The organism is Haloterrigena gelatinilytica (assembly GCF_013342145.1).
Classification (GTDB): Archaea; Halobacteriota; Halobacteria; order Halobacteriales; family Natrialbaceae; genus Haloterrigena; species Haloterrigena gelatinilytica.
This window is the reverse complement of sequence record NZ_JABUQZ010000001.1, coordinates 779,753-1,220,873: the sequence shown is the minus strand read 5'-3', so window position 1 is coordinate 1,220,873 and position 441,121 is coordinate 779,753. Positions and strand designations below refer to the sequence as shown.

Below are 441,121 nucleotides of genomic sequence, written 5' to 3'. Positions count from 1 at the left end.
GCGACGCCGACGGCGGCGGCGCGCGATTCGAGATTACCGGCGTCGAGTTCGTCGAGGCGACCGACGACGAATGAAGGTCGCGACTCGAGCCCTCGCCGTCAGCGCCGCGGCTTCCGCACGCCCTCACCGTCTTCGGTTTCCGGGAAGAGTTTGCCCGGATTCAGGGTTCCCGTCGGATCGAGCGCGTGTTTGATCGACCGCATGGCGTCGACGGCGCCCGCGCCGTGTTCCGGCTCGAGGTACTTCCGTTTCCCCTGACCGATGCCGTGTTCGCCGGTCGCGGTCCCGCCTATTTCGATCGCCCGCTCGACGACCTCGCGGTAGACTCGGTCGCCCCGCTCGAGTTGGTCGGGATCGTCCGGATCGACGAGGGGGCTGTAGTGGAGGTTGCCGTCCCCCGCGTGCCCGTAACAGGGGACGAGGAGGTCGTGCTCGTCGGCGAGCCGTTTGACCTCGCGGACGATCTCGGGGTAGGAACTGATCGGCACCGTCACGTCGCCGGGGTGGAGCGGCCGGAGCTCAGGTTCGTAGTTCCGCATGGCGTACGCCAGTTCCCGGCGGGCCTCCCAGAGGTCGGCCATCGCCGTCTCGTCGGCGCTCACTTCGAACCGGCGGACGCCGTGGCCCTCGAAGATCGTCCGGCAGAGGTCGATCTCCGTCTCGATCCCGTGGTTGGCGTGGAACTCGAGGAAGACCATCGGCGCGTCGGGGAGGTCGCCGCCGAGGTAGCGGTTCGCCATCCGGGCGCTCAGCCCGTCGACGAGTTCGATCTTGGCGACGTCGACCTCGGTGCGCACCGCCTCGGAGATGGCCTCGGCCGCGTCCTCGAGCGTCTCGAAGATCGCCCGTCCGCCGCGGATCTGTTCCGGCCGGCCCGACAACTCGAGGGTGGCTTCGGTGACCACCGCCAGCGTCCCCTCGCTGCCGACGAGCAGGTCGGTCAGGTTGTAGCCGCTCGAGGTCTTGCTCGCCCGCGACCCGGTCTCGACGACGGTCCCGTCCGCGAGGACGGCCTCGAGTCCGAGCACCCAGTCGGCGACCTCGCCGTACCTGACCGTCTGCATCCCGCTGGCGTCGGTCGCGATCATCCCGCCGATCGTGGAGATGTCGCCCGAGGAGGGCAGCGGCGGGAAGAAGAGGCCGTCCGGCGCGACGTGCTCGTCGACGGCCGAACCGATGATTCCAGGTCCGACGTCGATCTGAAAGTCGTCGGGCCGGTAGTCGACGATCGCGTCCATCCGCGTCAGATCGAGGCTGATCCCGCCGCGGGCCGGGACGGCGTTGCCCTCGAGCCCCGTGCCGGCCGCGTAGGGCGTGACCGGAACGCCGCGCTCGGTCGCGGCCTCGAGGACGGCCGAGACGTCGGCCGTGCGCTCGGGGTAGACGACCGCGTCAGGCAGTACGCCGCCGCTCCGCTCGGTGCCGAAATCGGCCGCGTGCGATTCTCGGCGTCCCTCCGCGAACGAGAGCTGGTCGTCCGCGAGGTCGAGGTCCTCGAGGAACGAGCAGTCGTGTGTCATACGGGCACATTATTCACTACCTGCATCAATGTTTCCCGACGTACCTTTTTACGCCTCGGGATTCCTCACTGCGTTCGGAACCGCTCGGCGCAAAAATCTACGCTAAAAAGGCCGCCTTCACGGGCTTCGCCCGTTCCGGCGGTACTCTCTCGTTGAGCCTTCGCGCAGCGTCGCTACGCGAACGGTCGTCGAGACCGGAGTCCGACATTACTCGGGACTGCTGATTAGAGCACGTTACCGGATTCGAACGAGAGCTGTTATCGGAGACACAGTATATTGGAGTGTTTTCACTGGTCAACTACTACACTTCTCGGACCCCTGATACCGATCATGACCGACGATTCCAATCCAGTCCAAACGGGGGATGGGGCCGAGAACGAGCTAGCGGAGCTTCACTATCACCTCGAGGCCACCGCCGAGTTGCCGATCGACCGGACGGCGAACCGCTGGCTCGGCGAGGCCGAAGCCGTCGCTGCCGACGTCGCGACGAGCGACCTCGATCGGACGACGGTCCTCGAGCGAGTCGAGAAGATTCAGCACCTGCTCGCGGAAGTCGACGAAACGGGCCACGAGGGAGCCGACGATCACCTCGAGGCGGCGAAGGAGGTCTGTACAGAGATTCTCGAGGACGGTGGGTCGACGCCTCCGTAGCCGTGTCCAGTCCCGTTGCGACGCGAGCCGACCGTGCGATGCGGCGATTCTTCCTTCCATAGAATAACCGAGAGGATTTATTATAGGGTGCGCAGAAATAATAGATACATGACAGTTTCTCCGTCGTCGCCGACGCGAACGTTCGAATGGATCGACGGCGCGATTCCCCGCTACGAGTCGTTCTTCACGGTGGACGAACACCGCGAGCGCGACCGGGCGCTCGCGGCCGAGCACGATCACGTCGAGTACGACGAACGCGGCGAGAGCGCGAACGGCGAGCCGCTGTGGACGGTCACCGTCGGCGACGGCGACCGGAGCGCGCTCCTGTTCGGCGCGCCCCACCCGAACGAACCGATCGGGTCGATGACGATCGACTTCCTGCTCCACGAACTCCCCGTTCACGCTCTCGAACTACGCGCAGAACTTCTACCGAACGCCGCCGGACGAGCAGGTCGAAGCCACCTTTCCGGTCGAACGCGAGGGCTACGCCTTCGACGACCCGGCGCCGGGGACGCGGGCGCTGATGGACCTGATCGAGACCCGCCGCCCGGAGTTCGTCTACAGCTTCCACAACGCCGCGTTCGGCGGCTGTTACTACTACCTCTCCGACCCTCTCGAACCGCTCTACGACGCGCTCTCGTCGCTCCCGGGGGAGTACGACGTTCCGCTCCACCGGGGCGAACCCGAGTGGTTCGCGATGGAGGCGTTCGACGACGTCGTCTATCGACTGCCGACCTTCGCGGATCAGTTCGGCGACGTTCAGGACCAAGACGACGTCGACCCCGAAACGGCGCTCCTCGGCGGCAACGCCTACGACTACGCCACCCGGTTCAACGAGGACGTCGTCGAACTCGTCGTCGAACTGCCGTACTTCCGCGATCCGCAGATACGGGATCGAACCGAACTCGAGCGCACCCGCGCGGACGTCATCCGGGAGGGGGTTCGAAAGCGGCAGACGCTCCTCGAGGCGATGCGAGACGGGATCGATGCCGTCGCCGAGCACTTACCGGAGACGCCGATGGCCCGGGAGGCGACGGGGGCCGTCCCCCACTTCGAGGACGAACTCGAGTCGAAACTCGAGTGGGCGGAATCGGCCGCGGAGACGGACCAACCGGCGACGGTCGCCCAGCGCGTCGACGAGCACTTCCTCAGGCAGTATCACCTATTGACGTACCTGGGGATGCTGGTACGATCGATCGACCGCGCCGCGATGAGCGCCGACGGGGGCGCTCGCGAGACACTCGCGGAGACGAAAGCCGCGCTCGAGGACGTCTTCTTCGAGCGACTCGAGGATATCCGAGCGGAACTCGACTACGAGACGATCCCGATCTGGAAACTCGTCGCGATCCAGGCCCGCGCGGGACTGCTCTGTCTGGACACCCTGCAGAACCGACCCGAGCGGTGACGTCGAACGCGAATCGAGACGTCCACCGTTCCGCGATCGGTCGAGCGCGCGGCTGAACGAAAACATCATAATTTTATGTGATTGGCTGTCGCGGTAGCGGACGATGACAGTCAGCCGACCGATTCGACTACCGTGGAGGACGGATCCGTGAACGCCGAGTTGGACCTGCTGGTGCGGCTCAACGACTACGAGCGCCCGCAGGACGTCGCCGACCGCGCCGTGCAGGCCGAGGAATTGGGCTTCGACCGCATCACGGTCGGCGAGACGACCGGCTGGAACATCGTGCCGCCGCTGACGCTGGCCGCCGACCGCACTGAGGAACTGGGCATCTCCAACGACGTCATCTCGCCGTACGGCCGCTCGCCGGCGCTGCTCGCCCAGACGGCGCTGACGATGCACGACGCCTCCGACGGGCGGTTCCGCCTCGGTCTCGGCCCGAGTTCGCCCGCGATCACCGAACGCTGGCACGGCCTCGAGTTCGACCGACCGCTCCGGCGCACGCGCGAGGCCATCGAGGTGATCCGGTCGGTCTACGACGACGGCAATCCGGCCTACGAGGGCGAAATCTTCGATATCGCCGGACTCGGTTACGAGCGCGAGGTTCCCGAGAACCCGCCGCCGATCGACCTCGGGACGCTCGGCCCGACGGCCACCGAGATGGCCGGCCGCTTCGGCGACGGCTGGACGCCCCAACTCTTCACGAAAGCGGGCCTCGAGGATCGCCTCGACGACCTCGAGCGAGGGGCCGACCTCGCGGACAAGGACCTCGAGGACCTGCGCGTGGCCCCGATCGTCCGCGGAATCGCCAGCGAGGACCGCGAGGCCGCGCGGGCGAAGGCGCGATCGACGATCGCGTTCCTGCTCGGCGCCTACGGCCCCTACTACGGCAATTCGGTCGCCGAGCAGGGGTACGCCGACGTCGTCGCGGACGTTCGGGCGGCCTGGGACGACCGAGACACGGACGCGATGGCCGCAGCCCTTCCCGACGCGGCGCTTGACGACCTCGCCCCGGCAGGAACGCCCGACGAGGTCCGGGAGTGGGTCGACGAGTACGCGGCCATCGAGGGCGTCGACGCGGTTCGAATCGGCTTCGTCAACGAGATGACCGAGGACGAGAAGGTGACGACGATGGAAGCGGTCGCCGATCTCGTCTGACCCGTTCACGGGAGGCTTCACGATACCGACGCCACCGTCGCTATTTCGACCGGTGCCGGCCGAGTGTTTCGATCGCACTCACAGATCGGTTAAATACCGTGCGACGCCTATAGGGGGTATGATTCCGCCCGGCAACTCACCGTCCGCGAGCCCCGATGTGGACGATTTCAGCGGCGAGGACGTCGATACGGTGATGGGACTGTTGGCCGATCAGCGGCGACGAGCGCTGTTGCGCTTCCTCGAGCGCGCCGACGGCACCGCGACGCTGTCCGAGATCGCGGAAGCGATCGCGACCGAGGCACGGAACCCCGACCCGGGAGCGATTTCGGACCTCGCCGGCGTCTCCTCGCGGGACGTACGGGAGGTTCGCATCTCGCTGCACCACCTTCACGTCCCGAAGTTGGCCGCCGCGGGCGCGATCGACTACGATTCGGAGACGGAGACGCTCACGCTCCGCGAGCGCGGCCGCACGCTGCTGGACCGGCAGGAGGCCGTCTGCGGACCGCTTCGATAACGGGTTTCGGCGAGTTTCTCGAGCGAGCAGCGAACTGTTGTTCTGTAGTAGATAGCGAACTGGACAGCGCAGCGTAGGTCGCTATCGCGTCGTCACGGAATCGCCTGTCGAACCCCCGAACGTGGTCGCGTTACGGCTCGAGGACCAACTTTCCGAGGAAGCTGTCGTTCATCACGTCGCGCTGAGCCTGGGCCGCCTCCTCGAGGTCGTACGTTCGCGCGAGTTCGATCGACAGCTCGTCGGTCGCCAGGAGGTGGGCGACGCCGCGCAGCGGGACGCGCAGGTCCGGCGTGTTGAACATGCTCATGAACTGGTAGCTGACGTCCTTCGAGCGGGCGGCGCCGTCGTTCGAGAAGCCCGGATCGGGGCTGTTCTCGCCGATCCCGACGACGCGACAGCCGGTCGCGGCGACGTCCGCGTCGAACTGGAGGTAGTCGTCCAGCCGGTGGTCTAACACGGCGTCGACGCCCCCGTCGCTGGCCTCGAGGACGGCGTCCGCGAGGTCGTCGCGCCCGTAGTCGAGGACCGTTTCGGCGCCGAGGTCCGCGAGGGTCTCGTGATACTCCGCCGAAGCGGTGGTGATGACCCGTGCGCTGACCGCGTCGGCGATCTGAACCGCGGCGTGGCCGACGCCGCCGGAGCCGCCGTGGACCAGACAGCGCTCGGCGGGGTCGAGCGCGGCGTGGTCGACCAGCGCGCGCCAGGCGGTGACGGCGGCGACGCCCGCCGCGCCGGCCTCGGACAGGTCCGCGCCGTCCGGCAGGTGAACCACCCGGTCCGTCGGGACCGTCGCGTACTCGGCGTAGGCGCCCTGGAAGCCGCCGTTGCCGATTCCGGTTCCGAAAACGCGGTCGCCCGCCGAGAAGCCGTCGACGCCCGCGCCGGTCTCGGCGACGACGCCGGCGAAGTCGACGCCCGGCGTGAAGGGCACGCCGACCGGTTCGTACGAGCCGTCCCGGAAGTAGGTGTCGACGGGGTTGATCCCCGCGGCGGCCACCTCGAGGAGCAGTTCGTCCTCGCCGGGCTCGGGTCGGTCGACGTCGTCTACCTGCAGTACGTCCGCGTCGCCGTGGTCGTGAAGGCGTACAGCGCGCATCTCGTTGGTACCATGCCCGCAGAGGCGTATAAGACTACAGTTCCCGGCGGCTCGCGCGGTCGACGAGTGGTCGAATCGTCGCGGCTGCACCAGCAAGTCCAACCCTTCTCCGTTTGACGACTCTACCCGAACACATGGTAGATATCGACGTCGACGGCAGCGAACTCGAGGACGTGTCGGTCGCGGTGTTCCTCGCGCAGGAGGGCACCGAGGAGGTAGAGTTCGTCGAACCGAAGGACCTCGTCACCGACGCCGGTGCGACGGTCGACGTCGTCGGGAGCGAGACCGGCGAGGGGCAGACGGTGAACAACGACTTGGAGGAGAGCGAGAGCTACGAGATCGAGAAGGGCTTCGACGAGGTCTCCGCGGACGACTACGACGCGGTGATCGTCCCCGGGGGCACCGTCGGCGCGGACACCCTCCGGACGCGAGACGAGGGCGTCGAACTGCTCCGCCAGCACGTCGAGGCCGGCAAGCCGACGGCCGTCATCTGTCACGGCCCGTGGACGCTGGTCGAGGCGGACGTCGTCGACGGGAAGCAACTGACCTCCTACCACAGCCTCCAGACCGACGTCCGTAACGCCGGCGGCGAGTGGGTCGACGAGGAGGTCGTCGTCGACGACGGCCTGATCACGAGTCGGAACCCGGACGACCTCGAGGCCTTCTGCGAGACGATCCTCGAGGAATTCGACGAGCGGAGCTAACGGGAACGGCTTCGCGGCGGTCGATCGCGACGGGATTTCTCGGCCGAACCTACTCGCGGACGCCGCGTTCGGTACGTCGCCGTACTCCTCGTCGCGGATTCAGTAGCCCGTCCCCTCTACGCTACCGACGGCGTGAGAACACGTCTCGGTAGCGACGGCCGCTCAGCAGACGTCCTGGGACTACTCGAGCATATAAACAGTGCGGCGAACATATTCTGCCGGTTCTCACCCGATAGGAACCGCCTGTCCCCCTATTCGTGGGGAATTCATATGCCCGTCTATGAGCGAACACGCTCCGGCTGCCGGAACGGGAATCTCGCGGCGGAAGCTCCTCCTGGTCTCCGGTGCGGCGGGAATTTCCGCCTTCGCGGGCTGTGCCACGGGCGGTACGCCGTCTGAGACCGGACCGGAGACGGTCCCGCGGACCGTCGCGGACCACTCGTCGCCCGACCTCGAGAAGTGGATCGACGAGGTACCGCGTCCGGGCGCCGCAGAGCCGACCGGGACGAAGGACGGACAGCCCTACTACGAACTCGAGATGAACGAGTTCGAACAGAAACTCCACAGCGACCTGCCGCCGACGACCGTTTGGGGGTACGACGGGCAGTTCCCCGGCCCGACGATCGAGGCCGAGCAGGGCGAGCCGATCTACGTGCGGTGGCAGAACGACCTGCCGGACGAGCACCTCCTGCCGGTCGACACGACGGTTCACGAGGAGCTGATCCCGTACGATATCGACGGCGTTCGGACCGTCACGCACCTCCACGGCGGGAACGTCGAAGCCGCGAGCGACGGCAAGGCCATGGGATGGTTCACCCGTGACTTCGCGGAAAAGGGTCCGAAATTCGAAAAAAAGGACTACTACTACGTCAACGACCAGCCGCCGGCGACGCTGTGGTATCACGACCACGCGGTCGGCATCACGCGACTGAACGTCTACGCCGGCCTCGCGGGGTTCTATCTCCTCCGGAACGACCACGAGCGGGAGCTCGGACTGCCCGAAGACGAGTACGAGATCCCGCTCGTGATTCAAGACCGGAGTATCGACGAGGACGGGTCGCTGTTCTATCCCTCGGCCGTTTCGGCGGACCGAGGCGGCGACGATTCGCACCCCGAGACGAGCATCGTTCCGGAGTTCTACGGGGACGTCCCGGTCGTCAACGGGAAGGCCTGGCCGCGGCTCTCCGTCGAACCCGAGACGTACCGGTTTCGACTCCTCAACGGGTCCAACAGCCGATATTACAATCTCGAGCTGCTCGAGTACGACGAGGCCACGGGCGAGACGGGCGGCGCGGGCCCGTCGTTCGTCCAGGTCGGGAACGACGGCGGCCTCCTCTCGGAGCCGGTCGAGATCGACGGCCGCCTCGAGATGGGGGTGGGACAGCGCGCCGACGTCGCCGTCGACTTCTCCGACTACGCGGGGGAGACGTTGCTGCTCCACAACGACGCACCGTCGCTGTACCGCGGTTCCGTCGATAACAGCGACGAGACGAAGCCGCTCTCCGAGATCGTGCTCGTCGACGTCGCGGAGTCGGGGTCGGCCGAGGAGCCCGAGACGGTGCCCGAGACGTTGACCGACGTCCCCGACCTCCGCGCCGAGTCGGTCGACCAGCACAGGCACCTCACGCTCGCCACGGGGAGCGACGAGTACGGTCGGATGAAACACTTCCTGGGGAACCGAGAGCAGTCGTCGGGGTACGCGCTCGACGATCCCGTCACCGAGGAGCCGGAGCTCGGGTCGACCGAGATCTGGAGCATCGCCAACAATACCGCGATGTCTCACCCCATGCACCTTCATCTCGTCCACTTCCAGGTGCTGGGACGAGAGTCGCTGAGCGACTACGATTCGGATACGGACGGCGTCGATCCGGACGCGCTCGAGTCGCCCGAGCCGTACGAACTGGGCTGGAACGACGTCGTCACCGTCGATCCCGCAGAGGTCGTTCACGTGATCGTTCACTTCGGGGAGTACGAGGGGCTATTCAACGACCAGACGGGCGAATACATGTGGCACTGTCACATGATCGAGCACGAGGACTACGACATGATGCGCCCCTTCAGGGTGCTGCCCGCTGACGACGACAGCGACGAGTAGCTCCTCCCCGACTACTCGAGACGCGTCGTCACCGCGGTTCCCGAGAGGTTGACCCACAGCATTCCCTCGCCCATCTCCTCGTAATCGAACGACGCGCCGACGACGGCGTCGGCGCCGAGTTCCTCGGCCTCCGCGCGGATGTCGGCGACCGCCTCCTCGCGGCCCGTCGCGATCTTCTTCTCGTAGGAGCCGCTGCGCCCGCCGACGATATCGCGGATACCGGCGGCGATATCGCTGACGACGTTCGCGCCGATGATCGCCTCGCCCGAGACGATGCCGCGGTACTCGACGATCTCTCGGCCCTCGAGACGATCCGTCGTTGTGATGGTGATCTCGTCCATATACGTGGATAGAGGACGGACGGGACTATAAACGTGTTACTCGAGCTATCAGTCTCGCGAATCGGGACGGCGGCGACCCTTACTGCACCGCCCGCGTCGCGTCGTCGATGATCTCGAGGGCCGCCTTCAGATCCTCGGTGCCCGTCGCGTACGAGAGTCGGGCGTACCCCTCGCCGTGTTCGCCGAAGGCGTCGCCCGGCACCACGACCACGCCGCGGTCCAGCACCTCGTCACACCAGCCCTCGGGCACCTTCGGCATCGCGTAGAAGGCCCCCTCCGGCGTCGGTACCTCGAGGCCGGCGTCCTCGAGGCCGTCGACGACGAGGTCGCGCCGCCGTTCGAACGTCTCGACCATCTCCTCGACCGGCTCTTGGGGGCCCGTGAGCGCCGCCTCGGCCGCGTACTGAGCGGGCGCGGAGGCGCAGGCCTGGCCGTACTGGTGGACGCGCAGCATCCGCTCGATGCGGCGGTCGGAGGCGGCGACCCAGCCCAGCCGCCAGCCGGTCATCGAGTAGGTCTTCGAACAGGCGCTGACGACGACCACGTTGTCGGTCTCGGCGAACTCCATCGGCGAGCGGTGTGCGCCCTCGAAGACGATGTGCTCGTAGACCTCGTCGGAGAGACAGAGCACGTCGTGCTCGTCGGCGATGCGGGCGAACTCGCGCATATCCGCCTCGCTCTGGACCGCGCCGGTCGGGTTCGCGGGGCTGTTGACGACGAAGACGGCGGTGTCGTCGGTGATGGCTTCCTCGACGGTCGCGGGATCGAGCGTGAGGTCCTCGCGCAGCGGCACCGGTTTGGGCGTCCCGTCGGCGATGTTCGTCAGGGCGTCGTAGGAGACGAAGCCGGGATCCGGGAAGATGACCTCCTCGCCCGGATCCACGTGGGCCTGCAGGACGAGGTGCAGCGCCTCGCTGCCGCCCGAGGTCGCGATGACGTCCGCGGGATCGATCTCGAGGCCGTAGTCCCGGTCGTACTTCGCCGAGATCGCTTCCCGGAGGCTGCGCGTGCCCTTGTTCGACGTGTAGGCGTCCGTGTGGCCCGATTCGATCGCTTCGATCGCCCCGCGGCGAGCGTGGGCGGGCGTCGGGAAGTCCGGCTGTCCCAGCCCGAGGTTGATCGCGTCCTCGCTGGCGGCTTCGAACACTTCGCGAATCCCGCTGATCGACACCTGCTCGACCCGATTGGCGAACTCGGTCATGCCTAAACCGGTGAGGGCGACCCCGATAACGCTTGCTGTGTTCGCCGTCGTCCCCCGAGCAGCGGACCTCCGGTTCCACTAATTTCGCCGCGCTGACAGCCGAGCCGGCCTGCCACAAGGAATATACAGTTGCTGACGAAGGTGAGGATGATGACTACGTTTCGCCGAACGGTTCTCGCGTCCGGCGCGACCGGCGCGCTCGCGCTCGCGGCCGGCTGTCTCGATTTCGCGCTCGGAAACGGCCCGCTCGAGGTCGCGGCCGAACGCGCGGCACCGACCGACGACGCGCTCGAGGCGGCCGACTACGAGGAGAAGGCAGTCGAGCAGGAGACCATCGAGGAGAGCGTCGACGTCGGCGTCGAGCGCGACGTCGAAGCGACGGTCTGGGCCTCGACGTACACGAAGGAGATCGAGCACCGCGGCACCGAGGGCGAGGGCTGTGCGTTCGCCGCGATTTCGATCCCCGACGTCTCGGTCGCGGGCCGGTCGTTCAATCCGATCGGGGAGTTGAGCAACGAGGAACTGCTCTCGGAGTACGGCGACAAGTTCGAGCGCGGCGGCGCCTCGATCGAGAACCTCACGCACCGGGAGTCGTTCGGCCTCGAGATCCTCGGCGACGGCCGGTCGGTCGACGTGTTCGAGGGGACGACGACGTTCGAGGGCGACGAAATCGACGTCGACGTCGCGGTGACGTCGTTCGCACACGAGGACGATCGACTGGTGCTGGTCGGCAGCTATCCCGCCGCGCTCGCCGCGGAGTCGGCGACCGTCGAGGAGCTGCTGGAGTCCGTCGAACACCCCGTCTGATCGAGCGCCGGCTCGACGTTCGGGCTCGAGTCCGTCGAGTCCGTCGGGAGATCGGCCCGTTTCACCGCTCGTCCCGTACTCGTCGCCTTTCACCACGGCGCCGTCGCTACTCCGATAGCGCGCGAAAAAGGGACGGCAGTTCGTCGGTCGTTAGTAGAACTCGCGGACGAGGTCCATCGCGTCTTCCGGCGCGCCGTCCGGAATGTCCGACATGTCCTCGGTGACGCCGTGTTTCTCGTGGTACGGGACGGAGTTTTCGTCCTGGTACATGACGCCCTGGTACTCCTTGTCGCTGTCGAGGATGACTTCCTTGGCGGCCTCGTAGTCGTTGGGGTCGTGACCTTCGTCCTGGAGGTCGACGAGGTTGTCGCGGAAGTAGTCGTAGGTGTCGACGTCGTTGAACGTGACGCAGGGGCTGAAGACGTTGACGAAGCCGAAGCCGTCGTGCTCGATCGCTTTCTGGACGATCTCCTGGTGGCGCAGGGCGTCGGAGGCGAACGACTGGGCGATGAAGGACGCCCCGGAGGCCAGCGCCAGGGCCAGCGGATTGACCGGCGGCTGCTTGGGGCCTTCGGGGGTCGTCGACGTCTCGAAGTCGGACCGCGAGGTCGGCGAGGCCTGCCCCTTCGTCAGGCCGTAGATGCGGTTGTCCATGACGACGTAGGACATGTCGACGTTCCGGCGGACGGCGTGGACGAAGTGACCGGCACCGATCGAGTAGCCGTCACCGTCCCCGCCGGCGACCATCACTTCGATGTCCGGACGGGCCATCTTGACGCCGGTGCCGACCGGGAGCGCACGGCCGTGGACCCCGTGGAGGGCGTAGCTGTGCATGTAGGTCCCGATCTTGCCGGAACAGCCGATCCCGGCGACCACGAACGTGTTGTCGGGGTCGTTGCCGGTCTCGGCGAGGGCTTTCATCATGCCGTTCATCGTCCCGAAGTCGCCGCATCCGGGACACCAGGTCGGCTGCTTGTCGGATTTGAAGTCGGTGAATCGTACGTCTGAGCTCATTATGCAGGCACCTCCGCGGAGAGTTGCTCGGTGATCTGTTCGGCGAGTTCGTCCGCCTTGAAGCGGACGCCGGTATACTTGTTGATGCGCTTGACGCGGGTAAGTACGTCGTGTTCGATCAGGTCGGCGAACTGGCCGGTCGCGTTACACTCGACGACGATCACGTCGTCGGCGGCCTCGATCTCCTCCGAGAGGTCGGGCCGCGGGAAGATGTAGGGCACCGAGATCACGCGGACGTCGATGCCGTCCTCCTCGAGGTAGTCGAGGGCTTCGACGAGCGCGCCCTCGTTCGAGCCCCACGAGATGATGAGGTTGTCGGCGTCTTCGTCGCCGAACTCGCGGTAGTCCCAGTCCTCTTCCTCCTGGGCGGTCTCGACTTTCCGGTAGCGCTTGTCGACCTGCCGGACGCGTTCGTCCTGATCCTCGGTCCGGCGACCGAGCTCGTCGTGCTCGAGGCCGGTGGACATGTGAGCGCCGTCGACCGTGCCGGGGATCGCGCGCGGGCTGACGCCGTCGTCGGTGACGGCGTGGGCGCGGAAGTGACCCTGCGCGTCGAGCCACTCGTCGACCTCGTCGTCGTCGACGAGCTTGCCGCGGTCGATCTCGACGTCGTCCATGTCGAAGGCTTCCGGCGGGAACGTCTGTTCGGTGACGGACATCGCCAGGTCCGAGACCAGGAACACCGGCGTCTGGTACTTCTCGGCGAGGTTAAACGCCTCGACGGTCTTCCAGAAGCACTCGGTGATCGACGTCGGCGTGATGACGAACCGCGGCACCTCGCCGTGGCCGCCGTACAGCGCCATGTTGAGGTCGCCCTGTTCCTGCTTCGTCGGCATCCCCGTCGAGGGACCGGAGCGCTGGACGTCGGCGATGACCAGCGGCGTCTCGCTGGTCGCGACCAGACCGAACGTCTCGGTCATCAGGTCGATCCCGGCGCCGGACGTCGCGGTCATGGCTCGAGCGCCCGCTCGCGCGCCGCCGAGCGCCATGTTGATCGCCGACAGCTCGTCTTCGGCCTGAACGACGTGGCCGCCGTAGTCCTCGATCCGGCCCGTCAGGTACTCCATGATCGAGGTCGCGGGCGTGATCGGGTAGCCGGCGTAGAACCGGCAGCCGGCGGCGATCGCACCCATGCCGATCGCCTCGTTGCCGTTGAGCAGGACGTAGTCGTTGTCCGTGGTCTCGACGCTGTAGCCGAGGTGCTCGAGGTCGTAGTTCTCCGCGACGTACTCCTGTCCGAGGCGCGCGGCCTCCTTGTTGTTCTCGACGATCTGCGAGCCCTTGCCGCCGAAGCGCTTCTCGAGGGCTTCGTCCAGGTACTCGACGTCGAAGCCGGTGATCTCACACGCGGCGCCGAGCGCGACGATGTTGCGCATGATCGCGCCGCCGGCGTCCTCGGCCAGCGACTTCAGCGGGACGTCGACCGCCGTCATCTCGTCGGGGATCTCGGCCTCCCAGGAGCGCTCGCCGTCGTAAATAATGGCGCTCCCGTCGTGGAGTTCGTCGAGATTCTCGTCGATCGTTCGCTGCGTGAGCGCGACCAAGATGTCCAGGCGATCGACGACGCTCTGGACCTCCTCGACGGAGGTTCGAATCTTGTAGGCTGTGTAGCCGCCGCGGATACGCGACGCGAAGTCTTTCGACGTGAATACGTGCCGTCCGGCTCGGGCGAGTGCCTGAGCGAAGATCTTACCCGTGGAGTCGATACCGTCCCCGGCCTCGCCTCCAACCGCCCAGTTGAGGTCCTCAGCCATGTTATGCCGACCCTTGCTCCCAGTAAATGAAAAGGCTTCTGAAAGCATAGCCGGACCTCCGCAACAGTCGCCGTTATGTCCGGGGCTAAGCGACAGTTTTCATTACTCAGTATCGAATTAATACGAGAATCGGAATACGAGACCGACTGCCGAAATCGCCGGGCAGCGACGCTGTGCCCGATCTATCATGATGTATTTCTCAGTATCTGACGCCGATCGAGCCGTCGCTTTTCGAGGACCGCTACCGACGGCCCGCCGGGGAACGGAACGCCTTTTCGACCGGCCGTTAAACGTGGTCGACATGCCAATCGAGGGGACGCCAGTCACCGTCGAATCGATCCGCGAAGTAGGCCCCGACACCGTCGCGCTCGAACTCGAGACGCCCGAGGAGTTCGACGCCCGCCCCGGCCAGTTCGTTCTGCTCCGGGCCGTGCCCCGTGACGTCGGCGGAGACGAGACGGTCGACGACGACGAGGTCGTCATGCGCCACTACACGCTCTCGTCCCCGTCGGTCGGCGAGACCTTCGAGATCACGGTCGGGATCGACCCCGAGGGCGATCTCTCGACGTGGCTGGCCGACCTCGAGGGCGGCGAGACCGTCCACGTCGAGGGCCCGTTCGGGACGATCACCTACGAGGGCGACGAGGACGTCGTCGCCGTCGCGGGCGGCCCGGGCGTCGGCCCCGCGGTCGCCATCGCCGAGGCGGCCCACGAGTCGGGCCACGACGCGGCCGTCATCTATCGGGCCGACGCGCCGGCCCACACCGATCGCCTCGAGGCCCTCGAGGACGCGGGCGCGGACGTCGTCGTTCTCGACGGCGACGACGACGCGGGGCTCGAGGACGCGCTCGAGAGCCACCTCGAGGACGGTCGGGTCTACGCGTTCGGCTTCGAGGACTTCGTGACGCTCGTCGCGGACACCATCGAGGACGCGGGCGGAGATCCCGACGAGGCGCTGATCGAAAACTTCGGCTGAGGTCGAGAGCGTCGGGTTCGACGCTCAAAAGGAAGACCGGTCGCTCGCAAGCAGTGAGTCTACGCGCGCCCGCGTGGTAGCGCGGCTATGGTAGACGAGGACCTCGAACTCGAGCGCGACATCGGCGAGGCGACGATCGTGTACGACGAACCCGACGAGACCGTCCGGAAGTCGGTGCCCAACGAACACATCGCCTACTTCCAGGACCACTGGATCATCAAGACCGGCGAGGACGACGAGGGGCGGGATATCGTCCGCCGGATTCCGGCCCGGCGCGTCCACTACGTCGAGCGTACCGTCGACGAGTTCGCGGAGGAGGTCGAGACGCTGGTCGATCAGGTTCAGTCGTTCGCCAGCGACCTCCGGACGAAGATTCCGGTCGGCGGAAGCGACAGCGGCGAGAGCGAACGGCCGGAACCCCACCGCATCGACGTCGACCGCGGCGAACCGAGCGAGAGCGAGAACCGACTCGAGTAGCCCGATACTCGGCGCCCCTCGTTCCGCTTTACTCAGTGTTCGACGAGTTCGATCAGAATCCCGCCGGTGTCCTTGGGGTGGAGGAACGCGACCGAGTGGCCCCACGCGCCGGGCCGCGGATCGTCGTCGATCAACGCGACGTCGTGGTCGCGCGCGGTCTCGAGGGCCGCCTCCACGTCATCGGTCGCGAGCGCGAGGTGGTGGATGCCGGCCCCGTTGTCCTCGAGATAGCGCGAAATGGTGCCGTCTTCGAGGGGTTCGAGCAGTTCGAAGTAGCCGTCGCCCGTCTCGAGGAAGACGACGCGCATGCCGTCGAACTCCTCCTCGTGGGCGACCTCGAGGCCGAAGAGGTCGCCGTACAGGGCGGCGAGTTCTCGTGCGTCCTCGGTCGCGATCCCTGCGTGATCGAAGTGCATGGATGGTCGTTTCTCGTGGTCGACAAATAGCGCTTGGATTCCGGACAATTAATCGTCTCGGATCGTGGCTTGCGGCGTTCGCTCGAGTGTTGGTATTGTAGATCCCACTCGCGGATCCAAGACGAACCGAACCGTTCTGCTATCGTGGCAACAGGGAATCGCCACACCCTCCCCAGCCGATTGCGGTCCTCGCTCCCCGAAGTCGCTGCGGTCCTCGTCCCTCGCGCAGTTTTGAGCCGCGACTCGCTCGTCGCTCGCGCGGCTCAGCGCGCGCCACCGCATACGATGAGTAATCGAAGCGGTGCGGAGATCGCCTCCCGGTCGTTCGATCCGAGAGACCTCTCACCGCAGTCCGAGCGTCGCGGCCACCTGATCCCAGAGGCCGTCGCCGACGTCGGCGACCGCCGCCAGCTCGTCGTTCGAGAGTTCGAAGTCGAAAATATCGGCGTTCGCTTCGATGTGCTCGCGGCTCGAGGCCTTCGGAATCGCCGCCACGCCGGGCTGCTGGACGAGCCAGCGCAGCGCGACCTGCGACGCCGACTTGTCGTGGGGCTCGCCGATTTCGGCGAGCCGGTCGTCGCCCGGGACGGTCCCCTCCGCGAGCGGGCTGTACGCCGTCAGGCAAACGTCGCGATCGACGCAGTACTCGAGCAGGTCGTCCCGGTGGTGGTAGGGGTGGTACTTCACCTGGTTCGCGACGATGGGCGTCTCGGACAGCTCGCGGGCGGACTCGAGTCGCTCGACCGAGAAGTTGCTGACGCCGACGTGATCGACGGCCCCCTCGTCCTGGAGGTCGTTCATCGCGGCCAGCGTTTCCTCGAGGGGCGCGCGGTCGCTCGGCGCGTGGAGCAAGAGGAGGTCGACCGCCTCGAGCCCGAGTCGCTCGAGGCTCTCGCGGGTCGACGCGAGGACGTCGTCGCGCGCGGCGTTGTCGGGGTGGACCTTGGTGACGACGAAGACGTCCTCGCGGCTCACGTGTCGCTCCTCGCTCGCGGTTTCACCGCTCGCTTCACCGGGATCCTCGCTTCGCTCGGAGCCCGCATCTCCCGCTCGTTTCTCCGAGGACTCACTGCGTTCGTCCTCACGGGTGACTCCGCTGGCGGCGAGGGCCTCGCCGACGGCGCGCTCGTTGTCGTACATCTGGGCGGTGTCGACGTGTCGGTAGCCGACCTCGAGTGCGGTCTCGACGGCCCGCCGGCACTCGTCGCCGGTCATTCTGGCGGTGCCGAATCCGAGCGCCGGAATCTCGGCGTTCCCTGCGGTAACGGTCGCTGTCGAGACGGTCTCGCGCATGGCTCCGTGTTTCACGTCGTGAGCCATCAACCCCGGGCCGGCAAAGAGAGTCGCAATCGCTGTGGTTCGAGGATGGGCCCGGCGGGTGGCTCGAGTCGACTCGAGCGGGATCGAACCGTCGAACCGAAGCGACGCGGCGACGGCGGGCTCAGGCGCCGTCGCTGGTCTCGTTCGCGCTCGGCGTCTCGTTGTCGGTCGCGTTCTCACCGTCGGTGGCGTTCTCGGCGATCGGCTCGTCCTGCGTGTCCTCGGTCGCGTTCTCGTCGGCCGCCTGATCCCCGGATTCGACCGCTTCGTCCTCCGCGGGCGGTTCCAGCGACTCGCCCTCTCCCGGCGGGACGATCTCGAAGACCGTGCCCGTGTCGCCCTCCGGAACGCCCACCTGGTTGGCGAGCACGTACACGTTGCCCTCGAGGTCTTGGCCGAACTGCCGGACGAAGTACGGGAACGAGCCGTCTTCTGAGCCGGCGAGCTGGAGTTCCTCCATGTTCCAGAGCTCGTCTCGCGGGACGACCTGCTCTTGGCCGCCACCGCCGACGTCCGCCGCGCCGTCGTCGGGCGTCTCGTTGGACGCGTTCGTCTCATTGGTCGCGTTCGTCTCGTTCTCGAAGCCTCCCTCTTCGATCCCGCCCTCGCCGGGCGTCACGTTCTCCGAATCCTCCTGGTCGTCGGGACTCGTCCCTTCGGTCTGGTTGCCGCCGCCGTTACCGGTCGTCTGTCCGGTGCCGTCGCTCGGCTCCGAAGCGGCGAGGATTCGCCCCTGCGGGGACTGTCGTGCCGGATCGGCCGTCCAGTCGCCGAAGACGTACTTCCCGTCGAGGTCCTCGATGTCGCCGGCCTCGTAGACGTGGCCGCCGATGATCGTGATGCCGACCACCTGTTCCTCGTAGACGTGTGGGTACTCGACGATCGGATTCTGTAGCTCCTGTCCGTCGTACGGCGCTTCGTCGGGCGCCGAGTCGGGGCAGTCCTCCGGCGGTTGGCTGGGGCTCTCCGTGCTGAAGCAGTGGGTCCCCTCCTTGACGTTCCAGCCGTAGTTGCCGCCCGCCTCGACGAGGTTCGCTTCCTCGAAGAGGTCCTGGCCGGCGTCGGAGACGAACAGCCGTCCGTCGCTGTCGAAGGAGATCCCGAACGGGTTTCGGAAGCCCCACGCGTAGTGTTCGGGGAGCGCGTTATCCTCGTCGACCAGCGGGTTGTCCTCGGGGATCCCGTACGGTCGATCCTCGCCCTCCTGATCGACGTCGAGTCGGAGGACGCTTCCGAGGAGATTCTCGCTGACGTCCTGGCCGTTCCCGCCGTCGTTCTCGTCGTACCAGTCGTCGACGTGGCCGAGCATATCGTCGTTGGCGCCGCCGCCGTCGCCCATCGGGACGTAGAGGTAGCCGTCGGGGCCGAACGCCATCGGGCCGGCAACGTGGTTGTACTGCGGGGACTGAATCTCGAGGAGGCGACGCTCGGAGTCCGGATCGGCGCTCGAGCCGTCGTCCGCGACCGTGAACTCGGACAGTACCGAGACGTGGCTCCAGCGGTCCGGGGTCTCCTCGTTCGGCGGTGCGCTGTACCGGACGAAGAATCGTCCGTTCTCGGCGAAGTCGGGGTGGAACTCGACCCCGAGCAGTCCGCGTTCGTCGTAGTCTTGGGTCCCTTCGGCGTACTCGCCCCGGAAGGTTCCGAGTTCGAGCATCCGGTCGCTGACGTCGAGGAACGGCTCGTCCTGCAGGCCGTCTCCCGTGACGACCCACAGTTCGCCGGTCTGGTCGGCGACGAAGTATCGCTCCTGCTCCTCGTCGGCGACCGCCATGTCCGTCGGGGCGGTCATCCCCTCTGCGACCGTCTGCACGCCGATCTCCGCGCCGGGATCGAAGAATGCTGCGGCCTCCTCGTCAGTCGCTTCGTCCTGCTCCGCCCCGCCTGCACCCCCGCCGCCGATCTCGATATCCCCGCGCATCGTCGCCGAATGGGGCTCGCAGTAGTACTCGGCCATCTCCTCGGTCGCCTCGAACTCGAGCGTCTGGGTCTCGCCCTGCCCGGTCAGGAGTTCCGTCCGCTCGAGTTCCTCTCCCTCGCCGCTCTCGATGACGATATTGTGGGGTTGCCCGTCGAGGTTCTCCCAGGTCAGTTCGTAGGCGGTTCCGGCCTCGAGTTCCAGCGTCGGGTTCGTCTCGCCGGCGATGTCCTCGGGCGCGACGCCTTCCCAGCCGCTGGTCTGGCCACCCAGTTCGATCGTCTCGGTCTCCTGGGCGGCCGCGAGATCGCCCAGCGCGACGACGCCGCCCGCGGCGGCCGCGGCCTGCAACAGGCGGCGACGGGAGGTCCCAGTGGCGTCAACCGGCGGTTCGGATACCGGGGTCGGACGCTCGTCGAGTCGCTCGTCGGATCGCTCGCTCATAGGTAACTCACGGCATCGCTGTCGGCCGATATTCGGATAAACAGAGCCGACCGTTCCCCCGAGTTCCCCGCACAACGGAGTGTTGCCTCTGAACCGCCCGACGGCAGCGTCCGTAAACGAGTGTTACTCGAGACACATCGGTAGCGTTACTCGAATCAACTCGTGGGTTCAGTTCCTCAGACCGCGCCGCCGGGCTGGTACTCGCCGAACTCGTCGCGCATGACGTTACAGATCTCGCCGACCGTCGCGTACACCTTCACGGCCTCGATGATGTAGGGCATGAGATTCGCGTCGCCCTGCGCGGCCTCGCGCAGCGCCTCGAGTTTCGCGTCGACGGCCTCGTCGTCGCGCTCGGCCCGGACCGTCTCGAGACCGTCGATCTGGCGCTGCTGGTCTTCCTGGGTGACTTCCTCGACGTCCATCTCGGGCTCTTCGTCCTCGATCTGGAACTCGTTGACGCCGACGATGATCCGCTCTCTCTCCTCGATCTCCTTCTGCCGGTCGAAGGCCGTGTCCTGGATCTGGCGCTGGACCCACTGCTGCTCGACGGCCTCGAGCATCCCGCCGCGCTCCTCGACCTCATTGAGAATCTCGTAGGCCTCTTCTTCGACCTCGTCGGTCAGCGATTCGACGTAGTAGCTGCCCGCCAGCGGGTCGATGGTGTCGGCGGCGCCGGACTCGTGGGCGAGGATCTGCTGGGTGCGCAGGGCGGTCCGAACCGATTCCTCGGTCGGCAGCGCGAGCGCCTCGTCCTTGCCGTTGGTGTGGAGGCTCTGCGTGCCGCCGAGCACCGCGGCCAGCGCCTGATAGGCGACGCGGACGACGTTGTTCTCGATCTGCTGGGCGGTCAGCATCGAGCCCGCGGTCTGGGTGTGGAACTTCAGCTGCTTGGACTTGGGATCGTCCGGATCGAACCGCTCCTCGACGATGTCGTGCCACATCCGCCTCGCGGCGCGGAACTTGGCGACCTCCTCGAAGATGTTGTTGTGGCCGTTGAAGAAGAACGAGAGCTGCGGGGCGAAGTCGTCGACGTCGAGGCCGGCCTCGATGGCCGTCTCGACGTACTCGATGCCGTTGCCAAGCGTGAAGGCCAGTTCCTGTGCGGCCGTCGAGCCCGCCTCGCGGATGTGGTAGCCCGAGATCGAGATGGTGTTGAACTTCGGCGTCTCGTCGGCGCAGAATTCGAAGATGTCCGTGATGATCCGCATCGACGGCTCGGGCGGATAGATGTAGGTGTTGCGCGCGATGTACTCCTTCAAGAGGTCGTTCTGAATCGTCCCCCGGAGCTCCGAGCGGTCGACGCCCTGCTGGTCGCCGACCGCGATGTACATCGCCAGCAGCACCGACGCGGGCGCGTTGATCGTCATCGACGTCGAGACCTCGTCTAACGGGATGCCGTCGAAGACGGTCTCCATGTCCGAAAGCGAGTCGATGGCGACGCCCGCCTTGCCGACCTCGCCGGCGGCCATCGGGTCGTCGGAGTCGTAGCCCATCTGGGTCGGCAGGTCGAAGGCCATCGAGAGCCCCGTCTGCCCCTCGTCGAGCAGGTAGTGATACCGCTCGTTGGTGTCTTCGGGCGTCGAGAAGCCGGCGTACTGGCGCATCGTCCACAGCCGCCCGCGATACCCCGTGGAGTAGACCCCGCGCGTGTACGGCGGCTCGCCGGGGTTCCCCAGATCCTCCTGGTAGTCGAGGTCGGCGACGTCGTCGGGCGCGTAGAGCCGATCGACCTCCTGGCCCCCGGTATCGGTGGTGAACGTGTCCTTGCGCTCGCCGAAGCGCTCGAGGACGGGCGCGACCTCCTCCTCGTGCCACTCCGCCTTGCTGGCACGGATCTCCTCGAGATCGTCCTGGTCGAACATTATCGTTACTGATTGACGGGCTGGGGCTTGAAGGTTCATGAAGGCGGCCAGTATCGTCCCGAGTCGCGACGGGACTCCGGCGGAATCGTCTCGAGCGACGGCGCCGTCACCGCACACACCTCCGATTTCGTGACCGTCACTCGGCGCGGCACGACCGCTTTTCAGCGATGCCGTAGTAGGGCCGGTATGGAGCCGCCGGTACCGACCGACGACGACCGAAACCGCCGTCGGGCGGCGCTGTACGTCGCCCCGTTTCTCGCGATCGGGGTGGCGAACCTCGTCCTGTTACTCGGCTGGGGGCTGGATCCGCTGTGGGGGTTCGCGATCCTGCCGCCGATCCTCGCCGTCTCCGCGATCGCGTGGGTCGCGTTCGCCCACGGGTTCGACAGGCAGCCACAGCAGATACACGATCGGCGTAACTGAGCCGTCGCTCGATCCTCGGCGCGACCGGGGCGTTTCGCGACGCGTTACCGACCCGTATCGTACTTGTACGTCGCCGACTCGGTGTCGATCCCGAAGTCCTCGGCCGATTCGTCGTTCGACACGTCCTCGCGGCCCTCGGGAGCGCGTTTGAACGCCTCGCGGAGGCGGTCGGGCATCCGGAACCGATCGACGTCGATCGTGAGCGGCACGGCGTCCGGATCGACGCCGTCGCGCTTGTCCTCGAGTCGATCCCGGAGCACCGCCGGCAGTTCCGACTCCTCGACGCGCTCGAAGCCGAACTGGGCGAGGTAGGCTCCCTCGCCGGTCAGCGCGTAGACGGTGTCGAACCCCTCGTCGCCGGCGTACTCGACGATCCGTTCGACGACGTGGGCGCCGACGCCCTGTTCGCGCCAGCCCTCGAGCACGCCGATGCTGGTCAGCTCGCAGACGTCGTCCGCGCGCCCGCCGGCGCGATCGGAGTCGGCGTTAGCCGACGCAGCGCCGTCGGTTTTGTGGATCCGAATCCGCCCGAAGCCGGCCTTCTCGCCGGAGGCTTCGTCCACCGCGACGACGTAGTCGCGCGAGCGGAACGCCGTCTCGTCGAGCCCCATTGCCTCGATGTGATCGAGCAACCAGACCTCTTCCCTGTTTTTCGCGTCCCGCACGTACATGATTCGAGGTACGACCCGTGCAGCCAAAAGTATTTGCGGGTTCGCGGACGCCCGATTCGGCCTCCCGTAGCGCGAACGGGGGTTCCTCGTCATCGATCGAATCCCCTGCTGCATCCGTCCGGATAACTGTTCGAACAATTCTGCCACCGTATATGGGGACTTTGTCCTATAGATCCGGGGATATGGAGTCATGCTAGTCGAGAATAGGGAATTATGTCCACACATGGGAAACACTTATTCTGAAGTGTGGTTATAGTTCGCATACAATGGTCGAATGCGAACGCTGCGGTGACGAGGTATCCCGTCTCTTCGAGCACCGAGCCCGAACGGAGACCATGACCCATCGGCGAACCGAGCGCGTCTGTGCGAGTTGCCATCCGACGCTGCCGGCCGAGCTCGAGCGCAAGCAGACGCGCGAGCGCGCGGTCACCGACGGCGGCACGCGCGTGAGTTGCTGCCCGACCTGTTCGGGAACGACGATCGACGACGGCGGCGTCCTCAGGTGCGTCGAGTGCGGCTGGACCGGTGTGTGAACGAGTCGTCCCGTTCGATCCCGTCGCGTCCCGTCCTCGAGTTCTCGCGCTGACCCATTTCGTTCGCCATAGTCACTCATCGCCCCGAAACGCGTTCTCGAACGGCTCGAGACGATCGTCGTTGCCGCTCTCCGCTTCCACGTCTCCACCGGCCCCGCTACGATATCGTTCTCGCTAGTCCGAACCGTCTCGAGGCGCTCACTGAACCCGTTGCGACCGGCCGTTCGCCGAGCCGGTCCGCGCCCGCTCGACCAACCGTTCGACCCGCTCGCTCGTGTCGGGGTGCGTCGAGAAGAGCCGCGTCCAGTCGTCGTCCTCGGTGTGCACGTACAGCGGCGAGAGCAGCCCGCGGCGCGGATCGGCCACGCGCTGGATCTTCCGAAGAGCGCGGGCGAGCGCGAGCGGGTTCCCGGTGACCGCGGCCGCGCGGTCGTCGGCGGCGTACTCCCGCCGGCGCGAGTGGGCGCGGACGGCGAGGGTCACCAGCAGGAACGCCAGTTGGACGCCGCGCTCGAGGCGCCGGAGGAGGCGACCGAAGATCGTGCGCGGCCACGCGCCGGGGCGGCCGCGCATCAACGCGATCGCCCGCGCGGCGCCGACGATCGCCAACAGGAGCGGCGAGCACAGCAGAACGAGGAGCCCGGCGACCGTCTGAAACACGCTCAGCGCCAGCGTCTGGACGAACGCGTCGTACCCCTCGAGGTGGGCGAGCTCGTGGGCGAGCAGCCCCTCGAGTTCGTCGACGGTCAGGAATCGAAGCAGCGACCGGTCGAGGACGATCGCGCCGCTGCGCGCCGAGCCGATGGCGAACGCGTTGGGCGCCGGGAGTTGAGCGACGTAGATCGTCGGCGCGTCGACGCCCATCCGTTCCTCGAGGCGGTCGAGTCGGTAGTAGAGCTTCGGGGCCCGCGACCGCGGGAGTTCGACGGCCTCGAGCCGCGAGAGGACCGCCGACGTGCCGAACCGGTAGCTCAGGTAGCCGACCAGCAGTCCGGTTCCGACGACGACGAGCGCGGTCGTCGCGGGGTCGGGGGCCGCCCGCCAGAGGGCGGCGAGCGCCAGGTAGCCGATCCCGGCGACCCCGAGGTACGTCAGGAGGAGCAGGCAGCCGACGGCGACCATCAGGAAGCGGGTGCCCGTCGAGCGGGAACGCATGGCTACCGACCGGTAGGGCCGGCTCTCGGAAACGGGTATCGGATTTCGCGGTTACGACCGTCGGACCGAGCCGACTACCCCGCCGTCAGCGCCTCCTCGAGGCGCTCCTCGATCGCCTCGAGGTCGTCGGTGAGCGCCTCGCCCTCGGCGTCCGCGAGTTCGTCGATGCGGTCGGCCAGGCCCTGCAGCCGCGAGTACTTCTCGTCCTCGTCGACGCCGATCTTCTGGACGTAGACGTCCTCCTCGGCGTCGAACACCGCGTCCTCCTCGAGGTCGGTCACCGACAGCACGACGTCGAGTTTGTCCGGGTCGACGCCGAGGACCCACTCGCGGGGGATCCCGCGCTCGTCGAGCGCGGCGAGAACGGTCTCGTCGTCCTTCGGGCGGCGGCGCGTGCGGGTCGTCCGCCGGACGGTCCCGAAGCGGCCGTGCAGTTCCTGCTCGGGCCCGAGCCGCTCGAGCAGTTCGTCTCGGGCCGTCGCGCGGACCCCGTCGGCGCCGCGCTGGACGTCCGAGGCGAGGACGTAGTAGTCCGTCAGGGACTCGGTATCGAGCGACTCGAGGGCGCCGTGGTCGTCGACGTCTAGGTGTTCGACGAGGTGGGCCAACAGCAGGGCGTCGTCGTGGAGCCGCTCCGGCGGCGTTCGCGCGTCGGCAGCCGAGACGAGAAACGGGCTCTCGCCGCCCGTCGCGTCCTCGTCTCTGACGATCGTGTCGCCCTCGACGGCGTACGAGTCGGAGAGCGAGGACGCTGCGCGTAGGGTCTGACGCCCGGCTGCAGATCGTCGACGGCCATTCCTGGTCCTCGAGCGGTCGTCGAAGACGCCGAACTGCTCGCGCCAGAGCGGGCGCGCGTCGGCAGCCGAGACGGCGTTCGCGCGTCGGCAGCCGAGACGAGAAACGGGCTCTCGCCGCCCGTCGCGTCCTCGTCTCTGACGATCGTGTCGCCCTCGACGGCGTACGAGTCGGAGAGCGTGAGGACCGCCGCGTAGGGTTCGACGCCCGGCTGCAGATCGTCGACGGCCATTCCCTGGTCCTCGAGCCGGTCGTCGAAGACGCCGAACTGCTCGCGCCAGAGCGGGCGTTCCTCGGTGCTGTCCGCGAAGCGGACGACGATTCGGTCCTCGGCGTCGGTCTCGATTCGGAACGGCCGCTCGGACAGCGGCGTCAGGAGCTGTGCGCCGGACTCGAGGGCCGTACACTGCGATCGAAGGTCGTTCCAGTCCGCGTCGTTCATAGCGGTCGCTCCCACCCTCGAGTGCAAAAAGCGATGGCCGGAATCTGCGGCGATCCGAGCGTCGTCGCGGTCGACTCGCGTCGGCCCCGTGCGGCGCGTCGCTCCCTGACAGTTCGTGGGAAACCGTTACACACCTCCTCGGCGCACGGCCGGCCATGGACTGTCTCTTCTGTAACGCGGCGGTACCGTTCACCCAACACGAGATGGCGTACCACATCTTCGAACTCGCCGACGTCGACAATCGGTGGCGGCTCTGTCGGGACTGCGCGGCGTTCCGAACGGCGGGCGAGGAGTACACGGGCACCGGTCACCGGAGCACCGGCAGCCGGCACGGACCCGGGACCTGCGTCGACTGCGACGCGGACGCGGCGTACGGCGTCGCGCTGTTCAAGGAGACGCCCGCGGGCGATACCGTTCCCGACGACAGCGTCTATCACGTCCTCTGCCGCGTTGTGGGCCGCCTGCACGTCGACCGGTCGATCGCCGACGTACAGCGCCGACTCGGCCTCGAGGGAGTCCATGGCGCGTTCGATGTTGGTCGGATCGGGCTTGCGCCGGGAGAGACCGTCGGGGGTGAGCGGACAGCCGTAGACGGTCTCGAACAGCGATCGAAGGCCGAAGCGGTCGAGCAGCCGCGAGACCACGGTCGGGTGGTTGTCGCTGACGACCCCCAGCGGCGCCTCGAGCGATCGCACGGCGGCGACGTCGTCGTACATCGAACGCAGGCCGCGTTCGACGTCCGCGAGCTGGGTCCGGATCATTTCGCTGGCCGCCTGCGAACAGAAGGTATCGGTGTCGACCTCGAGCCGTCGACAGCGGTCGGCGATCGATTCGAAGTCGCCGCTCAGCACCTCCTGGACCGTCTCCGCCGCGGGGTCGGAGCGGCCGAGCTGCTCGTAGGTCCGCGCGAGCGCGTCGTACATGCGCCGTGGCGAGGGGTTCTCGACCACGACGCCGTCGAAGTCGAACAGAACGGCGTCGTACTGCATTCTTGCAGGCTGTTATGCAGTCGAGAACAAAAAGATATATGTGTGAAAGTTACCCACGACAGATCGACACGCACCTCGAATCGCGGGGCTCCCGGACGAGACGGCGGAGAAAACGCGGCGAATCCGAGAGCGGGGGCGTTCCGACGCGAGCCTCGAGTCGTCCCCGCTCCCGGTGGACTGACCGGTGAAAAGGGTTCGTCGTTCGTTGGGTCTCGACGGGATCGCGGAAACGGGCCGCGCGATAACGGGTCCGGAGCGACGGTGGACGCCCGTTGCAATACGTCACGAAGGTGCGCGGCCCGCCGTCGAGCACGGTGCGCCCATCGGCCGTCGGACTTGCTATCGCCCGACTGTACTCCTCGCTAGAGCGGCCACGAGCATAAACTATGTGGGTGACATACTCATGCACGTCTCGGGAGAGGCGGTGCTCGGCCGCCGTCTGGGCTCGTCTCGCGACGACGGATCGCGCCGAGGTCGTCGCCATCACCGGCGTGCCGGTCCCCCGAGAGTACCTGCGGAGTGTGCAGGGACGGTCCTGATAGCCGCCTAACCGGTAATCGGGTCAGACTCAGCAGATGGATCCGCGAGAATTCTATCGACAGACCCTCGATCGGACCGCCAGAACGCCGGCGAAAATCGCACAGGCCCCGCTGCGCACGGGCCAACTCGCGACCGCCGAGCCCGGCGTCACCCCCTACGAGGTCGTCTACGAGGAAGGACCGGCGTCGCTCCGACGGTACGAACCCCGTGTTCCCGCCGACGAACGTCGGGACGTGCCACTGGCGATCGCGTATCCCTTCATCAACGACCCGTCGATCCTCGACTTCGCCGACGACCGGAGCGTCGTCAGTGGGTTCCTCGACGACGGGTTCCCCGTCTACGTCGTCGAGTGGGGCGACGCCTCGCCGCTCGACCGCTCGCTCGACCTCGGCGATTACGTCTGTCGATTCCTGTACGACTGCATCGATCACGTCCGCGAAGAGACCGGTTCGGACGCGGTTCACCTCCACGGCTACTCGACGAGCGCCCCGCTGGCTGCCGGCTACGCGGGTCTCTTTCCAGACGACGTTCGGACCCTCGTCCTTCAGGGACCGCCGCTCGCGTTCGAGACGGCCGCCGACGGCGAGTCGGAACCGCGTGCCGCGACGGCTCCGACGCGCACACCGGCCCGTCGACCGAGGCCGTCGATAGCGCGGACGGCATCGACCTCGTGCGAACGCTGGCGGCCAACCACGACCCCCAGCAGATCGCCGACGCCTTCGACGCCGTCCCGTCGCCGCTGCTCGAGGCCGCGCTGGCGCTTCGCAAGCCCGTCGAGTACACCGTGACGAACCCGCTGCGGCTCTGGGATCGGCTCGACGACCCCGCCGTCGTCGAGGAGTACGGCCGGAAGCGCTCGTGGGCCGCGGGCGGCCCGGCGCTCTCCGGCGCGGCCTACGCGGAGTTCGTCACGGAACTGGTCCTCGAGAATCGACTGCTCGAGGGCACCTGGGAACTGCACGGTCGGTCCGTCGACCTCGAACGGATCGACATGCCGGTCCTGTTGATCCTCGGGACCGAGGACGAATTCGTCCCACCGCGGGCCGCTCGCCCCTTCCTCGAGGCCGTCGCCAGCGAGGACGCGGCCGCCCTCGAGTTCCCGACGAGTCACGTCGGGACGTCGGTGGCTCCCGAGGCCCACGACGAGTGGTGGCCGCGGGCCCGCGAGTGGCTCTCGGAGCGGAGCGGCGTCTCGAGCGAGAGCGAGCCGGCTTGACATCCACCCCGCGCTGAAGCGCGAGGCTTTCGCCTCGAATCTTCCGTAATACCGTTCGCAGCCACGACTCTCCGTCAGTCGGAACGCTCCTCAGGCCTCGAGCGCCTTCGGTGCCGTCCGCTCGAGGAACGACCGAACTCGCGAGTCGAACGTGAGCTTTCGCTCGTGGAAGGCGCCGTGTTTCGCGCCCGAAACGATCTCGAGCTCCCCGTTCGACAGCCCGTCGGCGGTCTCGCGCGCGAGGTCCGCGGTGAAGTACGGATCCCGCTCGCCGGCGAAGACCAGCGTGGGCTGGTCGATCGCCGCGAGTCGATCGCAGCCGTCGAACTCGAGGATGAACTCGAGCGAGCGCCGGACGTCGGCCGGGACGGCCGGGCGGGGTTGCACGAATCGGCCGGCCGTCTGGAGCGTGAGCGGATACGCCATCGCGCGCCCGTCGGAGAACATCGCGACGGCCAGTTCCGAGCGGATCGACGCCCAGTCGCGCTCGCGGGCGAAGCGTTCGAGCCGCCGCACGGTCGATCGGGCGTCGCCGTCGAGTCGACAGGCGGTGTTCGCGAGAACGAGGCGGTCGACCAGTTCCGGCTCTCGGCGAGCGAGGGCCTGCCCGATCAGACCGCCCATCGAGATGCCGATCACGTCGACGCCGTTGCTTGAGCCGGCGATCGCTTCGAACGCCGCGGTGTGCGAGGCGATCGCGTCGTCCTCGTCGTATCCCGCCGGCAGCCCGCGCGGGCGACTGAGGACGTAAACGGTGTACTCGTCGAGGTATCGAGCGAAGTAAGGGGCGAGCGTCCACCCCGAAAACGGTGGATAACTGCCGGAGAACATCGCGTCGCCGAACCCCGGCATGACGACGAGCGCGCGATCACCGCTCCCGACGCTGACGTAGGGGTGGCCGCCGGGGAGCGTTCCGGTATCGCTGCTAATCACGGGCCCTACGACGGGGTCAGCCGGTCCCACAGCGACTTCATGTCCGAGGCCGTCTCCATCGCCGACAGTTCGCGGTAAGTCGACTCTTCCTCGTCGTGGTTGGACTTGAGGGGTTTCTTGATCTCGTTGTCGTACCCGATCTTGTTCGCCATCGTGGTGAGGCCCTCGTAGGACGTCATCTCGATGCGCTCGGTCATCATCGCGGCGTTCAGATAGGCCATGTTGAGCATGTCGTCGTCCTCGATAGCGTCTTCGAGGGTCGCCCGCTCCTGCTCGAGCGCGTCGAGGACGGGATCCTCTCGTCGCTCCGCCGGCCGGTCGAGAGCCGCGAAGACCTCCTCCAGACGCTGGACGTGCGTCCGGGTCTCGTCGCGGTGGTCCGCGAAGCCCTCGCTCATCCGATCGTTGCTCGCGTTGATCGCCATCTCGTCTAACGCCTCGACGAGTTCCTGCTCGGTGTAGTACATCTGGGCGAGTTTGTGGTGGAACAGTTCCTCGAGGTCGTCGATGCGGTCGACGTTGGTAGTCGCCATACGAATACCGGCGACGACTACGCGCTTAGTCGTGGGCCCCGAACACGCAGGCCACAAATCGGCTCATCTATCGCCCGAAAATCTCCTCCACACGTGCTCTAAACGGAGATTAGAGATCGGCGACGAACCGGCGGCGCATCACTCGAGGCGACTCGAGGAACCGACACCGTCGGGAGTACGATGGACCGTCCGGAATCACGCGACGTCGTCGGGAACGTCGAAGTCGTGGAAGTGCTCACCCTTCTCCTTGCTCAGAATGTCCAGCGCGGCCGAGGCGCCGTCGCCCGCGGCGATGACGGCCTGCCACTCCTCGTCGCGGACCATCGCGCCCGTCGCGTAGAGGTCGTCGACGCTCGTCTCGGTGTCCAGATCGACGTCGACGGTGCCGTCGTCGGAAAAGTCTACCTCGAGATCCTCGGCCATCGACCGGTCGGCGCCCGTCGCGAGGACGACGTAATCGGCGTCGTAAGCGTCGTCCTCTGTTTCGATGGTGAAGCCGTCGCCGCCGGGGTCGACGTCGGTCACCTCCTCGCCGACGCGGACGTCGGCGCCGCGATCGCTGACCTGCCCGCGGGTCAGTTCCATGAACTCGCTGCCGCTGATGCTCCGGATTCCGGGGTAGTTGAACAGGTGCGCCTTGTGCATCCAGGTCTCGTCGGTGTCGAAGACGACCGTCTCGAGGTCGTTCTTCGCGGTGAACAACGCTGCGCTCAGGCCGGCGGGACCGCCGCCGACGATTACGACGTCTGGCATGGACGGCGGTACCACGAACGACCGGAAAAGGATTATTTAGGCGTTAGAGACCGTCTCGGGTTCGAGAACGCCGGCGGTGCTCAGTCGTCGCTCGGCCCGGCGGCGGGGGTCTCCGAGTCCGCGCTCGCGTCGGTCGCCACGGGGGCGGCGTCGAACAGCGGGCTCGAGTCGCCGGGGACGAACGTGTTGAGCGCCAGCGCCGACAGCGCGGTCGCGATGACCGGCTGGCCGAAGAACAGTTCGGCGCGGCTCGGCAGTCCCGCGAGGGCCTCGGGCGTCGTCGCGATGCCGAGACCGAGGCCGAGCGAAACGGCGACGATGACCGTGTTCCGGCGATCGAGTTCGACGTGCGTGACGATCAGTCGGAACCCGCTCGCGGCGACCATCCCGGCCATCAGCAACACCGCGCCGCCGAAGACCGCGCTGGGGATCGTCGTGACGGCGGCGCCCACTTTGGGACTCAGGCCGAGGACGGCGAGGAAGACGCCGCCGATGCCGACGACGTGGCGGCTCATCACGCCGGTGAAGTTGACGATGCCGACGTTCTGGGAGAACGAGGTGATCGGGAACGCGCCGAAGATCGAGCCGAGCGAACTCAGCAGGCCGTCGTTGAACAGCCCGCCGCGGAACTCCTCGTCGGTCGGGTTCCGGCCTTCGGCGGCCGTGACGCCGGACATGTCGCCGACGGTCTCCATCGAGGAGACCAGAAAGAGGACGGCGAACGTGGCGATCGCGATCGGCTCGAACTCGAAGCCGAAGCGGGTCGGCGACGGCAGGGCGATCCACGCGGCCTCGCCGACGGGTCCGAAGTCGACGATCTCGAGGCCCGTCGCGAACGTGAGGGCGATGGCGGCCGCGTAGCCGACGACGATCGCGACCAGCACGGACAGCAGTCGCGTGACGCCGCGCGTGAACATGTTGAGCCCGACGGCGATCGCCAGCACGAGCGCGGCCAGTCCGAGGTGTTGCAGGCCGCCGAAGGTGCCCGCCGCTTCGGCGGCGGAGCCGCCGGCGACGTAGTCCATCGCGACGGGAACGAGGTAGAGGCCGATGATGACGACGACGAGGCCGGTCACCAGCGGCGGGAAGAAGGGTTTGATGCGTTTGAACTGCCAGCCGATCAGGCCTTCGACGACGAAGCCGGTGACGAGAATCGCGCCGAAGACGGCGGCCAGCCCGAAGCTGGCGCCGATATCGATCGTCGCGCCGACGAAGGTGAAACTCGAGCCCATGACGATCGGCAGCCGAGCGCCGACCGGGCCGACGGTGTAGGCCTGGACCATCGTCGCCAGTCCGGAAAACAGCAGGACCATCTGGACGAGGTAGGCCGCGTCGGCCTCGAGACCGACCCCGTTCGCGACGACGTACGCCACCGCCGTCGCCGGCACGATCATGACCGCGACGTGTTGCAAGCCCAGCAGGATCGATTTCGGTAACGGCGGTTTGTCGTCGACGCCGTATTCGATCTGAATGCCCCCGTCAGTTTCGTTCGACATGCTATACCCTCTCCGTAGCGAATCGATGTACAAAAACTCTCGTATATGCGCTCATCGAGCGGCCGTCCGGGGGCGACTATATGCACTATCGTGCATAGAAGTGCGATAGCAGCGACGCGGAGCCGCCGCTACCCGGTCCGGCGAAACGAACGATGGAAGCCGAACGAGCGCCGATCAGTGAACCGTGACTTCGCCGTCTTCGACGGTGATGTCGAGGAGGCTCGTCGCCTCGAACGGCGTCTCGTCGAGCGCGGAGTCGCCGACCTTCCGCATCACGACCACGATGTCGACGATATCGGCGCCGATGTCGTCCAGCGCGGTGCAGATGGCCGCCAGCGTCCCGCCGGTCGAGAGCATGTCGTCGACGATCAGGACGCGGTCGCCCGCCTCGACGTCGTTGATGTACATCTCCGACTCGGAGTAGCCGGTCTGCTGGTGGAGCGAGACCTCGCCCTCGAGGCCGTAGGGACGTTTGCGGATCACGACCAGCGGGATGTCGGTCTGCAGGGAGAGGGCGGTCGCGAGGTGGATCCCCATCGCCTCCGGGGCGACGATCTTGTCGACGTCCAGATCGGCCGTCTGCATGACCTCGACGACGACCTCGCGCAGCAGGTCGGGGTCGAGCATCGGCACGCCGTTGCTGATCGGGTGGACGAGGTACTCGTAGCCGTCCTTGTCGATGATCGGGGCGTCGGAAAGGGACTCGATGAGCTTCTCCATACCGCCGATTGGGGGAATCGGTGCAAAAACGGATCGTTCCGTATCGCGGGTCGCCCATCGGTCCCCCGTCCGACCGCGACGACCGCGTCGGCCCGTCGCGGTCAGTCGTCCGCCCCGTGGGGCCGCTCGCGCCCGGAGACGGCGCTGCTGATCGTGCTGCCGGTCCGCTCGACGATCCGCCGCAGTTCCGACCGTCGGTGGACGAACAACGCCAGCCCGAGGACGATGTAGACGGCGCTATAGACGAGCAGCATCTGGTAGGTCGAGATCGGCAGCGTGACGACCTCGCGGATCACGGCGAACTCGAGCAGCACCTGCGAGACGAACAGCACGAGCAGGGCGACCGCTTCCCGGGCCGTAACCTCGAAGTCGATCAGGAGCGCGATGGCGAAGAACGACTGGGCGGCGGTGAGCCAGATCTCGCCCATCTGCTTCTGGTCGAACGGCAGCGCGCCGTACTGGCCCAGCGCGAGCGAGTAGACGACCACGAGCGTCCCGATGAGCAGCGTCCACTGGTTGAGCTTCGAGGAGATGAGGGCGTTGAAGCCGGCCGTCGATCGGGTCTTGTTGACGAGGTAGGCGACGACGATCAGCTCCGGCGACTCGGAGGCCAGCGGCGCGATCCACTGGATCATGAAGAAGGGCGGAATCCCGGCCTCGGTGCCGAGATCCTCGAGCCCGTGGGCGAACGGCTCGACGGCGACGAAGATCACCAGCCCGGAGTAGGCGAACAGCCCGACGACGCTGGCGATCCGCTTCGGCTTAGAGAACGACTGGAGGTATGCCGGGACGCCGGTGTGCATCTCGTTGGGCTCGACGTCGCCGCGGAGGATGATCGCGATGTAGGCGACGTACAGGCCGACCAGAAAGGCCATGTCCAGCGCGTCGATACCGCCGTTCAGCGGCACTAGGAACGCCCACAGCGTCGCCAGCAACAGGAAGACGATCTCGAGGCTGATGTCGGGATCGATCCTGACCGAATCGCGGAGATAGCCGTCGCGGTTGATGACGGCGGGATCTTCCCTCGAATCGCGCCGGAAGACCGTGAACAGCGCGATACCCGACCAGCCGAGGCCGATGAGGATCCGGTTGGCGCCGGTCATGTTGGCGACGGCGAGGTTGCCGGCCTCGATCCCGCGCTCGGTGCCCGCGAACTGGCCCGCGTTCCACGCGTAGAGGGCGTCGACCGCGTACTCAGGGGCGACCGCCAGCACCGCGAGGACCGCGATCGCGAACGCCCGGGGGACGTCCTTCTCGGCGGTCTCGGCAGCCCACGCGAGTAGGAACGCGGCACCGAGGATCGAGACTCCGCTGGCCGCGACGGTGCCGAGCGTCGAGAGCCCGCCGAACGTCGGCCCGAATCCGAGCGCGGGCAGCGCGTCGGTCGTCGCCCAGAGGAGCATCCACGGCAGCGTCAGCGCGGCCGCCGCGCCGATCGTTCCGAGCGAGCGGTTGCTCACGGAATCACCTCCGTTTCCGTCTCCGCTTCCGTTCCCGTCTCCGTCCACGTCACCGACGGCACTCCGTCCGGTCGCGTCCCCGCAGACTCCGTTCCGACGCCGAGCCGTCGATCACCTCGATCGCGACGCGTCTGCTCGGCCGCGCGACCGCTTTCCCTCGGGACCGCGACGGGCGACCGATCCCGACCTCGGCGGCCGCGATCGAACCCCCCGAACAGTCGCCATTCGTCCATGGACGCACGCACTCGCAGGGAGGAGTAAAGCCTGCCGCCTGCCATCCCGCGGTCGAGAACCGCTCGGAGCGGCGTCGACGGCCGGACGGCTCCGAACCGAGTCCCTGCGGAGGCGGTTGCCGAGTTCACCATCCGATCCGTACAGGTGCTGTCCGAGGACGAGTCGGTCGACGAGGAACTGGTCCCCGACCTCTCCGACGAGGAGCGCATCGCCGCGGGGATTCGGAACGCGCTCGAGTTCGGCTGTGGTCGACGGCTCGACTTCGCGGTACGGCCGAGCGCGACCGCGAGCCGATCCCGGGGAGTCGTCGACGTCGGCACAGTCCCGCCCGGGTACTATCCCCCGTGAGCGCGTGTATCACCGCATGGCCGACACGGTCCTCATCACCGGTTGTTCCTCAGGTATCGGACGCGCGACCGCTCGGGCGTTCCTCCGGGACGGCTGGGACGTCTACGCGACGGCCCGCGATACCGAGTCGCTGACCGACCTCGAGGCGGCCGGCGCGACCACGATGGGCCTCGACGTCACGTCGGACGCGGACGTCGATCGAGCGGTCGACCGCATCGTCGAGGAACGGGGTCGGATCGACTGTCTCGTCAACAACGCCGGCTTCGGGCAACTGGGCCCCATCGAGGACGTCCCCATCGACAAGGTCCGCGAGCAGTACGACGTGAACACCTTCGGTCCACAGCGGCTGGTGCGCGCCGCGCTCCCGCACATGCGCCGGCAGCGGTCCGGGACGATCGTCAACGTCACGAGCATCACGGCGCGGTTGCCGATCGCGGGCATGGGGGCCTACAACGGCTCGAAGGCGGCGCTCGACGCCGTCAGTTTGACCCTCCGTCAGGAGGTACGAGACCTCGGTATCGACGTGGTGGTCGTCGAACCGACGGTCGCGGCGACGCCCCTCTACGATCGGATCCGCGAGGAACTCGTCGACGTCGATCACGGGACGGCCTACACCGACCTCTACGAGTTGCACGAACTGCTCCACACCGTCAAGGCGGGCGGGCTCGGCATCGCGTCTCCCGAAGCGGTCGCCGAGACGATACTCGAGGCGGCGAACAGCGATACGCCGAAGCGCCGATACACGGTCGGTTGGACGGGGAAAGTCGGAGGGATCGTCGCGAGCGTGGTTCCGGAGCGGTGGCGCGCGCCGCTGCTCGCCGCCGGCGTTCGCGTCGCCACCTCGGCCCCGGGAAATCGAATCCTCAAATGGTGGTTCGCGAGAAATCACCGCGTAGACCGCGTCGATTACCCCGAAGCCGGTGAGCGCCCGCTGGGGGAGCGACGCTGACGGACGGGTCGACCGACCTCAGCGAGGACGACCGAGCGCGCTCCGCTCGAGGACGTTCACCGCCTCGAGACCGTCCGGTGGGGCGGAAAAACGGCTTTGTGACTGCTCGGCGAAGCGAGGGTCGAACCCACCGTGAGCGACCGTCAGTCAGAGATCCGCGACGTCGAAGCCCTGTTCGCCTACGAACTCGAGGCCGTCTACGACATGGAGGTGCGGCTGGTCGACGCCTTGGACGACATGTCGCAGTTGGCGACCAACGACAATCTCAGCAAGGGGTTCGCGATCCACCGCAGGGAGACGGAGCGACAGGTCGAGAACGTCGAGGCGGCGTTCGCGGCGCTCGGCCGGGAGCCGAACCGACGACCCAACCGGATCGTCGACGGCCTGTTGGCCGAGCGAGAGGGGATCGACGCCGGAGTCGCGGACGACGCCCTCCGGAACGTTTACTACCGCAACGCGGCGATCCGAACCGAGCGGCTCGAGATCACCAGCTACGAGGGACTGCTCGAACTCGCGGAGCGGGGCGACCTCGGGGCCGCCGTCACCGAACCGCTCGAGCGCAACCTCGCCCAAGAGGAGAAGACCCTCCGGAAGCTCGAGGGACTCGCCGACGACGATTCGGGGCTGAAATCGCTCTGGGACGACGTGACCGGATCGTAGCCGCGTCGTCGCAGACCGGCGATTTCACCCTCGGGGCCTTTTGTGCCGGCTGTGGATAGCACGAGCCGTTGATTCCCATGGCAGACGATTTCGCACCCGATTCCGAACCCCCCTCCCCGCGCCCGCGGTCGCTGTGGCTGGCCACGACGCCGACCACCGACTACGACCCCCTCGAGGGCGACCTCGAGGTGGACGTCGCCGTCGTCGGCGGCGGCATCACCGGACTGACCGCCGCGATCGAGTTACAGGAGGCCGGAAAGACGGTCGTCGTCCTCGAGTCGGACCGCATCGTCGAGAGCACGACCGGTCACACGACGGCTAAACTGACCTCCCAGCACGGGCTGATCTACGATACGCTCGTCTCCAAATTCGGACGGAAGCGAGCCGGACAGTACGCCCGGGCGAACGAGGCGGCGATCGACGCCGTCGAACGTCGCGTCGAGGAACACGGTATCGACTGCGACTTCCGGCGGACGCCGGCCTACACGTACGCGGCGTCGTCCGACGAGATCTCGACGGTCAGCGAGGAGGTGGAGACGGCCCAGCGGCTCGGGCTCCCGGCCGAGTACGTCGAAGAGACGCCCCTCCCGTTCGAGACCAACGGGGCGGTTCGGTTCGACGAGCAGGCGGAGTTCCACCCGCGGAAGTATCTGCTCGCGATCGCCGAGCAAATCCACGAGGACGACGGCGACAGCGCCGTCTTCGAGGAGACCCGCGCGGTCGATATCGATCCCGGCGAGCCCTGTCGCGTCGAGACCGAACGCGGCGCGGTCGTCGCCGACGACGTCGTCGTGGCCACGCACTTCCCCGTTCTCGATCGGGCGGGCTACTTCTCGCGGATGCACCCCCACCGGGCCTACCTGCTGGCGGTCCGCGTCGACGAGGAGCCGCCCGAGGGGATGTACTACAACACGGCCTCGCCGCCGGCCACGATTCGAACGCAGCCGGCCGAACCGGCCGACGACACCGACGAGCCCGAAGAGCTCGTCCTCGTCGGCGGTCAGAGCCACAAGCCGAGCGTCAGCGGGCCGCCGACCTCCGAACGATATCGACGCTGCGAGCGGTTCGCCCGCGAACACTTCAGCGTCGAATCGATCGAGTACCGGTGGTCGACGATGGACTACTCGCCGGTCGACAAGGTTCCGTTCATCGGACAGATCGATCCGCTGGCCGAGCACGTCTACGTCGGTACCGGGTTCAAGGGGTGGGGGATGTCCGGCGGCACCGCCGCGGGGATGATCCTCGCCGACCTGATCGTCGACGGCGCGAACCCCTGGGCCGACGTGTTCGACCCCCAGCGGTTCACCCCGAAGGCGTCGGCCAAGAGCTTCCTCGAGGAGAACGCGAAAGTCGGCGGCAGTTTCGTCGGCGACCGCATCAAGTCCTTCCTCGCCTCGCTGGGCGCCGACGGGAGCGATATTCCCGACCCCGGCGAGGGCGGGATCGTTCGGCGGACCGGCCGCCCGATGGGCGTCTACCGCGACGAGGAGGGCTCGGTCCACGCCGTCTCCGCGGTCTGTCCGCACATGGGCTGTCTCGTCCGGTGGAACGACGCCGAGCGGACGTGGGACTGCCCCTGTCACGGCTCGCGGTTCACCCACGAGGGGAACGTGCTCTCCGGGCCCGCGCTCGAGGGACTGCCGTATCGGAAGCTGTGAGTTCCACGGCCTGAACGCCGTGGTGGATATTAATCACGAACCCGTCTCTGAACACACCCGTTAGTCAGGTATACCCGTTGAAATAACCGCCGTTCGGCCGTCACGGCGCGTATTCGAGTCCCGGTAAACTAGTGCGATTATTCACACTACGTCAACGATAATCCTTATGCGCGCCGAGTTGGTTCGCTGAGACAGCATGGCACGTGAGACTTGGGCGAGTCGCGCCGGATTCATTCTGGCCGCGGTCGGAAGCGCAATCGGCTTGGGGAACATCTGGCGGTTCCCGTGGATGACCGCGGAAAACGGCGGGAGCGCCTTTCTGCTGTTGTATCTGCTTATCGTCCTCGTCGTCGGGGTGCCGGGATTGCTGGCCGCGTTCGTGATCGGACGACGGGCGAATCGGAACCCGGTCGGAGCGTTCAAATCGCTCGCCGGGTCGCGTTTCTGGACGGCGCTGGGCGTGCTCTGCGTCGTCACCTCGATCATGCTGATGTCGTTCTACAGCGTCGTCGGCGGGTGGATCCTTCGGTACTTCCTCGAGAGCGCGACGGGCGCCTACTTCGCGGCTCCCGAAACCCACTTCGCGTCGATCAGCTACGGTGCCGAAGCGTTCGGCTACCAACTCGCCGTTCTCGCGGCCACGTCGCTGATCGTCGCCGCGGGGATCAGACGCGGCATCGAGGCGACGACGAAGGTGATGATGCCCGGCGTCGTCCTGTTGCTCATCGGACTCGCGGTCTGGGCGGCCCGGCAGCCCGGCGCTGCACAGGGATACGAGTTCTACCTCGAGTTCGACGGCGCCTACCTCGCGGAGAACTTCCTCTCGGTGCTGGGATCGGCCGCCGGCCAGGCGCTGTTCACCCTCTCGATCGGTAGCGGAACGATGATCACCTACGCCTCCTACGTCGACGACGACCGCTCGCTGCCCCTCGACGCCTCGGCCATCGCCGTGTTCAACCTCGGCATCGGCATCCTGGCCGGACTCGTGGTCTTCCCGCTGCTGTTCTCGTTCGCGCCGGGACCGACCGAGGGCGGCCCCGGCGCCCTGTTCGTCGGGATCGCCGGCGCGTTCGCGAACCTACCCGGCGGGCGACTCCTCGGCGCGGTCTTCTTCCTCGTCGTGCTCCTCGCCGCCCTCACGAGCCTGATCAGCATGCTCGAGATCCCGGTCTCGTTTCTGGTCGACGAGTTCGATCTCGAGCGGTCGACGGCGACCTGGGGGCTATTCGCGCTGGTCGCACTCACCGGCGGCGTGAACGCGTTCAGCCCCGCGGTGTTTACGCTGTTCGCGGACCAGCTCGTCGATCTCCTCCTGGTGCTCGGTCTGACCGGGTTTATGGTGTACACGGCCTGGGTGCTCGGCCCGGCCGCGATCGAAGAGTACCTCGAAGGCGCGGGACCGGTCTCGCGCCCGCTGGTGATCCCGTGGCGGTACGCCATCGGGACCGTCTTCCCGGCGTTCCTCCTCTTTACGTTCTACGCCGACGTCGCGGCCGTGATCGGCCTCTCGACGGGAACGGGGCCGTTGTTGGTGGCGACGCTGCTGACGGTGGTCCCGCTCGTCCTCGTGGCCCGCCGTTCCGTCTCCGAAAACCGACCGCAACCGAGCGAGAGCGCGGACTGACGAGCCGTCGATCACGACGGTTGCCGTACCGTTCCGCTCGCTGTTCGTTCGTGCGCGACCCTTTTTCGCAGATCGACCCACCGCGCTACTCGAAGGTGACGAGTCAGAGCCCGACGTCGTCGAGGTCGATCCGCGTCGGTTCGGGCACAGCCCCGTCGTCACTCGAGTCCGAGACGGCGTACGCGCCGCGCTCGACCGCCGTCTCGTCGGTATCGCCGGTGAGGACGATGGCGCCGTCGGCCAGCAGCGGCGCGAGCACGCCCGCCGCGACGGTTCGGGGATCGGAGAGCGGCGCCCGGACGACTACGCGGTCGCCCGCCTCGAGGCCGTAGTCGTCGACGACTTCGCGAGCGGCCTCGAGGACGTCAGCGTGGCTCACCGTCCGATCGCCGTCGGTCAGCAGCGCGGTCTCGGGATCGATATCTAAGGGCGGGAACGCGGGGTTCTCGCTCCAGACGCCGGCGTCGAAGTGGTGGACGTCGGGCTCGTCGGGCTTCGCGCCGTAGCCGACGCGCTGGGCGCCCGGCGGCAGGTCGTAGACGTCGGACTCGAGGTCCCGAACCGGCGCCACGAGCGCCCGGAAGTCCTCGGCGTCGGCGAGGTCCGCGGGCGGATCGAACCGCGTCGTCCCCTCGAGCAGCGTCGTCCCGAAAAAGGCGAGCAGCGGGAGCGGGGCCTCCCCGACGACGCCGACGGTGACGCCCTCGCGAACGCCCGCGTGTCGCAGGAAGTTCCCGGCCTTCCACGCGGTCGTACACAGCCAGTGGTGGTCGAACTCCCGGCCCGTCGCGTCGACCAGCGACGTGTGGTCGTCCCGGAGCTCGCGCGTCAGCAGGTCGTCGACTGTCGCGGCGGTCATACTACTCCCTCGCGAGGCGGTCGAAAAAAGCGCGCCGACTCGAGTCGGCGAGGGACCGTCACCGGCCGTCGTACGACGGGACCGTCGCTCGTGCGCGCCGAGCCGTCGTCAGTCTGCGCTCGCGAGTACGAGACGTCGTCAGTCGTCCGCGGCGGCCGGCGCGGCGTCCGCGTGATCGATCTCGGTGCCGAGCACGTCGAGGAATTCAGCGAGCCACTCGGGGTGGTCCGGCCACGCCTGTCCCGTCACGAGGGTGCCGTCGCGCGTGACGCCGTCTTCCCACTCGCCGCCGGCGATCGTCACGTCGGCCTCGAGCGCCGGATAGCCGGTGCAGGTCCGGCCCTCGAGGACGTCCGCGGCGGCGAGGAGCTGGACGCCGTGACAGAGCGCCGCGACGGGTTTCTCTTCCTCGAAGAAGTGGCGGGTGAGCTCGAGGACCTCGTCGTAGGTCCGGAGGTACTCGGGCGCGCGACCGCCGGGGACGACCAGCGCGTCGTACTCGGCGGGGTCGACGGCGTCGAAGTCGCGGTTCAGCTCGAAGTTGTGGCCCGGCTTCTCGGTGTAGGTCTGGTCGCCCTCGAAGTCGTGGATCGCCGTCGGACAGGCGTCGCCTGCCTCCTTCTCGGGACAGACGGCGTGGACGTCGTGGCCGACCATCTGGAGCGCCTGGAACGGGACCATTACCTCGTAGTCCTCGACGAAGTCGCCCGCGAGGAGCAGGATCTGTTGTGACATGGATATCCCACGTGTTCGTTCGACGACAGTCGGCATAGCTGTGTGGGGTGGTTTCGCACCACGCACAGGGCGGAGACGAGTCGCTCGAGTCGATCGTATCGATAGAGTTCTGAACAGCAAATAGCACCAACATTCCTTTACGAAGTATCGTAATTGAAATTGAGTCTGGTAATTCGATAATTATGTGTGCAGATTGACCACTCCGAAACTACGCTTCGACCATCAGCCTCCTTAACGCTCGAGAGTGATACCGTGGGCCCACGGGCCTCCTTCCATTATCAGTATCTCCGAAAATGCGCACTCTCCTTCGATACTGCTGGATACAAAACTGATATCCAACAGTCTTATCACAAAACCGTTCAAGGTAATTGATATGAATCGCCGAAAATTGCTGCTTGCGAGTGGTATGACACTTACGACCGCGCTGGCCGGCTGTTCTGGTGACACCGATGAAAACGGTGAGGAAAACGGCACTGCCAACGGGAACGAAAACGGCGACGAAAACGGTACTGAAAACGAGAGTCCCGACGAAGACGAGAACGATGGAGACGGCGAAGTCGACGAGACCGCTGACCAACCGGAGACGCAGACTTTCGAGGGGACCGGCGCTACGGTCGAAGAGGTCGAGATCGAGGGCGGACTAACCGTCGTCGACGCCGAGCACACTGGCGAGTCGAACTTCCAGGTCCGAATCTATGAGGGCGATGACGACGAGTACGGTACCGGCTTCGTGAACGCGATCGGTGACTACGAGGGCGCCAGTGCCGACCTCATCGAGGGAGGGACCCAGACGATGGACGTCGAAGCGGACGGAAGCTGGCGACTTGAAGTCCGCCAACCGCGAGCAACCGAGGCCGAAGCCGACAATCTCCCGCAGACCCTCAGTGGGGACACGCCGGACGTCGTCGGCCCGATCGCGTTCAACGGACGGCACAGTGCCTACGGAGAGCACGACGGCGAGTCGAACTTCCAGGTCCGTGTCTATCCCGAGGACGGCATGTTCGGTGAGGGCGTGTTCAACGAGATCGGCGAGTATGAAGGCGAGACGACGTTCAGCCACGACGGCGTCGGCTGGGTCGATGTCGAGGCCGACGGTAACTGGACCGTCGAGATGGAATAGCTGCGAAAAAGAGGGGTATCGAGTCTCGCATCGAGACTGGTTCCCTCGAACTGGCTCGCATAGAGCGTTCGGTCCGACGAGTCCCGAACGTTCGCTTCCGTAACGCCTGCGTCCTCTCTACTGACCGCGATTTTCACACCTCACTCTGAATAACGAAATCGCATTACCAACCACTGTGAATAAATACCGCGACCGGTGTCCCGGCCATTCAGTCGTCGCTCGGCGCCGCGGCCCGTTGATCCCTGACGTGGTCGACGATCTCCTCGGTCTCGGAGACGAACGCCTCGCGGTCGACCTCCGCGCCGTGGAGCACCGTCGAGAAGTATCGCACGCCGCTGGCGACGCCGATCGCTTCGGACAGCTCCTCGTCGGTCACGTCCTCGAGTTTCGCCTCCTCCCTGTGGAAGTGCACGCAGTACGGACACTGCATCGCCGACGCCGCGCCGAGGGCGATCAATGCCTTCTCCCGCCCCTCGAGTTCGGTCTCCTCGAGCTCGAGGTCGCGCACGATCCCCCAGCTGTGGTCCGCGGCCGGCTCCGGAAGCGCGTCGATCCAGCTCGGAACGCGTCCGAGGTACTCTTCGATCTCCGCTCGCGTTTCGGGTGTTACCATTGTCTCCCTCCTGTGGGTTTTCTCGCCGTCATTCGGCCCGATATTGGGGCCGCGGAACGACCGGAAACCCGTTTCTACTACGCGCCGCGAGGAGATGAACCTGTCAGAAAACATCTGATACCACGGGTAGAAGAGTTAACACGAGTCGTACTGACCGCAAGAGCGGTATCGACCGAGACGCCTCGACGGGGGTCCCGAACGGGTGTGTCGGCGATCCCGAGGAGCTCCGAGGCGGTCGATCGCGGAGCGAGGATCGGTCGCGGGTCGGCGTTCGAGCTAGAACGCCCGCTTGATCTTCTCGAAGAAGCCTTCGTTGACCTCGATCTCGTCGCCGCCGGCCTCGGCGAACGCCTCGAGGGCCTCGCGCTGTTCCTCGTTCAAGTTCTCGGGCGTGACGACCTGCACCTGCACGTGGAGGTCGCCGTGTCCGCGGCCGCGCAGGCGGGGCATCCCCTCCCCCTCGAGTCGGAAGGTCTCGCCGCTCTGGGTACCCTTCGGAATGTCGAGTTCGACGGCGCCGGAAAGCGTCGGGATTTCGACGGTGTCGCCGAAGGTGGCCTGCGGGAACGAGATGGGGAGCCGGTACTGGAGGTCGTCGCCCTCGCGCTCGAACTCCTCGTGATCGCGGACCGAGACGTCGATCAGGAGGTCGCCGTGCCGGCCGCCTTCGGGACTCGGCGCGCCCTCGCGCTCCATCCGGAGCGTCTGGCCCTCCTGAATGCCCGCCGGGACCTCGACGGTCAACTGGGCCTCGTTGCGGACGTAGCCCTCGCCGCGACACTCGTCGCAGGACTCGGAGTACAGCGTGCCGTCGCCCTCACAGCGCGGGCAGGTGGTCGTCTGCTGGACCCGGCCCAGCGGCGTCTGCTGGACCTGCGTCACCTGCCCCCGGCCCTGACACTCCGGACAGGTCTGGGAGTCCGCCTCCGGCGGGTGGCCCTCGCCGTCACAGACGTCACACTCCTCGGGCCGCTCGACGGTGAACTGCTTCTGCACGCCCTCGTAGGCCTCCTCAAGGTCGATCTCGAGTTCGGTCCGCAGGTCCCGACCCTTGCGCGGTCGCCGGCGGCCGCGCCCGCCGCCACCGCCGCCGAAGACCTGCTCGAAGATGTCGCCGAGACCGCCGCCACCCATGCCGCCACCGCCGCCCATGCCGCCGAACGGGCCGCCGCCCATCCCGCCGGCACCGGCGCCGCCCTCGCTGGCGTCGAAGCCGTGCTTCTCGGCCTGCTCGTAGCGGTCGTGGCCCATGCGGTCGTAGGCCTGGCGCTTCTCCTCGTCGGTGAGGACCTTCTTCGCCTTCTGAATCTTCTTGAATTTCTCCTCGGCGTCGGGGTCGTCGCTCACGTCCGGGTGATACTCGGTGGCCTTCTGCCGGTAGGCCTGTTTGATCTCCTCAGCAGACGCATCGGAGTCAACACCGAGTACGTCGTAGAAGTCCTCGCTCATTCGTTGTACACCGATTGTCGATTGAGCCACTTGAAACGAACGTTCCGGACCAACCTTTTGCGCTGCGTGCGGTCGCGAAGCGACCGCACTCGGCAAAACGGTGATGAAAAGCCTCCTCCCTCCCCTACGGGTCGATCGTCGCCCGCTCGCTCCCGTCGGTCGCTCGCGGGTGCAGCGCTTGCGCTTCGATCGGGGTGGTACGGTTTCCGCCGTATTCTATCCGCATGCGCCGAAGTCGACGGCTTACTTGTCGCCTTCGTCACGTTCGAAAACGCGGCCTCGCGTTACTCGTCCTCGTCGTCGACAGCACAAAATTGGAGATTCACTAGCAGACACGGACGAGGACTGGGTGGTCCTCGCCCGACCGGAGATGGCGATTTACTCGTCGTCTTCCTCGTCCACGTCCTCGAAATCGGCGTCGACGAACTCCTCGTCATCGCCGCCGGCCGCACCGGCGTCGGGACCGGGGTTCGGACCGCCGCCCATGCCGCCGGGTCCGGCGCCTGCTGCGCCGCCAGCGGCACCGCCCGCGGCGCCACGGCCGCACCAGCGCCGCCGGCGCCGCTGCGCCGGCCTCCTGGTAGATCTGCTTGCCGATCTCCTGGAGTTCCTTGCTCAGGTCCTCGGTCGCGGCTTCGATGTCTTCGGCGTCGGCCTCGTCGTCGTCGATCGTCTCCTCGAGATCCTCGATCGCGGCCTCGATGTCGGCGCGGAGATCGTCGTCGACCTCCTCGTCGTTCTCCTCGAGGAGGGTCTCGGCGCGCTGGATCGTCGCCTCGGCGGTGTTGCGAGCCTCGATGCGCTCGCGCTTCTGCTTGTCCTCCTCGGCGTGTTTCTCGGCTTCCTCCTGCATCTTCTCGATCTCGGAGTCGGAGAGGCCGGCGCCGCCCTCGATGGTGATCTCCTCGCTCTCGCCGGAGCCCTTGTCCTCGGCGGAGACGTTGACGATCCCGTTCTCGTCGATGGAGAACGTGACCTCGATCTGGGGCGTTCCGGCGGGGGCCGGCGGGATGCCGGTCAGGTGGAACTCGCCGAGCAGCTCGTTCTTCTCGGCCAGTTCGCGCTCACCCTGGAAGACCCGGACCTGCACGGAAGTCTGGTTGTCCGCCGCCGTGGTGAAGATCTTCGACTCCTCGGTCGGGATCGTCGTGTTCTTCTCGATGAGACGCTCGAAGAGGCCGCCCTTGACCTCGATACCGAGCGAGAGGGGCGTGACGTCGAGCAGGACGATGTCGTCGACCTCGCCGCCCAGCACGCCGCCCTGAATCGCCGCGCCCAGCGCGACGGCCTCGTCGGGGTTGACGTTCTTCTGGGGCTCCTTGCCCGTCAGCTCCTCGACCTTCTCCTCGACCTGAGGCATGCGGGTGGAACCGCCGACGAGGAGGACCTCGTCGATGTCGTCCTTCTCGTAGCCCGCGTCCTCGAGGGCCTGTTCGGTCGGCTCGACGGTGCGGTCGATGAGGTCGCTGGTGAGCGACTCGAACTTAGCGCGGGTGAGCGACTCCTCGAGGTGGATCGGGCCGTCGTCGGTCGCCGTGATAAAGGGCAGGTTGATCTCGGTCTCCTTGCGCGAGGAGAGTTCGATCTTGGCCTCCTCGGCGGCGTCCTTGAGCCGCTGGAGGGCCTGTCGGTCGTCGCGGAGGTCGATGCCGTGTTCCGCCTCGAACTCCTCGGCGAGCCAGTCGATGATCGCCTCGTCCCAGTCGTCGCCGCCGAGGTCGTTGTCGCCGTTGGTCGCGACGACCTCGTAGACGCCGCCGCCGAGATCGAGAATAGAGACGTCGAACGTACCGCCACCGAGGTCGTAGACGAGAACGGTCTGGTCGGAATCGTCGTCGAGGCCGTAGGCCATCGAGGCGGCCGTCGGCTCGTTGATGATGCGCTCGACCTCGAAGCCGGCGATCTCGCCGGCGTCCTTGGTCGCCTGGCGCTGTCGATCCGAGAAGTACGCCGGGACCGTGATGACGGCCTTCTCGATCTCGTCGCCGAGGTAGTCCTCGGCGTCGCGCTTGATCTTCTGGAGGATCATCGCCGAGATCTGTTCGGGCGTGTACTCCTCGTCCTCGATCTCGACGGTGTAATCCTCTTCGCCGATGTGACGCTTGATCGACTGAATCGTCTTTTCGGGGTTCTGAACGGCCTGGTTTTTCGCCGGTTTCCCGACGAGTCGCTCGTCGTCGGTAAAGGCGACGACGGAGGGCGTCGTCCGTTCGCCTTCGGAGTTGACGATGATCTCCGGATCGCCGCCTTCCATCACCGCAAAGGCGCTGTTCGTCGTCCCGAGGTCGATTCCGAGAATCTTGTTGCTCGCCATCGTGGAGGGCTATTGTGTGCACTTTGTTTTAAAGGTTACTAGGGGATATCGAGGGTCGAATAAAATCTCCCAAATGGGCCGTAGACACCGCTCTAGCGGCCCAAAACACGATCTTGTGAATTAGTCACGAAGTCGAAAAACGACCGATAATCGACGCGCAATCGGCGGGAAGCCGTCAGATTCCTATCTAGTCGGCGACCTCACTCCGAGTCGGCGGTCGCTTCGTCGTCTGCCTCCGTCTGACCGTCCTCGTCTGCGACCTCGCCGCCGAGTTCGATCGCACCCTCGCTGTCGTCGTCCGATTCGTCCTCGTCGGAATCGGCCGTCGATCCGTCGTCCGCGGCCTCGTCGCTTTCGTTCGTCGCATCGTCTTCGCCGTCTTCGGCCTCGAGTTCGCCGTTGGAAACGGTCACCTGCGCGTTCTGGATGACCTTGTCGCCCATCTCGTAGCCGGGCGTGTAGACGTCGGCGACGGTCCCTTCGGGCTGGGCGCTGTCGACCTGCATCATGACCTCGTGGCGCTGCGGGTCGGTCTCGGTGCCGGGGTCGGGATCGATCTCCGAGACGTTCTCGTCCTCGAGGATGCGGTCGAACTCCCTGAGGGTCATCTCGACGCCCTCGCGGAGGCTGTCGGCGTCGTCGCTGTCCTCCTCGAGGGCGCGTTTCAGGTTGTCCCGGACGCCGAGCAGTCGCTCGACGAGGTCCTCGGTCGCGCGCTCTTTGATCTGGTCCTGTCGCTTCTTGGCCCGCTTCTTGTAGTTCTGGAAGTCGGCCTGTTTGCGCTTCAGCCGGCTCTTCAAGTCTTCGACCTCCTCTTCGGCCTCCTCGAGTCGCTGCTCTCTGGCCTCGAGCTCGTCCTGGAGCTCCTCGATCGTGGCGGCCTGTTCCTCGACGCGCTCGGTCAGGTCCTCGAGTTCCTCGCGCTGGTCGGAGACGGTCCCGTTCAGGTCCCGGGCCTCCTCGACGATGGCGTTGACCTTGTGCGCGAGTTCGTCGTCGTACTCCGTGACCCGATCGAGGAGTTGCTGGACGTCGTCGCTCGTTTCGGGTCGCGAGGCCGTCTCGCCGTTTTCGTCCGCGTTCGATTCGTCTCCCGCGCGCTCCTCCGAGTCCTCGTCGGTGGCCGACGAGTCGGTCTCCGGCGCGTCGGCGTCGACGGCCGATTCGTCGGCGTCGGTCGTCGGTACGCTCTCGTCCGAATCGGCGTCGCCGGAGTGGTCCTCGGACGGGACACCCTGGGCGGTAGCGTCCGTGCCCTCGTCTTCGCTCATGTGGCTGTCAACGAACAGCGGTAATAAAAGGGTTGAGGTACGGTGATCGTCGTTCCGCCCGTCGCCAGTCCGACAGTATTTGGTCGTCCGGCCGCGAGTTGGGACCGTGACGCGGCCCCAGAACGACCGTCCGGAGTCGCCGCCGATCGCGCTCCGGTACGAGGACGGCACCGTCCGGATCGACGACCTCGAGAGCGACGCCCTCGACGCCGTCCGCGAGGCGGTCCCCGACCTCGCGGCCGATCCGCGCACCGACGGACGGCGCGTCCCCGCGTTTCGCTACGCCGCTCTTCGGGCTGCCCTGGTGGACGCGACGTCGGCTCCCGACCGAATCGACGATCGGGTGCTCGAACTCGAGTCCCTTCCGGACCTCCACTCGGCGTACGAACTCCGCGAGTATCAACGCGAGGCGCTGTCGGCGTGGCTCGAGACCGACCGCTGGGCGGACGCCGCCGTCGACGATTCCGACCGTCGCCCGATGACCCGCGCACCTGCGGGCGTCCTCGAACTCCCGACGGGCAGCGGCAAGACGGTCATCGCGCTGAAGGCGATCGAGCGCCTCTCAGTGCCGACGCTCGTCGTCGTGCCGACGATCGATCTGCTCGAGCAGTGGCAGCGGGAACTCGAGCGGGAGTTCGATCGGCCGATCGGGCGCTTCGGCGGCGGCGAGCAGCGCCTCGAGCCGATCACGGTCTCGACGTACGACTCGGCGTACCTGAAAGCCGATTCGGTCGGCGACCGGTTCGGACTGGTCGTCTTCGACGAGGTCCACCACCTCGGCGGCGAGGGCTACCGCGAGATCGGGCGCCTGCTCGCGGCGCCCGCCCGGTTGGGACTGACCGCGACCTTCGAGCGCCCGGACGGCGCCCACGAGGTGATCGAGACGATCGTCGGGCCGCTCGTCCACCGCGTCGGGGCCGACGAATTGGCGGGCGACCACCTGGCGAACTACGATATCAAGCGACTCGCGGTGTCGCTGACGCCCGACGAGCGCGAGGCGTACGAGCGCAACCAGGAGGTGTTCACCGACTACCTCGCGCGCTCGGGCATCGAGATGCGCAGCGGCTCGGACTACCGGGAACTGGTCAAGCGGTCGGGATCGGACCCGGAGGCCCGCGAGGCCCTGCTCGCTCGCCAGCGCGCACGGGAGCTCATGTTCGGCAGCGCGGCCAAACTCGAGGCCCTCGAGGGGATCCTCGACGACCACCGCGGCGAGCGGACGATCGTCTTCACGGCTCACAACGACCTCGCGTACGACGTCAGCGAGCGGTTCCTGATTCCGACGATAACGCACCAGACCGGGACCGCCGAGCGGCGGGAGATCCTGGAGCGCTTTCGCGAGGGGACGTACAGCCGTATCGCGACTTCGAACGTACTCGACGAGGGGGTCGACGTCCCCGACGCCTCGCTCGCGGTCGTCCTCTCGGGCAGCGGCAGCGAGCGGGAGTTCGTCCAGCGACTCGGCCGGATCTTGCGGCCGAAAGCGGACGGCGGTCGCGCGCTCCTCTACGAAGTCGTCGCCGAGGACACCGGCGAGGAACGGATCGCGAGACGGCGCCGTAACTGACGGCCAGCGGGACGGAGAATACGTTCAGTCCGAAACCGAGCGGGGCTGTACTCGTTCGTGGAGGGAGACGAGATAGCGGGCGACCTCGCGCTGCGTGTGGGTGCCGACGAGGTGCGTCTCGAGCGTCTGGTCCGGTTCCAGCGTTTCCCGACAGAGCGGACACTCGACCGGCGGTTCGTATGGCATTTGCTTACTCTCCGTCGGTTCGAGACAAATCGATACAGCATGCATACGCTCGTCCCTCATCCGTTTCGGACGGCGCGTCGATGAGACTCGATACGGCGCCGATCCGTCTTTACCGCTCGGTTTCGACCGAAACGGCGCGAGCAGGTTCGTACTCAGCCCGTCGTTCGCCGCCGGACGGCTCAACCTCGAACTCCGGTTTCAGTGTCTGCCGACGCGGTCGCCCGGAGTTGCCCCCGAAGGTACCGCTCGCCGCGCCGCGTCAACCGATACTTGCCCCGTTCGACCTTTTCGACGAACCCGTGGTCCGCGAGTTCGATCAGGCGCCGGTTCACTTCCTTCCGGCTGAATCCGGTGTTGAAGGCGACGACCGCCGGCGTCAGCACGAGCTCAGTGCCGTGGAGCGCACCGAGGATCTCGTCGTCCATCGGCGTCATCCACTCGGCCGGTCGTCGGACCCGCGACGGTTCGCTCAACAGCACTCGCTCCCACTCCGTCGTTCGCACGTCGTTCGTCACGGGATCGTAGAGACCGTAGACGACCAGCAACGCGGCCAGGCCGTGAACCCAGTGGACCAGTTGCGGCGCGACCAGCTCGACGATCGGACCGCCGATCACGGCCAGCACCAGCCCGCCGACGGTGACGAGCACGAACCGACGGTACGCCGTCACCGACGCCTCGAGCGAGAGGAGATACAGGAGCTCGAGGGCGACGACGACCCCGATCGCCAGGTTGTAGCCGACGACGGGGGTCAGTCCGTCCACGCGGCCTCACCTCCCGATCGGTCGCGGCGGAGCTGTCGGTGGCGGAGTATCAGCAGGGCGACGAAGATCGCGACGATCGTGTTCGCCGCGCTTCGGAGAACGTCCAAGACCGGCGACGCCGGCTCGACGACGAGCAGCATCGTGTGGTAGATCGTCAGCGCGGCCATCCCGACCGAGAGGAGCGCGATCGCCGTGCCGAAGGGCGAGTCCCGAAAGATGCCCCAGGACAGGAGCGCGAACACCCCGGCGCCGGTGCCGGCGACGATCGCGAACGGAACGCCGAGGAGGTGGATGACGGAATGGGTCACACCGCGGGCTTCAGTTTCGGCGGTCGTTAAGCTGCGGCATGGTATTTCATCGGTGTGACGACCGGGTCGAGAGGCCCTGACGCCGGGCGGTAGCGGACAGCAGCAGCGATAGCGAGCCCGCCAAACCCGTCATTGGGTCGCCGGTAATCGTCCGTGAACCGCCCCTCACCGATCGGCGATCCCGCCGTTCCCGCCGCGGGTATCGAACCTCACCGTTCGGCCGCGTCGCGGTGGCCTGCGGATAACAAAGCCGGTCGCCGGCGTCCCTTCGATCGCAATGGCACTAACTCGGATCGACCACGTCAGCGAGAACGAGAAGATGCAAGAGTGTATCGACAACTGCTTCGAAGCCGCGCAGGCCTGCGAGTGGTGTGCCGACGAGTGCGCCGGCGAGGGCGAGGAGATGGCCGAGTGTCTCCGGCTCTGTCGGGACGTCGCCGACCTGACGACGATGCACGCGCGGTTCATGGCTCGCGACTCGAACTACAGCGCGGAACTCGCCGAAGCCTGCGCCGGCGCCTGCGAGGAGTGCGCCGAGGAGTGCGAACGCCACGACGACGAACACTGCCAGGTCTGTGCGGACGCCCTCCGCGACTGCGCGGAGACCTGCCGAGACATGGCGTCGGCCTGATCGGTACGGCCGCGTCCTCCGATCGAGGACTGCGAGCGCCGACCGCCACTCATCGGGTCACGATCACGAACTCGGATCCATGCACGCGACCGCGAAACTGACCGGCGGCGGAAACGGGATGCTCGGCTGCTGGCTGCTCGCGGCGCCGTTCGTCCTCGGCGCGCCCGCGGTCGGTCGTTGGAACGACGTCATCGTCGGCACGGTCGTGTTGCTCGTCGTCGGCTACGGCCGCATCGGAACCGACAGCCGACCTCCCGCGAGCGCGACCGGTGCGGGACTCGTCGCGATCCTCGGGCTCTGGCTCCTCCTCGCTCCGTTCGTCCTCGGCTTCGAGGGGCTACCGCTGTGGAACGACGTCGTCGCGGGAACCGTCGTGACGAGCTTCGGTAGCTACGACGCCTACGACGCGTCCGTTTCGTCGGTCGGTCGCGAGCGGTCCGGTCGCACACCCGTCGAATAGCGCCTGTCGGAACGACGAACAGATCGGCGACCGGAACCTCATTCTCGCGGTCGGATTGCGGCTCTGGGACCGACTACTCCGAGGCGGAACCGTCCCGACTGCCGCCGTCGGTCTCGGCGTCTCGGTGGCGCTCGAGGAGCTGTTGGACGCCGGCTCGGAGGGCTTCGCTCTTGGAGTGGTAGACGCCGTCGTCGACGAGCGACTCGAGCGCCGCGAGCTGGTCGTCGGTGGCCCGAAACGTCACTCGCTCGAGCGTAGGGCCGTTCTCCGCGCGGGAGTGGTTCGGATCGGCCGCGATACCGTCGGGCGATGAACTACGCGACATTATCGGTCACCTCGTTCCGGTCGCGACCGACTCGAAAGTCGACCGTTCGCTCGTCACCCGCCGCTGCGTGTCCCATGCTCGTTTCCGTGAGGACCATACGCTGAGAAGGGGATCGCCGGTGAAAAGGACTCGCGTACCACGGTGAAAGTGAAAATGAAGGATTCGAGTCGGGATGGCGGGAAACGCCGGGTTTCAGCCACCGCGGTTCGCCGGTCGATCGGCCGTCGGTCCGAGGGGCCGGATCGCGCGATTCCACCCCCCGACGGACAGCGTTATCCTCGTCGAACCCCTGTACGTGACGCGGGCAACCGCAGAAACCAACCATGCCCGAAGATACGCATTCATCCGCCGAGAGCAACGCATCCGAGACCGATCGGTTCGAGCGACTCGAGGGCGCCGACTACGACCGCGTTACCGAGTTCCTTCGCGACCGCGTCGCCTTCACCGCCCGCGAGTGGGCGATCGCGCGCCTCTGTGCCGACTTTCGAACCGGGACGGGCGTCGAAATGACGACCGTCGGGGAACACCTCCCCGACCTCGTCCCCTTCATGGACGACCAGTACACGCGCCAGGCCGTCTACCAGTCGCGCCGCTCCTTCGAGGAGAAGGTTCGGCGAGCGGGCGCGACGTTTCTCTACGGCGCCTACGCCGACTTCTTCACGGCCGACGAGGTCGACGACATCGTCTACGAAGCGACGGAGGTGGCCCGGTTCCTGATCGAGGTCGAAGGCGCCTCCCTCTCGCCGACCGACGAATCGAACGCCGAAGAGCGAGTCAGCGCGGCGATGGAGGCCGTCCACCGCTCGAGTCGCGACCTCCGCTACGACCGCTGTCCGAACTGCGGCGAGCGACTCGGGGAGGACGCGATCGAATCCGAGTGAGCCGTCCCCGAGGCGGGTCGGGACGGGCTTCCGTCACGCGTACGTCTCCGGATTCCATTCGCCTCCGAGTTCGGTCCGTTTAGTGGTTTCGAACGACCCGTCTTCGAAGATCGTTACGCGGCCGGTCTCCTCGCTCAGCGTCAGCGTCGAGATCACGTTCGGCCGCCGCGAGGTATCCAGGGCGCTCATGTGGCGCGATCCCATCCAGTCTTCGTACTCGGAGTCGGCCGAGTCGACGGCCTCGAGCTCCTCGGGCAGCAGATCGGTAAAGCGGACCATCTGTTCCTGGACGACGCCGTCGACGCTGACGACGAGCGCGCCGTCCCGCGTCATCGCGACCTCGCGGGCCGTCTCGTAGAAGCTCTCCAAATCCAGACAGACGTCCCGGCAGCGGTCGGTCGGCCACGCGTTCCGCCCCATCGGATCCGCGAAGTCGGCGACCGACGGGCCCGTGACCACCGCGACGTACATCCCCGGCCCCTTCACGTACTGTTCGCCCCACCGGTCGAAGTTCAGGCTGATCGACTCGAGGGAGTGGTGGAGACAGTCGATCAGCTCCTGGACCCCGTCGTGGGTCTCGTAGGCGATCCGCAGCTCGTCGTCCATATCGGCCCTTGGAACCGGCGCGCCGTAACCCCGGTGCCTGAACGCCCCGTCGGGCCCGTCGGGCGGTTCGGGAGCGGACCACTTTTTGCCGCGCCGCGCCGATACCGACCGAATGCTGACCAAGGACCTGCTCCGCGTCTCGCGGGCCGGCGGCGGCTACCACCTCCAGTTCGCCGACCGGGAGCATCGTCCGCTCGCCGCCCGCGCGATCGGCACGTACCAGGGCCACGTCGGCGAATCCCGCGCGGAACTCGAGGAGGCCCTGACCGAACTCGAGCGCGACGCGGACGACTTCAAGCTCGTCAGGGGGCTGTCGGCGCTGCTCGAGCGCGACGCGACGTTCGAGACCGACGCCGAGATCGACCCCGAGCGAGCGCGCCGGGCCGCCTTCGAAGCCGCCGAGGCGGTCGGCGTCGTGACCGAGGACGAGCGCGCCGCGGCCCTCGTTCGCGCCGGCGAGTCGCTCGGCGTCTCGGCCGACGAGGTTGCGGGGGCGCTGTACGCCGACCTCGAGGAGCGACAGGTCCTCGCCGAACTGGCCGCGCGGTGGGTGCCCGACGAGCTGGTGGCCCAGTACAACCTCTCGCTGGCCCAGACCGCCCTTTTCGACGCCACCGAACTCCGGGTCCGCTCGAGCGATCCGAAGGCGCTCGTTTCGGCGATCAAGCGACTGCGGCTGATGTACGAGATTCGACGGCTCGAGGGCGACGACGACGAGAACGGCGGTGACGCGTCCGATGGTGGCATCGCCGAGCGCGAGGTGATCGTCACCGGGCCGACCCACCTCTTCCGGGCGACCCGCCGGTACGGCACCCGGTTCGCCCGCCTCCTCCGGACGGTCGCGAAGGCCGACGAGTGGCGCCTCGAGGCGACGATCGACGACCGCGGAACTGAACGGACGCTGCGGCTCTCGGACGCGGATCCCGTCCGCGTTCCCGACGCCGAACCCGTCGCCGAGGTGTCCTTCGACAGCGGCGTCGAGGCCGACTTCGCCGCGCGCTTCTCGAACCTGGACCTCGAGTGGGACCTCGTACGCGAACCCGAGCCGCTCGCGACGGGAACGCGGGTGATGATCCCCGATTTCGCGTTCGATTACCGTCCCGGGGGTAGCGCCCGCAGGGACTCGTCGGACGAGGCCGACGGCGGGCACGGCGAGTTCCGCGTCTACTTCGAAATTATGGGCTTCTGGACGCCCGAGTACGTCGAGAAGAAACTCGCGCAGTTATCGGACCTCGAGGACGTCGAACTGATCGTCGCCGTCGACGAGTCTCTCGGCGTCGGCGAGGAAATCGCGGCTCGGGACTTCCGGGCGATCCCCTACTCCGGGAACGTCCGACTGAAGGACGTCGCCGGCGTCCTCCGAGAGTACGAACGTCAACTCGTCGCCGAGAGCGCCGCCGCGCTGCCGGACGAACTGCGCCCCGACGAGGACGTGATTTCCCTCGAGGCGCTGGCCGGCCGGCGGGGCGTCAGCGAGGACGCGCTGGCCGACGTCGCGTTCCCCGACCACGAGCGGGTCGGCCGGACGCTCGTCCGACCGGCCGTCCTCGAGTCGCTGGCGGACGAGATCGAGGCCGGGATGGCGCTTTCCGACGCCGAGGAGAGCCTCGCGGCGGCCGGGTTCAGCGACTCGAGTGCGATCCTCTCGGAACTCGGCTACCGCGTCGAGTGGGAAGGGCTGGCCGGCGGGACGCTCGTCGAGCGGTAGTCGGATCGTCGCGTCGTCGACGCGAACGGCGACCGGACCCCCTCGAACGCGTTGAAACGGCGATTCGGGAGCTGTTGGTGGGCCGATAGCTCGGATCCCTAACCCGAGACCTACTAGGATTCCGAGAGGAACTAATCCGGACTATCTTTAGTTACATACGCTTTTTCGGCCGGTATCGTTAGGGTGCGTTCACACGTATCGAGCTCCGAAGAGGGTTCGATCCAATTTCTTTAGTACGCAGACTTAACCGGGCGTGGTGTCAACGAAGAAATGTGCATCTCCGTGACCAACCATCGTGAGGCCGAGCCGATACAGATCTTGCTCGTCGAAGACAATCCCGGCGACGTTCGGCTAGTCGAGGAAGCGTTCCGAGAGGCCGGGGTCGAGACGACCTTCCACACGGCCCACGACGGTGATACGGCCCTCGAGTTCCTCCGCGATCAGCGGGCCGGCGTCGACGCCACGGAGCTGAGTCTGGTCCTCCTCGATCTGAACCTGCCCCGGACGAGCGGGTTCGACGTCCTCGAGGCGATCAAGACCGAACCGGACGTGAGCGCACCGCCGGTGCTCGTGCTCACGAGTTCGGAGGCGACCGAGGACATCGCTCGGAGCTACGAGCTCTGTGCGAACGCCTATCTCACCAAGCCGAGCGATCCCGACGAGTTCACCGAGATCGGCCGGGCCGTCGAAGCGTTTTGGTTCGACGAGGCGACGTTGCCCCCCGCGTCCGCGTAACCCCCTTCTGCGAGCGCCGACCGACGATACAACCGCCAGCCGAGCGTCGGCCCCAGCGTTATCCCGCTCGCCGTGGTACGACCGCCCATGCCGACGGCAACTCCCGGCCTCCACCACGTCACCGCCATCGCGAGCGATCCGCAGCGAAACTACGAGTTCTACACCGAGGTGCTCGGCCTCCGACTCGTCAAGCGAAGCGTCAATCAGGACGACGTCTCGGTCTACCACCTCTTCTACGCCGACCACGAGGGGACGCCGGGGACGAGCGTGACCTTCTTCCCCTACACCGACGCCCGCGACGGACGGGTCGGCGCGGGCCAGGCCAGCGCGGTGTCATTTCTCGTTCCCGACGGCTCGCTCGACTACTGGCGCGAGCGACTCGCCGACGCCGGCGCCGAGCCGGCGGAACCGCGCGAGCGGTTCGGCGACACCGTCCTCCCGTTTACCGACCCCGACGGGCTGCCGCTGGAACTGGTCGCTCGCGCGGACGCGCCGCCGGCGAACCTCCCGGAGAGCCCCGTTCCCCACGCCCACGCGATTCGGGGCTTCTTCGGCGTGACCCTCTCGCTGACCAGCGCCGACCCGACCGGCGACCTCCTGAAGGAGATGGGCTACCGCCAGACCGACCGCGACGGCACGCGCAAGCGCTACACGGCCGACGGCGACCTGGGCTTCGTCGTCGACGTCGTGGAGAACCCGCAGGCGCAGCGCGGGATTCCCGGTGCCGGCACCGTCCACCACGTCGCGTTCCAGGTCGCCGAAGACGAACAGGAGGACTGGCGCCAGTTCCTGATCGACCGCGGGCTGCGACCCACCGAGATCATCGACCGCAAGTGGTTCAAATCGGTCTACGCCCGCGAGTACGGCACCGTGCTCTTCGAGTACGCCACCAAGGAGCCCGGGTACACGGTCGACGAGGAACTCGAGGCGCTCGGCGACCGGCTCGTCCTGCCCGAGTGGCTCGAGGACCGACGCGAGGAGATCGAGGACGGGTTGCCGGACCTGTCCGCGTAACCACGGCGCGAAGGACGGTTTCGGTCTCTAACACGGTTCGTGGTCCGTCCTGCGGCGAGAGGGGACGCGAATCACCGCGGCACGAGCGGGTTCAACTATTTTACGCGTCGACGGTGCAGCACGTCTCGAGAGGATTCGGATGGGAGCCACACTGACGCAACGGTTCGACACCGGACAGTTCGACGGCCGGTACCCGTACGTCCGCGTCGGCCACGGTCCGGAGACGCTGCTCGTGATCCCCGGCATCGGCGACGCGATGTTCGACGGGGCGTACGGCCGCACCGACGCGGTGACGACCGCCGCCACCTTCCGCCGGTTTCTCGCCGACTACACCGTCTATCTGGTCAGTCGCCCGCGCGGGCTCGAGGACCGTCAGTCGATCGGCGCGATGGCCCGCGACTACGAGCGCGTCCTCGCGGACCACGTCGGAGCGGCGTCCGTGCTGGGGCTCTCGATGGGCGGGCTGATCGGGCAGGAACTCGCCCGCGAGCGGCCCGACCTGGTCGACCGACTCGTCCTCGGCGTCTCGGGCTGTCGGCTCGCGGAGAGCGGCCGGCCGCTCGTCCGCGAACTCCATCGCCTGGCCCTCGAGGGCGAGTGGACCGAGATTCGCGCCCGACTCTACGAGGCCATGTTCACGGGCACTTGGCGGCGAGCCGTGCCGTTGCTCTCCCGAACGGTCGGACGAGTCAGCCCGCCGAACCCCGCCGATCCGCGAGACGTGCCGATCTCCTTCGAGGCGGTCCGCGACTACGACGGGACCGACCGCCTCGCGGAACTCGAGTCCCGAACGCTGGTCATCGGCGGCACCGACGACCCGTTCTTCCCCGAGGAGATCCTCCGCGAGACCTACGAGGGACTCCCGGACGGCCAACTCGCGATGTTCTCCGGCGCCCGTCACGGCGCCTTCCTCGAGCGAAAGGCGGGGTTCGACGACTGGGTCGAGCGGTTTCTCCGCGGCGAAGCAGCGACTCGAGTGTGGCAGTAAGAGCGCGTCTTCGGACCGAACGCGTCAGTCCGCGGAAGGTGTAGCGGAGGGGGCGCGACCGGTATCGCGGTCGTCGGGGACGTAGACGTTGCCGTCGACGACGACGCAATCGTCCGCGGCCGGCCGGCGCCGCGGTTTGTAGCCGGCGACCGGTGCCAGGAGTCGCCAGAGCGACGGGAGCTGACAGAGGGCGAAGCCGAGGACGATCATCCCGAACCCGCCGACCGTCGCGAGCGTGATCGATTCGCCCAGCAGCGCCCAGCCGACGAGAGCGGCGACGACGGGCGAGGCGTAATTGACGAGGCTGAGCTGGCTCGCGCCGATGCGGTCGAGCAGGAGGAAGTACGCGAGGAACCCGCCCGCGGTGGCGACGATCCCCAGGTACGCGAGCGCGGCGACCGTCGCGGTCGTCCACGCCGTCAGCGAGGGAACGGTTTCGCCCGGGTGAGCGTAGCTCACGCCGTGCAGGATCCCCGCGCCGAGGGCCATCGCCCACGTCTGCAACGACAGTACCGGCAGCGTTCGCTGCAATCGTTCGGTCAGTACCGAGCCCACCGCGAAGGCGAACGCCGAACCGAACAGCAGGCCGACGCCGATCGCCTGGCCGCCGAGCGAGCCGCCCGAAAGCGCGATCGCGACGACGCCGGCGAGCCCGACGAAGAGCCCGACGACGGCGGGTGCACGGAGCCGTTCCTGCGGGAGGAGCGCGAGCGCGAGCGGCGGCGTCGCGATCGGCGTCAGACTCAGGACGATCGCGGCGACGGCGCTCGAGACGTACGACTGACCGATGAACAACAGCCCGTAATGAGCGCCGACCATCAGCCCGCCCGCGACGCCGATCGTTATCCAGTCGGTGCGCGTCCGGGGTCGCCACTCGCGTCCGAGGACGACGATGGCGCCGGCAAACAGCAGTGTCGCGACGTCGAGCCGGAAGGCCGCAAAGAGGATCGGCGGCAGCGTCGCCAGTCCGACCTCGATCGCCGCGAAGGCGGTCCCCCAAGCGATCGCGAGGAGAACGAAGAGCGTTAGGTCTCTCTTTGTAGTCATTTCATATCGAAACGGTTCCCGAACACTTGTATGTTGCTAATTTCCAGATACAGGGCCTGAAACACCCATATTCGCCGCCACACGATAACAAATGGCACAGTAATAGAAAGCCATGATAATCATTGATAGGACAAGACGACCGAGGGTATCGCAGCGGGGCTGCACCGCGGACTGCCGACGGCGTGTCGGCTCCGACCGGACGACCGTGACCGATCGACGACGGCGACAACTGTGGAGCCGAGGGGGCTCGCCGCCGCTGACTCAAATACTCTCTCGGAGAACGGCTGCGCGAGCGATCGCGACGTCAGCCGGCGTCACGAGAACTCGAGCGTTTCGGTCTCCTCCTCGGGGAGTTCCTGCTGCAGGACGAACGGCCCGAAGTCCGCCGCGGTCCGCCGCGCGATGGTCGCGATCCGGAGCACGTAGAGCAAGAGAACGGCGAACGGGCTGAACAGGGCCGTGATCGTCGCGCTCACGACGAGGACGTACACGTACGGGTGGAGGCCGAGCGCCAGCAGATTTCCGTAGGCGACGATGACGAACGCGCCGCCGAGCAGCGTCGGGAAGCCGACGTAGAGCAGGATCTTCGAGAGGTCGGCCAGCTCCTGTTGCATGTAGACGCTCTTGAAGTACTGCCGGGCGATGTGAATGTCTCCGAGCAGTTCCTCGAGTCGCTCTAACTGCCCGTCGGCGGCCTCCGAGAGCTCCGACCGATGGGTCTCTCGGAGCTGGCGGACGACCTGCAGCTGCCACGGATCGTTGTAGTGGAGAATCACGGAGATGACCGTGAACGAGCCGAACTGCGCCGCTCCGAGGGTCTCGATCGCGTCCCGGTCCCGCGGGTCGGTCTGCGAGACGAACGAATCGATCCGCGATCGGACGTCGGCCGGCGCGTCTCGACAGACGTTCCGCAGCCCCAGCGCCGTCTTCCGCTTGGCTTCGATGAGAACGCGGAGGAACTCCGACGGTTCGGCGGGCGAGGGCCGATAGCCGGTGTGTTCCTCGATCCGATGGCGGTACTCCTGGGTCTCCTCTAACCGCTGGAAGAACGCGCCCGTCGAGCCGAACTCCTCGGAGAGGATCAGCTGGTTGATCGCGAGGACGACGGTGATGAAGGGGAGCATCCCGCCGATCAGCGCGCCCGCGAGCGTCGTCACGTCGCCAGCCTCGGCGGGCGTGATCAGCCCGGCCCGAATGAGTAGCAGCGAAACGCCGAAGACGGCCGCGAGCAGGATCGCTGACAGGCGGCGCCGATCGCCGTAGAGGTAGATCCAGCGGACGAGTTCGCCGGCCTCGAGGCGCTCTGCGAGACCCGTGTCGGGCTGGGACGCCGTCGGGGCCTCTTCGTCGCTCATACGGGCGCTACCAGCACCGCTCACTTAGTAGCTAGATGGACCTTCACCCTGTGAATCGCGCGGGGTCGCTCCGGCGGCTCGAGGCCGTCCGCTACAGCTCCCGCTGGCGCCCCTTCGGAACCATCGAGCGCAGTTCGCCGTGGACGTAGAGGCCGATCCCGATCGGCTCGAGGTCGCCGGCGATTTCGTGGGCGCCGATCAGGTACCCCCAGTCGCCGTCCCAGCGCTCGATCTCCTGGTCCTCGCCGGTCGCAAAGGCCCGTGCCTCTTCGGAGTCGAGTTCGATCACGCAGTCGGTCGCGCGACCGCCGAAGCGCTGGACGAAGTCCGTCGTCGGCTTCCAGTGTTCCTGGCGCGTCCGCAGACAGGTCATCCCGATGGCCTCGATCTCGAGGGGCGTCGGCGCCTCGCCGGCGTAGATCCAGATCTTGCCGGCGCCCTTCTCCCAGAACGTGTAGTCGGCGAACGTTTCGGGCGGAATCCCGAACCGGTCCTCGAAGTAGTCGACGACCTCCTCGCGGCTGACCCGGCCCTCGACGATCCGCTCGGCCGGCGTCGCGGGGAGACGGTCGAAGCGCTGCCCGTCGTTTTCGCTCATCAGGCGGTCACCTCCAGTTTCGCCACGAAGAAGCCGCCGGTGTCGTTCTGGTGGGGGTAGATCCGCGCCGCCCGCTCGAGGGACGCGTCGTACTCGTCGCCGTCCCACTCGGTCAGCCCGGGCGAGTGCTCGAGGTCGAGATCGAAGTCGACGACGCGGCAGTCCTCCTCTTCGAGGACGTGCTGGACGACTGCCTCGTTCTCCTCGGGGGCGAAGGTACACGTCGAGTAGACGACGGTGCCGCCCTCGCGGGTGGCCTGTATCGCCCGCCGGAGGATGCCCTTCTGGACGCCCGAGACCGACGCGATAGCTCCCTCCGACCAGTTGTCCAGCGCGTCGGGGTTCTTCCGGATCGTCCCCTCGCAGGTACAGGGCGCGTCGACGAGCGCGCGGTCGAACTCGTCGAAGTCGAACCGGTTCAGGGAGTAGTTGCGCGCGTCGGCGTTCGTGACGGCGAGGCTCGTCGCGCCGAGGCGCTCGGCGTTGAAGCGCAGCGCCGAGATGCGCCCGAGGTTGTTGTCGTTGGCCACGACGGTCCCCTCGTCGCCCATCAGCGCCGCGATCTGGGTCGCTTTCCCGCCGGGTGCGGCACAGCTGTCCCAGACCCGCTCGCCGGGTCGGGGATCGAGGACGACCGGCGGCACCGCCGAGACCTCCTCCTGGCCGTGGGTGAAGCCGTGGAACGAGGTCCACGTCGACCCCGGCGACCCCGTCTCGAGGCGCAGCACGCGGGGGTTCCAGTCGGCCTGCTCGTACGCGAGACCCTCCTCCTCGAGGGCCTCGAGCGTCCGCTCGACCGAGGCCTTGATGGTGTTGACGCGGGCGGCGTTGCCCAGCGGCCGCTCGCAGGCCTCGAGGAACGCGTCGAAATCGTCGATAATCGGTCGATACCGCTCGAGTGGCTCCATAGGACCCGGATTCGCACGCCCCGCGTTTGTGGGTTTCGAAGCGCCGGGCGCGGCCGAATCGACGCCGCTCCGGCCCGGTAGCCGCCGCCCTCGATTTTATGGGTGCGCCGACAGACGTCTCGCACATGGCACAGATCCGCCAGCAGGGCCCCGAGATGGACCTCGAGGAACCGGTTCTCGTCGAGGGCTTCCCGGGACTCGGACTCGTCGGCAAGATCGCGACCGATCACCTCGTCGAGGAACTCGACATGCGCTACTACGCCAGCGTCGACTGCGGCGGGTTACCCCGCGTCGGCGTCTACCGCGGCGGCGACCGCACGGCCCGGCCGCCGGTCCGGATCTACGCCAGCGAGGACCACGACCTCCTCGCCCTCCGGAGCGACGCGCCGATCAAATCCGACGCCGTCGGCTCCGTCGCCGAGTGTCTCACCGAGTGGATCGTCGGGCAGGACGCGCTGCCGCTCTACCTCAGCGGACTGCCGGCCGAACGCGAGGGCGAGGACGAACCCGACATCTACGGCATCGGAACCGGCGACGCCGCCGAGCGACTCGAGGAGCACGGGATCGCCGTGCCGCCCGAGGACGGCGTCGTCACGGGGCCGACGGGGGCGCTCATCAACCGCGCCGCACAGCGCGGCTACGACAGCGTCGGACTCGTCGTCGAATCGAGCCCGCAGTTCCCCGACCCCGAGGCCGCGAGCGTCCTCCTCGAGGACGGCGTCTGTCCGATCGCCGACGTCGAGGTCGAGGTGCAGGAACTCCTCGACCGAGCGGCGGAGATCCGCGAGAAGCGCGAGCAGTTCGCCCAGCAGATGCAACAGATCGGCGAGGAGGAGAGTTCGCAGGCGCAGCCGCTGCGAATGTACCAGTAGTCCCGTTCGCGGTCGCACCGATTCCACCGTTCGACCACGGTCGTTTATATGTAAGTATCGCTACGAGTACGACATGGATATTACCGACGCGCGCGCGGAGTGCAACGCCGTCCTCGATGCCGTCAGTCGGAGCGTCATCGCGGACCGGGAGTTCCTCGAGACCGTGCTGCTCGGCGTCCTCGCGCGCGGACACGTCCTTCTGGAGGACGTGCCCGGAACCGGGAAGACCCTGACCGCGAACAGTCTGGCGTCGGCGCTGGGGTTGTCGTTCTCTCGGATTCAGTTCACGCCGGACCTGCTGCCGGCCGACGTGACCGGGACTCACGTGTTCGACGAGTCCGAGGGCACCTTCGACTTCACCGAGGGACCGATCTTCGCGAACGTCGTGCTGGCCGACGAGATCAACCGCGCGCCCCCCAAAACGCAGGCCGCGCTGCTCGAGGCGATGGCGGAAGGCCAGGTCACCGTCGACGGGGACACGCACCAGCTTCCGCGGCCGTTTTTCGTGATCGCGACGCAGAACCCCGTCGAACAGGCCGGCACCTTCCCGCTGCCGGAGGCCCAGGTCGACCGCTTCCTGGTGAAACGGTCGATCGGCTACCCCGACGCGGACGGCGAACGGGAGCTGTTGCAGCGTCGACTCGGCCGCACCGAACGGAGTCCGAGCATCGATCCGGTGCTGGACGGGGACCGCGTCCGCGCGCTCCGGGAGGTCCCCGAGTCGGTCCGGGTCGACGACGACCTCGTCACCTACATCGCCGATATCGCCCGCGAAACGCGCACGCGAAACCGGGTCGACGTCGGCGTCTCGCCGCGGGGCACCCAGCGCCTGCTCGAGGCGGCGCGGGCCCGCGCCGTCGTCGTCGGCCGCGACTACGTGACGCCCGACGACGTCAAGCGGGTGGCCGGCCCCGTGTTGGCCCACCGGCTCGTGCTCACGCCCGACGCCTCGGTCGACGGGACCTCGAAGGCGGCCATCGTCGAGCAGGTGCTCGATTCCGTCTCCGTCCCGACGCTCGAGTAGGACAGCTATTTCTACCGGAACTCGAGCGGCCGACGGAGTCGCGTCGCCGCAGAACTGATTATCGCTGCAACGCTGCCAGCAGCAGTATCGCCCCGAATAGCATGGCGATCACGGCCGCGACCGGCTGCCCGCTGGGACCGGCGATAAAGACCGCGTAGCTCCCGACGGCGGCGACCAGCCCGACGACGACCGTGGCGCCGACGTGCGGGAGCTCCGCCCTCGCCGTCGTCGCCTCCCGGCCGAGTTGCTCGCCGATCCCGACCGCGTGGTGGCCGGCGTCCCAGGCCAGCACGGTCGCGGTGACGCTCGCGAGCATGGGAACCGACGGAACCCCCTGAATGCCGCCCGCGAGCAGCCCCGCGAGCGCGACGGCGGTACCGATCGTGACGGCACGACGGGACCCCGTCCAGAGCCCGCCGCCGAGGAGCACCAGCGCGGCGGCGCCGCCGACGAGCACGAACGGCGAGTAGAGGGCGCTCGAGAGCACCCCGAGGAGTAACGCGACGATCGAGAGCCCACTCGTCAGGACCGCGGGCCGGTGATCGGGGTCGACCGCGTCGACGTCGGTGCTCACGCCGACCACCGCCGTCGACTGCGCTCGAGCGTCGCCGCCAGCGATTCGTCCGCCGGCCAGTCGACGACCCTGATGCCCGCTCCCCTGAGCGTCGAGATGCGGACCGCTCGTTCGACCGCCCCGAGCCGTTCGCCGGGCGTATCCCCGCCCGTCGGATCGGGGCTCACGATCGTCACGAGGTGGCCGTCGGCCTCGAGCAACCGCGCGGTCCGCACGACGTCGTCGTCGCAAAGCGGCGTGAACAGGATCACCTGCGAATCGGGCGGCATCCGCGAGCGGAACCGCTTTCGCTGGACGTACAGCATCGACGTCGACGACTCCGGCGGGGACAGATCGAACGCCGAATCGGTCGCGAGCAGTCGGCGGGCCGACGCCCGGTGGTCGGCCCCAGAGCCCGGCGCCAGCCACTGCGGGTGCGGGCCGAAACTGGCGAGGCCGACGTTGTTGCCGCCCGCATCCAGCGCGTCGAGCGCGGCGACGGCCGCCTCGATGCTGCGATCGACCGCGTGACGGCCCGTCTCGTCGGGCCGACGGTACGCGTCCGTGCGCGTGTCGACGGCGAGCATCACCGTCGCCGACCGTTCCTCGCGAAACGTCACGGTCGTCAGCTCCTGGCCTCGAGCCCGGCGGTTCCAGTCGATCCGCGAGAGCGGGTCGCCGCGGCGGTACTCCCGCGTCGAGTGGAACTCGAGACCCTCGCCGCCGACGTCGGTCTCGACGCGGCCGGTCAGGGGCAGCGTCAGCGACCGCAGCGGGAGGTCGGTCTCGATCTCGGCGGGCGGACAGCGGAGTTCGTCGTCGACGCGGATCCGCTGGACGCGCTCGACGGCGCCGGTGAACCCTCGCGCGACGACGACGACCGGTTCGAACGCGTGGGCGCCCTGCCGAGCGGTCACCGCGTAGGAGAACGTCTCCGTCTCGCCCGGCCGGAGCGCGGTCCCGTGTCTCGGGGAGCCGTCGGTGACGACGAGTTCCGCCGGCACGCCGTCGACGAGCCGGAGATCCGGAAGGAGTTCGTCCCCGTCGTTGCGGACGCGCACCGTCACGCGAACGGGCTCGCCGGGCTCGAGGTCGTCGTCCTCGAGTTCGCGGCTGATCGAGAGCGTCGGGGACGGCGGCCGACCGGCCCGGGCGTAGGCCGCGTACGCGATGCCGACGACCGCCGCCAGCAACAGCGCCGGCGACGTGACGACGACGCCGGCGCCGCCGAACACCGAGGCGACGGCGGCGACGCCGGTCCAGCGGTTCGTCTCTCGGACGCTCGAGTCGACGACGACCGATTCCGCGGCGTCTGCGGTCTCGCCATCCGCGCCTTCGGCCCCGTCGTTCCCATCGTTGTCGGATTCGGTCGCGACGCCAGTGCTGGAGTCCGTCTCGGCGGCAGTGCTAGACTCAGTCTCGGCGCCCGGCCGACCACCGGCGTCGGCATCGGAACCCGGTTCGGAGCGAGTTTCCGTATCGATTCCGGCGGCCTCGCCGCCGTCGGCTCGCTCGCTCCGGCCGTCCGTCGGTCGTCGGTCGTCAGGCGATCGCCCGCCCTCGTTTCCGTCCGTCATTCGTCGTCGTGCACCCCCGAAATTCGCGCGATCTCGGCCGCGGCGCGTCTGGCGCGGCGGGGACGGTCGCGACGCACCGCCGTTCGGACCCGGACGCGCCACGGCGCCCAGTCGGGAACGGTGTTCGTGAACTGGGCCGCCGCCAGCGGATCGTCCGTCCAGGTTCCGTTCTCGAGGGCTTGCCGGGCCTCGTCCTCGGTCAGCCCCTCCCCGAGCACCAGCGCGTCGACGGCCGCCCGCTCGAGTCGCTCGTTGAGCTTTCGTCCCTGCCGTCCGAACGTCACGTCGCCCGATTCGATCGTCGCGTCGATCTCCTCGCCCGGAGTCGGCAGCTCCTGTGGCCGCTCCGGCGTCGGCAGTTCCGTCTGCCCGACGTCGGCGTGTCGGCGACCTTGCACCGTTCGAAGCCCCTGGAGGAGCGCGATCACGCCGATCACGGTCACGATCGACTCGCCGAGGCTGAGGGGGCCGGTCAGTTCCGGGACCGCCGCGAACGCCAGACCGAGCAGGACCAGTCCGGCGCCGACTATCGCGTACTTGTTCATGGGTATCCGTTCATCGTGTCGCTCCGTTCTCGCGGTCGCGATCGTCGTCGGCGTAGGTCGCTTCGATCCGTCTGAGCAGCTCGACGGCGCGGCGCTCGCGGTCGTCCGTGACCGAGCGATCGCCGTAGCGGACGTCCTCGAACATCGTCCGCAACTCGTCGACGTGGGACGGATCCAGCCCCGCGTCCCGCGCCGCGGCCGCGAACTCGCCGGGCGTACTCGAGTCGGGCCGGTCGACGGAGAGCGGCTCCGTCATCTCGCGCCAGGCCCGGTAGACGTCGTTCTCGAAGTCGTCGCCCGCCTCGATTCGGTCGGCGGCCTCACCGGCCGCGCGGCCGAGTTCGCCCCGCTGTACGGTGTCGTCCGGCTCCGCGACCGGGTCCGCCGATTCCCGGCCCTCGTCGTCACCGCTGTAGAACAGCGCCGCGAACGCCCCGACGACGGTCACCAGCAGAACGGTCAACACGAGCAGCGAGGGCAGGGTCGGCCCGGAAACGGAACCGTCGCCGTCGCCGCCGCCGAGCGGACCGCCGGATTCGTTCTCCGCGGGCGGCTGTATATCGGCCGGCGGAGCCGGCGGCTCGAGGGTCTGCGTCCCGCAGCCGCCGGTGAGGACGACGAAGACGAGCACGACCAGCGGGAGCAAGGCGACCGAGAGCATGAGCGTTATCTTGGTATCGTACGATCGGGTCGCCAGCGCGGCGATTCCGACCGCGCCCAACACGAGCGCGAGGAACCCGAGCTCCGAGTCGAGGAACGCGACGCACAGTTCCGTGAACTCGAACGCCTCGCCCCCTCCGGCGCCCGAATCGGCCGCCGGGGGCTCACCCTGTTCCTCGACGTCGCTGGCGCCGCCGTCGCCGCCGCCGAACCCGCCGCCGCTCCCGCCGTTCTCGACCATCGACGGCAACGTCGCCGCCGCGAGCACGACGGCGAGACAGCACAGGACGGCGATCGCCACGACGCGACCCGTATCTCTGTCCACGCCCGTTCTTTCTTGTAATACGTAAAATGTTTTACTCCCGACCGGATCGACGCGAATTCGCGTCGAATTCGCGGTACCGGAACGCAGTGCGGACGGCTCGTCGCAGCGCCCTCCACGGTAACGGACTGCATGACGGCTTCCGGTATACACTACTGCAAACACAACTCCTTTTCGCGCCCTGTTCTTCCCTCCGCACATGGGAACGGAAGACGCCGAAACTGTTGCGCCCGGAACGTGTCCGACCGCGAACGGCATGCCGATGCTCGGGTTCGGCACCTGGCAACACGACGATCCGGATCGGTGCGTCGAGAGCGTCCGGACGGCCCTCGAGGCGGGCTACCGCCACATCGACACCGCCCAGGCCTACGACAACGAGGCGGCCGTCGGCGAGGGGATCGCGGCGGCCGACGTCGACCGCGAGGACGTCTTCCTCGCGACCAAGGTCTGGCGCGACAACCTCGCGCACGACGACGTCCTCGAGACGGCCCGCGAGAGCATCGACCGGCTCGGCGTCGACTACCTCGACCTGCTGTACATCCACTGGCCGACCGGCGAGTACGACCCCGAGGGGACGCTGTCGGCGCTCTCGGAGCTGTACGACGAGGGGCTGATCGAGAACGTCGGCATCAGCAACTTCCTCCCCGAGCAGGTCCGGGAGGCCGTCGACGTCTGCGACGCGCCGATCCTGGCCAACCAGGTCGAACTCCACCCGCTGCTCCCCCAACCTGACCTCCGGGAGGCCTGCGAGAACGCCGGCGTCGAGGTCGTCGCCTACTCGCCGATCGCCCGCGGCGAGATCTTCGACCAGCCCGAGGTTCAGGACGTCGCGGAGAAACACGGCGTCAGCGAGGCCCAGGTCAGTCTCGCTTGGCTGCGCGAGAAGGGCGTCACCGCGATTCCGAAGGCGACCGGCGAGGAGCACATCCGCGACAACTGGGAGTCCCTGACCCTCGAGCTGGATCGAGAGGACATCGACAAAATCGATAGCATCGACGAGACGCAGCGGCAGGTCGACCCCAGCTTCGCGCCCTGGAACTGAGACCTCTCGAGCGGCCGACACCGTCGCTAGCCGCTGTCGAGGTGGAAGCGGCCGTCGATTTCGACCTGTTTCTCTCGCGGAAAATTCAGGAAAGCTTACGGTACACCGGATTTATGGCTCGCGTATGTCTACCCGCTCACGACAACGTGGCGGTGGTGGGTTCGTCGGCGCGATCAAGGCCGACGTACAGCGGTTACACGGTGCGTGGATGGAACTCGTCTTTCCACGTCAGCGTGGCCGCGGCCACTCCGTCATGGGGAAGTGGAAGCCGGAAACGCTCCCCCAGAAGATCGGCTACAACGGCTGGAGTATCCTCGGGTTATTCGGCTTACTGCTCCTCTACCCGCTGACCGTCATCGGACTCGCAACCCGCTACTACGCGGCGAAACTCGACTCGACGCGCACCCGTCTCGGCATCGTCGGCGTCACGGGCGTCGCGCTGCTCGGCTGGGGGCTCCTGACCGTCGCCTGGGGCGCGATGTCGTACATGGAACAGGTCGAAATTCCGATCGATTCGGTCCTCGCCGTCGCGGCGGCGAGCGCGGTCGCGACGGTGTCGACCGCGCTCGCGGCGACGTGTACCAAGGTCGGCGGCCGCGCGGTGACGGTGATCTTCGCCTATCCGTTCGCGATGACGGCGCTGTTCCTCCCGCCGGTCGTCGCGGCACTCGTGACGCCGTCGCTGCACCCGTACATCTTAGACCCCAGCTACGAGTTCGCCGCCTGGGCGCTCGACAACGTGCTCACCGTCGGCGGCGTCAACGAGTACCTGCGATCGAACTACCAACTCGAGGGCGCCGCCTACGCGGCGATGTGGCTCGGCATCTCGATCCCGCTGGGCTGGTTCCTCGGGATCGTCGTCGCGCTGGCGAACCTGGTCCGTCCGTCCGAGTAACTGTTTTCCGTCCGTTCAATTTTCGCGAACGGACTGCCGATTCCCGATACCATTAGGCGGCCGGTTCCCAAGGGCCGCATATGGAGTTCGACCTTCCCAAGACAGCGGCCGCGTTCATCGTCGTGATCGCGCTCGGCGTCGGTGGCATGATCGGCGCGGATATGATGGAAACGAGCACCGTGTTAATGATGGTCGCGCCGTCGATGATCGCGTTCGGACTGCTGATGCTCGGTATCGGAGTCAAACACGGCGAGTATCGCGCGACGGGCCGATAACGACGGCAGGCCTCGGCGCTATCGCTACTGTTTCGTCGCGACCGTTACGATTTCGACCGCGCCAGCAGCGGCTCTCGAGCGAGCGAAATCGAAAAATCGGCGATGAGCGGTCAGTCAGTGGTCGACCGCGAGCGGCCTACATGTAGCCGAGGTCGCGCAGGCGCTCCATCAGGTCCTCCTTGTCCTGGGCGCGGCCCGCGCGCTCGGTGGTTCCCTCGAGGTCCTGCAGCCAGGCGGGGTCCTCGTCGCTCTTCTCGGTGCTGACCTCGCTGCCCAGCGAGCGGAAGCCGGCGAAGTACTTCGGCGAGATCGGGATGTCTTCCTGTTCGACGCCCTCGGGGAGGTCGTCGTCGGCCTCGGGGACGTAGCCCTCCTCGGGGAAGTTCTCGACCGTGTCCGGCACCACGAAGTTCCAGAAGGCGTCCCAGACGGCGGCCTCGTCGAACTGCAGGATGGGCTGGATGCGGTCGTGGGGCGGGTAGATGTCCGGATCGTGGCGCGGCGAGAAGAACGTCTCGTCGGCGCGGGCCTCCTGTTCGTCCCAGCGGACGCCGGAGATGACGCCGTCGATGTCGTGCTCCTCGAGCGCGTCGTTGAGCGCGACCGTCTTCAGCAGGTGGTTGCCGACGTAGGTGTCGAGCAGGAACGGGAACTCGTCTTCCTCGTACTCGAGGATGTTCTCGACGTGGTGCTGGTTGTGCTCGGAGAGTTCGTCGATCTCGATGTCGTCGCCCGGCTCGAGGCCGTGCTCGTCGACGTACTCGCCGACGTCCTCGTTGCGCGCGTAGATGACTTCGAGGTCCCACTCGTCGGCCCAGTGGTCGACGAAGTCGTGGATCTCGTCGAAGTGCTGGTAGTGGTCGATGAACACCGCCGGCGGTACCTCGAGGTCGAAGCGGTCGGCGACCTCCTTGATGAAGTACAGCGTGAGCGTGGAGTCCTTGCCGCCGGTCCACATCACGGCCGGGTTCTCGTACTCCTCGAGACCCTCGCGAGTGACCTCGATGGCCTTCTCGATCTTGTCCTGAATCTGGGGATAGTCTTCGGGATCCTCGCCGTCGCCGTCCTCGTAGTCGACGTCGACGTAGTCGGGGAAGTTCTCGCTCATGTGGTGTAATTAGATATAATTAGGAGGGATAAACGCTTTGGGGGAGCGGAAACGTCTGTCGGAATCTGCGACGATCGGTCGGCGATGACGGTATCGCGCGCCGACGCGGATCTCGTTCGACGAAGTGAGTCAGGAACTGGCCTTTCAGGTGCTGAACTGTACGAACGACGGCTGCTCGTCGTGGTCGATGAGCGGCGTCTCGAGTTCGGCGATCCGTGCGGTGTGTTCACTCGAGGGCCGGAACGGCGGCGTGGTCGCGTCGCCGTTCGTCCGACGGGGCGGCGAAATAATTGCCGCAACCAGTGGCCGTCGGGACCGCCGTCGACACCGATGACCGTCGGCGCCGACGGAAGTCGACGCTGTTCGGGTATGTGGGCCTCCCGAAAGCGGGTTCGAAGAATCGTTCGTCGGCGATACGGGTTCGGCCCCCGGGTCGGCCGGGCTGCGCAGCGGCGGCGCGCGGCCGGACCGGACGGCGAACTGGACGGCGTCGTCGCGGTTACTCCTCGTCTTCCTCGACGACTTCGGGATCGCTCATCGCGCTCTGGAGGCTGTCGAGCCCGTTGATCCACTCCGTGACGAGACCGTACTCGAGGTCCTCGGCGACGGACATGTCGAGTTCCTCGCCGTCGATGATGAGCGTGCCCGCTTGTGCGGCGTAGCCGAGCGCGGCGTCGAGATCCTCCTCGGCCTCGGCGTCGGCCGCGGCGCCGAGGTAGTCGCCGACGCTGCCCTCTTCGGCGGGGCCACCCGCGATGTACTCCTCGGCGGCGAAGAAGACGCAGACGAGGCTCGTCTGGACGCCGTCGACGAGGATCAGTTTCTCCTCGTCCTCGATGTCGACCTCGCCGAGAACGATCTCCCGGACGTCGTTGATCTCTTCGAGCGCTTCCTCCTCGCCGAGTTCCCCGTCGTCGTAGGCGGCGACGATCTTGGCGATCGCGATCGCCGTGTCGTCCTGCAGGTTCAACAGGAGCCGGGCCGAGTCTTCGTCCTCCGGATCGATGTCTTCGTCCTTGATGCGGCCGATCCAGTTCTGCCAGCGTTCCTCCGAGTAGAACTCGGTCGGGGGATTGCTCATACAGACACCTACACCGGCCGCTTGAAATGCCTTTCTCTACTCTATGCCGATCTTACTCGAGCGAAATCTGGGCTTTAGGCCCGCTCGAGCGTCCCTTCCGTGTCGATTCCGTACACGCGTTCCGGCGTCTCGACGTGGGCGATCCGGACCGCGTCCTCGTGGTCGTTCTCGAGCAGCCAGCGGACGCGCCGGGGCACCGTCTTCGGACCGAGGACGGCGCCGGGGCGGTCCGGATCGTCGATGTAGTCGGTCTCCATCAGGAACGGCTCGCCGCGCTCGGCGGCGGTCTCGAGGCGATCCTTCTCGCTCATCACGCTCGGGACCGGCCCCTCGAGGCGACCGCTCGCGTAGTGTTTGACTACCTTGTGCGCGGGGAGGCCGACTGCTTCGGCCCAGTCGGTCACCTCGGTCATGTCCTCGCTGGCCTCGGCGTGCAACTGGACGGCGCAGTCCAGTTCGGCGCCGCGCTCGAAGGCCCGGCGCATGACCGCGTTCGAGGCCGCCCACACGTCGTCGTCGACCTCGTAGTGGGGCCGACCCGACTTCAGCGCCAGCGCCTCGCCGGACTCGACGTACTCCGCGGCGACATCGATCCCCGCTTGCATCAGGTCCCGCGCGTCGTCGGGACTGAAGCCGCGGTCGTCGACGAGCCGCGTGATCAGTCCGGGATGGACCCCCAGAACGGGCCAGGCCCGTCCGTCGAGTTCGCTCGAGGCCTCGTCGACGATTTCGATCGTCCGCTCGAAGACCGCGCGGAAGTCCTCGCCGGTCTCGGCCTCGACGCCGAGGTGCCAGGAGGGTTTGTTCACGACCAGCAGGTGGGTGCCGCCGAGGCGAGCGAAGTCGCGGACGGCGTCGATACCGCGGTGGTTGTCCGGATCGAGGTGGAGGTGGTTGTCGAGGACCGGCGTCTCGTCGTCGAGCATGTGCGCTAGTGGGCCGACCGGGCGTGAAAATTCTCCGACTTCCGTCGAGTCGTCGGACTCCCTCGCGGCTAAATCGCCCGGCGATACTTGCAGTGCGGGCAGTAGACCGTCCGGTGGCGAACGATCAGGAGCGACTCCCCGCACTTGCACGGGCCGCCGACGGAGACGCCGTCGGTCTCTCGGACGATCCCTCGCAACGTGTTCTCCAGCCGGTCGATGTTCCGTTCGGCATCGTCGAGTCGTTCCTCGAGTTCGCGGAGCCGTCGAGAGTACAGATGGCGTCCTCTCATGGGGGTCGGGCTGGACCGGCTTCTGTGATCCATGGACTGAGTAACGACTCGCGAGCGATTAAGCGTATGGGGGTAAGTGGCAAGCGAAGTGACGGTGGCTACGCGTCGGGCGCTGCCGCCGGGAGCGTCACGGTGAACGTCGTCCCCTCGCCCGGCTCGGAGTCGACGCCGATCTCCCCGCCGTGGTTGGTGACGATCCGCCGGCAGAGCGCGAGGCCGATCCCCGTGCCGGGAAACTCCCCGATCGCGTGGAGGCGGTTGAAGACGTCGAAGATCTGGTCGTGGTAGTCGGGATCGATCCCGATCCCGTCGTCCGCCACGGCGAGTCGCCACTCGGGGCCGCACTTCGTCGCGTCGATCTCGATGCGCGGCGACGAGTCGCCGCGGTACTTGATCGCGTTTCCGATCAGATTCGAAAAGAGCTGCTCGAGTTGGGTTCGGTCGCCCCTGACCGTCGGGAGCGTGCCGATCTCGACCGTCGCCTCGCTCTCCTCGATCTGTACCTGGTGGTCCGTGACGACGGTCTCGACGACGGCCTCGCAGTCGACCGGCTCGAGGGACGTCTCGCCCGTCTCGATCCGGGAGAACTCGAGCAGCCCGTCGATCATCTCGCGCATGCGATCGGCGCCGCCGACGGCGAAGTCGATGTACTCGCGCGCGTCCGCGTCGAGGTCGTCGCGGTAGTTTCGCTCGAGCAACTGGAGGTAGCTCGAGACCATCCGCAGCGGTTCCTGGAGGTCGTGGGAGGCGATGTAGGCGAACCGCTGGAGCTGTTCGTTCGACTCCTCCAGGGCCTCGATCGTCTCGTCGCGCTCGACCTTCGCCGTCGTTCGCTCGTAGAGCGTGCCCAGCATGCGATCGACCTCGCGGTCCGGTCGGTCGGGGCCGAAGAACTCCTCGGGCGGGATGTAGTAGAAGTTGTGGCAGACGGCGCCGTCGTAGACGAGGTGGGGGTGAGTGCGGACGACGTCGCAGAGGATCTCAGCCGGGATCACGTTTCGGTCGTACTGGCAGAGCGCGATGCAGTCCTCGCCGTCGAAGAGGTCGTTGACCCGGCTCTCGTACTCCATGAACCGCTCGAGGCTCGTTCCCTCGTCTACGATCCAGGTCGTCTCGGCGCTGATGCGCAGCCCCGCGTAGTCGTCGCGAGCCGCCTCGATGGCGTTCCGGTAGCACTCGAGCATGTCGTCGGGATCGAACCGTCCGGTCCGAAGGTAGGTGTCCCCGATCGTGTGAAACGTGAGCGCGCCGGATTCCGTCGCCGCGTCGACGTCGATGCCGCCGTCTTCCATCGCCGCCGTCATCTCGGCCTCCGTGTTCTCGTTGACCACGTACATGCAGCGTTCGCCCCGCTCGAGGCCCTGGCGCACGAACGGGACGACGGCCGCGAGCTGCTCGTCCCGGTCCTCGTAGATCACCGCGAGGTGTTCGTTCGGCTCGTGCTCGCCGAGGGACTCGACGGGACCGCGAAACTCCGGACTCGAGCGCAGGGCGTCGAGTCCGCTCTCCAGTCCGAGCGGGCCGCTGGACTCGCCGCTCCGGACGTCAACCGCGGTCTGCTCGTCGTGGCCGAAGGAACACATGCTGATCTCTTAAAAGAGGGGCGAGCATGAACGCTTCGGCACGGCGTATCAACCGTCGAGACGGTCGTTTCGCGTCAGTCGCCGAGCGTGATCGCCTCGTCGGCCGCGTTCCGCAGGGCGTCCGAGCGGCCGTACGTGCCCGGCGCGATGGCGACCGTCTCGACGCCGACGGTGCCCGCGTACTCGAGGACGGGCTTGAAGTCGGTGTCGCGGGAGCCGATCGCCAGCCGATCGATCGTGCCGTCGCCGCAGAGGGCGGTCGCGTCGACGGCGAGTTTCACGTCGACGTCGCCGCTGGTGACGATCACCTCGAAGCCGCGAGCCTCGGCGGCCTGGATGAGCCCCGGCGTCGCGTGTTCGTCGAGGTACAACCGGATGACGCCGACGCGACCGAGTTCCCGCGCGGCGTCCCGGAGGTCGTTCAGGTCGACGTCGAACTCGTCGCGGAAGACGTTCGGCCCGTCGACCAGCAGCCCCACCGTCGGCTCGGTTTCGGGTAGCGTGCCTGCGCGGCGAGCGAGACGGGCGCGAACGCGGTCGAACATACACTGGCCGTTTCAGCGGCCCCGAGATAGGTGTGACGGATCGACTCGAGGGGAAAACGCGTCGGTCGGTTGATCCAACGTCGACCGAGTTGTTCCGTGAGTTCGTCCGGGTTCTAAACGGCTACCTTCACAGGTTCGGCACTTACTTGGATACCGTATTTCCGTTTGATACACTCACTCGAATACGATGTTGAATAAATCTCCGTTCGTTCGAGAAGCGTTTACTACGGGCCGTTAGTTGTGCTTTCCGTCAGATGAAACGGATTGGTCCCCGTGACGACGACGAGAGCGGTATCGCCTGCGATCGACGAACGTTCCTGGTCGGCGGCGGAGCGCTCGCGCTGGGCGGGCTGGTGGGCTCGAGCGGCCTCGGCGCGCCGTCGGACCGCGTCCCGTGGCCGGAGACCGAGGAGTTCGTCGTCGGCTTCTCGCCGGCGGTTTCGGACGTCGCGGCGGCGGCGCACGCCGCGGTTCCCGACGCCGTCGACGTCCGTCACTCGAACGAGACGATCGGGTACGCGACCGTGTCGCTTCCGTCGGTGTCGGAGCGAGTCCGAGACGGGGCCCTCGAGGCGATCGCGGCGACGGACGTCGTCGAGTACGTCGAACCGAACGCGTCCCTCCACGCGTCGGTCGTTCCGAACGACAGCGAGTACGGCCGACAGAGCGCGCCCCAGCAGGTCGGTTGCGAGGCCGCCTGGGAGACGACTTTCGGGAGCGAGGACGTGTCCGTCGCCGTCGTCGATCAGGGCGTCCAGTCCGACCACCCCGACCTCGAGGACGCGACGGGCGAGGCGGGCGCGAACTTCGTCGGGAGCGGCGACGATCCCTCCCCGGCCGATGCCGACGAGCGCCACGGCACCCACGTCGCCGGCATCGCCGTCGGCGCGACGGACAACGGCGTCGGGACGGCCGGGATCAGCGACTGTTCGCTGCTGACCGCCCGCGCGCTCGGCGGGAACGGCGACGGCTCGCTTTCGAACATCGTCGACGGGATCCAGTGGGCCGCCGACGCCGGCGCCGACGTCATCAACGTCTCGTTCGGCGCGCCCCGACACTACGAGACGCTGTCCTCGGTCTGCGAGTACGCCCTCGAGCAGGGGGCCCTGCTCGTCGGCGCCGCCGGCAACGAGGGGAGCGAGACCGTCGACTTTCCCGCGGCCTACGAGGACGTCGTCGCCGTCGCGGCCCTCGACGGCGACGAGATCGCGTCGTACTCCAACGCCGGTCCGGCGATCGACGTCGCCGCGCCGGGGACCGACCTCCTCTCGACGGTCCCGTGGGACGACTACGCGCGGATCTCGGGCACGTCGATGGCGGCGCCGGTCGTCGCCGGCGTCGCGGGCCTCGCGCTGTCGGCCCATCCCGACCTCTCGCCGCTGGAACTCCGCGAGCACCTCCTGGCGACGGCGACCGATCTCGGCCTCGAGGCGACCGCACAGGGCGCCGGCCGGATCGACGCGGCCGCGGCCGTCGAGACGGCGCCGTCAGGAAACGGCGCCAACGGGGACGCGACGGGCGAGTAAAGCGACGGAGCTGTTCGTGTTAGCGCCCCGTGGCGCCTCGAGTCGGGACATCGTTCCGACCGGCTGACAACCGCAGTATTGCGATCGGCGCCGATCGAGCATCAACCGCCGGGCCGTTGTTTTCGGCCGGCGACGGCCACCTGAACGGCCGCCTCTACCAGTTCGCGTTTTAATAGCCGGTCCGGTTCCGTTCTCGCCCGCTCGAGCCGGAACAATCTCGAATAAACAACATTCAGTTCGATAAGAGTTTACTAATTTCAGGTTCTGTTGACTGTCACTCCATGACACAAAACGGTCCCCGAGACGGAGACGCGGGCGGCGGCTACGAGAGACGACGGATTCTGACCGGTGCCGGCGCGCTCGCCGCGGGCGGGTTGCTCGGCGCGAGCGGGGTGGCCAGCGCGACCCCGGAGCGCGAACCGGGCCCGAAGAAAGACGAACTCGTCGTCGGTATCTCGGCGTCGGCGCCGGACGTCGCCCGCGAGGCGCGCGCGGCCGTCCCCGGCGACGCGGACGTCGTCCACGCCAACGAGACGATCGGGTACGCGACCGTCAGCTTCCCCTCCGAAGCGCCGGCCCACGCCCGCGAGCAGTTCATCGAGGCGATCGAGCGGGCCGAGCACGTCGAGTACGTCGAACGGAACGCGACCGTCCAGTCGTTCGGCGAACCCGACGACACCTACTACGGCTACCAGAGCGCTCCCCAGCAGGTCAACTGCGAGACGGCGTGGGAGACCACGACCGGGAGCGCGGACGTCCTCATCGCCACCGTCGACCAGGGCGTCCAGTACGACCACCCCGACCTCGAGGGCGCCGTCGACGACCGGCTGGGCGAGAATATCGCCGAGCACGGGAGCGATCCGTACCCGTCGGCCGGCGACGAACAGCACGGGACCCACGTCGCCGGTATCGCCGTCGCCGAGACGGACAACGGCCGGGGAACGGCGGGGATCAGCGACTGTTCGCTGCTGGCCGTGCGCGCCCTCGACGCGAACGGGCAAGGGTCGCTCTCGGACATCGCCGACGGGATCCAGTGGGCCGCCGACGCCGGCGCCGACGTGATCAACCTCTCGCTGGGCGCCGCCGACGACTACCGGACGCTGGCCGCGGCCTGCGAGTACGCCCTCGAGCAGGGGGCCTTGATCGTCGGCGCCGCGGGCAACGCGGGCGCCGACGGCGTCGCCTACCCAGCCGCCTACGAGGACGTCATCGGCGTCTCGGCCCTCGAGGACGAGTCGGTGGCCGACTTCTCCAACACGGGACCGGAGATCGACCTCGCCGCGCCGGGGACCGGCCTCGTCTCGACGGTCCCGTGGGGCGACTACGGTCGGATGACCGGAACGTCGATGGCGGCGCCGGTCGTCGCCGGCGTCGCGGGCCTCGCGCTCTCGGCCCACCCCGACCTCTCGCCGCTGGCGCTCCGCGAGCACCTCCTGGCGACGGCGACCGACCTCGGTCTCGAGGCGACCGCGCAGGGCGCCGGCCGGGTCGACGCGGCTGCAGCCGTCGAGGCGGACCCGAACGCGGCCGAGAACGCCGACGGAACCGACGAGAACGACGCCGGTCAGTGCGGCGACGAGACCGTCCGCGCGAGGGCCGACGGCTCCCTTTCCGGCGGCTGGTGGGGCGAGAGCGATCGGTACGTGTACGCGCCCCGGACCGCCGATCCGTGTTCGGCGACGATCACGCTCGAGGGGCCCGCCGGCGCCGATTTCGACCTCTACGTGAACGTCGACGGCGAGTCGCCGACGCGGTGGAACCACGACGAGTCGTCCGCGGGCGACGGCGCCAGCGAGGCGATCGACCTCGAACTCTCGGGCGACGAGGAGCTGCGCATCCAGGTCCACGCGAACGCCGGCAGCGGGTCGTACACGATGCGGATCGAAGAGCTGGGTCGGTAACAGTAGCTAGTAGCGGGACTTTTTATTCAGTCCGGGCAGTGTAACTCCGTTCAGTACAGCCCGCTCGCCTATCGATATCGTTGTACCGATCCGAACCTATCGGTGTACGGGACAGCCGCGACGACTTATGTCACCCGTGCACGATTCGTGAGGGAGATTCCCACCAGCACGACGGCGCCACCGAGAATCGTCACGGCTTCCGGCACCTCACCGAGCAAGACGAGCGCGAGGATCGTACTCCCGACGGGCTCGCCCAGTAACGAGACGCTCACGACGCTCGACTCGACGTACTTCAGCGCCCAGTTGATGACCGTGTGGCCGAACATGCCCGGGAGCAGGGCCATCGCGAGGAAGAGCATCCACTCCGTCTGCGAGTAGCCGAGGAGCGGCGCATCGGTCCCGACGGCGAGGGAGCCGAGGGCGACGGCACACACGGCGTAGACGACGAACGTGTAGGCGAACAGCGGGAGCCGCTGGCGGAGCGAGCGGCCCGAGAGCGTGTAGACGGCGCCGACGACCGCGCCGGCGAGCGCGAGGGCGTTGCCGTACAGTTGGGTAGCGCTCCCCGCGAACGCGGTCTCGAGCGCCGCGACGATGTCGCCGCCGCCGAGCAACGGGTCGACGACGAGCGGCCCCACCGACATCGCGAACGCACCCGCGAGCGCGACGGTCATCCCGCCGATCATCCGCGGCGTGAGCCGCTCGTCGAGGAGCGCCGCCGCAGCGACGCCGACGAATATCGGCTGGGTCGTGATCAGCGTCACCGACGCGGCCACCGTGGTCAGCTCCAGACTCTCGAAAAAGCTCGCGAAGTGGGCGGCCAGCGCCAGCCCCGAGACGATCGCAAGGACGAGGTCGCGCCTCGAGATCGCTCGGAGGGCGTCGACGTCGCGGAGCGCAAACGGCGCGACGGCGACCGCCATGAACAGCACCCGGTAGAACGCCTTCACGACGCTCGGCGCTCCGCTCCACCGAACGAGGATCGCACTCGTACTGATGGCGATGACTGCGACCACGACGCCGACCATCGGATCGACCCGCTGTTCTAGAGCCGTTATCCACTGATTCATACCGGGTGTTCAGCGAACTGGGACAGTTCTCTCATGTCAGATTCATCTCCGGGCAGCAATATCCTATCAAATCTACGAGGGGATCTCCTCTCATCAGTCTTGTATAACTTCCATTCAATCTGTTTCACGGTAGAGATTTCGACCCCGCTCGAAGTTATATCATTTCTGGAAGCTATTCACGCCGGTGAAATTGTTTCACGACAGACGAACGGGCGCGAGCCCGTGAGTCGGGGAGCGAGCGGCCTTTTTAGCATAGGTTTTTGCGCCAAGAGGTGAGCGAGCGCAGCGAGCGATCGAGGCGGAAAAGGTACCTGTGCACGCGTGCCGAACCAGGGTGAATCGGGCGTCCGGTTCCGGACTCGAGTCGAGCCGATTCGGGAGCACTCGTCGCCGGATCGCTACCGCGGGTCGCTCCCGTTCCGAGCGACGAAAAGACATTACTACTCCGCCGGCGAACCACTCGAGCATGCCGCTTCAGACGCCGCCGTTGCGTGGGCTCCACGACGAGCGTGGCGCGAAGTTCACGGAGTTTGGCGGCTGGGACATGCCGGTCGAGTTCGATTCGATCCGGACGGAACACGCGGCCGTCCGCGAGGCCGTCGGGATCTTCGACGTCTCCCACATGGGACAGATCCACGTTACCGGGCCGGACGCGACCGAACTGATGCAACGGCTCACGACCAACGACGTCGCCCGACTCGCCGTCGGTGACTCCCAGTACGCCGCGATCACCGACGAGGACGGCGTCATCATCGACGACACGGTCGTCTACCGGCTTCCCGACGAGACCGCCGAGGGGGCCGGCGACGAGGCAGGGGGCGAGCCGACCTACCTCTTCGTCCCCAACGCCGGGACCGACGAGTCGACCCACGAGCGCTGGATCACCTACCGCAACGAGTGGGGCCTCGAGGCGACCGTCGACAATCGGACCGACGAGTACGCCATGTTCGCCGTACAGGGGCCCGACGCCGCCGAACTGGTCGACGAGGCGACCGCGGAGTCGATCACCGAACTGGACCGGTTCGAGGCCCAGTACGCGACGGTCGACGGCGTCGACTGCTGGATCGCCCGCACGGGGTACACCGGCGAGGACGGCTTCGAACTGATCGTCCCGTGGTCGGAGGCCGAGCACGTCTGGTCGCTGTTCGACTGCCAGCCCTGCGGGCTGGGCGCCCGGGACACGCTCCGGATCGAGGCCGGCCTCCTGCTGGCCGGCCAGGACTTCGATCGCGAGTCCGATCCGCGAACGCCTTACGAGGCCGGCATCGGCTTCACGGTCGCCCTCGAGACCGAGTTCGTCGGTCGGGACGCCCTCGAGCGCGTCCGCGAAGAGGGCGTCGAGGAGAAGCTGGTCGGCTTCCAGTTGATCGACCGCGGCGTCCCGCGACACGGCTACGACATCACGAACACCGACAGCCGCGTGATCGGCACCGTCACCAGCGGCACGATGAGTCCCTCGCTCGAGCAACCCATCGGACTGGGCTACGTGCCCGTCGAGTACGCGGAACCGGGGACGACCCTGCAGGTCGTCGTCCGCGGCCAGTCCAAAAAGGCAAGAGTTGAAACGACACCGTTCATCGACACCGTATAACCATGAGCTTCGACGTTCCCGACGACAGACGCTACCTGGAATCGCACGAGTGGGCACTCGAGGACGACGGCACCGTCCGAGTCGGCATCACCGACTTCGCGCAGGACGAACTCGGCGACGTCGTCTTCGTCGAACTCCCCGACGAGGGCGACGACGTCACGCAGGAGGAGGAGTTCGGCGTGGTCGAGTCCATCAAGGCCGTCTCCGACCTCTACGCGCCGGTCAGCGGCGAGGTCACGGCCGTCAACGACGACCTGTTCGACGCGCCGGAACTGGTCAACGACGACCCCTTCGGCGACGGCTGGATGCTCGAGATCGACGCCGACGACGCGAGCGAACTCGACGACCTGCTCACCGCCGACGAGTACGAAGACCAGATCGCCTGACGGCGGTTCGACTGAGAACCGTTCGCGCTGGTCGGGTCTCGCTGCCTGGGGCAGACTCTATCCGTCGATCGTCCGTCTCCGACCCGTCCCCGACTCGTCGGCTCGAGTCGAAACGTGTATCCTTTCTCACCTGTTAGCTGCCGTAAGACACCGATATGTCGCTCACGGCCGTCGGCATCGCCGCCCGCTCGTCGGTCACCGGGTTAGATCTGCTCGCGTTAGCCCTGCTCCTGCACGGCTGGTTCGTCGGCGTCGGTATCGCCGTCTGCACGGACGGGTCGGGACTCCCGTTGAGTCGCCGCATCGACATGGGCTGGCGGGCGTTCACCCTGTGGACGTTCCTCGGCACGGTCGCCGTCTGGCTGCCGTTCGCGCTCGGGTCCCTCTCGAACGCGGTCGCATTGCTCGGCGGGCGCAGCGGTCCGTTCCTGCTCGCGCTCGTCGCGGGCCCGGTCTGAGTCGGTTTCTACTACCTCGGCGGCGCCGTGACGACGCTCCGATCGTATCTCCGGGTCCGCCGAACGCCCGTCACCGACGCCGGCGACGTCGTCGGCGACGGGAGTCCCGTACGAGTGAGCGGAACGGTGCGGCCGCTCGAGGAACCCCTCAAGGCGCCGCTGTCGGGTCGCGAAGCGGTCTGTTACGAACTCTCGGTCACCCGCGAGGGCGTCGCCGAATCCGACGACGAGCCCGAGACGACGCGGTCCGGTCGCGGCGCGTCGTTTCTCTCGTTCGCGGACGCGACGCTGCGGGAGACCCGCCCCATCGACGACCGCCGAACGGCGTTCCTCCTCGAGGACGAAACCGGCCGCGTCGCCGTCGACCCGGCGGACGCGACACTGCGACTGGAGGAGACCGAGTCGACGGACGTGCCCGCCGGCGAACGGCTGTCCGGATCGCTCCGGACGCACCTCGCCGAGACCGACTACGACCCGACCGAGCACCGGGAGACGTACCGCGAGGCGACCGTCGAACCGGGCGACGAACTCACCGTCGTCGGCGTGGCTCGAGGTAGAGACCGGGCGAAACCGGACCGAAACGTCCGGCAGGTCCCGAACGCTCGAGACGACGGCTCGAGACCGGACCGGGCCGACGAATCGGCACTCGCACTCGAGGCGCTCCCGACGGTGACCGACGGCGAGGAATCCGGCTCCGAGCATATCGTCGCCGTCGGCTGTGAGCGACGCGTCGACCGACGGTTCCGCCGGACGATCGCGGGCTGTGCGCTCGCGGGGCTCGCGCTGACGGGGAGCGGGCTCCTCGCGCTGTCGCTAGTGGCTGGACTCTGGTGAGGTGAGGGAATCGACGGCCGCCGGTGTCGCGTGACGAGTGATTACGGGAACAAGTAGTTACGGAGACGAGTCGTCCCGGTTGACGAGGACGAGTGCGAACCCGAGAGCACTATCATCGCGGCCGCCCAGCGGAGCCACAGCAGCGGCTCGTCGGCGCGGATCGTCAGCGCCAGTGTGACCGCGAAGACCGCGGTCAGGGCGACCGTTACGCGTCCCGTCCAGTCGAGCATCGTGGAGGGCGGGGACCGGGGAGCGGACGAGTCGCTCACTCGAGGCCGACGAGGTACTCGAGCATCCCGTCGAGATCGGTGTTCGTCACGGCCAGCGAGTAGCCGTCGATGCGGGCCAGATCGGCGGCGTGATCCCAGAGGTCTTCCTCGTCGATCCCGTGGAGGACGACCGCGTTCGGCGTCGGATTGACGACCCGCAGGGCGACCAGCGGCGACTCGCCGCGGGAGACGCCCGTAAACACCAGCACGCGGTTCGTGCTCTGCCCGTAGAGCCGGAAGAACTCCTCGCTCGAGAGGCGCGTGATCGCCTGGATGCTGTCGATGACCGTGTGGCCGCTGATGCGGTCGGTGCTCCCGGCGGTGATCTGCGTCGCGTCGATATCGTCGTACAGTTTCTCGAGCGGGATCGAGGTGGCGTACTCCCGCAGATCGTGGACGACGTCGCTGTCGAAGCCGGCCGAGAGGACCCGGCCGTACTGCCGGATGCGGTCGCCGCCCCGCCGTTCGTCGATCGAGAGCAGTCCGTCGACGAGCCGGCGGACGACGCCGATGCCGGGGCTCTCCCGGCGCCCGCTCTCGTAGTCGGAGATGACCGACGACGAGACGTCCAACTCGGTGGCGAGATCCGTCTGCGAGATGTCGAAATCGGTGCGCCACTTCCGCAAGGTCGCGCCGGGATCGTCGCTCAGCGTGATTTCCCCGGCGATCTTCTCCGCGAGTTCCCGTTTTGGCCCACGTCCGCCCATACGCGAGGCGTCGCGCGGTCGACTCAAGTAGCTACTGGAGACGCCGCGGCCCGTGACCCCATATCATGATGGCGGTCCCCACGGTACCACGTCCCGAAAAGCGAGTCCAGCGCGCGATTACGCGGTCCCGCTCCGGCCTGCGACGGTCGCGTACCCGACGCGCCAGCCGACCAGCAGGAGGAACCCGAACCCCGTGATCACGAGCGGGAACGGCCAGGTCGCCGAGTCGCCGAACAGCCCCTGCCGGAGGAGCAACCCGACGTTCGCCGCGCCGAGCCACACCACCGCCGTCAGCCGCGCCGCTCGCGACGGCGCCGCGGCGGCCGACCGCGTGTAGAGTCCGGCCAGCGCCGCGACGACGATCCAGCCGATCACGAACGGGGCGATCGTCTCGAGCGTCCCGAGGGGCTGTGCGAGCGGATTCGCCTCGTGGCTGAGTTGACCGTAGACCAGCAATCCGGTGACCAGGCCGACGTCGCCGACGCCGAGGGCGAGCGTCGTTCGGTCGACCGCTTCGGTCCGGCCGTCCGTTCGAACTGCGGTGTCCATAAGTCCCTCTCGCGGCCGAACCACTATTGATGTCCCGGTTGCGGTGCGCCGTCGCGGGACGGGTCTCCCACTCTGACCGGTCCCACGGGAGCGACGGATTCGGCGGCGTTCCGCCGCCGACCGGTCCGTTCGACGGTTGTCTGTCAAAAGAAAACTAATTAAGGAGGAATACGAAGGTTGCGCCAATGGCTGTGGCCGACGACCGTCAGGCAGGCTGTGAGGGGTGTGGCCGAACGGTGCCGCTCGAGGACCTGACGACGGTGACGATGCCCGACGGGGAGCGGGTCGCGTGCTGTCCCCGCTGTGAGCCCCACGCACGCGAGGCCGCGCGGAAGTGCTCGTCGCTCGACCAGCGGCGGGCCGCCTGCGACGGCTGTACCGGCACCTACCTCGAGACCGAACTCGAGGACGTCGTCCTCGAGGACGGAACGGTGCTCGCGTGCTGTCCGTCCTGTGCGACGGAGGCGCCGAACGGGAACGCCGGCGCGGCAAGCGCGGACGACGGGGAGCGCGCGGCCGCCGACCGCGGCGACGAGGCCGAGGGGAGCGGCGAGGAAACCCTCTGTCTGCAGTGCAACGAGTGGGTTGCCGCCGAACTGTTCCGCGTGACGACCATCGACGACCGGACCGAGAAGTTCTGCCCGACCTGCAAGGAACGCGCGGAAGCGGACGGCATCGTCAAGGACGTCGACATGCGGAAGACGAAAGCCCGGGAGGTCCTCGGCGTCGAGGCCGACGCGACCGACGACGAACTCAAGACGGCCTTCCATCGACAGGTCAAGCGGGCCCATCCCGACCGGGAAAGCGGCAGCAAGTCGGCGTTCAAACTGGTCCGAGAGGCCTACGAGCGACTGACGGAAGACGACTGACGACCGCCGATCCGGAGCGGAACGGTCGGTCGCGTTATCCGGCGTCTCAGCGTCCCGCTTTTCGCGTCTCGACTCGCACTTCCCTAGGCCTCGGTATCGGGCTCGAGCGAGCCATTCTCGGTGGTATCGCGATAACACACTGCCCGAAGGGTTTCCGACAGCGTTTGTGCCGGCCTCATGATCTGTCTCACGTCGTGATTTCCGCAACTGTCATCCCGAACGCGTTATAATTGTATATTTACCGACCTTCTATCGTGAATCGACCGACGGCGGCCGTTACGCTAATACGCTTTCGACCCGGCTCGGCGGGGGCGAAAAAATTCCGAAAGTTAAAGTCATGCTATTATGTACGTTTAGGGAAGAACTTCATGACTGATAGTACGATGAACGCAAATTCGGGCGAGGGCGCGCTCGACGTCGGGGGGGCCGACGACCTGTTCGGCGACCTCGAGGAGGAGGTCGACGACGGGGAGGCGACCGACGAGACGGCCGAGGAGTCGTCGAACGGGGCGGACGAATCCGAGACCGTCGAAGATCGGACGGCCGCCGCGGTTTTCGGAGAACTACAGAACGCCGCGACCGACGCCGCCGAGATCGACGACGTGCTCGAGGACGAGAGTCCCGACGACATCATCGCGAGCATGGACGAGCCGAAATCCGAGGCAGAATCGGTCGACGACGACCTGCTCGTCGACGAGGGCGAACTCGCGGATCTCCTGTTGACCGATCGGACGAAAGACGAGGAGTTCCTCTGGGTCGAGACCGACGACGAAACCGACGAGTCGTCGACCGATGCGTCCGATGACGTCGGTGTCGATAGCCCCGCCGAGACGGACGATCGCGACGTTGACACCGCGTCGACCGAAACCGAAGCCGACGGCGGCGATGATCCGGACGCCGAAGCGGCGGCCGCGGCGACCGACGTCGACCAGTCTTTCGACGCGGACGACAGTTCGTCGGTTTCGGCCGATAACGGCGACGGGGACGGGAGCGACGCTGACGACGCTCGAGCCACCGTTTCGGGCTCGACGTCGTTGGCCGTCGACGCCGACGACACGACGGTCGACGAGGCCGCAGCATCGGTGGACACCGAGACTGAGACGGCGGCCGAACCCGCCGAGTCGACGGCCGCGGACGAAGCGGACGACGAGGCGGACGTCGAGGAGACCTCGCTCGACCCCGCCGAGAACACGGACGTTCCCGCGACGACGGACGAGGACGACGGCTCCGGCGGCCTGCTCGGCTGGCTGCGCTCGAAGCTCGGCGGCCTGTTCTGAGTCCGATTTCCGCGGCCGACCGCCCCCTACGACACCCGCAATCCGGTACGTGCGCTTCGATCCGGTCGGTGCTTCGTTCTCGACGTGATTCGCTCTCGAGTCGATCGCTCCGGACTCGTCCTCGAGTTGTCGCGACCGCGGACGCGCTAACGCTCCGGATGCCACACGACGTCCTCCCGGCGGACCGTGAACGAGCGACTCCCGCACTCGGGACAGCCGGTTCCGCCGCGGTCCATATCCGGTCGTTCGGGGATCGTATGCGCGGTTCCACACTCGTCACACACGATACTGACGGGCATAGCCGAACGGACGGTCGGCTCCCGCAAGGGAGTGCTGCCGGGATCTGCGCGTTCCGACGGGGCGACGAGTGCCGGCTGCGCGACTGCTCGGTCGACACGCGACGGACGCGCTCGAAAAAACGACGGCCGAAACCGACGATGGTCGCCCCTCGAGTCGCGACTCGAGAGGATCCCGACCGATCGCGGCGTTACGCGAGGAACTCTTCGATGTGGTCGGCGACTTCCTCGGGCGTGTCGCCGACGGGGACGCCCGCGTCGTTGAGGGCGCTGATCTTGCTCTCGGCGGTACCGGTCCCGGAGCCGGAGACGATGGCGCCGGCGTGACCCATCCGCTTGCCCGGCGGCGCCGTGCGGCCGGCGATGAAGCCGGCGACCGGCGTGTCGACGTAGTCGTCGATGAACGCGGCGGCCTCCTCCTCGTCCTCGCCGCCGATCTCGCCGCACATGACGATGGCGTCGGTGTCGGGGTCGTCCTCGAACAGCTCGAGGGCGTCGACGAAGTCGGTGCCGATGATCGGGTCGCCGCCGATACCGATGGCCGTCGTCTGCCCGATACCGCGGTTGGTCAGGCTGTCGACGACCTGGTAGGTCAGCGTCCCCGAACGGGAGACGAGGCCGACGTTCCCCTCGGCGAAGATGTTGCCGGGGAGAATGCCGAGTTTGGCCTCGCCGGGGGTGATGAGACCCGGACAGTTCGGACCGATGAGTCGGGTGTCGGTCTCGGTGAGGCGCTTGTTGACGCGGGCCATGTCCTGGGTCGGAATGCCCTCCGTGATCGCGACCGCGAGGTCGAGATCGGCGTCGAGCGACTCGAAGACGGCGTCGCCGGCGAACGCCGGCGGGACGAAGATGACCGAGGTGTCGGCGTTCTCCTCCTCGACGGCCTCGTGGACCGTGTCGTAGACGGGGACGCCTTCGACCTCCTGGCCGCCCTTGCCGGGGACCGCGCCGGCAACGACGTTGGTGCCGTACTCCATCATCTGCTTGGCGTGGAACTTGCCTTCCCCGCCGGTGATGCCCTGTACCACGACGCGCGTGTCGTCGTCGACTAGAACGCTCATTATTCGTTCACCTCCCCAGCGTACTCGACGGCACGCTGTACCGCATCCTCGAGGGTCTGTTCGACCGTCACGAGGTCCTCGTTGAGAATTTCCATACCTTCCTCCCAGTTGGTGCCGGCCAGACGGACGACGACCGGCTTGGGGATCTCGTCGAACTGCTCTAACGCCTCGTTGATCCCGCGGGCGACCTCGTCGCCGCGCGTGATCCCGCCGAAGATGTTGAAGACGACCGAATCGACGTTGTCGTCCGAGAACACCATATCGAGCGCGTTCGCGATGCGCTCGGCCTTCGCGCCGCCGCCGACGTCGAGGAAGTTGGCGGGCTCGCCGCCGTAGTGATCGACGAGGTCGAGCGTCGTCATCACGAGACCGGCGCCGTTGCCGATGATGCCGACGTTACCGTCCAGACGGACGTAGTCGAAGTCGTACTCGTCGGCCTTCTGCTCGAGTTCGTCGCCGCCCGCGGCCTCCTCTTCCATCTCGGCGAGTTCGGGCTGGCGGAACAGCGCGTCCTCGTCGATGTTCATCACGGCGTCGGCCGCGATGACCTCGTCGTCGCTGGTGACCATCAGCGGGTTGATCTCGGCGTCGGAACCGTCGCGAGCGTCCCAGAGTTCGTAGAGAGTCATCAGGACGTTCGAGACGTCGCGAGCGACGCTCTGATCGACGCCCGCGTCGTAGACGGCCTTGCGGGCCTGGTAGGCGTGCATCCCGAAGGAGGGATCGATGTGCTCGCGCGCGATGGCGTCGGGGTCCTCCTCGGCGACCTCCTCGATGTTGACGCCGCCTTTCGTCGAGACCATCGCGACGGGTTTGCCCTCGCCGCGATCCATCGTGATCCCCACGTAGAGCTCGTTAGTGAAATCGACCGCTTCCTCGACGAGGACGCGATCGACGTGGTAGCCCTTGAGATCCATCCCCAGAATCTCGTCGGCCGCCTCGCGCGCTTCGTCCTCGTCCTCGACGAGTTTGATCCCGCCGGCCTTCCCGCGGCCACCGACCTGTACCTGCGCCTTGATCGCGACTGGATACCCGATCTCCTCGGCCGCGGCGACCGCGCCGTCGACGTCGGAGGCGAGTTCTGATGCCGGCGTCGGAATGCCGGCGTCGGCGAAGACCTGCTTCGCCTGGTACTCGTGCAATTTCATAGCCATTCGAACGGCCGTTCCGACCTTGCTTAAATCCTGTTAGTTTCCACTCGCGACGGAAAATCGATCGATGACCGGAAACTCCATCGCGTTCGTCCGGGCCGAACGTGTTTCCAGTCGACTCCTTTGTGGAGATTTTCAACTAGGGGACGGAAACTGCTTTCCACTCGTCCGAACTCACCGGCACTTTCCTCCCTCGAGTACCCGATTTTGTAATTCGATCAATCGTCGGCGGCCGTGGACTCGTCGACCGGGGAAGCGCTGCGATTCCGGCCGTTTTCGTTCGCGTCCGCCCCCGGCGTCTCCAGCCGCGCGACGTCGACGATCAACACGTTATCGGTCGGCTGGATGGCGTCGATCACGCCCGCCAGCAGTAGTTCCGTTCCGGGGGAGATCCCGACCGCGATCGTGTCGCCCTCGTCGAACTCCTGGAGGGACTGCTGAAATTGGAGGTGCGCCCGGCACAGGTCCGGGTGATGGACGTTCGTAAAGCGGACCTCGTCGACGACCGCGTTGACGCGGTCGAAGTCGCGGGCCAGCACGCTCGGTTCGGGATCCTCGTCCGGCTGTCGACCGAGCACCGAGTACGCGATATCGGTCGGCCGGTAGCCGCCTTTCGGCCCCCTGACTCCCTCGACCAGATTCAGCTCTCGAAGGTGACCCATCTGTCGGCGGACGCTCTCGGTTTCGAGTCCGAGCTCCGCCGCGACGGTTTTCGCCCGAACGGGAGACTCGTCCGACTGATACTCGTTGACCAGCGCAGTCACCGCCCGCCGCTGCGCCGTCGTCAACGTAATCTCTGCCATACCGGGAGTAGTCAACGCCGCTACTTATCCCTGCGGGTGTACCGGGATACCGAGCGAAACGCCCGTCTCGAGTCGTCCCGATCGACCCCCTCTCGAGGGTCGTTCGGTCCGTGCCAACACAGCATTCAAGCGTCTTCCATCCCACGTTCTCCCACGGTCGTGGCCGAACTCGTGAGCAACTCGATCGCATCGCACCGAACCCGACGCTGGATGTCGTCGCTCGAGTCGGTCCTCCGGCTGCTCGTCCACAGCAACCTCTTCATCTCGCTGTCGACGACCAGCGTCGTCGTCACGACGATCCTGCTCGCGAATCTGCCCCTCGAGCCGCTCCCCCTCTTTATCGTCTTCGCGGCCACGCTGTTCGTCTACACCGTCAACCGGTTCACCGACCTCGAGGAGGACGAGGAAAACGTCCCGGAGCGGGCCTCGTTTACGAAACGGTACGGCCGACTGCTGCTCGCCGCGGGCGTCGGCCTGTACGTCGCCGCCATCGGCGTCGCCCTCGCCCTCGGCCTCCCCGGTGCGATCTACCTCTTCCTCCCGCCGATCGTCATCTTGCTCTACTCGGTCGGCGGGATCAAGCAGGTCTTCCTCGTGAAGAACCTGTTCGTCGGGTTCGCCTGGGGCATCGTCCCGCTGGGCGTCGGCTACTACTACGGCCGGCTCTGGACGCTCGAGATCCTCGCGTTCGCGGTGTATCTGACCGCGATGATCACCGTCGCGGCCGCCATCTTCGACATCAAGGACATCGAGGGCGACCGACAGGAGGGGATCGCGACCGTTCCGAATCGGTTCGGGACGGCCGCGACCCGTCGGTACTCCCAGGCCGCGAACCTCGCGATCGCCGCGGCCGTCGTCGCCGTCGTCGCCGGGAGCGACCTCCCCCTCGAGTTCCTCTCCCTGCTCGCGATGAACGGCTACGTCGCCTGTTACATCCCCTTCGCGACGCCCGACCGCGGCCCGCTGTACTACGGGTTCGTCGTCGACGGCGAGCACGTCTTTCTGGCGGCCGTCGTGGTGGGACTCGACTGGCTGATCTGGTAAGCGGTGGCCCGGCCGCTAGCGCGGACCGGCTCCTCCGGGTTTATGACCCGTCATGGTGTATGATAACACTTGAAACACCATGTCCGAACACGATCGCGAGCAAGAGCTGGAGGACTTCCTCATCCTCCGCGAGCTGGACGAACCGATCACCGAGGCTGAACTGGAGGCGGCCGGCGAGCAATCCGGAGAGGCACTGTCGACCCTCCGGGACGAGGGCGTCGGCATCCGATGGGTCGAATCCGAAGTCCTGACCACCGAGGACGGCGACGTCACCGGCACGTTCTGTCACTACCGAGCCGAGAGCGAGGATGCCATCCGCGAACACGCCGATCGAGCCGGGCTGCCGGCGACGCGCATCGATCGGCGCGGGGAGCCGCTCGAGGGCGAATAGTTCGCGCACCGATCGCGGGAGAACCGTCGGTGACGCGTCCACACCGACCGTCGTCTTCTTCGTCCGGTACAGGGATCGAAACGCGGTTTAGCACGGGAAGACACTTCCCAGAGGTGGGGAAAAGAAACCGTATGGCGAACACTCCGTCACCGGCGTCTCTCGTCGCGACGATCGTCGCGGCGGTCCTGGGGGTCGTTGGAGTGTGGCTCCCGTGGGTTCGGAAGCGTCCGGTCGGCTACAGGGACGGGCGGTCTACACCACAGAATACGTGTCGGGTATGGAGACCGGCCTCCGCGGTATCGACCCGGCCGTCATTGTACTCGTCGTGGCCGTCGTCGGCGTCGCCGTACTAGCCCGATTCCGACCCTGGCGACCGGATATCGCACTCGTCGGTGCCGGCGGACTGTTACTCTGGGTGTTCGGCGACATCTTTCACAGCTACTGGTCGGTCGAACGGTATGCAGTCGGGTCGGGATTGTACCTGCTGCTCGCCAGCGGGTCCCTATTCGTTCTCGTCGGCGCCGGTGGCGTTCTCAAATGTCGCCTCGGATCCGGGACGGATCACGGCCGCGACGCGCGAGTCGGGTAATCCGAGCACCCGGCTGTCGAACTGATACACGCATTCTCAGAGGCGTTCTGTAGAAGCAAATCGTGCTACTCGCTACTGCTCGCCGATCGAAAACGCGGTCGCTGCTCGAGCCGCCTGCGACCGACGACGGACCGCTCAGTCCCGGTCTGCCTCGCTCCAGTCGCAGTCCTGGCACTTCCAGCCGGTGACGAGCTCGGTGACCGACGGCATGTAGGTCACCTCGAGGACGTTGCCGCCGCAGTCCGGACAGTCCCGGTCGGCCTCCTCGATGGAGTCGACCTCCATGACGGAGTCGCCCTCGACCATCTCGGCCAGTTTCTCGGCCGTAACCATTCGCCCCTGAACGACGCGGTTCTCGCTCACGGTCGGCGCTACCGGGTGCGGGACCCTAAGCGTTTTCAACGCCGGTCGCGCTCCGCGTACGAATCGGACAATTTAACCCGAAGAGGCGAGAATCCGCCACTGCGTGCGAGGGTAGCCAAGCGGCCAACGGCGGCGGACTCAAGATCCGCTCGTGTAGACGTTCAAGGGTTCGATTCCCTTCCCTCGCATCGCATGCGGTGCGAAAGCACCGGTAAAGATGCGGAAGATCAACACGGAGCGATCTTCCCTCGCAAACTTCTCCGTGCCGCTCGAACCGACCAGTCGGAGCTCTGACTGCAGTAATTCGTCCGACGCGCTCCTGCGGAATAGCTATGCCTATTGATACCGTAGATCACCCATGAACGACCGCGTTCTCGTCCCGTTCGACGGATCGGCGCCCGCCCGTCACGCGCTGGAACACGCGCTCGAGAACTTTCCGGACGCGGAGATCACGGTGCTGACGGTCATCGACGAGGTCGGGCGCGAGTCGGAGTACGCGGAGGCCGAAGAGACGGGGCAACTGTTCGCGAGCGCGAAGCGGCGGCTGGAAACCGCCGACGCGATCGCCGAGGAGTGTGGCGGTTCGATCCGCCGCGTCGCCGATATCGGCCCGACCTGCGAGACGATCACCGAGTACGCGGAGGCCGCGGACGTCGATCACGTCGTTATCGGGACCCACGGCCGAACGGGGATCGCCAGAATCGTCGTCGGGAGCGTCGCCGAAACCGTCGTTCGGCAGAGCCCGTCGCCCGTCACGGCCGTCAAGTAGCGGTTCGACGCTCGGCCTCGAGCGAACCGCGGGTATATACGTCCGAGGGTCGACTGTACGGACGACCGAAAGACGCGCTGTCTTTCACACACTGCGTCGGGAGCGGGAACGAACGCGTCGTTCGCGCCCGCCGACGGAGTCGCACGGCAGTCGAGTTCGACTACCGCATCTGTGACAGGCCGCTATGATCGGCGTTTCCTATGGAAATCGAAATCGCAACAATCGGCGGCTACGAGGAAGTCGGACGGCAGATGACCGCCGTCCGCGCGGGAACCGACATCGTCATCTTCGACATGGGGCTGAACCTGTCGAAGGTGCTGATCCACGACAACCTCCGCACGGAGGGGATGCACAGCCTGGACCTGATCGACATGGGGGCGATCCCCGACGATCGGATCATGAGCGACCTCGAGGGCGACGTGAAAGCGATCGTCCCGACCCACGGCCACTTGGACCACATCGGCGCCATCTCGAAGCTGGCCCACCGGTACGACGCGCCGGTGGTCGCGACGCCGTTCACGATCGAACTCGTCAAGGGCGAACTCGCGGACGAGCAGAAGTTCGACAGCGGGAACGACCTCGTGAAGATGGACGCCGGCGAGACGATGTCGATCGGCGACTCCGGAAAGATCGAACTCGAGTTCGTCAACGTCACCCACTCGATCATCGACGCGATCAACCCCGTCCTCCACACCCCGGAGGGCGCGATCGTCTACGGGCTCGACAAGCGGATGGACCACACGCCCGTCATCGGCGATCCGATCGACATGAAGCGGTTCCGCGAGATCGGTCGCGAAGGCGAGGGCGTCCTCTGTTACATCGAGGACTGCACCAACGCTAACAAGAAGGGCCGCACCCAGTCCGAGCGGGTCGCCCGGGAACACCTCCGGGACGTCCTCTACAGCGTCGAAGACTACGACGGCGGCATCGTCGCCACCACCTTCTCGAGTCACATCGCCCGCGTGAAGAGCTTAGTCGAGTTCGCGAAGGACATCGGCCGCCAGCCCGTCCTGCTGGGCCGCTCGATGGAACAGTACTCGGGCACCGCCGAACGGATGGGCTTCGCCGAGTTCCCGGACGACCTCGGCATGTTCGGGCACCGAAACTCCGTCGACCGCACGTTCGAGCGCATCATGAACGAGGGGAAGGAAGATTACCTGCCCGTCGTCACCGGCCACCAGGGCGAACCCCGCGCGATGCTCACTCGGATGGGCCGCGGCGAGACGCCCTACGAACTGGACGACGGCGACAAGGTCGTCTTCTCGGCCGGAATCATTCCGGAGCCGACCAACGAGGGCCAGCGCTACCAGGCCGAGAAACTGCTCGGCATGCAGGGCGCGCGGATCTACTCCGACATCCACGTCTCGGGTCACCTCCGCCAGGAGGGCCACTACGAGATGCTCGACGCCCTCCAGCCCCAGCACGTCATCCCGGCTCACCAGAACATGAAGGGCTTCTCGGGGTACGTCGACCTCGCCTCGAACCAGGGATACACGCTCGGACGCGATCTCCACGTCACGTGTAACGGAAACCTCATCCAGCTCGTCTGATCGGGGCCGCCGCGCCCTCGATCGCGAGACGTTCTCGAATCGCGTCTCGGTACCTCCCGCTCGAGCGACGCGGAGTCGTCCGCTCGGACGAGCCGCTGCAGCGACCCCCTCCATCGCGGATGTAAACGCCGGGTTCTACCGGCCGTCGGTCGGTACGACGACGGTTTGTCTTCGCAATTACACGACTCGAGAGCGTCGTCTCCGTCGGTCGGACGGGCCGTATCATTTACCAGTTGGTGGCGTCAATCGGGACGGCAATGGGTGAGCGAGCCGAAATCGTCGAGCTGGTCGGGAGCTCGACCGAATCGTGGGAGGACGCCGTACAGAACGCGATGGACGCCGCCGACGGAACGATCGAACACGTCAGCGGGGTCGAGATCGACTCGGAGCCGACCGAGACCGATCGCGAGGGGGAGACCGAACGGTACGTGGTCACGCTCGAGGCCTCGTTCGACCCGGAGGAGAGCTGAAGGCGTCGTCGGCCGGTCGCTCGGCGTCGCCGCGTTCCGTGCGCCGCCGTCTCGTTTTCGATCGCTTCGAAGCGCGGAAACCGGTTCGGACCGACCGCGGGCGGGCCCGCGACCGCGTTCAATCGTCCCGCGGCGGCGGCGAGTAATCGCCGCGGGCGAACCTGCCGAAGCAGAGTTCGCGGAACGTGAGCACGTAGTTCTGCTCCTGGTACTCGCGTTCGACCGCCTGGAAGTAGTTGACGACCGTTACGAGCAACACGCCGCCGATGGTGTTTCCGAGGAGCACGGGGAGGGCGAAGTCGATCGCGCCGGTCGCGAGCGCCAGCTCGCCGCGGAAGGCGAGAAACAGCACTTCGGTCGCCGAGACCACGCCGTGGTAGAGGTTCCCGACCGGGATCGCGAGGAAGGCGACGTACACCAGCACCAGCCGCGCGGTCGTGTCCTGGGACGCGTAGTCGAGCCAGACGACGCCCGCGACGAGCAGGCCGGCGAACGCCCCCTTGAAGAACAGGCTCCACCACGCCGTTTCGACCCCCTGTTCGGCGATCCCGACCGCGGTGGACATGACGGACGGGGAGAAGACCCCCGTGTTCGCCAGCACGTACGCGCCCAGTGCGCCGCCGAGCAGGTTGCCGAACAGCACGATCGTCCAGACGGTCAGCAGCGCCGGCACGCTCGCCAGTCGCTCGAGGACGAGCGCGACCGGCGGCAGCGTGTTCTCGGTGAACAGCTGGTAGTCGCCGATGATGATGTAGACGAAGCCCAGCGGATAGAGGAGCGCGCCGACGATCGGCGCGCCGCCGGTCCCGTCGGTCAGCGACGCGTAGAGCATGAACGTCAGCGTGATCGCGAAGCCCGCCGCCAGCGCGCTGAAGAACAGCTCCCGGATCCCGGTCGTGATCTCGTCGTCGGCCGCGGCGACGATCCGGTGGAAGATCTCGTCCGCCGAGAACCGGTCGCGGACGACGGCCCCGGCGGCCGGAACCCCGCGCGAGGACTGCTCGACGGCCTCTCGGATCGTCTCGTCGTCGAGTGCCTCCTGCGCTTCCGGCTCGTCTCGTCCCCGCTTCTCGCGGGACCGCTCATCGGCGCTCATGGTGGCGAGTACGCGATGGGCCGAATAAAGCTGTCGTCACACGAGTGAAATGAACAGTCCTGTCCATCGAGAGCGTCGAACTCGAGTCGGTCGGCGAGACCGCGCGCTCGCCGCGGCGCCGGCGGTTCGAGCCGGACCCAAAGGGCAACGCCTTTTGACGCCGTCGCCCCGACGAACACCATGAGCAAACACGATGGGGACGCCGGGCGCGCGAGCGTCGCGGTCCACGCCGCCCGCGCCGGGGCGGACGTCGCCGCGGGCTCCTTTCGCGGCGAGCTCGAGGTCGACCGGAAGGACGGCAAGACCGACGTCGTCACGCAGGCCGACCGCGAGGCTCAACGGCGCGTGATCGACGTGATCGAGGCCTCGTACCCGGACGATCCGATCGTCGGCGAGGAGGACGACGCGCTGAAGGCGGTCCCCGAGGCGGGGCCGGCCTGGATCGTCGACCCCATCGACGGGACGAACAACTACGTCAACGGGATCCGCGCGTTCGGAACGGCCGTCGCGGCGGTCCGTGACGGCGATCCCATCGGTGCGGCCACCGTCTGTCCCGCCTTGGGAGACACCTACCGCGTCGGGCCGACGGAGGCCGTTCGCAACGGCGAGCCGCTCTCGGTCAGCGACTGCGCCGACCCCGAGGCCGCGACCGTCTGTCCCACCTACTGGTGGAACTTCGACCAGCGCGACCAGTACGCCGCGGCGGTCCGCGGCCTCACCGACCGCTTCGGCGACGTTCGTCGCTTCGGCTGCGCCCAGCTCGAGCTCGCGATGGTCGCGTCGGGCGCCCTCGAGGGGACGATCACGAACCTGCGGGCCAACCCGTGGGACACCGTCGCGGGCGTCGCGCTGATCCGGGCGGCCGGCGGGACCGTGACGGACCTCGAGGGGAACCGCTGGCGCCACGACAGCGAGGGGCTGGTCGCCTCGAACGGAGCGCTCCACGACGAACTCCGCGCCGCCGCGCGGACGATCGACGACGGCGGCGACTGACGGCGGTCGGGATCCGTCGGGCGTCCGGTGCAAAAAAATCGGAAACGGTAAGCGGCCCCCGTACAGCTACTCTCGCATGGACGAGTTCATCGAACGGTACGGGGCCGAGCGAATCTGGGCCGCGACCGTCGTTCTCCTCGCCGTCAGCGTGGCGCTCGCCGCCTCCCTCTTCTATCAGTCCGTCTACGTCGAGCTGATCTGGCAGTACTACTGGGGACCGGTGGTCGCCGACGCCCACGGCTGGAGCTGCATCGCCTGGGCCGACGGCCAGCAAATACACTGCAGCAACGCCGGCGCCAACGCCGGTCCGACCGCCGAGCCCGGCTACACGTTCGTCTCCTATGCGGGCTACATCCCGACGCTCGTCCTGATGGCGATCGGGGTCCTCTTCCTGGTTCGCCGCCTCGAGATCGAGCGCTACCGCGCGGGCTTCTTCGCGCTGTTCCCGTTCATGCTCTTCGGCGGCGCCCTGCGGGTCGTCGAGGACACGAGCGTCGCCGCCTACCGGGAGACGGGCGAACTCATGATGGGGCTGCCGTGGATCGGCTTCCTGATCAGCCCGCTGATCTATTTCACCGTCGCCCTCCTCACGGTGCTCGCCGTCGTCGTGGCGGTCTGGCTCGACCGGACCGACCGCGTCTCGGGCTACGAGTACCCGCTCGCGGCGATCGGGACGGCCTACTTGACGCTCACGCTCGCCTATCTGGGGTACGCGTCGACCCAGCCCTACGCGGACTTCCATCCGCTGCTCCTGGTGACGACGCTCGTCGGCGCGACCCTCGCCACAGCTGTCACCTGGCTCCTCATCGGGCGGTTCGCCCCCGAGATCAACCGGGGAACGGAGTACATGGGAGTGGTCGTCATCTGGGCGCACGCGGTCGACGGCGTCGCGAACGTCATCGGCCTCGACTGGGCGACCGCCTTCGGCCTCGAGCACAACCTCACGCCGAAACATCCCATCAACGGGGCGATCGTGGACATCACCGGCTCGGTGTTGCCTCCCAACGTCGTCGACGCGATCGGCGCCGCCTGGCCGTTCCTGCTCGTCAAACTCGTCGCCGCCACGTTCGTCGTCTGGGTCTTCAACGAGGAGATCTTCGACGAACAGCCCCGCTTCGCCATCCTGATGCTGATCACCGTCGTCGCCGTCGGCCTCGGTCCCGGGACGCGGGACATGCTCCGGGCGACGTTCGGAGTCTAGGCGCCGCGGCGGCGACTCGACCCCTTCCTCGACGAGCGACGAAACGGAAACAGCTACGGCACCACCTGACAACCGTTCGAATAGTGATGCAGGCCTACTTGTTCGTTCACTTCAGGGAGAAGCGGACGCCGGACGGTGAGCAGGTGTACTTCGGGATCAGCGAGGACGGGTTCCGCTGGGAGGCGGTAAACGGCGGCGATCCCGTCCTCTGGAGTTACGAGGGCGATAAGGGGGTCAGGGACTGCACGATCACCAGAACGACCGACGGGCGGTTCGTGATCATGGGGACGGACCTCAGCCTGGCCTACGGGATGCCCAATCAGTACGACGACTCGTGGGAGGAGATAACGCGCAACGGGAGTACCTCGCTGGTGATGTGGGAATCCGAAAATCTGGTCGACTGGTCCGAACAGCGGATGGTCGAACTCGGCGACGAGTCGTTCGGCTGCCTCTGGGCGCCGGATATCACGTACGACAGCGAGAACGACGAGTACGTCGTTCACTGGTCGTCGGCCCACCGCAGCGACGATTTCGAGGAGAAGGCGATCTACTACGCGCGGACCGAGTCGTTCGAGGAGTTCTCGGAGCCGGAACTGCAGTACCGAAAGCCGGACAGCGGCGTCATCGACTCCGCGATGTACGAGGAGAACGGATCGTACTACTGTTTCCTGAAAAGCGAAGCGAACCCCGCCGGAATCATCCTGTTGAAGGCCCAGCGTCCGACCGGACCGTTCACTCGAGTGACGGCGTTCGATCGCACCATGGAGGGACTGGAGGGCGAGCGGTACGAGGCGCCGACCGCCGTGAAACTCGAGGACGGCCGGTGGTGTCTGTTCGTCGATTACTTCGGCGGTAGCCCCGAGACGCAGGGTTACGTTCCGTTCGTAGCCGAGTCGCTGGAGGACGAGTTCGTGCGCGCCGACGACGAGTTCTCGTTTCCCTACGGGTTCAAACACGGCACGGTGCTGCCGATCACGGGAGAGGAGTACGACCGCCTGAAGGCCTACGAGAAGGATCCGTCGGAGCGGTAGGCGACGCGCCCGACGATCACTGTCACCGCCGCCAGAACGCGCCGGTGAAGAGGACGAGCGCCGGGATGATCTCGAGGCGACCGATCCACATCAGGAAGATCATCACGAGCTTCGAGGAGTCGGGGAACTCGCGGTAACTGCCGAAGGGGCCGAGTTCGCCGAAGCCCGGTCCGATGTTCCCGATCGTCGCGATGCTGGCGCTGATCGCGTCGATCGGCTCGAGCGAGACCGCGCCGCGGGTCGAGTCGACGGCGATGAACACCGTCGCGACGACGAAGATGAACAGGTACAGCAGAGTGAAGCCGAGGACCCCGCGGATGACGTCCTCGTCGACGACGTAGCCGCCGAGTCGGATCGGTTTGACGGCCTCGGGGTGGGCGGCGGTAAACAGCTCCCGGCGGGCGACCTTCAGGACGACCAGCCAGCGGATGACCTTGACGCCGCCGCCGGTCGAGCCGGCGCAGCCGCCGATGAACATCGCGACGAGGAGGACGGTCTGGGCGACCGGTCCCCACTCCGCGAAGTCGCTCGTCGCGTACCCCGTCGAGTTCAACAACGAGACGGTCTGGAAGGCCGCGTGGCGCAGGGCGCTCTCGCCGTACCCCTCCGTCGTGCCGCCGAGTTCGCCCAGCGGCGGGGCGCTGCCGCTGTAGAGCAACGCGGCGACGATCGCGGTCACGACGGCGATCGCACCCGCGTAGGCTCGAAACTCGGTGTTCTGGAAGAGCCGCCTGGGCTCGCCGTCTAACACGTACCAGAACAGCGCGAAGTTGGTGCCGGCGATCGCCATGAAGGGGATGACGAGCCACTGCACGGCGGCGGAGAACGCGGCGATGCTGTTCGCCTCGGGCGAGAACCCGCCGGTCGGGAGCGTCGTGAAACCGTGGGCGACCGCGTTGTAGAAGTCCATGTTCGGCGCCATCCCCGCCAGATGGAGGCCGTACAGCAGGGCGATGTAGACGATCGTGAACCCGAAGTAGACGAGCCAGAGGATGCGGGCCGTCTCGGCGATCTTCGGCGTCAGCTTCTGGAGCTCCGGCCCCGGCGCCTCCGAGCGGATCAGCTGCGCGCCGTTGACCGCCAGCTCCGGCAGGATCGCGATCATCAACACGATGATCCCCATCCCGCCGAGCCACTGGGTCAGCTGACGCCACATCATGAGGGCGTGGGAGTGTTGCTCGACGGAAATCTCGGCCATCACGGTCGCCCCGGTCGTCGTGAACCCGGACATCGACTCGAACAGCGCGTTCACCGGATGTCTGAGCGCCGAATCGGTCCCGTAGCCGGCGATGACGTACGGGATCGCTCCGACGACCGCGACGGCCAGCCACGAGAGCGCGACCAGCAACAGCGCCTCTCGCGGCTGCAGATCGGGATCGGGCTCGAGTCGCTCGAGGCCGAACCCGATCGCGACGGTGATCGCGATCGTCGCCGCGAACACGAGGAAGTGTTCCCCGTAGATGACGGCGACGACGACCGGCACGAACAGCGTGAGGGCGAGATACTTGAGAACGGTTCCAGTCAGCGCGACGCTCGCCCGCCAATCGACACGTATATTCATACTCTCAGGCCTGGCTCCGCTCGAGCCGGAATCGTGGTCGTGGGAACTCGACGTCGGTACATAATTCCACTGAAGTGGGTTCGATCGCGGAGACCGACGGCGCCGCCGGACGTCGCTGATCGACGCCGCGATCGGGACCCGAGCCGCCGACCATGTCAACCGACCATCTATATGCGCGCGTCGCGTAGGTTCACTCGGCATGGCTCGACTTCCAAGCGTCCGGCACCCGGCCTCGTTCTTCGACGTCTTTACCGTCACCGCCGTGTCGATCGTCGTCGTCGCCGCGGTGCTGACGGTCTGGCACGGGACGTTCGTCCGCACCGAGATGGCCGTCTTCACCGTGCTCGTCTTCGGCTGGGTCGCCTGGGCGATCAACCGGATCCTCGAGGAATCGGTCCGCAGTTCCCAGCGGTGACGCAACTCGAGACGGGACCGATCGGAGGGGAGCCGCTACGGTCGCTCGAGTCCGGTTACCTCGTTCCGAGCAGATCCGTGACGCGGGCTGATCCGAAGTAGGCTGACCCGAAGTAACCGGACTCGCGCGCTGTTTTACGGGAACAAACAGCCCTCGTACTGCAGGAGTTCGAGCGGAACGATACGTGGCTACCGGCGCTGCTCGACGGCGAAGCGTTCGCTCCGTTCCCGTTAGCGGCGATCGGTTTCGAACGCGTCGAGCGTGGAGTCGGTGAACTCGCCTCGAGAGAGGACGGTCAGGATGTCGCCGGCCCGGATCTCGCTTTCCCCCGTCGGCGTCAGCACGGCGTCGTCGCGTTCGATCGAAACGACGAGCACGCCGTCCTCGAGGACGTCCTCCGCCCCGGCGCGTTCCAGGGTCATGCCGGCGATCGGCGCGTCGTCGTCGACGGTCAGTTCGACGACCTCGTTGCCGCCGGTGAGGCTGACGTAGTCCGAGAACTGCTGATGGGTCTCGGCCGGGCCGAAGGGCTGGTAGGACTGAAACTGGTCCGTTCGGAGCATCTTCTCGTCGTCGATCTCGAGGCCCAGCGCCGCGAGCTCCCGGCCGACGTCGTTGATCGCGTCGACGTCGTCGCCGACGGCGAGGACGTGGAGGTTCTCCCGGCCGGCGACGAACTCCCGAACGTTGACGACGCCGGCGATCGTCCGCGACTGCTGGGCGAGGCGCGTGCGCTCTTCGACGGGCGCCGTCGCCACGTACAGCGTCGTGAGCATGCCGTCGGCGGCGTCGAAGTCCACGTTCGCGTGATAGCCGCTGATGATGCCGGCGTCCTCGAGCTGATTGATCCGGTTTCGAATCGTCGCCGGCGAGACGCCCACCTCCTCGGCGATCATCGGGGCGGACGTGTTCCGCGCGTCGTCCATCAGCGCGTGGATGATCCGTTTGTTCACATCGTCGAGACGAACGCTCATACCCCCGACTACGGCCACGGGACTGAAGGCTCCTGCTTTTTGATCGCCGCCCGGACACTACCGGTGACGCGACTGCGCTTCGGCCGAGTCGGGAGGGAGCGCTATCGAGGGGGACCGTCCGGCTCCCGATCGTCGGCGTCCCCGTGGTGACCGTAAACACTGGACGGGTGAGGGACGAGCAGCTCGAGTCGGCCGGATTCTCTTCGGAACTGAGTCGGACAGACTATAACCGAGAACGAACAAGCTGTTGTCATACTCTCGAATCGCGTCACGAACGATTCCCCGAGGGATACTGAAGATGTATATCGTCATCATCGGCGCCGGAAGCATCGGCTCGAATCTGATCGATCTCGCGGTCCGCGACGGCAACGACGTCGTCGTCATCGAGACCGACGAACAGCGAGCGAACGACGTGGCCTCGACGTACGACTGTCTCGTGCTCAACGCCGACGCGACCACCCACGACACGCTTCGGGACGCGGACATCGATAGGGCAGACGCGGTCATCTCGACGACGGACATCGACGCGGTCAACATCATGGTGATGTTGCTCGCCCAGGAACACGACGTGCCGAACCTCGTCAGCGTCGTCCACGACCCGGAGAACCTGCCCGTCTTCGAGAAAATCGGCGTCAACTTGATCGAGAACCCCCAGCGGCTGATCGCCGACTACCTCTATCACTCCGTGCGGTATCCCGACGTCAGCGACTTCATCGACCTCGACGACGAGACCGAACTCGTCGAACTCACCGTCACCGAGGACGCCCCGATGGCCGGCCAACTGCTCTCGACGGCGAAGGAAGGCGGCGCGCTCCCCGAGGGCTGTCTCGTCGTCGCCCTCCAGCGGAACGGTGAGATCCGAGCCCCGCGGGGCGAGACGACGATCAAAGCCGGCGACAAGGTGACGGTGTTCACCGACGACGTCACGCTGGCCGACGCGGTCGCGGCGTTCACCGGCGACCATCCATGAGAGTCCGGTATTCGGCGGTGGGGCGAGACCTCGGCCGAATCGTGCAGGTCGTCTCGCTGATGTTGCTCGTCTCGATCCCGGTCGCGCTCGTCCACGGGGAGTTCTACGCGATCCCCGCCTTCGCCGGCTCCGCCCTCCTGATGGGCGGAATCGGTCTCGGTCTCGCGCGGCGATACCAGGACGTGTCCGACACCGGTCGACTCGAGGCGATGGTCACGGCCGCGGCCGCGTGGGGGACCGTCGGCGTGTTCGGCGGCCTCCCGTTCCTGCTGATCGCGTGGACGATCGCGATCGATCCGTATCCGGCGTGGGCGAACACGCCGGCGATGACCGACACGGTCGCCGTCTTTCGCCGTCCGCTCCACGGGATCTTCGAGAGCATCAGCGGCTTCACCAGCACCGGGCTGACGATGGCCGCGGTCGAGGAGGACCTGCCGCGGTCGCTGCACTGGTGGCGCTCCTTTACCGAGTGGATCGGCGGCGTCGGCGTCATCGTGCTCACCGTCGCTATCCTCGCTCGGCCGGGCAGCGGGTCGCTCACCCTCTACAAGAGCGAGGCCCGGTCGGAGAAGATCCACCCGAGCATCGTCTCGACGGTGACGGAAATCTGGAAGATCTACCTCGGATTCACGCTCGCCGGTATCGTCCTGTTCCTCGCCGCCGGGATGCCGGCGTGGGACGCGATCAATCACTCGATGACGGCCATCGCGACCGGCGGGTTCTCCGTCCACGCCGACTCGATCGGCCATTACGGCAGCCCGCTCATCGAGTACGCGGTCATCCCGATGATGGTCGCGGGCAGCATCGCGTTCCCCATCCACTACCTGCTGCTCAAGGGGGAACTCGAGAACTTCTACACCGACATCCAGACCCGCTGGGTGTTCCTCTGGTTCGGAATCGGCTCGATCGCACTGCTGGCGCTGCTCTCGGTCGGCAACCAGTACGAAACGCTCGAGGAGACGTTCCGGATCGCGCTGTTCCAGTTCGTCTCCGCGACGTCCAACGCCGGTTTCGGCACGGCGACGATCGGCGGCGGCACCGAGCGCGTCTGGACGGCCGGCCCGACGCTGCTGCTCTGTCTCGGGATGCTGACCGGCGCCGCGGCGGGGTCGACGGTCGGCGGCCTCAAACTCGTCCGCGTCATCACGCTGATCAAGGGGACGATCTGGCAGATCCGGAGCGTCTTCGTGCCGGCCAGCGCGATTCGACGGCTCCGAATCGGCGATCGCAGTCTCGATCAGTCCCAGGCCCAGCGCGAGTACACGGAGGCGACCGTCGTCTTCGTCCTCTGGCTCGCCGGCCTCGCCGTCGGCATCGCGGTCTTCCTCTGGACGCTGCCGCCCGAGTACCCCCTCGAGTACGTCGTCTTCGACGTGATGAGCGCCCAGAGCACGGTCGGCCTGGACGCGGGGATCACCGGGCCGGAGATGCCGACGGCCGCGAAGACGGTGCTGATCTTCAACATGTGGATCGGCCGCCTCGAGATCATCCCCGTCGCCGTGTTGCTGGGTGCGCTCTTCCAGAAGCTCGACCTCTATCGGTGAGCGTCACCCGGTTGTCTTCGAGCCGATCCGGCCGATCATGCCGGCGGCCGTTCGCCCTCGATTCTGGCGCGGTGGCCCTGTTACCGGTCGCTCAGCTACTGCGTCGTGTGCATCCTAATCGGTCGGTTCGGAGAACTCGATCGCCCTGGACGTTCACACATCCGGCGAGCCGTGAGTCCGCCGGTCGCGCCCAGTGAAGCGAGGGACACGAGGTCACGACCCGCCAGAACACCCATCGTAATTCCAGTTCTTAACCCCGATACGGAATGAGTAAATGTAATGGGTTTATATTACTGAATCAGTAACGGAGGCAGTGATGCAACGATGTCGACAGCCAGGTCGGGACCGCGGCGCCGCGAGCGCCCGGTCCGACCGGCGGAGGTGACCCGATGACCGATTCGATCACGACGCACACGGTCGTCCCGATCGCGACCGAGGACGACGCGCGGGCGACGTGCGACGCGCTCGAGGACGCCGTCGAGGAGATCGAGACGCTCACCGTCGTCCACGTCATCGAAAAGACGGAGGGCTACCCGGACAAGGCACCGTTCGAGGCGCGCCGCGAGCAAGCGGAGCGGATCTTTTCCATCGTCGAGGAGCGGTTCCCCGACGGGCCGGCGATCCGGCGCGAGCTCAGGTACGGGACCGACGTCGTCGACGAAGTCGTGGCCGCTGCCGCGGACGTCGACGCGACGGCCATCGGGTTTCGGCCCCGGCCCGGCGGTCGCCTCCGCCGACTGCTGTCGGGATCCGATTCGTATAGACTGATCACCGAGAGCGAACGTCCGGTCGTCGTCTTCTCGCGACTGGGCTCGCAGACGACCTAGGAGGATCCAACGATGTATATCGTCATTATCGGCGCCGGGAGTATCGGCTCGAACCTGATCGATCTCGCGGTCCGCGACGGCAACGACGTCGTCGTCATCGAGACCGACGAACAGCGAGCGAACGACGTGGCCTCGTCGTACGACTGTCTCGTACTCAACGCCGACGCGACCACCCACGACACGCTCCGGGACGCGGACATCGACCGCGCGGATGCAGTTATTTCGACGACGGACATCGACGCGGTCAACATCATGGTGATGTTGCTCGCCCAGGAACACGACGTGCCGAACCTCGTCAGCGTCGTCCACGACCCCGAAAACCTGCCCGTCTTCGAGAAAATCGGCGTCAACTTAATCGAGAACCCCCAGCGGTTGATCGCCGACTACCTCTACCACTCCGTGCGGTATCCGGGCGTCACCGACTTCATCGACCTCGACGACGAGACCGAACTCGTCGAACTCACCGTCACCGAGGACGCCCCGATGCACGACCAACTGCTCTCCTCGGCGAAAGAGTCCGGCGCGCTCCCCGAGGGCTGTCTCGTCGTCGCTCTCCAGCGCGACGGCGACATTCGCGCGCCTCGCGGCGGGACGACCGTCCGCGCCGGCGATCACGTGACCGTCTTCACCGACGACGCCACCTTGGACGCCGCCGTCCGGGCGTTTACCGGCGAGCAGCCATGAAGGCCCGCTACCCGGTAATCGGGCGGGACGTCGGCCGGATCCTCCAGGTGGTCTCACTGATGCTGCTGGTCTCGATCCCCATCGCCGCCGTCCACCGCGAGTTCTACGCGATCCCCGCGTTCCTCCTCTCGGCGGTCGTGATGGCCGGGCTCGGAGTCGCGCTCGCCCGTCGATACCGCGGCGCGGCCGACCCCGGAACGCTCGAGGCGATGATCACCGCGGCCGGTTCCTGGGCGGCGGTCGGCGTCCTCGGCGGCCTCCCGTTCCTGCTGATCGCGTGGACGATCGCGGTCGATCCGTACCCCGCGTGGGCGAACACGCCGCCGCTTGACGACACGACGGACATCTTCCTGAACCCGCTCGACGCGGTGTTCGAGAGCATGAGCGGCTTCACCGGGACGGGGCTGACCGTCGCCGCGGTCGAGGAGGAGTTACCGCGGTCGCTACACTGGTGGCGCTCCTTTACCGAGTGGATCGGCGGCGTCGGCGTCATCGTGCTCACCGTCGCCATCCTCGCCCGGCCGGGCAGCGGGTCGCTCACCCTCTACCAGAGCGAGGCCCGGTCGGAGAAGATCCACCCCAGCATCGTCAACACGGTCACGGAGATCTGGAAGATCTACCTCGGGCTGACGCTCGGGTCGATCGCGCTGTTCCTCCTCGTCGGCATGCCCCTGTGGGACGCGATCAACCACGCGATGACGGGGATCGCCACCGGCGGGTTCTCCGTCCACGCCGACTCGATCGGCCACTACGGCAGCCCGCTCATCGAGTACGCGGTCGTCCCGGTGATGGTCGCGGGCAGCATCGCGTTCCCCATCCACTACCTGATCTTTAGGGGCGAACTCGAGAACTTCTACAAAGACGTCCAGACGCGCTGGGTCTTCCTCTGGTTCGGGATCGGGTCGCTGGCCCTGACCGCGATCCTCTGGGCCAACGGACAGTACGAGACGTTCGAGGAGACGTTCCGGGTCTCGCTGTTCCAGTTCGTCTCCGCGACGTCGAACACCGGTTTCGGCACGGCGACGGTCGGCGAGGGCACGGAACCGGTCTGGTCGGCCGGGGCGACGTTCGTGACGTGTCTGGGAATGCTGACCGGCGCCGCAGCGGGGTCGACTGTCAGCGGTCTCAAACTCGTCCGCGTCGTCACGCTCGTCAAGGGGACGGCCTGGCAGATCGGCTCGGTCTTCGAGCCGGACAGCGCGATTCGTCGGCTCCGGATCGGCACACGGAGCCTCAGCGAGGACCAGTTCCAGCGGGAGTACACCGAAGCGGCCGTCGTCTTCCTGCTCTGGATCACCTTCCTCGCCGTCGGCGTGGCCGTCCTCCTGCGGACGCTCTCGCCGGCTCACCCCGTCGAGTACGTCATCTTCGACGTGATGAGCGCACAGAGCAACGTCGGGCTCGACTCGGGGATCACCGGTCCGGGAATGCCCGACACCGCGAAGGCGATGCTGATCATCAACATGTGGGTCGGCCGCCTCGAGATCATCCCCGTCGCCGTGTTGCTGAGCGCGGTCTTCCGGCGGATCGGGCTCTACCGCTGACTCACAGCGCGGCCGACACTTCGTCGAGGGCGGTCGCGTCGACGAACAACACGACGTGGTCGCCGGCGCGGGGAACCGTCGTCCCGCGGGGCGTGACGAGGTCGCCGCCGCGGGAGATCGCGCCGATGACGACGCAGTCGGGGAGCCCCTCCATCGACTCCGCGATCTCCCGGCCCACCAGGGCGCTGTCGTCGTCGAGTTCGACCTCGATGACCTCGGCGCGGTCGTGTTCTAACATCGCGATCTTCTCGGTCTGATCCGTCCGCGTAAAGCGGACGATCTCCTCGGCGGTCTCCTCTCGAGGGTTGATCGCGACGTCGATCCCGACGGCCTCGAAGAGGTCGGTGTACTCGGTGTTCTCGATGATCGCGACGGTCCGGTCGACGCCGACCCGTTGGGCCAGCAGCGAGACGAGCAGGTTCTTCTCGTCGCTGTCGAGGGCGGCGACCACGATGTCGGCCTCGTCGACGTGCTCGCGGGTGAGGAAGTCGGTGTCGGTCGCGTCGCTCTGCATGACGAACGTGTCCGGCAGCGCCTCGGCCATCTCGCGGGCGCGCTCCTGATCCCGCTCGATCAGCCGCGGCTCGAAGCCGTGGGCCTCGAACTCCCGGGCGGCCTGGAACCCGATCTCGCTGCCGCCGACGATGACCACGTCGTCGGTGCTCGAGGTCGTGTCCGGAACCATCGCCATGGCGAACTCCTTGACGGAACTGGGGCTCCCGATGACGACGATCCGGTCGCCGGCGCGGAACTCGGTGTCGCCGCGGGCGACGATCAGTTGCTCCTCCCGGAAGACGGCGGCGAACGTCATCGAGTCGTACCGGTCGGCTTCCTCGACGCGCTTGCCGACCAGCGGGCTCTCCGGGCCGATCTCGAACTCGGCCATCCTGACGAGGCCGCCGGCGAACGTCTCGACGTCCTGGGCCCGCGGGAAGCCGGAGATCCGGAAGATCGTCTGGGCGACCAGCAGGTCCGTACAGACCATGAAATCCACGCCGAAGGCGCCCCGGGATCCCTCCCACGTGTTCAGCAGCGTTCGCCGCCGGACGCGCGCGATAGTAAACGTCTCGCTGGCGGTCTTGGCGGTGCCACAGACGACGATGTTGGTCTCGTCGCTGTCGGTACAGGCGACGACCAGATCCGCCCGCTCGAGGCCGGCTTCCCGGAGCGTCTCGAGTTCCGTCCCGTCGCCCTGGACCGAGAGCACGTCGTACGAGTAGGTGATCTCGTCGGCGAGTTCGGGGTCGCGTTCGACCACCGCGACGTCGTGAGAGTCCGCTAAGTTCGCGGCGATCATCTGGCCGACCTGCCCCGCGCCGACGATCAGTACGTACATGGCTGGGACCTCCGTCGCTTGTACATCCTTCCCGGACGTTTTCGGGGCGGACCGATAGGCGTTTCGACGATCGGTCACCGCCCTGGAACGTCGTCAGCGCGGTCGAAACCGCTGCGCTCGGGGAATCGCGACGCGCCGTCTCCGCTCGCGTACTGCTCGGGCGCGCGTGCGGACCGGTCGGCGCCGTTCGAGAACGCATATACGACCGCGGCCTCCAAGGGAGAGACATGACTGACAGTGCCGGAGCGGACGACGGCTGGTTCGAGGCCCTCGCGTCCGACGGCCCCGAGGCGGCCGCGACGGCGGTTCGCGAGGGGTCCGCCGACGAGCCCCGCGACTGGCCCGCGCTCGCGGTCGAAGCGGGGGTCGTCGACGACGAGGACGACTACTACGACGTCCTGCGAACCGCGACGACGGCGGCGGCGAGGGCGGCGGTGACCGAGCGCGAGGCGGCCGACGACCGCCAGCTCGTCCACGCGGTGCGGGCGATGGACGACTGCACGCGGACCGCGAACGAACTCGCCGAACGGCTGGCCGAGTGGGCGGGGACCGTCGACCCCGACGCCGGCACGGGCGTCGGCTACGCCCGCGAACTGGCGAGCCGAGACGAAACGCCCGACGCCGCGCCGGACGCGCTCGTCTCGCTGGCCGAGCGCGTCGCCGGCCTCGCCGACGAGGCCGACGAGCTGCGCGAGTACGTCGAGCGGACGGCGCCGACGGTGGCGCCCAACCTCGCCGCGATGGCCGGCCCCGTCCTCGCGGCGCGGCTGCTCTCGCTGGCCGGCGGCCTCGAGAGCCTGGCCAAGAAACCCAGCGGCACGGTTCAGGTGCTCGGCGCCGAGGACGCGCTCTTCGCCCACCTGCGCGGGCACGCGCCCTCGCCTAAGCACGGGATCATCTACACGCACGACGCGGTCCGGGGCACCCACCCCGACGAGCGCGGCTCGGCGGCCCGCGCGGTGGCCGGGAAGCTCGCCATCGCCGCCCGCGTCGACCACTACTCGGGCGAGTCGAAGCCCGAACTCGAGGCCGAACTCGAGGAGCGCATCGAGACGATTCAGGCGCGGACGGACGACGGCGACGCCGACGAGGACGGTTCCGCTGCCGGCGCCGACGGAGGTGCCGACGATGAGTGAGTCCCTCCCGGACGGCGTCGAGCGCCGCGCGTTCGACGGAACCGAGCGACTCGCGACCGAGGGAGAACCCGTTTACGGCGAACCGACCGACGGCGAGTGGCGCGCGTGGAACCCGAACCGATCGAAGCTGGGTGCGATGCTCGAGTTGGGCATGGACACCGGCCTCGAGGGCGGCGAGACGGTGCTCTACCTCGGCGCGGCCAGCGGAACGACCGTGAGTCACGTCGCGGACTTCGCCGGCCCGACTTACGCCGTCGAGTTCGCCGCGCGACCGACGCGGGACCTGCTCGAGGCGGCGGAGAGCCGGCCGCGGCTCTTCCCGCTGCTCAAGGACGCCCGGAAGCCCGAAACGTACGCCCACGTCGTCGAGTCGAACGTGGACGTGCTCGTGCAGGACGTCGCGACCCGGGGACAGGCGCGGGTAGCTCTCGAGAACCGGCGCTTCCTGGCCGACGACGGGCGGTTGCTGCTGGCCGTGAAGGCCCGGAGCGAGGACGTCACGCGCGACCCCGACGACGTCTTCGCGGACGTGCGCGAGGAACTCGAGGAGGGGTACGAGATTTCGGAGACGCAACGGCTCGAGGACTATCACGCGGACCATCTCGGGATCATCGCGCGGCCGCGGTAGTCGGTGAAACGAGCGTGTGACCTTCGGGAAGGCTTATTCGGCAGACCGATTGAGTTTCTAACGTGAATCGACGAACGATCCTCGCGACGACGGGGAGTTCCGTCGGTTGCGGACTCGCCGGGTGTCTGGGATCGGACGCTCCGGCCGACTCGAGTGCGCCCGGTGACGACGGCGACGACCCGACCGACGACGGATCCACGGAGATTTCGGAGGGCGAACTCGAACGGTGCCACCTCGTCTCCGTCGACTACGAGTCGCTTCCGGACGCGATCCGAGCCGAGGTCGATGCCGTACTCGAGGACGGCCGCTACGAGTCCGACGCGCTCCTGTTCGACGACGCCGTCGATCCCGAGCGGTCGTTCCTCGTCGTCGACGACGCGCCCTACGATCCTCGCGTCGATGCGGACGGTGGGACGGCGACGCTCGAACTCGAGCCGGTCGACGTCGTCAGGCTACCCGAGCCCGCAGTTATCAGCGTCAGTAACGGAGCCGAACGCGACCACGACGTGCGCGTCGAGCTGACCGCGGACGACGGCGAGACCGTCGTCGACGAAACCGTTTCGCTCGAGCCGGGCGAAACGTGCGAACTCGAGGCGACCGACGCGTTCGGAAGCTACGAGCTGACGGCCCGAGCGCTGACGGGACACGAAGCGACGGACGAGTTCGGGTTTCGGATCGGCGACTCGCACTTCGACGGGGTGGTCGCGGTGAGCGACGACGGACTCTCGGCCACCCAGTCGGTCGCCGATACGCTCCCGTGTCCGTGGGACGTCCGGTACGGCTGAGGCCCGGCCGGTCGAGGGATCGACTCGATCGAGCGGTCTCGAGGCGGCTCGCCGCGGGCCGACCGGCCGTCAATAACGGCTATAAGGCCGTTCGTGGTACCGATTCGTGGTATGACACAGCACCCCACGATAGGCGATACCCTCGAGCAGACGGTCGACCGCTATCCCGACCGGGACGCGATCGTCTATCCGCGGAAGGACCAGCGGTGGACCTACGCCGAGTTCGACGAGCGCGTCGACCGGCTGGCGAACGCGATGCGCGACCTCGGGATCGAGAAGGGGGACAGGGTCGCGACGGTCCTGCACAACGGCTCGGAGATGGCGCTTATCGTCTACGCGTGCGCGAAGCTCGGCGCCGTCTTCACGCCGCTGAACTTCCGCCTGCCGTCGGGCGAGATCGAGTACATCGTCACCGACGCCGAAGCCGAGCTGGTCCTGTTCGAATCCGAGACGCGGGAGGCGGTCGAAGGGGCGCGACCGAGCCTCGAGACCGTCTCGGAGTACGTGTTCATCGACGACGACCGCGACGACCCGCCGGCGTACGCGCGGGGGTTCTACGACCTCCTCGAGTCGGGGACCGCCGAGCGGCCCGACGTGGCCGTCGAGGAGGACGACGTCTACGCGTTCATCTACACGTCGGGAACGACGGGCCGTCCGAAGGGCGTGGTCCACGAACACCGGAGCATGGTCGAGCACAATCTGCTGTGCATCGCGGAACTCGATCTCACCCGCGACGACGTCGGCCTCTCGATCATGCCGCTGTACCACTGCGCCGAACTCCACTGCAGCCTGTTCGCGCGGGTCCACCGCGGCGCGGCGAACGTCATCCACCACGAGTTCGACCCGGAAGCGGCCCTCGAGGCGATCGAAGACCACGGCGTCACGGTCCTCTTCGCGGCGCCGACCGCGTGGAACGCGCTGTCGCTGACCGCCGCCGAGGCCGACGTCGACGTCTCGTCGCTCCGGATCGGCCTCTACGGTGCGGCGCCGATGCCCGAACGGGTCCTCGAGAACTGCATGGACCACCTCTGCGAGGCGTACGTCCAGGCCTACGGGATGACCGAGCTCGGGCCGGCGGCGGTCTTCCAGCCGCCGGAGGACCAGATTCCGAAGCAGGGGTCGGCCGGCCTGCCCGCGCTCAACCACCGCGTCCGCGTGGTCGACCCCGACGCCGATCCGGACGCCGAGGTCGAGGCGGGCCAGATCGGCGAGATCCTGCTCTCGAGCCCGTGTACGATGCGCGAGTACTGGAACCGCCCCGAGGCGACCGCCGAATCGCTGCGCGAGGCCGACGGAACGACGTGGTACTACACCGGCGACCTGGGCTACCGCGACGACGACGGCTACCTCTACGTCGTCGACCGGAAGGACGACATGATCGTCTCGGGCGGCGAAAACGTCTACCCCGCGGAAGTGGAGGACGTGCTGTTCGCCCACGACGCCGTCGAGGAGGCGGCCGTCGTCGGCGAACCCGACGAGGAGTGGGGCGAACGGGTCGTCGCGTACGTCGTCGCCGACGGCGTCGACGCGGCCGCCCTCGACGAGTTCGTCCTCGAGAGCGATCGGCTCGCGGACTTCAAGCGGCCGCGGACGTACTACTTCGTCGACGAACTCCCGAAGAACCCGAGCGGCAAGATCCAGAAGTTCAAACTCCGGGAGGACGAGGCGGACGTCGATCCCGAAGCCGAGCGCGTCGCGTCCTGATCGGTGCTCGACGGCGAGCGACTCGAGGCGACGCTCCGAACGAAGCCGAGACGGACCGCGGGTCAGGCGGTCCGTCTCGGGGATCAGAAGACCAGCAACAGCCCCAGGACGACGACCGAAACGTACAGCGTGACGATCGCCGCGTACGTCGCGAACTCCCGCCAGTCGAAGCCGCGGATCGAGAGGATGCCGGCGAACAGGAACGCGAGCCAGAGGTTCGAGACGCCCGCACCGTACATCGTCGCGATCAGGGAGACGACGAGATCGACGTCGGCGGCCGCCAGCGCCCGCCCCTGAAGGACCCAGACGGAGGCGGGATCCGGGACGAGCAAGCCCAAGACGACGGCGACGACGTACGACGCCGCGCCGGGAACGCCCGTGCTCGCGATCGCGTCGCCGATCGGTCCGTACAGGTCGGCTTCGGTCAGCAACGCGACGACCGAAGCGTACAGCAGGAACGGGATCGCCACGTGGTTGGCCCACCGCGTCGCGTCCTCCGTCTTCTCCCGGAAGGCCATCGGCGGTCCCTGGACCAACAAACCGAGCACGACCAGCGCGAACGCGAGCCAGGGCAGCGTCAGCGCGCCGCCGGTTCCGAAGTGCCACCCCGCGGACGCGAGGCCGACGGCGACCGTCGCCAGGCTGATGAGGCGGCTGTTCTCGAGCCGGTCGCCGAGCCGCCAGTCCTCGCGGTCCCGCGCCGGCGAGTAGTGCGACAGCGTCTCGGCGATCGACCCCTCGAGAACGCGGTTGCGCTCCGCGAGCGGTTCGATCTCGGCGTCCTCGTTCGGCGCGAGCCAGACCAGCAGGAGCGGGAGCGTGACGACGAAGACCGCCGTCGAGACGAGGTTCACCGGGTGAAGCACGAACGACGACATCGAAACGCTCCCGGCGTCCTCGGCCACGACGTTCGCGACGCCGCTCCCGTCGGCCATCAGCAACGCGCCGGGACTCGAGAGCCCCTGGTTCGCGACGACCAGCGACAGCAGGGCGCCGGTCAGCACGAGCGGGTAGTGGACCGCGGTCCCCTCGGCGCGAGCGCGCCGACAGAGCCTCTGGCCGACGAGGACGCCGGCGATCAGCCCGAGCGCCCAGTTGACCCAGCCCAGCGCCAGCGAGAGGACGGCCGTCGAGAAGACGATCCCCCGCTGGCTCGTCGGGAGGGCGTCGGCGACCCGGTCGAGAACGGCGCCGACGCGCGGCGCTTCGACGACCGCGGCGCTGAGCACCCAGAAGAGGATCACGAACATCTGCAGCGCGAACAGATCGTAGAAGCCGGTCGCGAACACCTCGAGTTGGGTCAGCGGCTCGAGGAAGGGAGCCGTCGCGACGAGCGCCAGTCCCGCCAGCAGGACCGCGCCGACGAGCGACTCGGGGAAGTACTGGCCGAAGGCGGGGACGAACCCCGTTCGATCGGTCCCGTCGGCGACCGACCGGTCCGTCCGTTCGGCGTCGTGAGTGGATGTTTCGCCGCTCATGACGATCACCCGACGACCCCCATCAGGATCGCCCCGGCACCCATCACGATCCCGGAGAAGACGAACAGCACGACGACGTAGCCCATCATGTCTCGGATGGTCAGCCCGGCGATGCCGAGCACCGGAATGGCCCAGAACGGCTGGACCATGTTGGTCCACTGGTCGCCCATCGCGAAGGCGATCATCATGTGGTTCATCTGCGTTCCCGGGATCGAATGGGTGGCCGAGGCGTAGATCTCGCCCATCACCGTCCACTGGCCGCCGCCGGAGGGGACGAAGAAGTTGACGATGCCCCCGGAGACGAACACCATCAGATACCACGTCGTCTCCGTCGCGTAGGTAGCGGCCGTCTCGGCGATCAGCTCGGCCAGTCCGGAGAAGACCATGATGCCCATGATCCCGCCGTAGAACTGGAACTGGATGATGATCTGGCTGGCCCCGCGGATCGCCTCGTGGAAGACGTCGATGTAGCTGCGAAGCGACATGTGTGCGAGGAAGCCGAGGCCGAACATCGCGGAGATGAGGATGTTGATGTTCAGGACGTCCATGAACGGCTCCGTCGCGAACAGGTAGCCCAGATACGTCCACATCAGCAGCCCGACCCCGACGCAGAGCGCCGTGCTATCGAGCAGGAGTTCCTTCGATCGCGATTCGTGCAGGCGATGCGGCCGCGCGCCGGCGGTCGCGGTCATCCCACCGTCGGAACGGAGCTCCGACGTTCGCTTCGTTCCACTCGGCTCACCCCCATCAGTCATCGCCTCGCCGCGCGCCTGCCGCAGCTTCTCCTCGGGGACCGTCGTGATATTTTCGTCGTCGGGCGCCATCAGCGGCATGAGCACCACGACGACGGCGACGGTCGCCGCGACCAGCGCGAGGTTGAACGGGTGGAAGATCGTCTCGGAGACGGGGATGACGCCCATGCTCTCCTCGGCGAAGTGGCCGTCCGTCGCGACGAGCAACAGCGAGGCCGCGGAGAGGCCCTGATGCCACGGGAGCAGCCCCGCGTAGGCGGCCGCGACCAGCAGCGGATAGTGGACGTCGACGTCCTTCTCGGCCATCGCGATGCCGACCTCGCGGGCGAGGATCGCGCCGGCGATCAACACGACGCCCCAGTGGAACAGCCCGAGTAACTGCCCGCAAAATGCGACGACGACGATCGCTCCCGTCTGGCTGCTCGGGATCGCCGCGATCCGTCGCAGCCCGCGTTTGACCGGCGGGGAATCCGCCAGCGCCCAGCCGGTCAACAGCGCCAGCGTCGCCTGCGTCGAGAACGTGACGACCTCCCAGAAGCCCGCTCCCCAGTGGGTCGCGACGTCGGCGAGACCCGTATCGGTGACCAGGACCGCGATCCCCATCGTCAGAAACGTCAGCAGGAGCGCGAAGATGAACGCGTCGGGGAGATAGCGTCGGACGAGCCTGCTCGAGAGTTCGCCGAGTCCGGTGAAAAAGCGACGGACCGCGCCCTTCTCGCTCGAGGCCGCGCTCATACTTTCCCTCCGCTCGGCGACGACGGTCGCGGTCCCAGACGGTGCACCCGAACCGGTCGCTGCGGCGGACCGTTCGCTTTCGGTACCATAGCTGTCTACGGGGGACCAGAACCAGACCGATAAGTGAACTGCCAAAACAGCTTGAGACCACCACGGGAACCGACTGCTTCGGTCGGATACCGGCCGTCGAACACCGGTCCGATCCGCGAGACGTCCGGTCGAATTTCGACTCCCGATCGGGTGCTCGAGCCCGCAAGACGACCGTTCGATTCGACCGCCGTCACCGCGCTGCCGAGTCCAAACGGTATTTACCGTCGCGGTCGAAAACGGCAGACGATGGAACGCGGGTCCCGGGATTCGTTTACGCGCATGGGCACGCTGGGGATCGAAGAGGAGTGTTTCGTCGTCGACGACGACGGTCGCCCCACGAGCGGCACCGACGATCTCGTCTACGAGTACGACCCGCCCGAGATCCTCGAGGGACGGCTCGATCACGAACTGTTCAAGTTCGTCATCGAGACCCAGACGCCGCTGATCGAGGCTCCCGACGACGCTCGAGAGACGCTGCTCGAGATTCGACGGGCGCTGGTCGATCACGCCACCGACCACGGCTACCGGATCGCCGCGGCGGGGCTGCATCCGCTGGCGAAGTGGCAGGAACTCGAACACGCCGAAAAGCCGCGGTATCGGTCGCAACTCGACCGGATCCAGTACCCGCAACACCGGAACACGACGGCGGGCGTCCACGTCCACGTCGGCGTCGACGACGCCGATAAGGCGGTCTGGATCGCCAACGAACTGCGCTGGTACGTCCCGATCATCCTCGCGCTCTCCGCGAACTCGCCGTACTGGAACGGGTACGACACCGGGCTCCAGTCGGCCCGCGCGAAGATCTTCGAGGCGCTGCCGAACACGGGGATGCCGACCTACTTCGAGGACTACGAGGCCTTCGACCGGTTCGAGCGCCGAATGCTCGAGACCGAGTCGATCCGCGACCGCGGCGAACTCTGGTACGACGTGCGGCCCCACACCGCCCACGGGACCGTCGAACTCCGGACGCCGGACGGGCAAGCCGACCCCGAAATCGTCCTCGCGTTCGTCGAGTACGCCCACGCGCTCGTGGAAGCGCTCGCCGAGGAGTACGAGGACGGCGCCGACGGCTACGGCCGGAATCACCGCCGCGAACTGTTAGACGAGAACAAGTGGCGGGCGATCCGCCACGGCCACGAGGCCACCCTCATCGACCGCGAGATGGAGGGGACGATCGATCTCGGCGAACTCGTCGACCGCGAGTGCGAGCGCCTGGGGATCGACGGGATCAGGCGCGTCTACGAGCGCGACAGCGGCGCCGAGCGACAGCGGCGCCTGCTCGAGGAGGAGGGTCCCGACGCCCTCTGCGAGTCGCTGCTGCTCGGGACCGAGTGAGCGCGCCGCCGCCCGTTTGTGCCCGATTCGGCCGTTCGTATCGACCGGAAACAGTTCGTGATATTGATTCCCGCAAAGGTTTACCCCTGTGGGAAGCCTCGTCCCGGACGAGAGGACATATGGCTTCAGACGACACTGACGAACGTCGAGGAGGCGACGGGAGCGGCCGCCCGCAGCGCGACGAATCGGACGATCAGTTCGACGAATCGCCCCTCGAGCCCGGTGCGGACGACCCGGCGGAGCCTCGAGACGAGGGCGATCGAGCGGCCGCCGTCGAGGAGGTCGACGGCCGGATCGTCGATCTGCTCTCGTGGATCCTCGATACGGAGACCCGCGCGAAGATCTACGTCTACCTGCTGGCCAATCCGGGCAGCACCTCCGAGGAGGTCGCCACGGGGACCGGTCTCTATCCGAGCACGGTCCGGGAGGCCCTCGCGGAACTCCACGAGGAGGAGCGCGTGAATCGGGAGAAACGCGCCAGCGAGGGCGCCGGCAACAACCCCTACGAGTACACGGCCATTCAGCCGAGCGAACTCGTCGGCGGCGTCGTCGATCAGGTCCAGCAGGAGCTGAACACCATCTTCACGCTCGATCGGCTCCTCGATCGCCACGGTGCGTCCGATCCCGGTCTCGAGGGCGGCAACGAACCGGTGACGATCACCGTCGACGACACCGAGCCCCCGGAGCCCGCCGCGACCGAAGCGTCCGAGACGGCGCGCTCGGAGTCCGAGGACGCCACCTCCACGGGGCGCGACGCCGACTCGGCCGACGAAGACGACGCGACCGAGTCGTCGTCAGCTCCCGGCTCCGAGACGTAACGACGGCGCGAAACCGTCGCCGGCCACTCGTCGCCCCGGTTCTCTCGATTTCTCGGCTCAGTCCTCGAGCGTCAGCACGGCCGGCCGCTCGAGTTCTAACTCGTACCCGACGGCGCTGGCGGTCGTCGTCGGCCAGTTGTCCGTGTCCGTCAGCGACTCGACCGCGTCCTCGGTGACGAGGTGAGTGTCCTCGCTCTTCGCGCCCTCGACGGTCGGGTTCCAGGCGTAGGCCATCGGCGCCGTCACCGGCGCGTCGTGGTCGGGCGTCGCGATCCACTCCCGGCCGGCGAAGCCGGCGGCGCCGCCCTGGTGGTGGCGCTCCCACTCGCCCGCGTAGCCGAGCGCGTCGTAGGCGTCCCGAATCGCCGCGAAGACGTCGCCGGCCGTCCCCGCGGTTCCGTCGTCGCCGGCCGCCGCCTGCGTCGCCGCCAGCGCCGTCGTCTCGACGCGGGCCGCGGTCGCGTGTCGCTCCTCGAGCCACGACGGCGGGTCGAAGGCGACCGTTCGAGTACAGCTCGCGTGGAGGCCGGCCCGCTGGGTCGTCACCGAGACGAGCGCGTAGTCGCCGAGTTCGGCCTCGGTCGGCGTGTAGTGGCGGTACCGCTGGGCGCGTTCGGCGCCGCCGACGAGGACGACGGGCGCCTCGACGTCCCGGGCCGAGAGGGCGACCCGCAGGGCCGACGCGACCTCGTGTTCAGTGTCCTCGGCCCGGAGTTCCCGACAGACCGACTCGACGGCGGCGGCCGTCTCCCGTCCCAGCCGCCGGTAGCGCTCGCGATCCCGTTTCGTCAACGGCTGTCGGAGCGGCGTCGGATCGACGCGCTCTAAGCCCGGCACGTCGACGTCCGCGGCGGCCCGTTCGTCGGAGCCGACGCGGGCCGCGATGGCCGCTTCGAGCGACGAGTCGTGCCACGGGAACCGCTCGATCGAGATTTCGTCGGCGTCGAGATCCGGCAACTCCTCGTCGGCGATCCGATCGGCTTCGATGGTGTCCGTCACGATCCGGAGGGTCGTCCCGTCGTAGCCGACGGCGGCGACGCCGGCGTCGGTCTCGCGGTCGACGACGTTGTTCCCCCCGGTCAGCCAGGCGAACGAGTTCGGCCGGGCGAACCAGACAGAATCGAGGTCGTTCGACTCGAGGTAACTCTCGAGGCGCTCGCGTTTCTCCATGTCGAGTGCTGGCGTGGCCGACTCTTGAATGCGGCGAACGCGAAGCCGTCGGTCGCGGCGAGCGTCCGTTCGGCGGGAGTCGTAATCGGGCGCTGTCCGGGGGTCAGCCCCCCGATTCCAGCGCGGTAAGAACGACTCGGGTAACCTAAGTACGGGCCGTCCTAAGCCATCGTCGAACGTCCGTGTCGACCAACAGTCAGACCTCTCGTCCGGTAGTTCGTCCGCTGATCGAACGGTTCGGCTTTCCGCATCTGCTCGCGGCGACGCTCGTGATGGTCGCGGCGACGATCCTGCTCGGCATCGCCGCGAAGGCGACCGGGTCGGGGTTGGCCTGCGAGGCCAACTGGCCTCAGTGTGACGCCGGCCCGTACAACCTGCTCCCGGCGAACCTCCCGAGTTTCTACGAGTGGTTCCACCGCTTCGTCGCCATGTTCGCCGGCTTCGCGATCATCGGGACGGCCGTCGCCGCCGTTCGCCTGCCGGACGTCGACCGTCGCGTCGCCGGGCTCGTCGTCGCCGGACTGGTGCTGACGCCGATTCAGGTCGCCCTCGGTCGCGAAACCGTCACGACGTACACGATGGACATTCTCGGACTCCACTTCTGGACCGCGATCTCGATCTTCGTGGTGTTTACCGTCGCGACGGTCCTCGTCTGGGCGCCGCGGCTGACGGCGGGTCACGTCACCGGCGCGCTCGTGGTGGGCACGGTCGCGCTCCCGGCCCACGTGGTGATCAGCCCGACGGTGATGAGCGACGTCACGACGTACGGCCCGTCGATGCAGATGTTCCAGTACGGCGTCACGCTCGTCATCCTCGCGTCCGTCATCGTCGCCACGATCATCGGCCGCCGCCGGTTCGACGAGGGTCGGCTGACCGCGTTCCTGAGCGCGACGGCGGTGCTCGCGCTCGCCGTCACCTACCTCGGCCGACAGGCCGTCAACCCCGCGTTCGACACCCTCTACGCCGTCGGCGCCGGCGTGCTCTTCGTCGCGTTCCTGGCGGGCGTCGGCCTGACGCGCCGCGCCTCGAGGACGTCGCGGACGCCGGCGTCCCGATAACAACGTTCACGGCTTTCTGCCGTTCGTCGCTGGCCTAACCCCATTAGCCGAACGTCGCGACGATTCCCGCGCCCGCGAGTACCGCCGCGACCCCGAGGCCAAACAGAACGTAGTTGGCCAGCGGATTCGCCGTTCGGGTCACCGCGAGCGTGTAGCGGCGACTCGAGAGGGGCCAGAGGGGACGGATCCCCATCGGCGTCAGCGCGTCCGCGAGGAGGTGCGAGCAGATCGAGAGCGCGCCGACGACGAACGCGAAACCGACGAGGCCGGCGCCGAGGAGGGGCGAACCGGTCCCGGCGAGCGTCGCGGCGATGCCGGCGAGACCGGCGCCGACCAACAGGGCGAACGCCAGCGAGTGGGTCGGGCCGCGGTGCTCGACGAGCGGCAGTTTGCGGTCGCAATCGGGGAGCGTCGAGAGCGCGACGCAGGCGAGCGCGCCGAGTATCGCCGCCGTCTCGTGTCCGCCGAGGGCGACGGCGGTGCCAAGCGGCGCGTACGCCAGCAGCGCCGTCCCGTAATGGCCGACCTGATACATATGTTCGTTGAACATTCGGTGACGAACAATAAACACACCGCTGCGGGGGCTCCCGTCCGCCGTTTTCGGACAGGTTCGATCGCGACCGACGGGCTCGCCCGCCACTCGACTCGAGTCTCCGTCCGATAACGGCCGTCATTTAAATCGCTTCGATAGCAAACCCGCCAATTCTTGTAAGCACCTGTGGATGTTTCATCGACGATCCCTCCATGTACCCTGCTACCGGACGGACGGCGAGCGAATCGAGGCAGTCGAATCGAGTTCGACGACGGGACCGTACCGGCCGCGTCGGCCCGTCGGTAACGGTGCGGAGCGAACGATGAGTCTCGTCGCGACGGTCGTCGTCCCGGCGGCGGAGTTTCAGCTCGGGTCGCTGCTCGATACGGACGAGGACGTGACGCTGACCGTCGAGACGACGGTCCCGACCAGCGAGTCGGTCGTCCCGTACTTCTGGGCGCCGGCCGACGTCGCCGACTCGATCGTCGCCACCCTCGAGTCCGACCGGACGGTCGCCGCGGTCTCGATCGTCGACGAGCTCGACGATCACGTCCTCGTCAAGATCGCGTGGAACGATCGGGTCGACGGCGTCCTCGAGACGATCCGCGAGCGCGACGTGATCGTCACGAGCGCCGTCGGCACGGAGTCACGCTGGACGTTCCGCCTCCGGTTTCCGTCCTCCGAGGACCTGTCGGCCTTCTACAGCAGTTGCCTCGAGCGGGATATCTCGATCGAACTCGTCCGCCTCCACGAGACGGGCGAACCGAGCGGCGGCCGCGGGTTCGGACTGACGACGGCCCAGCGAGAACTGCTGGTCGCCGCCTACGAGGCCGGCTACTTCGACGTCCCGCGGCGAACCACGCTGGTCGAACTGGGCGACCGGCTCGACGTGTCCGACTCGGCGGTTTCACAGCGGCTGCGCCGCGGCCTCGCGGCGCTCATCGGCTCGACCATCGCGGTCGATGCCGACGACGAACCGGCGTCGCCCTCGCGTCGATTGGACGAGGAACTCGAGGTCGAAACGCAGTCGGATCCGTGACTCGAAACTCGAGCGGGAGGCGGCCGTCTCGCCGCCGCTATCGCATCGGCTGAACGCGGGTTCTGCGGTTCGGATCGTCGTGAGGCAGGCGTTCGGCGACGCCCGGATCCGCGCGTCCGCAGGGGTGCAGCGGTCTCCGATCCCCCCTCGAGGTCCCCGTCGCTGCGACCGGTCGGAGGACGAACGTTTATCCACGGTATGATGGACGTGATCCCATGCGGCTCGTGGAAGTACTTATTCCGACACAACAGCGCGAAACCGTCGAGGAGACGCTCGAGAACGAAGGTCTCGATTTCACTCTCGTCGAGGAGCGGAGCCGCGACGAACCCTCGGTCGTCATCACGTTCCCGTTACCCGCGCCCGCGGTCGAATCCGTCCTCGACGAACTCCGGGACGCGGGACTCGACGAGGATTCCTACACCGTGATCGTCGAGGCGGAAACCGTCGTCTCCGAACGGTACGACGAACTCGAACAGCGATACGCCCAGGACACCGCACGGATCTCCCGCGAGGAACTGCAGGCGGAAGCGAAGGACCTCACCCCCACGTTCGGCACGTACCTCGTCATGACGGTTATGAGCGTGCTCGTCGCGACCGCCGGTCTGCTACTCGATTCGCCGGCGGTCGTCGTCGGCTCGATGGTGATCGCACCGCTGATCGGTCCCGCGCTCGGCGCGAGCGTCGGCACGGTCATCAACGACCACGCGTTGTTCCGGCGCGGGATCAAGCTTCAGGCGCTCGGGCTCGGCGTCGGCGTCGTCACCGCCGCCGGCTTCGCGTTCGTCGCCCGGACGACCGGACTCGTCTCGCCGATGCTCGACATCTTCGAAATCTCGGAGATTCAGGGCCGACTCACCCCCGATATACTCTCGCTCGTCATCGCGGCCGGCGCCGGCGTCGCGGGGGCGTGGACGCTCACCGCCGGCACGTCCGCCGCCCTCGTCGGCGTCGGCATCGGTCTCGCGTGGGGGCTCCCGGAGGTCACGCTCGCCGCGAGCGTCCTCGTCCTCGTGAACGTCCTCACGATCAACATCACCAGCCTCGCCGTGCTCTGGTACAAGGGGTATCGGCCGGACAACTGGTTCCAGCAGGACGAAGCCCGCGTCGCCACGAAGAAACGCGCCGTCGCACTCGCGGTTACGATCGTCGTCCTCTCGGGATTTCTCGGCGCCGTGACCTACGACACCTACCGAACCGGGGTCTACGAGGAGAACGTCAACGAGGACGTGACGGCCGTTCTCGATTCGCCCGAATACGCCGAACTCACGCTCATCGACGTCACGGTCGAGTACACCGATCCGGTCCCGCTCCGCCAGCCGGAACGCGTCGTCGTTCGGGTCGGCTATCCGGTCGGCACCGAGCCGCCGCGGATCAGCGACGAGATCGAATCCCGAGGGAGCGTCACCGCCGAGTCGGCGTTTCACCTGCCGACCGGGCCGCTCGTCGACTCCCACCGCGCCGAGGTGGTCGTCTACTACATTCCGAGGGGATAGATTCGATGCGCTCGCGCCGCGAGGGACGCTCGCCCCCGCGATCGAGCCTGCGACATCGCCCGCGAGTAACCGGTAACCGGTAACCGGGGCGGTTAAGCCTCTCGATGAGCTTTCGATAGGCGTGAAGAACGTCACAGAGCGGACGAGCAACCCGTTCGGACTGCGACCGCCGTTCGATCGGACCGGGCCCGACGAGCGGACCGCCGTCTTCGGCTACGGCGACGCCAACGCCGACTTCCACCTGATCGGCGACCACCCCGACGTCCACGGCGGGCGGTCGACCGGCGTGCCGTTCACCGAAACCGAGTCCGGCGTCGCGATTCAGGAGGTCGCTCGCGCGGTCGACTTCGCCAGCGGCCCGTTCGACCGACCCGACCTCGAGAACCTGTACTGCAGCTACATCCACATGTGCTGTCTGCCGCCCGGAGAGACGCCGAGCGACGAATCCTACGCCGACCTCGAGCGGTTCTTCGACGCCGAACTCCGGGCGATCAACGCCCACATCCTGCTGCCGGTCGGCGAGCGGGCGACCGATCACGTCCTCCGGGAGTACACCACGCAACGGCACCGAATCGACCTCGATATGGCCGTCCTCCACGCCACCGAGATCCGCGGACGAGGCTTCCTGATCGTCCCGATTCGGGAGCCGACCGAGTGGGAAGACACCGACGAAGAGGCGATCGTCGCGCGACTCGAGGCGATCCTGGGACGGGATTACCGCCAGACGAAAGGCGTCGCGACGCTGGTCGGCTGAGAGCTGATCTTCAGACGCCCGCGAATTCTGACAGAGACGGAACCCGGTCGGAACGCCGCTCGAGAACGATGTCCGCTGTCGCCCGGTGCTAGCAGTAGTCGGTAATACGGTTTCGTTATTCAGCGTCGGAACCGATGTGCCTCCCTAGAGGGCCGGCGAAAAATTGCTCGTCTCGGGGACCTGACCGGTTCGCCGAGAGTCGTAGTTACGGCCGCTTTCAGCGACTGGTTAGCGTACTTGCAGCGCATCCAGCGTGTCGGCGGCGTTCAAGCGACCCGCACCGAGGTCGTCGTCGCTTTGCCCGTTGACGAGATCGGCGCCGTTCTTGATGGCCCGTTCAACTTGATGCGCGTTAGCGTCCGGGACGGCTTCGCGAACGAGCGCAGCGGCGCCGGTGACCTGCGGGGCCGCCATCGACGTCCCGGCTGCCCACCCGTAACTCGGGCCGGGGAGCGTCGAAAACACGAGGTTCTGTGGGTACGGCCATGGAGTGTCCGTGCTCTCGGTCTTCTCACTCGTCTCGTACCCGCCACCCGGCGCCCCGACGGCGATGTCATTGGAACCGTAGTTCGAGTAGAACGCTCGGAGGTCGTCCGGGCCGGTGGCGCTGACGCTCATCGCGCCGGCGACGCTGCTCGTGAGGTGGAAGAACCCGCCTTGCTTGAGGTTCGCGTCCTCGTTACCAGCACTCGCTGAGACGAGCAGCCCTCGGCGGACCGCGTTATTAACGACCTTCTCGCGGGCGGCGCGGAGTCCCCCGGCGTTGGCCTGCGGGGGGTAGGGTCCCGCCCCGAGGCTGATGTTCGCTACGTCGGCACCTCGGTCGGCGGCGTACTCCAGGGCCAACAGAATATCGCTCGCAGACGCGAGCAAGTCACCCTCTTCCGGGAACACCCGCAAGTTCAGGATGGTGGCGTCCGGTGCCATTCCAGTGACGCTCCCGCCCTGAGCGGCGGCGATCCCCGCGACGTGCGTTCCGTGCCAGTGTACCCACCCACCGTCGCCGGCGGTCACGGCACCGTCGACGATCGCGGCGCTGTTAGTGGTGTCCACGTTCTGGAGGTCCGGATGGCTCGCGTCAACCCCCGTATCGATGACCGCGATCGTGGAACCGTCTCCAGTCGCCGTCTGATGGGCCTCTCTCGCGTCGGTGACGTGCTTGTCCCACTGCCGGTCCCAAAAAGTGGGCTCGTCGAAGCGTTCGTCAACCGGTTCTGTCGCCACCGGCTCCTCCAGGGCGAATAAGACGTCTCGTGCGGCCGCTCTGACACCCCGGATTCCTTCGAGATCATCAACTGCATTCGCTCTGCCGACGGCAACTACCACAGCACCGCCAGCGAGCACGTTTTCGATTGCGAACTCCGCGGCCTCAAGACGATCACGGGCGCGATCGGTTTCGACGGTAACGATATACCGAGCACCGCCCTCGGCAGTTGCGAACCCCGCGAACGTCAGCGATACACCCGTTGCACCGATACCCTCGAGTACCGATCGTCTGTTTAGTTTCATGTTCTCATACCCCAAACAGGGTCTTTTAGACATCGAACTACCCACATATAAGTAAACTGTAATTTATGGATGGTGGGGCGACGGTGAGATGTTCCGCTAGCGTTTCTTCGCGAATCCCGACTTCAGCGGTGATGGACGTCAGCTGTCTCTTGTAATTGTAACGGAAAGATAACTTTCAGGGCGGTGTGTGATCGCAGCTAGCCGGTTCAGTACCGTTCCCGTACTGAGTCGGCAGCCGGATTGAGAGCGGATCACACGTGACCGTTCCTCGTCGGGAGAGCCCCGCCGAATACGCGGCCTGTATCCAGCATTCGCTGCGTCCCTCGTTCGACGGACGGAACTCCCGTCGGTCAATAAGCACACGTAGTTACCGGTTCGATTGCGTTTCAGTCGTATCGTCGAATGACGAAACCGCGCAGTAGGTTAGTCTCTCCGTACGTCCGGGATGGACCGCCGCTCTCGGACCGAATCGTTATCCCAGCATCTCGAGCGAGAGCGACTGCAGCAACAATCGACGGAGAAACGAAACGATTCGCACGTCGGTACCCGAGCGAACGGATCGACCGCGCGAGTCACCAACCGAAGTGCTTCCGGATCGTCGCCCGCAGCGGCAGCCCCAGGCCGCCGACGATCGGGAGAACGACGAGCGCCGCGAGATCGCTCCCCAGCGTCGCCTCGCCGGCCGCCGCCGCGGCGAACCCGGCCAGCGGGGCGAGCACGGGAACGACGTACAGATACGACGGTTTCCAGCCGGGACCGCGCCGGGTGTGACGGACGATCACGGCGAACAGCATCGGCATGAGCACCGCGCCGGCCAGCAGCGGCCCGCCGACGAGGACGGTCGTCGCGGTGACCGCGAGCGCGACCACGATCGTCTCGTCGATCGTCACCGGCCCCCAGGTGTCGCCGTCTCGGTAGGCGCGCACGCCGAGCAACGTCAGGAGCGTCAGGCCGACCGCGCCGGCCAGCGCGGCGTACCACAGCGGCTCCGCGAGCGGCGGCGCGACGAGTTCGAAGGCCGTCAGATACGCGACGCTCGAGTCGATCCCGTAGCGCCCGCTCGAGAGCGCCGTCGCGAGGGCGTCGGGATCGGTGCCGGCGGCGGCCAGTTCGGCTCGCAGGGCCTCGAGGGCCGACCGGTTGGCGGACGCGAAGTGGCCGAGCCCGGAGAGGTAGACGACGACCGACAGCCAGATCAGCGGGAGGGAGAAGTTCTGGCGGCGCCACCAGCGGACGACGGCGTTGTCGCCGAACCCGCCGGGTTCGGACTCCGCGCTTGAGTCGACGTTCGATTCGGACGTTCCCGCGGTTCCCGTCGTTCCCGTCGTCGTTCGGCCCGCCGTTCTCGTCCCGGTCGAACCGGTTCCGGTCGTCCCGCTCGTTCCCGCGGTGCTCGAACTCGACGTCGCGCCCGCGCTCGCGGTCGATCCCGTTGCGGTCGATGCACTCGAGGTCGACGCGCTCGAGGCGGTGCCCGAACTCGCGCCGGCGCTCGACCGCGAGTCCGTCGTCGACGTCGTTCCGCTCGTTCCGGCCGCCGCGCCCGCGGTCGCCGTCGCTCGCTCCCGTTCCTCGTCGGCGTCGGACGTCTCGTCGGACGAATCGCTCGACCGCCAGACGTCCGCCGAGGGGAGGCCGCTGGTTCGTTTCGCGACGTAGTCCTCGTGACCGAGGCGGTCGTAGGCCTGGCGCTCGACCGGATCCCCGAGGATGTCGTAGGCTTTCTTGACCGCCGTGAACTGTGCTCGAGCCCGTTCGTCGTCGTTGTGGTCGGGGTGGTAGACGCGAACCTGCTCGCGGTAGGCGGTCTTGATCTCGTCCTGGGAGGCGTCGTCAGGAACGTCGAGAAGGTCGTAGAAATCCTCAGTCATGTGAGAGTCACGGGATCGTGTTATCGGATGTGAGTTGTCGGCTCGGCATATAATTATCGTGTCGTTCGGTGCAGGATGGTACCTCTCGTCGCTCCACCCAATTGATTATTTCGGCTGCGGTGACCTGTCTGAACTGGAGACGTTCACCGATTCGCGAAATCGGTCAGCGAGGACTGTCCGTCTTCGAGGTCTCGAGAGGCGTCCGGCGACGCCGGTTCGTCGCCATCGCTCGGGTCGAACGTCGATTCGGTTTCGTCGCTCGGGTCGTCGGTCGCCCCGCCGCCGTCGGTGCGCTGCTCGTCGGCGCGTCGCTCCCAGCCGTCGAGGCTGGCCTGATCGGCGGCCGCGAACTCGAGGTTGGCTACGCGGACGCCGACCTTGCGGACGGGGTCGGTTTCGAACTCGGCGAAGAGGTCGCGAGCGATGCGTTCGACGAGGTCGGGGTCGTCGACCGGCCCGGAGAGGGACCTCGCGCGCGTGTTGACGTCGTACGGCGGCAGGACGGCCTTGACGCCGACGGTGCGGTACAGCGCCCCCTCGCGTCGGGCGCGGTCGGCGACCGCCGACGCGAGCGTCTCGATCTGCTCGTACTTCGGCTCGGGTTCCGAGACGGGGTCGGCGAAGGCCGATTCCCGCGAGAAGCTCTTGGGTTCGCCCTTCGGCTCGACCCGGCGGTCGTCGTCGCCGCGGGCGCGGTCGTACAGCTCCCGGCCGCGCTCGCCGAACGCCTCGACCAGCGGCTCCGGATCGGCCGCGGCGACGTCGGCCGCGGTCTCGAGGCCCATCTCCCGTAGCTCGCGGGCCGTCACGGGACCGACGCCGTGGAGCAGGTCGACCTCGAGCGGAGCCAGAAACTCCCGCACTTCCCCGGGGCGGACGACCGTGAGGCCGTCGGGCTTGTCGAAGTCGCTGGCGATCTTGGCCGCGCTCATCGTCGGCGCGACGCCGACGCTGACGGTGACGCCGACCTCGCGGCGGATGCGATCCTTGACGTGGCGGGCGAAGCCGTCGGCGACCTCCCAGGCGGTGCGCTCGGTGACGTCGAGGTAGGCCTCGTCGATGCTCACCTCCCGGACGACGTCGGCGCAGTCGTGGAGGATCTCGCGGACCTCGCTCGCGACCGACTCGTAGTAGTCCATATCGACGGGGCGGTAGAACCCGGTCTCCTCGCGGGTGAGGTCCGGTTCGTAGTCCTCGGCGTCGTCCGAGAGCGCGGCGCGGCGCGGCAGGTTCTCGAGGGCCGTCGAGATGGCCTGGGCGCTCTCGACGCCGAACTCGCGGGCCTCGTAGCTGGCGGTGGCGACGGCGCCGACGGTCTCGCCGGGTTCGTAGCCCATGCCGACGACGACGGGTTCGCCCTCGAGTTCGGGCTCGCGCAGTCGCTCGCAGGAGGCGTAGAAGCAGTCGGCGTCGACGTGACAGACGATGCGGTCCTCGTCCTCCTCGTCCGTCTCGACGCCCGGCAACCGCGGCCCCTCGGACATTCGTCTACTGGAGGGTTCGCGCGAATCGTTGTGAACGTTGTGTCCGCGCTCGTCCGTCGTCCGATCGGCGACCCGCGGGCGCCGGTCGCGGTTACTCGTTCTGAAGCTCCTCTCGCGGCGCCCAGAGCGCGCACCAGTCCGCCGAGCGGATCTCGCCGGCGACCTCGGTGCACGCTCCGACCGCGTCGCCGTCGCGGTCGTCGATGTAGTACGTACAGGTGCCGCAGTGGTTCCCGTCCGCGGGCCCGCACTGGTAGCTGGCTTCCTCCTTCGACGCCAGCTCGCCCTCCGGCTTCCGTTCGATCCCGTCGATGCTCACCGCGTTCGCTTCCGCCTCCGGGACGGCGTCGTCCAGTCGATCGAAACACCAGTCGGCCGGTCGGTCGAGCGCCGGTTCGCCGGCTTCCTGACTGGTGTCTTCGCCTACGGACACGCACCCGGCGAGCACGATCGCCGACCCACATCCCGTGGCCCGAAGCACCCGCCGCCGCGACTCCCCTGACTCCCCGTCTGCCATACTATTTGCTATGTGTTACCACGCCAAAAGTCCGGTGTGCGGCGATCCGGACGGTCAGTCGCGCCGAACGGTTCCGACCGCTCGAGTCCGACACCGCGCTCGAGACGGACCCGAAACCCGTGCGATACCGTCCCCTCTCCCGAACGAATCGCCGCCCCGTCTCGACGCCCCGGCGAGTACAAGGGCGTCCGTTATCTCATCGCGAGCCCTCATTCGAGGCATTAGCTAGCACGGCACGTAATCGGAATCCACACAACGGTGGGTGGCTACGATGGGTGACAACGAGAACGTAACCGACGACGGGCCGAGCCGATGGCCCGAGGGTGACCGACGGACGGAACTCGAACGGATGCTCGAGGACGCCGACCACGACGCGGAACTCGGGCTCGAGATGGCGCGGGACGCCCGGCGAGTCACGGCGGGAGAGCTCTCGGAAGCCGAGTTCTACGACCGGTATCACGAGGCCGTGGTCGCGGAGTTCGGCGAGGACGACCGACCGCTCGAGCGGCCGGGCGACGGGCGCGACGCGGAGACGGGTTCGCGGTTCGGCGTCGACGAGGAATCGCGTCGCGGCGTGATGCGCAAGGTCGGCGCCGGGGCGGGAGCCGTCGGACTCAGCGCGTGGGTCGCGACGGCGGACGACGATACGGCGCCGTCGGCGGCCGAGGCGCCGGAGGCGTCCGAGGGGGACGACGAGGGAACGCAGTGGGGGATGGTGCTCGACCTCGAGCAGTGCGACGGCTGCCTCTCCTGCGTCGTCGCCTGCGCCGAGGAGCACAACTGGGAGCGGGGGGCCAACTGGATGTACGTCCTCGACTACGAGGAGAGCGCGTCCGACGGCCATAACCGACTCATTCGCCCCTGTCAACACTGTACGGACGCGCCCTGCGAGAAGGTCTGTCCGACGACCGCCCGTCACACGCGGGACAGCGACGGCCTCGTGTTGACCGACTACGACGTCTGCATCGGTTGTCGGTACTGTCAGGTCGCCTGTCCCTACGGCGTCAACTACTTCCAGTGGGACGATCCGGGCGTCTCGGCGGACGAACTCGAGGACGATCACGTCTACGACGCCCGCGGGCGTCCGGTCGGGAGCCGCGGGCCGCGGGGCGTCATGGAGAAGTGTACGTTCTGTGCGACCCGCCAGGACGGCACCAAAGGCGAGGAGTTCGTCGGCCGGACCGCCTGCGAGGACGCCTGTCCGCCCGAGGCGATCCAGTTCGGCGACATGAACGACCCCGAAAGCGACACGCGACGGTACCTCGAGGATCCCGAACTGGCTCGCGTGCGAGCGCAGAACCCGCCCGAGGACGAACTGCAGGAGGCGATCGCCGTCCTCACCGGCGAGACCGACCCGGCCGAGGACAGCGACGACGGGCTGACCGAACGGGAGGCGCGAGCGCTCGTTCGGGCCGAGGTCGGTACCGCCGAGTCGACGTTCCGGCTCCTCGAGGACATCGGGACCGAACCGAACATCGTCTATATCGGGGACGAGCCGAGCGCCGATGCCCACCAGGTCGACGGGCCGATCGACTACGACGAGGTCGGCCACGTGGACAACCGAACGGACGTCCTCGATCAGGGGACCGTCGGACTCGAACTGCCCGACTGACCGGCGCTCGGAGCGCTCGAGCGGTAACACAGACGGAACGAGCCGCGTCGGGACGGCGCGATGCCGGCCGGTATCGCGCCTCGAGTCGACTACTCTTCTTCGGGGAACTCGACCAGTACCTCTTTGCTCTCAGCTGCGAGCTCGTCCCAACTCACGCTCCCCCGCTCCGCGATCGTCGACGGCTCCAATAGCGGATCCTCGTACACCAGTTCCGCGGTGAGCGCCGGCGGTCGAAGCTCGACTTCCTCGCCGTTCGTCTCGACCGGTCCCGACGGACCGAACGCCGGTTCGGCCGGCGGGTCACCGACGACGATCCGCGCGACCATCCCGAAGATCTCGTGGGGCGCACACAGGACGTCGTAAACGCCGGGCTTATCGAAGCGGTAGAGCCAGAACGTCCCCGTGCCCAAGACCGGCGACGAGAACGCCGGGACCCCGTCGGGAACGCGGCGTTGCCGGCCGAGCTGTGGATGATACGCGGTGACGGTGTGGTCGGGCGTCTCCAGGTTGAAGCGGACCACGTCACCGGGATCGACGGCGAGGCCGGTCGGTTGGAAGAAGAACTCCGGTAGCGGCCGTTCCCCTCCCTCCTCCGGCGGTCGCGTGATCAGATCGACCTCGTAGTCGGGCTGGAGCGGCGACGGCACCCGTTCCTCGCCCTCGAGACCCGAGTAGCCGAGCACCGGGTGGATACACTGCGATTGGGCACACTCCCGTCGCGCCTGTCCCCGATCTCGACCGTTGCCCCGCTTGCGCTCGTCACTGCGCGCCGCGCCGAGCCCGGACGCGAGGGGAATCGTCGACGTTACGCCGGCCGCCTTGAGGATCTGCCTGCGATCCATGGCGGCCACCTGCCCCCATTGCGGATTAGTTATGAGGTGACATTGCGCTGATAAACGGTTCTTGTGGAGAAACCGTCATCTCCAGTTGGGGATTACTCCCGCATCGATTCGCGGGTCGAAATCCGCATCTGGCGGGCGGTCCGACGGGGTCGCCGAGCGGCGTGACCGCGGATCCGCGCTCGATCCCCCGCGATCGTATCGTCGGCGAACACTTTTTGTCTCGGCAACAGTATCGTGCGGTATGGACTCCGACGCGACCGACACGCCGCCGCCGATCGACACCTACGGGACGGACTCGGACGCGAGATCGGATTCGAACCGGACCGTCAACGCCCTGCTCGGTGGCGGCGTCGGGATCGTGCTGTCGTTCCTCCCGGGATCGACCGTTCTCGGCGGGGCCGTCGCCGGCTACCTCGAGGGCGGTGGGGCCGACGAGGGACTTCGGGTCGGCGCGCTCGCGGGGCTCGTCATGCTCGTCCCGAAACTGCTGTTCGGGCTGGTCGCGCTCTGGTTTCTCGGGGTTCTGGGACCGGGCGGCTTCGGGGCCGTGGTCGTCCTCCTCCTGCTTGGCATCGCGGCGTACACTCTCGTCCTGAGTATCGTCGGCGCGGTGATCGGAACCGTCCTCGAGAGCGAATTCGACCGATCTGGCCCTCAGTTGTAGCCGCGCCAGCGGTGGCCGCACTCGGTGCACTTGAAAAAGCGCGTCGGCGGTTCGTCGGCCGAGGCGGTCTGTTTGAGGGTGTACCACGCCTCCTGGTTCTCGCACTCGTCGCAGATCACGTCCGTCGCCTTCGGCTTCCCCTCGAAGTTGGCGTTCTCGTCGGACTCGATCACGTCGTCGTCGGTCTGGGACTCGGTCGTGACGAACGCGTCCTCCTGCTCGCGGTCGCGTTCGCTCGCGGCGCCGCAGTCGTCGTTCGTACAGACCATGCGATCGCCCTGAGCTTTCATCATCGAGCCGCAATCGTCGCAGAACTGCATAGCCGAGTGTAGCGGATCGAGCAGGAAAAGTGCACCTCTCGCGGGCCCGCGGGCGATTACTCGCGACCCTCGAGCGCTTCGTCCTCCGAGACGACCGGACAGTCGGCGACCCGGAACCGATCCAGCGCGGGCATATCGAGGATGTCGGTTCCCTCGCGGGTACACGCGACGGTCGGCGGCGACGCGAAGTGTTCGCACTGGTGGCAGTAGCCGTCCGTCTCGATCTCGCGGATCTCCCGCTCCTCGTCGCGAGGGGGCGCCCCCGGCGCGTCGTCGTTCTCGAGGCGCTCCCAGAGTCGGTCGCGGTCGAGAGCCGCGACGTCCTCGCGGTCGAACAGTTCGTCGAAGTCGATCCCGGCGGCGTCGGCGCCGTCTCCGGCCGCGCTCCGCCGCTCGTCGACCGCCGCGGCCAGATCGCTAAGGGGACCGGTTCGGTCGATATCGTCGGCTTCCGACGGGGTCGAACCGCCCGCGGCGTCCGGCTCGAATGCGATCGACCGATCGGACTCGAGCGCTCCGTCCGACGGCGCATCCTCGGTCATCGGACCGTCTCCTCCGAATCGAAGCCGAGAACGGCCGCCGCGCTCGGGCCGTCAGCCCGTTCGTTTCCCTCGTCTTCACGGTCCGCGCCGTTCCGTTCGGTTCGGTCGCGCACCTCGTCGCGGTCCGGCGGGTCCGCCTCGAGCGCGTCGAAGATCGGTTCCTCCGACGACGGCGACGACGCGCCGTCGTCGACCCGTCCCTCGAGCGCCGGCGGCTCGCCGGTCACGAGCGTGTGGGAGCCGAAGAACGAGGTCTTCTCGGCGACGTCCGTGATCGCCGTCGAGCAGTGGGGACAGGCGGGCTCGGTCAACAGCGCGAGGTCGACCGCGGCGTCGCAGGCGTCGCAGACGGCGGTACGAATTCCGAGCCGGTTGGCCGCGCGTTTGAGCCGATCGGCCGCCGCCCGGCGGCGCTCCCGTTCGGCGACGGCGTCCCGGCGGTCGCGGAGGTCCAGCACGATGTTGGCCAGCGCGGTCGTCCGATCGTCGAGCGCCGCCGTCTCGTCGACGAGGGACTCGAGGACGTCCTCGAAGTTCTCGAAGCCGTCGTCGACGGTCGCCTCGAGGGTCGCGAGGTCCTCTCGGACGGCCGCGAACTCGTCCTCGCCGACGTGGTCGGCGTGATCGTGGTCGGCGGGCGCCTTGGCGTCGGTCTCGCGTTTGACCTGGACGACGCGACTCCGGACGTCCTCGAGTAATTCCGTAAACTCGTCGCGCTGGGCGTCGATCCGGCCCTGGACGGCAGTGAGATCGTCGAGGTCGCTCGGCTCGATGTCGTCGTCGGTCGCGACGGCGTGGGCCGCCGTAACCAGACGACGGCAGACGTCGTCGCGGCTCTCGCCGCGCCGGCTGGCCTCCCGGGCGAGCCAGTCGTCGACCTCGCCGGGCGGGGCGAACGAGATGCCGCCGTCGTCTTCGCTCGACATTTGTTCGATCTACGGTTCGGTCGAAGCGGGCTTAAGGGTTGGTTCGGACTCACCGTTCGATACGCACGGTAGAGGTGGTCTTAGCGGATTTTTCGAACGTTACTGATGTCGAATCCGCTGTCGTTGATCGCCGTCTCGAACCGGACGATGTCCTCGTCCTCGAGTCGCGAGAGGACCCCGCGGAACTGTTCGACGACGAGCGTTCGGGCGCGCTCGGAGCCGCCGCTCTCCCACTCGAACAGCAGGGTCCCGTCGGTGGCCTCCTTCAAGCGCCCCAGCTCCGTCGGCTCGAGGGCCTCCGCGTTGACCAGCAGCAGGACGACGCCGCCCCAGCGGTGGGCGGCGCGTTTGAGTCCCTTCAAGAGGACCGTCAGGTCCGACCAGGCCATCCGATCGTCCGCCGTCGCGACGAGATCGGTCACGGAGTCGATCACGACGAGGCTCCCCGCCGCGTGCTCGGTGAGGTACTCGCCCAGCGCCTCGAGGACGTCGCTGCGATCGGTCCGCCGGCCGAGTTCGGTGATGTCGGTCGCGCGCTCGGCGTACCAGTCCGTCGGCACCGGCGTCAGCTGGAAGTACGACTCCGCGAGTTCGACGACGGAGACGCCGTCCGTCCCCGCGTCGACGAGGTCGGCGTCCATGACCAACTCCATCTCGTCGACGATCGCCGCCCGTTCGTCCGTAAACGAGACGTAGTGGACCGCGTCGGGGAGTTCGGTCCCCGACTCGAGGTCGCCGTAGTAGCGATCGAACTCGTCGGGCGCCGAGCCCGCGAGGCCGTTCAACACCGCGCTCGTGTAGGCGAACTCCCGCGCGCCGGCCCCGGCCTCGCCCGCGAGCAACACGACGCTACCGGCGGGCGCGCCCCCGTCGATCATCCGGTCGAGCCTCGAGATTCCGAGAGGAAGTCGTTTCATATCGCGCCAGTCGAAGCGTGTCCGTTTACGTATTATGGCGGTCCGAGCGGCTTCTAAGAGGCGTCGATCACTGTTTGGAGCGGATCACACGGTCGGTAACGACGGCTACGCTACCGACGCTGGCAACGGGGAATTGCCACGTCCTCACCATCCGATTCGCTCACTGTGTTCGCTCATCCCTCGCGCGATGTCGTCGATCGATCCTCGCCACTGCTCGGATACGATCGACATCGCGCGCCGCTACATACTCGCTCGCGCGGGTCGCGGCTACGATCGCTCGCCATCGGACAGAACCCGAGCCCCGTCCGTCGCCGGTTCGGTCACCAGAATCCGCCCCCCGAGTCCGTTGTCCGCCAGCGCCGCTCGAGCCGCCGACTCGGCCTCGGCGGCGTGGCTGCGGTCTGTGACGCCGTAGACGACGGGGCCCCACGACGACTGGCCGATGCCCGACAGCACCGGACAGTCCTCGAGCGCCTCGACGAGCGTTCCCGCCGGCGGACGGAAGACGCCGCCCTGCGCGTCGGCGTACCAAGCGCCGTTCTTCCGGCCGATCTCGGCGACCGCTTCGCCGAAGGCCTCGAGGCGACCCTCGGCGGCGGCCGGAAGCAGTTTGCGGGTGACGACGCCGGCGATCTCGTCCGCGACGGCGGGGTCGGCGCGCTCGACGACGGCGCGCATGCTCGCGTCCTCGTCGTCGCCGCTGCGGCCGGGGTCGGCGTCGGGAACCGCGACGAGGAAGCGCCAGTTCTCGGGGAGGTCGTGGCGGGCGACGACCGGGGGCACCGTCCAGTCGCCCTCCGCCGGCGGCTCGGTGGTAAAGCGGTTGGTCGGATGGCCGGCGTCGACGACGAAGCCCCCGTCCTCGAAGGTCGCGACGCCGACGCCGCTGCGTCCGCCCCGGCCCATCGCCGGCGCGAGGTCCCTGACTCGAGGCTCGAGGCCGTGGGCCCGCGCCGTCGCGGCGAGAACCGAGAGGGCCAGCTGGGTCCCGCTGCCGAGGCCGACGTGGCGGGGCAGCCGCTCCTCGAGCGTGACCGCGACTCCCGGAACGTCGAGGGCCTCGACGGCGCGGGCGGCGTACTCCCGTCCGAGCGGATCGTCGCTCTCGACGCCGGACGCGGGTTCGGCGGTGACCGTCACGCGGGGCGCCTCGAGTCCGACGCCGATCCCGCCGTAGAGTCGTCTGCGAGCGAGCGAGAGGTTCTGGAAGCCGACGTGGAGTCGCGCTCCCGCGCTGACGGTCGCCATGTCACGGCGTAGGGGAAGCCCCGTCAAGGGGATTTCGACGGTGGCAACGAACAACGGTCGAACCGCTCTCTCGCGGTCCGGCGGTCGCGCGGAGTCGGACTGCCGGCGCCGGCGACGGCCGCAGCGAGAAATCGCCGTCGAGCGAGTCGATCACCGCTCGCGCCGATCAGTACGGCGCGTAGAACACCCACCCCTCGGGCGGAACCGCGACCTCGACCCAGCCGTCGCCGTTGACCTCGATGTCGTCGGCGTTGCCGCTGTAGTCCTTGAGCGTCTCGTTGCTCCAGGTCGTGTCCACCCACTCACTTCGCCAGTTGTCGGTACCGTTGTTGAGACCGACGAGCAGGTTGTTCTCCCGCTCGTAAACTGCGAGGTCGGAGTCGGCGTGTCGCCAGTAGGTCGCGCCGCCGGCGAGGTTCGTCTTGACCCACACCACGTTGTTGATCGCGTCGTCGGTGAGGATCTCGTCGGGATGGAGGTTGTATACCATCGGCGTCCCCTCGATCGTGAGCGCGAAGGCGTGTGCGAGGTGGTACTGTGGCGGCGCGCCCTCGTCGTGGTTCTGGACGAACGGCCACGAGTGGAACGGGTCCTGAGCGACGACTCCCGCGCCTTCGAGTCTGCTCATATCGCCGTGGTCGAAGACCTCCTCCATGACGAAGTACAGCGGGTAGTCGAAGGCGTTCATGCCGGTATCGATGTAGTTCTGCACGTAGTCGACGCCGCCGTCGAACACCTCCCCGATTCGACTCATGCCGAACTCGTCGGCCCACTGGTTGGCGTACTGCGCCCAGAATTCGCGCTCGACGTGTTTGACCGCGTCGTACCGGTAGCCGTCGGCGCCGGTGTCCGCGATCTTTTTCATGTAGTCGTACAGCTGCTCGCGGACGTACGGCGCGGTGTCCTCGTGTCCGTGGTCCTCGAGTTGCGCGAGGTCCTTCAAGCCGAGGAGGTTCCCGTGCTCGACCTGGTGTTCGTCGTCCCAGTCGTCGATCGAACCGACGTGAGTGTGGAAGTGTTGCTCCTCGAACTGCGAGAAGTCGTAGCCGCGATCCGCGGCCATGTGGTTCATCACGCAGTCGACGTAGACTTCGAGGCCGTGTTCGTGTGCGGTCTCGACGAGCCGGTCGAGGTCCGCTTCGGTCCCGAACTCGCTGTCGAACGAGCGGAAGTCGACCGGCTGGTAGCCCAACGGCGGATCGTTCCGGCCGTCCCGGTCGCTCCAGGTCAACTCGCTCTCTTGGGGCGCCTGGATCCAGACGCCGTCGTAGCCGCGGTCCGCGACCGTCGAGAGGTCGTCAGTGATCGTCGGCCACGTCTCGTGGAAGTACTGGAAAAACACCCGCTCGTCGCCGGCCGCGGCCGCCGCGGTGGCTCCCATACCGGCGAGGGAAAACCCGGCCGCTGCGGCGGTGCTCATGAAGGCTCGTCTGTTCATCGCGTCGCCGATTCGGCCACTAGACCGTTGAGTGTCATTGTCTGACATTCAACTATGAGGTATTATTTCGTAATACATAAAGATAGCCGGAAAATTAGTTACAATTATAATCGGTCCGGGCTTGCTACAACGTCGGTAGGGCTGGATTCAGCGGGCCCGAAACCAGTCGCGGCGATCAGGGAGAGTGGGCCGACCCCTCCCGTGTCGGACTGCGACGTCACGCTCAGACGCGGTGTGTCCGTCTCCGCACCGGCGGGCCGCGGATTCGAGAGTGACGGTCCGGACAGCGGCGGCGACCCGACACGGCAGAGCGGTTATATTGCTCGGGCCGACAGTCACCGACGATGTCCGACGTCGACGCCTCGGTCGTCGTCCCCGCTCGCGACGAAGGATCGCGACTCGAGCGAACGCTGAATTCGCTCGTCGCGCAGACCTTCGACGGCCGTTTCGAGGTGGTCGTCGTCGCGAGCGGCGAACGGACGCTGGCAGCGGCTCGAGCGCATCCGATCGTCGACCGAGTCCTGATCGACGACAGCCGGGTGGGACCCGGCCGGGCCAGGAACCGGGGCGCTGCGGCCGCGACCGGCGACGTCCTGCTGTTCACCGACGCCGACACGGTCGTCCCGTCGGCGTGGGTGCGACGCCACTGGCGCCACTACGCGACGCCATCGGTCGTCGGCGTCGGCGGTCCGCTCCGGCCCCTCGCCGGTGGACTGGCCCACCGCGTTCGCTTTCGGCTCCTCTCGGACTGGTGGTACCGGGTGAGCTGGCCCGTCGGCTTCGTCCAGCAACCGGGGTCGAACTGCAGCGTGCGCCGGTCGGCGTTCGAGGCGGTCGACGGCTTCGACGAATCGCTTTCCTTCCTCGAGGACACGGACCTCTCCCTGCGATTGTGCGAGGCGGGGTCCGTCGTCTACGACCCCAGTTGCCCGGTCCGGACGTCGGTGCGGCGTCACGAGCGAGAGGGCTACCTCCCGCTCCTGCTGGCGTACCTCGTGGGCTACCTCGAGTATGCGCTGCCGGGCCGGTCGCCGACGCGGGACCACTTCTCGTAGCCGCCGCACTCGGCGACCGACCGCCGACCCTTTCTTGCCGGTCGTCGTACCGTCGGATATGGACGACGACCCGGATCCCGATCTCGTCGACGCCCTCGCGGCCGACGCCTCGCTCACCTGCGTCGTCGGCGCCGGGGGCAAGAAATCGACGCTGTACGAACTCGCCGGCCGCCTCGAGCGCGCCGTCGTGACGGCGACCGTCCGCATTCCGATCTTCGACCGGCAGGTCGCCGCGGTGCGAGTCACCGAGGACCCGGCCGACCTGCTCGAGCGGGCCGACGCCGGCGAGGCCGACGGCGCCGTGAACGGCCTCGAGTGGCCGCTGGGCCTGGTCCCGGAACAGGAGCGAGACGATCGGTACCTGGGGTACGAACCGGACGTCGTCGACCGGATCGCGGCGGCCTCGAGCGTCGATCACGTCCTCGTCAAGGCCGACGGGGCGCGAACGCGGCTGCTGAAGGCGCCGAACGAGCGCGAGCCGCAGCTTCCGGAGACGGTCGACACGGTGCTCGCGATCGCCAGCGTCGACGCGGTCGGCCGTCCCCTCGACGAGGGGGCCGTCCACCGGCCGGAGCGCGTCGCGGCCGTTACCGGACGCGATCTCGGCGACACGATTCGGCCGGACGACGTCGCGACGATCCTCACCAGCCCCGACGGCGGGCTGAAGGACGTGCCGCCGGACGCGACGTACGTACCGGTGCTCAACATGGTCGACGACGCGGACGACCGCGCGGTCGCCCGCGAGGTCGCGACGCGAATTCTCGAGCGGAGCGCGGACGCCGGTGCGGCCGCCCACGGGCGAATCTCGCGCGTCGTCCTGACGAGCATGATCGCCGACGAGCCGTTGGTCGACGTCCTCGAGTGACGCCGTCGATCCCGTCCCGTCCTCGAGTTCCCAGATGCGATGGAATGGGGACGTGGTTTATGGGCTAGCTGGTCCTATCGCCGCCCGTGACCAGCGAACGCTCGCTCGGCGGCGTCGTCCTCGCCGGCGGCTACTCCACGCGCTTCGGCGAGTCGGACAAGGCCGTCGCCGACCTCGCGGGAACGCCCATGATCCGCCGAGTCGTCGACCGACTCGCGACCGTGACCGACGACCTCGTGGTCAACTGCCGCGACGATCAGCTCGAGGCGATTCGGGCCGCGCTCGCTGGCAGCGACCTCGAGCCCCGATACGCGACCGACCCCGTCCCGGACAGGGGGCCGCTGGCCGGCATGCGGGTCGGCCTCGAGGCCGTCGACCGCGAGTACGCGGCCGTCGTCGCCTGCGACATGCCCTTCGTCGAGCCCGCGCTGCTCGAGACGCTCCACGAGCGCGCCCGCGGCCGCGACGGCGCCGTGGTCCGCCTCGAGGACGGCTGGTACCAGACGACCCAGGCCGTCTACCGGGCCGACGCGATGGCCGAGGCCTGCGCGGAGACCCTCGACTCCGAGGACGAGCGGATCGTCGCCGCGATCGACCGCATCGACGTCGCGGAAGTCGGCGAGGAGGCCCTCGAGGGCGTCTCCGAGCGGACGTTCGAGGGGATCGACACGCAGGAGGCACTCGAGGAAGCGGAGCGTCGACTCGAGGAGTGATCGCGGGCGACCGCCCGGATCGCTTGCAGATCTGTATCGGCGATCAATCGTCGTCTGCGGGCTCGTACGTGAAGATATTCTCGATCCGGCAATCGAAGTACAGCGCCAGTTCGAAGGCTAACTCGAGGCTCGGATCGTACCGTCCGCGCTCGATGGCGTTGATCGTCTGCCGGGAGACGTCTACCTCGTCGGCGAGTTCGGCCTGCGTGACGTCGGCTTTCGCCCGCCAGACCTTGAGATTGTTCTCCATAGGCGATCAGAACTGCCGTCTGTACCACGCTTTCGAGACGAGCAGGGAAGCGAACCCGAGTGCCATCGCCGTCATTACGATCGAGTGAGCGTCGATCGGGAGCGCGGAGGTCGCGTCGCCGTCGCCCTCTCCGATTCCGGCCATCGCGAAGACGAACAGGAACCAGAACACCGCCCAGAAGGCGACGTAGCCGGCCCGATAGTTGATGGCCATGTACCGCTCGTCGTTCTCGAGTCCGTCCCTGGCGTGTTGATACCAGCCGAGGGAGACCCCGCCGACGACGCCACTGCCCAGGGCGAGCGCCGCGTTCGGTTCTTGCGCTACTCCCGGCCCGCCGTGGATCCCGAGGAGCGTGCCGCAGATTCCGATCAGTCCGAACGCGAACGCCACGTATCGTTTCGAGTCAGCCATCTCACGTAAAGCTTGTACGACAAAATGTAATAAGTATGCTCCCTTTCGGAGCGAGTAGCCGACATCCAATCGGAGCAACACGGCCGTCCGACGCGGAGTCCCAGCTGTCCGTTCCGTCGGATCAAACCCGGCGTACGGTCTCGAAACGGCTGGTCCTGTCGAAAAACGGACTGCCGACAAGGACCGAATCTCGACCGTCGAAAACCGTGGACGAAAAATCCGCCACCGCACTCCGTTCGGCGGCGGTGAAACCGCGCCTTCGGCGCGGTACGCTGCCAACTCGCTAGTCCTGCTTCGCGCCGGGGTTCGTCACGGCGCCGTTCGCCGCCGAACCGAACATCTGGCCGTACTTCGCCAGCACGCCCGTCGTGTAGTTGGGTTCCGGCTCGTCGCGTTCCTCGAGTCGCTGTTCGAGTTCCTCGTCTGTGAGGTCCACGGAGAGCTCGTGGTCGTCGATGTCGATGGTGATCGTGTCGCCGTCCTCGAGGGCCGCGATGGGGCCGCCGACGGCGGCCTCCGGCGCGACGTGGCCGATGGAAAAGCCGCGGGTCGCCCCGGAGAACCGACCGTCGGTAAAGAGCGCGACGTCCTCGGCGTGGCCCTGGCCGGCGACCGCGCTCGTGACGCCGAGCATCTCGCGCATGCCGGGGCCGCCCTGGGGACCCTCGTTCCGGATCCCGATGACGTCGCCGCTCTCGACGTGGCCTTCCTGGACGTACGCCATCGCGTTCTCCTCCTCCTCGAAGATCCGGACGGGGCCCTCGTGGTGGAGGTGGTCCTCGCCGGTGATCTTGATGACGGCGCCGTCGGGCGCGAGGTTGCCCGTCAGGATACGGATCGCGCCGCGCTCGTGGATCGGCTCGTCGACGGTGTTGAGGAAGTCCGCGTCGAGGTCCTCGATGGCCGGCGGATCGATGCGCTCGAGCCCCTCGGCGATCGTCTCGCCCGTCACGGTCAGCGCGTCGCCGTGGAGCAAGTCCGCCTCGAGCAGTTCGCGGAGGACGACGGGGACGCCGCCGACCTCGTGGAGGTCCTTCATGACGCGCTCGCCGCCGGGCTGGAGGTCGGCGATCTTGGGCGTGCGGGCGCTGATCTCGTTGAACTCCTCGATGTCGAGATCGACGCCGGCCTCGGCGGCCATCGCCAGCAGGTGGAGGACGGCGTTGGTCGAGCCGCCGACGGCGACCTGGAGCGCGATGGCGTTCTCGAAGGACTCCTTGGTGAGGAAGTCCGAGGGTTTACGCCGTTCCTCGACGGCCTCGACGGCGAGTTCGCCGCTCTCGCGGGCGACCTCGTAGCGGTCCTCGTCCTCGGCGAGCGGCGAGGACGAGCCCAGCGGCGCGAAGCCGATGGTCTCGGAAATCGACGCCATCGTGTTGGCGGTGAACATCCCGCCGCAGGAGCCGGCGCCGGGGCAGGCGTTGCGCTCCATCTCGTCGAGTTCCTCGCGGGACATCTCGCCGTCGGCGACGGCGCCGACGCCCTCGAAGAGGTTCTGGACCGTGATCTCGCGGCCCTCGTGCTCGCCGGGCATGATCGAGCCGCCGTAGAGGAAGACGCTGGGGAGATCCGTCCGGATGGCGGCCATCATCATGCCGGGCATGTTCTTGTCGCAGCCGCCGATGGTGACCAGCCCGTCCATGCGCTCGCCGAAGGCGACGAGTTCGACGGAGTCGGCGATGACTTCCCGGGAGATGAGGGAGGCCTTCATCCCCTCGGTCCCCATCGAGATGGCGTCGGAGATGGTGATGGTCCCGAACTCGATAGGCATCCCGCCGGCCTCGTCGACGGCGTCGTAGGCCGACCCCGCGACGTCGTCTAGGTGGACGTTACAGGGGGTGATGTCGGCCGCCGGGTTCGCGACGCCGATCATCGGCGAGTCGAAGTCCTCGTCGTCGTACCCCATCGCGCGGAACATCGCACGGTGGGGCGCGCGTTCGACCCCCTCCGTGACCTCGTTGCTCGGCAGGTCGTCCGGTTTGCCCTCCGCGGGCGACCGCTGTTCGGGCTGTTGGCTCATACCGGGAGATTGCTACCTCGGCGCTTAAAGTCCTCGGATACCGGTATCGGCCACTATCACGCTCGTAGCGAACACCTTCGGGCGATCGGCGGCGGTCCGATCGACGACCGTTACGACCGATATCGACAGTAAACGCAGCTGTCAGAACGACCGAAAACCGGTTCCGATCCACTCACTTGCACACGACATTTGAATGCTAACGCCGGCGTTCTCGGCCCTGTACACGCTCGCGCCCTTCGATTTCCTGCACGAACCTTTCCCGCCGCTGTCACAGAGTGACTGACAGAGCCACGAATGCATAAGTACTGTCTGGAGTGTGACTGGCAGGCCAGCACCGCCGGGGGCACGACCGAGGCGGAGGTCTCGGAGCAGGCCATCGAACACTTCGTCGAGACTGGACACACGATCGATTCGATGCGTCTCCCCCCGCCGGTTATCCTGGAAAACTGACGGGAGCGCCCGCGGTTCGGGCCCTCAGCCGCGGCGCTCGAGGATCCGATCGATGATCAGCCGCGTCGAGAGGATCTCGTCTTCTCGCTCGGGGTCGCGGGCGCTCGCGCGTTCGACGGTGCAGTCGATTCCGCGGCGCTCGAGTTCGGCCTCGATCGCGTCGTCGTCGTGGTGCTGGTCGTGACCCAACGCGATCACGTCGGGATCGATCTCCTCGATGGGCGCGAAGATGTCCTCCTCGTGGCCGACGATCGCGTCGTCGACGGCCTCGAGGGCGGCGACGACGTCCCGACGCTGTGCCGCCGGACAGATCGGTTTCTCCTTGTGGTCGACGTTCGACTTCCGGGCGACGATGACGAGCAGTTCGTCGCCCATCGCCGCGGCCTCCTCGAGGTAGTGGACGTGTCCGGGATGGAGGATGTCGAAGGTCCCCTGGGCGACGACCGTCCGCGTCATCGCGCCCCCCGAAGCCCCGTCGCGGCTCCCTCGGTCGTCGGTCGATCGGTTCGTCGTCTCGGTTTCGCAGTCGGTCCGCGGACCGGACCGGGAGTCGTCTCGAGCATCATACTATCGAAGTTCGTCGTCGATATCCGCCTGGGTGAAATCGAAGAAGTCCTCGGTTTCGGGCAGCTCCACGTCGATCACGTTCAACTGGGTCGGTTCGCCACCCGAATCGAAGGCCCGCCAGTCCGAGCGGCGATAGGGCGCGCCGATGATGATATGGACGCTGCCCCGACCGAACGTCTCCAGATCCGCGCTGCTCGGGCTGATCACGCCGTTCGGGTGCGAGTGAACGCTGCCGAGCGCCTTCACGTCGTTCGGGATCTGGCTCGTCTTGACGGTCGCGCTGACGCTGTTCGACTCGGTGCCGGGAATCACGAGAACATCCGTGATGACGAGTCCGTCCCGGTCGATCCCGAGTCGCTCCGCCTCGGTTCCCCGGAGAAACCCCATGTACTCGTCGGGGTGGGCGGCTTCGGAGGACTCGAGGGCGAACTCGAGGGTTTCCTCGGCGATGCCGAGGATCGAACTCGAGCGAAACAGCGCGTCGAACAGCCCCATGACACGACCTGCGTGCTTGCGGTTGCTAAACGTTCCGATGGTCGTTTCGGCGACGGCTCCGCGGCGAGCGTCGGGCCGGCGGCTGCGATCTCGCCGCGTAATCGTCCCGGGCGCCCGTGATATCTGTCGATCGTCAACTAGGTGTGTATATATTACCTATCCCTACTAGGGTACTGTTTTTCCGGCGGCTCTCCGTATTCGCATTTATGTCACTAGACGACGATTCGCTCGAGTACCACCGCGAAGAGCCCCCCGGCAAGGTCGAGATCCGCACGACGAAGTCGACGACCACCCAGCGCGACCTCTCGCTGGCGTACTCGCCTGGCGTCGCCGCGCCGTGTCTCGAGATCGCCGATCGCGAAGACGACGCCTACCAGTACACGGCCAAAGGGAATCTCGTCGGCGTCGTCTCGAACGGCTCGGCGGTACTCGGACTGGGTGACATCGGCGCTCAGGCGTCGAAACCCGTCATGGAGGGGAAGGGCGTGCTGTTCAAGCGATTCGCCGACATCGACGTCTTCGACATCGAACTGGACCACGACGACGTCGACGCCTTCGTCGAGTCGGTCGCGGCGATGGAGCCGACGTTCGGCGGCGTCAACATCGAGGACATCGCGGCGCCGGCCTGCTTCACGATCGAGGAGCGACTGCGCGAGCGGATGGACGTCCCGGTCTTTCACGACGACCAGCACGGCACCGCGATCATCTCCGGCGCGGCCTTGCTCAACGCCGTCGACATCGCCGGCAAGGACATGGCGGAGCTCTCGGTCACGTTCTCCGGCGCCGGTGCGGCGGCCATCGCGACCGCCCGGTTTTTCGTCTCGCTGGGCGTCCCGAAGGAGAACATCACCATGGTCGACATCGACGGTATCCTGACGACCGAGCGGGCCGAGTCCGGCGACCTCGACCCCTACAGCCGCGAGTTCGCTCGCGACGTGCCCCCGGGCGACGTCGCCGACGCGATCGTCGACGCGGACGTCTTCGTCGGCCTCTCGGTCGGCGACATCGTCGACCCGGAGATGGTGCGGTCCATGGCCGACGATCCGATCATCTTCGCGATGGCCAACCCCGACCCGGAGATCGACTACGAGACGGCCAAGAACGCCCGGGACGACACGGTCATCATGGCGACCGGGCGCTCGGACTACCCGAACCAGGTCAACAACGTCCTCGGCTTTCCCTTCATCTTCCGCGGCGCGCTCGACGTCCGGGCCAGCGAGATCAACGAGGAGATGAAGGTCGCCGCCGCGGAGGCCATCGCCGACCTCGCGCGGACCGACGTCCCCGACGCCGTCCGCAAGGCCTACGGCGACCAGCCGCTGCAGTTCGGCCCCGAGTACATCATTCCGAAGCCCCTCGATCCGCGCGTGCTCTTCGAGGTCGCGCCCGCCGTCGCCCGCGCCGCGGTCGAGAGCGGCGCCGCTCGCACCGACCTCGACCTCGAGACCTACGTCGAGGACCTCGAGGCCCGTCTGGGCAAGTCCCGCGAGATGATGCGGACCGTGTTCAACAAGGCCAAGACCGATCCGAAGCGGCTCGCGCTGGCCGAAGGGACCAACGAGAAGATCGTTCGGGCGGCGGCCCAGCTCGAGGACCGCGACCTCGCGCGGCCGGTGCTGATCGGCGACGCCGAGGAGATCCGGGCCACCGTCGCCGATCTCAACCTCGAGTTCGACCCCGAGATCGTCGATCCGTCGACCGGCGACTACGAGGAGTACGCCGAAGCGCTCTACGAGCGCCGCCGGCGCAAGGGCGTGACGAGGACCGAGGCGCGAGAGCGGATCCGGGACAGCGACTACTTCGCGTCGGTGATGGTCGATCGGGGCGACGCCGACGCGATGCTCACCGGGCTCACGAACCACTACCCGTCGGCGCTGCGGCCGCCGCTGCAGGTGGTCGGCACGGCGCCCGACACCGACTACGCCGCGGGCGTCTACATGCTGACGTTCAAGAACCGCGTCGTCTTCCTCGCCGACGCGACGGTCAACCAGGACCCCGACGAGGACGTGTTAGCCGAGATCACGCGCCACACGGCCGACCTCGCGCGGCGGTTCAACGTCGAGCCGCGGGCCGCCCTCCTGTCGTACTCGGACTTCGGCAGCGTCGACAACCGGGGAACGCGTAAACCCCGCCGGGCGGCACAGCGACTCCGAGCGGACCCCGACGTCGACTTCCCCGTCGACGGCGAGATGCAGGCCGACACCGCCGTCGTCGAGGAACTGCTCGAGGACAACTACGAGTTCGCCGACTTAGACGAACCCGCGAACGTGCTCGTCCTCCCCAACCTCGAGGCGGGCAACGTCTGCTACAAGCTGCTCCAGCGGCTGGGCGGCGCCGAGGCGATCGGGCCGATGCTGGTCGGCATGGACCGCCCGGTCCACGTCCTCCAGCGGGACGACGAGGTCAGCGACATCGTGAACCTCGCGGCCGTCGCGACCGTCGACGCGCAGGGCGAGTAGCGGGGCCGCCCGACTGCGGCGCTGATCTCCGGTCTCCGGTCTGACCCGTCCGTTCGCACTCCGAGGCCATCCGTCTGCACCGCGTCCGACGGACCGATCTTCGGTGTCATCGTCCCGGCCGCGCTCTGCCGTCTCGTCACGGGATTTCGTCTCGTCGTAGCTGTCGTCGGGGCCGCGCGTCGAAACTACGTGTGCGAACTGAACGACCGAATTGTCTTTCGAGCCGGTTCCGCGGTGTCAGCCGCGCACCTCGACGACAGTAGTGTTGATCTCAGTAAGCCTCGCCAGATTTCTGGTACCGAACGCGATCGCCATAGACGACTCCGGATATCGATCCGTAGCCGACACGCCGCGGCGAGGGACGTTTCGCCGAAGCTGTTCTCGAGCCGTCGTATCGCTTCTTGACAAGGGTTATACGCGACCGGCTCAAACTACGGTTCAAGATGACACGTGAGTCCGCCGGGGATCCCGGCGCAGATGACGGGGATTCCGTCGTCTACGATCTCGCTGCCGAGTGTACGGCAGAGGATGTAGAGCGAAACCGACCGTATCTCGCCGAAATCAACGGTATCGTCGATTACGGCGTCTTCGTCGATCTCTCTGAGTCCGTCTCCGGGCTCGTCCACGAATCGGTCCTCGAGGGCACCTTCGCCGTCGGCGACGAGCTCGTCGTCGAACTCGAGAGCGTCCGTGACAACGGCGACATGGCCTTCGAGCCGGTCGACGTCGAGGAGTACACGCTCCAGAACGTCGCCCACGACTACGCCCTGACCGGCACCGACCGGCTCAAGGCGAACATCGGCGACCAGATCCACCTCGAGGGCAAGATCGTCCAGGTCAAACAGACCGCCGGCCCGACGATCTTCCACGTCGCCGACGAGTACGGCGTCGTCCCCTGCGCCGCCTTCGAGGAGGCCGGCGTCCGCGCCTACCCCGCCACCGAGGTCGGCGACGTCGTCCGCGTGACCGGCACGCCCGAGCGCCGCGAGGGCTCGATCCAGATCGAGGTCGACGGCCTCTCGAAACTCGAGGGCGCCGACGCCGAGGACGCCCGCGAACGCCTCGAGGACGCCCTCGAAGAGCGCGCCGAACCCCACGACGTCGAGCCGCTGATCGACTGGCCCGCCTTCGAGAAGCTGCGGCCGAACCTGCGGGAGGTCGCGAAGCTGCTTCGCCGGACCGTCCTCGAGGGACGCCCCATTCGGGTGCGCCACCACGCCGACGGCGACGGCATGTGCGCCGCCGTCCCCGTCCAGATCGCTCTCGAGCGATTCATCGCGGACGTCCACGAGGACGAGAACGCCCCGCGCCACCTCATCAAGCGCCTGCCCGCCAAGGCGCCGTTCTACGAGATGGAAGACGCCACGCGGGACTTGAACTTCGCCCTCGAGGACCGCGAGAAACACGGCCAGCAGCTCCCCCTGCTGCTCATGCTGGACAACGGCTCGACGGCCGAGGACGTTCCGGCCTACGAGACGCTGGCCCACTACGACATCCCGATCGCGGTCGTCGACCACCACCACCCCGATCCCGACGCCGTCGAGGACCTGCTCGACGCCCACGTGAACCCCTACCTCCACGACGAGGACTACCGGATCACGACGGGGATGTGCTGCGTCGAACTCGCGCGGATGATCTACCCCGACCTCGGCGACGAACTCCGGCACGTCCCCGCCGTCGCGGGCCTCTCGGATCGCTCGAAGGCCGACGCGATGGACGACTACCTCGAGCTCGCTTCCGAGGAGGGGTACGACGAGGAGCGGCTTCAGGACTTAAGCGAGGCGCTGGACTACGCCGCCTTCTGGCTGCGCTACAACTCCGGCGACCAGCTGATTCAGGACCTGCTCCAGATCGATTCGGCCGACGAGGATCGCCACCGCGAACTCGTCTCCTTCTTCGCCGACCGGGCCCGCGAGGAGGTCGACGAGCAACTCGAGGCGGCGATGCCCCACCTCGAGCACGAGGAGCTCGACAACGGCGCCCACCTCTACCGGATCGACGTCGAGAACTACGCCCACCGCTTTACCTACCCCGCACCGGGGAAGACCACCGGCGAGATCCACGACCGGAAGATCGAGGAGACCGGCGACCCCGTGATCACGGTCGGCTACGGGCCGGACTTCGCCGTCCTCCGGAGCGACGGCGTGCGGCTGGACATTCCGAACATGGTCTCGGAACTCGAGGAGGAGGTCCCCGGCGGCGGCGTCTCCGGCGGCGGCCACCTCGTCGTCGGCTCGATCAAGTTTGTCAAGGGCAAACGCGAGGACGTCATCGACGCCCTCGTAGAGAAGATGGAGGACGCGGAGATCGACGAAGCGCTCTCGAGCGCGGCGCCGATCGACGACTAACGGTGACTGCTCCCCTCGAGTCCGACCGTCGCCGAACGGGCGTCGACCGGACTCGAACCGAGACGGACGCGGTTCCGAGCGGCGGCCATCGATCGCCTGTCACATGACTCTCCCACCCCAGACTGACGAGCACCGTCGTGCCGGCGAGCGCTACCGGAACCGAGACCCCGGCCTCGAGCGCCCGGTCTCGCCGACGGTCGGGAGCGAGCGCCGGGACGGGCGACGGGACCGAGGTGACCGGACTCGATGATCGACCGAGGCGAATCGGCGGAACCGGCCGACGTGTTACTCGTCGAGCCCTCCGACGAGCGCGCTCGCCACACGAGAGACGGGTTTTCGGACACGGGGGCGACGACCATGCACGCGGTCTCGGACGGCGACGAGGCGCTGGCGTTTCTCGAGGGGCGCGACGAGTACGCCGACGCGCCGGCTCCCTGTCTCGTCGTGCTTCGGCTGGAGCTCCCGGGTCCGGGTCCGGACGGGGTCGACGTGCTCGAGCGGATGGCCGAGCGGACGGAACTCTCGCGGATTCCGGTCGTCGTCACCGTCGACGAGCCCGAAGACGACGTCGTCACTGATGCCTACAACCGGGGCGCTAACGCCGTCCTGCCGACGCCGTCCGATCCCGCGGCGCTCGCCGAGACGATGGCGCGAGTCGCCGAGTTCTGGATCGCGACCGCGCGGCTCCCCAACCGGATCGATCGGCTCTGAGGGAGTCGGTTCCGCGGAGCGCCTCCTTTCGAATCGCAACGTACCGCGTCAGCCGCGGAATTCGGCCGGAAATTAGAACTGATAGCGCCGCTCGTCGTCCATCGTCGGATACTGATCCGCGCCGGTCATCTCCTCGAAAGTCATCCCCGAGAGGTACTCGTCGTAGGTGACGTCGTAGGCCGTTCGCAGCTGGAAGTCCAGCTTCCCGGTATCGATCGTCGACTGGAAGAGCATGTGGATCGCCCGCCGGACGAGTTCGTCCGTCTCCTCGGGCTCGAGGGCGGTCTCGAGCAAGGCGAGTTCGTTGCGCGTCTCCCGGTCGAGCGAGACGGTGAGGTCCTCGTCCAGCGCGCTGTAGGCGTCCGTCACGTCGTCGTTGAGGTCGTCGAGGCTCATACGGGAGGGGACTCGAGCCGACGGGATAGGGCTTTCGTGGTCGACTCGTCGCGTGCCAACGGCCGACGGGACAGCGATCGATCCCGAACCGCCACCAGTAAGACCGGCGGGTCGCTAGATCGACCGATGAGTGAGAGCGATGACGATGCCGACGCCGGTTCGGGTGCGGGCGACGGGGAGTGGTCGCTCCCCGACGACCTCGAGGCCGTCCGCGAGGCCCTGATCGCGTGGTACGAGGACGACCACCGCGAGTTCCCGTGGCGGCGGACCGACGATCCCTACGGGATCCTCGTCAGCGAGGTGATGAGCCAGCAGACCCAACTGGACCGCGTCGTCGAGGCCTGGGAGGAATTCCTCGAGCGCTGGCCGACGACGGCCGACCTCGCCGCCGCGGATCGAGCGGACGTCGTGGGCTTCTGGACGGACCACAGCCTCGGCTACAACAACCGGGCGAAGTACCTCCACGAGGCGGCCGGGCAGGTGGAGTCGGAGTACGGCGGCGACTTCCCCGAAACGCCCGACGAACTGCAGGAACTGATGGGCGTCGGTCCCTACACCGCCAACGCGGTCGCGAGTTTCGCCTTCAACGACGGCGACGCGGTCGTCGACACGAACGTCAAGCGCGTCGCCTACCGCGCGTTCTCCGTTCCGGACGACGACGCGGCGTTCGAGACGGCCGCGAGCGAACTCATGCCCGACGGCGAGTCGCGAGTCTGGAACAACGCGATCATGGAACTGGGCGGCGTCGCCTGCACCAAGACGCCGAAGTGCGACGAGGTCGGCTGCCCCTGGCGCGAGTGGTGTGACGCCTACGCCAGCGGCGACTTCACCGCGCCGGACGTCCCCACCCAGCCCTCCTTCGAGGGGAGTCGCCGCCAGTTCCGCGGCCGCGTGATCGGCACCCTGCGGGAGTACGACGAACTCGAGTTGGACACTCTGGGTCACCGCATCCGCGTCGACTACGCCCCCGACGGCGAGTACGGACGGGAGTGGCTCACGGGACTGCTGACCGATCTCGAGTCGGACGGACTAGTTGACCTCGAAGAGGCCGAAGACGGTGGTCTCGTGGCCCGACTCCGCCGATAACGCGCGCAGTCGGCCCCCGGATCCGTTATTTGCCTTCGTCACCTCGAGCGGGCACGTGCGGTCACTCGATATCGCTCGAACCTCCGACCGGTGGGCTGTATCAGTCACCGACGAAGAGCGATTGACGCCGCTTTCAGTGCGGTGGTGACGTGAGATCCCGTCCGTCTCGAACGTCGACTCCCTCACCGGTTGGACCGCTTATATCTGCCTCGAGATCGACGACCCGACATGGCCGACGTTCACGTCACCGCAGTCTGTGGCAGTCTCCGCGAGGCGAGTACGACCCGCGCCGCCCTCGAGCGCGTCCTCGAGGCCGCCGAGCGCGGCGGCGCGACGACCGAACTGCTCGACCTGCGCGAGTACGAGTTACCGACCTTCGACGCGGATCGAGATCGGGAGGACGCAGGCGACGCCGAGGAACTGGCGGCCCGCCTCCGCGAGGCGGACGCGATCGTCCTCGGCTCGCCGATGTACCACGGCTCCTTTTCCTCGCCGCTGAAGACCGCGATCGACTACTGCGGGTTCGACGAGTTTCGGGGCAAGACCGTCGGACTGTTGGCGGTTTCCGGCGGCGCCTTCCCCGTCACCGCCCTCGAGCACATGCGGTCTGTCTGCCGGGCGCTGAACGCGTGGGTGATCCCCCACGAGGCGGCCGTGCCGAACTCCCACTCGGCGATCGAGGACGGCGCGTTCGCCGACGAGAAACTCGAGGAGCGCGTCGCGACCCTCGGTCGGCGCGCGGTCCAGTACGCCGCGATCGAGCCGGATCCGGACTCGTTCCAGAGCGACCAGAACGTCGGCGCCGAGGGGAAGTGATCAGGGGCAGGGCTCGAGGAGCCGTTCGAACCGCCGCTGGTGGGCGAGAAAGGCCATGAGGCCGAAGACGACGACGCCGACCTGCACCGCGTCGACCCGGAGGACGATCGTCGTCGCCTCGAGCGACAGCGGGGGCGTGGCGACCGCCCAGTCGGTGAACCAGGCCGACGCCAGCAGCGCCGCCGCGCCGACGGCCAGCAACAGGCCGGGCACGATCGGTGCCCGCGTCGTCAGGGACGACGACTGGAGACAAAAGGCGCGCCGCTCGAGGACGAACTGCCCGACGAGGAGGCTGGCGTGCAGGACGGTCGCGACGGCGAGCCCCCCGACGCCGCCGACCTCCTGGGCCGCGAGCAGCCAGACAATCCAGCTCCCGGTCAACAGGAGGGCGACGCCGAGCCGCTGGGGACGGAGGACGTCGCCGACGTCGCTGACGGTCGCTCCGAACACGCTCGCCCGGAGCAGCGAGCCGCAAAACAGGATTCCGAGCGCGGCGAGTGCGGTCGACGCGCTCGGCGATCCGACCACGAGCGCGAACCAGAGCCCGACGGCGACCGCTTCGACGGCGGCCGTCGAGAACGCCGCGGTCACCCCGACGACGCGGCGTCGGGTCGTTCGACCGAGGACGCCGGGCTGTCGGATGACGCTCATACCCGCCCACGTCACAGGCGAGGCCTTTCGTTATGGGAGTCATTATGTCACACAGTAATGGGTTCGTAACGACGCGTTCGTCCGAGCCGAATATATAGGGCGCTAATAGTCCGTTTCCCGAACCGGTTTCGCGAACGGGTCCGCGTACGAACGGACACCGTGGTGGAGACGAGACGATCGGCGAACAGGTACGGGCCGGAAGGGACAGCGATAGCGTCCCGGAACCGAAGCCACCCGGCGAACCACCGGGCTCGAGACCGCTACGCCGTCGGTCGGAAACGCGGTATCGATCGCGGTCGACGGACGCGCCGACGCTCGAGTCGCGGGCCCCGAACGTAGGGAGCAGTTACGACGACGTTCGTCGGTCGGTAGCCGCGCCATAACTGGTCAGGAACCGATTCGTTCACTGGAAACGGTGGACAGAACTATTTACGGGGATGTGGTCGGGAGCGATTATGGCCGAAAGCGAGCAACAGGAGAAGATGTTGTCCGAGACTATCGTCAAGGAAGCCGTCGGGCTGGGCATGAAGTCCCCGCTGCGCGACTCGATCGTCGAGGCCGTCGACGAGGCCGGCGGATCCGACTCCGGAGGCGGCTCCGGTCTGCCGCTGGCGGGCGCCCTCTTCGGCGCCGGCGCGGCGCTCGGTTTCCTCGCGGGTCGACAGTCCCCCGAACTCGAGGAGACGTCCCTCGAGGAGATCGAGGAACCGGAGATCATCGAGGACGTCATGGAAGCGGGCGGCGACGAGGAGGAGTCGATCACCGAGATGACGCCCGAGACGGAGTCCGAAACGGAGTCGGAGGGCGGTTCGAGCCGGCTGGTGCAGCTCCTGATCACCGTCGGCGCGATCGCCGCCGTCGCCGTGCTTCGCCGCCGCCTCTCCGGCGGCGAGGAAGAGGAGTGGGAGCCGATCGAGGAGTTCGAACCCGCGACGGGCGACGATATCACGGGCGGTGACGACGAGGAAGACGAGGAGGCCGTCGAAGCCGAGGCGGAGTCCGAAGACGCGGACGAGGAAGAAGAGGAGTAAGCCGGCCGGTTTTTCCCGTCGTCGACCGACGCTCGATCGTTATCGGCGACGCCGTCTGACGAAGAAGCTAAGGGGTCGACGCCGACACGTCAAGGCAATGGAGACGACCCACCGCGTCTTCGTCGGTGACTCCCGGGATCTCGCCGCGATCGACGACGACTCCGTCGAACTCGTCGTCACCTCCCCGCCCTATCCCATGATCGAGATGTGGGACGACCTCTTTACCCGCCTCGATCCGGCTATCGGCGACGCGCTCGAGGCCGGCGACGGCCGCGCGGCCTTCGACGCGATGCACGCCCAGCTCGACCGCGTCTGGGACGAACTCGAGCGCGTGCTGGTCGACGGCGGCATCGCCTGTATCAACGTCGGCGACGCGACCCGGTCGGTCGACGACAGCTTCCGGGTCTACGCCAACCACGCGCGGGTCCTCGAGGCCTTCGAGTCGCGGGGGTTCGATCCGCTGCCGGACGTCCTCTGGCGCAAGCCGGCCAACAGCGCCGCGAAGTTCATGGGCAGCGGGATGATCCCGCCCAACGCCTACGTGACCCTCGAACACGAGTACGTGCTGGTCTTCCGCAAGGGCGGCGAGAGCCGGTCGTTCGAACCCGGCGCCGACCGGCGCTACGAGGCCGCCTACTTCTGGGAGGAGCGCAACCGCTGGTTCACCGACGTCTGGACCGACGTTCGCGGCGAACTGCAGGCGCTTTCGGACGATCACGACGAGCTTCGCGACCGGTCGGCGGCCTACCCCCTCGAGATCCCCTACCGGCTGATCTGCATGTACTCCGCCTACGGCGACACCGTGTTCGACCCCTTCTGGGGGACCGGCACGACAACGCTCGCGGCGATGTGCGCCGGTCGTAACTCCGTCGGCTCGGAACTCGAGTCGTCGTTCCTCGAGGTGTTCGACGACCGCCTCGAGGACGTGCCGGCGCTGTCGCGGTCGGTCGGGCGACGGCGACTCGAGCGCCACCGGGAGTTCGTCACTCGCCGCCGCGAGGAGGGGAAATCCTTCGAGTACCGGGCCACGAACTACGAGACGCCGGTCGTCACGAAGATGGAGCGGAACCTCCAGCTTCGGGAGGTCGCGGCCGTCGACGCGCTCGACGATGTCGACGAGGGAACGGACGATGGGTCCACCGACGAGGCCGCTGCGGACGCGAACGCCGTACACGGGTACCGCGCCGAACACGTACCGCTGACTCTCGAGTAACGCGTTCGATGGACGTTGTCACGTCCGGTGGGAACTAGCACGTCGATGGGCATTTGGGCCGCTGTGTCGAACCGACGGGTATGACGCTCGACGAATATCCCGATGCGGTCGACGCGCTCGAGCCGGCCGACGGCGAGGTCGAAACGGCGGAACTGGTCGTCAGCGACGACGTGCTCGTCAAGGCGTTCGCGCTCGGTCCGGACGCCGAACTCGAGGCCCACGACCATCCGGAGAGTACGAACGTCTTCCACGTCCTCGAGGGGACGGTCACGGTGGTACAGGACGGCGAGAGCGAGACGATCGACGCGCCGGGCGTCGTCCACCACGAGCGCGGCGCCGTCCACGGCGCGCGAAACGAGACCGACGAGCGGGTCGTGTTCACGGCCAGCCTCTGTCCGCTCCCGTCCTGACCGTCGGCGTTCGTCGGCCGAACCTGTCCGCCCCACGAGGTTTTTATCCGCGCCCCTCCCATCGACAGCTATGCATCGCGGCCTCGAGGTTCCCGAACCGACCCCGGTACGAGTCCTCTCGGTCGGGACGTCGACGTGGTTGCAACGGGCGACGGCGGGGATCGACGCGGACGACGACGAGATCGCGATTCGCGGACCGCTCGATCCGGCGACCGAACTCGAGGACGCGTCCCTCGACGAGACGGACTGCCTGCTCACCGACGACCGAGCGGTCCTCGAGCGGGTCGACGGGGAGTGCCCGGTCGTCTACGCGCTCGACTCGTCCGCGGACGAGTCGATCGATCGGCTCCGCGCCGACGGGGCGACGGACGTGATCCCCGAAGCCGCGGCCGAGCGGTCGTCGCTGCTCGCCAACCGACTGCGCCGAACCGCCGAGTTCGACGCCGTCCGTCGCACGGCCGCGCGTCAGGAGACGCGGTTCCGTGCGCTGCTCGAGCACTCCTCGGACGCGGTGCTCGTCGTCGACGACGACGGCACGATCTCGGCCGTGGGTCCGTCGGCCGAGGGGATCGCCGGCTACGGGCCCGAGACGCTCGTCGGAACCCACTATCTGGACCTCGTTCACCCGGACGACGTCGCGTCGATCCGGACCGCGTTCGACGACCTCTGTGCGAGCGAGCCGGGGACGACGACGACCGTCGAGTACCGCTGTCAGCACGCCGACGACGCCTGGTACGTCCACGAGGCCGTGCTCACGAATCGGCTGGCCGCCGAGGACCGCGCCGGCGGCGAGTCGGACGCCGAGATCGACGGGATCGTCGCGTCGATCCGCGACGTGACGGCCGTCCACCGGGTCGAACGCGAACTCGAGCGCTCGCTCGAACGGGTCAGCGACGCGTTCTACGCGCTCGATTCGGAGCTGCGGTTCACGTACGTCAACGATCGGGCGGGGACCCTCCTCGGCGTCGATCCCGCCACGGTGATCGGCCATCCGATCCTCGAGCTGTTCCCGGAGCTCCGGGAGACGCCGTTCCGGACGGCCGCGGCCGAGGCGATGGAAACCCAGGAGCCCGCGTCGATCGAACACTACTACGAACCGACCGACCGCTGGTACGACGTCCGCCTCTACCCGTCGCCGTCCGGACTCTCGGTGTACTTCCAGGACGTGACCGATCGGGTCGAGCGCGAACGGAAACTGCAGGACCGGACGGAACAGCTGGAGACGATCATCCGGAACATCCCCGTCGTTCTCTTCGAGCTCGAGGCCGACGGGACGATCGCGCTGGCGGAAGGGCGCGCCCTCGAGCGAAGCGAGGCGGTCGCCGACGACATCGTCGGCGAGTCGGCGTTCGACGTCTTCGACGACAAGCCCGCGATCCGCGCCGACTTCAGGGCGGCTCTCGAGGGCGTGTCGACCCACTCTTCGATCGAACTCGACGGCCGGGTCTTCGAACAGTGGTGTCGGCCGATCGTCGAGGACGACGCGGTCGACCGCGTGATCGGTATCGCCGCCGACGTCACCGAACGCGCCCAGTATCAGACGGCGTTGAACGCCCTCCACGAGGCGACGAGCCACCTGCTGACCGTCGAATCGGAGCAGGCCGCCTGCGAGTACGTGGTCGACGTCGCGAACGACGTTCTCGATCTCGAGACCGTCGTCTATCGGTTCGACGACCGGGAAAACGAACTCGTGCCGACGGCCTACTCGCCAACCCTCGAGTCGACGGTCGGATCGCCCCCGCGACTCCGTCCCGGCGAGAGCCTCGCCTGGCGAGCGTTCGTCGACGACAGGCCGGCCCGGTTCGACGACGTCAGGGACGCTCCGCAGGTGTTCGACCCGACCACGGACGCTCGCAGCGGTCTCTACGTCCCGATCGGCGAACACGGCGTCCTCGTCGCTCTCGACTCCGAACCGGGGCGCTACGACGAAGAGACGTTCGAACTCGCCAAGCTGTTCGCCAGGACGGCGGAGGCGGCGCTCGACCGCATCACTCGAACGCGCCGGCTCCACGGCCACGAGTGGGAGCTCAAGCGCCAGAACGAACACCTCGAGCGGCTCAACGCGGCCGGTCAGGTTCGCCAGGACCTCGAGCAGTTGCTCCTGATGGCCGACTCCCGCGCCGAGATTGAACGCGGGATCTGCGAGCGCCTCGCCGACCTCGAGTGCTGTTCGTTCGCCTGGATCGGCGAGCCGGATCCGGGCGGAAATCAGCTGTTGCCCCGCCGACGGGCGGGCCACGAACGGGGCTACCTCGACGCGGTTTCGGTGACGACCGTCGACGACTCCGCCGCCGAACCGGCGGGTCGAACGGCGCGGACGCGGTCGCCGGTGTTCGTCGAGAACGTCGCCGACTCGATCCGCGAGGGGACCTGGCGCGGCGAAGCCCTCTCCCGGAGTTTCCAATCGGTATACGCCGTCCCGCTCGTCTACGACGACTTCCTCTACGGCGTCCTGACGCTGTACAGCGACGATCGAGACGCGTTCGACGAGCCGCTCCGATCCATGCTCGCCGAACTCGGCGAAACCATCGGCTACTCGATCGATGCCGTCAAACGAAAGACCCCGCTGGACGGCGAGAGCGTTCCCGCAGTCGAACTCGAGCTCGCCCTCGAGGGACCGAATCCGCTGGGTCGTATCGCCGACCGACTGGACGCGCGAGTCGAGTTCGAGGGCGGAGCGATCCGCGGCGACGGGACGCCGACGGTGTTCGCGGTCGTCGACGAGGCGGACGACGTCGATCCGGCCGCCGTCGCCGAACTGGAGGGAATCGACGACGCGTCCGTGATCGCCGACACCGACGCGGAGACGCTGTTGCAACTCCAGTACGCGGACCCGTTTCTCGGCGCCGCCGTCGACGCCCACGGCGGGACGCTGCGGTCGCTCGTCGCCGACGATACCGGGACGCGAGCGGTCGTCGAGGTTCCGGAGACGGTCGAGGTCAGGAACGTGCTGTCGCAACTCAACCGCCGCGAGTTCGCGGTCTCGCTCGTCGCCCGCCGGGAGGGCGCGACGCGGACGCGGTCGACGATCGACGCCGCCGCCCGCAACGCGTTGCTCGAGCAACTGACCGACAGGCAACGCGAGGTCGTCCAGACGGCCTACCACGGCGGCTTCTTCGAGTGGCCGCGGGAAACGACCGGGGAATCGATCGCCGACTCGCTGGGAATCTCCTCCCCCGCCTTCCAGAAACACGTCCGAGCCACCGAGCGGAAGCTCTTCACCGCGCTGTTCGACGGCCGCTCGCTGGATGGTTAACTGTATAACCCGCCCCCGATCGGTCGGTTATACAGATAACGATCAGATTCTTTACGACGACCGGTGAAGAACGGCTGTCTTCCCACAGACCGCACTGGGGGTGCGCGAAATCAATGACTGAGATGACTACACGATCACCGTCCGCGCAAGCGGACGCAGAGTACGTTACGCAGTACGATCGACTCGACGACGAACCACTGAGCGTCGCTATCGTCAACGCGGTCGCGGCGTTCGGCAACGAATCGGTAACAGAACTCGAGCCGCTTCACTACACGATCAACACCGACGCGCTCGAGCGACTGTTCGAACCGCGTACGGACGGGGTTCGATCAGGGGGGTCCGTCTCCTTCGAGTACCTCGACTATCTCGTCACCGTCACCGCTGACGGTGAGATCCGCGTCGAAGCGGCGTAACTCGACGCCCGCTGACGCGTTCTCCGCCTCTTTATTCGCGACCTCGAGCAGCGCCTACTGACCGGTCGCGCCGCTACTACGTTCGAGTCGGTAGCCGTCCCCCTCCTCTCGAGGGCGGATTCCGGTTGCTGCCGCTATCTCGACGCAGAACGAGCCCGTCTCGATTACACGACGCCTCCCGAACCGACCGCCCGTCGGGCCGGCGACAGACGCCGCTCAGTCGCCGTGTGACTCCTCCGGCGACTCGCCGCTCGGGTCGGTGTGGTTCGCTGTCGTAATCTCGACGGCTCCGGAGCCGTCGACGCGAACGCGATGGCCCCGATACGGGAAGGAAATCGAGAGCGCCGCCCTGCTCGAGTCGATCAGCCGCTCGAGCGCGTCGGGATCGACGACGGCGTGAAGCGGCGGCTCGAGGTCAGTCGGATCGACGTCCTCGATTTCGGCGATCTGCGTGACGATGCTGTGACTCGGTTTCGATGAGACCCCCGTCCCCATACGCCGCCATGCTATGGTACGTCTGATAAAGCTGGTGATGCGGGCCGAATTGACGGTTCGTTCTGGTTTCTCGACTCGAGTGTGGTCGAAAACCGGGGCTCCTGCCCGCGGAGAGACGAGCGAGGCGAGCCTCTCCTGCCTCGCGTTCGCCCCAGACGCCACTCGCTCCGTTCGTAACGTCGCGTAGAAAGCCAGTGCCCGGGGAGGGATCCTAACCCGATCTTTACATGCCCATAGTTAAAGTATAAGTCATGACCGCGAACCCGGAGCAGTCGATCAAACGACTCCGTGAGCGGATCGACGAGGCCGAGGACATGAGCGACGACGATGCCGAAGCGCTCCGTCGGATGTCCGACCGGATCCGAATCCTCGGCCAGTCGAAGTACGGCGATTTCGCTCACGAGAAGTACCTCATGCGTGCGGTGAAGATGGCCCAGGAGGTCGGCGGCCTCGCCGACGCCCTCGAGGACCGCGGCGCCGCCGAGCAACTCGTCGCCTGGATCAACACCGAGAAGGCCAACTCCCCAGAGACCAACAAGGACTATCGCGTCACTCTCCGCCAGTTCGGAAAGCTCGCCAGCGATAACGACGTCGACGGGATCCCCGAAAGCCTCGAATGGGTTCCGGGCGGCTACCCCAGCAACTACGATCCGGCGCCGGATCCTGGCGACATGCTCCGCTGGGAAGAGGAGATCCTCCCGATGATCGATGCCTGTGCGAACCTTCGCGATCGCGCCCTGATCGCGCTGGCCTGGGACCTCGGACCGCGGCCGTACGAACTGTTCGACCTGACGCCGAAGCAGATCTCCGACCACAAGTACGGCCTCCAGGTCACCGTCGACGGGAAGCAGGGTCGTCGGTCGCCCGTCCTGATCCCGTCGGTCCCCTACGTCAACCGGTGGCTCGAGGTCCATCCCGGCGCTCGCGACGATCCGCTCTGGTGTAACCTCAACTCGGGCGACTCGATCACGAACAATCGCGTGCGCGACATCCTGAAAGATAAGGCTCGACGAGCCGACGTCGAGCGACCGGTCACTCCCTCGAACTTCCGGAAGTCCAGCGCTTCGCATCTCGCGAGTCAGGGCGTCTCCCAGGCTCACCTCGAGGACCATCATGGCTGGACTCGAGGCAGCGACATCGCCTCCCGGTACATCTCGGTCTTCGGCGACGCGAACGACCGGGAGATCGCGAAGGCCCATGGCCTCGACGTCCAGGAAGACGAGCACGAGGATCTCGCACCGCTCGAATGTCCCCGTTGCGACCGCGAGACGCCGCGGGATAGCGATGTCTGCGTCTGGTGCGGCCAAGCGATGAGTCAGCGGGCGATCGACGAAGAGGACGAAATCGAGCGGCGTTGGATGGAGTCCGCCGGCGCCGTCGCCGAGCTCGAGGATCTCTCCCTCGAGGACATCATGGAGGCGAAGGACGCCGTCGACGAGAACGCGGCCCTCCGACAGCTCCTCCTGGGCGACGACTGACGGCATCTACTCGTCACCTCCGTCGGCGATCTCGAGGATGCGTTCGATGTCCTCCGAGATCGGCAGGTCGGCCTCGGCGATACGTTCGAACAGATCGCGTTTCTCCTCGACGGTCTCTACGGCTTTTTCCTCGGGGTCGGTTGGTGCGTCAGTCATACTCATCGGTCGCTCACCTCGAGCTGGTCACGAATGTAGCGGCGTTCATCTCGCGGGCGGTTCGATAGGGGGATGCAGGTCCGGAGCAACCCATCGTCGGAGGCCAAGAGGATCAGCTCAGTGACCTCGTGAAACCGAGCGTGCCGGGCCGGCGGTCGCGCTGACGGGTAGTCGACCGGGACGGCCTCAAGCCACGCGACGCGCGGGTTGAGGTTCGGTCGGTCGGAGCGTTCGGCCCAGCGCTCGCGGCAGTGACTCGAGACGGAGATCTCCTCGAAGGTCGGCGCCGCTGCGACGTCGACGTCTTCGACGATGCTCATAGGATCACCCCGATGAGGACGCCCCAGCCGAAGCCGATCGTCAGCGCGGTCAGGGCGCGGAGGATGGTACAGGGCATCTAGCGGACACCCCCGTCGCGTTTAGTCTCCGTGTGTAGTAACCGACATTGGCGAACAGAACTGTCGTTGGACGAACGAACAACAACGGCTAGATTAAGGGACGTCGACAGTGTTTTGAGAAAGTGTGTGATTAATATGGTCCAACCCGAGCAGGCACAATCCGAGCGCGTTGTAGGCGTCTGTGAACGCTGCGGATCAGTATATGCTGCAAAAGTGCTTTCGTCGGGGCGAGTCCGTCCAATTGGAAGAGACAGTTGCTCTTGTGGAAACGAGAGATTCCGAACTATGCGGTGATCAGTACTGCTCGAGGCGTTACCGCCGATCGCCATCCCGTCGTCGGTCGCAACGATCGCCTCGTGGTGGAACACTTCCTTGAGGCCGCCGTCGGCCGCGACCTCTGGCTCGGCGCCGTCGTCGGCTTCCTCCTGCTTTTTCTTTTCGATGAGGTTGTTGCACTTCCCGACGAGGATCTGGCGGGTGATGTCGTATTCTTCGTGTTCGATGCGGACAAGTTCCCGAAGCCGATCGACCTCGGCTCGAGCGAGCAGTCCGTGCCAGGAGATGAGGTCCTCGTTGTTGACCGCACGGCCGATCGCCTCCTGGACGTCGGCCTTCTCGACACTGTCGAGCTTGCGGCCTTGGTGGACGAGGTTACCTCGGCAGCCCCAGCGCGAATCCGTTCCGGCTGGGTACTCGTGGACGTTGTCGAGCACCCACTGGTAGATGTCAATCTCGCCGCCGTCGGTCGCGATCTTGCTGGCCTTCTCGAACCCGCCATCCGCGGCGGCCTCTTCTTCGTCTTCCTCGAGGGCGGCCTCGCAGGCGTCGCAGGTCGACCTCTCGGCGAGTCGGCGCGGGTCGTCGCGGACGTCGGCGACCGGCGTCTCGAAGATCTCCCCGCACGCGGCAACGTGGCTCGTGCCCTCGAAGTACATCGAGGCGTGCCACGTTTCCTCGAGGTCCTGGACCCAGCAGACGATCCCCGCGTCGGCGTCGAAGTGATCCGACGGGACGCCGTAGCGGTCCTCGATCGAGCAGTCGCGGCAGATGCGTCGATCCGGCGCGGTGGTCGCTCCGCAGTCGGCACACTCCCTAGTCATCGTCCTCACGCTCCGTGCGCTGGGCGATCAGGAGGTCCTCGTTACCGTCATCGACGAGGATCACGTCGGCCGCAGTCTCGAGGACATCGGCCGTCGATCGGTCGACGGCGCCGACGACTTCATAGCGCGTAGTCATCGAACCACCTCGCCAGTACTGGCTGGCCACTCTCGCCGATAGAGCGCGAGCAGTTTCTGGATCAGCTTTCGGCTGGGAGCCCGCTGTCCCTTTTCGACAGCCCGGATCATCTGCTGGCTGTAGTTGATCTCGTCAGCGACATCATCGACTGACAGCTCGCACTCCTTGCGGAGGTATCGGAGATCACTGCCGGTCGGAATCGCGAACGTGCTCGGCGAGACGTCGGGTTCCTTGCCGCGCAGACACGCGACGTGGTACTCGATCTGGTTGAGATGGTAGTCGGGCGACGGCATCAGGCGCTCACCTCGCCGTCCTCGAGCGTCGACTGTTTGGCCTGATCGTCCGCTTTGACGTCGGCGTTCATCAGCACCGCACCTCCTCGATGTCCTGGGTTCGGATCCAGGCGCCGCCGTTGCTTGGATCCTTGAGCACGTAGTAACCTGTTTCCTCGACGTGCGCCTGGCAACTGGGTTGGTCGCTATTGTCCTCGAGGCGCGCGAGGGCGCTGCGAACGACGCCGACCGTCTCGGCGAGGTTGGTACTGTTCGTTCCGTTAGCGTTTTCGTCGTGGTCTTCGTTCGTGTTCATGGTCACGTCTGGTGCCGGGAGCGATCGACCTCCCGGAATGGTCTTCGTTCGTGACCCGCGGACAGCCGGGGCGCGATTTGATTGGTACTTGGGTCGCGCTCCGGCCGTGGCCGCGAGTGGTTGATTCTGTTGTTGGCCCCGATACGCACTAAAAGTGACCCGCGTCGTTTCGAAACAGCGGTCAGTGAGTAATCCGCCGCTACTTACGCTGTTAGCTGCTATAGCCGCCGGTTTACTATGGACACGCGTGGTGTCGTAGGTCATGCGTACCGAGGTCATTTGTCTCGAGTCGGGTGCTATGACACCCGACTCACTGCAGTTTAGTTCGTAGCCTGTGCTCCACCGGCATCGCCGTCGCTCTCTCCGATGTTCTCGTCAGAACGATGGCGGTCGACGAATTCTTGGGCGGCCTCTTGGATGATCGCGGAGCGGCTAACCCGGTTCCCAGGTTCGCTACGCTCGTGCGCGATCTCGTCGAGGTCAGCTTTCAAATCCTCGTCGAGGTAGATGCTCGTCTCAGCCATCACATAATTCTATTTCCCTATTGGACTAATAGCTTATGGTGCCATTGGACACACAACGGACCTAGATTTATAATCTGCTAGTCTAATTGTCTACTATATGAGCGAGGACATGAAGACGGTCAGCATCTATGCTCCCGAAGACCTCGTCGATGATTTCGACGACAAGGTCTGGCAGATGAAGGCCGAAGGCGAGATTGACCGAGATGCATCTCGGAGTGAGGTTCTCCGCCATTTAATGGAGGAATGGACAGAGGGAAACTCGAAGTCAGATTCGAAGGCGGCGATGATGACAGCTGACTAATCCAGTTCTGCAGTCTCTCGCGGATCAAACTCAACGGGCGCTTCTAATTCCGGATCACCCACACCGTATCGCTTCGAATTCGTCGACCCGCTCGCTTCGATCAGGTCGTAGCCTTCCAATTTTCGCAATTCGTGAAGTCCGAATAGGGAGTAATACTTGTTATTCCAACAGGTAGAAGTGAATGTATAGAGTAGTGGTCTGTATGGAAGAACCGGACGAAATGCCGGCGAACAAGTGGAATTCCGATAGCTATGATGAGGGACACTCTTTTGTCTTTGAGTACGGTGAAGGGGTAGTCGATCTACTGGAGCCAGAGCACGGGGAGCGGATACTCGATCTCGGGTGTGGGACTGGCCACCTTACAGATCGAATTGCCGAGTCAGGAGCAACTGTCGTCGGTCTCGACGCCTCTAAAGAGATGGTTGAGACGGCCCACGAGACCTATCCCGAGTACACATTCGTCAACGAGGACGCCCGGGACTTCTCGTTCGACGATCCGTTCGACGCCGTGTTCTCCAACGCAGCCCTCCACTGGATTCCTGAACAGGATGCCGTTCTTGAGTCGGTCGCCGACGCACTTGTTCCCGGTGGTCGGTTCGTCGCGGAACTTGGTGGGACAGGAAACGTCGCTGCCATTGTGAACGCTGTTCGTGACGAAGCGGCTGCACGCGGCTACGATGTTGAGAGTCCATGGTATTTCCCGAGTGTCGGCGAATACGCCTCGAAACTGGAATCGCACGGTCTCGAAACGCGCTACGCGACACTTTTCGACCGACCGACTGAACTTGATAACGGGACCGATGGACTTGCGGACTGGCTCGGCATGTTTGGTGACAGTCTATTGTCTACGATCCCCGATGATGAACAGTCAACGGTCATCGCCGCTGTTGAGGATCGGCTTCGAGAGACCCAGTTCCAAGACGGGACATGGATCGCGGACTATCGGCGGCTTCGCGTCGTTGCTCGGAAGACCCAGAGTAGTGACGAACGGTAAAACTATACACTCTATTGATCATAGCGTTCTTCCTTAGAACGTCTGGAAAGCAATGCAGCGGTTTGCTATGTACACGTGCGAACTTAACGCGTCCCCTTCTATCAAACATCGGTTATATTGGTAGAACAGTGCTGAACAGAGAACGTGTATGAAGCAGGTCAGTCAAACAGTCGATAGTTCGACACTTCGGCGTTGAAGGGATAATGCTCAAGCCCATAAGAATATACGTTCGACTTGAGATGCAGGTATTCTCGTCGGCTGATGCTCGGAAGCGTGGGGTCTTCGTTACCGTTCTCCTCTTGGCTGCGTTCGTTCTCCTCTACCTATTGCTTCGACGATACGTACCGTTCATTTTCCATCCTGACGAACTCCGAACGTGGATAGATCAATTCGGTGTTCTTGCACCGGCCGCCTTCATGTTCGTCCAGATCGGTCAGGTGGTTGTCGCGCCGGTTCCGGGGCAGGTCGTTGCGCTCGTTGCCGGCTACCTCTTTGGTTCGGTGGCCGGCACGGTCTACAGCATTACCGGCGTTCTCATTGGGAGTGCAATCGCGTTCTTGTTCGCAGATCGATACGGTCGTACGTTCGTCGAAGACATACTCCACGAAGACGTCGTAGCTCGTTTTGACGATTTTGTTGACCGGGTCGGGTTCCCGGGTCTCGTCGCGTTCGTCCTCATCCCCGGGCTTCCGGACGACGCGATTTGCTTTCTCGCCGGACTCACCAAGTGGCAGCTCCGAACGTTCATGGTCGCTATCACCGTCGGACGCCTCCCGGCGTACGTTCTCACCGTCTACGCCGGCGGCGAACTGGCAAGCGGTGAGTTCACCGAAGGGATGGTAATCATCGGAACCGTGATCGTCGCCTCCGCTGTCGGCTACTACAAACGTGAAGCGATACGGGACTTGGTAGGCAGTTTGCGGGAGCGCGCTCCGTTCTGATTTTCGTGTTCCTGAAAACGAGCTACCGCCCCGACCACTCGATAAGGGAACTCAGCGTCTGGCCATGTGAACTCGGTCACTCTATCTATCCCACGTTCTGACTGAAGCGTGGCGTCTCAGGTCCCGGTCGGGTCCGTTCCACGGTGCGCGCGTCCGGCCCGCTCGTCTATTGGGTCTTCGAGGTCACCCATGACCTCCTCGAAGGCGCCCGTCGAGGTCAGGAGACCAACGATCTCGTCGCCCTCGGTGATGAGGGCGAGTTCCTGATTTTCCCTCTGGAAGCGGTCGATGGCGTCGTTGATTTCCTCGTCAGCCGGGAGCGTCATCGGCGATGCGGCGATGTCTTCGATGCTGACTTCGCCGCTTATGAGGTCCTCGAAATGGTTCGTGATCGTCGGGAGATAGACGATGCCGCGGAAGTCGTCTATCTCCTCACCGACCAATGGGTAGCGAGAATGGGAGTGTTCCTCGACGAGCGCGAGGTTCTCCTTGGGAGTGTTCTCGGTCGAGAGCGCGACGATCTCCTCGCGCGGAACCATGATCACCTCGACCGGAATGTCACCAACGGCCAGCGCGTTCATCACCTCCTGCCGGCGTTCTTTGGGAACGTTTCCCGCTTCGAGAGTCGAGCCGAAGCGCTTGTAGAGGCCCGCACGCCCCTGCATGACGTCGGCTTCGGTTTCGAGCCACGCACCGGTCATCTTGACGCCGAACAGCGAAAGCGTCCATTTCGCCGCCCCATCTCCAAACTTGATGACCGGCCAGATGCCCCGCGTCCACCAGTACAGCGGCGTCGCACAGTACCGACAGACCAGTTTCGAGCGCTCGACGCCGAGATAGGTAGGAGTCTGCTCGCCGTGGGTGAGATGGACGAGGTTAACGATGAGAAACGCAAGGATGGCCCCTGCGCCGACCGATGCGAGAACGGTACCGCCGAACAGCGGTTCGAAGATAGCCGTGAGCGCGGGTTCGGCAACGATACCAACCGCGATGCTCGAGAACGTAATCCCGATCTGGCAACTAGTCAAGTAAATCTCCAAATTCTGAGTCATTTCCCACGCGCGTTCAAGACCGGGTTCCATGAACTCCGATTTGGAATACTGTCGGGCGCGGGTCAGCGCGAACTCGATGGCGACGAAAAACCCGTTGGCGAGAATGAGTAATAGACCGACGACAAGCCTGATGGAGGCTTCGAGCGCGGTCATCGGCATAGCAAGTTATATTGGAGCAACACAGATAAACGGCCTGTCTGCGAATCGATTCTTCGCGCTACGACGAATACCGTTCTCACGAAGTGTCTCAAGCCGGATCGCTTTGAGAGTCTAGTCCCGATGTGTCGTCCCTGCGTTGTTCGCGCTGGTAAACGTCAATGGGGTCTTCGAGTTCGCCCATCACTTCCTCGAAGGCATCCGTCGAGGTTAACAGGCCGACGACCCGCCCCTCCTCAGTGACGAGCGCGAGTTCTTGACTTTCCGTCTGGAAGCGGTCGATGGCGTCACTGATTACCTCGTCGGCCCGCAGCGTCATCGGCGACTCGGCAAGGTCTTCAATGTCGATGTCGCCGTTTTTGAACGCCTCGAACTGGTTTGTGATCGCCGCGAGGTAAACGACCCCACGGAAATCGTCGATGTCTTCGCCGACCAGCGGATAGCGGAGATGTGGATACTCCTCAACGGTCGCAAGATTTTCCTCGGGGGTATTGTCGGTTGAGAGTGCGGTGATTTCCTCGCGCGGCACCATGATGTCACGGATGGGGATTTCCTCGACCACCAACGCGTTCATCACTTCCTGACGACGCTCGTCTGGAATCTCATTGTCGTCGAGTATCAACCCGAGCTGTCGGTGGAGGTCCGCACGCCCCTCAATTTCTTCACCGTCGGATTCGAGCCACGCACCGGTCATCTCGACGCCAAACAGCGAAAGCGTCCATTTCGCCACCCAGTCACCGACGCGGAGAATCGGTCGAATGACTAACGTGAACCAATACAGCGGTGTCGCGCCGTAGCGGCAGACCTGTTTCGAGCGCTCAACGCCGAGGTAAGTGGGGGCCTGTTCACCATAGACCTTGTGTACCAAGCTCACGATGATGTACGCCAGGATCACGCCCGCGCCGATCGACGCGAGAACCGTTCCGCCGAACAACGGCTCGAACAGCGCTGCGAGCGCGGGTTCGGCGACGATACCCAGTGCGATGCTACAGGCGGTGATGCCGACCTGACACCCGGTAAGATAGATTTCGAGTTCCTCGGTCATCTCCCACGCGCGTTCGAGACCGGGTTCCATGAACTCCGATTTGGAATACTGTCGAGCGCGGGTTAGCGCGAACTCGATGGTGACGAAAAACCCGTTGGCGAGAATCAACGCGGCACCCGCGATGAGACGGAGGAGTATTTCGGGTGCTTGCATTCGGTATTGGTCCATCGTCGTTGAACCAAAAAAACGTGAGGCCGTCTGACACATGGTCACGATTTTTGGTGTTCAGCCAATAGGACTTTGACGTGTACCGCGACATCCTTATCCCGACGGATGGATCTGATGCGAGCGGAACAGCGCTGGACCATGGGATAGAAATTGCGTCGAGTATGGATGCCAAGGTGCATCTCCTGCACGTTGTAGATGTTGGGACGGAGATGTCCGCATCCGCCGTTGGCAACATCGCGGATGACCTCAGCGAAACACTTGATGAGGAAGCGAAAGAGGCGCTCAATCAGGCCGAGAAAATGGCCGATGAGGCTGGGGTTACGTCCGAACGAGCCGTTCTCGAAGGATTTCCAGAAGACGCAATCCCACAGTATAGCGGCGATAATGGGATCGACCTGATTGTGATCGGAGAAAGCGAGGATTCGACACTCACAGAACAACTCTTCGGGAGTACGACGGAGGACGTTCTCGAGTCGGTGACTACCTCGGTTCTGGTCGCTCGGGAATGAATTCCTCTCGTAGAAACTATTGTTATCGAACGAACACATCAAATAGACAGAATTATCCACGGGGAACTGACCCTCCAGACGAGGATTTACGCCGAAATCGGTAGATCAAGACTCTGATTCGAATTTGTCAGTGCTTTCGTCAGCTTGTACGCGAATCAAACACATCGACTGTGCTGAATGCATGCTCTATATTCAGCAGGTGCTTTTGGCATATTTTGGACAGATCAATAGCCGCTTCGGTAACTGCTTTACCTGTACTGAGCGATAGATATATCTGCGTAGTGACCAGCAAGCGTGTTGTTTGGACCAATCGAAGCTCGCAGCAGACTGGTTGGCCGGAATCGTAGGTTTTACTAAAGTGTCTTCTTATTATGAAAGTAACCACATATGAGACTTCGTCAACCAACTGATTTTCTTATCCTTGAGGAACTCGAAGATAAAGGTCGAAACGTTGCGACGAATTTAGCCTCTCATACGGGGAAGAGTCGCAAGAACATCAATACACGCTTGCCAGTCCTTGAAGACTACGGCCTCGTTCAGAAGATCGGTCCGGCCGAACGATCCGGATTGTATGAAATCACATCCGAGGGGAAGGCAACCCTCCTCTACCGGGACCAGTACGACCAGGTAGACAACTTCGAGGAACTCATCGAGGGGCCCGACACCGTCACCGGCGACGATGCTGACAATCCTCAAGCGAGTTTCGCTCTCGGTGAAGACAAGACAGAAGACACCTAAGTGGCATTATTGAAATCCTCACACGGTGATACGTTTCAATGATCGTGCTGCATACTTGACCTATACTTATCGTGGGTCTCTTGCTTGTGGTTGAAGAAAGAAATCCCGCTACGCTCCCCTGCTACTCCACTTCTGCAGTCTCTTGCGGGTTAAACTCGACAGACGCTTCTAATTCAGGATCGACGGCATCGTACCTTTTCGAATTCGTCGATCCGCTCGCTTCGATCAAGTCGTAGTCCTCGAGTTTGCTCAGATAGTCCCATGCGCGACGCCAGCTGACGGGATCGCGGCCCCGTCCCTCGAAGATCTGCTCCTGGTGTTCGAGGTACGCCCGCTTCATTTCACCCCCGGAAACGGGCCCGATCTCACGGACCAACTCGTAAAGCCGCAGGTACGGCACCGGCAGCGAGCGTAGGTTGTCGCGCCGGATCATCCGCATCGCTCGGTCGAACGAGTCGCGGACGTCGCACTCGTGAAAGGAGTCGTGCCCGCGTTCTTCGGCGAGCTTTGCAGCAGCGAGCACAGACTTGATCGCCCACCGCGCCACCCCGCCGGTCTCGTCGGCGATCCACTCGAGTTGCTTGATGTCGACGGGCCGCCCAATCAGGCCACGCTCGACGCGGGGCTCAAGGATGTCGACGAGCTCCTCGACGTGGTACTTCCGAAATTGGATCTGGCTCTCACCGCGGAAGTGCGGCCGAACGTTCCGATTGACGCGGTTGAGCCACTCGTTGTCCGAGTGGGTGATCGCGACGACAGAGAGTAGGCCGATCGAGAGGAGATCGCCGAGGACGTCCAAGTCGGGAATGACGTCGGCCTCGTCGAGCATCACTACGTACGGCCGGCCGTCGACAGCTGACTCCAGCGCCTCGAGGAGCTCCTCGCGAGGCTGGTTCCGATGGACGACGGCTGCCTTCGAGTGCTTCGTGACGGCCTCGTAGATGATCCCGTTGCGCGTCTTCCCGGAACACTCAATCAATGACCACTCGAGGCCGAAGCGCTGGCGGAGATTCCCGAGCATATACCGTGCGGATGCGGTCTTTCCAACACCGCTGGGGCCGTGGATCAGGATGTCGTCGGCACGCAGGCCATGCTCTGTCGGCCCGAGAAGCCGCGAGAGTGACTGGAGCTCGTCGTGACGATGGAGGATATCGGCCTCCCAATCGTCGTCGAAAACCCACCGAGACTTAATCATATGCGACAGTTTAGACAGATGCCATAAAAGGCGTGATGGGCGTCGTTTCGAAACAGATGCTAAACTGAGACAGTCTTTCACAAGATTAATCACATGTTGTTGGGGTATAGAGTAGTATGCAGAGGCACTCGCCAGACCCCTTCAAACAGGACAACAGTTCTGTGGGTACTGGTGGGTCTGAAAATAGGGGTTATACCTGGCACTATGGAGAGAGGGTTATAGACGAGGTATTTAGCGGCCGCGATGACCTCAGTTGGGACGAGCTCGAAAAAGAGATCGAAGAAGAAGCGAAGAAATTGATCGAGTTCCAAGAAAGCGGGACAGTAAACGGTCCTTACCAAGAATCAGAGGAACTCCAAGTGAAGGTAGACACTCTGCAACAAAGGGTAAGTACACTGGAAGTCCTAATAGAACACGAGATGACAACCGACACGGCCACGATCGATATCTCCGAGTTTCGTACGTTCCTCGGGCTCTCATCACTGGCCAGTGTCGCATTCCTCGTGCTATTTCTGGTGATGTTCAGTGCAGACATCCTTCCAGTGGCTCTTGTTGCGGCACTCACCGTCATACTGTTCCTCTCGGCGCTCGGGTTTGGGAGGCTCTGGTATGATCTTAGCGATTATTAGGGCCGTTGTCAGAGCATTCCTCATCCTCGAAGCGGAGAATCAGGAACTATTCCAGACGCTGAAAAACACGTTATTAGGCGGCATTCTCGGTTTCGTTACGATCGTGACGCTGCTGGTAACGGTTGAAGTGGATCTGATCCAATTTGCCCTCTATTCAGGCGTGACTCTACTCGCAATATTCGTACTACTGGTGTTCTATCGGTGTTGGGAGTTCATCAAATACGAACTTGAGATACCAGGCCAGTAGAAACGAAACAGCCCTCGCCAATCGTAATACAAGCGGCAGGCTCAAGGACAGTGCTAAACCAGTGCGAGTCCAATAATAACGCGACCGGTGGGGTCGCGTTTGGTGGCCCCGTCGGCACGTCTGGTTATGAAGTGCAGGAGCTGCTACTCGTTGGGGCCATGTGAGAAGTGGGCTGCAAATCAAAAGATGATGCGGCTGGAAAATGCTGGTAGCAATATCGAAAAAGAACGCCGATCTATCGCCCGATCGCGATGCCGTCCACACACTCGAGGGCGACCTCGTCGACGGGCTCGCAGCCAGTTTCGCGCCACTGGCAGCCGTTCCACTCGAGGGTCACCCGAAGCCAGCTGCCGTCAGATCGCGGCCGGAACGACACCTTCCGCGGCGGGCCACCGGTCGGCCGGTAGCGGATGTCGATCGCGTCGTCAGTCATCGTCGTCCTCGAGGAACTCGGCGATCTCTCGACAGCGCTGCGCGACTTGCTCCTCGGTGAGGGGGCGCTCGAACGTGAGCGTCATCTCGATCTCGTCACCGCTGGCCGCCATCAGAGACCTCCGTCGACGATATCGATGTCGCGCTCGGCACGATCGAGGCGACGCTCGAGATCCTCGAGCCGGTCGTCGATCGCCTCGTGGCTGTCGACGATGTGCTCGGCGATCGTCTCGTCATCTCCCTCGAGCGCATCGAGTTGTTCCTCGACCTTCTCGAGGCGCTCGTTGAGCGTACACGCCGGGCAGTCTCGCTGCGAGTGGAACACCATGACCGTTCCGCACTGGACGCAGTACGAGAGACCGTCCGGGAGATCGGGGCTCGGCTCGTACCTGGGACCGTTGAACGGCATCACTCCTCACCTCCGTCGGCGCCGTCGTGATCGTGGATCGGCTCCTCAAGGACCAGGTCACAGCGCGGGTAGGGGTAGCGCTTCGGCCCGTTGACGTCGTCCGTATCTCGATTGAGGAACTCGACCTGGTAGACGTCCTCTTCAGGATTGCAGTCGGCGTACTCGGCGACTGTTTCGTCGGCCTCCGGCAGCCAGTACTCGCCAGCACTGTTGTCGGTTACGCGAACGACAAGCATCTTCGGACCGCCATCTTCGTCGCGTTCGCTGACCTGGTCGCCGACATGGAGTTCCGGGAGGTCCACGTCTTCGCGGTCGGCCATCGCCAACTGCGCGTTGACTCGCTGTCCGTGACTGTTCTCCCCGGAACCGTCGGCTCGAACGCCTTCGGCGCCGGCGACGGCCTCGGCACGCCGGTGCTCCTCAAGGTTGGTCTGGATACGCTCTTCGGGCCACTCGTCGACGTCGGAACTCTGGGGTGAGTGGACGGACATCTCAGAACACCTCCTCGAGGACATCCTGCGCTTGGTCGGCCGCCGAGATCGGGCGCTCGGCCCAGCCGCCACACTCCTGGTCGATGAACTGGATCCAGCGACGAACATCGTCGCCGCCGGCGCCGTTCGATGCGAGGACGATCCCTTCTGTGTGGAGGATCGGCCCCTCGAGTGAGAAGACCGGCACGGCGCCGTTGTCATCGCGATCGGCGCGGGACTTCGTGACGACGATCCGCTCGAGCTTTCTATCGACGTGATGATGTCTGTTCTCAACGTCTTCGCCAAGGTAGCCGTAGTTCCACGAGCGGCGCTCGAGGACGACGTCATCGGTCTGTGCTTCCGAAACATCTTCGGTCTGTGGGGTTGTAGCTGACATTGCTTCCTTCCAGAAGCACGGGAGGTCGGTGCTGTAACACCGGCCTCAGATTCTCCGAGGCGTCCCATGCTCTACTACCATCTATTATACCCAAGTACTTAAAAGTTGGCGATACGCAAAGTCGAATAGATTGGTCGATACAATAGCCCGTATCGCAAACTCTTTGGCGGTCCGAAATGTACTACTGCCCGGGTGATCCAGCTTGTGAGTATGGCTATCCAGTACACGAGGTCCATGACTGCGATGCTCGACTGGTTCGATGAACAGCCCTGCTCGTGCGCAACTATCGGCCACATCGCTGACGCGACTGGCTACTCGCGCGAGACGACCAGAAACAACCTGAAACAACTCATGGCCGGAGACTACGCCGAGGTTCGGCACGAGCCGACCGGCGAGTACCGGCTGATCGAAGACCCAAGAAATGACGACTCAGACTAACCGAGAGACATTCTCTGACCTCGAGCACCGGGAGCAAGCACTAGCCGGCGTCCGGGACGCGATCGCAGCGCTCCAGGGCGTCCCCGCGACCGCACTCGACGCCGAGAAACACGAGACGCTGCTCGAGGCGGCCGACGATCTCCAGAGCCTTGAGCGAGCGCTGCAGAACGAAGTCGAACAGATACAGGGTGACAGCGCGGATGAGTAGCACCCAGGAGACTAGCGATCGAACCATCGACTGGCCTCGAGGCCACGATCGTACCGACCCGGACGATCGCGAACCCTACCCGGGCGATCTCACACCCACGCGGAAAGAGTCGTTCCAGAGCGTCGTCGACGAGCTCGAGAAGTGGGAAGCCACCGAGGGGAGCGTCCGGATCGAGACTGCCTCCCAGCACTACGTCGACCGGCCGAACATCCCGCACCAGCACGACAAGCCCGACGACGTCGGCGTCGCTGCCTACTTCCGTCGAGAGGGAGAGGCCGCCGACCAGGAGTTTGCCGTCTCCTGTGACTGCTGGGAGACCCAGCGAGAGAATGCGCGAGCGATCGCACTCTGGGCCCGGCGGCAGCGCCTGGCCGAGCGCTGCGGTGTCCAGACCGCCGCCGACACGGTCGAAACTGCCCGGCTCCCACCAGCTGGCGAAGACGCGATCGCGGCGCCGCCGGCCTCGAGTGACGACGGCCTCGACGAGGAGCCCCACAAAATCCTCGAGATCTCATCGGATGCTTCGGACGACATCGTGCGGGCAGTCGCCCGGCGGAAGGCCGCGGATGTCCATCCTGATAGCGATGCTCCCGACGTTGAGGAGTACAAGCGGATCCAGAAGACGAAAAAAGCGATGTTGGGCAGGTAGCGCTCTATATTCTCGGACCTTCTTCGACAGTTCTGAAGAAGAGCCACCATGCTGCGAATGCCCCTACAGGGATTGTGAAAATACCTGTAACGGGAATAGATATGGTGACTGCTGTGAGTCCAAGGAAGAGCGCTGCGACCGCGATTTTGTCGATGGTTGTCTTCATCTTGTTTTCCGTTTGCACGTGCTTTGGTGCACGGTGTTCGGCCAATTTACCGGCCGTTGGAGTTGATGATCAGGCAATTGCTCTCCCAGGTCGTTTATGAACTATCCAACATCCACATTCTCTGACAGGGACAATAAACGTTTGTCAGACAATAATAACTAGCATAGTATATTTGAATATTACTGGTGTCTATAGTGCACTAAGTCGAGTTCGTCGCGATGCCCTCGAGCACCCGTCGAGATTGACTTTGTCTCTGTTATGGGGTTGGTCAATAATATTATATATGATCGAATCGCTAATTCTGCTATGTCCCTTCCAAATCTGTCCCCGCTCCAAGAATCGCTCGAGGATCGGATAGACGAACTGAACAAGATACAAAATCAGGCGGAAAAAGAACACCGAGGGGATGGTTCTGACCCGGCTGTTTGGGAGAAAGTTGACCCCAAGATACGGCGCGGGGTTGTTAAAAATTGCCTCAATGAACTTGGTGAGGTTGACGAAATGACTGACCTTCTACGGATATTAGCGGAGTGGCGGCGACAGGAACTGGATGAGTGGGTTTTCAAGCGGAATAATTCTCAAACCAAAAACGAGCGCCGGAGAATCAAGAGACATGAGATCGGGGGCTGGACAGAAGAACTCGTGGATTTAATTCCAGAATCTGAATTCGAGTCTTGTTGGCGCTGCGACTCGAATAAACTGCCAAAGAGACACCGTGGGCGGAAGACTGGGTATACGTGGGAATGTTCTAACTGTTAGCGGAAAGAAGTCAACGCGAAACGGAGGATGGTTACAGCGAGTGTCCAGGGCTTTTTATCAGAAGCCGCGGCCAGACGGTGTGATGGCCGATCAGGAACGCGATGACTTACTGACTGCCGTTGCACTGACCGAGTTCTTCGTCCACTACGAAGACGTCGATCCTAAGTTAGCGGAACGAGCCTGGCAGCTGGCCGCCGATCGGCTCGTCGATCACGACGTCGGCCCTCGCGACGTCGACGAAGCGCTCGAGGTCGGAGAGGGGATATAGCGCACTGCTGATTAGGGAGATAGTCACGTGTGTTGGACAATATTAGAGCGTTTCCAGAAAATAGATTTAGGCGAGATCGGGCAGTATGAGTTCTCAAACGGCCACCAAGCTTAATCGGGACCAGCCGAATGCTCGAGATGGCGGGGATGGGGAGTCCGTCGTTGCCGATAGACTATCCGCTCGACTCGAGACATCGAAACCCGCCATCGATCGAGATCGCTCCAACGTCAATGGCCAGTCTTGGTCTCGATCACACCCCTCCCGATTGACACACCACCTTTCGATAGGGGGTTCCGACGCCGGTTGTCCCCAGCGTTTTCTCGTGCCTCTGAGTAACTGTAACAGAAGTGTCCGGGTAAGTGGGGGATTGAAGTTGAATGTGAGCAACCCGGACAGGAATCAGTTTCAATAGGAGAGTAATAAGGACTGGGGCTGTTTCGAGTGCTGAGTCGTGCTTACGTCTGGCGGTTTCGGACAAACGTGCTGCGACAGATCATCAAGAATGAGTATATATTGGGACAAATACTATTGTGACTTGTCTCAAAGCTGAGGATGCTCGAGCCGGCTGGTAGGTGGTGGTGGTTTCGACCAGCTCGAGCATTCTGGTAGTAGGAGGGACACCTAATAAGCTCCTAGAATAATTCATTCAGTCCAGTATACCTAATACGATAATAACATTCGTCATCCAGTGGGGTGCTGAGCGCCGAGACTTTTTATACAAAGCCGCGGCCAGCGGCAGTGATGCCTCTGGATGATCGCCGCGACGATCTCCTCGTCGCGGTCGCGCTGACGGAGTTCTCAGTTCACTACGAGACGGTTGATCCGGACCTCTCGAGAAGAGCCTGGCAGCTGGCCGCGGATCGACTTCTCGAGTACGACGTCGGTCCTCGCGACGTCGACGAAGCGCTCGAGATCGGCGCCGAGTAAAAAGTCATTCAGCCAGCAACTGTCTAATTGCTAGTATCGCTCCAATAGCTGTAGCTACAACCCCAAAACCAGAGGAGCGGTCTTGCTTTCCAGAAACTACCATCGGTGGTGGAGCAGCGCCCTCACTTTCATTAGTAGTACTTTCATTCAGGAATTTGTAATCGAGAGAGTCCTCACTTAGGTTTCTCAGCTCGAATAACTCATCTCGAGAGATGTAGTCGATATCAAGTAGCTCGAGATTTTGCTCTCTCGCGATAGACGCAGACTTCTCAACGATGGTAGTTTGGACACCAGCTAATTTCCCTCGAATAGCCCAGTGGACCTCACTGAGGATGAGGGCATATCCACGCATTCCCAGAATCCCTCGGAAGCGGACAAGGCCCATATTTGCGACATATCGGGTACCGCTGAAGGACAACCGGTACGTAGCCGTTGACTGCAGAAGACAGAGTTCACAGACAAAGAGTAGTATGGAGATTACCAATTCCTCCTCTGCTTCTTTGATAGCGTCTTCACCTTCTGCTTCCAGATACGCTTCTCCAGCTTCTATTAGGTTCTGAGAAGCTGCTACAAGCGGAAGATAAGTGCTTATCTTCCCGGTTGACACATTGAGATCATCGATATAGCTTGTCGGAATATTCGCTCCGAAGTCTTTGTTCAGTAGTTCAGCGATATGCTGTAACCGGTAGGTTTGGCGGTTACCATCCCACGCACCCTGCTTGAACTCATCAAGGTCGAACGTTCCTTCAGCACTCAGTTGCGAGACGGAGTTTTCGAGGCCTTCTGGATCCTCCTCTTTTGCGTTGTAAAACTCATCCCCAATGTTAGAGATTGCACTCTCCACCTCATTGAATAGCTGATCGTCTGACTCGCTAGTATCGTTCTGATCGTTCCCGTCGTTGGTCGCCTGTACCGTACCAGTACCCCCACAGATCAGTAGACCGCCACCCAACGTAGATATGACAGATCTACGGCTTGTGCCCATGGAGGAATTATAATTCTCCGTGAATATAAATCTAGTAACAACTGTACTAACCACTGATTGACTCCTTAAGTACGATGTCGACCCTCGTGACGTCGATGCAGCACTCGTGATTGGACAGCGAGACAAACAGTAGCGTGTCTCGGTAGTCAGCCTTTTGGACGAATAGTAAGAAGACAGCGTCATGGAATGTCAGTCGTGTGGTGAAGAAATAGAAGACGGCAGCCAGTTCTGTCGCTTCTGCGGTGAAGAACTCGTGGCAATCCCTGATGAGGTCGATCTCAAACGAGAGCTTCAGTCAATGGATGGCTATGAGTTCGAACACCTCGTCGCGGATCTCTGGGAAGGGATGGGCTGGAATTGTGAGGTTTCGACGGCGTCAAATGACAAAGGGATCGACGTCCGAGCGAGGAAGACCGACCCGTATGAGCAGAAAGCGTTGATTCAAGCAAAGCGCTATGGAGCAGGTAACAAGGTCGGGAGTCCAGATATCCAGCAGTACTCTAGCCTCAAGCACCAGGAAGACGGCGTCGATAAAGTGGTCATGGTGACGACGTCCTCGTACTCGAGGAATGCTAAAGACTTGGCCGACGACCTCAACGTCAAACTGATTGATGGTGACAATCTCGTTAACCTCATTGAGCAAGAAGACGCCAAAGAGATAGTTACGGAGTATATCGACTTCGAACCGGACGAGGAGGAAGAGAGTGTCGTCGAAGTAGATGACGAGCCAGAACCGGATCGTGGCTGGAGAGATACACCAGCGGCAGATCACGGTAGGACGTCTGAGACGTCTTACCCCAGAAGACGTAATATCTCGCTCCCAGATACAGTCTGGAACAAGTGGGTGAAGATTTGTACGGTAGCCTGGGGTCTTCTATTTGTACTCATCGACGTTCTTCCGGAAGCAATTGGTGGGCCTGTAATCCTAGCCCTGTGGATTGCGCTTCCAGTGTGCCTGTACAAGGATTCACAAGCAACTCGAGAAGTTGTTCAGTGGCCAAAGCGGAGAAAGGCGTATTTGGCGGTGGCCTTGTTCCCTGTATTCGGCCTTTTCGCAGGTATTGCATACCTGATTAATCGATACCGAGTTCAGAGGAGAAGCCTCGATGTCGAACCAAAACCATCAGCCAAAACAGAGAACTCGAGAGTGGACCATCAAGCCGATACCGCTCCTTCCTCGTCATCTAGTAACCTACCTACTGAACTGGGGATCGAGAACTATACTGACGCGACGGACTACGTCAAACAGTTCAAACGCGATAGGAACCACGATGCAGCAGAGGAACTGTTGCTATGGTGTATCGACCAAGCCGAGATGGAAGCGAGAGAGAAGGGCTATTCAGCCCCTCCACGATGGTACTACAAGCATCTCGGGATCGTCTACCGAAGAGACGATCGGTACGCTGACGAACGAGATATTCTTGAGCGATATGTCGATATGTGCAACGAATTAGGTGGAGAACCACGGGAAGAGATTGTCGGCCGGCTCGAGCGCTCTCGAGAGTTGGCACAGCAAGCGTAGCGAGAGCCGGGTTCTCTAACAGATAGTCCCTTGTATTCATCATTAAATGATACAATTGGTCCGAAATAAACCGACGGAAGGTACACCTCGATAGCGGGATCACACTCTCGACCACGCTCGCCGGCTGCTTGAGCACGATGTCGGTCCTCGCGACGTCGACGATGCGCTCGAAATCGGGCAAGGATGTTAACCAGTTACGTGTATCAAAAGCCCCAACGGTCGGAATGGGGCAGGTCCACGGTAACTGAGCGGCAAGGGTGTAGTCGGCGGGTGGTGGGATGACTGGTCGCTACGTCGCGTGGGTGTACGCGACAATGGAGATGTTCGGCGCCAGCACTATCAACCCGGCCACGATTCCGAGTCTATTGGAATCGCCGCTGGTTGTCACTATCCCCCCAAGTGAACACGATTGATTCACCAGAATGTCAAGTGAACTCGAAAATCAGAGTTATCACTCCTGAATTTTACGCTAAAAGCCATTCCGGCGCTTTCGCGCTACGAAATGACCCGTCTCAACCCATGTTCATCTATCCGTTCCATGAGGTTAAATCTAACTGATGTGTTTTACATATTCTAAGCCAGATAGTTTTAAGAATAGTAGCATATACCATCACATTTCCGGGACGTTATCGTCGACCCAAATCGAGAGATTCCGCTCGTAGAGTGACTGGTCTTTCGGACTGCCCCATTCCCCGCCGTAGTGGTAGTGCCGACGCCAGTACGGGATACCGCGTTCGGCGAACTTCTCTTCAAGGAATAGATAGCCGTCGAACTCATCGTCTTCTTTGGCTAACTCATCGCTATCGAACGCGAGCTCGCCGTTTATCCACCCGAGGATTCGGCCATCGGACTCCCCCGGCGTGTTGAGTACCGTCCGGTAGTCGATCGTGTACCACGACCCCTTGTTGACTCCCTTCGACCAGCAGTGGTGCCAGCCATACGGATGTTTCCGAGGATCGTACGTCGCGTCGTAGACTTGGCTGTTGATCGGGATGTCCGCTCCAACAGTCTCGTTATAGAGACCGTCTCGGCTCGAGGCAAATTTACGGTCGGAATACGACCCAGGGTTGCGCACCCCGCCAGCACCGCCACCCTCATTGTCTGGCGGGTCGCCACGGTGGTCGGCTACTCCCGGTAGTTTCGTCCCACCGTGATGATAGCCCTGTCTGATCTCAAAGGTTTCTGGGAAGAATATCTCGTATCGCCCATGCACGACCTTCGGCTCATACCCGACCGCGTTCTCGAGGTACACTCGTTCGTTGATTCCGAGAATTTCCTCCTCCGGGTAGAATACCTCGAGCACTTTCTCGTCACCGCCCGCAGGGTCATCCACGACGTAGCAGTTCTCGCCTCGAGTAGCTTCGAGGCCAGTTGCGGAGTGATAGTCGGGCATCGGATCAGATGGCTTCACGGCGCCGAGAGCCACCTGTGGTTGGTCCTCTTCGACCGACCGGAGCGGACGGATTTGGTCGATGTTGTAGCAGTATCTCGTCGTCTCGGTACCGCCTCCAGTGTAGATCCCGGCCGTCGCGACTAACACCTCACTTTTGATGGGATACTCGACATGGCTCCGACCACGATCGTAGGGAGCTCCGCCGGCAGCGCAAACGACCTGATAGCCTTTGCCGGCCTCGAGAGGCGTCGTGAACGTGAAGGTGTCGCCCGCCTCGAGAGTATCGATCGACCGCCGTTCGAGGATGTCGCCACCGCCGTCCTTGAGGTAGGCCATCACGAGGCCGGATGTCTGGTCGGAGATTCGGCACTCGAGGCCTTCGAGATCTTGCTCTGCACGAATTCGAACTCCGGAGTGGTGGCTCTGTCCGGCCTGTTGCTGGTCGTCAGACTCGAGGTCGAGCGCCTCAAGCGGTTCTGGTTCCTCAGGTTCTTCCGGTTCTGGTTCTGTGTCTGTCCTATTGTCTCGGTCTTGTCCTCTGAGTAGCCACTCAAGGCACTCGAGGATTGCTTTCAGTGGGTTCATTCAGAAATTGCCCCGTTCCACGAAGTTGGCCGCCCAATTCGCCGGGTCGTCGTAGTGGCCGATCGCGCTATTCACTTCGTCGTTGTCAACGAGTCGTAGGTTCCCGCCAGACCCAATCGAGTAGTACTCACAGTCGACCGAGTTTTGGACGACGTTGACCGTCCCCCCAGTGTCTACCCGGCAGACGGCCCCATGGCTCAGCTCGGAGATGATGTTTGAGTTCTGGATCGTAATCTTAGACCGATCGGTCGATGCCCTGACAGCAGCACGATACTGCTCGCCGCCACCATCCTTGCAGATGTACGTAATGCCATCGACGACTACGTTATGGACGTTCGAATCGATCGCGCTGTTCTTAACGGAGTCGTTCGACACGTCATAGATCAGACCTCCCTCGATTCGGACCGTCCCTTCATTATCTTGGTAGCTTCGATACTCGTAGTTGTCATCCGCGATAGAGTTCCTACTCGAGGTGATTCGTATGACCTCATAAGGAACCTCGTGGTACACCTCAATATCCGCGATTCGAAGTGTCTCGACGTTCTCTCGGGCCGATATAGTAGAGTTGGTACTACTAAGATTGATGAGCTTCGCGCCTTGGACTGACGTTGCGCCGTTCGAATCGTCGACGTCCAGTAGGTTGGGATCCATCTGTAAATCCCATCCATCCGGTCGAGCAGGCCCATCCACGTGCCCGAGATTGAAGATACTCACAACGTTTTCGACCGTGTCGTTGCGGCCGATCCTGACATTCGCCTTCGCATTGTTCTGGTATAGACCACCGATGACCCTGTTCGACCCAGGACTTCCGTTCACGTACACCCCGTTATCGTTGAATCCATGGACCTCACACCCGATCCAGTCGATCGTCCCATGGTGGCCGGGGTCGGCGCTAAAACCAATAACCTCGTTGTTCTCGTATCCGTTCGGCACAGAACCGTCGCGGAGATGGACGTTCCGAACCGTGCCGTGGCCACTCTCTGAGGCGATCTGGCAAAGTAGTGTGAACCGATCGCCGGTCGTGTCAGTTACTCGGTCTCGCTTTCCGATAAGCCGGATATTCTCAATATCCAGTGAGTTCTCTACTGTGATCCGTCCAATTCCACAGTCATTAGAGTCTCCGGTGATGTCTATATCAAGATTGTATAGCCCCAGACTCTCGATCGCATTTCCGCCCTCGTAGTCGCCCGTCTCGAACAGCTTGTGAAACCGCCCGTTGACATTAAGAGTGGCCTTCGGCCGGCCGTCGATCACTAGGCGCTCGAGATCTGAGTCACGGACATTCAACTCGCTTTCGACGTTGTAAGTGCCCCCGGGAAGGACCATATAGATCCGGTCGTAGTCGGAAATAAGGTCCCGGATGTAGTCCATCAGATCGCCTCCGGACCCATCCCCTGGATACCCCGCGTTGAAGGGGTTGAACATATTCCAGTCAGTGAGATCCTCCCACGGCCGGGTATCGACGTAGTCCTTCGTAGCGACATCCTGGCTCGAGATTTCCAGTGCCTCAAAATTACCCGAGCTGCCATCATCTGACAAGCTGCTCGTCTTGGTCTGAAGCTGGGTGACGTCGTCACTGAGGTCCTGTTGGTCCGCTTTCCGAAGCACATCAGTATCGTCGACTGGCGCATTCGAGACACTCAACTCACCAAAGCCTCCCGAGTCGCCGATCACCTCGTCGGCCTCGAGGACGCCGATCGAGACGTCGGCCTTTTCGATATCGCCGGGATCGCCATCGGCGTCAGGGACGTCGACGATCTGGATCGTGATGACCTGATTGCCACGTGGGGCTGACCACTGTTGGTTATCTTCGAAGCGGGCGACGAAGACGCCGGCGTGGGTACCAGTTCGCGACAGCTGGTCTGTCTCGAGTTGGTAGCTGACTGCGCCTGTCTCTGGGTCGTCAACGCTAGCGACGTCGTTGACGATCGTCTCGTCGCGGGTCGTGTGCTCGAGGTAGAACCGAACAGAGAGGGCGTCGCTCAGATCGAGTGGGTCGCCGTCACTGATCGGCCTCGAAGCTGGTGGTTCGCCACGGAACGTCTCCTCGATCGGGATGTAGCTATCGCCTCGCTTGCGGACGTAGTCGGGTCGGGTTTTGTGTGTGGTCATGATTGCTGTCGGTCGGGATCCGGCCTTAGTGTAAGTCTAAACGGTGTGGTACACGCCTCGGAAGACTTCTCTCCTTTCTGAGACACATTCTTTCAGCGGAAGCGCGGTGTCGGCTTGTGCTCATTCCAGCCTTAGAGCCAATCACTTGCTCTGGAAGTTGTTTTGAACCCACTCTCGAGTCGCCACCCGGTCGCCCGAGGAATACATCTCCCCAGCACGGACGACTCGGTCGGGTTCTTGCGCCCCCGTGTCGTAAACCGTGGTCCCGATCAGATCGGTTTCGGAGAGACCGGCTTGCCAGTCGTGGGAGCCGAACCACTGTCCGGGTGTGACAGAGACGCCGGTAGCCAGAAACGTATCTGCTCGGACATAGACGTGGTACTGGTGGTCGGTGGCAGACCCGTCTCCAGGGTCCTCAGTGACCACGAAGTCGACGTTGTCGTTCCTGAAGTGCTGGCCGTAGTCGGTGTACTCGGCGCTGAACGCATCTCCCTTTGCGAAGATATAGAAGTCGACGGTCCGGATCGGAGAACCCCCTCGACCCTCGGCAAAGTGGAGTTGGCACCGAATTGCCCCACCACCATTGGTCCCCGAGCTCTTGTCTTTAAGTGAGACAAGTTTGAAGTACTCAGTTCCATTTCCGGAGTTGATCGTGTAGTATCGCGAGTCCCCAGTGACGTCATCGAACGTGAGCCCGTTGAGGCTCGACACGTCAGCACTCGATTCGACCCAGTTCTCGGTCGCGGCCGTCTGGCCGCTGATCTCCGCGGACCCTGCATTGAGCGATTCAGCGTCGGCCGATCCGATGCCCGAGATATCGTTCCCGCCGAGATCCAGCGGAGATCCAACAGTAACGGCTTGGGCGGTGTTGGCTCCGAGGTGATCAGTCCACACATTCGAGACCGAAATATCGGGATCGTCATAGTCACGCACATCGGCATCACGATTGAGCGTATCCCAGACTGTGATTTCCTTAGGCGATCCGTTCGGAACCGTCTGAGTCCCGCCATCGTCGTAGTTGATAACCCACCTTCCGAGATACGTTCCCTCGAGCGGCCACCCCCCATCCATTTCGTATTCGACACGACTCTCTGGCCGATCCGCGATCGTCGCCTGGTCGGCGATGAAGATCTCTCCCTCGGGATCCTCGATGTAGAGATGGACAGTATCGTTTGAGCTGAGCGGGATCGTCGCTCGCCCGCGTGTTAGCTGGTCTCGAATGATCGGTCGATCGTCACCTTTGACGTAATCAGTTTGCATAGTTGAATTGTCTCTGGTTAGTTTTCTTCTGGCGGCTCGACGCGCTCAACCTCGTGAACGCGTAGGGTAACGTTGTCACCAGTCCGATAGCCCCAACGTCCAGGGCCGTCATCCGGGCCGATCCCGTCGATACTGCTCCCGTCATCGTATGGATGGTCCGCCGAATCGATGTACGCAATCGCCTCAGACTCGAGCGGATAGTCCGCGTTCGCATCCCACAGCCCGCCGAGAACGCCGCCCGAGGGCTTGCGATAGATTCCGACGGCGTAGGTCACGCCGGTCGAGAACCAGTCGTAGGTCTGGTCGCTCTCGGCATCGGTCGCGACGTCTTCCTTGTTGTCGGAGTTGTCCCGCGATTGGATCCGAAACGTTTCGTCGTTGTTGATGATCTGGATCTCGTAGCTCGGATCCCGATCGCCCTCATTGCTCGGATCGCCGAAAACTGGGAACCAGATCTGACTGACGTTCTCCCAGTTGTCGATCGTCATCACGTAGATGATCCATTCGTCTGTGTCCGGGTAGCGCTCGAAACCAGAACCCGGGACCGTCCACAAGAAGTTGTATCCCTCGAGTCGCAGCCCGCGGGCCGTGTGGTATCCGGCGTCGTCGACGAGCGTAGTCTCGCCGAGAGTCGAACGCTCGTAGTACGCTGCCATCCGGTCTTCCTCGAAGTTGTCGAAGAAGCTGCGATCAACACCGTCAACGAGGCCGCCGGCCGATGCCGACAGCCCGCCAGCACCAGCTGGATAGCCGCGCATCAGCGAATCATCTCCTTGGTGCTGCTGAGGTCGGCGTCAACCTCCTCAGTACGCTCGGCAACCGAGTACGGACGCTCGATATCGAGCGTCCCGCTCGCCTCTCCGAGGCTCTCCTGGTAGGAGACGCGCTCGAGATCTCGCATCTCGCCGTAGTACGGGACGTTGACGCGCACCCCTGGCGGTAGCAGCCGTGGGAGGATGTCGACCGAGCCCTCTTGCTGATCCTCTGCAAGCCGATCCTCAAGAGTGCTGTCGGCGATCTGCTGGCAGTCCTCGTCGCTCTCGAGATCGGGCTCGGGACCGATGGACTCTTCGAGACGTTCCCCGACACGATCGACCTCCTCAGCATCGACAGCCTCGCCACGATATCGCCGGCCGAGCTCCTCGGAGTAGGCGCCCTCAACGACGACGGCGTTGCGGTAGTCGCCGACGTCCCAGCGTGGATCGATATCAATCCGCGTCCATCCGCTTGGTCGGACGAGCCGTCCTGGCCGGAACGAGATCACGTCGGGACCGTCCGTTGGGAGCATCGTGAAGTAGAACCGCATCCCAGCGCGGTCGTGGAGCTCTTTGAGGATCGACTTCGGCGTCCCGGAAAGCTCAACCTTCGAGAACGTCTGCGGTTCTTCCGGACTCAACACAAGTGCGTCGAAGGGCGTATGGTCGCGCCAAACGCGCTCGATCACTCGATAGAGGTTGGCGTTTTGCTCTTCAACTCGGACGTGACCGAAGCGGATCGCTGAGCCGGGCCCGTATCCCTCAAGGACGGTTTCGGCATCCGTGACCGAAGGATCGACGCGCTGCAGTGTTCCGGTAAAGAGCGTGTTGCCCTGATATCGGACCTCGACGTTGGCGAACCGCCACTCGGGGAGCGTCGGATCCTCGGGAACGGTCGCCTGCCAGTCTGACGAATCCGTATGCTCGCGGACGACGTCGATCGACTCGATATCGGTGAGCGTCCGCGTCTCGCCGGTGTTGCGCTCGAGGTGGATCGAATACCGCGACGGGACGTCTCCGGGATCGGTTGGGGAGTAGGACTCCAGGGAGCCGGCGACGCCAGGCTGCGGCCCGCCGGCAGTCATCGGCGCCGGCCCTCCTGCCGTTCGTCCTGGAGGCGTCTCGGGGAGCGCCACTTAGATCGGCCTCCGGTCGACCGTCACGGCGAGCTGGGCCGACCAGTACTCCTCGTTATCCATGTCGCTGCTCCCGGTGTTGTGCAGTTGGATCCAGTAGGGCTGGATCTCGTTGGGAGATCCGCCGATCGATATTTGCCAGACGGGATCGCCGCCAACGAACTCGGATTCGGCGATCGTCGACTGGGCGGCGGTATCCAGGTCACCGGGCTCCATGATTGAGAGTTCCCAGTTGGAATCCCACGACGCCCTGGATCCCTCGAGAAAGCGATACTGTGCGACCGACCAGACGTGGAGCCACGAATCGCCGGGAATCGCCAGCGGCTGGGCGTAGAAGTCGCCGCTCTCGAGATTGACCGTTGGGGTCGTGATGTTGGGTTGCTGCCAGCCCTGTCGGCCGGACGGTGCGGGTTCACGCCGGCGGTCCTCGACGTCGCTGATCCCGGACGACTGTGTTGCGTTAGGCCCAATCGAGACGATAGCCAGGACGACCGCGTCGCTACTAGCCGTATCGGGTGGCTGGGGCTGCCAGGCGTTCGCGTGACGGTACTCGTTGCCCGAGTCGTCGGTCGGCCACGAGCCAGGATCTCCCTCCTGGACGAAGACCTCGCCAGTCCCGTCGCCGGCGTCTTGGACGAGAACAACGTCGCGCCGAGGATCACCAGACCCGTCCGGATGAGTGACAGCGGTCGGCGCGAACTCGAGCACGTTGCCGTCGATCTGAACGTAGCCACCGTCGACTTCGGTCTCGACGCTCGAGCTCGAGTCGCCCGCCGAGACCTGGCAGCCCTCGAGGACGCCGTCGCCGCGGGTGGCTCGCCTGTTCTGGTTTTGCGTCAGTGCCGTGTGTGCGTGGCCGATTTGGTACTCGTGCATGTGTGGTCAGGTCAGAAGGACAGGTCGGCGACGACCTCGTCGCGAGTCTCGTAGTCGTCGGTCGTCGCGAGCATCGTCACGTCGAGCGTGACGGTAAGCCCCGTTTCGGGAAGCGCATTCGTCTCGTCGTAGCCGTCGACGAGCCCCCAGACGCCACCGGCTGGCGTCTCGTAGGCTGGCTGGAGGCCGACGAGCAGTGACGGATTCCCTGGTGGGACCTGCTCTCGATAGCGTGGTTCGGCCTCGAGGGGCTCGCGGAGAACGTAGCGTCCGGCCCAACGGCCGATCTCAACGACGCGTTCGTAGCGGTCCGTGTGCTCGAGCGGATCGTAGCTCCGGGAACCGGCGGGATCGTGGCGGAAATTGAACTGCCACGAGCCGCTCTCGGCGACCGTCCGCGGCGGGATCTCCTCGACGAGGCCGTCTGCGAACGTGACGTACTCCTCGGTGCCGTCATAGAGATAGACGTACCATGCGGTCCTCGGGACTGATTTCGGCAGATCTGGCATGAATGTGGATTACGCAGTTCGATTCTTTTCGCGCCGGCGGCGGTTGCGGACGGCCTCGTCGGCCATGTCCTCGAGGTCGCCGATCGAGACGAGAGCGTCCCGCGGGAGATTGCCGAAGTCGATCATGACCCGGCGTTCGTCATCGCGCCGCCGCGAGGACTGACGGCCGTTGCCGCCCGCGGGCTGTGGGGTCGGCATTGGGACGTTGGGCGCATCGGGATCTGGCCGAGCCGCGTCGGCGATCATCGCCGAAGCTGACGAAAGTTCGCGAACGCGGTCCTCCATTCCCGATATCATCGCTTCGGGGAGGCCGTAGATCCACTCATCACCGCTTAGCGGACCTCTGTCGGCTGGTGAACTCGGCAGATAGCTTTTCACATCATCGACTGCTCCTGAGACGGCGCTCGTTGCCTCACCGACTGAGTTGCGAATCCCATCCGCGAATGATGAGATCAGGTCACCACCGGCGTTTTTGAACTTGTTCGCGATGTCGACCTCGTCGAGGAGATCCGAAGCCATCTCGCTGACTTCGTCGACAGCGTCGTCGGCCATCGACCGGAGCTCGCCGACCGTGTCGTCTTTCAGGGTAGTTATTGCCGAGACGGCGTCGTCCTTAAGCGACGTCACTCGAGAGGTCGCAGTGTTCTTCAGATTCGTGAACTGGCTGATGGTCTGCGTTTTCAGATTCGTAGCAGTCGCAACGACCGTGTTCTTGGCATTCGTGATCGATGACGTAACTCGGTTTTTCAGGTTCGTGAACTGCGTAACTGTCTGATTCTTGAGACCCGTGACCAGCGTGACCGTTCGGTTTTTCAGATTCGTGACTGACGTGACGACTCTGTTCTTCGCGTTCGTTGCGAGGGTTCCGATCCGATTACCCCAGTTCGTGATCGTCGTGACCGTCTTCGTTTTCAGGGTGGTGAAAAGCGTCGTAACGCGGGTGACGAGGGTCTGTATGGCCGTCTGGATCAGCGAGACCGCGGTCGACTTGATGTAGGCGCCGATCGCCTGGAACATCTCAGGGATTAGGCTGTTGCCGATCAGGCCCTGGTAGAGCCCCTTGGCAGCAGCCATGATCGCGTCGAACGCGAGTTTCGCGGCTGCCTTGAGGATCCCTGGTCCTTCGTTGATCAGCCATGACCCCGCGTCGATGATCATCGACTTGATAATCGAATCACCGTTCCCGGTAACCGCATTGTAAATATCAAGTGCGATGAACCGGATACCTTCCCCAATCTTCCTAAAGGCGGATTTGAGAAGACTGGGCCCGTTCGCCTCCAGCCACGTGGCCGCGCCTGATGCGACGCTCTTCAGCTTCCCGATCGCCTGATTGGCGAACTTGCGAACCACTTCCCTGTTTTCACTCAGAACATAGCCGATTCCGCCGATGGCTGCCACGAGCAAGCCGATCGGACCGAGGACTCCTACCACAGCAGCACCGAACGACCCCATTGTCCCAACGAGGCCAGTGAGTGGCGCTAAGAGTCCACTCACTATTGCTGTCAGAGAACTGAGTGGGGCGATCACACTACCGACGAGACCAGTAACTGGCCCGAGTACCGCAGTGAGACCTCCGAGCGTACCCACAGCCGTCGAAAGTGGGCCGATAAGCGCACCGAACGCGATGAGCAGCGGGCCGAGCGCCGCAGCAACCCCGCCGACGGCGACGATAACTGTCTGTGTCGTCCTTCCGAGCCCCGAGAACCGATCTGCAAGATTCGTCGCGAGGTTGGCAGCCTGCCGGATGTACGGCGTCAGTACACTGCCGAACTCGATCGCAAGGTCAGCGACCGACGACTTGAGCATCTCAATCGAGCCGTGCAGCGTGTCTCGCTGCGTCTCGGCGACTTTCTGCGTCTCGCCGTCGAGTTCGGAGAGGGCTTCCGCCTCATCACGGAGTGCGTCACTACCCTGATCAACGAGAGCTTGCATGGCCGGTCCAGCCTGGTTCCCGAACAGGGCCATGATGTCGGCTGTCTTGGCGCCACTCTCCTCGAGCTGGCCGATGATCTCGTGGAGGGGGAGCATGTTCCCCTCGGCGTCGTTGACCTTGATGCCGAGAGCCTCGATCGTCTCGGCAGCCTTCCCAGTCGGGTTCTGCAGCGAAGATAGAGCGGATCGGAGACCGGTACCAGCCTTCTCGGCCTTGATACCGACGTCGCCCATCATCCCGATTGCGGCCGAGGTCTCCTCGATCGACATCCCGAGACCGGATGCAACCGGCGCAACCTGGCTCATCGCCGACCCCATCCCCTGCATCGTCTGATTGTGCCGGTTGACCGTCCCGGCCATCGTGTCCGTCACACGGGAAAGCTCGGAGGCCTCCATTCCGAACGCCGACATCGTGTCGGTGGCGATGTCGGTCGCCTCGGCCATGTCCATCTGACCGGCTTCCGCGAGCGCGGCGACCTGCGGCATGGCCTCCATCGAATCGGCGGCGTCGAGGCCAGCAGATGCGAGATAGTAGTACGAATTGGCGGCCTCCTCGTGGGATTTGGATGTACTTGTCGCAACCTCGCGGGCTGTCTTCTCGAGTTTCTCACGCTCGGCGTTCGAGACGTCGCCCATGATCGCGATGGACGACTGCATCGATTTCTCGAAGTCAGCAGCAGTCTTCGCCGCTGCACCGCCCATCGCAGCAAGCGGGGCCGTGACGCCGGCAGTCATGGACTTCCCTGCGGATTGCATCCGCTGGCCAGTCGACTCGAACGACGAGCCCATGTCTTCGGCCTGGCCTTGGACGTCCTCAATCGCGGACTTGGCTCCGGAGTGATCTATCTCAATCGAGCCACGAAGTTCTGAAAGCGCACCCACGGCTACACACCTCGCTCACGGGGGATTTCGATCATCTTAGAATCGGCTGCAGTGGGGCGGTTATCGCGCTATACGGCAGGTATTTCTCGAGAAAGACGGAGTGTCAGTCTTCGAGTTCCGAGAGATCGAGCTGCAGCGGGATCCCGTCGGCGATCGCCTCACGCTCGAGTTCGTTCGTCTTGTTCACGATGTCATCAAAGGCGAGGGCGCCGGCGCGGTTCCCGCGCTCACGGGCCGCGTCGCGCTCCTCTTTCGCGTACTCCCGGAACTCGGCGAGCGGGCCGAGCGGGCGGACGACGTCGTCGGTCATGCCCCAACCCCTCCGAAGAAGTACGATCGAGTTTCGATCGACTCGTAGTCGCCGGCGACCCAGTGGGCCGTCCCACAGGCACCGGCGTCGAGCTCGCGATCGGGTCCGTAGATCTGGATATACAGCTCGTCGGCGCCCGGCCAGTCTGGATCGTCGATCTCGGCGATCGCCTCGAGGACAGCGTCGGCGATCTCTCGAACGTCGTCGTCCGACGGCGCCGAGTCGACCGCGTCGTCGAGTTGAACGACAACCTCGTAGCGATACTGTCGACCGTCCGGCGCCGGCGGCAGTTGCTCGGCGTCGACGACGTGAGCAGTGTCCGAACTGGAGAGTAGCGAGCGCATGGCGTAGTATGAAAAACGTTCTCAACTCCACTAGTTGTTCTGGTTGGCTTGCTCGGCCCGCTCACGCTTGGCTGCGGCCTTCGAGCGCACGTACTGCCGGATCGCGTAGCGCTCTTTCGGCTCCGTATCCTGGCCGAACTCGATCGGCGTTTTCCCGAGCCCTTCGACGACGACCTCCATCCAGGCGACGCCGTAGTAGTCGTCGCGCCCGACGAAGTCGTCGATCGCCTCACGTTCGTCGGGAGTTAATTTCCCTCGCCCTCGTCGGTCGCCTCGAGGCGCTCGGCGACGACCTGCTGAGAGAGCGTCGATAGCCCCTCCTTGATGACGTTACCGTCGGCGTCGGTCTCGTCCTCGAGCTTGAATCGACCCCAACGCTGGGCGCCTCGAGAGAGATCGTCGCCCTCGGGAACGGTCTCGTCACCCATCACGGGGTCGGTGCAGAGCTCGGTGATCGTCTCGAGCTGGTGATCGTAGAGCCCCACAACGTTCTTGATCGACTCGGGGTCGAGGTTCTCCTCGATCGTCTCGTTGACTGCCTCGTCGTCGTCAGGGTCGACATCTTCGAAGGTCTCAGGGTCCGACTCGGAGAGGATCTTCATCGTCTGCCGGCGGTGGATCACGCCGGGCTGAGAGAACTCGAACTCACGGCCACGGAACGAGATCGTGTCGACGTCGCGGGTCGTCTCCTGGGTGAGCCAGTCCTCGATCGCCTGGCCGTCGGCAGCGCTCTCGAGTTGTTCCTGTTTCTGCTCTTGGCGTTCAGCCTCGGCGGCTTCATGCTTTTCCTCACCGCGCTCGAGTTGCTCGTCAACATTCTCGCCGCCGAGGTCCTCGAGAACCTCCGCACGATCCTCCGGCTCCGGCGGCTTGGTGGGTGCCTGGGACATGTATGATCAGCTCCCGCCATTGAGTGCTGCGGCGCCGTCGAACCAGTACTTGCCCTCGATGAACAGCGTGAACGTGAACTCGTAGGGCCCGTCGGACAGGCTCTCCTCACCGGTTTGGACGCGAACGTTCTCGCCGACGCGCTTGATCGCGGTCGTGTCGTCGGTTTCATCGGCGCTCGGCCAGATTACAAAGACGACTGCCTCCTGGCGGACGTTGTGGAGTTCAGCTCCGTCTGCGTCGATGAGACCGAGCGTCTGGAGATCGGCATTCTCGGAGTCCGGATAGATCCCGAACTCGGCTTCGCGCGTGACGTGACCCTCCTCGGTGATCGTGTACTGCGAGCCATTGTACTGGAACTCGTCGCTGTCGGAGTCCTTCGAGATTGACGTGTCCGCGTAGACGTGGTCGAGCCATTCGATCGTTTCCTCTGTGGTGCCGAGGTCGGTGACGACGCCGATGTCGACCCATCGACCCTGAAAGTTCGCTTCGGTGTTGGGATTTGCGTTCATAGCGTGTTGTCGGTCCGATCGCTATCCGGGATCGGGGCGGTTACTCGTCGGTCGGTTCGCCTTCGCTGTCATCGCCTTCATTGCCGCCGGCGCTGACGGCCTCGAGGATCGCCGCCTTCGTCGAGTTCCCGTCGACGGCGTCGTAGAGATCGCTCGCTGCGATCCGCTGCAGCGTGCGATACTTGAGGCCCTCGAGGATGTCGCGGTCGATCGCGCCCGTCTTGGGATCGTCGAGGCGCTCGAAGTCGTCGCCGAACTTCTCGAGGATGTGCTCGGGCGGATCGACGATGATCTCGCCGCGGCGGTAGGCGCGGTCAGAGCCGGCCCACGACAGCGTTCCTTTCTGGTTTCTGTAGACTGACATGGTTAGTTGCGGGACTGCTCGAACTGCCACAGCCGAGCGGCACCCTTCTCCCCGGCCTCCATCGGCGACTCGAGGACGCCCGACCCACCGCCAGTGCCCGCGTCAGAGAGTGCGAGGTGGTCGACTCCAAAGCCGACATTCGCTCGCTCACTGACGGCGTCAAGGATCCGGGAGAACGCGATCTCGGGGTTCGGGCCCGGTCGGTTGCCCTCGATCCAACCGGCGGTGACGGTGAGCCCGGCTTCGACCTCGTAGTCGACGAGGACGGCGCCGCCACGATCCGCCGAGGCGACGGCCTGGACGTCGATGATCAGCAGTGCCGGCGGGATATCGTCGGGATCGGGGGCGGTAAGCGGGGTCCGGATCTGCTCGGTTGCATCGCCCGGAGAGTCGCCGTCGCCGAGCGCCTCGAGCAGTGGGCCGTAGCTTCGGAGATCCGTGAGCGCTGCCTGTGTGAGGCCGGCCTCGTTGTCTGAGTGTGGCATGATCAAAGAGCTCGAGCGGCCTGATCCCAGCTTTTGGTGATCCGATCGACGAGATCCTGCTCGACCTTCCGCAGTGCCGGCCGAATCATCGGCTGGGCGCTCATGTAGATCGTCCCGAATTCGTTGTAGGCGCTGTGCTCAGCGCCGGCGATCAGGTGCGCGACGATCTTGCCGGTCATCTGCTCGACTTTGTTTCGGATCGAGTCGCGGAGCTCGCCAGTGTCCACACGAGCACGGGACTGGGCCTCCTCGACGGCCTCGTCGACTGTCGTTTCGACATCGTCCTCAAGGCGGCCGAAGAACTCGTCCTTGAACGTCTCGAGGTCCTCGACGAGCGCGTCTGGTCCCTGGCCGCTCTTCCAGTTGAAAGAGATCACGATGTGACCACCTCGAGCTCGAGTCGAACCGCACTCGGGACGCGACCGTTCGGGCCCAGCACCTCGGCGACGCTTTTGATCGATCGCCGGCGAGGTTCGCGATCGCCACGATGGAGATCAACGCGACGATCGACGCCTGGACGGAGCCGATCGTCAAGCAGGTAGGTACCGTCGCCGGCGATCTCGCCGATGTGGCGCGGGTGGATCGAAACGAAAGCGGTGTCTTGGATGCGCTCGCCGGAGTCCTCGTCGACGATCGTTTTACCCTCGGGGGAGTAGCGGGCAGGGATCTCCTCGGCGATCACGACCCAGTCCTCGATCGGCTGGGTGCCGCCCATGCCGTCGTCCTCGGTCTCACCGGTCTCGGTGTAGGCCAAGACAGTGATCGTGGAATTTTCGTTCATGAATTAGGCGCTCCGGGAGACGAACCAGAACGGCTCGTCGCCTTCGGGGTCGTCGACTGTCGCAGCCCGGTCAGCGAGGACGCCGCTGTCGTCCTCCTCGATCGCCTGCTGGCCGAGGGTCGTCCCGCGAAGCCCTTGCTCGCCGAGATCGCCCTGGTAGTTCGCAGTCGAACCGTCGGCGTCGGACTTGCGGTTGATCTGACGGACGTCGTCGTTCCCAGAGGCGAGGATGTAGTGGCCGGCGAGCAGCGCCTCGAGGATCGGGAGCTTCCACTCAGGGTTACCGTCGGCGAGTTCGTTCTCGACGATCGGAGCCGCTCGTCGCTCGAGCCGGCGGATGATGTACTCGTCGGAGAGGCCTGTCGGATCCCATCCCTCGGCGTGGAGCTCGTCGCGGACGTCCTGGACGTCGGCGTAGTGATCCTCGTTCGTACTCATGGGGGGTTACTCCTCGAGTTGTTCGCGTCGGTTGGCGATCGCCTCGAGGGCGCCGTCGCGATCTTTCTGCGCCTTCTCAGCCTCCTCGATCTCATCGAGAGTAGCATCGAAGTCGCCGGTCTCCAGCTCGTTCTCGAGCTCGGCAACCGTGTACTCTGAGGGATCGAGAGTCTGGTAGTCCTCGTCCGACTCCTCGACGTCCTCGCTCTCGTTGCCCTCCTCGGGCGGATCTTCCCAGCCGCGGGCGCGGAACTTCTCCTCGAGCTCGTCGGGAACGTCGTGGACCTCGGGACCAGCGTACTGCTGGTCACGTCCGAGGAAGGTCGTCGAACGGGGCCAGTATAGCTCAGCCATGGTTACACCTGAGCGACCGCCCAGTTCTGTGGCCGTCGCAGGTGGAAGCCGATGTCCTGCTTGGCGGCCATGTACGTCGAGATCGGGTCGTCGTCGTTCCACATCTGGGTCAGGAACCCGCGCTCGGAGTCGACAGAGAGCGACGACGTCATCGGCGCCTGATCAGCCAGCTGGGTGAGCTTGTTCAGGTACCACGGCATGAACGCAGACTCGACGCCGGGCATTCCGATCACGATGTTTCGATTCTTGGTGCCCGAGTCCGGGTCGTACGGCTCGAGAATGTTGTCCATGACGGCGTCCTCGGCCTCATCGACGACGTTGTCTTCCTCATCGATGAACTCGCCGTTGGCGTTCGTCCGCGGGACCTGCACCGCGACCTCACGGATGCTAGAGATATCGTCGCTCATGAGCCCGGAGATGTCGGCCGTGTTGAGCGTGGTGTCTCGAGTGATCCCGAGGCGGTCCTGAAGGTCCTCGTTGAGTCGGAGATCACGGATGACGTCTGGACCGGCGAACAGCGGCGGGCGGTTCTCGTTGCCCATGAACCGGCCCTGCGTCTTGATGTTGTGCGCGATGTCGAGGACGTCCTGGTAGGGCGTCGCTCCTGCGTGATCGTCCCAGCTAGTGAGCGACGTGTAGGCGTTGCCCTCGGATTCGATGTCCGGGTGCGGGTCGGCGCCGTTGGGGCCGATCAGGCCGTCGATGTTCTCGTCGCCACGCCAGGTGACGATCTCGCGGCGGATGAACGTCTCCGCGTTGAGGTAGCTCGCGCCGTAGTTGAACAGCGAGAACGGAGCGTTGGCCGAGTCGAGTTCAGCCTCGAGCTCCTTTTTGGGATTGACTTTTCGCTTGTAGGAGTGAGTGTCGTAGCTCGTCTTCGAGGGGAGCGTCAGCGCGCCCAGCGGCGACTCGGCGTCCGGCGCTGCGGCGGGCATCCCGCCGGAGACGCCGCCGAAGGTGTAGTACCCTTCCTTGGGGGCGTTCATGTTCACCATCGGGAAGACCGTCAGCGCCGAGGCGTAGCCCTCGTCGTTGCTGACGTTGATGCGATCCATCTGGTTGATGGTCTCGACCATCGTGTTCCGCAGCACTTCCGGCGTCAGACCATCCGTGTTCTGGAAGGTAACTCGCGACATGTGTAGGTATTAGTAGTTGTATGGATGCAGTTGCAGGGACGGTTCCTAGTTGCGACGGACGACGGCCACCTTGCCGGCCGTGTAGTTTCCCTTCGCGATGGTCGTCCAGACCGGACCAACGATCATATCGGCGGTATCACCGCCAGCCGAATCGTAGGCCGCCACGGTACCGCCAGCGTCCGAGACGACGAGGTCGCCCGGCGAGAGGTCGGTCCCATCCGACGGTGTTACCCAGTCGACGGGATGCCGGAGCAGGACGGTTGCCTCACCAATGACGTCGCCGGCACTGTAGCTCGCGTTGGGATCGTACTCATCGGGGAGACGAGCGACGGTTGCGACGCCGGCGCCGGCGTTCTCGACGACCGAAACCTCGGCGTGCTGGGCGTTCTCACCCGTGAGCTCGACGAAGTCGTTCAGATCGGGAACGTTCCCGCTCGAGTCGGCAACGAGCGTGACAGTCGGTCGGTCGCCAGGCTCGAACAGCGAGAGGTCACCGGACGCCATTAGCTCGCACCTCCGTTCTCGCCGATCGCGTCACGGAGCGCCGGCTCGGAGTTGTACTGCGCGGGGTCGACGTCGTACTCGCGCTGGAGGTACTCTCGACGAGAGATGTCCTCGTTGTGGATCCGCTGCATGTCGGAGAGCGAGAGGACGCTTCCAGCGAGCTGCTCGACCTGTTCGGAGTCGACGTCGCCGAGATCGGGGCCACTCTCCTCTTCGCCCTGGCCACGCGGCGACAGTGGCGCCGCAAGCTGTTCCTTGACTTTCTCCGAGTAGGAGAGGTCGTCCTCCTCGACGTCGCCGGCGAGCATCTCGACGAGTTCCTCGGTGTCGTGAGTCTCAGCGATCCGATCAGGGTCGAGTGGCTGGTCGCCGACAGCGATCTCGGCGAGGAGCTCCTTGATCGGACCGACTTCCTCCTCGAGCTCGTCGATGCGGTCCTCGTAGTCCTCGATCGTGCTGTTCTTCTCGGCCAGCTGCTCCTCGAGGTCGGACTTGTCGTCCTCGAGCTCGTCGCGCTCGTCTCGGACCTCGGCCAGCTGTTCTCGTAGTTCGTTGTCGTTGGATCCCATATCTGTTGGATCGGTGGTGTCCGCTGGGGTGTCCGGCGAGGTGCCGGTTGCCGCCCCTATCGTTTTGTTCGATGCGTCCGGATCGGCGAGATACTCGGCCTCGCCCTCCGGATCCGCGACCCGGACGACCGCGCCATTCATGACATGCCGACCGTCGATCTCGATCGGGTCGCCGGCGCCGTCGTCGGCCTCCCGGAGGACAGCATGGAGCGTCTGGGACTGCTCAATCGGCTCCTCAAGTGGGAGCGTGATCGAGCCCTCGCTCCGATCAGCCGGGAACGGGCCGAGCGTCGCAATCGCCTCGCCGAGCGACGGGTCGGGCTCCTCGAGGGCATCGCCCTCCGGGTGGATCGAGACGTAGTAGTCGCCGTCCGAGTAGTACGCGCCCGAGACTGCGACGGCGTCGCCGGCGGTCAGCTGATCGTAGAAGTCAACCCAGCCGTCCGGCGGCGCCGGTGTGAGTGTGTCCGCATGTTGCTCCTGGCCGACGTCCGGCGCATCGGGATTGTAGCCCAGCGCCTCGGCCGTCTCGGGCTCGAGGTCGATCGAGGCGTTCGACGCGCCGCGTTCGACGACGGTCACTCGAGGGAGGCCGAGCACCTCCTCGACAGGCTTGCCGCCACGTTCGTCGTCGTACTCGCCGAGGCGACGAAGCCAGTCGCCTGAGACGTCCAGGAGGTCGAGTTCGATGCGGTCGGCGATCCCTTCGTCGGCGAGCTGAGCTTTCCCGACGGGGCCGACGCCGTCCTCGTACTCCCACTTCTCGACCTTCCCGAGGACGTCGTCGGCAGCGACCTGCTCGTCGAAGCCATAGTGTGGGTTCTTCCCGGCGCGGCCTTTGACGATCGTCGAGCCATCTAGAGCGCCGCTCTCAACGGCCTCCTTCATCGGCTCGGGATCCCAGATCGCGACCTCGTCGTCTTCGGATCCGGGCCGATGTCCGACCGTCCGTTCACCCTCGGGAATTGGGTTGATCCGGACGGTCGTGCCGGTATCCGACGGTTCGGCAACGGCCGCACCGCCGCTTTCAGCTGGAGCTAGCTGTTCTCGCAGTTCGGTATCGTGTTGTGTCATATCTCTACTATGATATATCTGCAACGGCAGTAGGCGTGCGTGTCGTCGACCGGTCTCGGAGCGTCGCCGCTCCGGATCTCGCTCACTTTGTAGGCGTTGCCGTGGAGCGCCCGGCACTGATCGCAGGTCACCTCGTCCAAGACGGCCTGCCACTGCTCGAGGGGCTCACCGTCGATCGTGATGTCCGTCTCGACGTCGACGCCGATCTGTTCAACGCCGAGCTCGGCAGCACGTTCGACGATCGCGTCGTTGACGATCCGTGTGCCGTAGGAGTGTGCGAGGTTCTTGGTTCGGCTCTCGCCGACCTTCCGGACGCGGTCCTTCAGCGCCGAGAGCGTCGCCGCCAGGGTTTCGCTGCCGGCGACAGCGCCGCGGTACTCCCGTGTCGCCTGCCGTCCAGTCTCGCGGGCGATGTCCTCGAGTTCCTGATAGACCTCGACGTACTCGCCGCGGAGCTTCTTCTGGTGAATGTCACTCGAGGCGACGACCGCCGGCGAGACGTCCGGGATATCCGCGCCGGCCTGCCGGATGTCCTCGTCGGCGAGCCGGAGCCCGGTTCGATAGAACTCGTCGACGTAGTCGGCCGTGTAGTGTGCGCCATTACGGACCGCACGGCTTGGAAGCGGTTCGACGACCTCGTCGTCGAGTTGCTGCTCGAACCACTCGCGGAAGTCGGCCGTCTGAAGCGACTCCTCGACGTCGTTCTGGGGGCGGAACTCCGACCCGCCGCGGAACTCGTCGTTGAGCGCACCGACGATCGCCTCGTAGCGCTTGTTGAAGCGACCAGTCCACTTTCTGCGTCGGGTGGTCGATTGCGTCGGGTCTTCGGAGGGCATTACTCGCCGTTGTCATCCTCGAGGTCGTCCTCGCCACCATTCTCGTCGTTCGACTCCTCGTCCTCGGCTTGCGCCTGGGCAACGATCTCCTGGGCGCGCTCGACGGCCGCATCGTCGACCGTTTCCTCCCACTTCTCGCGATCCATGCCTGCGTAGTGGTAGAACAGCTCCATCGGGAACTTCGCGTCCGGCCACTCGTTATGCGCCCGCACGAGGTTGAGGAGGCGTTCGGGATCGAAGTCCTCGCGCTTGAGTGGGTTCTCGTCCTGGGGTTGCTCGATCCGCCAGCGAACCTCGCCCTCGTAGGTGCCGCCGGCGAGCTCGTCGGCCTTCTCGCGGAATAGGGGCTCCCACTTATCCTCGAGGTAGCGCCGTTCGTCGTCGACGAGGAGATCGTCACGCCGGTCGAGTGGTTCGATCACCCACTGGTTGATATCCTGCGCGTAGGCGACCATCGGCTTCGAGACCGGCATCACCGAGAAGATCTCCTCGATCTCGTCCATGATCGCGTCGTTGACGTCCGGGACGTCCGGCGAGACCTCCTCGACGTTGACCTGGTGGTTGACGTAGTCGGTCCGGCCGACGCGCGAACTCGAGGACTCGTCGTCGTCTTTCGGTCCCTCGTTGGCCTGGAGATCCCCCTCATCATGAGCATCAGCAAGCTTCTGGGCCTGCTCTTGGGTCGCGCCCTCGAGGCCGTAGATCAGGTGCGGCCACCCGGTGAGCCGGATCGACGCACCACGGTCACGTTTAATCTTCTGGAACCGACGGATGTTCTCGCGGATCGCCCGCCAGATCATCGTCCCCCAGGCCTGGCCCTCGGGGACGTTGTAGGCGAGCTTGATTATGTCGTCCGCGGCGAACGGGATCTCGTCTTTGGTCGCGTGGCCGTCGTACTGGACGTACGCCGCTGCATCGCCGTTCGGTGTGGTTGGGTGGTCGCCGTCGACGGGATCGTTCGGTTGGACGACGAGGTTCTGATCGTCGCGCTTGTAGATGCTCATCGTCGACGGATCGAGCATCATCACCGCCGCGAGCTCGCTCTCGCTCGAGCGGACCTTTTCGACGAACAGCGTTCCCTTTGACCGCCGATGCGAGGGGCACTTCGAGACAATCGTCATGATGTCCTGGCCGCTCTCGCCGGCGTGGATCGCACAGTTGCGACCCCACGTTTCGAGGGCCTGTGTCATATCCTCGTCTTTATCGCCGTCGATCTCAGCACGAACCGACCAGCCCGGTTCGGACACCGAAAGGTCGAACAGCGTGAGAGCGGCCTGGCCGAGGGCGAACTCCACGTAGAACTCCCGATGGTACTCACCGAGGACGGTTGGCGCGTCCTCGACGTCGGTCTCGATCTCCGATCGAAGATACCGCGTTCGAGGATCGGTCTCGTGGCGGCGGGTTCGTGAGACGACGAAGCTCCCGACGCCCTGGCGTGACTCGCCTCGAGGCTCGAGGTCCTCGGCGTGCTGCTCTTTGAGTTCCTCATCGTCGCCGCTATCGGAGCGCGAAAGTAGGTTTGGCAGTTTCATGGTTATCGAGAAACGATGAACGGATCCTCGTTGTCCTCAGCGTCGATGTGCCGCATCGCGATCTCGATCGCGTCAAGGCGGTCGTCGTGACTCGCGTTCGGGAACTGCAGCCACTCGTTGACCTCGAAGTTGTACCACTTGTCGTCGGTCGGATCGCCGACGATCCGAAGCGTATCGGACTCGAAGTCTGCCGACAGGTTGTGGATCCGCTCCTCTTTATCGCCACTCGAGGTGTCGCCTTCCGCCGGGATCGGTGACTCGTCGCGAAGGCGCTGGGCAACACCGCGGTTCGCGTTCTGCTCGACGAACATCCCGTCGACGTCGATGCCGTCAAGCTGTCCGACGGCCCAGTCGGCCGATTCCTTGACTGAGAGGCCGCGCACTCGCTCGAGTTTCGTCAGGTACCCACGCCCGATGTCGTCATCCCACGCGACCACAGCGAGTGCCGTCCAGTCGGTGTCGTCCTGCGCGGCTTGCTGGAGGTCCTCGACGAGCCCGAGGTCCATCCCAGCGTACCACCGGAACGCTACTCGAGGTTTTGGGAGATCGTCGACGTAGGTCAGCCACTCGCTTTTGAACACGCTGCCGGCGAGCGCGTTCGGATCCTGCTGGTTCTCCCGGCGCCAGATCGGCGTGCTGTCATCGCCGTCGACGATGTCGAATAGCAGCTCGGATGCCGGCTTGTGCTCTGGCCAGAGCACGGTCATATCCCGATCCGGGATCACGCCGTTGTTCGCGAGGTTGACGTCCGCCGGAAGGTCGCCGACGTCGTCGTAGATCACACCGTCGTCGCCGCGGACGCTCCAGGCACGCTCCTCGACGAGCGGCCAGTCGTCCTCGTGGATTGCAGTCGCCGCCTTACAGTCCCACGTCGCACTCGAGAGGATCTCGGTCGCGTACAAGTCGCTCGGGTGCTTCCGGGTGCCGATCATCGCCTGGACGCCGCCGCATTCGAGGACGCAGTCCGGATCGATCAGGTTCTTCTCGTAGTCCTGGAAGTACTCCCGAACGTTCCGGCGCTGTGTCTCCGTGCGCTGGTTGTCCCACTCCGCGATGTCGTCCCAAACGATCACGTCGAAGTGCCGGCCCGTGAGGTTCGACTCCAGGCCGTACGCTGAGATCGTCGGTTCCTTATGCGTGTTCGCGGCCGTCGTCAGCTGTGTGCCGGCGACGTTCTCGAGCTCGACACCGAACATCGGCGCGTAGGTCTCAACCGCGTCGACCACCTTCGAGGAACGCTCGTCGGCGAGGCCCGCTGTCTTCCCGATGATCGCGACGCGGATCCCCGGGTTGTCGAGGATCGCCCACGTCGGGAACACGACGCCGGCGCCCTCGGACTTGCCGTGTCCTCGAGGCAGCAGGCGAGCGACTTTCGTCGGTGCGTATGGAAAATCCGGGTCGACCGCCTTCCACAGCGAGTTGTAGAACTCTTTGAGGTGCGGGCCCGGCGGCAGCGAGTAGTCGAACAGCTGGATCGACGTCGCCGTCGGGTGAGCCAGCGGGTTCCGCTCGGCTATCTCCGTGAACGATGGTTGCGTTGTCTGGCTCATAGCACGATATTACTTCATCGTGTCGGGCTCGACGTCGTTTGCGGCGTCGAGCGCTTCTTTGTCTGCCTCTGAGAGCGTGAGGTCGAGGCCGTCCTCGAGGGCGTCGGCGGTCTTCTGATCGGCATCGTGCAGCAGGTCGAGGTCTTTGAGCCACTGCCTGCGATCCGTCGAGAGCTTCTTTTGCGCCGCGAGAACCACTGACTCCTTGTAGTGGTGCTCCTCGAAGGTCACGATCTCGTTGAACTTGTCCTTCTCCGTCTTGGTGCGCGTCTCCCGGTCGACCATCGGGTTCCCCGACTCGAGGGCCGCCGGTCGGTCAGTCGACCAGTTGTCGAGTACGATGTCCTTAACGTGCGTTACGGAGAGGCGGAACAGCTCGGTCTCGTGGCCGAGTGGCGGCTCGCCGTGGAGGCTGCGGTACTTCTCGAGGTAGTCCGCAAAGATGTCGTCAGCGAGCTGCCGGAGCTCCTCGGAGAGCTCATTCTGGTAGAACGAGTTGCAGTCGGCGTACGCCCCATGTGTCGTGGCGTTGGTGTTGCCCTTCGGAGCGCCGGCGCCTTCCCGAGCGCCGCCCGTTGAGCAGCCGCCGTGGTACTTGCAGTACCCCTCGCCGAGGTGATCGGTTCCCATCCCGGCCTTCTGGCCGCAGTATCCACCGTCCTGAGTCGGGTGGTAGTTACATTTCCCCTCGACTGGCTCCTCGTTGCTCATCGTGACCCCCTCATGGTATGATTGTATTCGAGAGGAGCTATCGCGCTCCCTCGTCCGGCCGTTGTATCGAAAATGTCCGCGTGATATCTCTACCGCTCGAGGACGGACGCCAGCGCTGTTGACGCCGTGGTGGCGCTTGTGGAAAGGATCAGTCTCCGATCAGTCCTCCTGGTCGTCCTGACGCTTCCCACTATCGGCCGAGATCGTGATACCGTTCAGTAGGCGCTGAACCTCGAGATCCCACATACGGCCGAGGATCGAAAACGCAAGTGCAGTGATCGCGATTTGAAGTTCTGCGCGCGGCGGGTCCGCGTTTGCGAACATCGGACCGAGGACGATCGCCGCCCAAACGCCGAAAAGGATGAGTGTCGCGCCCGTTCGCTCGAGCGTCTCACTGTCTGGCATCAGTGTCCTCCCAAGACCAACGCTGTCGGGTCCGGTTTCGATGCATCGATTGACATGATTTTCTGCGTTGACGGTGCCCCCAGTGGGGCGTATGAAAACGGCTCGGAACTGTAAGTACTGAAAGGTGGGGAGGCGGGCTGGCTGATGAGGATCGTTTCACGGCTGGAGGTCGCTCGAGAGAGGTCCTCGCTTTCGCTTGGGCTCTCAAGCGAACCGCTGGATCCTCGGTTGTCCCGAGGGCACCAACGGCCTGCCCATACCGCGGACTCGCTGCACTCGTGGCGCGTAGCGCTTAGACCGAAGAAGATGAACGTTCGACAAACTCCTGTCCAGGACACGACGTCCGAACGCTTGCCGACGGCAGCGTCACGTACCGTGTCAGTCGTGTACCAGCCCTCGAGTACAACGAGAAACTCACAGCGCTCTATCAGAGCGCTCGGGTATCCTCAGTCGGCGATGCTCGCGCGCAACACGAGCAGGGCACCGCTTCATCGGAGACCAGAGCCGGGAGTCGAACCCGTTGAGTCTGGCCCATTGGTGCCAGTACTCCGGCGACGTCCGCAATCCCCTCGGGAATCCGAACGATAGGATACGATCGGTTAGCCACGGCGCCGTCATCGAGGCCGAAGCTCACCGCGCTGTCACAGTCGAGACCACTCCGAGAGCGTCGTCTGGCCCCTGACCACTGGCCGGTCTAGCTCGTCCGACTCTGGCTCACCAGGGACAGGAACGCCCTCGGTCGTCTCTGTGCCCCCTGGCTCGGGATCGGTTGCGTACTCGACCTTATGGGCTTGCTCCTCGAGTTCGGGGCGCTCGGTGATCGACTGGTAAGTGGCGTCGAGTGGGTCGCCGCTGTAGGATCGCATCAGAGAATCACTGCCGCCTCGAGGGCGTCTTGGATCGATCGGTCCGCTTCCGTGTAGACGTCCCAGAACTGTTGCTCGTCGATCGACGTGTCGAGGTCGCGGACGCGCTCGGTGAGATGATGCCCTACGAGCATCGTCGAACAGTTCGACCGAAGATCTTCGTCGACGACGTTGTGTTCCGTGTTGCCGCAGACGTGGCAGATGGTCCCCGTTTTGACCGGGTCGTTCACGCCTGACGTTGGCTCGGGTTCGTTTGCGCGGTCGAACTTGCGTCCAGGGTAGTACTCGCGGATTTCGTTCGACGTCTTGTCCTTGACTTCGTACGCGTAGACCTGCTGGTTCAGCGACGGGAGATCCGGATCATCGTCCTGGTCTCGAGACCCAGTCGGCCGCTGTTTCTCTCCCCACGCAGCATTCTCTGTTCGATACTGGAAGCCGACGGCCGCGGACGGGGCCCGTTCAGGTGGCTCTTCGATGACCTTCAGCTGGCGGAAACACGTTACGCACGTCGTGTGGTCGTGCGTGATCGTGTTGAGGATCGGCTCCGCATCCGCTGCCCGGCGACAGGACTCCGAGCACATCGCAGCATCGTAGAACGAGTGCGCTGGAGCGTAGTCGCCACAGTGGTTACACTGGTACCTGTCGCTCGAGGTTGGTGTTACGGACATGGTTGAGAAGTATCTGTGAGAGACCGGCGCTGTCAACGCCGGCTGGTTATCTACCACATTCTGTTTATTAGTAAATAAAGCGCCGTATAGTGACCTAATAGGTCACTTGTCAAGATCGTACAGTTTTTCCCGAGCGTCGATACCGATGTTGACCCGGCCGTCGACGAGGCCGAGATCCTCGAGGTCGTAGAGTGCTTTGCGGACGGTTCGCAGCGGAAGGTGCGACTCCTCGGCGATCTCCGTCTGGGAGAGCGGTTCGTCCGCGTATTCGAGCGTTTTGTAGACCAGTTTTTGCGCCGGGGTGCACTCCTCGATCGTCTCCTGAGCGTCGGCGCCGGCGTCACTCGGCATCGTCGATACCCCGTTGTCGATCAGTATCAGACCATAATGAACATTCATTCATAACCAATTTCCCAATATAACGGGGGGACAAACTAATCCGTACGAGATGTCTTGAAATCAATCGCCAGATGTTAGCTCGCTGTCCGAATTGTGATGACGGACTTGGTGAGCGGGTCGCAAAGTATGTCTCTGACGGAGAGACGATGGCAGACTTCGTCTGTCCGAATTGTGACCACGAGTGGTCGCTTGCATTCTGATCCGTCCTCATTTCATTCTTCTTTCGAGTGAGATGTTCAATACCGCCGCCTGACATCACGCATCCCCTCCGTTGGAGTTGTAGAGTTGCTGCCGACGAGCGTTCGCGATGCCAATCAACTCGCGGTTCGGGCACTCGGCGACGCTCGAGTGGCTTTCGATCTTCTCGAGCAAGCTCTCGGCGTCGTTGATCCCGAAACGTCTACGGCCCGTGGAGTCCGTGATCTGAACGAGGTCGCCGTTACGACGAGCGGCTGTGATCGCTTTATGGATCTCCTCGAGGGAGGTACCGGCCTCGCGGATCGTTCGCGGCGTCAATGCCGTTGCCTCCGCGAGTTGGGACTGGGAGAGTGAGCCGTCGGCCTCGAGAGTCTTGTAGATCAGACGGATCGCGGGCGACTCGTCAGCGACTGCTATGGGTAGTTGTTCAGGCATCGTGCGGATCGGGAATCGCGGATAGTTCGATGTCGATGCCACTTGTTTCACGTTCGATATACTCGTGGAGGTCACCGCGCTCGACGAGTTCCTCACCCGTCTCCGAGAGCGCCCAGGCGACCTCGCCATCGTCATCGAGCGTTGCATCGTAGAGGCCCAGCTGCCAGCCCTCGAGAAGGACCTCACCAATGGGTGTCTCCTCAGCCTCCTCGAGGATTGCTTTGCGGAGCTCGTCGTTGATTTCACTCGACATCAGGGGTGTCACCTCGCTTGAAATCGATTGCGACAACGCCGGTCGGCTCGGCGATCGTCATGTCCAGGCGGACGGCATCCGACCGGCAGATGAACGCTTCACGGCTCTCGACGCGCTCGGTGACCGCGACCATCTCCTCGAACGGCCGAAACTCTTCGTGATCGTCGGAGACGGTGTCATGCTCGATCTCGACCCAGCCCCGTGGGATCTCGCGGGCCATCTCGAGCGAGATGACGAGACAGCCGTTGCGAGGTTCGTTGCCCAGCTTGGTGAAGCGGTCGCGGGCCTCCAGGAGCGTCTCGATCGAGGTCGGGCCGTCGACGGTCTCGACGGTCTCGTGCTCGAGGGCATTCTGCCAGAGCTTGCAGGTATCCTCGAAGGCGCTCATCGGTCTGACTTACCCCCTTTCGTTCGCGTGGAGCTTCCTGACTGTCGCGTTCCACAGAATGGACAGTACTGGCCGGCTGCCGTGAACGACTTCGAGCAGTCGCTGCAGGTCTGACTGTAGCTCATCGTTCACCCCGCTTGCGGTCAGTGTTCGTGTGTAGTGATCGACCACCTGTTGCTACTGCTGTGACACCCAGACGAGTTACTTCGCTTGTCCTCACGGCGTGCTTTTCTGTGGCGTTAGCCAATTCAGAGGCAATGAAGGGTGGAGAACAAACCCGACTCGTGGCAGCGTGCGAAGACTGCGGGTCGATGTATGCAGCCCTCAAGCGGTCGAACGGTGATATACGACCGATCGGGAATCGGAAGGGGTGTGCATCCTGTGATGGAACAGAGTTCAGGCCGCTCCCAGCGTTCTCGGACAAGGCTGAAGAAGCGAACGCCGACTGAACAGTACCGCCCGTAGAGTGTTCACTCATCGTCATCGCCCTCCGCCTGCTTACGCAGGTACTGGATCCGCTGGTTAGCCAGTCCGATCACATTCCGTCGCGGACTCTCGCGGTACGAGCGATTCGTTTCGATCTTCTCGATCAACGTCTCGGCGTCATCGATCCCCAGCCGGACGTCGCCGCGATTGTCCTCGACGCGGAACAGGTCGCCGTTCCGACGAGCGGCCGTAATCGCTCTATGGAGTTCCTCGAGGCCGTAGCTGCCGTGACCTGCGGCGTGGAGCGTGCCGATGACCGAGGACTGCTTCGCGAGGGGCGGCTGGACCCGACCGGTGTTGTAGTCGACGGCACGGATCAGCGCGTCGTAGACTTCCTTCGATCGCTTGCGTCGCTCTGCTTTGGTCTGGTCTTGCTGGTCGGGCTGTTTCTGCAGCGACATAGTCACACCAGCCTCCCGAGGTAGCGGATATGATCGGTCTGTGGCTCGATCGCCTCACCCTCCTGGAGGAACTTCTCCATGTCCGACTGGAGTTTGCTCGCTGCGTAGTTGTGGCCGAGGTCCTCCCGGACGTACTCAACGACGCTATCGCGTGGAACGCCGTTGCTGTATTCCTCCTCGAGGTCGTTGATGGCCTGGGCGACCGTCTTCCTTCGACTCCGCTGGTCTTTCGACTGACCGACCTCCTGGACATCCGCGTCGAGTTCGCCGTCTTCGTTCTTTCCGATGTCGTCCATCGAGCGGCCGACGATCTCGAGCACTTGGTTGACGTGGCGCTCGTGGATCTCATCGTAGAACTCGAGCTTCGCGAGCGCCTCGCAGACTCTCGTCAGCCCCTCGAGGCTCCGGAACGTGACCGGGATCGGCTCGTTCTCGTCGTAGTTGTACATCCCGCGGAGCTCAAGCCACTTGTCCCGCAGCTGGTGGCGGACGTCTTTTGAGGCGAACGGTGGCGTGGCGCGCTGGCGAGCGAGGGCGATCCACTTCTGGAGGATATTGCCTTCGACCGGCGGTTTGATCCGATCGACGTCGTCGTCCTCGAGGTCACCCCAGTCGCCGCGCTTGGCGGCGTCACGAGACGCGAGGATGTGATCGGCGATGTCCCGGTCTTCCTCTTCGTCAGGTTCGTCCCGCATCGTGAACACGAGGTCAAACCGGGAGATAAGCGCCGAGTCGAACGCGAACTGTTCCGGGACTGGTTCGTACGGGTTGAACCGTCCATCACGAGGGTTGCCCGCCGCCACGACCGAGGCCTCAGTCTGGAACGTAACGCTCTCGCCGGCGAGGTTTGCGCTGAACCGCTGCTTGCTCATCGGCTCGAGCATTCCCGCTCGCGTGTCGGGACTCATGTCGTCGAGTTCGTCGATGCAGACCGTCCCGCCGTTAGCCTTGACGAACGCGCCGGCTTTCATCACCCATTCGCCGTCGCCGAAGTCATCCTGTTCGGCAGCTGCGGTGAGCCCCGGAATCGTCGCTCGTTTCGATGAGACCCCGACTGTTCTCCAGCCGAGTTGCTGGGCCCGGTCGATCAGCTTCGACTTCGCAGTGCCGGGATCACCCAGAAGCAGGACATGGACGTCTGCCCGATCGGCATCGCCCGTCGGGTACTTGATCTGGCCACCGGAGACCAGCGCCAGGATCAGCGCTTTCTTCTCGATATCGTAGCCGTAGATCTTCGGCGCCAGTGACTCCGAGGCGACCTCGAGCGGCTGTCCTTCGGCGCCGTCGCTCAATTCGCGGATTCGCGTGCGCTCCCGACTGGTGACATCGAGGTCCTGCTGATCAGTCTCCTCGATCTCGATGTGGTCCCCAGTGAGATATGGCTCGAACTTGGGCTTCTTCTGCTTGCCAGACGTCTCCTGTTCGAAGTGGATCGTCCCGGAGACGACCACGCGATCGCCGATCGTCACCTTGCCAGCGAGATCATCTTCGACAAACGCGTCGAGCTTCTGGCCAGCGCCATCGGCGAGCTCCGGCGGCACCTTGACTCGGAGCTTCTGGGCGTCGACGAACTCCGACTGATCGAAGTTCACTCTGAACGGGCCCTGTCGTTCGCAGCCCTGGCACTCGTGGGGTTCCTGGAAGTTTCCGTCGGACTGCGGAACTCGAGTGAGGGTCCCGCAGAGCTCGCACTCGAAGGCTGCTTCCTCGATCTTCGGGTAGACGTCGGTCGCCTTCGTGATCTCACCACGGATCGACCGGTAGGTCCCGAGGTGTTCGGAGGGAGAGAACTCGCCCGGGTAGAACGTGTACTCCTCCGGGAGGTTCCCCACGCGGACGTGCGCGTCGAGAGTAATGTCGATCGAGAGGTCGAACATCCGCAGCGCTTCCTCGAAGTAGCGCCGCATCTGCTCCGGCGCCATGAGGTAGTCGTCGGCGACGTCTGGGTCGGAACGGTAGATGTCGTTCCAGTCGACCTCGAGGGAGCGCTGTTCGTTCGGATACTTCTGGGCGAGCTGCCCGATCTCGTCTTTGTAGTAGCGACGGTAGAACTCCGTCGCGAGGCGATCGGTGAGCGGTTCGTCTTCAGCTTGGGTTTGTGCCATGGATTGGTTTTCGTCAGAGACGCTTGGTTTTCGTCCGCGAATAAAACCGAATCGAGGCTTCCAGACGTCGAGAGACGGCGTCGGACGGCGTCGGATTCGGCATACCCGTCAGTAGCGGACAGTTATTTACACATACTACAACACCTAACTTTCACACTCTGAAAGTGGAGGTGGTATCCCTCGGTGGAATAAACTCATTGTTAGAGCACCCCCTCCGAATCCGTTTTCTTCGCGGACGAAAACGACGCTCCCGTTCTCGCCTCGCGTGCATCGACGGTCAGCTTCTTTCCCTTCCCAGTTGGGTTGTGGTACTCGAATCCTGGGGCGTTTGCCGCGAGCTTCATCAGCTTGTAGCAGTAGTCGGCGCTTGGCTCACCGTCGAAGACCTCCCACATGATCGCGTTGTAGTCGAGCGAGGCCTTCCCGTGACCGTCGACAGCGCGCTGGTAAGCATGCTCTCGGACACGGCCGACGCGTCCATCACGATCGAGACTATCGTAGGACTGCTGTTCGTCGATCTCTCGGTACCGTAACTCGAGTGCGGTCAACCGCTCTTTGAGGTCAAGGTTTTCCTCCTCGAGCTCCGCGACGTCGTCTTCGAGATCCGAGCAACGAGACATGGCTCGCTGAGCAACTTGAAGAGCGTCTTCTGGGGTGATGTCGGGCTCAGTCATCGGTCTCGCTCTCCAATGCCTGTATCTGGCCCTCGACGCCCTCTATTTGCGTCTCGAGGCTGACCATCTCCTCCCGGAGATTGCCGACTCTGGCCTCGAGTTCGACGCATTTTGCCAGTACGCGTTGCGAGAGTACCATCGCGTCAGCGGCGCTCGTGTCGCTACACATCGCCGACCACCTCGTAGCCCTCCGAACACTCAGAACAGACAGTCCGTCGGCCGTGCTCTGGGTGTCGGATCACGACGTCGGCATCAGACCGACAGCTCATCGCGCCACAGAACGGGCCAAACCCGCCAGTATCGGCGCTCACGACTGTCCACCTCCAGGAGTCTCAACAGGATCAAAGACGGCTGACCACGGGACCTGTCTGTACTGCTCGACGGTCTGACCGCCACGGCCGCAGTTCGTCCACCGTTCGTCGATCAGCTGATCGATGACCGACGCAGCAACGAACGACATCCGGAGGATGTACTCAGTCTCCGGATCGACGACCGAGAGGATGTACCAGCCGCTGGCGTCGACGAGGCGCTCGTGGTTCGCCCGCGAGATCCACCACTGGCCGCGACGCTGTCTCGAGTCGTACCGGGCCCAACAGGACTTACACTCGATCTGGTCGCCGGCGCCGACGGACTGGCTGCCCGTATCGAAGCTGTCGATCGCGACGAGATCATACCAGCCGTCGCGGTGATCTCGGTCGTCGGCAATGGATTCGAGGGGCCACTGGCGACAGCACTCATCTTCGATGTCGAGGCCGCGGTCGCGGTTGTCGGCCACGGACATCATGCCGATCCCCCCGTTGCTGGCGCTCGAGGACGCTGGAAACCGTTATCTGCTATAGAATTGGTACTACAGGAGTTCGAGTAATGACCGCAAACACCCGTCTTTTGGGGTGTTTTTACGCGGGCATGTAAAGAATTTGATGAGTGCCCGGGGAGGGCTCCGAACCCTCGATCTCCGCATGTCCCAGGTCCGAGGCTCGGCGGTCCTCGTGGGGGACACGGAGGCTTCCAAGGCGTACCGCACCGAATCTCTGAACCCTATGAGTGCGGCGCTATGTCCAGCTAAGCCACCCGGGCTCACTCTTCAGTTGTGCGCTGTGTTTCTTTAACCTTCTCATTCCCGTCCGCCCTGTAACGCCGACCCACGGATTTATACTGGATAGCGAGCCGAACACACGGTCCACCGTGGTCGAGGATGAAGATGACATTCAAGGAAGAGCGAACTGGCGAGCGGTTCGTCACGTTCAGTCTCGAAACCGACGGCGAACACATTCCAGAGAAATCCGCGCTGGACACGCTCAATGCGAGCGACAGCGTGGGCAGTGATCTCGGTATCCGGAACTACATCCCCACCAGCGACGGAAAGACCGTCGAGCAGCTTGACCTCAAAGGCGAATACGAGCGACTCCGCCGAGAGCAACGGAACCTCCCACGGAAAGAACACGGGTCGAGAAACTACGAGAAACAACGGAAGAAGGTCTCGAAGGCCAAGCGACACATCCGTCGAAAGGTGCTGGACTACCAGCACAAGTTGACGACGTGGCTCCTCAAAGAGTACGATGCCGTGTTCGTGGAAGACCGCAACGTTGCCGAAATGCTTCAGGGAGACGGGAATGCTCGGAACAAGCAAGACACGGCATGGCGACAGTTCAGCACGCCCCTCGAATACAAGGCCGAGTTGTACGGCAGACACGTCGTACAGGTTGAACCGCGAGGGACAACGAAGGAGTGCGCACAGAGTGGTATGGAAGTGGCGAAACCCATCTGGGTACGTGAACACTCTGCGCGGGGGAACATTCAAGACACGGCCTTCCCAACTACCCGCGCATGAGCGTTCCGGAAATCGTCCAATCTACTCTCAACGGCGACGAAATCGCGGCTCGAGTCTCTCTGGGCGGCGAAGACGAACTCTTCATCACGTCCTCGAGTTCCCTCGTCTACCGATCCGACGGCATCTTGAGCGACGAATCGATCGAGGAATACCCCCACGAGGCCGACCGGCTGACCCTCTCCGAGGGCCGGCGCAAGACGAAGTTCACCCTCGAGTACTCCCTCGAAGGGACCAAGGAGTTCACCGTCCCTTCGGACAAGACCGATGCGGTCTTGCATCCGGTCCTGGCCGGCGTGTTGAACGGCAACGGGATCACCGATCCCGGCGAGACGGTCGTCAAGACCTACCGTTTCAGCGAACTGACGCTGATCATCACCAGCGACCGTCTGGTCAAACACATCGGCGGGGCGGTCTGGGACGGCGACTACGAGGGCTACCACTTCGACGACGTGACGAAGCTCGCGTTCGAAGACGGGAGCGTCGCCACCCAGATCGTGCTCACGGTCGCCGGCCGCCCGGAGCGGATCAAAGCGCCCAACGAGGAGGCGAACGATCTCCGCGAGCGCCTCAAACGGGCCCTCTTCGAGTACCACGGCGTGACGTCGCTCGCGGAATTCAACGAGACGGTCGGCGTCGACGAGGACGGCGGCGACCGGGACGGCGGCGCGGTCGACTTCGGCGACGGCGTCGATCCGCTCGACGCCAACCCGCCCGAACCGGACGACCGAGAGACGGTCGCGGCGACCGAGGCGGCGGCCGACTCGGACGACTCCCAGTCTCAGTCCCAGCCGACCGATCCGCTCGCGGCCGCCGGCGAACCGCAGCAGTCACAGCGCACGCAACAGCAGTCCGCCCAGCAGTCGGCGCGCGCCACCGCGACCCAAGCCGACACTACGACCGACGACGTCGAGACGGCCTTCGACGGTGCGTCTGACGCACCGGTCGACGACGAACCGGTGCCCGAATCGACGCGGGACGACAGCGGGTTCGCCGCCGACGCGGCGGCCGAGTCCGCGTCCGCAGCGTCCGCCGCGACCGCCGAGAACGCCGAGAACGCCGCCGACTACGATCCGGCCGAACTCGCCGAACGGATCGACTCGCTCGAGGCGGCCGTCGAGGAACAGTCCGAACTCATCGAACGACAACAGGAGACGATCGAACAGCTGATCGCCGAACTCCGGCAGGGTCGCTGAGGCCTAGCCTCACCCGTCCCGTCCCGTCACCTTCCGAATACACGACGAGCCGAACGGCCCCAGTTCGCCGGCGTCGAGGTCGATGAAGTAGCCGGTCGACAGCCCCGACCCGCAGCGCCGGCAGGAGAACTCCCCTTCCTTCGTGATCACGTCACGATCGAAGCTGACGTACTGGCGGCTCTTCGGGCGGACGATGCCGTCGTCGCGCTCGATGATTCCCCGCAGTTCCGCCTCGTCGAGGATCGTCCGCGTCACCGCGGGGTCGCTGGTCACCATCTCGATCCGGTCGACGACGTCGGCCAGCGCGAGCGATTCGTGCTCGAGTCGCTCGAGCAACGCCAGCCCGCGTTCGACGCGGTCGTCGCTGGCGTCGGCTCCCGTCTCGACCCGACGTTCCTCCCGATCCATCGGTGAGTGGTGGTCCCTCCGACCGAATAAACGTTCTGTCCCGACCGCCCAGAGGCACAAAAGTTTCAACGCTCGGTGGGAAAATGCGATCGATGTCGTCCCCCTCGGTGCGAACGCGCGCGGTCGCCGCCGCGGTCGCGATCGGTGCGATCCTCTGTACGGGCGCGCTCGTCTCGCCGTCGGCGCTGCTCGCGACCGTCGAGTCGGTGTCGGCCGATCCGCTCCTGTTCGGTCTCGTCGTGGCCGGTCTCTACCTGGGACGGCCGCTGCTGGCCCTGCCGACGACGCCGCTGGCCGCCGTCGTCGGCTACGGCTACGGCGTCGCGGTCGGCGTTCCGGTGGCGCTGCTCGGCGTCGTGGTAACGGTCGTCCCCGTCTTCCTCGCCGTCCGCTGGATCGCCGTCGGCTCGCCCGACGACACCGGCGTGCAGCCTGCATCAATCTCTGCATCGGCTCCCGGCCCGTTCGGGTCGATCCTCGAGCGAGCCGGAACCGCCGTGGGGCGGTACTACGAGACGGCCGGCCCGGTCCGCGGCGTCGTCGCCTCGCGGCTGGCGCCGATCCCGTCGGACGTGGCGACCTGCGCGGCGGCGGTCAGCGACGTGCGACTCCGCCACCTCGTGATCGGGACGGCGATCGGCGAACTCCCCTGGACGATCGCCGCCGTCGTCGTCGGCGCGTCGGCGGCGACGGTCAGGACCGGCGGGATCGGCGACCTCGGAGCGGCGCTCACGCTCGCCTGTCTGGCGGCTGCGATCGCCCTGCTGGCCGCGCCGGCGTATCGACTCGTTCGGGGTCGAGGAGACCGAAGCCGAACGACCGGCCGACCGACGGACAGGTAACGATCAGCGGTCGCCGTCTTCGACCAGCGACTCGCTCATGTCTTTCAGGTCCGCTTCCAACTGCTGGTAGGCGTCGGTCTCCGCTAGCTCGTCCGGCGCGTGTTCGTCCTCGAGGGTCTCCATCTTGTTCGACAGAGCGGTGAGTTCGCGTCGGCCGTCGCCGCCGTACCGGGACTGGACCCGGAGGTTCTCGATAATCCGCGTCAGCTGCGCTCGAGAGACGGGTTTGGTGACGTAGTCGTCGATATCGAGCTCGACGATATCGAGTCCGGGATCGACCGCCGTGACCATGATCACCCAGCAGTCGTGGCCCGCGGCCCGGATTCGGTTGAGCACCTCGTCGCCGGTCAGATCGGGCATGTGTCGGTCGAGCAGGACGACGTCGACCGCCCCGCTCATCGCCTCGAGCGCCGAGCGGCCGTCGTAGGCGGTGCGAACCTCGTAATCCTCGCTCACCCACGTCGCATAGAGATCGGCCAGTTCGCGCTCGTCCTCGACGACGAGAATCGTCGGTTTCGTAGACGTAGACATACGGATCGTTCGTCCGAGACCACAGCGCGTCGTCTTGTAGCAGTTCCGGGCGACTCACGCCTCGAGTCGGGCGCCGAACCGGAGGTCCCGCGCTCATGGGAGGATCGGCCGTCGCTCCCGAACCGACGACTCGGCTCAGGTCCAGAACGTATCCGCACAGTCGAAGACGACGCCGTGTTGCGGGCAGACGTACTTGCAGTGGCGTTTGAACAGTTCGCCGTCGCAGTGCGGACAGGTCGGGCCGCTCGACCGGGCGGTCGCTCCGCCGCCGTCCGCGTCGGTCTCGGCCGCGTTCCCGGCGTCGGATTCGTCGCTGTCGGCTGCCATACGGATCCCATCGATCGGCCGGTGCTAAGTCCTGGCGGTCCGCTCGAGCGACGCCACCGGGGCCGTCCTCGGCGCCGCCCTCGGCGTGACGGACGTCGGCCTCGTCGGAACCGCGGTCGTCTTCGCCGTCATCGGCGTCACGTGGGCCGTCATCTCCGTCACGACGGGGACGATCGTCACCCAGCTCGCGCCGGCGTCGATCCGCGGCGAGGCGGTAGGGGCCTACAGCGCGCTCGTGGCCTTCGCCGGCGGGCTCGGCAGCGTCACCGGCGGCTGGCTCGCGGCCTCGAGTTGCGGCCTCGCTTTCCCCGTCGGGGGCGGGCTGGTACTTGAGGGGGCCGCCGTCGTCGGCCTGCTGTGGTACCGGACGACGACCGTCCCGGAGCCGGACCGGTCCGTCGCCTGATCGCTTCGAAAACGGCGGAAAACGCGTCGACGAGAAAAACGGTTCGAGACGATTCGGCCGATTTTAGCCGTTAGGACGGCTTAGCACTCGCTCCAGCCACAGGACTCGCAGGTCTTGCAGCCTTCGGAGAAGTACAGCGACATCGAGCCGCAGTCGGGACACTCGGGCGACTCGCCGGCCTCGATTAAGTCCTGCGTCGCGTCGTCTTCGGCGTCCCCGGCGCCGCCCTGAGCGGCCGCCGCGCCGCCGTCGGTCTTCGGCCCGTCGTACTCGATGGCGTCCGCGTCGGCGGACTCCTCGAGCGTCGCCTGCGTCGGGTACGGCTTATCGATCTCGTCCTCGAGGTAGCGGCGCATCGCGGTGCCGATGGCGTCCGGGATGGACTGGATCTGCTCGCCCTTGTCCCAGGCGACCTTCGGACTACGAGTACCGCAGAGTTCGTCGACGATCTCCTCGGGGTCGACGCCCGAGCGCAGCGAGGTCGAGATGACCTTCGCCAGCGCCTCGGTGAAGGAGTTCGTGAAGCCGCCCGAGTGGCCGATGTTGGCGAACAGCTCGAAGGGCTGGCCGGTCTCGGGGTCCTCGTTGATCGTCACGTAGACCTTCCCGTAGCCGGTGTCGATGCGCTGGCTGACGCCCTGCAGGGCGTCGGGGCGCTCGCGCTTCTCGGTGAAGTCGACCTGCACGGGCTCGGCGTCGTCCGCGTCGCCGGCCAGCGGCTCGACGTCCGTCTCGAGGACGTCCTGCACGTCCTCGTTCTCGAGGAACTCCTCGAAGCTGCCGAAGATCTCCTCGATCTGTTCGGCGAGGGCCTCGGCGGCCTCGGTCTCGTCGGCGAAGTCGGTGTTCTTCGCGCGCGTCGTCAGCACCTGCTTGCTGCGGGTGCCGTCGCGGTAGTAGGTGACGCCCTTGCCGCCGTGCTCGTAGATGTACTCGAAGACGTCCTTGGCGTCCTCGAGCGTGGAGTCGTTTGGCGCGTTGACGGTCTTCGAGATGGCGGAGTCGACGCCCTGCTGACAGGCGACCTGCACGCCGGCGTGCTCTTTCGCCGAGAGGTCGCCGGTCGTGACGAACAGTTCGCCGATGGCGTCCGGCACCGTCGAGAGCCCCTCGACGCCGTTGAACTGGTTGGTCGCCATCTGCTCCTGGGCCTCCTCCTTGACGGCGTCGACGTCGATGTCGTTGTCCTCCAGCACGCGGAGGAAGTAGTCGTCGAACTCGACCAGCATCTCGTCGCCCTGGACGTCGTCGGAGACGTTCTTGTAGTAGGCGACGTTGTAGATCGGTTCACAGCCGCCGGTGGTGTTGCCGACCATCGAGGTCGTGCCCGTCGGCGCGATGGTCGTCGTGTTGTGGTTCCGGATCGAGAACCCGTCTTCCCACTCGTCGGCGTCGAGGCCGGTCTGCTTCTCGAACCACTCGCGGTACTCGGTCGGGTTCGCGTACTTGGAGTTGTCCCACTCGTCGAAGCTGCCGCGCTCCTCGGCGAGCTCGTGGGAGGTCCACTTCGAAGTGTGGTTGATGTGGCGCATGAGCTGGCGCGCGACCTCGTTGGAGGCCTCGCTGCCGTACTCCATGCCGAGCTGGATGTACAGCTGGGCCAGCCCCATGATGCCCAGGCCGATCTTGCGCATCTCCCGGACCTTCTGCTCGATCTTCTCGACCGGGAAGTCCGACATCGTGACGACGTTCTCGAGGAACCGCGTCCCCATCTCGATGCGGCGATCGAACTCCTCGAAGTCGACGGCGTCCGCGAGGAAGGCGTCGACGGCGTCCTCGAGCGAGTCGTACTCGTCGCCGTGCTCGTCGTACCAGACGCGCCAGTCGGGCGCCTCCAGATCCGCGAGCGTCGAGAGGTTGATGTGGCCGAGGTTACAGGCCTCGTACTCCTCTAGGGGCTGCTCGCCGCAGGGGTTCGTCGCGAGGATGCGGTGGTCGGGGTGTTTCTCGACGTCGAAGGAGTGCTGTTTGTTGACGCGCTCGAGGTAGATGACGCCGGGTTCGCCGTTCTCGTGGGCGCCCTCGACGATGTCGTCCCACAGCTCTTCTGCGGGAATCGACAGCGCCTCGCCGACCTCGACGTGCTCGCCGAGACCGAACATGTCGTAGAGTTCCTTCGTCTCTTCCGTCGCGATGTGGGGCTCGCCCGTTCGAGGGTTGGTGAACGTGAACTCCTCGCCGTTCTGCAGCGCCTCCATGAAGCCGTCGGTGATACCGACGGAGATGTTGAAGTTCGAGAGGTGGCCCTCGACGGCGTTCCGGAGGTGTTTGGGGACCTTGCCCTCGTCGTCGATGAGTTCGCGGGCCTCGTCGAGCGCCTCCTGGAAGGAGTTGTGCGTGAAGTCGTCGGGGTCGTTCAGACGCAGCGTCTCGGCCAGCGAGACGTCCTTGTTCTTGGCGTGGATGAACTGGATGACGTCCGGGTGGGAGACGCGCATGACGCCCATCTGTGCGCCCCGTCGGGCGCCGCCCTGGGCGATCGTCTCGCACATCTGGTCGTACGTGCGCATGAACGTGATCGGGCCGCTGGCGATGCCGCCGGTCGAGCCGACCGCGTCGCCGTAGGGGCGAAGCTGCCAGAAGGCGTAGCCCATGCCGCCGCCGCTCTGGAAGACCTGGGCGGCCTCTTTGGCGGTCTGGTGGATGTCGTCGATGTCGTCGTCGGGAGAGTCGACGAAACACGCCGAGAGCTGCTGGAGTTCGTCGCCCGCGTTCATCAGGGTCGGCGAGTTCGGCATGAAGTCGAGGTTCTCCATCATGCCCTGGAACTCGTCGGCGACGTCCTCGACGTGGGCGCGGATCTCGTCGGGGAGTTCGGGGACGACGGTGTCGTAGGCGAACTTGTTGACGTTGTAGATAGAGAGCGTCGTCTCGGCGTCGTCTTCTGCAGTGGTACCCGCGCCGAACACCTCCGCGGCGAGTTCGTCGCGCCGCGGGTGGTCGGGCTTGAGCTGATCGGGCGTGACCGTAATCTCGACGTCGCGCTTGCGCGCTTCGAAGACGGCCTCGGCGAGGGCGATGTTCTTGCCGACGCGGTCGAAGAGGTCCTCCTGATCTTCGATGAGTTCCCCGTCGGCGTCCTTGCGCAGGTATCGCGCGGGCAGAATGTTGTGGTAGGCGTTGCCGGTCAGGCGCTCCTCGAGCGTGTCGCCGTCGGTGCGCTTGATCGGGAGGGTCAGATCCTCCGCGGAGAGTTCCGATTCGCTCATGCGCGGGTCACCTCGTAGTTCCCCGGCCGCGGGGTGGCGATTCTAGCGTGGGTCCGAGTGCTGGCTCGCATCATTCGTGACGAAGGTTCGGTAGACATCGGTCCATCTTAAAACGTGGTGTTGTTGTCCTACTTTTCTTGTATTAGGACAAATTCAGTTGGATAGATGTCTCTGGGGTCCTTTCGTATCCTATCGTTTCGGGTTCGAACACGGCTACTCGAGACGGCCGTAACCGTGGCTATCAACACCTACAACGCCGACGGTCTTAACGATTTTCAGAGCGTCCTGAAAGTAGTCTTCAGCGGGTATATTCACCGCGCTGTCGTGTGGTTTCGGGTTCCAAACCGACCGCTCGGCGCTTCGAAGAGTCACGGGAGCGATTCGTTCATTCTATCCGGAAAGATTACGTCCCTGCAATACGCAGGAGTTCCCATGGTCGAACCATTGACCTCGTCGACCGTTCTGCTCGTGCTGGCGGGTCTGGCCGCGCTGGCGGTCGCCGTCGTCGCAATCAAAATCGCGATCAAACTGGCGATCCGCGTCGGTATCGTCTCCGCTATCGTCCTCGCCGGCCTCTACACGGCCGGCGTCACCGACCTGTCGTTCCTGCCGTTCTTCTAACTCGGTATTGACACGGTCCGTAGGTATCGCGTCGAAGCGAGAGCTTCAGCCGGTGTATCGTCAGTTCTGTCTCGACGCTGCTGGGCCTCGAGATGCCCGTCGCTCTCTCGGGTTCGAACTCGGTAACCCGATACTACGTTCGGCCCGCTCGAGGAGACGGTTCAGCCGTCGATCGACTCGAGGAAGTTCTCGATCACGTCGTGACCGACCGCCGTGAGCACGCTCTCGGGGTGGAACTGCACGGCCTCGATCGGATGCTCGCGGTGGCGGACCCCCATCACGAGCGTCTCGCCGTCGTTCTGTGGCTCCGCCGCAGAGCCAGCGGAACGGTGTTCCGTGCTGTGTTCCGCCGTCGCAGTGACGTCGAAACAGTCTGGCACCTCGGTCGCGATCAGCGAGTGATACCGGCCGGCGCGAAGGCCCTGTTCGAGGCCCGCGAAGACTCCCTCGCCGTCGTGGTCGACGGCGGAGGCCTTGCCGTGGATCGGCGCCGGCGCCCGGCCGACGGTGCCGCCGTACTCGTAGACGGCCGCCTCGAGGCCGAGACAGACGCCCAGCGTCGGCACCTCGGGACTCACCTCTCGGAGCACGTCCATCGTGACGCCGACGTCGCGGTCGTTCTTCGGGTGGCCCGGTCCCGGACTGACGATGATCGCGTCGGGGTCGACCGCGCGGACGTCCTCGAGCGAGGCGGTGTTCTTCAGCACCGCGGTTTCGGTGCCCTCGTGCTGGCTGACGTACTCGACTAAGTTGTACGTAAAGGAGTCGTAGTTGTCGACGAACAGCACCGTCAGCGGCTCCGCCTCGCCGCCCGCGTCCGACCCCTCGGTTTCGGCCGCGTCGGCGGACCGCTCGTCGTCCATCGTACTCATCGGCTCACCTCCGGCGAGGACTCGAGTTCGTCGCCGGCCTCGTCGTCCTCGATCGCCTCGAGGGCAGCGAGGACGCCGCCCATCTTCTTCTCGGTCTCCTCGTACTCGGCGGTCGGATCGCTGTCGGCGACCAGGCCGGCGCCGGCGCGGACGGTGATCCGATCCCGGTCTCCTTCGTCCTCTACGGTGGCGGTCCGGATCACGATCGCGAAGTCCGCGTCGCCACACCACGAGTAGTAGCCGACGCCGCCGCCGTACAGTCCCCGCGGGTCACGTTCCAGATCGTCGATGATCTCCATCGCTCGGATCTTCGGCGCGCCGGAGAGGGTGCCGGCGGGGAACGAGGCTCGCGTCGCGTCGAACGCGTCCGCGTCGCTCGCGAGGTCGCCCGTCACCGTCGACTCGATGTGCTGGACGTGGCTGTACTTGAGCACGTTCATGAACTCGTCGACCCGCACGGTGCCGGCCTCCGAGACGCGGCGCACGTCGTTTCGCGCCAGATCGACCAGCATCGTGTGCTCGGCCCGCTCCTTCTCGTCGGCCAGCATCTCGCCGGCCAGTCGGCGGTCCTCGACGGGACTCGAGCCCCGGTCGCACGTCCCCGCGATGGGATTCGACATGACCTCGCGCCCGCGCACGGAGACCAGCGTCTCGGGGCTCGCGCCGACGACGGTCAGATCGTCGTGCTCGAGCAGGTACATGTACGGCGACGGGTTGACGTCGCGCATCGCCTCGTAGAAGCCGAGGGGGTCGACGTCGCCGTACAGTTCGCGCGTCCGCGAGACGACGCCCTGGTAGATGTCGCCGTCGAGGACGTGTTCCTTGGCCCGGCGGACGCTCTCCTCGTACTCGTCTTTCGGCCCGACGACCTCGTCCTCCCGGACGAACCCGCCGGTCTCCGGCGCCGACGCGGCCCGCAGCGTTTCCGCGACGGCTTCGGCCTCCTCGAGGACGGCGTCGTAGACCGCGTCGGGGTCGTCGTCGGCCTCGACGATCGGCGTGCAGTCCAGCGAGACCGTCCCGTCGCGCTCGTCGAACGCGAGCGTCTTCGTCGTCAGAACGAATTCGGCGTCCGGGAACCGCGACTCGGGGCGCTCGCGGCCGACCTCCTCGAGCCAGAGGTCGTAGACGGCGTCGTAGGCCAGAAAGCCGACCAGCCCGCCGGTCAGGTGCTGGCGGTCGTGTTCGGGCGGGTTCGCGAAGCGGACGTCCGGCATCGCCGCCCGGAGCGCGTCGACGGTGTCGCCCTCGGGATCGGTCCCGATCAGCTCCCGCGGCGCGTCGTCCGTGAGTCGCTCGACCGTCGTCTCCTCGGGGTCGACCGTGACGACGGCATCGGGGTCGTAGCCGACGTAGGAGTAGCGCGCGTGGCGATCCGCGTCCGCCGAACTCGGTCGGAAGGCGCCGTCCGGGTCGCTCGAGGCGGTCTTTTCGGCGCTCTCGAGCAGGAAGGCGTACGGCGATCGCTCCCGGTCGCTCGAGGCCGAGCGGCCGGTGAGAGCGGCGTAGGCCTCGAGGGGCGTCGTCTCCACGTCGAGGGTCGCGACGGCGCGGACGACGACCGGGTCCTCGTCCTCGCCCGCGTGCTCGCGGAACGTCTCCCGATCGATGTCGAGCGTCGGCGATACGTCGGTGTCGGCGTCAGTCATAAGTGTGGGAGTCGGTCACGGGTGATCACGGCTCCGCCGTTCGGCGGGCGTTCTTGGCTTGATCGACGAACGATCGGACGGCCCCCGGGTCCTTGACGCCGCCCTCGGCCTCGACGCCGCTGGCGACGTCGACCGCGAACGGTTCGACCGTCCGGACGGCGTCCGCGACGTTGTCGGGCGTGAGTCCGCCCGCCAGGATCAGCGGTGATTCGAGGTCCGCGGTCGCCACCCGCGTCTGGTCCCAGTCGTGGGTCTCGCCGGTGCCGCCGCCGCCGTCCGCGGCCGGCGTGTCGACGAGGAGGCCGTCGACCACGTCGTCGTAGGTCTCGGCGCGGACCGCGTCGTCGGCGTCGACGGCGAGCAGGAGTTTCGCGTCGACGTTCGCGCGCAGGTACGCCAGATCGCCGAGTCGAATGCTCCCGTGGAACTGGATCGCGTCGGGTTCGATCTCGTCGGCCAGTTCGATCGCGCGCTCGGGGCCGGACGGCATCGTCACGAGGACGGTCGTCACGAACGGCGGCGCGGCGTCGACGAGTTCGCGGGCGCGCTCGACCGCGACCTCCCGCGGGGTGTCGACGGAGACGTCGCAGATGATCCCGAGCGCGTCGGCGCCGGCCGCGACGGCCGTCTCGAGGTCGTCCTCGTTTGTCAGCCCGCAGATCTTCACCCGCGTCATCGTCCCTCGGGTTCGGCCACTTCGCCCCGGAGGTGGTCGAGTTTCGTCGCGGCGTCGCCGGACTCGATCGCCTCGCGGGCGGCGTCGGCGCCGGCCGCGAGCGAGTCGGCTTCGCCGGCGACGTAGATCGCCGCGCCGGCGTTCGCGAGGATGACGTCCCGTTTCGCACCCGTGACATCGCCCTCGACGATGCCGCGCATGTCGGCGGCGTTCTCCGCGGGCGAACCGCCCGAGATGTCCGCGATGTCGTGTTCTTCGAGGCCGAGGTCGGCGGGCTCGAGGGCGTACTCCTCGACGTCTGCGCCCGTCACTTCGGCGGCGACGGTCTCGCCGTGGATGGCGATCTCGTCGGTGCCCGCGCCGTGGACGACCAGCGCGCGCTCGACGTCCATCCGCGAGAGGGCGTCCGCGAGGACGGGCACCAGGTCGGGGTCGTAGACGCCGACGACCTGCGCGTTCGCGCCGGCGGGGTTCGTCAGCGGGCCGAGGACGTTGAAGATCGTCCGCATGCCGAGTTCCTTGCGCGGGCCGATGACGGCCTTCATCGCGGGGTGGAACACCGGCGCGAGCATGAAGCCGATGCCGTCGCGTTCGATCGCTTCCTCGACCGCGGGGGGCTCGGCCTCGACGTCGACGCCGACTTCCTCCAGGACGTCCGCGCTGCCCGACGACGACGAGACGGAGTAGTTACCGTGTTTGGCGACCGGGACGCCGGCGCCCGCGGCGACGATCGCGCTGGTCGTCGAGACGTTGATCGTATCGTAGTCGTCCCCGCCCGTCCCGCAGGTATCGACCAGCGGCTCGCGGTCCGGCGTGATCGTTCTGGCCGCGTTGCGCATTCCTTCGGCGAAGCCGGCGATTTCGGCTTCCGTCTCGCCTTTCGCTCGTAACGCCGCCAGCAGCGCGCCGATCTGCGCCTCCGTCGCGCCCTCGAAAACGGCCGTCGAGGCCGCTCGAGCGTCTTCCTGTGTGAGATCCTCGCCCTCGGTCACCCGTTCGACGTACTCCTGCATAGTGAACACCAATGTACGTAGTTGTCTTGTAATGCTCAAATGAGTACATCGACTTAAGCGTGTCGGAGGTCATCGTGCGGTGGAGTCGCGTACGGCGTCCGATTCGAAACCTTCAATTACGGTGGCCGGCAACGATTGAGTGCAGGCGAGGTGGCGACGGACGCCACGCAAGCGAAACCAGGCGGGTTGGTGGTCTAGTCTGGTTATGACACCTCCTTGACATGGAGGAGGCCGGCAGTTCAAATCTGCCCCAACCCATTTCCCCCGCACCGCTACCATAAGGAATCCAGATTCGGGTTCCTTCTTGCGATTTTCCGCGTAGCGACGTATTGATCTCGGAGTTGACTTCACGTGGAGTAGCGACGGTCGTGTTCTATCAGGCTACTGTCCCGTGGTTCAGCTACAAGGAGATCGGGCAAATCCTTAACATTTGTCTTCGATAAGTAGGTCCGGTCAGGCCTGCCTGCCGAGTCGCTCTTGATGGATTCCACATCTATAGGCATCCCGCGTCCTGTCGGACGCGGCGGGCGCATGGCCCGCGATGATAGTTTGTCGCACCGGCTGAAGACTACTGTCCCGAATAACGCAAGAGAAGAGAAACCCGGCTTACTGAACCGGTTCAGCGTCCATCAACTCACCCATCTCACCATCCACTTCATCCGCCATCTCAACATCCATCCCGTTCACATCAATACCCACCTCATCCGTCACCATCTCAATCACTTCCTTCAATTCATCTTCAACCGCATCCCGCTCTTCATCAGTCAATACACCAGCCCCCATGTCTACATCCATCCACGCATTATACTCATCAACAGTCTTATCCAAATATTCCTTGATGTCATCACTATCTGCATCATCATCTTCCATCATCTCAACTATTTCATCCTTCAGTGTTGTCCTGATCATACCATCAGGCCCCAACTGTGACTTAAGGTCTTTATGCAGATGCTTGGGATGTGTATAATACATTGGATTACTCTCTACAGGATGCGGAATCAAGTTATCCAACACATCCTCAAAATAATCCTTCTTCTCTATCGTTGAATCCTGTACACCCAGCACATCCTTACACATCTCTCGAACGTGATCACGTGGAAGTTGTTTGGAATCATACCGAATGATAGCAGTCACTACAGCCTTCTTCGCCTCAACCGTCTGCGGCAGTGAATCGATATGATCAGGATTCACTTCGTGATTCGGATTCATTGGCTGGATTTCGCGAAGAACGTCTGTGGAAAGCGTCACTCCTTCCGATTCAGGATCATACTCTCCCAGTGGATCACCGGATTCATCGGGAACAACATAGCCGTCAACAGCCATTTCAACTGCTTCAACGACATCCACTTCGTGATACTCAGCAATCTGCTGTACTTTGTCGTTAGCCGCTAATTCGAGTAGGCCACGAAGACCGTCAGACTTGTTCTTGTACTGTTCTTCGATTACTTCTTCTGCGTCACGACTCTCCTCGGTGGAGAGTGTGAATGATACGTTGTCAGACACCATTGTTTTGCTTACACATCAAGATAGACAGGGGGTTAGTTAAAAAGTATCGGAGATTTAACGAATCCTAATAGAGTTAGAGGCAATTCTAATAGAGGATACAGGGTCTGTACTCTGAGAATATAGGGAGTAGAACGGTTTTAGGGATGGAACCTCGAAAAACTATACTATACGAAGGAGTTAGAGAAAAGGTAGGCAGGGGTGATTTTTCTGGAGATAGAGAACCTGAGAATACGAATTGTCCGCATTTCCCTGAAACCCGTGATTTCGGGAAGTAGAGAAGCCAACGACATCATCTTACGTAGTAAGATAATGCGTTTGGGGATACCCCTATCATACTATAGGTACTATAGGGTCTTAAACATTTCGGATTCAGGTTAGTTAGTGTTAATTGAGAAAAGGAGAAAGAAAGCAAGTGAACCAAACAGCACTCCCAATCCTGTTGACAAGGACAATCCCAATCCTAATTTAGCCAAGATCGCCGTTCTCATCGTAACCAAAGCAACTCTTTCCCGGTTAGTGCGGTTCTCTGTCTTTCTGGGAAATTTGAGGGGGGCACTCCATTTTTCTGAGTACATCGTATAGTATAGTTTCTCGGAACCCAATCCCAATATCGTTTCTAAATCCTGTTATCGTAGAGTAGAAAGCCTATACCCTCTATTAGAATTGTCTCTAACTCTATTAGGATTCGTTAATTCCCTGAAAAACAGATTCCCGAAATGGGAATCAGTGGCGTCTGACAACGCATTCTTATCTAGGTACTGGTAGGTCTTAAACCCTTCCTGTCTTTCGGATGGGCACGGAGGATGGGACGTAAGTTGCGTCCCGACACCGTGCGAAGGACCATGGTTGCCCAGTGATACTCTCGTGTCCGTGCCCAAATCCTGTTTAATCGTTCTTCATCTTCATTCCATCGTTCGGAGGGCGACACTTGAAACAGTGGAGTGTGGGGGTAGTGGTTAAATGAGGTGGCATTGCCTCTGACTGGCTGAAGACAATTGGTTGTGGCAGTCATGGCAATGGTAGTGCTGCATCAAATCGTAGTCAGGGAATGGGGCTGGTGATTCGTTAAGATGGGATGGTTCGTCTCCGCATTGAGCGCATTCGTCTTCCGATCCCATCATCAATACGTCGTCACTCATCGGAATCACCCGGTGTTTCGGTTACTTCATACAGAGAGTCCTCATTCCCGAACTTGTATCCGGTATCTTCAACGACTAATCCGACTTCTTCGCCTTCGGCGAACCAGACCGAATCACTCACTACTAAATGGCTGTTCACTTCCCCGAATGGTAGGTATTGATCGAGTAGTGATGGTTTGCCGTCCGGCCAGATCACAATCATGTATTTGCCGGAGATGAAGTTCTTCATCGAGGTATCTGTGGCAAGTTCTTCGATGAAGTATTTCGTCTGTTTCGCTGGTGGAATGATTTGTGCGACTTCCCCACTCACAACTTTATTCGTGGAATCGTTTCTGATTCGCTGGATTTCTTCTTCTGATAGGCTCTGAATGGTTTCTTGGATGATGTGGGGGAGTGCGGCTTGTAGTTCGGCGTGTTCCTGTGCGATTTCTTCGAGCCGGTTGTTGGTTTTATTCAGTTCTTCTGCTTCTAATTTCTCAATATTAGTCATCAATATTACTTGGTGATATGCTAGTTAAAGGGTTTCGGGGCTGTCATTTTTGCTTTCGAGTAAACTCGTAGGTTTACTGGTTTACTGTCCAGAAAACCAGCCAAGAAGAACTCACGAAATCTGGTGTGTCTATTCCAACCCAACTCGCTCAAGTTCCTGAGCCATCGCCTTCTCCGTTGGTTCGCTCAGATACGGTTCAATCGCTCTGAATGACGACCAGCCGCCCCATTCCATGACGTGCCGAGGATTCGTACCTAACTCGACCAGATGGCGTTGTGCATATCGTCGCCGGAGATCGTGACAGGAGAGATATTCCCAGTCACTGTTCCCGGTTTCTTCAGCCATGCGTTCCGAGATTCGGTCAATTCGGTATCGAATTGCTTCGTCTGAAATATCGAAGATTTCAGTGTCATCATCGACATCGTTTGGTCGGATTCCTTTCGTTGCCATCACGTTGCGAATTGCCTTGGCAACACGATCTGGAAGGTAGGCATTCCGCCGTTTCTTGACTTCGGCACTTTGATCACCAGTGTCCTTTCCGAAGACCTCGATATAGCGCACGTTGTGAACGTCCGTGTAGACACTTGTAGCCCGTGCGTGAGCGATTTCTTCTCGACGGAGGCCTGCATATCCTCCGAGTTCGAGAATTGCCCTATCTTCCGCGATACGTTCTGTCATTTCCTCGACTTCCGGGTTCTCTCGTGTGTCGGCGCAGTCGAGGAGCTGTTCAAATTCTTTGTCGCTGAAGATGACCTTCTTTGCTGATGAGTCGTTTCTATGATCTTTCAGTCTCATTGTTTCTACACACTTTTACTAAGACAATCCTGTAGGAAAAAGGTTACTACTGAGTAATATCACTTACTAATACGCCGATTTTCGAGGGTCTGAGTAGTTCGGGTAGAATCGCTTTACAGACTATTACCTAATTATCTGTAGAAATCAAAGCGTCGGGGGTGTCAGTGAGAGTCTACGCTATATCTATAGATATAGCGTAAGTTCTCGAACCCTCCAGTTCTACAGTAAAGTTCCAAACTCCATTAATTCTAAGACCCCCTACAAGAAATATTTATATGAAGTCTGATAGGACAGCCTTGAAGCAAACCATGTCCAAGATTCAGGCAACGGAGAATCAAACTATGAACCGAAATACAACCATTGCAGAAGCAGAGGAACCGAATACAGTAACACTCGCAGAACTACTCGCGGCCAACATCAAGCGAGAACTTCACCGGCTCAATCCCGAAGCAACTGAAGACATCAATGTGAATGCAAAGACTGGGCAGAAGTCACGCTCAGACCCTGTTCAGCCCGTACTCGAACTTGATATTCGGGGCGAGAAGGGCGATGAATTGGTGCGTGATGTTGTTGTCTCGTGCGATGTTCCGTGTGCAGTGGATTTCCGGGCACGCAAGCGGTCAACAGCGCAGATGAAGTACAACTTCATCAGCCTGATCAGCACGGACAACATCATGGAGTTAATCGAATTTCTGGAGGAACAGGAAGGTGAAATCGGGGAGATTGACTACGAGATCGGCACCGGAGTCGAGGTGATTCGCAATGAGTAAAGTTCGCTACGTGGCGTTCTACGACGACCCTGAAGCCGGTGAAAATGAAGTTCTGACCCGATACGTTCCCGATAAGCCTCGTGATGTTGTCCATCTCATGAATTGGGATACTGAAGTGATGCGGGAATGTGAATTGATCGGGTACGGTTCGTTAGGTGACTGGACAACACTTGAAGAGGCAGAAGAACGGGCTGATGAAATCGCTGAAGAAGTGTTCGGAGGTGATGACGATGAGTGAAGTACTCGCGGAGACAGCGATCCAGAGCCTTTGCGAAGTGCATAACCGCAAAGCACCTTCCAGTTCGATGTCAGTGGAGATCGGTGCTTCGGGGAATCTTACTGTCTCAGGTAAGTTGCCATCGTGGTTGCTGGGTAGTGGGTATATCGCGTCGTATCAGCAGGATATGGGCGGGATGACGTGTGAGGTCGTCATTGCTCGAAAGGACATCCCACAATTCTTGGCTCATCTGCGGGCGATTCTGCGTGGCCTCGACAACCGGGGTGGTAAGCGATGAAGGGTGTTTGGATTTGGATAGCGGATTACTCCGTGAAAGACGAAACATCTGGCAGTCTTGCCTTTGGAGATCGTGATAAGGCGATGGATTGGGTTGAATATCAAGCTAGTCTCACAGGAAATGAGTGGGAAAAAGTAGAGAAGAATCACTACGAAATCTGTTGGAGTAGCGATGATAGAGCAATCGCCCATGGAACTGTGAGGGCTGTTCGGATCAGTAATCCAGCAGTCCTTCTTCATGAAACTGATTGCCCTCCAAAGAATCGGGGTGATAAGCGATGAATCGGAAGTGTCCGTCGTGTAACCGGCAGACAATGGTATCATCCCTGATCAAGCATCGTGGGGAACCACAGGCAGCAAAGTGCTGTATGGGCGACGGCTGTCGATATACCCTGATTCCCTCGCAGTAACCCGGTTGTTTTTCGCGGTGTTGTTCCCAGAATAGTTTTCACTGGACAGACTAATCAACAGGTATGAAAATCGAGACTCCTGTCGAGCAGTTCACTGAGAAACTGGATGCAGAAGGTGTTGAAGTGCGTAATGACGGAAGGGTGGTTGCGTCTGCAACACTTGATTCACGGATCAATATCATCGCTCTTGGCGTATGTGATGATGTTGAATATATGAATGATACCGATGGAGACATCTGGCAACTAATCATCTATCACGGCGATTCTGGAGACATCTACATGGATGGCAGTGACAACATCATCATCTTGTCTTCCGACAACAATGATGCAGAGCCGTTCGATGAGTTGTTAGAGTGGTTTGACTGGATTGATACCCCGTTTTCCGATGTTCTGACGGATGATGACGCGAGTGTTGACCCTGAAGATATTGAGTGGGACTGGAATCCTGATACAGTAGAGGTTCTTTCTGATGCAACTCGGTTGACGGAGTGGAACCCGGATACTCTATAGAATCAGTATCTCCCGGTGTACTTTCCTTTGAGTCCATGCAGATTGTGTCGTTCGACTGCTTTATCGAATCCTGAATCCCATTCAAAGTGCGGGAGCAGCTGGCCGTCCATTTCATCATCGAATACAGAGTACCGGACTGTGATGTTGTGGTAGGACACCAGAAATAGGAATATAGCCATTAGTCCGCCATCGTTAGATGGGAACGTATCGTGATCAGTAGTCACGATTACGTCGTACTGAGTCATAGCAAGGTCTTCCAATAATTGTTGGAACTTTGTGCGTTCCATTTCGTCAATGTTGTTATCGATGTAGATTGTCGGGTCAGGGTCAGTGGTTGCGTCTTTGCATCCCTCAATGTATTTTTCGTAGAAGGATTCGTTTGGGGGTTGCATGTAGATCGCCGCTATTTCCACATCCTCTTGTTCGTCTTCTTGTTCGGTCATATGGAGCGTTCGTTGGCTGGTAAACTTGTAAGTTTACTTGTCTGAAAACCAGTCTCATTACCTTGGGTAAAAGAAAAGAGGAATCAGAATTGTTGGTAAATATGGCTATCTCACAGATACGATCTCAAATCGGTGATTTCCTCGAAAACAATTCGATCATCACCGTTGCCGCATTCGTAGTTGTCATACTTTATACCGCCTCTATTCTGCCGCTGGCATATTTTCTATCGACACAAACTGGATTAGACTTCGTAGACGCAGTTACTATCTTCTCTCCAGTTGGAACTATTCTCGTTTCTGTGTTGCTGGCAGTGCTGTACTTCGGGATGCTACGTTTGCAATCCCAGCAAGTCGAAATCATGGAAGAGCAGGCAGGATGGGCCGAAGCCGCTAATTCTCCGGCGATTATTATTGAAAGGTGGTATCCAGATGGTGACGAAGTGGTGTTCTACCTTCGCAATGAGGGGAACGCTCACGTCGAAGAGATGAACCTCATAGCAGATTTGGAGATAACAGACAAAATAACTGGTGAGACGGTGGAACATTATCGGAGTACAGCAATTTTGGGTAAGAAGGATTCGGAAGGGTTTGAATCGCACTTTATGCCTGCTCAGACTTCAGACTACATAGAGTATAAGGCAGGTGTGATGTTTTATCGGAATCTTCTCGGTGGGGATGAGTCAGCGGGATTCCGGTTATCGAAAATCGAGGCTCTACTGGGTGATCTGCTGGAGGACCGAAGCACGGTTCTTCCGTGTGAACTTACGTTGAAACTGGAGAGTGTTGCTCCGGGTGAGAACGTGTCTGAACGAGAGTTTTGGAGGACTTCCTTTGGGGTGTTTGAGGAGAAGAATCTGGAAGAAGTGATTGACGAAGGGAAGAAAGAAGATGGGTTATATCATGTTCAGCCCGAGCCAGAGTCACATGAATACCAAATCTGACTGTTTGGAAACATCATATAGCCAAGAAAACTATTCAACTCTCTCCGGTATCATCTGCTTCTTCAACATGGATTATTGAATCAACCTCCCAGAGGTCCCCCATATGGTTCTTAATATGGACAGGAGGCTCCACATTCATCCTATTATAGAACTCCTCTACAAATTCAAATGCGCTCTCAATGCACCACTTTGAGCAATCATAACTCAGATATGATCTTGGAAACGGAAGGTCTGTTCCAATGGGATTCTTCTCGAACTTTCCTTCTAATGATTTTGCAAAACTTGGTCCCTCGCCGAAATCAATCCACTCTACTTGAGCATGAACTAGACGATTTCGCCATTGCTTCACTAAGTATGTACTCTGATATGGTTCACTCCCATGATCAAAAGGATTATTACCCGAAAAAGAGAGCAAATATTGATATTTCTTTAGTACTGGGAGACGCTCAAAATCCTGATCCTCAATTTTGTCAAATTTCGTCAGCAGATCATAGAAATCGTCGTTTTGAACAGCGATTTTCTCTCTATCTCTATCAAAAGCCAATTCGTTAGATTCCTCTGCTATATCCAAGTGAGTATCATAGAACTCGTTGACCACGGCTTCTAAAAAAGAAACTGTACTGGTTACAGAGTTCACTACGTATATGTCATGTCGGTTTCCAATGGGGATTCGAGTATCTAATCGTGGTTCATCCTCTTCTGGGTCAGTCTTCCCAACAAGATGCTTTTCAATTCTTTTGACTTCATCCGCGAAGAAGAGAGCCGAATTAATATGAATATTTGAGGTTTTGTATCGAATTTTGTTGAAGTCATCTAGGGAATTGACAAAATCCGGCACGCCAGATTCGTCTTCAGGGACCCTTTCGCTTGATAGGCGACCTTCTGCCGGGAAGGAATATATCGGGATACTAACGTTGTATTCAGATTTCTCGTCTTCTCCGTTGTCTTCTTGTTCGGTCATATGATGGTTGCTTAGATGGTAAACTTGTAAGTTTACTTGTCTTCTTTAGCAGGAGTAACTAGTCTGGAAGCACGACCCAATATCAATTCACTAACAGAGATGTCCTGCTTTCCATAATAAACCTCCAGATATGCTCTAAAGAGCGTAATATCCCTGTATCGTGCATATCGATAGACACCAATATGGAACTTCCATTCTACCATTCTTTTCACCCATGCTCTGATTCTTTGCTTAAACACATTCAGAATAGGAAGGATTCTGTATAGAGAGAGGATGGAAACCGAAAAACCATACAATAATGCTCCAAGCCCGATTACTGTGAAGGATGAGACGATTAGCGTGAATATATTTGCAAAAATTAACTCATCGAAATCATATACCTGCCCAGAGTAGATTTCTTCAGAAATGAATGTGGCGATGCTAATAAACCCAGCTCCTGCTAAGAACATAGCGGGACCAAAAATCACATCGCTCAAAGCTTCTGCCCATCCATTTTCTTCTTTGTTAAAAAACTGCACCCCCATTTTGAACGCAAATAGACCGGGAAGGATCAAGGAAACAGTAACAATCACAGCAACTGTTTCACTAAACACCCAGTCAACAAACATACTCCCTTCATCACTTCCAATGAGTTCAGATATTACTGCAACAATCAATATAATGGTGAAAAGTACAGAAAAAGATAGCAAGAACACACCCAACTTCATCGACTTTTTCGAGGCCTTTACTACTTCATCAGCAGATGGTTTGACCCCTCCAATAATTTCAGCTAATCCCATTGACTCTCATTATTGAGACAAGTTACATCAGTGTTACTAACTGTCATTAGGAATTACTTGTTGTTAGTCATAGATGAAGCCGTGAACGGAGTCGGTCGGATCGAGATGCCTTCAGTTTCCTCCAGACTGTTTCTTTGATTCGGCCCTGTGATACAGCCTTGAAATGAACCTTATAGACGAAACTGTTGCCGCTGAAGTGCTTTACCTGTCCATACGGTCGTTGCCCGTATTTGTCTAGATACCCTTCGTAGTAGTCGTTTGCGGCGTTGACTACCCAGTTCGGGACACGCCGCATTCGATTGCTGTATGTGTTATCGGCATGTGGGTTACGGCCTTCTGGAGTCAACGGCTCCCACATTCCGAGTTTCATCTTCGCCCATCCAACTGTTTTCGCGTATAGGGGTTCGTGTGGGTTGAGCATGTGTTGATGTTTAAGTCAGATTCCATGAGTGTTTCTGTAGGTGCAGTTCACTATGTTAACTGATATGTCCGAAACCTTTTAACTAGGCCCCTTCCTACCAATGGTGAAGCGACATATCACAAAGTAATACAACTTAGTGATTTGTCGTGATGAACAGCGAATCAAAGAGGTATACAATACATGCAAATAGGACGAGTAGACTTCGTTGACATGGTTCTCGCACCGATCTTCGTTATCGGTGCAATCGTATCGTATGGAATTGGTGTAGTCGATCCGTTCGGCTACGACCTTGCAACCACTCTCTACGAGAGTTCCGGCGGTGATCTCTCAATCACTTACTCATTCCTTCTTTCAGTGACTGCTCTTGGTCTTGCTGCATTGACTAATCAGTTTACGCCATCGAGACTGGGGAAGGAAGAAAAAATTGTCACATTTGGCGGGCTTGGACTTCTGGTGATTGTCGAAGTGTTCAACGCCCTGAATGAAATTGTTGTGGCTAACGACGCCGCTGGTCTTGTTATGACCGGTGTTGGGGGCGCTGTCTTCGCTCTGGTTGCCTACTTCGGAAGCGAGGATTCCGCCTAAACAACTCCTTTGAGGTGATTATTTTATGTCAACAACACAAGAAATGGATGACGAAACTGAAGACGTACAGACATCCGGTGAAGGACAGCCGAATGTCCTGATGAACCGGCGCACTATGCTCAAAACCACTGGTGCAGTCGGTGCTTCCGCCGTCGCCTTTGGTTCACCACAGGTCACACAGGAAGCAGAAGCCATCGCTCCTGTCGTAGTTGCTGGCGGGGTCGCCGCCGCAAGCGCCGCATCCGCCGCAGTCGGCTGGGCAGTCCGTGAATACGAAGTTCTCGGTAGTGATGATCCAGCAGAAGGCCTGACACCGGATGCTCTTAAGCAGTCTGTCTATGAGACTGCGCGAACCCGGCAAAGCACCAACCAATCCACCTTCGTGGATAACCGGAACATTGTAGAAACCGGTCTTAGTCATGCCGTTCACGCGGATGCTAAGTTAGCAGCATTTGAAGAACTCAACGCTGAATCCGATCAGCAAACGGTTCTCGATGCTGCTATTGCCGAGATCGACTCTTACGAAACAACGGTGAAAAAGAACTTATATAAGAGCTGGAATGAGTCGGTGAACGAACTCAACAACTTGGTTTCATCGGCTCAATCCCATGCGGATGTAACCGTTACAAACGTCCTGTATGGTGATGCCAACGATGTAGACTTTAGCGTGAATCAGTGGTTTGAACCCCGAACCAACACTGTTGAACTACCCAACGGTGAGACGTTTGACGCTAAACAGGTTTACTTCGAGGCAGGAAGTATTGAAAACACCTCTTCATCTTCTTCGGTTGGTGGACCAAATGAGGTTTACTGGGATTTAGTGGATACATCCAGCCAGCCGTTCGACGCTGAGGATAATTGGAGTAGTGCTGATGATTCGGCTGCTTACGTGGTCGCTGATACATCAGAGGGAACTGTTGAATACCTCAAATATTCCACTTGGAACGATCTCTACACCGCTATCGATTCGGTATTCCAGAACGTGCGGGATGGAATCTCCCTGTGGGTTGATGAGGTCTATTCACAGGTTCAAGCCGGAGACATCAACGTTGAAGAGCTGATCACACCGCGAGAACGTGCTGAGATGATGACGGATGACGAAGAATATCCGCAGGCGATTGCGGACCTCATGGCGCTTAATATTGCCGTTGACCTTGAACGAGAAGCCGAAATCCATCTGTCCAGTATTAACGGCACGCTGTACGGTACGCTCGGCTTCCCAAGTCCTCCTGATACGGCAATCGAGGCAGGGAACACCTACGATCCGTCTAATATCGGGCCAGTGTACCTGACATACGATGTTTCCCGTGGCCACGGTACATGGGAAGACTATGAAACTGGATTGGATGGCGGCACGGCAATCTTCACAAGCCAACCTCATCCTAATTCAGAATACGTAATCGAAACGAACGAAGGTGAAACTGCAACCGTCACGACATCAGACTTCGTTGCCTACGACAGCAATGGCAATGAGGTCGAGATGGATGCTGATGCGGCATCGACGTGGGAGGTTGACCTGTCGGGGCAGCTATCCGTCGAGATCGCCGAGATCAACTCTGTCGAATATGAGGCCGTTGCTGATGAAACTCAGTACGAGACGATTCAACTCAACGAGTCCTTCGAGGTCGTCTCATTCACCAACACTGAGACTGGTGAAGAAGAATCGTCAGCGTCCTTCACGCAGAGTACGCCGCAGGACGATAGCAACTACATCACTCAAGAAGAGTGGGACGAACTGCAGAAACAGAACCAAGAACTGATCGAGAAGTACGAGAAGTCCGCTAACGGCAGTGGAGGCTTCCTTGATGGCGGTTCATCGACTAAGATGGTTGGTTATCTTGCTGGTGGTGGCGCTCTCGTAGCGGCGATCATCGCGGCGCTCAAGAAGGACGACTAACCAACTGAGGTGATCCATTATTTATGATTCATCTTATCGTTAAGCCGGTTGTTGAGTTGTTCCTATCTTTCCTCAAATCAATTTCACTGTTAGGATTAGTATTCTTATTTGTGCAATACGGTTTAGGGATAGATGTTGCTGGGATGGTTTACGAGGCCGTCCTTCAGGGAATTGTTGAGGAGGTGAAACCATGGTGAGTCGTGAAACCATTAAACGGCTAATCTTGATAGCCGCCATTATTCCGCTTATATTCGGCGCTGGAATGGTTTCCTCGGTAGCTGCACAGGAAAACCCTGTAGAAGACGAAGAAACCTCTGAGAACGAAACTGAGGACGATGAAGAAACTGAAGGGAACTATGCAGAACTCGGAGATGACGGAACGCTATACGTCAAAGACTACGATTTCGATGGCGACACTATCCACGTCACCTTCCAGAACGAATTGCCTACACAGACCGTTGCCCTAACCGACGTTGGATCGGTTGCCGAAACCGATGAAGGCGTACAGACGGCGAATTATCAGACTGTAACCCTTGAACACGGCGAATCGACGGTATCGATGACGACTACTGATAGTGATGTCGGGCAAGGCGTCACGGTCGCAGGCAACGGTGACATGGTGACAATCAAAAAGGAAGACTCGAAGAGTCTTCTCCAGTCCACTCCGACTGTAACACTTCTACAGGTAGCATGGATTTCAGCGGTTATTGGTGGCTCACTTGCCATCCTAACTGCGTTCTGGTACGTCAAACGAAATCGAAACACAGGATTGAGGGATGTCACAGATGAGTTCAAATAACACTACATTCTGGGACGTATTGATCGCGTACAAATGGCCACTGGTATCCCTGTTCTTCCTGCTTATAGCAGGGATTTCCTTTGGCTTCATCCCCGTTCCAGACTTCGGACTCAGTGACCTGCAGAAAGTGATGATCCTTGGCACCCTTGGTGCGTGGATTATCGTCTTCTTCCCCGCGTACATCAAGGCACAGGAAGAAGTTGAGGTTGACTACGAGTTCGTACAGGTCTTGAACGCTGAAACAGACGAAACTCGTGTCTGGGCGGCTCCCCCTGAGAAGGTTGAGGAAATCGACTTCGAGAAAGGTGGATTCGATGATCTTCGTGCAACCGGTGCCCGCTGGAATATTGTCCGTGAATTTGACCCACAGGAAATGGTTGCCGTAGGCAACGACACCAGTATGGCAACGGATCGGGAGCTGCGGGATGATCGGAACGAACTGAAGAACCTTCGCAAGTACATGACTGAAAAAGTCAAGGAAGGCGAACGGCTCCGTGCCCTCGCACCTGTGATGAAGGTTCTATCGGACAATGAAGCGGTCAACAAAGTTGACCGGAATATGCGGCAGGCACTGTCTGATGGTAGTCTTGACTTCCTGCTTATGAGCGAATCGGAATATGAACAAACGCGAGAAGAAGTACAGAAAAAGGATAATATGACTAAAGAAGAGATGAAAGAACAAATTAAAGAAGAATTTAGCGATAACGGTACAGACTCAGAAACAACTGGAGAGAACGGCGGCAACGGGGGTGATGAGGCATGATGCCGGGAGGACCGGAGATGCTGATCATCCTGCTAGTTGCTGTGCTGCTGTTCGGCGCACAGAAAATCCCGAAACTCGCCCGTTCAGTTGGTGAGAGTATGGGTGAGTTCCAGAAAGGACAAGCGAAGGTCGAGAAGGAACTTGAAGAGATGAAACAGGGTGGTGACGATGAATAGTGGATGCCCTGATTGCGGTGCGTCGATGCATGAACCGCATCAACCCGCCAAAATAGACGGCACAGTCGTTCCTCTAAACGAATGTGCAGTATGCGGAACGCTATGGGGTGAGGAACTATGAGCGGAGATGAAGCTTTCCCGTCTGCAAAGGTCGCAGACGCCATCAGAAACGACGAAGTAGACGCACTCATCGACGCGGTGATGACAGACAGCAAGGAGACAGGAGACCTCCTGTTAATGCTGGAACGGGCTAACGGAGGCGAACCTCCCGAAGACTCACCGCTCTACAATATGCTTTCGCGACAGGGCAACACAGACACCCTACGGAAAGCCCGGAAATCCGGTGACGTAGCCACCATGTCAGCAGCGACAGGATGGACAGAAAGCCGTATCGAAGCCACCGGATACGAAATGCTGATCAAGGCAATGAAACCCGCTGCACAACAAGTCCTGATCAAAGGACCGAAAGGAAGCGGGAAAACCGGGATGACAACAGATGCCCTCCGACAACTCCACCGGGACGGCCATATAGACAAAGTGATGATGAACTTCCCTGTGAAGGGAATGCCCCGTGAAGAACTTGAGAAAGTGAACGGGTATGATGCTGGTCATCCATGGCTTGACCCGGACACAAACCCTTCACTGGGTGATCTTGACTTCGTGAGGTTCAGTGAACATATCTCTGATTACCTCGAATTTGCAAAGGAACCCGGCAAAAAGGTCGGTGTGTTTGACGAGTTCAGTACTGTTGGAAATGCGTATAATAACCAGCAGGATGTCGAGAAAGTAATGGGGCTGTCCATCAATGCTTTCCGTAAATCACCGGACGAAGGCGGTGAGTTCAAAACTATCTATATCGGTCACGAGAACGATAACGACATCCACCCCTTGGTGAAGAAACAGTCGGATGTAATCATTCGGAAAGAAGGCAAGAAGGACGAAGGCAAGATCGATAAAGCCGAAGTGTATCGAGGATGGGACGCCTTCAAATCAGGTGAGAAGTGGTTCGGTGTCCGTGGACTGCTTGATGTTCCAGAAGACTCTCCATGGCGCTATGATACGAATTACTTCGCTCATATGGAGTGGAATCTGGATGAACCGGATATGCAGATTGACCGTGGGATGCTGATTGATGACTGGGAGAAGTACCAAGATGACGATGAAGACGGTTCAGACAGCGAGTTAGAGCTGTTGAAGTGTCGTGGTGTAGCGAAAGATGGTGATGGTTGTGGGCAGGTTACACGGCATATTAGCGGGTTCTGTGATATGCATCGGGATCAGTGGCAAGGTGATGATGATCCACGTCGAAAGGATTCGGACTAACTGGCTTGCACGCACGCATGTCGCACGGCCACGCATAGCCCCCCTTACCCCCTCCCCCCTCTAGTACAATTGATTCGCCGGTATTTCCGTATAGTCAGATAGACTTACAATCACACTGGCCGAAGTATGACGTGATGAAGCGGTATCTCCGAACAATTCTGAGGGGAAGTATGATCGGGGTTAGTATTTGTATTTATTATTTGAAACGCCTTCCAGCCTTCCTGAAATGGTTCATTCTACGCGCTACAGGTGTTCTTGCTTTTGTTTTCGTTACAATCCTCTACGTTGTATCACTACCAGTCCCAATCATAGGACGAGTCCTACTGAAAAGCAATTCAAAAGTTGATTTGCCGGACTTCGACATCGCTGACCGCGTTGAGACGTTTCGAGAGGATATGATGGAGATCATGGTGAAGAAGCATACTCCGAACAGCGGTCGTTCCAGCCACGATCTAAAATCCGAGATCGAATTTCGATACTGGAAAGCGAAAAAGAACCATGAACTCGGTGAGATCGTTATTTCCTTCTGGGGCGGCATCATCGCACTCTTGCTCGGAGTGTTCGGGTATTGGGAAGCAGTCTCTTATGTTCTATCTGGCTATATTCTCATCATCACATTCTCAATTCTGCTCCGTATCGTGATTCTGGAACTGCTCGCCTACGAAAACGCTGATGGATATATACGAAAGCGCGAACTGGAACTCAGACTCGGTTGGCAACGAGCAATACTGACAAGTAGTCGATCTCAACTACTGATCCTATTTCTCGGGTTCGTAGGGATTGTGCATAGTCCGAGTTACAGGATAGGTATGGATATGTTGGATAGACATTATGAAAAAGGGATGAAGAAACGGAAGTGGATAGAGATTCTTAGGAAGGAAATCAGAGGGCAAAGCGACTGATGGCTTTGATTCCGTTTTGAAAGACAGTAACAGAATTGTGGATGATGCCACGCGAACCATGAATTTCGGGTGTTTGGGTGGTCTCGTGGGCGTTAACCCATTTCTATATGATGATACCTCCCGGTAAAGAAGTAACGCACTTAGAAAGAAGAACCGGGAGGCAAACTATGAACAGAGCAATCCACCACAACGCACGGGCGGCAATTACATATATGGTTTGATAGGTCTAAGAGTTGTTGATCGAATAATAAATGCCGGATTCCAGTTTTCCTGTGGAATGCATGACTTCTTTCCGTTCGATTCGGCCTTGTCCTTCACTCTGAATAAGGAGGAATAGCGTTTCTGCATCTGAATATCCTTTGTTCTGCATTCTGTGTTCGATGTCGTCTTGGTTCATGCATTCGTCTTCATACGATTCGATTACTTCGATCACTGCTTCGAGATCGGATTCGTCGGGATTTGCTGCAATTGCGTCCATATCTACTAATTAGCACTATACGAATGTAAAAGTCCAAGTTGAGGAAACCATTGCAGCATCCAACCATCACTTCTAAATAAGAACAATTCAAATACGAATGATGCGGGACGTTCCGGCAGGCTGTGCCCCTGCCACAACGGAGCCTCGTGACACACCACCTTCACCACTCCCATCGGATCGAAAAGTAGACGAACTTAGCCCAGCAGATCGGCAAAATCACCACTCCCATCGGACACCCCCACTCCACCATTTCAAGTGTTCAGACAGATACGTTCACAGTCTTCTCCCTTCCCTTCTTGCTCTCCGCTCTCTCTTCTCCTCGGTTCTGCTGATAGCATTCTCGACCATCTGTTCTCTATCCCGTTTCCGTTTCCGCGACGATAACCGAGATGTGATAACCCTGCCAACAACTGCCGTCCCAATTGCCATCCACAAACGCCCAATATACGCAAGATAAATCGGTACCAACTGAACAAGAAATGCATCAAGCACTCCAATTATCTCCGAATCAACATCAGTGTACAGCCAATAAATTCGTTTAGGGATGCGTGATCTGATATGCCTATTACCCCAATTACGCACCTTCAGCCGATAGTGTTGAATCCGTAACCGAATCTTCCAAATTGGTCCATCCATCATCCAAGTTATACTGGCATTCCGTCACGAGAACAAAAAGAACACTATAATATCCTGAACATGATGCTGACCCCCACTCCACCATTTCAAGTGTCGATGCGAAGAAGTTAGCCGTTCATTCCGAACTCTGCACGACGCTGTTCGCGTTTCTGCGCTTCGGAACGCTGATCGTAGTGCTTGTCCAATGTTTTCACGGACATATCCACCCGGTCAGCAACCAATTCCTTGCGATGATCATTATCCAGAAGGTAGGTTACTGATGAACGTCGAAGATCGTGTGGTGGGATGGATGATGGACATCGAGCGGCTAATAGCCGTGACGTTGCCTCGCACTCCGTGATTTCGCGGTCATGTGGGCATTCGTTCTTATATGTGCATGGCCGGGTGATCTGGTTGATGTGTTCGCGGATGTTGCTTTTTGAGACACGGCCATGCTCCGTTGTCAGTAACGGCTGTCGTCCGTGCTTGCCGGTTACATCGTAGCGTTTCCTGTTGATGTAGTCGTCCAGCAGGTCACAGCACCAGATTGCGAGGTTTACTTCTCGCTCGGAGTCTTTGCCGTTCTTGAGCGGTGTATCACTTTCTGGACGGTGATGAAGTTCAACGTAGTGATCTTCAGGATGGTATTCGTCAAGATCAATTGACCGAAGAGCGCCGAGTCGCATTCCTGTGTGCCAAAGCATTGCGAATGCGACGTGCCGAAGGGTTCCGTATTCGTATTTATCGAGGTAGTTCAGAATGGAGTCGGCGGTTTCGGCGTCGATCATCCCGTTCCGTGAGTCGTCTTCTGGCTGGGAGACGACCATGCCGTCCGCTAATCCGTTCTGTACGAGATTCCGGCTTTGCATCCACCGGACGAACGTTCGCAGCACCGTCATCTGGTTGTATAGAGTAACCTCGCCAACCTCGACTTGCCTATCGAGACGGAAGTCTGCGACATCGAATCCATCGATGTCATTCACATACTCAATTCCATGATCATCGCACCACTGCCACCACTGTCGAAGAAGGGATCGGTGGTTGTAGAGTGTGGACTTAGAGACGTTCGGCTCACGTTCTTTGAGATACCGTTCGGCGGCTTGCTTGGGAGTCAGTTTTCGTGGCATGGCTGTCTTCGCCACGGGAGGCTGATTCTGCCTGCCCAAAGGGGCGACCGGCACAATTACCAAATGAAGCCAATTCCGAGTGCAGACACGGAGAGGCTTTGACGCGGGTTGAAACCGCGCTTTTTACCGACACCTCTACATCGGAAGCGCAGCGCCGTGCGCGAGAACCGAGGGAGGAGGCCGGTTGCGCGGCTTCGCCGCGCCAGTGATAATCTGCCCCAACCCATTTCTAACGGAACAACAACCGACGAGCGAAGCGTGACGATACTGTCGCGCGACGCGAGCGAGCGAGCACGTCTCGGCGTAGTTCAAATCTGCCCTAACCCACTACACTCCTTCAGGTCGTGTGAATCGCACGACGGGTAACTTTTCCACAGTATTTCTTTGCTGAGAGCGGGGTATTTCGCTCTCAATTCGTTGCCCTTCGCAAGGGCGGTCCCCAGTGATTTGAACTTGATTTCAACAGAGTCTACAAGAATATCAGGTTGCGGATAAACGAAGATCGACAAGAAGCGAGAGCTATTATATTTTAACTGTTATTTCGAATTATTTTACTCAGGTCACCGGAGATATTCTCAGTAGTTTTGAAGTTAATCCTTGAATGCATTTCGTCACCCGTGATAATTTTCACCTTTTGTACTTCTTCCATATTCAGAAACATAACTATCATAATTAGGGCAATACCAATTAGAAGAATTGGCATAGTTTCTATGAGAATACCTACTACAGAAACTATGGCGCCAAGTCCGCCCAACAGCAAGCCGTTATCATCGAAATCGCTTATATCTTTAACTTCCTTGTCTGATTCTGCTTCGATCGAGCTAATATGTGTATATTCTATATCCTTGAAGGATCCATTACTATTACAAAAAACCAACCTTTTATCAGTTGCACCAAACTCTAAGTTTGAGCCAGATGTAGAGAAAAATTCGTCGTCTTCATCTGGCTTTCCTCCCCAAGAGAGGAGAAGCTCTTCATTGTCTCCAAGATAGTTTTTGAGTGGCATAATTTCTTTTCCAGCCCACACATATATCATATTTTTGATTAATTCTTTCCCAACTTGTTCATTGAAATCAAGTTTCGATTTTGAAACGCGCGCGAGCTATTCCAATTGTTCCCAACCACCGACACCGACTGTGGAGGGGCCAGCAGTTCAAATCTACCCCGACCCACTACTTCTGTCGCGAATAAATCCGCGAGCGACGGAATCGGTACATTGTGCAGATTTGAACTAGACGAGTCGCGCAGCGAACGCGAGCACGTCTCGGCGTAGTTCAAATCTGTCCTCCGCTCTCTTGTTCAACACGAGCGGGTAGTCCCTCGACCGCGCCAGTACTGTCTAGATCCGCCACTCGAGCGCGAAGAGCGATCGCAGTGCGGGACCACGACCGCTCGGGAACCATTTGGAGATGCCGTAAGGACGCCCTACTGGAACAGCTATACTCCCAGCGTGCGTACGTTACCCATGACACACAGAACCACTTCCGAACCGCTCGAGGACCTCGAGTTCCTCGCGCGGTCGGAACACCGCGTCGCCGTGCTCGAGGCGCTGGCCGAGCGGCCGACGAGTCGAGCCGAGCTCCGGACGAAGACGGGTGCGTCGGCGTCGACGATCGGACGGACGCTGCGGGCGTTCGACGAACGCAACTGGATCAGGCGGGACGGGGACCGGTACGAAACGACGCAGTTGGGTGCGTTCGTCGCGGTCGGACTGCGGGAGCTGCTCGCCCGACTCGAGACCGAGCGGACGCTCCGCGACAGCTGGCAGTTTCTCCCGGAGGAGAGCGGGTTCACCGTCGAGATGGCCAGCCGTGCGATCGTGACGGTCGCCGAGCCCGACGCCCCGTACCGGCCGGTGAACCGATTCGCGGCGCTGCTCGAGCGGACGAACCGGTTCCGGTTCGTCGGCGCCGACGTCGCCCTGCTCGAGCCCTGCAAGGACGAGCTTCGGCGGTCGATCGTCGACGGCATGGAAGCGGAGATCATTGATCCGCCGGCGGTCGCCGAATACATCCTCTCGAACTACCGGGAGCACTGTTCGGCCGCCCTCGAGAGCGGCAACCTCTCGGTCAGCGTCCACGACGACGTGCCGGCCTGCGGCGTCAGTCTCTTCGACGATCGGATCGCCGTCAGCGGCTACGATCCGGACAGCGGGATGGTTCGGCTGTTGATCGATACCGACGCGCCGGAGGCGCGCGACTGGGCGGAATCGACGTTCGCGACCTACCGAGACGAGGCCCGTCCGCTCACGCTCGGAGCGGCGGTCGGATAGTTCGGCGCCGCCGGCGCCGCGCTCGCACGGCGGCGGCCGAGTCGCCGACTTGCAGACGATGCACGGTAGTCATCGGCTGCACAGACGGCATCCGTTGCACGAAACCCGCTAGATGCCTCCATAGTTCTACGCCGTGTAGCTCTCTCGAGGAGGGGAACGAAATCATGGTAGACACACGACAAAGCGACGAGACACTGACGGGCCTGGAAGTAGCGTGCGACACCGAAGTGTCGGGCTGCGTCTTCCGCATGCGGACCGAAGTGGACGACCGGGACCGATTGCTCGAAATCACGCGCGACCACGTCAGCGAACGGCACGGCACGGAGTACTCCCTCGAGGAGATCGACGAACAACACGTGACCGAAGTCGAGGTTTAAACCGACACGAAACGATCCACCCATGAGCACAGACCAAGCGACTGTCGACCACCACGAGACCGATTACGAACTCGGGCGCGGCGTGCGGACCGGATCGCTCCTGATGGCGCTCGCCGGCGTCGCGTTCGTCGGCTACGGGGTCGTGTTCCTCGCCAGGACGTTCTTCGGCACCGGCTTCGAACTCGGCGTCGCGACCCTCAACGGCATCACGCCGGCGGACCTGAACGCGATCGATCCGGCGATCATGCACTACATCAACCACCTCCACGTCGCGACCGCGGCGTTCATCATCGCGACCGGAATCGCCATTACGGCGCTGGCGTGGTACGGCGTTCGCGCCGGCCTGCTGTGGGCGTGGGCGACGGCGGTCGCGGCCGCCGTGATCGGCCTGGCGCTCGCGCTCCCGATGCACTACATGGACCTCTTCGCACACGACTGGCTGACCCACCTTGGCCCGATCTACCTCGCGACGATCGTGTTCGTGGCGGGCGCCGCGCTCGCGTTCCGGGGACTGCGAGCCGATCCGCAGTTGTCGGATCCCGGCGACGACGCCGGAGCCTAGGGGTCCGCTATGAATTTTCGACGGCGGTTCACCGCTTCGTCCGTCCGCGAATCCGGCTCACTCGACCCCGGACGGATTCAGGCTCAACCGCTTTTCGTCCCGCGACCGAACGAACCGTATGGACGGTCCGTTCTCGAGGGACACGCTTCGCGGGCGAACCGGTGAAAACCCCGCCGCACACTGGTTCTTGCTCGATGCGAACCGCTGGGTGCTAGCGGGACTGCTGTCTGCCGTCGCCTTCGCCACGTTCGTCGTTCTCGGTGCGGTATCGATTCCCCTCCGGGAAGCGATGGAGAGCGGCACGCCCGTCGATACGGCGTTTCAGGCGCTGATCGCCGCGGTTCTCACCGGCGTGACGCTCGTCGTCTCGATCAACCAGCTCGTGCTCTCCCAGGAACTCGGGCGGCTCGGCGACCAGCACACGTGGATGAACGAGGCGATGGCCTACCGGCACGACGTCGAGGAACTGTTCGGTTCGGTCGGCCCGCCCGACCCCGCGCAGTTCCTGCAGGCGCTCGTGCGGACCAGCAGCGATCGGGCCGAAGCGCTTCGCGAGGCCGTCGCCGACAGCGACGACGAGGTCCTTCGCCGGCGTACCGACCGACTGGTCGAGAACGTCTGCCGGAACTCCGATGAGATCGAGTCCCAACTCGAGACGTCGCGATTCGGCGAGTTCGGCGTCCTCCGGTCGGGACTGAACTACAACTACTCCTGGAAGATCTACGCGGTGCGTCGGCTGCGCGACGAGCACGGCGATAGCCTCGAGGACGACCAACTGGCGGCGTTCGACGAGTTGATCGACAGTCTACGGCTCTTTGGACCGGCCCTCGAGCACTTCAAGTCGCTGTACTTCCAGTGGGAACTCGTCCACCTCACGCGGTCGATGCTCTACTCGGGGCTGCCGGGCGTCGTCGCCGCGACGGCGACGGTGCTGTATCTCGACCCCGGACTGGTCCAGGGGACGACCGTCGGCGTCGATAACCTGGTGTGGCTCGTAAGCGCCAGCGCGACGATCAGTCTGGTTCCGTTCTTCCTGCTGACGACCTACGTCCTCCGAATCGCGACGATCTCGAAGCGGACCGGCTCGCTCGGCCCGTTCATCCTCCGCCGCGCGGAACGGACGGAGGCGATCGACTGGGACGAGTAACCGCATCGACTTCGGCCGCCGATTCGAGTTCGGGCGTCGAAGTCGGCGGAGGCTCCCGATCGAAACGACGGAAGCGCGGGCGAACCACTCGAGTGTTGCTACCGAGACACAGTGACTTCGCCGATCGAACGGTAGAAAAGTCCGAATCGACTCGAGGGTCGTATGGAGCTGTTCGTCCGGTTGTCGGGATTGTTGGTCGTGCTCCTGCTGGGAGCCGGACTCCGAACGACGGGGCTGCTCGACGCCCGACGGACGACGCGGTTGAACGCGGTCGCCTACTACGTCGCCCTGCCGGCGCTGATCTTCGTCTCGACGTACGACCGAGCGATCGGCGAGTTGCTCTCGCTGACGCTGCTGGGCGGCCTGCTGTTCGTGCTGTTCGCGACGGTCGGGCTGGCGTGGCTCGTTCACCGTAACCGGGGGTCGATCGGCCGGCGGAGCGTGGCGGTCGTCCAGTCGTACCACTCGAACCTGGGCTATCTCGGCCTGCCCCTGGTCGCGGCGACGTTCGACGCCGAGGTGACCGCGACCGCGAGCGTCGTTCTGGGCGTCGTCACGCTGACCCAGTTGCCCCTGTCGGTCCTCCTCCTCTCGACGCTCAACGGGGCCGACGCCGCGCTCGGCGACGAACTGCTGGGGCTGGCGAAAAATCCCGTCCTGGGGTCGCTGATCGCCGGACTCGCCGTCGGCTCGCTGGGGATCACGCTTCCCGGCCCGGCCGCGACCGGCCTCGACCTCCTCGGTTCGGTCGCCCTCCCGCTTGCCCTCCTCTGTGTCGGCGCGTCCCTCGAGGTGGATCTCCCGTCGATCGATATCGGCGCGACCGGGGCCGTCATCGGGCTGAAAATCGTCTGTATGCCCGCGCTCGCGTGGGCCGTCTTCTCGGTGCTCGCAGTCGACGCGGCGACGTTCACCGCGGCGGTCGTCATGCTCGGAACGCCGACGGCCGTCTCGACGTTCGTCTTCGCGGCCGAACTCGGCGGCGACGAGGAGTTCGCGTCGCTGAACGTCTTCGCGACGACGCTGGTCTCGATGCTGACCCTGTTCGTGCTGATCACGCTCGTGAGCTAGCGACCGCTCGAGCGTGACGCGGTCGAACGCCCTACTGGGAGCCTCGAGAACGGCGGACGCGAGCGTTCGAACACTCGGAGAACGGAACCGATTGATCGCTGCGATCCCGACCGCTAACCGCCGAAGAACCGTTTGATCCGACCGAGCAAGCCCGGCGAGTCGTCGCCGTCCGCATCGTCGTCGCTCGAGTCCTCGTCGACGCCGACCGATCCCGCGAGCGGGCCGGCGTCGTCGGGAACGTCGGACGTTCCGTCGCTTTCGGCCGCGGACGTCGCCGCCTGGGTCGCTTCCAAGTCGTCCATCGAGAGTTCGATCTCGTCGACGTCGGGCGTGGACTCTCGTCCCTCGCCCGCTTCGGCGGCCCGGACGTCCGCCCCGGTGACGGCGCCGTCCTCGATGCGGGCGGCCAGTTCCTCGAGGGAGGCGTCGTCCGGGACGTCCTCGAGCGACGTCGCGGCGGAGTCGATCGACGACTCGTCGGTACCGCTCCCGATCGTACTCGCGGAGTCCGTCGTCTTCGCAGCGTCGCTCACGTCGGCGGACGCAGCCGTCTCGGTCGACTCGTTCGCGTCCGCCGACTCCGCCGCCGAATCGACGGCGACGTCGTCGGCTCCTCGCTCGTCGGTTGACGGGATCTCCGCCTCGTCGAACGCGGTCGTGACGTCGCCGTCCGTCTCGGTCGGTCCGTCCGCTGTCGCGACGGTTCCGTCGTCCGCTTCCGTCGTGCTATCGATCGGTTCGCTCGGCGCCGATGCAGCCGTCGGTTCGTCGGCCGCCGACGCGGCGCCGTCCGGCTCGGATTTGGTCCCCGCTCCCGTTGGCTCGTCCCCGTCCGTCGCGTCCTCGTCCGCGTCCGCGCTCGCCGACCCGGATTTCGTCGCGTCGAGCGAGTCGAGGATGTCGTCGACGCTCTGGTCGGAGACGACCCGCTGCGGGCCGCCGCCCGGCTCGAGGCTTCCGCTCGAGGCGTCGGCGTCGTCGGCCGACTCGCTCGAGTCGGAGGCCGAATCGGCCGCGGAGGGTTTGTTCGAAGACTGGTCACTCATTGTGGAGGTCTGGCCGTGCCGAGACCATAATCTTTCCCCCCTGCGGTCGATGCGGCGTCCGGGTGCGGCGCCGGCGGCCGGGTCGTCACTCGGCCAGCGGCGGCTCCGAGAGGACGACGTTGAGCACCGCGCCGAAGAGGATGAGCATGCCGGCGAAGTAGAGCCAGGTGACGAACAGCAGGACGGCGCCGACGGCGCCGTAGGCCTGGTACTGGCCGGCGTTGGCCGCGTACAGCTGAAAGCCGGCCTGCAGGATCGTCCAGCCGACCGCGGCGAAGGCGGCGCCGGGAAGCACGTCGACGAACTCGACGGGAATCGGCGGCAACACGTAGTAGATCGGCAGAAACACGAGGACGAGCCCGATCAGCAGGGTCAGCCAGCTCAGCGCGCCGGCGAAGGGGAGGACTGCGGCCGCGAAGCCGACGACCCATCCGATCACGATCATCAGCCCCATCGCGCCCGCGCCCGCGACGATGACGACGAGGCCGTCCCTGAGCTGGTCGACCAGCGACTCGTCGACGACCTCGCCGTAGACCTTATCGAAGGCGAGGCTGAGCCCGCGGAAGACCTTCAGCGCGCCCCAGGCCGAGACGGCGAGCGCGACGACGGTCGCCTGCGCGCGGCCGGATTCGGTCGTCAACGCGTCGGTGACCAGCTCCTCGCCCGCCGCCGGGAGAAAGTCGCCGGCGACCGTGATCAGCCGCTGGGCGGCGTCCTCGCCGCCGAGCAGCGATCCGACGACGAGCGCGAGCAACACCAGCGGGATCAGCGACACGAACGCGTAGTACGCGAAGGCGGCCGCGAGAAAGGAAACGTCGCGGTCGCTCGCCGTTCGATAGACTGCAGTGAGCGTCTCTCGAGCGTCCATACCGAAACGAGAACGGCCGCGGGTAAATGATTATCAGTCCACCGCAGTTTCAGAATCGCTGTTCGGTTCGACGGATGAGAGGTCGACTCGTCCGCTCGCTCCGATCGCGACTCGCCCCCGACCGTCACCGCTCGCGACAGAAGTTGTGCGACGCGTAGACCGCGCCGTCGTCGGCGATGTAGACGCCGACGCCGCCGCGATCCCAGTCGGGCGTCCCCTGCTCGAGGATCGCGCGTCGGTGATCGGTGGAGTTCATCCACTGGTTGACCAGTCCCTCGGCGAGCCCCTCTGCAGTCCGGTAGCGGACGGTCTCGTCCGTCTCCGAATTCTCGACCGGGCGGTCGATCCACGTCAGGGCGATGTTCTCGCCGTAGCCCCGACAGTAGTTGTCGACGTCCCGAAAGCGATCCATCGGCGCCTCGCCGTCGGGATTGATGTGGGCGAAGTACTCCCGCTGGGCCATGTCGTAGCTGTGGGCGCGGCCGACGGAGGCGATCGTTCCGTCCCACTCCAAGGGCTCGAGGCCGTGTTCGGCCCGGCGGTCGTTGACCTCGGCGTGGACGAAGTCCTCGACGGTCGCCGAGCCGACGGTCTCGACGTCGGTTTCGTAGCTCGAGTTCCCCGGATCGTCGGGATCGGTGACGTCGGGGTTGCGCTCGCCCGCCGGCGGCGGGTCCGAACTCGGCGTTACCTCGCTGCCGATGCCGCTGGGCCCCTCGAGATCGCCCGTGTCGACGCTCTCGAGGATCCCGGGGGCGAGGACGGTGGTTCCGAAGGCGAGAACGCCGATCAGGGCGACGGCGACGAGCAGGCGAAACAGCGATCGCAGAACGGCCCTGTCGTCGGAGTCGGCACGATCGGAGGCGGCGGTCGACCGAGACCGGGGACACATCGTTCGAAGCGAACAGATCCCGGAATAAGTGTCTCCTGATCGGTCGCAGCCGCTGACACGTTACTGTACAGCGGACATTCTTTATTATGAGAGCGTCCCCCGAACGAGCGCGTTCATCGCGTCGAGACACGTCTCGAGGGCCTCGAGGACGGCTCTCAGGGACCGACGGTCCCTCGCTGTCCGAGAGCGATCCGCTCTCTCGAGAGTGTCCGAAGGCGCGGCCTTGCCGCGCCCACAGCGCAAAAGTTCGTTGCGCGGTGGCTCCCTACGACCCGGGTCCGAAGGCCGCGATATCGGCGCCCACCGTCGCCAGCGCGTCGGCTGGGTTCGGGTCGCTGTCGGCCAGATGCGTGTACTGGTGTTCTGGAACGCGCGACAGCGCCGCCGCGACGGCCTCGCTGTACGTCTCGACGCCCGGTTCCGTCGGGTCGTCGCCGCCCCAGACGTCTCGGATGACAGTCATCGAATCGATGCGCACGTCCAGCCTGCGCGGCTCGTAGCGAGCCAACAGTTCGGAGAGCCCGAGCTGGAGGGCGACGTACTCGGCGGTGTTGTTTCCCGTCCGGGAGCCGACGGGGCGGCCGAGACGGGCGAGTTGCTCCTCCGAAGCGTCCATGATGACGGCGCCCGCCCCTGCGGGGCCGGGGTTGCCGCGCGAACTACCGTCGACGTAGAGGACGAACGCGTCGCTCGTCGGCTCGGGGACGGGAGGGCGGGAGAGTCCCGAGTTCAGGAGGCTCTCGAGTGCGGAACGCAGCTCGTTCGGGGAGGTCTCGGGATCGAAGAGACCGCCGTAGCCGGGGACGGCGTCGTCGATGGCGTCGGTGGCGGCCGCCACCTCGTAGCCGACGCCCGCGAGCGCCTCGTCGACGAGCGCGGCGAGCGGCGAGAGGTGTTCGGCCGGGAGGGGATCGTCGGTCATACTAGGTGCCCCTTCGTGCGTCGGTTCCAGACTCTCACGTACTCGCTCCCGGACGCTCTCGTCGGCTGGTCGCACCACTGCATATCGGTCCTCGGTGGTCGAGCGGGATAATCTCTTCCGGTAGCACCGGTGATCGGCCGTTTTGAATCAGTCGATCCCTTGAAATCGTCTTTGGCTGTCACAAACGGCCTGCTGAGTAGTGATAGAGGGCGTAATGCGACGGATCGTGATTTACTCGTTTCTTGTCAAAGCCACCGTACGAGAGACGGGGCATGGGCCTCTCACGACTGTCTAATGCGATTTATCGCATACCCGGACAGGCCAGCGGCTACTGCGAACCACACGACTGCTGGGATTTGTTGGCCTTCGATGATATCGCTACGGCTCATCACACTCCATACGACGAGAACTAGTGAAAACCCGAGTTGCGCCTCGAGGGGGACTCGGATTGATAAATCAGTCCCTGCTGAATCTCTCGCCGTAGTTCAATAGTGGCCGCTGGAAGATAATACCGTTCGTTGGCAGCTAGACGGCGTCAGAGAACAGTTCGTAGATGTAGTTACCGGACCGTTCAGGCCCGTTATAGGAATGGTCTGGGAGAAAGAAACCACGCTACTCTCCACTGGTACCGACGACGAGTCGAACCGGATGCCCGACTGAGACCAGGTCGCGCGACGGTCGTTAGTTCCCGCTCCGTCGCTCACCGAAGATCGTCTCGTGGATGCCGATCACGAGGCCGGGAACGACCGCCATGAAGAGGTGTTCCTCGAGCGGGATGCCGGCGATATCGATCCCGGTTCGGAGTTTGATGTCGAAGACGCCGACGGCGAGCGTGTAGCGGTCCCAGCAGTACGCGATCGGGTACAGCGCGAGGATCGTGACGCCGGCTTTCCGGAGCGCGTTCGCCCGGCGGAGGAGGACGGCGGCGACGGCTCCCCAGAACAGTTCCGTCGCGAGGTAGGTGTACCGGCCGAAGACGCTGATATCGGGCACCATACGGGCGATGTCCATTCCAGTCCTCAAAATGGTCTCCCCTGCGCCCACCCGGCTAAAACGTGCGGTATGTTCAAAAGCCCGGCGGCAGTATACTCCCCCAGAAGGATGAATATCGCTGATATCGCCACCACGGAGTTCATCGAAGTCGACGTCGGGACGCGAATGGGGAAAGTCCGATCCATGTTCGAGGACGGCAACCCCAAGGGGATCATCGTCACTGACGACGGGGAGTACGAGGGCGTCATCAGCGAGCGCGAGGTCCTCCAGTCCCACGTCGAAGACGACGCCAAGGTGGCGGCGCTCATGAAACCCAGTCGGAACGCGCCGGCCCCGCAGGTCGACCGCAACGAGGACGTCCGAGAGACGGCCCGCGTGCTCGTCGAGAGCAACGCGAAGGTCGCCCCGGTCTTCGAGAACGACGATCTCTGGGGCGTCATCACCGACGACGCCATCCTCGAGGCGGTCCTCGAAAACCTCGATACGCTCACGGTCGAGGACATCTACACCGCCGATCCGGTCACGCTCGAGGAGGACGACGGGATCGGGCGGGCGATCAACCAGCTGCGCGAACACGGCATCTCCCGACTGCCCGTGCTCAACGAGAACGGCTACCTCTCGGGCGTCGTGACGACCCACGATATCGCCGACTTCGTCATCCGGGAAAACCACACGACGACGACCGGCGACCGGGTCGGCGACACCCAGCGACTGCTCGACGTCCCCGTCTACGACATCATGGCCAGTCCCGTCGAGACGACGACGCTGGACGCCACCGCTCAGGAGGCCGTCAAGACGATGCTCGACAACGACTACGCGGGTCTGATCGTCACCCCCGAGGACGACGATCGGATCGTCATCGGCGTCATCACCAAGACCGACGTCCTGCGCGCGCTGACGTTCACCGAAGAACAGCGCATGGACGTCCAGATCACCAACATCTCGATGCTCGATACGATCACCCGAGAGGGGATCGTCGAGAACATCGAGGACGTCGTCGACAAGTACCAGGACATGCAGGTCCAGCACGCCCACGTCCGGTTCAAGGAACACCAGGAGAAACTCCGCGGGACGCCGCTGATCCACTGTCAGATCCGCCTGCGAACCAACAAGGGGCAGATCGCCGGCACCGGCGAAGGCTACGGCTCCGAGAACGCCTTCCGCGTCGCCATCGACAAACTCGAGCGCAACGTCCTCGAAGTCAAGGGCGTCACCAGCGACGAGGAGTACCGCGGCCAGCTGCTCCGGAAGCTGAACGAACTCTAGAGCGCGGGTACATCCGCGGCCGCTCCCGGACCGCGCGTTAGGGCGTCGCGCCGTCCTCGAACTCGAGATCGACCGTTTTTCGCACGTCCCGCGCCGAGCGGGCCAGTTCGACGGTGTAGGTTCCGGAATCGATCACCCAGCCGTCGGCCGCGTCGTACCGGCCGAGCGCTCTATCGGCGAGGTCGATTTCGACCGTCCGCGTCTCGCCGGCGGGGACGGGAACCGACTCGAAGCCGGCGAGTTCTCGCGTCGGCCGCTCGACCGCGGTCGATTCGGGGGGCCGGACGTACGCCTGCACCACCTCGCGGCCGTCCCGGTCGGCGCCGTTCTCGACGGTGACGCGGACCGTCCGGTCGTCGACGACTGCCGCGTCGCGGTACGCGAAGTCGGCGTAGGAGCGACCGTGACCGAACGGGTACGTGGGCTCGGTGTCGACGGAGTCGCGGTCGAAGTGGCGGTAGCCGACGAACAGTCCCTCCTCGTAGTGCGCTTCGTCGTCGACCCCGGGGTACCGGCGCTCGTCTGCCGTCGGGTACGTCCCTTCGGGGGCGAACGTAACCGGTAGGCGCCCCGACGGATCGCGGTCGCCGTACAGCACCGACGCGACCGCCGCCCCGTCGGCCTGTCCGGGGTACCACGCCTCGAGGACGGCGTCGACGTCCTCGCGCCACGGGAGTTCGACGGGGCCGCTCGACTGGACGACGACGACCGTCTCCGCGGCCGCGCCGGCGACCGCCTCGACGAGTTCGTCCTGCCGGCCCGGCAGCCGAAGCGAGTCCCGGTCCTTCCCCTCGGTCGTCCGGTCGCGGACGAAGACGACCGCGACGTCGGCGTCGCCGGCGGTCCGGACCGCGGCGTCGATATCGGGGTCGGCCGCGTCGATGCCGATCCCCGCGTCCGCCTCCGGCTCGTCGAGCTCCTCGCTGTCGACGAACGGCAGCGCGTCGAACAGCGAGAGGTCCGGAATCGGCTCGCAGCCGCGGGCGACCGTCACCGCGCCGTCGGCCCGCGACTCCATCCCGGCCGCCGGACTCGTCGACCGGAACGGCGTCGTCTCCGAGGAGCCGCCGCCCCCGAGTTTCGCCTCGTGGACGTTCGGGCCGACGACGGCGACGTCCGCCTCGTCCTCGAGCGGGAGGACGCCGTCGTTCTCGAGCAGGACGGTCCCCCGGGCGGCGATCCGCTCGGCGAGGTCGCGGTGGGCGGGCGTATCGATGGCTCCGGCGTCGTCGCCGTCGCCGTCGCCGTCGCCATCGCCGTCACTGCCGGCGCTTCGATCGTCAGCGTCGTTCTCGAGGCGGCCGATCCGCTCGAGTTGCCCGAGGATCCGCCGGACCATGTCGTCCAGCCGCTCGGCCGGCACCTCGCCGGCGTCGATCGCGTCGGCCAGCGGGTCGCCGAACAGATCTCCCGTCGTTCCGTCGGGGAGTCCGCCCATTATCTCGGCGGCCTCGCCCTCGAGGTCGGCCCCGTCGAACGAGCCGTCTCCCTCGTCTCCGTCGTCGCCGACGCCACCGAACCCGCCCTCGATCGCGACGCCGGGCATCTCGAGGTCCAGGCCCGCGTTCGCGGCGCCGACGGTGCTTTCGGTGCCGTACCAGTCCGAGACGACGTAGCCGTCGAACCCCCACTCGCCCTTGAGCACGTCGTCGACGAGGCGGTCGTGATCGCTCATGTACGTCCCGTTGACGCGGTTGTAGGCGGTCATCACGGAGCCGGTACCGGCCTCGACGGCCGCCCGGAACGGCCGCAGATACAGTTCGCGGAGCGTCCGTTCGTCGACCTCGCTGCTGACGCGGACGCGGTCGGTCTCCTGGTTGTTCGCGACGTAGTGTTTGACCGTCGCGACGACGTCCTCGTCCCGGATCCCGTCGACCGCGCCCGCCGTCGTTTCGGCGGCCAGCAGCGGCTCCTCCGAGTAGTACTCGAAATTGCGTCCGCAGTGGGGGACTCGGATCAGGTTCGCGCCGGGCGCGAGCAGCGCGTCCTGCTCGAGCGCCCGCGCCTCGCGGGCCATCGCCGCGCCCTTCTCGCGCGCGAGGTCGGGGTCGAACGTCGCCGCGACGGCGATCGACGCCGGGAACGCCGTCGCCCGCTCTCCCTCGGCGCGAACCCCGAGCGGGCCGTCGACCAGCCGGAAGGGCGGAACGTCGAGTCGCTCGACGCCGGGCAGGTAGCCCGTCGCCGTCCCCGCGGGATCGCCGCGGCCGCTGACCAGGCGCAGTTTCTCCTCGCGGGTCATCGATGCGAGTAGTTCCTCGACGCGTCCGGAACCGTCGGTCATGTCATCCAATTGGTGCGTGGCCCGGTAACTGTTCGGGAGGCGGCTATCGTGACCGAAAATTCGCGCTACTGGCGCATCGACTCGTCGCCGCCCTCGAGTCCCCGGTCCGTGATCCGGAACTGGACGGACTCGCCGACCGCCTTCGAGCGGTGTTTCTCCAGCGTCGCCCGTCGGTTCCCGCCGCGGAACCGCTCGAGGCGGAGGACGACGCCGGTCCAGTGCTCTAACGTGTTCCCGCCGAGCGCGCGCGTGCGATCGGCGTCGGGATCGGCGAAGACCTGGTTCGTCAGGACCACCGCGAGGTCGTGCTTGCGGGCCAACGAGAGGAGGTGGGTCACCTGTCGGGCGACGCTGCGCAGCGCCTCGCCGCCGTCGCTCTCGCCGGTGCGCTCGAGTCGGTAGAAGCCGGTCGCGCTGTCGAGGACGATCAGGTCCGCGCGTTCGGCGAACTCCTCGGTGTCCCGGACGGCCTCGGACTGTTCCTCGAAGTCGACGGCGTCCTCGATGACGATCCGCGAGGCGACGGCCTCGACGTCCTCGTCGTCGACCCGGGCCGAGAGCAGTTGCTGGAAGCGGTCGACCGAGACGCCCTCGGTGTCGACGTAGACCGCGGTCCCGCCGGCGACGGCCGTCTCGACGGCCGCCGACAGCGCGAGGTTGGTCTTCCCCGCCGCGGGCGGGCCGTACACCTGCGTGACGGTTCCGCGTTCGAACCCCCCGCCGAGTAACTCGTCGACCGGGCCACAGCCGGTCGGTATCGCCTCGTCGTTCACGGTTCGAGTTGGCAGGTGGCCCGCAAAAAGCCCCCGGAACGGGCCGGTGAGCGATCGCGAACGGTCGAGCGGCCTCGAGCGGACGTGAGACGGTCCCGATCGCCGAGTCGCGACGGCGGATCGAAGGACGCTTCGGCGGGACCGATACGCGTTCGCTATCGGACGCGAGAGCGCTCGCGAGAAGACGATTACTCGTTCAGTCGACCGGGTGAACGACCGATGCCGGTGGTTCCGACGCGACCACAGTTAGGGCAGTTATAGTACGTTTCGGGCCCTCGATGTGCCGTTTCGCTCCGCTTGATTTCGGCGGATCCGCAGAAGGGGCAGTAGCTGATATCGCTGACAGTCATCTGTGGCTGAAAATCGCCGAGTCAGGATATATACGTTGAGACGATATCGAGCGATGAGCCGCGGACGGGCGCGTCGAACGACGCGTGAGCGGTTGCTGTACGTTTATTCCTCCGGAAGACGAACCTCGAGGCGTGATCGTCGTCGCCACAGCAGATTTCGAGGTGTACCACGGCGTCGTCAACGAACTCCGGGAGCGCGGGACCCAGTTCACGACCGTCGAGCCCGACGAGGAACTCCCGGAGCGGACGACGGTGGTCGTCACCGGCGCCGACCACGCCGACGACTTCGCGACCGTGACGACCGTCGTCGCCGATCCGGACCATCCGCGACGCGCCGTCGACCAGGCCCTGGCCGCGGTCCGGGGCAACGGCGGCCGAACCATCATCGGCGTCGATCCGGGCCGGAAACCCGGTATCGCCGTCCTCGCGGGGGAGATGGTCGTCGCCGCCTTTCAGGTGCCCCTTTCCGACGCCGTGGACGTGATCCAGCGCGAGGCCGACGAGGCGACCAATCCGGTGGTGCGCGTCGGGGACGGCGCCCGCCTCCAGAGCGCCAAACTCGTCAACGATCTCGAGGACGTGACGGTCGAACTCGTCGACGAGACGGGGACGACGCCGTACCTCGGAACCGGCTCGCGGGGGATGGGCGACGTCCTCGCGGCGGCCAACATCGCTCGGCTCGAGGGGGAGGTCGTCGACTCGCGGGATATCGAACCGACCGCCGGCGAGCTACAGGTGATCAAGGATCGCTCGCGCGAGCAAAGCGAGGAGAATCGGGCGATCGACGAGGTGTTGGCTCGACGGGTCGCGGCCGGCGAGTTGACGATCGACGAAGCGCTCTCGGAGCACCGTACCGATGGCGACAGCGACGACGCCGGCAGCACCGAGGACGATACGGACGACACTGGCGACGACGCGACGGCGATGCCGTCGGATGCGAACGGAGATACAGATCGCGAGTAACAGCGGCTGCTAACCGACTTTTGACGGTCGAGACGGACTCGCTCGTCTCAGTTAGGATCGACTCGAGTCAGCGCCGTCTCGATTGCGATCGGCTCGAGTCAGGGTCGTCTCGACGCGAGGCGCTACGTCGGCGACGCGGTCGTCGAAGAGAAAAAGCGATCGATCGGGAATCGCCGTTACGGCGCGATCCAGACGTTCGACGCGGCGACGGCGGACATCTGGACGTTCTCGTTCTCCTGCATGCTCACCTGCGTCGCGGCGGCGTCCCCGTCATCTTCGGCGACGGCGATCGCCGAGTGCTGTTCGTTGACGTTCTCCTGGGTCACGAACTGGGTCTGCTCGAGGGCGGCCGTCGCGTCCTGCGTGACGTCGCTGTTCTGCTCGGCGCTGGTGTCGTAGTCGTAGGACATGCCCGGCGCGTTCTCGACGTCGTTGCCGCCGACGGTGACGGTCGTACTCGAGGTCTGCGCCTCGGTGTCGTACGTGTGGCCCGGCGACGCGTACACGTTGAGCGCGGCGGCGGTGCCGATCTGTGCGTTGTAGTTCCGCTGGGTGGCCATCTGGACGGCCTCGGCCTCGCTGTCGTTGACAGCGATGGCAACGGCCGTGTTCTGGAGGTTGATGTTGAGCTGCTCGACGGCCTGCTCCTGCTCGACGCTGGTCGTCGCGGTCTGGGAGTCGTCCTTGTCCTTCTTGTTCTTGGACGGCGTCTCCGTGTCGACGACGCTGCTGTCGCCGGCGGACGCGACGTTCATCTCGCCCATCGAGGCGAGCAGGTTGGCGGCGTTGGCGGAACCGGTCTGTTCGTTGAGGTTGGTCTGGTCGGTGACCTGGATCGCCGTCGCGGTGCTGTTCTCGCCGACGGCGATGGCGACGGCGGCACCCTGTTCGTTGACGTTCGTCTGTTCGACGGCCTGCTGCTGGGTCAGCCAGGTGTTCGCGCTCTGCTCGGTGTACTCGCCCTGGCCGGCGTAGATGTTCGACGCGTTGGCGGCGCCTTCCTGCAGGTTCTGGTTGTGCTGGTCGGTCTGCTGGAGGGCCGTCGCCGAACTGTTCTCCGCGGCGAGGGCGAAGGCGACGCTTTGTTCGTTGTAGTTCCCCTGCGCGACGTCCTGGGTCTGGGTCACGCTGGCCTCGGCGGACTGCGTGACGGTCTTCTTGTCGCCCTTCTCCGTGGCGACGCCCCAGCCGTTGAACTGCTGGCTGCCGTCGTCGCCCATGATCATGTAAACGGTGCCGACGTCTTCGAACTGAGTCGTCTGGCTGCTGACGACGTTGTTCTCGGCCGACGCCTCGCCGGTCTGGGAGTTGGCGTTGAGCTGGTTGGCTTCCTGGATGGCGGTCGCCTCGCCGCCGTCGATCGCGATCGACACCGCCTCACCCTGCTCGTTGATGTTCACCTGGTCGACGTTCTGGTGCTGGACGACCTCGGTGTCGCTCATCTGGTCCGCGTTCAGTTCCTCGGACGCGTGAGCGTCGATGTACTCCTCGAGGGTCGTTTCGTCGAGATCGGCGCCGAAGACCAGGTAGAGGTCTTCGCCGTCCTCGAGCGCGTGAACCGAATCGGCCTGAACGTCGTCGTTGCCGCCCGCCATCGCGGCTGGCGCGCCGGCGGCCAGCATCGATATGGAAACGATACAGGCCATCAATACTGTCGTATACCGTGAGCGTCTCGTGTCTTCCTCTGTCATGGTAGCTCTGATTTTCGATCGTGAGTTTGTTTTGTCGCTGAACGATTCGACGCGAACGGTCCTATCCCAAAGACAGACTTTGTTATCTACAGGTTGGAAATCGTATTAGTCGTCCTACTAACTAGAACTCGTCCGCTACTCGCGGAAACGACCGTCTACCTCCGCCAGACGACCGCTCAGACGGCCGATTACGCGCCGCCGTCCGGAGGAGTCGACGGATCGATACGCGATACGGCACTACGACCGACTCGTGTTCGAAATTCTTTGGTTCGAGAAGCTTCTTCGATAACGAAACCCAAAACTACCGACGATAGTAGTGATCGAATGACCGTTTCACGATCGAGGGGAGATTCAGCGCGCGGTAATCGACAGTGAACGTGAACGGTTACCATCGATGGCGAGGAGACGCCGGCTTCAACGGCGGCCGCGATCGGCACGCGCGACGACTGCCGTGGCGATCGCGGCGCCTCCCGACGCGATGCAGTCCGACGCTCGCCGGACGGGCCGAGAAGGGGACACCGACGATCAGCGCCGGGGACGGGAGCCGGGGTCTCGAAGCCGATCGATCCGTCACCGCTGCCGGATCAACGATTCTCGCGCGATGAGTCCGCAGCGTGTACACGCGACGATGCCGGATTACGCGACCTCAGAGCGGTGATCAATCGACTCTCGAGGCCGTCGAACCGACGGTATCGAGGAGCGCACGTTCGTTCACGCTGACGAACTGTTCCCGTCCCGGAGACTATTACGACGCCGCGATCAAAGTTACAGCCGATCTACACGAGCTATTTCGAAGACGGCGCGGAATCAGTTCTGCGGGAAATTCCGGCAGTAGCGAATATCTATCCGCATCGGCACAAATATTACACACCTTTCATTAAATTTCCTACTCGTCCTAACGATTGTAACTGTTCGCAATATCGGCTATACATCGTAACCGTTGGGCGGTTTAATACGGAACCCGGCTGTTGTCCCGACTGGGCAACACGGCACGTTGGACGCTCGAGACGGCTGGATTCGCGAGCCGTGCGACGCGAATCGGTCACGATGGAGTGGTGCTCGAGCGTCCATGCGTGTGTGGGTGCCCATGATCAACCATGAAACGCGCAATCTCGATGCTGCTGGCGATCGCACTGGCGTGTAGCTTCGTGTTCGCAGGCGGAGCTGCTGCACAGGTCAACGACATCGATCAGGATACCGACCAAGACGCGGACCTCTATCAGAAGGCGGACGCGGACGTGAAGCAGTACCAGGACGTCGACCAGAAGAACATCGGTCTGCAGGGCGGTAACGTCGCGTACGCAGCGTACGGCGACGCCACGGCCCAGAACAACCTAGACCAGTCGAACCTCAACGTGCAGTACGGTGAGGCCGAGGCCGAGAACGAAGGCGAAATCGACCAGGACGCCGACCAGGAAGCTGAGAACGAGTTCGAGTTCGACGTCTTCTAACTAACTGATCAACAATGAAACGCGCAATCTCGATGCTGCTGGCGATCGCACTGGCGTGTAGCTTCGTATTCGCAGGCGGTGCGGCTGCACAGGTCAACGACGTCGATCAGGATATCGACCAAGACGCGGACCTCTACCAGAAGGCAGACGCGGACGTGAAGCAGTACCAGGACGTCGACCAGACGAACTACGGTCAGCAGGGCGGTAACGCCGCGTACGCAGTGTTCGGCGACGCCACGGCCGAGAACAACCTAGACCAGTCGAACGTCAACGCGCAAATCGGTGTCGCTGAAGCCGAGAACGAAGGCGAAATCGACCAGGACGCCGACCAGGAAGCCGAGAACGAGTTCGAAGTCGACTTGTTCTAGAGACACCCGGCTTCGTTCACTTATTTTTAGCCGTCCGGATCGCCGCGGACCGCAGTTGTGCTCCCGAGCAGCCGACGGTAGGCGGTTCGTCGGAATAGGTCACGAGTAACGATCTAGTCGCGTCAGAAAGCACAGCGAGAACACGCTCTCCGATCCGGGACCGCGTTCGACTCACGTGCGGACGCGAAAAACGTCGAATAACACGCCGTAGGGTCGTTTCCCACGCCGGTCTCGCGAACCGATGCCGTCGCGTTAGCCGTCGGTTAGCAGACGGATATCGACGAAACGGTTCTATTGATTAATGTCCGAATCCGCCGACGAGTGAGACGCTGGGGTCGGGTAACGTGCCTCGGTGTGCTAACTGAACCATGAATCAACGAACCGCGATAGCGCTGACGATCGGACTCGCGGCAGCGGCGGTCGTCGCCGCGGGTGCAACGGTGATCGCTGCACCCGGCGACCCCGTCAGCGATTCGACCGAAAACACATCAGAAACCATGACAGAAACCGAATTCTCGTGGGGTACGGTACTCCACGAAACCGACGCCGAAACCGGCGACACCGACGTCGAAGTGATCGTCGACGCCGACGATGCCGTCTCGATATCGACGATAACGGCCCCCAATGCGACGGATATACGCGGCGACGAAGCGACTGCGGACGGTGCAGCCGTCGAGTCGTTCCCCTGGGGGGCAGTGATCCACGCGACCGATTCCGACACCGGTGCGACCGATATCGAAGTGATCGTCGACGCCGATAATGACGTCTCGGTTTCCGTGACGTCGGTCTCCGAAGACGGCGTTCGGACGTCGACATCGTCCGTCACGTCCACGAGCGAAACGAGCACGAGCGGGACGAGCGTCTCGCAGTCGACCGTTTCGTCGACGACGGTCTCCAGCTCGTCAGTGACCAGTAGCTCGACCGACGTCACGCAATCGTCGAACTGGACCGACGACGAATCGATCGAGATCGATATCGATACCGAGACGGAGGACGACTAGCTCGAGCGGATACGCCGCTCCGGGATGCGGCTTCCGAGCCCCGCTGATTCCGGTTTTCTAGTGCCCCTGTTCGTCCAGCACCGCTCGCTCCGCGCGGCGGGTGACCTCGCGGATCGGGACGTCGGTCTCGCGCGCGACCGCCAGCGCGTCGTCGTGCTCCGCGCTCACGTCGTACACCTCGCCGTCCGCGTCGCTGGCGATTTTCACGGTCACCTCGTAGGTTTCGCCGTCGATCTCGAGGGCCACCGTCTCGAACGCCCGATTCGCGATCCACCGGTGGGTCGCGCCGGCGTCCCGGACGCCCAGCGTTCCGGTCTCTTCGGCCAGCGCTCGAGCGACCCGTTCCCGATCCGCGGGCTTGCAGATCACCTTCACGAGGTGGCCGGGACGGGACTTCTTCATCGTCGCCGGCACGATCGAAACGTCCCGCGCGCCCGCGTTGGCCAGCGTCTCCTGCAGGCCGCCCAGCACCTCCGGCGTCGCGTCATCGAGGTTCGTCTCGAGGACGGCGATATCGTCCTTCACGAGTTCCCCCTGCGCGTCGCCGATCAGGACCCGGAGAACGTTCGGGTGGGGATCGAGGTCGTAACCGCCGGCGCCGTAGCCGACCCCGCGGAGATCGAGCGACGGCAACGAGTCGACGCCGTCGGCGAAGTGACCCAGAATGGCGGCGCCGGTGGGCGTCAGCAGTTCGGCGTCGACCGGGCCGCCGCGAAGCGACCAGTCCGCGCGCTCGGCGATCTCGACGACGGCCGGCGTCGGGACGGGGTACTCGCCGTGGCTCATCGAGACGCTACCGCCGCCCGTCGCGAGCGGTGTCGTGACGATCCGATCGGGCTCGAGGTCGTGGACGAGGAGGGCGGCGCCGACTACGTCGGCGATGGCGTCGTCGGCTCCTACCTCGTGGAAATGGATCTCCTCGAGGGACTCGCCGTGGACGCTGGCTTCGGCCTCGCCGAGCAGTTCGAAGATAGCGAGCGCGTCGCGTTCGACCGCCGGCTCGAGGTCCATCCCCGCGACGATGTCGCGGACCTCGCGGTAGCTCCGGTGGGGGCCGTGGCCCTCGGCGCGGACGCCGTCTCCGCCAGACTGAGCGTCGTCGTGGGCGTGGGTGTGGCCGTCATTGCCGTGGTCGTGGTGGTGGTTGTGGCCGTCGTCGCCGTGGTCGTGCGCTTGGGTATGGCCGTGGTCGTGACCGTGGTGGTCAGCCCCGTCGTGGTCGGCATCGCCGTGGTCGGCATCGCCGTGGTCGTGACCGTGGCCGTCGTCGCCGTGGGACCCCCCGTCGCCGTCGGGCCCGCCGGGATCCGCCGCCGAATCGTCGGTCAGGAACACGTCGACCGTCGTCGACGAGATACCACACTTGACCGTCTCGTCGATTTCGTACGCCACCGCGAGGTCGTCCGTCACGTCCTCGAGGACGTCGGGATCGGCGCCGGCATCGAGCAGCGCGGCGAGGATCATATCGCCGCTTGCGCCCATCCGGCCGTCGAACGCGAGGAGTTGCATAGCTAGGTCGCCGGGTGGAACGATCAAAAAGGCATCCTCTCGGTGCGACTCCCACGGAGGACGACCGGTCCCGCGCCGCGTTCTCGAGGCGGTGTCGGTACCACCAAAACCGACCGATGCCGGTACATCTATGTACGCTGCCGTACCAGTTAGATGTGGTATCAACTAGCATAGGCAACGACGTAGGCTAGCAAAAAACCTATCCGCTCACGAAGCGGAATCACTGACATCGCCGTCCATCCCGAATCATGAACGAAGTTCAACTGGAGGTTGCGAAGGCGTACCCGAACGACTCGGGTCGTGGTATCGCCCGACTCGACCCGGACACGCTGTTGCATCTGAAGCTGAGTCCGGGCGACATCATCGAAATCGAAGGCGCCGACACCACCGCCGCGAAGGTGTGGCGCGCCGACCGGCAGGACTGGAACACCGATACGGTCCGCATCGACGGGTTCACCCGTCAGAACGCCGACGTGGGGATCGGCGAACGCGTAACGATCCGGAAGGCGGAGGCCACGAAGGCGGATAAGCTCACCCTCGCGCCCCCCGAGGAAGCGTCGGTCCAGTTCGGTTCCGACGCCGCCGGCATGGTGAAACGCCAGATCTTGAAGCGGCCGGTCGTCGGTCGCGACATCGTCCCGGTCATGTCCTCGACGAACCATCCGTTCATGCGGTCGCCCGGCCAGGCGATCCCGCTCATCGCCGTCGAGACGGAACCCGAGGGCGTGGTCCTCATCACCGAGGACACCGACGTCGAGCTCCGCGAGGAGCCGATTTCGGGCTTCGAGAAGACCGGCGGCGGCATCACCTACGAGGACATCGGCGGCCTGCAAAGCGAGATCCAGCGGGTCAGGGAGATGGTCGAACTCCCGATGAAACACCCGCAGATCTTCAAGAAGCTCGGCATCGAGCCCCCGCAGGGCGTCCTGCTCCACGGGCCGCCGGGCACCGGGAAGACGCTGCTCGCGAAGGCCGTCGCCAACGAGACCTCCGCGAGCTTCTTCTCGATCGCGGGCCCGGAGATCATCTCCAAGTACTACGGCGAGTCCGAACAGCAGTTACGGGAGATCTTCGAGGACGCGACCGAGGAGTCGCCGTCGATCATCTTCATCGACGAACTCGACTCCATCGCGCCCAAACGGGAGGACGTCACCGGCGAGGTCGAGCGCCGCGTCGTCGCCCAGCTGCTGACCATGATGGACGGCCTCGAGTCCCGCGGTCAGGTCATCGTCATCGCGGCGACCAACCGCGTGGACTCGGTCGACCCCGCGCTGCGCCGGCCGGGCCGGTTCGACCGCGAGATCGAGATCGGCGTCCCGGACGAGGTCGGCCGCGAGGAGATCCTGCAGATCCACACCCGCGGGATGCCCCTCTCGGACGACGTCGACCTCGGTCACCTGGCCGACGAGACCCACGGCTTCGTCGGCGCCGACATCGAGTCGCTGACCAAGGAAGCCGCGATGAAGGCCCTGCGCCGGTACCTCCCCGAGATCGATCTCGACGAGGAGGACATCCCGCCGAGCCTGATCGACCGGATGATCGTCAAGCGCCAGGACTTCCGCGGCGCCTTGAACGAGGTCGAACCCTCGGCGATGCGGGAGGTGCTCGTCGAACTCCCGAAGATCTCCTGGGACGACGTCGGCGGCCTCCACTCCGCCAAGGAGCAGGTCCAGGAGTCCGTCGAGTGGCCCCTCTCGAACCCCGAGCGGTTCGACCGGCTGGGCGTCGATCCGCCGGCCGGCGTCTTGCTGTACGGGCCGCCGGGCACCGGGAAGACGCTCATGGCGAAAGCGGTCGCCAACGAGACCAACGCGAACTTCATCTCGGTGCGCGGTCCGCAGCTCCTCTCGAAGTGGGTCGGCGAATCGGAGAAGGCCATCCGGCAGACCTTCCGCAAGGCGCGGCAGGTCTCGCCGACGGTGATCTTCTTCGACGAGCTCGACGCGCTCGCGCCGGGCCGGGGCGGTGAAACCGGCTCGAACGTCTCCGAGCGGGTCGTCAACCAGCTCCTGACCGAACTCGACGGGCTCGAGGAGATGGAGAACGTGATGGTCATCGGCGCGACCAACCGGCCGGACATGATCGACCCCGCGCTGCTGCGCTCGGGGCGGTTCGACCGGCTGGTCATGATCGGCGAACCCGACGTCGACGGCCGCGAGCGGATCCTCGAGATCCACACGCAGAACACGCCGCTGGCCGCGGACGTCACGCTGCGCGAGATCGCCGAGATCACCGACGGCTACGTCGGCAGCGACCTCGAGTCGATCGCCCGCGAGGCGGCCATCGAGGCGCTGCGCGAGGACGAGGAGGCCGACATCGTCGAGATGCGCCACTTCCGGCAGGCCATGGAGAACGTCCGGCCGACGATCACCGACGACATCCTGGACTACTACGAGCAGATCGAAGAGGAGTTCCAGGGCGGCGGATCGGGCGGCCCCGGACCGACGGGTCGCCGCGACAGTCGGATCGGCTTCCAGTAATCGCACCCTCGGGCTCGGGCTGGACGCGTTCGCGTTATTTTTCGCGGTTTTCGACCGACGAGCAGTCGCCTCTCGGAGCGGCGTCTGAACTGAGCCCCGCTATCGATGGGAGACCAGCCGATAGCGACTCGAGTTTTCTCTCCCAACCCGCGCCGTACGCCGGTCGCGGGAGTTTCCGATCGGTCGTCGGCTCACTCGCTCGAAGATCGACCCGGATCCAGCGCGTGTCCGAACTCCTCGCGCAGCGCCCGTCGCTTGACGAGGACGAAGCCGACCGCGATGAAGCCGAAGCCGGCGGCCGTCGTCGCGTCGACGACTTCCCCGAGGTAGAGCCAGCCGACGACGGCGGCGACGATCGGCGCGACGTAGGAGACCATGTTGATCTCGACGGCGCCCAACCGCTCGAGCAGATCGAAGTAGAGCAGGAAACCCAGCGCGCTGGCGACCAGCGACAGGTAGCCCAGCGCGCCGAGCGCCTCGGGACGGGTCCACGTCGACGGCTCGAGCGGCTCGCCGAGCGCCAGGCTGACGCCGTGCATCAGGACGGCGCCGCCGAGCATCGACCAGGCCTCCATGGTCTCGATCGGGAGCGAGGCGTCGATCCGGCGAGTGAGGACGCTGCCCAGCCCGAAGGCGGCCGCCGCACAGAAGACGAGTCCCGTCGCGACGGCGTCGACCGACAGCAGGTTCGCGGGATCGGGGCGCGCGACGACCGCGACGCCGAGCAGGCCGACCAGGAGGCCGCCGACGCCGACCGGGGAGAGCGCGTCCGAGGGGACGAGCAGGCGGGCGAACCCGGTGGTCAGCACCGGCGAGAGGCTCACGACGATCGCGGCCGCGGCCGCCGTCGTGTGTTGCTGGCCGACGAAGAGGAAGGCGTGGTAGGCCGCGATCAACAGGACGGCGCCAACGGCGACCAGCGACCACTCGCTGCGGCCGCGAGGTCGCCAGTCGTCGACCGCGACGGCGGCGTAGGCGAGCATCAGGACGCCAGCGATATCGTACCGGAAGGCGGCGAACAACACCGGCGGGAAGTGGTCGAGGCCGGCGCTGATCGCGACGAACGCGGAGCCCCAGACGGTTGCGAGCGCGAGAAAGCGAACGAGATTTCGAAAGCGGCTCATACCGGCCGTCTCGTCGGCACGGTTCTACGCGTTTCGATTCGAAACCGGGAGTCGACGGACGGGATCGAAAAAGATCGGACGCTGTACGGAATGGACGGCCGCTGTACGACGAGCTGCGTTACCGCGACGCTCGAGGGTTAGAGCGACGGCAGTTCGCGGATCTCCGGCTCCTCCTCGGTCTGCCGGAACTGCTCGAGCAGCGGCTTGATGTCGTCGAACCCGTCGGCGAGGACGATGTCGCCGTTGCGGAGGTCGTACTCGATGATGTCGTAGTCGGCGAGTCGCGGGAGGTGGTTGTGAACCAGCGAGACGTAGACCCGCTGTCGATCCTCCTTGTCGATCTCGACGGGGTGGACGTCGAACTCCCAGGCGGCGATCCGGGTGACGACGTCCTCGAGGTGGGCGCCGCGGTTCTCGGCGAGCTGGTAGAGCAGGTATCGGCGTTCGGACTCGGCGAGAAGGGAGCAGGCCGCTTCCATCCGGGTGGCGTTCGCGTCGTTCATACTCGATCAAGGCGACCAGCCATATTACACCTACTGCCAACACAGATAGGGACGATCGGCTGAACAGTTCGCTCGCGCCGTCCCGAAACCCGCCGACGGCGGGCCGGTATCCGATATCACCGACTGATAGCACCGACCGATTTCGGTCGGCCGGAGCCGCGCAATTCGACCGCGGTCGATCACGTCCACGAACTCGGGCCGTCCGTCCGCTCGGCGGCCGCCCCGTGGAGGTGACAGGCGACCGGATGCGAGCCGTCGCCGAGGTCGGGCGCCTCTCGTTCGCAGACGCTCTCGTACTCGGCCCGCAACCGGTCGGCGGCGGCCGCCCAGTCGCCCGCCGCGAGTTCCGCGAGCGCCTCGTCCACGACGGCCTCGTGACGCGGCGGCAACTCGGTCTCGAGTAACCGATTCTTCAGCGCTTCGGTCGCAGCGGGGACGTCCTCGTCGGACGCACCGCCGCCGGCGATATCCAACCGCTCGTCGGTTCCGACGGCTTCGAGCGAGACGTCCCGCCGCTCGATCCGCTCGCGGAGGGTCATGAGTTCGCGGTAGGTTTCCTGCTCGATGTCGAGGGTTTCGGGCGGGATCACCATCGGGCATCGGGTCCGGAACCGGCAGCCGCTGGGCGGGTCTCGCGGCGACGGCACGTCGCCGGCCAGCGTCTCCCGGTCGCGCTCGCGCTCGTCGGTCGACGCCCTGGGAACGCTCTCGAGTAGGGCCCGCGTGTAGGGGTGTTTCGGCGCCCCGAACAGCTCGTCGACGGGACCGATTTCGACGATCTCGCCGAGGTACATCACGGCGACGCGATCGCAGACGTGGCGAATCACCGAGAGGTCGTGACTGATCAGCAGGTAGGTGAGGTCGAACTCGTCCTGGAGATCGTCGAGCAGGTTCAGCACTTGCGCCTGGACGGAGACGTCCAGCGCCGAGGTCGGTTCGTCGAGCACGACGAACTCGGGTTCGACGGCCAGCGCGCGGGCGATGCCGATCCGCTGGCGTTGCCCGCCGGAGAACTCGTGAGGGTAGCGGTCGAACTGGTCGGCCGAGAGACCGACGCGCTCGAGGAGGCCGCGGACGCGGTCTCGCCGCTCTTCCTCGGTGCCGACGCCGTGGACGTCCAGTGGCTCCCTGACGATATCGCCGACGGTCATCCGCGGATCGAGACTCGAGAACGGGTCCTGAAAGACGATCTGCACCGCGCGCCGGAACGCGTCGAGGGCGTCCCCCTCGAGGGCGAAGACGGGCTCGCCGTCGAACTCGACCCGGCCGTCGGTCGGCTCCTGGAGCCGCACCATCGTCTCGCCGGCCGTCGACTTGCCGCAGCCGGATTCGCCGACCAGACCGAGGGTCTCGCCCTCGTGGATCTCGAAGCTGACGCCGTCGACGGCGCGGACGGGGACCGGTTCGTCGCCGAACAGCCGGTCGAGCAGCGAGTCGTGCTCCCAGAAGTACTTGCGGAGGTCGTCGACGCGGACGAGCGGGTCGCCGGCGCTCACTGGTGTTCACCTCCGGTCGTCTCGGTCGGCGGGTGCGACCGCTCTTCCGGCGGTTCCTCGTCGGGTTCTTCCGGCCCGGCGTGTTTGTCGGCGGCGGGTCGCTCCGTCTCGCCGAAGTAGCCCTCGGGCAACGCCCGCGTCTCGTCGTACGCCGTCTCGGCGAGGACGCACCGCGCCTCGTGGTGGTCGCTTCCCGCGGCCGGGTACTCCGGCGGATGCTCGAGGCAGTCCTCCATGGCCTTCGGGCAGCGGTCGGCGAAGCGACACCGATCGTCCTGTTCGTCGGCGAGCAGGCTCGGCACGTTCCCCGGGATCGGCTCGAGGCGACTCCGCGCGCCCTCGAGGTCCGGGATCGACCCGAGCAATCCCTCGGTGTACGGATGGACGTGGTCGTCGAAGACGTCCGCGAGGGTCCCCCGCTCGACGATCTCGCCGGCGTACATCACGCCGATCCGGTCGCACATCCGGGCGATGACGCCGAGGTTGTGGGTGATCAGCAGGATGGTCATGCCGGTTTCGGCCTGCAGGTCGTCGAGCAGGTCGAGGATCTGGGCCTGGATGGTGACGTCCAGCGCGGTCGTCGGTTCGTCGGCGATCAAGACGTCGGGTTCGCCGGCCAGCGCCTGGGCGATCATCGCCCGCTGGAGCATTCCGCCGGAGTACTCGTGGGGGTACTCGTCGGCCCGCTCGACCGGGTCCGGGATGCCGACCAGTTCGAGCAGTTCGATCGCCCGCTCGCGGCTCTCCGGCGTGACGTACGTCCGCGAGGGAAGCACCGTCGAGAGCGCGTACGAGGCGAGCGAGTACTCCCGGGTCCGGGCCCGCGTCGACCGCGGGGTCGCGCTGGCCCGGCGCTGGACTTCGACGGCTTCGGCGAGTTGCTCGCCGACCGTCAGCGTCGGATTGAAGCTGCTCTCGGGATCCTGAAAGATCATGCTGAACGAGGTGCCCCGAAGCGAGTCCCGGACGCGTTCGGGGAGCTCGAGCAGGTTCACGAACGTGCCGTCGACGGCGTCGGGGTGATCGTCGGCGACCGCATCGGCCAGCTCGGCGTCGTCGAACCAGATCTCCCCGTCGGTGATCCGCCCGGGCGATTCGACCAGGTCCATGATCGAGCGGGCGGTGACGCTCTTGCCGCTGCCGCTCTCGCCGACGATCCCGAAGACCTCGCCGCGTTCGATCCGCACGTCGAGCTCCGAGACCGCGTTGATCCGTCCCTCCTGCGTGAAGAACCGCGTCGAGAGGTCGCGAACGCGAAGTATGTCGTCCGGTGTCGTCATCCTCGTTCACCTTCGATGTTCGGATCGAGCGCGTCGCGCAGCCAGTCGCCCAACAGGTTGACGGCGATCACCGACAGGACGATCCCGATCCCCGGAATCGTCGCGATCCACCAGCGCGTCCGGAGGTAGTCCTGTCCGCGCTGGATCTCGTAGCCCCACGAGAGCGTCGTCCCCGAAAAGCCGAGAAACGAGAGCGAACTCTCGAGCAGGACGACCGCGGCGACCTGAATCGTCGCGAGCACGATCACCGGCGTCAGACTGTTCGGCAGCACGTGTTTGCGGAGGATCGTCCGGTCGCTCGCGCCGACGCTCCTGGCCGCCTTGACGTACTCCTCGGTGCGGACGGACATCGCCTCGCCGCGGGCGACGCGGGCGAACCAGACCCAGGTGACCAGCGCGACGACGATCGTGACGGTTCCGGGGATGACGGTGCGCTCGGGCATCCCGTCGGCCAGCCCCGCCATCACGATCGGGTCGGGAACGCTGATCCCCGAGGTGCCGAAGACGCCGATTAAGGCGAGCGCGAGGACCAGCGAGGGGAACGCCAGCATGACGTCGGCGATCCGCATCATCGCGTCGTCGACGCGGCCGCCGTAGTAGCCCGCGATCAGGCCGAACGGGACGCCCATGAGAACGGCGAGTCCGGTTCCGAGGAGTCCGACCAGCAGCGACGTCCGCGCGCCGTAGACGAAGCGGGAGAAGACGTCCTGGCCGATGTTGTTCGTCCCGAGGAGGTGCTCTTCGTTCGGTTCGACCTCGACTTCGACGAACTCGCCGTCCTCGCCGATCTGCGTGGTGTACTCCGCGCCCCGCGGCGGATACTCGTTGCCGTTCTCGTCGACGTAGCCGGTCCGCGTCGGATCGTGGGTCGCGATGATCGGCGCGAACACCGCCATGAGCAGGACGCCGACGAGGAGCACCAGCCCCAGCTTCGCCAGCAGGCTCCGGTCGAACTCCCGCTTCAGGTTCGATCGCAGCCGCTCGGGGATCATTCGTCGATCACCCGGGGATCGAGCGAGGCGTACAGCGCGTCGACGACGATGTTGATCAGGACGAATGAGATGCCGATGAAGACGATAATCCCCTGCATGAGCGGCCAGTCGCGGGCGTTCAGCGCCTGAATGAGTCGGTCGCCGAGACCGGGCCAGCTGAACACCGTCTCCGTGATGACCGCGCCGCCGATCAGCGTCCCCAGCTGGAGGCCGAGGACGGTCACGATCGGGATCATCGTGTTCCGGAGGACGTGCTTGTACCGGATCAACGCGGCCGGCAGCCCCTTCGCCTCGGTCGCGTCGACGTACGGCTTGCCGAGTTCGTCGAGCATCCCGCTGCGCGTCAGTCGCGTGATCAGGGCCGTGAAGTACGTCCCCAGCGTGATCGCCGGCAGGATGATGTGTTTGAGCCACACGACGAGTCCGGTGGCGTAACCGGTCGTCGCCAGGGCCGTCAGGGCCTCCGCGAGACCGACCGGCCGCCGACCGGTCGGGAACAGCCCGAGCTGCACGGCGAGCAGCAGGATCAACATCAAGCCCAGCCAGAAGTTCGGCGTCGAGATCCCGAGCAGCGAGAACATCGTCGCCCCGTAGTCGGCGGGTTCGTTCCGGCGGGACGCGCTGATCACGCCCAACGGCACCGCGATGAGGATCGCGATGATCGTCGCCGCGACCGCCAACTCGAGGGTCGCCGGGACCCGTTCGATCACCATCGCCTCGACCTGTCGACCCGACTGGAAGGAGTAGCCGAAGTCGCCGACGACGATCCCTCGCAGGTAGTCGGCGTACTGGACGTATATCGGTTCGTTCAGTCCGTACTGTTGTCTGACCTGTTCGCGGAGGTGCGGGTCGGCGGCCTCGCCGACGATCAGGTTCGCCGGATCGCCCGGCGAGACGGCCCGCAACGTGAACATGACGGTGACGACTCCCCAGACGACGAACACGCCCTGAAGGAGCCGTTTCACCAGGAATTTTCCGAGTGCCATCTGATGGTTACGTCGTTCGCCCCCTACGGGGGCAGTTCGGTCGGACGCCGTACGCCGACCGGGCGTCGATCTACTGGCTCATCTCCCAGGCCCAGATGGTCTCGTCCTCGCGGGGCTCCCACTGGACGTCCTGGCGGACGCCGTAGATGCTCTCCTGTAAGTGGAGGAAGATCCACGGCGCCTTCTCCCGGGCCAGCTCGTTGACCGCCTGTAGCTGTTGCTCGCGCTCTTCGGGATCGTCGATCTCCTTGCTCTCCTCGATCGCCTGATCGAGTTCCTCGTCGCGGAACGTCTGGACGCCGCCGCCCTCCTGGAAGAACCCGGAGACGCCGTAGTCGGTGTCGCCGGTGATGACCCCCCAGCCGATCATGAAGAAGGGGATCTCGTAGTCGTCCATCCCCGCCGAGTTCGCGTCGGAGACGACTCCGAAGTCGACGACGTCGACGTCACAGGAGACGTTCTCGAGCTGGTCGATCTGGTCGGCGACGGTCTGGGCGACGTCGGCGTCGTTCAGGTACCGTCCCTGCGGGGCGACCAGTTCGATCTCCGCCCCGCCGTAGCCGCTCTCCTCGACGAGGCTCTCGGCCTCGTCGGGATCGTAGGGGTACGGGTCGAGGTCGGGGTTGTAGCCGTTGACGCCCGGCGGGACCGGCTGGCTCATCGGTTCCCCGAAGCCGCTGAGGACGTCGTCGATGACGCCCTCGTTGTCGACGGCGTAGTTCATCGCCTGCCGGAATTCTTGACTGTCGAAGGGCTCCGCCTCGTTTTTCATCGGGCAGAAGATGTTCCGGAAGCTCGTCACCGTCCGGACCTCGGCGTCCTCGGTGTCCTGAACCGTCTGGACGTCCTCCGGCAGGACGTTGATAGTGAGATCGCTCTCCCCGGTCTCGAGCGCGGCGACGCGGCCGCTGGACTCCTCGTCGGCGTTGAACACGAGCCGCTCGAACGGCGGCTCGTCGCCCCAGTAGTCGTCGAACGGCTCGAGGACGATTTCGGTGTCCGGCGTGAAGTCGACGACCTCGTAGGGGCCGGTCCCGTTGAAGACGTCCGCCGAGTCGCCGACGATCTCGCCGCTCTCGGCGCTCTCCTGGTCGTCCGTCCACTCGCGGCTCATCGCTCGCGCGTAGTTCCCGAACTCGTACTCGGCGAGCGCGGCCGCTCCCGAGTACTCGAACCGAACGGTCGAGTCGTCGACCGCCTCGGCCCCCTCGATCGATCCCAACCCGGCGACCTGCGAGGAGGCGGGACCGACCTCCGGATCGATCTGGCGCTCGAGGGTGAACGCGACGTCTTCGGCGGTCAGGTCCTGGCCGTCGTGGAACTGTACGTCGTCGCGGAGACGCAACTCGGCGGCGCCGTCGCCGTGCTCCCAGTCTTCGACGACCCGCGACTCGGGCGCCTCGCCCGGTTGAATGTCGAACAGGGGTTCGTAGACGTGATCGAAGACGTCGAAGTAGTCGCCCGTGATGTGGTCGATGGGGTCGACGGTGTCCGGAAACTGCGAGAGCGTGATCACGAACTCGTCGTCGTCCGGCCCCTCACCGCCGAGACAGCCGGCGACCGCCACCGCTGACGCTGCACCCGTTGTCATCAGGAACGACCGCCGCGTCGCCCGTCCCTTTACTTCCCGTGCCATGTCCCCACATACCGTTCGAAAACACATAGGTATGGTGACACAAATAGCGATCGATGACGGTCGGTCGTCGATGACTCTCACCGCTGCTGGAAGTCTCTCCGCTAGTATCCGTCGGAACGCATTAGTAAACGGATCGTACCGCTGTTCGGCACAGTAGCACTCGGTAGCTCGATGTGTGGCATTTGTTATCGCGGACAGAATAGTTAAGTTGGCGAGCGGCTTAGTCGTTCGTATGGCCGCTCACGGCCGGTCCAACCTGCGGGACCTGTTCGACGAGTCGCCCACACCGCACATCGCCCACCCCCCGCGAACCCATCACCGGGACTTCTACGTCGCCACCGACGGCTCCTTCCGGGAGTCCGGCGGCGGACTGGGCGCTGTCATCGAAACGCGCGACGGCACCCGCGTCGCCCGCGTCGCGACCGCGGACGCGCCTCCGGACAACAACGTCGCCGAGTATCGGGCGCTCCACCTCGGTCTCGACGTCCTCGCCGCTCGCGCGCCGCGAGACGCCTGCGTCGGCGTGCTCGTGGACCACGACTCGTTGGCCAGCAACGTCAACAGCACCATCCTCGCGACGAACCATCCGGACGGCAAACCGCCGCGTCCGGTCTCGATCCCGCCCGCGTCGCGCAACCACTGGCGCGGTATCCAGGCCCGTCTCACCGGGTTCGGCGAGGTCAGGGCCGCGCGCATCGACAGCGGACAGAACCCGGCCCACCCGCTCGCGAACGCCCCCGATCGCTACCGACACGTCAACCAGGAACCCGAGCGCTGCGTCCTGCCGGAGACGCCGGAACCGGCCGCCGCCGAGTTCCCGCCGCCGTCTCGAGCCGATCGCAACGGCGGGAGCGGGCGCGCCTCGGACTGACGACTGACGCCGTCCCCCGCGTCCGCGACGGCGGCGCGGAACCGCCACCGTTATCTCGTCGTTCCGGCGACCTCATTCCATGAGCCTTCGCGTCGCGGTCGCCGCCCCGTTCATCCAGAACGGCACCCGGCGCCTCCAGGAAAACGAGTTCGTGGTCGCGCTCTCGCTCGACCGCGACTGGTTCTCGCCCGACCAGTCGAAACGCCTGATCGACGTCGCCACTCAGGACGGTCTCCTCGAGCGCACCGACGACGCCCTCGAGGCCACGTTCGATCCCGGCGAGGTGACCGTCCCCGACGAGTTCGTTCCCGACGAGGAACTCTTACAGGAGCGCTCGGCGTTCGAACGCGTCCTCGACGCGCTCGTCGCCGAGGGGATGGAGAAACACGAGGCGGTCGGCGCCATCAACCAACTACAGGACGACCTCGGTCTGACCATCGAGGCCGCCGCGGTCGTCTACGCCCGGCGAGAGGGCGTCGACGTGAGCGAACTGGTCCCCGTCGCGCGGGAGGCCCTCGCCGACGCGGAAGCCGAAGGGCGTTAGTTCCCGGCCGACCGATCGGAGGGTATGGTCGAGGAGCGGATCACCGACGGTCGCCGGATCGCCGAACTGCTCGCCTCCGAACTCGACGGCCGCGAGGACGACGAACTCGCGTCGATCGAGGTCGCGAACGCCGACCGCGACGTCGAGCCGACGACCGACGGTGCGCGCGCCTACGACGTGGCGCTCGCGCCCCCTCGCTCGGACGACGCCGAACGGATCGCGCGCGTTTTCGTCCACGAGGACAGGGCCCGACTCGAGTTCGAGACGGGACAGGAGGTCGCGGCCGAGGCGGCCCAGGACCTCGAGTTACGCGTTCGTCCGAAAGCGACGCGGCCGCCGCGAACGCTCGTGTTCGTCGAGAGCGGCGCCGCCGTCAAACGGGCGACGGACGTCGTGAAAGCGGTGGTTCGGGCGGAAAAAACGGAATCGTTCTAGCACAGGCCGCCCGCGGTTCGGGCGGCCGATTCTCAGCGGCTCGGTTCAGTAGTCGTCGGGGGTGATTCGGTCCTGATCGGCGTAGACGAACGCCGTCCCCTCGTCGAACGCGAGATCCGTCACCGATCCCGAGTAGCGGAACCGGTGGTAGCCGGCGTCGATCGAGCCGACGGCCGTCCGTCCGTCCCGAATCGAGGCCGCCTCGCTCGAGTCGTCGCCGGCGATCGCCGCGATCCGTCCGTCGACGCTCACCTCGTAGCTCGCGGGCGAGCCGTTGCTGACGATCGTGAGGACGTGGTCGAGTTCCTCGCCGTACTCGTTGGGGTCGACCCGCTCGTCGTCGAGGTAGACGCGGGCCGAGCCGTTGATCGTGAGCGACTCGAGGTCGCCGCTGAACTCGAAGGCGTCGCGCCAGCCCCGCAGCGAACCGCTCACGCGCCCGTCGACGATCGACGTGTCGTCGTTGATCGACGCGCCCTGGTAGTTCGTCGGTTCGGCGTCGCCGCTGACGCGGAAGTCGTAGCTGGTCTTACCGATGATACCGACGCCGTCGATCAACAGCGTGTGCACGGGGTCGTCAGCGGCGTGCCACGGCATGTCGCCCTTCCAGCCGTCGCCGGTCGCGCCCGAAAGCGGATAGCGGCCGAGATACGACGGTCGGTCGTCGACGAGCGGCTCGGCCGGGCCGTCGACGGTGACGTCGACGAGCAGCGAGTCGAACTCCCAGGCGTGGCGGCCGTCGACGACGCGACCCGCAGCGCGCGTCCCGTCGTCGCTGACCCACATGCGGGATTCCTCGACCGTCGCACCGTTGTACGTGGAGGGCTCGATCGGCCCTTCTTCGACTTCGAAGTAGTAGTCGGTCGGTTCGCTCTCGCCCTCAGCGACGAACTCGTAGGTGTGTTCGAACGAGTGGTGCCACGGCATGTCGCCCTTCCAGCCGTCGCCGGTCGCACCCGACTGCGGGTATCGATCGAGGTTCGACTGTCGGTCGTCGACGAGCGGCTCGGCCGGGCCGTCGACGGTGACGTCGACGAGCAGCGAGTCGAACGCCCAGGCGTGGCGGCCGTCGGCGACGCGACCCGCGGCACGCGTGCCGTCGTCGCTGACCCACATGCGGGACTCCTCGACCGTCGCGCCGTTGTACGTGGAGGGTTCGATGGGCCCCTCCTCGACCTCGAAGTAGTAGTCGGTCGGTTCGCTCTCGCCTTCGGCGACGAACTCGTAGGTGTGTTCGAACTCGCGTTCGCCGTCGGTGCTCTCGTCGGTGTCGGTGCTGTCGTCCGTGGTCTCGTCGTTGCTGCCGTCGGTTCCGTCGCTCCCGCCGTCGGGCTCGTCCGACGATCCGCTGTCTGTAGCGTGCCACGGCATGTCTCCCTTCCAGTCGTCGCCGGCCGCGCCCGAACGCGGGTAGCGGTCGAGATTCGACTGTCGGTCGTTGACGAGGGGGGTAGCCGGACCGTCGACGGTGACGTCGACGAGCGGCGAATCGAACTCCCAGGCGTGGCGGCCGTCGACGACGCGGCCCGCGGCGCGCGTGCCGTCGTCGTTGACCCACGTGTACTCCGGTTCGATCGTCGCGCCGTTGTACGACGAAGGCTCGATCGGCCCTTCTTCGACCTCGAAGTAGTAGTCGGTCGGCTCGCTCTCGCCTTCGGCGACGAACTCGTAGGTGTGCTGGAGGTTCTCGTGATCGCCGCGGGTTCGCCGCTCGCCGCCCGAGGCCGCCGCCTCGGCCGACGTGGGAACGCCGTCGGGAATCGAGAGATCCGGAGCGCTCGAGACGGCGCTGCCGACGGTGACGGTCGAGCCGGCGCCCCGACGGATGTTGCCGCTGTAGCCGCCGCTCTCGAAATTGGCGCGGCCGGGCGAGTTGTTCGCGCCGGCGACCAGCGCGTACGGGTACGGGCCGTCGGAGAAGTTCGAGTCGCGGATCGTCACGGTGCCGCCGTTCCAGACCCAGACGGGGCGGCCGTTCGTCTCGCCGTAGCCGCCGTAGCCCTGCCCGTAGTCGGTGTTATCGTTGTACGCGACGCAACCGATGATCGCGTCGTTTCCGCTCGCGACGCGGTACGTCGAAACGCCGTTGTTCTTGCCGAAACAGTACTCGAATCGGGCGCTGCCGCCGTGGGCGGTGTTCGAACAGTAGAAGGCGTTGTTCGGCCACCCCTGTACGTTACAGCGGCGGAACGTCACGTCGGCGTTGTTGTTCCGATGCATGAAGACCGCGCCGGGCCCGTGAACGAAATCCGCACCTTCCTTCGTCGACCCGTCGCCGAGATAGACGTTTTCGACGAGCACGTCGCCGCGGCCGGCGTTGATCGAGATCATGAACCCGTCGCCCCGGTGGAGGCCTTTGAAGCCGACGTTCCGAATCGTCGAGTTCGCTCCGTTGACCATCAACAGCACGCTGCTGCCGGTCGTGAGATCGATCAGTTTGTTCTCGAACGTTTCTCCGCTGCCGATGTTGATCGTCTGTCCCTGGGCCCGAATCACGTCGTAGTCGGCCGCGCTCGCAGCGCCGGTCGCTGCGGTCACTGCGGTCGCCGCGGCCGTCGTTGCCCCCGCCAATTTCAGGTACGAGCGACGGTCAAGTAACGTGTTATTATCCCCGTAATCCGCTCTCTCGGGGTTCGCACCGCTGGATACACCATCATCCGATACTGCAGGATCGCGTGCCATACGATGCTGTAATTCTCCGTTTCCTATATAAGTCTTCTCTTAATTATTGAATAAAACAAACAGAATATCATTGTACCATGACCAAATGTATAATTATGATTGAAGTTGTGGAGATATTTTTGATAAAGGATAGATCGGTACGACGGGAGCCACCGAGGGACGTTTGTTCCTCGCAGCGAACGTCTATCCGAGCGGCGGACGGGTCGCTTCGACGGCGTCCGGCCGCGACTAGACGTAGCCGAGCGCGCTCAACCGATCCTCGACCGCGTCGTCGTCGGCATCCGTCGCGTCGTCGGCCGCGACCGGCGGTTCCGAGACGACCTCCCGGCGCGTGGCGCCGTCGACCTTGAGCCACGGAACGGTCAGCAACTGATCGACGTGGAGTCCGCGCGGGTGGCCGTACAGCCGGATCGGCACGGGAACGCCCCGCTCGCCGATCAGGTTTCCGTGGTCGGCGGTCACCACGCTCTTTCCGTCGAGCGCCTCGAGGAGTGACTCGACGTGGGGCAGGACGATATCGAGGTTCTCCCGGTAGGCGGCTACGACCGTCTCGGCGTCGATATCCTGGTCGTGGATGAGTCCGAACCAGGGGTTGGGCGCGCTCGAGCGCTCGTCGTCGTCCAGGTGGTGCTCGAGACCCTTGTGCGAGAACCGTTCCCCGGTCGGGCCGAGAAACGGGAAGTGGGGCTGCATGAAGTGGACGATGAGCCGCTTGTCGGGGAACCGATCGCGGGCGGCGATCGCCTCCTCGACGACCGCGTCCGGCCGGACGGTCCGTGCGTCCTCGTCCCAGCGCCGATCCAGGAGGTCGACGACCGCGTGAAACACGTCGCCCTCGAGTTCGTAGACGTGGGGATTGGCGGTGACGTACACCGTGTCGTGGAGGTCCTTTCCCGCGAAGTTCGCCTCCATGAACTCCCAGCTGTCGCTGCCTCGGGATCGTTTCCGGGAGAGCGTCCCCTCCAGGTCCGACTGGGCGGCGAACATATCGTGCCGACAGCCGTCGAGGATGAGCAGGTTGTCCCAGTCGGCGTCCATCACGTCGATTCCGTCGTCGGTTCCCCGGTGCTCGTTTCGAAACCGGGCCGCCCGCGAGTTGATCCGCAGACCGAGCGTGAACAGTTCCTTCCGGAGGAGCCTGGGATTCCGAACGACCTTCTGGAGGTTCTCGAGCGAGTATCGCTCCGGGAGAACGGATCGAGTAGCCATGTGTTCGAACCCGTGACTCACATCGTCCTTTGTTAGTCTCCCGTGACGACCGATTATCCGGCCGTTACCTTAGACGTAGCCGAGTTTCTCGAGGCGGTCCTGCACGCCCGCGTCGACGTCGTCGGTCGAGCCGTCGTCGGCGTCCTCGAGCGCCCGTCGCTTGGACTCGATCGCGTCGGTCTCGAATCGGCCGGTCGCCCAGTCGGGGACGGTCCCTCGCGGTTCGTCGTCGCTCGGGCCGTCCGTTTCACGCTGGACCTCGCTCTCGTCGCCGACGCGGCGCTGCCAGCACGGGCGGTCGCGATCGAGTTCGTACTCGCGGCGGTTCCCCAGCGAATCCCAGACGTACTTCGTCGACCCGTCGTAGGCCGCCCGCATCAGCCGATCCCAGTACTCCAGTCGCTCGGGCGGTTCGGGGCCGGCGCTCATGCCGACGTGTTCCGCGACGACGCGGTCGGTCGCGGGATCGACGACCTCGTCGCGGGCCATCGCCGCGAGCAGCGACGGCAACTCGAGGTGGGAGACGAACTCGGATTCGGTTTCGGGGTAGCCGTCGGGCGGGTTGACGACGAGCAGCGGCACGTGTAACAGCCCCTCGGAGAGGCTGCTCTTGTGGCGGACGAGTCCGTCCTCGCACTCGTACCCCTGATTCTCGCCGTGATCGGCGGTGATCACGACCGTCGTCTCGCGGGCCGTGTTCGCCCGCACCCAGTCGACGAAGTCGGCGATAGTCCGGTCGAGGTAGTCGATCGCCGCGCCGTACAGCTCGCGGCGCGTCTCGAGGAACTCGCGGTGCTCCTCGGGGGTCTCCATCAGCTCCCAGACGGTCCGATCGGCCGTCGTGAACGCGTTCGACGCCGCGCGAAGCGATCGGTCGAACGCGCGGAGGTTCCGAAGCGGGGTGTGGGCCTCCATGAACGAACCGAACAGGACGAACGGTCCGTCGGTGTCGTCGATCAGCCCCCTCGAGGTGCGGGTGACGGCGCGCGCACCGTCGTCGAACAGCTTCGGAATCGGCGCGTCCTCGGAGACCGTATCGAGGAAACCGGTAACGCCGTTGGCGAGGCTGTACAGCGGCTGGTCATGAGAGAGCGCGGTACGGAGGAAGTCGAGGTAGACGGCCGGTCCCGACCGGTCGCTGGCCGACCGAACGGCGACCGGATCGACTCCCTCCGGAAACCGGTGGGCCTCGGTGACGTCGACGAACTCGTCGAAGAACGCGTCGAAGCCGTACGGCGAGCCGGCGAAGACGTTCGTACTCACCCCCAGCGCTCGGTGTGACTCGAGGTCCCCGAAGAGCGTCGCCGAGCGATCGATCCCGGAGACGTGCGGGTCGTGAGTATGAACGCCGTGTTCGTGCGGGAGCGCCCCGGTCACCATGCTGGCGTAGCTCGGGGCGCTCCAGGAGCTCGCGGCCCGACACTGCTCGTACGACAGGTCGGCCCGCCCGTCGAGCCGCCGGGCGTACGCGTCGAACGTGTCCTTCCTGACGGAGTCGAGACAGAGCAAAACGACGTTTCGCATAGCGGTCACTCTTCTCGAACACTCATTGTTACGAACCAGTTATCGGCGACCTCCCGGAGCGGGTGACCTGTTACAGATCGATTATCACGAGTTGCGACGACAGTCATCGGTCGAATACTGACCGCTGGGCCGACCGTCGTCCCGCCTCTGCGTGAATCGCCAGCGGCGCGCGGAGCGCGATGCCGCCTCGAGACCGCGGGGGTGGTAACCGGACCACTACAAAAGGGGATGTCGGAGAATCCATCGACGATGTCGAACGACTCCGCCGGAATCGCCGATCTCCGCTCCGTCGCCGACGGCGCGTCGCTGCACTATCTCGGCACCGTCGTCGTCAACGTCGTCGGATTCCTGTTGAACCTCCTGTTGACCCGGCTGCTCGGCGCCAGCGTGTACGGGATCTACGCCTACGGGACGATGATCCTCAACGCGGTGTTGCTGTTCGCCACCGTCGGGACCGACGTCTCGATCACGAAGTACCTCTCGGCGAACCGGGACGATCCCGCCTACCAGCGCCGGATGCTCGGGCTGGCCTACCTGACGACGATCGTCGGCAGTCTCGTCACCGCGGCGATCGTCTACACCGCCGCCCCGACGATCACCGCCCACACGCTCGAGGAGCCGATGCTGACGACCGCCCTCCGAATCTTCGCCATCGCGTTGCCGTTTCAGGCGCTCGGCAAGATCGCCTCGAGCACGGTCCGGGGCCTCGAGAAACCGACCGAGAAGACCGTCATCATGGTCGTCGGACCGACGATCAGGCTCGTCGCGATCGCGGCCGCCGTGGCGCTCGGCTACTCGCTGCTCGGTATCGCGGCGGCGTTCGCGGTCGCGGCGGTGATGGCCGCGCTGTTCGGGATCGGCTACTCGCTGTCGCGAACCGATCTCCGGCCGTCCGGGCGCTTCTCTCGGTCCGAGACGACCGAGTTTTACAACTTCTCGGCGCCGTTGACGCTCTCGAAGGCCTCGTCGTTCCTGTTCAAACGCGTCGACGTCTTCATGGTCGGCTTCCTGCTGGCGTCGGCCGACGTCGGGATCTACAACATCGCCGTCCTGCTCGCGGGCGTGATCGCGATGCCGCTGGCCGGCTTCAACCAGTTCTTCCCCCCGGTGGCCTCGCGGCTGTACTCGAACGCGGAGTACGACACGCTCGAGTCGATATACGCGACCGTCACCCGCTGGTCGATCACGGCCTCGGTCGCCATCGCACTCCCGTTGTACGTCTACCGGACCGAGGTGCTCACGCTGTTCGGTCCCGAGTTCGTCGCCGGGACGCTCGTCGTCACGCTGTTTATCGCCGGGCAGTTGTTCAACGCCGCCGCCGGGCCGGCCAACGACCTCCTGACGATGACCGACCACCAGTACCTCGTGATGGGTAACCACTTCGTCTTCGGCGTCTGTAACGTCGTCCTCAACTACTACTTCATCGTCGAGTTCGGGTTGATCGGCGCCGCGCTCGCGACGGCCGCCGTCCTGGCGACCCTGAACGTCGTCCGCGTCCTCGAGGTGTGGTACCTGGAAGGGTTGTTCGCTTACTCGCCGGCGCTGTGGAAGCCCTGCGTCGCCACCGCCGTCAGCGCCGCCGTCATGTACGGGCTCCGGCTGTACCTCGACGGGCCGGTCGTCGTCTTCGTCGGCGGGGCGGCCGGCACCGCCGCCTTCCTCGGGACGCTGTACCTGCTCGGGCTCGACGAGCAGGACATCCAGATCGCGGACGAGTACCTCGGACTGGTCTCGTAAGCGGCGAGAATCGACCGCCGGTCGGAGTCGCTCGCCGCCGCTACGCGAGGTCGTCGAGAATCGTCGGCAGTTCGGTCGCGATCGACGCCTGTTCGACGTGCGCCACCGCGCGCGGGTCGGGATCGGGGCCGTCCGCCAGAAGGACCTGGATCGCGTCCATGCCGGCGTCGGTCGACCCCGAGACGTCGGCCTCGACTTCGTCGCCGACGTAGACGGCGTCGCGGGGGTCGACGTCCAGTTCGGCGGCGATAGCCTCGAACGCGCGCGGATCCGGTTTGCCGGCCTCGAGCTCGCCGGTGACGAGCGCGGCGTCGAAGGCGTCCTCCCAGCCCAGCGTCGCGAGTTTGTCCCGCTGGGCGCGGACGGGGCCGTTGGTGAGCAGGCCGACGCGGTACTCCCCGCGGAGGTCCGCGAGCATCGACTCGACGCCGGGCAGCGGCTCGAGGGCGTCGGCGATCGTCTCGCGGTAGGCGTCGGCGACCGCGGCCGGCTCCGCGTCCGTCTCCCGCTCGGCGAGCAGGTCCGCGAAGATCGGTTCGCGCGTCTCGCGCGTGAGGTTCCGACGGTGGGCCGCGAGGTACTCCTCGCGGGAGAGCGACGGCGCGTCGGCGGCGGTCGTCGCCTCCGAGAGCAGCGTCGCTCGGTCCCGCGTGGGGACGGCCAGCGTGTAATCGAGGTCGAAGACGACCGCCCGTGGCATAGACGTCACGGGGGACTGGAGGAGGTTGAAGCTATCCCTTTTCAGCGGTCGGGACCCGAACTCGCGGAGCGTCGGTCGTCGTCCGGCCGTCGCTCAGTTGCCACCCAACCGGCGTTCGGTCGGCGCTCAGTCGTCGCTCGACGGTGACGTCGACCCGATCCCCGCCTCGAGTCGCGGGACGACGACGGATTCGATCGCGCTCGAGTACTGCATGAGCGTCGTCCCGACGACGCTCATCACCAGGACGTAGCCGACGGCGAAGGCGTAGACGTCCTCCGCGATCGGTTCGGGGAGCGCGGTTCCGGCGCCGGAGAGCGCGAGGCTCGCGATGATCAGCGAGAACTCGCCGCGGGTGGTCATCCCGAGGCCGACCCGAACCGACCGGCGCTCGCTCAGGTCGTAGATCCGGCCGCCGAGGTAGCCGCTTAGCAGTTTCGTCGGCGTCGTCGCCACCGCCGCGACCGCGATGAGTCCCGCGACGCCGAGGAACAGCGACGGGTCGGTCGACAGTCCGATCCAGAAGAAGAAGATCGCCGCGAAGGCGTCCCGCAACGGCTCGAGCAGGTTCTCCAGATCGTGGACGTGCTCGGTCGCGGAGAAGGCCATCCCGACGAAGAAGGCGGCGACGGCCTCGCTGACGCCGATCGACAGGGCGATCCCGGAGATCAACACCGTGATCCCCAGCGCTCGGAGCACGACGAACTCGTGGGAGTCGGTCTCCAGGCTGCGCTGAAACCACTCCGTTCCGAGGTAGACCAACAGGAGCAACACGAGGATGAAGCCGACCGCGACGCCGATCTGGCCCAGCGCCTCGCCGACGGCGCCGCCGCCGAGCACCAGCGCGGTCGCGACCGCGAGATAGACGGCGATAAAGAGGTCCTCGAAGACCAACGTCCCGAGCATCGCGTCGGACTCGTCGTTGGCGATCCAGCCCAGATCGATCAGCGACTTCGTGATGATCGCGCTCGAGGAGATGTAGACGATCCCGGCGGTGAGGAAGGCGGCGAGGAACGAGCCGAACAGCGCGTAGCCGAGCAGGAGTCCGACGCCGAAGTTGATCGCGAGATCCACCGCTCCCGCTTTCCCGATTCGCTCCTTCGAGGCGATCAGCCGGTCGAGGTTGAACTCGAGGCCGAGGAAGAAGAGGAGGAGGACGATCCCGATCTCGGCGCTGACGTGAACGAAGTCGGTGTCGGCGAGCGCGAGCTCGGCGCCGTGCGGGACGAGCTCCGTCCCGAGCAGCGCCGGGAAGTCGATACTCCCGAGGACGTAGTCGCCCAACAGCATCCCGACGAGGATGTAGAACGGGATCACCGACTGGTTGATCCGGTTCGCGACGAGGCCGGCCAGCGCGACGGCCCCGAAGAGGATCCCGACGTCGATCAGGGCGGTCGATTCAGCAGTTGCCACTCGCGGACACCTCCGACGGAACCGTCATCGGGCGATTATACCTCGTCCCCCAACAGCGTCTCGAACTCGGCGCACTCCTCGCGCTCGCCGATGACGACGAGCGTGTCGCCGACCTGGAGGACCGTCTCCGGCGTCGGCGGTGAGATCAGGTCGTCGCCCCGTTGGATCGCGATGACCGAGACGCCCGTCCGATCCCGGATGTCCGCCTCCTCGAGGGTCTGTCCGGCGATCTCGGCGCTCTCGGCGACGTTGTACCACTCGAGATACGTGTCGTCCGAGAGCATCGTCTCGACCGCCTCGGCCTGTACGGGCTGGAAGTAGGCGCCCTCCAGAATCGTCCCGATCTTCCGGGCGAGCCGATCCGAGACCTCGAACAGCTTATCCCCGTCCGCGTCCGGATTCGCCTTCAGGTACACCTCTCGCTTCCCCGTGTTGTGGGTCACGATGACGAGTCGCTCCCCGTCCTCGAGTTCGACCTCGAACTTCTTCCCGACGCCGGGGAGGTCGCTCTCGTAGATGGTCATACGGAGACGTTCGCCGCGCAGATATTAAAGGGCGGCTGTACAGCGTCCGAAACCGGTCGCTGTGGCCGCGAGATGAGCGAGTGACCGATCAGTCGGCCAACCCCTCGATGAGAAACTCCGCGGACGAGTGATTCGTCGCCAGCGCGACGTCGTGAACGTCACAGATCCGCAACAGCGCCGAGATGTCGGGTTCGTGGGGCTGGGCTCGCAACGGATCCCGGAGGAAGACGATGCCGTCGAGTTTGTCCTCCGCGACCTCGGCGCCAATCATCAGGTCGCCCCCGAGCGGGCCCGACTCCTTGCGTTCGATCTCGAGGTCGGTTTCCTCCTGGAGCCGTTTCCCCGTCGTTCCGGTCGCGATCAGCTCGTACTCCCGGAGTTGGTCCTCGTGTGTCTGCGCGAACTCGATCAGGTCGGGCTTCTTCTCGTCGTGGGCGATCAGCGCGACGCGAGTCATAGGGAACGATCGATTCCCGACGGGATAACGCTAGGCTCTGTCGGGACCGATTCGCCGAGTCAAAACTCCTCGACGTGCGGCCGGAGGTCCAACTCGAGGGTCCACGAGGACCGATCCTGCGTCACGAGGTGCCAGTAGGAGTCGGCGATGGCGTCCGGATCGAGGAACGCCGCCGCGTCGCGATCGGACTCGTCGACGTCCGGCGGCCGGATGCCCCCGTCGATCACGACGTGGGCGACGTGGATCCCCTCGGGGCCGAGTTCGCGGGCCATCGACTCGGCCATCCCGCGGACGGCGAACTTGGCCGCGCTGAAACCGATCGCGCCCTCTCGGCCGCGGACCGCCGACGTCGCGCCGGTGAAGATGATCGTGCCGCCGTCCCCCGCGAGCATGTCGTCGACGGCCGCCTGCGAGCACAGCAAGGCGCCGGCGGCGGAGACGCGCCAGGCCCGTTCGAACGCGTCCGGCGAGATCTCCCGCAGTCCCTGCCAGGCGCCGCCGCTGGCGTGATTGACGAGGACGTCCACCGGGCCGAACTCGTCGCGGACCGCGCGAAAGCCCGCCTCGACCTGCTCGGGGTCCGTGACGTCCGTCGGGACGGCGACGGCGTCGTCGCCGAGGTCGTCCGCCAGGTCCTCGAGGTAGTCCGCCGAGCGAGCGAAGAGCCCGACTCGACAGCCCTCGGCGACGAATTTGCGGGCGAGCGATTCTCCGAGTCCGGGGCCGACGCCGGCGATCACGGCTGTGCGCGTCATGTGGTCAGCGACGGTCGCGGTGACTACCGTTCGGGGGCCAGCACTCGCGGGGTCCGATCGACCGACGCGGGCCGGCGATCGGCTCCCGCAGAACGGGCTCTCTCCTCGAGCGGGAACGTCTTCGTATGGAACGACGGACGATTTCGGTCAGCGGGATGTCCTGCAACGGTTGCGAACGGAACGTCGAGAGCGCGCTGACGACCCTCGAGGGCGTCTCGGACGTGGCGATCGACTACGAGGACGATGCCGTCGACGACGTGGCGGCGGACGACCCCCACACCGCCATCCGCGGGGTCGACCACGAGGCTCCCGACCGCAGAGCGACGATACGATCGCTCGAGGCGCACGTTTCGACGTGTCCTCCGTCGAAACGTCATCCGTTCGTCCGTTCGTCCGCCGATTCCGTTTCGCGGACGGTGAACTCCGCGTTGAGTCCCTCGCTCGAGAGAACCTGCCCGGCGAAGCTGTTCGCGAGGACGGCCGTGACCGACAGGACCATCGCGATCATCGCGAACACCGGGTGGACGAGACCCGTCGTCGCCGCCGCGACGCCGACGCCGTTGAACGCGAACGCCGCGAGGAGGTTCTGGCGGGTCTTCCGGTAACTCTCGCGTCCGATCTCGTCGGCGTCGACCACGCCACCGAGGCGCTCGCCGACGAGGACGACGTCGGCCGATTCGATCGCGATATCGGTCCCGGCACCGATCGCGATTCCGACGTCGGCCTGCGCGAGCGCCGGCGCGTCGTTGACGCCGTCGCCGACCATCGCCACGCGGTGGCCCGCCCCCTGTAGCCGGCGGATCTCCGTCCGCTTCTCGTCGGGGAGGACGTCGGCCAGCACGCGGTCGATACCGACCTCGTCGGCGACCGCGCGGGCCGTCCGCTCGTCGTCGCCGGTGATCATCACGGGCGCGATCCCCGCGTCCCGCAACCGTCGGACGGTCGCGGCGGCGTCGTCCTTGATCTCGTCGCCGATTCCGAGCAGACCGATCAGGTCGCCGTCGCGCGCGACGCCGGAGACGGTGAGTCCGCGTTCTCGGAGTCGCTCGAGGTCGTCGACCGCACTCGAGACGTCGACGCCCTCGGACGCGAGCCAGTCGGGCTTCCCGACCAGCACCGCGTCGCCGCCAACCGTCGCGCGGACGCCCTTCCCGGTCACCGAGTCGAACGCGTCGGGATCGTCGTACTCGAGGCCGCGCTCGTCGGCGCGCTCGAGGACGGCGTCGACCAGCGGGTGTTCGCTGAACGCCTCGGCCGTCGCTGCGGTCGCGAGGACGTCGGTATCGGTCCGGTCGTCGTCGAAAGACGCGACCTCAGCGATACTGGGTTCGCCGACCGTGATCGTCCCCGTCTTGTCGAACACGACGCGGTCGACGTCGGGGAGGAGCTGGAAGGCGTCGGCCGATCGCAGCAGGACGCCGCGCCTGGCCGCGGCACCGCCGCCGCGGATGAGCGCCAGCGGCGTCGCCATCCCGAGCGCGCAGGGGTAGCCGAGCACGAGGACCGCGAGCGCGGCGAACGCGCCGCGTTGCACGTCAGGTCCCGTTCCGAACGGACCGCCCGACCAGACGGCGGGAGCGACGAGCCAGAACAGGAACGAGAGCGCGGCGATCGCGAGGACACCGGGGACGAAGTACCGGAGGACGCGATCGGCGAGCCTGACGATACCGGGTTTCGTCGCGCGGGCCGCTTCGATCTCGCTGGCGACCCGGTTCAGGAACGCGTCGTCGCCCGTCGCGGTGACCGCGACGAGCAGCGTGCCGGTCTCGTTGACGCTGCCGCCGATCACCTCGTCGCCCGGGGTCTTCTCCTCGGGGACGGACTCGCCGGTGGCCACCGACTCGTCGACGGCCGACTCGCCCTCGCGGACCGCGCCGTCGACGGGGACGCTCTCGCCGGGTTTGATTCGGACGCGATCGCCCTCCTCGAGGTCGTCGACGGGGACCTCCTCGGCGGTGCCGTCGTCAGCTATGCGGCGAGCGGTATCGGGCCGCAGCTCGAGGAGATCCTGTACGGCCCGCGAAGCGCGGGTACGGACGAGCAGACTGGTGTACTCCGAGAGGACGTGGTAGGTCGTGACGAAGACCGAGACCGCGAAGAAGTGGACCGTCGGGAAGTGCGGAAAGACCGTCAGGCCGAGGAACCCGCCGAGGAGTCCCGCGAACGCGCCGGCCTCGAGCAGCACGTGCTGGTTGAAGATTCCGCGGCGGAGGCTGTTGATCGCCTTCTCGAGGATGTAACGGCCGGGGCCGAACATCGTTACCAGCGCGAGACCCAGCACGGCGAGATCCATCGGTAGCGATGTCGACTCGAACCGTCCGACGACGACGATCATCCACAGCATCAGTGCGGCCGTCGCGACGGAGGCGCCGCCGGCGAGCGCGAGGCGTCGCTTGCCGGCCTCGAGTTCGGCCTGCTGCTCCCGGAACCGCTCGCGCTTATCGGGATCGCGGATGGTGTAGCCGAGATCCCGCAGCGCGTCCTTCAGCTCGACCGCGCTCACCCGGTCGTCGTCGTACCGCACGCGGACCTCCTCGTGGGCGAGGCTCACGTCGGCGTCCGCGACGCCGTCGGTGCGGTCGTAGGCCTTCCGGATGCTCTCGGCGCAGAACGAGCAGCTCATTCCGCCGACGGCGAACTGTTCCCGGGCGGTTCCCATCGTTCTCGTCTCGCTAGGGACTCGAGCGCCAAAAGCGACCGCTCGACACCGATCGCGGCGGCCGGTGTTCAACTGCCGCGACGGTGACGAACCCGACGGCCGATTTTTGTCCGTGGCGACCGCACACGGCGTATGAACGATCCGCCGGAGTCCGACGACCGAGCATCGCGCCACGTCTGGTCGGCGGGCCGCTATCCCGCGATGGCGCCGAACATGCTGCCGGCCATCGCGCGGCTGGTCAACGCCGCGGGGATCGATCCGGGAAACCGCGTCCTCGACGTCGGTTGCGGGACCGGCAACGCCGCGCTGACGGCCCGCCGGTCGGGCGCCGAGGTCGTCGGCCTCGACCTCGCACACGGTATGCTCGAACTCGCCCGCGAGAACGCCGCGCTCGCGGGGTACGACGACATCGGCTGGCTCGCCGGCGACGCCGAGGCGCTCCCGGTCCCCGACGGCGCGTTCGACGTCGTCCTCTCGAACTTCGGCCACGTGTTCGCGCCGGACTCGACGGCCGCCGGCGCGGAACTGCGCCGCGCGACGAAATCGGGCGGCCGGGTCTGCTTCACGGCGTGGTCGCCAAACGGCGTCGTCGGCGATCTCACCGAGGTGCTGACCGACCACGTCGACGAGTCGCCCAGCGATCCGTGGTCGCACCTCCGGTGGGGCGATCCCGCGTTCGTCCGCGAGCAGTTCGCCGACACCGACCTCTCGTTGCAGCGGCGCCACCTCGAGTTCCGCTACGCCACGCCCCACCACTTCTGGCGGGAGTTCGCCGAGGAGTCCGGCCCGCTGTCGCCGGTCCTCCGGCGGATGGACGACGACGAGGCCCGCGACGCGCTCCGCCGGGACGCCGTCGCGGCCTTGGAGGAGTGGTTCGGCGACAACGCGATCCGCGTCGAATATCTCCAGGTGCGGGCCGTCATCGAGTGACCACGCGCGACCGGATCGAGGTGTGGCGACGCGCGGTCAGAGCGATCGCTCGCCGCCGGCACCGAGCGTCGCCGCGTAGACGACGAGCGCCGGTAGCACCGACTCGATAGCACCGCGGTTGAACTGCCGGACGAACTCGCCGAGGTCGTCGATCGTCGACTCGTCGAACCCGCGATCGGAGAGGGCCGACGGCGACAGCTGCGGGACGTACGGAAGCTCGGCGCAGTGGTCGCCGACGATCCCGTCGGCGTCGTCACAGCCGCGCTCGAAGGCGTCGCTCTCGAGGACGTCCGCGAGGTCCGACCAGGCCGGTTCGAGGTAGTTCGGCCACTGGGCGAGACAGCGATAGATGCTCGGCAGCCCGCCCTCGAGGCCGTGAAAGTCGCGGATCTCGTCGACGGTCGGCTCGAGGTCCGCGGGAATCGCACCGTCGTCGAGCATCGTCACCGACAGGCCGCGATCGCGGTCGAGCCATTCGGGAAGGGGTGCCGTCGACGGCTCGCCGGTCGGCTCCGGGTCCGGAAGCTCGTCGTTCATCGCCCGATCGCAGATCGCGAACGTAAACGCCAGTCGCGGCGCCACGACGTCGAACGTCGCGACCTGACCGCGGAGCTCGCGCCACTCGGGCGGCCGGAGATCGAGGTCGGCGCGCCGGTAGCGCGGGACGTCAGCGGGGGCGTCCTCGAGCGACGAGCGCACCGCGTCCCGGTAGGAGACGGTGAACCGGCCGAACGCGCGCGTCTGGAAGAGCGGCTTGCATTGGGCCCACAGGTATCGAGTGAATTCGGGTTCGTTGGCCGTCAGCGTCCGGAAGAACCAGTTGACGATCGGCGCGCGAAACGTCCCCTCGACGTCCTCGTACAGACCGCGGCGCCAGCCCGTCGCCTCCCGTTCGTACAGCTGTTTGCTCGGGTCCATGCGAGTTGCCACGACGGAGACGACCATCAGTCTCGGGCCGGCAGCGGTTCGAACTGATTCGAATCGCACTCGACTCGCCCGCGATCCGATTCGCCGTCGGGCCAAGCTATTTCGCCGTTCGCGGGGTACCGAGACCGTCATGTCGTTCGATCCCGACGCGGTCGAGACGCTCGCGTTCGACTCGTACGGTACGCTCGTGGACGTCGCCGCGGTCGCCGAACCGATCTCGGAACGCGTCGACGAGTTCGACCCCTCGCTCGTCGCCAAAATCTGGCGCCAGCGCTCGCTGGCGAACGCGATGGTCGGCAACGCGATCGGCGAGTACGACGCGTTCTACGAGATGAACCGCAACGCCCTGCGGGTCGCACTCGAGACGGTCGGCGTCGAACTCGACGCGGACGAGCGCGAGGAGATCCTCTCGACGTACCACGAACTGCCGGTCTTCGACGACGTCCGCGACGGCATGGAGCGCTTCCGGAACCTCGGATACGACTGCTACGTCGTCTCGAACGGCAACGAGGAGATGCTCGAGTCGCTGGTCGAGGGCGCCGACCTCGGGGACGTCCTCGAGGACGCTATCAGCGCCGACGAGATCGAGCAGTTCAAACCCCAGCCCGAACTCTACCGCCACGCCGCCGACGAGATCGGGACGCCGATCGAGGAGATCGCCTTCGTCGCCGCGGGCTGGTGGGACGTCCCCGGTGCGATGAACGCCGGGATGCAGGGCGTCTGGATCAACCGGTCGGACACGCTCTGGGGGCCCTACGAGACCGAGCCCGATCTGACGATCGACAGTTTCCACGACCTGGCCGAGGAACTCGAGGCGGACTGATCGAGGCGCGACGACTCTCGAGTGGCAGCAGTCTTCGAGAAGACGTATGTCGACGGTCAGCCGCGAGCGCGACTCTCCTCCGGCTGGTTTCGCAGCGGCCGGCCACCCAATATAGTATAGAGAACCATTAAAGAGGCTCCGCGGCCAGAGGGGGATAATGAGCGAACAGGTCGTACTCACGTCGAATACAGCCCCGGACGCCGTCGACGACGTCCCGCCGAGCGCGAAACTGGTGTTGACCGTCCTCGCACACGAGGGCTCTCTCACGCAGTCGCGACTCGCCGAGGAGACCATGCTCCCCGCTCGAACGGTCCGCTACGCCCTGAAGCAACTCGAGGAGCACGACCTCGTCGACTCCCAGATCTCGTTTGCGGACGCCAGACAGCGCGTCTACTCCATCAACGGCGATCGGTTCGCGGAGTCGAACGCTCGGTGACCGGGACGGCCCTCGTGGCTCGGGCTCGAGGGCTGTTCCGCGCGGATCGCGCCGATCGGCTACCGGCTACGACAGCTTACACGTCCGAATACCGACGGACGCGAACTTCTAATGGCGTCGGCGTGGCAGCAGCGAGACACATGGACTACGATACGTGGTCCGAGAAGCAGGAGACGACGACGGTCGCCGTCGACGAACACGACCTCGAGGTCGCCTACTACGACGACGGGGACGGGGAGCCGATCCTGTTCTGTCACGGCATTCCGACGTCGTCGTTCCTCTGGCGCGACGTCGCACCGGCGCTGTCGGACGACTACCGGGTGATCGCCCCGGACATGGTCGGCTACGGGAACTCGGCGATGCACGACGGGTTCGACCGCTCGATCAGGGCCCAGGAGGCGATGATCGACGGCCTGGTCGAGGAGTTGGGGCTCGAGTCGCTGACGTTCGTCGGCCACGACCTCGGCGGCGGCGTCGGATTACGCTACGCCGTTCACGATCCGGACGCGATCGACCGACTCGTCCTATCGAACGCGGTCTGTTACGACTCGTGGCCCATCGAGACCATCGTCGACCTCGGACTGCCCGCGACGATCAACGAGATGGGCGTCGACGACGTCCGCGAGACGCTCGAGGGGGTCTTCCGCGACACCCGGTACGACGACCCCGAGGAGGCGTTCGTCGACGGGATGCTCGCCCCGTGGGACTCCGAGGAGGCGGCCGTCTCGCTGTCGCGCAACGCGATCGGGACCAACACGAGCCACACGACCGAGATCGATCCGAGCGAGATCCCCGCTCGGACGCTCCTACTGTGGGGCGCCGAGGACGAGTTCCAGGAGATCGAGTACGCCGAGCGCCTCGAGGGCGATATCTCCGACGCCGAACTCGTCGGACTCGACGAGGCGTCTCACTGGGTCATGGCCGACCGGCCCGACGCCTACACCGAGCGGCTCCGCGAGTTCCTCGACGCGTGAACCGCGACGTGACGATCAGCCGTCGCACGCGGTTTCGATCAGGTTGTCGATCCAGTTCTCGAGATCCTCGCCGCGGTCGGTCTCGAACAACTGCCGGCCGTGATCATCGCCCAGGAGCACCTCGAGTCGCGTCGGCTCGGGCGCCCGTTCGTGTAGCGTTCGGGTCGTTTCGACGAATCGCTCGTCTCCGGTCAGCGTCTCGGTCTGGACCGTGCAGTCGGAAGCGTTTTTCTCCCGGACTCGTAGGTCCACCCGATGACATCACTCAGCGCACACCACGTCGGAATCACCGTCGAAGACCTCGACGAAACGCTTCCCTTCTATCGGGACGTCCTCGGACTCGACGTCGTCGAGCGATTCAGCGTCGGCGGCGAGGAGTTTTCGGACGCCGTCGGCGTCGAGGGTGCCCGCGGGGAGTTCGCCCACCTCGAGGCCGACGGGATCCGGATCGAACTCGTCGAGTACGACCCCGAAGCGCGGGGCTCGCCCGCGGCGGGGCTCAACCAGCCCGGCGCGAAACACGTCGGACTGGCGGTCGACGACCTCGACGCGTTCTACGCGGCGCTTCCCGACGACGTCTCGACGATCAGCGAGCCGCGGACGACGGAAAGCGGAACGTCGATTCTGTTCCTCCGCGATCCGGAGAACAACCCGATCGAAGTGCTCGAGGCGTGAGGAGAGCGGAACTCGGAGCGAACGCCGCTCAAAGGCTCGATAACGCCGATATACGCGCGGACTATCGGGCGGGCGACGGCGTCAGGTCCGATCGGACCTGCTCGACGGCTTCGTCGCAGTCCGAGCAGGCGGTCTTTTCGGAGTCGATGTAGACGGTCCCACACCGCGAGCACTGGAAGAGGTTTCCGGGGGCGTTCGGCGACGGCGCGACGTCGTCCGTTTCGACGCCGTCAGCGTCGGCGTCGTCCGCAGACCGGCCGTCGCCCGCGAACAGCGTCGAGCGGATGCGGTCGCGAAGTCGACCGAGATGCGAGTTAGATTTCTCGTTGGTTCGAATGGCCATACTGTAGCAGACGATTATAATAGCGAAGTAGCTGATGTCTAAAGTATTTGGAGCGGGAAGCGTTCGCATTCGGAATATTCCGGCTCGTCACCGGCGAACGCGCACGATCTTCTCAATCCGATGACTGTCTCGATCTCCCGGACGAACCGGGTCGAACTCGCTTGCGGAACGGCCGCGGTCGCGAGCGCCGACGGGATAGCAACCTTTTCGAGCGGCGGGAGACCACTCGCAGGCATGAACTTCTTCGATCGGCTGCACGACCGCATTCGGACGGTCGACAGCGTCGTCTCGGTCGGGCTCGACCCCGACCAGTCGCGAATTCCCGACCACCTCGCGGAGCACGACCTTCCGCGGTGGGCGTTCAACCGCCGGATCATCGACGCCACCCACGAGCACGCCGCCGCCTACAAGCCCAACGCCGCCTTCTACGAGGACCCCGACGGCTGGCGGGCGCTGGAGGAGACGATCGCCTACGCCCACGGGAAGGACGTCCCCGTCCTGCTCGACGCCAAGCGCGCCGACATCGGGAACACGACACGTCAGTACGCACAACTGCTCGAGACCGCCGACGCGATCACCGTCAACCCCTACATGGGCCGGGACTCGCTGCAGCCGTTCCTGTCGAACGAGGAGGCCGGCGTCTTCGTCCTCTGTCGGACCTCGAACCCCGGCGGCGCCGATGTTCAGGACCTCGAACTCGAGACCGGCGAAGCCGTCTACGAGCGCGTCGCCGCGCTGGCCGACCTCTGGAACGAGAACGACAACGTCGGCCTCGTCGTCGGCGCGACCAAACCCGAGGAACTCGAGGACCTCCGCGAGCAGGTCCCCGATCTCCCCTTCCTCGTTCCCGGCGTGGGTGCACAGGGCGGCGACGCCGAGGCGGCCGTGGAGTACGGACTCGCCGATGGCGTCGGGCTGGTCAACTCCTCGCGCGGGATCATCTTCGCCGGGGAGGATAGCGAGGCGCAAAGCGCCTCGGACAGTCGAGCGGCGGAGCCGCGAGACGACGACGGCGAGGAGTTCGCGAAAGCCAGCGGACAGGCCGCGAAGCGGCTGAAAAAGCGCCTGAATCAGTACCGCGACTAAGCACGTCCCGTACCGATAGGAGTCACCGAAGAACGATGCGTGACGATTCGGCCGGACGAAGAGCCGCCGAGCGACGTCCGGCGGGAACTGGAGCGCGTGCTCGAGTGTACGATTGCCTCTAGAATCGGCGGTACCGGGACGCGATTCGACGCGCGTTACGCGGTTCCGTTCCGGTCCGGATCGACCACGCGGCCCGCGACGCGGCCGTCGACGGTCCGGCCGAGGATTTCGACCGTGACCGGCTCCGCTGGCGGCCGCTCCTCGAGTCGATCCAGCCCTTCGACGACCGCGATATCCAGGGGACTCGCTTCGTTAGGGTGGTCGGCGACGAGTCGGCCGTCGCGCTCCGCGAGGGAGAGTCGAAACCGTTCGCTGACGGCCAGCGAGTCGCCGAGGACGTCGCGGATCGAGGTCACGGCGCTCAGAACCGGTTGATGTCGACGTCTTCGGACTCCGACGGCGACGGTTGGGTCGGATCCGCCTGCGCGGCGCACTCGACGCACAGTTCCTTCCCGTCCTCGTAGTGGACGTCACAGGCGAGCGTGCCGCAGTTCCCACACCGCTCCTGTGCGGGCCGGGACTCGCAGATCTGACAGAGGCCGCTGACGCTCATATCCGAAATACCGTCTCGAGCGCCTTGAAACCGCGGCCGGAACACCCCGGTCGAGAGGGGAATGGACACAGCGGCGTCCCGGCCTGTACGCGCAGTCGCGACCGACTTGGTGCCATCGAGTCTCGCCCCGCTCCGTGTCCAGCGGTCGCCGTACGGATACATACTGTGTGCTATGTTACCACTGTACGGGAAGGTTTTTGCCATGCGGACCGCTACCGTTCCATATGAGCCGTGACCGGGCTCTCCTCGAGCGAGCCCTGGACCGTGGCGAACAGGACGGTGGCAACGTCGAATTCAAGGAACGACTGTCACGAAACGTCCACCTCGAGGGTGGACGACGGGAGAGCCTGGCCGCGCAACTGCGCCACCGACTGCTCTCCGGGGACGGCGAGGCGACGTACGTCGTCGGCGTCACCGACGACGGCGGCCTCGCCGGCATCGACCCCGACACGTTCTCCGAGACGATGGACGTTCTCTCCCTGTTGGCCGAGGAGGCCGACGCCCACATCGACGACGTGCAGACGTGGGGCGTCGAGGACGGACTCGTCGGCGTCGCGCTCATTCGGGAGGGCGGCGTCCTCGAGACCGACGACGAACACGTCGTCGTCGGGACGGCGGGCCACGTCGACCACGGCAAGAGCACGCTCGTCGGGTCGCTCGTCACGGGCAACCCCGACGACGGCGACGGCGCGACGCGGGCGTACCTCGACGTCCAGCCCCACGAGGTCGAGCGGGGACTCTCGGCCGATCTCTCCTACGCCGTCTACGGCTTCGACGAGGACGGGCCGGTCCGCGTGCGAAACCCGAACCGAAAGCAGGACCGCGCCGCGGTCGTCGAGGAGGCCGACCGGCTGGTCTCGTTCGTCGACACCGTCGGTCACGAGCCGTGGCTCCGGACGACGATCCGCGGGCTGGTCGGCCAGAAACTCGACTACGGGCTGCTGGTCGTCGCCGCCGACGACGGGCCCACGCGCACGACCCGAGAACACCTCGGCGTCCTGCTCGCGACGGACCTGCCGACCATCGTCGCGATCACGAAGACCGACACCGTCGGCGAGGAGCGCATCGAGGAGGTCGAACGCGAGGTCGAGCGACTTCTCCGGGAGGTCGACAAGTCGCCGCTGCGGGTGTCCCGCCACGGCGTCGACGCCGCGCTCGAGGAGATCAGCGAGCGCGTGGTTCCGATCGTCGAGACCAGCGCCATCACGATGGACGGCTTGGAGACGCTGGACGAACTGTTCGACCGGCTTCCGAAGACCGCCCGGGACTCCGGCGAGTTCCGGATGTACGTCGACCGGAGCTACTCGGTGACCGGCGTCGGAGCGGTCGCCTCAGGCACCGTCATGTCCGGCGAGGTCGAGGCCGGCGACGAACTCCTGTTGGGGCCGATGCCCGACGGCCGGTTCCAGGAGGTCGAGGTCCGCTCGATCGAGATGCACTACCACCGCGTCGACAAGGCCCAGGCGGGCCGGATCGTCGGCATCGCGCTGAAGGGCGTCAAGGAAAGCGCCATCGAGCGCGGCATGGTACTCCTTCCGCGGGAGGCAGATCCCGACCCCGTCCGGGAGTTCGAGGCCGAGGTCATGGTGCTCAACCACCCCACCCGGATCGGCGAGGGGTACGAACCCGTCGTCCACCTCGAGACGATCGGCGAGGCAGCCGCCTTCTACCCGGAGAACGGCCGCCTCCTGCCGGGTGACTCGGGCGAGACCACCGTCCGGTTCAAGTTCCGCCCGTACCTCGTCGAGGAGGGCCAGAAGTTCGTCTTCCGCGAGGGGCGCAGCAAGGGCGTCGGGACGGTGACCGACGTCCATCCGATGGAGTAACCTCCCTCTCTCGAATCGACCGAGATTCTGTCAAACCACCCACATCATATTTATGCTGTGAGTCGGTACGGTGAAATATGGACGCTAGCACGTTGCGGACCATCCACAGGTACGGGGTGCTCGTCTCGCTCGTCGCGACCGCCGCGGGGGCCATCGGATTCGCCGTGAACGGATCCAACAGCGCTCTCGGGTTATTCTTCGGATTCCTCGGGCCGCTCTGCGGGTTCTACTTCGGTGGTGCGGTCCTCCACGAGGAGCCGCGGTATCGCGTCCTGGGTGAGGAACTCCTCCGCGGCGTCGTCTGGTACTTCGGGAGCCTCGTCGGGTGGTCGGTCGTCGTCACGTCGTCGGCCGCCGTACCGGTGACACCGGCGACCGCGTTCGGACTTCCGGTGCTCACGGCGCTCGGTCTGACCGTCGCGATGGTCGCGATCCGACGGCGGACCGGTCTCGAACTCAAAGTCGAGACCAGAGACGGGCAACTGCTGATCGCGATTCTCGGCGGCGTCGTCGGAGGCTTTCTCGCCCTCTATCTCGTTCTGGCCGCGGGATACTCGCCGTGGCTGCTGGCGCTGTACGCGATCGGGACGATCGCCGGCGCGGCGTTTTGGGACCGCCGCTGGCGTCGTCGGGGGGTCGCGAGCTAACCGTTCGATCCCGTCGCGTCGCCGTCCGAAACCGTCCAGTCCGATCGTCTCGAGTACGCGTGTTCGACCGCTATTCGAACCGGTCGCCGTCGGCCGACCGTTCGGCGAGTTCGAGTAGGACGGCCCACTCGAGCAGTCGGCGAACGCGTTCGAGCCGGGCCGTCTCGCGGCGCCCGTTAGACGTCTCACGCGCGACGGCTCGACGCTCGTCGCGGACCGCGTCGACGACGTCCGCGACGGCGAGCGGCCCGTCCGCTTGCTCGAGTGCCTCGAGAACTGCGTCGGCGCCGTAGACGCGCTCCCGGAACGCCTCTCGAAGTCGAGGGCCCGCGGATTCGAGTGATCCCGTGGGCGGCGATCGCCCGGTCGCGCGACGGTAGCCGGCCGACTCCTCGGTGACGAGGTCGAGCGCTCGCAGGAATACCAACCACGCCTCCGCCGCGTCGCGGGACTCGAGTCGGGTTTCGGCGACGAGGTGTCCACAGCAGTCGTCGACGGCCCCGGCCGTTTCCGGGACGGCCTCGAGGATCGGCGCGACGGCCTCGAGATCGGTCGGCGGTTCGGGAACCGGTTTGAAGCGCACGGTCAGAGGTCGAAGGAGTCGACGAGCAGGTCCTCGTCGGTCTCGCCGTGGACGTAGGTCGGGCCGCCGACCACGTCGACCGTGACCTTCGCGGGCGCGAAGAGGTCCGAGGGGACTTCGGCGAAGTTCCACTCGAGATCGTCGAAGACCTCGCCGAACGGCCGGCCGTGGTCCTCGGCGGCCGTCGAGGGCACGTCGTCGAAGACGTCGGCGTCCTCGCGGACCGTGAGGTGGGCCGTGCCGCCGTAGGCGATGGCGTCGTTCGTGCGGGCGATCGCCGTCTGCTCGTCGCCGGCGACGGGAGCGACCGGCGCCCGGCCCGTCGCGGAGACGATGTCGAGCGGGTCGTAGCCCAGTTCGGAGAGGCGGAACGTCGCGAGTTCGGCCGCTCGAGCGGCGTTCGTGATGGAGCCGACGAGGCTCGCGGTCGGGTAGGCGAGCAGGAAGACGCTGCTGGGTTCGACCTCCGCGAGCTCCGCGACCTGCGCGGCGGCGGCCGCGGTCGGATCCTGCTCGGTCTCGACGGCCAGCGCCGTCAGGTCGAACGCGTCCGTGTAGCCGACGCGGCGGAACTCCTCTTCCTCGGCGACCAGCGCCCGCGCGGGGCCGCTGCCCAGTCCCTCGAAGTCCTCGGTGGTCAGCTCCCAGCCCGCCTTCTGCGAGCACAGCAGCGAGAGCGCGGGCTGGTCGGTCGCGAGCTGGACGTACGGGATCGGGGCGTCGCCGATCTCGCCTAAGTGGTGACTCGGCGTCGCCATGCCCGCCGTCTGGATCTCCGTCAGCAACAGTCCCGCCTCGATTCCGCCCTCGAACTCGAGGCCGAAGTCGAGTACCGTGGCCTCGTTGTCGAGGTCGTAGCCGCCGATGTTCAACTCCTCGGCGTAATCGAGGGCCTCGTCGACCAACTCGATCGCCATCCGGTTGAGACTTTCCATACCGACGCGTTCGCTCCCCGCCGTAAAACAGTTTGTTAGTTCGGAGCCGCGAGGCCGACCGACGGCGCTACTCCGCCTCCGTCTCGTCGTCGCTTTCGTCCCGGTTCGTCGCGGGCCGACCGAGGTGTTCCTCGACGGCCTCGACCTTCTGCTCGGCGGAAGCGTCTCGAGACCGCTTGTCGTCGATCTTCAACACGGTGCTCACCCGGTCGCCGTCGACCGCCTCGTGGGCCGCCTGGGCGGCCGCGAACAGCTCCCCGACGTCGTCGGCTTCGATTACCGTCCCCATCGGGTTCGTCTCGTACTCGACGTCGTAGGCCTCGAGCGCGTCGACGGCCTTCGCGACCTCGCCGGACATGCTACCCTCGATCACCGGTGCGACGCTCAGCAGTGCGATTACCGTCATGACTCGGAATGTCGACGGGGACGCCCCTAAATCCGTGCCATTCGCGGCGTCGCGACTCGAGGGGACGCGAAAACCGAAACCGAAACCGGATCGATGAGAACAGCGGCCGGGACCTGCCGATCGACTCAGTCCGCTCGCGGGTGCGGGGAGTCGGTCGGCGGGTAGATGATCACGTCGCCGTTCGCGTAGACGTACACCTCGTGCTCGAGGGCGGTGAAGGCGATGTGTCCGCCCGTGCGTTCGGTGCCGTCGGCCTTCTTGCTGAAGATGCGATCGAGCGCGTCGGGGTCGACGCTGTCGTAGAGAGAGAACTCGCCCTGGGAGACGTCGGTGTCCGCGATCGAGGCGAGCGCGTGGACGATCGTCGTCGTGATCGTCGCGGTGCCGTCGGGATCGTGGTTGAAGACGTAGCGGTCGTTGGTCTGATCGTACTGCAGGTCGTCGGCGTCGGCGGTTGAAAGTTCAGTTTGCATAGGAGGTCTCGGAGTTCAATCGTCTATTGATTCGTAGTTACTCGGAGTATAAAAGCCAATCGCAGCCGATATTGGTAAACGGACGCGACTGAACATCAGGAGAATAGTTCAAATACGGTTATTCTCGGATACGCGTGACCGTCGAGTGGGGAAACCGGTCGCGGAGCCGATACCGGGCCGGCGGCGACGTAAGGCCGGATTACTCGCCGCCGAGCGATCGATCTCGCAACTAATCGACGGTTGCCGACGATTCTCGCCCGACGAGGATCGCCGAGCGATCGAGCAGCGACAGAACAGCGGAAGGGGTCACTCGATTCCGAGTCCTAGTGTCGATAGTGCGGCGCGAAAAATGATACCGATCGACCGTCGACGCGCGACGTCGGTCGCTACCGCGCTACGCCGGTTGCCGGTGGAACGACTCGAGGATGTCGAGTCCGCGCCGGGTCTTGGCGAACGCCGCGATCGGTCGTTCCGACCCGCAGTGGTCGCACCGGAACCGGTTTCCGGGCGCCGGGAGGGCGGCCGGATCGGCGGTCCACTGTTCCCCGCAATCGGCGCACTCGAGTCGAATCCAACCCTCTCGCATACGCGTGCTAGTACGTAATCCATCGACTTAATCCTCCCTCGTACCCGGGCGGTCGATACCGCCGCTTGCGGCTTTCGCCGCCGCGCGGCTTGCCATCGCCGTCCACGAACGTATTCCGCCGCGCGCCCGATGGCGACGTATGGCTACTGGTTCGACCGACGACATCGAGGCGGCCCTCGAGGAGTTCGGCGACGACCTTCCCGCCGAGGTCGACGAGGCAGCGATCAGCCGCATGCGAACCGTCGCTCGCGCCCTCGACGAGGGATTCCGCCTCCCGGGGACGAACTTCCGGTTCGGACTCGATCCGATCGTCGGGATCCTCCCCGGCGCCGGCGACACCGCGACCGCGCTCGTCTCGCTGTACATCGTCGCCGAGTCCGCCCGCATGGGCGTCTCCCAGTCGACGCTCCTGCGCATGCTGGCGAACATCGCCGTCGACACCATCGGCGGCTCGGTTCCCATACTCGGCGTCCTCTTCGACGCCTTCTGGAAGTCCAACAAGTGGAACGTCAAGCTAGCGATCGAGGAACTCGCCGACTCGAGCGAAGGGTCGGCGTCCGGGCCGGAAACCGTCGTCATCGACTAACGACTCGAGTCCACGGGGTTCTCGCCGCTCTTCTTTATCGGCTGACGCTACGTGTCTGGATCTCGAGACGGGTAGCAGACGGTGCGTAATGTACGATTTCGACGGACTGTAGACTAACAATACGCTTCGCAGTCGCCCGCGGACGTGAATTCGGAGAAGTGCGCTGGCGGGGATTTGAACCACGGGCAGACGGTCGCCTCGCGTCGCTCGGCGCTGCGACTGACCTCATTCAAATCTCAGATCCAATTCCTGACATTCATCGCGTACTCGCGACACGCTTCGCGGTCGCTCGCGGGATTGAATTCAGGAAGTGGGTTGGCGGGGATTTGAACCACGCCCGAGAACCTGCTCGCTCGCGCTCGCAGAACCTCGGTCTGATTCAAACCCAGAACGGTTTTCACTGAACAGACGACTCGCTCCGCTCGTCGATGTTGTTCAGTGAAAATGCGCTGGCGGGGATTTGAACCCCGGTTGTGACCATGGCAAGGTCACGTGATACCACTACACTACCAGCGCGCACACGTGCACTCGGTCTCGAGTACACTCGAACGGATGGACCACGATCACTTATAAATGTCGAAAGCGAGAGTGTCAAGGCACCTAGCCTCGGTCGTGAGTGATCGCCTCGAGAGCGGATACAACAGCTATACTGGCGGAGTTGCGGTTGGCATCCGACAGCTCGTTCCGAACGGTATTCGAACTCGAACGGGGGCTTCGAGCGAGAGACGCCCATCGCGACGGAGCGTTCCGGGGAGGACGATCGGAGCGCCGTGCTGACTACATGGAAACTGCGTCCGAGAAATTGCTCGCTCCGCTCGTCGGTGTTGTTCAGTGAAAATGCGCTGGCGGGGATTTGAACCCCGGTTGTGACCATGGCAAGGTCACGTGATACCACTACACTACCAGCGCCCTGCTGCACTTACACCTACACCGGGATAGATGTATAAGGGTTGCGAATCGACCCGGTATCGGTAGGGAGACACACGCGTTCGACCCCGATGCCGGGTTGCGAAATCGGACGACGGGTCGGCGGGGCTCACGGCTCGCGCTTGTCCGCCGCCGGAAGCGTCACCGCGAACGTCGACCCCTCACCGGGCTCGGACTCGAGACGGATCTCGCCGCCGTGGCGCTCGACGATCCGCTCGCACAGCGCGAGTCCGATGCCGGTACCGTCGTGCTCGCCCCGTGAGTGGAGGCTCTCGAACACCTCGAAGATCTCGTCGGCGTCGTCGGGATCGATCCCGATCCCCTCGTCCCGGACGGCGATCACCCAGCGGTCGTCCCTGCCCGCGCGTCGGCGGGCGGAAACGTGAACGCGCGGCGGCTCGTCGCCGCTGTACTCGAGGGCGTTCTCCAGGAGGTTCTGGAACAGTTGGCGCAACTGATCGCGGTCGCCCGCCACGCGGGGCAGCTCCTCGGCGGAGATCTCGGCGTCCGTTTCCTCGATCCGGACCTGGAGATCCTCGAGGACGTTTTCGAGAACGCCGTCCAGATCGACGGGTTCGAACGGATCGCCGCCCCTCTCGACGCGGGAGTACGCCAGCAGGCCGTCGATCATGTCGCGCATGCGCTCGGCGCCGTCGACCGCGAAGTCGATGAACTCCCGGCCGTCCTCGTCCAGGACGTCCGCGTATCGGCTCTCGATCAACCGGAGATAGCTCGAGACCATCCGCAGGGGTTCCTGGAGGTCGTGGCTGGCCGCGTAGGCGAACTGCTCTAAGCGCTCGTTGGACTCCTCGAGTCGATCGATCAGTTCCTCGAGCCGCCGCTCGCGTTCGACCCGTTCGGTGATCTCCTGTGCGAGGCTCAGCCCGGCGAAGATCTCGCCGTCGGCGTCCCGTAGCGGCGCCGCCCAGATCTGCCAGTGTTCGCCGTCGAACGTGATCGTCGTGCTGTCGGTCTCGCCGTCCTCGATGGCGGCTCGGTACAGCGGGGCCAGTTGTCTGCAGACGTCGTCCGGAAAGACCGCCGACATTCGTTCGCCTTCCATCTGCTCCGCCTCGGGAAGCGTATCGCCCAGAACCGCGCCCTCGATCAGCGTGTACCGGAGGTTCTCGTCGTACACGCCGACCGCGCCGTTCGGGAAGTGCTCGGCCAGCGTCCGGTAGCGGCGTTCGGACTCCTCGAGCTGTCGTTCGCGGCGTTTCAGCTCGGTGATATCCGAGATCGCCCCGTCCAGTCGGACGGGGGTACCGTCGTCGTCGTACTCGACCTCGCCGCGGGCGACGACCCACACGAGGTCGCCGTTCGCGTCCCGAACGCGGTATTCGGCCTCGAGTTCGCCCGTCTCTTCGACGGCGCGCTCGAGTCGCTCCCGCGTCCGGGCCCGGTCGTCCTCGTGGATCGATTCGTAGAAGGCGTCCATCGGTGCGCCGTCGGCGGCCAGCTCCGGATCCATGCCGTACGTCGAGGCGAGATAGTCGTCGGCGGTGACGACGTCCTCCCGAACGTCCCAGGTCCAGATCCCGACGGACGCGGCTTCGGTCGCGATGTCCAGTTGCGTTCGAACCGCCTGCAGATCCCGCTCGCGCTCCCGTTGCTCGGTGATGTCCCGAACGAGGCAGATGAGTTCGCCGTCGTCGGTCTCGGTCAGCGAGTGCTGGGAGAGGAAGGTGGTGCCGTCGCTGCGTACGCAGGTCGTCGTCCCGGACCACTGTCCCTCCGCCGAGATGCGCGGCAGAATGTCGTCGACGAAGCGGGACGAATCGGCTTCGATCCCGAGGTCGTCCCAGTGTTCGCCGATCATCTCCTCGGGCTCGTATCGGAACGTCTCCGCGTACGCGTCGTTGACGTAGATGAACGCGCCGTTCTCGTCGAGCAGGCTGATCCCCTCGCGGGCGGCCTCGAGCGCCCGCACGACGCGTCGACGTTCCTGCTCTCGGCGCTTCCGTTCGGTGATGTCCCGGACGACGCCGATCTCTTCCTGTCGGCCGTCTTCCGTCCGTCGCGTCGCGAACGTCCCTTCGACGGGAACGCGATCCCCGTCGGCCCGCTGCAGTTTCGCTTCCATGACGGGGTTCTCGACGTCCGACTTCCCTTCGCCGGCCGTCGTCAGTCGCTTTTTCGACTCCTCGATCGCGGCCTCGTCGACGACGAGGGAGGCGTGTTCGCCGACCAGGTCCCCGCGGTCGTAGCCGGTCATTCGAGCGTACGCCTCGTTGACCATCGTGAACCGGCCGTCCTCGCCTTTCACGTAGATCCCGTCGGACATCGTCTCGACGATCGTCTCGTACTTGGCCAGTTCCCGCTCGCGTTGCTTCCGCTCGGTGACGTCGCGCCCGATACCGGCCAGCACGCGCGTTCCCTCGGGATTCTCGAGTCCGACGGCGACGAACTCGTAGGGGATCCGCTCGCCGCCTTTGGTCAGCAGCCCCACCTCGAGTCGCGCGCTTCCGGTTTCGAAGACCGCCCGGATCTCCTCGGCGGCTCGCTCGCGGTCCTCCTCGGCGATGAACTCCAGGGCCCGCATCGATTCGATCTCCGCGTCGGTGTAGCCGGTGACCGCGTTCAGCGTCTCGTTCCACCGCTGGACGTCGCCCGTCTCGTCGACGACGTAGAACACGTCGTCGACCGCGTCGAGGATGCCGTCGGTGTACTCCGTGTACCGCTCGAGTCTCGCCTCGCGCTCGCGCAGGCGTCGGTCATTCTCCGCGCGGTCGATCGCCCCCGCGATGACGTTCGCGACGCCGCGGAGAAACGTCGCGTCGCGCTCGGTAAACGTCCGCTGGTCGCTCGAGTAGGCCCCGAGGACGCCCCACGGCTCGCCGGCCGAGCCGACGGGGACGCTGATGCCGCTGGTAACGTCGTGACTGGCGAGCAACTCGGCGTCGAAGACGGCCCCGTCGCATCGTCGATCTTCGACGATCACCGGGTCGTCGGTGCGCAGCGTGACGCCGACCAGCGACTCCCGACCCGCGGGGACGGTCGTCGATCCGACGACGCCCGAACGCCAGCCGACGCCCCCTCGCAACGAGGCCGCGTCCCCGTCCCCGTCCGGGAGCACCTCGAGCACGCCGCAGTACTCGGCACCCAGCGCGTCGGTGACGGCCGCGGCTGCGTCGTCGATCAGCCCGTCGAGGTCGGCCGGTTCCAGCGCCCGCTGTCCGAGTTCCGCGACCGCCTCCTGTTGCCGAAGTCGGCTCTCGAGTTCCGCCTCGATCGGCGAGGGCGATTCCATGCTACCGTGACCGTCTGTGACATAGCGGTAAAATTCCTCGGAATGGGGCGCTCGACCCGCCGCGGTAACGATCCGCTGCTCGCGCGCTCGCGACGGCCGTCGAAGACGTGCTGACAGTTACCAATCACTGGCGGTGAGTGTGTGCCCGCACGGCACGAATTCGGGGGTGTGAGGCGTTATCAGCCGCAATCGAATCCGCTATCCTTTTAAGATCCCCTCCGCAAGACATCGCTACAGTCTAGTGACGCGGCGCCGAAGCGTTTCGGCATGACCGTCAGCGTACTCGTTCCGTCGTCACTCACCCGGGAAGCCGAGGACAAACGCGAGGCGACTCGCAAACTCGGTTACGTCGCCCGCGCGGCGACGATCTTCCGGGCCGATCGCCTGATCGTCTACCCGGACCGGGACGGCGAAACCGGGCGATTCGACGGCGGGTTCGTAAGCACCGTCCTGCGGTACGCCGCAACGCCCCCCTACCTCCGCAACGAGGCCTGGGGGATGCGGGACGAACTGGAGTACGCGGGCGTCTTGCCGCCGCTCCGCGCCATGTCACAGACCGGCTCCGAATCTACCGGTTCGGGGTCGTCAAGACAAGGGATCGTGACCGAGGTCGGACCTGAAGGGCGCGTCCGGGTCAATTGCGGACTGCAACACCCGATCTCCCTCAACGTACCGCCGAAAATGGCGGTCGAGGAGGGGGAGCGCGTGACCGTCAGGATCTCTTCGCGACGACCGGTCCGGGCGAAGCTCGTCGACGAGCCCCTTCCGGGGCTTTCCGTCGAGCGGACGGACCTGCAGACAGCACTCGGCCGTGAGGACGCCGGCGTCCGCATCGCGGCCTCCCGATTCGGTGAAGAGCTCACCGTCGGGCGGCTCGGGACGCTGGCCGGACGTATCGAGGGCGACGGGATGACCGTCGCCTTCGGCGCGCCCGAGAGAGGGCTGCCTGCTATCCTCGGAATCGAGGCATCGGCCATCGAAGCGTCGTCGGGACAAGGCGACGCGATCGAACCGTCGTCCGACCGGGACGACGCAGCCGATGACGGAGTCGAACCCACAGCCGATCCGGGGTTCGACCTCTGGCTAAACACGGTTCCGGACCAAGGGAGCGAGGTGGTGCGAACGGAGGAGGCTCTGTTCGCTACCCTCGCGCCCCTCTCACTGAGAGAGTGATAGAATGCCACAAGCAAATTCACCACGCAAAGGCTCACTCGGGTTCGGCCCACGAAAGCGTGCGACCAGCGAGGTCCCGCGCTTCAACTCGTGGCCGGACGACGAAGGACAGCCGACGCTCCAGGGTTTCGCGGGCTATAAGGCCGGCATGACCCACGTCGTCATGGTCGACGATAAAGCGAACTCGCCGACCGAGGGGATGGAACAGACCGTCCCCGTGACGATCGTGGAGACGCCGCCCATGCGCGCCGTCGCTCTGCGAGCGTACGAAGAAACGCCGTACGGCATGAAGCCGGTCACCGAGGTCTGGACCGACGAGTTCGTCCCCGAACTCGATCGCGTCCTCGACATCCCCGGTGACGACTACGACACCGACGCCGCCGAAGACGAACTTCGCGGCCTCCTCGAGGAGGGACGCGTCGACGACGTTCGCGTCATCACGCACACGGTTCCGTCCGAGATTCCCTCGGTCCCCAAGAAGAAACCGGACGTGATGGAGACGCGCGTCGGCGGCGGTTCCGTCGAGGACCGCGTCGACTTCGCGCTCGAGACCGTCGCAGACGGTGGCGAGCACGTCATGAACGACGTCTTCCGCGCCGGCGAGTACGTCGACGCGAGCGGCGTCACGAAAGGGAAAGGGACGCAGGGTCCCGTCAAGCGATGGGGCGTCCAGAAACGAAAGGGCAAGCACGCCCGGCAGGGATGGCGCCGCCGCATCGGGAACCTCGGTCCCTGGAACCCGTCCCGCGTTCGGTCGACGGTCCCCCAGCAGGGGCAGACCGGCTACCACCAGCGGACGGAACTGAACAAGCGCCTCGTCGACATCGGCGACGGCGCCGACGCGACGGTCGACGGCGGCTTCGTCAACTACGGCGAAGTCGACGGACCGCACGCGCTGATCAAGGGCTCGCTCCCCGGACCGGAACAGCGCCTCGTGCGCTTCCGGCCGGCGATCCGACCCGGAGACCAGCCGCGCCTCGATCCCGAGGTCCGGTACGTCTCCACCGCATCTAACCAGGGATAACACATGGAAGCAACAGTACGCGACCTGGACGGCGCCGAAGCGGACTCGGTCGAGCTCCCGGCGGTCTTCGAGACCCAGTACCGCCCGGACCTGATCGCCCGCGCCGTTCGCGTCGCCCAGGCAAACCGGAAACAGGACTACGGCGCCGACGAGTTCGCCGGCCTTCGAACGCCGGCCGAATCGTTCGGTAGCGGCCGCGGGATGGCCCACGTCCCCCGACAGGAAGGACGCGGTCGCCGCGTTCCCCAGACCGTCAAGGGACGCAAGGCCCACCCGCCGAAAGCCGAGAAGGACCAGTCCGAATCGATCAACACGAAAGCAAAGAAGCTGGCCGTCCGCAGCGCCATCGCTGCGACGACCGACGCCGAGCTCGTCGCCGAGCGCGGCCACGAGTTCGACGGTGACCTCGAGCTGCCCGTCGTCGTCGACGACGAGTTCGAGGACCTCCAGAAGACCCGTGAGGTCGTCGACTTCCTCGAGGCCACCGGCCTCGCAGACGACATCGAACGCGCAGACGAGGGTCGCAGCGTCCGATCCGGGCAGGGGAAAGCCCGCGGCCGGAAGTACAAGACGCCGACGTCGATCCTCTTCGTCACCTCCAGCGAGACCGGCCCGTCCCGCGCGGCCCGGAACCTCGCCGGCGCCGACGTGACGACGGCCGCGGAGGTCAACGCGGAGGATCTCGCGCCCGGCGCACAGCCGGGTCGACTGACCGTCTGGACCGAGAGCGCACTCGAGGAGGTGGCCGACCGATGAGTTCGATCATCGAACACCCCCTCGTGACCGAGAAGGCGATGAACGACATGGACTTCGAGAACAAGCTCCAGTTCGTCGTCAACCCGGACGCGTCCAAACCGGAGATCCGCGACGAGATCGAAGAGCGCTTCGAGATCTCGGTACAGGACATCAACACGCAGGTAACGATGAAGGGTAAAAAGAAAGCGGTCGTCCGCCTCGACGAGGAGGACGACGCACAGGAAGTCGCTTCGCGAATCGGGGTGTTCTAAGAATGGGACGACGCATTCAAGGACAGCGACGCGGTCGCGGGACCTCGACGTTCCGTGCCCCTTCGCACCGCTACAAGGCGGAACTCGATCACAAGAAGTCCGAGGACGACGACGTCGTTCGCGGGACGGTCGTGGACATCGAACACGACCCCGCGCGATCGGCGCCCGTCGCCGCCATCGAGTTCGAGGACGGCGACCAGCGCCTCGTCCTCGCGCCGGAAGGCATCGGCGTCGGCGAGGAGATCCAGGTCGGCGTCTCCGCGGAGATCAAGCCGGGCAACACGCTCCCGCTCGCGGAGATCCCGGAAGGGGTCCCGGTCTGTAACGTCGAAGCCAACCCCGGCGACGGCGGTCGGTTCGCTCGCGCGTCGGGCGTCAACGCGGACCTGATCACCCACGACCGCAACGCCGCGGTCATCCAGCTTCCCAGCGGCGAGGTCAAGCGCCTCGATCCGCAGTGTCGAGCCACCATCGGCGTCGTCGCCGGCGGTGGCCGCACGGAGAAGCCGATGGTCAAGGCGGGTAACAAGCACCACAAGATGAAAGCCCGGGGCACCAAGTGGCCCCGCGTCCGCGGTGTCGCGATGAACGCCGTCGACCACCCGTTCGGTGGCGGCGGCCGACAGCACCCCGGCAAACCCAAGTCCGTCTCGCGGGACGCCCCGCCGGGACGGAAGGTGGGTGACATTTCCTCGCGTCGTACCGGCCGAGGTGGAAACAAATGAGTCAGGAGTACCGAACCGGCCGCGAAGGTGAGTTCACCTACCGCGGTCACACGCTCGAGGAGCTGCAGGCGATGGAGCTCGAGGAAGTTGCGGAACTGCTCCCCGCTCGCCAGCGGCGAAGTATCGAACGCGGTCTCTCCGTCGAGAAGCAGAAGCTGCTCGAGGAGGCCCGCGAGAAAGAAGAGGAAGAGACGGCGAACGCGCCGATCCGAACGCACCTTCGGGATATGCCGATCCTGCCGGAGTTCGTCGGGCTGACCTTCGAGGTCTACACCGGCCAGGCGTTCGAGCGCGTCCGCGTCGAACCCGAGATGATCGGACACTATCTCGGCGAGTTCCAGCTGACCCGCACGTCCGTCGAGCACGGACAGGCCGGGATCGGCGCGACTCGATCCTCGAAGTTCGTCCCACTGAAGTGATCATCGTATGGGAATCAACTACTCAGTCGACGCGGACCCGGACGAGACCGCGAAAGCGATGCTCCGGGAGCGTCACATGAGCCACAAGCACAGCAAAGAGGTCGCTCGCGCGATCAAGGGCCGCACCGTCGAGGACGCTCAGGAGTACCTCCAGCGCGTCATCGACGAGGAGGAGTCGGTCCCGTTCAAGTCCCACAACGCCGGTGCCGGTCACCGATCGGACATCGACGGCTGGGACGCCGGCAAGTACCCCGAGAAGGTCTCGGGGGAGTTCCTCGACCTGCTCGAGAACGTCGAGGCCAACGCCGACCACCAGGGATTCGACGGCGCCTCGATGGAGATCGTCCACGTCGCCGCCCACAAGGTCGGCGAGTCCGTCGGCCGCAAGCCCCGCGCGATGGGGCGGGCGTCCTCGTGGAACACGCCGGAGGTCGACGTCGAGATCGTGGTCAGCGAGCAACCAGAGGACGAAGAAGGTGATAGCTAATGGCTGACGAACAACAGTTCATCGAAAACGGCCTGCAGCGGTCTCAGATCGACGAGTTCTTCCAGGAAGAGCTCGGCCGCGCGGGCTACGGTGGCATGGACGTCGCCAAGACGCCGATGGGAACCCAGATCGTCCTCAAGGCCGAGAAGCCCGGGATGGTCATCGGCAAGGGCGGCGAGAACATCCGGAAGGTCACGACGGCCCTCGAAGAGAAGTTCAACCTCGAGGACCCCCAGATCGACGTCCAGGAGGTCGAGGAACCCGACCTCAACGCGCGGATCGTCGCGGACCGACTGGCCAACGCGCTCGAGCGCGGCTGGTACTTCCGTAAGGCCGGTCACACGACGATCGACCGGATCATGGAAGCCGGCGCGCTCGGCGCCGAGATCGTCCTCTCCGGGAAGGTCACCGGTGCCCGATCGCGCGTCGAGAAGTTCAACCGCGGCTACATCAAGCACAACGGCGAGCCCGCCGAAGAGGTCGTCGACCACGGCCAGGGCGTCGCGGTGATGAAACTCGGCACCATCGGTGTCGACGTCAAGATCATCCCGCCGGGAGCCGAACTCCCCGACGACTTCGAGATCCACGAAGAGATGGATCCCGAGGAACTCGTCCCCGATGCCGTCGAGGCCAACGAGGCCGAGGGCGTCGAGGAACTCCTCGAGGGCGAACCCGAGGAAGCCGAAGCCAGCGCCGAAGGCGCCGAGGCCTCGGCCGACGACGCCGTCGAGACCGAACCCGAGATCGACGAGGAGTCCGTCGAGGAAGTCATCGAGGAGGAGGTCGCCGGCGAGGACGAGGAAGACGTCGAAATCCCCGACGAGTCCCCGATCGAGGAGGATCTGGACGAGCTCGAGGAAGACGTCGAAGCCGAGGCTGAAGAACTCGTCGCCGAGATGGACGAGGAGGCCGACGCCGATGCCGACGCGGACGAAGACGAGGGAGGTGACGCCTGATGGCGATCCTCCACGTCGACGAGATCCGCGACATGACGCCCGCCGAACGGCAGGAGGAGCTTGAGGAACTCGAGACCGAACTGCTGAACCAGAAGTCCGTCCTCGCCGCCGGTGGCGCCCCGGAGAACCCGGGCCGCATCGGCGAGCTCGGCCGCACCATCGCGCGGATCAAGACGATCCAGCGCGAGGAAGGCGACCTGGACGAAGCCGACGAATAACACACAGATGCCACTGACACCCGAGACGCTGCCGCGACACGAGCTCAACGGACTTCCCGTCCGCGTCGTCGAGAGCGACGACGCCTCCCGGGAGGGTCTCGAGGGGCGGGTCGTCATCGAGACGACCAACACCCTCTCCGTAGAGGTTCGTGAGAACGGCGAGTCTCGGGTGGTGATGGTACCGAAATCGGGCTCGACGTTCGAGTTCGCGATCACAGATGACGCCGCCGACCTCGAGAAGGGGTCGGGGACCGCGTCCAAACTGGCCGACACTCAACCTGCAACGGCGGACGAATCGTCCGCCGCCGCAGACCGGGCTGGCGGCGATGCCGCCAGCTGTCGTGGTGACGATCCCTCGCGGGATCGCCGCCACGCTGCCGGCGAGGGCGTGGCCTACGTTACGGTCGATGGATCGCGGCTGCTCTCACGACCCGCCCGACGCACGGAAACGAATGGTGACTCACCATGGCAATAGGACTAGACGTTGAAACCCCTCCGGAACCAGAGAACCCGGAGGAATACGACTACGAGAAGTGTCCGTTCTACGGCGACCTTCCCGTTCGAGGGCAGATCCTCGAGGGAACCGTCGTCTCGACGGACATGGACAAGACCGTAGTCGTCGAACGAGAGTACGACGTAGCGGTTCCGAAGTACGACCGCTACATGAAGCGACGCTCGCGCATTCCGGCTCACGTGCCGGGCGTGCTCGAGCCGCTCTCGGTCGGTGACACGGTCAAGATCGCAGAGACCCGACCACTGTCGAAGACCAAATCGCACGTGGTCGTCGAAGTAACCGAAGAAGCGACCGCGGAGGACGTCGCCGACCTCACCGGCCAGGCCGAACCCGAGCCGGAGCTGTCGGCCGAGGACTTCGCGGGCGAAGACGAGGGTGATCAGTGATGGAGGCGATGAAAGCCGACGTCACTCAGGGACTCAAGAAGGGATCCCTGATCACGTGTGCCGACAACACCGGCGCGCGCGAACTGAAGGTCATCAGCGTCTCGGGCTACCACGGCACCAAGAACCGCCAGCCGAAGGCGGGACTCGGTGACAAGGTGACCGTCTCGGTCACGAAGGGTACCCCCGAGATGCGCCGCCAGGTCCTCGAGGCAGTTATCGTCCGTCAGCGGAAGGCGATCCGCCGACCCGACGGCACCCGACTCAAGTTCGAGGACAACGCGGCCGTCATCATCGACGAGAACGAGGAGCCCCGCGGGACGGAGATCAAGGGGCCGATCGCCCGCGAAGTCGCAGAGCGCTTCGGAGCAATCGCCTCTACCGCGACGATGATCGTATAGATATGAGCGAACAACCATCCAAACAGCGAAATCAGACGGAGCGTGCACCGCTGCACAAGCGACAGAAGCAGCTTCACGCGACGCTGTCCGACGAGCTCCGAGAGGAGTACGACACCCGTCGAACCCGTGTCAACGCGGGCGACACGGTCGAGGTCATGCGCGGCGACCACGCCGGCGACGAAGGCGAGGTCCTGCGCGCGATCCTCGAGGACGGAACGATTCACGTCGAAGACGTGACGGTCGAGACGGCCGACGGCGAAGAGGTGCCGCGACCGCTCGACCCGTCGAACGTCCGTATCACGGAGCTCGACCTCGAGGACGAGCGTCGCGAGGCACGCCTCGAAGGTGATAGCGAATGACGAAACACCAGAAACGACTGTCCGTACCGAAGTCCTGGCCGGTCGAGCGCAAGACAGAGACGTTCACGGTCAAGGCCGGCGCCGGCCCGCACGGCGAAGAGGGTGTCCCCCTCGTCGTCCTGCTGCGGGACGTCCTCGGCTACGTCGACTCGAAGAAGGAAGCGCGATACGCCCTGAGCGAGGACGCGATCCTCGTCAACGGGGAGCCGATCAACGACGAGAAGCGACCGATCGGCATCTTCGACATCGTCGCGTTCCCCGGTCGAGAGGAGTACTTCCGCGTCTTCCCCGACGAAGGCGGTCGGCTCGCGCTGACCGAAATCGACGAGGACGCCGCCGGAAGCCGCCTCGGCAAGATCGAGGGCAAGCAGCAGGTCCCCGGCGGGGACACGCAGCTGACCCTCCACGACGGGACCAACGTCCTCGTCGAGGACGGCAGCGAGTACGAGACGACCGACTCGATCGTCATCGACAACGACGACAAGTCGATCGTCGCCCACTTCCCGTTCGAGGAGGGCGCGCTCGTGACGGCCGTCCGCGGCAACCACGGCGGCAAGATCGGCGAGATCGACGCGATCGACATCACGCCGGGCAGCGGCCCGAACACGGTCGGCGTCTCCACGGACGACGACGGATTCGAGACGATTCAGGAGTACATCGTCGTGATCGACGAGAACTTCACGGGTGATGACGAATGAGCGAAGCTGACGCCGGCGAGTTCCACGAGATGCGCGAACCGCGCGTCGAGAAGGTCGTCGTCCACATGGGCGTCGGTCAGGGCGGTCGAGAACTCGGCCGCGCCGAGGACATCATCGAAGAGATCACGGGTCAGGAAAGCGTCCGGACCCAGGCGAAACGGACCGAACCCGACTTCGGCATTCGCCAGGGCGATCCGATCGGCACGAAGGTCACCCTTCGCGACGACGACGCCTACGACTTCCTCGAGACGGCGCTGCCGCTGTCGAACATCTCGGCAACGCAGTTCGACGACACGGGCAACTTCAGCTTCGGCGTCGAGGAACACACCGAGTTCCCGAGCCAGGAGTACGACCCGAACGTCGGAATCTACGGGCTGGACGTCACCGTCAACATGGTGCGCCCGGGCTACCGCGTCTCCAAGCGCGACAAAGCCACCCGCTCGATTCCGTCGCGACACCGACTGACCCCCGAGGACGCGATCGCGTTCCTCGAGGCGAACTTCGACGTGACCGTCGAGGAGGCAGACGATGAGTGAAAGCGAAACCGAAAGCGACGTAGAAAACGAGCGCACGGGCGAGCACGCCGCAAAGCGCACGGGGCAGGAAGAGGCCTGCCAGCGCTGTGGCCGCAAGCAGGGGTTGGTCGGCAAGTACGACATCAACCTCTGTCGGCAGTGCTTCCGTGAGATCGCTCGCGACATGGGATTCAAGAAGTATCGATAACATGACTGGAAACGATCCACTCAGTAACGCGCTCTCGGGGCTCGACAACGCCGAGAGCGTGGGACATCTCACCCACGAGGTAACGCCCGCCTCGAACGAGATCGGCAGCGTGCTCGAGGTCTTCTACGACCGCGGGTACATCGACGGCTTCGAGTACGTCGACGACGGCAAAGCCGGTCAGTTCGAGGTCGAACTGAAAGGAGCGATCAACGAGTGTGGCCCCGTCAAGCCCCGCTACAGCGTCGGTTCCGAGGACTTCGAGAAGTGGGAGAAGCGCTATCTCCCCGCTCGAGACTTCGGTGCGCTCGTCGTCACGACGAGCAGTGGCATCATGAGCCACTACGAGGCGCGTGAGCAGGGAATCGGCGGCCAGGTGATCGCATACGTCTACTAACAATGCGAGTTGAACTGGAAACCCCTGACAACGTAACCGTCGAGATCGACCACCTCGACGTAACCGTCGAGGGACCGGAAGGGAGCGTCACGCGACGCCTCTGGTACCCCGACGTGAGCGTCGACGTCGAAGGCGACACCGTGGTAATCGAAAGTGAGTCCGAGGACGCGAAGACCAACGCGACCGTCGGCACCTTCGAGAGCCACCTCACCAACGCCTTCCACGGCGTGACCGAGGGCTGGGAGTACAAGATGGAAGTCTTCTACTCTCACTTCCCGATGCAGGTCCGCGTGGAGGGCGACGAGGTCGTCATCGAGAACTTCCTCGGCGAAAAGGCAGCGCGACGAACGACTATCCACGGTGACACCGACGTCTCCGTCGACGACGAGGCACTGACGCTCTCCGGTCCGAACAAGGAGGACGTCGGCCAGACGGCGGCGGACATCGAGCAGCTGACTCGCGTCAGCGGCAAGGACACCCGCGTCTTCCAGGACGGGGTCTACATCACCGAGAAACCCGCGACCGGAGGTGCCTGATAGATGGCAGACGAAGAACCACAGGAACTCGAGGACATCAGCGGCGTCGGCGCGAGCAAGGCCGACGCGCTGCGCGATGCCGGTTTCGAGTCCATCGAGGACGTCAAAGAGGCCGACCAGGACGACCTGGCCGAGGCCGAGGGCATCGGGAACGCACTCGCCGCGCGTATCAAGGCCGACGTCGGTGACCTCGAGGTCACCGAGGAGACCGAGGCCGAGATCGAAGACGAGGGCGCCGAGGAAGAAGAGCCGGAGGAGGACGTCGAAACGGAGCTTCAGCCCCGCGGGCTGACCGAGAAGACGCCCGATCTCTCCGAGGAAGAACAACGGCTGCTCAACCGCCGCAAGAGCGAGGGCAAGCCGCAGTTTAACCGACAGGACTACCACAAGAAAAAGCGGACGCCCGAATCCTGGCGCCGACCCCGCGGCACGCTGTCCAAGCAGCGCCGCGGCATCAAGGGCAAGGGCCCGAAGGTCCAGGCCGGCTACCGCACGCCGAAGTCCGTTCGGGGCAAACACCCCAGCGGCTTCGAGGAAGTCTACGTCGAGAACACGGACGACCTCGAGGGCGTCGACGGCGACACCGAAGCGGTTCGGATCGCCGCTTCGGTCGGCGCGCGCAAGCGCGAACGGATCGAAGAACAGGCCGAGGAGCAGGGCGTTCGCGTCCTGAACCCGACCTACGAGGAAGTCGAGGTGGAATCCAATGACTGATCTCTCCGCACAGAAGCGACTCGCAGCCGACGTCCTGGACGTCGGAGAGAACCGCGTCTGGCTCGACCCCGAAGCCCAGAGCGACATCGCCGAAGCGATCACTCGCGACGAGATCCGCGAACTCGTCGACGAGGGTCGCATTCAGGCCGACGACGCGAAGGGCAACTCCCGCGGCCGCGCTCGAGAGCGCAACGAGAAGCGCGCCTACGGCCACCGCAAGGGCCCGGGCAAGCGCCGCGGCAAGAAGGGCGCCCGCCAGAACGAGAAAGAAGAGTGGCAGGACAAGATTCGCGCACAGCGACGGAAGCTGCGTGACCTCCGCGACAAGGGCGAAATCACGCCCACGCAGTACCGCGAGCTCTACAAGAAGGCTGGCGGCGGGGAGTTCCGTAGCGTCCGGTACCTGATGAACTACATCGACGACAACTACGGTGACCAATAATGGCGACAGGACCACGATACAAAGTTCCGATGCGGCGTCGCCGTGAGGTCCGGACGGACTACCATCAGAGGTTGCGCCTGCTGAAATCGGGCAAACCGCGCCTCGTCGCTCGCAAGAGCAACAAGCACACTACGGCGCAGCTGATAACCCCCGGACCACAGGGCGACGAGACGCTCGCGAGCGCACACTCGAGCGATCTCGAGGAGTACGGCTGGGAAGCCCCCACGAGTAACATTTCCGCGGCGTACCTGACCGGCCTGCTGGCCGGCCAGCGAGCCGTCGAGGCCGGCGTCGAGGAAGCGGTACTCGACATCGGTCTCAACACCGCGACGCCCGGCAACAAGGTGTTCGCGGTTCAGGAGGGGGCCATCGACGCCGGCCTCGAGATCCCGCACAACGACAGCGTGCTCGCGGACTGGTCGCGTACCCGCGGCGAACACATCGCCGAGTACGCCGAGCAGCGAGACGAGCCGCTTTACGGCGGTGACTTCGACGCAACGGATCTACCAGAACACTTCGACGAGGTACGAGAGGCGATCCTCGAATGAGCGCAAACGACTACAACGACGACGGATGGCAGCCGGTCACCCGTCTCGGCCGGATGGTCCAGGAGGGCGACATCGACACGATGGAAGACGCCCTCAGCTCGGGTCTCCCGCTGAAGGAACCCGAGGTCGTCGACCAGCTCCTGCCGGGACTGGACGACGAAGTGCTGGACATCAACATGGTCCAGCGCATGACCGACTCCGGACGCCGCGTGAAGTTCCGATGTGTCGTCGTCGTGGGCAACCGCGACGGCTACGTCGGCTACGCGGAAGGCCGAGACGATCAGGTCGGCTCCGCCATCCAGAAGGCGATCGGTATCGCGAAGCTGAACATGATCAAGGTTCCCCGCGGCTCCGGGTCGTGGGAGGACCGTTCGGACCGACCACACTCGCTGACCCGACGGACGACCGGTAAGGCCGGCTCCGTCGAGGTCGAGGTCATCCCCGCCCCCGAAGGGCTTGGGCTGGCCGCCAGCGACACGGTTCGACACGTCCTCGAGCTGGCCGGCATCGAGAACGCCTGGACCAAGAGCCACGGCAACACTCGAACGACGGTCAACCTCGCGAAAGCGACGTTCAACGCGCTCGAGAACGCGTCCCAGTCGCGCCACCCGCGACGGCGACCGAACCGAGAAGAAGCCGAGGTGAGTGAGTAATGAAGGCTGTCGTGCAGGTACGCGGTGAGGTGAACCGCCACGAAGACGTCGAAGACACGCTGCAGATGCTCAACATCCACAGCGTCAACCACTGTGCGCTCGTCCCCGAGACCGACACCTACACGGGGATGGTCCACAAGGTTAACGACTACGTCGCCCACGGCGAACCCGACGCCGAGGTGCTCGAGACCGTGCTCGAAAAGCGCGCCGAGCCCCTCGAGGGTCGACAGTCCGACGTCGACGAGGAGTGGCTGGCCGAGAACACCGACTACGACGACTTCGGTGCGCTCGCCGAGGCGCTGCTCGCCGAGGAGACGACGCTGCGCGAGCAGGGACTGTCGCCGACGCTGCGACTCCACCCCCCGCGTGGCGGCCACGAGGGTATCAAGAAACCGACGGCCGAGGGCGGCCAACTCGGAAAGCATACAACAGGGCAGATTAACGACCTGCTAGAATCGATGCGATAACCATGACGAGTAAAAAACGACGCCAACGCGGATCGCGCACCCACAGCGGCGGTTCCCACAAGAACCGACGCGGTGCGGGCCACCGCGGTGGCCGCGGCCGTGCCGGACGCAGCAAACACGAATTCCACAACTACGAACCGAAGGGCAAACACGGCTTCAAGCGCCCCCACGACATCCGCGAAGAGGTCGCGGAGATCGACGTCCAGAAGCTCGACGAGGACGCGATCCTCTACGTCGCCGAGGGGCAGGCCGAGGAAACCGACGACGGCTACGCGATCGACGCCCGTGACGTCGTCGAGGACGGCCACGAGGTCGACAAGGTGAAAGTCCTCGGTTCGGGACAGGTCCGCAACGCCCTCGAAGTGACGGCGGACGCCTTCTCGGACGCAGCCGAGGAGAAACTCGAGGCCGCCGGCGGCGAAGCGGTGCTCTCGGAACGAGGTCAGGAGGCCGACGCTGCGGACGAATCCGAAGCGGACGCCGACGCCGAACAGGACGAGGAATAACATATGGGATGGAAGGAAGCCGCCGAACCGGTCTTGACGCGGATGCCCGCAGTGCGCCGTCCGGAGGGACACGTTCCCTTCAAGCGCAAGCTGATGTGGACGGCCGGCATCCTCGTGTTGTACTTCTTCCTGACGAACATCGCGTTGCTCGGGGTCCAAACGGGCGGTACCGACATCCTCGGTCAGTTCCGCTCGGTGCTGGCCGGCGAGCAGGGGTCGATCCTACAGGTCGGTATCGGACCGATCGTCACCGCGAGCATCGTCTTGCAGTTGCTCGGTGGAGCAAACCTTCTCGGTCTCGACACGGACGACCCGCGGGATCAGGTGCTCTACCAGGGGCTGCAGAAGCTGCTCGTCGTCATTATGACGGCGCTGACCGCACTCCCGATGGTGTTCGCCGGCGACTTCCTTCCGGCCATGCAATCGCTGAGTCTCGGCGGTCTCGAATTCGATCAGACGCAGGTCCAGCTGCTGATCTTCGCCCAGATCTTCGCCGGCGGGATTCTCCTGCTGTACATGGACGAAGTCGTCAGCAAATGGGGCGTCGGGAGCGGGATCGGCCTGTTCATCATCGCCAGCGTGAGCCAGAGCCTCGTCACCGGGTTCCTGCAACCGACCCAGGGCGGGTTCTTCTACAACTGGTACCTGATCTTCACCGGCGACATTCAGGTCGGCTCGCTGGTCTCCAGCGACGGGTTGATGACGCTGCTGGTCACCGACCAGGGCGGACAGCTCATCGCCTTGCTGACGACGCTGCTGATCTTCGGGATCGTCGTCTACGCGGAGTCTGTGCGGGTCGAGATCCCGCTCAGTCACGCCCGCGTCAAGGGTGCTCGCGGTCGCTTCCCGGTGAAGCTCATCTACGCGAGCGTCCTGCCGATGATCCTCGTTCGCGCGCTGCAGGCGAACCTGCAGTTCATCGGCCAGATCCTCGCCACCCAGGGTGGCGCCAACGGCGAAGGGCCGATCGAACTGTTCGGCCAGGAGCTCGCGTGGCTCGGCACGTACTCCAACGGCCAGCCCGACGGCGGGTTCTTCTACTACGTCGCGCCGATCTACTCGCCGAGCGACTGGATGTGGTTTACGGCTGACGTCGGCCAAGAGGCCTGGCAGGTGCTGATCCGGATGTCCATCGACGTGGTGTTCATGGTCGTCGGCGGCGCAGTGTTCGCCATCTTCTGGGTCGAGACGACCAACATGGGCCCCGAGGCCACCGCGAAGCAGATCCAGAACTCCGGGATGCAGATCCCCGGCTTCCGACAGAACGTCGGCGTCATCGAGAAGGTCATGGAGCGGTACATCCCGCAAGTGACCGTTATCGGCGGCGCGCTGGTCGGCCTGCTGGCCGTCTGGGCGAACATGCTCGGTACCATCGGCGGCGTCACCGGGACCGGCCTGCTGCTGGCCGTCTCCATCACTTACAAGCTCTACGAGGAAATCGCCGAAGAGCAGATGATGGAGATGCACCCGATGATGCGCGAGATGTTCGGCGGCGGCGACTAACGGTCTCCATTTCTTCTCGCCGTTCACAACCCCTAGCGGCGCACTCGCTCGAGTCAGTGTAGCTCGCACGCCTCGAGACCGCCGCCGGTAGCGCAGTCGTCTCGAGCGGTTTCCAAACGGAAGTAAATAGCTGCCGAGGCGTCTCACCGGCTGTCGCAAGGCCGTATTTTTACACCGAGATTCGTCTTATCGGTCCACGGGATGACAACAGCGCAAGATGTAGCAATCATCGGCGCATCGATGACGAAGTTCGGGCAACGCGAGGGGGAGTGGATCCTCGAGCTCCTCGCGGAGGCCGGACTGGAGTGCCTCGCGGACGCGGGTGCGGAGGCCGGCGACGTCGACCACCTGTACGTCTCGAACATGGCCAGCGGCGAGTTCGAGGGGATGACCGGCGTGATGAACGCCCTCGCTCACGACCTCGGCGCGATGCCGGCGTACACGCAACGGATCGACCAGACGAGTTCCAGCGGCGGCGCGGGAATCTACGCCGCCTGGCAGTCGATCGCCAGCGGCGCCAGCGAGATGACGCTGCTCGTCGGCGGCGAGAAGATGACCCACCGGACGACCGGCGAGTCGACCGATATCATCGCCTCGGTCACTCACCCCGAAGAGTACAAACACGGCGTCACCCTCCCCTCCTTCGCCGGCCTCACTGCACGCCACTACCTCGAGCGGTTCGACGCGCCTCGCGAGAGTCTGGCGGCGGTCGCCGCTAAGAACCACCGGAACGGCGTCGATAACCCCCACGCGCAGTTCCAAAAAGAAGTCGACGTCGAGACGATCCTCGAGTCGCCGATCATCGCCGACCCGCTGCGACTGTACGACTTCTGTCCGGTCACCGACGGCTCGGCCGCCCTCCTGCTCTGTTCCGAGGAGACGGCCCAGGAGTACACCGACGACTACGTCGTCATTGCGGGCGTCGACGGCGCCACCGACACCCACGTCGTCCACGAGCGAGAGGACCCCACGATCATGGGCGGCGTCGTCGAGAGCGGGAAGGGCGCCTACGAGATGAGCGGCTACGGCCCCGACGACATCGACGTCGCCGAACTCCACGACATGTTCACCATCCTCGAGTTCCTCCAGATGGAGGGCCTGGGCTTCGCCGAACAGGGCGAGGCCTGGAAACTCATCGAGGACGGCTACACCGAGCGCGACACGGGCGAACTGCCGATCAATACTTCGGGCGGGCTCAAGTCGAAGGGTCATCCGCTGGGCGCCAGCGGGATCGCACAGGGCGTCGAAATCTATGAACAGCTCGTCGGCGAGGCCGGCCCGCGGCAGGTCGACGCCGACGTCGGGCTGTGCTGTAACGTCGGCGGCTTCGGCAACTGCGTTATCACCACCATCATGGAGGCAGCACGATGAGCATGGACGCCTACGAGTACGAGGACGGCTCGATCAGCTATCCCGGTCACCCACGTAGTCGCGGCGGCGCCGAACCCGTCGGCACGATCGATCTCAGCGAGTACACCGGCGAAGTCGTGACCTGGACTAAGAGCACGGCAACGCCGCCCGGCGTTCGCGAACCCAACACGCTCGCCATCGTCGAATTCGACGTAGAGGGCGAGTCGGTCCGCGCGCTCGGCCAGGCGACCACTGACGACATCGAAACCGGCGACGAGGTCGAACCCGTTTACGTCGAGGAACTCCGCGAACCCGGCGCCGGCATCCGCGAACCGGAGAGTCAGGACTGGGACGGCTACCGCTTCCAACCGGTCTGAGGGTCTGCTCCTCGAGGAGTTAGAGAACGCGCACGGCTCGAGTCAGGCGGAGCTGGATAAGACTCGAGCCGAATAGAGCCAAACACTGATAGCGGACGATGCTGGGGTTCCAGGGCCGTCGTCGATGACGGCGACCGCGGTTACTGGATGGAGTACCCCGCCGCGATGGTCAGCAGGAAGACCATGAACACGGCGGTGGCCATCATGTAGCTAATCGACCGCGGCTCCTCCTTCAGGTGCTGGAAGTAACCGGCGATCAGTCCGACCTTGATGACCGCCAGAATGAGCGTTCCGGCCAACGCCATATCGTAGCCGATTGCCTCGACGTGGAAGAAGACGAACTTCCCCGTAGCCAGCGCCACCAGTGCGATGTATATGAGGGTGTACGTCCGGATATCAGCCATTGGTGTACAATGCGGATGACGGCCACTTATACCTTCCTCAAACGATCGACTGCGGCGAGTCGCGGTACCTTTTCGACGCGATTTCACGGCCGGTTCTCGAGTGAAACGACACGTAGATGGGAGCGCAGTCCAACCGTTTACTAATGAGTGAACGTTCGGTGTTCGCCCGCCGAGTCGGGATCGCCTGTGCGCTCACAGTACTGGCCGTCGGCGCCGGCGCCGGCGTCGTCGCGGCGAGTAACGTCGCGGCGGGACTCGGGGGCAGCCGGGGAGATACGTCGGTTCCGACGTGGCTGTACCTCGCGACCGGCGGCGGCGTCATCGGCGCGTCGGCGGTGCTGACGATGCTCGTGACCGATCGGCGGACCATCGGTCGGTACCACGACGATACGCTCTCCCTGCCGCTCGAGCGGCTCCGAACGGCCGGGTCGTTGCTCCTGGGAACGATCGGCGTCGGAGCGCTCGCGTTCGTCATCGTCGTCGGACTCTTCGGGCCGCCGAACGGCAGTTTCAGCGCGGCCGTGTTGTTGACGTTCGTCGGCGGCCGCGCGCTGTTGACCCTCGGGACGTACGCCGTCGGCAACCCGTGGCCCGCGCTCAACCCGTGGCGGCGAATCGCGACCGCGCTTCCCAACGGCTACGCGACCTACCCGGACCAGCTCGGCTCCTGGCCCGCAGTCGGCGGCCTGCTCGCGCTCGTCTGGCTCGAGTTGGTCGCGCCCCTGAGTAGCTCGCCGCGCGCGCTCGTGGCCGTCGTGGTCGCCTACTCGGCGTTCACGATCGGTGGCGCGGTCGCCTTTACTCCCGAGACGTGGTTCCGGAAGGGCGACCCGCTCTCGGTCTGGTTCCGGCTCTACGGCGCCGTCGCACCCATCCAGCGGACCGACGAGGGACTCGAGTTACGGTATCCGGGCTCGAGGCTGGGCGAGGACGACGTGGTGACCGACGTCTCGCTGGTCGCGTTCGTGCTCGCGTTGGTCTGGGAGTTGACCTACAGCGGCTTCGTCGTGACCGCGCCCGGCGCCCGGACCGTCGAGGCGCTGGTCGGGCTCGGCTTCCCGCCGCGCCTCGTCTACCTCGTGTTGTTGCTGGCCGGGTTCGGCGTCTTCTGGGCGGTCTACTGGATCGCCGCGGAACGCACCCGCGAGCGCGCCGAGACGTACCTCTCGCGGCGATACCTCGGACTCCGGTTTGCGGCCCCGCTGCTCGCGATCGCCGCGGGCTATCACTTCGCCCACTACGCCGGCTTCTCGATCTCGCTGTGGCCGTCGCTGATCGACACCGTCGCCGCGCCGCTGAACCCACCCGAGAACCCGACGGAGTACGCCCTGACGTCGTGGTTCGGCTACGTCGAAATCGCCGGAATCCTGCTCGGTCACGTCCTCGCGGTCTGGCTTTCCCACACCGTCTCGTTCGACCTGTTCCCCGGCAAACTGCAGGCGATCCGGAGCCAGTACCCCTTCATCGTCGTCATGATCTTCTTTACGATGATCAGCCTGTATCTGGTCTCGGTTCCCGGTGCGGAAGCCGCGTACGTGCCGAGCTAAGACGGTATCATCTCCGGCACAGCCAGTATTGCATTCCATACCGCGTCATCGAACACCGGTAGACACTTCTTCGCGTGCTCCCAACGCGAGGACAACGAATGACCGCCGGGCAACTCACCGACGTCGATCTGCACCCCGAACCGGTGACGGAGTACGAGTACGACGTTCCGGCCGGCGAGGAGCCCGAAACGACCTGTCCCTACTGCGGGCGACCGTTTCGCGTCCAGCGGTACGCGACGTACCATCTCGACGTCGCCCATCCCGACGAACTGAGCGACGAGGAGCGGGCGGCCGTCGAGGACGTGCGAGACGACGAAGAGCACGAACTCTTCACCTTCCACGTCAAGGCGGCCGTCTCCGTCTTCCTCACGTACTTTCTGTTTACCTTTATCTACGCGCTCGTCTGGGCCGGCTGACCGATTCGAACGCTGACTCGCGGCGTCTCTCGTCAACCGTTCCGTCTCGGCGACAGTCAGTTCCCCAGAACATTGTTATTCGACGGCTGCCTCTGACGGTAGCATGGCGCCTTCCCTCCCGGACTCGAGTCCGGGCTCCGATCGGCTGCGGTCCGTCGTTCTCGTCTGTCTGGTGCTGACGATGACGCTCTCGACACCCGTCCTCGCTAGCGGTAGCGCTCTCGCCGCCGGCGGTTTCGGCGCGTCGCTGGCCGACGGTGACGCCGACAACGAGACGACGGCCGACGAGTCGATCAGAATCGACGACTCCCTCGAGTCGTCAGACGAGACGGTCGAGGTCGTGGTCCGACTCGAGGAGCCGACGGTTCCCGACGCGGTCCCGGCCGACGACGCCGACGCGTACCTCGCGGAGCGCGCCGAGGAGAGCCAGGAACCGCTGGTCGACTACGTCGACCGAACCGCGGGAATCAGCGTCGAGACCGAGTTCTGGGTGGCCAACGCCGTGTTGCTCACCGTCGACACCGAGCGGGTCGACCTCGAGACGTTCGCTCGGTTCCCCGCGGTCGAGGCGGTCCACGAGAACTTCGAACTCTCCGTCCCCGAGCGGCCGCCGTCGAATACGACCGCAGTGGGGGCGACGGACAGAGCGGAAGCCACGACAACGGACGTCGACACGACCGCTACCGATCCGCGACCGACCGCCGGACTCGAGTTACTGAACGCGTCCGCCGTCTGGGAGGAGTACGGAACGCGGGGCGAGGGGGTCCGCGTCGCCGTCCTCGATACCGGAATCGACGCGACGCACCCGGACCTCGACCTCTACACCGACGATCCGTCGGATCCGACGTACCCGGGCGGCTGGGCCGAGTTCGACGCCGACGGGAACCGCATCGAAGGGTCGACGCCCTACGATTCCGGAACGCACGGCACGCACGTCAGCGGCACCATCGCCGGCGGAACCGCGAGCGGCGCTCGAATCGGCGTCGCTCCGGAGGCGGAGCTGCTCCACGGGCTCGTCCTGCGCGAGACCAGCGGCTCGTTCGCACAGATCGTCGCCGGCATGGAGTGGGCGCTCGCGTCCGAGGCCGACGTGATCAGTATGAGCCTCGGAGTGAACGGCAGACACGACGCGTTGATCGATCCGGTTCGAAACGCCAGGGACAGCGGCGCCGTCGTCGTCGCGGCGGTCGGAAACGAGGGCATCGAGACGTCGAACTCGCCCGGGAACGTCTACGACGCCGTCAGCGTCGGCGCCGTCGACGAGAGCGGTGTCGTCCCCGCGTTTTCCGGCGGTGAACGGATCGACCGATCCGAATGGCAAACGCCGCTGCAATCGTGGCCGTCGTCGTACACCGCTCCCGACGTCGTGGCCCCGGGCGTCCGGGTTACGAGCACCGTTCCCGGCGGCTATCAGTCGCTGCCGGGGACGTCGATGGCGACCCCGCACGTCTCCGGAGCGGTCGCCTTGCTCCGCTCGATCGATCCGACTGCGACGCCCGACGACCTCGAGGACGCGCTGTACGGGACGGCCTGGACACCCCAGACGGCACAGTCGGGATCGGAGATCCGCTACGGTCACGGGATCGTCGACGCCGAGGCGGCGGCGGACGCGCTGGTCTCGAGCGATCGACGCCCCATCAGAGCGACCGCCGGAGAATCCGAGGAGACGCACACCGACGGGACGCCGTCGAGTCTCGTTGCACTCCTCGGTGGCGTGGTGATAGTCGTCGTCACGGCGTGCCTCTTGGTCCTCCGTGCCGGATTCTCGATCCCTCGCGACGACCCGTGATCGCGCCGCTCGGTTCGGCTGACGTCCGTCGGCGGCGAGAATCGTAGCGCCGTACTCACACTCGCTCGAGTCATAACTACGTCGGCAGGTATTCCGAACGTTCGCTTCTCACGTCCGACGTCGAACGGAGACGAGCCGATCGACGATGACGAGCCAATGAACGCGGACGAGACGGTCGTGACTCACGATGGTGGCAGCCGATCGAGCGCCGCGAAAAATCAACCGAATCGTGTAGCGGGCCGCAGGGCCGCTACATCAGGTAGAACAGCGGGAAGAGGAAGACCCAGACGATGTCGACGAAGTGCCAGTAGAGCCCGAAGAACTCCACCGGTCGGTGGTCTTCCAGGTAGGCGTCGACGCTGACGATCCGGTAGATCATGAACAGCGCGACGAGCACGCCGAGGAGCACGTGCAGCGCGTGCAGCCCGGTCGTGACGAAGTAGATCGAGTAATCGATCCCGCTGAACCAGTAGTGACCGTCGGCGAACTTGCTGCTGTACTCGAAGGCCTTGACGCCCATGAAGACGAACGCCAACAGGACCGTCACGACCATCGAGGTGAGCATGGCCTTCTTGTTCTTCCGTTCGGCGAAGGCCAGCGCCAGGATAACCGTGAAGCTCGAGGTGAGCAGGACGTAGGTGTTGAACAGCCCCGCCATAGTGATCGTGTCGAGGTGCCAGTTACCCCAGCCGCTGTGGAGGCGCATGAAGACGTACGCCCCGATCGCGCCGCCGAAGACGACGACGTCCGAGGCCAGGAAGACCCAGACGCCGAGCTTCGTGTTGCCGACGCCGCCGAACGGCCAGCGTTCGGCGACTGCCATCTCGGGCACGTTGAACTCCTCGACGCCGAACTTGAACAGCGCGACACCGAGGATTCCGACGCCGAGAAGCGACAGAATCGGATACGTGATACTCGGTTCGGCCGCGGCGCTGGCGAGGTGTTCCGGCGGGTGGTCGGTGCCCTGAATGAATTCGTGGACGTACGGCGTCATTCCGGACAGGCCGAGGAAGAGGACGAACGTACCGACCCCGATGCCGAAGGGCCAAATACTGGCGTGGTCGGCGTGTTCCTCGTGAGTCGTGTCCACGGCCGTCGCTTCACCGTGTCCGGTCGCGACGCCGCCGTCGGTCGCAGCCGCCGCGTCGTCGACGAACTCGAGGCGACCGCTGGCGTAGCTGGGTCGGTCGGTCCAGTTCTCCAGCGGCGGCGGCGAGGGGATCGCCCACTCGGCGGTACGGGAGTACTCCCAGGGGTTATCGGGTGCGTCGGGACCCGAGAGCAGGCTCTTCCCGAGCGTGAAGAACATGATCAGGAACGACGCGCCGAAGATGAACGCACCGACTGTCGCTGCCTGATGGTAGATCTGTGCGCCCTCGCTGTAGTGGAAGACACGTCGCGGCGTCTCCCAGGCGAGGAACAGCGGGAAGTACAGCAGGTTGAACCCGACGAAGTAGACCGCGAAGTTGAGCTTTCCGAGCGTCTCGGAGTACATCTTCCCGGTTATCTTCGGCCACCAGTAGTAGATCCCGCCGACCAGCGCGGTGACGCCGGAGACCATCACGTAGTGGAAGTGCGCGACGACCCAGTAGGTGCCGCGGAACTCGTAGTCCAGCACGACGGCACCGAGGAAGACCCCGGTGATACCGCCGAGGATGAACAGCACGAGCGCCCCGAGGCTGAACAGGAACGGCGTGGTAAACCGCACGCGTCCCTTGACCATCGTGTAGATCAGCGCGAAGACCATCAGGTCGAACGGCAGCGAGATCCCGATGGTCGTCGCCATGAACAGCGTCTTGATCTCGAGGTTGATCGCCGTCAGGAACATGTGGTGCATCCAGACGAGGAACGACTGGACCGCGACGAGGACCATCGCGATGATGACCCACTTGCGGCCGACGAGTCGTCGCCCCGTGAACGTCTGGAACGTCTCGAACATGATTCCCAGAGCGGGGAAGAAGACGATATACACCTCTGGGTGCCCGAAGAACCAGAACAAGTGCGCCCACAGCAGACTCGAGCCCTGATCGGTCGAGAAGTACTGCGTGAGCATGATCCGGTCGATCGAGAGCAACAGGAGCGCGGCCAGCAACGCCGCGAACGCGAACAGCATCATCCAGACCGTCAGCAGCCACGACCAGGTGAACATCGGCATGTTCCACAGGCCGAGGCCCTCCGCACGCGAGCGGTGGATCGTGACGAGGAAGTTCACCGTCCCGATCGTGATCGAGATGACGAACAGCAGGAGCGCGAGCACCGTCGCGTTCCCGCCGGCCGTCGCCTCCATTACCGTGTTGAACGACGGCACGTTCAGCGGCGCGTACATCGTCCAGCCGCCGGCGAACGTCGTTCCCTGGAAGAAGGAAATCCCCATCAGAACGCCCGAGAACAGGTAGAACCAGTAGCTCAGGGCGTTCAGTCGCGGGAACGCCAGATCCTTCGCACCGATCTGCAGCGGGACGAAGTAGTTCGCGAACCCGGACGCGATCGGCGAGAGGAACCAGAAGACCATCAACAGCCCGTGGGCCGAGACGGCCTGGTTGAACTCGACGGTCTCGAGTAGCCCCGTTCCGCCGGGCGCCCACAGATGCGCACGGAAGAGCAGCGCGAGGACGCCGCCGAGCAGGAGGAAGAACAGGGCCGTCGCGATATAGAGGATCCCGACGTCCTTGTGGTTAGTCGTAACCAGCCACCGCTTGACCGACGTCATCGGCGGTAGATCACTCATTCGCCGTCACCTCCGTCGTCGCTCTCGTTGGTTCCGTTTCCATTATCCGCTTCGTCGGCGCTGCCGACCGTGAAGGTCTCGCTCGAGGGGCCGTCGATTTCGATGGTCTCCTCGACCGTCTCGTACTGGTCGTCCTCGAACGTGATCGTCACGTTGTACTCGCCGCCCTGCTGGAGATCCTCGTGATCGAGACTGATCGTCCCGTTCTCGTCGAAGTCCTCGGCGGTGTACGTGTGCACGAGGTCCTCCTCGTACTGGTCGTTCTGAGTGTGCTCGAGGGTCATCTCGTAGCCTTCGGTGACCGGCTCTTCGTTCTGGTCGACGATCTCGACGTCGAGCGTCAGCTGACCGTTGAGCCACTCGTTGAACGCCTCCTCTTCCATGACCTGTACGTTCCCGACCATGGCCGTGTGGGACTCACCACAGAGTTCGAAACACTTGATCTCGTGTTCCGCTCCGGCTTCGTCGGCCATGAACCACGTCTCGTCGTATTCGCCCGGAATCGCGTCGGCTTTCACCCGTAAGTCGGGTATGCCGAACGTGTGCCAGACGTCGCCCGATGTCGTCTGGATCGCGACCGGCTTGTCGGCCGGAATGCGCATGGTACTACTTGCTTCAACGCCGTTCGCGTACTCGAAGTGCCAGGCGAAGCTCTCACCGGTGACTTCGATTTCGACCGGTTCCTCGTCGAACTCGTCCTGGGGATCCTCGACGTACAGGAGCATCCCGTACGTCCAGATCACCAGCGAAATGACGATGACTGCGCTGATACCGAACGATAGGAACAGCTTCTTTCCACCCTTTCCGCCTGTCGGTAGTTCCCCGAGCGTCGGCAGCGACTCGTCGTCTTTCGCCTCGCCGTCGTCTCGATACTTGTACGCGTTGTACAAGACATACGAGATTACGACGACACCGACGAGCGTCCCGAGTCCGAGAAACACCAGGAAGATGTCCTCGAACACGTCGACGCGTGTCTGCTGCAACGGCATCGGGGTCGTTAGTGCGCTGTAAATTGTGTTCACCTCGTTTGAAGACCGCTTATATGTCGGAGGATGATGGCCGGGAGCACTTATCTATTTGGAAACGGCCCGATAGTCGCCGCTCACCGGTCGTCCGTCCGGTGAATCCGACCGTCTCGTCTTCGTTGCATCGTGCCATCACCTCTCAGTCCCTCAACATTCGGTTGGAGTCGAGGGTCTTTTTTCTGTCGTTGTCCGTCGAAATCGTGTTCTTGTGCGGACAGCTTATCGACCGATTTCCCGTCCGAGAGCGAACGTGTTCGGCCATCAGTCATCGTGACCCGCCGCGACGAATCCCGCTATCGGAGAACGGTCGATTCATCGGCATCGATCGGTGGCTGATTCGCGCACGCGCGACCTGTCCGTGCGGAATACTCTATACCGTTCGAACCGTAGGAGGCCTATGCCGGAAGACGTCCTCTTCGAGTTCGAACGGCGGATGGATCGGGCCGAGATCGCCGACTACCTCCGAACGGTTGCCGACAGCCTCGAGCGCGGCGACCCGGTCAGCCTCGAGGCCGGCGGGGAGTCGGTGACGATGACGCCGCCGTCACGACCCACCTTCGAGATCAAGGCCGAACGCGAGACCTCGAGTTCGGCGCCCGAGGGCCCGGGCGAACTCGGACTCGAGTTCGAACTCGAGTGGGAGGAAGGGGAGGATCGATCCGATGACGGGGAGCTGACGATCGACTAGCGATTGCGGTGATCGACGGGCAGCCGGAACGCGACGAGTCCCGGACTAGAGGTCGACCACCCAGATCCGCGCGTCTTCGGGGAGTTCGTACACCCGCTGGAAGATCGCGTCGAGACACTGGGCGATCCGGTTCGGATCGGCCTTCGCGCTCACCCGAACGTTGGCGCCCTCGGCGTCCTCCGGCCGATTGATCTCGTCGATCTTGAACGCCGGGAACTCCCCGAGAACGGATTTGAGGGTGTCGAGTTCGTCGTCGGTACAGTCGACGTTGATCGTGCTGTCTGCGAACTGGATCCAGGGAGCGCCGAGCGCCGAGTCGGGGGTCTCGGCATCGTCACCGTCGCCTTCGAGGGCGGCCGCGTCGGCTTCGAAGGTCAGGAAACCGCGTCCGCGCTCGCGGTGGGCGGTGATAGCATCGACGTACAGTTTTCGTCGGTCGGTCGCCTCGGCTGCGTCGAAACGAGTCATACCGGAACGGACGTGGTCGTTTCTTTAAGCCTTTATGTGACGCCGGTGAACGGGCGGATATGGCACAGCCACGAATTCTGATCCTGGGTGCGCCCGGGGCAGGAAAGGGGACCCAAAGCGCCAAGATCACCGAGGAGTTCGACGTCGACCACATCACCACCGGCGACGCCCTCCGCGGGAACAAGGACATGGACATCTCCGACATGGACACGGAGTACGACACTCCGCGGGAGTACATGGATCGGGGCGAACTCGTCCCCGACGCGGTCGTCAACGCCATCGTCGAGGAGGCCCTCTCCCAGGCCGACGGCTTCGTCCTCGACGGCTACCCGCGGAACCTAGAGCAGGCCGAGGAACTCGAGGGCATGACCGACCTCGACCTCGCGCTCATGCTCGACGTCGGCGAGGAAGAACTGGTCGACCGACTCACCGGTCGCCGCGTCTGTTCGGAGTGTGGCACCAACTATCACGTCGAGTACGACCAGCCCGAAGAGGAGGGCGTCTGCGACGAGTGCGGCGGCGAACTGATCCAGCGCGACGACGACACCGAGGAAACCGTCCGCGAACGCCTCGAGGTCTACCACGAGAACACGGAACCGGTCATCGAACACTACGAAGAGCAGGGCGACCTCGAGCGCGTCGACGGCGAGCGAGCGCCTGACGAGGTCTGGGAGGACGTGAAGGCGACGATCGAAGACGCGGCGTAGTCGGTCAGTTGTTTTTGATTTCGATCTCGTGTTCGGCGAGATTGAGGTAGGTGAGTTGCGGCGCGGGTGCGTAGCCGTCCGGTATCGGCTCGATGACCGCGTCATCCTCGGGAGTCACGTCGTCGACGCCGTTTAGGTTACTGTCCGTGTTTATCGAATGGACGACCATCGCTCCCTTGAATTCGTTTGCACCCTGAAAATTTAGCTGGTAGCTATCGTCGCGCTTTTTCGATCCTTCGACCGGCCATCCGTTAAAATCATCATCTGCGGGATCTTTGTCGCTTGCAGCGTAGATCAGTCCGTTGAACGTTGGATTCGAGTGAAAATCGATGCCAGTCGTCGACATTCCGTAGACCTGTATGGTTTCGATGCCACCGTCTTCACCACAGTCCGGTTGAATCTCGCCTTTACTCATGACAAGGTCGCCCTCTACGTAGATTTTCAGTTGTCCCTCTCCGTCGGGTCCACAGTCGGAGACGGTGATGCCACCGCTGTTGTCGTCGATTCGAACGTCCCCGTCTACGGCGAGCACCGCGTCGCCGTCGGAGAGGTTGAACTCGAGATTCGGATTGATCAACTCCTCTGCGTAGTAGTCCCCTTCGGTGTACTCCCCGTAGCCATCGATGTGTTCGGCCGATCCGTTCTCGAAATCATCTGTTAGTTGCTGTATTGTCCCGTCCATCGGTTGATACTGCTTGCCCGACGAGATATCGTCGAACGTATCCTTCTTATCATTGATGTTATCTTCGGAGGGAACTGCCACACCCGAAGAGAACGCGTTCGAAATATCGTCGTAGCCGAGTCTCACCTTCACCGTCCCGTCCTCGTTCTCGCCGCCGTAACACGACTCTTGGAGGGTCGTATCGCCCGCCTGCTCAGTGAAGTACTGCTGCCAACCGCGACAGTACTCGCTGTGGATTTCGACGAACACGTGATCGTTCTGGATGTAATTCGTCGGTTCGCGATCGACGTTGGTCTGTTTGATCGTGATATCGCCGGAGTCGATCGTCTTGTCTTCGGTGAGCCCGACGACGGGGAACGATAGCGTACTCGTCTCGTGGTTGTAGTCGATCGGCGGAGAGGAGAGAACTCGCGTTTGTATCCCGGTTTCGCGGAAGACCGCACCGCCCTCGTACGCGATTTTCGTCCCGTCGTCGTCCTCGTACTCGATGGTGCCGATCGATCCGTTCGCGACGGTGTTATTGTTGGAGCCGTTGTAATTCTGCGTCCAGATCTTGTACGTCGCCGAGTCGTGGTGGGCGATCGCTCCCCGATCACCGGCATGTAATTCCATCGACTGCGAGACGTCTCCGGACCCCGCCGACGACGAGATGCTGTTGCTTAACTCGACGAACGCCTGTTCGATTCGTTCTTGCTCGGACTGCTGTTCCGCACCGGTGATTGCGTCACCGGCGATCAGAAAGATCCCGAGGCTGCCGGCTGCGACCATCCCGATCAACAACACGACTCCAATCAACGTCGACTGGCCCCGTTCCGTCGATGTTGTCGTCCCGACCCCACGCGGCTCACTCATATCTGTTCAGAAGACTATCATCCTCATAATACAATCGATCGAACACACATTTCAAAATAGTTTATATAAGCTGCCGTGACAATAGTTTAACGTGATCTCGACCAGACGATAGTGGCTATCGTACCGCAGTCGACGCATTCGCCCGGCTACAGTCTTGCGTTCTGCCAGCGCAAGTGACGGATCCGATCGGCCCACCGAAGATAAACACTTGTATACCGAACGCGACCTAGTCCAAAGCAGATGACGCGTACAGCGGAGAAAATCAACGACCTCGTCCGGGAGGACTCCTCCATGACGGCGGCCCTCGAGGCCATCCGCGAGGCGGCCGACCGGAACGGGGGCGAGGTCCACTGGGCCGACGTCAACGACGACTTGACGAGCGGTCAATGGGGCCGGTTGATCGAGAAAGGAGTACTGGTCGACGGCGACGACGGGTTCGAGATCGCCGACCGCGAGGCGTACGACAGAGCCCTCGACGGTGACGGCGACGGCGGAAGCGCCGCCGCCGACGCCGACGTCGACATCGACGAGGAAGAATCAAGCTGGTCGCAGTGGGACAAACTGGCCGGGATGGGGTCGCTGCTATTGATGTTCGGCTACTGGATCGATTCCGTCCAGCAGACCGTCGGTAGCACGATCGACATCGTGCTCGGTCCCCTGGATACGGCGCTGCCGTTTTACGCCGTAATCCTGTCGGTCGCCCTGCTGACGGGGCTGTACTCGACGCTGCTGCAGGCCAACCTGATGAACCCCGAGGTCATGGGCAAGTATCAGGAGCGCATGCAGGCGATGCAGGAGAAACAGAAGGACGTCCGCGAGCGCAAGCAGGAAGCCGAGGAGCGCGGCGCCAGCGAGGCCGAGATCGAGCGTCTCGAGGACGAACTCGAGGAGGTCCGCGAGGAGCAGATGGAGGCCATGGCCCAGAACCTCGGGATGTTCAAAGAACAGATCCGCCCGATGGTCTGGATCATGCTGTTGACCATCCCGCTGTTCCTCTGGATGTACTGGAAGGTGCAGAACGGCGGGCTCGACGGCAGCGACGCGACGGTCATCATGCCGCTGGCCGGCGAGGTCGGGTGGAACTCCACGCTGGTCGGTCCGTTGCGAGCCTGGATCGTCTGGTACTTCCTGTGCTCGATGGGCTTCAGCCAGCTGCTGCGCAAGGCGCTGAACATCGATATGTCTCCCTCGAGCGCCTGACCCACACCCCTGAAAACAATCGGGCCGTCGTCCCGAGCGCCCGATCGACTCCAATTTCGTCCTTCGTCCGTTTTCGACTCGAAACCCGCGGGACCGCGTTCGCCGCGTCGGGCCGTCGGACGATTCAAAACCCATTTTACTCGGCCCCGCGCAGATGGAATATGTTACTGACCGTCTCCGGTCCACCGGGAAGCGGCAAGAGTACGACGGCGGAGTTACTCGCCGACCGGTTCGACCTCGAACACGTCAGCGGCGGCGACATCTTCCGCGAACTCGCCGAGGAACGCGGCTATACGCCCCTCGAGTTCAACAAGCTCGCCGAGGAGAACGACCAGATCGACCGCGACCTCGACCGCCGGCTCTACGAAATCGCCGTCGAACGCGACGACCTGGTGCTCGAGTCCCGGCTGGCGGGTTGGCTGGCCGGCGAGCAGGCGGACTTCCGGTTCTGGCTGGACGCTCCGGCCCGGGTTCGCGGCGAGCGGATCGCCGAACGCGAGGAGAAGGATCCCGAACGGGCGACGGAGGAGACGAAGGCTCGGGAGGCCAGCGAGGCCAAACGCTACCAGGAGTACTACGGGATCGACATCCGCGATCTGACGATCTACGATCTCTCGGTGAACACGGCTCGCTGGGGACCCGACGCCGTCCTGGACATGCTCGTCACCGCCGTCGAGGTGTACGAGGCCGACGCGGACGAGGGGCAGGCCTACGTCGAGATCGACGACGAGTTCTGATCGATGGCCGATCGCTCTCGCCTCCGCGGTCCGCCCGACGATCGCACGCCCGCGGAACTGCTCACGTTCGGCGTCGTCAATTTAGACAAGCCGCCGGGGCCGTCCTCGCACCAGGTCAGCGGCTGGTTGCGCGACGCGGTCGACGAAACACTGGCCGACCGAGCCCCCGACGCGACGATTGAACAGGCGGCCCACGCCGGGACGCTTGATCCCAAGGTCACCGGCTGTCTCCCGGTCATGCTCGGTGAGGCGACCCGGCTGGCACAGGTCTTCCTCGAGGGCTCCAAGGAGTACGTCGCCGTCCTCGAGTGTCACGCGCCGGTGCCGGCCGACGCCGAATCGGTCGTCGCCGAGTTCGAGGGGCCGATCTACCAGAAGCCCCCGCGCAAGAGCGCGGTCGCCCGACGCCTCCGCGTGCGCGAGATTTACGACCTCGAGGTCCTCGAGACCGACGAGCGTCGGCTCCTGTTGCGCATCCGGTGTGAGAGCGGGACCTACGTCCGGAAGCTCTGTCACGACCTGGGGCTGGCGCTCGGTACCGGCGGTCACATGGGCCACCTGCGCCGGACGGCGACCTCGCCGTTCGACGACCGGGACCTGCACTCGGCCCACGACTTCCTCGACGCGTTAGCGTACTGGCGCGAGGACGACGATCCCGAGGCGCTGTTCGACGTGGTCGACCCCGCCGAACGGATCCTCGAGGGACTCCCCGGCGTGGTTATCGCCCCGAGCGCGGCCCGGGAGGTCGCCAACGGCGCGCCCGTGTACGACCCCGGCGTGATCGAGACAGACGACGACGCACAGGCTGGGGATCTGGTGGCCTGCTACACCCCCAACGGGGCCGCAGTGTGTCTCGGCGAGTTCGTCGACGACGCGAGTCGCGACGTGACTGTGGATCTCGAGCGCGTGCTGGTCTGACTCAATCGGGCCACGTAACCTTATGACATGCTTGGTTCGAAACGACACCCTTAAACGGCAGACGGGCTTGGGTCTACATGCGGGACCGTGGGGTAGTGGTATCCTCTGCGGATGGGGTCCGTAGGACCCGAGTTCAATTCTCGGCGGTCCCACTTTCTGTGACGCAACAAACGAGGAAGCGTAGCGACCGTAGTAATTCGAGGAGAAGAAATGGGATCAAGGAGGAGTTTCGCTCCGACCGTGGTTCCACTTTTCGCGACGTCACGAGCGAAGAAGTGTAGCGACTGTTGCAAGTAAAGAGTAAAATGAGAGCAGAGGCTTTGTTGTAACCGTTGTCATATTTCGGTTTTCTACCCATTCAACTCTTAGCCGCTTGGACCAATGGATTAACCAAATTTTCTAGAGAATAATGACCAGCTATCGACTAACCTCGGTATCCTGATTTCCCTATTTAATCGCAAAGCAACTATATCTTATTAAAAATAGCAATTCAACTGTTCGAACTTCTCTTTACGGAGGTTTTCCCTATAAATAATAGTGTGTATGGGCTATTACGTGCTGAACTCTGCGATTATCGATGAAGAGTCGGTTTGATCATCGATACTACTCGTATTGTCAAGGGAGGAATCTGCATCACCCGTGAAGGCCTGAACAGTGTACGACTCGCCAGTAGTATAATCATCACCACTACTGTTGGTGAAAGTCACAGACTCACCAGTAGATGTGATAATTGCGTCGGTACTGTCATTGATCGGAGTCCCATCTGAACCAACGACAGTTACACCATCTGCATCACCAATATCGGTGACAGTCACTACGGTTTCATTGCCACCATCTTGAACGTCTGTCTCAGCGACTGCGTTCACATTTCCACTACCCATACTGTCGCCCATATCCAGCACGAATGCTGCGATCACGGCCGCCAGAATGACGGTAATCGCGACCATCAGGATAACACCGATAACGGGCGATACTGCTCGCTCTTCTTCGCTGCCGACCAGTTTGTTTCTGTATTTGCTTAGATCCATTGTTGGATTCGTTCTTGTACTCGCCCGTGGACAGTGAGAACGCTTATTTGGGGTAGTGTGGTAGCCACCCGCTGGCGCTCGAGGGGGGGTTGGCACCAGTCCTCGGCGTCACCGTCTCACCGTGTTCGGGCCTGATAGCTACCAGTGCAGTCACCCCATATATATTTATTCGATAGTGAAACCCATCACATCGAAAAACGTTCATGAAAGGCTTTCAGTTGTGATAATCAAGGTACCACAGAGCGGTTACAGCACCCCCTTGAACCGACGCCGTCTTGCGATTTTGAAAAGTAGCATATCGGATAATAAAGCTTCTGGCCGATCGGTTCGGCGCACGGAACCGGTCGATGTGCCCCGATCCGCGACGACGTCGCGCTCGCGCGCACTCGAGCGTCCGCTGCTCGTGACAAGACTCGGTCCGAACGCTCGAGTCGACAGTCGCGCTCGAGCCCACCGACTCGGTCGTGGCGTTCGCTAGCGGAACGCACTGGCTCCTCGGAAAACTGGTGGACGCGCCCATCCGCACGATCTGACCAGCGGTTGATGGGGCGCTCCACCGAGTCGATCCCGGTCGCGGTCCAGGTATCGGCACCGGGATCGATTCGAACAACGGTCGATTCGCTAATAGTTCTGGCGGTTCTGATGGTTCGCTAACATATTCTGAAACGTTTCGGGAGCGATCGCCCGCTACCGTGGCGATTCACCGCCCGTAGCCTCCAGTTCTCGAGTCGTCCCGGCGCTCGAGACGCGGAATCGGCGAACAGATTCAAGCCCGCCCGGAGGTGACTAGCGGTATCGCTGCCATGGACGCTCCGCTCGACGCCCCCGACGACCGCGCCGTCAATCCCCTACTGGGCGTGTTCCTGATCGTCGGGGCCGCGGTCGTCTGCTCGGCCGCGCTCGGAACCGTCCTCATCGGCGTCGATCACGACCTCGAGGGGACGACGCCCCAGGCGACCGTCGAACTCGAGACGGTCGTGACCGACGATACCGACGGCTTCGTCACGCTCGGCGTCGCCGACCGCTCCGCGGCCGACGCGGTCACGGTGACGGCGACGACGACCGACGGTCGGCGGGCGATCGATGACGGCACCCCGGACGGGACCGCCGAGCTGACCGAACGCGGCGAGGCGGTCGCCGACTCGATCACGTTCCGTAAGAGCGTCGAGCCGGACGCGCCGCGGGACGTCGAACTCCGACTCGTCGCTCGCGCCCACCTCGCGGACGACGCCGCCGTGGTCTTCGACCGGACGGTGGTGATCTGATGTTCGGCCTCGAGGACGCCCTCCCGCCGCGGGTCACGAAGACCACGCTCTACCGCGTCGTCGGCTGGGGGCTGCGCTGGTACGTGCTCACGGTGCTGGTCGTCGGCTGCTACAGCCTCCTCTGGGTTCTCGACCTCGCCGGGCTGGTCTCTGAGTCCTGGCTGTCGACGGTCTGGATCGCCATCGCGGTGATGGGAACCCTGTTTCTCGTCCTCCTGATCCCGCTGTTCTACACCTCGCGGTCGTCGACCCGATAGCGACCGCGCTCGCGGTCACCCGACCGGACCGCCCCCTCGAGTCCGGATCCGCCTCGAGAACTAGTCCAACCCAGACCGAACGCGAGAGGAACGGCCGCGGCGACTACGGACGCGGATACGCGGATTCGTCGTCGCTCTCGGCCGTGTCCGCGGCGGCTTCGTCGCTATCCGCCGTTTCGGACGGTCGGTCCCCGATCACGTCGAACGACTCTCCACCACAGGAACACGCGGTCCCCGTTCCGATCGGCCGAATCGATCCGTCGGCCTGGATCCGTACCGCGAGGGCGGTACCGCACTGCTGACAGATCGCGACCGATCGGTCTCCCCTGACAGGCATGTCCCGCCGTATTCCGAGGCGTTATTTCAAGATTTCGAAGGGGAGCGACCGGCGAATCCGTCGAAATCCGTCTGTCCGCCCGGTGTCGGTCACCGCCTCGACGGCTCCGATCCGTCAGGCGATCGGTGCGGTTAGGGTCGTCCGGCGCACACTCACGCGTGATGACGGTCGTCCTCGCCGGCGTCGGTGCCGACACCACGAACCTGGGCGCGCTCGCCCCGCTGTACGACGACGGGCGCTTCGAATACGTGCCGATCCCCGAGAAGACCCCCGACACCGACGAGACCGAAACGCTCGGTTCGTGGGACCTGCGCGCGACCGACGGCACCGCCGCGGACCTCACGAACCGGATCGCCCCCCAGCCGATCGGCGACGCCGACCGGACCGTCGCCGGCGACGCCCTCGAGTCGTGGCCCCTTCACCGCGACCCCAACTTCGCGGCGCTGACCTACGGGGAACACCGGACCAGCGGCTACGTCGAACGTCTCCGAACGCTCGAGTCCGGCGACGTCGTCGGGTTTTACACCGGCCTGCGACGTCCCGGCGGCGACCGCGCCCACCGCTACCTGATCGGCTACTTCACCGTCGATCGAGTCGACGTCGTCGACCCCGACCAGCCGCGGACCGACCGCGAGGCGATTCTGGCGGCCCACCCGGACAACGCCCACGCGAAACGCGCCCGAGACGGAGACCTCTACCTCGAGAAACCGGTCGTCCTGATCGACGGCCGCGAACCCGGCGGCCTGTTCGACCGCCACCCGATCCGGCTCAGCGACTACTACACCAAACCGGGGAACGAACGATCGCAGTATTACTTGCGCGAGGAGATCGCGACCGAGTGGGCCGTCCGCGCCGGCGGCGAGAACATGATGTACAAACCCGCCTACCGCTGTGGGCTCTCCGGAGCGGCGTTTCGCCGCCGCGTCGGCCGACCGGGCGACCGCACGGCCGATCGCGCCCGCCTCGAAACTGAGGACGCCGCCGCCGAGACGACCGACTGACCGCCGCCCGACCTAGACGCGCGGCGGCTCGAGCGGGTCGACGTAGGGCTCGAGGTCCGCGAAGTTCGGTCCGGTGGCCACCGCGTCGCTCGAGCGGTCGTAGACGACGACGTCGTGTTCGGCGAGTCGCGGGAGGTGGTTGTGAACCAACTGGACGGCGAACCCGTCCCGTTCGCGCGCGCACAACTCGGACGTCTCGCGGCTCCAGACCGCGAGTCGTTCGGCGGCGTCGGGGACCGTCGTTCGGTCGACGGTCGCGAGGTGACACAGCAAGTACTCGCGAACCCGATCGGCGAGCAGTGAGTAGACGGTCTCCCGCTCGAGTGACTCAGGCTGGACTGGCATGATAACCGCTACGACGGACCGACTCAGAACAATCATTGTGCCTCACTAGTTAGGGGTCGAACAATTGTACTAGCATACCGAACAGTGTCCGAAACGGACCGGTCCGCGAGACGGCTCGATTCCCCACCGCGAGACGAGCCGAGTCCGGCCACCGGCGGGACGACCGGAACTGACGGCGACCGCGCCCGCGCCGCCTCGATCGATCGGTTTCATGTAGTGATACCGCATACTCCCGGGTAGTGACTGACGAGACGGACTCGCGCCACGACCGCATCCGGCACCACCCGACCGCGGGGCCAGGCAACTCGCTCGCCGACTGGACACGCGCGCGCAACCCGCTCCGGGTCGCGATCTCCTACGTCGCCGTCTGGCTGATCCGAATCTCGCCGAGCCTCCGCCTCAAACGGTGGCTGTTGCGCCGACTCGGCGCCGCCGTCGGCCCCGGCGTCTCCTGGGGGCTCGAGGCCACGCCGGACGTCTTCTGGCCCGACCTGATCACCGTCGAACGCGAGGCGATCGTCGGCTACGACGCGACGATCCTCTGTCACGAGTTCCTCCAGGACGAGTACCGCACGGGCGAGGTCGTGATCGGCGAACGCGCGATGATCGGCGCCGGCGCGATCGTCCTTCCGGGCGTCGAGATCGGCGCGAACGCGCGGGTCGCCGCCAACTCGCTCGTCACCCGTGACGTGCCGCCGGGAACGACCGTGGCCGGCGTCCCGGCCGAACCGGTCGGCTCGAGCGCCGCGGGCGACGCGAGCGCCGAGACGGCCGGCGATACCGCTGCCGATTCCGGAGCCGACGATAGCGAACCGGGGGACGACGAGACCGAACCCGGAGACGTCGGGGTCGGATCCGCCGACGGGACCGACGCCTGATCGACGGTCGAAGACCGGGAGTCGATCGGGAAACGCCGGTCACTGGCAGCCGCGTAGCAACCGCGGCGATCGGCGGAAAAAGCAGGGGTCGAGTCGTACTCGAGACGTCGATCGAGTCGCTTACAGCGACGACCAGGACTTGCGAGCCTCGTTCCAGGAGGTGATGTCCGCGATCCAGCGGGCCGCGATCATCTTCTTGAGGTTCTTCGCGGGGGCGCCGCCGAACGTGTCGACGGGCAGGGAGACGCCGAACGCCGGCTTGACCTCGTGGGCGACGGCCTTCTCGCCGACGGAGATGACGGTCCCCTTGTCCTCGTGCTCCCAGGTCCGCAGCGGACGGTTCTCGATGGCGCGGAGATGTTCTCGCCGGCGACCTCGGCGGCCTGCCAGGCGGCCTGGGCGGTCGGCGGCGCGGGCTGGTCGCCCTGGTTGATGATCGCCGAGTCGCCGATGGCGAAGACGCGCTCGTCGGAGGTCTGGAAGTTGGCCTCCGTGTTGAGGCGGTTGTGCTCCTTCTCGAGGTCGGCGTCGTCGAAGGCGTCGCGGCCGGTGATGCCGCCGGTCCAGACGAGGACGTCGTGATCGAGGGATCACCCTCGTCGAACTCGATGTGATCTTCGGTGGCCTCGGTGATCGGGTCGTCCGTGTGGATCTGGACGCCCGATTCCTCGAGCAGGTCGCGCAGGGCCTGCTGGATCTCGGGGTCGTTGCCGGGGAAGATCTCTTCTAAGGCCTCGACGAGGTGGATCTCGATCGGCGCGCGGTGGTTGTCGCGGAACTCCGCGATCTCGCCGGCGGTCTGGATGCCCGAGAGCCCGGCGCCGCCGATGACGACCTGTGCGGGCTCGCGCGGGTGGCCTCCTGGCTGGCCTCCTTGACGGTGTCGTGGATCTCGAGGGCGTCGTCGAGACTCTTCAGGGTCAGCGAGTGCTCCTCGAGGCCGGGGATGCCGTAGTAGGCGGTCTGGCTGCCCAGACCGACGAGAACGTAGTCGTATTCGACGTCCTCGCTGTCGGCGAGTTCGACGACCTGGTCGTCGACGTCGAGGCCGACGACCTCGTCCTGGATGAATCGGGTCGACGGATCGGCGATCTGGGTGACCGGGAAGGTGATGTCCGAGCGAACGTCCGGATCCCGAATGACGCGGTGGGATTCGTGAAGAACCAGATGATAGTCGACGTCAGCGATCCAGGTCAGCCGTGCATTACCCCCGAGCTCCGACTGGAGCTTGTTGATCGCACCGGCACCGGCGTAACCGGCTCCGAGTACGACGACGTTCTCAGTCATATCTCCTATTCCGAAACCCTCCGATACAAAGGTGTTGGAACGTTCATGCACGTGTTAGGTATTCCCATGCAACGTATCGCCGTCGGAAACTGTCTCCGCAACGACAACTGTTCAGAGAATTCGGTTTCCGAACGCGCTCGCGGTGAGTTCGGCCGCGATGGTCGCCGTCTCGTTCCCCTCATCTAGAATCGGATTGACCTCGACGACGTCCATCGACCGGACGATCTCCTCGGCCGCGTGGCGCTCGGAGACGGTCTCGAGTGCGGCGTGCGCTTCCCGGTAGGTGACGCCGCCGCGGACCGGCGTGCCGACCCCCGGCGCGGTCTTGGGATCGACCCAGTCTAAGTCGAGGCTGACGTGGACGCCGTCGGTGCCGTCGGTCGCGACGTCGAGGGCGTCTTCGACAACGGCGGTCATCCCGCGCTCGTCGATGTCGGCCATCGTGTACGCCGTCATCTCGCTGTCGCGGACCAGTTCGCGCTCGCGCTCGTCGATGCTCCGGAGGCCGACGTAGGCGATCGATTCCTCGCGGACGCGCGGCGCGCGGGCCCACGAGAGGTCGCCGAAGGCGCCCCGGCCCAGCGTCGCGGCCAGCGGCATCCCGTGGACGTTGCCGCTGGGCGACGTCGCTGGCGTGTTGAGGTCCGCGTGGGCGTCGAACCAGATCGCGCCGAGGTCCGCCTCGCGGGCCGAACCGCGCATCGAACCGATGGCGACCGAGTGGTCCCCGCCCAGCACGAGCGGAAACTCGCCGTCCGCCAGCGTTTCCGCGACTCGTTCTTCCAGCCGCGTACAGACGTCCTCGACCTCCCGGAGGAACTTCGCCGTCCCCTCGATCGGCTCGTCGGTGTTGGGATCGCGCTCCTCGGCCCGCGGAATCGAGAGGTCGCCGTCGTCGACGGCGGTGACGCCGGCGTCCGAGAGCCGATCGGCCACCTCGGCGTACCTGATCGCCGACGGTCCCATGTCCACGCCGCGGCGATCCGCCCCGTAGTCCATCGGCGCGCCGATGATTCTGACGGTCGTAGCCATACTCGGCCTTCGTCGCCCGGCGGTTTGACGGTGGCGATAGAGACGGCGACAGCTTTAGGGTTAGACCCGTCTAAATCCGATCACCATGATGCTGAGCGACGTGATGGAGGACTACCTCAAGACGATCTACCAGCTCCAGCGCGAGACCGACGACCGAATCAAGACGTCGGCCATCGCCGACGAGCTGGACGTCACGTCGCCGACGGTCACCAGCATGCTCGACAAACTCGAGGAGCGAGGACTCGTCGACCGCGAGAAGTACAGGGGCGTCACCCTGACCGACGAGGGCGAAACCGTCGCCCTCGAGGTCGTCCGTCACCACCGGCTGCTCGAGGCCTACCTCACCGAACACCTCGACTACGACTGGGCGGAGGTCCACGAGGAGGCCGACCGGCTCGAGCACCACATCAGCGAGGACTTCGAGGCCCGCGTCGCGGACGTCCTCGGCGAACCGACGGTCGACCCCCACGGCGCGCCGATCCCCGGCGCCGACCTCGAGCCGCCCGAACGCCCCGAGGGCGAATCCGTCACCTCGTTCTCGGCGGGCGACACCGTGATCGTCGAGGAGGTCGCCGACCGCGACGCCGACGTCCTCTCCTACCTCGCCGAACACGGGGTCAGACCCGGCGTCGAACTCGAGATCGTCGAGGTCGCCCCCTTCGGGATGATCACCGCCCGCTCGAGCGACCACGACTCCGACGTCTCCCTGCCCGAGTCCGTCGCCCACCACGTCCGCGTCACCGAGCCGCCGGAACTCGAACAGTAGTCCGGCGTCGCGTTCGTTCAGGGGAACTCGACCCGGGTCGTGCCGTACGTGCTGGCGTTCGCGATCCACGGCGTCACGGAGGGGCCGACGTTCGTCGGCGCGGTCGCGCGGGATCGAACGGCGCCGCCGCGGCGTCACTTCGCCTTCAGTTCCACCTCGAGGCGTGGCTCGCCGCGGGCTGAACCGCCGGACGGATCGGCGAACGCACCCGGCCGTCGATCGCCGAAACAAAACACCTTACTAGGGTGCGTTCGAACGACAGAATTACCGCGTTACTCCCGGCTCACCCGTCGGGTTTAAGGAAATCAATTACGAACGATTCAGTATGTCATCCATCGAACTCACCCCCAGCCAGAAGAAGATCCTCCGTGCACTGACGAATCTGCACAAGGAGTCCGAAGCCGCGATCAAAGGCGAGGATATCGCCGAACAGGTCGACCGCAACCCCGGGACGATCCGTAACCAGATGCAGAGTCTCAAAGCCCTCCAACTCGTAGAGGGCGTACCCGGCCCCAAAGGCGGGTACAAACCCACGGCCTCGGCCTACGAGGCCCTCGAGATCCAGCAGATGGACGACCCGGCCTCGGTCCCGATCGAACACGAGGGCGAACCCATCGACGACGTCATCGTCGAGGAGATCGACCTCTCGAGCGTCCACCACCCCGAACTCTGCCGCGCCGAGATCCACATTCAGGGCGCGCTGGGCGACATTCACGAGGACGACGCCGTCACCGTCGGCCCGACCCCGCTGTCGAAGCTCCTCATCGATGGCCGCGTCGACGGCAAGGACGACACGAACAACATCCTCATCCTGCGGATCGAAGACATGGTCGCCCCGGCCGAAGAGCCGTCCCACTAACGGCGACCGACGATCGCTCTCGATTTTTCTTCGCTCTCTTCGCGTTCCAGCGGTCCGCCCGCTCGCGTGATATTCTGTCGCACGACGGCGCCTCGAGTCCCGGAGTCGAGACTCTCGACGCTTACTCGAGCGACGAAAAGAGCGACGGTCGCTATCGCGTTCGACGGGTTCGATAGCCAGCCGGGCTACCGGCCGCGGCCGTCAGTTCTCCTCGGCGTCGGCAGGGACGTCGGCGTCCGCATCGACGTCGCCCGTCGCGGCCGCCGGAATGTCGTCGACGCTGGCGACCGCGTCGCCGTCCTCGACGTCCATGACGATCACGCCCATCGTGTTGCGCCCGACCGTCGAAATTTCGTCGACGCGCGTCCGGACGATCTGGCCGTCCTCGCTCATCATCACCAGCTGATCGTCGTCGTCGACCGCCTTGACGGCCGTCACGGGTCCGTTTCGGTCGCCCGTCTTGATGTCGATCAGTCCCTTGCCGTACCGAGACTGGGTGCGATACTCCGAGAGCCGGGTCCGCTTGCCGTACCCGTTCCGAGTGACGGTCAACAGGGCCTGGCCGTCCGCTTCGTCGGTCGCGACCAGTCCGGCGACCGCGTCGTCGCCCTGGAGCTTGATCCCGTTGACCCCGCGAGCGTTCCGTCCCATCGCGCGGACCTCGTCCTCGTCGAAGCGGATCGTCATGCCGCCCTCGGTGGCGATGACCAGATCCTGCGAGCCGTCGGTGACCTCGACGTCGACGAGTTCGTCGCCCTCCTCGAGATCGGCCGCGATGATCCCCGTCGAGCGAATGTTATCGAACTCCTCGCCGCCGGTTCGTTTGACGTAGCCGTGGCGGGTGGCCATCGTCACGAACTCGCCGTCGCCGAAGGCGTCGGTGTCGACGATGGCCGTGATGTCCTCGCCGGGATCGAGATCGAGGATGTTGACCGCCGACTTGCCGCGGGCGGTCCGGCCCATCTCGGGGATCTCGTAGGTCTTGAGCTGGTAGACCTTCCCCTGGTTGGTAAAGCACAGCAGGTAGTCGTGGGTGTTCGCGCGGAACACCGTCGAGACGCGGTCGCCTTCCTTGACGTCCGCGCCGATGATGCCCTTACCGCCTCGACCCTGGGGGTCGAACTGGTCGATGGGCATCCGCTTGACGTAGTCGTCCTCGGTCATGACGACGAAGACCTCCTCCTCGGGGATGAGGTCCTCGTGGGTGACCGTCCCCTGGTCCTCGACGATCGAGGTCCGCCGCTCGTCGCCGTACTCTTCCTTGATCTCGCGGAGTTCGTCCTTGATGACCGACAGCAGCTCTTCCTCGCTCTCGAGGATGGCGTTCAGGCGTTCGATCTCGGCCTGGACCTCCTCGTACTCTTCTTCGATCTCGGTGGTCTCCATCGAGGTCAGACTACCGAGTTGCATCCGGACGATGTGGTCGGCCTGATCCTGCGAGAAGTCGTAGGCCTCCTGTAGGTTCTCCTTCGCGTCCGATCGGGTCTCGCTGTTGCGGATCAGTTCGACGACGTCGTCGGCGTTCTCGACGGCGGTCAGCCGCCCCTCGAGGATGTGGGCCCGATCTTCGGCCTCCGCGAGATCGTACTCGCTGCGCCGGCGAACGACCTCGCGGCGGTGGGCGACGTACTCCTCTAGGGTCTCCTTCAGCGAGAGCACTCGCGGCTGGCCGTCGACCAGCGCGAGGTTGATGACGCCGAAGGTGCGCTCTAAGTGGTTCTCGAGCAGGCGGTTCTTGACGACCTCGCTGTTGGCGCCGCGCTTGAGTTCGATGACGATGCGGACGCCGTCGCGGTCGGACTCGTCGCGAAGGTCGGAGATTCCCTCGAGTTCGCCCTCGTTGACGTCCTCGGCGATGCGCTCGACGAGACGGGCCTTGTTGGCCTGGAAGGGCAGTTCCGTGACGACGATCCGCTCGCGGCCGTTCTTCCACTCCTCGACCTCGAACTCGGCGCGGACGCGGATGCGGCCGCGGCCGGTCTTGTAGGCGGAGTAGATGGCGTCGCGGCCGACGATGTTCGCGCCGGTCGGGAAGTCGGGGCCCTTGACGTGGTCCATCAGGTCCTCGACCGTCGCGTCGGGGTCGTCGATCAGTTCGATCGTCGCGTCGACGACCTCGCCCAAGTTGTGCGGCGGGATGTTCGTCGACATCCCGACCGCGATCCCCGAGGAACCGTTCACGAGGAGGTTCGGGAACGCCGCGGGGAGCACGTCGGGCTCCTGCAGGCGGTCGTCGTAGTTCGCCGAGAAGTCGACGGTGTCCTTGTCGATATCCTCGAGCAGTTCCTCGGAGATCGAGGACATCCGCGCCTCGGTGTACCGCTGGGCGGCGGCCGGATCGCCGTCCATCGATCCGAAGTTCCCCTGGCCGTCGACCAGCGGGTAGCGCATCGAGAAGTCCTGGGCCATCCGGACCAGGGTGTCGTAGATCGCGCTGTCGCCGTGGGGGTGGTAGTCACCCATCGTCTCCCCGACGATCGAGGAGGACTTGCGGTGGGAGGAGCCGCTCGAGACGCCCATCTCGTGCATCGCGTAGAGGATGCGCCGGTGGACGGGTTTCAGGCCGTCCTCCACCCGCGGGAGCGCGCGACCCGCGATGACGGACATCGCGTAGTCGATATACGACTGCTCCATCTCGTCCTCGATGCGGACGTTCTCTACCGCTCGTGCCTGTACGTCAGTCGGATCGGGTACGTCTGAGCTCATGTGTCATTGGAGTTCGTGATTGCGTTGGTTGCGTGCGATTGGTGTCAAGCACTGCATCCGTGAGAGCGTCCGCTGTGTGGACGCTCGAACGGGCCGACGACCGACCCGGAGCGCGGCTTGCCGCGCGGAGGGGAGGGAGGAGTGCTTTTCATCAAAGTTTTGCCGAGGGTCAGCGAAGCTGACCCGCAGCGCAAAAGTTTGTTAGATATCGATCCATTCGGCCTCCGGCGCGTTGTCCTTGATGAACTGCTTGCGGGGCTCGACGGCGTCGCCCATCAGGACGGAGAACATCTTGTCCGCCGCCGCGGCGTCCTCGATGGTGATCTGTTTGAGGATGCGGTTGTCGGGGTCCATCGTCGTGTCCCAGAGCTGTTGGGGGTTCATCTCGCCCAGTCCCTTGAACCGCTGGACCTGCGACGGGTTCCCGTCGCATTTCTCCGCGACGATCTCGTCGCGTTCTTGCTCGGTCATCGCGTCGTAGGTCTCGCCGCGGTAGCGAATCCGGTAGAGGGGTGGCTGGGTCGCGTAGACGTAGCCGCCCTCGAGCAGCGGGCGCATGTGGCGGTAGAAGAACGTCAACAGCAGCGTCCGGATGTGAGCGCCGTCGACGTCGGCGTCGGTCGCCATGATGATCTTCTTGTAGCGGACGTCCTCGACGTCGAACTCGTCGCCGATCCCCGCGCCGATGGCGGTGATCATGTTCCGGATCTCGTCGTTCTCGAGGATGCGGTCGAGACGGTGTTTCTCGACGTTCAGAATCTTCCCCTTGATGGGGAGGATCGCCTGGAAGTCCGGATTCCGCGCCTGTTTGGCGCTGCCGCCGGCGGAGTCACCCTCCGCGATGAACAGTTCGGCCTCGTCGGGGTCCTTGGTCTGGCAGTCGGCCAGCTTTCCGGGTAAGGACGTGGACTCGAGGGCGGACTTCCGTCGCGTGAGCTCCTCGGCCTTCTGGGCGGCCTTGCGGGCCTTCGCAGCCTCGACGGCCTTCGTGACGATGGCCTGAGCGGTGTCGGGGTGTTCCTCGAAGTAGGTGCCAAGGCCTTCGTGCATCGAACTCTCGACGATACCTCGGACCTCGCTGTTGCCGAGTTTCGTCTTCGTCTGGCCCTCGAACTGCGGGTCGGGGTGTTTGACCGAGATGACGGCGGTGAGCCCCTCGCGGATGTCCTCGCCCTTGAGGTTGTCCTCTAAGTCGCCGAGCATGTCGTTGTCCTTCGCGTAGTCGTTGACCGTCCGGGTCAGCGCGGTCTTGAAGCCGGTGAGGTGGGTGCCGCCCTCGCGGGTGTTGATGTTGTTCGCGAAGGCGTGGATCGAGCCCTGCAGTTCCTCGGTGGCCTGCATCGCGACCTCGACCTGGATGTTCTGCTCCTCGGCCTCGAAGTAGATGACGTCGTCGTGCATCGCCGAGCGCGTCTCGTTTAGGTACTCGACGAACTCGCGGATGCCACCTTGATACTCGTAGGTCTCCTCGATACGGTCGTCTCCTTCGGTCGCCTTCTCGCGTTCGTCGCGGAGCGTGATGTGGACGCCCGAGTTGAGGAAGGCGAGTTCGCGAAGCCGGTTCGAGAGCGTCGAGAAGGAGAACTCGCCGGACTCGAAGATGCCCGTGTCGGGCCAGAATCGGATCTGCGTGCCGGTTTCCTCGTCGGGCTCCATGTCGCGAACGCGCTCCATGTCGCCGACGGGCTCGCCCGCCTCGAAGGCGTGGCGGAAGACGGAACCGTCGCGTTTCACCTCGGCCTCGAGTCGCTCGGAGAGGGCGTTAACCACGCTCACGCCGACGCCGTGGAGGCCGCCGGAGACCTGGTAGGACTTGTTGTCGAACTTACCGCCGGCGTGGAGGACCGTGAGAATCACCTCGAGGGCGGGGCGGTCGTACTCGTCGTGTGTGTCGACGGGGATGCCGCGGCCGTCGTCGGCGACGCTCACCGATCCGTCGTCGTTGATGGAGACGGTGATGTCGTCGCAGTGACCGGCCAGTGCCTCGTCGATCGAGTTGTCCACCACCTCGTAGACCAGATGGTGAAGACCTCGAGAATCCGTAGAGCCGATGTACATCGCCGGCCGTTTCCGCACGGCCTCCAGGCCTTCGAGGACCTGAATTTGGCCTGCGCCGTACTCGCTTTCCTGGGACATGTAAAACCTGCTTTCGGATAGCCGCCCGGCACTAATAAAAGTCACGTGTACGCGCTCGCGCGCGAGGCAATCGCGGAGCGAACAGCGACATGTGACGACGAGAGAAACCGCCGCGGTCGTCCCTAGATGACCGCGTCGAAGTCGTTGTGGCCCTGAATGTCGACGCCCTCGTCCGTGACTGCGGCGAGGAAGACGCCGTTCCCGGAGCCGGTGTCGCGCTCGACGGCGCTCTCGATCGCGCGGGCCGCGACCGACTGCGCCTCCTCGAGCGAGAGGCCCTCCTCGTACTCCTGTTCGAGGAGCCCGTAGGCCAGTTGCATCCCGCTGCCGGTGACGGTGTAGTCGTCCCCCATGACGCCGCCGGCGGGGTCGATGCTGTAGACGTGGCTGCCCTCCTCGTCGACGCCGCCGAGGATGGGGTTGATCGCCCGGAACGGGCCGCCGCGGGCGAAGTTCCCGGCCAGCGTCGCCAGCGCCTCGATGGGCATCGGCTCGCCGCGGCGGGACTCGTAGAGGTTGACCTCGGCGCGCAGCGTTCGGATGAACGACTGGGCGCCGCCGACCGAGCCGACGAGCGTCAGCGCGCCGGTCGGGTGGATCTGCTCGACCTTCTGGACGTTCTTGTTCGAGACGAACCGCCCGCCGAGGCTGGCGCGCATGTCCGTCGCGATGACGACGCCCTCGTCGGTCGTGATGCCGATCGTCGTCGTCCCGGTCTTGTTGACGGTGTCGCCCTGGTCGTCACCCTGACTGCCGTCGGGGAGCGAACCCAGTTCGGGCGCGTACGGCGACGGATCGGTTCCCTGCTGGGTCGGCTCTCGGCTCCAGTTATTCATCGCTCTCCTCCGGCTGGTCGATCTCCGCGACGATCGACTCGAGTCGCTCCTGGGAGACCGTCTGGAACGTCTCGTCTTCCGTATCGATCGTCGCGAGGTCGACGTTTTCGGCGCTGACCGGCTCGTCGTCGGCCGATCCGAGCGCGCGAAGCGCGAGTTCGATTCCCGCCTCGAGGTCGGCGTCCGGCTGGTACTGCTCCTCGAGGAACTCCTGGATCTCGTTGCGGTTGCTGCCGATGGCGGCGGCCTGCCACTCGTAGTCCGTCCCCGAGGGGTCGGTCTCGAACAGGCGCGGCTCGCCGTCGTCGATACCGCCGACGAGCAAGGCGACGCCGAACGGGCGCGCGCCGCCGGTCTGCGTGTACTCCTGAATGTGGTCGGTGACGGCCCGCGTCAGCGTCTCGACGCCGATCGTCTGGCCGTACCGGAGCTGTTCGCCCTGTGCGCGTCGCCGAGCGAGGTCGACGAGCTGGCGCGCGTCGGCCACGTGGCCGGCGCTGGCGATGCCGACGTGGTCGTCGGCCTTGTGGATCTTCTCGACGCTCGAGGGCTCCATGAGCGACGAACTGACCTGCCGGTCTGCTGCGAGCACGACGCCGTCCGGCGTGCGAATACCGACGCTCGCGGTGCCGCGTTTGACGGCCTCGCGAGCGTACTCGACTTGGTAGAGGCGTCCGTCCGGGGAGAAAATCGTGATCCCGCGGTCGTACGCCTGCTGTTGGGATTGCCCTTGCATTGGTTCTCTGGTCGTGGGAGACCTTCACCTCGGGTAAGGGTCTCCCATATATAAGAATTCTTGACACCCATGTTGTAGGTGGCAAGTGTCTCTGGTTTCGAACCCCGGTGACGCGGCGGACGGTTCGCGGAGCCGCGATTTCATCGGTAATTCGGCGATCGAACCGGAAAAATTCACCGAAGGCGACCCGCGCGAGACTGGGACGCGGGCGGCGGTCAGTAATCCCCGAGGACGCCCAGCCGTCGCGCGCGCCGCGTCGCCAGTCCGAACGCGGCGTAGCCGAGCGCCAGGTAGCCGACGGCCGTCGCGACGAGAACGGCGAGCGCCGCGGGGTCGAACTCCCAGAGCCGCGTCCCGCTTCGCATCGCCAACTGGAGCAGCGCGCTCCCCTGAACCAGCGGCAGCGCGGCCAGCCACGGGACGTCGAAGACGGGCGCCGAGATCAGCCCGACGAACGCGAACCCGAGGAGGTTGACGACGCTGGAGATCCGCTTGTACAGGACGCTCAGGCCGCCCATGGCCAGCCCGAGGCCGAGCGCCGAGGCGATCGCCAGCGTCGCCACGGGAACGACGGTGACGAGGTGTAGGTCGAGTCGCGTTCCGGTCGCCAGTAACATCGCCGCGAGGACGACCGCGGACGTGAGAAACGTCCGGAACACGATCGCGACCGCCTTGGCGAGGACCACCGGCCCGAAGCCGAAGGGCGTAACGAAGTGGCGCTCGAGGGTCCCCCAGCCGGCCTCGGCCTGAATATCGTTGACGATCCCCGAGTACGCGCCGGTCGCCAGCGACCACAGGAAGTAGCCGACGATCAGTCCCTCGAGGGAGTCGGCCATCGCCTGCCCCGCCAGCAGGGTGCCGCCGTACAGCAACATTCCGAAGAACAGCAGGTTGATGAACAGCCGCATACCCGCGTTGACGGGGTAGCGGATCCAGATCAGCAGATCGCGGACGACCACGGCTCGCAGGAGGTGGTAGTAGCCGCCCGTCCGTCCGGATCGGGAGTCGACGCTCACCGCGTCCCACCCCCGATATCGTCGGTTCCGCGTTCCGGATCCCGATCGTCGCTCCCCGCATCCGTCCCGTCCCCGCCGGTCAGTTCGACGAACGCGTCCTCGAGGTCGGGCTGGACGGTATCGACCGCGACGACCTCGAGCCCGTGGCCCTCCAGCGCGTCGGTCAATCGGTAGAACGTCTCGGAGTCGGCCGCCACCGCGAACCGCGTCCGGTCCTCGAGGCGCTCGACGTCGGTCACGTCGAAGCGCTCGCGGAGGGCCGCGAGGACCGACTCGTCGGCGCCGCGAACGGCGAGCCGATACCCCTGGGTCTCGAAGGCCGCCAACAGGTTCTCGACGGTGTCGTCGACGACGACTCGCCCCTCGTTCATGATGACCACGCGGTCGCAGACGGCCTCGATGACGTCCATGTCGTGACTCGAGACCACCAGCGTCAGGCCGCGCTCGTCGGCGAGCCGGACGAGTTCGCGCCGGAGCGTCAGCGAACTCTCGACGTCGAGTCCCAGCGTCGGTTCGTCGAGGAAGGCGACGGAGACGTCTCCCGCGAGGACGCTCGCGAGGGACACCTTCTGTTTCATCCCGCGCGAGAGTTCCCGGACCGGCGTGTCGGCCCTGTCGGCGAGGTCGAGTCGCTCCAGCAGCTCCTCGTGGCGATCGGCGAGGGCGTCGGGGTTCCGGCCGCGAATCGCCGCGAAGTACCGCAGATTCTCCCGAACGGTGAGTCGCCAGTAGTCGTTGCGCGCCCCCTCGAGCATGGCGTCGACGTGATCGTAGGCCGCTCTGGGGCGGTCGTAGACGTCGATTCCGTGGATCCGAACCGCGCCCTCGTCGGGGAGGAGCAGTCCCAGAATCGACTTGATCGTGGTCGTCTTGCCGGCGCCGTTGGGCCCGAGCAGTCCGATCACCTCGCCCGGCGCGACGGAAAAGGAGACGTCCTCGACGGCCGCGACGGCCTCGTCCCCGCTCCCGAACGTCTTCGAGAGTCCCTCGACGGCCAGCGCGGGTTCCTCCCGCTCGCGCGTCGCGGAGTCAGCCGCTGTGCCCGACTCGAGACCGGCGTCGGTTCCGACGGCGTCGCTGCGGTCGGCCTCGCGGGCGCCCTCGAGATCCGTCGACTCGCTCGTCATTGGCGTGTTGACACGTTCGTAGCTCCGCCGGGGAGAAGACGTTTGTGGTCCGCTCGAGTTTTCGTGCGGGACGCTATCGGCTCAACGCGGACGGTTGCTATCGCACTGCGCGGTTTATCGTCCGCTCGAGGCGGGAGACGCGACGGCTTCTCGAGTTCCGCGACGCAGGGTCTCAGAGTGCGACGAGGTGGTGATCGCTGTACGCACACGCGGACGACTGTCCCGCACGACGACCGGCGGCCGGCTCGCACGCGGCGGCGTGATAGACCGCCTTCATCTGCCGGCTGGCGACTCTCCTTGCTGGGTGTTCGCAGATAGAACGAGGTGAATTCACGCGGTACGGTTGGAACCGGCGCACGCGACCGCGCTCGGTTGCTGAGGGGAGACGATAGTGCGTCTCCCGCTCACTGACTTATGAAACGTGCATCCGCTCGAACGACGACGGCACCGCGTACGAATATCCCTTTTCCGTCACGCCGGCCTGACCGGCCGGTCGTCGAGGAACCCGTAGACGACGCCCGATCGTCGCCCGCTCGAGGCGACAGCGACCGAGACCGCGGAGGTGGTCGCCGATGAGCGAACGGTCCACCTCGCCGTCCACGATCGTCGACGCCGTTCCCGGCGGGAAGACGCTCCACAACGCCCTCTACAGGTACGGGCTGGGCGTGTTGTTCGCCGCGAACGTCTTCGGCGCCGGCTCGGTGTACATCCTCGCCGACGCCGGGGCGAACTTCGCCTTCTCCCTGCTGTGGGTGCTTCCGCTGGCCTTCCTCATCGACATCGCCCTCCACGACATGAGCGCCCGCCTCGCGGTGGCCGACGAACCGCTGGCGGACTACATCGTCGACGCGGTCCCGGTCGGCGGGCGAGCGCTGGTGATCGCGATCTCGCTGATGTCGGCGCTGTGGGCCGTCTCGAACTACGCCGTCGCGGGCGCGGCCCTGGCCTGGCTCCTGCCGGGGCTCGACAACGTCATCGTCGGCATCGTCCTCGCCGGCGGCGCGGGGATCGCGATCGTCCAACTGAAGGTCTACGACCGAATCGAGGCGGCGATCGCGGCCGCCGTCTTCGCGGTCTTCGGCTCCTACGGCCTCCTGCTGGCCGGTCTGGACGTGCCGTGGCAGTCGGTCGCCGCCGGGCTGCGGCCCGCGCTGAACAGCGACATCGGCTACCTCACGACGGTCATCGCCCTGCTCGGGACGACCGTCTACTGGCCGAACTTCTTCATCCAGTCGAGCATCCAGCCGACCAAGGAGTGGACAGACGTCTGGAAGTACCGCCGGGACAACGCCGCCGGGATCGCGACGACGCTGCTGATCGGCAGCTTCGTGATGATCGTCTCGGCGGTCACCCTCGCGGAGGGCGAGATGACGCTGACCGGCCCCGGCCAGCCGCTGGCCGACATCCTCGGTCAGGGCGCGCTCCTCGTGTTCATGATCGCCGTCTTCCTCGCGAGCATCACCTCCGCGACCGGGACGCTGTTCGGCGCCGGGTTCATGATCCCGCAGTCGCTGGGCGCGCACACGGTGTTCGGCGACTTCCGGTTCCGCCGGACGGTCATCGGACTGATCACCGTCTCGGCGGCGACCGCCCTCCCGCTGCTGGTCTACACCGGGTTCGGCCCCGTCGAGATGGCCATCATCATGCCCGCGGTCAACGGCGCGATCGGCTTGCCGGTGACCGTCTTCGCGCTCATCGGCGCCGTCAACCGGTTCTACGACGTCGAGTGGTACGAAAACGCCGCCTTCGTCGCCGCGGGACTCGTCCTGCTGATCGGCAGCGCCACGACGATCCAGTCGCTCTACGAGACGATCGTGGGGATCCTCTGAGCGACGGCGCCGAATTCGAAGGTGGCTCGAGTCGAGTGCGATTTCTCATCCGAACCGCCGATCGGTCGTCGTGGGGCACTCGCCGGTCCCGGCGACGGTGGGTCGCTAACCGACCGAACGACGGCCTCGAGTCGGCTCGGTTTCGCTCCGCGAGGCGAGCGGCCGGTTGACTCGAGCGCCGCGAGATTCACGACGACGGTCGCGAGAGCAACTCGGCGAGTCGCGTCGGACCTTGCATTGATGGGCCACAATCTCTTCGAGTCAGGGCGCGTAGCGCCGGTGGAGAGACATGGGCGAACGGGCCGGGCGACCGGGGCTACGGCACGAACGACGACGAGCGCTCCCGGCGGGAGTCGCCCTCCTCGGCGTCTGCTGCTCGTTCAAGCGGTCTGGCTCGATCTGGCGGCGGGTCAGTTCTGGAACGACGTCCTCGTCGGCGCGCTGGTAGTCTGTCTCGGCGTCTACAGCGCTGCGAAGATCCGCGACCGGCGACGGCGCGCCGACGCCCGGCCGACGGCTACATTCGACCGGCGGGGTCACTGACCCGATGGCGGTCCGGTAACGCCGTCGCTCGAGCGGCGCGCCGACCCGCGACGCCGCGCGGAGCCGAATTCGTCCCTTACTTCTCTCGTTCCCGACGAAAATGGCGAATTACGGCACAATTCACTTACTTCCGGTGCTGGAAACCCCCAACCAATGCTTCCGCTCGTCGCCTTCGCGTTCGTACTCGTCGTACTCGCGGTCGTCCTTGAGGTAGTGTCGTACGCGTCGCTCAAGCGCATCCCCGCGGTGGCGACCGAGGAGTTTCCGGAAATCGACCGGGAACTGCTGGGCAAGTTCAGCAGTTTCGACCCCGAACTGGGCTGGGTGCCACAGCCGAACCAGGAGAAACAGAAGGACACCGGCGACCACCTCCCCGGCGAGGAGCTCCGGACGGTCGTCACCTACTCGACCGACGAGTACGGGAGCCGGGTCTGTCCCGCGAAAGATCGGGACGAGGACGCGGACGTCACCGTCTCCACCTACGGCGATTCCTACTGTTTCTGCCGGGAGGTCAACAACGACGAGACCTTCCAGCACTACATGGCCCAGGAGCTCGACACGCACGTCGCCAACTACGGCGGCGGCAACTACGGGCTCGATCAGGCGCTGTTGCGCATGCAGCGCCAGTACCCCGAGGAGGAGACCGACTACGTCTTCGTGGTCGTCACCGCCTCCTCGATCGCCCGCATCCTCTCCGTCTGGAAACACTACCAGGAGTTCGGGAACATCTTGGCGGTCAAACCCCGGTACGTCCTCGAGAACGGCGAGTTAGAGCTGATCGACAGCCCCGTCGACGAGAAGGAGGATCTGCTCGACTTGGAGTCCAAGGCCGACTTCCTCCGGGAGTACGACTTCCACTACGACCACTGGTTCAAGCCCCACTACGCGTCCGTGCCGTACACGACCGACTTCCTCGACGACCCCGAGTACCTCCGGTACGCCGCGATCACGGGCTGTAAGGAACTCGAGCGGCGGGCCGGCCGCTCGATTCCGGGCGTCGACTTCGACGCCGCCCAGACCGAGTCGGCCCTGCGGATGGAACAGCCCCGCGTCCGCTACCACGAGCGACTGTTCGAAACTCACGAGTACCTCTTCGACGCGCTGATCGAGGAGTTCGTCGATTACGCCGACGAGCGGGACTTTCAGCCCGTCTTCGTGATGGTCCAACAGCTCCGGTACGCCAAGTACGAGTCCGAACACGGCCCGATCTACGGCGACCTCGTGGATCGACTCGGCGAGACGTACGACGCCCTCGAGACGGTCGACATGGCCCGCCATCTCGATCCCGAGGACGGCGTCGAGTCGCTGTACGTCGAGCGCGGCGAAGGCGGCCACTACAGCCCCGAAACGAACCGGGAGATCGCGAACGTGCTGGCCGACATCGTCGAGGAAGAGTAGCGGTTCGTCGGCTCGTTCTCCGTCGATCCGTTCTCAGTTCGCCATTCGGTGTACTCCGACGCTACCGACCCATTCAGTCTCCGTGCGGTGGCGCGCGCTGTCGGTCGATCCGAGGAACGCGAGGTGCGAACGCAGTGAGCACCTCGAAAGTGAACGGTGAACGAAGTGAGCCGTGAACGAAAGCGAGGATCGACCGACGACACTGTGCGAGGGATGAGCGAACGACCAGCGGGAGTGAGCGAATCGGCTGGGGAGGGCGTGGAAATCACTGTTGCCACGATAGTAGTGGGATTGTCGACGAAGACAAGCGGTCTGCTCATGCTGGCAGCGAGGGATAGCCACATCCTCCCCAGCCGATTCGCTCGTTCCACTCGCTCATCCCTCGCACGGCTTCGTGTCGCGGTTCGAGTCCACTCACCGCGACACAGCGCGCGCCACAGCATAGCGCGGTGATCGAGCGCGAGAATCGAACGACGAGAGATCGAACGCGAGAATCAGGCCTCGACGGCGGGGAGGGTAAAGGAGAACGTCGTCCCCTCGCCGGGCTCGGAGTCGACCCAGATGGTCCCCTCGTGGCGTTCGATGATGCGCTGACAGAGCGCGAGCCCGATCCCGGTCCCGTCGTACTCCTTGCGGCTGTGCAGGCGCTCGAACACCTCGAAGACGCGGTCCTGATCGTCGGGGTCGATGCCGATCCCGTTGTCTGCGACCGAGATGCGCCACGTGGATCGCGCCCGCTCGGCCGCGATCTCTACCCGCGGCGGCTCGTCGCCGCTGTACTCGAGGGCGTTCGACAGCAGGTTCTGGAACACCTGCTGGAGCTGGCTCTCGTCGCCCCGAACGCGGGGCAGCGACTCGACGGCGATCTCGGCGTCGGTCTCTTCGATCTTCATCTGCAGGCCCTCGCAGACGGCGTCGACGACGGTGTCCAGATCGACGGGCTCGAACGGTTCGCCCTGCGTGTCGACCCGGGAGTAGGCCAGCAGCCCGTCGATCATCTGGCGCATGCGTTCGGCGCCGTCGACGGCGAACTCGATGAACTCCTCGCCGTCGTCGTCGAGTTCGTCGCCGTACCGACTCTCGAGCAGTTGGAGGTAGCTCGAGACCATCCGCAGGGGTTCCTGCAGGTCGTGGGAGGCCGCGTAGGCGAACTGCTCGAGTCGCTCGTTGGATTTCTCGAGTTTGCGCTGGTACTCCTTGCGCTCGCTGATGTCGTGGAAGTAGATCGACAGTCCCGACTCGGAGGGGTAGACGTTGTACTCCAGCCAGGTGTCGAGATCCTCGGCGTACACCTCGAAGTTGACCGGCTCTTGGGTCTCCATCGCCTGCTGGAACTGCTCCCGGTAGATCCCCTCCGTATCGTCGGCGAACGTCGTCCAGACCTTCCGTCCGAGGACGTCCTCCCGGGACTCCTGGAGGATCTCGGCGGCCTGCTCGTTGAGGTGGGTAAAGCGCCACTCGTCGTCGAGGGCGTAGAAGGCGTCGGAGATCCGGCCGAGGATCTCGCTCAGTTCGGTCTCGAGTTCGCTCTTCCGCCGCTCGAGCTGTCGTTCGCGGCGTTTCAGCTCGGTGATGTCCTCGGCGGCCGTGACGATGCGTTCGACCTCGCCGTCGGGACCGTGCAGCGGCGTCGCGTTCACGCGAAACTGGAGCCGCTCGCCCTCGGGGGGATCGACCACGAGCTCCTCGTTGAACACCGGGTTGCCGGTCTCTACGACCCGCGCGGCCGGCATCTCGTCCGTCGATAGCCGCTCGCCGTCCGAGTCGTAGATCACCCACTCGCCGGCGTCGTCGGATTCGCCGATGAACTCCTGATCGGAGAGGCCGAGCGACTCCTGCGCCCGCTGGTTCGTCAGTATCGTCTCTCCCTCGGCGTTCTGGACGGCGATCGCGATCGGCGCCGTCCGCAACAGCTTCTCGGTCTGGTTGTACTCCCGGCGGAGGAGCCGTTCGCGCTCCTTCTGGTCGGTGATGTCGTCGATCGCGACGACGATCCGGCCGTCCTCGCCCTGGTCGTCGAGCGGTGCGGCGTTGAGCGAGAGCCAGCGGCGGCCGATCCCCGGGACGTCGACCTGCCGCTGGGCGTCGTACACCGGCTCGCCGCGCTCGCGAGCGCGGGCCCAGGGCCGCTCGTCGGGCGGGACCGGCTCCCCGGCGACGTCGTAGAGCTCCCACGACTCGAGGCTGTACGTCTCGATGGCCGCGTCCTCGATCTCGAAGTGCTCGAGCATCCGCCGATTCGCGCGGACGAGAACGTTGTCCTCGGTCACCACGCCGATCGTGATCGGGACGGTTTCCAAGATCCGTTCGGTGAGGTCCCGTTCCCGGCGGAGCTGCTGTTCGTACTCGCGGCGCTCGGTCATGTCGCGGGTGACCTTCGTAAAGCCCTGCAGCCGGCCGTCGTCGTCCCGAATGGCGGTGATGACGACGTTCGCCCAGAACCGCGTGCCGTCGGCGCGGACGCGCCACCCCTCGTCCTCGACGCGTCCCTCCGCCGCCGCGGTCTCGAGGTTCGTCTGGGGCACGCCGTCGGCGACCGCGTCGTCGGTGTAGAACGTCGAGAAGTGTTTGCCGACGATGTCCGCTTCCGCGTAGCCCTTGATTCGTTCGGCCCCTTCGTTCCAGCTGGCGACGGTGCCGTCGGGGTCGAGCATGAAGATGGCGTAATCCCGGACGGCGCTGACGAAGGCGGCGAACTCCTCCTGTTCGGACCGCCGATCGGGGTCCGTTCCGTCCGCCGTCTCGTCCGGCCACCAGATTCGAGTCGAGGCGTCGATCCGCTTGACGCGAAGCTCACCTCGCTCGAGGAGTTCCTCGAGTCCATGTCGCGCGGGACCCGGAGAACAGTCCAACCGCTCGGCGACCTCGACGGTTGTGAGGGGCGTAGACGACCGCTCGGAGCGCGAAAAAACTCGCCGGACGTCTTCCCCCGACACGCCCGTCGAATCTGAAGATCCCATATATCCACCACTCGATACCAGTCCATAAGGCTTCGCTGTCTGGTCCGCCGTCCGTCGGACCGGAACCGACGCCGATGGAGAACGAATCGGCGTCGTTCGAACGCGCCGTGAAAAAGCCGCGTCAGTAACCGGGCCATCGTTGACGGGTGTCCTTCCGATAGACGGTAGTAATGGAACCGCTGTATCTCGTCGTCGGCATCGTCCTGCTGATCGCCGGCTTCGTCGATATCCTCTGGACGACCCTCTGGGTCGACGGCGGCTCGGGACCCCTCTCCGGACGACTCACGACCGGCGTCTGGCACGCCCTCCGAACGGTGACCGGCGAACACAACAAGGCGCTGAGTCTCGCCGGTCCGCTCATCCTCACCCTGACGCTCGCGATGTGGATCGGGGTCATCTGGATCGGCTGGACGTTCGTCTTCGCCAGCTACCCGCTCGCGTTGGTCAACACGCACACCGGCGGCACCGCCGACTGGGCGGGTCGATTCTACTACGTCGCGTACACGATGTTCACCGACGGCAACGGCGACTACACGCCGGTGTACGGCGGGGACGTCTGGGAGATCGCCAGCGCGCTCACGACGGCGACCGGCATGGCCTTCGTCACGCTGGGCGTCTCCTACGTCCTCACCGTCCTCGGCGCCGTCTCCGATAAGCGCTCCTTCGCCAGCACCGTCACGGGACTGGGACACCGAAGCGAAGCGCTCGTCCGAACGAGCTGGGACGGGGAGGACTTCCAGGGGCTCGACCTGACCCTCGAGACCCTCGCTTCGGATCTGAGCACCCTCGCCGAACAGCACAAGGCGTACCCGATCTTGCACTACTACCACAGCGAGAAGGACGATCGGGCCTCGGCCGTCGCCGTCCCGATCTTCGACGACGCGCTCGCGATCTTCGAGTACGGGATCCCGGACGATCGCAGCCTCGACCCCGCGATCATCGAGAACGGCCGCTCGAGCGCCCGGAGTTACGTCGAAACGCTCGACACGGCGTTCATCGATCCGGCCGAAGAGGTACCGCCGTCGCCCGATCTCGACCGGCTCCGCGAGGACGACATCCCGACCGTCTCCGACGAGGCGTTCGCCGACGAACTCGAGGAACTGACCGAGCACCGGCGACACCTCCTCGGCGTCGTCCGCGCCGACGCGTGGGAGTGGCCGCCGGTCGAAGAGTGAGGATCTCGCCTCGCGGCTCGTTCGCGGACGCTCACCGACCGATCTCGTCGTCTAGACCGATCACGACCGAGCCGTCGCTGACGACGGTCACCAGCGCGCCCCGGTACCGAAACGACGCCGATCGCGGGCCGCGCCGATCGCGTTCGGAGTCGGCCTCGAGGAGGCGATCGAGGGCCTCCGGATCGACGACGTCGTAGAGCGGATCACGGTCGCGTTCGTCGGCGAAGACGGTCTCGACGACGTCGACGACGGCGACGCTCGGCGCCGTCGTCTCGAAATCGTACTGCGCCCGATACCGCCGCGATTCCACGTCGAACTCGACCGGCCCGCTCGGATCACTCATCGGTCTCGTTCTCGTCGACCAGCTGCTTGCCGAAGTGGTCGAACGGCTGTTTGTGTAAGCTCTTCAGGATCTTCGAGTTGACGACGTCGAATCCGAGCTCACTGAGTTCGTCGCTCACGCGAGCGATGTCGTCGGTGTCGGTTCCGACGGCTTCGATCTGGACGTTGTCCGTCCCGTTGAGGACCTCCTGTATCGTGACGACGCCGCTGACCTCGCGAGCCTCGCGGGCGAGTCGTTCGCGGTCCGGGTTCGGGGCCGAACAGATGAAGAGGACGTGTAGCTGGAGCCCCGCCTTGTCGTAATCGACGTCGGGATGGTAGCCGCGGATGATCCCTTCCGATTCCAGCTGTTCGATACGGTTTCGAACGGTGCTGGCCGAGACGCCGATTCGATCCGCCATTTCCTGCGTCGTGATCCGACGTGCGTCCTGCTGGAGGAGATACAGCACCGCTTTGTTCGTAGCGTCGAGATCCATCTCTTAGTTCCGCAGATGTGCCCCACTACTTTGTTCTTTTTGCACCCATCATTCGTTAATTCTGCTTATTTAGCAACATATTATGTAAAACACTATCGTAATCGGGCCGTCAGCTGTGGAAATAGCAATCCGTCCGCTGGACCACGGCTGCTCGAGGAGGGGGACTCGGCGAGACAACTGTTGACCACGTTCACTTTCGCTCCGGTAGCGCACACCTTTTAGCCCCACCGTTAGTATGGAGGGATAATGACCTCGTTTCAGTCGACACTCGGTGACGAGGCGGGGATCGCCGAGGAGCTGGCCGAGAACCAGCAAGCGATCTCCATCGCCGAGTTCTTCGAGAAGAACAAGCACATGCTCGGCTTCGACAGCGGTGCTCGAGGCCTCGTCACGGCCGTCAAAGAGGCCGTCGACAACGCCTTAGACGCCGCCGAGGAGTCGGGTATTCTCCCGGATATCTACGTCGAGATCGAGGAGGCCGGCGACTACTACCGGCTGATCGTCGAAGACAACGGGCCGGGGATCACGAAGGAGTCGCTCCCCAAAGTCTTCGGGAAGCTGCTCTACGGCTCCCGGTTTCACGCCCGCGAACAGTCTCGCGGGCAGCAGGGGATCGGGATCTCCGCCGCCGTCCTCTACTCTCAACTGACGAGCGGGAAACCCGCCAAGATCACCAGCCGAACCCAGGGCTCGAGCGAGGCCGAGTACTTCGAGCTCATCGTCGACACCGACAGCAACGAGCCCGAGATCAGCGTCGAAGAGACCACCTCCTGGGACCGCCCCCACGGGACGCGCATCGAACTCGAGATGGAGGCGAACATGCGCGCCCGCCAGCAGCTCCACGACTACATCAAGCACACGGCGGTCGTCAACCCCCACGCGCGCCTCGAACTCCGCGAACCGCAGGAACACTTCAAGTTCGAGCGCGCGACCGACCAGCTCCCCGAGGAGACCGAGGAGATCCGGCCCCACCCCCACGGGGTCGAGCTCGGAACCGTCATGAAGATGCTGACGTCGACGGACTCCCAGACCGTCTCCGGCTTCCTCCAGGAGGAGTTCACCCGCGTCGGGAAGAAGACCGCCGACTCGATCATCGACGAGTTCCGCGACCGCCACTACGGCCGCGAGATGCGCTGGCGGCCCCCGACGGCGCACGAAGACGTCGATCTCGAGGCCGCCGTCTCCGAGGCGACCGCGAACAAGGGCGCCGACGCCACGGCCGCCTTCGCCGACGCCATCGCCGCGGGCGTCGACGAGACGGACCGAATCGCCCACCACGAACTGCTCGCGGTCGTCGATTCGGCCGCCGACGAGGTCGAGGCCGAGCACGGCACGACGTTCGGCGACACCGTCCGCGAAAACGCCGTCGAGGCCGTCTGGCTCGCGCTGATCGACGCTCGAGCGGACGCCGACGCGTCCGACGAACCCGTCGAGTCGCGACTCGTCGCCGACTGTTACGAGCTCGCCGACGAGGCGACGAGCACCCGCAAGGACGACGAGGTGATCCACGCCTTCGCCGATCGGCTCGCGGCGAAGTTCGACGACGAACTCGAGGGCGGCGAGGGCGAGGACGGCAACGTCCGCCACCGGCTCACCCGCAAGCGAGTCCGCGCGCACGTCGACCGCGCCGCGGATCTCACTGAGGAGTACGACGACGTCTCCTTCGGCGACACCGCTCGCGAGAACATCACGGAGGCCGTCTGGGAGGTGATGGCGACCGTCCCCGACGACCCGCCGCTGGTCCGCGAACTCGCCGGCGACCGGGACGCCGCCAGCGACCTCGTCGACGGGATGCGTGCGACCGACATCATGGCGCCGCCGACGCGGTGTCTCTCGCCGATCTCCGAGGAGCTGATCAGCGCCGGCCTCGAGAAGGAGTTCGACGCCGACTTCTACGCCTCCGCGACCCGCGACGCCGAGGTCCACGGCGGCGATCCGTTCATCGTCGAGGCCGGTATCGCCTACGGCGGCGAGATCGAGGCCGACGGCAGCGCCGACGTCATGCGATTCGCCAACCGCGTCCCGCTGGTCTACCAGCGCGGGGCCTGCGCGACGACCGACGTCGTCAAGTCGATCGGCTGGCGCAACTACGGGCTCGACCAGCCCGGCGGCTCCGGCCTGCCGAAGGGGCCGGCGGTGATCATGATCCACGTCGCGTCGACGAACGTCCCGTTCACCAGCGAGTCGAAGGACGCCGTCGCGAACGTCCCCGAGATCGAAGACGAGATCGAGCTCGCGATCCGCGAGGCGGCCCGGGAGCTCAAGAGCTACCTCAACAAGCGCCGCTCGATGCAACAGCGCCGGAAGAAACAGAACGTCCTCGGGACGATCCTCCCGGAGATGGCCGAGAAGGTCGCCGAGGTCACCGGCCGCGACGAACCCGACATCGACGACGCCATCGCGCGCATCATGAACAACGTGCTCGTCGAGCGCAGCGTCAAAGAAAACGGCGACGGCCAGGCCGTCTCGGTCACCGTCGAGAACAACTCCAATACGAACGAGTCCCTGGAGATCACCGACATCGTCTCCGACGAGCCGACGAGCCTCCCCGACGACGCGACCGTCGTCGAGATGGACGGCGAGTGGTTCGTCAAGTGGGAACCCGAGGTATCGAGCGACGACGAGGCCACCCTCGAGTACGAGGTGGCCGACGGCGCGGAGTACGATCTGGACGTAAAGGGCATCGAAACTGAGAAACTCACGGTGAAACAATGAGCGCAGACAACGACCAGCAGGCCCGAGAGCAGTTGATCGATCTCGCCGCGCAGTTCTACGATCAGTTCGAACTGGGCGAGATCCCCCACATGTCCGTGCCGACGCGGACGAAGAACAACATCGAGTACGACGAAGAGAGCGACGTCTGGGTCTACGGTGACCGGGAATCGACCCGATCCGCGAACTCGGTCAGCGGCGCCCGGAAGCTGCTGAAAGCGACGTATACGATCGACTTCCTCGTAGAGCAACTCGAGCAGGATCGCTCGTCGACCCTGCGTGAACTCTACTACCTCTCGGAGAGCTGGGACAACGACGAGGCCCAGTTCACGAGCCAGGACGAGTCCAACAGCATGGTCGAGGACCTGGAGATCGTCTCCGGAGTCACCCGCGAGGACTTCCACATGCGCCCCGAGGAGTCGGGCGCGAAGGTGATGGGACCGCTCCACATCCGCGAGCAGACCAAGCGCGGCGACCGCGACATCCACTGCCAGCTCGACGTGGGGCAAGGCGGGTACCAGATCCCGAACAACCCGGACATGATCGAGTTCCTCGACAACGACGCCGATTTCGTCCTCTGCGTGGAGACCGGCGGCATGCGCGATCGACTCGTCGAGAACGGCTTCGACGAGGAGTACGACGCGATCGTCGTCCACCTCGGCGGACAGCCCGCGCGGGCCACGCGCCGACTGACGAAGCGCTTCCACGACGAACTCGGTCTTCCCGTGGTGGTCTTCACTGACGGCGACCCGTGGTCGTACCGCATCTACGGCTCCGTCGCCTACGGGTCGATCAAGTCGGCCCACCTCTCGGAGTACCTCGCGACGCCCGAAGCGAAGTTCATCGGCATCCAGCCGGCCGACATCGTCGAGTACGACCTGCCGACCGACCCGCTCTCGGATTCGGACATCAACGCCTTAGAGAGCGAACTCGAGGACCCGCGCTTCCAGACCGACTACTGGGAGGAACAGATCGAGCTCCAGCTCGACATCGAGAAGAAGTCCGAACAGCAGTCGCTGGCGTCCCACGGGCTCGACTTCGTGACGGACACGTATCTGCCCGAACGTCTCAGTGAGATGGGTGTCCTCTAGACGCCGATCGAACCGCCGTTCGGAGAGGGCCGCTACCGGTAGTTGGCGAGACGATCGCTTCACCGAGAGTGGCGTGCGGAACTCGCGTTCAGTAGCATCGACTTCTCTGGCACGTCTCCCTGCTCGTCAAAGGGGGACGGTATTACGACGTCGCCGCTTACGCCACCCATGGTAGACTTGACGGAAGGTGCACTCCGGTTCGTGCAGTTATACGGTCCGTTCGCACTGTTCCTGTTCACCTTCCTCGAGTCGTCGATGCTGTTTCCGTTTCTCCCGAGCGAAGCCGTGGTTCCGGCGGCGGCTGCACTGCTCATCACCGACCCCGTCTCGTTTGTCGTGTTCGTGCTCGCGGCCGGCGCCGGCGGGACGGTCGGCGCGTTCGTTCCGTTCTACGTGTTTCGCGGCTCTCGAGTCGCTGAGAGTGACTGGATCCGGGATCGAATCACCGTTTCAGACGACCGCATCGACGAGGGGCGGGAGTGGTTCCGACGGTGGGGACAATCGTCGGTCCTCTGGGGACGCTTCCTGCCCGTGTTACGTTCCGTGATCTCTATTCCGGCGGGGTTCGCCGACATGCTTCCCGCGAGATTCGGCGTCTACACAGCGGTCGGGACGATCGCGTTTTACGCGGCCGCCGGAGGCGTCGTCTACTACGGGCGCCACCGTTCGCTCTTCGAAACGGCGTTCGAGGCCGCCACCGACAGCCCGATCCTCACCGTCGGAGGGACGCTCGCACTGCTCGGAATCGGACTGCTCGTGAAGAGCCGATTCCGCCGTTCGGCGTTCTCGGAGTGAACGCGCTATCTCGGTGCGGGCGCAGTTACCGAACCGGTCCGAGTCGGCCCGCTTTGCTCCAGTGCGAAGTTCGAACGGGAGCGCTCGTCCTCCGATCTGCCGTGAGTCGCCTCGAGACTCCGGGATCGACTCGAGGTTCCGCGTTCGCTTCTCTCCGGTGTAGTCGACTCGAACGGCGGCACCCGCGCGTCGGTACCGATGCTCAGGCGTGTTCCGGTTCCGGATCGCGGTCCGGCTCCCCAGCCGCGGCCGACTCGGTCGCGGTCCGCTCGCCGGCGCCGGGTCTCTCGGCGTTCGCACACGCCCGGCAGTAGTAGTTGCGTCCCTCGGAGACCGTCAGCGGAACGCCGAGGGCGCAGAACTCGTCCCGGTAGATCCGCTCGAGACCGCGCCCGACGGGTTCCGCACAGGCGGCACACGGGCGGTCGGGGGCGACGACCGTCCGCTCCTCGACCGACCGGATCTGACCGTTCGCCCCGAACGGGTGCCGACCCTCGAGTCGGCGTCGAACCGACGGCAGGGCGCTCGCGCCCAGCGTCGCGAAGAGGACGGCGAGCGCGACCAACACGACGGTCGCCGCCGCGGCCGCGATCTCGAGGGCGACCACCGCGACGATCGCGGCGACCAGCCAGCAGCCGCCGGCGACCGCCCGCCAACGCAGCCCGGAACCGGCCGTGGCCTCGCCTCGAGTCCGCCCGGCCTCGCCGCCCTCGACGCGGTCGGCTCGCAGGACCAGCCGCTCGGCGTCGCCGAAGTACCGGTAGGCGCCCCAGAGGGCGTTGCCGATCCCCATCGTGAACCAGACGGTGACCAGCGCGACCGCGAGGTGCTCCTTCGCGTTTCCGAACGTCCGGCGCACCATGACGGCGCGGTCGCCGAAATCGTGCTCGAGTCGCCACCCCTCTCGGGAGGCCCGCGCGATCCGGTGCTCGAGGCGGTCGCGGTCGCTCGTCCCCGTCTCGGTACCGGCGTTTCGTCCCCTTCGGTCGCTCCGGCTCGCGGCGGCGGGCTGCTTCCGCGGTCCGGCGGTCGATCGATCGGTCGCGACGCCACAGTTCGGACAGTAGTGCATCCGTCTCTCGAGATCGGTCCCACACTGCGCGCAGTACTGCGATGCGGGCCCGTCCCGACCCGACCGACGATAGCCGCCCATACGAGAGCGGTCGGCGGCAGCGACACTAACGCTTTGGAGCGGTCGGTACGGCCGTCTGTCACGGTATCCGACTCGTCGGCAGCGGTCGAGCGCGACCGGCGGCTCAGCGCGTTCCCGGTTCGTCCAACACGACCGGCACGCCGCGGTTCGCGACGTCGACCACGAACGCGTCGGCGTCGGTCTCGATCGCCTCGAACGCGTCGTAGTGGACCGGAAGGACGAGGTCCGGCTCGAGTCGCGCGGCGAGGGCGGCGGCCTCGCGGCGGTCCATCGTGAACGTCCCGCCGATCGGCGGGCAGAAGAGGTCGACGGTCAGCTCCTCGTGGACCGGCAGCGCGTCGGTGTCGCCGGGACAGAACGCGGTGACGCCGTCGATCGTGACGCCGAACCCGCAGCCCTCGCCCTCGGGATGGTAGGGCGCGCCGTTCCCGTCGACGTGCGGTCCCGCGGGATCGTTGTAGGCCGGCGTCGTGAACAGATCCAGCGGCCCGAGGACGAACGACTCGTCGGCGCGAACCCGTTCGACGTCGTAGGGGAGGTCCTCGGGTCCCTCGTCGACCCGGTCGATCCCCGCGGCGTCGATCGACTCGTGGACGAGGACCATGGCGTCCTCTCGGGCCACTCGTCGGATCGAGTCCGGATCGTAGTGGTGGTCGTGAGAGACCAGAATCAGATCGCCGTCCCGTGGCTCGCCCTCGAGCGCGTCGTCCCCCTCCGGGCCCGGATCGACGTAGACGACGGCACCGGTCCGGCCCTCGAGGCGGATCGTCGCGAGGCCGAGCCAGTCGACGGTCACCGCGCCGAATCGAACGGTCATGGCCGTCGCTACGCGCGAGCGACTCGAAAAAGGTTCGGCTGCGGTCGATTCGGCGCCGCTACGCGCGAGCGACTCGAGGCGCCGCTACGCTCAGGGCCGCCGGATGCTGTGCTCGAGCGTCCCGACGCCCTCGACCTCGATCTCGACCTCGTCGCCGTCCTCGAGCGGGCCGACGCCCTCGGGCGTTCCGGTGGCGATGACGTCGCCGGGCTCTAAGGTCATGTAGGTCGTGATCTCGGCGATCAGCTCCGGGATGGGGAAGATGAGCTGCTCGCGGGAGCCGTCCTGCCTGAGTTCGCCGTTGACGCGCGACTGCACGCTGGCGTCGTCGGGCACCTCGTCGGGGGTCGCGAGCACCGGCCCCATCGGCGCGGCGCCGTCGAAGGCCTTCCCGCGGATCCAGTTCTGTTCCTCGTTCTGATCGTCGCGGTTCGAAACGTCGTCGATGCAGGTGTACCCCTCGACGACGTCCATCGCGTCCGAGACGGGGACGTGGCGACACTGCTCGCCGATGACGACGCCGAGTTCGGCCTCGTAGTCGATGCGCTCCTTGCCGGCGGGCGCGGTGACGGTGTCGCCGTGGGCGGCGACGGCGTTCGGCGGCTTCAGGAACAGCAGCGGCCGATCGGGCAGGTCCGACCCCATCTCGTCGGCGTGGTCGGCGTAGTTGCGACCGATGCAGACGATCTTCGACGGCTCGCAGGGAGCCAGCACGTCGATCGCGTCGTCCTCGAGGGCGTAGCTCTCGTTTCCGAAGTGAACGTAGCCGTCTTCGTACTCGCCGCGTCGAACGGCGCCGGCCGGATCGCGGAAGCGAACGAATTTCATGTGCGAGTGGTTGTGTTGCGGGATCAAAAGGATTGAGAAGTCGGCGGCGTTCGCGAATCGACGAGAAAATCGGCGCTTGAAGGATTGAAACGCCACTATTCGGCATCCACTGACTCGGAAATGAGGGCGAAGAGATGACAATAATCCGACCGAGTGAGGACGTGCCATTACGGCCGCGGAACGGAACGTTTTTTACTAGGCCTCGGCAACGACCTATTGCGTTCGACGCACGCTCCGTTGGCGAGATGGACGAAGTCCGTCGAGGCTCGGAGCGGGAACGCAGTGATCGCTCCGTTGGTGTAGTCCGGCCAATCATTTCGGCCTTTCGAGCCGATGACCTGGGTTCAAATCCCAGACGGAGCATACGACGGCCTCGCCGTCGTGCGATTTTCACTTCACTCTTCACTGGAATAGACGAGAGTCTCTACGATGATTGAGTAGATTGTGCTTTCTACCTCGGCGTCGCCGGGCGATTTTCTGAACTGGTCGGTAAATACAGCGGCGGCGGTCAGTCCGGCAGGGGCTCCAATTGAGGGTGGTGAAGCCGCATCACTCGCTGGTCAGTCGTCCGTCGTCGATACACTCGTCGTATGCAGGATACCATCGACGAAGATCTGTCCCTCGTGGGTCAGCGTGACTTGATGATCAGAATATTGGAACGTAAAGTTCCAGTCTCCCTTCTCTTGCTCACATATGTTCTCTAACACTTCGGGGTCGATGTACTCGTACAGCAAATCGAGTTCCCCTGGTTCCACTCCGTCCTGGGCGGCCACCGCTTTGACAACGTTGGTGACGACGTCAGTTTGCGTCATCGTTACTGCTCTTCTGTATAATCTTACAGTTGTTAACCAAGGACTCGGGGATCTCGTCCATTGACTCGAACACGTTCTCGACGATAAATGCCGGTTCCGCGAAATTGGGGCCACGCTGGACACAGAACCGTTCGCGATCCCAGCGAACGTACCCCGCTTCAGCGAGCTTCGGGAGGTGGTGATGGCGCAAGTGAATAGTTAACGTCTCAGAGTCCATCGATTGATTGGGAGATTCTGCGGCTTCAGGCAGCGAGAGCCGGCGCTCTCGAGGTTCATCCAGCAGCGAATTAATGATCTCTCGCCGCGGCTCGGCGGAAAGAATATCGAATAACTGATTCCATCTCTCAGCCCATTCCCAATTGGTAGACGGACTCGTAGCCATACCCCCGCCTATTGTCTCTACGCACTTCACCCTTGTTAGCATACATGTGCGATAATATGTATATTTAAATTATCTGTTCTCTATTCAGGAGTCCCATCTCAGCCGACCTCGCAGCCAATTCAGCAAACCGTACTGCACGTCTGGAGATGGTTCAAGTTCTATATCGGTCCCTGTGCGCCTCTCGATCGATCGGCGGAGTCACGAACGGTGGCGGGAAGCAGTCCGCAACGTCGGTCTCGCGACTCTCGGCTTCGGTTCCGACTCGAGTCCTCGAGTCGCGGTATTATCTCGCCGAGAAAACCGTACGCCCCATTTTAGGGTTCGCTATGCGAACGTGGCGCGTACGATGAGGGACGAACTCGAGGAGGCTACGCAAGACGAGGTCAGAGAGGCGATCGAGCGGACCGAAGCGGACGACGACGATCCAGTGGTCGGTTCGTAGTCGATCCCGGGCGAGGTCCGCGACTAGCGTAGTGGCCGACGAGGACGGTTCTTCCGTCACGGATCCGTGCGAGCGGAGCACGAACCGCGAGCGCGAACGCGTTTCACTCGAGTTTTCGCAGACAGCCGTGACAGAACGAGCCGACCGGGTCGGTTTCCGTCGCGCACGTCGGACAGCGATCGTCGCGACTCGCCGACCGTGAGGAGACCGATGTCGAAATGAGACTCTGCTGCGGGTCCGCGTACGCGTCGATAACGTCGTTCCACGTAACCGCTGGATCGGATTCGCCCGCACGGGCGCTCGTTCGGGCGAGCACCGAACTCCGTTGCATGCGCCCCAGTCCGTACCAGAATCCGAGAAAGGCGAGCGACGGCAGGAGGGAGAGCAACAGGACTGTCCCGAGGAGGAGGATGGTCATACGGGCCGTTTCGACTCGCCCGCTATCAGCGCGGTCGTGAAGCTGTTCGCGAGTAATAAACCCTCCGCGGTGGCCGCTTCCGGCCGGCGTCACTCGGCCGCCGGCAGCGTAAACGAGAACGTCGTCCCCTCGCCGGGCTCGGAGTCGATCCGGATCTCGCCGCCGTGGCGCTCGACGATCCGCTGGCAGAGCGCGAGCCCGATGCCCGTGCCGTCGTACTCCTCCTGGCCGTGCAGTCGGTCGAAGACGGTGAACACGCGCTCCTGATCATCGGGGGCGATGCCGATACCCGCGTCGCGAACCGATAGTTCCCACTGGTCGCCCTGCCGTTCCGCGTCGACGGAGATTCGAGGCGGCTCGTCGCCGTGGTACGTGAGCGCGTTATCCAGCAGGTTCTGGAACACCTGCCGCAACTGGCTGGCGTCGCCCTCGACGGTGGGGAGGGCGTCGAGTTCGAGCGCCGCGTCGGTCTCGTCGATCTGAAACTGCAGGTCGTCGATCACGTCGTCGAGGACGGTCTCGAGGTCCACCGGTTCGAGCGGATCGCCCCGCGTTTCGATCCGGGAGTACGCGAGCAGGCCGTCGATCATCTCGCTCATCCGTTCGGCCCCGTCGACGGCGTAGTCGAGGAACTCCTGTCCGTCCTCGTCGAAGGCGTCTCCGTAGCGGTTCTCGAGCAGCCGAAGGTAGCTCGTGACCATTCGCAGCGGTTCCTGCAGGTCGTGACTGGCCGCGTAGGCGAACTGCTCGAGTCGCTCGTTCGATTCCTCGAGTTTGCGCCGGAACTCCCGACGTTCCGTGATGTCGGTCAGCGTCACGACCCCGCGAGTCACCTCGCCGCACTCGTCCGTGACGGGCATCCCGTGTTCCATGATTACCCGACGCTCGCCGTCGAACGCGTCGATCTCGTAGACGTTTGGCTCCGTCACCGCCTCGCCCTGAAGCACTTGGGCCATCGTCCAGTCCTCGGGATCGACCGGCTCCCCCGAGTCCGCCCAGACCGCGTCGTACTTCGCGTACTCGTCGACGCACCCCGCGTCGAAGACGTCGTCGCCCCAGATCTCCCGCGCGGTGTCGTTGGCCGTGAGCAGCGAGCCGTCGGCGTCGGCGACGACCGCACCCACGGGCAGAATCTGAAACAGCGTCTCGAGTTGCTTGCGTTGCTTCTCGGCCTCGAGTTCGGCCCGCTTTCGGTCCGTGATATCCGTCAGCGCCCCGGGGAACGTCTCGGGGTTCCCGTCGTCGTCGGCCTCGACGTGGCCGCGGGCCACTACCCACCGGAGCTCGTCGTCGGCGTTCCGGACGCGGTACTCCGCCTCGTACTCGTCGCAGTTCTCGACGGCAGTCTCGATCTGCCGTTCGACGCGGTCGCGGTCGTCCTCGTGGATCGACGACAGCAGCGATTCGAGCGGAACGCCGTCCCGCGCCGCTTCGGGGTCGATGCCGAACGTGCGGGCGAACGACGCCCCGGCGACGAACTCGTCTCCGGAGAGGTGCCACTCCCACGTCCCGACCGCGCCCGCTTCGGTCGCGGCCTCGAGTTGCGCTTTCGCGTCCTCGAGGTAGCGCTCCCGCTCCTTGCGTTCGGTCACGTCGCGATCGGAGACGATAATGGAGACGACGTCGCCGTCGTCGTCCGTGACGGGTCTGAAGACGCCGTCGATCGTGTACCGCTCGCCGCTCGGCCGGGTGAGGTCGGTCTCGAACTCGACGTACTCGCCGTTCGCCGCCCGACGGGTCCACTCCCGGACGTCAGATCGGACGTCGTCGCCCTCGCCCCACCACGGCGTCTCCCAGAACGGCTCGCCGGTCACGTCCGCTAAGTCGGCGTCGATGTACTCCATGGCCGTCCCGTTGATGTCGAGGACCGTCCCGTCGGGCTCGAGCAGGCCCACGAGGATGTTCGGGTCCTCGAAGATCGCTTCGAACCGTCGTTCCGCCCGCGCGTTCTCGGTCGCGGACGCGAGCACGGTAGCGACGCTGCGGAGGAAGACCGCGTCGCGGTCGGAAAACGATCGCCGGTCGGTCGCGTGCGCTCGCAGGAGTCCCCACGGCCGCTCGTCCGGGCCGATACTGACGCTGAGCCCGCTGCTGACGTCTCGCTCGCCCAGCCTGTCGGAGCCGGAGAAGCGGTCGTCGCCGTCGAGATCCTCGACGACGACCGGTTGCGCGGCGCGAAGCGTCTCTCCCGCGTACGAACTCGAGTCGGCCGGTATCGTCGCGGTCCCGACCAGATCGTCGGACCAGCCGACGCCGCGTCGAAGGCGGAGTTCCCCGCCGCCCGGGAGCAACTCGAAGACGCTCGCGCACTCGGCGTCCAGGGTCTCGGCGACGGCGGTGACGGCGTCGTGCAGTAACTCGTCGAGATCGTCGGTTTCGAGCGCCTGCTGTCCGAGATCCGCGACGACCTCCTGGCGGCGGATGCGGGGACCGTCGTTCGATTCGGGATCCGCGTTCGGGGAGGTTGTCATTCAAGTCACGTATTCGCGGGCGCGGGATAAGGTCTTCTCTCGAATTCCGACAGCGATACTCGAGCCACGGGCGCCCGTGAGCCGGTTCGACTTACGACCGCGACTCCTGCGACTCCGACGACTCCGACGACTCCGGCGAATCCGGATCGATGCGGATCCCTCGCGCGGCGGTCGCCTTGAACGAGGCGGCGATCTCGCGCCCGGACGCCAGCCCGAGGCGCTCCGAACTGGCCTTCGTGACCAGCGCCTGGAGCGTCGGGTCCCCCCCGTCTCCCTCGAGACCGACGGTCACTCTGGTGATCGACTCGCCCGGTTCGAGGCGATCGACGGTGCCCCGAAACCGGTTGCGCAGGCTGGTGCTATCGGCTTCGAGGGTCTCCTCGGGATCGGTCAGGACGACGGCGTCCGAGCGAACGGCAACCTGGACCTCGCTCGCGTCGTCGGGAACGAGCGCCAGAATCGGGCCGATCCCCGTCTCGACGGTCCCGAGCTCTCCGGTTCGGTCGCGGACGGTGCCCGCGAAGACCGATTCCGTCACTCGAGCGACGCCGTCGAGTGCGGCCTCGTGGCGGTCGAACTGCTGGCGCAACTCCCGGGCGGTCGCGGTCAGTTCGGTCCCGCCGCCGCCGCTGCCGCCGCGCTGGCGTTCGGTGATCGGGCCGACGGCCTCCTCGATCTCCACGACGCGGTTCTGGAGGCGGGCGTAGGAGCGGCCGAGTTCTTCGGCGGCGCGGTGCATCGATCCGTACCGATCGATGGCGTCGAGCATCTCGATGTCGCGCCGGTCGATCGTGACGTCGTCGACCGCGAGTTTCGTGGTGTACTCCTTTTCGATCGTCATAGTAGCTTCGAGCGGTGGTCGGCGCGTGCGCGGCGGGTCTCCGCGATGGTCAGTATATCAGTTCGCCGTCGATAAATTGCCGGGTCCGGTCGTCGCGCGGATCGTCGAACACGCGTTCGGTCCGGTCGACTTCGATGATTTCGTCGCCGAGCAACACGGCGGTGCGGTCCGCGACGCGCCGAGCCTGGTGCATGTCGTGCGTCGCGACGACGACGCCGATCCCCCGATTTCGGGCCTGGAGCACCGCGTCCTCGATGACCGCCGTGTTTCGCGGGTCGAGATCGGACGTGGGTTCGTCCAGCAGGAGGATTTCGGGATCGTACGCCAGCGCTCGGGCGAAGGCGACGCGCTGGGCTTCGCCGCCCGAGAGCGAGTCGGCGTCCTGATCGACCTTGTCGGCCAGCCCGACGGTCTCGAGGGCCTCGACGGCGTCGCCGGTGCCGTTTTGCTCGCCGACGAGTTGCGCGAACTCGTGTCGAATCCGTTCGGGCCACGACTGGCGAACGCGGAGGCCGTAGGCGGCGTTCCGGCGGACGCTCGCGTCGAAGAGGCTCGCGTCCTGAAAGACCATGCCGATGCGACGGCGGTACTCGAGTCGCTGCCCGTCGGGCTGTCGCCAGACGTCCTCGCCGTCGTAGCTGATCGTCCCCCGATCGGGCGCGTCGAACAGCGCGAGCAGGCGGAGCAGCGTCGACTTGCCGACGCCGGAGGGGCCGATGATCGCGACGACCTCCCCCGTCGAGACCGACAGCGAGACGTCGTCGAAGACCGTCTCGTCCCCGTAGCCGTGGGAGACGTCGGTCGCCTCGAGGGTCATCGGTACCCCCCTTCGTCGCTGCCCAGTCGGACGACGATGCCGTTGACGACCAGCACGATCGCGAGGAGGACGGCGCCGAGGATCATCGCCGTCTCGAACCGTCCGCGCTGGGCCTCGAGCTGGATCGCCGTCGTCAGCGTCCGCGTCTTCGAGGTCCCGTCGGCGCCGGCGATGTTTCCGCCGACGATGAGGACGGAGCCGACCTCGCTGATCGCCCGCCCGAAGCCGGCCAGCACCGCGGTCGCGATCCCGTAGCGAGCCTCCTTGATGGTGACCAGCGCCACGTCGAGGCGAGTGCCGCCCATCGCGTACGCCGCGTCGCGGACGTTTTGCTCGACGCTACTCACCGCGGCGAGGCTGACGCCGGTGATCACCGGCGCGGCGAGGACGAATTGGGACATGATCATCGCCTCGCGCGTGAAGACGAGTTCGAGCGAGCCGAGCGGCCCCTCGTTGGAGACCGTAAACAGGACGGCCAGTCCGACGACGACGCTCGGAAACCCCATGCCGGTGTTGATGATCGACGTCAGGAGCCCTTTCCCGCGAAAGTCGGAGAAGCCGACGGCGAGCGCGATCGGGAGGCTGACCAACGTGCTCAACGCGACCGCGGCCACGCTGACGTACAGGGAGACGACGATGATGCTCCGGATGTAGTTCCACTCGAAGGGGAACCCGGCGAGCAGCGGGACCGTCGTCGCGCTCTCGAGGGACATTATTCGTCCGACGAGTCACTCGAGTTGCCGCCGCCGTCGGCGCTCCACCCCTCGGGGACGTACTGCCGGAAGTTCGGCTCTTCGGAGAGGGCCTCGGGGTAGAACAACTGCTCGCCGTTGGCGGTGTAGTTCTCGATGAGGTCCTGGCCCTCCGGGCCGGTGATGAAGCCGATGTAGGCCATCGCGAGGTCGTACTCGACGTTGTCGTGGACCGCCGGGTTGACGGCGACGATCCCGTAGGGATTCGCGAGCAGCTCCGGCCCGTCCTCGATCGGACCCTGCACGTGGATCTCGAGGTCGACCTCGCCTTGCATGTCCAGATACGTCCCGCGGTCGGACAGCGTGTAGGCGCCCTGCTGGTTGGCCATGTTGATGACGTCGCCCATCCCCTGGCCGGCCTCCTGGTACCACTCGCCGAGCTCGTCGGCGCTGCGTCCCGCCTCGTCCCAGATCTCGAGCTCCTTCGTGTGCGTTCCGGAGTCGTCGCCACGGGAGACGAACGGGGATTCCGAGTCGGCGATGGCGGTGAACGCCTCGGTGACGTCGTCGCTGCCACCGATCCCCGCGGGATCGTCGGGACCGCCGATGACGACGAAGTCGTTGTACATGAGGTCGCGTCGGTTGACGCCGTACCCCGCCTCCATGAACTCGTCCTCGAGCGAGCGGGCGTGGACCATCACCACGTCCGAGTCGCCGTTTCGCGCGGTCTCGAGGGCCTGTCCCGTCCCCTGCGAGACGGCGTCGACGGAGACGCCGTACCGGTCCTCGAAGGGCGCGTTGAGTTCGTCGAGCAACCCGGTGTTGTACGTGCTCGAGGTCGTCGTCAGCGTCAGCGTTTCGCCGCTGATTTCGGCGTCGCTGTCGTCGCCGGTCAGCGTCGAGCAGCCGGCGAGTCCGGCGGCGCCGCCGCCGGCGAGCGCGGCGATGAACTCGCGTCGTTGTATCGTCATGGATACCACGATGAACGGCGGGGAGAAATAGCTTTGGTTCGTCCAATAACTGCTGTCAGTTACGCCAGACGAGCGCAACCGGTCGAGAAGTACGACCGAAGCGGTTTCTCACCCTTCGATAACGAGAATCGATTATTCCGATCCCGCGACGGCAACCGCGGTCGACCGCGCGGCCGCGAACGCGAATTCGCTTATTTCGTCCGCCTCAAATACCGAAATAGATGTCGAACGGGGATTTCCTACGCGAAGCAACGACGGGGGCTGTTAGAACTGGATATTCGTAAATACCTTATATACGGAGGACTTCATAGTATACAAATGACCTACGAACACCTGGACACGGATCTGGTAAACGAACTGCTCGGCGACGGACGCGCGAGTCTTCGCAGCCTCGCGGAGGAGCTCGACGTCTCCGTCACGACCGTCTCCAACCACCTCTCGGACCTAGAGGAGGAAGACGTCATTCAGGGGTATACGCCGATCGTCGACTACGACGCCCTCGGCTACGACGTCACCGCGGTGATGCAGCTCAAAGCCGAAGGCAGCGCGCTGCCGAAGATCACCGAGTCCCTGAAGGACCACCGACAGATGATCTCGGTCTACGAAGTCACCGGCAACTACGACGTCATCGCCATCGGGAAGTTCAAAGACACCGACGACATGAACGACCAGATCAAGCAGCTGATCACCGACCCCGACATCAACCAGTCGAACACGAGCATCGTTCTCAACGCCGTCTCGGAGAACGAACAGTTCGAACTCGACCCCGACGAGGATAACTGATCGGCCGGCCGATTCGGTCCTCGAGCCGTCGACTCCCGTTCGGATCCGTAGAACGGGACCGGGCCGACCTCAGTCGGCCGACACCGCGTAGTACTCGGTGTACTTGACGAGATCGCAGCCCTCGAACGCGTCGGCAACGCCGTCGGCGTCGTCGGTCTCCGCTTCGGCCGGGGCGTCGATCAGGAGCGGTACCTGCGCTTTCGCCTCCGCTTCGAGTTCGTCGTAGTGGCAGATGCGGCAGTCGTTCGGAATCTCGTCGACCGGCTCGAGCGTGACACGTTGGCTCATGGTCGTGGCACTAGCCAAGAACCGAGATCTCTTTAGTTTTACGCCCCGGTAAGGAAGTATTCTTCCGAGATAGGTCGCAAATAGCGGAGATATTTGACGAACGTCTACGACGGCCCGCAGTCCGACGCTCGAGCGTCAGTGGTCGATTCCGGGGCGCTGGAAGGTCGTTTCGTCCGACGACGGCGCCTCGAGGGCGTCGTCGATCTCCGGCGCCGCGAGGAGGTCGTTCCGGTCCGGTTCGTCGGGCCGTCTGAAGTAGTAGGTGTCGGCGCAGCCGGCGACCATCGCCGAGAGCGGTTGCTCCTCGTCGTGAACGATCGATACGAGGTCGCCCGTGACCGCGATCAGCGCCGCGTCGTCGGGTTTCCGGAGGTGATCTCGGAGTTCGGCGGCGGTGCAGTCGTCGGGCAGTTGCAGGTGGACACCGTCGACGGTCGCCCATCGCGTCTCCATATTTCGTCGATGGGTCTTCGCGACCTATACCGTTGGGCCCGCAGCTACAGGCCGCTTACCGGATACGGCCCGGTCAGGCCGTCAGCGGCGGTCGAACGACGGGCGAGCGGTGAATCCAGTTTCAGGTAGCGTTCTCTTCGAGCTGGTCGGGATCGTACCGGCGACCGCAGTTCAGACACTGGTAGTCGCCCTCGATGTGCTCGTAGAGGCGCTCCCCACAGTCCTGGCACCGCCAACGGGGGTGCTTCATCTAGTCGATGGTGGGGGACCGGACCCGAATAAGTACTCGGATGGTTCGTCGGGGTCGTCTCGCGGTCGGCGACGGAATTACCCGTCCGCCGCACCAACTCGGCGTATGGACGAGCACACCAGCGACCCGACCGTCGCGCCGCCACCGGGGCTCGAGACGCCGACGGGCTGGCGGCCCGAGGCGGGCCGCTGGGAGCACGCCACGCTTCGTCGGGCGACGGTCCACGGCGTCCGCCTCTTCAACGCCGGCGCCTACCACGAGAGCCACGACTGCTTCGAACTCGAGTGGTACAACTACGGCCGCGGGAGCACCGAGAGCGCGTTCTGCCACGGGATGGTGCAGGTCGCGGCCGGCGCGTACAAGCGGATCGACTTCGACAACGACGACGGACTGCGGTCGCTCTTTCGAACCGCGCTGCAGTACCTGCGGGACGTTCCTCGAGACTACTACGGCGTCGACGTCCTCGAGGTCCGGACCGTGTTGACGAACGCCCTCGAGGAACCGACCCGGATCGACGACTGGCGGATTCCGATCGACGGCGAGCGTCCGACCGCCGGACCGGCCGATTTCGAGTACGCTGAGACACTCGAAGAGTGACAGTTCCGTCCGTTCGTCGACTCGAAACCGGTCGTACCGAGGGGTAGCGGCGTGGCAACTAGCCCCACGACGGCCGGACGGAATGGTCTCGTTCGTGAGAGACCGAATCGCCTTTGGCCACAGAGCCCAATGATGCGGTAATGAGAGTTGCACAGCTCGGGTCAGGAACGCCGGAGATCGCAGTCGTCGCGGGCGTTCACGGGGACGAACCCTGTGGCGTTCGCGCCGTCGAACGGTTGCTCGACGAGCGCCCGACCGTCGAGCGGCCGGTCAAGCTCATCGTCGCCAACGAGGAGGCCCTCGAGCGGCGGGTCCGATTCGTCGACGAGGACTTGAACCGCGCGTTTCCCGGCGACCCGGACGCGAAAACTCACGAGGGACGACTCGCCCATCGGCTCGTCGAGGAGCTCGACGGCTGTCTGACGTTCTCGATGCACTCGACCCAGAGCCACGGCGAGCCCTTCGCGATCGTCAACGGCGTCAGCGAGACCGCGAAAGCGGTCGTCCCGCAGCTTCCGGTGACGGCGATGGTCGAGACGAGTAACTTCGCGGAGGGACGCCTGTTCTCCGAGATCGACACGATCGAAGTCGAGTGCGGCCTGCAGGGGTCGGAGACGGCCGCCCAGAACGCGGACCGACTGACCCGCGCGTTCCTCACGGCCGTCGACGCGTTACCCGGCGATACGATCCACAGCGATCTACCGGTCTACCGGCTCACCGATGTCATCCGTAAGCAAGACGCCGACACCTACGAGGTCTTCGTCGACAACTTCACCGAAGTCGAGGCCGGCGATCCGTTCGCCGCCGCCGACGGCGACACGCAGGTCGCCGACGAACCGTTCTATCCCATCCTGATGTCGCCGAACGGCTACCGGGACGTCTTCGGTTACGCCGCCGAAAAGCTCGACGTCCTGACGGCGCCGCCGGCCGCGGACTAGCGGTCGCGGTCCGTACGCGCGCCGTCCCGTCGCGGCTAGCGATCGGCGACTCAGGCAGTGCTTTCATGCGTAGTCATCTCGAAACCCGAGTGATGAGCGATGCATCTGGTCGCTCGAGGGGGACGATCGACGTGCTGTTGGTCGAGGATAACCCGGGAGACGTCCGCCTCGTCGAGGAGGCGTTTCGCGACGCCGGCGCCGACAGCGAACTCCACGCCGTTACCGACGGCGAGGAGGCGCTCGATTTCGTCTACCGACGCGACGACCACGCGAACGCACCGCGACCGGACCTCGTTATTCTCGACTGGAACCTGCCTCGGACGAGCGGCGAACAGGTGTTGATGGAACTGAAAGACGATCCGGAGCACAAGCACATTCCGATCACCGTCCTCACCGGCTCGCAGGACGAGAGCGACGTCCTGCACTCGTACCGAAAGCACGCGAACGCCTGTCTCAAGAAAGCCGTCGAGCCCGACGAGTTTCTGGAGTCCATTCGGGCCTACGCGGAGTTCTGGTTCACCACGGCGCGGCTGCCGAACGGCGACGAGTAACGCCGCGGCGGTCGGTGAGCCGGCGTCTGTTCCCCGCACCCAACCCGAGGTTTCTCACCGTTCCGTCCCGCAGTACCCGTATGAACGCTCCGACGCGTCGACGCCTGCTGGCGGCGGCCGGCGTCGCGGTTCCCGCGCTCGCGGGCTGTCTCACGGAGTCGGGAACGGATGCGACGGAACTCGCGACGCCCGAGTCCGTCCCCGCCGACGACTGGTCGGAACCCGACTGGCGGCCGGCCGACGCCGTCCCCGGCGAGGACGACGTCGCGGCGACGACGGTCGTCTCCGACCTCGCGATTCCGTGGGATCTCACGTTCGCCGACGGCGACGCCTTCGTCACCGAACGCGACGGCGGTGTCCGCCGGTTCGATGCGGACGAACTGACCGAGGACGCCGATCTGGGACCCGACGACGGCGAGATACTCCTCGAGAGCGCGTCCCTCCCCGATCGCGCGTCGCCCGGCGAGGGCGGGACCCTCGGCGTCGCGGTCCACCCCGACTACCCCGCCACCCCCGACCTGTTCGTCTACTACACGGCCGACGACGGGGCCGTCTCGAATCGGGTCGTCCGCTACGACCTCGAGGCCGACGCCCTCGAGACGGTCCTCGAGGGGATCCCGGGGTCGTCGATTCACAACGGCGGCCGGATCGCGTTCGGCCCCGACGACCACCTCTGGGTGCTGACGGGCGACGCGAGGGAGCCCGCACTGACGCAGGATCCCGGCTCCCGAGCCGGTGCCGTCCTGCGCGTGACGCCCGACGGGGAGCCACATCCCGAGAATCCCGACTGGGGCGACGACGGCGACCGACGCACGTACACGCTCGGCCACCGCAATCCGCAGGGACTCGACTTCACGCCGCAGGGAACGCCGATCCTCGCCGAGCACGGGCCGGGCGCGCGGGACGAGCTCTCGGTCCTCCGGCCGGGCGGCAACTACGGCTGGGATCTCGTCCGCGGCGGACCCGACGACCCCGAGTACGGGAGCTACGACGAGTACGAGGCGGCGACGCCGCCGGTCGTCAACACCGGGGCCGAAACGACGTGGGCGCCGTCCGGACTGGCGTTTTACGACGACGGCGCGATCGAACCGTGGACGAACACCGTCCTCGTCTGCGGGCTCGCCTCGAGCGCGCTGGCCGTCGCCGGGCTCACGCCCCGAAGCGATTCGGACGTCGACGGCGAGGGGAGCCCGGACGGGACCGACGGCGTCCGGTACGACGCCGACTGGCTCGACGACCGCTTTACGGCGACGGTCCACCGCCTGTTCGCCGACGAGTGGGGTCGCCTTCGACACGTCGAGCCCGGGCCGGACGGCTCGCTGTACCTGCTCACGTCGAACCGGGACGGGCGCGCGGACGGACCGTTCCCCCGAGCGAACGACGATCGGATCGTCAGGCTGGACCCGCGGTAGGAGCGTCGTCTCGGGCTCCGTCGGTACCGCGGACGCAAGGCCTATCCCTTCTCGTTGCCATACGACTGATATGGAATTCCCACCGAACCAGGGTCTCGATCAGGACGAGGTCGACGAGCAAGTCGAGGACGCCATCGCGAACAACGAGGTCGTCCTCTTCATGAAGGGGACCGAGCTGATGCCTCAGTGTGGTTACTCCCGGAAGGCGCTCGGTCTCATCGACCAGCACCGCGACGAGTTCGAGACCGTCGACGTCCTGGACTCCCTCGCCGAGTTCCGGGCCGCCCTCGAGGACCACAGCGGCTGGGAAACGATCCCGCAGACGTTCGTCGACGGCGAGTTCGTCGGCGGCTCGGACGTCCTCGAGGAACTCGAGGAACGCGGCGAGCTGGCCGAGACGCTCGACGCCGAATAATCACTCCGAATCGCGCCGATGAATTAATCCGAACGCATCGGCCACGTATCCAATAGCAGGTCATATAAGTCACGCGCTCGTACTAGGAACCCAGCGACTGTCGCCGCAGATCATCCCACCATGTCAACAGAGGAATCCAGACACGTTTATCGGCTGCATTCGACGCTCGAACTACCCCTCGAAGACCTTCGGGAACACATCGAGGAGGCAGAGTACCCGGACGGTATCACCGACGTGGAGATAACGCGGCGCAACAACACGCTCATTCTCAAGGCCGTCGCCGAGGACGAATCGGTCAGCAAGTACACGCCGACCGCCCAGCTCAAGGCCAGCGTCACGGAGAACCGGGTCTACGAGGAGGACCCCGACGAGCGGCGCAACGCCTTCCGCTGGGACGAGGAGGAAGAGGAGGAAATCGAATCCGAACTCGTCGAGTTCGCGGCGTTCAAGGGCGACCGCGAGACCGTCCTCCAGAACTCGCTGTTGCAGTACCAGATGTTCCTGGTCCTCTGTGGCATCGCCGAAGCCGCCGAGAAGGGGACGCTGACGGCGATCTCGGAGCGCGACGGCGAACTCGAGGCGACCCGCATCGTCGAGGGCGAGCCCCGACCGGCCAACATCGAGGTCGTCGAAGGACCGCGGGACCACAACTCGGGCGAGGGCGGCGTCAACTGGCGGGACAACAAGTTCATCTCGGACTGATCGCGCCCGACCTCGCGTGCGTTCGTCGCCTCGCGTGCGTTTTCGTCGATTCGATAGCGACTGCGTTCTCGACCGTTCGCTTTGATTTCGACCCCGGCGAGCGAACGCAATCGGCCGGTTCGCGGGCTGACACGACCGGGCGAGCGGTAGGTGTTTTGCCGCCGGCGCAGTACCACTCTCCATGGCAGAACTTAGCACGCTCGAGCTCGTCGGCCGGCTGGCCGTCGCCGCGTTCGTCATGATCGCGCCCACGCTGTTCTTTCTCGGACTGGTGCGGGGTCTCGAGAAGCTTCGCGACGACGCCTTCATCGATCGGTGGCTGCACGAACAGGGCCACGAGGTCGAGGACGACGTGCTGACCGTGCTCGCGAGCGGGATCGGTATCGAGTCGGAGACCGCCTCGAGCCGTCGGTGTCCGGCCTGTGGGAACCCGAACGCCTCGTCGGCGCGGTACTGTCACCAGTGCCTCGCCAGACTCCCCTCCTGAGGACCGAGTCGTCGCCGTAACGGTCACGTACTCCCGACAGTCGCAGAGTCGTCACCGTCCCGCGGGCGCTCGACCGGAGCCCGAGCGAGCGGCCGTTCGACGGACGCGGGATCGGTCCGGTGGACGCACGCCTCGAGGTCGCGGTCGAACGTCGAGTCGGCGTCGACGGCGAGGGTGACGGTGTCGCCGTCGACCGTCGTGACGGTGAGCAGCGTCTCGCGGCGGCCGTCGATACCCAGCCCGGCGAGTTCCGCGCGGTGGATAGCGGCGTAGCCGGCCAGTCCGAGCCCGGCGAGCGTCACGAGCCCGTAGAGCGGCAGCGAGACGCCGGCCGCGAGGGGAACGACGGCGACGACGGCGCCCAGCGCGAGGATGCCGGTCCCAACGGCGAGTTGCTCGGTCGCGCGACCGATGCCCGGTCGCGTTCGCAGGGAGTGGACGGCCGCGACGAGAGCGACGGTCGCGGCGGCGAGCGCGGTCGTGGCGACCCCCTGAACCGCACTGATACCGGTCGTAGCGACGATCCCGACGACGAGAACGGCGAGGGCGACGAGCCCGCCCAGGAGGCGCAGGGATCGGTTCGGCCCGTCCTCGGATCGGTACTCGACGCGCGTTTGCTCCCGGCGCCGAATCGAGCAGATCCAGTCGTACCTGACGTCGACGAACTCGCCGCTCGCCGAGACGCAGAGGAGTCGACGGTCGGTCGCGCCGATCGTCGCTCGACCGCGAACGGCGTCCCCGAGGAGCCGTCCCGACGCGAGCGCCCGCACCGATTCGTCTTCGACCAGATGGCTCCGGAACCGCTCTTCGACACGTCGCATGCGCGGTGACGTACCCCGACGCGCCACATAGTAAGCCACAGCTTTCAGTCGGACGGCCGCCGACGGACCGTCGCCGCGGGAGGCGACCCGACGGCCAGTACACGTTTACGCTATCGGGCGCATTCACGGCTATGGTCTTTCGGGGCGAGGAGCGCGCGGTCACCGTCCAGATCGGGGCCGTGTTGTTGCTCGCGATCGTCTTCGCCGCGCTGGCGCTCTACCAGCTCAACGCGGTCCCCGCGGAGAACGAACGGGTGGAGTTTACCCACAACCAGGCGGTCCACGACGAGTTACAGGAGCTCCGGAACGCGATCCGGAACGTCGGCACCGAGGGCGGAACGCGGTCGACGGCCGTCACGCTCGGCACCCGATTTCCGTCCCGAACGGTCGCGGCGAACCCGCCCGCGCCGACGGGCCGACTCGAGACGACGGGCACGGAAACCATCAGCATCGACGCCCGATTCGCCGGGGAAGAATCGGCGTACGAGGGCAATCCCCACAACCTGACCGGCAACCACTCCACGACGACCCTCGCCTACACGCCCGCGTACAGGGAGTACGACTCGGCGCCGACGACGCGGATCGAACACGGCTTCGCGTTCAACGAGTTCGACGACGCGCGGGTCTCGCTGACCGATCAGCCGCTGCTCTCCGACGGGACGATCAGGCTCGTCGCGCTCGAGGGCGCGCTCTCGCGGTCGGGCGGCGGCGCAGTGACGGTCGATCCGACCGCGCTCAGCGGCCCGTCCGATCCGGTTCCGATCGAAGGCGAGGGCGACGGGAACGTCACGATCACGGTTCCGACCGCCGCACCGACCGCGTGGAACGACACGATCGGAACGACGTTCGACGACGGTCAGTCGGACGCGCGGGTGACCGCCTACGACGCGACCGACGAGGGGCGCGGCGCGCTCGCGATCGAGCTGGCCGCCGGCGAGTACGAGCTGCAGGTCGCTCGAGTCGGGATCGGGGACGGCGGCGACTCGAGCGGGGAGTACGACGTGACCGCGCGTGACGATGGTGACGGCGAACGCAGCGGCGGCGCCTACACCGTTCACTGGACCGACAATCACGATAGCGCGCGACCGTGTGACGACGGTGAGAGCTGTGATTACCGCGTGTATTCGGGGGAGACCGCAACGTTCGCCGCCAACGCGGAGGCCGAATCAGCGACGCTCGATTTCGCGTATCAACCGTCCGGTCCGACCGTTTCCGAATTCGACGAGAGCGATCGGACGGTCGATTTCGAAGCGGAAGGGTCGGGGGACGTCGACCTCTTCGTCTCGAGCGGGGGGAGCAGCGATACGATCACCGTACGCGTCGAACACGACGAGATTCCCCCCTCGATCGAGGAGTTCGAAGCGAGTAGCGAGAACCACAATAATCACGCGCGGTTCACCGTCACGTGGCGGGCGTCGGCCGGTGACGCGCCGATCACGCGGGGCACCCTCGAGTTACTCGACGACACGGGAGCCGTGGTCGACACGTGGGAGAAGGCGTATCCGAATCGAGACCGCGTCGTCGAAGACGGAATCGAACTCGAGGAGAAGAACGGGTCCGGAAACGAGTACGAAATTCGACTTACCGTTACAGACGGCAACGGAAACAGCCGTACCGAGTCGATCGCGCGAATCGGATAACACCGCTCTCGACGGCTGTCGATCTTTCCATCGACAGTAACATATGTCGTCTCTACGAATGCGACGGTATGACTGCAGTCGGTATCGACGCCATCGAAATCTGGACCGGGAACCTCAAACTCGACTTACCCGGCACGTTCGCTCCCGAGAAGGGCGAAGACCCCGAGAAGTACACGAAAGGGCTCGGGCTGAACGCCAGTTCCTTCCCCGACAGTTACGAGGACATCGTCACGATGGGCGCCAACGCCGCCCACCGACTGATGGAGCGCAAAGGGCTCGAGCCCGACGATATCGGGCGGATCGACGTCGCGACCGAGAGCGCCTTCGACAACTCCAAACCCGTTTCGACGTACGTCGCCGGCTGCCTCGAGCAGGTCTTCGACGGCGACTTCCACCACGCCAACAAGGGCGAGCGGAAGTTCGCCTGCATCGCGGGCACCCAGAGTCTGGACGACGCGTACAACTGGATTCGCGCGGGTCGCAACCGCGGCCGCTCTGCGCTGGTCATCGCGACCGACACGGCGCTGTACGCTCGCGGTGACGCCGGCGAGGCGACCCAGGGCGCCGGCGCCGTCGCGATGCTGATCAGCGAGGATCCCAACCTGGTCGAACTCTCGGCCGAACAGGGGTACGGCTCGGCCGACGAGACCGACTTCCTCAAGCCCAACCAGCAGTTCCCCTCCGTCGACGGCAAACGCTCCGTGCAGGTGTATCTCGCCCGGATGCGCGAGGCCTTGGAGGACTACGAGAGCGTCGCGGGCGACGTCCACTCCGAGGACTTCGCCTACGCGCCGTTCCACACGCCGTTCCCGGGCATGGTCCGGAAGGCGGCCCTGCTGGCCTACCGCCACGTCATCCGCGATACGAGCCTCGAGGACGATCTGGCCGACGAGATCGGTCGCCAGCCCCGTCCCGAAGCGTTCGATACCGACGACGACTACCGCGACGCGCTCCGGGAGTACATGGACCTGCTCAAGGAGACGGACGCGTATCAGGAGTGGTACGCGGAGACGATCGATCCGACGCTGTCGATCTCCCGCGAGGTCGGCAACTGGTACACCGGCTCCGTCCACGTCGCCCGCGCCAGCGCGCTCAAACACGCCCTCGAGAACGGTCGCGACATGACCGGCGAAGCGTTGTTGGTCGGTTCCTACGGCAGCGGCGCCCAGGCGGAGATCCACTCCGAAGTCGTCCGAGAGGGCTGGGAGGACGAGATCGAGGCGCTGAACGTCGACGCGCAACTCGAGGACCGGTACGACATGAGCTGGGACGACTACGAGGAGGTCCACGACGTCCACAACCACGACATGGACGTCGACGTCGAGGAGTTCACGGCCCCCGAGTCGGAGTTCGTTTTCGATGGCTGGGGCCGCATGGGTGAACGGAAGTACCGGTACGTCGAGTAGGCGGTTCGAAGCGGTTTTTTAGCGGCAAGCGAGACGCGAAGCGTCTCGCGGCTCTCGCAAACGCAACGCGTTTGCAAGATAGATTTTTGCGAGCGAGCGGGCGCTCCCTTCAGTGGACTAATCTGTCGGGACGTTGCAGTCGGGGATATGCCAGAGCGTCCAGAGCCGCCGGCGTGGGTCGTCGAGCAGCCCGTTCTCACCGCGCTCGCGCTGATCGCCGTCGTTCTCGGACTCCTCATCGTCCTGCCGTACCTGCAGTACGTCCTCTTCGGCGTCGTCCTCGCGTACATCCTCCTGCCGCTCCAGCGGCGACTCGAGCGGTACGTCCGGCCGATGATCGCCGCGTTCGTCTCCGTCATCACCGCCGTGATCGTCATCCTGCTGCCGCTGGTGTACATCATAAGCGTCGCGCTCCGGCAGACGGGCCAGCTCGTGGACGCCGTCCGGAACGGCGACGTCGATATCGAGCTGATCGAGCGGGAAATCGCGGAGCGGGGGTACGAGGTCAACCTGACCGGGCTCTACGAAACGTACCAGGACGCGATATCCTCCGGCGCGCAGGGGATCGCGACGGGCGCGCTCGACATCGTCGGCGGGCTGCCGGGGCTCATGATCGGGCTGACGATCACCCTGTTCGTCTGCTTTGCGCTGTTGCGGGACGGGGAGCAACTCATGGAGTGGCTGTACCGCGTCGTCCCGATCGACGACGAGATCCAGCGGGAGCTGTTCGCGGAACTGGATCAGCTCATGCAGGCGTCGGTGATCAGCAACGTCCTCGTCGCGGCCATTCAGGCGGTGTTACTCGGCGCGGGGCTCGCGGTGCTCGGCATCCCCGCCGTCGTCTTGCTCACTGTGCTCACGTTCGTGCTCACCCTCCTGCCGCTGGTCGGCGCCTTCGGCGTCTGGCTCCCCGTCGCGATCTACCTCGTCGCGGTCGGCCGGCCCGTCGCCGCCGGCGGACTGGTCGTCTACGGACTGCTCGTCACCTTCTCCGACACCTACCTCCGGCCGGCGCTCATCGGGCGCACGAGCGCCTTCAACTCGGCGATCATCGTGGTCGGCATCTTCGGCGGGCTCATCACCTTCGGCGCGGTCGGGCTGTTCATCGGCCCCGTCGTCCTCGGCGGCGCGAAGATCACGCTGGACGTCTTCGCTCGAGAGCGCGCCGAGCGCGACGGATCGGCACCGGCGCTCGCGGACGACGAGGCGGCCGACGATCGCACCAGCGACGGCGACGAACCGGCCGAAACTGATGATTCCGGCTCGTCCGAGGTCGACGTTGCGTCGAACGAACCCACCGACGACGGCGAGTGATCGAGCGGTCAGTCGTTCTTCCAGTCGCCCGGCTCCGAGCCGTGAATCTCGCCCTTCGCCCGTCGCTCGGTGGGCCAGAACGCCAGCGCGAAAATACAGCCGTGGAAGACGGCCAACGCGACCGCCACCCAGATCCCCGGCAGCCCCGGCAGCTCGGCCGCCTCCGTCCACCGTTGTTCGGGCGTAAACAGCGTCACCTTGAACACCCACGCGACGCCGAGCACCGTGAAGAGGAGCCCGTACACCCGACGGATCCGACGGGAGAGCCCCTCGAGGAAGGAGACCTTGAACGTCGGATGTCGCAGATCGGCGCTCAGTTCCTCGCGCCACTCGGGGTGTTCCGTGCCGACCGGGTCGAGCGCGTTCGCGAACACGTTCTCCTGGACGAACCGGACGCGGGCCCGCCAGTGGTCGTAGAACCGGTAGCGTCGGACCTCGTAGAAGAGGAAGATCGAGAGGACGAAGAGGCCGACCAAGAGGAGAAACGCCGGCATCCGCCGGCTCGAGAAGACGAGCGACAGCAGGGCGGCGATGAGGGCGATCGCCCAGTCGGTGGTGCGGTCGATCCGGTCCTGGGCGCCGTTGGCCTGGCTGACCTCGCCGCGGTAGAAGTGCGGGAGCACGCCGAGAAAGGCCTCCTGATCGGTCGCGATCTTCGCTCCGATCTCGCGGTCGTCGTCCTCGAGCGGGGAGTCTCGCGGAGCGGTCGCGTCGGGATCGTCGGGGTCGACGTCGAACGGCGGCGTCCGGTCGTCGTCTCGGTCGTCTGGACTGGCCATGGGACTGGCCGACACCGCCGGCGAGGAAAGCCCTCGGCGGCGCGTTTGCAGGCTCCGCGGGAACGCGGGGGACCGAGGCGGTCGGTCGCCGCCGCGATCGAAGGGGTGCGTTCATTACCCCGTGACCGCTAGAACCGCGTATCATGTCTCGGATCGGAACCCGCGAACGCTGCGGGAGGGGACGGACGAGTTCGGATCGACGGGACGACGATTAGCCATGCACGGATCAGACGCCACGGGGAGCCCCTACGCACCCCACACGGACGACGAACGGGCGCGGATGCTCGAGGCGGTCGGCGCCGGATCGGTCGACGACCTCTTCGACATTCCCGACGCCGTCGAGTTCGACGGGGAGTTCGGAATCGACGCGCGATCGGAACGGGAGACGAGGCGACTCGTCCGAACGATACTGGGACGCAACGACGACCTGACGGAGCTGCTCGGGCGGGGCCACTACGGCTACTACGTGCCGTCGCTGGTCGACCACCTCGCGGACCGCTCCGAGTTTCTGACCTCCTACACGCAGTACCAGCCCGAAATCTCGCAGGGGTTCTTGCAGGCCCTGTTCGAGTACCAGTCGCTGCTGGTCGAGCTGACCGGCCTCGAGGTGGCCAACTGCTCGATGTACGACGCCGCGACGGCGCTGGGCGAGGCCGCCACGCTGGCCGAGCGCGTCCGCGATACCAGCGGCCACCGCGTGCTCGTCCCCGACCTCCTGCTCGAGGGGCGGCGCTCGACGCTCGAGAACTACGTCGCCGGCACCGATCTGGCGGTCGACACGTACCCCACCGACGACGCCAACGTCGACCTCGCGGCCCTCGAGGAACTGATCGACGAGGAGTGCGTCATGGTCTACGCCGAGAACCCGACCGTTCGAGGGACGATCGAGGAAGGGCTCGAGTCGATCGGCGAGCTGGCGGCCGAACGCGACGCCCTGTTCGCGCTCGGTACGGACCCCGTCGCGCTCTCCTTGTTACAGCGGCCGGCGGACGTCGGCGCCGACGTCGTCGTCGGCGACGCGAGCGTGCTCGGACTGCCGACGAGCTACGGGATGGGACTGGGACTGTTCGCCACGACCGAAGACTACCTCCGGCAGGTCCCCGGTCGGCTGGTCGGCGCCAGCGAGGACGCGACCGACCGGCGGGCGTTCACGCTCACCCTGCAGACCCGCGAACAGCACATCCGTCGCGAACGGGCGACGAGCAACATCTGCACCAACCAGGCCTGGGTCGCGCTCCGAACCGCGATGCACGCCGCGTACCTGGGGCCGAGCGGCATGGTCGACCTCGCCGAGCGGGGCGTCACCCGCGCCGAGGATCTCGCCGAGCGCCTCGACGACCTCGTCGGCGCCACAGCGCCGGTCCACGACCGCCACCACCTGCGGGAGTTCGTCATCCGCGTCGACCAGCCCGCGCCGGCGATCGCGGACGACCTCGAGAAACGCGGCTTCGCGGTTCACGTCGTCGGCGACCACGAACTGCAGGTCTGCGTCGCCGGCGTCCCCGACGAGCGGATCGATCCGTTCGTCGCGGCGTTCCGGGAGGTGATTCGATGAGCGACCGAGACGAGAGCCGCGACGATCCGCGAGCCGAACAGACCCGCTACGATCAGGCCCGCTACGTCGAGAACGGCCAGTACGAACCCCTGCTCTCGGAGAAGGACCAGACTCGCGTCGAGATCGGCGGGAACGGCGGGGACGGCGGCTCGCCCCTGCCCGACGATCTGACCCGGGACTCCCTCGAGTTGCCCGAACTCTCCGAGCCCGAACTGGCGCGCCACTACACGCGCCTCTCCCAGATGATCTACGGGATCGACAGCGGTCCCTACCCGCTGGGCTCGTGTACGATGAAGTACAACCCCAAGTTCACCGAGGACGTGGCGGCGCTCCCCTCGGCGGCCGTCCACCCCGATCGCTCCGAGCGGTCGGTCCAGGGAACCCTCGAGCTCATGTACCGGCTCCAGGACTACCTGGGTCGGATCGGCGGGATGGACGCGGTGACGCTCCAGCCCCCCGCCGGCGCGGCCGGCGAGTTCGTCGGCATCCGCGTCGCCGCGGCCTACCACGAGCACGAGGGCGAGGGCCACCGCGACGAGGTCATCGTCCCCGAGAGCGCCCACGGGACCAACTTCGCGAGCGCGGCGCTGGGCGGCTACGACGTCGTCTCGCTGCCCAGCGACGAGGGCGGCCGGGTCGACCTCGAGGCGCTCGAGGCGGCCCTCTCCGAGAACACCGCGGCGCTGATGCTGACCAACCCGAACACGCTCGGCCTCTTCGAGCGCGACATCGAGGAGATCGCCGAGATGGTCCACGACGTGGGCGGCCTGCTCTACTACGACGGGGCGAATTTGAACGCCCTGCTCGGTCGGGCCCGCCCGGGAGACATGGGCTTCGACGTGATGCACTACAACGTCCACAAGACGTTCGCGACGCCCCACGGGGGCGGCGGTCCGGGCGCGGGCCCGGTCGGCGTCGTCGACGAACTGGCGCCGTTCCTGCCGGCGCCTCGCGTGCGAGAGAACGGCGCGAGCAAGAGCGAACCGGGCTACGAACTGTTCGACCCCGAACACACCATCGGCAAGGTCCACGGCTACCAGGGCAACTGGCTCGTCCTCGTCAAGGCCTTCGCCTACATCGCGCGGCTGGGCGACGAGGGGCTCGCCGACGCCAGCGCGAAAGCGGTGCTGAACGCGAACTACCTCGCGAGCCGGATCGAGTACGAGGTTCCCTACGAGCCGTTCCACCACGAGTTCGTCGCCAGCGCGGGCGAGCAGGACGCCGCCGACGTCGCGAAACGGATGCTCGACTACGGCGTCCACCCGCCGACGACCAAGTGGCCCGAGATCGTCCCCGAGGCGCTGATGACCGAACCGACGGAGGTCGAGGGGAAGGACACGCTGGACCGGCTCGCCGCGGCCTTCAACGCCGTCGCGGACGAGGACGACGAGACGCTCGAGGCGGCGCCGGAACGGACCACCGCGCGCCGGATCGATCAGACCAGCGCGGCGCGGTCGCCGCGGCTCTCGTGGCAGGCCCTCGAGTCCGAAGGCGACGACGAGTGAGCGCCGCGGTGCGTTTCGCTCGTTGTTGCGTCGTGGGCCGGTGAGTTCGAGGCGGTCGACTTCGAGGGCGGAGGCTACCCGCTCGAGTGAACGACGGTCGAAAAAGAAACTCGGCGATCGGAATTCGCGTCGAAGGGGCCGTTACGCGCTCGAGTCGACGGCGGTGCCGTTGTCGCCGATCTTCACGAAGCCGTAGTCGCACTCCGGGCAGTGCCACTTGACCTTTTCGCCGAGGTGCAGCGTCGTGCTCGCCGCGCGGTAGAAGGTCCGTTCGGTGCCGCAGTTCGGGCACTCGTGATCGAGTTCCATGGCCATGCGCGGCGATTGGGCCCCGCAAGTGTAAAACGTACTGGTTGCGCCACGGCGGGCAGGCGAACTCGTCCGGTCCGTCTGCGCCGAAGCGTCCGCTTGAGCGCTCGAGCGGCGCCGGCAGGGATTAAGTGCGTCTCGTCCGTGCACACGGACATGTCGATCTACACAGGCCGCGGCGACGACGGGCAGACGGATCTCCGGGACATGAGCCGCGTCTCGAAGGCCAGTCCGCGCATCGAAGCCTACGGCACCGTCGACGAACTCAACGCCCTCGTCGGGACGATCCGCCCGACCGGCCACGACGACGTCGACGAGCGGCTCCGGGAGATCCAGAACCACCTCCACGTCGTCCAGGCCGACTTCGCGAACCCCGATCCCGACGAGGACGACCCCGCGATCCGCGCCGACCACGTCGAGACCGTCGAGGACTGGATCGACGAGTACGACGAGGAACTCGAGCCCCTGCGGTCGTTCATCCTGCCGACCGGCAGCGAGCGCGGCGCGCAACTTCACCACGCCAGAACCGTCTGCCGGCGCGCCGAGCGCCGGGCGGTCGCGCTGGCCGCGGAGGAGGAGATCAACGAACAGGCCGTCCAGTACTTGAACCGGCTCTCGGACGGCCTGTTCACCTTCGGTCGCGTCGTCAACGCCCGCGACGGCGAGCCGGAAGAGTCGCCCCAGTACTGATTCTACGACTCCGGATCGGCCGTCGGCTCGAGGCCGACTCGCGACCGCCCGAGGACGTCGGCGTAGCCCGACGCGGTGAGCTTCAGCGTGGGCACGCCGACGAAGGTCAGCGTCTGGACGGTCAGCAGCGGATCCGCGACGTCGACGCCGCTCTCGCGGAGCGTCGCCTCGAGCGCCTCGACGCCGGCCGCGACGTCCTCGACCGCCGCGTCGGCCGCCGTCGCTCCGACCGGCATCGGGAGGTCCGCGACGATCGCTCCGTCTCGAGCGACGGCGAATCCGCCGCCCAGCTCCGCGACGCGCTCGGCGGCGGCGACGGCGTCGTCGGCGTCCGCGGCGACGGTCGCCAGCCCGGGCGTCTCCCAGACCGCGCTCGTCGCGACGGCGCCCCGCTCGAGGCCGTAGCCGACGAGAAAGCCGGTGAAGGCGCGGTCGTCGGTCGCCGGATCGCGGTCGATCAGCGTCGCCGTGAGGACGTCGGCGTCCGGATCGGGACCGAGTCGGGCGTCGGTCGCCGCGGCCCCGTCGCCGCGTTCGCCGGCCTCGAGCACGGCGGGTTCGGCGGTCGTCTCGGTCGTGACGAGTCCGCGGCCGACCTCCATCGCGCGGACGACGCCGTCCGGCGCGGCCTCGAGCGGCGCGGTGAAGCGATCCGCGTCGCAGTCAACCGAAACGGTGTCGGTAACCGAGTCGGGATAGGGGTCGGTCCGCGGTTCGACGGCTGGTGTCCCGTCGACCACGACGACCGCGCCGTCGGCGACCACGGTCTGGACGGTCATCGACTCGAGGTCGTCGACGACGAGCAGGTCCGCGAACGCGCCGGGCGCGACGACACCCCGGCCCTCGAGGCCGAAGTGTTCGGCGGGGTTGCGCGTCGCGGCGTCGATCGCGTCCCGCTCGGGGACGCCGGCCTCGATCGCGCGCCGGACCACGTCGGCCATCCCGACCCCGTCGACGAGGTCGGCCGGCCAGACGCCGTCGGTCGACAGCGAGACGCTGCCGCGATCGACGTCGGGGACGGCCGCGGCGAGCGCGTCGATATCGTCGCGGTTCGAGCCGCAGCGGCCGACGACGTGGATCCCGTGTTCGGCCCGCTCGCGGATCCCGTCGGCTTCGATCGCCTCGTGGTCGTTGTCCACGACGGTCGCGAACGCGCGGAGCGACTCGCCCCGACAGCCCGCCCCGTGGCCCACGATCGTCGCGTCCGCGTCGCGAGCGCGGTCGTAGAGCCGTTCGACCGGCGACTCGCGGCCGACGACGTGGATCCAGTCGATCTCCCCGACGCCGACCACGCGCTCGCGCTCGAGCAGGTCGACGAACGCCTCGAGGTCCGCGTCGTCGCCCCGCGCGGGTTCGAAGGTGTCGACGAACCACTGGGGCGGCAGGGTGAGGTAGGCCGTCACCGGCAGGTCGGCGGTCCGCTCGAGGGTGAACTCGACGCCGCGGCTGCCGAAGAGCAGACCGAGTCCGGAGGTCTCGGTGACGATCGACGTGGTGCCGCCGGCGAGCATCGCCGGCGCGGCGCGCTCGGGCGTCACCTGGATGTCCGCGTGGGTGTGGGCGTCGATCAATCCCGGGAGGACGACCCGGTCGGACGCGTCGACGACCGTCGTGTCGGGACCGGTGACGGACTCGGAATCCGGCAGTAGCGCGGCGATTCGGTCGCCGACGACGGCGACGTCTCGCTCGAGAAACTCCCGCCGGTTCGAGACGTACACCCGCCCGTTCGCGACGACCAGATCCGCGGTCGCCCCCTCGCGTTCGAGGGCGACCGGCTGTAACTCGTTCATGCAGTGCTACTGGTCAGCTAGGGCCGTATGCTAACCGATCGCGGCAGAGGACTCGAGCGGCCCGTGCGGGTTCTGTCCCCTGCGAAAGGACTATATCAACTGCCGGCCTCTCTGCGGTAGCGATTCGCATGAACAAGCACTTCGACGACAGCCGGTACTACCTCGCTCGCGCGGCCGAACACGCCAAACTCGGACTCACCGAAACGCTCGCACCGTACGCGACGCGGCTTCGCGCGGCCGTCGGCCGAGACGAACCGGAGCCGGACCCGTCCCGCCTCGAGGCGGTCCGCGACGAACTGCTCGCCCTCGAGCGACGAGCCGAGGGACAGGCCCGCGACGCGGTCGGCAGCGCTCGAGCGACGCTCTCGAGGCCCGGAGCGGACGAGTCCGCCGACGGACGGTGAAAGGAAGTCTTAAGTTGGACCCGCCGATACAACCCTCTGCGGGTTGGTGATCTAGTCCGGTTATGATACCTCCTTCACACGGAGGAAGTCGGCAGTTCAAATCTGCCCCAACCCATTTTTGACAACACAATACGACGAGCGAAGCGAGGAGTCCGTGTCGTCAAAAATTGTCATGGCAGTTTGAACTAGACGAGACGCGCACAGCGAAGCGAGCACGTCACGTCGTAGTTCAAATCTGCTCCACCCACTCGTCGCCTTGCTCCTCGTGAACCCACAGACAGCGTAGGGACGTTTATAGGTAGAACCAGTATCGGCGAACTGGAATTCATCAAGTCCCTTGTCGGGGGTCGTTGCCGTTGTGTGATTATGCTCACGAAGCCTGGAATGAGAGTTCTATCGGAAATCTATTACCAGCGAGAAAAGCGAGAAAATGATATAGTAGGTTTTGCTTTCATCTATTCACTCACAAAAACCACCGAATACAGGTAAACAAACTAATGAAATAGGCAGCCATCTATCCGAATTCTGTTAAAACGTGCTAGATAGGATATTTTATTCATGAAATTGTAATATCATTATTCAACATCAATTAGATTAAGTAAGGTATCCTCCGGTGTGTTTTCTAACCAGATCAAGAATCGGTTGTCGACTACGTCTAAACGTCTATCGTTTGAATTGTAGTCAAGGATAATCGGTTCTATGTTACCTTCAATCTGCAAGTCCACAACTCTCTCTAAGGATTGTGTGAGATTACCCTGATTTAGGTCGTCAGTTTTAGGGTGTTTCTCCTCTATATCCGACATGATTTGATGTATTCCTAAGCCTGTTTCAAGAATATTCGTGTCTGTGGTCACAACCGAATATAATATCCATTTATACAATTCATAGTCTGTTTTCCTAAACCCATCTGCAAATTTCCGTAAAAACGCTCTATATTTCGCACCCTGCTCAGCAACAACTTCATCAATCACTTCTTCAGCATTGATATCTTCCGCGATAGTTGTCTTACTCGCTTGTTTTTCTTCTACTCCACTTCTCTGGCAGGCCTTCAAACATGCTTCCTGAACTATAAAAACGCTATCATAACAATTATTAATCAAGTAATTTTTGAATTTATGATCTAAATTTATATTCAGTCGATTCTCTCCTTTTCTAATTACTTCTCTCAACTCATCTGGACTCCAGTCGTCTGCATCAACGGAAACTACTCTACCAGCTAAGTCACCACTATGTACTATTAGACGGTTTTCTTCTAACCAGACACCAACGATTACAAATGTAACTTCTGTCCTATCATATAATGCTTTTAGAGTACTTGCGAACTTTCTTTGCACCTCAATTGGGAGATAATGAAAGTCTTCAATAGTAATATATCCGTCCAGTCTAATATCCTCTAAAGCCCTAATTATATCATTAACATCAGTTGGATCAATCTCAAGGGTTTCGTAGACCTGCTTATCCGTAGTACCGGCCTTGGCTTCCCCTGATCCCCCCGCTTCTCCAAAACCAGGTATCTTAGCAGTCGCTTTGGCCCGGATTTTTGTATGTTCAGAGGTCGTCTGCTCCCTAAGTACTTCTGTTTCAAACCCAATACCCTTCAAGATCGACTTCTGGAGTTCCTCAAACCCTCTATTATATTGGCAACTGATTACGGCATGTTCTTTTTCCTCAATACAGTGATTTCGCAAACACGTTTTTCCTTGTTTGCTCCCACCATGTATAACGACAAACCGATCACGTTCCAGATTATGGAGAAGCTCTTCATCCACATCCTCCCGTTCAACATAGTTGACAGGCACACTCCGTTGTGTACCGAAAACCTCGTGAGCTTTTAAATTATCCGAGAACATGATCCATTATCATGATTGGGGTCTATTATATCTTCTCCTACAGCAATATCGAGCTTCTTGATGGCTTCAGCTCGACAATTCCTTCTACCCTAATCATTGGTTCCTTACGAACTGCTCACCCGACAGACACACAATCGCCAGATGGACCGGGTGCGACGGAATCAATAACTGACGTATTTCAGTGAGGGGGTCCCGTTCGACGCTACCTAACCACCGATCTATCAGGCCGATGGACCGTCCGTTCCCAATCAGGACGAACGCTTAAGACCGGCCTCGTGGGATGTTATAGTATGGCATACCGGCTCCGGTGTGACAGTTGCGATCTCGAGCGCGAGTGTACCGACTGGCCAGACGCCAACCGCGACGCCAGGGACCACGAGGCCGAGCATCCCGACCACTGGGTGACGATTCACGAGCTACAGCGGGCCTGACGCCGTCGCTCGGCACCTGGCGGCGATTCCGCTTTCCATAGGCTCTTGTTCCCACACCACACTGACAGCAGTATGCAGTACTACGAGGATATCGAGGTCGGCGAGACGCAGGAGTTCGGTGAGTACACCGTTACGAAGGAGGAAATCCTCGAGTTCGCCGAGCGGTACGATCCGCAGCCGTTTCACACCGACGAGGAGGCGGCCGCGGAGTCCGCGTTCGGCGAACTCGTCGCATCGGGGTGGCACACCGCGTCGATCTGCATGCGGCTGCTCGTCGACGGCTCGATTCGAGACCAGGCCAGCATGGGCGCTCGCGGCGTGGACGAACTCCGCTGGAACCGGCCCGTCAGGCCCGGCGATACGCTGTCGGTTCGGACGGAGGTCGTCGACAAGCGCGTCTCCGAGAGCGATCCCGAGCGCGGCTACGTCGACAGCCGCCTCGAGGGCATCAACCAGCACGACGAGGTCGTCATCTCCTGGATCGGACTCGGAATGGTCGAGCGCCGAACCCCCGACGCATAGCCGGCCCGCGAAGCACGGTCACAGCAGTATTCCGGAGTCGGGAACCGATACAGCGCTAGTGAAGGGACCGCGCCATCGACCACCGACGGTACCTCATTCAGTCGGGCCCGCCTCGAGGTGGGCGCCGAGAATCGCCGTCTGAACCGTCCGCAGGTCGGCGTCCCGAATGGTGGCGGCGGCCCGGAACCGCTCGCGAACGTCGGCGACGCGAGTCGGATCGGCCGCGAGGTGGACGAGATCGAACGCGTCGGGAGCGGTCCGTTCGGCGGCCGCGAAATCCGCCCGGTCGTAGAGGTCGGCGAAGGAGTCCAGCACGTCCGCGACGAGGTCGTCGGTCGCGTCGGCGCCCGGATCGCCGACGGGGACCGAATCCGCGGTCTCCTCGAAGTAGGCCTCGACGTCGAGGACGCCCGCTTCGTCGTAGAGATGCTCCTCGAGCGCGTCGGTCACTGGCGCCGAGAGGTAGACCCCGAACACCTTGTATCGGTCGTCACCGGTCATAGCGGGTCGTTCGGCCCCGAGATACAAATAAGGACGATTACCGATCGACTCGACCGAGCTGGAGCGTCGATCAGAACCGCCGTCGGAGCTCCGTCCGCACCGTCGGCGGGAGATCGAGCGCCGCCAGCAGTTCGTCTCGCTGGGCTGGGTCGCCGTGTCCGGCGGCGAACCCGTTCAGCCGGGCGACGACCGTCGAGTCGACGAACGCGTCGCCGTACAGCGCCTCGAGTTCGTCGCCGATGACCGGCGTCGAGCGGAGTTCGTACTTCTGGTGGTACTCCTCGGCCCGGGTGAACCCCTCGAGGCGTTCGGCATCGGTCGCGGCCGACCGTCCGGCCCGATCCTCGAGCGCGGTCCGCCGGTCGAGGGCGGTCTCGTACTGGTCGTCGTCGTGTGCGAGGACGACGCTCCGGTACTGACGTTTCGGCGCCGTCGACGCCCAGTCGTGGCACGACCAGTAGGTCTCGAGCAGGTCCTCGTACGACAGTTCGTCCGGATCGTACTCGACCTGGACGACTTCGGTGTGGTCGCCGAGCGCGTAGTAGCTGGGCTCCGGCGTCGTGCCGCCGGCGTAGCCGACGCGCGTTCGGACGACGCCCTCGTGGGCGCCGAGCCGCGCGTCGGGGCCCCAGAAACAGCCCGCGCCGAACGTCGCCGTCTCCGTCTCGCTCGGCGGCACCGTTCCGGCGGAGCGCTCGAGGGACCGGATCGTCGACGCCGTCCGGCTCGCGTTCGAATCGGCCATACTCGGATCGAGGGGCTCGAGACGGATGCGTTCGTCGCTGGACCCGTCGCTGTGCACCCGTGTGCCTCGACTCTCTACCCGCCTTCGGCCCCGCTCAGAACTCGTAGTGAGCGATTTCCGTCGAGCCACAGGTCGAACACGCCTCGGGCTCGTGATCGAATTTCTCGCCGCAGTTCCGGCACTCGTAGAGCTCTCCCTCGTCGCCGACGAACTGCTTGAGTTTCGTAACGACCCCCATCCCATCCGCTCATTCGGAAGAGATGACTATTAATCAACGGGCCAGCATTGTTCTGGAGGCGTCACGTCCGATAACAGTCACGAGCGTCAATATCTCGCGGGAGTCCCAGCGGTCGTGCGTCTCGCCGGAACGACCGGCGGCACTCGCGCGGATTCTCGAGGCGATGGTGTCGAGTTCGAATAGCTCTTCTGCTGCCGAGAGACGCGGCCCGGACGGGTGCGTTACGGGACGAAAAATCACGTCTGATGAAAGCAAACCGATCCGATACTTGTATCGTACGAGTGTGCCGCGAGTCATCGCAAACGGCACCGCATGGATGCCCGGGTCGGGAAAAAAGGCGTTCAGACGACGCGATTCTCGAGGGGCTCGCCCGCCTGAAATCGGTCGAAGTTTCGCAGGAAGACGTCGGCGCACCGCTCCCAGTAGTGGGGGGTCGAGCCCGCCATGTGGGGCGTCACGAGCACGTCGTCGCGGTCCCACAGCGGCGAGGACTCGGGAAGGGGCTCCTCCTCGAAGACGTCGAGCGCGGCGCCGCCGAGGTCGCCCGCCTCGAGCGCGTCGACGAGCGCCGACTGCTCGACGACCTCGCCGCGGGCGACGTTGACGAGCACCGCGTCGTCTGGAAGCGCCGCCAGCGCGTCGGCGTCGATCAGTCCGCGGGTCTCGTCGGTCAGCGGACAGGCGAGGACGAGGTAGTCGCTGTCCTCGAGGACGGACTCGAGGTCGTCCGGTCCGTAGACGGCGTCCAGCGCCGCGGGCGCGTCGGAGGGATCGCGTTTCGTCCCGACGACGCGAGCGTCGAAGGCGGTGCAGTAGTCGGCGACCTGCGAGCCGATCGCGCCGACGCCGACGATACCGATCGTTCGATCGCCGAGTTCGCGGCCGCCGTGGCGCTCCCACTCGCGCCGGCGCTGTTTGGCGATCGCCCGATCGAATCGCCGTTCGAAGTGGAGCAGATACCCCAGTACCTGCTGGCCGATCGGTTGCGCGTGGATGCCCGAGACCGACGTCAGGGCGACGTCCCGTGCGGCGAGGGCGTCGTAATCGTACTCGTCGGTGCCCGCGCTGAGCGCCTGCACCCAGCGCAGGTTCTCGGCCGCGTCCAGCACGTCCTCGGGGAGCCGGCTGGTCACGAGGACTTCGGCGTCCGTCACCGCCTCGAGTAACTCGTCGTCGTCGGCGTGCTCGAGGTCGATCCCGGGCCGACGGTCGCGAATCTCGGCGACCAGATCCGAACCGCTCCCGCCGACCACGTGCGGCGGGACGACGACGGTCATCGGCTGGAGCCTCCGTACTCGGTCTCGCGTCGGTTGCACACGACGACTCTCGGTCGGCGACGGTGTGGGCGTGTTCGCATGTTCGTGTCGGTCGTTGCGCCGAGGACGACAAAATAGTACGCGTCGGCACTCGCCACGCCGACGTCGGTCCGCCGCGATCGTCGTCTCGCGGCGGCCGTCGCGCCATCCGGGAGAGTCCGCCGTGCGAGACGTGTTTCTCCGAGGTCCGCGGCCGTTCACTCCTCGAGCGATGCCGTTGCCGATCCCGTCAGCAGCGTCTCCCCGTGCTGGTTGGTCGCCTCGAGGGCGACCTCGACGACCCCCTCCTCGCCGCGGACGGATTCGAGTTCGCCGGTCGCGACGATCGTATCGCCGGGGAAAACCTGCGACTGGAAGCGAACGCCGAAGGCGGTGATCGACTCGAGGCCGAACCAATCGGTGACGACGCGCGAGGCGACGCCGGCGGTGAACATACCCTGGCCGAAGACGCTCTCGTTGCCCGCCCCGCGGGCGTAGGGCTCGTCGTAGTGGATCGGGTTGAAGTCGCCGCTCGCGCCGGCGTACTTGACGAAGTGCTTGCGCTCGAGGTCCTCGACGACCACCGTCGGACCGCCGTCGCCGACGTCGACTCCGTCGAGCGAGCGAACGGTATCGACCGGCTCGGCGGCCGGTACCGCTCCGCCGTTGGCCGCCGGTTCCGGATCGACGGTCGCGTCGGTGTCGGCGTTACCGGCATTATTGCTACCACTCGAGTCCGGCTGCGGTTCGTCGTTGCCGGTATCGTCGTCACCGTTGGCGTCGTCTCCCTCGCCCCCCACGGCACCGGAGGTCTCGATAGCAGTTACGCGGTCGGTGAGCACGAGGCCCCCGCTCTCGTCGCGGTACTCGGTCTCGTAGACGGCGAAGGTCATCGAGCCGGCCCGGCCGCCGTCGCGCTGGTAGACGTCGCTCAGCGTGGTCGTCCCCGTTAAAACGTCGCCGACGAGCAGCGGCCGTTCGTACTCGTAGGCCTGCTCGCCGTGGAGGACGTACTCGGGTCGGAAGCCGAGGTCGAAGCCCTTCCCCTGCCCCTCGAGGCCGTCGGGCCGGTACCGCGGAAACCGGCTCACCTGCGCGTACGTCAGCGGCGCCGGAACGGCCTCGTAGCCGCGGTCTCGAGCGACGCTCGCGTCGCGAAAGAGCGGGTCGGACTCCGTGATCGCCCGCGCGAACTCTTCGACCTTGCCGCGCTCGATCCGGAACGCCTCGACGGTTGTCCGGGAGTCGCCGACCATCGCCTCGAGTTCCGAGAGGGGCTTAGTCGGCACGGGGACCACCTCGAGCGATCCGTTCGCGGGCGGGGTCGAGCGCGCGGTTCCGGCCGATCGGGCGCCGGCTCGAGTCGGGCGATCCGTGTACCATTTTCGTGACGGTTCGGTGACTGAACGCATAACTGTGTCCCTCGCGGTAGATCGGCGCCATCTCGATGAGACCGTCCCGCTGGTCGTGTTCCCGTCGGTCGTTCTCGCCGTATCGTAGTGGTGGTGACTGGGATCGAGAGCGCGACCGGAGGACAGCAACGATCCCTCGAGCGGAGCGCTCGACCGTTTGCGGTGGCGCGCGCCGGCGGTCGGCCGAGCGATTGCGAGGGCGATCGGCGACGTCGTGCGAGGGACGAGTGAGCGACCAACGGGAGCGAACGTTAGCGCGGAACCGAAGGTTCCGCGAACCGTGCGAATAGTGCGAGACCAGAGGTCTCGCATACCGTGCGAACGGCCGGAGGCCGTGAGCAGAGGGCGCTTCGCGCCCGTGAGCAGAAATCGGCCGGGGAGGGCATGACAATTCCCCGTTGCCACGGTAGGTGAATCGTCCCGTCGTATTCCGCTCTCACTGGCGGCTAGGATTTCTACCCCCTCCCCCCTTCAGCCGATTCGCTCCACCGCGAGCCAGCGCGCACCACCGAACACCGATTCTATCGATCCTCACGATGTCGGGAGGACCGGTCTACAGCGACTATTTGCCCTCGAATTCGGGTTCGCGGTCCTCGTCGAACGCGGCCGCACCCTCCGCGTGGTCCTCGGTTCCGAGCAGTTCGTCGAAGAGTTGGGCGTCGTAGCGCAGCCCCTCCTCGAGTCCCGACTGCACGGCCATGTGCGCCGAGTCCTTGATCGCCTGGACCGCCAGGGGCGCCTGTCCGGCGAGGTCGGTGACGAACGCGTCGACCTCGTCCTCGAACTCCTCGTCGGGGTAGACGTGGTTGATGATCCCCTCGTCGGCGGCCCGCTGGGCGGAGATGTACTCGCCGGTCATGGCCAGTTCCTTCGCGACCGCGGGGCCGGCCAGCTTCGTCACGTACTGGACGCCGCCGGCGCCGGGGAGGAGCCCGAGGTTGACCTCGGGAAAGCCGAGCGTACTGGACTCGCTCGCCAGCCGGAAGTCGCAGGCGAGCGCGGTCTCGAGGCCGCCCCCGAGACAGTAGCCGTCGATCTTCGCGATCACCGGCGCCGGGAAGTCCCGGATGAACTCGTAGTGGTCCCGCTCGGAACTGGCGCCGGCCGACGCCTCCGAGAAGCCGCCGACGTCCGCGCCGGCGCAGAACGCCTTCTCGCCGGCGCCCTCGAGGACGACCGCCCGCAGGGCGACGCCCTCGGCGTCCTCGTTCTCGGCTTCGAGGCGCTGCAGGCCGGCGATGATGTCCGCCCGAAGCCGGTCGTTCAGCGCGTTGAGCGCGTCCGGCCGGTCCATCGCGATCGTGCCGACGCCGGTCTCGTCGTCGAACGCCACTCGGACCGCATCGAGATCGTCGTCCATACGCGATGGTCGCTACTGGGCCCCAAATAAGTGCACGGAGTGCCTCGAGGATCGCCGCGTCGTCGGCGTGCGGACGGCTCGAGTGGGGGACCGTTTTGTGGACGGAGACGCTCCCAGCCGGACGGAACGACTATCCCGCTCGCCGTGCGACCAGATCACATGAACGATGCAGTCATCGTCGACGCGGTCCGGACGCCGTTCGGCAAGCGGGACGGCTCCCTTCGCGACACCCACCCGCAAGATCTGGCGGCGACGCCGCTCGAGGCCCTCGAGGAGCGAACCGGCTTCGACCCCGATACGATCGAAGACGTGATCTACGGCTGCGTGACGCCGGTCGACGAGCAGGGGCTCAACATCGGTCGCATCGCGCCGATGGTCGCCGGCTGGGGCGACGGCGTCCCCGGCGTCCAGCTCAACCGGATGTGCGGCTCCGGCCAGCAGGCCGCCAACTTCGCGGCGACGAGCGTGATGGCCGGCCAGCACGACGTCCTGGTCGCCGGCGGCGTCGAGCACATGACCCGCGTCCCGCTCGGGTCCGACGGGGCCGACGGCGTGGCCGGCGAGGGCGCCGTCACGGACACCTACTTCGAGTACTTCGACGAACTGACCCACCAGGGCGAGGGCGCCGAACGGATCGCCGAGGAGTACGGCTTCGACCGCGCGGAGCTCGACGAACTCGCCGTCGACTCCCAGCGGCGCTGGGGCGAGGCCTGGGAGGAGGGTCGGTACGCCGACCAGATCGTGCCAGTGGAGACTGAACTCGACGGTGAGCCGGTCACCGTCGACCGAGATGAGCACCCGCGACCAGAGACGGACCTCGAGACGCTCTCGAGCCTCCCGCTTTCCTTCCGCGAGGAGGGCGAGGGCGTCCACCATCCCGGCAACTCCTCGGGCATCGTCGACGGCTCGTCGGCCCTCCTGATCGCCAGCGAGGAGGCGGCCGAGGCCCACGGGTGGGAACCGATGGCCCGCATCGTCGCGACCGAGGTCGTCGGCGTCGATCCCGTGACGATGCTCACCGGCCCGATGCCGGCGACCGAGGGCGTCCTCGAGAAGACCGATCTGGAACTCGAGGACATCGACCTCTTCGAGGTCAACGAGGCCTTCGCCTCGGTCGTCGCCGCCTGGCTCGAGGAGACCGGCGTTTCCTGGGAGGACGTGAACGTCAACGGCGGCGCCATCGCCCACGGCCACCCGCTGGGGGCGACCGGCGCGGCGCTACTGACGAAGTTGGTCCACGAACTCGAGCGCACCGGCGGGGAGCGGGCGCTCTCGACGATGTGTATCGGCTTCGGACAGGGGATCGCGACGATCATCGAGCGGGTCTGAGCCGTCTGGCGCTGCCGTTCCTAGACGGGCGACCTACGCCGTTACCGTGGCACCGATGGGAAGCCACACCCCCCATCGCAAATGGTGTGGGGTCGCAGTAATTGAAATCAGGAGTATTGCGTTGAAAGCGGATTCTTCAGACAGTTATCATAGAGGGAACGACTCGCTACAGGGAGACACCGAATATAGCCAAGACACCCGTTATGAGGAAGTACAGGAGAGAACCCCCGAAGAATACTGCTACTGTTATCAGTAAGACCGTCTGGAGAACTGACTGTCCAGAATCCGTAGAATCTTCCTCCCTCCGACCCATCCCAGTTCCATTATCTATGTATCCCATCGACTGGAGGGCTGAAGTTTCAGAATCTCCGTCCGCATTCTCCATTCTAGCTTCAATATCTCCATTTAGGCTCCCTTCATCCTCGTCCATAATTATTTTAACACTCTTTATGACAATAAGCCTTCCTAGCAATTAGCTATGTCTTCTCGAATGAACAGGAGAAACGCTCTGCATTCAGTACGCAGTTATTGACATCTATCGGAGATAGTGACAGCCTCTCCAGTACCACCTCCGCCTGTACTGAACGCTGATTCACACTCTGTTAAAGAAGCCGTCTTACCAACTACTGACGCAAAAATGCCGCCGACGGACGGCGTCCGTTACTCGTCGAGCGCGTCGATGCGCAGGTCCTCGTCGAACTGCAGCGCGTTCTCGATCTCGGTCTCGTCGACGTCGTCGAAGGCCCAGCGGGCGATCGAGCGGCGGTGGACCTCGTCGGCGCCGTCGACGATCCGGAACGCGCGGACGTTCTCGTAGAAGTGGGCGATCGGAAGGTCCTTCCCGATCCCGTTGCCGCCGCAGCACTGCAGGGCGAGGTCGATGGTGTCCTGCGTGACGTTCGCGGTGAACATCTTCGACATGGCGACCTCGATGCGGGCGTCGCTGCGGTCGAGTTCGCGCGCGGCGTGGCGGACCATACAGCGGGCGGCGTGCAGCCGCGTCTCGGCGTCGGCGATGCGGTGGCGTAGCGCCTGTTTGTCCTCGAGTTTCGTCCCGAAGGCCTCCCGCTCCTGCAGGTAGGCCTTCGCGATCTCGAGGGATCGCTGGGCCATCCCGGAGTAGCGCATGCAGTGTGTGAGTCGGCCGCCGCCGAGTCGCATCTGGGCGATGCGAAAGCCCTCGTTCTCCTCGCCGATCGTGTTCTCGAGGGGGACGCGGACGTTGTCGAACTTCACTTCGGCGTGGCCGCCCTCGCGCTCGGTGATGCCGTGACCGCCGACGTGGGGGATGTTCCGCACGACCTCGACGCCGTCGGCCTCGCGCGGCACGAGGATGATCGAGGTGCCCTCGTAGGGGTGGGCGTCCAGATCGGTCCGGGCCATCACCAGGTAGAAGTCGGCGTCGAGTCCGTCGGAAGTCCACCACTTGTGGGCGTTGATGACCCACTCGTCGCCGTCCTTGACGGCCGTGCTCTGGAGCATCTTCGGATCCGAGCCGCCGCCCTGTTTGGGCTCGGTCATCGCGAACGCCGACGACATTTCGCCCTGGACGAGCGGGCGGAGGTACTCCTCCTTCTGGTCTTCCGTGCCGACCATCTCGAGGGTGTGCATGTTCCCCTCCTGGGGCGCGTTCGCCCGAATCGCGAGCGCGCCGATCAGCGAGCGGCCGACCTGCTCGAAGGAGGGGAGCATGTCGCTGAAGTCCAGTCCCTGCCCGCCGTACTCCTCGGGGACCTGCGGCGCGAACAGGTCGCGCTCCTCGGCCTGCTCCCACAGGTCCTCGATCTCGGCCGTCGAGATCCGCTCGCCGGTGGCGAGCGCCTCGCGTTCGCGCGGGATGACGACCTCGTCCATGAAGTCCGCTACGCGACCCGCAACCGCCGTCGCCGTCTCTGAGTCGTGGTACTCCATACCGGGGAATGCACATACAACATTGTAAATGTGCAGCAAAGCAGTCGGCTACAACGTTGTGAAATAAAGGCCAACAGTGTGCTCTATATAATGAAGTGACTACTCGAGCGAATCGTCCCGCCGGTCGAGACGGTCGCTACAGGAGGAAACTGCCGACCAACGCCAGCACGAAGACGGCGGCGACGACGGCCAGCGCCTCGTACTTGTACTCCCGCTCGTCGGTCACGTCCGGCGTCGCGAAGACGACCCCGAGCAGGCCGCCGACCGCGACGACGAGCACCGCCACGGCGTAGATCGAGTACAGGAGGTCTGCCATGAGATAGCATACGCCGCGAAGCGACGTAAATCCCCCGCGGAGGCGTCGGATTTCCGACGGACTCGAGCCCGCTACCGCTCGAGTCGGCGACTATCGATTCGACTCGCAGTGGCCGAATGCGCCGACTCGAGCGAGCGGAAAATCGACCGCGACGGTCAGTCGTCGGCCTCGCTGGGGCCGTCGTCGCGAGCCGGTCCGCTGCCGTCCGCCGCGGGCGGCCGTTCGGTCGGTCGCTCCTGGGCCCGTTCCCGGCGCTGGCGCAGGTACCGCGCCCGGAGCACGTTGCCGAACACCGAGAGGACGAGTCCGACGAGCAGCACGAAGATCCCGGCGTTGATGCCGATCGTCCGGAGGACGCTCCCCTCGTTGAACGCCAGCGAGTCCGGCACCGGGTAGCCGCCGTACTCGAGGCTGGCCATCATCACGCTGACGATGCCGACGACGACCAGCACGCCCATCACGTTCGTCGCCCACCGCCAGGAGGACTTGCGCCGGAGGCGTTCGATTCCGGTCGTCTCGTGCTCGTCCGGATCGCCGTGGAAGTTCGGCGTCTGATCCTTCGGTAGGAACGCCTTCATCTCGACGGGGTAGAACGCCGGGTGGAAGCCGTGCTCGAAGGTGTGAAACATCACGCCCATCAGCATGATGACCCCGAGCAGGCCGTGGAAGGCGACGAAGGCCATCACGACCGACTGGGAGTCGTAGAAGTCGATCAGCCAGGTCTTGCGCCAGATGAGCAGCCCCGAGAGCATGAGCAGGAGGAGTTCGACGGTGAAGATCCAGATGACGCCCTTGCCGATGTAGGAGATCAGCGGCACCTCGTCGGCCTTGTAGCCCGCGAACTGGCGGGCCGCCGGATGGCGTTCGTCGGCCCGCCCCAGCGCGAACTGGACGTCCTGAACGAAGGCCTTCACGTCGGACGGAGCGGGCAGGACCGACCGGAAGTTGGACCGACTGGCCGACCGAAGCAGCATGTAGGGCACCCAGAACCCGGTCAGCGCGATCAGCGCGAAGCCGGCCAGCCGGTGGATCGAGAGCACGCCCTGGTTGCCGCCCATCAGTTCCACGAGCCACCACAGCTCCGTGTTGAAGGCGATGGCGTACCCCGTGAAGAACAGGATGAACACCGTCAGCGCCAGCAGCGAGTGGAACATCGTCGTCACCCGCGAGAACTTCCCGTGATCGAGGTTCGTCACCGTCGATCACCCCCGTCGGGACCGGTGGAATCGTCTGGTGTATCGTCACTCGAGGCCGACGCGTCCGATCCGGCGTTCGAGTCGCCTGCAGCGGTCGATTCCGACGTTCGCCTCGCTCCGCTCGGCTCACCTACGTCAGACCTTCGGTCTGACGAGGATCGCGGTCCTCCGGACCGCTCACCCCCGTCGGTGGCCGCCGCGCTCTCTCCGGCGCGACTCGAGCCCGCGGGCGGGCGCATCCGCGTCGCCAGCCGGCGGAACGCGGCCCAGTGGATGAACACCATCAGGAGGATGAAGATCCCCATGACGACGTCCGCCAGGTGGACCAGCGTGATGGCGGCCTCGAGGATCGGCCCCGTGTTCCCGACGACCCAGTCGGCGCCGACGCCGCCGCCCTCGACGGTCGGGCGGACCCGCATGACGTTCTCGAAGAACGGGGCGCGCCCGGTGACGAGCGCGACGGCGCCGACCGCCAGTCCGAGGCCGAACAGGGCGCTGAGCAAGAAGGCGAGCCGGCCCGACCAACCGCCGCCGTCGCCGCTCCCGTCGCCGCCGGACCCCTCGCCGCCGGTCGGTTCGGGTCCGGATTCGCCTCGCTGTTCGTCGGACGGTACTCCGTCCCGCGCTTCGCGTTCCCGAGCGCTCGAGGCGGCCTCCCGATCGACCGCGTCGGTCGTCCGCTCGCGCTCGCTGGCGGCCCGGACGTCGTCGCCCGCGTGGTCGTGCGTGTCTGCTGATCGGTCGTCGCTCATGGTCACTGGAAGAGTTGGGCGTCCTCCTCGCCGAAGATGATCGCCATGGCCTCGTCGTTGAAGAACGGCTGGCTGTCCCGGGACTCGAGTTCGTCGGCGATTTCGCCGGCGCCGCCGACGAGGATGGCGTCGGTCGCGCACTCCTCGGCGCAGGCCGGCCCCTTCTGGACCTCCTGGCGTTCGCGACAGCCGGTGCACTTGTCCATGATGCCGCCGGTGCCGAAGATCTGGGCCGCCCCGTCGTTGCTGTCGGGGAACTGCGGGGCGCCGAACGGACAGCCCGACAGGCAGTACTGGCAGCCGACGCAGAGGTCCTCGTGGACCGACACGAAGCCGTCGTCCTCCTTCTGGAGGGCGTTGGTCGGACAGACCGAGACGCAGGGCGCGTTCTCGCAGTGGTAACACTGCATCGGTAGGCTGGTCTCGCCGGGGTTCTCCCCCGCGGCCAGCCGGCCGGTCTTGTCGGCGTTCTCGCCCTGCGGGCCGGCGACGCCCTCGGCCATGGTCGTGATGTCGATGCGCTGGTTGTCGATCTCCCGGTCCCAGGTGCGTTTGCAGGCGACGACGCAGCCGCCGCAGTCGATACAGGCCTCGACGTCGGGGAAGATCCGCATCCCCTCGCCGGTGCTCATGACGCCTTGGCTCATCACCTGGCCGGACGGTTCGTCCTGTGTCATAGTTGCTCACCGCCGTGTTCCATGTCCCACTCGCGGACGTCGTACCGCTTCTGGGCCCCGAGGCCGCCCTCGTCCTGCGGGTAGTCGATGAACTCCATGCCGAGGTCGTCGACCACGCTCTGGGTCGCCTTCTGGACGTGGACGACGCCCGACTTCGTCTCCTGCATCTGCGTCTCGGCGTCGAATCCGCTGGGCGTGATGATGTTCGCGCTCTCGCCGATCGCCAGCGGTTCGGTGCCGTCGGGCCAGTTCGGCGTCCTGTCCTCGCCGTGGAAGACGCCGCCCCAGTGGTAGGGGAGGAAGATCTCCTCGTCGTTGACCCGGTTGGTCACGTTGGCTTTCACGAGGATCGACCCCTTGTCGGCCGACGTGACGACGACGTGGTCGTCGCCGCCGACGACGTCGAGTTCCTCGGCCAGGCTGGGGCTGATCTCCGCGTACATGTGCGGCTGCCGGTCGGCGGTGTACTTGTTGTTCCGCGTCTCGGCGCCGCCGCCCTGGTGTTCGACCTGCCGACCCGACGTCATGATGACGGTCCGCCCGCTCTCGGCGTCGCTGCCGAGTTCCGTGTGGACCGCCTCGGTCGCCTGCTGCTGGACGCTGGCGTTGTTCTGGTCGAGCCGCCAGAAGTTGGTCTGTTCGCCGTTGGCCGGCCACTCCTCGACCAGATCGGGTCGCGGGCTCTCGACGGGTTCCCGGTGAACCGGCACCGTGTCGATGAAGTTCCAGACGACCGCCCGGGCCTTCCCGCGTCCCGTCGGCGGGTCGGGCTGTTCGTAGTCGTACTCCTCGAACTCCGCGGGATCGACGTCCACCTGATCGCCGTACTGCTCGTCGACCGCCTGGGCCGCCTCGTACACCGAGACGTCCTCGTCGAGGGCCGCCCGAACCGGTAGCGTCTGGCTCGAGGCCTCCGTGGGATCGTCGGGCAAGATCGTCGAATAGCCGGGATACGACGGCACGCCCTGGACCTCCTGGCCGTCCCACCACGGCGCCTCGAACGAGCCGGCGATGAGATCCAGTCCGTCCTCGCCCTGTTGGTCGACGGTCTCCTGCAGGGGGTAGTCCTTGTCGACGTCCATCTCCGTCCACTCCTGGGGCGTCGGGGCCTGCTGGCCCCAGTTGACCCGGAAGTCGTGGCCGCCCTCGCGGGGGTCGGCCTCCTTCGTCCAGATGATCGGCGAGCCGGGGTGGTCGTCGCCCCAGTAGGGCCAGGGGAGCGACCAGTAATCGCCGTCGACGGGCGTACCGGTGTTCTCCGCCCGCAGGTCCTCGGTGCTGAACGCCCAGTCGTACTCCTGGTGTTGCTGGAGTTTCTCGGGCGACTGCTGATACCCGATCGAGCGCACGCCGAGGTTGATCTCCCGGAGGGCGTCCTCGTAGGAGCTCCGGCCGTTGTGTTGCTCCGGGCCGGACCCCCAGTCGAAGTGCTCGCCGAAGCCCATGTAGTCGGCCAGCTCCTGCATGATCTGGAGGTCGGGTTTGGAGTTGTGCGCCGGCGTCGCGACGGCCTCGCTCCACTGGACCGACCGGTGGGAGTTGGTCACCGACCGGACGTGCTCGTACTGGCTCGAGGCCGGCAACAAGAGGACGTCCGCGTCGTCGGGCAGCGTACTGGAGATCGCCGGGAAGACGTCGACGACGACCAGCAGGTCGAGCGCTTCCATGGCCTGTTTCATCTTGTCCATCTCGCTGATGGAGTTGGCCGAGTGGCCCCAGAAGAAGGCCATCTTCAGCGGGTTCGGCTGGTAGAGGTTCGAGTCGAGTAGCCGGTCCTCCTGGCCCAGCGCGGCCTCGTACCAGCGGGCGACGGTCAGCCCGCGCTGGAACATCATCGACTGGGGATCCGGCTCCTCGAGCGGGGCGTCCTCCTGAAGGCCTTCGTCCTCGCTGCCTTCGCTGTCGCCGCCTTCGTCGCCGCCGCTTCCGTCCTCCTCGCCGTTCGGCGACTCGCCCTCGTCTTCCGAGTCGGATTCCCCCTCCTCGACCGCGGCCGGCACCTCGAGGCCAGCCCACATCTCGTCGGGCATCCGCTCGAAGTTCCGGTAGAGGTCCTCGAAGGAGATACTGCCGCTGGTCCAGGGGCTCTGGTTCCAGACCGACGACCAGTGCTCCCACGAGCCGGGCGCGTCGACGCCGTAGTAACCCGGCAGGATGCTCGCGTCGACGCCGAGGTCGGTCGCGCCCTGCACGTTGGCGTGACCGCGCATGACCTGGAGGCCGCCGCCGGAGCGGGCCGCGCTCCCGGTCGCGAGGCTGAAGAGCGCGTACGCGCGGATGTTCTGGGTTCCGTTGTTGTGTTGCGTGCCGCCCATCGCCCACTCGACCTGGATGTGCGGCGATTTCTCGACGATCAGGTCGCCGATCTGCTCGAGGTCCTCCCGGTCGATCCAGGTGATGTCGGAGACCGTCTCGAGGTCGTACTGATCGAGTTCGGCCTCGACGTCGGGCCAGCCCATCACGCGGTCCCCGAGGAACTCGTCGTCGAGCTCACCCTGCTCGCGGACGTAGTTGAGCAGGCCGAAGACGAGCGCGACGTCCGTCCCCGGCCGGAGCCGGTGGAAGTAGTCGGCGTGGGCCGACGTCTTCGTGTACCGGGGGTCGATCGAGACGATCGTCCCGCCCCGCGCCTGTCCCTCGAGGATGTGTTGCATCGCGATCGGGTGGGACTCGGCGGGGTTCTGCCCGAGGATGATCAACAGGTCGAAGTTGCGGTAGTCGTTGATCGTGTTCGTCATCGCGCCGAACCCCCAGGTGTTCGCGAGCCCGGTGACGGTCGGCGAGTGGCAGATCCGCGCCTGGTGGTCGACGTTGTTCGTTCCCATGAACGCCGCGAGCTTCCGACTGGCGTAGGCCGCCTCGTTCGAGTGGTGGGCGCTGCCCAGCAGCATGACGCTCTCGCGGCTGTACTCCTCGACGGTCTGCTCCCACGTCTCCGCGATCTCACGGTAGGCCTCGTCCCACGTCACCCGCCGCCACTCGCCGTCCTCCTTTCGCATCGGGTGTTTCAGCCGCTTCGGCGAGTGTTCGGTCTCGAGGATGCCCGCGCCCTTCGAGCAGAGCGAGCCGTTGTTGATCGGGTTCTCGAACCACGGCTCCTGGCCGACGAAGGAGTTGCCGTCCTTGACGGCCTTGAACCCGCAGCCGACGGCGCAGTAGTTGCAGATCACCTTCGCCGTCTCTTCCCCCTCGGGAACGCCGTCGTCCTCCTGTTCCTCCTGGGTGCCGAGGACGTGGCCCGTCACACCGCCGCCGAGGAAGATCCCCCCGGCGAGCGCGCTCGCCTTCATGAACGAGCGCCTGTCGAGGTCGATCGTGACCGGCTCGTCCGCCGCGCTCATGGCATCACGCCCGTTGTCGCGACGACCGCGAGTGCACCTTCCCGCCGATTCGGCTCTGTGCTACGTACACCCATGCTAACGCCTTGCCCGGTACCCACTATCAATATTTGCCCGAGTCAGTAGCGAGGAATGTAACGTTCGACTAGGTTATCCGCGTATTACTCGAACGGTCTCGAGATATGACTCGTTTATCCCATCGAGTCGGAAGAAGTTCGCGCTTACTCGGCGCAACGTTCATATCGTGGCATGGGATAGCACGACGGGATGAAGGTCGGGAGTTTCGTCTGTTCCTGTGCCGACACGTGTGACATCGACCTCGAGGCGGCCCGGGAGGGGATCGAGGGCGTCGACGTCGCGGCGAGTTCGCGGCTGCTCTGCGAGGACGGCCTGCCCGCGATGGAACAGGTGATCGACGAGTACGACCTCGATCAGGTGATCGTCACCTGTCCCGAGCGGCGAGTCCAGCGAAAACTCGAGCGCGTCGCCGAAGCCCAGGGGGTCCACCCCGACGCCGTCTCGTTCGTCGACCAGCGCGAGGGCGCGGGCTGGGTCCACGACGAGGCCGGCGCGACGGCCAAGACCGCCCGCATGGTCAACGCCCGGCAGGCCGGCCTCGAGGCCGAGTCCCGTCCCCAGACGCTCGCGGCGGCGGCCGGCGACAGCGTCGCGGTCGTCGCCGACCCCGACACCGCCGCGGCGCTGGCCGACGACGCCGACGTGACCCTGATCGCCGACGGAAACGAGTTCGTCGACGCCGCGGCCGATCTCGACGACGTGACGATCGAACGCGGACGCGTCGTCGACGTGGACGGTCGCTTCGGCGAGTTCGAGGTTCGCCTCGAGTCCCGCGTCACCGAGGAGTGTATCTCCTGTATGAAGTGCGTCCACGAAGGCCCGGACGGGCAGGTCACGCGCTATCCCGTCGACATCGATCCCGACGCGCCCGACGGCGCGTGGACCGACGTCTGTCCGACCGACGCGATCGAGATGGACGGCACGCGGCGGACGCTCGAGTTCGACCAGATCGTCTACCCGGCCGCCAGCCGGGAGACCCGCGGCGGCCGGATCGGCTTCTACACCGCGCCGATCGACGCGGCGACGATCTCGGCCGTGCGAAAACACCTCGGCGGCATCGAGAAGCCCGCCCACCTCGATCTCGAGATGGACGTCTGCGCGGCCGGCGACTCGAGCCAGCCGGGCTGTAACGAGTGCGTCGAGGCCTGCCCGCACGACGCGGTCGAGCGCGCGCGGATCGACGAGGTCGAGTTCCACGAGGAAGCGTGCCAGAACTGCGGGGCCTGTACGAGCGCCTGTCCGACGGGCGCGACGCGGCTGCGCGAGCCCTCGAACGAGCGCATCGCCCGCGAGGTCGAGGCCCTCCTTCGGCCGACCGACGAGGAGGGCGGCTGGCTCCTGAACCGGTCGGATTCGGACGTCGACGCGCCCATCGTCGCGTTCGTCTGCTCCGAGGCGGCCGACGACGCGCTCGCCGAGTACGGCCGCCTCGCGGCCGCGGGCAAGGCCGACGTCGAGTACCCGCCGATCCTCCCCGTGCGCGTCAACTGCACCGATACCGTCGGCGAGGCCCACGCGATGCACGCGCTGGCCTGCGGCGCCGACGGCGTCGCGATCGTCGGCTGCGGCGGCGACTGCCTGCACTCGGGGCCCGATCCGAAGGCCGAACTGGTCGACCGGCTCAACCGGGCCGGGCGCGACCTCGAGCTCGGCGAGCGGTTCGAATTCTTCGCGCCCGACCCCGACGAGCCGGGCGCCTTCGTGGAGGCGATTTCGACATTCGCCGTCGAACTCGACCCCTCGCCGATCCCCGCGGGCGAGCACGAGGCCACCGGCGGAATCGATAGCGCGGAACGACGTTCCGCGAACAGCCGGACGCAGTCCGGCGATGTCGACAGAGCGAATCCCCCGTTCGACAGCCACGGTTGGACTCTCGAGAGCGTCCGGGCGATCCTCGAGCACGTCGACCCCGACCGCGAGGTGATCCGCGGTCTGAAAGACTTCGGCCGGATGGAGGTCGGCGACGGCTGCACGCTCACGCCCACGTGTGCGAACCTCTGTCCGACCGACGCGATCCGCCGCGACGAGGAGACGGCGACCCTCGAGTTCAACCACGAGCAGTGCGTCAACTGCGGGACCTGCGAGGAGGGCTGCGTCGAGGACGTCATCGCGATGCGCGACGGCCTCGACCGCTCGCTGCTGCCGGAGAACCGCCCGGGCGCGGACGATCCCGCCTGGATCGCGGTCCACGACGGCGAGATGCGCGAGTGCAACCGCTGCGGGAAGGCGTTCACGAGCGAGGGCTCAGCACAGAAGATCCAGTCGGAGGTCGGCGACGCCGTCGCCGGTCTCGTGCCGGGGGCACAGGGGAGCGTCTTCGAGTACTGCGGCGACTGTCGCGCGCAACTGCTCTACGACCGCGGCAACGGCTAATCGAGACGGACGATCACGATCCACCGACATTCATGAGCGTAAACCAACAGGCGCTATACGAAGCACGGCTCGAGCTGGTGAACTTCCTGATCGACGCGTTCGCGGACGTGCCCAGCGAGGCGTTCGTCGAGACGATCTGCTCGGAGGACGTCCTGTTGCCCGACGAGGGCGCCGGCGAGAAACTCGACGAGGGGTTCGCGACGCTCGAGTCGTTCATCGAGGCGAACCGCGATCGGGAGGTCGACGCCGTACGAGACGACCTCGAGCGCGAGTTCACCCGGCTGTTCGTCGGCCCGCGGCCGCCGATCCTCCCCCACGAGACCTACTACCGCGAGGACACGGACTTCCGCGGCGCGGGACTGGCGAAAGTCGAGGCCAGCTACGGCGCTGCGGGCTGGTCGCCACCCGAGGAGTACCCCGAGGAGAACGACTACATCGCCGTCGAACTCGCCTTCCTCCGGTATCTGATCCGTCAGCAGCGGGCCGGCTACGAGGAGACCGTCGGCTACCAGCGCGTCTTCCACGAGGAACACCTCTCCGAGTGGATCCCCGCGTTCGCTGCCGACGTTCGCGAGACCGCCGACGAGCGGTTCTACGAGGCCGTCGCCTCGATCCTCGAGGGGTACGTCGCGTTCGAGGAGGAGATCGCGATGAGCATGGCCTGAGCGGAGAAGCGGCGGAAAGACGGCGAGGAGAGCGCGCGGCGTTACCGACGGAGCGCCGACGCGACGCTCTCGAGTTCTTCGGCCTCGAAGGTCGCGCCGTTGATGACGACGAACGCGACCGCCAGCAGCGCGGCGAGGCCGGCACAGCCGAGCGAGAGTCGGCGTCGGCGATTCGGCGCGAGCCCCAGACGGTCGCCGACCGCGTCGGTGGCGAACAGCCCCGACAGGAGGAGGGCGGTCCCGATCGCGGCGATCCAGGCGCCGCCGAGCGGCGACGCCGAAGCGACGAGTAACCCGTAGCCGACGACCAGTATTCCGATGAGAATCGAGAGTGCGGCGACGAGGCCATTCGAGTTACCCGACGTGTGCGGAATATTTGAAGCCACGTTCGTATGAAAGATAGTGGCGATGATAATCGTTGCGCGCCGCGAGTCGCGCTTCCGAGACGGGTCGCGAGCGCTGAGTGTTCGGATCGGCGTACACCAACTATGTGGGTATTACGACTAAGCACAGTTCTCGCGTGGCTACTGCCGTGACTCGCATTCTCAATCCACAGACGAACACCGCGCACAAACCGTGCGACGAGGAAAGCGTACGCGCGACGGCGTGCGGATCGCTTGTTACCGCGACCCACGACCGCACGCGTATCGTCTCCGACGAGACGGTCCGGACGTCGGCCGCGATCGAACGATGCGGGAGCTGTTTCGACGACGTCTCCGGCTACTGACGGGACCGCAGAATCGAACCGCCGATCAGTCGTCTTCGTCCCGGAACCCCTCGAGCACCGCGTCGCTGAACGAGACGTCGCCGTCGACTTCGCCGTCGTTGATGCGGTGTGGCGCCTCGTGGTCCCACACCTCCCTGCCACAGGAGCACTCGAGGGCCGGCTTCGGTTTCCAGTCTGTGTGCGTCATAGCTACGTGTTCACGAGCCACAGGATTATAGCTTTCCCGCGATTCGCGGACAGGTCGGGACTTCGACGGTCGGCTCCCGCGTTCGGGCGGCGTCGCCGATCACCACGGGCGCGGATCGTCCGGGTCCGCGGACTCCGTCTCCTCGCCCTCGAGGAACACCCGCGCGAACAGGTCGACGTGCATCGAGAGCACCTCCGCGGGCTCGAGACCGTAGCGGTCGGCCTGTCGGTCGAGAAACGCCGCGAGATCGTCGGTCGGTCGGTGGTGGATCGCGCCGTCCTCGACGGTGAACTCGACCTCGGTCGCGTCGGCGACGAGGTGTTCGATCTCGAGCAGCGCCTGTTCGGCCTTGGTCTCGAGGGCGTCGTCCGCGTCCATGAGCCGGTTGTCGCCCCAGTCGGTCGCGGCCTCGCGGAACCGGTCGCTGACGGGGACGGTGAGTCGATCGCCCGTCATCTCACTCGGGCGGCCACTCCTCCGGTGCGGGATCGGGTTCGCCGAGCGCGCCGAACGAGGCGATCAACAGGCCGAGGAAGGCGACGATGACGAGCAGGCCCATCAGGCCCCCGAGGCCGTTTTGGCCGACCCAGTTGCCGCCGACGATCGGCCCCATCTGGTCGACGATCCGGGCCCCGATTACGACGGTCCAGCCGATGGCGAACAACAGCCCCGCCGTGACGAGCGGATTGTGTTGGATCGCAGTACGGATACCCATGCGAACAAGCACCACGGCCACGGTAAAAATTCCCTACGCCACCGGTTCTCGAACCGAACTGTCGCCGACGCTGATCCGTGGACCGAAACCGCTTACCCGGCCGCCTCGAGGCGACCGAACGGGACCGCCTCACTCGGCGTCCGCGAGTTTCCAGTCGGCCTTCTCGGCCGCCGTCTCGAGGGGGACGAACTCCCAGTCGGCCGCCTCGGCGATGGGGTCGTCCTCGCCCGCGAGTCCGACGACGACCATCCGATCGGCGTAGAACATCGAGTTACGGTCGATCGCGGCGAGGCGTTCGCCGGGGCCGGTCCCGGTGCCGTTGAAGAAGTCGACGTCGATCCCGCGGTCGCGCTGGAACTTCTGGATCACGTGAGCGGGAACGTCGCCGACGATGCCGACCCAGTCGCTCCAGCCGGCGGCGTCCGCGACGACCGCCGCCGGGTGCTCGAGTCGGCGGAGCGCGCCGTAGGTGATCGCCGTCGTCATCTCGTCGGCGCCGCCGCCGTGGGGGCCCGACGCCGGCTCGGCGGCGTCCGCCGCGTTCGACGTCTCCGACGGCGCCGCACCCATCGGTCGCATCGACTCGGTTCCCCGGTCGCTCGCTCCCGCCGTCGTCCCCGTCGATCCGCTCGATCCGGAGCCCTCGGTCGGAATCCCGACGGGCGTGCTCTCGTCCGTCTTGGGGACGTGCGGAGCCGGCGCGCGGTCCGGGCCGTCCGTCTCCGCGCCGTCGTCTCCCGTCTCGGTCGCCGGATCTGCGTCTGCCGTCCCTTCCGTCGTTCCCGCCGCTGGCGAATCGGGTTCGTCCGCCGGCTCCGTCGCCCCGTCGTCGCGCCACAGCCAGTCGCCCCGGTTCCCCGTCTCCTCCGCTTCCTCGGTATCGGTCTCGAGGTCGTCGAGATCGATCCGGTCAGTCACCGTCGCTCACCTCCGTGGGCGGCTCCGATTCGCCCTCGGACACCGGACCGTCCGCCGTCGGAACCGGAGTCGCGCGGTCGACCCGAAGGACGCGCGCCGGATGCTCCCGTACCATCGTCACAACGTACGCGCGGACGGACTTCAATACCGTCCCCAAAACGAGGAATATACTGGATCAATGTCGTTTTAGACGCTCTCGCTCGTCTCGAGCGGTCAGTCGCGAGGACCGGTACCGATCGATTACGGTTCGGGACGTCTCACCGACTTATCAAATCGCGCGTGACTGACGCCGTCGCCTGCGAAACCCCCTTGCGGGATGATATCGAACGACAGCGTATGCGCATGGAACTCCGCGTCTGCAAACACTGCTACGAGGGGACCCACGGCAACGAGGGAAAGACCGCGATCACGCGCGATATGGTCGCCTGCGCCGAGCGCGTCCGCGAGTACAAGGACCTGATCGGACTCGACTCGCTGTACATCGCGAAGGTCGAGGAGGGCGACGTCGGCGGCGCGGAGGCCCTGCCGGCCATCGTCGCCCACATCGAGAACGATCAGGTAACGCTGGCGGACACGCAACTGGTGATGGAAGACGGAGACGGGAACCTGCTGGTCTACCCCGAACCGGAGGACGTCCTCGAGGTGCTGACGCGGAACATCGATCAGATCAGCGACCAGACGCGACAGGACGTCACCGTCGAACTCTCCGCGGAGAGCGCGGAACTGCTCGCCTGAGCCCGAATAAACCGATTACACGTTTCCGTTCCGGGTATTTCTCATAAACTTTTGTGGCGTCCGGCGGAACTAGGTGGCATGCGAGCAGCCGTCATCGAGGAACACGGGGAACCGCTGGCGATCGAGGACGTGTCGTATCCGGAACCGCAGCCGGATCAGGTGGTCGTCGAGACGGAGGCCTGCGGCGTCTGTCGCAGCGACTGGCACGCCTGGCAGGGCGACTGGAGCTGGATCGGCGCGGGGGTCCCGGAGGGGCAGATCCTCGGCCACGAACCGGCCGGCGTCGTCTCCGAGGTCGGGTCCGACGTCGAGACCCTCGAGGTCGGCGACCGGGTCGCCGTCCCCTTCCACCTCGGCGACGGGAGCTGTCCGCACTGCCGCGAGGGGCGGGCGAACAACTGCGAGACGGTGATTCCGCTCGGACTGTCGGAGTACTCCCAGGGCGCGTTCGCGGAGGCGTTCCCGGTTCGGGAAGCCGACTTCAACTGCGTCGAGCTGCCAGAAACCGTCGCGTACGACGAGATGGCGGGTCTCGGCTGCCGCTTTATGACCGCCTACCACGCGCTGGCCGACCGCGCCGACCTCCGCCCCGGCGACTGGGTGGCCGTCCACGGCTGCGGCGGCGTCGGCCTCTCCGCGATCCACATCGCGAACGCGCTGGGCGCCCATCCGATCGCGATCGACCTCGTCGACGACAAACTCGAGCGCGCCGCGGAGCTCGGCGCTCGCGAGACGATCGACGTGACCGAGGTCGACAGCGCGGCCCGAGAGGTTCAGGCGATCACCGACGGCGGCGCAGACGTCTCCATCGACGCGCTGGGCGTCGCCGAGACCTGTACGAACTCGGTCAACAGCCTCGGCACGCGGGGCAGCCACGTGCAGGTCGGCCTGACGACCGGCGAGGAGGAAGGACAGATCGAACTGCCCGTCGACGTCATGACGATGCAGGAGATCGACTTCCACGGCTCCTTCGGCATGCCGCTGGTCCGCTACGAGGAACTGTTCAAGCTGATCGCACAGGGGACCCTCGAGCCGAGCAAGATCATCGGCGAGCGGCTCTCGCTCGACGACCTGCCGGAGACGCTGGCCTCGATGGACGACTACGAGACGGTCGGCATTCCGGTCGTCACCGAGTTCTGAACGGTTCGGAGAAGGCGGCCGCTCTATCGGTACGGGAGCCGTTACCGGTCGCGGTATCGGTTTCGGAAACCCGGGCGGGGGCGGGAACCCGCCCTGGCGTGAGAGACATGAGCTCACTCGAAGCGGGGGCGAGTCCACTTCCGAGCGATCCGGGCACGAACGCACGCAATCGACTGGTCAGCGCGTCGTCTCGGTTGAGCGCGTACCCGGCGGGGTTGTCTTCCCCGCAACCGGTGCAATGCCAGTGTCACCCATTGTTATGCAGGCGCTTGGCCGCCAGTAGTCTCCCCAAACAGTTGACAGTCGGCGGCTAACCCGGCTGTTTCGAACCCCAACGCCGCCGAAATCGCCGCCCGGAGGTCGAAGTCGTCCGAACCCGGTTCACGGAGCCCACGACGGGCGAAGATAATTGAGCCCGTTTCCCGTCTAGCGGTCCATGCACGAGGACAGCTTCGAGGAGCCGCTTCGGCTCGGAATCGTCGGGCTCGGATACATCGGAACGACCGTCGGCGGGCAGTTTCACCGACACGGTGATGTGACCGTACAGGCGCTCTGTGACCTCGATACGGAGCGGCTCGCGGAGATCGGCGACTCGTTCGACGTTCCCGACGCCGAGCGGTACGCCGACTACCCGACGATGCTCGAGGACGCCGCGCTGGACGCCGTCCTCGTCGGCACGCCCCACACGCTCCACTACGAGCAGGTCGTCGCGGCCCTCGAGGCCGGCTGTCACGTCTACTGCGACAAACCGCTGACCACGGACCTCGAGCGCGCACGCGACCTCGCGGAGCGGGCCGAACGGTCCGCGGAGACGCTGATGGTCGGCTACCAGCGCCACCTCCAGACCGCGTTCCGGACCGCCAGAGAGCGCTTCGAGGGCGCGCCGCCGAACTGGCTGACCGCGTCGATCACCCAGGACTGGATCGAGGATTCGCGGGGGACCTGGCGGCTCGACCCCGACCTCTCGGGGGGCGGCTTCCTCTACGACACCGGGAGCCACGTCCTCGACGGCGTCCTCTGGACGACCGGCCTCGAACCCGAGTCCGTCGCGGCGAGCATGGACTTCCACGACGACGACGAGCGGGTCGACAGTCGGGCACACCTCGACGTCCGGTTCGCCGGCGGCGCCACGGGGACCTTCTCCTTTCACGGCGACGCCCCCTCGGTTCGGGAACACATCCACTGCTGGGACGACGACGGCGCCGTCTACCTCGAGGGGCGCCAGTGGGGCTCTCGAACCGTCACCGAAATCGACGGCGACGCGGGCGAGTACGAGCCCTACATCGACGCCCGGACCGAGCAGACCCGCGCCGAGGCCTTCCTCGAGAGCGTCCGGACCGGCGACGAGCCGCCGGCGACGGCACGGGACGCCCTCCGGGTGACCGCGCTGACGGAAGCGGCCTACGAGGCGGCCCGAACCGGGGAGCGGATCGACGTGCCGACCGCGGAGTGAGTCGCGACTCGAGCGAAACGCCGGACCAACGGTTGCCGTGGCTGGAAGTGACGACATACCGCCGTGGAACGATCGATGGAACGCAGTTTTTCGGTCGCTAATATCGTTATACCGGGTCGCTGAAACCCGGCGCAGTCGGTCGGTTATGCAGTTATTACGGGCGGGAACGGCTCGGTTCTCGGATCGGCTGTCGAACCGCTCCGGCCGACGCCAGGTCGGCTGTCAAATCGTCGGTAAGAAGCGCATAGATCGGTTCCACTTTCGGTTACAAGCCGGATAACTACAACCGGTCGTGGCCTTCGATCGGATATGATCACCTGCAGTAACTGCGAGACCGCCCAATTCCTGCAGATAACGCAGAGCCGCGTCTACTTCGAGGACGGGGAGATGATCAACGAGATCTCCGAGACGTACGAGTGTACGCTCTGCGGGGCCACCGGTCAGTACATCTACGACGAAGACCACGACACGGAGGACGTCACCGGCGACGTCGAACTCACCACGGAACGACCGAAGCACGCCTGAGCGACGGCGACCGGCCGTCGATCCCGTTCGGTTCGGCCCACTGGTACGGTTGCGCTTCCCGAAACGGACGCTCGAGGCGTCTCACTCGTCGTCCGCTCGGGACCGCTCGGTAGCATCGTCGTCCGATCGCTCGTCCTCCGTTCGGGACTGCTCTCCGTCGTCGCCGCGAGACCGTTCCTCGGCGCGGTCTCGAGGGGCTTCGTCGTCTCGATCTCGGTCGCGATCGCGCTCGCCCTCCGGCGTCGATCCGACCGTGAGCCGCTCGAGTTCGTCGGGCGCTCGTTTCCGCTTCCGTTTTCGCTTTCGCTTTTTCTTGTGTTGCCGACGGGTGATCGCCGTCTGCCGGCGTTCGACGTCCCATTCCTCGAAGAACCCGTACTCGGTCATCGTCTCCATGCCGGCGATGGCGGCCGTGAGCTTGAGGCCGACCAGCGGGATCCCCGCGACCGAGACGATGACGTCCGCTCGGAGGACGGCGCCGTCCCTGAGCACCACGTCGAGCACGTCGACGAGCGTCTCTTCGTCCTTTCGCGGTCTCATGCGTGTGGCTGGGTATCGGTCGATTCGTCGCCGCCCAGTTCCGGCGCGAACGTGTACGGCGGCCACGGCCCCGTAAACCGGACCTCGAAGCCGTCGTGGTCCGCCACGTCGTCGAGGATCGAGCCGATCGCCGACTCCTCGTCCTCGTGGGCGAGCAGCGTCAGTCGACAGAGCGTTTCGCCGTCGCGTTGCTCGGCTTCGTCGGCGACGTCGTCCGAGAGCGACGCCGTCGGCGACCGCTCGAGGCTGTGGACCTCCCGCGCGGCGTCCGCGAGTCGGTCCCGTAAATCGGCCGTGATCGACTCGCGGCGGGCCGCCCGCAGCTCGGTCAGGCGCTGCTCGAGTTTCTTCTCGAGCAGGAACGACGTTCCCGAGCCGGAGTCGTCGATCCGGTCGGCGAGTTCCTGCAGGCGCTCGTCCCGTTCGATCAGCGCCTCGTCGTCGACGGGGTCGATCTCGACGACCTCGACGCGGTACTCCCAGTGGCCGGCCAGTCCCGAGAGCGCGCGGTCGAGCGTGTCCGACTCCTCGCGGAGCCACTCGCGGACGGCCTCGTCGCCGCCCCGGAGGATCGTGTCGAACTGGAACGGCACGGGCGTGCCGAACTCCTGGGCGGCCTCGTCGACGACCGTCTGGTGGCGGACGAGCCAGCGCCGAACCTGCGCGAGGTCGGCCGAGTCGTAGATCCCGTCCGTCTCGTGGACGACCGCGCCGATGCCGTCGGCGACCACGATCGAGACGGGTTCGCCGTCGACGCCGGTCGTCTCGAGCGTCGCGCCCTCGTCGGCCCGGACGATACAGTAGAGGTACCGCCCGTCGTCGATCTCGGGAACCGCGTCGTCGACGGCGTCCTGAAGGTCGTCGAAATCGTCGACGCCATCGAGCTCGTCGATGCGCTCGGCGTCTGCGATGTCCTCGAGCCGGTCGTTAGATCGCCCGGAGCTCATTCGTCCTCACCTCCGAGCACGGAGTAGCCGGGCTCGCTGGTGGCCCGCGGCTCGCCGTGTAGCTGTTCGATCGCGTCGTTGACCAGCCCGTTTAAGTCGCCGCGCAGGTCGTCGACGCCGTCCTCGATCCCCTCGTCTTCCTTGAGCTGCTCGATCTCCGCCTCGATCGTCGCGAGCTGCTCGCCGAGCCGTTCGATCTCCTCGTCGGCGAGATCTCCCGACTCCATGCGACGAACCGCCTCGCGCTCTAAGGCGTCCATCAGGATCTCCACGACGGTGACGACGAGCGTGACCAGCCCCTGGCGCGCGTCCTCGCCGTCGCCGACGTCGATCTGCGTCATGATTCGTCCTCCGCGTTCGTCGCTTCCGCTTCTACTTCCTCGCCGCCGCCGTTCTCGGTTGAATCGGCGTCCTCGTCGCCGTCGGATTCCGTTTCGTTCTCGCCGTCACCGTCGGAATCGTCGCTGAGCAGATCGAACCCGCCGCGGGTCGGCCGGGCCGGATCCGGCCGCGCGCCGAGGTGGGAGACCCCGCGGTCGGGCATCTCGTAGCTCTCCGCGCTCTCGTCGTCGCTCGAGTCGCCGCGCTCGCTCTCGGTCTCCGTTTCCTCGTCTTCGTATCGCTCGTCCGGCGTGACGTTGACGCCGCTCGTGGGATCGATCACCGGGTTCGGCCGCTCCGTCTCGGCGATTTCGGGGTCGTCGACCGCCGCCGCGACGCGGCGCATGTCGGTGCCTTCGGGGAACTCGAGGCCGTACTTGGCCGCGGTCTCGAAGGAGGCGATGGCGGCCCGGAGCTGGACGCCGAGCAGTTGCGTGTCACCGATCGAGACGGCGATGTCGGCGTTGATGACGATCCCCTTGTCGAGCAGCATCTCGACGACCTCCGCGAGGTCGGCCTTCTGCCGGCTCGGCTGGAAGTCATCGACCACGGCTCTCACCTCCGTCTGGTGGCCTCGAATCGGTCGCGTCCGCGGCCGTCGGCCCGGTCGGGTCCGTCGGCGGCGAGACGGTCGCCAGCCCGACGGCCGTCAGTACTTCGAGTCGCCGTCGAATCGCCTTCGGTAGCATAGTATCACTCATTGGTGGCTCGCTGCTGTTGGGTCTCCGAGTCGTCGTTCTCGCGCCGTTGCTGGTCCGCTTGTCCGTCGTTCTTCCGTCGTCGCTGTTTCTCCCGTTCGATCTCGAACCGACGGCCGTAGATGCGCTTCCGGGTGGGCGCCGTCGAGAGCTTGACGTCCTGTGGCACCGTCGAGTAGCGGGCACCGCCGCCGAGGTCGCGGCGCTCGGTCGGAATCGTCGCCGCCGCGGTCGGGTTCCGGGAGTTCGTGCTGGTGTCCTTGCGGCGCATCTTCTCCCGGTTGAGCTCGTAGAGCTTCTCGAACTGCTCGTGGGTCTCGAGCAGCGCCGACCGGAAGGCGTCGATTCCCCGCAGCGCCTGCTGTTGGATCGCGACCTGGTAGGCCTCCGGATCCGACGCGACGTCGATGTCGCCCAGCGCCTGCTTCGCGTCGCCGGCGTCCATCTCGATCAGGTCTTCGTCGTCGTCGCCGATCAGGCCGCCCTCGCCGTCGTCACCGCCGGCGACGTCCGAGATGGCGTCTTCGACCAGTCCGGCGTCCTCGCCGTCTTCGAGTTCGTCGACGGCGTCCTCGAGTTCGCGCTTCTCCCGCCAGAGGTCGGTGAGATCCGTGGCGTCCCAGGCGTTCAGCAGGTTGATCGCCCGGAACAGCTGCGTGACGTTCACGAGGTCGGTCGCGCCCCGGTCCTCGTCGGCGAGCACTTCGGGAATGTCCCCGACCTCGATCGCTGCGAGGAGGTCGTCGCCGTCGACGGCCTCGGGAAGCTCGCTGAAATCGATCGCCTCGAGCAGGTCTTCGGTTTCGCGGACGACTTTGACGAGCGTCTCGACGTCGCCGAGGATCGTCTCGAGCGTCCCGTCGTCGAGTTCGTCGATGTTCTCGACGCCGCCGAGACACTCGTCGAGATTCGCGAGGCAGTCCTCCGCCTCGTCGAGGAGGGCGTCGAAGGTCTCGCCGTCGTCGGCCGCGTCGTCACCCATCGTCGTCCTCCGTCTCGGACTCCGCGTCCGTCGCCGACTCGGTCGTCTCGGTCTCGGTTTCGATCTCCGTCGACGGTCTCTCGTCCGACTCGGGGATCGAGTCCGGTTCGACCCGCACGGAGAGCACGCCGTTTTTGATCGTCGCCTCGGCCGTTCGCTCGCGCCACGGGACGTCGATCCGATCGAGTTCGCGGCCGTCGACGCCGACGACGAGGGTCGCGCCGTCGAAGCCGACGGTGACGTCGTCCGGATCCGCGCCGGCCACGTCGGCGGTGACGAGCAGTTCGTCTTCGCCCTCCCGCGTCGTCAGGTGGTGGTCGCTCGAGGGCGCGGGCGATCCGCTCGAGGAGTCGGGACGGTAGCGGCGCGTCCGCGGTCGATTCCAGTCGGACTCCTCGCTGCGCTCGAACCGATCGCGGTCGTCCCCGCCGGCGGCGAACGGGCTCCGATCGACCTCCCGCCGATCGTCGAGGGCGTCGCCGGTCCGGATCGAGACGTCGTAGTCGATCGTCGTCCGGTCGCCGCGGCGCCGGCCGGAGCGGGAGGCCTCGTCCAGCCACTCGAGGGCCGACAGCAGGCTGGTGAGCCAGTGGCCCTGGTCGTCGCTCGATTCGTCGCGTCGGTCCTCGGGTGTGTGGTCGTCCGGTGACATCAGCGTTTCACCTCTACGCGACCGCTCGCGAGTCGCTCGTGGACGTCGCGGGCGATTTCGATCTCCTCCTCGAGTTCGTCCTTGCGGCGTCGGTACTCCTCCTCGGATCGTTCGCCGAGTTCGTACAGCAGCTGGTTCTCCTTGAGTTCGGCCTCGAGCGCCTCGATGTCGTACATCTCGCTCAGCGCCATCGTGTGCAGCGTGTCCACGATGCCGACGAACGGTCGGATCAGGAGGTCGTCGAGGATGAACATGGTTACTGTTGGGCGCCGATCTTGACGTCGACGAAACTGTACGGTGCGAACGGCCCCGTGTAGCGGAACATGAGGTCGTCGTACTCGTCCTCGAGGTCGGCCACGGCCTCGTCGAACCGTTCGCGTTCGTCGCGGTCGACGAGGTAGGAGCGGTTGAGCACGAGTCGGTCGCTGAACAGGTCGTTGGGAACCGACTGCGCGGCGATTGACTCGAGTTCGTCCGCGACGGCCGCTTCGAGCGCGTCGGTATCGACGTCGGTGTCCTCCTCGCGGACGATCTTGAGGCCGAGTTCTTCCCGGCCCTCGATGTCGTTGATCGCGCGCCGGAACGCCGGCCTGGCGCCGCGGAGGACGTTCTTCAGCGCCCGGTCGTTCTCGAAGGCCATGCCGAACTGCATCGGGACGATCGTTCGCCCCCCGTCGCGTTCCATGATCTCCCGGAGGACGTCGTCGTGTCGCTGGGCGTCCTCGTCGGTCTCTTCGGGATCGGTCGTGTCGATGTCGGAGACGACGGCGTTGAGCCGCCGGTGGGAGACCGTGTAGACGCGGTCGGCGCCGCCGACGGCGTCGGTCTCGAACTCGACGGGGTCGTCGTTCATCACGCCGTATACGTACCGGTGGGTCATCGGTCGATCACCTCGGCGTCGAACGGCGGCGCTGCTCGTGCCCGCGAGCGCGGGCGCGATTCGTCAACGGCCTCGAGACGGAGCGATCGGGATATCATGGGAACGGGGTCGACTACCCGAGCGGGCACCGCCGAACGCCGGTTCGACGGTACTCACCTGCGGGTACTCGAGGAACTCGTCATGCGAGATTCACCGCCGCGAAGGGTCACCGTGGTGCTTGCAATGGCAGCCCGCGGCGGCGGGCCGAACCGGTTCGGAACGGCCGCGGTCCGGCACCGGCGGCTTGCAGACGCAGTCCCAGCCGTGTTACGAACCGGGGGTGTACCTGCGTCCGTATGGCAGCATCATCAGGTCGGAGACCCGACTCCTCGAGTCTCGCAGAGGTACTGGACCGCATCCTCGACAAGGGCGTCGTCATCGACGTCTGGGCACGGATCTCGGTTGTCGGGATCGAACTGCTGACGATCGAGGCCCGCGTCGTCGTCGCGAGCGTCGACACCTTCCTGCACTACGCGGAGGAGATCGCGAAAATTGAGCAAGCGACGGCGGAGGGCGACCTCGAGGAGCTGGAGGAACTCGAGGTCGAACCGCGTCCGGAATCGTCACCCGAATCCGCCACTCAATAACACTCCATGGCCGACGATTCGTCGCGCAAGCGCAAGGTCAGAGGTCGAAAGATCAGGAGCGACCGCTCCCGGAAGGAGAGTCGGCACGCGAAGAAGAAACTCGCCCGGAAGTCGTCGAACGGGACGTCGTCAGCGAGCGCCCGGAGCGGGGACGGCCCACTCTCGGCGCCCGAAGCCGTCGCTCCCGACCCGTTCGTCGAGACCGACGCCGTCGCCTCGCTGCGAAGCCGGATCACCGGCTGGCTCGAGGCCGAGAAGCCGGTCCACCTGATCGGCCCGACGGGCTGCGGGAAAACGGCGCTTGCGCTGTCGGCCGCCGCCGAACGCGGTCGGCCGGTCGTCTGGATCAACGGCGACGAGTCCGTCGACACCGCCGCGCTCGTCGGCGCGAACGCCGGCGGCGAACGGTACAAGGAGACCGACCAGTTCGTCGGCGGCGTCAGCAAGAAGACCGAAGTCGTCCGGGAGCGCTGGGTCGACAACCCGCTCTCGGTGGCCGTCCGGGAGGGCGCGACGCTCGTCTACAACGAGTTCTCGCGCAGCGACCCCTCGGCGCACAACGTCTTGCTCTCGGTGTTCGAGGAGGGGGTCCTCGAGCGACCGGGCAAGCGCGGCGAGGACCGGACGATCGACGTCCACCCCGAGTTCCGGGCGATCTTCACCTCGAACGACGTCGAGTACGCCGGCGTCCACCGCCAGCAGGACGCGCTGCTCGACCGCTTCGTCGGCGTCCACATCGACTACTACGACGAGGAGACCGAGCGCGAGATCGTCAAGTCCCACGTCGACCTCTCCGATGAGGACGTCGCGGCGATCGTCGCGAAGACGCGGGCGCTGCGCGACGAACTCGACCTCGTCGTCGGCACGCGGGCGGCGATCACCGCCGCGAAGGGGCTCGCCGTCTTCGACGGCCAACGAAACGGTGACGGCGACGGTGACCCCGGCGAGTTCGACGACGAGTTACTGACCGACGTCTTCATGGACGTCCTCGCGCCGAAGATCGCCGGCGAGGGTCCCGAGGACGTCTCGCAGCTCCGGACGCAGATCGCCGAGTCGGTCTGACTCGGCGCCGGCCGCTGCGGAAGAGGACGAGATCCGGACCCGTACCCAGACACGGACGAATACACGCGACAGGTTCAGCACACGCCAATGGCCGAAGCCGATACCCAGCAATCAGCGGAGCAAGCCCAGGACCAGTGTCGGGCGCTGACCGAGGACGGCGAGCGCTGTTCGCGGCCGGCCCAGGAGGACGGCTTCTGCTATCAGCACGACGAGAGTGATCCAACAGTGAGCGACAGTCAAGCAGTCGAAGACGAACAGGACGAAGCGGCACAGGACGACGAACGGCAGTCGCAAGCCCAGAGTCAGGAGCTGGGCTCGGTCGACATGACCGACGAGGAAAAGAGCGACCCCGAGGACGTAGACGCCGACGTCGACACCGACCACGACGAGATCGCGGGCGTCCTCGCGGTTCGCCGGACCGTCCAGTCGACCGCCGGCGAACTCATCGGTCGGGAGTTCGACGCCGTCAGCGAGATCTCGCCGACCGACGACGGCTGGCGCGCGGTCGTCGAAGTCGTCGAACGCCGAGCCGTCCCCGACACGCAGGACATCGTCGGTCGCTACGAGATCGAACTCGACGAGAGCGCGACCGTCCACGGCTACCGTCGTCTCGACCGCTACCGGCGCGGCGACACGACGACGTTCGAGTAACGGATCACCGCGTCGCAGCCGTCCGACACCGGTCAGTCGGGCACCGAGAGCCGTCGCTGTCGCCAACGCGTCCGTCGAAACTCCGAAGTCCCGTCCGCCCGTCGGTTCGACCGACGATCCGTGTCTGACCCTTCCGTTCGCGGCGTCGACGTCGATTCCGAGACCCGGTGTGCCCACTACCGCACCGAGCGCGACGTCGTCGCCTTCAAATTCTCCTGTTGCGAGCGCTACTTTCCGTGCTATCGCTGCCACGCCGAGACGACGGACCACGAGGCCGTCCCGTGGCCCCGCGATCGGTTCGACGAGCCCTCGGTGCTCTGTGGCGTCTGCGAGACCGAACTCACGGTTCCCGCGTACCTCGAGGCCGACTACCGGTGCCCGTCGTGTTCGGCGCCGTTCAATCCCGGTTGCGAGGCGCACGCCGAATTATACTTCCAAACGGACTCCCCGGAACGAGACGAACGGACGGGATAACGGAGTTCGGAGCCCCGTTCTCGTAGAAAATCGGTTCGAACACAGTCCGAAGAGGGAAGCACGCGTGTCCGCTGGCCGATAATCTATTTAGTCCGTTATCCGAGAATTCCGGTATGGCTAGACCGTCCAGACGGAACGTTCTCACGGCCGGATCGACAGGACTCCTCGTCGGGCTCGCGGGCTGTGCTAGCCTCGGCGATGGGAACTCAGGGCGAAACGCGACTACCACTTCGGAATCCGATCCGGAAGAGCCGTCCAGAGCGGAACTCGTGGCCCGGATCGAAACGCTCGAAGAGACGATTGCGGCGAAAAACGAGCGTATCGAAGAACTTGAGGATCGGAACGAAACCGACTCCGCGACGAGTCCGGAGTTCTCCCGAGACGTTTTCGAGCGGGCGAAAACGACGGCGAGGAACGCCCGAAGTGCCGTCGTGACGGTGCGCGGCGCGAGTTCCGGAGGGACCGGCTGGGTACTCGACGCCGAGAAGGGCCACGTCGTGACGAACGCCCACGTCGCGATCAACGACGAGTCGTTTACCATCGGAACGTTCGACGGGAAAACCGGCACTGCGACGCGCGTCGGGTATCACCGGGAGATGAGACCCGATCTCGCGCTCGTTCAGACGGACCTAGACGGGTTATCGGAGTTCTCGATCGGCGACGAGTCGACGCTTCGTGCCGGCGATCCGCTGTTGACGATCGGTCATCCCGGCCGGTACGGTGACTGGGTTATGTCGATCGGTCGATACGATAGCTACCGGTCGGTTAGCGATTGGATACTATCGACCGTACCCACGTCACAGGGGAATAGCGGCGGGCCGTTGTTCACGCCAGACGGCGACGTCGTCGGTGTAATCAGCGGGACGACGCGATCGGGCGAGACGGAGGATTACTCGAAATCGAACGAGCTGTACGCCGAATTCCCTGAGATCCGCGAGTTGACGACAGGTAATCCGGTGACGACGTTGATGGACTCGGTAAACGAGTGGCTTGAGTAAACGGTCGTCCGAGAGCGGTGTCTTAGTCGTCCGCCGGCGCCGACGGCGACGCCGTTTCGTCCTCGAGCGACGGCTCTGTCTCGCTCAGCGCCGCCTCGACCGTCGGGACGAGTTCGTTGATCATCGCTCGGCCGTCCTTCTCGCGGACGACCAGTCCGTCGTCGGCCAGCGCCGAGAGGTGGTGTGAGACGGTACTCGGATCGCGCTCGAGTTCGTCGGCGAGGCGGCCGTTCGGCGCCGAACCGAGGTCCGCGAGCGTCTCGAGCACCGCCCGCTTGGCGGGCTCCGCGAGGGCGGCGTGGAGTTCGGCGTCCTCGACGGTCGGCCCGCCGTCGCCAGGCGCCGCCGCGGCCTCGTCCGCGAGGAAGTACCGGCGCTTGCCGTCGACCTTGGCCGTGGCCACCAGCCCCTCCTCGTCGAGGATGCGGACGTGGTGGCGGACCGTCGAGAGCGCGACGCCGCTCTCCTCGCTGACCTGCGAGAGGTAGCAGCCGGGGTCGGCCGCGATGGTCTCGTAGATCGCCCGCCGGCGGTCGTTCTCGAGGGGGTCGGAGTCGTCGTAGCGACTGTAGCCGAGGATCGAGAGGAGCTTCACCGGGAGCAGCGAACCGAGACGGCGGAGGTGTCGCAGGACGGATTGACCGAGCCAGTTCGCTGTGAGACCGGTCGCGCCGCCTGCAGCGCCAGCGGACCCCGCGCCAGCGCCGGCCGAACCGGCGGCGGCACCCGCGCCGGCACCCCCCGCTGCAGCCCCCGCGGCGGTGATCGTGCCGAGCAGGCCGACGAGGACGACGTCGGCCGTCGTCGAGGTTCCGTCCGGAATCGGGGAGCCGTCGGTACTGCCGTAGTCGCCCGCGCTCGCAGCGTCGTCATCGCCGTCACCCGCGCCGTCGCTCGAGTCGGTCGACGCGGACGCCGACACCTCGAGGCCGACGGACTCCGTTCCGATCGATCCGTCGAGTTCGGCGTCGCCGTCGAGCGCGTCGCTCGAGTTCTCGAGCAGCCCGTCGGCCGTCTCGTTAGCGGCGGCGTCCACCGCGTCCCTCGTCTCGTCGGTCGTGTTCGTCACCGTTCCGGACCCGTTCTCGAGGGTGGCTTCTGTTTCGTCGATCGAGTCGTCGCTCTCGTCGGTTACGTTTCGGAGTCCGTCCGTCCCGCCGTCCCGTTCGGCAGCCGTCCCGTCGTCCTCGTCGGCGGTCTCGTTCGTCGCGTTCCCGCCGCCGTCGATCGTCCCGTCGTCGGCGTTCTCGAGGTCGTCGCTTACGTTTGCCAACTCGTCGTCCGTCTCGTCGACGGATCCGGTGAGCGAATCGTCGGTCCCCAGGGACGCGGCGCCGCCGGTCGCAGCGGCGACGATCCCGACCGTACCGGCGCCGCAGACGAGGAGGGTGACGAGACAGACGAGGACGCGACTCGCGGTCGACGAACGGGCGGTCATGCTATTCGTGTGGGGTTGTGCGGTCGAGCGTAATACGCCTTTTCCGTTTCCTGAAAGTCGTGTGACTAGACCAGTCTCGGAATCGGACCGTTCGGCGCCGATCCAGCAAGCTATTTCCGCGTCCGACGGCGGTATTCGGGTATGGATCCGGCGCTTGGCCCTCCGGAACAGATGGCCGCAAAGCGCGACGAGCTGACGCCCATGATGGCGCAGTACCACGACCTCTGTGCCCGCTACGACGACGCCATCGTGCTCTTTCAGGTGGGGGACTTCTACGAGACCTTCTGCGGCGCCGCCGAGCGCACCGCTCGCCTGCTCGAGATCGCCCTGACCAGCCGCGAGGACTCCACCGGCGAGTACCCGATGGCCGGCATCCCGATCGACAACGCCGAGTCGTACATCGAGGAGCTGCTCGAGGCCGGCTACCGCGTCGCCGTCGCGGACCAGGTCGAAGAGCCCGGCGAGACCTCCGGCGTGGTCGAGCGGGCGGTCACCCGCGTGATCACGCCCGGGACGCTCACCGAGGACGAACTGCTCTCGAGCGACGACAACAACTTCGTCGCGGCGATTTCCCGGGAGGGCGAGCGGCTCGGGCTCGCCCTGCTCGACGTCTCGACGGGCGACTTCTACGCGACGAGCGCGACCGCCCCCGAGTCGATCGCCGACGAGGTGAGCCGCTTTGCCCCCTCCGAGGCGGTCGTCGGCCCCGACGCGCCCGCCGACCCCGTTCCCGACGACTGCATGGTGACGCCGTTCGACGCCCGCGCCTTCGACCGCGAGCGGGCCGGGGAGAAGCTCGCGACGTACTTTCGCAACCCCGACGCCCTGCTCGCGGCGGACGCCGAGATACGGGCCTGCGGCGCCTTGCTCGCGTACGCCGAGTACGTCCGCGGCGGCGAACACGAGGGCGAACGCGGCGACGTCGACGACGAGGAGCGCGTCGAGGCGGTCTTCGAGGGCGACGCCGAGCAGCGCCTCGAGTACATCACCCAACTCACCCGCTACGATCCCCGCGAGTACCTGCTGTTAGACGCCGTCGCCCTGCGCAGCCTCGAGCTGTTCGAGCCGCGGACGGTCCACGGCCGGGACGACGCCACGCTCGTCGGCGTGCTCGACGAGACCGCCAGCGCGCTCGGGGGTCGCAAGCTCAGGGACTGGATCCGCCGGCCGCTGCTCGAGCCCGCGCGGATCGAGGCCCGCCACGACGCGGTCGCCGAGCTGAAATCGGCCGTGCGGACCCGCGAGCGACTCCACGACCGGCTGCGGGAGGTCTACGACTTGGAGCGGCTGATCGGGCGCATCTCCCGCGAGCGAGCCAACGCCCGGGACCTGCGCTCGCTGCGCGACACGCTCGCGGTCGTCCCCGAGATCAGGGAGCAGTTGGCCGACGCGGACTGCGAACGCCTGCGGAGCCTCCGCGAGAACCTCGACCCGCTGGCGGACGTCCGCGAGTTGATCGAGGACGCCGTCGTCGCGGAGCCGCCGATCGAAATCACCGAGGGCGGGATCATCGCGGAGGGGTACGACGACGACCTCGACGACCTCCGGGGGACCGCTCGAGACGGCAAGCAGTGGATCGACGATTTGGAAGAGCGCGAGCGCGAGCGGACGGGCATCGACTCGCTGAAGGTCGGCCACAACTCCGTTCACGGCTACTACATCGAGGTGACGAACCCGAACCTCGATGCCGTCCCCGAGAACTACCAGCGCCGGCAGACGCTGAAGAACTCCGAGCGGTTCGTCACGCCGAAGCTCAAGGAGCGCGAGGACGAGATCGTCGGCGCCCAGCAGCGGGCCGACGAGCGCGAGTACGAACTGTTCTGTGAGGTCCGCAGCGACGTCGCCGCCGAGGTCGAACGCGTGCAGGGACTGGCAGAGGCGATCGCGGCCCTCGACGCGCTCGTCTCGCTCGCGACCGTCGCGGCCCAGTACGACTACTGTCGCCCCGAGATGCTCGAGCGCGACGGCCGGGACGGCCTCGAGATCGACGTCGAAGGAGGCCGGCATCCGGTCGTCGAGCGCACCCAGGAGTCGTTCGTCCCCAACGACGCGCGACTGACGAACGACCGACGGCTGGCCGTGATCACGGGCCCCAACATGTCGGGGAAGTCGACCTACATGCGCCAGGTCGCCCAGATCGTCCTGCTCGCGCAGGTCGGGAGCTTCGTCCCGGCCCGCGCGGCCAGGCTGACGCCCGTCGATCGGATCTTCACCCGCGTCGGCGCCAGCGACGACATCGCGGGCGGGCGCTCGACGTTCATGGTCGAGATGGACGAACTCGCGACCATTCTGCGCGAGGCCGACGAGCGCTCGCTCGTCCTCTTAGACGAGGTCGGCCGGGGCACCTCGACCGCCGACGGCATGGCCATCGCGCAGGCGATCACCGAGCACCTCCACGACCGGGTCGGCGCGACGACGCTGTTCGCGACCCACCACCACCCGCTGACCGAACTCGCCGACGAGCTCGAGGCCGCGTTCACGCTCCACTTCGAGGTCGACGAGGACGACGGCGAGGTCGTCTTCCACCACGAGATCGCCCCCGGCGCGGCGACGGGCTCCTACGGCGTCGAGGTGGCGACGGCCGCGGGCGTCCCCGAGACCGTGGTCGAGCGCTCGCGGGAACTGGTCGCGGAGGCCGCCGGTGACGACGTCGACGACGGTGAATCGATCGAAGAGCGTGAAGACACGGGCGACGCGGACGCCTCGGCCGAACCGACCGACGACGTGGCTGCTGCGGCCACTGCAGACGGAGGCGACATTCCTACCGACGTCGCCGCCGAACTCCGGGCGCTGGACCTCGCCCACCTCACGCCCGTCGAGGCGCTAACCGAACTGGATCGACTGAAGCGACTGCTCGAGGAGTGACGGCGGGTTTCGAACCGCCGTCACTCGCCGTCGAGGATCGATTTCCGATAAAACACCAGTTCGAACGGCTCGCCGAATCCCTCGATCCGCTCGCGCGCCGCTTCCTCGTACCCCAGCGTCTCGTAGAGCCCGCGG

General features: G+C 65.1%; 461 protein-coding genes, 8 tRNA genes and 10 pseudogenes (2 of these 479 cut by a window edge). 222 read left to right on the top strand and 257 right to left on the bottom strand.

Annotation, left to right across the window (positions count from 1 at the left end; all coding sequences use genetic code 11):
• On the top strand, window positions 1-74 hold the 3' end of the coding sequence (locus HTZ84_RS06220; protein WP_174682542.1) for a histidine kinase N-terminal 7TM domain-containing protein. The gene continues 1,921 nt to the left of window position 1, outside the view; only the last 74 of its 1,995 coding nucleotides appear in the window; its start codon lies off the left edge, out of view; it ends in the stop codon at window positions 72-74.
• Window positions 75-98: 24 nt separating this feature from the next.
• Here the strand turns inward: HTZ84_RS06220 and HTZ84_RS06215 are convergent, their stop codons facing one another.
• Window positions 99-1,520, bottom strand: a complete 1,422-nt coding sequence (locus HTZ84_RS06215) for an FAD-binding oxidoreductase (protein WP_174679878.1) — start codon at window positions 1,518-1,520, stop codon at window positions 99-101.
• Between the two features lie 330 nt (window positions 1,521-1,850).
• Between HTZ84_RS06215 and HTZ84_RS06210 the strand changes: the two genes are divergently transcribed.
• The 4 genes from HTZ84_RS06210 to HTZ84_RS06195 all read left to right on the top strand — a co-directional run bounded on the left by HTZ84_RS06210 (window position 1,851) and on the right by HTZ84_RS06195 (window position 5,245).
• Window positions 1,851-2,171: a hypothetical protein gene (locus tag HTZ84_RS06210; RefSeq protein WP_174679877.1), complete on the top strand. Its 321-nt coding sequence runs from the start codon at window positions 1,851-1,853 to the stop codon at window positions 2,169-2,171.
• 523 nt (window positions 2,172-2,694) lie between these two features.
• Entirely contained in the window at window positions 2,695-3,576 is an 882-nt protein-coding gene (locus HTZ84_RS06205; RefSeq protein ID WP_254611716.1) for a hypothetical protein, read from the top strand.
• A gap of 147 nt (window positions 3,577-3,723) precedes the next feature.
• Window positions 3,724-4,731, top strand: a complete 1,008-nt coding sequence (locus tag HTZ84_RS06200; protein WP_174679876.1) for a TIGR04024 family LLM class F420-dependent oxidoreductase — start codon at window positions 3,724-3,726, stop codon at window positions 4,729-4,731.
• Between the two features lie 118 nt (window positions 4,732-4,849).
• Window positions 4,850-5,245 carry a DUF7344 domain-containing protein gene (locus HTZ84_RS06195; protein WP_174679875.1) on the top strand — a complete coding sequence of 132 codons (396 nt, stop codon included), beginning with the start codon at window positions 4,850-4,852 and terminating at the stop codon, window positions 5,243-5,245.
• 130 nt (window positions 5,246-5,375) lie between these two features.
• Here HTZ84_RS06195 and HTZ84_RS06190 read toward each other — a convergent pair whose 3' ends face one another.
• Complete coding sequence (locus HTZ84_RS06190; protein ID WP_174679874.1) at window positions 5,376-6,341, bottom strand: NADPH:quinone reductase; 966 nt, start codon at window positions 6,339-6,341, stop codon at window positions 5,376-5,378.
• A 134-nt stretch (window positions 6,342-6,475) separates the two neighbouring features.
• On the opposite strand from HTZ84_RS06190, the gene HTZ84_RS06185 reads away from it, so the two are divergent.
• Window positions 6,476-7,045, top strand: coding sequence for a type 1 glutamine amidotransferase domain-containing protein (locus tag HTZ84_RS06185; protein ID WP_174679873.1), 570 nt, complete (start codon window positions 6,476-6,478; stop codon window positions 7,043-7,045).
• A gap of 280 nt (window positions 7,046-7,325) precedes the next feature.
• The gene (locus tag HTZ84_RS06180) at window positions 7,326-9,140 is read left to right on the top strand and encodes a multicopper oxidase family protein (protein ID WP_174679872.1); all 1,815 of its coding nucleotides are present in this window, start codon (window positions 7,326-7,328) and stop codon (window positions 9,138-9,140) included.
• 11 nt (window positions 9,141-9,151) lie between these two features.
• Here HTZ84_RS06180 and HTZ84_RS06175 read toward each other — a convergent pair whose 3' ends face one another.
• Window positions 9,152-9,481 carry a YbjQ family protein gene (locus HTZ84_RS06175; protein WP_174679871.1) on the bottom strand — a complete coding sequence of 110 codons (330 nt, stop codon included), beginning with the start codon at window positions 9,479-9,481 and terminating at the stop codon, window positions 9,152-9,154.
• 79 nt (window positions 9,482-9,560) lie between these two features.
• The gene (locus HTZ84_RS06170; protein WP_174679870.1) at window positions 9,561-10,682 is read right to left on the bottom strand and encodes a pyridoxal phosphate-dependent aminotransferase; all 1,122 of its coding nucleotides are present in this window, start codon (window positions 10,680-10,682) and stop codon (window positions 9,561-9,563) included.
• A 147-nt stretch (window positions 10,683-10,829) separates the two neighbouring features.
• Here HTZ84_RS06170 and HTZ84_RS06165 point away from each other — a divergent pair, with 147 nt between their 5' ends.
• Window positions 10,830-11,489: a DUF6517 family protein gene (locus HTZ84_RS06165; protein WP_174679869.1), complete on the top strand. Its 660-nt coding sequence runs from the start codon at window positions 10,830-10,832 to the stop codon at window positions 11,487-11,489.
• A 150-nt stretch (window positions 11,490-11,639) separates the two neighbouring features.
• Here HTZ84_RS06165 and HTZ84_RS06160 read toward each other — a convergent pair whose 3' ends face one another.
• Both HTZ84_RS06160 and HTZ84_RS06155 read right to left on the bottom strand, forming a co-directional pair.
• Window positions 11,640-12,503: a 2-oxoacid:ferredoxin oxidoreductase subunit beta gene (locus HTZ84_RS06160; RefSeq protein ID WP_174679868.1), complete on the bottom strand. Its 864-nt coding sequence runs from the start codon at window positions 12,501-12,503 to the stop codon at window positions 11,640-11,642.
• The gene (locus HTZ84_RS06155; RefSeq protein ID WP_174679867.1) at window positions 12,503-14,257 is read right to left on the bottom strand and encodes a 2-oxoacid:acceptor oxidoreductase subunit alpha; all 1,755 of its coding nucleotides are present in this window, start codon (window positions 14,255-14,257) and stop codon (window positions 12,503-12,505) included. Before HTZ84_RS06155 ends, HTZ84_RS06160 begins: the two co-directional genes overlap by 1 nt.
• A 301-nt stretch (window positions 14,258-14,558) precedes the next feature.
• On the opposite strand from HTZ84_RS06155, the gene HTZ84_RS06150 reads away from it, so the two are divergent.
• Both HTZ84_RS06150 and HTZ84_RS06145 read left to right on the top strand, forming a co-directional pair.
• On the top strand, window positions 14,559-15,233 hold the full coding sequence (locus HTZ84_RS06150) for a ferredoxin--NADP reductase (RefSeq protein WP_174679866.1): 675 nt from the start codon (window positions 14,559-14,561) through the stop codon (window positions 15,231-15,233).
• An 87-nt stretch (window positions 15,234-15,320) separates the two neighbouring features.
• Window positions 15,321-15,710 carry a hypothetical protein gene (locus tag HTZ84_RS06145; protein WP_174679865.1) on the top strand — a complete coding sequence of 130 codons (390 nt, stop codon included), beginning with the start codon at window positions 15,321-15,323 and terminating at the stop codon, window positions 15,708-15,710.
• Window positions 15,711-15,742: 32 nt separating this feature from the next.
• Here HTZ84_RS06145 and mce read toward each other — a convergent pair whose 3' ends face one another.
• From mce to HTZ84_RS06125, 4 genes are all read right to left on the bottom strand, one after another.
• Window positions 15,743-16,126 carry a methylmalonyl-CoA epimerase gene (gene mce, locus HTZ84_RS06140; RefSeq protein ID WP_174679864.1) on the bottom strand — a complete coding sequence of 128 codons (384 nt, stop codon included), beginning with the start codon at window positions 16,124-16,126 and terminating at the stop codon, window positions 15,743-15,745.
• Between the two features lie 342 nt (window positions 16,127-16,468).
• Entirely contained in the window at window positions 16,469-17,446 is a 978-nt protein-coding gene (locus HTZ84_RS06135) for an aldo/keto reductase (RefSeq protein ID WP_394353260.1), read from the bottom strand.
• A gap of 121 nt (window positions 17,447-17,567) precedes the next feature.
• Entirely contained in the window at window positions 17,568-19,808 is a 2,241-nt protein-coding gene (locus HTZ84_RS06130) for a PQQ-dependent sugar dehydrogenase (protein WP_174679863.1), read from the bottom strand.
• A 176-nt stretch (window positions 19,809-19,984) separates the two neighbouring features.
• On the bottom strand, window positions 19,985-21,670 hold the full coding sequence (locus HTZ84_RS06125; RefSeq protein ID WP_174679862.1) for an acyl-CoA mutase large subunit family protein: 1,686 nt from the start codon (window positions 21,668-21,670) through the stop codon (window positions 19,985-19,987).
• A gap of 186 nt (window positions 21,671-21,856) precedes the next feature.
• Here HTZ84_RS06125 and HTZ84_RS06120 point away from each other — a divergent pair, with 186 nt between their 5' ends.
• Entirely contained in the window at window positions 21,857-22,093 is a 237-nt protein-coding gene (locus tag HTZ84_RS06120; RefSeq protein WP_174679861.1) for a hypothetical protein, read from the top strand.
• Window positions 22,094-22,137: 44 nt separating this feature from the next.
• Here HTZ84_RS06120 and HTZ84_RS06115 read toward each other — a convergent pair whose 3' ends face one another.
• Window positions 22,138-22,764 (bottom strand): GNAT family N-acetyltransferase, encoded by a 627-nt coding sequence (locus tag HTZ84_RS06115; RefSeq protein ID WP_174679860.1) that lies wholly within the window; start codon window positions 22,762-22,764, stop codon window positions 22,138-22,140.
• A 266-nt stretch (window positions 22,765-23,030) separates the two neighbouring features.
• Here HTZ84_RS06115 and HTZ84_RS06110 point away from each other — a divergent pair, with 266 nt between their 5' ends.
• Entirely contained in the window at window positions 23,031-23,297 is a 267-nt protein-coding gene (locus HTZ84_RS06110; RefSeq protein WP_174679859.1) for a hypothetical protein, read from the top strand.
• A gap of 198 nt (window positions 23,298-23,495) precedes the next feature.
• On the opposite strand, the gene HTZ84_RS06105 is transcribed toward HTZ84_RS06110, so the two are convergent.
• From HTZ84_RS06105 to HTZ84_RS06090, 3 genes and pseudogenes are all read right to left on the bottom strand, one after another.
• On the bottom strand, window positions 23,496-24,452 hold the full coding sequence (locus tag HTZ84_RS06105) for a M48 family metallopeptidase (protein ID WP_174679858.1): 957 nt from the start codon (window positions 24,450-24,452) through the stop codon (window positions 23,496-23,498).
• A gap of 74 nt (window positions 24,453-24,526) precedes the next feature.
• Window positions 24,527-25,315 (bottom strand): annotated as a pseudogene (locus tag HTZ84_RS06100) (hypothetical protein); the annotation flags it as partial.
• A gap of 805 nt (window positions 25,316-26,120) precedes the next feature.
• Window positions 26,121-26,678 (bottom strand): annotated as a pseudogene (locus HTZ84_RS06090) (HAD family hydrolase); the annotation flags it as partial.
• Window positions 26,679-27,253: 575 nt separating this feature from the next.
• Between HTZ84_RS06090 and HTZ84_RS22770 the strand changes: the two are divergent.
• Complete coding sequence (locus HTZ84_RS22770; protein ID WP_254611715.1) at window positions 27,254-28,006, top strand: alpha/beta fold hydrolase; 753 nt, start codon at window positions 27,254-27,256, stop codon at window positions 28,004-28,006.
• Window positions 27,889-28,434, top strand: a complete 546-nt coding sequence (locus HTZ84_RS22765) for a hypothetical protein (protein WP_254611714.1) — start codon at window positions 27,889-27,891, stop codon at window positions 28,432-28,434. The genes HTZ84_RS22770 and HTZ84_RS22765 overlap by 118 nt, the downstream gene beginning before the upstream one ends.
• Before the next feature lie 90 nt (window positions 28,435-28,524).
• Here the strand turns inward: HTZ84_RS22765 and HTZ84_RS06080 are convergent, their stop codons facing one another.
• The 7 genes from HTZ84_RS06080 to HTZ84_RS06050 form a co-directional block, all read right to left on the bottom strand.
• Entirely contained in the window at window positions 28,525-29,367 is an 843-nt protein-coding gene (locus HTZ84_RS06080; protein ID WP_174679857.1) for an alpha/beta fold hydrolase, read from the bottom strand.
• A gap of 5 nt (window positions 29,368-29,372) precedes the next feature.
• Window positions 29,373-29,900, bottom strand: a complete 528-nt coding sequence (locus tag HTZ84_RS06075) for a YciE/YciF ferroxidase family protein (RefSeq protein ID WP_174679856.1) — start codon at window positions 29,898-29,900, stop codon at window positions 29,373-29,375.
• Window positions 29,901-30,095: 195 nt separating this feature from the next.
• A complete protein-coding gene (locus HTZ84_RS06070; protein WP_174679855.1) occupies window positions 30,096-30,653 on the bottom strand; it encodes an NAD(P)/FAD-dependent oxidoreductase in 558 nt (185 codons plus the stop codon).
• An 80-nt stretch (window positions 30,654-30,733) separates the two neighbouring features.
• The gene (locus HTZ84_RS06065; protein ID WP_174679854.1) at window positions 30,734-32,149 is read right to left on the bottom strand and encodes a uracil-xanthine permease family protein; all 1,416 of its coding nucleotides are present in this window, start codon (window positions 32,147-32,149) and stop codon (window positions 30,734-30,736) included.
• A 174-nt stretch (window positions 32,150-32,323) separates the two neighbouring features.
• The gene (gene hpt / locus HTZ84_RS06060) at window positions 32,324-32,869 is read right to left on the bottom strand and encodes a hypoxanthine/guanine phosphoribosyltransferase (protein ID WP_008895098.1); all 546 of its coding nucleotides are present in this window, start codon (window positions 32,867-32,869) and stop codon (window positions 32,324-32,326) included.
• Between the two features lie 101 nt (window positions 32,870-32,970).
• Complete coding sequence (locus HTZ84_RS06055) at window positions 32,971-34,329, bottom strand: sodium:calcium antiporter (protein ID WP_174679853.1); 1,359 nt, start codon at window positions 34,327-34,329, stop codon at window positions 32,971-32,973.
• Entirely contained in the window at window positions 34,326-34,562 is a 237-nt protein-coding gene (locus tag HTZ84_RS06050) for a hypothetical protein (protein WP_174679852.1), read from the bottom strand. Before HTZ84_RS06050 ends, HTZ84_RS06055 begins: the two co-directional genes overlap by 4 nt.
• Window positions 34,563-34,707: 145 nt before the next feature.
• On the opposite strand from HTZ84_RS06050, the gene HTZ84_RS06045 reads away from it, so the two are divergent.
• From HTZ84_RS06045 to HTZ84_RS06025, 5 genes are all read left to right on the top strand, one after another.
• Complete coding sequence (locus tag HTZ84_RS06045) at window positions 34,708-34,911, top strand: hypothetical protein (RefSeq protein WP_174679851.1); 204 nt, start codon at window positions 34,708-34,710, stop codon at window positions 34,909-34,911.
• Between the two features lie 16 nt (window positions 34,912-34,927).
• Window positions 34,928-35,860 carry an SDR family oxidoreductase gene (locus HTZ84_RS06040; protein ID WP_174679850.1) on the top strand — a complete coding sequence of 311 codons (933 nt, stop codon included), beginning with the start codon at window positions 34,928-34,930 and terminating at the stop codon, window positions 35,858-35,860.
• Window positions 35,861-35,992: 132 nt separating this feature from the next.
• Window positions 35,993-36,520, top strand: a complete 528-nt coding sequence (locus HTZ84_RS06035) for a YciE/YciF ferroxidase family protein (protein ID WP_174679849.1) — start codon at window positions 35,993-35,995, stop codon at window positions 36,518-36,520.
• A gap of 77 nt (window positions 36,521-36,597) precedes the next feature.
• Window positions 36,598-38,178 carry an FAD-dependent oxidoreductase gene (locus HTZ84_RS06030; RefSeq protein WP_174679848.1) on the top strand — a complete coding sequence of 527 codons (1,581 nt, stop codon included), beginning with the start codon at window positions 36,598-36,600 and terminating at the stop codon, window positions 38,176-38,178.
• A 196-nt stretch (window positions 38,179-38,374) separates the two neighbouring features.
• A complete protein-coding gene (locus HTZ84_RS06025) occupies window positions 38,375-39,802 on the top strand; it encodes a sodium-dependent transporter (protein WP_174679847.1) in 1,428 nt (475 codons plus the stop codon).
• A gap of 103 nt (window positions 39,803-39,905) precedes the next feature.
• On the opposite strand, the gene HTZ84_RS06020 is transcribed toward HTZ84_RS06025, so the two are convergent.
• On the bottom strand, window positions 39,906-40,661 hold the full coding sequence (locus HTZ84_RS06020) for a hypothetical protein (RefSeq protein ID WP_174679846.1): 756 nt from the start codon (window positions 40,659-40,661) through the stop codon (window positions 39,906-39,908).
• A 138-nt stretch (window positions 40,662-40,799) separates the two neighbouring features.
• A complete protein-coding gene (locus HTZ84_RS06015) occupies window positions 40,800-41,396 on the bottom strand; it encodes a DJ-1/PfpI family protein (protein WP_174679845.1) in 597 nt (198 codons plus the stop codon).
• A 406-nt stretch (window positions 41,397-41,802) separates the two neighbouring features.
• On the opposite strand from HTZ84_RS06015, the gene HTZ84_RS06010 reads away from it, so the two are divergent.
• Window positions 41,803-42,516 carry a hypothetical protein gene (locus tag HTZ84_RS06010; RefSeq protein WP_174679844.1) on the top strand — a complete coding sequence of 238 codons (714 nt, stop codon included), beginning with the start codon at window positions 41,803-41,805 and terminating at the stop codon, window positions 42,514-42,516.
• Between the two features lie 208 nt (window positions 42,517-42,724).
• On the opposite strand, the gene HTZ84_RS06005 is transcribed toward HTZ84_RS06010, so the two are convergent.
• The 4 genes and pseudogenes from HTZ84_RS06005 to grpE all read right to left on the bottom strand — a co-directional run bounded on the left by HTZ84_RS06005 (window position 42,725) and on the right by grpE (window position 48,163).
• Entirely contained in the window at window positions 42,725-43,129 is a 405-nt protein-coding gene (locus HTZ84_RS06005) for a carboxymuconolactone decarboxylase family protein (protein ID WP_174679843.1), read from the bottom strand.
• Between the two features lie 276 nt (window positions 43,130-43,405).
• Window positions 43,406-44,578, bottom strand: a complete 1,173-nt coding sequence (gene dnaJ / locus HTZ84_RS06000) for a molecular chaperone DnaJ (RefSeq protein WP_174679842.1) — start codon at window positions 44,576-44,578, stop codon at window positions 43,406-43,408.
• A 378-nt stretch (window positions 44,579-44,956) separates the two neighbouring features.
• Window positions 44,957-46,892 (bottom strand): annotated as a pseudogene (gene dnaK / locus HTZ84_RS05995) (molecular chaperone DnaK).
• A 200-nt stretch (window positions 46,893-47,092) separates the two neighbouring features.
• Window positions 47,093-48,163, bottom strand: coding sequence for a nucleotide exchange factor GrpE (gene grpE / locus HTZ84_RS05990; RefSeq protein ID WP_174679841.1), 1,071 nt, complete (start codon window positions 48,161-48,163; stop codon window positions 47,093-47,095).
• Between the two features lie 106 nt (window positions 48,164-48,269).
• Here grpE and HTZ84_RS05985 point away from each other — a divergent pair, with 106 nt between their 5' ends.
• Entirely contained in the window at window positions 48,270-49,730 is a 1,461-nt protein-coding gene (locus HTZ84_RS05985) for a DEAD/DEAH box helicase family protein (RefSeq protein WP_174679840.1), read from the top strand.
• A 24-nt stretch (window positions 49,731-49,754) separates the two neighbouring features.
• Here the strand turns inward: HTZ84_RS05985 and HTZ84_RS05980 are convergent, their stop codons facing one another.
• The 3 genes from HTZ84_RS05980 to HTZ84_RS05970 form a co-directional block, all read right to left on the bottom strand.
• The gene (locus tag HTZ84_RS05980; protein WP_174679839.1) at window positions 49,755-49,916 is read right to left on the bottom strand and encodes a hypothetical protein; all 162 of its coding nucleotides are present in this window, start codon (window positions 49,914-49,916) and stop codon (window positions 49,755-49,757) included.
• 179 nt (window positions 49,917-50,095) lie between these two features.
• Window positions 50,096-50,677 (bottom strand): ArsR family transcriptional regulator, encoded by a 582-nt coding sequence (locus tag HTZ84_RS05975; protein ID WP_174679838.1) that lies wholly within the window; start codon window positions 50,675-50,677, stop codon window positions 50,096-50,098.
• A complete protein-coding gene (locus HTZ84_RS05970) occupies window positions 50,665-50,985 on the bottom strand; it encodes a hypothetical protein (protein ID WP_174679837.1) in 321 nt (106 codons plus the stop codon). Before HTZ84_RS05970 ends, HTZ84_RS05975 begins: the two co-directional genes overlap by 13 nt.
• A gap of 277 nt (window positions 50,986-51,262) precedes the next feature.
• On the opposite strand from HTZ84_RS05970, the gene HTZ84_RS05965 reads away from it, so the two are divergent.
• Window positions 51,263-51,616, top strand: a complete 354-nt coding sequence (locus HTZ84_RS05965) for a four-helix bundle copper-binding protein (protein ID WP_174679836.1) — start codon at window positions 51,263-51,265, stop codon at window positions 51,614-51,616.
• 79 nt (window positions 51,617-51,695) lie between these two features.
• Complete coding sequence (locus HTZ84_RS05960; protein WP_174679835.1) at window positions 51,696-52,076, top strand: SPW repeat domain-containing protein; 381 nt, start codon at window positions 51,696-51,698, stop codon at window positions 52,074-52,076.
• A gap of 73 nt (window positions 52,077-52,149) precedes the next feature.
• Here HTZ84_RS05960 and HTZ84_RS05955 read toward each other — a convergent pair whose 3' ends face one another.
• Window positions 52,150-52,401 carry a ribbon-helix-helix domain-containing protein gene (locus HTZ84_RS05955; protein ID WP_174679834.1) on the bottom strand — a complete coding sequence of 84 codons (252 nt, stop codon included), beginning with the start codon at window positions 52,399-52,401 and terminating at the stop codon, window positions 52,150-52,152.
• 323 nt (window positions 52,402-52,724) lie between these two features.
• Here HTZ84_RS05955 and HTZ84_RS05950 point away from each other — a divergent pair, with 323 nt between their 5' ends.
• Window positions 52,725-53,282 (top strand): DUF5806 family protein, encoded by a 558-nt coding sequence (locus HTZ84_RS05950; protein ID WP_174679833.1) that lies wholly within the window; start codon window positions 52,725-52,727, stop codon window positions 53,280-53,282.
• A 33-nt stretch (window positions 53,283-53,315) separates the two neighbouring features.
• On the opposite strand, the gene HTZ84_RS05945 is transcribed toward HTZ84_RS05950, so the two are convergent.
• The gene (locus tag HTZ84_RS05945) at window positions 53,316-53,888 is read right to left on the bottom strand and encodes a diadenylate cyclase (protein WP_174679832.1); all 573 of its coding nucleotides are present in this window, start codon (window positions 53,886-53,888) and stop codon (window positions 53,316-53,318) included.
• 112 nt (window positions 53,889-54,000) lie between these two features.
• Between HTZ84_RS05945 and HTZ84_RS05940 the strand changes: the two genes are divergently transcribed.
• The 4 genes from HTZ84_RS05940 (at window position 54,001) to HTZ84_RS05925 (ending at window position 58,333) form a co-directional block, all read left to right on the top strand.
• Entirely contained in the window at window positions 54,001-55,596 is a 1,596-nt protein-coding gene (locus HTZ84_RS05940) for a DUF790 family protein (RefSeq protein WP_174679831.1), read from the top strand.
• 270 nt (window positions 55,597-55,866) lie between these two features.
• A complete protein-coding gene (locus HTZ84_RS05935; protein WP_174679830.1) occupies window positions 55,867-56,331 on the top strand; it encodes a response regulator in 465 nt (154 codons plus the stop codon).
• Between the two features lie 87 nt (window positions 56,332-56,418).
• A complete protein-coding gene (locus HTZ84_RS05930; RefSeq protein WP_174679829.1) occupies window positions 56,419-57,345 on the top strand; it encodes a VOC family protein in 927 nt (308 codons plus the stop codon).
• A gap of 139 nt (window positions 57,346-57,484) precedes the next feature.
• Complete coding sequence (locus HTZ84_RS05925) at window positions 57,485-58,333, top strand: alpha/beta fold hydrolase (protein ID WP_174679828.1); 849 nt, start codon at window positions 57,485-57,487, stop codon at window positions 58,331-58,333.
• Between the two features lie 24 nt (window positions 58,334-58,357).
• On the opposite strand, the gene HTZ84_RS05920 is transcribed toward HTZ84_RS05925, so the two are convergent.
• The 4 genes from HTZ84_RS05920 to HTZ84_RS05905 form a co-directional block, all read right to left on the bottom strand.
• Window positions 58,358-59,380, bottom strand: a complete 1,023-nt coding sequence (locus HTZ84_RS05920; protein ID WP_174679827.1) for a DMT family transporter — start codon at window positions 59,378-59,380, stop codon at window positions 58,358-58,360.
• A gap of 314 nt (window positions 59,381-59,694) precedes the next feature.
• Complete coding sequence (locus HTZ84_RS05915; RefSeq protein ID WP_174679826.1) at window positions 59,695-60,735, bottom strand: hypothetical protein; 1,041 nt, start codon at window positions 60,733-60,735, stop codon at window positions 59,695-59,697.
• A gap of 91 nt (window positions 60,736-60,826) precedes the next feature.
• Window positions 60,827-61,333: a DUF7122 family protein gene (locus tag HTZ84_RS05910; RefSeq protein ID WP_174679825.1), complete on the bottom strand. Its 507-nt coding sequence runs from the start codon at window positions 61,331-61,333 to the stop codon at window positions 60,827-60,829.
• Entirely contained in the window at window positions 61,333-62,241 is a 909-nt protein-coding gene (locus tag HTZ84_RS05905; RefSeq protein ID WP_174679824.1) for an RsmB/NOP family class I SAM-dependent RNA methyltransferase, read from the bottom strand. The genes HTZ84_RS05910 and HTZ84_RS05905 overlap by 1 nt, the downstream gene beginning before the upstream one ends.
• A 125-nt stretch (window positions 62,242-62,366) precedes the next feature.
• Here HTZ84_RS05905 and HTZ84_RS05900 point away from each other — a divergent pair, with 125 nt between their 5' ends.
• Window positions 62,367-63,113, top strand: coding sequence for a proteasome assembly chaperone family protein (locus tag HTZ84_RS05900; RefSeq protein ID WP_174679823.1), 747 nt, complete (start codon window positions 62,367-62,369; stop codon window positions 63,111-63,113).
• 73 nt (window positions 63,114-63,186) lie between these two features.
• Window positions 63,187-64,137, top strand: a complete 951-nt coding sequence (locus HTZ84_RS05895; protein ID WP_174679822.1) for an AAA family ATPase — start codon at window positions 63,187-63,189, stop codon at window positions 64,135-64,137.
• A 58-nt stretch (window positions 64,138-64,195) separates the two neighbouring features.
• Here the strand turns inward: HTZ84_RS05895 and HTZ84_RS05890 are convergent, their stop codons facing one another.
• Genes HTZ84_RS05890 through HTZ84_RS05875 form a run of 4 tightly spaced genes read right to left on the bottom strand, consistent with a single transcriptional unit; the run spans window position 64,196 to window position 67,797 of the window.
• The gene (locus HTZ84_RS05890) at window positions 64,196-64,711 is read right to left on the bottom strand and encodes a DUF7519 family protein (protein WP_309138856.1); all 516 of its coding nucleotides are present in this window, start codon (window positions 64,709-64,711) and stop codon (window positions 64,196-64,198) included.
• A complete protein-coding gene (locus HTZ84_RS05885; protein ID WP_174679820.1) occupies window positions 64,708-66,267 on the bottom strand; it encodes a DUF58 domain-containing protein in 1,560 nt (519 codons plus the stop codon). The genes HTZ84_RS05890 and HTZ84_RS05885 overlap by 4 nt, the downstream gene beginning before the upstream one ends.
• The gene (locus tag HTZ84_RS05880; protein ID WP_174679819.1) at window positions 66,264-66,812 is read right to left on the bottom strand and encodes a DUF7269 family protein; all 549 of its coding nucleotides are present in this window, start codon (window positions 66,810-66,812) and stop codon (window positions 66,264-66,266) included. Before HTZ84_RS05880 ends, HTZ84_RS05885 begins: the two co-directional genes overlap by 4 nt.
• A 10-nt stretch (window positions 66,813-66,822) precedes the next feature.
• Window positions 66,823-67,797 (bottom strand): DUF4129 domain-containing protein, encoded by a 975-nt coding sequence (locus HTZ84_RS05875; RefSeq protein ID WP_174679818.1) that lies wholly within the window; start codon window positions 67,795-67,797, stop codon window positions 66,823-66,825.
• Between the two features lie 196 nt (window positions 67,798-67,993).
• Here HTZ84_RS05875 and HTZ84_RS05870 point away from each other — a divergent pair, with 196 nt between their 5' ends.
• The 3 genes from HTZ84_RS05870 to HTZ84_RS05860 all read left to right on the top strand — a co-directional run bounded on the left by HTZ84_RS05870 (window position 67,994) and on the right by HTZ84_RS05860 (window position 70,006).
• Window positions 67,994-68,836 carry an aldo/keto reductase gene (locus HTZ84_RS05870; RefSeq protein WP_174679817.1) on the top strand — a complete coding sequence of 281 codons (843 nt, stop codon included), beginning with the start codon at window positions 67,994-67,996 and terminating at the stop codon, window positions 68,834-68,836.
• Between the two features lie 124 nt (window positions 68,837-68,960).
• Window positions 68,961-69,731 (top strand): hypothetical protein, encoded by a 771-nt coding sequence (locus HTZ84_RS05865; protein WP_174679816.1) that lies wholly within the window; start codon window positions 68,961-68,963, stop codon window positions 69,729-69,731.
• Between the two features lie 80 nt (window positions 69,732-69,811).
• The gene (locus HTZ84_RS05860; RefSeq protein ID WP_174679815.1) at window positions 69,812-70,006 is read left to right on the top strand and encodes a DUF7333 family protein; all 195 of its coding nucleotides are present in this window, start codon (window positions 69,812-69,814) and stop codon (window positions 70,004-70,006) included.
• 136 nt (window positions 70,007-70,142) lie between these two features.
• On the opposite strand, the gene HTZ84_RS05855 is transcribed toward HTZ84_RS05860, so the two are convergent.
• The 6 genes from HTZ84_RS05855 to HTZ84_RS05830 form a co-directional block, all read right to left on the bottom strand.
• Entirely contained in the window at window positions 70,143-71,114 is a 972-nt protein-coding gene (locus tag HTZ84_RS05855; protein ID WP_174679814.1) for a phosphoadenosine phosphosulfate reductase family protein, read from the bottom strand.
• A gap of 499 nt (window positions 71,115-71,613) precedes the next feature.
• Window positions 71,614-72,195 carry a DUF2150 family protein gene (locus HTZ84_RS05850; RefSeq protein WP_008895054.1) on the bottom strand — a complete coding sequence of 194 codons (582 nt, stop codon included), beginning with the start codon at window positions 72,193-72,195 and terminating at the stop codon, window positions 71,614-71,616.
• Between the two features lie 74 nt (window positions 72,196-72,269).
• Window positions 72,270-73,121 carry a TatD family hydrolase gene (locus HTZ84_RS05845; RefSeq protein ID WP_174679813.1) on the bottom strand — a complete coding sequence of 284 codons (852 nt, stop codon included), beginning with the start codon at window positions 73,119-73,121 and terminating at the stop codon, window positions 72,270-72,272.
• Window positions 73,122-73,189: 68 nt separating this feature from the next.
• The gene (locus tag HTZ84_RS05840) at window positions 73,190-73,411 is read right to left on the bottom strand and encodes a hypothetical protein (protein WP_174679812.1); all 222 of its coding nucleotides are present in this window, start codon (window positions 73,409-73,411) and stop codon (window positions 73,190-73,192) included.
• Between the two features lie 98 nt (window positions 73,412-73,509).
• The gene (locus HTZ84_RS05835) at window positions 73,510-74,994 is read right to left on the bottom strand and encodes an MEDS domain-containing protein (RefSeq protein WP_174679811.1); all 1,485 of its coding nucleotides are present in this window, start codon (window positions 74,992-74,994) and stop codon (window positions 73,510-73,512) included.
• Between the two features lie 74 nt (window positions 74,995-75,068).
• Window positions 75,069-75,539 carry an NYN domain-containing protein gene (locus HTZ84_RS05830; protein ID WP_126661135.1) on the bottom strand — a complete coding sequence of 157 codons (471 nt, stop codon included), beginning with the start codon at window positions 75,537-75,539 and terminating at the stop codon, window positions 75,069-75,071.
• 254 nt (window positions 75,540-75,793) lie between these two features.
• On the opposite strand from HTZ84_RS05830, the gene HTZ84_RS05825 reads away from it, so the two are divergent.
• On the top strand, window positions 75,794-77,065 hold the full coding sequence (locus HTZ84_RS05825; RefSeq protein ID WP_174679810.1) for a S8 family serine peptidase: 1,272 nt from the start codon (window positions 75,794-75,796) through the stop codon (window positions 77,063-77,065).
• A 281-nt stretch (window positions 77,066-77,346) separates the two neighbouring features.
• Window positions 77,347-78,966: a S8 family serine peptidase gene (locus HTZ84_RS05820; RefSeq protein WP_174679809.1), complete on the top strand. Its 1,620-nt coding sequence runs from the start codon at window positions 77,347-77,349 to the stop codon at window positions 78,964-78,966.
• A 125-nt stretch (window positions 78,967-79,091) separates the two neighbouring features.
• On the opposite strand, the gene HTZ84_RS05815 is transcribed toward HTZ84_RS05820, so the two are convergent.
• Window positions 79,092-80,036 carry a DMT family transporter gene (locus tag HTZ84_RS05815; RefSeq protein WP_254611713.1) on the bottom strand — a complete coding sequence of 315 codons (945 nt, stop codon included), beginning with the start codon at window positions 80,034-80,036 and terminating at the stop codon, window positions 79,092-79,094.
• Between the two features lie 466 nt (window positions 80,037-80,502).
• Between HTZ84_RS05815 and gcvT the strand changes: the two genes are divergently transcribed.
• The 4 genes from gcvT to HTZ84_RS05795 all read left to right on the top strand — a co-directional run bounded on the left by gcvT (window position 80,503) and on the right by HTZ84_RS05795 (window position 83,305).
• Entirely contained in the window at window positions 80,503-81,627 is a 1,125-nt protein-coding gene (gcvT, locus tag HTZ84_RS05810) for a glycine cleavage system aminomethyltransferase GcvT (protein ID WP_174679808.1), read from the top strand.
• Window positions 81,628-81,629: 2 nt separating this feature from the next.
• Window positions 81,630-82,013 (top strand): glycine cleavage system protein GcvH, encoded by a 384-nt coding sequence (gcvH, locus tag HTZ84_RS05805; protein WP_174679807.1) that lies wholly within the window; start codon window positions 81,630-81,632, stop codon window positions 82,011-82,013.
• Between the two features lie 155 nt (window positions 82,014-82,168).
• Entirely contained in the window at window positions 82,169-82,471 is a 303-nt protein-coding gene (locus tag HTZ84_RS05800; protein ID WP_174679806.1) for a hypothetical protein, read from the top strand.
• A 27-nt stretch (window positions 82,472-82,498) separates the two neighbouring features.
• On the top strand, window positions 82,499-83,305 hold the full coding sequence (locus HTZ84_RS05795) for a GIDE domain-containing protein (RefSeq protein ID WP_174679805.1): 807 nt from the start codon (window positions 82,499-82,501) through the stop codon (window positions 83,303-83,305).
• A 265-nt stretch (window positions 83,306-83,570) separates the two neighbouring features.
• Here HTZ84_RS05795 and HTZ84_RS05790 read toward each other — a convergent pair whose 3' ends face one another.
• Both HTZ84_RS05790 and HTZ84_RS05785 read right to left on the bottom strand, forming a co-directional pair.
• The gene (locus tag HTZ84_RS05790; protein ID WP_174679804.1) at window positions 83,571-84,281 is read right to left on the bottom strand and encodes a helix-turn-helix domain-containing protein; all 711 of its coding nucleotides are present in this window, start codon (window positions 84,279-84,281) and stop codon (window positions 83,571-83,573) included.
• A gap of 117 nt (window positions 84,282-84,398) precedes the next feature.
• Window positions 84,399-84,830 (bottom strand): DUF3054 domain-containing protein, encoded by a 432-nt coding sequence (locus HTZ84_RS05785; RefSeq protein WP_174679803.1) that lies wholly within the window; start codon window positions 84,828-84,830, stop codon window positions 84,399-84,401.
• A gap of 185 nt (window positions 84,831-85,015) precedes the next feature.
• Here HTZ84_RS05785 and HTZ84_RS05780 point away from each other — a divergent pair, with 185 nt between their 5' ends.
• Together HTZ84_RS05780 and HTZ84_RS05775 are read left to right on the top strand one after the other, a co-directional pair.
• Window positions 85,016-85,699 (top strand): J domain-containing protein, encoded by a 684-nt coding sequence (locus tag HTZ84_RS05780; protein WP_174679802.1) that lies wholly within the window; start codon window positions 85,016-85,018, stop codon window positions 85,697-85,699.
• A 383-nt stretch (window positions 85,700-86,082) separates the two neighbouring features.
• Window positions 86,083-86,976 (top strand): midas domain-containing protein, encoded by an 894-nt coding sequence (locus HTZ84_RS05775; protein WP_254611712.1) that lies wholly within the window; start codon window positions 86,083-86,085, stop codon window positions 86,974-86,976.
• 487 nt (window positions 86,977-87,463) lie between these two features.
• Here HTZ84_RS05775 and sucD read toward each other — a convergent pair whose 3' ends face one another.
• The 3 genes from sucD to HTZ84_RS05760 form a co-directional block, all read right to left on the bottom strand.
• Window positions 87,464-88,336: a succinate--CoA ligase subunit alpha gene (gene sucD, locus HTZ84_RS05770; RefSeq protein ID WP_012943233.1), complete on the bottom strand. Its 873-nt coding sequence runs from the start codon at window positions 88,334-88,336 to the stop codon at window positions 87,464-87,466.
• Entirely contained in the window at window positions 88,336-89,484 is a 1,149-nt protein-coding gene (gene sucC / locus HTZ84_RS05765) for an ADP-forming succinate--CoA ligase subunit beta (RefSeq protein WP_174682539.1), read from the bottom strand. Before sucC ends, sucD begins: the two co-directional genes overlap by 1 nt.
• 221 nt (window positions 89,485-89,705) lie before the next feature.
• On the bottom strand, window positions 89,706-90,290 hold the full coding sequence (locus tag HTZ84_RS05760) for an Rrf2 family transcriptional regulator (RefSeq protein ID WP_174679800.1): 585 nt from the start codon (window positions 90,288-90,290) through the stop codon (window positions 89,706-89,708).
• A 210-nt stretch (window positions 90,291-90,500) separates the two neighbouring features.
• Here HTZ84_RS05760 and HTZ84_RS05755 point away from each other — a divergent pair, with 210 nt between their 5' ends.
• The 3 genes from HTZ84_RS05755 to HTZ84_RS05745 all read left to right on the top strand — a co-directional run bounded on the left by HTZ84_RS05755 (window position 90,501) and on the right by HTZ84_RS05745 (window position 92,314).
• Window positions 90,501-91,334, top strand: coding sequence for a UbiA family prenyltransferase (locus HTZ84_RS05755; protein WP_174679799.1), 834 nt, complete (start codon window positions 90,501-90,503; stop codon window positions 91,332-91,334).
• A gap of 79 nt (window positions 91,335-91,413) precedes the next feature.
• Window positions 91,414-91,725, top strand: coding sequence for a DUF4242 domain-containing protein (locus tag HTZ84_RS05750; RefSeq protein ID WP_174679798.1), 312 nt, complete (start codon window positions 91,414-91,416; stop codon window positions 91,723-91,725).
• 211 nt (window positions 91,726-91,936) lie between these two features.
• Window positions 91,937-92,314 carry a hypothetical protein gene (locus HTZ84_RS05745; protein WP_309138855.1) on the top strand — a complete coding sequence of 126 codons (378 nt, stop codon included), beginning with the start codon at window positions 91,937-91,939 and terminating at the stop codon, window positions 92,312-92,314.
• A gap of 135 nt (window positions 92,315-92,449) precedes the next feature.
• Here HTZ84_RS05745 and HTZ84_RS05740 read toward each other — a convergent pair whose 3' ends face one another.
• Window positions 92,450-92,677: a DUF5795 family protein gene (locus tag HTZ84_RS05740; protein WP_174679797.1), complete on the bottom strand. Its 228-nt coding sequence runs from the start codon at window positions 92,675-92,677 to the stop codon at window positions 92,450-92,452.
• A 105-nt stretch (window positions 92,678-92,782) separates the two neighbouring features.
• Between HTZ84_RS05740 and HTZ84_RS05735 the strand changes: the two genes are divergently transcribed.
• From HTZ84_RS05735 to HTZ84_RS05720, 4 genes are all read left to right on the top strand, one after another.
• Window positions 92,783-92,865, top strand: a tRNA-Leu gene (locus tag HTZ84_RS05735).
• A 170-nt stretch (window positions 92,866-93,035) separates the two neighbouring features.
• The gene (locus tag HTZ84_RS05730) at window positions 93,036-93,446 is read left to right on the top strand and encodes a universal stress protein (RefSeq protein ID WP_174679796.1); all 411 of its coding nucleotides are present in this window, start codon (window positions 93,036-93,038) and stop codon (window positions 93,444-93,446) included.
• Between the two features lie 200 nt (window positions 93,447-93,646).
• Window positions 93,647-94,996: a ribonuclease J gene (locus HTZ84_RS05725; RefSeq protein ID WP_174679795.1), complete on the top strand. Its 1,350-nt coding sequence runs from the start codon at window positions 93,647-93,649 to the stop codon at window positions 94,994-94,996.
• A gap of 257 nt (window positions 94,997-95,253) precedes the next feature.
• Window positions 95,254-95,466 carry a dodecin family protein gene (locus HTZ84_RS05720; RefSeq protein ID WP_174679794.1) on the top strand — a complete coding sequence of 71 codons (213 nt, stop codon included), beginning with the start codon at window positions 95,254-95,256 and terminating at the stop codon, window positions 95,464-95,466.
• Window positions 95,467-95,602: 136 nt separating this feature from the next.
• Here the strand turns inward: HTZ84_RS05720 and HTZ84_RS05715 are convergent.
• Window positions 95,603-96,562 (bottom strand): annotated as a pseudogene (locus tag HTZ84_RS05715) (formate/nitrite transporter family protein); the annotation flags it as partial.
• 180 nt (window positions 96,563-96,742) lie between these two features.
• Between HTZ84_RS05715 and HTZ84_RS05710 the strand changes: the two are divergent.
• From HTZ84_RS05710 to HTZ84_RS05700, 3 genes are all read left to right on the top strand, one after another.
• A complete protein-coding gene (locus HTZ84_RS05710; RefSeq protein WP_174679792.1) occupies window positions 96,743-97,555 on the top strand; it encodes an inositol monophosphatase family protein in 813 nt (270 codons plus the stop codon).
• A 76-nt stretch (window positions 97,556-97,631) separates the two neighbouring features.
• The gene (locus HTZ84_RS05705; protein WP_174679791.1) at window positions 97,632-98,756 is read left to right on the top strand and encodes a DUF63 family protein; all 1,125 of its coding nucleotides are present in this window, start codon (window positions 97,632-97,634) and stop codon (window positions 98,754-98,756) included.
• A gap of 86 nt (window positions 98,757-98,842) precedes the next feature.
• Window positions 98,843-99,787, top strand: coding sequence for a glycoside hydrolase family 43 protein (locus HTZ84_RS05700; protein ID WP_174679790.1), 945 nt, complete (start codon window positions 98,843-98,845; stop codon window positions 99,785-99,787).
• Window positions 99,788-99,809: 22 nt separating this feature from the next.
• On the opposite strand, the gene HTZ84_RS05695 is transcribed toward HTZ84_RS05700, so the two are convergent.
• Window positions 99,810-101,348 carry a TrkH family potassium uptake protein gene (locus HTZ84_RS05695; RefSeq protein ID WP_174679789.1) on the bottom strand — a complete coding sequence of 513 codons (1,539 nt, stop codon included), beginning with the start codon at window positions 101,346-101,348 and terminating at the stop codon, window positions 99,810-99,812.
• A 199-nt stretch (window positions 101,349-101,547) separates the two neighbouring features.
• On the opposite strand from HTZ84_RS05695, the gene HTZ84_RS05690 reads away from it, so the two are divergent.
• Entirely contained in the window at window positions 101,548-101,763 is a 216-nt protein-coding gene (locus tag HTZ84_RS05690; protein ID WP_174679788.1) for a hypothetical protein, read from the top strand.
• Window positions 101,764-101,993: 230 nt separating this feature from the next.
• On the opposite strand, the gene HTZ84_RS05685 is transcribed toward HTZ84_RS05690, so the two are convergent.
• Window positions 101,994-102,737, bottom strand: a complete 744-nt coding sequence (locus tag HTZ84_RS05685) for an Lrp/AsnC family transcriptional regulator (protein WP_174679787.1) — start codon at window positions 102,735-102,737, stop codon at window positions 101,994-101,996.
• Window positions 102,738-103,035: 298 nt separating this feature from the next.
• Between HTZ84_RS05685 and HTZ84_RS05680 the strand changes: the two genes are divergently transcribed.
• The 5 genes from HTZ84_RS05680 to HTZ84_RS05660 all read left to right on the top strand — a co-directional run bounded on the left by HTZ84_RS05680 (window position 103,036) and on the right by HTZ84_RS05660 (window position 108,306).
• Window positions 103,036-103,707, top strand: a complete 672-nt coding sequence (locus HTZ84_RS05680; protein ID WP_174679786.1) for a potassium channel family protein — start codon at window positions 103,036-103,038, stop codon at window positions 103,705-103,707.
• Entirely contained in the window at window positions 103,704-105,251 is a 1,548-nt protein-coding gene (locus HTZ84_RS05675; protein WP_174679785.1) for a TrkH family potassium uptake protein, read from the top strand. Before HTZ84_RS05680 ends, HTZ84_RS05675 begins: the two co-directional genes overlap by 4 nt.
• A 389-nt stretch (window positions 105,252-105,640) precedes the next feature.
• Complete coding sequence (locus HTZ84_RS05670) at window positions 105,641-106,078, top strand: universal stress protein (RefSeq protein WP_174679784.1); 438 nt, start codon at window positions 105,641-105,643, stop codon at window positions 106,076-106,078.
• 12 nt (window positions 106,079-106,090) lie between these two features.
• On the top strand, window positions 106,091-106,762 hold the full coding sequence (locus HTZ84_RS05665; RefSeq protein ID WP_174679783.1) for a potassium channel family protein: 672 nt from the start codon (window positions 106,091-106,093) through the stop codon (window positions 106,760-106,762).
• The gene (locus tag HTZ84_RS05660; RefSeq protein WP_174679782.1) at window positions 106,759-108,306 is read left to right on the top strand and encodes a TrkH family potassium uptake protein; all 1,548 of its coding nucleotides are present in this window, start codon (window positions 106,759-106,761) and stop codon (window positions 108,304-108,306) included. Before HTZ84_RS05665 ends, HTZ84_RS05660 begins: the two co-directional genes overlap by 4 nt.
• 1 nt (window position 108,307) lies before the next feature.
• On the opposite strand, the gene trkA is transcribed toward HTZ84_RS05660, so the two are convergent.
• Complete coding sequence (gene trkA, locus HTZ84_RS05655) at window positions 108,308-109,642, bottom strand: Trk system potassium transporter TrkA (RefSeq protein ID WP_174679781.1); 1,335 nt, start codon at window positions 109,640-109,642, stop codon at window positions 108,308-108,310.
• Window positions 109,643-109,869: 227 nt separating this feature from the next.
• Between trkA and HTZ84_RS05650 the strand changes: the two genes are divergently transcribed.
• From HTZ84_RS05650 to HTZ84_RS05635, 4 genes are all read left to right on the top strand, one after another.
• Window positions 109,870-110,778 carry an NOP5/NOP56 family protein gene (locus tag HTZ84_RS05650; protein WP_174679780.1) on the top strand — a complete coding sequence of 303 codons (909 nt, stop codon included), beginning with the start codon at window positions 109,870-109,872 and terminating at the stop codon, window positions 110,776-110,778.
• Window positions 110,771-111,406 carry a fibrillarin-like rRNA/tRNA 2'-O-methyltransferase gene (locus HTZ84_RS05645; protein ID WP_174679779.1) on the top strand — a complete coding sequence of 212 codons (636 nt, stop codon included), beginning with the start codon at window positions 110,771-110,773 and terminating at the stop codon, window positions 111,404-111,406. Before HTZ84_RS05650 ends, HTZ84_RS05645 begins: the two co-directional genes overlap by 8 nt.
• Before the next feature lie 62 nt (window positions 111,407-111,468).
• Window positions 111,469-112,191, top strand: a complete 723-nt coding sequence (locus HTZ84_RS05640; protein WP_309138854.1) for a hypothetical protein — start codon at window positions 111,469-111,471, stop codon at window positions 112,189-112,191.
• A gap of 111 nt (window positions 112,192-112,302) precedes the next feature.
• Window positions 112,303-113,895, top strand: a complete 1,593-nt coding sequence (locus HTZ84_RS05635; protein ID WP_174679778.1) for a fatty acid--CoA ligase — start codon at window positions 112,303-112,305, stop codon at window positions 113,893-113,895.
• Between the two features lie 83 nt (window positions 113,896-113,978).
• Here HTZ84_RS05635 and HTZ84_RS05630 read toward each other — a convergent pair whose 3' ends face one another.
• Window positions 113,979-115,373: a TIGR00366 family protein gene (locus HTZ84_RS05630; protein ID WP_174679777.1), complete on the bottom strand. Its 1,395-nt coding sequence runs from the start codon at window positions 115,371-115,373 to the stop codon at window positions 113,979-113,981.
• Window positions 115,374-115,378: 5 nt separating this feature from the next.
• A complete protein-coding gene (locus tag HTZ84_RS05625) occupies window positions 115,379-116,860 on the bottom strand; it encodes a short-chain fatty acid transporter (protein WP_174679776.1) in 1,482 nt (493 codons plus the stop codon).
• A 336-nt stretch (window positions 116,861-117,196) separates the two neighbouring features.
• Between HTZ84_RS05625 and HTZ84_RS05620 the strand changes: the two genes are divergently transcribed.
• Together HTZ84_RS05620 and HTZ84_RS05615 are read left to right on the top strand one after the other, a co-directional pair.
• Complete coding sequence (locus tag HTZ84_RS05620) at window positions 117,197-118,285, top strand: glutamate--cysteine ligase (RefSeq protein ID WP_174679775.1); 1,089 nt, start codon at window positions 117,197-117,199, stop codon at window positions 118,283-118,285.
• Window positions 118,286-118,404: 119 nt separating this feature from the next.
• The gene (locus HTZ84_RS05615; RefSeq protein ID WP_174679774.1) at window positions 118,405-119,103 is read left to right on the top strand and encodes a helix-turn-helix domain-containing protein; all 699 of its coding nucleotides are present in this window, start codon (window positions 118,405-118,407) and stop codon (window positions 119,101-119,103) included.
• A gap of 57 nt (window positions 119,104-119,160) precedes the next feature.
• On the opposite strand, the gene HTZ84_RS05610 is transcribed toward HTZ84_RS05615, so the two are convergent.
• A complete protein-coding gene (locus tag HTZ84_RS05610; RefSeq protein ID WP_174679773.1) occupies window positions 119,161-120,273 on the bottom strand; it encodes a M24 family metallopeptidase in 1,113 nt (370 codons plus the stop codon).
• A gap of 182 nt (window positions 120,274-120,455) precedes the next feature.
• On the opposite strand from HTZ84_RS05610, the gene HTZ84_RS05605 reads away from it, so the two are divergent.
• The gene (locus HTZ84_RS05605) at window positions 120,456-121,331 is read left to right on the top strand and encodes a COX15/CtaA family protein (protein ID WP_174679772.1); all 876 of its coding nucleotides are present in this window, start codon (window positions 120,456-120,458) and stop codon (window positions 121,329-121,331) included.
• A gap of 43 nt (window positions 121,332-121,374) precedes the next feature.
• Here the strand turns inward: HTZ84_RS05605 and HTZ84_RS05600 are convergent, their stop codons facing one another.
• Window positions 121,375-121,866: a metal-dependent hydrolase gene (locus HTZ84_RS05600; RefSeq protein WP_174679771.1), complete on the bottom strand. Its 492-nt coding sequence runs from the start codon at window positions 121,864-121,866 to the stop codon at window positions 121,375-121,377.
• Between the two features lie 319 nt (window positions 121,867-122,185).
• Here HTZ84_RS05600 and HTZ84_RS05595 point away from each other — a divergent pair, with 319 nt between their 5' ends.
• The 3 genes from HTZ84_RS05595 to HTZ84_RS05585 all read left to right on the top strand — a co-directional run bounded on the left by HTZ84_RS05595 (window position 122,186) and on the right by HTZ84_RS05585 (window position 125,149).
• Window positions 122,186-122,902: a helix-turn-helix domain-containing protein gene (locus HTZ84_RS05595; protein WP_254611711.1), complete on the top strand. Its 717-nt coding sequence runs from the start codon at window positions 122,186-122,188 to the stop codon at window positions 122,900-122,902.
• 215 nt (window positions 122,903-123,117) lie between these two features.
• Window positions 123,118-124,395 (top strand): TIGR00341 family protein, encoded by a 1,278-nt coding sequence (locus HTZ84_RS05590; protein ID WP_174679769.1) that lies wholly within the window; start codon window positions 123,118-123,120, stop codon window positions 124,393-124,395.
• Window positions 124,396-124,516: 121 nt separating this feature from the next.
• A complete protein-coding gene (locus tag HTZ84_RS05585) occupies window positions 124,517-125,149 on the top strand; it encodes a uracil-DNA glycosylase family protein (RefSeq protein WP_174679768.1) in 633 nt (210 codons plus the stop codon).
• 228 nt (window positions 125,150-125,377) lie between these two features.
• On the opposite strand, the gene HTZ84_RS05580 is transcribed toward HTZ84_RS05585, so the two are convergent.
• From HTZ84_RS05580 to HTZ84_RS05565, 4 genes are all read right to left on the bottom strand, one after another.
• On the bottom strand, window positions 125,378-126,658 hold the full coding sequence (locus HTZ84_RS05580) for a S8 family peptidase (RefSeq protein WP_174679767.1): 1,281 nt from the start codon (window positions 126,656-126,658) through the stop codon (window positions 125,378-125,380).
• A gap of 572 nt (window positions 126,659-127,230) precedes the next feature.
• Complete coding sequence (locus HTZ84_RS05575; protein WP_174679766.1) at window positions 127,231-128,529, bottom strand: J domain-containing protein; 1,299 nt, start codon at window positions 128,527-128,529, stop codon at window positions 127,231-127,233.
• A 143-nt stretch (window positions 128,530-128,672) separates the two neighbouring features.
• Entirely contained in the window at window positions 128,673-130,013 is a 1,341-nt protein-coding gene (locus HTZ84_RS05570) for a DNA polymerase Y family protein (protein WP_174679765.1), read from the bottom strand.
• A 91-nt stretch (window positions 130,014-130,104) separates the two neighbouring features.
• Complete coding sequence (locus tag HTZ84_RS05565) at window positions 130,105-130,530, bottom strand: high-potential iron-sulfur protein (RefSeq protein WP_174679764.1); 426 nt, start codon at window positions 130,528-130,530, stop codon at window positions 130,105-130,107.
• A gap of 271 nt (window positions 130,531-130,801) precedes the next feature.
• Between HTZ84_RS05565 and HTZ84_RS05560 the strand changes: the two genes are divergently transcribed.
• A complete protein-coding gene (locus tag HTZ84_RS05560; RefSeq protein ID WP_174679763.1) occupies window positions 130,802-132,142 on the top strand; it encodes a 4Fe-4S ferredoxin N-terminal domain-containing protein in 1,341 nt (446 codons plus the stop codon).
• An 89-nt stretch (window positions 132,143-132,231) separates the two neighbouring features.
• Here the strand turns inward: HTZ84_RS05560 and HTZ84_RS05555 are convergent, their stop codons facing one another.
• The gene (locus HTZ84_RS05555) at window positions 132,232-132,984 is read right to left on the bottom strand and encodes a cupredoxin domain-containing protein (protein ID WP_174679762.1); all 753 of its coding nucleotides are present in this window, start codon (window positions 132,982-132,984) and stop codon (window positions 132,232-132,234) included.
• A 241-nt stretch (window positions 132,985-133,225) separates the two neighbouring features.
• Between HTZ84_RS05555 and HTZ84_RS05550 the strand changes: the two genes are divergently transcribed.
• Window positions 133,226-133,648, top strand: a complete 423-nt coding sequence (locus tag HTZ84_RS05550) for a DUF5518 domain-containing protein (RefSeq protein WP_174679761.1) — start codon at window positions 133,226-133,228, stop codon at window positions 133,646-133,648.
• Here HTZ84_RS05550 and HTZ84_RS05545 read toward each other — a convergent pair.
• From HTZ84_RS05545 to HTZ84_RS05520, 6 genes are all read right to left on the bottom strand, one after another.
• On the bottom strand, window positions 133,639-133,968 hold the full coding sequence (locus tag HTZ84_RS05545) for a transcription factor S (protein ID WP_008894994.1): 330 nt from the start codon (window positions 133,966-133,968) through the stop codon (window positions 133,639-133,641). The genes HTZ84_RS05550 and HTZ84_RS05545 overlap by 10 nt on opposite strands.
• Before the next feature lie 56 nt (window positions 133,969-134,024).
• Window positions 134,025-134,510, bottom strand: coding sequence for a hypothetical protein (locus HTZ84_RS05540; RefSeq protein WP_174679760.1), 486 nt, complete (start codon window positions 134,508-134,510; stop codon window positions 134,025-134,027).
• Window positions 134,507-135,436: a hypothetical protein gene (locus HTZ84_RS05535; protein ID WP_174679759.1), complete on the bottom strand. Its 930-nt coding sequence runs from the start codon at window positions 135,434-135,436 to the stop codon at window positions 134,507-134,509. The genes HTZ84_RS05540 and HTZ84_RS05535 overlap by 4 nt, the downstream gene beginning before the upstream one ends.
• 80 nt (window positions 135,437-135,516) lie before the next feature.
• Window positions 135,517-136,353 (bottom strand): RAD55 family ATPase, encoded by an 837-nt coding sequence (locus HTZ84_RS05530; protein WP_174679758.1) that lies wholly within the window; start codon window positions 136,351-136,353, stop codon window positions 135,517-135,519.
• A gap of 267 nt (window positions 136,354-136,620) precedes the next feature.
• The gene (locus tag HTZ84_RS05525) at window positions 136,621-137,601 is read right to left on the bottom strand and encodes a beta-ribofuranosylaminobenzene 5'-phosphate synthase family protein (RefSeq protein ID WP_174679757.1); all 981 of its coding nucleotides are present in this window, start codon (window positions 137,599-137,601) and stop codon (window positions 136,621-136,623) included.
• A 166-nt stretch (window positions 137,602-137,767) separates the two neighbouring features.
• Entirely contained in the window at window positions 137,768-139,021 is a 1,254-nt protein-coding gene (locus HTZ84_RS05520) for an alpha-amylase domain-containing protein (RefSeq protein WP_254611710.1), read from the bottom strand.
• A 362-nt stretch (window positions 139,022-139,383) separates the two neighbouring features.
• Between HTZ84_RS05520 and HTZ84_RS05515 the strand changes: the two genes are divergently transcribed.
• The 3 genes from HTZ84_RS05515 (at window position 139,384) to mobA (ending at window position 141,672) form a co-directional block, all read left to right on the top strand.
• Window positions 139,384-140,094 (top strand): glycosyltransferase, encoded by a 711-nt coding sequence (locus HTZ84_RS05515; protein ID WP_174679755.1) that lies wholly within the window; start codon window positions 139,384-139,386, stop codon window positions 140,092-140,094.
• Window positions 140,095-140,152: 58 nt separating this feature from the next.
• Window positions 140,153-140,959: a selenium cofactor biosynthesis protein YqeC gene (yqeC, locus tag HTZ84_RS05510; protein ID WP_174679754.1), complete on the top strand. Its 807-nt coding sequence runs from the start codon at window positions 140,153-140,155 to the stop codon at window positions 140,957-140,959.
• An 86-nt stretch (window positions 140,960-141,045) separates the two neighbouring features.
• Window positions 141,046-141,672 carry a molybdenum cofactor guanylyltransferase gene (gene mobA, locus HTZ84_RS05505; RefSeq protein WP_174679753.1) on the top strand — a complete coding sequence of 209 codons (627 nt, stop codon included), beginning with the start codon at window positions 141,046-141,048 and terminating at the stop codon, window positions 141,670-141,672.
• Between the two features lie 43 nt (window positions 141,673-141,715).
• Here mobA and HTZ84_RS05500 read toward each other — a convergent pair whose 3' ends face one another.
• The 5 genes from HTZ84_RS05500 to HTZ84_RS05480 form a co-directional block, all read right to left on the bottom strand.
• On the bottom strand, window positions 141,716-141,922 hold the full coding sequence (locus tag HTZ84_RS05500) for a helix-turn-helix transcriptional regulator (protein ID WP_174679752.1): 207 nt from the start codon (window positions 141,920-141,922) through the stop codon (window positions 141,716-141,718).
• A 6-nt stretch (window positions 141,923-141,928) separates the two neighbouring features.
• Window positions 141,929-142,333, bottom strand: a complete 405-nt coding sequence (locus HTZ84_RS05495; protein ID WP_174679751.1) for a hypothetical protein — start codon at window positions 142,331-142,333, stop codon at window positions 141,929-141,931.
• Between the two features lie 283 nt (window positions 142,334-142,616).
• Complete coding sequence (gene ilvD / locus HTZ84_RS05490) at window positions 142,617-144,353, bottom strand: dihydroxy-acid dehydratase (RefSeq protein WP_174679750.1); 1,737 nt, start codon at window positions 144,351-144,353, stop codon at window positions 142,617-142,619.
• Between the two features lie 474 nt (window positions 144,354-144,827).
• Window positions 144,828-145,259 carry an adenylyltransferase/cytidyltransferase family protein gene (locus HTZ84_RS05485; RefSeq protein WP_174679749.1) on the bottom strand — a complete coding sequence of 144 codons (432 nt, stop codon included), beginning with the start codon at window positions 145,257-145,259 and terminating at the stop codon, window positions 144,828-144,830.
• A 111-nt stretch (window positions 145,260-145,370) separates the two neighbouring features.
• Window positions 145,371-145,865, bottom strand: a complete 495-nt coding sequence (locus HTZ84_RS05480) for a Mov34/MPN/PAD-1 family protein (protein WP_174679748.1) — start codon at window positions 145,863-145,865, stop codon at window positions 145,371-145,373.
• 206 nt (window positions 145,866-146,071) lie between these two features.
• Here HTZ84_RS05480 and HTZ84_RS05475 point away from each other — a divergent pair, with 206 nt between their 5' ends.
• The 3 genes from HTZ84_RS05475 (at window position 146,072) to HTZ84_RS05465 (ending at window position 151,383) form a co-directional block, all read left to right on the top strand.
• Window positions 146,072-148,324 (top strand): NADP-dependent malic enzyme, encoded by a 2,253-nt coding sequence (locus tag HTZ84_RS05475; RefSeq protein ID WP_174679747.1) that lies wholly within the window; start codon window positions 146,072-146,074, stop codon window positions 148,322-148,324.
• Window positions 148,325-148,767: 443 nt separating this feature from the next.
• A complete protein-coding gene (locus tag HTZ84_RS05470; RefSeq protein ID WP_174679746.1) occupies window positions 148,768-150,672 on the top strand; it encodes a DHH family phosphoesterase in 1,905 nt (634 codons plus the stop codon).
• A 246-nt stretch (window positions 150,673-150,918) separates the two neighbouring features.
• Window positions 150,919-151,383, top strand: a complete 465-nt coding sequence (locus HTZ84_RS05465) for a response regulator (RefSeq protein ID WP_174679745.1) — start codon at window positions 150,919-150,921, stop codon at window positions 151,381-151,383.
• A gap of 72 nt (window positions 151,384-151,455) precedes the next feature.
• Here the strand turns inward: HTZ84_RS05465 and HTZ84_RS05460 are convergent, their stop codons facing one another.
• Window positions 151,456-151,779 carry a hypothetical protein gene (locus HTZ84_RS05460; protein WP_174679744.1) on the bottom strand — a complete coding sequence of 108 codons (324 nt, stop codon included), beginning with the start codon at window positions 151,777-151,779 and terminating at the stop codon, window positions 151,456-151,458.
• A 126-nt stretch (window positions 151,780-151,905) separates the two neighbouring features.
• Here HTZ84_RS05460 and HTZ84_RS05455 point away from each other — a divergent pair, with 126 nt between their 5' ends.
• Window positions 151,906-152,865, top strand: a complete 960-nt coding sequence (locus HTZ84_RS05455; protein WP_174679743.1) for an HhH-GPD family protein — start codon at window positions 151,906-151,908, stop codon at window positions 152,863-152,865.
• Window positions 152,866-153,093: 228 nt separating this feature from the next.
• Window positions 153,094-153,681 carry an NADPH-dependent FMN reductase gene (locus HTZ84_RS05450; RefSeq protein WP_174679742.1) on the top strand — a complete coding sequence of 196 codons (588 nt, stop codon included), beginning with the start codon at window positions 153,094-153,096 and terminating at the stop codon, window positions 153,679-153,681.
• Here the strand turns inward: HTZ84_RS05450 and HTZ84_RS05445 are convergent, their stop codons facing one another.
• The gene (locus HTZ84_RS05445) at window positions 153,682-154,332 is read right to left on the bottom strand and encodes a hypothetical protein (protein ID WP_174679741.1); all 651 of its coding nucleotides are present in this window, start codon (window positions 154,330-154,332) and stop codon (window positions 153,682-153,684) included.
• Between the two features lie 455 nt (window positions 154,333-154,787).
• Between HTZ84_RS05445 and HTZ84_RS05440 the strand changes: the two genes are divergently transcribed.
• The 5 genes from HTZ84_RS05440 to HTZ84_RS05420 all read left to right on the top strand — a co-directional run bounded on the left by HTZ84_RS05440 (window position 154,788) and on the right by HTZ84_RS05420 (window position 160,655).
• Complete coding sequence (locus HTZ84_RS05440) at window positions 154,788-155,363, top strand: hypothetical protein (RefSeq protein ID WP_174679740.1); 576 nt, start codon at window positions 154,788-154,790, stop codon at window positions 155,361-155,363.
• Window positions 155,364-155,460: 97 nt separating this feature from the next.
• Window positions 155,461-156,576 carry a DNA-methyltransferase gene (locus HTZ84_RS05435; RefSeq protein WP_174679739.1) on the top strand — a complete coding sequence of 372 codons (1,116 nt, stop codon included), beginning with the start codon at window positions 155,461-155,463 and terminating at the stop codon, window positions 156,574-156,576.
• 80 nt (window positions 156,577-156,656) lie between these two features.
• Window positions 156,657-156,986 carry a cupin domain-containing protein gene (locus tag HTZ84_RS05430; RefSeq protein WP_174679738.1) on the top strand — a complete coding sequence of 110 codons (330 nt, stop codon included), beginning with the start codon at window positions 156,657-156,659 and terminating at the stop codon, window positions 156,984-156,986.
• 70 nt (window positions 156,987-157,056) lie between these two features.
• A complete protein-coding gene (locus HTZ84_RS05425; protein WP_174679737.1) occupies window positions 157,057-160,242 on the top strand; it encodes a PAS domain-containing protein in 3,186 nt (1,061 codons plus the stop codon).
• Window positions 160,243-160,355: 113 nt separating this feature from the next.
• A complete protein-coding gene (locus HTZ84_RS05420) occupies window positions 160,356-160,655 on the top strand; it encodes a HalOD1 output domain-containing protein (protein ID WP_174679736.1) in 300 nt (99 codons plus the stop codon).
• A 216-nt stretch (window positions 160,656-160,871) separates the two neighbouring features.
• Here HTZ84_RS05420 and HTZ84_RS05415 read toward each other — a convergent pair whose 3' ends face one another.
• Window positions 160,872-161,150, bottom strand: a complete 279-nt coding sequence (locus HTZ84_RS05415) for a HalOD1 output domain-containing protein (RefSeq protein ID WP_174679735.1) — start codon at window positions 161,148-161,150, stop codon at window positions 160,872-160,874.
• 251 nt (window positions 161,151-161,401) lie between these two features.
• Here HTZ84_RS05415 and HTZ84_RS05410 point away from each other — a divergent pair, with 251 nt between their 5' ends.
• Window positions 161,402-162,628 carry a site-specific integrase gene (locus HTZ84_RS05410; RefSeq protein WP_174679734.1) on the top strand — a complete coding sequence of 409 codons (1,227 nt, stop codon included), beginning with the start codon at window positions 161,402-161,404 and terminating at the stop codon, window positions 162,626-162,628.
• Window positions 162,629-162,634: 6 nt separating this feature from the next.
• Here HTZ84_RS05410 and HTZ84_RS05405 read toward each other — a convergent pair whose 3' ends face one another.
• The 7 genes from HTZ84_RS05405 to HTZ84_RS05375 form a co-directional block, all read right to left on the bottom strand.
• Window positions 162,635-162,784 carry a hypothetical protein gene (locus HTZ84_RS05405; RefSeq protein ID WP_174679733.1) on the bottom strand — a complete coding sequence of 50 codons (150 nt, stop codon included), beginning with the start codon at window positions 162,782-162,784 and terminating at the stop codon, window positions 162,635-162,637.
• 2 nt (window positions 162,785-162,786) lie between these two features.
• Window positions 162,787-163,104, bottom strand: coding sequence for a hypothetical protein (locus tag HTZ84_RS05400; protein ID WP_174679732.1), 318 nt, complete (start codon window positions 163,102-163,104; stop codon window positions 162,787-162,789).
• A 77-nt stretch (window positions 163,105-163,181) separates the two neighbouring features.
• Window positions 163,182-164,282 (bottom strand): hypothetical protein, encoded by a 1,101-nt coding sequence (locus HTZ84_RS05395; RefSeq protein WP_174678788.1) that lies wholly within the window; start codon window positions 164,280-164,282, stop codon window positions 163,182-163,184.
• Window positions 164,275-164,418: a hypothetical protein gene (locus tag HTZ84_RS05390; protein WP_174679731.1), complete on the bottom strand. Its 144-nt coding sequence runs from the start codon at window positions 164,416-164,418 to the stop codon at window positions 164,275-164,277. The genes HTZ84_RS05395 and HTZ84_RS05390 overlap by 8 nt, the downstream gene beginning before the upstream one ends.
• Window positions 164,415-164,711 (bottom strand): helix-turn-helix domain-containing protein, encoded by a 297-nt coding sequence (locus HTZ84_RS05385; RefSeq protein ID WP_174679730.1) that lies wholly within the window; start codon window positions 164,709-164,711, stop codon window positions 164,415-164,417. The genes HTZ84_RS05390 and HTZ84_RS05385 overlap by 4 nt, the downstream gene beginning before the upstream one ends.
• Window positions 164,712-164,781: 70 nt before the next feature.
• The gene (locus HTZ84_RS05380; protein WP_174679729.1) at window positions 164,782-165,006 is read right to left on the bottom strand and encodes a hypothetical protein; all 225 of its coding nucleotides are present in this window, start codon (window positions 165,004-165,006) and stop codon (window positions 164,782-164,784) included.
• Between the two features lie 320 nt (window positions 165,007-165,326).
• The gene (locus HTZ84_RS05375; protein ID WP_174679728.1) at window positions 165,327-165,530 is read right to left on the bottom strand and encodes a CopG family ribbon-helix-helix protein; all 204 of its coding nucleotides are present in this window, start codon (window positions 165,528-165,530) and stop codon (window positions 165,327-165,329) included.
• 97 nt (window positions 165,531-165,627) lie between these two features.
• On the opposite strand from HTZ84_RS05375, the gene HTZ84_RS05370 reads away from it, so the two are divergent.
• From HTZ84_RS05370 to HTZ84_RS05360, 3 genes are all read left to right on the top strand, one after another.
• A complete protein-coding gene (locus tag HTZ84_RS05370) occupies window positions 165,628-165,831 on the top strand; it encodes a ribbon-helix-helix domain-containing protein (protein ID WP_254611709.1) in 204 nt (67 codons plus the stop codon).
• A gap of 202 nt (window positions 165,832-166,033) precedes the next feature.
• Entirely contained in the window at window positions 166,034-166,825 is a 792-nt protein-coding gene (locus HTZ84_RS05365; protein ID WP_217468196.1) for a class I SAM-dependent methyltransferase, read from the top strand.
• A 239-nt stretch (window positions 166,826-167,064) separates the two neighbouring features.
• Complete coding sequence (locus HTZ84_RS05360; RefSeq protein ID WP_174682534.1) at window positions 167,065-167,766, top strand: VTT domain-containing protein; 702 nt, start codon at window positions 167,065-167,067, stop codon at window positions 167,764-167,766.
• 116 nt (window positions 167,767-167,882) lie between these two features.
• Here HTZ84_RS05360 and HTZ84_RS05355 read toward each other — a convergent pair whose 3' ends face one another.
• Window positions 167,883-168,971 carry a CNNM domain-containing protein gene (locus HTZ84_RS05355; protein WP_394353294.1) on the bottom strand — a complete coding sequence of 363 codons (1,089 nt, stop codon included), beginning with the start codon at window positions 168,969-168,971 and terminating at the stop codon, window positions 167,883-167,885.
• A gap of 94 nt (window positions 168,972-169,065) precedes the next feature.
• Window positions 169,066-170,172, bottom strand: coding sequence for a CNNM domain-containing protein (locus HTZ84_RS05350; RefSeq protein ID WP_174679726.1), 1,107 nt, complete (start codon window positions 170,170-170,172; stop codon window positions 169,066-169,068).
• Between the two features lie 92 nt (window positions 170,173-170,264).
• Here HTZ84_RS05350 and HTZ84_RS05345 point away from each other — a divergent pair, with 92 nt between their 5' ends.
• Both HTZ84_RS05345 and HTZ84_RS05340 read left to right on the top strand, forming a co-directional pair.
• Window positions 170,265-170,696: a universal stress protein gene (locus tag HTZ84_RS05345; protein WP_174679725.1), complete on the top strand. Its 432-nt coding sequence runs from the start codon at window positions 170,265-170,267 to the stop codon at window positions 170,694-170,696.
• 387 nt (window positions 170,697-171,083) lie between these two features.
• The gene (locus HTZ84_RS05340) at window positions 171,084-171,434 is read left to right on the top strand and encodes a winged helix-turn-helix domain-containing protein (RefSeq protein ID WP_174679724.1); all 351 of its coding nucleotides are present in this window, start codon (window positions 171,084-171,086) and stop codon (window positions 171,432-171,434) included.
• Window positions 171,435-171,555: 121 nt separating this feature from the next.
• Here the strand turns inward: HTZ84_RS05340 and HTZ84_RS05335 are convergent, their stop codons facing one another.
• A complete protein-coding gene (locus HTZ84_RS05335; protein ID WP_309138853.1) occupies window positions 171,556-172,710 on the bottom strand; it encodes a Cdc6/Cdc18 family protein in 1,155 nt (384 codons plus the stop codon).
• A gap of 35 nt (window positions 172,711-172,745) precedes the next feature.
• On the opposite strand from HTZ84_RS05335, the gene HTZ84_RS05330 reads away from it, so the two are divergent.
• Together HTZ84_RS05330 and HTZ84_RS05325 are read left to right on the top strand one after the other, a co-directional pair.
• The gene (locus tag HTZ84_RS05330) at window positions 172,746-173,258 is read left to right on the top strand and encodes a hypothetical protein (protein WP_174679723.1); all 513 of its coding nucleotides are present in this window, start codon (window positions 172,746-172,748) and stop codon (window positions 173,256-173,258) included.
• On the top strand, window positions 173,239-173,505 hold the full coding sequence (locus HTZ84_RS05325) for a hypothetical protein (protein WP_174679722.1): 267 nt from the start codon (window positions 173,239-173,241) through the stop codon (window positions 173,503-173,505). The genes HTZ84_RS05330 and HTZ84_RS05325 overlap by 20 nt, the downstream gene beginning before the upstream one ends.
• A 235-nt stretch (window positions 173,506-173,740) precedes the next feature.
• Here the strand turns inward: HTZ84_RS05325 and HTZ84_RS05320 are convergent, their stop codons facing one another.
• From HTZ84_RS05320 to HTZ84_RS05305, 4 genes are all read right to left on the bottom strand, one after another.
• On the bottom strand, window positions 173,741-173,938 hold the full coding sequence (locus HTZ84_RS05320; RefSeq protein ID WP_174679721.1) for a hypothetical protein: 198 nt from the start codon (window positions 173,936-173,938) through the stop codon (window positions 173,741-173,743).
• A gap of 111 nt (window positions 173,939-174,049) precedes the next feature.
• Window positions 174,050-174,346, bottom strand: coding sequence for a hypothetical protein (locus tag HTZ84_RS05315; RefSeq protein WP_174679720.1), 297 nt, complete (start codon window positions 174,344-174,346; stop codon window positions 174,050-174,052).
• The gene (locus HTZ84_RS05310; protein ID WP_174679719.1) at window positions 174,346-174,837 is read right to left on the bottom strand and encodes a hypothetical protein; all 492 of its coding nucleotides are present in this window, start codon (window positions 174,835-174,837) and stop codon (window positions 174,346-174,348) included. Before HTZ84_RS05310 ends, HTZ84_RS05315 begins: the two co-directional genes overlap by 1 nt.
• A gap of 1 nt (window position 174,838) precedes the next feature.
• On the bottom strand, window positions 174,839-175,213 hold the full coding sequence (locus HTZ84_RS05305; protein WP_174679718.1) for a hypothetical protein: 375 nt from the start codon (window positions 175,211-175,213) through the stop codon (window positions 174,839-174,841).
• Window positions 175,214-175,423: 210 nt separating this feature from the next.
• Between HTZ84_RS05305 and HTZ84_RS05300 the strand changes: the two genes are divergently transcribed.
• The 3 genes from HTZ84_RS05300 to HTZ84_RS22655 are packed head-to-tail and all read left to right on the top strand — an operon-like array spanning window position 175,424 to window position 176,508.
• A complete protein-coding gene (locus HTZ84_RS05300) occupies window positions 175,424-175,651 on the top strand; it encodes a helix-turn-helix domain-containing protein (protein WP_174679717.1) in 228 nt (75 codons plus the stop codon).
• On the top strand, window positions 175,635-175,859 hold the full coding sequence (locus tag HTZ84_RS05295) for a hypothetical protein (RefSeq protein WP_174679716.1): 225 nt from the start codon (window positions 175,635-175,637) through the stop codon (window positions 175,857-175,859). The genes HTZ84_RS05300 and HTZ84_RS05295 overlap by 17 nt, the downstream gene beginning before the upstream one ends.
• On the top strand, window positions 175,852-176,508 hold the full coding sequence (locus HTZ84_RS22655; RefSeq protein ID WP_217468194.1) for a J domain-containing protein: 657 nt from the start codon (window positions 175,852-175,854) through the stop codon (window positions 176,506-176,508). Before HTZ84_RS05295 ends, HTZ84_RS22655 begins: the two co-directional genes overlap by 8 nt.
• A gap of 4 nt (window positions 176,509-176,512) precedes the next feature.
• Here the strand turns inward: HTZ84_RS22655 and HTZ84_RS05285 are convergent, their stop codons facing one another.
• Window positions 176,513-176,674 (bottom strand): hypothetical protein, encoded by a 162-nt coding sequence (locus HTZ84_RS05285; protein WP_174679715.1) that lies wholly within the window; start codon window positions 176,672-176,674, stop codon window positions 176,513-176,515.
• A gap of 306 nt (window positions 176,675-176,980) precedes the next feature.
• Between HTZ84_RS05285 and HTZ84_RS05280 the strand changes: the two genes are divergently transcribed.
• From HTZ84_RS05280 to HTZ84_RS05270, 3 genes are all read left to right on the top strand, one after another.
• Complete coding sequence (locus HTZ84_RS05280) at window positions 176,981-177,433, top strand: hypothetical protein (protein ID WP_174679714.1); 453 nt, start codon at window positions 176,981-176,983, stop codon at window positions 177,431-177,433.
• Window positions 177,434-177,515: 82 nt separating this feature from the next.
• Window positions 177,516-177,701, top strand: a complete 186-nt coding sequence (locus tag HTZ84_RS05275) for a hypothetical protein (RefSeq protein WP_174679713.1) — start codon at window positions 177,516-177,518, stop codon at window positions 177,699-177,701.
• Between the two features lie 741 nt (window positions 177,702-178,442).
• Window positions 178,443-178,628, top strand: a complete 186-nt coding sequence (locus HTZ84_RS05270) for a hypothetical protein (RefSeq protein ID WP_174679712.1) — start codon at window positions 178,443-178,445, stop codon at window positions 178,626-178,628.
• Between the two features lie 4 nt (window positions 178,629-178,632).
• Here the strand turns inward: HTZ84_RS05270 and HTZ84_RS05265 are convergent, their stop codons facing one another.
• A complete protein-coding gene (locus HTZ84_RS05265; protein WP_174679711.1) occupies window positions 178,633-179,613 on the bottom strand; it encodes a hypothetical protein in 981 nt (326 codons plus the stop codon).
• Between the two features lie 181 nt (window positions 179,614-179,794).
• Between HTZ84_RS05265 and HTZ84_RS05260 the strand changes: the two genes are divergently transcribed.
• Window positions 179,795-181,135, top strand: coding sequence for a restriction endonuclease (locus HTZ84_RS05260; protein ID WP_174679710.1), 1,341 nt, complete (start codon window positions 179,795-179,797; stop codon window positions 181,133-181,135).
• Between the two features lie 610 nt (window positions 181,136-181,745).
• On the opposite strand, the gene HTZ84_RS05255 is transcribed toward HTZ84_RS05260, so the two are convergent.
• The 39 genes from HTZ84_RS05255 to HTZ84_RS05065 all read right to left on the bottom strand — a co-directional run bounded on the left by HTZ84_RS05255 (window position 181,746) and on the right by HTZ84_RS05065 (window position 213,318).
• The gene (locus tag HTZ84_RS05255; protein ID WP_174679709.1) at window positions 181,746-183,113 is read right to left on the bottom strand and encodes a hypothetical protein; all 1,368 of its coding nucleotides are present in this window, start codon (window positions 183,111-183,113) and stop codon (window positions 181,746-181,748) included.
• Window positions 183,114-185,225, bottom strand: a complete 2,112-nt coding sequence (locus HTZ84_RS05250) for a BppU family phage baseplate upper protein (RefSeq protein WP_174679708.1) — start codon at window positions 185,223-185,225, stop codon at window positions 183,114-183,116. It abuts the gene before it with no gap.
• A gap of 141 nt (window positions 185,226-185,366) precedes the next feature.
• Window positions 185,367-186,485 carry a hypothetical protein gene (locus tag HTZ84_RS05245; protein WP_174679707.1) on the bottom strand — a complete coding sequence of 373 codons (1,119 nt, stop codon included), beginning with the start codon at window positions 186,483-186,485 and terminating at the stop codon, window positions 185,367-185,369.
• Window positions 186,486-186,502: 17 nt separating this feature from the next.
• Window positions 186,503-187,243 (bottom strand): hypothetical protein, encoded by a 741-nt coding sequence (locus HTZ84_RS05240; RefSeq protein ID WP_174679706.1) that lies wholly within the window; start codon window positions 187,241-187,243, stop codon window positions 186,503-186,505.
• Window positions 187,243-188,376 carry a hypothetical protein gene (locus HTZ84_RS05235; RefSeq protein ID WP_174679705.1) on the bottom strand — a complete coding sequence of 378 codons (1,134 nt, stop codon included), beginning with the start codon at window positions 188,374-188,376 and terminating at the stop codon, window positions 187,243-187,245. The genes HTZ84_RS05240 and HTZ84_RS05235 overlap by 1 nt, the downstream gene beginning before the upstream one ends.
• On the bottom strand, window positions 188,377-189,252 hold the full coding sequence (locus tag HTZ84_RS05230) for a hypothetical protein (RefSeq protein WP_174679704.1): 876 nt from the start codon (window positions 189,250-189,252) through the stop codon (window positions 188,377-188,379). It lies immediately after the preceding gene.
• 11 nt (window positions 189,253-189,263) lie between these two features.
• A complete protein-coding gene (locus HTZ84_RS05225) occupies window positions 189,264-189,761 on the bottom strand; it encodes a hypothetical protein (RefSeq protein ID WP_174679703.1) in 498 nt (165 codons plus the stop codon).
• Window positions 189,762-189,770: 9 nt separating this feature from the next.
• Window positions 189,771-192,575, bottom strand: a complete 2,805-nt coding sequence (locus HTZ84_RS05220; RefSeq protein ID WP_174679702.1) for a phage tail tape measure protein — start codon at window positions 192,573-192,575, stop codon at window positions 189,771-189,773.
• Window positions 192,576-192,678: 103 nt separating this feature from the next.
• A complete protein-coding gene (locus tag HTZ84_RS05215; protein WP_174679701.1) occupies window positions 192,679-192,885 on the bottom strand; it encodes a hypothetical protein in 207 nt (68 codons plus the stop codon).
• Window positions 192,882-193,229, bottom strand: coding sequence for a hypothetical protein (locus HTZ84_RS05210; RefSeq protein ID WP_174679700.1), 348 nt, complete (start codon window positions 193,227-193,229; stop codon window positions 192,882-192,884). The genes HTZ84_RS05215 and HTZ84_RS05210 overlap by 4 nt, the downstream gene beginning before the upstream one ends.
• A 30-nt stretch (window positions 193,230-193,259) precedes the next feature.
• Complete coding sequence (locus HTZ84_RS05205; RefSeq protein WP_174679699.1) at window positions 193,260-193,409, bottom strand: hypothetical protein; 150 nt, start codon at window positions 193,407-193,409, stop codon at window positions 193,260-193,262.
• 65 nt (window positions 193,410-193,474) lie between these two features.
• Window positions 193,475-194,119, bottom strand: a complete 645-nt coding sequence (locus tag HTZ84_RS05200; RefSeq protein WP_174679698.1) for a hypothetical protein — start codon at window positions 194,117-194,119, stop codon at window positions 193,475-193,477.
• A gap of 6 nt (window positions 194,120-194,125) precedes the next feature.
• Complete coding sequence (locus HTZ84_RS05195) at window positions 194,126-194,629, bottom strand: hypothetical protein (RefSeq protein WP_174679697.1); 504 nt, start codon at window positions 194,627-194,629, stop codon at window positions 194,126-194,128.
• Window positions 194,630-194,669: 40 nt separating this feature from the next.
• On the bottom strand, window positions 194,670-194,993 hold the full coding sequence (locus HTZ84_RS05190) for a hypothetical protein (RefSeq protein WP_174679696.1): 324 nt from the start codon (window positions 194,991-194,993) through the stop codon (window positions 194,670-194,672).
• A 2-nt stretch (window positions 194,994-194,995) separates the two neighbouring features.
• On the bottom strand, window positions 194,996-195,478 hold the full coding sequence (locus HTZ84_RS05185) for a hypothetical protein (protein WP_174679695.1): 483 nt from the start codon (window positions 195,476-195,478) through the stop codon (window positions 194,996-194,998).
• A gap of 2 nt (window positions 195,479-195,480) precedes the next feature.
• Window positions 195,481-195,855, bottom strand: coding sequence for an HK97-gp10 family putative phage morphogenesis protein (locus HTZ84_RS05180; protein ID WP_174679694.1), 375 nt, complete (start codon window positions 195,853-195,855; stop codon window positions 195,481-195,483).
• A complete protein-coding gene (locus HTZ84_RS05175; RefSeq protein WP_174679693.1) occupies window positions 195,852-196,259 on the bottom strand; it encodes a hypothetical protein in 408 nt (135 codons plus the stop codon). Before HTZ84_RS05175 ends, HTZ84_RS05180 begins: the two co-directional genes overlap by 4 nt.
• A gap of 3 nt (window positions 196,260-196,262) precedes the next feature.
• On the bottom strand, window positions 196,263-196,697 hold the full coding sequence (locus tag HTZ84_RS05170) for a hypothetical protein (protein ID WP_174679692.1): 435 nt from the start codon (window positions 196,695-196,697) through the stop codon (window positions 196,263-196,265).
• 6 nt (window positions 196,698-196,703) lie between these two features.
• Entirely contained in the window at window positions 196,704-197,051 is a 348-nt protein-coding gene (locus tag HTZ84_RS05165; protein WP_174679691.1) for a hypothetical protein, read from the bottom strand.
• Between the two features lie 2 nt (window positions 197,052-197,053).
• Window positions 197,054-198,187: a hypothetical protein gene (locus HTZ84_RS05160; RefSeq protein WP_174679690.1), complete on the bottom strand. Its 1,134-nt coding sequence runs from the start codon at window positions 198,185-198,187 to the stop codon at window positions 197,054-197,056.
• A gap of 45 nt (window positions 198,188-198,232) precedes the next feature.
• Window positions 198,233-198,691: a hypothetical protein gene (locus HTZ84_RS05155; RefSeq protein ID WP_174679689.1), complete on the bottom strand. Its 459-nt coding sequence runs from the start codon at window positions 198,689-198,691 to the stop codon at window positions 198,233-198,235.
• A complete protein-coding gene (locus tag HTZ84_RS05150; protein WP_174679688.1) occupies window positions 198,691-200,334 on the bottom strand; it encodes a coiled-coil domain-containing protein in 1,644 nt (547 codons plus the stop codon). Before HTZ84_RS05150 ends, HTZ84_RS05155 begins: the two co-directional genes overlap by 1 nt.
• A complete protein-coding gene (locus tag HTZ84_RS05145; protein WP_174679687.1) occupies window positions 200,331-201,170 on the bottom strand; it encodes a structural protein in 840 nt (279 codons plus the stop codon). Before HTZ84_RS05145 ends, HTZ84_RS05150 begins: the two co-directional genes overlap by 4 nt.
• Window positions 201,170-202,702, bottom strand: a complete 1,533-nt coding sequence (locus HTZ84_RS05140; RefSeq protein ID WP_174679686.1) for a hypothetical protein — start codon at window positions 202,700-202,702, stop codon at window positions 201,170-201,172. Before HTZ84_RS05140 ends, HTZ84_RS05145 begins: the two co-directional genes overlap by 1 nt.
• A 2-nt stretch (window positions 202,703-202,704) precedes the next feature.
• Complete coding sequence (locus HTZ84_RS05135; RefSeq protein WP_174679685.1) at window positions 202,705-204,252, bottom strand: phage terminase large subunit family protein; 1,548 nt, start codon at window positions 204,250-204,252, stop codon at window positions 202,705-202,707.
• A gap of 9 nt (window positions 204,253-204,261) precedes the next feature.
• Entirely contained in the window at window positions 204,262-204,963 is a 702-nt protein-coding gene (locus HTZ84_RS05130) for a hypothetical protein (protein ID WP_174679684.1), read from the bottom strand.
• Window positions 204,964-205,122: 159 nt separating this feature from the next.
• A complete protein-coding gene (locus HTZ84_RS05125) occupies window positions 205,123-205,368 on the bottom strand; it encodes a hypothetical protein (protein ID WP_217468193.1) in 246 nt (81 codons plus the stop codon).
• A gap of 641 nt (window positions 205,369-206,009) precedes the next feature.
• Entirely contained in the window at window positions 206,010-206,234 is a 225-nt protein-coding gene (locus tag HTZ84_RS05120) for a hypothetical protein (RefSeq protein ID WP_174679683.1), read from the bottom strand.
• A complete protein-coding gene (locus HTZ84_RS05115; RefSeq protein ID WP_174679682.1) occupies window positions 206,234-206,902 on the bottom strand; it encodes a hypothetical protein in 669 nt (222 codons plus the stop codon). Before HTZ84_RS05115 ends, HTZ84_RS05120 begins: the two co-directional genes overlap by 1 nt.
• 102 nt (window positions 206,903-207,004) lie before the next feature.
• Window positions 207,005-207,253: a helix-turn-helix domain-containing protein gene (locus HTZ84_RS05110; protein WP_174679681.1), complete on the bottom strand. Its 249-nt coding sequence runs from the start codon at window positions 207,251-207,253 to the stop codon at window positions 207,005-207,007.
• A 303-nt stretch (window positions 207,254-207,556) separates the two neighbouring features.
• The gene (locus HTZ84_RS05105) at window positions 207,557-207,934 is read right to left on the bottom strand and encodes a winged helix-turn-helix transcriptional regulator (RefSeq protein WP_174679680.1); all 378 of its coding nucleotides are present in this window, start codon (window positions 207,932-207,934) and stop codon (window positions 207,557-207,559) included.
• The gene (locus HTZ84_RS05100; RefSeq protein WP_174679679.1) at window positions 207,927-208,187 is read right to left on the bottom strand and encodes a hypothetical protein; all 261 of its coding nucleotides are present in this window, start codon (window positions 208,185-208,187) and stop codon (window positions 207,927-207,929) included. Before HTZ84_RS05100 ends, HTZ84_RS05105 begins: the two co-directional genes overlap by 8 nt.
• A complete protein-coding gene (locus HTZ84_RS05095) occupies window positions 208,177-208,575 on the bottom strand; it encodes a hypothetical protein (protein WP_174679678.1) in 399 nt (132 codons plus the stop codon). Before HTZ84_RS05095 ends, HTZ84_RS05100 begins: the two co-directional genes overlap by 11 nt.
• Before the next feature lie 470 nt (window positions 208,576-209,045).
• Window positions 209,046-209,462 (bottom strand): hypothetical protein, encoded by a 417-nt coding sequence (locus HTZ84_RS05090; protein ID WP_174682530.1) that lies wholly within the window; start codon window positions 209,460-209,462, stop codon window positions 209,046-209,048.
• A 2-nt stretch (window positions 209,463-209,464) separates the two neighbouring features.
• On the bottom strand, window positions 209,465-211,567 hold the full coding sequence (locus HTZ84_RS05085) for a minichromosome maintenance protein MCM (RefSeq protein ID WP_174679677.1): 2,103 nt from the start codon (window positions 211,565-211,567) through the stop codon (window positions 209,465-209,467).
• 200 nt (window positions 211,568-211,767) lie between these two features.
• Window positions 211,768-212,241 carry a hypothetical protein gene (locus HTZ84_RS05080; RefSeq protein ID WP_174679676.1) on the bottom strand — a complete coding sequence of 158 codons (474 nt, stop codon included), beginning with the start codon at window positions 212,239-212,241 and terminating at the stop codon, window positions 211,768-211,770.
• Window positions 212,234-212,410, bottom strand: a complete 177-nt coding sequence (locus tag HTZ84_RS05075) for a hypothetical protein (RefSeq protein WP_174679675.1) — start codon at window positions 212,408-212,410, stop codon at window positions 212,234-212,236. Before HTZ84_RS05075 ends, HTZ84_RS05080 begins: the two co-directional genes overlap by 8 nt.
• A 138-nt stretch (window positions 212,411-212,548) precedes the next feature.
• The gene (locus HTZ84_RS05070; protein ID WP_174679674.1) at window positions 212,549-213,022 is read right to left on the bottom strand and encodes a hypothetical protein; all 474 of its coding nucleotides are present in this window, start codon (window positions 213,020-213,022) and stop codon (window positions 212,549-212,551) included.
• A 144-nt stretch (window positions 213,023-213,166) separates the two neighbouring features.
• A tRNA-Met gene (locus tag HTZ84_RS05065) sits at window positions 213,167-213,318 on the bottom strand.
• A gap of 121 nt (window positions 213,319-213,439) precedes the next feature.
• Here HTZ84_RS05065 and HTZ84_RS05060 point away from each other — a divergent pair.
• Both HTZ84_RS05060 and HTZ84_RS05055 read left to right on the top strand, forming a co-directional pair.
• A pseudogene (locus HTZ84_RS05060) lies at window positions 213,440-214,024 on the top strand (RNA-guided endonuclease InsQ/TnpB family protein); the annotation flags it as partial.
• Between the two features lie 44 nt (window positions 214,025-214,068).
• Window positions 214,069-215,265, top strand: a complete 1,197-nt coding sequence (locus HTZ84_RS05055; RefSeq protein WP_174679673.1) for a DUF7115 domain-containing protein — start codon at window positions 214,069-214,071, stop codon at window positions 215,263-215,265.
• Window positions 215,266-215,274: 9 nt separating this feature from the next.
• On the opposite strand, the gene HTZ84_RS05050 is transcribed toward HTZ84_RS05055, so the two are convergent.
• Entirely contained in the window at window positions 215,275-215,673 is a 399-nt protein-coding gene (locus tag HTZ84_RS05050) for a DUF5830 family protein (protein WP_174679672.1), read from the bottom strand.
• A gap of 92 nt (window positions 215,674-215,765) precedes the next feature.
• On the opposite strand from HTZ84_RS05050, the gene HTZ84_RS05045 reads away from it, so the two are divergent.
• Window positions 215,766-216,515, top strand: coding sequence for a VTT domain-containing protein (locus HTZ84_RS05045; RefSeq protein WP_174679671.1), 750 nt, complete (start codon window positions 215,766-215,768; stop codon window positions 216,513-216,515).
• 3 nt (window positions 216,516-216,518) lie between these two features.
• On the opposite strand, the gene HTZ84_RS05040 is transcribed toward HTZ84_RS05045, so the two are convergent.
• Together HTZ84_RS05040 and HTZ84_RS05035 are read right to left on the bottom strand one after the other, a co-directional pair.
• Entirely contained in the window at window positions 216,519-217,046 is a 528-nt protein-coding gene (locus tag HTZ84_RS05040) for a response regulator (protein WP_174679670.1), read from the bottom strand.
• Between the two features lie 135 nt (window positions 217,047-217,181).
• Complete coding sequence (locus tag HTZ84_RS05035; protein WP_174679669.1) at window positions 217,182-217,373, bottom strand: HVO_2523 family zinc finger protein; 192 nt, start codon at window positions 217,371-217,373, stop codon at window positions 217,182-217,184.
• A gap of 85 nt (window positions 217,374-217,458) precedes the next feature.
• Between HTZ84_RS05035 and HTZ84_RS05030 the strand changes: the two genes are divergently transcribed.
• The gene (locus HTZ84_RS05030; RefSeq protein WP_254611708.1) at window positions 217,459-217,779 is read left to right on the top strand and encodes an MFS transporter; all 321 of its coding nucleotides are present in this window, start codon (window positions 217,459-217,461) and stop codon (window positions 217,777-217,779) included.
• A gap of 80 nt (window positions 217,780-217,859) precedes the next feature.
• Here the strand turns inward: HTZ84_RS05030 and HTZ84_RS05025 are convergent, their stop codons facing one another.
• Complete coding sequence (locus HTZ84_RS05025; RefSeq protein WP_174679668.1) at window positions 217,860-220,988, bottom strand: adenosylcobalamin-dependent ribonucleoside-diphosphate reductase; 3,129 nt, start codon at window positions 220,986-220,988, stop codon at window positions 217,860-217,862.
• Window positions 220,989-221,420: 432 nt separating this feature from the next.
• Between HTZ84_RS05025 and HTZ84_RS05020 the strand changes: the two genes are divergently transcribed.
• Window positions 221,421-221,609, top strand: a complete 189-nt coding sequence (locus HTZ84_RS05020; protein WP_049914527.1) for a hypothetical protein — start codon at window positions 221,421-221,423, stop codon at window positions 221,607-221,609.
• Between the two features lie 161 nt (window positions 221,610-221,770).
• On the opposite strand, the gene trpG is transcribed toward HTZ84_RS05020, so the two are convergent.
• The 4 genes from trpG to trpD are packed head-to-tail and all read right to left on the bottom strand — an operon-like array spanning window position 221,771 to window position 225,819.
• Window positions 221,771-222,472, bottom strand: coding sequence for an anthranilate synthase component II (trpG, locus tag HTZ84_RS05015; RefSeq protein ID WP_394353293.1), 702 nt, complete (start codon window positions 222,470-222,472; stop codon window positions 221,771-221,773).
• Window positions 222,473-222,477: 5 nt separating this feature from the next.
• Window positions 222,478-224,130 carry an anthranilate synthase component I gene (gene trpE / locus HTZ84_RS05010; RefSeq protein WP_174679666.1) on the bottom strand — a complete coding sequence of 551 codons (1,653 nt, stop codon included), beginning with the start codon at window positions 224,128-224,130 and terminating at the stop codon, window positions 222,478-222,480.
• A 25-nt stretch (window positions 224,131-224,155) separates the two neighbouring features.
• Entirely contained in the window at window positions 224,156-224,806 is a 651-nt protein-coding gene (locus HTZ84_RS05005; RefSeq protein ID WP_174679665.1) for a phosphoribosylanthranilate isomerase, read from the bottom strand.
• A complete protein-coding gene (trpD, locus tag HTZ84_RS05000) occupies window positions 224,803-225,819 on the bottom strand; it encodes an anthranilate phosphoribosyltransferase (RefSeq protein ID WP_174679664.1) in 1,017 nt (338 codons plus the stop codon). The genes HTZ84_RS05005 and trpD overlap by 4 nt, the downstream gene beginning before the upstream one ends.
• Before the next feature lie 183 nt (window positions 225,820-226,002).
• Between trpD and HTZ84_RS04995 the strand changes: the two genes are divergently transcribed.
• Window positions 226,003-226,077 (top strand) — tRNA-Val (locus tag HTZ84_RS04995).
• A 348-nt stretch (window positions 226,078-226,425) separates the two neighbouring features.
• Here the strand turns inward: HTZ84_RS04995 and HTZ84_RS04990 are convergent.
• From HTZ84_RS04990 to HTZ84_RS04980, 3 genes are all read right to left on the bottom strand, one after another.
• Window positions 226,426-227,325 (bottom strand): hypothetical protein, encoded by a 900-nt coding sequence (locus HTZ84_RS04990; RefSeq protein ID WP_174679663.1) that lies wholly within the window; start codon window positions 227,323-227,325, stop codon window positions 226,426-226,428.
• 1,131 nt (window positions 227,326-228,456) lie between these two features.
• On the bottom strand, window positions 228,457-228,954 hold the full coding sequence (locus tag HTZ84_RS04985) for a hypothetical protein (RefSeq protein ID WP_174679662.1): 498 nt from the start codon (window positions 228,952-228,954) through the stop codon (window positions 228,457-228,459).
• Between the two features lie 129 nt (window positions 228,955-229,083).
• On the bottom strand, window positions 229,084-229,749 hold the full coding sequence (locus HTZ84_RS04980; RefSeq protein WP_174679661.1) for a site-specific integrase: 666 nt from the start codon (window positions 229,747-229,749) through the stop codon (window positions 229,084-229,086).
• 341 nt (window positions 229,750-230,090) lie between these two features.
• Here HTZ84_RS04980 and HTZ84_RS04975 point away from each other — a divergent pair, with 341 nt between their 5' ends.
• From HTZ84_RS04975 to HTZ84_RS04955, 5 genes are all read left to right on the top strand, one after another.
• Window positions 230,091-230,519, top strand: coding sequence for a hypothetical protein (locus HTZ84_RS04975; protein ID WP_174679660.1), 429 nt, complete (start codon window positions 230,091-230,093; stop codon window positions 230,517-230,519).
• A complete protein-coding gene (locus HTZ84_RS04970; protein ID WP_174679659.1) occupies window positions 230,512-230,757 on the top strand; it encodes a hypothetical protein in 246 nt (81 codons plus the stop codon). Before HTZ84_RS04975 ends, HTZ84_RS04970 begins: the two co-directional genes overlap by 8 nt.
• The gene (locus HTZ84_RS04965; RefSeq protein ID WP_174679658.1) at window positions 230,750-231,034 is read left to right on the top strand and encodes a hypothetical protein; all 285 of its coding nucleotides are present in this window, start codon (window positions 230,750-230,752) and stop codon (window positions 231,032-231,034) included. The genes HTZ84_RS04970 and HTZ84_RS04965 overlap by 8 nt, the downstream gene beginning before the upstream one ends.
• A 32-nt stretch (window positions 231,035-231,066) precedes the next feature.
• Complete coding sequence (locus HTZ84_RS04960) at window positions 231,067-231,315, top strand: hypothetical protein (protein ID WP_174679657.1); 249 nt, start codon at window positions 231,067-231,069, stop codon at window positions 231,313-231,315.
• Window positions 231,316-231,506: 191 nt separating this feature from the next.
• Window positions 231,507-231,953 carry a hypothetical protein gene (locus HTZ84_RS04955; RefSeq protein WP_174679656.1) on the top strand — a complete coding sequence of 149 codons (447 nt, stop codon included), beginning with the start codon at window positions 231,507-231,509 and terminating at the stop codon, window positions 231,951-231,953.
• A 2-nt stretch (window positions 231,954-231,955) separates the two neighbouring features.
• Here HTZ84_RS04955 and HTZ84_RS04950 read toward each other — a convergent pair whose 3' ends face one another.
• Complete coding sequence (locus HTZ84_RS04950; RefSeq protein WP_174679655.1) at window positions 231,956-232,396, bottom strand: recombinase family protein; 441 nt, start codon at window positions 232,394-232,396, stop codon at window positions 231,956-231,958.
• Between the two features lie 62 nt (window positions 232,397-232,458).
• On the opposite strand from HTZ84_RS04950, the gene HTZ84_RS04945 reads away from it, so the two are divergent.
• Window positions 232,459-233,337, top strand: a complete 879-nt coding sequence (locus HTZ84_RS04945) for a hypothetical protein (RefSeq protein WP_174679654.1) — start codon at window positions 232,459-232,461, stop codon at window positions 233,335-233,337.
• A 34-nt stretch (window positions 233,338-233,371) separates the two neighbouring features.
• Here HTZ84_RS04945 and HTZ84_RS04940 read toward each other — a convergent pair whose 3' ends face one another.
• Both HTZ84_RS04940 and HTZ84_RS04935 read right to left on the bottom strand, forming a co-directional pair.
• Window positions 233,372-234,298: a hypothetical protein gene (locus HTZ84_RS04940; RefSeq protein WP_174679653.1), complete on the bottom strand. Its 927-nt coding sequence runs from the start codon at window positions 234,296-234,298 to the stop codon at window positions 233,372-233,374.
• Window positions 234,299-234,330: 32 nt separating this feature from the next.
• Window positions 234,331-235,077, bottom strand: coding sequence for a hypothetical protein (locus HTZ84_RS04935; protein ID WP_174679652.1), 747 nt, complete (start codon window positions 235,075-235,077; stop codon window positions 234,331-234,333).
• Between the two features lie 631 nt (window positions 235,078-235,708).
• Here HTZ84_RS04935 and HTZ84_RS04930 point away from each other — a divergent pair.
• The 8 genes and pseudogenes from HTZ84_RS04930 to HTZ84_RS04895 all read left to right on the top strand — a co-directional run bounded on the left by HTZ84_RS04930 (window position 235,709) and on the right by HTZ84_RS04895 (window position 241,943).
• Complete coding sequence (locus tag HTZ84_RS04930) at window positions 235,709-236,083, top strand: hypothetical protein (RefSeq protein ID WP_174679651.1); 375 nt, start codon at window positions 235,709-235,711, stop codon at window positions 236,081-236,083.
• A 25-nt stretch (window positions 236,084-236,108) separates the two neighbouring features.
• Window positions 236,109-237,980 (top strand): twin-arginine translocation signal domain-containing protein, encoded by a 1,872-nt coding sequence (locus HTZ84_RS04925; RefSeq protein WP_174679650.1) that lies wholly within the window; start codon window positions 236,109-236,111, stop codon window positions 237,978-237,980.
• Between the two features lie 23 nt (window positions 237,981-238,003).
• A complete protein-coding gene (locus HTZ84_RS04920) occupies window positions 238,004-238,177 on the top strand; it encodes a hypothetical protein (protein WP_174679649.1) in 174 nt (57 codons plus the stop codon).
• The gene (locus HTZ84_RS04915; protein ID WP_174679648.1) at window positions 238,171-238,779 is read left to right on the top strand and encodes a hypothetical protein; all 609 of its coding nucleotides are present in this window, start codon (window positions 238,171-238,173) and stop codon (window positions 238,777-238,779) included. Before HTZ84_RS04920 ends, HTZ84_RS04915 begins: the two co-directional genes overlap by 7 nt.
• The gene (locus HTZ84_RS04910) at window positions 238,766-239,542 is read left to right on the top strand and encodes a hypothetical protein (protein ID WP_174679647.1); all 777 of its coding nucleotides are present in this window, start codon (window positions 238,766-238,768) and stop codon (window positions 239,540-239,542) included. Before HTZ84_RS04915 ends, HTZ84_RS04910 begins: the two co-directional genes overlap by 14 nt.
• A pseudogene (tatA, locus tag HTZ84_RS04905) lies at window positions 239,542-239,715 on the top strand (twin-arginine translocase TatA/TatE family subunit); the annotation flags it as partial. The gene HTZ84_RS04910 and the pseudogene tatA, both read left to right, overlap by 1 nt.
• Before the next feature lie 120 nt (window positions 239,716-239,835).
• On the top strand, window positions 239,836-241,041 hold the full coding sequence (locus HTZ84_RS04900) for a hypothetical protein (RefSeq protein ID WP_174679645.1): 1,206 nt from the start codon (window positions 239,836-239,838) through the stop codon (window positions 241,039-241,041).
• A gap of 134 nt (window positions 241,042-241,175) precedes the next feature.
• Window positions 241,176-241,943, top strand: coding sequence for a hypothetical protein (locus HTZ84_RS04895; protein ID WP_174679644.1), 768 nt, complete (start codon window positions 241,176-241,178; stop codon window positions 241,941-241,943).
• 226 nt (window positions 241,944-242,169) lie between these two features.
• Here the strand turns inward: HTZ84_RS04895 and HTZ84_RS04890 are convergent, their stop codons facing one another.
• The 3 genes from HTZ84_RS04890 to HTZ84_RS04880 form a co-directional block, all read right to left on the bottom strand.
• Entirely contained in the window at window positions 242,170-242,421 is a 252-nt protein-coding gene (locus tag HTZ84_RS04890; protein ID WP_174679643.1) for a hypothetical protein, read from the bottom strand.
• 743 nt (window positions 242,422-243,164) lie between these two features.
• Complete coding sequence (locus tag HTZ84_RS04885; RefSeq protein WP_174679642.1) at window positions 243,165-244,163, bottom strand: tyrosine-type recombinase/integrase; 999 nt, start codon at window positions 244,161-244,163, stop codon at window positions 243,165-243,167.
• Between the two features lie 529 nt (window positions 244,164-244,692).
• Window positions 244,693-245,169, bottom strand: a complete 477-nt coding sequence (locus HTZ84_RS04880) for a PH domain-containing protein (protein ID WP_174679641.1) — start codon at window positions 245,167-245,169, stop codon at window positions 244,693-244,695.
• Between the two features lie 459 nt (window positions 245,170-245,628).
• Here HTZ84_RS04880 and HTZ84_RS04875 point away from each other — a divergent pair, with 459 nt between their 5' ends.
• From HTZ84_RS04875 to HTZ84_RS04855, 5 genes are all read left to right on the top strand, one after another.
• A complete protein-coding gene (locus HTZ84_RS04875; protein WP_174679640.1) occupies window positions 245,629-246,435 on the top strand; it encodes a helix-turn-helix transcriptional regulator in 807 nt (268 codons plus the stop codon).
• Window positions 246,436-246,599: 164 nt separating this feature from the next.
• Complete coding sequence (locus HTZ84_RS04870; RefSeq protein ID WP_174679639.1) at window positions 246,600-246,812, top strand: hypothetical protein; 213 nt, start codon at window positions 246,600-246,602, stop codon at window positions 246,810-246,812.
• A 22-nt stretch (window positions 246,813-246,834) separates the two neighbouring features.
• Window positions 246,835-247,374 (top strand): hypothetical protein, encoded by a 540-nt coding sequence (locus HTZ84_RS04865; RefSeq protein ID WP_174679638.1) that lies wholly within the window; start codon window positions 246,835-246,837, stop codon window positions 247,372-247,374.
• 118 nt (window positions 247,375-247,492) lie between these two features.
• Window positions 247,493-248,521 carry a hypothetical protein gene (locus HTZ84_RS04860; RefSeq protein WP_174679637.1) on the top strand — a complete coding sequence of 343 codons (1,029 nt, stop codon included), beginning with the start codon at window positions 247,493-247,495 and terminating at the stop codon, window positions 248,519-248,521.
• Window positions 248,522-248,683: 162 nt separating this feature from the next.
• The gene (locus tag HTZ84_RS04855; RefSeq protein WP_174679636.1) at window positions 248,684-249,592 is read left to right on the top strand and encodes an AEC family transporter; all 909 of its coding nucleotides are present in this window, start codon (window positions 248,684-248,686) and stop codon (window positions 249,590-249,592) included.
• Between the two features lie 113 nt (window positions 249,593-249,705).
• On the opposite strand, the gene HTZ84_RS04850 is transcribed toward HTZ84_RS04855, so the two are convergent.
• The 5 genes from HTZ84_RS04850 to HTZ84_RS04830 form a co-directional block, all read right to left on the bottom strand.
• The gene (locus tag HTZ84_RS04850; protein ID WP_174679635.1) at window positions 249,706-250,638 is read right to left on the bottom strand and encodes a hypothetical protein; all 933 of its coding nucleotides are present in this window, start codon (window positions 250,636-250,638) and stop codon (window positions 249,706-249,708) included.
• An 85-nt stretch (window positions 250,639-250,723) separates the two neighbouring features.
• Window positions 250,724-251,506 carry a YihY/virulence factor BrkB family protein gene (locus HTZ84_RS04845; protein ID WP_174679634.1) on the bottom strand — a complete coding sequence of 261 codons (783 nt, stop codon included), beginning with the start codon at window positions 251,504-251,506 and terminating at the stop codon, window positions 250,724-250,726.
• 124 nt (window positions 251,507-251,630) lie between these two features.
• Window positions 251,631-252,398 (bottom strand): CAP domain-containing protein, encoded by a 768-nt coding sequence (locus HTZ84_RS04840; protein WP_174679633.1) that lies wholly within the window; start codon window positions 252,396-252,398, stop codon window positions 251,631-251,633.
• 265 nt (window positions 252,399-252,663) lie between these two features.
• Window positions 252,664-253,320 carry a ribonuclease HI family protein gene (locus HTZ84_RS04835; RefSeq protein ID WP_174679632.1) on the bottom strand — a complete coding sequence of 219 codons (657 nt, stop codon included), beginning with the start codon at window positions 253,318-253,320 and terminating at the stop codon, window positions 252,664-252,666.
• A gap of 681 nt (window positions 253,321-254,001) precedes the next feature.
• Window positions 254,002-254,316, bottom strand: a complete 315-nt coding sequence (locus HTZ84_RS04830; RefSeq protein WP_174679631.1) for a lycopene cyclase domain-containing protein — start codon at window positions 254,314-254,316, stop codon at window positions 254,002-254,004.
• Window positions 254,317-254,421: 105 nt separating this feature from the next.
• Between HTZ84_RS04830 and HTZ84_RS04825 the strand changes: the two genes are divergently transcribed.
• Complete coding sequence (locus HTZ84_RS04825) at window positions 254,422-255,579, top strand: CBS domain-containing protein (protein ID WP_174679630.1); 1,158 nt, start codon at window positions 254,422-254,424, stop codon at window positions 255,577-255,579.
• Between the two features lie 37 nt (window positions 255,580-255,616).
• On the opposite strand, the gene HTZ84_RS04820 is transcribed toward HTZ84_RS04825, so the two are convergent.
• A complete protein-coding gene (locus HTZ84_RS04820) occupies window positions 255,617-257,863 on the bottom strand; it encodes a beta-glucosidase family protein (protein ID WP_174679629.1) in 2,247 nt (748 codons plus the stop codon).
• Between the two features lie 65 nt (window positions 257,864-257,928).
• Window positions 257,929-258,636, bottom strand: coding sequence for a DNA repair and recombination protein RadB (gene radB, locus HTZ84_RS04815; protein ID WP_008894942.1), 708 nt, complete (start codon window positions 258,634-258,636; stop codon window positions 257,929-257,931).
• Window positions 258,637-259,118: 482 nt separating this feature from the next.
• Here radB and HTZ84_RS04810 point away from each other — a divergent pair, with 482 nt between their 5' ends.
• Complete coding sequence (locus HTZ84_RS04810) at window positions 259,119-259,949, top strand: hypothetical protein (RefSeq protein WP_174679628.1); 831 nt, start codon at window positions 259,119-259,121, stop codon at window positions 259,947-259,949.
• 176 nt (window positions 259,950-260,125) lie between these two features.
• On the opposite strand, the gene HTZ84_RS04805 is transcribed toward HTZ84_RS04810, so the two are convergent.
• The gene (locus HTZ84_RS04805) at window positions 260,126-261,571 is read right to left on the bottom strand and encodes a hypothetical protein (RefSeq protein WP_174679627.1); all 1,446 of its coding nucleotides are present in this window, start codon (window positions 261,569-261,571) and stop codon (window positions 260,126-260,128) included.
• Between the two features lie 1,166 nt (window positions 261,572-262,737).
• Here HTZ84_RS04805 and HTZ84_RS04800 point away from each other — a divergent pair.
• From HTZ84_RS04800 to HTZ84_RS04790, 3 genes are all read left to right on the top strand, one after another.
• Window positions 262,738-263,091 carry a toxin transporter gene (locus tag HTZ84_RS04800; RefSeq protein ID WP_174679626.1) on the top strand — a complete coding sequence of 118 codons (354 nt, stop codon included), beginning with the start codon at window positions 262,738-262,740 and terminating at the stop codon, window positions 263,089-263,091.
• A 14-nt stretch (window positions 263,092-263,105) separates the two neighbouring features.
• Entirely contained in the window at window positions 263,106-263,459 is a 354-nt protein-coding gene (locus HTZ84_RS04795) for a toxin transporter (protein WP_174679625.1), read from the top strand.
• Between the two features lie 368 nt (window positions 263,460-263,827).
• Complete coding sequence (locus tag HTZ84_RS04790) at window positions 263,828-264,460, top strand: hypothetical protein (protein WP_174679624.1); 633 nt, start codon at window positions 263,828-263,830, stop codon at window positions 264,458-264,460.
• 57 nt (window positions 264,461-264,517) lie between these two features.
• Here HTZ84_RS04790 and larC read toward each other — a convergent pair whose 3' ends face one another.
• Entirely contained in the window at window positions 264,518-265,969 is a 1,452-nt protein-coding gene (larC, locus tag HTZ84_RS04785) for a nickel pincer cofactor biosynthesis protein LarC (protein ID WP_174679623.1), read from the bottom strand.
• A 248-nt stretch (window positions 265,970-266,217) separates the two neighbouring features.
• Between larC and HTZ84_RS04780 the strand changes: the two genes are divergently transcribed.
• Window positions 266,218-268,449 (top strand): CDC48 family AAA ATPase, encoded by a 2,232-nt coding sequence (locus HTZ84_RS04780; RefSeq protein WP_174679622.1) that lies wholly within the window; start codon window positions 266,218-266,220, stop codon window positions 268,447-268,449.
• A 191-nt stretch (window positions 268,450-268,640) separates the two neighbouring features.
• On the opposite strand, the gene HTZ84_RS04775 is transcribed toward HTZ84_RS04780, so the two are convergent.
• The 7 genes from HTZ84_RS04775 to HTZ84_RS04745 form a co-directional block, all read right to left on the bottom strand.
• Window positions 268,641-269,573: a DMT family transporter gene (locus HTZ84_RS04775; RefSeq protein WP_174679621.1), complete on the bottom strand. Its 933-nt coding sequence runs from the start codon at window positions 269,571-269,573 to the stop codon at window positions 268,641-268,643.
• Window positions 269,574-269,710: 137 nt separating this feature from the next.
• Window positions 269,711-270,076 carry a DUF7344 domain-containing protein gene (locus tag HTZ84_RS04770; protein ID WP_126661241.1) on the bottom strand — a complete coding sequence of 122 codons (366 nt, stop codon included), beginning with the start codon at window positions 270,074-270,076 and terminating at the stop codon, window positions 269,711-269,713.
• 179 nt (window positions 270,077-270,255) lie between these two features.
• The gene (locus tag HTZ84_RS04765; RefSeq protein ID WP_174679620.1) at window positions 270,256-271,572 is read right to left on the bottom strand and encodes an ABC transporter ATP-binding protein; all 1,317 of its coding nucleotides are present in this window, start codon (window positions 271,570-271,572) and stop codon (window positions 270,256-270,258) included.
• Window positions 271,569-272,852 (bottom strand): ABC transporter ATP-binding protein, encoded by a 1,284-nt coding sequence (locus HTZ84_RS04760; RefSeq protein ID WP_174679619.1) that lies wholly within the window; start codon window positions 272,850-272,852, stop codon window positions 271,569-271,571. The genes HTZ84_RS04765 and HTZ84_RS04760 overlap by 4 nt, the downstream gene beginning before the upstream one ends.
• Window positions 272,849-273,844: an ABC transporter permease gene (locus HTZ84_RS04755; protein WP_174679618.1), complete on the bottom strand. Its 996-nt coding sequence runs from the start codon at window positions 273,842-273,844 to the stop codon at window positions 272,849-272,851. Before HTZ84_RS04755 ends, HTZ84_RS04760 begins: the two co-directional genes overlap by 4 nt.
• Complete coding sequence (locus HTZ84_RS04750; RefSeq protein WP_174679617.1) at window positions 273,841-274,830, bottom strand: ABC transporter permease; 990 nt, start codon at window positions 274,828-274,830, stop codon at window positions 273,841-273,843. The genes HTZ84_RS04755 and HTZ84_RS04750 overlap by 4 nt, the downstream gene beginning before the upstream one ends.
• A 70-nt stretch (window positions 274,831-274,900) precedes the next feature.
• Complete coding sequence (locus HTZ84_RS04745; protein ID WP_394353258.1) at window positions 274,901-276,466, bottom strand: ABC transporter substrate-binding protein; 1,566 nt, start codon at window positions 276,464-276,466, stop codon at window positions 274,901-274,903.
• A gap of 232 nt (window positions 276,467-276,698) precedes the next feature.
• Between HTZ84_RS04745 and HTZ84_RS04740 the strand changes: the two genes are divergently transcribed.
• The 3 genes from HTZ84_RS04740 (at window position 276,699) to HTZ84_RS04730 (ending at window position 278,316) form a co-directional block, all read left to right on the top strand.
• On the top strand, window positions 276,699-277,337 hold the full coding sequence (locus HTZ84_RS04740) for a ribonuclease H family protein (RefSeq protein WP_174679616.1): 639 nt from the start codon (window positions 276,699-276,701) through the stop codon (window positions 277,335-277,337).
• Window positions 277,338-277,416: 79 nt separating this feature from the next.
• On the top strand, window positions 277,417-277,881 hold the full coding sequence (locus HTZ84_RS04735; protein ID WP_126661243.1) for a DUF2240 family protein: 465 nt from the start codon (window positions 277,417-277,419) through the stop codon (window positions 277,879-277,881).
• Window positions 277,882-277,905: 24 nt separating this feature from the next.
• Window positions 277,906-278,316: a hypothetical protein gene (locus tag HTZ84_RS04730; protein WP_174679615.1), complete on the top strand. Its 411-nt coding sequence runs from the start codon at window positions 277,906-277,908 to the stop codon at window positions 278,314-278,316.
• Window positions 278,317-278,361: 45 nt separating this feature from the next.
• Here HTZ84_RS04730 and HTZ84_RS04725 read toward each other — a convergent pair whose 3' ends face one another.
• From HTZ84_RS04725 to HTZ84_RS04715, 3 genes are all read right to left on the bottom strand, one after another.
• Entirely contained in the window at window positions 278,362-280,998 is a 2,637-nt protein-coding gene (locus HTZ84_RS04725; protein ID WP_174679614.1) for a hypothetical protein, read from the bottom strand.
• A gap of 228 nt (window positions 280,999-281,226) precedes the next feature.
• Entirely contained in the window at window positions 281,227-282,207 is a 981-nt protein-coding gene (locus tag HTZ84_RS04720; RefSeq protein WP_174679613.1) for an alkaline phosphatase family protein, read from the bottom strand.
• A 69-nt stretch (window positions 282,208-282,276) separates the two neighbouring features.
• Window positions 282,277-283,731, bottom strand: coding sequence for a sulfatase-like hydrolase/transferase (locus tag HTZ84_RS04715; protein ID WP_174679612.1), 1,455 nt, complete (start codon window positions 283,729-283,731; stop codon window positions 282,277-282,279).
• Window positions 283,732-283,980: 249 nt separating this feature from the next.
• Here HTZ84_RS04715 and HTZ84_RS04710 point away from each other — a divergent pair, with 249 nt between their 5' ends.
• Window positions 283,981-285,468 (top strand): oligosaccharide flippase family protein, encoded by a 1,488-nt coding sequence (locus tag HTZ84_RS04710; RefSeq protein ID WP_174679611.1) that lies wholly within the window; start codon window positions 283,981-283,983, stop codon window positions 285,466-285,468.
• A 40-nt stretch (window positions 285,469-285,508) separates the two neighbouring features.
• Here the strand turns inward: HTZ84_RS04710 and HTZ84_RS04705 are convergent, their stop codons facing one another.
• The 5 genes from HTZ84_RS04705 to HTZ84_RS04685 form a co-directional block, all read right to left on the bottom strand.
• Window positions 285,509-286,168 carry an HAD family hydrolase gene (locus HTZ84_RS04705; protein ID WP_174679610.1) on the bottom strand — a complete coding sequence of 220 codons (660 nt, stop codon included), beginning with the start codon at window positions 286,166-286,168 and terminating at the stop codon, window positions 285,509-285,511.
• A 126-nt stretch (window positions 286,169-286,294) separates the two neighbouring features.
• Window positions 286,295-287,578 (bottom strand): cation:proton antiporter, encoded by a 1,284-nt coding sequence (locus tag HTZ84_RS04700; RefSeq protein WP_174679609.1) that lies wholly within the window; start codon window positions 287,576-287,578, stop codon window positions 286,295-286,297.
• A 35-nt stretch (window positions 287,579-287,613) separates the two neighbouring features.
• A complete protein-coding gene (locus HTZ84_RS04695; RefSeq protein WP_174679608.1) occupies window positions 287,614-288,102 on the bottom strand; it encodes a cation:proton antiporter regulatory subunit in 489 nt (162 codons plus the stop codon).
• A gap of 88 nt (window positions 288,103-288,190) precedes the next feature.
• Window positions 288,191-288,559 carry a methylglyoxal synthase gene (locus HTZ84_RS04690; protein ID WP_174679607.1) on the bottom strand — a complete coding sequence of 123 codons (369 nt, stop codon included), beginning with the start codon at window positions 288,557-288,559 and terminating at the stop codon, window positions 288,191-288,193.
• A 59-nt stretch (window positions 288,560-288,618) separates the two neighbouring features.
• Entirely contained in the window at window positions 288,619-289,314 is a 696-nt protein-coding gene (locus HTZ84_RS04685) for an SDR family NAD(P)-dependent oxidoreductase (protein WP_174679606.1), read from the bottom strand.
• A 125-nt stretch (window positions 289,315-289,439) separates the two neighbouring features.
• Here HTZ84_RS04685 and HTZ84_RS23015 point away from each other — a divergent pair.
• A pseudogene (locus HTZ84_RS23015) lies at window positions 289,440-289,547 on the top strand (heavy-metal-associated domain-containing protein); the annotation flags it as partial.
• A 140-nt stretch (window positions 289,548-289,687) separates the two neighbouring features.
• On the opposite strand, the gene HTZ84_RS04675 reads toward HTZ84_RS23015, so the two are convergent.
• Window positions 289,688-291,973 (bottom strand): heavy metal translocating P-type ATPase, encoded by a 2,286-nt coding sequence (locus HTZ84_RS04675; protein ID WP_174679605.1) that lies wholly within the window; start codon window positions 291,971-291,973, stop codon window positions 289,688-289,690.
• A gap of 132 nt (window positions 291,974-292,105) precedes the next feature.
• Here HTZ84_RS04675 and HTZ84_RS04670 point away from each other — a divergent pair, with 132 nt between their 5' ends.
• Window positions 292,106-292,903, top strand: a complete 798-nt coding sequence (locus HTZ84_RS04670; RefSeq protein WP_174679604.1) for a class I SAM-dependent methyltransferase — start codon at window positions 292,106-292,108, stop codon at window positions 292,901-292,903.
• A gap of 36 nt (window positions 292,904-292,939) precedes the next feature.
• Here HTZ84_RS04670 and HTZ84_RS04665 read toward each other — a convergent pair whose 3' ends face one another.
• On the bottom strand, window positions 292,940-293,821 hold the full coding sequence (locus tag HTZ84_RS04665; protein ID WP_254611707.1) for a halocarboxylic acid dehydrogenase DehI family protein: 882 nt from the start codon (window positions 293,819-293,821) through the stop codon (window positions 292,940-292,942).
• A gap of 139 nt (window positions 293,822-293,960) precedes the next feature.
• On the opposite strand from HTZ84_RS04665, the gene HTZ84_RS04660 reads away from it, so the two are divergent.
• The 3 genes from HTZ84_RS04660 (at window position 293,961) to HTZ84_RS04650 (ending at window position 296,063) form a co-directional block, all read left to right on the top strand.
• Window positions 293,961-294,653, top strand: coding sequence for a haloacid dehalogenase type II (locus tag HTZ84_RS04660; RefSeq protein ID WP_174679602.1), 693 nt, complete (start codon window positions 293,961-293,963; stop codon window positions 294,651-294,653).
• Window positions 294,654-294,810: 157 nt separating this feature from the next.
• Window positions 294,811-295,089 (top strand): MarR family transcriptional regulator, encoded by a 279-nt coding sequence (locus HTZ84_RS04655; RefSeq protein WP_174679601.1) that lies wholly within the window; start codon window positions 294,811-294,813, stop codon window positions 295,087-295,089.
• 140 nt (window positions 295,090-295,229) lie between these two features.
• Entirely contained in the window at window positions 295,230-296,063 is an 834-nt protein-coding gene (locus tag HTZ84_RS04650; protein WP_174679600.1) for an alpha/beta fold hydrolase, read from the top strand.
• 15 nt (window positions 296,064-296,078) lie between these two features.
• Here the strand turns inward: HTZ84_RS04650 and HTZ84_RS04645 are convergent, their stop codons facing one another.
• Window positions 296,079-296,315, bottom strand: coding sequence for a hypothetical protein (locus HTZ84_RS04645; protein ID WP_174679599.1), 237 nt, complete (start codon window positions 296,313-296,315; stop codon window positions 296,079-296,081).
• Between the two features lie 3 nt (window positions 296,316-296,318).
• Between HTZ84_RS04645 and HTZ84_RS04640 the strand changes: the two genes are divergently transcribed.
• Window positions 296,319-296,738: a VOC family protein gene (locus tag HTZ84_RS04640; RefSeq protein ID WP_174679598.1), complete on the top strand. Its 420-nt coding sequence runs from the start codon at window positions 296,319-296,321 to the stop codon at window positions 296,736-296,738.
• A 61-nt stretch (window positions 296,739-296,799) separates the two neighbouring features.
• On the opposite strand, the gene HTZ84_RS04635 is transcribed toward HTZ84_RS04640, so the two are convergent.
• Window positions 296,800-297,081, bottom strand: a complete 282-nt coding sequence (locus HTZ84_RS04635) for a hypothetical protein (protein WP_174679597.1) — start codon at window positions 297,079-297,081, stop codon at window positions 296,800-296,802.
• A gap of 234 nt (window positions 297,082-297,315) precedes the next feature.
• On the opposite strand from HTZ84_RS04635, the gene pyrF reads away from it, so the two are divergent.
• Window positions 297,316-298,167: an orotidine-5'-phosphate decarboxylase gene (pyrF, locus tag HTZ84_RS04630; RefSeq protein WP_174679596.1), complete on the top strand. Its 852-nt coding sequence runs from the start codon at window positions 297,316-297,318 to the stop codon at window positions 298,165-298,167.
• Window positions 298,168-298,322: 155 nt separating this feature from the next.
• Here pyrF and HTZ84_RS04625 read toward each other — a convergent pair whose 3' ends face one another.
• On the bottom strand, window positions 298,323-298,583 hold the full coding sequence (locus HTZ84_RS04625) for a hypothetical protein (RefSeq protein WP_174679595.1): 261 nt from the start codon (window positions 298,581-298,583) through the stop codon (window positions 298,323-298,325).
• Between the two features lie 5 nt (window positions 298,584-298,588).
• Window positions 298,589-298,780 (bottom strand): hypothetical protein, encoded by a 192-nt coding sequence (locus HTZ84_RS04620; RefSeq protein WP_008894906.1) that lies wholly within the window; start codon window positions 298,778-298,780, stop codon window positions 298,589-298,591.
• Window positions 298,781-299,004: 224 nt separating this feature from the next.
• Between HTZ84_RS04620 and HTZ84_RS04615 the strand changes: the two genes are divergently transcribed.
• On the top strand, window positions 299,005-300,606 hold the full coding sequence (locus HTZ84_RS04615) for a GTPBP1 family GTP-binding protein (protein WP_174679594.1): 1,602 nt from the start codon (window positions 299,005-299,007) through the stop codon (window positions 300,604-300,606).
• 77 nt (window positions 300,607-300,683) lie between these two features.
• Entirely contained in the window at window positions 300,684-301,253 is a 570-nt protein-coding gene (locus HTZ84_RS04610; protein WP_174679593.1) for a hypothetical protein, read from the top strand.
• Between the two features lie 70 nt (window positions 301,254-301,323).
• On the opposite strand, the gene HTZ84_RS04605 is transcribed toward HTZ84_RS04610, so the two are convergent.
• The 5 genes from HTZ84_RS04605 to HTZ84_RS04585 all read right to left on the bottom strand — a co-directional run bounded on the left by HTZ84_RS04605 (window position 301,324) and on the right by HTZ84_RS04585 (window position 304,236).
• Complete coding sequence (locus HTZ84_RS04605; protein WP_174679592.1) at window positions 301,324-301,836, bottom strand: hypothetical protein; 513 nt, start codon at window positions 301,834-301,836, stop codon at window positions 301,324-301,326.
• A gap of 2 nt (window positions 301,837-301,838) precedes the next feature.
• Window positions 301,839-302,771 carry a methenyltetrahydromethanopterin cyclohydrolase gene (gene mch / locus HTZ84_RS04600; protein WP_174679591.1) on the bottom strand — a complete coding sequence of 311 codons (933 nt, stop codon included), beginning with the start codon at window positions 302,769-302,771 and terminating at the stop codon, window positions 301,839-301,841.
• 67 nt (window positions 302,772-302,838) lie between these two features.
• Window positions 302,839-303,177 carry an MTH1187 family thiamine-binding protein gene (locus tag HTZ84_RS04595; RefSeq protein ID WP_174679590.1) on the bottom strand — a complete coding sequence of 113 codons (339 nt, stop codon included), beginning with the start codon at window positions 303,175-303,177 and terminating at the stop codon, window positions 302,839-302,841.
• A 125-nt stretch (window positions 303,178-303,302) separates the two neighbouring features.
• A complete protein-coding gene (locus tag HTZ84_RS04590; protein ID WP_126661267.1) occupies window positions 303,303-303,650 on the bottom strand; it encodes a HalOD1 output domain-containing protein in 348 nt (115 codons plus the stop codon).
• 394 nt (window positions 303,651-304,044) lie between these two features.
• The gene (locus HTZ84_RS04585) at window positions 304,045-304,236 is read right to left on the bottom strand and encodes a DUF7836 family putative zinc-binding protein (protein WP_008894899.1); all 192 of its coding nucleotides are present in this window, start codon (window positions 304,234-304,236) and stop codon (window positions 304,045-304,047) included.
• Between the two features lie 139 nt (window positions 304,237-304,375).
• Here HTZ84_RS04585 and HTZ84_RS04580 point away from each other — a divergent pair, with 139 nt between their 5' ends.
• Window positions 304,376-304,822 carry a DUF4112 domain-containing protein gene (locus HTZ84_RS04580; protein ID WP_174679589.1) on the top strand — a complete coding sequence of 149 codons (447 nt, stop codon included), beginning with the start codon at window positions 304,376-304,378 and terminating at the stop codon, window positions 304,820-304,822.
• 445 nt (window positions 304,823-305,267) lie between these two features.
• Here the strand turns inward: HTZ84_RS04580 and HTZ84_RS04575 are convergent.
• The 3 genes from HTZ84_RS04575 to HTZ84_RS04565 form a co-directional block, all read right to left on the bottom strand.
• A tRNA-Gly gene (locus HTZ84_RS04575) sits at window positions 305,268-305,338 on the bottom strand.
• A gap of 322 nt (window positions 305,339-305,660) precedes the next feature.
• A tRNA-Gly gene (locus HTZ84_RS04570) sits at window positions 305,661-305,731 on the bottom strand.
• 127 nt (window positions 305,732-305,858) lie between these two features.
• Window positions 305,859-308,999, bottom strand: a complete 3,141-nt coding sequence (locus tag HTZ84_RS04565) for a PAS domain S-box protein (RefSeq protein ID WP_174679588.1) — start codon at window positions 308,997-308,999, stop codon at window positions 305,859-305,861.
• Between the two features lie 267 nt (window positions 309,000-309,266).
• Between HTZ84_RS04565 and HTZ84_RS04560 the strand changes: the two genes are divergently transcribed.
• The 27 genes from HTZ84_RS04560 to HTZ84_RS04430 all read left to right on the top strand — a co-directional run bounded on the left by HTZ84_RS04560 (window position 309,267) and on the right by HTZ84_RS04430 (window position 325,576).
• Window positions 309,267-310,172 carry a putative RNA uridine N3 methyltransferase gene (locus HTZ84_RS04560; protein ID WP_174679587.1) on the top strand — a complete coding sequence of 302 codons (906 nt, stop codon included), beginning with the start codon at window positions 309,267-309,269 and terminating at the stop codon, window positions 310,170-310,172.
• Between the two features lie 4 nt (window positions 310,173-310,176).
• The gene (locus HTZ84_RS04555; protein ID WP_174679586.1) at window positions 310,177-311,196 is read left to right on the top strand and encodes a 50S ribosomal protein L3; all 1,020 of its coding nucleotides are present in this window, start codon (window positions 310,177-310,179) and stop codon (window positions 311,194-311,196) included.
• A 3-nt stretch (window positions 311,197-311,199) separates the two neighbouring features.
• Entirely contained in the window at window positions 311,200-311,952 is a 753-nt protein-coding gene (gene rpl4p / locus HTZ84_RS04550) for a 50S ribosomal protein L4 (protein ID WP_174679585.1), read from the top strand.
• Window positions 311,949-312,203, top strand: a complete 255-nt coding sequence (locus HTZ84_RS04545; RefSeq protein WP_012943389.1) for a 50S ribosomal protein L23 — start codon at window positions 311,949-311,951, stop codon at window positions 312,201-312,203. The genes rpl4p and HTZ84_RS04545 overlap by 4 nt, the downstream gene beginning before the upstream one ends.
• 2 nt (window positions 312,204-312,205) lie before the next feature.
• Window positions 312,206-312,928 carry a 50S ribosomal protein L2 gene (locus HTZ84_RS04540; protein WP_174679584.1) on the top strand — a complete coding sequence of 241 codons (723 nt, stop codon included), beginning with the start codon at window positions 312,206-312,208 and terminating at the stop codon, window positions 312,926-312,928.
• Window positions 312,925-313,347 carry a 30S ribosomal protein S19 gene (locus tag HTZ84_RS04535; RefSeq protein ID WP_008894891.1) on the top strand — a complete coding sequence of 141 codons (423 nt, stop codon included), beginning with the start codon at window positions 312,925-312,927 and terminating at the stop codon, window positions 313,345-313,347. The genes HTZ84_RS04540 and HTZ84_RS04535 overlap by 4 nt, the downstream gene beginning before the upstream one ends.
• 7 nt (window positions 313,348-313,354) lie before the next feature.
• Complete coding sequence (locus tag HTZ84_RS04530; RefSeq protein WP_174679583.1) at window positions 313,355-313,834, top strand: 50S ribosomal protein L22; 480 nt, start codon at window positions 313,355-313,357, stop codon at window positions 313,832-313,834.
• Window positions 313,834-314,790 (top strand): 30S ribosomal protein S3, encoded by a 957-nt coding sequence (locus HTZ84_RS04525; protein WP_174679582.1) that lies wholly within the window; start codon window positions 313,834-313,836, stop codon window positions 314,788-314,790. The genes HTZ84_RS04530 and HTZ84_RS04525 overlap by 1 nt, the downstream gene beginning before the upstream one ends.
• Window positions 314,790-315,008 carry a 50S ribosomal protein L29 gene (gene rpmC / locus HTZ84_RS04520; RefSeq protein WP_174679581.1) on the top strand — a complete coding sequence of 73 codons (219 nt, stop codon included), beginning with the start codon at window positions 314,790-314,792 and terminating at the stop codon, window positions 315,006-315,008. The genes HTZ84_RS04525 and rpmC overlap by 1 nt, the downstream gene beginning before the upstream one ends.
• 7 nt (window positions 315,009-315,015) lie before the next feature.
• The gene (locus tag HTZ84_RS04515; RefSeq protein WP_174679580.1) at window positions 315,016-315,483 is read left to right on the top strand and encodes a ribonuclease P protein component 1; all 468 of its coding nucleotides are present in this window, start codon (window positions 315,016-315,018) and stop codon (window positions 315,481-315,483) included.
• Window positions 315,474-315,908 (top strand): 30S ribosomal protein S17, encoded by a 435-nt coding sequence (locus HTZ84_RS04510; RefSeq protein WP_174679579.1) that lies wholly within the window; start codon window positions 315,474-315,476, stop codon window positions 315,906-315,908. Before HTZ84_RS04515 ends, HTZ84_RS04510 begins: the two co-directional genes overlap by 10 nt.
• Window positions 315,908-316,306 carry a 50S ribosomal protein L14 gene (locus HTZ84_RS04505; protein ID WP_174679578.1) on the top strand — a complete coding sequence of 133 codons (399 nt, stop codon included), beginning with the start codon at window positions 315,908-315,910 and terminating at the stop codon, window positions 316,304-316,306. Before HTZ84_RS04510 ends, HTZ84_RS04505 begins: the two co-directional genes overlap by 1 nt.
• A 2-nt stretch (window positions 316,307-316,308) precedes the next feature.
• The gene (gene rplX, locus HTZ84_RS04500; RefSeq protein WP_008894884.1) at window positions 316,309-316,665 is read left to right on the top strand and encodes a 50S ribosomal protein L24; all 357 of its coding nucleotides are present in this window, start codon (window positions 316,309-316,311) and stop codon (window positions 316,663-316,665) included.
• Window positions 316,662-317,363 carry a 30S ribosomal protein S4e gene (locus tag HTZ84_RS04495; protein ID WP_174679577.1) on the top strand — a complete coding sequence of 234 codons (702 nt, stop codon included), beginning with the start codon at window positions 316,662-316,664 and terminating at the stop codon, window positions 317,361-317,363. Before rplX ends, HTZ84_RS04495 begins: the two co-directional genes overlap by 4 nt.
• A complete protein-coding gene (locus tag HTZ84_RS04490; RefSeq protein ID WP_174679576.1) occupies window positions 317,360-317,899 on the top strand; it encodes a 50S ribosomal protein L5 in 540 nt (179 codons plus the stop codon). The genes HTZ84_RS04495 and HTZ84_RS04490 overlap by 4 nt, the downstream gene beginning before the upstream one ends.
• Complete coding sequence (locus tag HTZ84_RS04485; RefSeq protein WP_008894881.1) at window positions 317,892-318,086, top strand: 30S ribosomal protein S14; 195 nt, start codon at window positions 317,892-317,894, stop codon at window positions 318,084-318,086. The genes HTZ84_RS04490 and HTZ84_RS04485 overlap by 8 nt, the downstream gene beginning before the upstream one ends.
• A 1-nt stretch (window position 318,087) precedes the next feature.
• Entirely contained in the window at window positions 318,088-318,480 is a 393-nt protein-coding gene (locus HTZ84_RS04480) for a 30S ribosomal protein S8 (protein ID WP_174679575.1), read from the top strand.
• 2 nt (window positions 318,481-318,482) lie between these two features.
• Window positions 318,483-319,016 carry a 50S ribosomal protein L6 gene (locus tag HTZ84_RS04475; protein WP_008894879.1) on the top strand — a complete coding sequence of 178 codons (534 nt, stop codon included), beginning with the start codon at window positions 318,483-318,485 and terminating at the stop codon, window positions 319,014-319,016.
• A 3-nt stretch (window positions 319,017-319,019) separates the two neighbouring features.
• Window positions 319,020-319,730 carry a 50S ribosomal protein L32e gene (locus HTZ84_RS04470; RefSeq protein ID WP_174679574.1) on the top strand — a complete coding sequence of 237 codons (711 nt, stop codon included), beginning with the start codon at window positions 319,020-319,022 and terminating at the stop codon, window positions 319,728-319,730.
• Entirely contained in the window at window positions 319,723-320,172 is a 450-nt protein-coding gene (locus HTZ84_RS04465; RefSeq protein WP_008894877.1) for a 50S ribosomal protein L19e, read from the top strand. The genes HTZ84_RS04470 and HTZ84_RS04465 overlap by 8 nt, the downstream gene beginning before the upstream one ends.
• On the top strand, window positions 320,172-320,720 hold the full coding sequence (locus HTZ84_RS04460; RefSeq protein ID WP_126661285.1) for a 50S ribosomal protein L18: 549 nt from the start codon (window positions 320,172-320,174) through the stop codon (window positions 320,718-320,720). The genes HTZ84_RS04465 and HTZ84_RS04460 overlap by 1 nt, the downstream gene beginning before the upstream one ends.
• Window positions 320,717-321,373 carry a 30S ribosomal protein S5 gene (locus HTZ84_RS04455; RefSeq protein ID WP_174679573.1) on the top strand — a complete coding sequence of 219 codons (657 nt, stop codon included), beginning with the start codon at window positions 320,717-320,719 and terminating at the stop codon, window positions 321,371-321,373. Before HTZ84_RS04460 ends, HTZ84_RS04455 begins: the two co-directional genes overlap by 4 nt.
• The gene (locus HTZ84_RS04450; protein WP_174679572.1) at window positions 321,373-321,840 is read left to right on the top strand and encodes a 50S ribosomal protein L30; all 468 of its coding nucleotides are present in this window, start codon (window positions 321,373-321,375) and stop codon (window positions 321,838-321,840) included. The genes HTZ84_RS04455 and HTZ84_RS04450 overlap by 1 nt, the downstream gene beginning before the upstream one ends.
• A gap of 2 nt (window positions 321,841-321,842) precedes the next feature.
• Entirely contained in the window at window positions 321,843-322,346 is a 504-nt protein-coding gene (locus tag HTZ84_RS04445; protein ID WP_174679571.1) for an uL15m family ribosomal protein, read from the top strand.
• 3 nt (window positions 322,347-322,349) lie between these two features.
• Window positions 322,350-323,849: a preprotein translocase subunit SecY gene (gene secY, locus HTZ84_RS04440; protein ID WP_174679570.1), complete on the top strand. Its 1,500-nt coding sequence runs from the start codon at window positions 322,350-322,352 to the stop codon at window positions 323,847-323,849.
• A 201-nt stretch (window positions 323,850-324,050) separates the two neighbouring features.
• Window positions 324,051-325,220, top strand: a complete 1,170-nt coding sequence (locus HTZ84_RS04435; RefSeq protein WP_174679569.1) for a thiolase family protein — start codon at window positions 324,051-324,053, stop codon at window positions 325,218-325,220.
• Window positions 325,217-325,576, top strand: coding sequence for a PhlB family protein (locus HTZ84_RS04430; RefSeq protein ID WP_174679568.1), 360 nt, complete (start codon window positions 325,217-325,219; stop codon window positions 325,574-325,576). Before HTZ84_RS04435 ends, HTZ84_RS04430 begins: the two co-directional genes overlap by 4 nt.
• A gap of 140 nt (window positions 325,577-325,716) precedes the next feature.
• Here HTZ84_RS04430 and HTZ84_RS04425 read toward each other — a convergent pair whose 3' ends face one another.
• Complete coding sequence (locus tag HTZ84_RS04425; protein WP_174679567.1) at window positions 325,717-325,980, bottom strand: cytochrome C oxidase subunit IV family protein; 264 nt, start codon at window positions 325,978-325,980, stop codon at window positions 325,717-325,719.
• A 143-nt stretch (window positions 325,981-326,123) separates the two neighbouring features.
• Between HTZ84_RS04425 and HTZ84_RS04420 the strand changes: the two genes are divergently transcribed.
• The 3 genes from HTZ84_RS04420 to HTZ84_RS04410 all read left to right on the top strand — a co-directional run bounded on the left by HTZ84_RS04420 (window position 326,124) and on the right by HTZ84_RS04410 (window position 329,732).
• Entirely contained in the window at window positions 326,124-327,527 is a 1,404-nt protein-coding gene (locus HTZ84_RS04420) for a hypothetical protein (RefSeq protein ID WP_174679566.1), read from the top strand.
• A gap of 98 nt (window positions 327,528-327,625) precedes the next feature.
• The gene (locus HTZ84_RS04415; protein ID WP_174679565.1) at window positions 327,626-327,943 is read left to right on the top strand and encodes a DUF7410 domain-containing protein; all 318 of its coding nucleotides are present in this window, start codon (window positions 327,626-327,628) and stop codon (window positions 327,941-327,943) included.
• Window positions 327,944-328,046: 103 nt separating this feature from the next.
• Window positions 328,047-329,732, top strand: a complete 1,686-nt coding sequence (locus tag HTZ84_RS04410) for a S8 family serine peptidase (RefSeq protein ID WP_254611706.1) — start codon at window positions 328,047-328,049, stop codon at window positions 329,730-329,732.
• A 250-nt stretch (window positions 329,733-329,982) separates the two neighbouring features.
• Here HTZ84_RS04410 and HTZ84_RS04405 read toward each other — a convergent pair whose 3' ends face one another.
• Together HTZ84_RS04405 and coxB are read right to left on the bottom strand one after the other, a co-directional pair.
• On the bottom strand, window positions 329,983-332,460 hold the full coding sequence (locus HTZ84_RS04405; protein WP_174679564.1) for a cbb3-type cytochrome c oxidase subunit I: 2,478 nt from the start codon (window positions 332,458-332,460) through the stop codon (window positions 329,983-329,985).
• Window positions 332,457-333,449: a cytochrome c oxidase subunit II gene (gene coxB, locus HTZ84_RS04400; protein ID WP_174679563.1), complete on the bottom strand. Its 993-nt coding sequence runs from the start codon at window positions 333,447-333,449 to the stop codon at window positions 332,457-332,459. The genes HTZ84_RS04405 and coxB overlap by 4 nt, the downstream gene beginning before the upstream one ends.
• A 433-nt stretch (window positions 333,450-333,882) precedes the next feature.
• On the opposite strand from coxB, the gene HTZ84_RS04395 reads away from it, so the two are divergent.
• The gene (locus HTZ84_RS04395) at window positions 333,883-334,173 is read left to right on the top strand and encodes an amphi-Trp domain-containing protein (RefSeq protein WP_174679562.1); all 291 of its coding nucleotides are present in this window, start codon (window positions 333,883-333,885) and stop codon (window positions 334,171-334,173) included.
• A 45-nt stretch (window positions 334,174-334,218) separates the two neighbouring features.
• Here HTZ84_RS04395 and HTZ84_RS04390 read toward each other — a convergent pair whose 3' ends face one another.
• Window positions 334,219-334,641 (bottom strand): hypothetical protein, encoded by a 423-nt coding sequence (locus tag HTZ84_RS04390; RefSeq protein WP_174679561.1) that lies wholly within the window; start codon window positions 334,639-334,641, stop codon window positions 334,219-334,221.
• Between the two features lie 59 nt (window positions 334,642-334,700).
• Here HTZ84_RS04390 and HTZ84_RS04385 point away from each other — a divergent pair, with 59 nt between their 5' ends.
• Window positions 334,701-335,348, top strand: coding sequence for an adenylate kinase (locus HTZ84_RS04385; protein WP_174679560.1), 648 nt, complete (start codon window positions 334,701-334,703; stop codon window positions 335,346-335,348).
• 4 nt (window positions 335,349-335,352) lie between these two features.
• Here HTZ84_RS04385 and HTZ84_RS23245 read toward each other — a convergent pair whose 3' ends face one another.
• On the bottom strand, window positions 335,353-336,882 hold the full coding sequence (locus tag HTZ84_RS23245) for a DUF7289 family protein (RefSeq protein ID WP_455429266.1): 1,530 nt from the start codon (window positions 336,880-336,882) through the stop codon (window positions 335,353-335,355).
• A 240-nt stretch (window positions 336,883-337,122) separates the two neighbouring features.
• On the opposite strand from HTZ84_RS23245, the gene HTZ84_RS04375 reads away from it, so the two are divergent.
• From HTZ84_RS04375 to HTZ84_RS04360, 4 genes are all read left to right on the top strand, one after another.
• Window positions 337,123-338,082, top strand: a complete 960-nt coding sequence (locus HTZ84_RS04375) for a DUF106 domain-containing protein (protein ID WP_174679559.1) — start codon at window positions 337,123-337,125, stop codon at window positions 338,080-338,082.
• Window positions 338,083-338,243: 161 nt separating this feature from the next.
• Complete coding sequence (cmk, locus tag HTZ84_RS04370) at window positions 338,244-338,819, top strand: (d)CMP kinase (protein WP_174679558.1); 576 nt, start codon at window positions 338,244-338,246, stop codon at window positions 338,817-338,819.
• A 3-nt stretch (window positions 338,820-338,822) separates the two neighbouring features.
• Complete coding sequence (locus HTZ84_RS04365; protein WP_174679557.1) at window positions 338,823-339,737, top strand: RNA-guided pseudouridylation complex pseudouridine synthase subunit Cbf5; 915 nt, start codon at window positions 338,823-338,825, stop codon at window positions 339,735-339,737.
• Between the two features lie 81 nt (window positions 339,738-339,818).
• Window positions 339,819-339,889 (top strand) — tRNA-Pro (locus HTZ84_RS04360).
• A gap of 399 nt (window positions 339,890-340,288) precedes the next feature.
• Here HTZ84_RS04360 and HTZ84_RS04355 read toward each other — a convergent pair.
• Window positions 340,289-340,765, bottom strand: a complete 477-nt coding sequence (locus tag HTZ84_RS04355) for a type IV pilin (protein ID WP_174679556.1) — start codon at window positions 340,763-340,765, stop codon at window positions 340,289-340,291.
• A gap of 803 nt (window positions 340,766-341,568) precedes the next feature.
• Between HTZ84_RS04355 and HTZ84_RS04350 the strand changes: the two genes are divergently transcribed.
• Window positions 341,569-342,030 carry a hypothetical protein gene (locus HTZ84_RS04350; RefSeq protein WP_174679555.1) on the top strand — a complete coding sequence of 154 codons (462 nt, stop codon included), beginning with the start codon at window positions 341,569-341,571 and terminating at the stop codon, window positions 342,028-342,030.
• The gene (locus tag HTZ84_RS04345) at window positions 342,030-342,287 is read left to right on the top strand and encodes a hypothetical protein (RefSeq protein WP_126661312.1); all 258 of its coding nucleotides are present in this window, start codon (window positions 342,030-342,032) and stop codon (window positions 342,285-342,287) included. Before HTZ84_RS04350 ends, HTZ84_RS04345 begins: the two co-directional genes overlap by 1 nt.
• Before the next feature lie 103 nt (window positions 342,288-342,390).
• On the opposite strand, the gene HTZ84_RS04340 is transcribed toward HTZ84_RS04345, so the two are convergent.
• Window positions 342,391-342,624 carry a hypothetical protein gene (locus HTZ84_RS04340; RefSeq protein WP_174679554.1) on the bottom strand — a complete coding sequence of 78 codons (234 nt, stop codon included), beginning with the start codon at window positions 342,622-342,624 and terminating at the stop codon, window positions 342,391-342,393.
• 161 nt (window positions 342,625-342,785) lie between these two features.
• Between HTZ84_RS04340 and HTZ84_RS04335 the strand changes: the two genes are divergently transcribed.
• Entirely contained in the window at window positions 342,786-343,625 is an 840-nt protein-coding gene (locus HTZ84_RS04335; RefSeq protein ID WP_174679553.1) for an Nmad3 family putative nucleotide modification protein, read from the top strand.
• 12 nt (window positions 343,626-343,637) lie between these two features.
• On the opposite strand, the gene HTZ84_RS04330 is transcribed toward HTZ84_RS04335, so the two are convergent.
• Entirely contained in the window at window positions 343,638-343,970 is a 333-nt protein-coding gene (locus HTZ84_RS04330) for a DUF7344 domain-containing protein (RefSeq protein ID WP_174679552.1), read from the bottom strand.
• A 239-nt stretch (window positions 343,971-344,209) separates the two neighbouring features.
• Here HTZ84_RS04330 and HTZ84_RS04325 point away from each other — a divergent pair, with 239 nt between their 5' ends.
• Window positions 344,210-344,848 (top strand): acyltransferase, encoded by a 639-nt coding sequence (locus HTZ84_RS04325; RefSeq protein ID WP_174679551.1) that lies wholly within the window; start codon window positions 344,210-344,212, stop codon window positions 344,846-344,848.
• 120 nt (window positions 344,849-344,968) lie between these two features.
• Here the strand turns inward: HTZ84_RS04325 and HTZ84_RS04320 are convergent.
• Both HTZ84_RS04320 and rocF read right to left on the bottom strand, forming a co-directional pair.
• Window positions 344,969-346,135, bottom strand: a pseudogene (locus HTZ84_RS04320) (NAD(P)/FAD-dependent oxidoreductase).
• Between the two features lie 111 nt (window positions 346,136-346,246).
• Entirely contained in the window at window positions 346,247-347,167 is a 921-nt protein-coding gene (gene rocF / locus HTZ84_RS04315) for an arginase (RefSeq protein ID WP_174679550.1), read from the bottom strand.
• An 85-nt stretch (window positions 347,168-347,252) separates the two neighbouring features.
• Between rocF and HTZ84_RS04310 the strand changes: the two genes are divergently transcribed.
• Window positions 347,253-347,933, top strand: a complete 681-nt coding sequence (locus HTZ84_RS04310) for a metal-dependent transcriptional regulator (protein ID WP_174679549.1) — start codon at window positions 347,253-347,255, stop codon at window positions 347,931-347,933.
• Between the two features lie 325 nt (window positions 347,934-348,258).
• The gene (locus HTZ84_RS04305; protein ID WP_174679548.1) at window positions 348,259-348,792 is read left to right on the top strand and encodes an Rrf2 family transcriptional regulator; all 534 of its coding nucleotides are present in this window, start codon (window positions 348,259-348,261) and stop codon (window positions 348,790-348,792) included.
• A gap of 201 nt (window positions 348,793-348,993) precedes the next feature.
• On the opposite strand, the gene gyrA is transcribed toward HTZ84_RS04305, so the two are convergent.
• The 6 genes from gyrA to HTZ84_RS04275 all read right to left on the bottom strand — a co-directional run bounded on the left by gyrA (window position 348,994) and on the right by HTZ84_RS04275 (window position 357,349).
• Window positions 348,994-351,498 (bottom strand): DNA gyrase subunit A, encoded by a 2,505-nt coding sequence (gyrA, locus tag HTZ84_RS04300; protein ID WP_174679547.1) that lies wholly within the window; start codon window positions 351,496-351,498, stop codon window positions 348,994-348,996.
• A 201-nt stretch (window positions 351,499-351,699) separates the two neighbouring features.
• Entirely contained in the window at window positions 351,700-353,634 is a 1,935-nt protein-coding gene (gene gyrB / locus HTZ84_RS04295; protein WP_174679546.1) for a DNA topoisomerase (ATP-hydrolyzing) subunit B, read from the bottom strand.
• A gap of 122 nt (window positions 353,635-353,756) precedes the next feature.
• Complete coding sequence (gene psmB, locus HTZ84_RS04290) at window positions 353,757-354,470, bottom strand: archaeal proteasome endopeptidase complex subunit beta (RefSeq protein WP_174679545.1); 714 nt, start codon at window positions 354,468-354,470, stop codon at window positions 353,757-353,759.
• Window positions 354,463-355,206 carry an archaeal proteasome endopeptidase complex subunit alpha gene (psmA, locus tag HTZ84_RS04285; RefSeq protein WP_174679544.1) on the bottom strand — a complete coding sequence of 248 codons (744 nt, stop codon included), beginning with the start codon at window positions 355,204-355,206 and terminating at the stop codon, window positions 354,463-354,465. The genes psmB and psmA overlap by 8 nt, the downstream gene beginning before the upstream one ends.
• A gap of 215 nt (window positions 355,207-355,421) precedes the next feature.
• Complete coding sequence (locus tag HTZ84_RS04280) at window positions 355,422-356,222, bottom strand: ABC transporter permease (protein WP_174679543.1); 801 nt, start codon at window positions 356,220-356,222, stop codon at window positions 355,422-355,424.
• A complete protein-coding gene (locus HTZ84_RS04275; RefSeq protein ID WP_174679542.1) occupies window positions 356,219-357,349 on the bottom strand; it encodes an ABC transporter ATP-binding protein in 1,131 nt (376 codons plus the stop codon). Before HTZ84_RS04275 ends, HTZ84_RS04280 begins: the two co-directional genes overlap by 4 nt.
• Before the next feature lie 572 nt (window positions 357,350-357,921).
• Between HTZ84_RS04275 and HTZ84_RS04270 the strand changes: the two genes are divergently transcribed.
• Window positions 357,922-359,178 carry a divalent metal cation transporter gene (locus tag HTZ84_RS04270; protein WP_174679541.1) on the top strand — a complete coding sequence of 419 codons (1,257 nt, stop codon included), beginning with the start codon at window positions 357,922-357,924 and terminating at the stop codon, window positions 359,176-359,178.
• A 696-nt stretch (window positions 359,179-359,874) separates the two neighbouring features.
• Window positions 359,875-361,119 (top strand): hypothetical protein, encoded by a 1,245-nt coding sequence (locus tag HTZ84_RS04265; protein ID WP_174679540.1) that lies wholly within the window; start codon window positions 359,875-359,877, stop codon window positions 361,117-361,119.
• A 494-nt stretch (window positions 361,120-361,613) separates the two neighbouring features.
• Here the strand turns inward: HTZ84_RS04265 and HTZ84_RS04260 are convergent, their stop codons facing one another.
• Window positions 361,614-364,079, bottom strand: a complete 2,466-nt coding sequence (locus HTZ84_RS04260; RefSeq protein WP_174679539.1) for a PAS domain-containing sensor histidine kinase — start codon at window positions 364,077-364,079, stop codon at window positions 361,614-361,616.
• 170 nt (window positions 364,080-364,249) lie between these two features.
• On the opposite strand from HTZ84_RS04260, the gene HTZ84_RS04255 reads away from it, so the two are divergent.
• Window positions 364,250-365,254, top strand: a complete 1,005-nt coding sequence (locus HTZ84_RS04255) for a two pore domain potassium channel family protein (RefSeq protein ID WP_174679538.1) — start codon at window positions 364,250-364,252, stop codon at window positions 365,252-365,254.
• Between the two features lie 31 nt (window positions 365,255-365,285).
• On the opposite strand, the gene HTZ84_RS04250 is transcribed toward HTZ84_RS04255, so the two are convergent.
• On the bottom strand, window positions 365,286-365,597 hold the full coding sequence (locus tag HTZ84_RS04250; RefSeq protein WP_174679537.1) for a HalOD1 output domain-containing protein: 312 nt from the start codon (window positions 365,595-365,597) through the stop codon (window positions 365,286-365,288).
• Complete coding sequence (locus HTZ84_RS04245; protein ID WP_174679536.1) at window positions 365,590-366,072, bottom strand: Lrp/AsnC family transcriptional regulator; 483 nt, start codon at window positions 366,070-366,072, stop codon at window positions 365,590-365,592. Before HTZ84_RS04245 ends, HTZ84_RS04250 begins: the two co-directional genes overlap by 8 nt.
• Before the next feature lie 246 nt (window positions 366,073-366,318).
• On the opposite strand from HTZ84_RS04245, the gene HTZ84_RS04240 reads away from it, so the two are divergent.
• The 3 genes from HTZ84_RS04240 (at window position 366,319) to HTZ84_RS04230 (ending at window position 370,670) form a co-directional block, all read left to right on the top strand.
• Complete coding sequence (locus HTZ84_RS04240) at window positions 366,319-368,787, top strand: DNA topoisomerase VI subunit B (protein WP_174679535.1); 2,469 nt, start codon at window positions 366,319-366,321, stop codon at window positions 368,785-368,787.
• Complete coding sequence (locus HTZ84_RS04235; protein ID WP_008894815.1) at window positions 368,784-369,875, top strand: DNA topoisomerase IV subunit A; 1,092 nt, start codon at window positions 368,784-368,786, stop codon at window positions 369,873-369,875. Before HTZ84_RS04240 ends, HTZ84_RS04235 begins: the two co-directional genes overlap by 4 nt.
• A gap of 168 nt (window positions 369,876-370,043) precedes the next feature.
• Window positions 370,044-370,670: a DedA family protein gene (locus HTZ84_RS04230; protein WP_174679534.1), complete on the top strand. Its 627-nt coding sequence runs from the start codon at window positions 370,044-370,046 to the stop codon at window positions 370,668-370,670.
• Between the two features lie 202 nt (window positions 370,671-370,872).
• On the opposite strand, the gene HTZ84_RS04225 is transcribed toward HTZ84_RS04230, so the two are convergent.
• From HTZ84_RS04225 to HTZ84_RS04215, 3 genes are all read right to left on the bottom strand, one after another.
• The gene (locus tag HTZ84_RS04225; protein WP_174679533.1) at window positions 370,873-371,823 is read right to left on the bottom strand and encodes a zinc ribbon domain-containing protein; all 951 of its coding nucleotides are present in this window, start codon (window positions 371,821-371,823) and stop codon (window positions 370,873-370,875) included.
• A gap of 103 nt (window positions 371,824-371,926) precedes the next feature.
• Window positions 371,927-372,640, bottom strand: coding sequence for an MBL fold metallo-hydrolase (locus HTZ84_RS04220; RefSeq protein WP_174679532.1), 714 nt, complete (start codon window positions 372,638-372,640; stop codon window positions 371,927-371,929).
• A gap of 90 nt (window positions 372,641-372,730) precedes the next feature.
• Window positions 372,731-373,468: a fumarylacetoacetate hydrolase family protein gene (locus tag HTZ84_RS04215; RefSeq protein ID WP_174679531.1), complete on the bottom strand. Its 738-nt coding sequence runs from the start codon at window positions 373,466-373,468 to the stop codon at window positions 372,731-372,733.
• A 288-nt stretch (window positions 373,469-373,756) separates the two neighbouring features.
• On the opposite strand from HTZ84_RS04215, the gene HTZ84_RS04210 reads away from it, so the two are divergent.
• Window positions 373,757-373,831, top strand: a tRNA-Glu gene (locus tag HTZ84_RS04210).
• Between the two features lie 197 nt (window positions 373,832-374,028).
• Here the strand turns inward: HTZ84_RS04210 and HTZ84_RS04205 are convergent.
• From HTZ84_RS04205 to HTZ84_RS04170, 8 genes are all read right to left on the bottom strand, one after another.
• Complete coding sequence (locus HTZ84_RS04205) at window positions 374,029-374,280, bottom strand: HalOD1 output domain-containing protein (protein WP_174679530.1); 252 nt, start codon at window positions 374,278-374,280, stop codon at window positions 374,029-374,031.
• Window positions 374,267-374,662 carry a DUF7344 domain-containing protein gene (locus HTZ84_RS04200; protein ID WP_174679529.1) on the bottom strand — a complete coding sequence of 132 codons (396 nt, stop codon included), beginning with the start codon at window positions 374,660-374,662 and terminating at the stop codon, window positions 374,267-374,269. Before HTZ84_RS04200 ends, HTZ84_RS04205 begins: the two co-directional genes overlap by 14 nt.
• A gap of 545 nt (window positions 374,663-375,207) precedes the next feature.
• On the bottom strand, window positions 375,208-375,522 hold the full coding sequence (locus tag HTZ84_RS04195; RefSeq protein WP_174679528.1) for a zinc ribbon domain-containing protein: 315 nt from the start codon (window positions 375,520-375,522) through the stop codon (window positions 375,208-375,210).
• A gap of 89 nt (window positions 375,523-375,611) precedes the next feature.
• Complete coding sequence (locus tag HTZ84_RS04190) at window positions 375,612-377,993, bottom strand: ATP-binding protein (RefSeq protein WP_174679527.1); 2,382 nt, start codon at window positions 377,991-377,993, stop codon at window positions 375,612-375,614.
• Window positions 377,994-378,084: 91 nt separating this feature from the next.
• Complete coding sequence (locus tag HTZ84_RS04185; protein WP_174679526.1) at window positions 378,085-378,834, bottom strand: TOBE domain-containing protein; 750 nt, start codon at window positions 378,832-378,834, stop codon at window positions 378,085-378,087.
• A gap of 49 nt (window positions 378,835-378,883) precedes the next feature.
• A complete protein-coding gene (locus HTZ84_RS04180; protein ID WP_174679525.1) occupies window positions 378,884-379,651 on the bottom strand; it encodes an amino acid ABC transporter ATP-binding protein in 768 nt (255 codons plus the stop codon).
• Window positions 379,648-380,364 (bottom strand): ABC transporter permease, encoded by a 717-nt coding sequence (locus HTZ84_RS04175; RefSeq protein ID WP_174679524.1) that lies wholly within the window; start codon window positions 380,362-380,364, stop codon window positions 379,648-379,650. The genes HTZ84_RS04180 and HTZ84_RS04175 overlap by 4 nt, the downstream gene beginning before the upstream one ends.
• Entirely contained in the window at window positions 380,364-381,314 is a 951-nt protein-coding gene (locus HTZ84_RS04170) for a substrate-binding domain-containing protein (RefSeq protein ID WP_174679523.1), read from the bottom strand. Before HTZ84_RS04170 ends, HTZ84_RS04175 begins: the two co-directional genes overlap by 1 nt.
• 318 nt (window positions 381,315-381,632) lie before the next feature.
• Between HTZ84_RS04170 and lrp the strand changes: the two genes are divergently transcribed.
• Window positions 381,633-382,097 (top strand): HTH-type transcriptional regulator Lrp, encoded by a 465-nt coding sequence (lrp, locus tag HTZ84_RS04165; RefSeq protein WP_008894802.1) that lies wholly within the window; start codon window positions 381,633-381,635, stop codon window positions 382,095-382,097.
• Window positions 382,098-382,166: 69 nt separating this feature from the next.
• On the opposite strand, the gene HTZ84_RS04160 is transcribed toward lrp, so the two are convergent.
• The 3 genes from HTZ84_RS04160 to HTZ84_RS23010 form a co-directional block, all read right to left on the bottom strand.
• Entirely contained in the window at window positions 382,167-382,385 is a 219-nt protein-coding gene (locus HTZ84_RS04160) for a hypothetical protein (protein WP_174679522.1), read from the bottom strand.
• A gap of 135 nt (window positions 382,386-382,520) precedes the next feature.
• Window positions 382,521-382,838 (bottom strand): hypothetical protein, encoded by a 318-nt coding sequence (locus HTZ84_RS04155; RefSeq protein WP_174679521.1) that lies wholly within the window; start codon window positions 382,836-382,838, stop codon window positions 382,521-382,523.
• Window positions 382,839-382,959: 121 nt separating this feature from the next.
• Window positions 382,960-383,088: a hypothetical protein gene (locus HTZ84_RS23010; protein WP_256402143.1), complete on the bottom strand. Its 129-nt coding sequence runs from the start codon at window positions 383,086-383,088 to the stop codon at window positions 382,960-382,962.
• 105 nt (window positions 383,089-383,193) lie between these two features.
• Between HTZ84_RS23010 and HTZ84_RS04150 the strand changes: the two genes are divergently transcribed.
• From HTZ84_RS04150 to HTZ84_RS04120, 7 genes are all read left to right on the top strand, one after another.
• Window positions 383,194-383,685: a DUF309 domain-containing protein gene (locus tag HTZ84_RS04150; protein ID WP_174679520.1), complete on the top strand. Its 492-nt coding sequence runs from the start codon at window positions 383,194-383,196 to the stop codon at window positions 383,683-383,685.
• Window positions 383,686-383,825: 140 nt separating this feature from the next.
• Window positions 383,826-384,623 carry a M14 family metallopeptidase gene (locus HTZ84_RS04145; protein ID WP_174679519.1) on the top strand — a complete coding sequence of 266 codons (798 nt, stop codon included), beginning with the start codon at window positions 383,826-383,828 and terminating at the stop codon, window positions 384,621-384,623.
• A gap of 92 nt (window positions 384,624-384,715) precedes the next feature.
• Window positions 384,716-385,174, top strand: coding sequence for a response regulator (locus HTZ84_RS04140; RefSeq protein ID WP_174679518.1), 459 nt, complete (start codon window positions 384,716-384,718; stop codon window positions 385,172-385,174).
• 80 nt (window positions 385,175-385,254) lie between these two features.
• Entirely contained in the window at window positions 385,255-386,586 is a 1,332-nt protein-coding gene (locus tag HTZ84_RS04135) for a PQQ-dependent sugar dehydrogenase (protein ID WP_174679517.1), read from the top strand.
• A gap of 70 nt (window positions 386,587-386,656) precedes the next feature.
• A complete protein-coding gene (locus HTZ84_RS04130; protein ID WP_174679516.1) occupies window positions 386,657-387,001 on the top strand; it encodes a glutaredoxin family protein in 345 nt (114 codons plus the stop codon).
• Between the two features lie 120 nt (window positions 387,002-387,121).
• Window positions 387,122-387,703 (top strand): DUF7110 family protein, encoded by a 582-nt coding sequence (locus HTZ84_RS04125; RefSeq protein WP_008894793.1) that lies wholly within the window; start codon window positions 387,122-387,124, stop codon window positions 387,701-387,703.
• A gap of 181 nt (window positions 387,704-387,884) precedes the next feature.
• Window positions 387,885-388,190, top strand: a complete 306-nt coding sequence (locus HTZ84_RS04120; RefSeq protein ID WP_174679515.1) for a zinc ribbon domain-containing protein — start codon at window positions 387,885-387,887, stop codon at window positions 388,188-388,190.
• A 23-nt stretch (window positions 388,191-388,213) separates the two neighbouring features.
• On the opposite strand, the gene HTZ84_RS04115 is transcribed toward HTZ84_RS04120, so the two are convergent.
• The gene (locus tag HTZ84_RS04115; protein ID WP_174679514.1) at window positions 388,214-389,011 is read right to left on the bottom strand and encodes a hypothetical protein; all 798 of its coding nucleotides are present in this window, start codon (window positions 389,009-389,011) and stop codon (window positions 388,214-388,216) included.
• 131 nt (window positions 389,012-389,142) lie between these two features.
• Between HTZ84_RS04115 and HTZ84_RS04110 the strand changes: the two genes are divergently transcribed.
• The 3 genes from HTZ84_RS04110 (at window position 389,143) to HTZ84_RS04100 (ending at window position 393,371) form a co-directional block, all read left to right on the top strand.
• Entirely contained in the window at window positions 389,143-390,651 is a 1,509-nt protein-coding gene (locus tag HTZ84_RS04110; RefSeq protein ID WP_174679513.1) for a hypothetical protein, read from the top strand.
• 68 nt (window positions 390,652-390,719) lie between these two features.
• A complete protein-coding gene (hmgB, locus tag HTZ84_RS04105; RefSeq protein WP_174679512.1) occupies window positions 390,720-392,057 on the top strand; it encodes a hydroxymethylglutaryl-CoA synthase in 1,338 nt (445 codons plus the stop codon).
• 147 nt (window positions 392,058-392,204) lie between these two features.
• Window positions 392,205-393,371, top strand: coding sequence for an AI-2E family transporter (locus HTZ84_RS04100; protein ID WP_174679511.1), 1,167 nt, complete (start codon window positions 392,205-392,207; stop codon window positions 393,369-393,371).
• Between the two features lie 8 nt (window positions 393,372-393,379).
• Here the strand turns inward: HTZ84_RS04100 and HTZ84_RS04095 are convergent, their stop codons facing one another.
• Entirely contained in the window at window positions 393,380-394,150 is a 771-nt protein-coding gene (locus HTZ84_RS04095) for a DUF2270 domain-containing protein (protein WP_174679510.1), read from the bottom strand.
• 217 nt (window positions 394,151-394,367) lie between these two features.
• Here HTZ84_RS04095 and gcvPA point away from each other — a divergent pair, with 217 nt between their 5' ends.
• Both gcvPA and gcvPB read left to right on the top strand, forming a co-directional pair.
• Window positions 394,368-395,705: an aminomethyl-transferring glycine dehydrogenase subunit GcvPA gene (gcvPA, locus tag HTZ84_RS04090; RefSeq protein ID WP_174679509.1), complete on the top strand. Its 1,338-nt coding sequence runs from the start codon at window positions 394,368-394,370 to the stop codon at window positions 395,703-395,705.
• On the top strand, window positions 395,702-397,210 hold the full coding sequence (gene gcvPB / locus HTZ84_RS04085) for an aminomethyl-transferring glycine dehydrogenase subunit GcvPB (protein WP_174679508.1): 1,509 nt from the start codon (window positions 395,702-395,704) through the stop codon (window positions 397,208-397,210). Before gcvPA ends, gcvPB begins: the two co-directional genes overlap by 4 nt.
• 141 nt (window positions 397,211-397,351) lie before the next feature.
• On the opposite strand, the gene HTZ84_RS04080 is transcribed toward gcvPB, so the two are convergent.
• On the bottom strand, window positions 397,352-397,525 hold the full coding sequence (locus tag HTZ84_RS04080) for a DUF7838 family putative zinc beta-ribbon protein (RefSeq protein ID WP_164721982.1): 174 nt from the start codon (window positions 397,523-397,525) through the stop codon (window positions 397,352-397,354).
• A gap of 150 nt (window positions 397,526-397,675) precedes the next feature.
• On the opposite strand from HTZ84_RS04080, the gene HTZ84_RS04075 reads away from it, so the two are divergent.
• On the top strand, window positions 397,676-398,209 hold the full coding sequence (locus HTZ84_RS04075; RefSeq protein ID WP_174679507.1) for a cob(I)yrinic acid a,c-diamide adenosyltransferase: 534 nt from the start codon (window positions 397,676-397,678) through the stop codon (window positions 398,207-398,209).
• Window positions 398,210-398,211: 2 nt separating this feature from the next.
• On the opposite strand, the gene HTZ84_RS04070 is transcribed toward HTZ84_RS04075, so the two are convergent.
• The gene (locus HTZ84_RS04070; protein WP_174679506.1) at window positions 398,212-399,999 is read right to left on the bottom strand and encodes an adenine deaminase C-terminal domain-containing protein; all 1,788 of its coding nucleotides are present in this window, start codon (window positions 399,997-399,999) and stop codon (window positions 398,212-398,214) included.
• Between the two features lie 128 nt (window positions 400,000-400,127).
• On the opposite strand from HTZ84_RS04070, the gene HTZ84_RS04065 reads away from it, so the two are divergent.
• Window positions 400,128-400,403, top strand: coding sequence for a DUF7553 family protein (locus tag HTZ84_RS04065; RefSeq protein WP_174679505.1), 276 nt, complete (start codon window positions 400,128-400,130; stop codon window positions 400,401-400,403).
• Between the two features lie 40 nt (window positions 400,404-400,443).
• Window positions 400,444-400,518: transfer RNA gene (locus HTZ84_RS04060), tRNA-Val, on the top strand.
• Between the two features lie 460 nt (window positions 400,519-400,978).
• On the opposite strand, the gene HTZ84_RS04055 is transcribed toward HTZ84_RS04060, so the two are convergent.
• On the bottom strand, window positions 400,979-402,253 hold the full coding sequence (locus HTZ84_RS04055; RefSeq protein ID WP_174679504.1) for a hypothetical protein: 1,275 nt from the start codon (window positions 402,251-402,253) through the stop codon (window positions 400,979-400,981).
• A 290-nt stretch (window positions 402,254-402,543) separates the two neighbouring features.
• Here HTZ84_RS04055 and HTZ84_RS04050 point away from each other — a divergent pair, with 290 nt between their 5' ends.
• Together HTZ84_RS04050 and HTZ84_RS04045 are read left to right on the top strand one after the other, a co-directional pair.
• Window positions 402,544-402,684 carry a hypothetical protein gene (locus tag HTZ84_RS04050; RefSeq protein WP_174679503.1) on the top strand — a complete coding sequence of 47 codons (141 nt, stop codon included), beginning with the start codon at window positions 402,544-402,546 and terminating at the stop codon, window positions 402,682-402,684.
• A 42-nt stretch (window positions 402,685-402,726) separates the two neighbouring features.
• Window positions 402,727-403,206 (top strand): annotated as a pseudogene (locus HTZ84_RS04045) (MaoC family dehydratase); the annotation flags it as partial.
• Between the two features lie 93 nt (window positions 403,207-403,299).
• Here HTZ84_RS04045 and HTZ84_RS04040 read toward each other — a convergent pair.
• The 6 genes from HTZ84_RS04040 to HTZ84_RS04015 form a co-directional block, all read right to left on the bottom strand.
• The gene (locus HTZ84_RS04040) at window positions 403,300-403,707 is read right to left on the bottom strand and encodes a hypothetical protein (RefSeq protein ID WP_174679501.1); all 408 of its coding nucleotides are present in this window, start codon (window positions 403,705-403,707) and stop codon (window positions 403,300-403,302) included.
• Between the two features lie 70 nt (window positions 403,708-403,777).
• Window positions 403,778-404,452, bottom strand: coding sequence for a peptide-methionine (S)-S-oxide reductase MsrA (locus HTZ84_RS04035; protein ID WP_174682526.1), 675 nt, complete (start codon window positions 404,450-404,452; stop codon window positions 403,778-403,780).
• A gap of 94 nt (window positions 404,453-404,546) precedes the next feature.
• Window positions 404,547-404,690 (bottom strand): hypothetical protein, encoded by a 144-nt coding sequence (locus HTZ84_RS04030; protein WP_174679500.1) that lies wholly within the window; start codon window positions 404,688-404,690, stop codon window positions 404,547-404,549.
• Between the two features lie 341 nt (window positions 404,691-405,031).
• Window positions 405,032-405,967, bottom strand: a complete 936-nt coding sequence (locus HTZ84_RS04025; RefSeq protein WP_174679499.1) for a D-2-hydroxyacid dehydrogenase — start codon at window positions 405,965-405,967, stop codon at window positions 405,032-405,034.
• A gap of 236 nt (window positions 405,968-406,203) precedes the next feature.
• Entirely contained in the window at window positions 406,204-407,274 is a 1,071-nt protein-coding gene (locus HTZ84_RS04020) for an FAS1-like dehydratase domain-containing protein (protein WP_309138851.1), read from the bottom strand.
• A 685-nt stretch (window positions 407,275-407,959) separates the two neighbouring features.
• Complete coding sequence (locus tag HTZ84_RS04015) at window positions 407,960-408,757, bottom strand: enoyl-CoA hydratase/isomerase family protein (protein ID WP_174679498.1); 798 nt, start codon at window positions 408,755-408,757, stop codon at window positions 407,960-407,962.
• Window positions 408,758-408,916: 159 nt separating this feature from the next.
• On the opposite strand from HTZ84_RS04015, the gene HTZ84_RS04010 reads away from it, so the two are divergent.
• Window positions 408,917-410,086 (top strand): thiolase family protein, encoded by a 1,170-nt coding sequence (locus HTZ84_RS04010; RefSeq protein ID WP_174679497.1) that lies wholly within the window; start codon window positions 408,917-408,919, stop codon window positions 410,084-410,086.
• A gap of 166 nt (window positions 410,087-410,252) precedes the next feature.
• Here HTZ84_RS04010 and HTZ84_RS04005 read toward each other — a convergent pair whose 3' ends face one another.
• The 7 genes from HTZ84_RS04005 to HTZ84_RS03975 all read right to left on the bottom strand — a co-directional run bounded on the left by HTZ84_RS04005 (window position 410,253) and on the right by HTZ84_RS03975 (window position 418,279).
• Complete coding sequence (locus HTZ84_RS04005; protein ID WP_174679496.1) at window positions 410,253-410,516, bottom strand: hypothetical protein; 264 nt, start codon at window positions 410,514-410,516, stop codon at window positions 410,253-410,255.
• Between the two features lie 230 nt (window positions 410,517-410,746).
• A complete protein-coding gene (locus HTZ84_RS04000) occupies window positions 410,747-411,997 on the bottom strand; it encodes an acyl-CoA dehydrogenase family protein (RefSeq protein ID WP_174679495.1) in 1,251 nt (416 codons plus the stop codon).
• A 136-nt stretch (window positions 411,998-412,133) separates the two neighbouring features.
• The gene (locus HTZ84_RS03995) at window positions 412,134-412,313 is read right to left on the bottom strand and encodes a hypothetical protein (protein WP_174679494.1); all 180 of its coding nucleotides are present in this window, start codon (window positions 412,311-412,313) and stop codon (window positions 412,134-412,136) included.
• A 155-nt stretch (window positions 412,314-412,468) separates the two neighbouring features.
• Window positions 412,469-413,509, bottom strand: coding sequence for a cytochrome b/b6 domain-containing protein (locus HTZ84_RS03990; protein WP_174679493.1), 1,041 nt, complete (start codon window positions 413,507-413,509; stop codon window positions 412,469-412,471).
• On the bottom strand, window positions 413,506-414,261 hold the full coding sequence (locus HTZ84_RS03985) for a hypothetical protein (RefSeq protein WP_174682524.1): 756 nt from the start codon (window positions 414,259-414,261) through the stop codon (window positions 413,506-413,508). The genes HTZ84_RS03990 and HTZ84_RS03985 overlap by 4 nt, the downstream gene beginning before the upstream one ends.
• 2 nt (window positions 414,262-414,263) lie before the next feature.
• Window positions 414,264-414,938 carry a 4Fe-4S dicluster domain-containing protein gene (locus HTZ84_RS03980; RefSeq protein ID WP_174679492.1) on the bottom strand — a complete coding sequence of 225 codons (675 nt, stop codon included), beginning with the start codon at window positions 414,936-414,938 and terminating at the stop codon, window positions 414,264-414,266.
• Window positions 414,935-418,279, bottom strand: coding sequence for a molybdopterin-dependent oxidoreductase (locus tag HTZ84_RS03975; protein ID WP_174679491.1), 3,345 nt, complete (start codon window positions 418,277-418,279; stop codon window positions 414,935-414,937). Before HTZ84_RS03975 ends, HTZ84_RS03980 begins: the two co-directional genes overlap by 4 nt.
• A gap of 264 nt (window positions 418,280-418,543) precedes the next feature.
• Between HTZ84_RS03975 and HTZ84_RS03970 the strand changes: the two genes are divergently transcribed.
• Together HTZ84_RS03970 and HTZ84_RS03965 are read left to right on the top strand one after the other, a co-directional pair.
• Entirely contained in the window at window positions 418,544-420,727 is a 2,184-nt protein-coding gene (locus HTZ84_RS03970; protein ID WP_174679490.1) for a hydrogenase iron-sulfur subunit, read from the top strand.
• 32 nt (window positions 420,728-420,759) lie between these two features.
• Window positions 420,760-421,392 carry a TorD/DmsD family molecular chaperone gene (locus tag HTZ84_RS03965; RefSeq protein ID WP_174679489.1) on the top strand — a complete coding sequence of 211 codons (633 nt, stop codon included), beginning with the start codon at window positions 420,760-420,762 and terminating at the stop codon, window positions 421,390-421,392.
• Between the two features lie 41 nt (window positions 421,393-421,433).
• Here HTZ84_RS03965 and HTZ84_RS03960 read toward each other — a convergent pair whose 3' ends face one another.
• From HTZ84_RS03960 to HTZ84_RS03940, 5 genes are all read right to left on the bottom strand, one after another.
• Window positions 421,434-421,778, bottom strand: coding sequence for a hypothetical protein (locus tag HTZ84_RS03960; protein ID WP_309138850.1), 345 nt, complete (start codon window positions 421,776-421,778; stop codon window positions 421,434-421,436).
• Window positions 421,779-422,144: 366 nt separating this feature from the next.
• Window positions 422,145-422,306, bottom strand: a complete 162-nt coding sequence (locus tag HTZ84_RS03955; protein WP_174679488.1) for a hypothetical protein — start codon at window positions 422,304-422,306, stop codon at window positions 422,145-422,147.
• A 99-nt stretch (window positions 422,307-422,405) separates the two neighbouring features.
• The gene (locus HTZ84_RS03950; protein ID WP_174679487.1) at window positions 422,406-422,762 is read right to left on the bottom strand and encodes a hypothetical protein; all 357 of its coding nucleotides are present in this window, start codon (window positions 422,760-422,762) and stop codon (window positions 422,406-422,408) included.
• Window position 422,763: 1 nt separating this feature from the next.
• Window positions 422,764-423,021, bottom strand: coding sequence for a hypothetical protein (locus HTZ84_RS03945; RefSeq protein WP_174679486.1), 258 nt, complete (start codon window positions 423,019-423,021; stop codon window positions 422,764-422,766).
• Window positions 423,022-423,150: 129 nt separating this feature from the next.
• Window positions 423,151-423,939, bottom strand: a complete 789-nt coding sequence (locus HTZ84_RS03940; RefSeq protein WP_174679485.1) for a DUF7124 domain-containing protein — start codon at window positions 423,937-423,939, stop codon at window positions 423,151-423,153.
• A gap of 336 nt (window positions 423,940-424,275) precedes the next feature.
• On the opposite strand from HTZ84_RS03940, the gene HTZ84_RS03935 reads away from it, so the two are divergent.
• From HTZ84_RS03935 to HTZ84_RS03920, 4 genes are all read left to right on the top strand, one after another.
• Window positions 424,276-424,674, top strand: coding sequence for a hypothetical protein (locus HTZ84_RS03935; RefSeq protein ID WP_008894742.1), 399 nt, complete (start codon window positions 424,276-424,278; stop codon window positions 424,672-424,674).
• Window positions 424,675-424,752: 78 nt separating this feature from the next.
• On the top strand, window positions 424,753-425,814 hold the full coding sequence (locus HTZ84_RS03930; protein WP_174679484.1) for a zinc-dependent alcohol dehydrogenase family protein: 1,062 nt from the start codon (window positions 424,753-424,755) through the stop codon (window positions 425,812-425,814).
• 436 nt (window positions 425,815-426,250) lie between these two features.
• The gene (locus HTZ84_RS03925; protein WP_174679483.1) at window positions 426,251-427,267 is read left to right on the top strand and encodes a Gfo/Idh/MocA family protein; all 1,017 of its coding nucleotides are present in this window, start codon (window positions 426,251-426,253) and stop codon (window positions 427,265-427,267) included.
• 309 nt (window positions 427,268-427,576) lie between these two features.
• The gene (locus HTZ84_RS03920) at window positions 427,577-427,792 is read left to right on the top strand and encodes a hypothetical protein (RefSeq protein ID WP_008894739.1); all 216 of its coding nucleotides are present in this window, start codon (window positions 427,577-427,579) and stop codon (window positions 427,790-427,792) included.
• Window positions 427,793-428,002: 210 nt separating this feature from the next.
• Here the strand turns inward: HTZ84_RS03920 and gvpM are convergent.
• From gvpM to HTZ84_RS03875, 9 genes and pseudogenes are all read right to left on the bottom strand, one after another.
• Window positions 428,003-428,332 (bottom strand): annotated as a pseudogene (gene gvpM, locus HTZ84_RS22755) (gas vesicle protein GvpM); the annotation flags it as partial.
• The gene (gene gvpL, locus HTZ84_RS03910; protein WP_174679481.1) at window positions 428,329-429,279 is read right to left on the bottom strand and encodes a gas vesicle protein GvpL; all 951 of its coding nucleotides are present in this window, start codon (window positions 429,277-429,279) and stop codon (window positions 428,329-428,331) included. The gene gvpL and the pseudogene gvpM, both read right to left, overlap by 4 nt.
• Window positions 429,276-429,620, bottom strand: coding sequence for a gas vesicle protein K (locus tag HTZ84_RS03905; protein ID WP_174679480.1), 345 nt, complete (start codon window positions 429,618-429,620; stop codon window positions 429,276-429,278). Before HTZ84_RS03905 ends, gvpL begins: the two co-directional genes overlap by 4 nt.
• Entirely contained in the window at window positions 429,617-430,210 is a 594-nt protein-coding gene (gene gvpJ / locus HTZ84_RS23090) for a gas vesicle protein GvpJ (protein ID WP_174679479.1), read from the bottom strand. Before gvpJ ends, HTZ84_RS03905 begins: the two co-directional genes overlap by 4 nt.
• Window positions 430,200-430,361, bottom strand: a complete 162-nt coding sequence (locus HTZ84_RS03895) for a hypothetical protein (RefSeq protein ID WP_174679478.1) — start codon at window positions 430,359-430,361, stop codon at window positions 430,200-430,202. The genes gvpJ and HTZ84_RS03895 overlap by 11 nt, the downstream gene beginning before the upstream one ends.
• A complete protein-coding gene (locus tag HTZ84_RS03890; RefSeq protein ID WP_174679477.1) occupies window positions 430,354-431,340 on the bottom strand; it encodes a hypothetical protein in 987 nt (328 codons plus the stop codon). Before HTZ84_RS03890 ends, HTZ84_RS03895 begins: the two co-directional genes overlap by 8 nt.
• On the bottom strand, window positions 431,333-431,992 hold the full coding sequence (locus HTZ84_RS03885) for an Hsp20/alpha crystallin family protein (protein WP_174679476.1): 660 nt from the start codon (window positions 431,990-431,992) through the stop codon (window positions 431,333-431,335). The genes HTZ84_RS03890 and HTZ84_RS03885 overlap by 8 nt, the downstream gene beginning before the upstream one ends.
• Complete coding sequence (gene gvpF, locus HTZ84_RS03880; RefSeq protein ID WP_012943533.1) at window positions 431,992-432,246, bottom strand: gas vesicle protein GvpF; 255 nt, start codon at window positions 432,244-432,246, stop codon at window positions 431,992-431,994. Before gvpF ends, HTZ84_RS03885 begins: the two co-directional genes overlap by 1 nt.
• A 2-nt stretch (window positions 432,247-432,248) precedes the next feature.
• The gene (locus tag HTZ84_RS03875; RefSeq protein ID WP_174679475.1) at window positions 432,249-432,872 is read right to left on the bottom strand and encodes a GvpL/GvpF family gas vesicle protein; all 624 of its coding nucleotides are present in this window, start codon (window positions 432,870-432,872) and stop codon (window positions 432,249-432,251) included.
• Window positions 432,873-433,207: 335 nt separating this feature from the next.
• Here HTZ84_RS03875 and gvpA point away from each other — a divergent pair, with 335 nt between their 5' ends.
• From gvpA to HTZ84_RS23095, 5 genes are all read left to right on the top strand, one after another.
• The gene (gene gvpA, locus HTZ84_RS03870) at window positions 433,208-433,498 is read left to right on the top strand and encodes a gas vesicle protein GvpA (RefSeq protein WP_008894730.1); all 291 of its coding nucleotides are present in this window, start codon (window positions 433,208-433,210) and stop codon (window positions 433,496-433,498) included.
• 6 nt (window positions 433,499-433,504) lie between these two features.
• Entirely contained in the window at window positions 433,505-434,560 is a 1,056-nt protein-coding gene (gene gvpN / locus HTZ84_RS03865; RefSeq protein WP_174679474.1) for a gas vesicle protein GvpN, read from the top strand.
• An 87-nt stretch (window positions 434,561-434,647) separates the two neighbouring features.
• The gene (gene gvpO, locus HTZ84_RS03860; protein WP_174679473.1) at window positions 434,648-435,211 is read left to right on the top strand and encodes a gas vesicle protein GvpO, halophile-type; all 564 of its coding nucleotides are present in this window, start codon (window positions 434,648-434,650) and stop codon (window positions 435,209-435,211) included.
• 120 nt (window positions 435,212-435,331) lie between these two features.
• Window positions 435,332-435,685 (top strand): CHY zinc finger protein, encoded by a 354-nt coding sequence (locus tag HTZ84_RS03855; RefSeq protein WP_174679472.1) that lies wholly within the window; start codon window positions 435,332-435,334, stop codon window positions 435,683-435,685.
• Between the two features lie 431 nt (window positions 435,686-436,116).
• On the top strand, window positions 436,117-436,683 hold the full coding sequence (locus HTZ84_RS23095; RefSeq protein ID WP_309138849.1) for a S1C family serine protease: 567 nt from the start codon (window positions 436,117-436,119) through the stop codon (window positions 436,681-436,683).
• 22 nt (window positions 436,684-436,705) lie between these two features.
• Here the strand turns inward: HTZ84_RS23095 and HTZ84_RS03845 are convergent, their stop codons facing one another.
• Entirely contained in the window at window positions 436,706-438,121 is a 1,416-nt protein-coding gene (locus HTZ84_RS03845) for a winged helix-turn-helix transcriptional regulator (protein ID WP_174679470.1), read from the bottom strand.
• A 141-nt stretch (window positions 438,122-438,262) separates the two neighbouring features.
• Between HTZ84_RS03845 and mutS the strand changes: the two genes are divergently transcribed.
• Complete coding sequence (gene mutS, locus HTZ84_RS03840) at window positions 438,263-440,986, top strand: DNA mismatch repair protein MutS (protein ID WP_174679469.1); 2,724 nt, start codon at window positions 438,263-438,265, stop codon at window positions 440,984-440,986.
• A gap of 20 nt (window positions 440,987-441,006) precedes the next feature.
• Here mutS and HTZ84_RS03835 read toward each other — a convergent pair whose 3' ends face one another.
• Window positions 441,007-441,121, bottom strand: the end of a protein-coding gene (locus HTZ84_RS03835) for a GNAT family N-acetyltransferase (protein WP_174679468.1). 410 nt of this gene lie beyond the right edge of the window; the window shows 115 of its 525 coding nt (coding positions 411-525); its start codon lies off the right edge, out of view — the gene reads right to left on this strand; it ends in the stop codon at window positions 441,007-441,009.

Coding starts and splice junctions, on each gene's coding strand:
- HTZ84_RS04660 (WP_174679602.1), top strand. CDS start 293,961: ATGTCGTTCGATCCCGACGCGGTCGAGACGCTCGCGTTCGACTCGTAC.
- HTZ84_RS05390 (WP_174679731.1), bottom strand. CDS start 164,418: ATGACTACGCGCTATGAAGTCGTCGGCGCCGTCGACCGATCGACGGCC.
- HTZ84_RS03995 (WP_174679494.1), bottom strand. CDS start 412,313: ATGGCAGACCTCCTGTACTCGATCTACGCCGTGGCGGTGCTCGTCGTC.
- HTZ84_RS04035 (WP_174682526.1), bottom strand. CDS start 404,452: ATGGCCGATTCGAACGCGAGCCGGACGGCGTCGACGATCCGGTCCCTC.
- HTZ84_RS04025 (WP_174679499.1), bottom strand. CDS start 405,967: ATGACCGTCGTCGTCCCGCCGCACGTGGTCGGCGGGAGCGGTTCGGAT.
- HTZ84_RS05785 (WP_174679803.1), bottom strand. CDS start 84,830: ATGGACACCGCAGTTCGAACGGACGGCCGGACCGAAGCGGTCGACCGA.
- HTZ84_RS04885 (WP_174679642.1), bottom strand. CDS start 244,163: ATGCCACGAAAACTGACTCCCAAGCAAGCCGCCGAACGGTATCTCAAA.
- HTZ84_RS06010 (WP_174679844.1), top strand. CDS start 41,803: ATGACACTTACGACCGCGCTGGCCGGCTGTTCTGGTGACACCGATGAA.
- HTZ84_RS04095 (WP_174679510.1), bottom strand. CDS start 394,150: ATGGCCAGTCCAGACGACCGAGACGACGACCGGACGCCGCCGTTCGAC.
- trpE (WP_174679666.1), bottom strand. CDS start 224,130: ATGACTGACGCCGACACCGACGTATCGCCGACGCTCGACATCGATCGG.
- HTZ84_RS04865 (WP_174679638.1), top strand. CDS start 246,835: ATGAGCACAGACCAAGCGACTGTCGACCACCACGAGACCGATTACGAA.
- HTZ84_RS05705 (WP_174679791.1), top strand. CDS start 97,632: ATGGACGAGTTCATCGAACGGTACGGGGCCGAGCGAATCTGGGCCGCG.
- HTZ84_RS05310 (WP_174679719.1), bottom strand. CDS start 174,837: ATGTCCGTCCACTCACCCCAGAGTTCCGACGTCGACGAGTGGCCCGAA.
- HTZ84_RS04775 (WP_174679621.1), bottom strand. CDS start 269,573: ATGAGCCGCTTTCGAAATCTCGTTCGCTTTCTCGCGCTCGCAACCGTC.
- gcvPB (WP_174679508.1), top strand. CDS start 395,702: ATGAGCGACCGAGACGAGAGCCGCGACGATCCGCGAGCCGAACAGACC.
- HTZ84_RS04585 (WP_008894899.1), bottom strand. CDS start 304,236: ATGCGAGAGGGTTGGATTCGACTCGAGTGCGCCGATTGCGGGGAACAG.
- HTZ84_RS04485 (WP_008894881.1), top strand. CDS start 317,892: ATGAGTGAAAGCGAAACCGAAAGCGACGTAGAAAACGAGCGCACGGGC.
- HTZ84_RS05755 (WP_174679799.1), top strand. CDS start 90,501: ATGTCGTCGCTCGAGTCGGTCCTCCGGCTGCTCGTCCACAGCAACCTC.
- HTZ84_RS04215 (WP_174679531.1), bottom strand. CDS start 373,468: ATGAAATTCGTTCGCTTCCGCGATCCGGCCGGCGCCGTTCGACGCGGC.
- HTZ84_RS05570 (WP_174679765.1), bottom strand. CDS start 130,013: ATGTCCGAGGGGCCGCGGTTGCCGGGCGTCGAGACGGACGAGGAGGAC.
- HTZ84_RS04075 (WP_174679507.1), top strand. CDS start 397,676: ATGTCGATCTACACAGGCCGCGGCGACGACGGGCAGACGGATCTCCGG.
- HTZ84_RS04115 (WP_174679514.1), bottom strand. CDS start 389,011: ATGCGACGTGTCGAAGAGCGGTTCCGGAGCCATCTGGTCGAAGACGAA.
- HTZ84_RS04640 (WP_174679598.1), top strand. CDS start 296,319: ATGACATCACTCAGCGCACACCACGTCGGAATCACCGTCGAAGACCTC.
- HTZ84_RS04220 (WP_174679532.1), bottom strand. CDS start 372,640: ATGACCGTTCGATTCGGCGCGGTGACCGTCGACTGGCTCGGCCTCGCG.
- HTZ84_RS05720 (WP_174679794.1), top strand. CDS start 95,254: ATGGGTGAGCGAGCCGAAATCGTCGAGCTGGTCGGGAGCTCGACCGAA.
- HTZ84_RS04845 (WP_174679634.1), bottom strand. CDS start 251,506: ATGGACGCTCGAGAGACGCTCACTGCAGTCTATCGAACGGCGAGCGAC.
- HTZ84_RS04730 (WP_174679615.1), top strand. CDS start 277,906: ATGGTCGAGGAGCGGATCACCGACGGTCGCCGGATCGCCGAACTGCTC.
- HTZ84_RS04535 (WP_008894891.1), top strand. CDS start 312,925: ATGAGTCAGGAGTACCGAACCGGCCGCGAAGGTGAGTTCACCTACCGC.
- HTZ84_RS04460 (WP_126661285.1), top strand. CDS start 320,172: ATGGCGACAGGACCACGATACAAAGTTCCGATGCGGCGTCGCCGTGAG.
- HTZ84_RS05350 (WP_174679726.1), bottom strand. CDS start 170,172: ATGCAAGCACCCGAAATACTCCTCCGTCTCATCGCGGGTGCCGCGTTG.
- HTZ84_RS05830 (WP_126661135.1), bottom strand. CDS start 75,539: ATGTTCGACCGCGTTCGCGCCCGTCTCGCTCGCCGCGCAGGCACGCTA.
- HTZ84_RS04655 (WP_174679601.1), top strand. CDS start 294,811: ATGAGCGAACAGGTCGTACTCACGTCGAATACAGCCCCGGACGCCGTC.
- HTZ84_RS06155 (WP_174679867.1), bottom strand. CDS start 14,257: ATGGCTGAGGACCTCAACTGGGCGGTTGGAGGCGAGGCCGGGGACGGT.
- HTZ84_RS06030 (WP_174679848.1), top strand. CDS start 36,598: ATGGCAGACGATTTCGCACCCGATTCCGAACCCCCCTCCCCGCGCCCG.
- HTZ84_RS04760 (WP_174679619.1), bottom strand. CDS start 272,852: ATGACGACACCGGACGACATACTTCGCGTTCGCGACCTCTCGACGCGG.
- HTZ84_RS04260 (WP_174679539.1), bottom strand. CDS start 364,079: ATGGGATCTTCAGATTCGACGGGCGTGTCGGGGGAAGACGTCCGGCGA.
- HTZ84_RS04615 (WP_174679594.1), top strand. CDS start 299,005: ATGAGCCGTGACCGGGCTCTCCTCGAGCGAGCCCTGGACCGTGGCGAA.
- gvpF (WP_012943533.1), bottom strand. CDS start 432,246: ATGTTCATCCTCGACGACCTCCTGATCCGACCGTTCGTCGGCATCGTG.
- HTZ84_RS04665 (WP_254611707.1), bottom strand. CDS start 293,821: ATGGACCCGAGCAAACAGCTGTACGAACGGGAGGCGACGGGCTGGCGC.
- HTZ84_RS05285 (WP_174679715.1), bottom strand. CDS start 176,674: ATGAAGACAACCATCGACAAAATCGCGGTCGCAGCGCTCTTCCTTGGA.
- HTZ84_RS04555 (WP_174679586.1), top strand. CDS start 310,177: ATGCCACAAGCAAATTCACCACGCAAAGGCTCACTCGGGTTCGGCCCA.
- HTZ84_RS04910 (WP_174679647.1), top strand. CDS start 238,766: ATGAGTTCAAATAACACTACATTCTGGGACGTATTGATCGCGTACAAA.
- HTZ84_RS04900 (WP_174679645.1), top strand. CDS start 239,836: ATGAGCGGAGATGAAGCTTTCCCGTCTGCAAAGGTCGCAGACGCCATC.
- HTZ84_RS04690 (WP_174679607.1), bottom strand. CDS start 288,559: ATGACTCGCGTCGCGCTGATCGCCCACGACGAGAAGAAGCCCGACCTG.
- HTZ84_RS05040 (WP_174679670.1), bottom strand. CDS start 217,046: ATGTCTACGTCTACGAAACCGACGATTCTCGTCGTCGAGGACGAGCGC.
- HTZ84_RS05725 (WP_174679795.1), top strand. CDS start 93,647: ATGGAAATCGAAATCGCAACAATCGGCGGCTACGAGGAAGTCGGACGG.
- HTZ84_RS05280 (WP_174679714.1), top strand. CDS start 176,981: ATGTCCCTTCCAAATCTGTCCCCGCTCCAAGAATCGCTCGAGGATCGG.
- HTZ84_RS05445 (WP_174679741.1), bottom strand. CDS start 154,332: ATGAGCGTCATCCGACAGCCCGGCGTCCTCGGTCGAACGACCCGACGC.
- HTZ84_RS05055 (WP_174679673.1), top strand. CDS start 214,069: ATGAGCGTTCCGGAAATCGTCCAATCTACTCTCAACGGCGACGAAATC.
- HTZ84_RS06130 (WP_174679863.1), bottom strand. CDS start 19,808: ATGAGCGAGCGATCCGACGAGCGACTCGACGAGCGTCCGACCCCGGTA.
- HTZ84_RS03905 (WP_174679480.1), bottom strand. CDS start 429,620: ATGACGCAGATCGACGTCGGCGACGGCGAGGACGCGCGCCAGGGGCTG.
- HTZ84_RS05075 (WP_174679675.1), bottom strand. CDS start 212,410: ATGTGTAGCGACACGAGCGCCGCTGACGCGATGGTACTCTCGCAACGC.
- coxB (WP_174679563.1), bottom strand. CDS start 333,449: ATGCCGTTGCAGCAGACACGCGTCGACGTGTTCGAGGACATCTTCCTG.
- HTZ84_RS04160 (WP_174679522.1), bottom strand. CDS start 382,385: ATGAGCCAACGTGTCACGCTCGAGCCGGTCGACGAGATTCCGAACGAC.
- HTZ84_RS05110 (WP_174679681.1), bottom strand. CDS start 207,253: ATGCCGAGTGACGCCGGCGCCGACGCTCAGGAGACGATCGAGGAGTGC.
- HTZ84_RS04235 (WP_008894815.1), top strand. CDS start 368,784: ATGAGCGCAGACAACGACCAGCAGGCCCGAGAGCAGTTGATCGATCTC.
- HTZ84_RS04855 (WP_174679636.1), top strand. CDS start 248,684: ATGGAGCTGTTCGTCCGGTTGTCGGGATTGTTGGTCGTGCTCCTGCTG.
- HTZ84_RS03925 (WP_174679483.1), top strand. CDS start 426,251: ATGCACGAGGACAGCTTCGAGGAGCCGCTTCGGCTCGGAATCGTCGGG.
- HTZ84_RS04275 (WP_174679542.1), bottom strand. CDS start 357,349: ATGACGAGCGAGTCGACGGATCTCGAGGGCGCCCGCGAGGCCGACCGC.
- larC (WP_174679623.1), bottom strand. CDS start 265,969: ATGCAACTCCTCGCGTTCGACGGCCGGATGGGCGCAAGCGGCGATATG.
- HTZ84_RS04710 (WP_174679611.1), top strand. CDS start 283,981: ATGTCGAACGACTCCGCCGGAATCGCCGATCTCCGCTCCGTCGCCGAC.
- HTZ84_RS04050 (WP_174679503.1), top strand. CDS start 402,544: ATGGCATACCGGCTCCGGTGTGACAGTTGCGATCTCGAGCGCGAGTGT.
- HTZ84_RS05185 (WP_174679695.1), bottom strand. CDS start 195,478: ATGCCACACTCAGACAACGAGGCCGGCCTCACACAGGCAGCGCTCACG.
- HTZ84_RS05300 (WP_174679717.1), top strand. CDS start 175,424: ATGGCTATCCAGTACACGAGGTCCATGACTGCGATGCTCGACTGGTTC.
- HTZ84_RS05800 (WP_174679806.1), top strand. CDS start 82,169: ATGTCGCTCACGGCCGTCGGCATCGCCGCCCGCTCGTCGGTCACCGGG.
- pyrF (WP_174679596.1), top strand. CDS start 297,316: ATGAACTTCTTCGATCGGCTGCACGACCGCATTCGGACGGTCGACAGC.
- HTZ84_RS06120 (WP_174679861.1), top strand. CDS start 21,857: ATGGAGCCGCCGGTACCGACCGACGACGACCGAAACCGCCGTCGGGCG.
- hmgB (WP_174679512.1), top strand. CDS start 390,720: ATGACTGCAGTCGGTATCGACGCCATCGAAATCTGGACCGGGAACCTC.
- HTZ84_RS05400 (WP_174679732.1), bottom strand. CDS start 163,104: ATGAGCATCGTCGAAGACGTCGACGTCGCAGCGGCGCCGACCTTCGAG.
- HTZ84_RS05825 (WP_174679810.1), top strand. CDS start 75,794: ATGAAACGGATTGGTCCCCGTGACGACGACGAGAGCGGTATCGCCTGC.
- HTZ84_RS04505 (WP_174679578.1), top strand. CDS start 315,908: ATGGAGGCGATGAAAGCCGACGTCACTCAGGGACTCAAGAAGGGATCC.
- HTZ84_RS05860 (WP_174679815.1), top strand. CDS start 69,812: ATGGAGTTCGACCTTCCCAAGACAGCGGCCGCGTTCATCGTCGTGATC.
- HTZ84_RS05935 (WP_174679830.1), top strand. CDS start 55,867: ATGTGCATCTCCGTGACCAACCATCGTGAGGCCGAGCCGATACAGATC.
- HTZ84_RS04650 (WP_174679600.1), top strand. CDS start 295,230: ATGGACTACGATACGTGGTCCGAGAAGCAGGAGACGACGACGGTCGCC.
- HTZ84_RS04250 (WP_174679537.1), bottom strand. CDS start 365,597: ATGAGTGATCCGAGCGGGCCGGTCGAGTTCGACGTGGAATCGCGGCGG.
- HTZ84_RS04735 (WP_126661243.1), top strand. CDS start 277,417: ATGAGCCTTCGCGTCGCGGTCGCCGCCCCGTTCATCCAGAACGGCACC.
- gvpL (WP_174679481.1), bottom strand. CDS start 429,279: ATGAGCTCCGGGCGATCTAACGACCGGCTCGAGGACATCGCAGACGCC.
- HTZ84_RS06015 (WP_174679845.1), bottom strand. CDS start 41,396: ATGTCACAACAGATCCTGCTCCTCGCGGGCGACTTCGTCGAGGACTAC.
- HTZ84_RS05580 (WP_174679767.1), bottom strand. CDS start 126,658: ATGAAACTAAACAGACGATCGGTACTCGAGGGTATCGGTGCAACGGGT.
- HTZ84_RS05245 (WP_174679707.1), bottom strand. CDS start 186,485: ATGCAAACTGATTACGTCAAAGGTGACGATCGACCGATCATTCGAGAC.
- HTZ84_RS05195 (WP_174679697.1), bottom strand. CDS start 194,629: ATGAACGCAAATCCCAACACCGAAGCGAACTTTCAGGGTCGATGGGTC.
- HTZ84_RS04420 (WP_174679566.1), top strand. CDS start 326,124: ATGAGTGAACGTTCGGTGTTCGCCCGCCGAGTCGGGATCGCCTGTGCG.
- HTZ84_RS05850 (WP_008895054.1), bottom strand. CDS start 72,195: ATGAGCAATCCCCCGACCGAGTTCTACTCGGAGGAACGCTGGCAGAAC.
- HTZ84_RS05470 (WP_174679746.1), top strand. CDS start 148,768: ATGACACGTGAGTCCGCCGGGGATCCCGGCGCAGATGACGGGGATTCC.
- trkA (WP_174679781.1), bottom strand. CDS start 109,642: ATGTACGTACTGATCGTCGGCGCGGGGCAGGTCGGCCAGATGATCGCC.
- HTZ84_RS05415 (WP_174679735.1), bottom strand. CDS start 161,150: ATGGGGACGGGGGTCTCATCGAAACCGAGTCACAGCATCGTCACGCAG.
- HTZ84_RS05760 (WP_174679800.1), bottom strand. CDS start 90,290: ATGGCAGAGATTACGTTGACGACGGCGCAGCGGCGGGCGGTGACTGCG.
- HTZ84_RS04610 (WP_174679593.1), top strand. CDS start 300,684: ATGGACGCTAGCACGTTGCGGACCATCCACAGGTACGGGGTGCTCGTC.
- HTZ84_RS04670 (WP_174679604.1), top strand. CDS start 292,106: ATGAACGATCCGCCGGAGTCCGACGACCGAGCATCGCGCCACGTCTGG.
- HTZ84_RS04465 (WP_008894877.1), top strand. CDS start 319,723: ATGACTGATCTCTCCGCACAGAAGCGACTCGCAGCCGACGTCCTGGAC.
- HTZ84_RS05710 (WP_174679792.1), top strand. CDS start 96,743: ATGAGCAAACACGATGGGGACGCCGGGCGCGCGAGCGTCGCGGTCCAC.
- HTZ84_RS05120 (WP_174679683.1), bottom strand. CDS start 206,234: ATGCGATCCTACAGCGGCGACCCACTCGACGCCACTTACCAGTCGATC.
- HTZ84_RS04985 (WP_174679662.1), bottom strand. CDS start 228,954: ATGACTAATATTGAGAAATTAGAAGCAGAAGAACTGAATAAAACCAAC.
- HTZ84_RS06190 (WP_174679874.1), bottom strand. CDS start 6,341: ATGCGCGCTGTACGCCTTCACGACCACGGCGACGCGGACGTACTGCAG.
- HTZ84_RS06005 (WP_174679843.1), bottom strand. CDS start 43,129: ATGGTAACACCCGAAACGCGAGCGGAGATCGAAGAGTACCTCGGACGC.
- HTZ84_RS04800 (WP_174679626.1), top strand. CDS start 262,738: ATGAAACGCGCAATCTCGATGCTGCTGGCGATCGCACTGGCGTGTAGC.
- HTZ84_RS04675 (WP_174679605.1), bottom strand. CDS start 291,973: ATGGGAACCGCCCGGGAACAGTTCGCCGTCGGCGGAATGAGCTGCTCG.
- gvpA (WP_008894730.1), top strand. CDS start 433,208: ATGGCAGCATCATCAGGTCGGAGACCCGACTCCTCGAGTCTCGCAGAG.
- ilvD (WP_174679750.1), bottom strand. CDS start 144,353: ATGAGCCAACAGCCCGAACAGCGGTCGCCCGCGGAGGGCAAACCGGAC.
- HTZ84_RS05870 (WP_174679817.1), top strand. CDS start 67,994: ATGGGAACGGAAGACGCCGAAACTGTTGCGCCCGGAACGTGTCCGACC.
- HTZ84_RS05610 (WP_174679773.1), bottom strand. CDS start 120,273: ATGGAGAAACGCGAGCGCCTCGAGAGTTACCTCGAGTCGAACGACCTC.
- HTZ84_RS05575 (WP_174679766.1), bottom strand. CDS start 128,529: ATGACTGAGGATTTCTACGACCTTCTCGACGTTCCTGACGACGCCTCC.
- HTZ84_RS05820 (WP_174679809.1), top strand. CDS start 77,347: ATGACACAAAACGGTCCCCGAGACGGAGACGCGGGCGGCGGCTACGAG.
- HTZ84_RS05205 (WP_174679699.1), bottom strand. CDS start 193,409: ATGGAGGTCGTCGTCGAAGGGCTCGGGAAAACGCCGATCGAGTTCGGC.
- HTZ84_RS05265 (WP_174679711.1), bottom strand. CDS start 179,613: ATGGGCACAAGCCGTAGATCTGTCATATCTACGTTGGGTGGCGGTCTA.
- HTZ84_RS04350 (WP_174679555.1), top strand. CDS start 341,569: ATGGACGCTCCGCTCGACGCCCCCGACGACCGCGCCGTCAATCCCCTA.
- HTZ84_RS04530 (WP_174679583.1), top strand. CDS start 313,355: ATGGGAATCAACTACTCAGTCGACGCGGACCCGGACGAGACCGCGAAA.
- HTZ84_RS05535 (WP_174679759.1), bottom strand. CDS start 135,436: ATGTCGAGCGAAGACGACGGCGGCATCTCGTTCGCCCCGCCCGGCGAG.
- HTZ84_RS05170 (WP_174679692.1), bottom strand. CDS start 196,697: ATGAGTACGAACGAGGATCACTACGCCGACGTCCAGGACGTCCGCGAC.
- HTZ84_RS04950 (WP_174679655.1), bottom strand. CDS start 232,396: ATGACCGAACAAGAAGACGAACAAGAGGATGTGGAAATAGCGGCGATC.
- HTZ84_RS05955 (WP_174679834.1), bottom strand. CDS start 52,401: ATGTCGCGTAGTTCATCGCCCGACGGTATCGCGGCCGATCCGAACCAC.
- HTZ84_RS05450 (WP_174679742.1), top strand. CDS start 153,094: ATGGCCGACGTTCACGTCACCGCAGTCTGTGGCAGTCTCCGCGAGGCG.
- HTZ84_RS05645 (WP_174679779.1), top strand. CDS start 110,771: ATGAGTGAGTCCCTCCCGGACGGCGTCGAGCGCCGCGCGTTCGACGGA.
- HTZ84_RS03890 (WP_174679477.1), bottom strand. CDS start 431,340: ATGGGTGACGACGCGGCCGACGACGGCGAGACCTTCGACGCCCTCCTC.
- cmk (WP_174679558.1), top strand. CDS start 338,244: ATGTTACTGACCGTCTCCGGTCCACCGGGAAGCGGCAAGAGTACGACG.
- HTZ84_RS05165 (WP_174679691.1), bottom strand. CDS start 197,051: ATGGCTGAGCTATACTGGCCCCGTTCGACGACCTTCCTCGGACGTGAC.
- HTZ84_RS04525 (WP_174679582.1), top strand. CDS start 313,834: ATGGCTGACGAACAACAGTTCATCGAAAACGGCCTGCAGCGGTCTCAG.
- HTZ84_RS06205 (WP_254611716.1), top strand. CDS start 2,695: ATGGACCTGATCGAGACCCGCCGCCCGGAGTTCGTCTACAGCTTCCAC.
- HTZ84_RS04100 (WP_174679511.1), top strand. CDS start 392,205: ATGCCAGAGCGTCCAGAGCCGCCGGCGTGGGTCGTCGAGCAGCCCGTT.
- HTZ84_RS05540 (WP_174679760.1), bottom strand. CDS start 134,510: ATGACCGAGGATGCGCCGTCGGACGGAGCGCTCGAGTCCGATCGGTCG.
- HTZ84_RS05150 (WP_174679688.1), bottom strand. CDS start 200,334: ATGACACAACACGATACCGAACTGCGAGAACAGCTAGCTCCAGCTGAA.
- HTZ84_RS04175 (WP_174679524.1), bottom strand. CDS start 380,364: ATGTCCCTCGAGAGCGCGACGACGGTCCCGCTGCTCGCCGGGTTCCCC.
- HTZ84_RS05050 (WP_174679672.1), bottom strand. CDS start 215,673: ATGGATCGGGAGGAACGTCGGGTCGAGACGGGAGCCGACGCCAGCGAC.
- rplX (WP_008894884.1), top strand. CDS start 316,309: ATGAGCGAACAACCATCCAAACAGCGAAATCAGACGGAGCGTGCACCG.
- HTZ84_RS04190 (WP_174679527.1), bottom strand. CDS start 377,993: ATGACAACCTCCCCGAACGCGGATCCCGAATCGAACGACGGTCCCCGC.
- HTZ84_RS05160 (WP_174679690.1), bottom strand. CDS start 198,187: ATGTCGCGAGTTACCTTCCAGAACACGGATGGTCTGACGCCGGAAGTG.
- HTZ84_RS04015 (WP_174679498.1), bottom strand. CDS start 408,757: ATGGACGACGATCTCGATGCGGTCCGAGTGGCGTTCGACGACGAGACC.
- HTZ84_RS04620 (WP_008894906.1), bottom strand. CDS start 298,780: ATGAGCGTCAGCGGCCTCTGTCAGATCTGCGAGTCCCGGCCCGCACAG.
- HTZ84_RS04515 (WP_174679580.1), top strand. CDS start 315,016: ATGCCACTGACACCCGAGACGCTGCCGCGACACGAGCTCAACGGACTT.
- HTZ84_RS04880 (WP_174679641.1), bottom strand. CDS start 245,169: ATGCCACTCAAAAACTATCTTGGAGACAATGAAGAGCTTCTCCTCTCT.
- trpG (WP_394353293.1), bottom strand. CDS start 222,472: ATGGACGACGAGCGGTCCGCCGACGCGGCCGAAACCGAGGGGTCGGAC.
- HTZ84_RS05325 (WP_174679722.1), top strand. CDS start 173,239: ATGATCTTAGCGATTATTAGGGCCGTTGTCAGAGCATTCCTCATCCTC.
- HTZ84_RS05240 (WP_174679706.1), bottom strand. CDS start 187,243: ATGCGCGGCTATCCAGCTGGTGCTGGCGGGCTGTCGGCATCGGCCGGC.
- HTZ84_RS04065 (WP_174679505.1), top strand. CDS start 400,128: ATGAACAAGCACTTCGACGACAGCCGGTACTACCTCGCTCGCGCGGCC.
- HTZ84_RS04495 (WP_174679577.1), top strand. CDS start 316,662: ATGACGAAACACCAGAAACGACTGTCCGTACCGAAGTCCTGGCCGGTC.
- HTZ84_RS06185 (WP_174679873.1), top strand. CDS start 6,476: ATGGTAGATATCGACGTCGACGGCAGCGAACTCGAGGACGTGTCGGTC.
- HTZ84_RS04755 (WP_174679618.1), bottom strand. CDS start 273,844: ATGATCCCCGAGCGGCTGCGATCGAACCTGAAGCGGGAGTTCGACCGG.
- HTZ84_RS04245 (WP_174679536.1), bottom strand. CDS start 366,072: ATGGATCTCGACGCTACGAACAAAGCGGTGCTGTATCTCCTCCAGCAG.
- HTZ84_RS05695 (WP_174679789.1), bottom strand. CDS start 101,348: ATGAATATACGTGTCGATTGGCGGGCGAGCGTCGCGCTGACTGGAACC.
- HTZ84_RS04590 (WP_126661267.1), bottom strand. CDS start 303,650: ATGCAAACTGAACTTTCAACCGCCGACGCCGACGACCTGCAGTACGAT.
- HTZ84_RS04475 (WP_008894879.1), top strand. CDS start 318,483: ATGCGAGTTGAACTGGAAACCCCTGACAACGTAACCGTCGAGATCGAC.
- HTZ84_RS04480 (WP_174679575.1), top strand. CDS start 318,088: ATGACTGGAAACGATCCACTCAGTAACGCGCTCTCGGGGCTCGACAAC.
- HTZ84_RS03875 (WP_174679475.1), bottom strand. CDS start 432,872: ATGACCCACCGGTACGTATACGGCGTGATGAACGACGACCCCGTCGAG.
- HTZ84_RS04335 (WP_174679553.1), top strand. CDS start 342,786: ATGACGGTCGTCCTCGCCGGCGTCGGTGCCGACACCACGAACCTGGGC.
- HTZ84_RS05845 (WP_174679813.1), bottom strand. CDS start 73,121: ATGCTCGACGACGAGACGCCGGTCCTCGACAACCACCTCCACCTCGAT.
- HTZ84_RS05340 (WP_174679724.1), top strand. CDS start 171,084: ATGAGACTTCGTCAACCAACTGATTTTCTTATCCTTGAGGAACTCGAA.
- HTZ84_RS04125 (WP_008894793.1), top strand. CDS start 387,122: ATGTCAACAGAGGAATCCAGACACGTTTATCGGCTGCATTCGACGCTC.
- HTZ84_RS06075 (WP_174679856.1), bottom strand. CDS start 29,900: ATGGCGACTACCAACGTCGACCGCATCGACGACCTCGAGGAACTGTTC.
- HTZ84_RS04580 (WP_174679589.1), top strand. CDS start 304,376: ATGGCTACTGGTTCGACCGACGACATCGAGGCGGCCCTCGAGGAGTTC.
- HTZ84_RS05020 (WP_049914527.1), top strand. CDS start 221,421: ATGGTCGAACCATTGACCTCGTCGACCGTTCTGCTCGTGCTGGCGGGT.
- HTZ84_RS05130 (WP_174679684.1), bottom strand. CDS start 204,963: ATGAGCAACGAGGAGCCAGTCGAGGGGAAATGTAACTACCACCCGACT.
- HTZ84_RS04820 (WP_174679629.1), bottom strand. CDS start 257,863: ATGACCGACGGTTCCGGACGCGTCGAGGAACTACTCGCATCGATGACC.
- HTZ84_RS04595 (WP_174679590.1), bottom strand. CDS start 303,177: ATGACGGTAATCGCACTGCTGAGCGTCGCACCGGTGATCGAGGGTAGC.
- rpl4p (WP_174679585.1), top strand. CDS start 311,200: ATGGAAGCAACAGTACGCGACCTGGACGGCGCCGAAGCGGACTCGGTC.
- HTZ84_RS05315 (WP_174679720.1), bottom strand. CDS start 174,346: ATGCCGTTCAACGGTCCCAGGTACGAGCCGAGCCCCGATCTCCCGGAC.
- HTZ84_RS05730 (WP_174679796.1), top strand. CDS start 93,036: ATGAACGACCGCGTTCTCGTCCCGTTCGACGGATCGGCGCCCGCCCGT.
- HTZ84_RS05145 (WP_174679687.1), bottom strand. CDS start 201,170: ATGCCCTCCGAAGACCCGACGCAATCGACCACCCGACGCAGAAAGTGG.
- HTZ84_RS06105 (WP_174679858.1), bottom strand. CDS start 24,452: ATGCGTTCCCGCTCGACGGGCACCCGCTTCCTGATGGTCGCCGTCGGC.
- rocF (WP_174679550.1), bottom strand. CDS start 347,167: ATGGCTACGACCGTCAGAATCATCGGCGCGCCGATGGACTACGGGGCG.
- HTZ84_RS05665 (WP_174679783.1), top strand. CDS start 106,091: ATGTATATCGTCATTATCGGCGCCGGGAGTATCGGCTCGAACCTGATC.
- sucC (WP_174682539.1), bottom strand. CDS start 89,484: ATGAAATTGCACGAGTACCAGGCGAAGCAGGTCTTCGCCGACGCCGGC.
- HTZ84_RS04840 (WP_174679633.1), bottom strand. CDS start 252,398: ATGTGTCCCCGGTCTCGGTCGACCGCCGCCTCCGATCGTGCCGACTCC.
- HTZ84_RS04850 (WP_174679635.1), bottom strand. CDS start 250,638: ATGAGTGACCAGTCTTCGAACAAACCCTCCGCGGCCGATTCGGCCTCC.
- HTZ84_RS04725 (WP_174679614.1), bottom strand. CDS start 280,998: ATGGCACGCGATCCTGCAGTATCGGATGATGGTGTATCCAGCGGTGCG.
- HTZ84_RS05980 (WP_174679839.1), bottom strand. CDS start 49,916: ATGCCATACGAACCGCCGGTCGAGTGTCCGCTCTGTCGGGAAACGCTG.
- HTZ84_RS05600 (WP_174679771.1), bottom strand. CDS start 121,866: ATGTATCAGGTCGGCCATTACGGGACGGCGCTGCTGGCGTACGCGCCG.
- HTZ84_RS05125 (WP_217468193.1), bottom strand. CDS start 205,368: ATGCCAGACAGTGAGACGCTCGAGCGAACGGGCGCGACACTCATCCTT.
- HTZ84_RS04935 (WP_174679652.1), bottom strand. CDS start 235,077: ATGGGATTAGCTGAAATTATTGGAGGGGTCAAACCATCTGCTGATGAA.
- HTZ84_RS03985 (WP_174682524.1), bottom strand. CDS start 414,261: ATGAGCGACGACCGATCAGCAGACACGCACGACCACGCGGGCGACGAC.
- mutS (WP_174679469.1), top strand. CDS start 438,263: ATGGATCCGGCGCTTGGCCCTCCGGAACAGATGGCCGCAAAGCGCGAC.
- HTZ84_RS05790 (WP_174679804.1), bottom strand. CDS start 84,281: ATGGGCGGACGTGGGCCAAAACGGGAACTCGCGGAGAAGATCGCCGGG.
- HTZ84_RS06115 (WP_174679860.1), bottom strand. CDS start 22,764: ATGTACGTGCGGGACGCGAAAAACAGGGAAGAGGTCTGGTTGCTCGAT.
- HTZ84_RS04965 (WP_174679658.1), top strand. CDS start 230,750: ATGAGTGAAGTACTCGCGGAGACAGCGATCCAGAGCCTTTGCGAAGTG.
- HTZ84_RS04230 (WP_174679534.1), top strand. CDS start 370,044: ATGGTAGACTTGACGGAAGGTGCACTCCGGTTCGTGCAGTTATACGGT.
- HTZ84_RS04955 (WP_174679656.1), top strand. CDS start 231,507: ATGAAAATCGAGACTCCTGTCGAGCAGTTCACTGAGAAACTGGATGCA.
- HTZ84_RS05410 (WP_174679734.1), top strand. CDS start 161,402: ATGACCGCGAACCCGGAGCAGTCGATCAAACGACTCCGTGAGCGGATC.
- HTZ84_RS05525 (WP_174679757.1), bottom strand. CDS start 137,601: ATGGCGACCGTCAGCGCGGGAGCGCGACTCCACGTCGGCTTCCAGAAC.
- HTZ84_RS04805 (WP_174679627.1), bottom strand. CDS start 261,571: ATGCTGGCCGCCGGCGCGCCAGCCGCGATGGCGGGCGGCAACGACGAC.
- HTZ84_RS04430 (WP_174679568.1), top strand. CDS start 325,217: ATGAGCATGGACGCCTACGAGTACGAGGACGGCTCGATCAGCTATCCC.
- HTZ84_RS05550 (WP_174679761.1), top strand. CDS start 133,226: ATGGACTCCGACGCGACCGACACGCCGCCGCCGATCGACACCTACGGG.
- HTZ84_RS05900 (WP_174679823.1), top strand. CDS start 62,367: ATGGCACAGATCCGCCAGCAGGGCCCCGAGATGGACCTCGAGGAACCG.
- HTZ84_RS05080 (WP_174679676.1), bottom strand. CDS start 212,241: ATGACTGAGCCCGACATCACCCCAGAAGACGCTCTTCAAGTTGCTCAG.
- HTZ84_RS04005 (WP_174679496.1), bottom strand. CDS start 410,516: ATGGACGAGGATGAAGGGAGCCTAAATGGAGATATTGAAGCTAGAATG.
- HTZ84_RS04110 (WP_174679513.1), top strand. CDS start 389,143: ATGGTCTTTCGGGGCGAGGAGCGCGCGGTCACCGTCCAGATCGGGGCC.
- HTZ84_RS05620 (WP_174679775.1), top strand. CDS start 117,197: ATGGAACGCGGGTCCCGGGATTCGTTTACGCGCATGGGCACGCTGGGG.
- HTZ84_RS04270 (WP_174679541.1), top strand. CDS start 357,922: ATGAGCGAACGGTCCACCTCGCCGTCCACGATCGTCGACGCCGTTCCC.
- HTZ84_RS04010 (WP_174679497.1), top strand. CDS start 408,917: ATGAACGATGCAGTCATCGTCGACGCGGTCCGGACGCCGTTCGGCAAG.
- gcvPA (WP_174679509.1), top strand. CDS start 394,368: ATGCACGGATCAGACGCCACGGGGAGCCCCTACGCACCCCACACGGAC.
- HTZ84_RS06065 (WP_174679854.1), bottom strand. CDS start 32,149: ATGTCGAACGAAACTGACGGGGGCATTCAGATCGAATACGGCGTCGAC.
- HTZ84_RS05595 (WP_254611711.1), top strand. CDS start 122,186: ATGAGTCTCGTCGCGACGGTCGTCGTCCCGGCGGCGGAGTTTCAGCTC.
- HTZ84_RS04470 (WP_174679574.1), top strand. CDS start 319,020: ATGGCAGACGAAGAACCACAGGAACTCGAGGACATCAGCGGCGTCGGC.
- HTZ84_RS05515 (WP_174679755.1), top strand. CDS start 139,384: ATGTCCGACGTCGACGCCTCGGTCGTCGTCCCCGCTCGCGACGAAGGA.
- HTZ84_RS05045 (WP_174679671.1), top strand. CDS start 215,766: ATGTCGTCCCCCTCGGTGCGAACGCGCGCGGTCGCCGCCGCGGTCGCG.
- HTZ84_RS05250 (WP_174679708.1), bottom strand. CDS start 185,225: ATGACCACACACAAAACCCGACCCGACTACGTCCGCAAGCGAGGCGAT.
- HTZ84_RS04415 (WP_174679565.1), top strand. CDS start 327,626: ATGACCGCCGGGCAACTCACCGACGTCGATCTGCACCCCGAACCGGTG.
- HTZ84_RS04330 (WP_174679552.1), bottom strand. CDS start 343,970: ATGCCAGTCCAGCCTGAGTCACTCGAGCGGGAGACCGTCTACTCACTG.
- HTZ84_RS06210 (WP_174679877.1), top strand. CDS start 1,851: ATGACCGACGATTCCAATCCAGTCCAAACGGGGGATGGGGCCGAGAAC.
- HTZ84_RS03975 (WP_174679491.1), bottom strand. CDS start 418,279: ATGAGCGCGGCGGACGAGCCGGTCACGATCGACCTCGACAGGCGCTCG.
- sucD (WP_012943233.1), bottom strand. CDS start 88,336: ATGAGCGTTCTAGTCGACGACGACACGCGCGTCGTGGTACAGGGCATC.
- HTZ84_RS03955 (WP_174679488.1), bottom strand. CDS start 422,306: ATGACGCACACAGACTGGAAACCGAAGCCGGCCCTCGAGTGCTCCTGT.
- HTZ84_RS05090 (WP_174682530.1), bottom strand. CDS start 209,462: ATGTCGCTGCAGAAACAGCCCGACCAGCAAGACCAGACCAAAGCAGAG.
- gvpO (WP_174679473.1), top strand. CDS start 434,648: ATGGCCGAAGCCGATACCCAGCAATCAGCGGAGCAAGCCCAGGACCAG.
- HTZ84_RS04930 (WP_174679651.1), top strand. CDS start 235,709: ATGGTTCTCGCACCGATCTTCGTTATCGGTGCAATCGTATCGTATGGA.
- HTZ84_RS05115 (WP_174679682.1), bottom strand. CDS start 206,902: ATGTCCGTAACACCAACCTCGAGCGACAGGTACCAGTGTAACCACTGT.
- HTZ84_RS05685 (WP_174679787.1), bottom strand. CDS start 102,737: ATGAGCGTTCGTCTCGACGATGTGAACAAACGGATCATCCACGCGCTG.
- rpmC (WP_174679581.1), top strand. CDS start 314,790: ATGGCGATCCTCCACGTCGACGAGATCCGCGACATGACGCCCGCCGAA.
- HTZ84_RS04565 (WP_174679588.1), bottom strand. CDS start 308,999: ATGGAATCGCCCTCGCCGATCGAGGCGGAACTCGAGAGCCGACTTCGG.
- HTZ84_RS04170 (WP_174679523.1), bottom strand. CDS start 381,314: ATGACGATACAACGACGCGAGTTCATCGCCGCGCTCGCCGGCGGCGGC.
- lrp (WP_008894802.1), top strand. CDS start 381,633: ATGACCTACGAACACCTGGACACGGATCTGGTAAACGAACTGCTCGGC.
- HTZ84_RS05840 (WP_174679812.1), bottom strand. CDS start 73,411: ATGAGAGGACGCCATCTGTACTCTCGACGGCTCCGCGAACTCGAGGAA.
- HTZ84_RS03950 (WP_174679487.1), bottom strand. CDS start 422,762: ATGACGGGCGATCGACTCACCGTCCCCGTCAGCGACCGGTTCCGCGAG.
- dnaJ (WP_174679842.1), bottom strand. CDS start 44,578: ATGAGCGAGGACTTCTACGACGTACTCGGTGTTGACTCCGATGCGTCT.
- HTZ84_RS04130 (WP_174679516.1), top strand. CDS start 386,657: ATGGAATTCCCACCGAACCAGGGTCTCGATCAGGACGAGGTCGACGAG.
- HTZ84_RS04070 (WP_174679506.1), bottom strand. CDS start 399,999: ATGAACGAGTTACAGCCGGTCGCCCTCGAACGCGAGGGGGCGACCGCG.
- HTZ84_RS04560 (WP_174679587.1), top strand. CDS start 309,267: ATGACCGTCAGCGTACTCGTTCCGTCGTCACTCACCCGGGAAGCCGAG.
- HTZ84_RS04990 (WP_174679663.1), bottom strand. CDS start 227,325: ATGGTGTCTGACAACGTATCATTCACACTCTCCACCGAGGAGAGTCGT.
- HTZ84_RS05230 (WP_174679704.1), bottom strand. CDS start 189,252: ATGCACGAGTACCAAATCGGCCACGCACACACGGCACTGACGCAAAAC.
- HTZ84_RS04445 (WP_174679571.1), top strand. CDS start 321,843: ATGACGAGTAAAAAACGACGCCAACGCGGATCGCGCACCCACAGCGGC.
- HTZ84_RS04435 (WP_174679569.1), top strand. CDS start 324,051: ATGACAACAGCGCAAGATGTAGCAATCATCGGCGCATCGATGACGAAG.
- HTZ84_RS05615 (WP_174679774.1), top strand. CDS start 118,405: ATGGCTTCAGACGACACTGACGAACGTCGAGGAGGCGACGGGAGCGGC.
- HTZ84_RS04450 (WP_174679572.1), top strand. CDS start 321,373: ATGAAGGCTGTCGTGCAGGTACGCGGTGAGGTGAACCGCCACGAAGAC.
- HTZ84_RS06070 (WP_174679855.1), bottom strand. CDS start 30,653: ATGCCAGACGTCGTAATCGTCGGCGGCGGTCCCGCCGGCCTGAGCGCA.
- HTZ84_RS05095 (WP_174679678.1), bottom strand. CDS start 208,575: ATGAGCGCCTTCGAGGATACCTGCAAGCTCTGGCAGAATGCCCTCGAG.
- HTZ84_RS04890 (WP_174679643.1), bottom strand. CDS start 242,421: ATGGACGCAATTGCAGCAAATCCCGACGAATCCGATCTCGAAGCAGTG.
- HTZ84_RS04825 (WP_174679630.1), top strand. CDS start 254,422: ATGAATATCGCTGATATCGCCACCACGGAGTTCATCGAAGTCGACGTC.
- HTZ84_RS05915 (WP_174679826.1), bottom strand. CDS start 60,735: ATGAGCGACGAAGAGGCCCCGACGGCGTCCCAGCCCGACACGGGTCTC.
- hpt (WP_008895098.1), bottom strand. CDS start 32,869: ATGGAGAAGCTCATCGAGTCCCTTTCCGACGCCCCGATCATCGACAAG.
- HTZ84_RS04915 (WP_174679648.1), top strand. CDS start 238,171: ATGGTGAGTCGTGAAACCATTAAACGGCTAATCTTGATAGCCGCCATT.
- HTZ84_RS04770 (WP_126661241.1), bottom strand. CDS start 270,076: ATGAACGACGCGAACGCCACCCGGATGGAAGCGGCCTGCTCCCTTCTC.
- HTZ84_RS05635 (WP_174679778.1), top strand. CDS start 112,303: ATGACACAGCACCCCACGATAGGCGATACCCTCGAGCAGACGGTCGAC.
- HTZ84_RS04340 (WP_174679554.1), bottom strand. CDS start 342,624: ATGCCTGTCAGGGGAGACCGATCGGTCGCGATCTGTCAGCAGTGCGGT.
- HTZ84_RS04860 (WP_174679637.1), top strand. CDS start 247,493: ATGGACGGTCCGTTCTCGAGGGACACGCTTCGCGGGCGAACCGGTGAA.
- HTZ84_RS05835 (WP_174679811.1), bottom strand. CDS start 74,994: ATGTGTTCCTTCGGCCACGACGAGCAGACCGCGGTTGACGTCCGGAGC.
- HTZ84_RS06180 (WP_174679872.1), top strand. CDS start 7,326: ATGAGCGAACACGCTCCGGCTGCCGGAACGGGAATCTCGCGGCGGAAG.
- HTZ84_RS04715 (WP_174679612.1), bottom strand. CDS start 283,731: ATGCGAAACGTCGTTTTGCTCTGTCTCGACTCCGTCAGGAAGGACACG.
- HTZ84_RS05495 (WP_174679751.1), bottom strand. CDS start 142,333: ATGGCTGACTCGAAACGATACGTGGCGTTCGCGTTCGGACTGATCGGA.
- HTZ84_RS04925 (WP_174679650.1), top strand. CDS start 236,109: ATGTCAACAACACAAGAAATGGATGACGAAACTGAAGACGTACAGACA.
- HTZ84_RS05905 (WP_174679824.1), bottom strand. CDS start 62,241: ATGGAGCCACTCGAGCGGTATCGACCGATTATCGACGATTTCGACGCG.
- HTZ84_RS05420 (WP_174679736.1), top strand. CDS start 160,356: ATGACTGAGATGACTACACGATCACCGTCCGCGCAAGCGGACGCAGAG.
- HTZ84_RS04490 (WP_174679576.1), top strand. CDS start 317,360: ATGAGCGAAGCTGACGCCGGCGAGTTCCACGAGATGCGCGAACCGCGC.
- HTZ84_RS04355 (WP_174679556.1), bottom strand. CDS start 340,765: ATGGATCTAAGCAAATACAGAAACAAACTGGTCGGCAGCGAAGAAGAG.
- HTZ84_RS06020 (WP_174679846.1), bottom strand. CDS start 40,661: ATGACCGCCGCGACAGTCGACGACCTGCTGACGCGCGAGCTCCGGGAC.
- HTZ84_RS05960 (WP_174679835.1), top strand. CDS start 51,696: ATGCACGCGACCGCGAAACTGACCGGCGGCGGAAACGGGATGCTCGGC.
- HTZ84_RS06050 (WP_174679852.1), bottom strand. CDS start 34,562: ATGGACGAATGGCGACTGTTCGGGGGGTTCGATCGCGGCCGCCGAGGT.
- HTZ84_RS04795 (WP_174679625.1), top strand. CDS start 263,106: ATGAAACGCGCAATCTCGATGCTGCTGGCGATCGCACTGGCGTGTAGC.
- HTZ84_RS04780 (WP_174679622.1), top strand. CDS start 266,218: ATGAACGAAGTTCAACTGGAGGTTGCGAAGGCGTACCCGAACGACTCG.
- HTZ84_RS06195 (WP_174679875.1), top strand. CDS start 4,850: ATGATTCCGCCCGGCAACTCACCGTCCGCGAGCCCCGATGTGGACGAT.
- HTZ84_RS05475 (WP_174679747.1), top strand. CDS start 146,072: ATGTCACTAGACGACGATTCGCTCGAGTACCACCGCGAAGAGCCCCCC.
- HTZ84_RS05305 (WP_174679718.1), bottom strand. CDS start 175,213: ATGTCAGCTACAACCCCACAGACCGAAGATGTTTCGGAAGCACAGACC.
- HTZ84_RS05485 (WP_174679749.1), bottom strand. CDS start 145,259: ATGACGCGGACGGTCGTCGCCCAGGGGACCTTCGACATCCTCCATCCC.
- HTZ84_RS04030 (WP_174679500.1), bottom strand. CDS start 404,690: ATGGGGGTCGTTACGAAACTCAAGCAGTTCGTCGGCGACGAGGGAGAG.
- HTZ84_RS04405 (WP_174679564.1), bottom strand. CDS start 332,460: ATGAGTGATCTACCGCCGATGACGTCGGTCAAGCGGTGGCTGGTTACG.
- HTZ84_RS05380 (WP_174679729.1), bottom strand. CDS start 165,006: ATGAACACGAACGAAGACCACGACGAAAACGCTAACGGAACGAACAGT.
- HTZ84_RS04740 (WP_174679616.1), top strand. CDS start 276,699: ATGGCCGCTCACGGCCGGTCCAACCTGCGGGACCTGTTCGACGAGTCG.
- HTZ84_RS04265 (WP_174679540.1), top strand. CDS start 359,875: ATGCTTCCGCTCGTCGCCTTCGCGTTCGTACTCGTCGTACTCGCGGTC.
- HTZ84_RS05200 (WP_174679698.1), bottom strand. CDS start 194,119: ATGTCCCAGGCACCCACCAAGCCGCCGGAGCCGGAGGATCGTGCGGAG.
- HTZ84_RS06025 (WP_174679847.1), top strand. CDS start 38,375: ATGGCACGTGAGACTTGGGCGAGTCGCGCCGGATTCATTCTGGCCGCG.
- HTZ84_RS05215 (WP_174679701.1), bottom strand. CDS start 192,885: ATGACCGACGACGTCGTCCGCCCGCTCGGCCCGCTCGCCGAGTTCCGG.
- HTZ84_RS04180 (WP_174679525.1), bottom strand. CDS start 379,651: ATGACCCTCGAGGCGACCGACGTCTCCCACGGCTACGGGGACGAGACG.
- HTZ84_RS05940 (WP_174679831.1), top strand. CDS start 54,001: ATGCTGACCAAGGACCTGCTCCGCGTCTCGCGGGCCGGCGGCGGCTAC.
- HTZ84_RS05140 (WP_174679686.1), bottom strand. CDS start 202,702: ATGAAACTGCCAAACCTACTTTCGCGCTCCGATAGCGGCGACGATGAG.
- HTZ84_RS04870 (WP_174679639.1), top strand. CDS start 246,600: ATGGTAGACACACGACAAAGCGACGAGACACTGACGGGCCTGGAAGTA.
- HTZ84_RS05565 (WP_174679764.1), bottom strand. CDS start 130,530: ATGGCAGACGGGGAGTCAGGGGAGTCGCGGCGGCGGGTGCTTCGGGCC.
- HTZ84_RS04140 (WP_174679518.1), top strand. CDS start 384,716: ATGAGCGATGCATCTGGTCGCTCGAGGGGGACGATCGACGTGCTGTTG.
- HTZ84_RS04705 (WP_174679610.1), bottom strand. CDS start 286,168: ATGCCACGGGCGGTCGTCTTCGACCTCGATTACACGCTGGCCGTCCCC.
- gvpN (WP_174679474.1), top strand. CDS start 433,505: ATGGCCGACGATTCGTCGCGCAAGCGCAAGGTCAGAGGTCGAAAGATC.
- HTZ84_RS06125 (WP_174679862.1), bottom strand. CDS start 21,670: ATGTTCGACCAGGACGATCTCGAGGAGATCCGTGCCAGCAAGGCGGAG.
- HTZ84_RS05425 (WP_174679737.1), top strand. CDS start 157,057: ATGCATCGCGGCCTCGAGGTTCCCGAACCGACCCCGGTACGAGTCCTC.
- HTZ84_RS06165 (WP_174679869.1), top strand. CDS start 10,830: ATGATGACTACGTTTCGCCGAACGGTTCTCGCGTCCGGCGCGACCGGC.
- HTZ84_RS05530 (WP_174679758.1), bottom strand. CDS start 136,353: ATGAAACGACTTCCTCTCGGAATCTCGAGGCTCGACCGGATGATCGAC.
- HTZ84_RS03970 (WP_174679490.1), top strand. CDS start 418,544: ATGAAGGTCGGGAGTTTCGTCTGTTCCTGTGCCGACACGTGTGACATC.
- HTZ84_RS05440 (WP_174679740.1), top strand. CDS start 154,788: ATGGCCGAAAGCGAGCAACAGGAGAAGATGTTGTCCGAGACTATCGTC.
- HTZ84_RS05555 (WP_174679762.1), bottom strand. CDS start 132,984: ATGGATCGCAGGCAGATCCTCAAGGCGGCCGGCGTAACGTCGACGATT.
- HTZ84_RS05320 (WP_174679721.1), bottom strand. CDS start 173,938: ATGACTGACGACGCGATCGACATCCGCTACCGGCCGACCGGTGGCCCG.
- HTZ84_RS04980 (WP_174679661.1), bottom strand. CDS start 229,749: ATGAGACTGAAAGATCATAGAAACGACTCATCAGCAAAGAAGGTCATC.
- HTZ84_RS05260 (WP_174679710.1), top strand. CDS start 179,795: ATGGAATGTCAGTCGTGTGGTGAAGAAATAGAAGACGGCAGCCAGTTC.
- HTZ84_RS05430 (WP_174679738.1), top strand. CDS start 156,657: ATGACGCTCGACGAATATCCCGATGCGGTCGACGCGCTCGAGCCGGCC.
- HTZ84_RS05560 (WP_174679763.1), top strand. CDS start 130,802: ATGGGTGACAACGAGAACGTAACCGACGACGGGCCGAGCCGATGGCCC.
- HTZ84_RS05780 (WP_174679802.1), top strand. CDS start 85,016: ATGGCTGTGGCCGACGACCGTCAGGCAGGCTGTGAGGGGTGTGGCCGA.
- HTZ84_RS04920 (WP_174679649.1), top strand. CDS start 238,004: ATGATTCATCTTATCGTTAAGCCGGTTGTTGAGTTGTTCCTATCTTTC.
- grpE (WP_174679841.1), bottom strand. CDS start 48,163: ATGAGCGAAGACGAGGGCACGGACGCTACCGCCCAGGGTGTCCCGTCC.
- HTZ84_RS04425 (WP_174679567.1), bottom strand. CDS start 325,980: ATGGCTGATATCCGGACGTACACCCTCATATACATCGCACTGGTGGCG.
- HTZ84_RS05275 (WP_174679713.1), top strand. CDS start 177,516: ATGGCCGATCAGGAACGCGATGACTTACTGACTGCCGTTGCACTGACC.
- HTZ84_RS03885 (WP_174679476.1), bottom strand. CDS start 431,992: ATGTCACCGGACGACCACACACCCGAGGACCGACGCGACGAATCGAGC.
- HTZ84_RS05460 (WP_174679744.1), bottom strand. CDS start 151,779: ATGAGCCTCGACGACCTCAACGACGACGTGACGGACGCCTACAGCGCG.
- HTZ84_RS05910 (WP_174679825.1), bottom strand. CDS start 61,333: ATGAGCGAAAACGACGGGCAGCGCTTCGACCGTCTCCCCGCGACGCCG.
- HTZ84_RS04895 (WP_174679644.1), top strand. CDS start 241,176: ATGAAGCGGTATCTCCGAACAATTCTGAGGGGAAGTATGATCGGGGTT.
- HTZ84_RS04830 (WP_174679631.1), bottom strand. CDS start 254,316: ATGGTGCCCGATATCAGCGTCTTCGGCCGGTACACCTACCTCGCGACG.
- HTZ84_RS04120 (WP_174679515.1), top strand. CDS start 387,885: ATGGCAGAACTTAGCACGCTCGAGCTCGTCGGCCGGCTGGCCGTCGCC.
- HTZ84_RS05950 (WP_174679833.1), top strand. CDS start 52,725: ATGCCCGAAGATACGCATTCATCCGCCGAGAGCAACGCATCCGAGACC.
- yqeC (WP_174679754.1), top strand. CDS start 140,153: ATGGACGACGACCCGGATCCCGATCTCGTCGACGCCCTCGCGGCCGAC.
- HTZ84_RS04685 (WP_174679606.1), bottom strand. CDS start 289,314: ATGACGCGCACAGCCGTGATCGCCGGCGTCGGCCCCGGACTCGGAGAA.
- HTZ84_RS06145 (WP_174679865.1), top strand. CDS start 15,321: ATGGTAGACGAGGACCTCGAACTCGAGCGCGACATCGGCGAGGCGACG.
- HTZ84_RS04695 (WP_174679608.1), bottom strand. CDS start 288,102: ATGACCATCTACGAGAGCGACCTCCCCGGCGTCGGGAAGAAGTTCGAG.
- HTZ84_RS06150 (WP_174679866.1), top strand. CDS start 14,559: ATGCCAATCGAGGGGACGCCAGTCACCGTCGAATCGATCCGCGAAGTA.
- HTZ84_RS04155 (WP_174679521.1), bottom strand. CDS start 382,838: ATGGAGACGCGATGGGCGACCGTCGACGGTGTCCACCTGCAACTGCCC.
- HTZ84_RS05005 (WP_174679665.1), bottom strand. CDS start 224,806: ATGACGCGGGTGAAGATCTGCGGGCTGACAAACGAGGACGACCTCGAG.
- HTZ84_RS05100 (WP_174679679.1), bottom strand. CDS start 208,187: ATGTCGAGTGAAATCAACGACGAGCTCCGCAAAGCAATCCTCGAGGAG.
- HTZ84_RS05330 (WP_174679723.1), top strand. CDS start 172,746: ATGCAGAGGCACTCGCCAGACCCCTTCAAACAGGACAACAGTTCTGTG.
- HTZ84_RS05500 (WP_174679752.1), bottom strand. CDS start 141,922: ATGGAGAACAATCTCAAGGTCTGGCGGGCGAAAGCCGACGTCACGCAG.
- HTZ84_RS03935 (WP_008894742.1), top strand. CDS start 424,276: ATGCGCATGGAACTCCGCGTCTGCAAACACTGCTACGAGGGGACCCAC.
- HTZ84_RS05135 (WP_174679685.1), bottom strand. CDS start 204,252: ATGAGCCAGACAACGCAACCATCGTTCACGGAGATAGCCGAGCGGAAC.
- HTZ84_RS05930 (WP_174679829.1), top strand. CDS start 56,419: ATGCCGACGGCAACTCCCGGCCTCCACCACGTCACCGCCATCGCGAGC.
- HTZ84_RS05660 (WP_174679782.1), top strand. CDS start 106,759: ATGAAGGCCCGCTACCCGGTAATCGGGCGGGACGTCGGCCGGATCCTC.
- HTZ84_RS05270 (WP_174679712.1), top strand. CDS start 178,443: ATGCCTCTGGATGATCGCCGCGACGATCTCCTCGTCGCGGTCGCGCTG.
- HTZ84_RS03965 (WP_174679489.1), top strand. CDS start 420,760: ATGAGCGTAAACCAACAGGCGCTATACGAAGCACGGCTCGAGCTGGTG.
- HTZ84_RS06215 (WP_174679878.1), bottom strand. CDS start 1,520: ATGACACACGACTGCTCGTTCCTCGAGGACCTCGACCTCGCGGACGAC.
- HTZ84_RS05255 (WP_174679709.1), bottom strand. CDS start 183,113: ATGAACCCACTGAAAGCAATCCTCGAGTGCCTTGAGTGGCTACTCAGA.
- gyrB (WP_174679546.1), bottom strand. CDS start 353,634: ATGTCCCAGGAAAGCGAGTACGGCGCAGGCCAAATTCAGGTCCTCGAA.
- HTZ84_RS05545 (WP_008894994.1), bottom strand. CDS start 133,968: ATGCAGTTCTGCGACGATTGCGGCTCGATGATGAAAGCTCAGGGCGAT.
- HTZ84_RS03895 (WP_174679478.1), bottom strand. CDS start 430,361: ATGAGTGATACTATGCTACCGAAGGCGATTCGACGGCGACTCGAAGTA.
- HTZ84_RS04510 (WP_174679579.1), top strand. CDS start 315,474: ATGGCAATAGGACTAGACGTTGAAACCCCTCCGGAACCAGAGAACCCG.
- HTZ84_RS05630 (WP_174679777.1), bottom strand. CDS start 115,373: ATGAGCGGCGAAACATCCACTCACGACGCCGAACGGACGGACCGGTCG.
- HTZ84_RS04455 (WP_174679573.1), top strand. CDS start 320,717: ATGAGCGCAAACGACTACAACGACGACGGATGGCAGCCGGTCACCCGT.
- HTZ84_RS04145 (WP_174679519.1), top strand. CDS start 383,826: ATGAGAGTTGCACAGCTCGGGTCAGGAACGCCGGAGATCGCAGTCGTC.
- HTZ84_RS06040 (WP_174679850.1), top strand. CDS start 34,928: ATGGCCGACACGGTCCTCATCACCGGTTGTTCCTCAGGTATCGGACGC.
- HTZ84_RS04225 (WP_174679533.1), bottom strand. CDS start 371,823: ATGGGCGGCTATCGTCGGTCGGGTCGGGACGGGCCCGCATCGCAGTAC.
- HTZ84_RS05750 (WP_174679798.1), top strand. CDS start 91,414: ATGTCCGAACACGATCGCGAGCAAGAGCTGGAGGACTTCCTCATCCTC.
- HTZ84_RS05175 (WP_174679693.1), bottom strand. CDS start 196,259: ATGAACGAAAATTCCACGATCACTGTCTTGGCCTACACCGAGACCGGT.
- gcvH (WP_174679807.1), top strand. CDS start 81,630: ATGAGCTTCGACGTTCCCGACGACAGACGCTACCTGGAATCGCACGAG.
- HTZ84_RS04875 (WP_174679640.1), top strand. CDS start 245,629: ATGACACACAGAACCACTTCCGAACCGCTCGAGGACCTCGAGTTCCTC.
- HTZ84_RS06135 (WP_394353260.1), bottom strand. CDS start 17,446: ATGGCTCACGACGTGAAACACGGAGCCATGCGCGAGACCGTCTCGACA.
- HTZ84_RS05375 (WP_174679728.1), bottom strand. CDS start 165,530: ATGGCTGAGACGAGCATCTACCTCGACGAGGATTTGAAAGCTGACCTC.
- HTZ84_RS05455 (WP_174679743.1), top strand. CDS start 151,906: ATGAGTGAGAGCGATGACGATGCCGACGCCGGTTCGGGTGCGGGCGAC.
- HTZ84_RS05225 (WP_174679703.1), bottom strand. CDS start 189,761: ATGCCAGATCTGCCGAAATCAGTCCCGAGGACCGCATGGTACGTCTAT.
- HTZ84_RS05385 (WP_174679730.1), bottom strand. CDS start 164,711: ATGCCGTCGCCCGACTACCATCTCAACCAGATCGAGTACCACGTCGCG.
- HTZ84_RS06170 (WP_174679870.1), bottom strand. CDS start 10,682: ATGACCGAGTTCGCCAATCGGGTCGAGCAGGTGTCGATCAGCGGGATT.
- HTZ84_RS05480 (WP_174679748.1), bottom strand. CDS start 145,865: ATGGGGCTGTTCGACGCGCTGTTTCGCTCGAGTTCGATCCTCGGCATC.
- HTZ84_RS05700 (WP_174679790.1), top strand. CDS start 98,843: ATGCAGGCCTACTTGTTCGTTCACTTCAGGGAGAAGCGGACGCCGGAC.
- psmA (WP_174679544.1), bottom strand. CDS start 355,206: ATGCAAGGGCAATCCCAACAGCAGGCGTACGACCGCGGGATCACGATT.
- HTZ84_RS23010 (WP_256402143.1), bottom strand. CDS start 383,088: ATGAAGCACCCCCGTTGGCGGTGCCAGGACTGTGGGGAGCGCCTCTAC.
- HTZ84_RS05085 (WP_174679677.1), bottom strand. CDS start 211,567: ATGGCACAAACCCAAGCTGAAGACGAACCGCTCACCGATCGCCTCGCG.
- HTZ84_RS05355 (WP_394353294.1), bottom strand. CDS start 168,971: ATGACCGCGCTCGAAGCCTCCATCAGGCTTGTCGTCGGTCTATTACTC.
- HTZ84_RS04395 (WP_174679562.1), top strand. CDS start 333,883: ATGCCGGAAGACGTCCTCTTCGAGTTCGAACGGCGGATGGATCGGGCC.
- HTZ84_RS05865 (WP_174679816.1), top strand. CDS start 68,961: ATGTCTACCCGCTCACGACAACGTGGCGGTGGTGGGTTCGTCGGCGCG.
- HTZ84_RS05775 (WP_254611712.1), top strand. CDS start 86,083: ATGAACGCAAATTCGGGCGAGGGCGCGCTCGACGTCGGGGGGGCCGAC.
- HTZ84_RS04940 (WP_174679653.1), bottom strand. CDS start 234,298: ATGACCGAACAAGAAGACAACGGAGAAGACGAGAAATCTGAATACAAC.
- HTZ84_RS05190 (WP_174679696.1), bottom strand. CDS start 194,993: ATGTCAGTCTACAGAAACCAGAAAGGAACGCTGTCGTGGGCCGGCTCT.
- secY (WP_174679570.1), top strand. CDS start 322,350: ATGGGATGGAAGGAAGCCGCCGAACCGGTCTTGACGCGGATGCCCGCA.
- HTZ84_RS03930 (WP_174679484.1), top strand. CDS start 424,753: ATGCGAGCAGCCGTCATCGAGGAACACGGGGAACCGCTGGCGATCGAG.
- HTZ84_RS04385 (WP_174679560.1), top strand. CDS start 334,701: ATGGCACAGCCACGAATTCTGATCCTGGGTGCGCCCGGGGCAGGAAAG.
- HTZ84_RS05105 (WP_174679680.1), bottom strand. CDS start 207,934: ATGCCTGAACAACTACCCATAGCAGTCGCTGACGAGTCGCCCGCGATC.
- HTZ84_RS05155 (WP_174679689.1), bottom strand. CDS start 198,691: ATGGCGTCCGGTGACCTCTCGCTGTTCGAGCCTGGCGACCGACCGACT.
- HTZ84_RS04200 (WP_174679529.1), bottom strand. CDS start 374,662: ATGGCTACGAGTCCGTCTACCAATTGGGAATGGGCTGAGAGATGGAAT.
- HTZ84_RS04790 (WP_174679624.1), top strand. CDS start 263,828: ATGAATCAACGAACCGCGATAGCGCTGACGATCGGACTCGCGGCAGCG.
- gcvT (WP_174679808.1), top strand. CDS start 80,503: ATGCCGCTTCAGACGCCGCCGTTGCGTGGGCTCCACGACGAGCGTGGC.
- HTZ84_RS04135 (WP_174679517.1), top strand. CDS start 385,255: ATGAACGCTCCGACGCGTCGACGCCTGCTGGCGGCGGCCGGCGTCGCG.
- HTZ84_RS04975 (WP_174679660.1), top strand. CDS start 230,091: ATGAACCGAAATACAACCATTGCAGAAGCAGAGGAACCGAATACAGTA.
- HTZ84_RS04255 (WP_174679538.1), top strand. CDS start 364,250: ATGGAACCGCTGTATCTCGTCGTCGGCATCGTCCTGCTGATCGCCGGC.
- HTZ84_RS04205 (WP_174679530.1), bottom strand. CDS start 374,280: ATGACGCAAACTGACGTCGTCACCAACGTTGTCAAAGCGGTGGCCGCC.
- HTZ84_RS04750 (WP_174679617.1), bottom strand. CDS start 274,830: ATGGCACTCGGAAAATTCCTGGTGAAACGGCTCCTTCAGGGCGTGTTC.
- HTZ84_RS04240 (WP_174679535.1), top strand. CDS start 366,319: ATGACCTCGTTTCAGTCGACACTCGGTGACGAGGCGGGGATCGCCGAG.
- HTZ84_RS05365 (WP_217468196.1), top strand. CDS start 166,034: ATGGAAGAACCGGACGAAATGCCGGCGAACAAGTGGAATTCCGATAGC.
- HTZ84_RS04310 (WP_174679549.1), top strand. CDS start 347,253: ATGATGCTGAGCGACGTGATGGAGGACTACCTCAAGACGATCTACCAG.
- HTZ84_RS04345 (WP_126661312.1), top strand. CDS start 342,030: ATGTTCGGCCTCGAGGACGCCCTCCCGCCGCGGGTCACGAAGACCACG.
- HTZ84_RS04195 (WP_174679528.1), bottom strand. CDS start 375,522: ATGACCATCCTCCTCCTCGGGACAGTCCTGTTGCTCTCCCTCCTGCCG.
- HTZ84_RS05210 (WP_174679700.1), bottom strand. CDS start 193,229: ATGCGCTCGCTACTCTCCAGTTCGGACACTGCTCACGTCGTCGACGCC.
- HTZ84_RS04185 (WP_174679526.1), bottom strand. CDS start 378,834: ATGACGATCGAAAAGGAGTACACCACGAAACTCGCGGTCGACGACGTC.
- HTZ84_RS04720 (WP_174679613.1), bottom strand. CDS start 282,207: ATGGCTACTCGATCCGTTCTCCCGGAGCGATACTCGCTCGAGAACCTC.
- gyrA (WP_174679547.1), bottom strand. CDS start 351,498: ATGAGCTCAGACGTACCCGATCCGACTGACGTACAGGCACGAGCGGTA.
- HTZ84_RS05680 (WP_174679786.1), top strand. CDS start 103,036: ATGTATATCGTCATCATCGGCGCCGGAAGCATCGGCTCGAATCTGATC.
- HTZ84_RS05435 (WP_174679739.1), top strand. CDS start 155,461: ATGGAGACGACCCACCGCGTCTTCGTCGGTGACTCCCGGGATCTCGCC.
- HTZ84_RS05590 (WP_174679769.1), top strand. CDS start 123,118: ATGCGGCTCGTGGAAGTACTTATTCCGACACAACAGCGCGAAACCGTC.
- HTZ84_RS05945 (WP_174679832.1), bottom strand. CDS start 53,888: ATGGACGACGAGCTGCGGATCGCCTACGAGACCCACGACGGGGTCCAG.
- psmB (WP_174679545.1), bottom strand. CDS start 354,470: ATGAATAACTGGAGCCGAGAGCCGACCCAGCAGGGAACCGATCCGTCG.
- HTZ84_RS04835 (WP_174679632.1), bottom strand. CDS start 253,320: ATGACCGACGATCCCCTCCCGGCCGAACACCTCTCGCCGCTCGCCGCG.
- HTZ84_RS05925 (WP_174679828.1), top strand. CDS start 57,485: ATGGGAGCCACACTGACGCAACGGTTCGACACCGGACAGTTCGACGGC.
- HTZ84_RS05895 (WP_174679822.1), top strand. CDS start 63,187: ATGGATATTACCGACGCGCGCGCGGAGTGCAACGCCGTCCTCGATGCC.
- HTZ84_RS03980 (WP_174679492.1), bottom strand. CDS start 414,938: ATGACACAGGACGAACCGTCCGGCCAGGTGATGAGCCAAGGCGTCATG.
- HTZ84_RS04375 (WP_174679559.1), top strand. CDS start 337,123: ATGACGCGTACAGCGGAGAAAATCAACGACCTCGTCCGGGAGGACTCC.
- HTZ84_RS05025 (WP_174679668.1), bottom strand. CDS start 220,988: ATGAGCGAATCGGAACTCTCCGCGGAGGATCTGACCCTCCCGATCAAG.
- HTZ84_RS04745 (WP_394353258.1), bottom strand. CDS start 276,466: ATGGCACGGGAAGTAAAGGGACGGGCGACGCGGCGGTCGTTCCTGATG.
- HTZ84_RS05625 (WP_174679776.1), bottom strand. CDS start 116,860: ATGAGCGCGGCCTCGAGCGAGAAGGGCGCGGTCCGTCGCTTTTTCACC.
- HTZ84_RS04390 (WP_174679561.1), bottom strand. CDS start 334,641: ATGACTCGTTTCGACGCAGCCGAGGCGACCGACCGACGAAAACTGTAC.
- mch (WP_174679591.1), bottom strand. CDS start 302,771: ATGGAAAGTCTCAACCGGATGGCGATCGAGTTGGTCGACGAGGCCCTC.
- HTZ84_RS04545 (WP_012943389.1), top strand. CDS start 311,949: ATGAGTTCGATCATCGAACACCCCCTCGTGACCGAGAAGGCGATGAAC.
- HTZ84_RS22655 (WP_217468194.1), top strand. CDS start 175,852: ATGAGTAGCACCCAGGAGACTAGCGATCGAACCATCGACTGGCCTCGA.
- HTZ84_RS05650 (WP_174679780.1), top strand. CDS start 109,870: ATGACTGACAGTGCCGGAGCGGACGACGGCTGGTTCGAGGCCCTCGCG.
- HTZ84_RS05920 (WP_174679827.1), bottom strand. CDS start 59,380: ATGACTACAAAGAGAGACCTAACGCTCTTCGTTCTCCTCGCGATCGCT.
- HTZ84_RS04055 (WP_174679504.1), bottom strand. CDS start 402,253: ATGTTCTCGGATAATTTAAAAGCTCACGAGGTTTTCGGTACACAACGG.
- HTZ84_RS05035 (WP_174679669.1), bottom strand. CDS start 217,373: ATGGCAGCCGACAGCGACGAATCCGACGCCGGGAACGCGGCCGAGACC.
- HTZ84_RS22770 (WP_254611715.1), top strand. CDS start 27,254: ATGGATCCGCGAGAATTCTATCGACAGACCCTCGATCGGACCGCCAGA.
- HTZ84_RS04040 (WP_174679501.1), bottom strand. CDS start 403,707: ATGACCGGTGACGACCGATACAAGGTGTTCGGGGTCTACCTCTCGGCG.
- HTZ84_RS05670 (WP_174679784.1), top strand. CDS start 105,641: ATGACCGATTCGATCACGACGCACACGGTCGTCCCGATCGCGACCGAG.
- HTZ84_RS04970 (WP_174679659.1), top strand. CDS start 230,512: ATGAGTAAAGTTCGCTACGTGGCGTTCTACGACGACCCTGAAGCCGGT.
- HTZ84_RS05520 (WP_254611710.1), bottom strand. CDS start 139,021: ATGAGCACCGCCGCAGCGGCCGGGTTTTCCCTCGCCGGTATGGGAGCC.
- HTZ84_RS05405 (WP_174679733.1), bottom strand. CDS start 162,784: ATGACTGACGCACCAACCGACCCCGAGGAAAAAGCCGTAGAGACCGTC.
- HTZ84_RS05070 (WP_174679674.1), bottom strand. CDS start 213,022: ATGTCCGTGGCCGACAACCGCGACCGCGGCCTCGACATCGAAGATGAG.
- HTZ84_RS05880 (WP_174679819.1), bottom strand. CDS start 66,812: ATGAACAAGTACGCGATAGTCGGCGCCGGACTGGTCCTGCTCGGTCTG.
- HTZ84_RS05395 (WP_174678788.1), bottom strand. CDS start 164,282: ATGACTAGGGAGTGTGCCGACTGCGGAGCGACCACCGCGCCGGATCGA.
- HTZ84_RS06110 (WP_174679859.1), top strand. CDS start 23,031: ATGGTCGAATGCGAACGCTGCGGTGACGAGGTATCCCGTCTCTTCGAG.
- HTZ84_RS05465 (WP_174679745.1), top strand. CDS start 150,919: ATGATCGACCGAGGCGAATCGGCGGAACCGGCCGACGTGTTACTCGTC.
- HTZ84_RS06175 (WP_174679871.1), bottom strand. CDS start 9,481: ATGGACGAGATCACCATCACAACGACGGATCGTCTCGAGGGCCGAGAG.
- HTZ84_RS05690 (WP_174679788.1), top strand. CDS start 101,548: ATGGCTCGACTTCCAAGCGTCCGGCACCCGGCCTCGTTCTTCGACGTC.
- HTZ84_RS04150 (WP_174679520.1), top strand. CDS start 383,194: ATGGACGAGCACACCAGCGACCCGACCGTCGCGCCGCCACCGGGGCTC.
- HTZ84_RS04540 (WP_174679584.1), top strand. CDS start 312,206: ATGGGACGACGCATTCAAGGACAGCGACGCGGTCGCGGGACCTCGACG.
- HTZ84_RS04635 (WP_174679597.1), bottom strand. CDS start 297,081: ATGGCCATTCGAACCAACGAGAAATCTAACTCGCATCTCGGTCGACTT.
- HTZ84_RS05885 (WP_174679820.1), bottom strand. CDS start 66,267: ATGACGGACGGAAACGAGGGCGGGCGATCGCCTGACGACCGACGACCG.
- HTZ84_RS04410 (WP_254611706.1), top strand. CDS start 328,047: ATGGCGCCTTCCCTCCCGGACTCGAGTCCGGGCTCCGATCGGCTGCGG.
- HTZ84_RS05295 (WP_174679716.1), top strand. CDS start 175,635: ATGACGACTCAGACTAACCGAGAGACATTCTCTGACCTCGAGCACCGG.
- HTZ84_RS05360 (WP_174682534.1), top strand. CDS start 167,065: ATGCAGGTATTCTCGTCGGCTGATGCTCGGAAGCGTGGGGTCTTCGTT.
- HTZ84_RS04000 (WP_174679495.1), bottom strand. CDS start 411,997: ATGGAGTACCACGACTCAGAGACGGCGACGGCGGTTGCGGGTCGCGTA.
- HTZ84_RS05965 (WP_174679836.1), top strand. CDS start 51,263: ATGGCACTAACTCGGATCGACCACGTCAGCGAGAACGAGAAGATGCAA.
- HTZ84_RS05675 (WP_174679785.1), top strand. CDS start 103,704: ATGAGAGTCCGGTATTCGGCGGTGGGGCGAGACCTCGGCCGAATCGTG.
- HTZ84_RS03945 (WP_174679486.1), bottom strand. CDS start 423,021: ATGGGTATCCGTACTGCGATCCAACACAATCCGCTCGTCACGGCGGGG.
- HTZ84_RS04080 (WP_164721982.1), bottom strand. CDS start 397,525: ATGGCCATGGAACTCGATCACGAGTGCCCGAACTGCGGCACCGAACGG.
- HTZ84_RS03920 (WP_008894739.1), top strand. CDS start 427,577: ATGATCACCTGCAGTAACTGCGAGACCGCCCAATTCCTGCAGATAACG.
- HTZ84_RS06160 (WP_174679868.1), bottom strand. CDS start 12,503: ATGAGCTCAGACGTACGATTCACCGACTTCAAATCCGACAAGCAGCCG.
- HTZ84_RS05370 (WP_254611709.1), top strand. CDS start 165,628: ATGAGCGAGGACATGAAGACGGTCAGCATCTATGCTCCCGAAGACCTC.
- HTZ84_RS03845 (WP_174679470.1), bottom strand. CDS start 438,121: ATGACCGCCCGTTCGTCGACCGCGAGTCGCGTCCTCGTCTGTCTCGTC.
- HTZ84_RS05815 (WP_254611713.1), bottom strand. CDS start 80,036: ATGAATCAGTGGATAACGGCTCTAGAACAGCGGGTCGATCCGATGGTC.
- HTZ84_RS04305 (WP_174679548.1), top strand. CDS start 348,259: ATGTCATCCATCGAACTCACCCCCAGCCAGAAGAAGATCCTCCGTGCA.
- HTZ84_RS23245 (WP_455429266.1), bottom strand. CDS start 336,882: ATGAGTGAGCCGCGTGGGGTCGGGACGACAACATCGACGGAACGGGGC.
- HTZ84_RS04365 (WP_174679557.1), top strand. CDS start 338,823: ATGGCCGATCGCTCTCGCCTCCGCGGTCCGCCCGACGATCGCACGCCC.
- mce (WP_174679864.1), bottom strand. CDS start 16,126: ATGCACTTCGATCACGCAGGGATCGCGACCGAGGACGCACGAGAACTC.
- HTZ84_RS05855 (WP_174679814.1), bottom strand. CDS start 71,114: ATGAGCGAGAACTTCCCCGACTACGTCGACGTCGACTACGAGGACGGC.
- trpD (WP_174679664.1), bottom strand. CDS start 225,819: ATGCAGGAGTACGTCGAACGGGTGACCGAGGGCGAGGATCTCACACAG.